This is a genomic window from Hoyosella subflava DQS3-9A1 (assembly GCF_000214175.1).
In the GTDB taxonomy this organism is placed as follows: domain Bacteria; phylum Actinomycetota; class Actinomycetes; order Mycobacteriales; family Mycobacteriaceae; genus Hoyosella; species Hoyosella subflava.
The window spans coordinates 746636-1208008 of the sequence record NC_015564.1 but is presented as its reverse complement, the minus strand read 5'-3'; the positions used below and the strand labels follow the sequence as shown (position 1 = coordinate 1208008).

Here is a 461373-nt window from a genome sequence, read left to right as displayed (position 1 = left end):
GATCCTGCTCTCCGGCGTTCGGGTGGGAGAGATCACCAACGTGGAGAACATCCAAGATGGTGTAGCTGTCGAAATGCGCCTGGATCGGAGATTTCAGGTGCCGCTGAGCAGCAGCGTGATAATCGAGAACCTTTCGGCACTTGGTGAACCTTATGTCCTCTTCACACCAACTTCCGCAGAAGGTCCCTACGTTGAGGATGGACAGCGCATCGACACTCAGGCGATCCAGATGCCCCTGTCAATCCCGGACGTCGCCGGCGTGGTGACCGCTTTCCTGGATCAGCTCGATCCCGAAACCATTGCCTCCCTGATCGACAGCCTGCATCAGGCGATGTCCGGAATCGAGGACGTGATGCCGTCCTTGGAGCGGTCAACACGGCTGCTTGCTGCGACGTTGTTAGACCGGACACCGGAACTCCAAATGATGCTGACGAATCTGCAGACGATCGGCGGTGATATGGAGTGGCTAGGCCCGTCTATGGAATCTGCTGGACCGCTCTGGGCTGATTTCGGATTCAAGGTCGAGATAGTAGTGGAGGCACTGGCAAAATTTGTCCGGCTGCCGAACGTCCCCGAGGCTTACATCGAGGGAAATGGTCTAGTCGCGTTTCTGCCAAAGCTCACGGAAAAGCTTGATGAGATAGGCCCCGACTTGCAGCAATTAGCGCCCATAATTGCCCCGCTTGCGAACGATCTGGGCGCAGCGCCACCGATGGACCTTAGCAGGCTGATTTCGCAGTCACTCGGCTCCACCTCCGCTGACGGATCGATAAGACTAAATATCGAGGTCGAATAGCCACCCGGCGCGGTTGCATACAAATCACGACAGCCCTGAAAGGCCGAGAAAGTTGAGGAAGAGAAATGTCCGAATATCGCGACCATGATAAGGGCGAACCGCGTGACTCTGGGGTCTCGACTAGAGCTACAATCTCCATTCGCACATCCACAGTGGTTTATGGTTCTGCCATCCTGGCTTTAATAGTCGTCGTCGCCGCATTGAGCTGGCTCCTTTGGTCAGCAAAGGCGGACCTCCGTGACCTCGAAGCCCGTGACGCCGATTACCAGCGCGCGGAGGAAGTCGCCGTCGAGTACGCCACTGGGGCCTCCGAGGTCGACTACCAGGATTCCGACGCGTGGCTGACCAGACTGAAAGCTAATACCTCCTCGCAACTTGCGAACAAATTCGACGCGACGGCTCCCAAGTTGCAAGAGATTCTCATCCCGCTCAAGTGGACATCCACAGGTGTCCCCATCGCGGCGAAGGTGTCGTCCGAGTCGGGTGGCATCTATTACGTCAACGTCTTCCTCAACGTAACGTCGTCTAGCGCTCAGACGCCAAATGGGGCTCAGACCACGGTTACCTACAACGTGACTGTCGATAGCAATTCTGATTGGGCTGTCACCGACGTGGGTGGCATGGACGGCGCCCTTCCCGCCAACTAGCCCGGTTGTGCCGACCATCGCCAGACAAACCGGAGAATTCGTATGAGGTTGCAGTCCTTATTCAGCACTGAGCGACGAACGTACGGCACCGACGCCGTCGTCACAGGTAGCGGCAGTGGCATCGGTCGCGCTTTTGCACTCGAACTTAATCGCAGAGGCGGGCGTGTGGTGTGCGCTGACCGAGACCTCGTCAGCGCACAGGAGACTGTCGCGTCAATTGCCGAATCCGGCGGAAATGCTTTCGCTGTCCAATGTGACGTATCTGATGCCGAGCAGGTACGTGACCTCGCAAGCACAGCCGAGAGATGGTTCGGCAACACCACGCGTCTCCTCATCAATAACGCAGGAATCGGCGCCGGAGGCAAGCCAATTGGCGAAAGCTCGTTGACGGATTGGCGCCAGGCGATTGAGGTAAACCTGTTTGGCGTTATTCACGGGTGCCAGACCTTCGTCCCGTTGTTTCGCGAGCGCAACTGCGGAGGTGTCATCAATATCGCGTCGGCAGCCAGCTTCGTATCCGCTCCCCGAATGGGCCCTTACAGCGCTAGCAAGGCTGGAGTCCTCTCGATCTCTGAGACACTTTCTTCTGAACTGGCCGGAACCGGCATTGTGGTGACTGTCGCATGTCCCAGCATGGTGAAGACGAACCTTGCCGACAGCGAAGCCATCGACGCAGTAGCCGCTCAGCGGGCGAAAAGACTGATGAACCTGATTGGGGCAACGCCAGAATCGGTCGCACACGCAATACTAAATGCGCATGACCGTGGCAATTTACATGTTCTGCCGCAGATCGATGCGCGGCTGGTGTGGAGAATCAAGCGTGCCATTCCTGGGCCGTACACTCGCGCGCTCGGCCTCGTAGAGCAGATGATGCGCTGATAACAGCGTTGTCCGCGCCCCGCAGGAGGGCCTGGCAGAATGGCGCCTCATTGCTCACGCCTCAAACGTTCGCACAGTTCGTCCGGGGGAAGGTTTTCCCACTGTGCAGTGGGAATACTCACCGCATCGAGAGGGCGTGAGACCGGACCGTCGATGACGCTACCGTCGACAGCAAACCGTGCCCCATGCCGCGGACACTCCCACGTTTGCGATGAACGACAAAAATCGAGCGGCCAGTCAGCGTGGGTGCACACAGCCGTGACGAGGTGGGTCCGGCCCGCTTTGTCATGGAAAATGCCGACGCGTTGATTGCCGACCATTAGCACCTCCGCGTCGGTACCTAGCGGGAGGCCGTGGCCGCTCTGACGCGTGCCATCAAACCTAGCCCCACGCCGAAATACCACTCGCTCAAACGCATGCCACGCAGTACGCACCGGCTTCGTCATGCCACCTCCATCGTCGTCCTCGCTGGTGTTGCACGTCTTCAATCAAACCCGAGCGTGCATCATTAGTCAATGAGACTGTTTTGTCGCTTCGTCTCGACAAACGACAATCTTCGATCTAGGGTTGTCCCAACACTCAGCGAGGATGGAGAGCGCGTGACAACTACAAGCGCATCTAGTCAGCTACAGCTGCCCGACCATGAGATTGTGATCATCGGGGCTGGAATCAGCGGCATCGGCACCGCAATCGCGCTGCAGCGCGCCGGCATTGAAGATTTTGTTCTGTTCGAGCGCGGACCGGACATCGGCGGCACATGGCGCGACAACACCTACCCTGGCGTCGGCGTCGACGTGCCATCACATGGCTACCAATTTTCATTTCATCTGAAGCCTGATTGGTCCCGCATCTTCGCCAAGGGGGCTGAGGTGAAGGCTTACATCGATTCGTGCGCAGAACGATACGGCATTCGGGCTTACGTCCGCCTAAACTGCGAGGTTACCTCCCGCGAATGGGACGAAGAGGCGCAATTCTGGCGCTTGACCGTGGGTGGCCAGACCGTGACCGCGCGGTTCGTGATCAGCGCCATCGGACCGTTTATTCGGCCCAAGCCCCCCGCGATCGACGGGTTGACAGAATTCACGGGTACGGTTCTGCAGTCCACCTCGTGGGATCACAGCGTCGACCTATCAGGTAAGCGCGTCGCCATCATCGGCACTGGTGCGAGCGCTGTACAGATAGTTCCTGAAATCGCACAGAGGGTAGCTAGGCTCGACGTTTACCAACGCACCCCGATTTGGGTAACCCCAAAACCGGATTTCGCAATTCCGCGGGTTGCGACCACCATATTCCACGCCTTTCCCCCAGCCCGGCGGCTCGCGCGAAACGGCTCTGCCCGCGCGATGGAGGCGTTCCTTACGGGTATTGCACTAAAACATGAAAAATTGGTCCAGGTTAACCGCACCGGCACACGTCTGCTTCGCGGGGTCTGGTACCGGATGCAAGTTCGAGACGAGCGCACCCGCCGACGGCTTACACCAGACTACGATTTTGGCTGTAAGCGTCCCGCAACTTCAAACACCTACCTCAGAACGTTTAACCGGACGAATGTCGAACTCATCACCGGCCCGATAAGCCGAGTTACGCCGAGCGGGATTACAACATCGGATGGGCAAGAGCGCACGGTCGACGTACTCATCCTCGCCACGGGTTTCTGTGTGGCGACGGACCCCACTAACTACATTGAAAACCCGGTCCGCGGCAGGAACGGCTTTGATCTCGCGACATTTTATGCCGAGAACCGGGCCCGCTCGTACGAAAGTGTTTCGCTCCCAGGATTACCAAACCACTTCATCATATTCGGTCCGTACGGATGGGTGGGCGGAACATGGCATGATCTTGTTGAAACCGCCACTACGCATATTACGCGTGTAATCAGGGAGGCTCGCAACCGCAGAGCGACTTCTGTTGAAGTGCGTGAGGAGGCGGCGGATAGATGGACAAAGTTCGCGCAACAGCGAATGACCCGGTCACTGTGGGCCCTCGGCAACTGCGACTCGGCAAATAGTTACTACTACGACGGCCACGGTGACACCACCTTCGTCCGTCCGACGTCCACTCGCGAGGCGTGGGCGGCCGCGCGCACGTTCTCTCTGGACGACTACGAATACAGGGTGACGTCAGCGGCGCGAACGCACGCATCAATCCGAGCGGGAAGCGAAGGGTTGGAGCGCCCAAGAATCACGCTACGAAGCCTCTACGGCGATCACTATTCCTCGAGATCCGCTTCTCACCCTGAGCAGCCGCGAACTTCTTCAACGCGTACGGAGAACTAATGTCAGAGCAATACGACTACATCATTGTTGGTGCTGGATCCGGTGGCTGCGCAGTGGCCGGGAGGCTCACCGAGGATCGGGCTGCCCGGGTTTTACTGATCGAAGCGGGCGGGTCGAACCGCAGGCTGGAAGTAGTGGCGCCTGCCGCCTTCGCCAAGCAGTTCCATTCGAAACTTGATTGGGACTATTGGACGGAACCAGAGGCACATCTGAATGGTCGCCGCATCTTCTCCCCCAGAGGCAAGGTGCTCGGTGGGAGCAGCTCGATGAACGCGATGATCTACATCCGGGGAAATCGTGAGGACTACGATCAGTGGGCGGCAGACGGGGCGGATGGATGGTCGTACGAGGACGTCCTGCCCTACTTCCGGCGCGCAGAACACAACGAGCAGTTTAGCAACGGCTTTCACGGCACAGCAGGCCCGCTGAACGTCACCAGAATTCCTAACCTTGACCCAGTCAGTTCGGCCCTCATCGACGCTGCAGAGCAAGCGTTAAAGGTAGACCGGAACGACGACTTCAATGGCGCCACTCAAGAAGGTGTAGGCCAGTTTCAGGTCACCCAGCGCAAGGGGATGCGTTGCAGCGCAATGGATGCGTATCTAAGGGCGGGCCGACGACCCAACCTCACCATCCGAACGAGGACCCTCGCTACGAAAATTCTGATAAAACATGGCCGCGCCGCGGGGGTCGAAACAACCGATAGGAAAGGAAATCTCCAGCGACTGCTGGCGAAAAGCGAGGTGATCCTCGCAGCCGGAGCATTCAACACTCCGGCGCTGCTCCAACATTCCGGTATCGGACCGGCTCCATATCTGCGCTCGGTCGGGGTGAAGCCAATCGAAGATCTGCCCGCAGTCGGGCTTCACTTGATGGAGCATCCGCTGGTTTACCTTACGCATGAGCTAAAGGAGGGGCAGGTCGGTTTGTTCGACGCGGAGAACCCTCGGCACCTGGTCACATGGCTGAGGCACAGGCGCGGCAAGCTCACGAGCAACGTTGCAGAAGCTGGTGGGCATTTCCGCACCGATTCCTCGATGCCCGCCCCGAATTTCCAGGTACTGTTTGCTCCCGGTTTCTTCTACAACCACGGTGCGATGTCCTGGGATAGACCGGCCGCGACCATCGCAATGTCTTACATCGCGCCGCGCAGCCGGGGGACCGTTCGGATCCGCAGCGCCGACCCAGGACGTAAACCTGCGGTCAGCTACAACATGCTAGCCGACCGATCAGAAATGGATGAGATGGTCGATGCCGTCACGCTCGCACGAGAGATCGCGGCCGCAGCTCCGGCACGTGAGGTCCTCGGAACCGAGATCACACCCGGCACCTCTGTGCGGACGCGGGACGAGATAGCCGCTTGGATACGCACGTCCGTCCAGCACACGTACCATCCCTCATGCTCGGCTCGAATCGGTTCACCGGAAACTGGTGTTGTCGACGCGAACCTGAAGGTCCACGGCATTGACGGCTTACGGGTGGCCGATGCATCTGTTATGCCGACCATCATCCGGGGCAATACGAACGCCGCCACTATCATGATCGGCGAACGATGCGCCGCTTTTGCCCGGCACGAGGACCTCGATGCTTCATCTGGCCTTACAGTCGCGCGGGAGGCGGGAGCGGAATGACTTCTATCTCTGAGATCGATTCCCAGAGCGGAACAATGATCCAAGTTGAGAACCCTGCGACAGGCGAAGTGCTGTGCAGCATCAGAAATATGAACGCCGAGGATGTTCAGGATTTGGTAGCTCGTGCCCGATCCGCGCAGCCGCAATGGGCGGCAATGGATTTCAGCCAACGCGCACGACTGGTGCGAGCCTGGAGATCCTGGTTCATCCAGCATCGCGAGCACATAATTGACCTTATCGTTGCCGAGAATGGAAAAACACGGGAAGATGCGCTACTTGCCGAGGTTTTCTATATCGCTGACTCGATGGGATTCTGGGCTAAGAACGCTGCCAAGTATCTCGCCCCCGAGTCTCCGCGCACACACTCACCTCTTGTGCTGGGCAAAAAAATCACAGTACATTACCGGCCACTGGGCGTCGTGGGTGTTATTGCACCGTGGAACTATCCTCTCACCCTCAGTATCGGTGATGCGCTGCCCGCGTTGATGGCCGGCAACTCTGTTGTGATCAAGCCCAGTGAGTACGCACCTCTCGCTGTTCAGTACGTAGTTCAGGGCGCGCTCGAGGTCGGATTCCCGCAAGGCGTGATAGTAGCAGCCTCCGGCGGAGGGGCAACAGGGGCATCGCTCGTCGACCGTGCCGACATGATTCAGTTCACGGGTTCGACTCGCACCGGACGCCAGATCGCGTCTCGGTGCGGCGAACGGCTAATCCCCTGCTCCGTCGAACTCGGGGGAAAAGACCCAATGATCGTCCTTGCCGACGCGAACCTTGAACGCGCTGCAAACATCGCCGTCGAGTGGTCGATGCGCAACTCTGGCCAGATATGCATGGCCGTCGAACGCGTGTATGTCGAGGAGTCTGCCTACGAGTTGTTCGTCGACAAGGTCGTCAAGAAGGTAGCTGCGTTACTTCAGGGCTTACCGGGTGGCTACGGCACCGTCGATGTCGGCGCTATTACGTACCCCGCCCAAATGGATGTCATTCAGAGCCATGTAGATGACGCGCTTGAGAAGGGCGCCCGAATACTTGTCGGCGGAAATCCCGGACGTGGGCCAGGCAGGTTCTTCGAACCGACCGTCCTCGTCGATGTCGATCACACAATGAAATGCATGACGGAGGAAACCTTCGGGCCCCTCTTGCCGATCATGAAGGTCTCCGACGCGGATGAAGCGATTCATTTCGCGAACGAGAGCACATACGGTCTGGGATCAAGCATTTTCACGCGAGACATCGGGAAGGCCGAAGGGCTAGCACGCCGACTTGTCGCAGGAAACACCTGGATCAATGATGCAATCATGAGCTATCTGGCACAGGAAGTACCCTTCGCCGGTTCGCGCGAATCCGGCCTCGGCGGTCGTCACGGAGCACAGGGCATTCGCAAATACTGTGATACCCACACCATCCTCACCACCCGTTTCGCACCTTCCCACGAGCTCACCATGTTTCCGAATTCGGCAAGAAGGTCCCGCGCATTCGAACGCCTGCTGGTTTTGATGTTCGGCCGGAAGTAGTCTCGACCGTCGGATAGCGAAGCCTCCCCAGGGCGTCCGTGAGGTCTGGGGTTCTTGTAGGTCCGGGGCGCAGCCAGAGCCCCGGCGGCGACATCGCATCGGCATATCTCGGACGCATTGAACATCTATCAACCCCGATAGGCTTGTCGGATGCCACCGTTCTGGATTGTTGACGCTTTCACCTCCCGCCCGTTCGCGGGAAATCCCGCGGCCGTTGTCCTCATGGACCAGAAGTACGAGGACGCGTGGGCGCAGCAGGTAGCGGCGGAGTTCAATCTTTCCGAAACAGCATTCGCCCGTCACCTGGCGGACCATGCCGGGTGGGAGCTGAGATGGTTCACGCCGACCACAGAGGTGGACCTTTGCGGGCATGCGACGCTCGCGACGGCGCACGTTCTTGCCGGTGAAACCTCGGTTGGTCCGCTCAGATTCTTCACTCGCAGTGGAGAACTCGTCGTCACCAACACGGACGGCCGTTACTGGATGGACTTCCCGTCCGCGGCCCCGGTGCCCGCTGAAGAACCGCCAAGCCTCGCTGACGCTCTGGGCGTGAAACCTGTGGGTGTCTGGTCCGGAGCCACGGGTGACCTGCTGGCGGAACTGCCCGACGCGGAGACGGTGCGTGACCTCACACCCGACCTCGCGCTGCTGAAGCATATCCACGCGCGGGGGGTTATCGTCACGGCTGCAGGTTCACCTGAGTACGACTTCGTTTCCCGATTCTTCGCACCGTCGGTGGGGGTGCCTGAAGATCCCGTGACCGGGAGCGCGCACACCGTTCTCGCGCCCTTCTGGGCGGAGCGGCTCGAGCGATCTGAGCTTCTCGCGCGCCAGTGTTCTGTCCGTGGAGGTGACGTGTACTTGCGTCTGCAGACCCCTGGCCGGGTAATGATCGGTGGCGACGCGGTCACCGTCATGTCGGGCGAGCTCAGCTAGCGCAGGTGCTGCGCGAACCACTCCACAGCCAGAGCGTCTACTTTGCTGGCGTGCGGCAGCTGCGGTCCTGCCTCTAAACCCGGCTCGTCGGCGAGCGCATGGGCCATATTGTCGACGAAGTGCAGGTCAGTGGGGGTTCCGTTGTAAACTGAGCGAAGTGCGCCAATGAAGTTTTCGGCGGGTTCGATGAAGCCATCGGGTTCGTCGTCCGCACCGAGGATGGCGCGGACCGGCGGAGCTCCCGCACGCGCGAAGTCCGACGCACGCGCAACGAAATCGAGCCGGTCCGCAACCTGATTCGCTTCGGGAGTCCAGTCGTAGTTGATCCCGTACACGCGGCTCATCGCTGCGACAACTGCCCGCAATTGCAGGAGTGGCGACACGAGTACTGCGGCACGGACCGGCATGACTTGTTCGGCAATGATGAGGGAAGCAATCGCAGCACCCAGTGATCCGCCCATCACGCCGAGCGCGGCGTCTCCGAAACCAAGCTTCTTCCTCAGAAGTGGGTAGACATCGGCAAACTCCCGCGCAGCCTGGTCAGCGATGGGACCCTGCAGATTGAGGACCGCGTCCTCCATTCCCAGTTGCATGATCTCGTCGAAACCACCCGCTGGCATACGGGAACCGCATAGTGGAAGCCCCAGATAGATGCGCCAGGCGTCGAGGCCCTCCATCGGGACAGCGGCCTCGAATGCCACCTCACTCCGGGGAGAGTCCATGAGATGCCAGCCGAACACCACAGGCGCATTCTCTGCCGTCCCACTCATAGGGGGCTTCGCCACGTAAGGGACGCCTGCCGCGATGCCGCGCTGTAGGTTCATGTTGGTCCTCTCAAGGTACGAACTGTACACCGTCCAATGTAACTGGACGGTGTACAGTAAGCAAGGTGACGGTACCCCGAGGGCCCGGGAAACGGGCAGGCATTACCCTGCGTGACATCCTCGATGCCGCCCATGGGCTGCTCAAAGCACAAGGCCAGGAAGGATTGTCCATGCGGGCGATCGCCCGCGTGCTCGGTGTCGCACCAAATGCCCTGTACAGCCACACATCGAGCAAGCAGGCGCTCATCGACGAGTTGCTCGACGATGTCCTCGCCGCAGTTCCCTCCCCCGCTGAGGAAGATGCCACGCGGGCACTGAGCACGATGATGACGTCCACCTACGACACATTGCTCCGACACGGTGAACTTGTCCCGCTCTTCCTTGCCCGGCAAGGCGCGCGCGGCAGTAACGCCTGGCGGCTCGGGGACCAGATGCTGCTACTCCTCGAGCGGGCCGGGGTAGGCGCCGGTGCGGCCCGCGAAGCCCAGCGCGTGCTGATCGTCTACACGATTGGCTTCGCGGCGATGGCTGCCCAGTCCTCTGTTGAAGCCGACGCCACCGCGCGATTACAGCCGCGCGATTTGCGCCAGAATTTCACGACCGGACTCGAATGGCTTCTCCGTGGCGTCACCGGCCACCAGTGACTACTTCTTAGGCTTGTCGGTTGAAGACTCCGTCGACAACGCCGCCACGAACGCCTCTTGTGGGACGTCGACGCGGCCGATTGTCTTCATCCGCTTCTTGCCTTCCTTCTGCTTCTCGAGCAGCTTGCGCTTCCGGCTGATGTCACCGCCATAACACTTGGCCAGAACATCTTTCCGGATTGCGCGGATATTTTCGCGTGCGATGATTTTCGAACCGATGGCCGCCTGGATCGGGACTTCATACTGCTGCCGGGGAATGAGATCCTTGAGTTTGTTGGCCATCTTGTTCCCATAGGCTTGCGCGGCGTCTTTGTGCACGATCGCACTGAACGCATCCACCGCCTCCCCCTGCAGCAGGATGTCGACCTTCACAAGCTGCGCTTCCTGCTCACCCGACTCTTCATAGTCGAGTGATGCGTAACCCCGAGTGCGCGACTTCAATGCGTCGAAGAAATCGAAGATGATCTCTGCCATCGGGATCACGTAGCGCATCTCGACTCGAGTCTCCGAAAGATAGTCCATGCCCTTCATGTCGCCACGGCGAGACTGGCAGAGTTCCATCACTGGGCCGATGAACTCTGACGGCGTGATGATCGTGCATTTCACCATAGGCTCGAAGACCGACCGGACCTTCCCTGTCGGCCAGTCAGACGGGTTGGTCACGATTGTCTCCGCGCCATCTTCCAAGATCACGCGGTACACGACGTTGGGTGCGGTCGAGATCAGGTCGAGCCCGAACTCACGCTCGAGCCGGTCACGGGTGATCTCCATGTGCAGAAGACCAAGGAAGCCGCAGCGGAAACCGAATCCAAGCGCCACCGAGGTCTCCGGCTCGTACGTGAGCGCGGCATCATTCAGCTGCAGCTTGTCGAGTGCCTCACGGAGGTCCGGATAGTCGGAGCCGTCGACTGGGTACAGGCCGGAGTACACCATCGGCTTTGGGTCGCGGTAACCCGTCAGCGCTTCCGAGGCACCTTTCCGCGCAACGGTAACCGTATCCCCAACTCGTGACTGGCGAACATCTTTCACACCCGTAATGAGATATCCGACCTCACCGACGCCGAGTCCGGCACACGGTTTGGGATCCGGCGAGATGATGCCCACTTCGAGCAGATCGTGTGTCGCTTTCGTCGACATCATGAGGATCTTCTCCCGTGGCGTGATCTTGCCGTCCACTACGCGCACGTAGGTGACGACGCCGCGGTACGTGTCATAGACCGAGTCAAAGATCATTGCTCGTACGGGCGCATCCGAGTCGCCCACCGGTGGTGGCACCTTCTTCACCACAGCATCCAGAAGTTCGGTAACCCCGATACCCGTCTTTCCCGATACGCGGAGCACGTCCTCAGGCTCGCAATCGACGATGTGCGCGATCTCTTCCGCGTAGCGATCAGGATCAGCGGCAGGCAAATCGATCTTGTTAAGAACCGGGATGATCTCCAGTTCACGGTCGAGCGCCATGTACAGGTTCGCGAGCGTTTGTGCTTCGATCCCCTGTGCCGCGTCAACAAGCAGAACCGCGCCTTCGCACGCCTCGAGCGCGCGGGACACCTCATAGGTGAAGTCGACGTGCCCGGGGGTATCGATTACCTGGAGTACGTAGTCGTCCTTCGTTCCGTCAGGGCCTTCTACGCTCCACGGCAAACGCACATTTTGTGCCTTGATAGTGATGCCACGTTCACGCTCGATATCCATACGGTCGAGGTACTGATCCCGCATTGATCGCGCGTCGACCACCCCCGTGAGCTGCAGCATACGGTCGGCAAGCGTCGACTTCCCGTGGTCGATGTGCGCGATGATGCAGAAGTTCCGGATCCGGGATGGATCGGTGAACGTCGTGTCCGCAAAGCTAGGCACTCGGCTCCTTACGTGGCGATCAGTTGGCGGCGGATGCTGAGCGAGCAAACGTGCGTGCAAACACCCTTAGGGTGTTGATTCTATGGCTACTCGATGGACATAAGAAAAAGCCTGCCCATCGGGTGACCGGAAAGACACGACGATATGCGGCGGCAACCGCGACACGAGTGACTAACGAGGCAGTCACAAGGTGGGCGGTTCTGATAAAAGCACGCGCCTATTCCACCACCCTCGAAGCAAAAGATTTGCTTGTGAGGTCAAGGAGTGCGGATGGCAATCAACCGCCGGAAGTTCGTTGTCGGCTCATCGCTCGCCGTGGCCAGCGCAGCGGCGATCAGCTCGGGTGCTGCGCCCGCCCTCGCCACGCCCCGCGAACGACATATCCTGCCCATTGGGCAGCCGGTGCCACCTCCTCAAGAAGCCGATTTCGTCGGCGTCACCTTTAGCCAGAGGCCCACCGCAAGCGCTCGCATCCGCTTCACATCGGGTACGTCCGCTGGCGAATGGATCCCGGTCAGGCCGACCTCGCATAGTCCTGATTTCCAGCCCTACGGGACCGCGGCCGACCTGGTGCCGATTCCGCCTGAATGCACGAGCATCGAAATCGAGAATGACGATGTTTTCGCTGCGGCGACGCCAGTCGCGATCAGTGGTTTACGAGATGCGACCAGTCCCCTATACCAAACGGTAGACCTGTTCTCCTTTCCGGTGATCACGCGCGCTGGCTGGGGCGCGGAAGAGTCGCTCGGCCGGCGTCCGAGCGGGGTTCTGCGGTGGAGCCCTAGCTTCGCCACCCCGCAGATCATCACCGTGCATCACTCTGCGATCGGTACCGCTCGCAACGCCGCCGCGACCGTACGGGGCATCCATCGCTACCACGCAGCGACCCTCGGCTGGGGTGACATCGGTTACCACCTGCTCATTGACCCGGGGGGCCTGATCTATGCGGGGCGTAGCACCGGTGACCTCCAATCCCCTGTTTTCAGTGGTAGCGGTCCGTCACTCGACCAACTCGTGGTGGGCGGGCACGCCTACGCATTCAACGAAGGCAACCTGGGAATCTGCCTGCTCGGCGACTTCACGAGCCGGGCGCCGACTCAGGCGGCCCGCGAGACCCTTATCGCCGTACTCACCGAACTATGTCGCGCCCTCAACATCGACCCTCTAGGACAAACCAGCTATACGAATCCCGGCACTGGCGCCACCGCCCTCGTCTGGTCGGTGGCGCAGCACCGGGAACTCAACTCGACGAGTTGCCCAGGCGACGCCGTCGCCATGGACTTCCGCGACATCCGCGCCGCTGTCGCACAGCGCCTCAACTCTGGTGTGGCCCCCGCGCACAACGCCGCCGGAGTGGTGCCCGCGTCCACGACTGTGGCTGAGGTCATTCCCGTCGAGATTCAGGACGTGTAGGCGCCCCGGAGCTCACGCTAGACGGGTGATCTCGACGACCACGTCGAGGGCATTCGATTCGCCACCAATGTAGATACCTCGTAACGGCGGCACATCCCTGTAGTCACGGCCCACACCCACCGCGACGTGGCGCTCAGTCACCTCGATCGCGTTGGTCGGGTCGAAGCCCCACCAACCACCAGTCCAGGCCTCGATCCATGCGTGGCTTTCCCCCTGAACCGTCTCTCCGACGGCAGCGTCACTACGTGGGTGCAGGTAGCCAGAGACGTAGCGGCACGGAACGCCAACACCGCGCAGCATCAGCAGTGTCAGGTGCGCGTAATCTTGACACACTCCCTTACGTTCCTCCCACGCTTCAACCGCAGAAGTGTGCACACCGGTGGTACCGGGCACATAGGACATGCTGTCATGTACCCAGCCCGCGATTTCCGCGACCGCGTCATCAGGAGCCTTCCCCTTCTTAAGCTCCTTTGCGACACCTATTAGTTCCTTGTCGTACGGGACGTAGCGGGTATTGGAGAGCGCCTCGTTAAACCAGTCGGTGACGCGGTCGGTGGCGAGTTCCTTCCAGGTGACCTTCTCCTCGGGACGCGTACTGCCATCTGTCTCGACCACCGAGGATCCGACGACCTCGAGTTCTGTGTGCGGGGCGTGCAGGTCGAAAGCAGTCACCTGCGTGCCCCAGTAATCGGTGTAGCGGTACGAGCGCGTGGCCGGGGTCGTTTCCACCCTGTTAAGAATGACGTTCTGGCGCGGCTCATTTCGCGGACTCAGCCGCGCCTCGTTGTACGACCTCGTCACTGGAGCTTCGTACGCGTAGCCCGTGGTGTGGACGATTCGCATGCGGGTGTTCACAGTTCAGCCTCCACATGGACGTCATCAACACGAGTCCCCGCATCGGTCCATGCGACCCAGGGGGCGGAATGGAAGTACTGCAAGGAGACGGCTTCGTTCACTTCGGTGCACAATTCGAGAAGACTGAGAAGCCGCGTTTGCAAGTCTTCGAGGAGCATGCCCGGACGAAGGAACTCCAATTCACTTCGAGCGCGCCCAAGCAGCCGGAGAGCTTCGGCACGCGCACCGATCCTGCTGCGCGGACGATGATCAAGTTCCTCCAGTGCGACCTCTGCTGTCCGGATCGTGTGAAACACTGACCGCGGAAACAGCCGGTCGAGAAGGAGAAACTCGACGACGCGGCCCGCATCAAGAGCACCCCGATATGTGCGCAGATACGTATCGTGTGCGCCCGCGGAACGCAGCACGGTCACCCACGACGGGGACGAGGCTCTATCGCCCGCCCGCGACAGCAACAGACGCACAAGCATGTCAATCCGCTCCACGGAACGACCGAGGATCAAGAAGCGATAGCCGTCGTCCCTGCTCAGTGTCGTATCGACCAAACCAGCGAACATCGCCGCGCGTTCCTCGACGTAACGGAAGAACTCGTGTGGCCCGAGCAGGCGCGCCGCGCGCTCACGTGACGCGAGGCCGTTGACGGTGGTGTTCAGGCATTCCCACATCTCGGCGGACGTCACCTCACGCGCACCCCGCGCATTGTCTCGCGCGCTGGTCAGCGAGTCGACGATGGACCCCGAATCCTCACGGCTGTATGCGACGCGTTCAGTCAGCGACCACACGTCGAGCGGACCATCCGGCGGATTAGTGCCCAGAACACGGAGAAGCACCCGTGACGCGCGATCTGGATCGACCGTCGAATCCTCCAGGAGATGATGGACTGCGACATCGAGAATTCGCGCGAGATCGTCAGCGCGTTCGACGTACCGCCCTATCCAGTACAGCGATTCTGCATTTCGTGCCAGCACCTACCGTCACCTCCTACTGCTGCTGCTGTTCTTGGTCGATCGCAAGTTCGGGCCCGGTCTCCGCTTTGTGCGCGGTCTTGACCTCACTGACAAGCTCTTCACCCGCAAGTTCGCGGTCCTGAGCCGCCGAGCGCGTCGTCGCCAGCACCCACGTGTCCTTACTTCCCCCGCCCTGGCTGGAGTTCACCACCAGAGAACCCTCCGTCAGAGCTACACGTGTCAGGCCACCGGGAAGCACCCATACGTCGTCGCCGTCGTTGACTGCGAAGGGCCGCAGGTCGACGTGACGCGGCGCCAGCTCGTCACCTGATTTGGTCGGCACCGTCGACAGTTGGACCACAGGCTGCGCTATCCAGTCCCGCGGCGAATCACGGAGCTGGCGGGAGAGTTTCTTCAACTGCGCGGGCGAAGCGTCCGGCCCGAAGACAATCCCGTATCCGCCTGATCCCTCCACCGGTTTCACAACGAGTTCGTCGATCCGGTCGAGCACTTCCTCGAGTTCCTCGGGAATCCAGCAGCGGAATGTATCTACGTTGGGCAGGCTGGGCTTCTCGTTCAGGTAGTACTCGATGATCGTCGGCACATAGGTGTAGATGAGCTTGTCATCACCAACGCCGTTGCCGACAGCGCTGGAGATCACAACGTTCCCTGCACGGGCAGCGTTCAAGATGCCGGGAACCCCGAGAACCGAATTGGGCCGGAACTGCAGCGGATCGAGGAATTCGTCGTCGATGCGACGATAGATGACGTCGACCTGTTGCTCACCCTCGGTCGTGCGCATGTAAACAATGTTGTCGCGACAGAACAGGTCCCGGCCCTCGACAAGTTCGACTCCCATTTGCCGAGCGAGAAGTGAATGCTCGAAGTACGCAGAATTGGCCACGCCGGGCGTCAGCACAACAACCGTCGGGTCGGCTTCGTTCAGCGCAGCGGAGTTGCGCAGCGCCCGAAGCAGATATGCGGGATAGTCGGCTACCGCACGCACCCGGTGGCTTGCGAACAGATCCGGGAAAACCCGCGTCATTGTGCGTCGGTTTTCCAGCACGTAGGAGACACCTGACGGCGAGCGCAGATTGTCTTCGAGTACCCGGAACGTTCCGTAATCATCACGGATCAGATCGATCCCCGCGACGTGGATGCGGACTTCGTTGGGCGGGACAATGCCCGCTGCTTCGCGGTGGAAGTGCTGGCATGACGTGATCAGCCGGCGCGGCAACACTCCATCTCGCAGGATGTTCTGCTCGCCGTACACATCGTCGAGGAAGAGTTCCAGCGCCTGTACACGCTGTTTGATTCCCCGCTCCAGCTTCGTCCACTCGCCAGCGGCAATCACGCGCGGGATCAGATCAAGCGGAAACGGGCGCTCCTGCCCGGACAGCGAGAACGTGATGCCCTGATCGAGAAAAGCACGTCCCAACGCATCTGCCCGTGCGGCGAGGTCATTCGCTGTTGCTGGCGCGAGCGCTTTGAAAATGCCCTTGTACGCCGACCGCACATTACCTTCGCCGTCGAACATCTCGTCGTGTGCGAGGGCGTAGTGCTCATAATGCGGTCCCGTGTCCGCGTACCCCCCAAAGACGTACTCACCGTTGCCGGACGCGGGATCGTCGGACTTGTGCAGTGCCTCGTATAGCGCGCTCTGCGCGCTCAGCGACTTCGTTCGGGAACTCACTCACTCAATGGTGCTACAGATCCACTCACACAGCACGCTACTTCGGCGCATCGGGCGTTAAGGTCGCGTTTCAGATTTGGTAACGGGAGCCAGCGTCGCCCCTGCGACTCCGGAAACCAGAGCGGCCGCGAACGCGATCACGATCACAGACCAGCTAGGCGCTGGCGCATCGAAAGCCGCCTGAGCGCCACGCTGTCCAGAAAGCAGCAGAAGAACCAGCGCGGAGATCAGGACCGTCACGAACCAGCCCAGCGCGTACGCGAGACGGATGCCCCATTGTGCTAGCGATGAGTCACCCGTTTGATAGTGCCCGATGACGAGTGGGATGAAGAGAGCGACGAAGATTGGCAGCAAATAGGTGATCAGCATGACGGTGGGCGAGCTCTGGCTCGTCACCTGTCCGTCAGCCGACCACTGCGTCGCAATCTGATTTGGAAGATCCGGAAGCCACATCAGTATCGTCACCATGGTCGCCGCTACGACCAGTGCTGGGAACCCCAGATACGCCTTCCAGCGAGGATTGTTGTCTTGCCACATTTCGCCCATCAGTATCGACAGTACATGCGGCGTTTGTAATGAGGTCGCCGCAGGTGGTAGCCTTCTCCTTCGGCGCGCACGGTCAGCCAATGGCTGCTGCGCACGCACTCCCCTCACGCCTTGAGCGAAGGCTACGGGAAGTGCCAGTTTTTCCCTTTAATACCAAACTGACCAGAGGTTGTACGCGTGGCCAACATCAAGTCCCAGGTGAAGCGGATCCGCACCAACGAGCGTAACCGGCTCCGCAACCAGTCGGTTAAGTCCGCGCTGCGCACCGCCATCCGGAAGTTCCGCGAGGCGGCTGCCACAGGCGATAAGACCGAAGCAAAAGAGCTCCTGCAGGCGGCGAGCCGTCATCTCGACAAGGCTGCGACTGCTCGTGTCATCCACAAGAACCAAGCCGCCAACAAGAAATCTGCGATGGCGCAGGCTTACAACAAGCTCGGCTGAGTTCTCACCCAACTCGTCAAAAGAGCCGCACAGGGGTCCCTGTGCGGCTCTTTTGCGCGCTTCTCAGCGCGCGAGGTCGGCCACGCCGATAACCGCACGTTCGAGGGCATAACTCGTGTCGGCCGCGCCGCCTTTGACGTCACCGTTGAGACGAGCAACGATTCCGAGAGCTCGCCCCAACGTGTCCGGATTCCAGTTCCGCGCCTGTGCCTGCGTTTTCCGTACCTTCCACGGAGGCATACCGAGTTGCGGTGCGAGGCGGTTGGGGTCACCCCGCCCTGCTGCGCTCACCCGCGCGATGGCACGGACGGTCTCCCCCAGCGCGTCAGCCAGAACGACGTGCGGCACACCGCTGTGATGGGCCCATCGAAGCGCCTCCAGCGCTGCGGCACGGCTGCCCGTGACCGCTTTTTCCGCGACGTCGAAGCCGCTCACTTCCGCACGGCCTGAGTAATAGCGTGCGACTGCCGCGGCGTCGACTCTCCCGCCGGTGTCGGCGGCCAGCTGAGAACAAGCCGAAGCAAGTTCACGTACATTCGAGCCAACGGCCTCGACCAGCGCGGCGATGACGTCAGGAGACGCTCGGACCCCATGCGAACGGAACTCCGATCGCACGAACTCAGCACGCTCCGTGGCATTGAGTTTCAGGCACTTGTGCACCTCGGCACCGCGCTTCTGCAGGTCGCTGGCAAGGGTTTTCGCGCGCCCGCCACCCGAATGGATCACCACCAGGGTGACTCCGCTGGGGAGGTCGGCAGCGATGTCCCGCACAAGCGCAACGGCATCCTTTCCCGCTTCGTGCGCGGACTCGAGTACAACCACCCGGTCCTCACCGAAAAGAGACGGGCTGAGCAACTCAGCTAGCTGCGCGGTGCCGAGGTCGCCCGCGCGTACCCGGCTCACCTGGATATCGCTGTCTCCAGATGCAGCGCGGACAGCGGACAATACAGACCCGACTCCCCGTTCGATCAGGAATTCCTCGTCGCCGAGGAGAAGATGCAGCGGCTCGACTGTTGGCACGTCACGATACTGGCACACTGGCCCGCTCTCCCACCACGATCAACTCTCCCTCCCGCGCCACCACCGCCACAAGCCCGTGGTCATCAGCCCGGCCAATGATGCTGCCCGCTGCCTGAAGAGTCGCGACCACATCAGCGTGGGGGTGCCCGTACGAGTTGTCGGCTCCCACACCGATAAGTGACACCGACGGACCGACGGTGGTGATGAACCGCGGTATTGTCGTCCCCGCGCCGTGATGCGGAACTGTGAACACATCTGCCCGCAACTCCGACGGCTCGTACTCGGCTAACAGCCACTGCTGTGATTCCTCTTCTGCGTCGCCCGTGAACAGCGTCGTGAAGCCAGGCCAAGGGTGTGTCCGCGACGTGATGGACACGACCAGTGACTGGTCGTTCGGCGCAAGGTACTGCGCGCGGGCTGCCGGAGGACCGAGGACGCGCAGAACTGCGTCACCGAGCGGCAGTTCCAGTCCCTCGTTCAGTTCGACCAGGGCGACCCCTGCCGACGCCACAGCGTCCCGGACCACGTCGAAGCCCGTGCTGGGATCGCGCGCCACACCCACAGCGACAGCACCCACCTGCCTGCCACGCAACACACCTATCAGGCCCGTGACATGGTCTGCGTGCATATGCGTAAGGATGACGAGATCAATCTCGCGAACCCGTAGACGCCTGAGACACCTGTCAATCGCCTCCGAGTCAGGTCCGGAATCCACGATGATGGTGGCCCCAGAGCCCAGTGACAGCGCGAACCCGTCTCCCTGGCCGACATCGCACGCGGCGACTACCCAGTCATTGGGCGGGAAGCCAGGCCCGTACAGCCCCGCGGACGTCAGCAGCTTCACCGGAACGTAGAGCGCCACGAAGCCGGCCGCCGCCGCGAGAACCACTCCTCGCGAACGGTGGAACCGAGCCGAGAGAACCCCCGCGACGATAACCACCATCATCGCGGCCGCCCCCGAAAGGCCCGCAGGTACCGTGATCAGCGCGTGTGGCAGACCCGCGCAGTACCTCGCCACAGCGAGCAGCCAGGTGACTGGTAAGCCAGTCACAGTCAGAACTGCTTCTGCCCCGCTCGTCCATAACGGCGCAAGCAGGAGGCCCGCATAGCCACCAATGATCGAGACAGTCACAACGGGCGCGGCAAGGAGATTCGCGAGAACGCCCACGACACTGAATTGCCCCGCAAACCCCGCTATGAGCGGGGCGGTAACGAAGTGCGCAGTCACTGAGACAGCCAGCACGGACGCGAGCAGCTTCGGCACTCCCCTGCGAACCAGCACATCTGTGAACGGCGGTGTGAGAACCACGATCCCCGCGGTAGCGGTGACAGACAATGCGAAGCCAAGATCCGTCGCGAGTTGCGGCCGGACAAGCAACAGGACGATGACAGCCGCGTGCAGTGCCGGCAACGCCTGCCGCCGTCGCCCGCTGATGAGGGCGAGGAGTGTCACCGAACCCATCGCGGCAGCTCGCAGCACGCTAGGTTCGGGACGGCACACGATCACGAACCACAGCAGCGCAACACCAGTCACCATGGCGGACAGCCGCCTCGATCCGGTCGCGTACCGGGCCACGAGCAGCACCGCACCGCACACGATCGTCACGTGCGTGCCGGACACCACAGTCAAATGTGTCAGGCTCGTCGCGATGAAGTCGTCACGCATCTGCTGTGACATCGCTGAACGGTCGCCAATCACCAGACCGGGCAGAAGTTGCGCTTGCTCCTCACCGAGGACGGACGAAACTACTCCGACAAACGATGCCCGAACATCCGACGCACTCCGCTGCAGCAGGGAGGACCCCGCGATGACCTTCGGATCGCCGCGGGCAAAAATTGTCGCGACAGTGAAATCCCGCCGGGAAGGTTCGGAGAGTTGCCCCCGCAGGACAACTGTCTCTCCTGGACGGAGCTTGTGCCACGCGGGCCCACTCGCGAAGACCGTGAGCTCCCCGCGGGCCTGTGCCCATTGGTCGTACTTTGCTGTCGACTGGTAGGCGCTGGCGGAAGCGCGAATCAGGAAGCGCGGCCTCCCGTCTGGGCCTGGTGTGACCAGCCGGGGATCGCTGCGCACAACCACCTCCAGCTGTGCCGTAGATGCTTCGCCGGCCAGGCTGCGCAGCGGATTCACTTCAGCCGAATATGCGCGCGCCCCGGCCGCAGCGCATGCCGCGGCACCGAACAGCATCGCGGCGACCAGTACACGTACCACTGAGCGATTAACTGTGTTACCGGCACGGATCTGCATCGCCGCAAGCGTGAGGGCAACCACGCTGAGTATCAGCGCACCAGTAAGCACAGGCCGGTAGCCGGTGTACGCGGCGAGCAGAACTGAACCCCATGTCAGCAGCGCAGCTGGCAGCAGTCTGACATCGAGTGCCCGGCCGTGGCGCGGCTGTGGAGGCGCGTCAGACAGTGACGTGGTCACGGATCTGGTCAAGTTTTGCCGGACCGATTCCCCGTACTTGCCTCAGCTCTTCGATGCTGCTGAACTGGCCATTCGTTGACCGCCATTCGATTATCGCGCCAGCGGTGACTGGACCAACGCCAGGCAGGGAAACTAGGTCGCTTTCAGTCGCGCTGTTGAGGTTGACGAGAGGTGCCGCGGTGGCGTGACCTACAGCTCCACCTGGGTCCGCCGCCATCACCGGGACACCGGTACGGAGAATCATGCTGACATGCGGAATTTCGTCACTACCTCCGTCCCGCCGCCCCACGACGATCTGGTCACCATCGGCGAGTGGCTGTGCAAGGTTGAGGGTGATGAGATCCGCCTGGGGCAGGGCGCCTCCCGCCCGGCTGAGCGCGTCCGCTACGCGCGCACCCTCGCTCAGCTCGACGAGGCCGGGCAGCTGGACATGTCCCGCGACACTCACGATTACATGGGCGGACTGCACAACCTCGACGTGTGAAGATTCCTCGATACCCTGCGAGGATCCATGGCCGTGACCGGGGTCCGCGGAGTCGAGTGCGCTCAGTGCCGCCAGTTCTGTTCCGTCCGTGACTGGCACTACTCCCACTGTCGCGCCGCTGCCGTGACTGTCCCTGAGCATCACAAAACCTGCGAATAGTGCGCCGAGCAACCCGACACCAACCAGCGCGATGGCTCCGGTTCTGGTCAGGTCGAGGCGTATTCGCTGCCGCCAAGGCGCTGGCCGTTGCTCCTCCTCGGTGAACCAAGGTGCAGCTGCGCCGTCGGTGTCGTTGTCCTGCTGGGACAGGCCGGCGTCATTCGGCAGCCGGGAACCTGATGCCCTCGTCGGCATCTCCATCAGCTGCCGAAAACGTGCCTGGGCGTCGTCGGCAGTTCGGCCTTCGTCATGCATGATGCGAAGGTAGCCACTAGCGGGCGGTGCCGTCAGTTCTGTTCCACGACCACCTGTGGATAACTTGATCCTGTGGATAACAACGGCGTCTTCGCGGTCGCCAGGTCAGGGGTGCCGGTAGACCGAGATGCTCAGCGCGCCAGGTCCAAGGTGGACGCCAAGCACCGCACCAAGGTCACCGACGAGCGATTCCTCCACCTCTGGAATCCTCTTCGTAAAACGCTCAAGCACCTCGTGTGCACGCTCTTCCGCCTCAAGGTGCTGCACTGCCACACAGAGCCCACCACCAGATCCTTTGGCACGCGCGGCTTCAGCCGCAACATCGACGAGGCGGACAAGCGCTTTCGATGCAGTGCGGGTCTTCTCGCGCACAGTCAGCTTCCCGTTTGCGAGTTGCAGGACCGGTTTGATCGCAAGGGCAGTTCCGAACATGGCGGCGGCGGTCCCGATCCGTCCGCCTCGCCGCAAGTTGTCGAGCTGGTTCACATAGACGAATGAGTATGCGCGCTCCGCAGCGTCGACGGCAGCCGAGTACACCGTGTCAAGGTCGGAACCGTTCGAGGCCTCCATCGCCGCGGCCCGCACCGCGAAGCCCAGTCCAAGCCCGGCGGCCGCAGAGTCGACGACTCGCACTCTCCCAACCTCCTGTGCGGCCTGTCGCGCCGCATCCCATGTCGACGAAAGCTGGCGAGATATGAACACGCCGACTACACCGTCACCGCCGCTGAGTCGATGAGCATGCTCAAACGCTTCCCGCATTTCCAGCGGTGAGGCACCGGCCGTGGAGACTCCCGTTGCCCGCCACACCGAATCCGGGATCGCGTCGATGCCCTCACGGAAATCATGGCCGCCCGAGAGGATATGCAGTGGCACTACGTGAATGCCGTATTGGCCGGTTATTTCACCAGGCAGGGTGGATGACGAGTCAGTTACCACGATGACTGCCACAGCTGCACCGTCTTTCGTTAGGCCTGGCCTAGGTCGTCTTCGGGATGAGTCAGTGTTTCACCCACACCGGACACGATAGCGTCGCGCATGAGTCCGGCAACCCGGCGGTGCGCGTCGAAATTCCAGTGGATGCCGTCTGGGTTGCCCTCACCTGCTTTGAGGTGAGTGATCGTGGCAGCAGCTAGGTCGACAAGCGGAACCGCATGCTGCGCGGCCCACCTCGACACTGCCCGTGAAGTTCGGGGCTGTCCGGGCTGTGAATAGCTGTAGTACTTGCTGTGCTGCAGGGCTGGCAAGGTGGCGACTACGGGCAGATCGGGCCGCACCGCGTTGAGGGCAGACCGCATCTCCTCCAAGTAGCACACGGTGAGGCGCGGTGGCAGCGCCATTGGCCATCCGACGGGAGACAGGGCTGACTGGACGTGACGATAGGCTCCGCGGACCACACGGCGCAGAACCGGCGGCCTGATATAGCGGATGTGTTCGCGAAGCGCTGTCGGCAGTGGTGACGGCAGCGAGTCCATGCCGCTTACCGCGATCACCACTGCACGTGCACGCGGAATCACCGACCATACCTGTGGATCCTGTGTCAGAGCCCACCATGCGTCCCTCGTCGTCCATCCGACGCGCGCGCACAAATGCGCCTTCAGACCAAGTTCCTCCGCGACGAGGTTCGGCCAGAGCCGCGGGTCGTTGGCCGGCAATCCCCCCTTAGGCCCATAGAACGCCAGTGAATCACCAAGAACCAGCAGCGCATCGCGTGTGTCAGACGGCATCGGGGGCGACCTCAGCAGACGAGTTCCACACATCGAGCCGCCATTGTCCGCTGGTCTGCTCCGCGGTGCTGAAATGGCGGAGCTGAACCCAGCTGGCGTTGCCGAGGCCCCCGAGGATCGGCCAGCGCGCCACCGGCAAGTCAAGCAACTGAGCGGTCAGGGCGGCGATCAGACCACCGTGGGCAACGAGCACAATCGGGCGCGTCGACCAGTCGGCGTATTCATCGGCCTCGAGTAGTTCTTCAACGACTGGCACAGAGCGCCGAGCGACATCGACGCGGCTCTCCCCGCCGGGCGGGGCCCACGTCGCGTTGTCTCGCCAGTAGGCGCGTGCGCCGGGGTACTCGGTATCGACTTCCGTGTGCGTCCGTCCCTGCCACAATCCGAGGTGTGTTTCGCGCAGACGCGCATCAGTGATCACCTCGAGGCCCGATTCCGCGCCTAGCGCGAGCGCCGTGTCGTGCGCGCGCTTCAAGTCGGACGAAAATACTGCTGATGGCTTGCATCGGGCGAGTACCTGGGCAGCGCGGACGGCCTGGTCAACTCCGAGTTCGGAGAGCTCGGTGTCAATTTGGCCCTGCATGCGCGCATCAGCGTTATAGACGGTCTGTCCGTGGCGGAGCAGAATGAGACGCCGGACCCTGGCTGGCGTAGTCATCAGGCGCCCTATCAGCTCGGAGCGGATCCGGCGTCGAGGCCCTCGACCTCGATCGCGGGACAGTCTTTCCACAACCGCTCGAGACCGTAGAAGTTGCGTTCATCGTCGTGCTGAATGTGGACGACGACGTCCACGTAGTCCAGGAGCGCCCAGCGTCCCTCCCGTGCGCCTTCACGGCGGGCTGGTTTGTGGCCAGCCTCCCGTAGCTTCTCTTCGACGCTGTCGACGATCGCTGTCACCTGGCGTTCGTTGGAGCCGGACGCGATGACGAAGCAGTCCGTGATCACCAGCTGCTCGGAGACGTCTAGCACGACCACATTGGTCGCTTTCTTGTCGGCAGCGGCGAGAGCGGCAATGCGTGCCGCGCGGATCGCATCATCGGATGCTGTCACGTGTCGTCTCCTGAAGTCTGATCATGGTTCCCCTGGACATCGTTGCCCACGTTATTCTGCCCTGGCGCGGACGCAGATGCAGCATCGCGGTCTTGCGGCTGGTAAAGACCGCGCTTCGTGATGTACTGCACCACCCCGTCGGGGACGAGATACCAGACGGGGCGTCCCGAACGGGCGCGCTCTCGGCATTCGCTCGACGAGATCGCCAGCGCGGGGATCTCTATCAGCGTCACTGTGTCATTCGGGTAGTCGCCTAGGTGACCGGAGAGGTGCTCGATATGCAATTCATAGCCAGGCCGGCTCACACCCACGAACCGCGCGAGATCGAACAGTTCCTTCCACGCTTGCCACGATAATATGCTCGCCAGCGCATCGGCTCCGGTAATGAAGTAGAGCTCCGCGTCCGGATGCATACAGCGCAGGTCCCGCAGAGTGTCGACGGTGCGGGTGATGCTCTGACGATCGATGTCGACGCGACTGACCGAAAAACGCGGGTTCGACGCTGTCGCGATGACGGTCATCAAGTACCGGTCTTCCGCGGCGCTAACGTCCCGGTCGGCCTTCTGCCACGGCTGCCCAGTAGGGACGAAGATGACTTCATCGAGCCCGAACCGGTCCGCAACTTCGCTCGCTGCGACGAGGTGGCCGTTGTGGACAGGATCGAAGGTGCCTCCCATTACGCCTATTCGGCGTTTCGGTTTTTCGCGCCCTCCTGGTTCAGGCTGTTGCTGCACGAGAGTCCACCTTACGGGTCACACGGGCAGCAGCCGCGCAACGACCGCTGCGAGATGCTCCGCGGTGCGACATTCGTGCATGGGGATGAGCTGCCGGTACGCCTCCGCAGCCGAGTCACCTGTCGCCCACTGCCGGGCAGGTTCGGGGTTCAGCCAATGCGCGTGCTTCGCGAGCGTCACCATGTGCGCGAGCGCCGCCAGATTCGGGTCGCGATAGTTGGTGCGTCCATCACCGAGGATCAGCAACGAGGACCGGCTGGTGAGCGCATCACCGAACTTCTCGACGAAAGTACCCAGCGCGTGCCCGTAATCGGAGTGCCCGTCGTAGGTGATCAGGCGGGCTTCACGGATCATCCTCGAGACGGCGACGCCGAGCTCGGAACCCGCGTCAAGAAAATTTGTGACTTCGTCCGTGGTGTCGATGAACGCGAACACGCGGACGCGCGAGAATTGTTCCCGCAGAGCGTGAACGAGCTGGAGCGTGAAGTTGCTGAATCCCGCAACCGATCCCGACATGTCGCATAGCACCACGAGTTCGGGGCGCGCTGGCCGCGGAGTGTGAAGCACCAGCTCAATTGGCACTCCGCCAGTGGTCATCGATTTGCGCATCGTTCGGCGAATATCGATCGCGCCGGCGCGATAACGCTTCCGCCGCGCAGCGAGCCGCGTCGCGAGCAACCTGGCTAGCGGAGCAACCGTGCGCCGTAACGCGGCGAGATCATCATCGGACGCTCGCAGAAAGTCCACCTGCTCAGCCACTTTCGGCACCGCATAGGAGGTGACTCTTTCTTTGCCGAGACGCTCCGCAACGCGGCGACGGGTCTCCCGCTCAATTGAGCCGCGCAGCCGCGCGACCAGATCTGCCGCATTACGTTTCGCAATTTCTTCGGCGAACGGTTCCGGGGCCTCTGAGATTTCCGGTGTGTCCGCAGGCGGCTTGAGAAGCCCATCGAGCACCTTCTTCATCACGACATCGGGTGCTACCGACTGCATTGCCTGATACGCCGAATGGGACTCCCCGTTGATGGACCGGTACGCACCGAGTTCGTCAACGATTATGGTGACCACGGAGTCAAGCTCGTCTTGTAAAGACGCTGAGTCGCTGGCGAGTAGTTCCGCAAGCAGATCTCGCAGTGCGGGGACGTCGATGTCGCCGTCCGGAGTGCGCGGAACGTCGAACTTCGAGTCCGGAGTAACCTTCGCGCCCACTGCTGCCGGGAACCACAGGTCGAATAGGCCATCAAAGATGGGCCGGTGTGTCGCACGGCGGACTAAAGCGCAGGCAAGACCCTCGCGCAACACCGCCCGGTCGAGAAGGTCAAGGTGGGTGATGACGCGCCCAGCATCAACAGTCTCAGCCGGACCGACCGGAAGCCCTTTGGCGCGCAACGCTTCCACAAATCCCGCCAGATGCCCAGGCAGCCCGTATGGTGCGAGCGGACCCCGGCCCGCGGGACCCTTCGGGGGCTTCGGTCTATGGTGCTGCGCCATCGCAAGTCCTCAGTTCAATCTGAGTTCGGCGGCGGCCCGCAGTTGATCGCTGCGGTGTTTCAGCACTACTCCTAGCGTCATGCGGACGGCGGCATCGTCGACGGTGTCCAGACCGAGCGCCAGCAGCGTCCTCCCCCAATCGATGGTTTCCGCCACGGACGGCGCCTTCTTCAGGTGCATACCGCGTAGCACGCTGATGACCCGAATCAGTTGCTCCGCGAATGCTTCTGGCAGTTCGGGGACCCGCGACGCAAGAATTTTGCGTTCTCGTTCGGGATCCGGGTAGTCCATGTGAAGGAACAAACACCGGCGCTTCAGTGCCTCTGAAAGTTCCCGCGTGGCATTTGACGTGAGGACTACAAACGGGCGACGCACCGCCTCAATCGTGCCGAGTTCAGGGACAGTGACCGCGAAATCACTGAGAACTTCGAGGAGCAGCCCTTCGAACTCGATGTCTGCCTTGTCGGCTTCATCGACGAGCAGCACTGTGGGATCTGCACGCCGGATCGCTGTGAGAAGCGGCCGGGACAGCAGGAACTCCTCGGAGAAAACATCGTCGCGGGTTTCCTCCCAACTGTTTTCGTGTGCGGCCTGAATACGGAGAATCTGCTTAGCGTGGTTCCACTCGTAGAGGGCCCGCGCCTCATCGACGCCTTCGTAACACTGCAGACGAACGAGCGCTGCGCCTGCGGCTTGTGAGACCGCGCGAGCTAGTTCCGTCTTGCCCACTCCGGCGGGCCCTTCGATAAGCAGTGGCTTACCCAGCCTGTCGGCGAGAAAGACTGCGGTCGCGGTCGCGGTGTCGGCAAGGTAGCCGGTCTCAGCGAGTCGATCAGTGACATCCGCGGGGCTCGAGAATATCGGGCGGGCGGCGGGCATGGAACGGTCCAATCCGGGTCCTTTCCTAAGTCAGCTTTCGCTGGGCAGACCTGTCACACCGGTCTGGTGTGGCCCGCTCCCCAGACGATCCACTTTGTCGAGGTCAGTTCGGGTAGCGCCATGGGGCCGCGTGCGTGCAACTTCTGTGTGGAGATACCTATTTCGGCACCGAAGCCGAACTGCTCCCCGTCGGTGAAGGCGGTGGAGGCGTTCACCATCACCGCCGCCGCGTCAACCCGGTTCGTGAATTCCCGCGCGGCCGCGAGATCTTGCGTGACGATCGCTTCGGTGTGGCTGGTTCCCCATCGGTCGATGTGCTCTATCGCCTCATCGATACCGCTCACCACTTTGATCGCGATATCGAGGCTCAAGTACTCGTCGCCCCAGTCGGAGTCCGTCGCGGGAACCATTCCCGGCAAATCACCGTGCACGGTGACGTTGCTCTTCTCCAGCGCTTTCATCAGACGTGGCAGTGCGGTCGAGGCAATTGACTCATCGATAAGTAGAGTTTCCGCCGTGTTGCACACACTCGGCCGACGGGTCTTCGAGTTGAGAACGATTTCTTCGGCCATGTCCAGGTCAGCGTTCCCGTGCACATAGACGTGGCAGTTTCCGACACCCGTCTCGATGGTCGGCACGGTCGCGTCGCGCACGACCGCACTGATCAGCCCAGCGCCTCCGCGTGGAATGACAACGTCAACGAGCCCGCGTGCCTGAATCAGGTGCGTCACCGAGGCGCGGTTTTCGCTAGGCAGCAGCTGAACAGCATCGGCAGGCAGGCCAAGTTCTGCCAGCGATCGGCGCAGAGTATGGACTAGCTGGGCATTCGATGCCGCTGCCGAGCCTGACCCGCGCAGCAGCACGGAGTTTCCGGACTTCAGCGCCAGGCCGAACGCATCCACTGTTACGTTCGGGCGCGCTTCGTACACGATTCCAACGACACCGAGGGGGACACGTTTCTGCACGAGTTCAAGCCCGTTCGGCAGCGTCGTGCCGCGCAGAACCTCACCCACAGGATCTGCCAGCCCCGCCACTTGCCGCAACCCGGAAGCAATACCTTCCACGCGAGCCTGGGTCAGCCGCAGACGGTCGAGGAGGCTCTCCGCCGTACCAGCAGCCCGTGCGCGCTCAATATCGCTGTCATTGGCGGCGATGATGTCCCCCGCACCTGCGAGCACAGCGTCAGCCGCAGCATGAAGCGCCCGGTTCTTCTCCTCAGTGGTGAGCAAAGCGAGCGCGCGCGCGGCCCCTCGCGCGCGGCGGGCTGCGTCGTGAACGGCGTCGCGCAGATCCTCCGCACCCGACGAGCTGGTCTCGATGGCACTGGCGGCGGACCCCTGAATACCCGTAGTCATGACCACCAGGGTAGCGGTTGCGTCACAAGACCGAACTACATGATGAGATGCTGTGGACATGAGCCGGATTGCGGTTCTCGGCAGCATCAACATGGACCTTGTCGTGCGGGCGCAGCGCTTGCCTGCACCTGGAGAAACGGTTCTCGGTGAGTCACGGCGAGAGATCCCCGGCGGCAAGGGCGCCAACCAGGCCATCGCGGCCGCCCGCATGGGTGCGCACGTCTGGTTTCTCGGAGCGGTGGGAACTGACAGCTATGCACAGCCCCTTCGGGAACACCTGCTGTCGGCTGGTGTGCACACATCGGAGCTACGCACCACCGCGGGCCCAAGTGGTTTCGCGTCGATCACGGTGAACCAGGAGGGTGAGAATGCAATCGTCGTCGTCCCCGGCGCAAATCAGTCGCTCCATGGACTTACGCCTGCAGACCGGGCACGTATCCGCGACTGTGATGTCGTACTGCTCCAGCTCGAGTTACCGATTGACGTCGTCGCCGAGGCCGCCGAGTTCGCGTGCATGGCAGGCACAACCGTGATGCTCAACCCTTCGCCCTATCAGCAACTCCCCGAGCGTCTGCTCACCCATGCAGACGTAGTGATCCTCAACGAGATTGAGGCTGAACAACTCGGACGCGACCAGGCTGGGTTGCGTCAGCTCCTCATCACCCGAGGGCGACGCGGTGCGCACTTTCGCGGTCGTGGAGGCGAAAGCTTCGACGTACCCGCCCTGGGGGTAGACGTTATCGACACCACGGGGGCAGGAGACGCGTTCGCGGGCGCCTGCGCAGCACTCTGGCACCGCGGCGCATCCGTCGCTGTGCCGTGGGCCTGCACGGCCGGTGCACTCGCAGTAACTCGAGAGGGAGCGTACAGTCCGGAATATGCCGAGGTGGCGGAAAGAATGCCTAGCCTGCGCGAGAGCTAGGCGTGTCTACCACACCTGGCCAATGATCACAATGTAATGATCGTCACATAGTGTCTCTAACCAGGGGATACGCTAGTCATCCCATGTCCGAATCCCTCGGCCGCCCTGACATCGGTAAGGCATCTTGTTAATCTCGGGTTACCGATGAATTCGACAGCAGAACGCCCAAACACCGCCCGGAGTGCGGTGCGATTCCGCTTCCCGGAGCCCAAGGATGGGGTCCGGCTGTGGGAGATTGCCCGCGATTCACAGGTCCTCGATCTGAATTCCAGTTATGCCTACGTCTTATGGTGCCGCGATTTCCGTGAGTCATCCGTAGTCGCTGAGGTCGACGGGAGAGTCGCCGGATTTGTCACTGGCTTCTTCCGTCCGCAGGACCCGCTGACGCTGTTCGTCTGGCAGGTTGCCGTCGACAGCGATTATCGCGGCATGAAGATCGCCCACGGGATGCTCGACTGGCTGCTCGATCAGCCACCAGTGCGTCGGGCAACCCACCTCGAAACGACCGTAAGCCCTGATAACAAGGCCTCGATCGCGATGTTCACCTCGCTCGCGCGCACCCGAAATACCTCTATTACGCGCAGCGATTTGTTCCCGCCCGATCTCTTCCCGGACAGCCACGAGCCGGAGGATCTCTATCGAATCGGCGAATTTGAACCGCGCTAAGCGCGCAACAGGGCTAAACCTGGCAACGCTGGGTAATAGAACTTATCCGTATCTTTCGTATGAGGAGTAACTCATGACTATCGCTCACCTGCCATCTGATGAAAAGGCCGAGAAGCCCGGCACCGGCCCTGGGGTTCCGAGCATCATCGAAACACGTGAATCCGAGGTCCGGGGTTACTGCCGCGGCTGGCCGACAACGTTCGACACCGCCCAGGGCGCGTGGATCACGGACACGTCTGGCCGCAAGTTTCTGGACTTCTTTGCGGGTGCCGGTTCACTGAACTACGGGCACAACAATCCCATTCTCAAAGAAGCGCTGATCGACTACATCGCGCGCGACGGCATCACGCACGGCCTCGACATGGCTACGGTCGCGAAGAAAGAATTCCTCGAGACCTTCGAAAACGTCATTCTGAAGCCGCGCAAACTCGACTACAAGGTCCAGTTCCCAGGTCCTACCGGCACCAACTCGGTAGAGGCGGCGCTGAAGCTCGCACGGAAGGCCACCGGCCGCGAAGCGATCATCAACTTCACAAATGCGTTCCACGGAATGACACTGGGCGCGCTGTCCGTCACCGGCAACTCGATGAAGCGCGCCGGCGCCGGGATCCCACTGGTGCACGCCACCCCAATGCCGTACGACAACTACTTTGGTGGCGTCACTGAGGACTTCCAGTGGTTCGAGCGTGTCCTCGACGATTCTGGCTCCGGCCTCAACCGCCCGGCAGCCGTCATCGTCGAGACCGTTCAAGGTGAGGGCGGTGTCAACGTCGCCCGTCCCGAGTGGCTCGCCGCTCTCGCTGAGCTCTGCGCTCGCCGCGATATCCTCTTGATTGTTGACGACGTCCAGATGGGCTGCGGCCGTACCGGACCGTTCTTCTCCTTCGAGATCGCTGGCATCACTCCGGACATCGTCACCGTGTCGAAGTCGATCAGCGGCTACGGCTTGCCGATGGCACTGACTCTCTTCAAACCGGAACTCGACATCTGGGCTCCCGGCGAGCACAACGGCACCTTCCGCGGCAACAACCCCGCGTTCGTGACATCGAAGGTCGCGCTGGATACCTACTGGTCGAACAACGCGCTTGAGCTCGACACCATCCGCAAGGGCCAGAAGATCGCCGAGAATTTCGATGACCTCGCCAAGAAGTACGAGGGAGAGGTCCACGGCCGCGGACGAGGCATGGTTCAGGGTCTGGTGTTCGACAAGCCAGAGCTCGCTTCGAAAGCATGCGAGATCGCTTTCGGGAACGGGCTGCTCGCCGAGACTTCCGGCCCGTCAGATGAGGTTGTCAAGCTGCTGCCGCCGCTGACCATCACGGACGACGAACTCGACCAGGGCCTCGCGATTCTCGCCGATGCCACTGAGCAGGTCCTCAGCTGATATCCCACGAATACGCGCCCCGGGATCGACAAACCAATCCCCGGGGCGCGTTTTCGTCGGGCACCAGACATTTCGAAGTCGCTGATCCCCCTACAACAGAAAGGCCGCTCCCATGATCGTGCGCACCACCCAAGAGATCACCGATACTGATCGCGATGTAACCGCCGAGAACGGAAACTGGCGCAGCAAGCGGATCGTTCTCGCTGACGATCGTGTGGGCTTCTCTTTCCACGAGACCACGATCAAAGCGGGCACGATCAACGAGTTCCACTACGCGAACCATGTTGAGGCCGTATGGCTGGTGGAAGGCCGGGGCAAGCTCACTGACCTGGAAACTGGCGAGGTGTACGACCTGGCCGCCGGTTCCATGTATCTGCTCAACAAGTACGAGAAGCACCGTCTCGAGGTCGACGAGCAGATGCGGATGCTGTGCGTGTTCAACCCGCCCGTTACCGGACGCGAAGTACACGACGAGAACGGTGTGTATCCGCTGATTGAGCTTGACTGACTGAGGTGAATAGACAGGCGGGGCTACGGGGCGGCCACCAAAGCCGCACCGAACGGTAACAAAACCGAACTTCTGATATTGGATGACGGGGAGTGTCAGTCCAGCCTGATACAACGGTAGAGACGCGGGGCAACAAGGGAAGGTTGCCCCGCGTTTCGCTGTCTTTCTGTGCCTTCTGTGTCGTTCTGGGGGCTCGCTAAGCTGGATGAGGTGAAACCCGTGGGCTCAGTGATCAGCGAGCAGCAGACCCTCAGCCGGAAGCACACCGTGCGGCTGATGGAGTGTTTGGCAGGCCAGCGCATTCTTGCCCTTACGGGCGCTGGAATCTCTACCGATTCTGGCGTGCCCGATTACCGCGGGCCTGACTCGCCCAAACGTACTCCGATGACCTTTCAGCAGTTCGTCGGAAGCGCCGCGAACCGTCAGCGATACTGGGCGCGTAACCACCTCGGCTGGCAGTACATCGAATCACGGTCGCCGAACCCAGGGCACCTGGCACTTGCGGAACTCGAGCGTTCCGGCGCAGTTGCCCATTTGATCACACAGAACGTTGACCTGCTCCACACCAAGGCAGGCCACCGCACCGTCATTGATCTTCATGGCACCTACCGGTCTGTCGTTTGCCTGGACTGCGGAAGTACGACCGACCGCAAAGCCCTAGCGAAGCGGCTCACCGAGCTCAACGCTGACTTCGGGGCCCGCACTGCGCTCGATGGACTGGAGGTAGCGCCGGATGCGGATGCGATCGTGCACGCCGTCGAGCATTTCCACGTCGCGGCCTGCGTTGCCTGCGGGGGCATCCTCAAGCCAGACATCGTGTTCTTCGGCGAGTCTGTTCCGCGTGAACGGGTCGAACACGCGTATGCCGCCGTGGACGACGCGACGGCACTTCTTGTTGCGGGGTCATCACTCACCGTCATGTCAGGGCTCCGGTTCGTGCGGCATGCAGCGAAGCAGGGAAAACCCATCGTCATCGTCAATCGAGGGGAGACGCGAGGCGACGATCTCGCGGCACTCAAGCTCAATGCGGGATGCACCGAGGTCCTCACGACTCTGGCGCGACTACTGACGTAGCGTTTGCGCATTGAATAGATATCTATCAATATAGATGGATGTCAATGGCACCAGCTGGCCATCAGCCGCTCACGGCTGAGGAAGCTCAATCGCGGGCGCGCACGCTAAAAGCCCTAAGCGACCCCGTGCGTTTACGAATAGCGAGCCTCATCGCGAGTGATCCCCGCGGCAAAGTTTGCGTCTGCGACATCACTCCACAATTCAGCCTGTCGCAACCGACAATTTCCCATCACCTCAAGGTGCTGAAAGAGGCGGGGCTCCTCTCTTGTGAGCGCACTGGCACCTGGGTGTACTACTGGATCGCTCCCGGAGCCGAACCACTGGTGAGCGCTCTGCTCGGCCCCTCCGCTCCCACCGTTACACCCGACACGAACTGCTGCTGAAACCTCAAGAAGGAGTGCCGTGAGTACTGCACGCACGGACGCTGTTACGTCAAGCCCTCCCGCCCCGGCGGGCCGATTGTCCACGCTCGACCGCTTCCTCCCCCTATGGATCGCCCTCGCGATGGGAGCAGGCCTGCTGCTGGGCCAGTTCGTGCCTGGGCTCGGCTCGGCGATCGACGGCATCAAGATCGACGGCATTTCCCTGCCCATTGCGCTCGGCCTGCTGATCATGATGTACCCGGTTCTGGCGAAGGTGCGTTACGACCGGCTCGACACGGTGACCGGAGACCGTCGGCTGCTCACAAGCTCAATCTTCCTGAACTGGGTCATCGGCCCAGCAGTGATGTTCGCGCTCGCGTGGATCTTCCTCGCCGACTTACCGGAATACCGCACCGGTCTCATCATCGTCGGACTCGCACGATGCATCGCGATGGTGATCATCTGGAACGATCTGGCCTGCGGTGACCGTGAAGCGGCGGCTGTTCTAGTCGCCCTCAACTCGGTGTTCCAAGTCTTCATGTTCGCGCTGCTCGGCTGGTTCTATCTCGCTCTCCTGCCCAGCTGGCTAGGGTTCGAGCAGGCATCGATCGACGCCTCCCCGTGGGACATCGCACGATCCGTGCTGATATTTCTGGGCATCCCTCTGCTGGCCGGATATCTGACACGCCGCTTCGGCGAACGCGCGAAGGGACGCGAGTGGTACGAAGCCAAGTTCCTGCCAGTCATCGGCCCATGGGCCCTCTATGGGCTGCTATTCACCATCGTCGTCCTCTTCGCCCTTCAGGGTGAGCAGATCAGCTCGAACCCGCTGGACGTCGTCCGTATTTCTGTGCCGCTGCTCATCTACTTCGCAGTCATGTGGTTCGGTGGCTACCTCCTAGGAGCGGCAATCGGACTGAGCTACGAGCGGACCACCACGCTTGCGTTCACCGCCGCAGGCAACAACTTTGAACTAGCTATCGCCGTCGCCATAGCGACCTTCGGTGTCACGTCAGGCCAGGCCCTCGCTGGTGTGGTCGGACCCCTGATCGAGGTGCCTGTCCTGGTCGCACTCGTATACGTGTCCCTGTGGCTCCGAAAGCGTTTCTGGGCCGCATCACCCCTCCCGGAAGGAAGCACCCGCAAGTGAAAAGCTCTGACAAGCCTTCGGTGCTGTTTGTGTGCGTCCACAACGCGGGCCGCTCGCAGATGGCCGCCGGCTACCTCCGCCACCTCGCCGGTGACACAATCGAGGTGCGATCAGCTGGTAGCGCACCCGCGGACACCATCAATCCCGCTGCAGTCGCCGCGATGGCTGAAGAGGGCATCGACATCACCGCACAACAGCCCAAAGTGCTCACAACCGACGCTGTCGGGGTGTCAGACGTGATCATCACAATGGGATGCGGCGATGCCTGCCCAATCTTCCCTGGGAAGAGCTACCGGGATTGGCAACTCGACGATCCTGCTGGCCAGGGCCTCGAGTCGGTACGGCCAATTCGTGACGAGATCCGACGGCGCGTCGAAGCCCTGATCGGCGAACTCGTCACAGTGCGCTAGCACGTCAGCGCAAGTGTGCTACCAGGTCGTCCGCGTGGATAACGGGACGGCGCAGCTCGGCCGGAAGATCAGTGCTGGACCGGCCGAGCATCGCGGACAATTCCGACGAATCAAATGCGACGACACCCCGCGCCACCTTCGCGCCATCTTTGTCGATGATGTCCACGACATCGCCGCCATAGAATCGGCCCTCGATTCGAGTGATGCCAGCGGCGAGCAAGGAGCGGCGTTTGCCGACCACCGCTGCCACCGCACCATCATCGAGCTGCAGACTGCCGTTGGTGTCGGCCGCATGGCGCACCCAGAACTTCCGCGCTGACATTCGCCCGGGCCGGGCTGCGAACACAGTGCCTACAGCAGCAGTGGACAGCGCGCTGTCCGCGTCCGCAGCCGCGGCAAGCAGCACGGGAACCCCTGAGTCCGCCGCGAGACGAGCGGCGGACAGTTTGGATGCCATTCCACCGGTACCGAGCGCTCCCCCAGTCCCGGCGACCACGCCGTCGAGGTCGTCCGGTCCAGCGACCTCGCGAATGATTGTGGCACCCCCTTTGCGCGGGTCTCCGTCGTAAAGTCCGTCCACATCAGACAGGAGAACCAGCGCGTCAGCACCGACTAGGTGCGCGACGAGAGCAGCCAAGCGGTCGTTATCGCCGAACCTCAACTCCGTCGTAGCGACAGTGTCGTTCTCATTGACGACCGCCACGGCGCGCAGCGAACGCAAGCGGTCGAGTGTTCGCTGGGCATTCCGGTGCTGGGCACGACGTGCGATGTCATCAGCGGTGAGCAGCACCTGGCCCACGACCCGATTGTGCCGGGCGAAGGAGGTGGACCACGCTTGCGCCATGGCAAGCTGCCCCACACTGGCGGCGGCCTGTTTGGTGGCGAGGTCTTGTGGACGTTTCTTCAGACCTAGCGGCGAAATCCCCGCGCCTACCGCGCCTGAGGAGACGACAACAACGTCGGACCCGGCGCGCATCCGCGCCTCACAGGCGTCCACGAGCGCATTGAGCCGGTCAAGTTCAAGGCCACCCTCGAGGGTCGTGATAGCGGAAGAGCCGATCTTGACAACGATGCGACGGGCGCTCGCTATGGACTCCCGGACGCTCATCGGCCTGTGTCTCCTCCCTGATCCGCATCATCTTCAGCGCGCGCTTCCAGCCCCCGCCGGACCCGGCGTGCAAACTTACGTTCTTTAGCGCCGATGCGCTCACTCTGTTCAAGGCGCGCATCGGTCCCGCGGCCGCTCAGCACGACATCGGTACCCGCCGGTGTCTGTGGCTCCCAGTCGAACGTCACAGGACCGATGGTGACCTGTGCACCTGGTTCCGCTCCGAGACGCAACAGTTCGTCCTCGACGCCGAGGCGTGCAAGGCGGTCTGCGAGGAAGCCGACCGCTTCGTCATTGTCGAACTGGGTCTGGCGAATCCAGCGCTCAGGTTTGGTGCCCCGCACCACGAAAGCACCTGGAGTGGCTGGGTCAGGCGATACCGCGAAGTCGCGCTCCTTCACCTGCACCGGACGGATGATTGGCCGGCGCTGGGTTTCCTTCGGATGCGCTTCGCGGTATTCCTCCACCATCCGCGCGAGGGCAAAACTCAGGTCACGCAAACCGGTGCGTGCCACGGCCGAAATGATGTAGACGGGCCAGCCGCGTTTGTCGAACTCGGGTTTCACGAAGTCGGCAAGTTCCGCAGCCTCAGGCACGTCTGCTTTATTCAGGACCACGATCCGCGGACGCTCAGCCAAATCTCCGAGGCCAGTATCAGCGGCCAGCGCCGGGGTATATGCAGCGAGTTCTGCTTCCAGCGCATCGATGTCGGAAACAGGATCACGACCCGGGTCCATCGTGGCGCAATCGACGACATGTGCGAGTACCGCGCAGCGTTCGAGGTGTCGCAGGAAATCGAGGCCAAGGCCTTTACCATCGCTCGCACCAGGGATAAGTCCCGGCACGTCAGCGATGGTGTAAGTCGTCTCGCCCGCTTCGACGACGCCGAGGTTGGGCGCGAGCGTAGTGAATGGGTAATCTGCGATCTTCGGTTTAGCGGCTGATAGCACCGAAATCAGCGAGGACTTACCCGCAGACGGAAAACCGACCAGGCCAACGTCAGCGACCGACTTGAGTTCAAGCACGACCTCGCCCTGTTCACCCTCCTCACCAAGGAGAGCAAAGCCCGGCGCGCGCCGCGCCTTCGACACGAGCGCAGCATTACCTAGCCCGCCCCGGCCACCCTTCGCGATCACAAACTCAGATCCGGGGCCTACCAAGTCGGCGAGCATCTCGCCGTCTTTGTCCAGGACGACTGTACCGTCGGGGACGTGAAGGATGAGGTCCTCGCCGTCAGCACCGTTGCGGTTGCTGCCCATCCCAGGCCGACCGCTAGTCGCTGTAGCGTGCGGGCGGAAGTGAAAGTCCAGCAGGGTGTGCACACCGGCATCGACGACGAGCACGACGTTTCCGCCCCGGCCACCGTTCCCACCGTCCGGACCGCCCAGCGGTTTGAACTTCTCCCGGTGCACGGACGCGCAGCCGTGGCCGCCGTTGCCCGCTTGCACATGCAGAACAACCCGGTCAACAAATCGAGCCACAGTCAGTTCCTCCTCTTCAGCACCGGAAAACGAAAAAGGAGCGGGCCTACGAGCAGCTTGGCCCGGGCCCGCCCCTAATTCAGAGCGTTAGTGCTGTGTTGTTCCTTGAGCTGAACCCCGCTGAACTAAATCAGACAGCTTCAGCCGGAACGATGTTTACGGTCTTGCGACCACGCTTGGCGCCGAACTGCACCGAGCCTGCTGAAAGCGCAAACAGCGTGTCGTCCCCGCCACGCCCGACGTTCACGCCCGGGTGGAAGTGTGTTCCGCGCTGACGGACGAGGATCTCGCCCGCGTTCACCAGCTGACCACCGAATCGCTTCACACCGAGCCGCTGGGCGTTGGAATCGCGCCCGTTGCGTGAACTCGATGCACCCTTCTTATGTGCCATTTCCCTGATCCTCCTCGAAGGCCCTCGGGCCTTTTAAGCCCTGGTGCTAACTTTCCTGAACCGGCGCTTACGCGTTGATACCGGTGACCTTCAGGACGGTCAGCTTCTGCCGGTGACCCTGACGCTTGTGGTACCCGGTCTTGTTCTTGAACTTGTGGATGCGGATCTTCGGGCCCTTGGTGTGCTCGACGACCTCACCAGTGACCGTGGCCTTAGCCAAAGCAGCGGCGTCGGAGGTCACTTCTGCGCCGTTCACAACGAGGGCGACAGGAAGCTCAACAGCAGTGCCCGGAGCACCCTCGATCTTCTCGACCTTCACGAGGTCACCAACAGCAACCTTGTACTGCTTGCCGCCGGTTTTGACGATCGCGTACATGGAGGGCTACCCCTTGCTTCATCGAACTTTCTACTCGCACCGCTTGTCGCGGGGCGACTGGTCTATTGTTTGCTGCCCACATCCCGCGGTTTCCCGCGAAGCTGACGCTCACACAGAACCGCAGCCTGAAGGAACGTCGCTGGGCAGCGACTTGCCAAGGTTAGTGGAACACAGCCTTGGCGGTCAAACTGGCGGGCCACACATCAGCGGCACTCACACCGAGGCCTGCTCGCTTGCGTGGCCCTGGTCGGTTTCCCCATCCACGGGAGGGCCTGCCGGCCGACCGGCGGCGCGGCGGCGTCGCCTCACAGGTCCGGCAGCAACCTCAGCACTGAGGTGCTCATCCTCTCCGGAATCAGCCCCTGAGCCGTCCGCAGACGCCTCGTCAAGCACCGGCAGCGCGAACACCGCCTCGGTTGGCTCCGGACGGTCAGCGGCCTGTGCTGGAGCCGCGCTTCTGCTAACCCTGCGACGACGCACCGCTACGGCGACAGGCTCGTCCGCCACCACCGGCTCTGACGGCGCCTCAGTTTCAAGGGGCCGATCAGGTTCTTCAATTGTCTCAGGTCCAGTGTGATCGGTTGGCTCGGCGGCCTGCGCAGCGTCGACCGCCTCTGCGATCTCAGCGGGCGCGGAAGTCTCTGGAGCATTTGTCACCGCATCACTGCGCGGCGACGGTGCTTCCGATTCATCTTGCTCGTCACCGACTTCGGTGCCACCTGCCATGGCAAGGATCATCGGATGCTTGCTGTGAACCTGAGCCTGCGCTTTGAGATCGTCGGGTTTAGCCTGGGGCTGCACAACTTCCTGACGTGCCTTGGCCCTGCGTGACCGTCGGCCGCTCGAGGGCAGACCACCGCGGCCATCGCCGGTGACCTGAGCATCAACCGGTTCCTCGTGCACCAGGATGCCCCTGCCATGGCAGTGCTCGCAGGGCGTCGAGTATGCCTCAACCAGGCCAGTACCGATCTTCTTTCGTGTCATCTGGACGAGACCAAGCGAGGTCACTTCCGACACCTGGTGACGTGTACGGTCGCGGCTCAGCGCCTCCGTCAGACGGCGCAGCACCAGATCGCGATTCGACTCCAGAACCATGTCGATGAAGTCGATAACAATCATGCCGCCAATATCGCGCAAGCGCAGCTGCCGAACGATCTCTTCAGCCGCCTCGATGTTGTTACGCGTCACCGTTTCCTCGAGATTTCCGCCAGACCCGGTGAACTTCCCTGTATTCACGTCGATAACGGTCATCGCCTCGGTGCGGTCGATCACCAGGGTGCCGCCGGAGGGCAGCCATACCTTCCGGTCGAGCGCCTTTGTGATCTGCTCGTCGATCCGGAACGCGCCGAAAGCATCCTGGTCAGCTTGGTAGTGCTCGACCCGGTCCAACAGGTCGGGGGCTACCTTGCGGACATAACCTTCGACGGTGTTCCAGACGCGATCGCCCTGCACCACCAGCCGCGAGAAGTCCTCATTGAACAGGTCGCGAACGACCTTCACCAGTAGATCGGGCTCTTCGTAGAGACTCTTGGGCGCGTTACCCTTCTCAGATTTTGCTTGCTCGTCAATCGATGACCAAAGCGTGCGCAGTCGCTCGATGTCACGTCCGAGTTCCTCCGCTGATACTCCCTCGGACGCGGTGCGGATGATGACGCCGGCGTCCGCTGGGACGATTTCGCGGAGAATGTCCTTAAGCCGTTTCCGCTCGTTGTCGGGCAGCTTGCGGCTGATACCCGTGGACGAGCCTTCAGGCACGTATACGAGGAACCGTCCCGCCAGTGAGATCTGGGTCGTCAGGCGCGCGCCCTTGTGTCCGACGGGGTCCTTGCTGACCTGCACAAGCACCTGATCGCCAGGCTTCAGCGCCTGTTCGATCTTGCGCGAATTACCCCCGAGACCGGCAGCGTCCCAGTTCACTTCACCTGCGTAGAGGACTCCATTGCGGCCACGGCCGATATCGACGAACGCCGCCTCCATGCTGGGGAGAACGTTCTGCACCCGGCCGAGGTAAATATTGCCGACGATCGACCCCGACGACGCACTGGTGACGAAGTGCTCGACGAGCATGCTGTCTTCGAGCACCGCGATCTGCGTTGTAGTACCCGGCTGGCTGTCAGCCTGCTTCTCACGCACCACCATGACGCGGTCGACTGACTCGCGGCGTGCGAGGAACTCAGCTTCAGTCAGGATGGGCGGACGCCGACGGACAGCGTCGCGTCCGTCCTTGCGTCGCTGCCGCTTCGCTTCCAGCCGAGTCGAACCAGAGATGCCCTGAACTTCGTCCTTACGGGACTTGTTCCGGGGCTCGCGTTCGTGAATGACGGTGTTCGGAGGATCGTCGTCTGATGACGCGGCGTCGCTCCCGTCGCCGTCCTCTCCCCCAGCCTTGCGGCGGCGGCGACGACGGCGGCGGCGTGAGGTGCCCGAAGACCCCTCGTCTGAGGCTTCCTCGGATTCGCTGTCTTCCGACTCGCCTTCCCCCGACTCGTCGTCAGCAGCTTCAGCAGCCGGACGCTCTAGCGCCTTCTCGGCCTTCTTCTTGGCAGCTTTGGGCTCATCCGGAGGCCCTGCTGAATCCTCGCCGGACTCGGATTCCGCCGAATCGCCAGATTCGGCTGCATCCTCGGATTCGTCGTCAGCGCCCTTTTCTGAACTGGGCTCACCCTTTCCCCGCCCACGTCCGCGCCGACCCCGACGACGGCGCCGGCCTTTCTTGCTGCCGTCATCGTCACCGTCATCCGAAAAGTCTGAATCGTCCTGAGCCTTTGTATCAGCTTCGGCGGTCACTTTTTCTGCAGGTGCCGCCTCGGCCTCCCCTGTTGGCTTCGACGGTTCGGGTTTCCCAGCCGACACTTCCGGCTCAGCTTCCTTGGCCTTGCGTGTGCGCTTGCGCCGCCGACCGCGTTCCGCGTCTTCCTCAGCTTCTGGCGGTGGTGGTGGCGGCAGGAAAAGCGGCGGGCCTACCTCCGCTGCTGATGGAGAGCGCTCCGCACGTTCGGTCTCGGCCGTCGCAGAAGCAGCCGAAAACAGGGAGTCCTGACGCCCGCGGGATTCACTGGACGCGGGCTCCGTGGGTGGCGCTTCATCGGCTTCGGGTTCAGGGATCGCGGCCGCCGCGCTTGCGGCAGCTTCCTCGCCGGGCTGTTCAGTTGGGGCGGACGCAGGGGGCGAGCTTCTGACGGCGTCCCAGACCTCCTCAGCGACCTGGCGCTCCACCGTGGAGTGCGCGCTGCGCAACTCCAGCCCACGCTCCTTGAGCGTTGACAGCAGCTGCTTGCTCGTCTGTCCGAGCAGTTTCGCTAATGCATGCACACGCATCTTCGCAGGAAACACTGGTCGAGCATCCTCACCGTTGCTGGAGTCGTCCTGCTGATCTCCACCTGCAGTGTTCTCGATTACGTTGTTAGGCGGCGCTTTATCGGCCACGTATTCTCCTCGGGCCCCCGGGCGCGAAAATCGCGGCCACGCAGGGGCGTAAGCCTGCTCACGCACAGTGGCGCGAGATAGTTGTCCGGTCTCGTGGCGGCTCGCCGACATCAAAATCGCCGACTTACCACCTGCGGGCCCCACAGTTCGCCTAACCGGCCTGCCTCTGCGTCCATTTCGTTAGCGCGTCGCGACTTCCGCCGCCGCGCACAACGTCGCGATCACAGCCCGGCTGGACTCACTGGTGAAGTCCAGCAGCACCCTTACACGTTAACCCTGACTTGTTCTCTTCGTTATTGTCAGAGCACCGCGCAGCGTTGCTACTTCTCCACTATCCCACACTTAGCGGCGAGTCCCGTCCAGATAGGCACACTCCGTGGTGCGGTGCGCATGCACCACGCCACGGAGCATGGCAAGTGACCAGGTATTTGTCAGGAAAGTCCCGGGAACCACAATTCAATTTCACGAGCGGCAGACTCGGCCGAATCTGAGCCGTGAACGATGTTCTCCTGGACCTCGAGAGCAAAGTCTCCACGGATAGAGCCCGGGGCTGCCTTGTCGACAGGGTCGGTGCCGCCAGCGATCTGACGGAAGGCTCCCACGGCGCGCGGCCCCTCCACCACTGCGGCCACCAGCGGACCCGAGGTGATGAAGTCGAGCAGAGATTGATAGAAGGGCTTGCCTTCATGCTCAGCGTAGTGCTTCGCCGCGAGATCGTCGGCGACATTCTTCAGCTCTAGAGCTACGAGCTTCAGACCGCGCCGTTCGATACGGCCAACAACTTCCCCAACGAGGCCACGGGCCACTCCATCGGGCTTGATCAAGACTAAGGTGCGCTCACTCACGCGCCTAGCGTATCTGCCAAGCCGTCAGCATTTGCGCGGGGTCCTATTTCCGTTCGTCGTCAGACCCCTCAGCGTCCTCAGCGGCGCTGATCTGCTGGCTCGGCAGCAAGCCAGCCTTGATCCGGCTCTGCAGGTCGTTGCGCAGATACAAGATGTACCCCCACACCGCGGCGAAAATCAGGCCCAGGATGCCGAGCGCCACGCTGATGACGAAAGTCCCTATCATCAGCACCTGCAGCGCGATGTCAAACTTCAGTGCCCAGGGCCGTCCTTGCAGCCCAGCACCGAGAATCATGAGAACAGCGAGACCAATGACGTAGCTGCCAGAGAACCAGGTGATCCCGTCCCCCACGCGCCACACGACGGGCAGCGCGAGCATCACCACGATCGCCTGCAGGATGAGCGTGCCGGCCATGACGCCGCGCAGACCCTTCCATGGATCCTTCGCCGGGGGCGGGACCGCTTCGGTCACACCGGCTCCTTTCCGAAAAGCGTTCTCGCGACTCCCGCGGTGACCACAGATCCAGTGATCACGATTCCGGCTCCTGACACATGCTCGCCTGGTTCGCGGGTGTCCTCGGCGCGCGCGACAGCGATCTCGATCGCGTCCGCCAGATCAGGCGAGACGATGACGCGGTCCTCGCCGAACTTCGGAAGCGCGACTGCGGCGAGTTCGTCCGGATGCATGGCGCGGGAGGACCCATTGGTGGTGACGACGATTTCGTCGAAAACAGGTTCGAGCGCTTCGACGATGCCCGATGCGTCCTTATCTGCCATGACGGCGACGATACCTATTAGCCGACGGAAGTCGAATTCGCTACTCAGCGCGCTGGCGAGCGCCTTCGCACCGTGCGGATTGTGTGCCGCATCAAGGAAGACCGTCGGCGCCGCCCGAACGCGTTCGAGCCGCCCGGGGCTTGCCACGCTCGCAAAAGCGTCGCGTACCGCCTCAACGTCGAGCTGGCGGTCCCTCCCGGCCCCGAAGAACGCCTCAACAGCGGCGAGTGCGACAGACGCGTTCCGGGCCTGATGCTCGCCATGCAGCGGCAGGAAGATGTCGTCATAGACACCTCCGAGACCCTGCAGGGTGAGCTGCTGCCCGCCGACAGCAACTTGACGCAAGGTCACTTGGAACTCGCTGCCTTCGCGGGCAACCGCGGCGTCCGCTTCCACGGCCCGCCGCATCACGACCTCCATCGCTTCAGGTTCTTGCTGGGCGACCACAGCAACGGTGTCCGTGGGAATCAGCTTCTCGGGCGCCTTCTTGATGATGCCCGCCTTCTCACCAGCTATCGACGCGAGATCCGGCCCCAGATATTCGATGTGATCGGTGCTGATCGGCGTGATGACCGCAACCTGCCCATTGACGACGTTCGTCGCATCCCAGGTTCCGCCGAGGCCGACTTCGATAATTCCCACGTCGATAGGCGCATCCGCAAACGCTGAGAACGCGATTGCCGTGAGAACCTCGAATTTGCTCATGCGCGGCCCGCCACTCGCCTGAGATTGCGCGTCAATCATCTCGATGTACGGCTTAAGCTCGACGTACGTGTCGACATATCGGCGCGGTGCGATCGGCGCATTGTCCACGCTGATCCGTTCCGTGACGATCTGCAAGTGGGGGCTCGTCGTCCGGCCAGTGCGCTGGCCTAGCCGCGTCAGTAGTGCATCAATCATGCGGCTCACCGATGTCTTACCATTCGTCCCCGCGATGTGAATCGACGGGAACGAATGCTGGGGCGTCCCCAGAACATCCATCAGTGCGCTGATCCGGGCAAGCGAAGGCTCGATCTTGGTCTCTGGCCAGCGCTGGTCGAGCTCAGCCTCGACGGCCGCAAGCTCAGCGAGGTCCGCTGCGGTGGGAGTGTCGTCGAGCGGCGTGTCTGGGGTCTCTGGACCGTCGAGTGGCAGGAAGAAAGCGTTGTCGTGAGCGTTCTGGGGATCTTTTCGGTTCATACTCCACCAAGCGCAGCAAGGCGTGAGCCGATGCGCGCTACTTCCTCTTCTGCGACGCGCTGCCGCGTTTTTATTTTCTCCACCACGTGCTCCGGCGCCTTAGCGAGGAACGCATCGTTCCCAAGCTTCGCTGAAGTCTGCGAGAGTTCCTTTTCCGCAGACGACAGATCTTTTGCCAGGCGGCGCTTCTCCGCTTCGATGTCGACAGTGCCTGACGTGTCCAGTTCCACGGTAAGGGTTGTCCGGCTCACACGAACCTCGATCGACGCACTGACGGAGAACTCGTCTCCTGCCGGGGTGAGTTTCGCGAGGCTGGCGACGTATGGCTCCATTTCCGAAAGGTCGGCTTCCGCGAGCCCCGAGATGCGCGCCGGCACCTTCTGCCCCGGACGCAGACCTTGGTCTGAACGAAAACGCCGAATCTCGGTCACGAGATGCTGAGTGTCGGCGATCCGCCCTGCGGCACGGTTGTCCTGCGGGGCACCAACCGCGGACGGCCAGTCTGCGATCACCACGGACTCTTCGGCGGTCAGCGCTGTCCACAGTGTTTCGGTGACGAACGGGATCACCGGATGCAAAAGACGCAGCAGGGTATCGAGCACGTTGCCGAGCACCGCCCGAGTCGTCGCGGCAGCCTCGTCAGTTCCGAACTGCACCTTGGACAACTCGAGGTACCAGTCACAGAATTCATCCCAGGCGAAGTGATAGAGCGCTTCACACGCCTTGCCGAATTCGTATCTGTCGAAGGCGGCGTCCACTTCTGCGCGAACCGCGTTGAGCCGGTCAAGAATCCACCGGTCGGCATCGGTGAGGTCGCCAAATGGCGGCAACTCCCCTGGTTTGGCCCCGTTCATCAGCGCGAACCGCGTCGCGTTGAAAAGCTTCGTCGCGAAGTTGCGGGCGGCCTGCGCATGGTCTTCACCGACCGGGAGGTCGGATCCCGGGTTGGCGCCGCGAGCGAGTGTGAAGCGCAGCGCGTCCGCACCGAAACGTTCAACCCAGTCGAGCGGGTCGATCCCGTTGCCGCGCGACTTGGACATTTTCCGGCCGAACTCGTCCCGGACCAGGCCGTGGAGGAAAACGTCGTGGAACGGGACCTTGCCGGGCGCTTTGGCCGATTCACTCTCGGCGACGAAGCGGCCGAACATCATCATTCTGGCGACCCAGAAGAACAAAATGTCGTAGCCGGTAACAAGCACGCTCGTGGGATAGAACTTGGCTAGTTCCGGCGTAGCGTCTGGCCACCCCATTGTCGAGAACGGCCACAGCCCCGATGAGAACCAGGTATCGAGAACGTCCGGATCCTGGACGTACCCCTCGGGGGCAGTCTCGTCGGGCCCGAGGCAGACAACGTCGCCTTCTGGGCCGTACCAGATCGGGATCCGGTGGCCCCACCACAACTGCCGGGAAATACACCAGTCATGCATGTCATCGACCCACGCGAACCAGCGCGGTTCCAGGCTCTTCGGGTGGATCACGGTGTCACCGTCACGCACGGCGTCGCCCGCCATCGTCGCAAGGTCCGCGACCTTGACCCACCACTGTTTGGATAGCCGCGGCTCAATGACCTCACCGCCACGTTCGGAATGCCCGACGCTGTGTACGTAGGGACGCTTTTCTGCGACGACACGGCTCTCGCTGGCCAGACGCTCGCGGATCTTCACCCGGGCTTTAAATCTGTCCATCCCATCGAACTCCGTGCCGGTGCCCGAAATCCGGGCCTGCTCATCCATGATGGTCGGCATCGGGAGGTCGTGCCGAAGCCCGATCTCAAAGTCGTTGGGGTCGTGCGCAGGGGTGATCTTGACAGCGCCGGAACCGAAAGCCGGATCAACGTAATCGTCGGCGATGACCGGGATCTGGCGCTCGGTGATCGGGTGGTACACCGTTGTGCCGATTAGGTGCTTGTACCGCTCGTCCTCGGGATGCACCGCCACCGCGGTGTCCCCAAGCATCGTCTCGACACGGGTGGTCGCGACGATCACATGCGGCTCATCGTCCTGAAGTGAGCCATACCGGAGCGAGACGAGCTCGCCGTCAACCTCCTCGTGCTTCACCTCAATGTCAGAGATTGCCGTTTGCAGCACGGGCGACCAGTTGACCAGTCGCTCCGCGCGATAGATGAGTCCGGAGTCGTACAAATTCTTGAAGATGGTCTGCACGGCGCGCGACAGCCCCTCATCGAGGGTGAACCGCTCTCGGGTCCAGTCGACGCTGTCACCGATCCGGCGCATCTGCTCGAGGATCGTTCCGCCAGATTCTGCCTTCCAGTCCCAGACTCGTTCGATGAACTTGTCGCGGCCGAGCTCGTGGCGGCTAGCCCCTTGGGCATCGAGCTGCTTTTCTACAACCATCTGCGTGGCGATGCCCGCGTGGTCCATACCTGGCAGCCACAGCACTTCGAATCCCTGCATGCGTTTGCGGCGGCAAAGAACATCCATCAGCGTGTGGTCAAGCGCGTGGCCCATGTGCAGGCTTCCGGTGACATTCGGTGGCGGCAGCACGATCGAGAACCCAGGCTTGTCGCTTTTCGGGTCCGCCGTGAAGTAGCCCGCGTCGATCCACCTCTGGTACAGGTCAGCCTCTACCGCCTGCGGTTCCCACGACTTTGGCAAGGTCGTCTCGGTCTGGACGCCGGAATCTGCGGCTTCCGTCCTGCCCGCGGCATTCTGTGCGGCCGCAGTTGTCTTGGGGGGCTCTGGCGCTGCACTGGTCACCCCGCGATTCTAGGGAAGATGCCCCTCGGAGGTCACATCGCATCCCGGCAGTCCCATGACATTGCCTGGTTACCGGGCGGTAAATTCAAGGTTGAAGTGATGAAGGACACAGGAAAAGGTCTTAAAGTCATTAAATTAGGGTTCCAATTTGGTAACAGTTCACGCTAACGTGGCCCCTCGAACGGCCTCAATCTTTCGGCACCTGAATTCTTGCCGACCACCGTTCATTCACCCGACATCGTCGTCACCGCCGCAACAACCTCTTGGCTTCATCCAGTGAGGTCTATTTCGGCATGCCAAATTCACGCACCACACAAGGAGAACCCTATGGATATCGAAACGATCATCGCCCTCATTGAAGCGACCGGCGGATTTGGCGACATCGGCGCACTCTTCAGCGGAATCGCCGATTTCTTGACGGCGGGCACGGGATCGCTCGAATCGCTGGGCGGCCTCGGCGCTGAAGCACCCGAGGCTGACGCCGCCACAGCAGTCGCAGAGTAATTCGCAACAGTCAGTTCTTCACCACGCCCATACGTCTACTACCCTGTGTCGTATGGACGTGGTGATTGGCTTTTTCCTGGCACTGCACATCATTGGCATCGTCGCGCTACTCGGCGGTGTCCTCTACCAGATGAAGGCTATGAAGGCGGGCGAGGCCCGGATGGTCCCCGGGATGCTGCACGGCGCGTTCCTGATGCTGGTTTCCGGCGTGGCACTGGTCGGCCTCAATGAAGCCGCAGGATACGACCTCAACCACATCAAGGTCGGCATCAAGGTCCTGGTGCTCCTTGTTATTACCGCCCTCGTGTACATCTATCGTGACGCCCCGCGCATATCGAATGCCCTGCTCGGCGCCGTTGGGGGCCTGACGACTCTGAACATCCTTCTGGCCACCATGTGGTGACGCAAGCTTCTCCAGACCCTTCCGCGATGTAGCCGGACCCACTTCTCAGGTGGATCCGGCTACACCATCCCGCTCCCGACAAACGGCACCAGCGGTATGCTGATCATGAGGGCGCATAGGTCCCAGATGACTGTTTGGGGCGCCAACGATTGGGGCCGGTGATGGTCGAGGTCGATCCGGACAAGACGCAGCGAAACCTAGCTGCCCGCATTCCGGAAGAACTAGCCGCCGCCGGATTCGACGATGTTGAGCTCATAGCTCGGGGCGGATTCGGCGTGGTTTACCGATGCTCACAGCCGTATCTGGACCGAGTTGTCGCAATCAAAGTCCTCTCCTCCGATGGCAACCCGGACAATATCGACAGGTTCCTTCGGGAGCAGCGCGTCATGGGCAAGCTCTCAGGGCATCCGAACATCGTTGATGTACTGCAAGTCGGTACTACGTCCTCTGGGGCGCTGTACCTGGTAATGCCGTATCACCCGAAAGGGTCGCTCGATACGCTGATCCACCACCACGGTCCCTTCTCCTGGCAGGACACGCTGCGCATCGGGGTGAAGATGGCGGGAGCTCTGGAAACCGCACACCAGGCAGGCGTCCTGCACCGAGACGTCAAGCCTGGCAACATTCTCATCACCTCCTACGGGGAACCGCAGCTCACCGACTTCGGCATAGCGCGCGTCTCGGGCGGCTTCACCACCACGGCTGGAATGATCATGGGTTCGCCGGCCTTCACGGCGCCTGAAACACTCACTTCCGATGCTGCAACCGTCGCCGGCGATATCTTCAGTCTTGGCGCCACCCTGTTTTGCGCTGCCACCGGGCATGCCGCATTCGAGCGACGCGAGGGTGAACGTGTGATCGCCCAATTCGTGCGGATGACCACTCAGAAACTCCCTGATCTTCGGGAACACGGCATGCCCGAGGATCTCTGCGGAGCCATCGAAGTGGCGATGAACCGCAGCCCCCTCGCACGTCCATCGAGTGCTGCAGAGTTCGGTCAACTGCTGCGTGACGTGCAGTTGCGGCATGGGCTCGACGCCGACGCCATGGCGATCCCTGAACGTCGGCCGCATGCCATGACAGCATTCAATGGAGTCGGCGAATCAGCGACCGCGCAACCGCTCACTGAGCCGGCACGCACAGCCACACCCTCGTCCCGACACACACCACCGGCCCCCGCGACCAGGTTCCGGCCCCCATCGCCGGGCCGGCCCCTCGTTGAGCGACAACAGCTGATCGAAAGGCTGATGACGGTGAAGCGCCATCGCCTCACCGTCATTCACGCACCAACGGGGTTCGGTAAGAGCACCCTTGCGGCTCAATGGGGTGCGCGCCTTACCGCCCAGGGCGTACCTGTCGCGTGGCTGACGGTGGACAGCGACGACAACATGGTCGTGTGGTTCCTCGGGCACCTGATCGAGGCGCTCCGCCGGGTGCAGCCTGCACTCGCGCAGGAACTCACTCAGGTGCTGCAGGAGCACGGCGACGAAGCCGAGCGCTATGTACTCACATCGCTGATCAATCAGATCCATGATGGCGGCCAGCACACCGTGCTGGTGATCGACGATTGGCACCGCGTAACTGAACCCGGCCCGATTGCTGCGATGGAATTCCTGCTTGACCATGGCTGCCACCATCTTCAGATCGTCGTTACTACACGCACTCAAACCGGACTTCCCATCGGCCGGATGCGTGTGCACGATGAACTCGTGGAGATCGACGCATCGAATTTGCGTTTCGGCACGGATGAGGCGAAGACGTTTCTCGTCGATCATGCAAAGCTGAAGTTGACCTCCGCCGAGGTCGAGGAACTCACGCGGTCGACAGATGGCTGGGTCGCAGGGCTGCAGCTGGCGTCCATTTCACTTCGCGGGCAATCGAATACGAGTGAGCTGATCCACCACATCACGGGTCGCCATTACGCGATTGAAGAGTTTCTGGCCGAGAATGTCATCAACCGCCTCGAACCGCGCATGCTTGACTTCCTCATGTGCGCGACGACAACCGAGCGGACGTGCGGCAGCCTCGCTTCAGCACTCGCGGAAGTCCCCACCGGCCAGCTGCTCCTCGAAGAAGCTGAGGAGCGTGAACTGTTCGTCACGCGCGTCGACGAACAGCGCCAGTGGTTCCGTTTTCACACCATGTTCGCTGAATTCCTCCAGCGGCGACTAGAACGTCAGCACCCGGAACGCATCCCGCAGCTCCACCGGACGGCCTCGCAGTGGTTTGCCGACCACAAAGCGCTCGGTGAAGCAGTTGATCACGCACTTGTCGCCGGCGATCACAAAGAGGCTGCACGCCTGATCGAGCAGGACGGCATGCGGCTTGTCGAACTGTCACAGATGGGGACGCTCGAGGCGCTTCTCGCTAAACTTCCGCCAGGTGAGGTCACCTCGAATCCGCGGTTGCAACTGATCTCCGCGTGGGCGAAAACGTTGCTCCTCAAGGTGCCGGAAGCACTGGCGATCCTCGCCCGCCTGCAAAGCACCCTGGCGGCGAGTTCGCTGAAAGCAGCAGAGCGGGAGGCGATTCTGGTCGAGGCCGACGTCGTCCGAAGCGTAATCCGATGCATTACTGATCATTTCGACAAAGTCGATGACCTCGTGCAGGGGTGCCTGACCAATCCCGATGCGTTCTCACCATGGTTAGTGGCATCTGCGGCGAACGCTGCCACCTATGCAGCCCGGGCGCGACTGGAGTTCGGGGAAGCACGCCGCATCCAGGAGTGGGCGCAGCCATATCATGCACGAACGCGTGGGGGGCACAGCGTGATCTACGGTAGCGCCGCACTCGGTATCGCGGAATTCGATGCTTTGCAGGTCGACGCTGCCGAGGAATCCTTCCGCCGATCTGTCGAGTCGGTGAAGAAGGTTTCCGGCATGAACAGGCACGCAGCGCGTCTTCCGGCCGCGCTCCTCGGCAACCTGTTGTACGAACGGGATCGCATGGACGAGGCAGAGTTCTTCATTACTGAAAGCCAACTTGTGAGCACCCGTTCGGGAATGGTCGATTTCCGGATCGCGAGGTTCAGTTCAAGCGCGCGCATCATGGCCAGCTACGGAGACATGCCGGCCGCGGAAGAGTTCATCACGGACGGAGTTGAGAGCGCCGATACCGACTCGCTGCCGCGGTTGCGGGGCGCCTTGGAGTTCGATGCGGCTTCATTGGGATTAGCGATGCCCAAGGGCTTCGAGCGGGCCAGTTACCAAGAGCGCCCGCGGCCGGTAACTGTGCGGAACGCCGCGCTGCTGCAGTTCCGCGAGTCGACGGCGATTCTGCTCCTGAGCCGTGAGGATGCGGTCGCCCCGCGCGAGCTCGCCTGCACGTGGGCACAAGAGTGGGTGGGGATCGCAGCGGACCTGCACCACCCGCGAGGTGAGCTACTGGCGCGCAGGCTGCTCGCGGTGTGCCTATGGGCGGCCGGTAAGCAAGATGAGGCGATCCGGGTGGCGATGCTGATGCTCGCGCAATGCGAGCAGCTGGATTTGCCCCGGTTTGTGCTGGACGCAGGCGCCCGAATCGAGGGACTGTTGATCGCGGTGGAGCAAGCCATGCAGTCCGCGGCGGAATCGACAGCCTGGCCACCCGTATCCAGCAAGTTCCTTACTCGGGTGCTTCAACTATCTCGAGCAGGAAACCCGTAACGTCCCGCAATACCTCGGACTTGTTGATTTCGTTGAAGAGTTCATGCCTGGCCCCCGGGTAGATCTTCTGGCTGAACAGGCCTCCCCGTATCTTGTCGATTCCCTGGCGTGTGCCCTCGACCGGAACGAGCGCGTCGTCCTCACCGTGGACCCACAATGTCGGCAGCCTCCCGAGACCACCCGCGTCATTGATCGTCTCGATGCAATTCATTAATGCCTCGAGAGTGGTCCGCTTGAACTTTCCGTGCCAGACCAGCGGATCTGACTCATAAGATCTTCCCACCTCAGGGTCGCGGGAAAGCGTTTCCGGATCAATCGGTACTTCTGGAATCTCCTCGGCGGCGAGCAGTCCGGCTGCGGCATCCCAACGTCCGAGGACTGGTCCGGACAGCACCAGTGCGGTGAGCTCATTACCGAACCGCTGAGCATAGCGGGACGCGATCATCCCGCCCATCGAATGGCCTATTAGCACGAGGGGAAGACCGCGCGCATTCACTTGCTCAGCAAGGCGGTGGAAATCGTCGACGACAGCTTCATAGTCGGGGACCAATACCCGTTCGCCGTCACTTCTGCCGTGGCCGACGTGATCGGCGCCGTGCACTTCGGCTCCGGCGCTGAGGAGCGCGTCAGCGACGTGGTCGTAACGGCCGATGTGCTCACCGTATCCGTGGCACAACAGGGCGCAGAACTTCGCGTCGGGGTTGTCCCAGCTGCGAGCGTAAATGGCGCCTGCATGCCCTTCGTAGTTCCATTCGCGGAATTCTGACACGGTAGCCTCCTTGGCTTCCCGAGGACGCCTGGCGTCCCGGACCAATGGTTCAACTCCAGTGTGTTCCCCTTCCCCAGATCTCGGCGAGTTTCTGGTGTCTCGGCCAGCCTTCTCCTGCACCGGGAAACTAACCCTGCCGCTACCTCACGGCGACGATGACGGCACTGCGCCCGTCGCGCCATACCTCCCCGGCTTCGCGAAAACCCGCCGCCTGCATCAGCGCAATGTGCGCGTCGGCGGACAACGCATTGTCACCGCCATGTGGCAATACTGTCCTCGCTCGCGCCGCGAGCGGAAGTGACAATCGCTTGTCCGTGTGCACGTCACGCCACCAGCCCTCCCAGTCTTCTCCGGCCGGTTCGCACCGTGTCATCGCGGAGGCGACGGTGTCGAGCACTGGGGTGGAGAGTGGGAACATGTCCGCATTGATCAGCACACCACGATCACGAAGAAGCCGGACGAGCGTGCGGTAGATGTCCGCAAGCTGTGTCGGTGACGGGTAATGCAGCGCCGTGGACGACACCACCGCGGCGGGCTGGCCGAAACTCACGATGGATTCCTCCCATCCGGGGGCACCGACGAGAGTTTCGGCGAGTTCGACCTCTGGATAAACGGCTTTGCCCAGCGCGAGCAGAAACGGATCGGCGTCGAGTCCGACGGGTTGAACACTTGGCACGCGCGCGGCGATACGCGCAGCAAGCGAGCCTGGCCCGCACCCCAGATCGATTACCGGCCCCTCGACGGCGAGCGCGGTAAGCACCGCGCACACGACACCGAACCGTTCTTCTCGCTGGTAGGCGTAGCGCTCTTGCTGAGCGTCCCACCGGGTAACGAGATCCCTCGCCACCTCCGTACTGATCATGCGGCCACCTCCTGCAATTCCGCTCCGCGTGTCGGTACCCGTACAAACATCGCGGCTGCCAGCGCGAACAGGACCGCCACGGCACACAGCAGGAAACCGTTGTGCCCAGCCGCGAACGTGGGCAGCGGGGGGTGTTCGACGACGAACCCTGCAGTCGCTGCCCCGAGCGCAGCAATCGCCATATTTGTCGTAGTGAGCCACGTGTATGCCTCGTTACGCATCGCTTCAGCGGTGAGTTCGGCGACAAGGTTCGCCGTCACCGCGAGCGCTGGCGCGATGACGCCACCCGTGAAGACCAGCAGCACGCCGAGCAGCCAGGTACTCGGTGCCACGACCCACAGGGCATATCCCGCGCCGAGTCCGGCCAGCAGGACCAGGTACTGCGACCGGAGCGGTGCGAGCAGCCGAAGACTCCCGAACCAAAGTCCGACCGCGGCGCTGCCCAGGGACCACACGGCGATGAGCACTCCGGTGACAGCGCCACCAGAGAGTCCGTGCTGTTCTTCGGCGTAGGCAGCGAGGGCGACTGGTGCTGCACCGAATGACAGCGCTACTCCCGCTGCGCTCACCAGCAGCACCACGAAACCGCGGGATCGCAGCGGACCGAGGCCGCGGGTGAACCCCGCGCTCGGCGTGCGCGCCGCACGCATCGCAGTACCCCTCGAAATCCACAATGTGCCGAGCAATGTGCATACTGCTGATCCGCCGAGCGCCAGTGCCGGCCCGCTCAGCGCGGCTGATTCCGCGCCGGCGAACAGCCCTGCGGCGAGGATAGAAGTGGAGAGAATCAGTGGGCCGATCACGAACACGAATTCGAACATCGCTGACTCTGCCGCCATCGCGGTGGGCCGCAGCGGTGCGCGCCCTGATGCAGGTGACGTCAGCACAGACCAGGTCGCACGGACGGCCGGAGAAACCGGCGGGAATGACGCACCGGAAACGATCGCGAGCGTCACCAGCAGCGTCATCGGCTGGCCGGTCAGCACCGCCGCGAGCAGTGCGAGCTGGCTCATCGAGTAGGTAACTGCATAGTACGGAAGCACTTTGCTGGCACTGAACCGGTCGGCGAGCCGACCCGCCACCGGTGCGGCGCACGCGGTGGCAAGGGAGATTGCTGACGCGACAAGCGCTGCTTCCGAGTAGCTTCCGCGAGTTTCGCGTACTAGCAGCAGCCACGCTATGACGGTGACGCCCTGTCCCAGCCGCGCGACGAAACCCCCGCTGACAAGGCTGGGTGCCCCCGGTATCTGCCACATTTCCCGGTACAGCGCGAAACCTTTCACGCGGTCCCCATTTCGATGTCGTAGAAGCCGTGACCGTCGAGGTAGTGGACGGTGAGCAAATCACGCTCGAGGACGGATGGCCCGGGGTGCGCGAGACCGATCATCATCGGTTCAGTGGTATCTGAGATCGTGACGGCTATCGGTTGCCCAGGTTTCACAATCTGAATCTGGTTGTGGAAACTCTCAAGTGCCTCAACATGCGCGAGCAAGGGATAGCCGCGCAGAACGCCCTGCCGCGGCGATGTCAGAAACACCATCGCGACGTGGTTATGCACTTCGTGTGGCGTCTGGGAGCGCGCTTTGAATCGCATTGGGTCTGTGTAGGCCTCGATGGTCCACTCGATCTGCGACTCACCACCGGCGAGCATCGCGTAATAGGCCGTGTCCGCTCCAGAAATCCGTGCACCGATTTCTACGAGGCATGGTCCTTCCGCGGTGTCCATGATTTCGAGGTGCGCTGGACCGAACTGGATGCCAAGCGCGTCGAGCACTGCGAAGGCATAGGCGGTGAGAGCGTCGTAGCGGGAGTGGTCAGGTGGAACGGAAACCGCGGCGCTCACCCGGTCAGCCACGCCGTTAGCTGACATCTTCGTGTACCGCCAGACATCTGTGACGCGATGCTGGCTCTCACAGCTCACGGTGTTCACCACGAACTCGGTGCCCACAAGATATTCCTGAGCGACCACGCCTTCGTTACGGACGGAGAAGATGTTCTCCGCATCGCGTATCGCCTCGAAGGCGCGCATCGATTCATCGGGATCATCGCAGAATTGGACGCCATCGTTGCCTGCGCTGCGCAGCGGTTTGATGACGACCCGTCCGCCGAGCGCGTTATGCCACGACCGAACGTGCTCGCTGCTCTCCACAAAGATCTGCCGGGTCGCGCGCAGCCCTGCAGCGCGCAGAACCTCAACCTGATTGAACTTGTTGCGTCGCGCCTCGCTGTGAGCGGTGCCGTTGGTGGGCAGAGCGAGGGTTTCGCTCAGCAGGTCGGCAAGCTCTACACCGCATTCACCGCCGGCGATGACCGCATCAGGGCTGAACTCGCTTAGGGAATCTAATGTTGCTGACACATCGGCATCGTGAATGATGTTCCCGCCGAATATCTCTCGGAGGAGCGATTCGTCGAGGCCCGGCTTGTACACGCGCGGAACATTGACGGTGCTCTGGACGCGGATGACTTTGTGTCCAGCATCGGCGAATGCCCGTGCCAGGCGCACAGAGGGCGCGTAGACGTCGACGATCGCGACGGTGTGCTGGCGGCCGGTGCTCACGAGGGCTCCTCATTCAGTTCGGTGAGAAAGTTGACGAGTCGGACGATCTCTTCGACGGTGTTGTAGACGTGGGTACTCACGCGCACCGACGGTGCGGTTTCTCCGTCGCGTGCTTGACAGTGACTGTCCGCACGAACAAGGAAGCCATGGCTCTCGAGGACGAATCCGAGGTCATGTGCGTCGATACTGCGATGGCGGAACGACACTATGCCTTGCCGGCGTTGCACCGGGGAGTCGAGTGAGAGGCTGGCCTGGCAGCCCAGGACCTCGTAGGACCCCAGCCGGTTCAATGCGTCAGTGAGGATGGCGCCGAGACCAGTTGTCCACGTGTCGATGTCGTGGAGTCCTGCGCGCTGCAGCCAATCCAGTGCCGCAGACAGGCTGAGAATGCCCACGGTGTGAGGGCTCCCCGACCAGCCCTTCAGAGCGAACGCCGCACCGCGCTGGTTTCGGCTCCACACCACCCCGATACCAGGCATCGCCATTGCTTTGTGGCCGGAGAAGACAACGAAGTCGGCTCCGACCGCTGACACGTCCAGGTTGAGGTGGCCTGCACTCTGGGCGGCGTCGAGGCAGATGACGACGTCCGGTCCCGCGGTCTCCCTGAGCCGATGGACGTTCATGTCCACGCCATACACGTGATGGACGTGCGTCGCGGCGATGAATCGGGTTCGCGAATTGATCAGCGCAGCAAGCGATTCCTGACAGTAGTCACCCGATTCAGGCTCGTATGGCATCGGGTGGACGTCGACCCGGATTCCCTGAGCGGCGAGTTGATCTCGTGCTTCCAGCCAGCACAGTGCGTTGGCTTGATGGTCAGCGAACGGCACGATGATCTCGTCGCCGTCCCTGAGTTCGTGCACCAGCCAGTCCAGCGCGATACGGCGAAGTCCTTCGGTCGCGCCGCTCACGAAATGGACGCCCGACGTTGCAGGCGCGCAGTCGTGGAGAAACCGTTTGACCTGCTCGCGAGTGCTGTCGATCATCGTGGTTGTCTGGTTCGCCCACGGGTACGAACCACGCCCGGCATTGGCGTTCCGGGTGCGCAAGTAGTCCTGCACGCTCTCGAGCACCGCATACGGTTTCTGCGCGGTGGCAGAGCTGTCGAGGAACGCCAGGCCCGGGTCCGCGGTGATTTGCGGAAACTGTGCGCGCAGCTCGTCATGCCAGTCAGCGAGTTCGGCGAGGCCTGCGGGGAGAACAGCCGCGTGCATCATGTCAGTCCCTCACTAACGGGGCACCAGCGTCGCGCCACGCGACGATGCCACCTTCGAGGCTGCGTACGTTTTCGTGGCCCATGCGCTTCAGGAGCGCTGCGTATTTCGCTGACTTCTCACCTACGGGGCATGTCAGAAGCGCTGGCTGAGACTTGCCGAAGGGCAGGCCGCCGCGCAGGAGCTCACCGAACAGTTCATCCACAATGTTGATGGCTCCGGCAATGTGCGATGCGCTGTAGGCGAAGGCGCCCCGCAGATCCACCACAATCGGATTCGCGGCGTCAATCCACTCCTGAGCGTCGCCCGGATCCAGTGCAGTCACCCCTGAGAGCTCGTCGGCGCGCACCGTGGTGACCGAATGTGGCCGGGCTGTTTGACCGAGCAGTTCGGGCCGCCGAGCTCGCACGTAGCTCATGTACGACTCGACACGATCGCACACGATGAAGACAGCCGAGCGGCGTTGGCCGAGGCCCTCAGCTTCGAGCTGGCCGTCGACCTTCTGCAGGTATCGCTGCGCACCGTAGTATGCGGCGCCGCCGGTGGGCCCGGCAAGCATCCCGCACCGCCGGACGAGGTCAAGCATTCCGTCGATCGCTTCGTCCGCGCTGACGGATTCAATTGTGTCGTAGGTATCGGGATCGAATAGCCCCACTTCGTGCACTTCATCGATGTTCCGGATGCCGGGAATGAAATCTGATTTGTGGGCGACCAGACCGATGACATTCACATCGTCGCGGGCCTCCCGCAACACCTTCGCGACACCGGTGGATGAACCAGCGGTGCCGACGCACGCGATGAAATAGTCGGGAGCCTGCCCGTCGAGGTCGGCGATGATTTCAGGCCCCGTACTGTCGATGTGGGCGGCGGTATTGCGCTGGTTGAAGTACTGGTCAGTGTGCAAGTACGTCGAGTCCTGGGCGATCGCTTGGTGAATGCGCGTGAGTGGATCGTCGACATTAGTGGGGTCCAGGCATTCCGCCTGCCCTGGAAGTTCCTCGATGTCGGCTCCGATGAGCAGCAGTAAGTCTTTGATTTCGGGGACCTTCATGCGGTTGGTCACGCTTTTGAACGGCACCCCATGCATGCCCGAAATCACCGCGAGAGCTTTCGCGGTGTTGCCGCTCGATAGTTCGATGACTGTCTGACCTTCAGCGCGGGCATCCCCCAGCGATTCCCGCACCATGCTCCAGGCAGCACGGTCTTTGACCGATCCGAATGGGTTGAGCATCTCGAGTTTGGCGTAGAGGTCAATGTTCTTCAGCCCGTGGATTTCCGGGCTGATTCGCACCAGCGGCGTATCACCGATGACCTCGGTGATGCTGTCGCATCTCATGAATATTCTCCCTCTGTCTTCTGAGTAGCCGCGGCCAGATGCCCTGTGTGCGGCCAGTATTCGTCGTCAAGGCACCAGCCGCCGTCTCCGGTCAGCGCTACCTTGCGCGCGATGGGCTGATGCAGCGCATGATCGGCATTGAAGTCCATGAAGTACCCCGCGGTGTTTGGAAAGGCGAGAAGGTCACCTGCGCGGGGCATGGAGCGGAAATAGATCTTTCGCCGACTGATGAAGTCCGCTTCGAGACAGAGGTTCCCGATGAGATAGCCGCTGCCGGGCTCGCGCGACGATTCTTGTTCCGGTATGACGATCGGATCCATGGCGACGCCATGCTCTTCGAGACTGACATCACTGTGATTGATATCCAGGCGCACGAAAGTCGTTGCACTGTCGGCCTCTCGGACTTCAAGTACCCTCGCGAGAACTGTTCCGCACTGATCGAGGAGGGCGCGGCCCGGCTCGACGATCAGGTCGAGCATGAGTTCCTGCAGGAGCGTGGCATAGGGCTGTCCCCAGGTAGGTGACCGCTGCCTCAGCAGCTCATCGAGGTATGCGGGTCCAGAGACTGGACGGTGCGCGGGGTACAAGCTGAGTGCGCCGCGCAGCCTGCCATTCTCCGCACGCAGACCGTACCCGTGCCCGCGCCATGTGAAGGAAGGGCGCTGCCCCAGAACAGCTCTGGTGAGTTCGGTTGTGAACTGCTCCCACTGGTATGCACGCGCGACGTAGCTGACGCCGTAGCCGCCACCGATGTCGATGGCGCGGGGCCGGTGACCTGCGGCGTGGAATTCGTGGATCAGGCGTAGCGAGCCCTCGAGCGCCAGGGCTTTTTCCGCAACGCCAATCGTGTCGAGATGGTATGCGACACCGACAAGTTCGAGGTGTGCAGCGTTGCGGTCAAGAGCTTCGAGATACTTCCGAACATCGCTCTCGTGAATACCGAAACGGGATAGCCGGGACGCGATGGTGGTGCCAGAGGCACTGAACCCCGAGAACCTCGTCATCACAGGGAGACGTGGCAAGCGGTGAGCGGCGCAGATACGCGCGAGCGTTTCCAGTTCTGCTGGCGAGTCGACGTTGACGACGACTCCACTGCGCGCGGCGAGCCAGAGGAACTCTGGCGTCTTCGGACCTGTCGCCATGATCCGGTCGGGTGTGAACCCACTGGCAAGCGCGTGCTGTAACTCCCCTAGCGACGCGATGTCTATTCGTGCCTGTGTCGCCGCGAGGTGCCGCACGAGCGCCGACGACCGATTGGCTTTGTGGGCGTAGTAAACAGTCCCGCGGATGCGATGTGCTCTGAACACGCTCGTGAATGCGTCGACGTTCGCCGCAAACTGCTCAGGCAGGAGGAGGTTGAGTGGTGAGCCAAGGCTGCGAGTAAGGCTGTGCAGGAAAGCACGGTCAGCGAGAGTGCGCTGCATCGATGGGGCGAGTGCAGGGTCGAGGTAGACCGGCGGCGCGGCCGGATGAATGGTGACTAAAGGTTCGGTGCAGGTATCTGCGACTGCTGCCATGCGTAGGCGTCCTCCAATAGGGGCGGCACGATCGCGAGCAGTCTATTCCATATTGATAATCGTTTTCAATACAGCCCTAGACGCCTGACTCTGCAGCGAGCCTTCCGGTCTTCACCGCCTTCGCTAAGTTCTCGTAGTCCTTCTCCGCCTGATCGGCGTATTTCAGTGCCCACACCGCGACCGCATCGTCGAAAGCCTCGGACTTACCCATGTACCCGCCGATCGTCGCAAACGCAGGACTCTGACTGTGGGCCCGCGCAAGCAAGCGGGCACACAGGGCGCCGTACAGGGGAAACTGCTCCGCTGACAGCTCGGCAACCTCGACGGAGCCCTTCATATCGCGGAACTGCCGAACGTAATAGTCAACGCGACGAGTCAGTCCGCTCCCCCCCGCACCGCCCTGAATCCAGCCAAGGAATGGATCGGATTGCGCCTGCAGAATCCTCTGTCCTGACACCACTCGGAAACCTTGCACGCCCTTATTGACGACAGCCGCGCGTCCAGGCAGGGCGGATCGCCATCCACCGAACGTTTCGAGCACCGAGGGGGGCGCCTCTTTCACCTGCAGAAAGAGCGGCTCATCCCCCGGGCCTACGAATAGAGCCACGTAACACCGCGTGCCCACCGACCCGACCCCGACAACCCGCAGGACGTAGTCGACCAACCGGAACTGAGAGAGCAGCAGCGCCGTATCCGCCCGGAGCGTGCGGCGGTACTGCGCGAATAGGTCGTCAAGCTGCTCGATGGACGCGTGATCGACATGCTGGGTGACGGGCGGAACGTCTTTGATGCGCATGTCATCGGTCGATACCAGCTTGCTGAGAATTTGGTCTGACGTTCGGCTGCGCGCCTTCTTCACGGTGCGGCGCAGCACTTTCCGGTTCTTGGCTTTGATCGTCGCTTCCATCCAGTCCGTCTCAACCTGGAAGAAGTAGCGATCGATCGCGCTCATGTCACATAGCGTCCGCAGCGACTCACGGTAATTGCGCACCGCCGCGTGCACAGCGTCCGAGCATGCCTTGTCCGAAAGACCATTGTCGCGTCCACCGACTACGACACTCGCCGCGAGACGCTTCACATCCCACTCCCACGGTGCGTTCGATGCCTCGTCAAAATCATTGAGGTCAAAGAGGACCCGTCGCTCCGGGGAGGCGAACAGCCCGAAGTTGGAGATATGTGCGTCCCCGCAGCACACCACCTGTTCGCCGATCACCGGGTCATATTTGAGATCCGCGGCCATCACAGCCGCCGTTCCGCGGTAATAGGCGAACGGTGACTGCAGCATCCGTCCGGTGCGCACCGCGACGAGGTCGGCAAGTCTGGTTTTGTTTTGCGCCTCGAGAATCCCGAGTGGGTCCCGGTCATCGCTCAGAACCAGCATGCTGTGCGCACTTCTGGGCGTTTCACCGCGAAGTGCTTGTCCCCTTGCCCACAACTCCTGCGCCACCGTCACGAACGCAATCGTAGGCAAGTACGAGCTGTCACCGAGGCGCTTCGGCACCAGCTGCCGGACACGGCGCATAGGATCGGAGTGGCCGAGTATCCAGCAGCCCCTGGAGCGTCATACATGAGCAACGTCGAAGCCGACCCAGCAGAACTGCGCTGTCCCGCGAACAACCCCCACCACGACGCGGAGGTGCAGATCCTCACGCCCCGGGACGTGCCCCTAGGGGGTCCGCGAGCTATGAAGGTGCGGCGCACACTTCCGCAGCGCAACCGATCGTTCATCGGGGCGTGGTGCTTCGTTGATCACTATGGACCCGACGACGTCACCTCGTCAGGCGGGATGGACGTCGCACCGCACCCGCATACCGGTTTGCAGACTGTCAGCTGGTTGTTCACCGGCGAGGTCGAGCACCGCGACAGCGGTGGCGTCCATGGCATGGTGCGTCCCGGCGAGATCAACCTGATGACGGGCGGGAGGGGCATCTGCCACTCCGAGGTATCGACGGCCCGAACCAGCGTCCTTCATGGCGTCCAACTCTGGGTAGCGCTGCCGGAAGAAGCACGTAACGCGCCGCGCAACTTCCAGCACTACGCCCCTGATGTCGTCGATCTCGATGGTGCGGGCGTGCGCGTGTTCCTCGGCTCTCTTGCTGAGGATACGTCACCGGTCGATACGTTCACCCCGCTACTCGGCGCTGAGCTGCTCCTAGACCCGGGCGCCGAAATCACACTTACCGTGGACAGTTCCTTTGAACATGGCATCCTCGTCGATACCGGTGCAGTGTCAGTTCAGGGCCAGCCCGTCAAACAGGCAGAACTTGGCTATATAGCGCCTGGGTGCCCTGATCTGCGGATCGCGAGCCTGGCGAATGAACAAAGCCGGATCGTCCTCCTCGGCGGGCCGCCTTTCGAAGAAGAAATCATCATGTGGTGGAACTTCGTCGGCCGCACACACGACGAGATTGTTGCCTTCCGCGAAGCGTGGGAAGCAGGGTCCGATCAGTTCGGCGAGGTCAACGGCTACGTAGGCGCCGTCTCACGGCTGCCCGCGCCACAGCTGCCCAATGCGCAGCTCAGGCCGCGAAGCAATCCGAAGGGGTAGGCGCCGCTCACGGAGGTGACGAACGACAGGGTGCGCGCACTCGAAGAAGCGTGGGCACAGTTCGATTCTGCAGTCGCCGATGTCGATCCAGATGCGTCAGTTCCGGACGCTGTCACCTCGCTGCAGGAAGAAGTCGGTGATGTCGAGCGGGCCGAGCAGGAACTGCGAGCCGGCCTCGACTGCTAGTGATGAGACGATGGTCTAGGCCAGGCTCTCTACACTGGCGCCGTCATGGCGCGGCGGCACCCTCACATCGGTGCCGCCTTCCAGGGTGAACCTGCTGGCGACCTGCACTATCGCAGGTTCGGGCGCGAACCCGCCGGCAAGGATTGCCTGCCCCTTCCGCAGAATAGGAGCCTGCCCGAGTAACGCTTCTGGCACTGTGCCGAAAAAGTCCGCGATTTCGGCCAGGTCTTTACGGCTGTTCAGCTTCATCAGGCAAAGGTTGTCGCACTGCGATAAGACCTGGGCATGGATCTTCGAGGGCCGCTGCGTGGAGAGAAGCAGCCACAGCCCGAATTTCCGGCCTTCAGCAGCGATTTGAATGATCCTCTCGCAGAGCGCTTGTTGTGCGGGTGAAACGGGGCTCTGGGGGCACAGATTGTGCGCTTCGTCTATCACCATCAGTATCGGGCGGCGTTCCTCGCGCTTCGACCAAAGTTGATCGAGCACTGCGAGAGCTGCAGCGGCCGACTCGTCTGAGGTCTTGAACCCGCCCAGGTCCAGCACCGTCGCGTCGGGCCGCTCATCGACAACATCCTCTACGCCGCGCCCGCCGTAGGCCCACACGTCCCATTGCAGTACCTGGAGGTTTTCGAGTCTCAACAACAACTTCCGGGCACCGGGGGCTGGCGCCACCCGGAGCCGTTCAATCAGCGCATCGACACCAGCTGCCCCTATCTCGCTCTCCATCCGGACGAGCACGTTGTACTCTTCGGCATCGAGAATCGGATCAAGCCGCAGCACTGCGGCGCGGGACGCAAGATCCATGTCGACGAACCGCACCGTCAGACGCTGGTAGGCCTCCCCTCGAGGACGGAAGACCCGCACATCCGCGTCACGTAGCCGATCGGCGACCTCGGCCGGAGCGTCGGCGCGCGGCTTGCCAAAAGAGACAAAATCGGCGTTGGGGTCAAAAATGAGCAGCGGAAGCGATGTCTGCATCATGAGCCGTTCCAGGATGACCCCGAGCGCGTAGGTTTTTCCTGAGCCGCTCTGCCCGCACCAGAACGTGTGCCGATTGAAGCGAGACGCGTCGAGTCTAAACGGACTTCCCGCCTCTGCTGAGACGCCTACGGACAACTCAATCATCAGCGATCCACTCTCCTCAGAACTCAAAATCAGTCAGTGCGTGACTTCAATTTATGGTGAACTCCAGCGCCTGCTCCCGCTTGAATGCAGGCGTAATGTTTCCGATCAGCCCATCTTCCGAGAGATCGAGCTTCTGCCAGGTGGTGAAATCGATTTCTTCAAGCTTCGTCCACACAATGTTCGGGCTGAAGGACGACTCGAACAGATAAACACCCTCGGTGAGGTCGGCGAGGGTGCGCCATATCGTTGCGGATATGTTGGGGCGCAGCGGGTCCGGTTCACCGAATGGCTGTGCGGCGTTGCGCATCACACTGAGTAGTGCAGCATAGGCGCGGGGACGTGTTTCAGCGGGCGGCAGCCGGTCGAGGTAGTAGCTTGCGCGCACAAACCGGTCGGCAGCTTCGGTCGTCCCCGGCAATGGTTCGGTGCCGCCGAACCCTTCGTACCGGTTCCGCAAACGCAGTTGCTCGTCAAACGTGGGAGAGTTCGTCATGACGGTGTGCGCGCGGTCGTGATAGACGTGCGCGGCACCGTCAACGTATTGGACGATCGCGGAGTCCCCATTCCGATCGTCGAGCGCAAGATGGACCGTAGCCTCGAGCTGCGAGCGTGGCTCGATTAATGACCGAATCTGAAAGTTGTGCTCCTCCATGAGTTTCAGACATTCTTCAACAGTCGCACAGGTGTCGAGAAACAATTGCGCCCACAGCGACACCGCCAGCGCTGGCCGTGACGCATCCCGCTCGCCGTAACCCGACTCTGCGAGCCACAATAAATGCGCCGCCAGCCCCGCCTCGTTTACGCCATCTGAAGCGGCCATGTCCCACACCGTTGCTACGACACTTCCGTAGCCCGCGGTCCACGTCAGGGGGTTAGCGTCCGCTCCGTGGCCGACTCGCTGCACGCCGCGCGGTGACACCCAGAGGTTGGTGTCCATTTCCTCGCGCCAGTCCATGTTCCGGCCCACGAGAACACCGTGTCCGCTCGCTGCCCATAACGCCCGTGTGCACATGCCTGGTCCTCCCAGCGGTCCTCTTCACCGATTTTTGCCGGCGCAGCAGCACCTGAGAGGCACTAAACGAAAATTAGCAACAGAAAGTTAGCGACTCGTCGCACACCGCACGACATGCCGCAGGCAGTCAGCCTCCCGCGCCGATGGCTTGCCCCCCGACGATCGCGAAGAAGTTGTCGACAAAGGAGGGGACGACCGTCTCCGGGACTCCCGGCTCAAGGAGTGTGCTCGGCAGGGTCTGAATGTCACAGCCCGCGGGCGGGGCGGACGATGGATCCGCGAGACGCTCCTGCAGCCACCTAAAGGCCCCCGGACTGCCGCTCACGGCAATGAATCCGTGGGTAGTGAATATTTCACGCGGCGGGTTTTGCGGAAAGTCTTCCCTGCGATATGTCACTGGCGCCCCGCCTCGACAATAACTTTCGACAAGTTTGTCGGTACCCACAATGGGTGCAACTTCTTCACTGACTCCATTATGGATATACGTCGGCACCGTCGGCGCCCTTCCGGTTATTCCACGCGCAGCTATTTCACGCCGAATCACCGGGTTCGCGAGTATCTCATCGATCGGCGTATTCAGATGCAACTCATAATCGAACCATAGATTGTTGAGCACGTTCTGTGCAGCGCAGTGGTTCCGCGTTCGGGCAACGATATCCCTGCCTTGGGGAGTGAGATACCTGTTCATCTCGGCCATGAATTCAGGCGCGTCTTTGCCAATACTAGCCAGCGCTATTGGGATTAGTCCCGCAAGCAGAGAGCGATTGGACGACCTGAGGGATGCTTCGAGGTCGCGCTCCGGTGCACCGAAGGCTGCACCGCGGATATTCAGCTCAGGAGCGTAATTAGGGTGTTCCTCAATTGCCCAGCTCGAGGCTATGGCTCCGCCGGAGTACCCCCAGAGCGCCGTCGGCGTTGCTGGACCAGCCAAACCGACGGGATGGAAATTCGTGACCGCCCGAATTCCGTCGAGTACCGCGTACCCCGGCTGGTGCGGCGTGAGGAAACGATCGTCGAGTGAGCCGTGATCCGGCATCGCGACCACCCACCCTTCCGCGAGACCTGCTGCCGCAAGGAGGGTCTCAGCTGCGGGCGCGGCAAGAGTCACGGGCCCGACCGGGTTAGTAATGTCTATCGGTGCGCCATGCACCAGCGAATATGATGGCCCGCAGACTCGGAGCGTCGAATCGGTCGCGGCCTGGTACGACAGGAGCGCGCGGGGCTGTGACACACCCCGGGGAACCATCACCGTCGTTACCGCCGCGTCTGGCGCGCCATCGGCATCGGATGTGCGATATAGCAGCTGCCACGCTTGTACGTTGATCGGGAGCGACTGCATCGCATTAACGGCGACTTCGCGTGACCTTATGATCTCGCCGCGCTCAAACGACGCGAGCCTTTCCGGTCGGTCATAGAACGCGTCCGGCGGCGGTGGCGGCTCTGCGAGAGCGCTTCCACCTCCACCCAATGGCCACAATGCAAGTACCACCGCAAAAGTGAGAATTTTCGCGATAAACCGTCCTCGCCACTTACGGGGTTCGTTCATCTGGCCAGCGCCAGCGAGCTCGGCTTGCATTTTCATCGACACCTTCTGCTTGAATGGTTTCTTTGACCGTTTAGTGCGAATGACCGAAAAGGATGCACTTGGTGTGTGTCACCCGGCGGCCTCGTCACGCGAATGCGCCACCACGTACTCGTGGATGAACTCAGCAACGAGGTCGATAGCTTGCCGCGCCTCAGGAACAAAGCCTGCCGCCGCCTGAAACACATGCACCTGCTTATCCCAGTACTGCAGCGTGCACGGCACGCGGTATTGCTTTAGCCGACCAGCCATAAGCCGCGCGTCTGGGCTCAGCATCTCGGTCGTGCTTGCCTGAATCAGAACTGGAGGAAGGCCGGAGAGATTCTCATCCACTGGAGAGCGCGGTGGTCGCCGATTCGATGGGATGACAGGTCCAGGACGCGCACCGGTAGCCTGGGCAGTGAGGGCACGGATGGCACTTCGCGGAAAGAGTGCGCACGCATCTGCGGTACGGGCGGACAGCTTAGGCTCGTGGTCCCAGTTGGTAAGCGGCGAGAGTGCGACAATCGCTCCTGGAGCGGGCAGGCCCGCCTCGAGCGCACAGATTGCCGCCATAAAGACCAAGTACCCACCGGCGGAATCGCCCATGAATACCACCTGGTCTGGCCTGATGCCGGACTGAAGCAAGTGTCTAAATGCGTCGACGCAGTCTGTTACCGAATCTTCTATAGCGTTCTGCGGAAGCATCCGATAGTTCACTGTCAGCACCGGCATGGCAACGTCCCGGCAAATTCGGGAGACCATCTGCCGGTGCAGATGCTGGTGTCCCACGTAAAAACCGCCACCGTGCATATACAGAACCGCGCGATTTCCGCTCACCTCGACCGGGCGCACCCATTCGGCGGTGCACTGGTTTAGCTCAACCGGCTCACGGACCTGTCCGGGCGCCACGGTCAGCAGCCGCCCAGCATGGTCGACAAGATTGTACGGCCACGGGAGTTCAGGCCATCGTGCCCACAGCGAGAGCAACGGCTTGACGGTGGCACGAAGAGCCGCGGCAACGATCTGCCCTCGCACACTCACAGCAGGGTAGCGACGAACGGGAACGGCAGTCGGGACGCCTGATCCTGGCGTGGCGCTGGCCATAGCGCTTCTCAGTCCATCCGATGGGTGGTGATTCACCGGGCCTGACCTCGCTCCCTGCCCTGTGCTCTCGCACTGTTACAGCTTTGTGATAGACGACGGACAGTAAGATACCATTCGACTGACTTGTAAGTCTCGCATTGGCCGTGAAAGGTTCTAATGAATCTGATTGCTCCCCCCGACTACATGTTCCTGGCGATGGAATCGCGAGAGCACCCGATGCACGTGGGTGGCTTGGAACTGTTCACTCCCCCGCATGGCTCCGGTCCAGACTTCGCGCGCAATCTTTACGAGAGCCTCCTCGCGGAGCCTAAGGTGGCGAATATGTTTCGCCGCCGCGTCGGCAGCGCAATGGCGACGCCGCGCGCGCTTACGTGGACTGATGACAGCGACGTTGACCTGAGTTACCACGTCCGCCTGTCAGCACTGCCACGTCCCGGACGCATCAGAGAACTGCTCGAGACCGTATCGCTGTGGCATGGCTCGCTGCTGGACCGCCACCGGCCGCTGTGGGAGATCAACATCGTCGAAGGACTCGAGGACGGACGCTTCGCGGTGTATACAAAAATCCACCATGCGCTCGCCGACGGCGTCTCAGCTCTGAAGCTGCTGCAGAACTCCCTCGTCACGGATCCCAGTGAACTCCACGTGCCGAGCTTCTTCGCTCCGCGAAACACGAGTGACCGCCCTGGGTCGAGGTCAGCTTTTTCAGCGATTCGAACCGCCGCGAAACTCTCACTCGATACCGCTGGCATCATTCCGCATGCGGGTCGAATTGGCTTTAAAGCAGCACTCGCCGAGCAGGTTCCGCTACCGCTACGTGCCCCACGCAGCATGTTCAATGTTCCGATCGGCGGTGCACGGCGATTCGCCGGACAATCGTGGCGCATCGAACGGCTCAAGACAGTCAGTACCGCGCTCGATTGCACACTCAACGACGTCGTGCTCGGCATGTGTTCCGGGGCGCTTCGCTCCTATCTGCTGGAACAAGCTGCCCTACCGGAGAAGCCGCTGATCTCGCTAGTCCCTGTTTCCCTGCGTCAGACGGGCGCGAATGGCAGCAACGCCGTGGGAGCAGTCCTCGCGAGCCTCGGGACACACAAAGCCGATCCACTGGATCGAATGCAAGAAATCACGCGGACAATCGCGATTGCCAAAGAGATGATGGGCGGCCTGAGCCAGCTGCAGGCACTCGCGCTCTCCGCCGCCTTCGTCAGCCCATTCGCGATTTCAAGCATCACGGGTGTATCACAGGCGGTGCCGCCGACCTTCAATGTCGTCATCTCCAACGTGCCGGGACCGACTCAGCCCCTCTACTGGAACGGCGCCAGGCTCGACGGGATCTACCCCGCGTCGATCGTCATGGACGGCCTCGCGCTCAATATCACCCTCACGAGCAACGCCGACAACATCGATTTCGGGCTGATCGGGTGCAGGCGATCAGTCCCCCATCTTCAGCGCCTGCTCCTCCATCTCGAGTCCGCTTTGCAAGATTTAGAAAGAGCCACCTAGACCGGCCTGCGCGCCCATAGTCCATTACGTTTTCAGCGAATCCAGCACAGCCATAAGCTGGTTCCGGAGCACCGCCCAATCACCGACATGGGCAGGACCTACACCCAGCGCGGACACGGTCACGACGCCCCGCATCGTTGCGACCGAGAGGAGAAGCCACTCCCGGAAGCCCTTCAGAGCAGAGAGGGTGGGGGCCACTCGTCCGGCCACCTCCACAACCAAATCCACAGCGTACGCGAGTACCTGCCCCATGCGCGCGGCAACATCGGCGTCGGTGCGCGCAGCAACAAACAACTCGTGAATCGCCCCGGCAATCGGCAAGTTATGAACTTCCCACAAGTAGTCCAAGTATTGCTCACACTGGTCGCGTTCGTTGCTGGTGTCGCTCGTGGCTGGGAACTCCGCCCTCCCCACCTCCGCAAGCTGATGCGCAAGATGCTGAATTGCCGCAATGATGAGTTCCGACCGAGTGGAATAGTGATACTGAAGGGCGCCCTGACTGACGCCAGCCCGCTTCGCGACTAGCCGCGTTGTGGTGAGGAGGTACCCGTCCTCAACCAGACAGTCGAGGGTCGCTTGAAGTAGCGCGGCTTGTGTCGCATCCCGCCGCTCCTGCTGACTTAACCTCCGAGCGGTCGACACAATTCCCCATCCACATCTCCAACACACCGGTCCCTGGATACCCTACCGATCCGCTCGTTATCCCTCAGCCCGCTCCGCGGCTGCCGACAACAGTTCGACATACGAATCCAGTCCCCATGTCAGAGAGAGCGCTGTGGGCGGCGACACGGAGGCGATGAACGCAGTACCGACTACCTCAGCGACCGCGCCCCTCTGCACCTGGTCCATCAACTCGGCTTCCGGCGAGGCGAGAAACGCCGCTGACTCTTCGGGAGTGTCGGAATACGTCACAAGAACGTCGCTAGTGAGGTCACCGAGTCGCTCCTTGCTCAGCGTGAAGTAGAACGTCGAATCCCCACTGGCCAGGTCATCAAGGCTGTCTGCGGTCACGAATCCGAGATCGAGGGTGAACGCAAACCTAGGGTCCGCTGGTTTGTACACATAGAACGCTTCGGGGGTGTCCCACACCATCGCTACTGATTTGCCCTGCAGTACCGGGTTCTCGGCGGCTTTGGCGACAACCCGAACGTCGATGTCTTCCAATAGCTCCGCCGCTTGCGCTGAGCGCCCAAGCGCGTCACCGACGATGCGGATAGTGTCTCGCCACTCGGTCGCCCATGGCTGATCGGGGTACGCCACGGTGGGAGCAATCTGCGACAACAGTTCGTACTCCTGCTCCGTAATGCCTGAGTACACGGCGAGAATCAGATCGGGCTCAGCGGCAGCAATCGCCTCGAACGGAACCTCGGTGACATTGGGCAACACTGTGGGCGTGTCCGCACCCTGTTCGTCGAGCGCGTCCCGGATCCAGGGCAGCACCCCCTCCTCGTCACCGCCATAATTCTGAAACGGGATGGCTGCGGGAACCACGCCTAGCGCTATCGCAGCGTCGGCACTGCCCCATCCCCACGTCACCACGCGATCCGGCGGCTCCGGAATAGCAGTGTCGCCGAACGCATGCGAAACGGTGACCGGCCCCGCTTCACCCCCCGATCCGCCGGGACCATCCGGGCTATCGGGGCTATTGCCGCACGCCGCAAGCACGAACAGGAGCCCAGCAAGCACCGAGGCCCGCACGCTGCGCTGAGCCCGAAGTCGACGACCGATCCGCATTATTCACTCCTGAGATGTTCTGACAACGGATCGAAACGATATCTCCGACGAGCGTTCTACGGTGAAGTACCTGTCTGAACTGGTCAGATAGGAGAAGGCGCGAGCCCCACTGCTGCGACGAGCCGCTGAGTATAAGGGTGCTGCGGCGCGCCGAGAACCTCACCGGCGGGACCTTGTTCGACAATCCGCCCTTGCCACATCACGGCGACCCGGTCCGAATATTGGTGCACCAGTGGCATGTCATGCGACACCATCACGTACGTCAGGCCTAAGCTCTGCCGCAGCGAGTCGAGTAGCGCCATGATCTCGGACCGTAACGCCATGTCCAGGGCCGACACTGGCTCGTCGAGCAGCAGAATTCTCGGTTCGAGCGCAAGCGCCCGGGCGATGGCGACGCGCTGCCGCTGACCGCCTGACAGCTGGCGAGATCTGCGTTCCGCGAAGTCCGCCGTCAGACCGACGATCCGCAGCAACCGCCGAACGCGGGCATCCACACCAGGAACCCGGTGAATGTGCAACGGCTCGGCGACGATTGACGCAATCGACATCAGCGGGTCGAGCGAATCACCCGGGTCCTGGAGGACGATCTGGACTTCGCGTCGCAAGTTCTGCCGCTCAGCTCGCGAGAAAGTGGACGGATCCTCTCCGAAGATGCTCAGCACCCCAGGCGGCGCTGTACCGGCGTGCAGGATCTCACGCAGCAAGGTTGACTTGCCCGCCCCTGACTCGCCGACAATCGCGAATGCTTCCCCGGCATGCACCGTAAAGGTCACATCCTCCAGCGCCGTCACCTTCCGTTCGCGTAGACGCCGTGCACGAAACGTCCGAGTCATCCCCGCCACGGACAACGCGACCGGGCCAGTCACGGCGGGACGGTCGACGGGCTCCCAGTGCGGGGTCGCCGCCACCATCGCCCGTAACTCCGCACTGCGCGGCGCCGCAATGACCTCCCGAACGGTACCGTGCTCGACGACTGATCCACCTTCGAGCAGAACCAGTTCGTCGCAGTACCGCTCGACAAGCGAAACGTCATGGGTGATGAAGAGAATTGCGGTGCCCGTTTCGCGTTGCAGAGCACCGAAAAGTTCCATGATCTGAGCTGCGATCGTAGGATCCAGTGCACTAGTGGGCTCGTCAGCAATCAACAGGTCAGGCTCGTTGATCATCGCCATCGCAATCGCTACGCGCTGCCGCATCCCACCGGAGAACTCGTGCGGATAGCTCCGCGCCCGTTGCTCGGCGTCCTCTATCCCCACTCGCGTGAGCATCGCGACCGCCCGCTTCCAGGCATCTGCACGTGAAACCCGTTGATGAATGCGCACCGCTTCGGCAACCTGCGCGCCCACAGTATGCACCGGCGTGAGTGAGGCAAGAGGATCCTGTGAGACCAACGTCAGGCGGCGACCCCTCAGCCGCGACAATTCCCGGTCGCCCAGGCCGAGTATCTCCTTGCCTCCCAGGCGCACTGAGCCCGATGCCCGCAATTCATGTCCGAGCAGTCCCATCACCGCCAGCGCAGTGAGCGATTTACCGGAACCAGACGCGCCCACTAGCGCGAGCGTACGTCCTTCGCAGAGCGTGAACGCTATGTTGTTGATTAGCGTCTGTGGACCGGTCCGCACCGTCAGATCCCTGACCTCGAGAACGCTCGTCATACCAGTGCCGCCTTGTCTGATTCGCGGTCGATCGTCCTGCGCAACCCCTCGCCGATCAGGCCGACAGCCATCACGGTGGTGATGAGGAACGCGACAGGTACCAGGAAGACCCAGGGGTAGGTGATTGCCGAGTTACTGCCAATCCCGATCAACGTGCCCAGCGACACGTCAGGCGGACGCACACCGAATCCGAAATAGCTGAGCCCCGCCTCCGCGATCACCGCGACACCCACATTGATGGTGCAGTCGATGATGAGAAGCGGCGCCATGTTCGGAATCAGGTGCGTGCGGATGACACGCGGGCCGCGCGCCCCCATGTATTCAGCAGCGCGAACAAACCCGCGCTCCCGCAAGCTCATGGCCCGGGCACGCACGATCCGGGACGCGAGCGTCCACTGAAACATCGCAATGACGACAACGAGCAATAGCCAGGACTGTCCGCGCAGAACCGGGGACATCACGGCGACGACGAGGAATGTCGGAAGGATCAACAGCATGTCCACGCACCACATCAGGCCCCGGTCGACTCTGCCGCCGTAATAGCCGGCGAGGGTCCCGACGATGGCAGCAACTGCAGTGGACAACACCGCGACCGCCAGCCCGATCAGAAGCGACTTCTGCAAGCCCCGCATGGTCTGTGCGAGAAGATCCTCACCGAGGCGGGAGGTGCCCAGCCAATGCTCCCAAGAAGGTGGCTGCAGTACTGCGGCGTGGTTCTGCGTAATGTGATCGTGTGGGTAGAGCCACGGCCCAAGGAAAGCGATTCCAGCGATCGTCAACAGGATTGCGGAACCAGCCAGCGTCAGCGGGTGCTTCACGTCGCACCGTCCGTCCTGATGCGTGGATCAAGCATCACGAGGACGATGTCCGAGAGCCAGCCTGCGATAACGATAACTACGCCGATGAACAGCGTGACCATGGCGACAATCCGTGCGTCATGATCGTGGATGCCGGTGAGCAACCAGTCCCCCATGCCGTGCCAGCCGAATATGCGTTCGGTGAACACGCCCCCGACGATATGCAGGCCGAAGCTGAACGCGAACAGCGACACCATAGGTATGAGGGCCACGCGCAGCGCGTGAATGCGCACGGCCTGGCGCCAGCGGAGACCTTTGGCGCGGGCTGTCCGCACGAACTCACTGTTCAGAATCTCGAGCATCGCGGCGCGCTGGTAGCGGCTGAAATAGGCGATTTGCGGCAGCGCGATCGCAAGGGTTGGCAGGACCATGTGCCGCATCCGGTCGAGCACCGCCTCCCATCCGGTGTAGTTCGCGCCGACAGTGCTTTCCCCCGAGAAGTAGAGGATCTGCGTTCCCGCGGCCTCATTGATGGGAAGCCAGAGCAGCTTGAGCAGGGTGCCGAGGACGAACACCGGTATCGCGAGAAGTGCGAGCGTCCAGAACATCGTGAGGTGGTCGCTGGCGTGACGTGAGTTCAGTGCGCTGCGGACCCCCACGACAACTCCCAGGAGGATCGCGACGATGCTGCCCGCGAAGAACAGTCGCATGCTTGTACCCGCCCGGGACCACAGCTCATCTCCGATCGGACGGCCACCGACTGTCGTTCCGAAGTCACCCGATGGGAAGCCAGCGATCCACTCGAGGAAGCGCAGCGGAATCGGTGAGTCGAGGGCGAGCCTCGCTGCCTGAGCTTCCAGAACGCCAGGCGCTGGCGGCGGCTGGCGCATCTGGAGCTCAGCCATCGGGTCGAACGTCATTGACGCCAAAGCGAACGCAAAGAACGTGGCCGCCAGACACAGCAGGACACGACCCGCAAGCCGTCCCGCGAGGTACTGGCTGGCCACGGCGGTGCGGGTCACTTCACCCAGCCAGCCTTCGCGAACCCGTAGTGAGCAAGCCCCCGGGCACCGTAGTTGGCGAGGCCTTCACGCACCGCGTATGCGCCTGATTCCGCGTAAAGCGGGATGTGGTGCGCGTACTCCCAAGCGAGCCGATCAATTTCGTTCGCGATCTCGTTGCGCCGGTCCGTATCAAGCTCTGCGAGTCCTTCGTCGTAGAGTTCCTCGACCCCGGGGACGACAACGCGGCCGAAGTTCGAACCGAAGTCGTCTCCCTCAGGAGTCTGGAAGACCGGCCGGTCGTGAGCGAACGGGGATGCGGACTTGGTCCACTCGAACACAGCGAGGTCAAACGCGCCAGGTAACAGGTATCCGTCATAGAACTGATCCGATGGGACCGACACCACATCGACGTGGACGCCAACCTCGTTCAGCTGGTTACGGATCACTCCCGCAACAGTGTCGAACACCGGTGCCGACTGGGCGATGAGCCGCAAGCTCAGACGTTCGTCATCCTTGGCGCGGAAATCCCCGTCGAGCGACCATCCGAGTTCTTCAAGTGCGCTCGCGGCAGCTTCGGGGTCGTACGGAAGGACATCTGAGTTGTCCTCATAGCCTGGATCAGTGGGCGGGAGAATATGATTGCCGACCGCTTGAGCACCGGGCGAGATCGTACCGAGCACGACGTCAGTGACTCCCTGAGGGTCAATTGCCTGGGCGATCGCCTGCCGCAACTCGAGGTCATGGAGTATCGCGTCGTCGGAACCGTTCAGCGTGAGCTGCCCGGCGCGCCGCTCTGGGGCGGTGCGGACCTCAACGCCGCTCATGTTCTGCGCTCGGGTGTACAGGTCGACGTTTCCGCCGATCGGATACAGGTCGATGCCCCCATTGGCGAGTTCATCCGCGCGTGCTGCGGAGTCAAGTGCGCGAAGGATGATGCGATCGAGCGGCGGAGTCTCGGCCCACCACTCCGGGTTACGTTCGAGGACGATTGCCTTCGCTGTGTCGTCGATGCTGTCCACCTGGAACGGTCCTGAGGTGATCGTCGGGCCGTTCATCCAGCCTTCGTTGAACTCCTCCGCGTTCCCCGTGACTTCCAGCGGGAGGAGGAGGTTGAAGAGGCCCTCCCACTCAGCGAACGTGTTCTCGAACGTGAGGATCGCTTCCTTGTCTGTCTCACCGCGTTCGACTGCGGCGACATCGCTGTAGCCGACCGTGCTGTATCCCTCGAACGCCTCGTCGCTGCCACTGAGTGCACTCACCTGCGAGGCGAGATCTTCCCAGGTGAGCGGGCGACCGTTGCTCCAGACAGCGTCATCATTGATCTTGTACGTAATGGTTTGCGGGCTGTCGGCCGTCAACTCGGCGGAGTCGAAGAATGCGGTGTTCAGCTCGTGCCCGCCGTCCGCGCCATCGAGGTGGACGCTGGGCAGGATGGCTTCCGCTAGCTGCCATGTCACGAGGCGCGCGCCATTGATCTGGATCGGGTTGTAGTTGGTGGGCAGCGCGTCGACCGGGATGCGCAGGTCCCCGCCGTCCTGCAGGGTGGACGGGTCTTGCGGGTTAATGCTCTGCGAAGCTGCGGCGCCGGTAACGCCGGGTGAATCGGTTTGCGATGAGCTGCACCCGGTCAGAGCAAGCGCAGCGGCCACGACGACCGCTCCACCTCCTCGCAACCAAGACGCAGCCGATGAACGTGTCGTCACGAAAGGTTCCTTCCCCCAAGATCGATCACGCCGATTCCGTAGCAAAACACGCGTCAGGCGCACTTTTCTCTACCGAATCGGTGGTGCTTACCGGACGGGAGTATATAGTAACGACAATCGTTTTCACTAACCGATATCGGACGGACGGCGAGAGACGAAAAAGCTCCAGTAGACCTTGTCTACTGGAGCCTTCTCTGCGTTGGCGTTCAGTCCTCGTCGCTCACGCCGGGAAAGTCCCCGGCTCCCAGCGCCTCAGGCCAGGGCTCAGCCTTCCCGAGCACGTTACGTGCCAGAAACGCAGACACGGTCTGGTACCAGATCTTCGCGTGCGGCGGACTAAGAATCCAGTGGTTCTCAGAGGGGAAATACAGGAACTGGTGGTCAGAAACACCGTGATCATCAGCAGGCAGCGCGGACTCTGCATTCAGTTCGTACCAGAGGCGCAGCGCCTCACCAATCGGCACCCGGTAATCCTTGTCCCCGTGGATCACAAGCATTGGTGTTCTGATATCGGCCACGTAGAGGTGCGGCGAGTTCTCGACCGCCATCTCGGGCGTCATTTCGCGGGCCCAGAACCACGCGGCGTCAGTCGTCGGTCCAAACTGGTCGAGCGCCCATAGGCTCGCGTGCGTCACAATCGCCTTGAACCGGTCGGTGTGGCCAGCGATCCAGTTCGCCATGTAACCGCCAAACGAACCGCCCATCGCCGCAGTCCGCGCAGCATCAATTTCGGGGCGCTGCTCAGCAGCATCCGTGAGGGCCATGATGTCGGTGTACGGTTCCTGGCCCCACCGACCCCACCCGCGCTGAATGAACTCCTGCCCGAAGCCCGTCGACAGCGCCGGGTCGGGAAGGAGGACGGCATACCCACGCGCGACCATCAGCCAAGGATTCCAGCGCCACTGCCACGAGTTCCATGAGTTCAGCGGCCCCCCATGAATCCACACGAGCAGCGGCGCGGGGTTCGTTTCCGACGCATCGGACGGCTGGGCGAGCCAGGCGCGTAGCGGTGTCCCATCCTCAGCTGTCGTCATCACTTCGGTCAACGCACCGGGCACCGGCGGCGCCTCCGCCACCGGGCCGAGCAGTTCCGACACCTCACCGGTGGACAACTCGACGCGGACCGGGTGCGGCGGACGAGAAATGGCGGCACGAAGCGCGTACACAGCATTACCCTCGGGGGCAACGACCACGTCTGAGTACGCCCAGTCATCGTCGGTGAGTTGCTGAACCTTCCCCTGAGTCGCCACGGGCACCAGGAAGATCGGGCAGCGACTGTAATGATCAGCTGTGACAACCAGTGAGTTGCCGTTTGGCAGCCAGCGGATCGACGTCGGCCAGCGCTCCCAGCCTTGCGCGACCCGCGTGTTCTTACCGGTCGTGAGGTCATGAATGTGCAGGGTGACTTGCGGGGGTGTTTCCGGGTCTCCGTGGGCTTCGCGCACGTACGCGACGAGATTGCAGTCAGGTGAAATCGCAGGCGCACCGAAATCTGCGTCCGTCTCATCGACCAAGATTGATCGCTCACCTGACACCGCGTCGATACGCACGAGCTGGGTTCGCTGGCGGGCCAGCGGACCGGCGATCTGCCATGTTGACACGAGGAACGAACCGTCAGCGCTGAGATCGGCACGCGCCTCCCGAAGTCCCGGCCCAGCTGCTATCCGAGTGAACTCCCCGGATGCGGGACCCGATCGGAGTTCCGGAACCTCGGGGCCGAGATCGTGGTCCCAATAACGGACCGGGTAGGAGGTGTGGACTATGGCATTGACTTTCGACTCTTTGCGTAGTTTTCGCAGCTTCGCGTCGTCGTCGTCCGTGGCGGTATGAGGATAGGTGGACGCGGTGAAGACCACCCGGTCCGCGTCCGTAGCCGCAAGAGCCGAAGACACCCCGCCAGGCGGGTTCGCGATCTCGTACGCCTCACCGCCGCGTGCGGGGAGGCACCAAAGCGAGGCTGGCGCGTCATCATCCTTACCGCGCGCGGAGACAAATAGCAGGTCCCCGTCTGTTGTGAAGATCGGTGCAGCATCTCCCTTCGGGCCGGCAGTGATCTGACGCGCACGGCGCTTGCCTCCGGGGTCAACTTCCCAAAGAGCACCAATGAACTTCGTCGCCTCGTCGTCTATTTGCTCCACGCGTGTCACGAGCCGCGCCCCGTCCGGAGAGATCACGAGTCCCGACACTCGCGGGATTCGCAGGTACTCGTCGAGGCTGTGGAACGCGGACGCAGCGGTATCAGTCACACTGTCGTTGTTACCATGGCTCACTGTCTTCTTCTCCTTCGAGCCGTGCAGTCCCGCTAGTTCACCGGGAGTGTTGACGTTGATCAGCTGCCGCGCGCGGGCCGACACATCCACCGAAACCGTGGTCAACGTGTCAAGAAATCCGTACAAACTGCGCCGTCCCCCGACTGCGTAGGAACGAGCCTTTTGAAGCACAGACACTCTGTAGACCCCGGCAAGTGGCTGTGGCCGGTCGCCATCGTGCGCCAGAACAGCATCAGGTCCGTCTGCCTGGCAGCGCTGAGCGAGCAGCGTCACCAGTTTCGTTTCAATCAGTGGCATGTCCGTCGCACAGACGAAAGCCCAGACATGTCCACCCTTTTCCGCCGCCTCAAGCCCAGTGATCAACCCCTGGAGAGGCCCGTGGTGTGCGACAGGATCGCGGACGACAATCGCGTTTACTTCAGGCACCGTCTGACGCGGCGCAGCCACCACAAAGACATCGGCACACACTGGGCGCACGGCCTCGACAACGGCGGCAAGGAAGGTCGAGCGCTCCCACGGGAGTGACGCCTTATCCCGCCCCATTCGTAGCGATGCTCCACCGGCCAGGACTATCGCGGCGGGGCGGACTTGCTGAGTCACGACCGGCCAGTGAGGTATCCGACGGCCGCGACGTAGCCATAGACACCGAGACCACAGATAACGCCCTCAGATATCCCAGACACGTAGGAGCGGTGGCGGAACTCCTCACGCTTGTGGATGTTGCTGATGTGAACCTCGATGACCGGCGCTTCAACCGTGACGAGCGCATCCCGCAGCGCCACCGACGTGTGGGTGAGCCCACCCGGGTTGATCACCAGACCGGCGCAGGTTTGCCTGACCTCGTGAATCCAGTCGATGAGCACACCCTCATGGTTGCTTTGACGCGCATCGATCGTGAATCCGCGCGGGGCTGCGGCCTCCTGACAGAGCCGCTCCACGTCAGGGAGGGAGTCACTGCCGTATATATCGGGCTGTCGCTGGCCAAGGAGGTTCAGGTTAGGCCCGTTCAAGACGACGATGGTGCCGTTGCTACCGGCACCATCCATCTGACTGCTCTCCATCGTTACGCGGACTTGTCCCGGCGCTCGGGTGACTCCGCTCGGCGCGGAATAATTGTTGGGTTGACGTTTTCCCGCACTGTCGCACCTGTGACGACGACCTTCGCCACGTCGTCCCGGCTGGGAATGTCGTACATGACCGGGAGGAGCACTTCCTCCATGATTGCGCGGAGGCCACGCGCTCCGGTACCCCGCAAAATCGCTTGGTCAGCCACTGCCTCAAGCGCATCCTGGGTAAATTCGAGTTCGACGTTGTCCATCTCGAATAGCCGAGTGTACTGCTTAACCAGAGCGTTCTTCGGCTCAGAGAGAATCTCCACGAGCGAATGTTTGTCGAGATTCGTCACCGATGCAACAACCGGCAACCGGCCGATGAACTCCGGAATCAAACCGAACTTGATCAGGTCCTCTGGCATAACTTCGGCGAAGTGGTCTGTGGTGTCGACGTCCGCCTTAGAACGCACATCCGCGCCAAAACCGATCCCCCGCTTGCCCACGCGGTCGGACACGATCCTTTCGAGGCCTGCGAACGCTCCAGCCACAATGAAGAGCACGTTGCTCGTGTCGATCTGAATGAACTCCTGGTGCGGGTGCTTACGGCCACCCTGCGGAGGAACGCTCGCCTGGGTGCCCTCGAGGATTTTCAGCAGGGCCTGCTGGACACCTTCACCCGAGACATCACGAGTGATCGACGGGTTTTCGCTCTTGCGGGCGATCTTGTCGACCTCATCGATGTAAATGATGCCGGTTTCCGCGCGCTTGACGTCGTAGTCCGCAGCCTGGATGAGCTTGAGGAGGATGTTCTCCACATCCTCGCCGACGTATCCGGCTTCGGTTAGTGCAGTGGCGTCGGCAATCGCGAATGGAACATTCAGCATCTTTGCCAGGGTCTGCGCGAGGTATGTCTTGCCGCAACCGGTTGGGCCGAGCATCAGGATGTTCGACTTCTGCAACTCAACCCCGTCGTTGCGGGCGTCGCGCGCCTTCTCACCGGCCTGCACGCGCTTGTAGTGGTTGTACACGGCGACAGCGAGAGTGCGCTTGGCCATGCCCTGACCGATCACGTACTGGTCGAGGAACTCGTGGATTTCAACGGGCTTAGGCAGCTCATCGAGCTTGACGTCGCTCGCTTCAGCGAGCTCCTCTTCGATGATTTCGTTGCACAAGTCGATGCACTCATCGCAGATGTACACACCGGGGCCAGCGATGAGCTTCTTGACCTGTTTCTGACTCTTTCCGCAGAACGAGCACTTCAGCAGATCGCCCCCGTCGCCGATGCGCGCCATAACCGTGCTCCCTACTTCCCTATCCTCGCCCGTGCAACCCCCGAAAGCGGGCCGCATTCATACGCAGCGGTGTTGTCCGGCTTCTCCTGACCGTACTCGCCACAGCCGTGGCTGGTCTAGGTTATGCACCATCCGCCTGACGTGTTCTCGCAGTGTGATCGCCCGCGCCTTCCGGGTTCACCCTGGGACTCCAAGCCTCGCCGCTACATAGCCCGCAGGGCGGTAACTCGCAGCAGTCCGGCGTGTCGTCCCAGGATAGCGTGCAGCGCACACACCGGCATCAGATAAATACCCGCGGATACGGCACGGCGCCGTATCGGCGAACTGCTGTCACTGAGTGGTCAGTGACAGCTTTCGGTATTCAAGAACGTTGTCGATGATCCCGTAGTCCTTCGCCTCTTCAGCGGTGAGGATCAGATCACGATCACTGTCCTTGCGGATTTGCTCCGCAGTCTTCCCGCTGTGCCGCGACAGCGTCGTCTCCATCAGCCGACGCATGCGCTCGATTTCCCTAGCCTGGATCTCGAGGTCCGAGACCTGGCCCTGCATACCGCCGGTGGACGGCTGGTGGATGAGAACGCGAGCATTTGGCAGTGCCAGCCGCTTACCTGGCGAGCCAGCCGCGAGCAGCACCGCAGCTGCCGAAGCTGCCTGGCCGAGGCAGACCGTCGTGATGTCAGCGCGCACGTACTGCATCGTGTCGTAGATCGCCATCAGGGAGGTGAACGAGCCGCCTGGCGAGTTGATATACATCGTGATGTCGCGGTCCGGATCCTGCGACTCGAGCACCAGCAGCTGCGCCATCACGTCGTTCGCGGACGCATCGTCAACCTGCACACCAAGGAAGATAATTCGCTCCTCGAAGAGCTTGTTATACGGGTTCGATTCCTTGACGCCGTAGCTGGAGTGCTCGATGAAAGAGGGCAGAATGTAGCGCGAATGGGGCAGCATGTTGGGGTTAATCGTCATGACTTTCTCCACAGGTCTCGGGTAAGGGTGAGTACTTTCTGGGTGCCTGCGCCGCCCGTTAGCGGCCCACCCCGCCGGACTGCGCCGCACGACTGATTACGTGGTCGACAAAGCCATACTCCTTGGCCGCCGTTGCCGTGAACCAGCGGTCACGATCGGAGTCCTCAATAATCTGCTCGACAGACTGGCCAGTGTGCTCGGCGATAAGCTCAGCCATTTCTCGCTTCGTATACGCGAACTGCTCCGCCTGGATCGCGATGTCAGCCGCTGTGCCACCGATACCGGCAGAGGGCTGGTGCATCATGATGCGGGCGTGCGGCAATGCGAATCGCTTCCCAGGCGTACCGGCGGAGAGCAAGAACTGTCCCATCGACGCCGCGAGGCCCATCGCGTAGGTCGCGATGTCACACTCCGCGTACTGCATGGTGTCGAAGATCGCCATGCCCGAAGTGACTGAGCCACCGGGCGAGTTGATGTACAGCGAAATATCACGTGTGGGGTCTTCCGCAGAGAGCAGGAGAATCTGCGCACACAGCTTATTGGCGATCTCGTCATCAACCTGTGATCCCAGGAAGATGATGCGTTCCTGCAACAGCCGCTCGAACACCGAGTCTGAGAGGTTCATTCCGTATGAAGTGGTACGCATCTCTGGGTTCTGCGCGGGAATCTGCACGGTCACGGGGCCTGCCTTCCGGGTACGAAGAACGTTGAGCCGGGAACATTTCAGTTTGCCGCGCCGGACCGGCGCGCCATCCGAGATGGCCCAGCCAAAACTTACTGACGTCGACACTAACGAACGTGGGCGGCACCAGTATCCCGGTACCGCCCAAGTTCGCTGTAAGCGTCATGAATTGGATTACTTGCTGGCTTCCTCAGACTCTTGTTCTGAAGGCTCAGCAGTGTCCTCGCCTGCTACTTCCTCGGTCTGATCCGCGTCCGACTCAGCAGATCCGAAGATTTCTGTTGTGTCGATGTCGTTGCCGTCTGAGTCCTTGACCGCGACCTTCCGGATCACCTCAACTAGAGCCTTGGTACGGCGCGCATCAGCGAAGATCGATGCCAGCCCATTCGGCTGCTTCTGCAGTTCCTGAATGAACTGCTGCGGTTCCATGCCGTAGCGCTGCGCCTCGAAGAAGATTCGCTCGAACAACTCCTGCTGCCCGACAGATACCTCATCGGTGTCAGCGATAGTGTCAAGGAGCAGCTGGGTACGAATGACCTTCTCCGCGGCCTCGCGGGAATCCTTGTCGAATTCCTCGCGAGTCTTGCCTTGCGCCTCGAGGAGGCGGTTTAGCGTGTCCTCATCGTGGTCCAGTGCATGGACCGCGTTGTGCAGCTGCTCATCCACCTGAGACTGGACGACATTCTCGGGTACCGGAATGTCAACGGCGTCGAGCAGGGCCTCGACGACCTTGTCACGGATCGTGTTGCCGAGCTGCGATTTCTTCGACTGCTCAGCCTTGCTGCGGAGGTCTTCGCGGAGTTCCTCAACGGTATCGAACTCGCTCGCCATCGAGGCGAAATCATCGTCGACCTCAGGAAGCTCACGAACCTTCACCGAGCCGATAGTGACCGCGACGACAGCATCTTCGCCAGCATGGTCTCCGGCGAGCAGCTTCGTAGTGAACTCGGTCTGCTCCCCGGCCTTGAGCCCGAGCACAGCTTCGTCGAGACCTTCGATGAGCTGGCCGGAGCCGACCTCATGAGACAGTCCAGACGCCGTCGCGTCGTCAACAGCCTCACCGTTGACCGTCGCGGCGAGGTCGAGCGTCACAAAGTCGCCATTCTCGATGCCGCGCTCAACGGGGTTCAGCGTGCCGAAGCGCTTACGCAGCTCTTCGAGTTCTTCTTCGACATCAGCTTCGGAGACCTCAGAGGTTTCCACTGAAACCTCGAGCGACTCGTAGTCAGGCAGAGTGACCTCGGGACGCACGTCCACTTCAGCGGTAAACGCGAAGTGATCGCCATCCTCGATCCGTGTCACCTCGATCTCAGGCTGGCCGATTGCCTTGACGTCTGCTGAGCTCACAGCCTCGGAATAACGCCCAGGGAGTGATTCGTTGATGACCTGCTCAAGAACGGCGCCGCGACCCACGCGTGCGTCGATGATGCGGGCGGGTACCTTGCCGGGCCGGAAGCCTGGAACACGAACCTGCTGCGCGAGCGCCTTATAGGCGCGGTCAAAATCCGCCTTCAGCTCCTCGAACGGCACCTCGACACTGATACGTACTCGCGTCGGGCTCAGCTGCTCGACGGTGCTCTTCACGGACATACTCCTGCCTGATTCTTCGTCTGCCAAAATATGGTTGCCAAATTATCGTTGTGGTGAATGCCACCAACGGTGATGACATGGCGCTGTCGTGACATGGAGCCGCTGGGCGCATTTCTGCACCCAGCGCCACCACCGTCGGGGTGACAGGATTTGAACCTGCGACCCTCCGCTCCCAAAGCGGATGCGCTACCAAGCTGCGCTACACCCCGTAAACCGCTCCAGCTGTCACCGAGACGACTTTACGACTCCCGGCGACGGCTCCAGCAGACTACCGCCCGACAGACTACCCCGCGGTTCGCCGCACGGAACACCGAGCCCGTAGTTTGCTGCCCGCGAGGATGGTTTTCGTCACCGCCGCGACGATCCTACGTGGAGAGCTTGGCGTTTCAAAGTAGGTTCGGTACAGTCACTCATCGCACACGTCGAACGTGTCGATGCGGGCGTAGTTCAATGGTAGAACCTCAGCCTTCCAAGCTGATGGTGCGGGTTCGATTCCCGTCGCCCGCTCTCACATTCTGAGAGCGTTGAGAAATATCGTTCGCGAATGTTTCAAGTTTCGCGCGGCCTCACCAAACAGCGCGATGCTGCTCGGTGACGCCCCGCCCACTGATGGGGACGAGACCAGACCGGGTTCGTATGTGCCCTTCGAATCTGCCGAACGGCTGCGAGAAAACGCTTGCCATGACACCCGCGCGGAGATTCTCTTTCCGTTCTCCATCCGGATAGAAGTCGATATTCACGTACCCATCAACGGTCGCTACGTTCCACCGATCCAGGGTGTTTTCCGGCTCGTAAGTGAATACTGCCTGCCCCAGCGGAATGACGGCACCGTCGATCCACAGCGCGTTTTCCAGGCCATTCATGAAGTGCGCGACGAGATTAATCCCGACTTGCTGGCCATCAGCGGTCATGCCGTCGAGACTGGCCCAGTTCCAGCGGGTATCCCGCGGTGGGTACCCGAGGGAGAAATCGAGGGCAGCATGCCCCTCTTGTGTCACCATGCGACCCTCAGTCCGAACGGATAGACGGCATTTCAGTGAGCACAGCTTGTACGTGTGGTGAAACGGCCGGCCGGGCGCTGAACTTATCGCCGTAAGTCCGCGACCGTGATCATCGATGTCGATGCCGATGCCAAGACCAGATCCAGAGTACTTCGCCGCCCATCCGGCCCCCGAACGCGTAATCTCCCAGTTCCGTGGACCCCGCGCCACCCGCCAGGTGACGTCTAGCGACGGCTGAAATCCAGCGGGAAACCCGGCCGGAACTACCGCCTTCTGCTCGGTAAACACCTCACGCTGACGATCATGAACGTAGACAAACGCCGTCGCCAGAAAACCAGCATCCACAACTGCTAGCCCCACGGTGAAACGGGGTGTGAATGCGGCTGTGTAGATCCATGCCTTGCGCTGCCGCCGACGCCGCGCGAAAGGCCCGCGCCCGTCCCATTTGGCCGTCGAAACGTCCGCAATTGGACCGAGGTAGCGACCGTCAGGCGCCCGGCCCGCGGGACCAAGGTCAAACGCGCGTGGAGCCGGAAGAAGTCCAGGCGCAAAATCGTCGCCCGTCATGAGCGGTCGCGCACCACCAGGTCCCCGTATTCCGGATTCTTCGCGATAAAGTGCCGCACGAAAGAGCAAGTAGGGAGGACCCGCAATCCATTGCTGCGGGTGTCATCGAGGGCAGCCTTTATCACCACACAGCCGAAACCCTGCCCTTGCTCAGCGGGGCTGACTACAGTGTGGTTGAAATTGCGGACATGGTCGACTATCTGGTAGTCCGCGAAACCCACACCGCGCCCATCGACAAGTACCCGGAACCGCTGCCCAGTAGTGTCGTGTTCAACCGTTGGTGTCATACCAATCCCAACGTTCATTTGCGTTCGATTTGTTCCCGGACTCTAACCCGCTCAGAACATTCGCGGAGAGGATCGCTGGACTATTTGATCGTGGCGTGGCACACCAAGAGGCCGGGTCGCCGCCGCGAGAAGTTCTGCCACTACCGGGGCGCACTCAGGAGATTGCTCCCCGTCGAGAAATCGGTTGATCTCGCGTGCCACGGCTGGAGAATTGGGAAGGGTGGGATGTGAGTTCCACACCGGGCAAGCGTTCACCTCGGCGCCGATCGTCCATCCCGATGGAAGCAGCACGAGGTCCGTCGCCGCCACGATGCTGAGCCCACGCACATGGTCGGGCAGGGGCGCTTGCATTATCTGCGCCGGGCCCTCCGGGTCCCCGAGAACACGCTGGAGCGCCGGTGTGTCGATCGCGAGAACCATCCCGAACTCGGTCGCAATGGGCGCTGCGATTCGCAATAGGTCCGCAGCGATCCTCCCTTCCCCGACCGTGTGGGCATCGACGTAGCCGTGGCCGCTTTCGGGGAAAGCGCTGAGCACTATAACCCTGTCGATCGGGAGGTCAGGCTTGGTCGAGGCAGCGAGCCACGCGACCCACGCCGAGTGCGAGTGTCCCACTACGGTGATCGGCCTTGGCAGTCCCTCGACCTGTGCCGCTAGATGCTCCGCCAGCAGATCCATCGGCTGGTGTGTGTCCTCCCCCGTGAACGGCGCTCCCGTCCTGATTGGGCACTGGCCTTCCGGGCCTTCAACCCCGTCACCGGGGCCAGCGTACGAGTAGTAGTACATCTGTTCGCAGGTAAAGCCGAAACTTTCAGGCGGGAGCCGATACACCGCGCCGTCACCAGATGACGAATTGATGCCTGACATCACCATCAGGCTCCCTTCGCGCGAAGGCGGCACCGGCTCCCGCACAAACAACCGGTCTGTGCCCCACGCTGCGAGGAAAAGCGCTACCCCGGTGAGCGCCACTGGCACTGGCCAGAGAAGCGACCGTACGGCATCGATATGGGGCAGAAGGACCACAACCAGTGCGGTGGCCAGGACGGCTGCGGGGATGGCCGCCAAGGTCAGAGACGGCCACTGCTCCGCCGCCGCACCGATCATGGCGATCACCGCGAGGTAGATCATCAGCGCAACGATGCGTTTGTAGCTCGAAAGACCCTCGGCAACGCTGGTCCGCAGGCGTACAGCGCCAGACCAGGGCGCGGCTGCCAACACAATGAACGTGACGATTGTGATCCACACCGAGACCCAGAACGCCCGCACATACAGAATCGCGAATCCCATGTAGCTGAGTTGCGCCGCGACCAGAGCTGGGCCCGCCGCAGCGCTGTAGAAAAGCGCAGCGAACCGCAGACGTCGCCAGGTGATTCCCCCCAGGAGATACGCGAGTACAACGATGCGGACACACACCAGAACCGCGAGCAGACCGGCGAATGCCGGCCACGTCGGCGCGAGTACCAGGAGCAGGCGCAGGTCAGCGAAGATGTCCAGCGGAGGCAGCCCTACGAGATAGACGAGCCCAGACCAGACAGGCAGCACACCTAGTGTCGCAAGCACCATCACTGCTGCCGCGACGACAGCCAGTGGCCAGGTACGGCGAGCGGCGGCGCGCCAATCAATCGTGCTGTGCCTCACCACACCGACTTTGCCTCAACATGCGCCCGCCCGCGATCGGTACGGTGGAGGAAAGTACACACGGGTGAAAGTGGTGCGATGGAACTTCTTCTCATAGCCCTAGTCATCCTCGTCATCGTGTTCGTGATGCGCGCAAACTCGGCTAAGTCCGGACAGATCCGGGGCGGGGCCGGTGCCAGCGCATCACTCGAAGACGCGCAGGCGGAGGCTCGCCGATGGATCGACCGGCTTGGCGGTCAGGTTTTGAACCTCTCCGGCAACGACGAGCCGTCGAAGCAAGCCCTCGCTGACGCCGCTGAGCGCTACAACGCCGCAGGCGCACAGATCGAGGGCGCGACGACACCACGCCAGGCGCAACTCGCTCAGGAGACGGCAATGGAGGGTCTCTATTACGTTCGCGCGGCGCGTGAGGCGATGAATATGGATCCCGGGCCGCCTCTCCCCGACCTTGACGGTCAGGAGCGCGCAGGCCACGTGAGCGAGGATCGCAGCGTGCAGGTCGAGGGCCGCAATATCAGCGCGTCACCCGCTCCGTCGTCCCAGACCCCCAACTACTACCCCGGCGGAAACGTGGCAGGACGTCCCGTTCCGGCAGGCTGGTACTCCGAACCGTGGTGGAAACCCGCACTGGTCGCGGGCGCATGGGGCCTTGGTTCTGTGTTTCTGTTCAGCGCTCTCTTCACAGGCATGTCGGGGGTCAACTATGACGCAGCCAGCTTCGAGAGCGGTACGGGCGACGATGGTGCGGGCGAAGGCAGTTACGGCGACGACTACGGCGACAGCGGTGGCGGAGAATTTGATGGTGGGGACGTCGGCGGCGACGGGGGCGGCGGGTTCGATTTTGGTGGCCTCGACTTCTGAGCCGCGCATGCGGAGAGCATGCGTCACACTTGACATCGCGGGCACCAGAAAATCTTGCGTGCCTGCAGATCCGCCTGCTCGATGAGCGAGCCGCACACCCGGCATTTCTCACCGGCACGACGGTAGACATAGGTTCGAGGACGGCCCGGCTCATACGCCGGTGCGCCATTGTCGTGTTCTGGACGTATGGTGATCATCTTGCCTTCGGCAACTCCGACCGGCATGAGATCAGTGAGGTCGCGCCACACATCGTTCCACTCGCCGCGCGAGAGGGAAGAACCTGGCCGATCCGGTGCTATCCCCTGCCGGAACAGCACTTCCGCTCGGTACACGTTGCCCACGCCGGCGATGACGGACTGATTCAGCAACAGGCCGCCGACCGCCGCGCGTGACCGATGCACTCGGCGCCACACCTGCTCAGGATCAGCATCGTCCCGCAGCGGGTCTGGACCGAGTCGGGCAAGCAACTGATCAACAGCTTCCTCACCGATGACTTCGCACCGCGTCGGCCCTCGAAGGTCGGCACCCCATGTCGCACCTGCGATCCGCATGCGAACCTCGCCTACCGGCGCCGCCATCGGCGTGTACTGGCAGGTGAATTTGCCGTAGAGGCCCAGGTGGACGTGCACGACCGCGCCACCCTCGTAGTGGTGCAGAAGGTGCTTACCCCATGCTTCGGCGCGCTCGAAACGTTTGCCGTCCACCTGTTGCGCGCCCGCGGCGAAACGGCCCTGCGGACTGCTCACTCGAACGATCTCACCCGAGAAGTGCTGATGGTGGTCACGGGCGAGCCGATGGAGCGTATGTCCCTCAGGCAATGGACGTACCGCTCACGCTCCGGGCACCGCGGGGGCTTCGCCTGACTTCTCGTATTCAGCGAGGATATCGATGCGGCGCTGGTGACGTTCTTCATCGGACCACGGGGTGGTCAGGAATGCTTCAACGATCGCGAATGCTTCCTCCTTGCTATGCATGCGACCGCCGAGGCCCATGAGCTGAGCGTTGTTGTGCTGCCGCGCGAGCTGCGCTGTCTCTACGCTCCAGGCGAGCGCGCAGCGGGCGCCTGGAACCTTGTTCGCGGCGATCTGCTCACCATTTCCGGAGCCACCGAGCACGATTCCCAAGCTGCCGGGATCTTTGACGACCTTGCGTGCTGCGTCGATGCAGAAGGCTGGGTAGTCATCGAGAGCGTCGTACTCGAAAGCTCCACAGTCGATAGGCTCGTAGCCGAGCGCCTCGAGGTGGTCTTTAATCTGGTTCTTCAGTTCGAAGCCGGCGTGATCGGCACCAAGGTAAACGCGCATGGCGCCATTCTGTCAGGTTCCGCCGTGGTGTCACGCACCGAGTCAGTCGCGGCGCTCAGCTGAAGTCTGGCGATTCGTCACGCGAGCGCTTCAGTTCGTAAAAGTGCGGGTAGCTCGCCAGTGCGACAGCCCCGTCCCACACCTTCCCGGCATCGTCACCGCGGGGAATCCTCGAGAGCACCGGCCCGAAGAACGCGGTCCCGTTGACGTGAATGGTGGGGGTGCCCACGTCCTCACCGACCTTGCTCATGCCTTCGTCATGGCTTGCTCGCAACGCACTGTCGAAGCCATCAGTTTCGGCGGCCTCAGCGAGCGACAAGTCGAGACCGAGTTCACCGAGGGAGTCCTTGATGACCGCGACCCGGTCATTCATGCCCTCATTGTGAATGCGCGTGCCCATCGCTGTGTACAGAGGACCCAGCACGTCCTCACCGTGTTGCTGCGCCGCCGCGATGAGGACGCGAACCGGGCCGAGTGTTTCCGCAATCCTGCTGCGGTAATCGTCGGGAATGTCTTTTTTCTCGTTCAGAAGGTAGAGGCTCATGACGCGGAAGCTGACATCGATCTCGCGCACCTTCTGCACCTCGATGATCCAGCGCGAGGTCATCCAGCACCAGGGGCACGCTGGATCGAACCAGAAATCAACGCGGTCACGTATCGTCTCAGGCATAGCCACTCCTCGCGCGCTTGGTTTGCGATCTCTGGTGGCAGTAACAAGATCCTTCAGCGGCTGTGTTCCTTATCCGGCAGTTGATGTGTTTAATGCCACATCACCTGACGCGCTTGCGGAACTCCCGCTTGATTTCATCCTCGAAGAGTTTCGCGAACGCCCGGTTACCAGTGTTGTTGGGGTGCATTGTCAGCGACGTCGACGTCGTCACGTTGCCTTCGTACCATTTGACGCCTTGCGGCTGGCACGCGTCGTGCCCGACGCTGGCCTTCGCCAGATCCACATAGGTAACGCCAGCGTATCTCGCTGCGGCCCTTATGATCTCGTTCATCGTGTCCTGGTACTCGGCGATGAACTGCGCGTCCTCGTCACTGGTCGGAACCACGGGGAAGCAGCCATGGTCCCCGACGGTGCCTCCGTGGCTGGCAAGGAAGATCTTTGCTTTGGGCGCACGTTCCTGCAGCGTTCCGAGCAGTCGATCCAGTCGTGGACGTAGGGGCCGCAGCGATTCCATTGCGGCGAGCCGGGTTTCGGGATCGTTGCGGCATTCCCGGTCTGCGCCTTCCTCTTTTGTGAAGCATGCGCGGGCAATGTCGTACCAGCGCACATCGTTTCCGCCGATACTGATCGTGATCAAAGTGGTTTCGTCCGTCACCGCGTCAACTTGCAGCGGCCGAGCGTCTCCGCTGCGCGACTCTTGGGGGTTATCGAGAATGTGCTCAACACGCGCACCGCTGCATGCCGCGAAATTGAAGAACTCCGGCTGCAGCCACTCCTCGATAAGGCGGGGATAGGAGGCAGCAGTGCGGCCGCACCCATCGTTCAGGAACCGCAGCGTTGATGGGCCGGCCGCTCGAGAATCGCCGAGCGCGACGTAGTGTTCACTACTTCGCGGTGAACTCGCCGCAGGTATCGCCGCGAGCGCCACCAGCAGAACTACGGTGAGTAAAAGCCATTGGCGCAGTCCCCGCCGACGTGTCGTGGTCCTCCCCTGTCCGCTCATACGAGCATCCAACGTACACGCTCAGGCGGGGCCTCGCGCGGTGCAAGATTCTGGTTTCAGCTGTGTTCCGGCGAACGCCTTGGGGAGCGCCACATGCACCAAAGCGGCGGCCCCTCTGACAGGGACAAAACCTCAGTGATCTCGAAACCGTGGCGGAGGTACAGATCCCGATTGCGCGCACTCGTCGCCTCGAGGTAGGCGGGCATTCCGTCTCGGTCACACGCCTCGAGCACCGGTCGCATGAGAGCGGAGCCAATTCCCTGTGACTGCCACTCAGGCCGCGTTCCGAGCAGCCACAGGTATTGGTGCTCTTTGTCCTTCGGATGGTGCTCGTCCATTAACGCCAGCAGTGTGAAGACCCGCTCCGCGTACTCGCGAGATGTTCTGCCGATCTGGTCGGCGAGCCGCTCCTCGTCCAGTTCCGTGCCCGGCGGTATCCAAACAGCTGCGCCAACAGCGTCTGTGACAGTGTCGATTCCGCCGAGTGAGAGCGTCGCTTCGATCACCGAGCGGAAATTGTGCGGCAGGATTTCCGCCCGCCGAGCATCGTCTGGATAGCACCACGACATCACCGGATCGGTGTAGAAAGATGCTGCCAGGGTTCCCGCTAGATGTGGCACATCCGCATCAGTCGCCTTCCGCACTGACTTCGTGATCTGGACGGTCATGATGGCCCCCGTTGTCGTGTCGGGTGTCGTGCGCTTATGTATCCATTTGTACTCCCTGCCGACTAACCGGACGGCCGAACGGACGTCACGTCCCAAGGACGACGAGACCCTCACCGGCGAGAACTTGTGACCCCGTAGAGCCGAGCACCTGATCGACCACACCTGCCTGGGGAGCACTGATGATTGTTTCCATTTTCATCGCCTCGAGAGCCAGCAGAGGCTGGCCGGCTTGTACGACATCCCCCGGTTCGACCATCACCTTCCAGATATTCGCGACGAACGGCGCTTCGACAAGCGCGCCACCGTCGGGTACGACGACGTCATCGACGGGCATCGCCGCATCCGCCGGGACGGAATCCTGACGGTCAAATTCTCCGGCCGCTTCCCACGCTGCGCGTTCTGCATCGAAAGCGGTGGACTGCCGGTCGCGGAACTCCGCGATAGACGCCGCATTCCCGGCCAGGAATCGCTGATGCTCAGCGAGGGAGAACTCACCGCCTGTGATGTCTGCATGGCCACGCCCCGCCGCTATGTCAGCCCGCATTTCGGTGAGTTCGTCGGGACTGACCGGATACCACTGGATACGGTCGAAGAAGTTCAATAGCCAGGGCTGTCCAGCCGACTTGTACCGGTTCCACACCTGGGTAGTGCGGCCAACGAACTGGTACCCGCCGGGGCCCTCCATCCCATAGATGCACAGGTACGCGCCACCGATGCCGACAGCGTTCTCCGGCGTCCAGGTGCGCGCCGGGTTGTATTTGGTTGTGACGAGGCGGTGCCGCGGATCCAGGGGTGTGGCGACGGGCGCACCGAGGTACACATCGCCTAGTCCCAGCACCAGGTACTCAGCGTCGAACACGCTCCGGAAAACGTCGTCGACGGACTCGAGGCCGTTGATGCGGCGAATGAATTCGATGTTCCAGGGGCACCAGGGCGCGTCAGAACGAACGCCCGACATGTAGCGCTCGATCGCTTCCCTAGTGGCGGGGTCGTCCCACGACAACGGAAGCCGGACCGTGCGACTGGGCACTACTAGTTCAGATGCCGCAGGGATGTCTTCTTCAAGTTCGCCGAGTAACCCGAGGAGTTTCGGAACTGGAAGGACGTCGGGGTCGACATGTACCTGAAGCGACCGGATACCTGGCGTCAGGTCGAGCACTCCGTTCACTCTGTCAGCTTCGAGCTTCATATGCAGCGCGTGCACGCGAGCGCGCAGAGCGAGATCAAGAGTGATGTCACCGTATTCGATGAGCACATTGTCATCGCCAGAACGCCGGTACGTCCGCGACGGCACACCTGCAGTCGCCTCGTAGCGCGCGAGCACACCATTGTCACCGTCCCCACTCGCGACTGGCGTGTTCCACCGGCTGCTGTCCAGGGATCGCAACGAGGGTGACTTCGCTGAGCGCACCGGCACAAACCGGACCGTGTCACCTGGTTTGAGCTGCCCAAGTTTCCACCGTTGCGCAGCGACGACAGTAACGGGACAGACAAACCCGCCAAGGCTCGGCCCATCGGGCCCGAGCAGGATCGGGGTGTCGCCGGTGAAGTCGAGCGCGCCCACAGAGTAGGCGTTGTCATGGATGTTGGACGGGTGCAGGCCAGCTTCGCCTCCATCGTTTCGCGCCCATTCAGGTTTGGGCCCGATCAGACGTACGCCCGTGCGTGCCGAGTTGAAGTGCACCTCATAGTCAGTGCGGTAGAGAGTGTCGATGTCGTCGCGGGTGAAGAATTCTGGGGCGCCGTGCGGGCCTTCGGTCACGGCGATGGCCCAGTGGCGAGTGAACTCCGGCAGTTCACTGATAACGGTCGTGCGCACCGTGCCGCCGCACGCGCGCAGGACGTCACCGTTGCGTAACGCGCGGCCGCCATGTCCACCGAACTGTCCGAGTGTGAACGTCGAGGCGCTGCCCAAGTACTTAGGCACATCGAGGCCGCCCGCAAAGAGGACGTAGGTCCGGAGCCCTGCCCCGTCCACCGAGCCGACGTCAAGCACCGCCCCCGCTGGCACGGTGACTGGTTTCCACATGGCCGCAGCGCTGCCGTCAACCGTGACTGCGACTGCTGCTCCTGTCACACACACGGTCGTCTCGTGCGTGAACCGCAGTGCTGGCCCCGCGACCGTGCATTCAAGCCCCGGCGCGCCCTCATCATTACCGAGCGTGCGGTTACCGATCCGGAAGGACAAATCGTCCATTGGACCACTCGGCGGCACACCAACCTGCCACATTCCGATTCGTCCCGGCCAATCCTGCACGGTAGTAAGCATGCCGGGACGCTCCACGGTGATGCGCGGGTCGACGTCTTTGATGCCAGCAATCGTGGCAGTACTGTGCTCTGCGCGCAGAACGGCATCGTCTGTAGTGATTGCCCGCAAAAGACCCAGATTCGTTTCGATGCCGTCGAATCGGGTGGCTTTCAGCGCGTCGAGCATTGATGTGAAGGCCCCGTCGCGCGAATCGGCGCGGACGATGACCTTAGCGAGCATCGGATCGTAGGCTGTCGAAACCTCTGTACCGGTCTCAGCCCAGCCGTCAACGCGCACACCCTGCGGGAGGGTGACCTGGGTGAGCACGCCGGCGGACGGCAGAAAGTCACGATTAGGGTCTTCCGCGTATATTCGTGACTCGATGGCATGGCCCTGCACGGGCACTGCGGCGGGGAGATTGTGCTTCTGCCCAAGTGCGAGTTCGAGCATCATGCGAACAAGGTCGACACCAGTAACCAGTTCGGTGACGGGGTGTTCCACTTGCAGCCGCGAGTTCACTTCGAGGAAGGAGGCTTCCTCGCGCACCGCGTCGTACACGAATTCGACCGTTCCGGCGCTCCGGTAGTTCACCGAAGCTGCCAATGCGCGTGACGTGTTGTGAAGCATGTGACGAAGCTCGCAAGTCAGCCCGGGGGCTGGCGCTTCCTCGACCACTTTCTGGTTGCGGCGCTGGAGTGAGCAGTCCCGGTCGCCCAGGATGACGATCCCGCCTGCACCATCACCGAACACCTGGACTTCGATGTGCCTCGCGTTTTCGACGTAGCGCTCGAGGAAGATGCCCGCGGTCGAGAAACTATTCTCCGCGAGCCGCGCGACAACGTCGTAGGCCTCCCGCAACTCGGCGTCGGAGCGGCATACCTGCATCCCGATGCCGCCACCCCCGCCGGTTGCTTTCAGCATCACGGGATACCCGATGTGAGCAGCCGAGGCGACGGCATCGGCAAGACTGTCCAGTAGACCTGTTCCAGCGATCATTGGCACACCGGCTGCCTTCGCGGCGTCGCGTGCTGTGTGCTTTGAGCCGAAAACCCGCAACTGGTCTGGCGTGGGACCCACAAAGGCCAGCCCCTCTGCCTCGACACGTTCCGCAAACGCCGCGTCTTCGGAAAGAAAGCCGTAGCCAGGGTGGATAGCTCCGGCTCCCGTTTGTCGCGCCGCATCGAGGATCGCATCAGCGTTCAGGTACGACTCTCGCGGGATGGTTGCACCAATGTGGACTGCCGCATCAGCCATTCGGACGTGGGCGGCGCCGCGGTCGGCATCGGAAAAGACAGCGACGGTGCGCAGCCCCATCTCTCGGGCTGTCCGGATGATGCGGCAGGCGATCTCGCCGCGGTTGGCGATCAGCAGCGTGTCGAAGGCAGGCATAGATGGTGGTCCTTCCAGTGGTTCGCTCAAGCGGGCCGGGTTACGAGCATGCGAACAGGCGTGGGACGGAAACCGTTGCAGGGGTTGTTTATTTGTGGGCAGTTCGACACAAGGACGAGGGTGTCTTGCTCAGCCCGCAGCGACACTTTCTTGCCCGGCCCGGAGATGCCGTCGACGATCCCGAGAGTGCCGTCCGGGTCTACAGGGACGTTCATGAACCAATTGATGTTCGAGACGAGATCACGTTTGCCCAGGCCCCACCGAGCACCCTCGATCAGGAAGTTCTCGACGCACGCGTGCTGATGCTTCGTGTGGTGGCCATAGCGCAGCGTGTTCGACTCTTGCGAGCACGCGCCGCCGAGGGTGTCGTGGCGGCCGCAATTGTCGAACGTCACCCTCATCAGCGGTGAGCCAGTGTTGCTGCGCAGCACACTTCCTTCACTGAGGTACGCGTTCCCCTGGGCCGCAATGGTTTCTGGCGCAGAATAACGTTCGGCAGTGTCGGCGGCCTTGTAGAGGATGCAGTCGACGGCCTGGTTGCCTTCGAGGTCGATGATTGTAAGAGTGTCCCCAGCTTCGACGACGGCTGACCATGGCGCGCGGGCGGCCACGCGCTCGTCAAGGATCACGGAGGAACTGATAGCGGCAGTCATGTGTAGTGCTCCTTACTTGAGGCCCCGCGCGGTGAGATAGTCGTTGGTGTTGGCAACCGCCCGGAGGTACTCGGGGTCACTGTTCGGGACGTGATCGAGGTCTTGCAGGCCGTCCCACGCCACAATCTGCAGGTTTGTGGTGGTGAATTCTGGAGCTGGATCAAGCCGGTGCGCCGTGTTGGCCAGCAGCACGATCGCAGGGATATGAATCAGTAGGTCGACGCTGGCGCCAGGGCCCGAGTTACCGACGCTTTCGAGCGTGCCGTCGGCAGCGACACGGATGCCGTGAAAAAGCGAGATCGACGGTGGCAGGTCGCGCGGTGAGAGCCCGTGCTTCGCGGCGGCAACCGTGAACAGTTCGAAGCCTGCCGCGGCGGGCCCGTGGAGTGAGCCGTCACCGTACTTCTCGGTGTTTGAACGCTTTGTCGTGGTGCCACAGAGCAAGTCGTGACTGCCTGAGGTGTCCGCGAGAACAGTCGCCAGCACGCGGCCCTGATCAGACAGGAGCGGGTGGCCCTCGCTGAGGTAGGCCTGCCACGGCACTTTGACTGTGTCGGCGGCGTTAAGACGCTCCCACGGCTGGTCCGCGTTGAACAGGAGCAGGTGTGCACAGGCGCTGCCTTCTACATCTGTGAGTCGCAGACGTGTACCGCGCGCGACGACCTTCGACGTGTAGCGGCCGCCCGCTACCGTCTCAGCCCACGTGAGGTCGCCTGCTTCCGCTGGCGGGCACGGAAAGGTGCTTGCCGGCACGAATGGCATGGAGTCCGTCATTGTTCCGGCCTGCGAGCGGGCGTGTGCCCGCGCGGCCTGAGTTGTGGCCGTGCTTGCCAGCTCAGCTACTGACATTGGTTCCTCCCGGTCGACACCGTCAAATATCTATCGATTGATAGATTTCCCGATTTTCCCGCCCGGGAGGTGACACATGGGTAACCAAGACTCCCGCTCAGATTAAGGATTCGTGACGCGGGTTACGGCCAGGTTTCACACCTGCAGCTGCCGTTGAGCTGCGCTTTTGTTTCCAGAATCAGGTGCCCGCTTTACGGAAGGTTAACGGCAGCGAAACCACCTCAATGACCGCCCACCGTAGGTTCCTGTCAAGTGATAGGTAGCTAAGGCTGCTTGCATGAGGGCACCTCCGCCCGCCCCACGACCCGACACCCTTCACCGTGGAGGCTTCCATGATCCTTTTCGGCGTCACGCTCAGCGTGCTCGCGCTGCTCGCGGCAGGCCTATACGCCGCTCGGCGCGTGCAAGGCCAGAGCGCCAACTATCTCCTCGCGGGCCGGACGCTCTCGATCCCGCTTGTTGCGATCGTGCTGGCCTCACAGGCAATTGACTCGAACGGCACACTCGGCAATACAGACCTCACGGCTGACTTCGGTTTCTGGGCAGGCGCTTCACTGCCTATCGGCCTCGCAGCCTGCCTCGTCATTGCGGGACTCTTCTTCGCCAAGCGGATGCGCGCATTGCACGTCGTGACGCTTCCCGAGTATTTCGAGAAGCGTTTCGGCCGCGCCATGGAACTTCCTGCCTCGGCACTCACCGTCTCAGCATTCGGCATCCTGCTGGCGGGAAACCTTGTGGCCATCGGCTTTCTGCTCGACCGGTTCGCCGGCATTCCCTACACGACCTCGATTCTGCTGGCAGTTCCATTCGTGCTCGCCTACACCATCGCGGGCGGCATGTTCTCGAGCACCTACGTCGGTGTCGGGATGATCATTCTGAACATCTTCGGCGTCCTCGCCCTCATGACGTGGATGACGCTCACGCACGGCTTCTCCGCACCGGAAGGGATGGGACCCCTCGCCCTTGGACAGTTGACCAGCGCTGACGAAGGTGCCGTACTGAACTGGGCGACTATCATCGCGCTCGCCCTGGGCAACCTCGTGGCCATCGACTTGATGCAGCGCATCTTCTCGGCGCGCTGCCCCCGAACAGCGCAGCGGGCGTGCTTCGGAGGTGCCGCGCTGATCTTGGCCCTGTGCATTCCGTTCTCGCTGGTCGCGCTTGCCGCGGTGTCGATTGTGGGACCTGACTCGAGCGGCCCGGTCCTGTTCTCCCTCCTAGGCGACTACGCGCCGACTTGGCTGGCGATACTCGTTCTTTCCGGCCTTGTCGCCGCATCACTCACGACGGCGAGTGGGGTACTTCTCAGTACAGCGACAGTGATTGTGCAGAACATTCTTCGGCTGCCTGAGACAGTCCGGGGCATCAGTCCGATGACTGCCACGCGCATCGCGATGCTGCCTATGGCGGCCCTCGGCGCATTCTTCGCTTTGCGTATCCCGCAAACAGGCATTCTGCTGACGCTGACATTTGACCTGCTCCTCGCTGGTCTCGTGGTCCCATTCATCCTCGGGCTGTACTGGAGCCGAGGCGGCACGTCCGCCGCACTCGCCGCGCTGATAAGCGGCGTGACAGTCCGTGTCTTCTTCTTCGCCACCACGCCAACGGTCTATGGAGTCGACAACACGCTTCTCTTTATTCCGAATGGCCTTGTGCCAGAATCGATGGACGGGTGGTCGACCTTCCTCGCCGCGATCGTCTCGCTTACTGCCTACGTCGCGGTTGCGCTTACTTCACGGTCGGTCACTTCGATTCCAGTTGCGCAGCAGCCACAGGCCCCGGAGGCGACGCTCGCGTCTGCACGCGTCTAGCGCCAGCCCTAGGCCCGGCCTGCTCCTTGCCGCGTACTTCACCAGGTAAGACCTGACAGTATGGTGTGGTGACAACGCAAGGAGCAGGCCGTCCCCGTTCAGCCCAGCGCCGCCGCCCTGGTGAGACCGCGCGCGAGGAGATTCTTGACGCCGCAGCGGAGCTTTTCACCACCCACGGCTACGCGTCGACGTCAACACGGAAGATCGCTGAAGCTGTCGGCGTTCGGCAGGCAACGATCTACCACTATTTCGGAACCAAGGACGACATTCTCGAAGCGCTACTCAGCGGGACCGTTTCTCACACGCTCGATGCGGCCTTTGCTCTGCATGCGACCACCGGCGATCCTGCTGCGCGCCTGCACTCTCTCGCTTGGTATGACGGTATTCAGTTATGGAACAGCCACTGGAACATCGGAGCGCTGTACCTGCTGCCAGAGTTGCGTGCCGAGCGCTTCGCTCCCTTCGTTGCAAGCCGCGACGAACTCCGCCAGGTTTACCGTGACCGCACTGCGGACGTCATCGCCCTCACCGACAGTGACGCGACAGCCTCGCCCCACGCCTATCAGGAGGAAGACATTCCCTTGCGGCTCGTCGAGACGCTCGTCAACATGCGCTGGGATGGGCGCGGCGAGGTTGACGAACCCTTCCGGACAGCCAACTCGATTCTGCGCGCTATTGGGTGGCGCGGAAACTGGGAAATCCTTCAGAAAGAGTCACATCGTGCGCTCTGCACCATTCTCGATCCGGCGGAGATTATTGCCAAGCGCTGATTAGCGACAACTCGGGCCGACCGCTACACGCGGCCGGCCCGAGTTACCCAACCCCACCACACAACGATTCAAGGCTCGGCCTCACCGCTGCCATCCCACAGCAGTCAGCGCAGCCCGCCTCCAGTGCGACCACCACCGGCTACATACGAGTTGTAGACACCCCTCGTTCGCGGCGGTCACAACGCCGTGCGCTTTCAGCAGTTACTCGCGCTTCAGCGGCGAATCGTTACTCAGTTTCCCAGTTTTCCGCCCGTTTGGTGAGCAGTTTCACACTTTCGGGCCCTCGTGCCCGCGTTGCGTGACAAATTTCCGGACAATACACCGATCCGGATGGCGAGGTGAACTGGCGCATTTATCGCGCGCGTGCGGCCGTCGCGACTATTGTGGACGCGTCCACTGTGGTGAGGTCACGGCGGCGCAGTTCCGTCAGAAACGCTGAGCGAATCTGTTCGACAGTTTCGGCCCTGAACCCGAGGAGCGCACCACGCATTCCGCTTCCACGCACGAAGTCCCACGCAAATTTTTCGGTTAGTGGCACGTAATTCGGAAACACGACCGCTTGCGGCTCGACAAGCCCGAGTTCCCTCAGCCACTCGCTGATCGACGCAGGCTCGTCTATCCGGACGATGTTGTCCTCCCACGGAGAACGGCGCGGCGGGCCGTCCGTGTCCATGAACCTTTTTAGTGTCTCACCAAAGATCCGCACATAGTCTTCGAGGGCACCCCGCCGCCACACAGTCACACCGATTCGACCACCCGGACGCACAAACTCGACGAGTCGTGCACAAGCGGCATCCATTTCAGGCAGGAAGAAGACGCCGTACGAGCATGCGAGCGCATCGTATGCCCCATTCGGGCCCCGCCAGTCCGTGATGTCCGCTTCCTCGAACGTGACGTTGCGCAATCCGCGGCCAGAAGCGCTTTGCTGAGCCACCGCGAGGAGATCTCCGGCGATATCTATGGCGTGGACGCCGCCGACTGGACCGACCGCCATCGCGGCGGCGAGCGCGGAGGCACCGGTTCCAGAACACACATCGAGGACCCGTTCGCCGGGGGCAATCCGCAGTTCGCAGACCAGTGCCTGCGCTGCCGGGCCCCACACGAGAGGGGTCACTCGCTCGAAGTCCGCACTAGCGGCATTGAACGTTTGAGCTAATTCTGGACCAGTCACCCCGCCCATATTAGCGACAATTGTTGTCATTTGTGGTCCGCACTTCCCTGCGCACGGTCAGAGCGCCACGCCCGCACGGACGCGTGCCGAGAAGCACATATCAGAGCATGATGGGATGAACACTCACCAGTCCCCAACAAGAAGGCATCTCACGTGGCTGCACCAAACCTGACTCGCGAACAGGCGCGCACCCGCGCCGGACTCATCGAAGTCGACAACTACGCCATTAACATCGAACTAACGGATGGCTCAGGCGCGCCAGGGGAAACCACATTCCGGACAAAAACCACGGTGCGGTTTTCGGCAACACCCAAGGCTTCGACCTTCATCGACCTGATAGTTGCGAAGATCCACAGTGCGACACTGAATGGGTCTGCTCTCGACACATCGGCGTACGAGGAATCAAGCGGCCTGCCGCTCAATGATCTCGCTGACTCGAACCTCCTCGAGATTGATGCCGACTTTGAGTACTCACATACAGGCGAGGGCCTGCACCGCTTTGTCGATCCCGCTGACAATGAGGTTTATCTCTACTCACAGTTCGAAACAGCAGATGCGAAGCGCATGTTCGCCTGCTTCGATCAGCCCGATCTCAAAGCGACATTTGAATTTACCGTTACGGCACCAGAACACTGGGAAGTCATTTCGAACGGGGCGGAGGCCACCCGGGACGGGCTCACCCGCAGGTTCGTAACCACCCCCAGGATGAGCACCTACCTCGCAGCCCTCATCGCTGGACCGTACGCAAAGTGGTCCGACGCGTACAACGACGAGCACGGTGAGATCCCCCTCGGCATCTATTGCCGGAGCTCCCTAGCGGAACACATGGACGCCGACCGACTGTTTACCGAAACCAAACAGGGCTTCGGTTTCTATCACGCCAACTTCGGAGTCCCCTACGCGTTCGGAAAGTACGACCAGCTATTCGTCCCCGAATTCAATGCCGGTGCGATGGAGAACGCAGGTGCCGTGACGTTCCTCGAGGACTACGTCTTCCGGAGTCGCGTCACGCGCTACCTTTACGAACGACGCGCGGAAACCGTGCTCCACGAGCTGGCGCACATGTGGTTCGGCGACCTCGTCACCATGGAATGGTGGGACGACCTGTGGCTGAATGAATCATTCGCGACCTTCGCTTCGGTGCTTTGCCAAGCAGAGGCAACCGAGTACACGAACGCCTGGACAAGCTTCGCCAACGTCGAGAAATCGTGGGCCTACCGCCAGGACCAACTGCCCTCCACCCACCCCGTCGCTGCGGATATCCCCGACATTGAAGCGGTCGAGGTCAACTTCGACGGCATCACGTACGCGAAGGGTGCGAGTGTCCTCAAGCAGCTCGTTGCCTATGTCGGGCTCGAGAGCTTCCTCGAAGGCCTGCGCTCGTACTTCCGTGAGCACGCCTACGGCAATGCGACGTTCTCCGACTTGCTGCGCGCGCTCGAGGCAGCTTCGGGGCGTGACCTCTCGGACTGGGGTGCACAGTGGCTCAAGACGACGGGGCTCAACACTCTGCGTCCCGAATTCTCAGTCGACGAGAACGGCACCTTCACCGCATTCGCGGTGCGACAGTCCGGTGCTGAGCCTGGAGCTGGTGAGACCCGGACACACCGCCTGGCAGTCGGCGTGTACGACGACGACGGTTCAGGAAAGCTGACCCGCGTCAACCGTGTCGAGCTCGATATCGATGGTGAATCAACCGATGTCCCTGAGCTGACAGGCGTGCCACGCGGAAAGTTCATCCTTGTCAATGATGACGACCTCACATACTGCTCAGTTCGGCTCGACGAAGACTCATTGTCAACACTGATATCGAGGATCGGCGACATAGCGGATCCGCTCCCCCGAACGCTCGCGTGGTCTGCCGCATGGGAAATGACACGAAACGCGGAAATGCGCGCGCGCGATTTCATCGCGCTTGTGCAGCGCGGCCTCGAAACAGAGTCGGAGATCGGAGTCGTGCAGCGGCTTTTGCTGCAGGCTGCCACAGCGATCTCGTCCTACGCGGAACCGGGCTGGGCAACGGAGTCAGGCTGGCCGGAGTTCGCAGATCGGCTCCTCGACCTCGCCCGCACCTCAGAGGCAGGCTCAGATCATCAGCTTGCCTACGTCAACGCCCTGACCACTGTGAAGTTGTCACCCCAGCACACGCAGGTTCTGTCGGCCGTGCTCGAAGGCGCACCCGACTCTCAAGGTCTGCGCGGGCTTGTTGTTGATACGGATCTCCGGTGGCGTCTTATCCAGGCGCTCGCCGCGGCTGGTGTCATCGATGGTGATGGTCCGGAGTCTCCCATGATCGACGAGGAGGTCAACCGTGACGCGACGGCGGCTGGAGCCAGGCAGGGTGCCCAGGCAGCAGCGATGCGCCCACAGGAAGCGGTGAAGGCATTCGTCTGGTCGCGCGTGGTCAGCGATCCCACGCTGTCGCACACGATCACCCGCGCGATGATCGCCGGCTTTTCACAGCCCGGTCAGGCGGATCTGCTCAGCCCATTCGTTGACCGATACTTCGAGGTCATTCCGGAGATCTGGAAGACGCGTACCAGCGAGGTTGCCCAGACAATCGTGATCGGCCTCTACCCCTCATGGGCAATTAACAAGGAGGCGTTGCGCAAGGCGGACGACTTCCTGGCGGGTAACCACCCGCCGTCGCTGCGCCGACTGGTCCTTGAGGGACGGGCAGGCATTGAACGGTCACTGCGGGCCCGCGAGTTCGACGCGAAGTAACCTCCCGACACACTTGAGGTGGCCACCCTCAGACGAGAGTGGCCACCTCAAGTGAAGCGTGCGAGAGGTCAGTGACCGACGGGACGGGCCGCCGCCGACATCACCTTCACGGCGGCAACGAGGCCGTCGATCAGTTTGCCTTCGCGGAACGCGGGAACAGCGGCGGTGACACCGAGCTGGCAAATACGGTCGCCAACCTTGCCGACCACTGCAGCACCGGACACTACTTCGATCTTTCGTTCACCTGGTGACACCGCAATCAGCGCACTGTGGTCAGGATCATCAAGGCTGTCCAGCAGATCGAACGCCCGGTCATTTGCGTTATCGCCAAGCTCCCCGAGGTAAATGGTGAACTTGACTCCGGTGGTGCGAGTACCGAAGGTCAATGCGTCATCAAGCCGGATGAGGTCGTCCTTATCGAACGGGAGTTTCTCGACTGGCTCGTCGAGGAACCGGACTGCCGAAATGCGTCCGCTCGAGGTCTGCGCCGCTCCCAGCGGAAGATTCTCGACTACTGGTGCTGCAGGAACCAGAATCTCACCACGTTGCACTTGCAGATCCTCCAATCGGGTGCGCTCCGGATTCGGGGCGATGGCCGTGTCCACCGTGTCCTCCATGGCCTCCGTGGCCATGTTCATCGACGGCACTCCACCACACCGGTCCGTAAGGCCAGGGATCACCGAGCTGGTACGGCTCGGGACGAAGCGGCTTCTTCATCATCGGTATCACGCCCAGCAGGAAATAAATCGCTGCGGGAATGACAACGAATACAAGGATGGTCTCCATAGGGCTCACCCTTAAAACGGTAGTCGAAGCGCCTCATGGATTTGTCGCCGGGTCGGCAAAAAGTCGCAATCAGGCGCTCTCGAGCGCCGGAACGTAATCCCCCCATACAGGGTCGAAGGTGTCGATCTTCGATACCAGGTACCAGTGCCGTCCGGCGGGAGGCCGCGGAATGGTGCGCAGTGACCAGCCCAGTTCGCTCAGCAGCCGATCGGCTTTTTTGTGATTGCAGCGCGCACAACACGCGACGCAGTTCTCCCAGACATGCTCGCCACCGCGACTGCGCGGGACTACATGGTCAATCGTGTCCGCTTTTGCGCCGCAATAGCCGCACCTGAATCGATCGCGCTGCATCAGGGCCGCGCGCGTGAGGGGAACACGAGCTATGTAAGGGACGTGTACATAGACGGTGAGCCTGATGACAGAGGGCACATACAATTGGCGTCCCGCTGAATGGACGACTGTGCCCGCCGGATCTGAGTGGAGCATTTCCGCCCGATTTCGCAGCATGAGAACCAGCGCGCGACGGACCGGAACGGTGGTGAGGGGTTCATAGCTGGCGTTGAGCAACAGTACGCGCCGTGCCGCCCAGCCCCGCATCGGTGCACGGCGCTGCGCCTCAGGCACTGCCTCTGCGGGTGGGGGTGACTCGTGTGCGATCGCTAAATGGTCACCGTGATTAGCCCGTGGCACCCACTCGTTCGGGGTGACGCCGGGCACGAGTTGTCGATGGTGGACCTTGTTGGAACTCCTCTTCGCCATCTCAGGCCTCCCGTGCTGTGAATCGTTCGCCAGAGACCGCCAGACGGCGACCGCGACACTGCCCCAAGTGAACACTGTCGGACCGCGATTGCGCAGCAATTTTCCGGAGGAAGACCTGGGAAGAGTGTGTGAATTCTTGGTGACGGTTCCACGAGCGTCCCATGGGCACGGTCTTCCTGACACTCTACGATCAACTGTCGGCCATCGCCCCCACCGTCTTCATGGCCTCACAGTCCGATCCCTGGCAAGAGAACGTGGACTTGGTGGCCACCGCGCTCGATAGGCGCGACGAAGCCCGTCGCCTTCTCGCTGATTATGACGACCGCTGCGCCGAGATCAGAGAGGAGTTCGGCACGGAGGGGCAGACCGCACAACTCATCAGGCCTCGCGAGGACATTCTCACGCTCTACGGACCGGTGTCCTTTGCTGGCAGTACCCTCGAATGCGCTGGCTTCACAACACCGGACCGAGATTGGGCTGGGCCAAATTTCAGTCGATATCTCACCCGAGCTTGTCGCACAGGCGGAAGCCGACCTTGTCGTCGTGACATCCCCCACTCCCGACGACTCTGGCACCCTTCCCGCTGTGGTCACGAACAGCGTCGCCCAGTTCCCCAGACTGCATCTCGTTGACCAGGCGTACTGGATCGCAGGAGTGGGCCCACTCGGCGGGATGAGAGTCCTCGACGACATCGAAAAGATCCTTCACGAAGGCTAGTAGCGGGGCCGTGACATCGTCGTCCTGGTACGTACCATGGTCGGCGTGCTGACAAATGTGACCGAAGCTTTCGAATGGACCGAGACGAGCCGGGAGTGGCTCATCGCGAAGCCGATCGAGGCCGCTTCCTACATCGTTGTCGCTCTGATTTTGCGATGGGTGGCACACCGCCTCATCGACCGCGCGACCAGGCGCAGCGGCCGCAGAATCCTGCCCGCCGCTGTGCGCAGAAACGGCGATGTGCGGGTTCTCGATCAGGCACGGCGGGATGAGCGCAACGCCCAGCGGCGCAAAACCATCGCGTCAGTATTCAAGTCGACCGTTACTCTCATGCTCTTCACATGGGTTGCGTTGACGATTCTCACGATCGTCGGTATCAACGTGGCGCCGTTCATCGCCTCCGCCGGTGTTATCGGTATCGCACTCGGCTGGGGTGCACAAAGTTTGGTTCGCGACTTTCTTTCCGGGATTTTCATGCTGCTCGAGGACCAGTACGGCGTGGGCGACATCGTCGACTTCGGTGAGGCTGTCGGGACTGTCGAGCACGTGGGACTGCGTGTGACCACGCTGCGGGCGCTCAACGGAACCGTCTGGTACGTGCGGAACGGCGAGGTGCTGCGAGTCGGCAACCATAGCCAGGGTTACGCCGTGGCAGTCGTCGATATCGCCCTCGCACGGCCCGTGAATGTCGGGAAGGCCACTCGCATCGCGGAACAAACAGCGCTCAGCGCCGCGAAGGACGATGCTATTCGCGATGACGTGCTGGAGACTCCAACTCTGCTCGGGGTGGATTCGACTACCGCCTACACGGTCACCATTCGTGTGACCGCAACAGTGCGGGCAGGCTCGCAGTGGGGAGTCCAGCGCTACCTCACTCAGCGGATTCTGTCTGACCTGGCTGACGCCGATATCGTCACGCACGACGCGCCGCCGGAGGCAACGGATGCATCGAAGGGCACGGTACCCGCACAAGGGTGACGGTGGCGCGGTCTCGCGTCCGTTTCGCGGCGCGGCCTCAAGACAGGCATGATGGAGAGTGATGGCAAGCGAGCAGCAGTTCGAGACGTTTTACGACGCGGTGGGCGGGGCGGAGACCTTTCGCCGCATAGTGGCGCGCTTCTACGAGGAAGTGGCGAAGGACGAAATAGTTCGCCCTTTATATCCGGAGGAAGATCTTGGTCCCGCTGAACGCAGGTTCCGAATGTTCCTCGAACAGTATTGGGGCGGCCCCCGTACATACTCGGACGAGCGCGGCCACCCTCGGCTGCGGATGCGGCATATCCCGTTCGAGATCGGTCCGCTGCAGCGCGACGCGTGGCTACGCTGCATGCGAATCGCCATCGCTTCGATCGAGCCCGAGACGCTCAACGACGCTCGGCGAAAGGAACTGCTCGACTACATGGAAATGGCGGCGAATTCGCTGGTCAACTCGCCGTTCTGACTCACGAAGTAGCCGTCAGCGCACGAAAAGCGGAATCTTCGACCGGTTGATCACGACGGAACCAAACCGCGCGTCGATGCGCACCCACGTCGATCGCGCCCGGACCCGGACGATCTCGTTCGGATCGACCGTTCCCGCCGTGCCAGTCGCTGGGTCCTCGTCTGCTTTCGGGATGAAACCCATTCCGGTCATCGCGAAAACTGCTCGCATTGTGACGGCGGCTGTCCCGCCTTCGCCGCGAACCGTGAGTACTTCCTGGTCCAGCAACGATCCTGGGGTTCCTTGACTGGTGCTGTGTTCACGAGCGAGGTCAGCGCCCCGCTGCGCCAACTCGATAAGGACGTGAGCCGGCACGTCATCTACGTGGCTGTAGCCACCTTCCGGTGGAAGCGCACCGCGCCACGCGGAGTCCATGCTGTAACCAGCCTGGATGATTCCGCTCCGAGTCTGCCGCAACGTCTGCAGCAGATGGTCAGCCGCCGTGATGAGGTCGGTCGGCGTGGCCTGTCCCTCAATAGTGCGCGAAGCAAGCACGTCGAGCCCCGTATTGACCCATGCCGCGACATGTCCCTCGCCGCGGTTACGGAACCTGATGACCGCTGATTCATCGAGGCGCAGAGCACGGGTGAGGAACGCACCGAGGTCAGCACGCGATGATCTGCCACGAAGGACAAGGTGACGTTCTCCGCCGCCGGTAATTTGCGTCATTTCACGGTGTGGAGGAACTGTGCCAAGAATGCCCGTTCCCCGGTCGTTAGTCTGCGCAGCCGCTGGGTGTCGATGTCGAAGGCGGCTAACTGGATCGAGGCGGTCACCGCGGCCGGAACACCGTTCTCAGCGCCATGTGGCCGGACTTCATAGCCGATCGTCCAATCCGCGCTGCGTAGTCGCTCAACCCACATGTCGACTTGCAACGGACCGTCGGAGTGGCGAAGCTGGCCACGGTAGCGGACCTTCATCTCAACCACAACGGCGCCCTGCCCCAGTTCAGCTGTCGGACGGTCGGGGGTGAGCAGCCACGGGATACGCGCCTCTTCGAGGAGCGTCACCATTCGCGCATGATTGATGTGCTGGAAGACGTCCATGTCCGACCACCTGACCGGAACTGCCACGCGAAAAACGTTGCCGCCATTGTGCGAGGCGGGGGCGCCGCTAGCCTTCGTTGAAGCCGTGTGCTGCCGCTCCCCCGCCTGTGTCACCTGCTTGCCTCCGACCTAACGCTTCGTGAATGGACCATGCTCCGCACCTGGCGCGCCGCAACCGACAGCGTCGCGAGGTCCAGTGTGCCTGAATTCGCGATCTGGGCGAGAGCCGTGCGCGCCCGCTCCAGGCGGGAAGCGTTGGACAACTCCCATTCGGCGATCTTCTCTGCCGCGCTTTCGTCCGGTTCCGCGTTCTCGAGCACGTCGAGGCAGAGCGCCCTTGTCGAACCATACAGGTCATCGCGGAGCGCCAGTCGGGCGAGGGCGTGCCACCGGTCGCCGCGCTCAAGCCGCGAGACCGCGCCCTGGAGCATATCAATGCCTAGGTGCGCGGTAAGCGCGTAGTACAGCTCTGCAACCTCCGTCGGCTCATGCTCGGAGAGGTCAGCAACTTCCGCGATATCTAGCAGACAGTATTCGTGCGGTAGCCCGTAGACTCGTGCAGCGAGATCCTTCGGAGCGCCTTGAGCGACAGCATCCTCGGTTCGGGACTTGAGGAAACGTAGGTCGTTTCCGTGCAGCCACCCGGGGACCTTCGGGCCGAGTTCACGAACAGTCGCAGCGAACCTGTTAATTTCCGCGCCCACTGCCAGGGGTTGCGGACGGTTTGCGAGCAGCCACCGCGAGGCACGGTCGAGAAGACGGCGACTACCCAGTATGAGTGTGTCAGAAGCCTCGGTCGGCATGTCTGTTGTGCGGATCTGAGTCCAAAGCTCGGTCATACCAAAAATCGTGTTCACCGCCGCGAAAGCCCTGATCGAGTCGGTGGTGTTTGCGCCAGCATCCTCAAGGAGGCGGAACGTGAAGGTGATACCCCCATTGTCGATCGTCTGGTTGGCGATCATTGTCGTCACGATCTCGCGCTTGAGTGGATGCTGCTTTATCGCCGATCCGTACTGTTCCCTCAGCGGCTCCGGAAAGTACTCGGGCAACCGGGAGGCAAAAATCTCATGATCGGGCAGTTCGCTGTCCATCAAGTCCGACTTGATCGCTAGCTTCACATGCGCGAGCAGCGTCGACAACTCCGGGGACGCGAGGCCCTCCCCACGTTTGATCCGCTGATCGATCTCTCCTTCGTCCGGAAGCGCCTCGATCTCGCGGTCCATACCGCGGTTCGCCTCGAGATCGGCGATCTGCCGGGCATGCACGGGCAGCAGCGACTCCGTGTTGGCGCGACTGGTGCCCATCAGTTCGTTTTGCATGCGGTTGTCGTCGAGGACGAGTTCCGCCACCTCATCCGTCATCGACGCGAGTAAGCCATTGCGATCGGACGGGGCGAGATCGCCCGAACTAACCAGTGATTCAAGAAGAATCTTGATGTTCACTTCATGGTCGGAGCAATCCACACCCGCAGAGTTGTCGAGCGCATCCGAGTTGACCTTACCGCCGCGCTGGGCGAATTCGATGCGGCCTTTCTGCGTGAGACCGAGGTTGCCTCCCTCACCGACCACCCGGACCCGCAGGTCAGATCCGTTGACGCGCACCGCATCGTTGGCTTTGTCCCCACAATCAGCGTTCGTCTCTTCCGAAGACTTGACGTAGGTTCCGATGCCGCCGTTCCACAGCAGATCGACCGGCGCGAGGAGAATGGATCTAATGAGTTCCGGCGGTGACAACTCATCTAGCCCCGCAGGCAGTTTCAGCACGTCTCGGATTTCTGGGCTGATGGGGATGGACTTCACGCTGCGCGGCCACACCCCACCTCCCTCACTGATGAGCGATGTGTCGTAGTCCGCCCACGAGGACCGCGGCAATTCAAACATGCGTTGCCGTTCGCGGAACGACGATGCTGCGTCAGGGTTCGGGTCGATGAAGACATGACGGTGGTCGAACGCGGCCACCAGGCGGATGTGCTCACTGAGCAGCATGCCGTTGCCGAACACGTCACCGCTCATGTCACCAACGCCGACGACGGTGAAGTCTTCGCTCTGAGTGTCGAGCCCTTCTTCACGGAAGTGGCGCTTGACGCTTTCCCACGCTCCGCGAGCAGTGATGCCCATGACTTTGTGGTCGTAACCAGCTGAACCGCCGGATGCGAAGGCATCTCCGAGCCAGAAGTTGTACTTGCCCGCGACCTCGTTCGCGATGTCAGAGAAGGTCGCGGTTCCCTTGTCCGCCGCCACCACCAGGTACGTGTCATCCCCATCTTGGCGCACCACGTCGGCGGGCGAAATCACCGCGCCGGATGTCTGGTCAAGGTTGTCTGTCACGTCGAGAAGTCCCGAGATGAACAGGCGATAGCAGCGAATACCTTCCGCGCGGAAAGCGTCGCGGTCAGCGGCGGCATCACCTGACACTGCCGGCGGCTTCTTGACCACAAACCCGCCTTTCGCACCGACTGGCACGATGACGGCGTTCTTGACGGCCTGCGCTTTCGCGAGGCCGAGGATTTCGGTCCGGAAGTCTTCCCTGCGGTCCGACCAGCGCAGTCCGCCACGCGCGACCTCACCAAATCGGAGGTGCACGCCCTCGATGCGAGGTGAGTACACGAAAATCTCGAAGCGAGGCCGGGGCTTGGGGATCTCCGGCACGTCGCGGGGATCAAACTTGAAACACAGCACCTCCCGGTAGCGACTCTTGCCCGCAGTCGGATCGATATCGTCGCGCGCAGCGACGAAGTAATTCGTACGGAGCGTCGCCCGAATCAGTCTGAGATATGCGCGAAGGATCCGGTCCGCATCGAGACTAACCACCTTGTCGAGGTGATCGTTGATCTGGGTAATGAGCTCTTCAGCGCGCTCACGCGAGTGGTTCACCGGATCGAACGTGGCTTCGAACAACGCCACGAGTGCTGAGGTGCTCGCCGAATGTTCGAGCAATACATCCTCGATATGTGACTGGCTGTACTGGAACCCGAGCTGGCGCAGGTATCGGGCATAGGCCCGCAGCATCGTCGCTTCGCGCCAGTTGACCCCGGCTCGCAGGATCAGTTCATTGAAGCGGTCCGCTTCCGCCAGTCCGTCCCACAGGGCGGCAAACGCTTCCGTGAAGCGACGCTCGAGGTCATTGTGAACGACACCATCGTCCGTGAATTCCGGGATGGTCGGCAGGGCCCCGTCAAGGTCGGCAACGGCGGCGGTTTTCAGGGTTTCGGAGTCGACGACCAGGCTGAAATCGTAAATCCAGATCTCTGCCCCATCAGACCGGGTCAGCCGGTACGGACGTTCATCGAGCACCTCCACGCCCATGCTCTGCATTACCGGCAGGACGTGACTCAATGAGACACTCTCGCCGTTCAAGTAAAGGCTCAACTGCCACCGGCCATCGCCTGCACCCTCCCTGCGGTAGAGCGCGATAGCGATACCACCAGGCTCCAGACGGTCTATGCGCTTGAGATCGGAGATCGCCCGGACCGGTTCGAAGTCAGCCTTGTACGACTGCGGGAAAGCACCGGCGTGGCGATTGGCACGTCCAGCGTGCGCGGTGGGCTCTTGCCGAGCGACCTCATCGGCAAGCAGGTCCTCCCAGCTGCGGGTAGCTTCACCGAGCGTTGTTTGCAAACGCTGCCTGGCTTCCTCGGACACGTCAGGCGCATGCCCGCCGGTCCACCCATCTGGTATGCGGATGATGAAGTGGACCTGAGCCACGACAGATTCTGTTACGCGGGCCGTGTAGTCGATCGTCGAACCCTGAAACTCTTTCAGCAGAATCGACTGCATCTCTAGGCGCACCCCTGTGCGATACCGGTCGCGCGGCATATACACCAATGCGGACACGAACTTTCCGTTGGGATCTGCCCGTAGGAACAACCTGAGCTCGCGTGTCACGCCGATCGCGACGACTTCGCTCACTGTCTTGTAGAGGGTTTGTACGTCTGCAGTGAAAAGTTCAGTCCTGGGGTACGACTGGATGATCTCCAGCATCGACTGACCAGAGAACGAATCGGGCGAGTGCCCCGCCATTCGCAGGACTTCCTGTACACGACTCGCCAGGACCGGGACGTCCAGGACGTTCTCGTGCAGCCCCGTCACGGTGAAAATGCCAAGGAAGCGATGCTCGCCAATAAGTTGGTCGTCGTCGTTGAAGATGCGTACACAGACGAAGAACGGGTACACAACGCGCAGAGACATCGCGGGTGCCTGTCCCTGAGCGAAAACCAGCAACCGCTGCGCCTCTGACGCGTCACTGTAGAGGCGGAACCGTAGGTCCGTCATTTCGGGTGAACGCAACACACCAAGACCGCTGCCGTCCACGACGCTGAGGTCAGGCCCAGACTCGGACCGCCCGGTGACTTCATACCGACGGTAGCCGAGGACCCTGAAATTGCCGGACGAAAGCCACCGCAGGAGGCCGGCTGATTCGTTCGCTTCCGAGGCCTCCGCCCGGCCGATCCCACGGCCGGACTCCAGTTCCGTCGCGATGTCAGCGAGCGTGCTTCGCATCGTCGAGGTATCCGAAACCACCTGGCGAACATCGCCAAGCAGCTTCGTGACCCTGTCGGTGATCTGCTGTGTCAGTTCAGGCGGGGTACCGGTGAGTTCAAGGTGCATCCATGATTCAGCGAGCGCGTCGTCGGGCTTGTCGAATGTGGAGCGGTCGGTAAGGACCTCGGCGAGGTTTCCATCGTGGTCTCGCCGCACGATCAGGACTGGGTGAACAATCTGCTCCACACTGATCCCAACACTGCCGAGCAGCGCGGTGACGGACTCCACCAGGTAGGGCACATCGTCGGTGACAATCTGGAGGACGGATGCGTTCGACTGACCGGAACCGTTGCCGGTGCGCGCGTCGTCAGCAGAGATCGACACCGCCGGGGTACCGGGGGTTCTGCGCGCTGCGAGTTCCCGGTGGCGCTGCAACAGGCGGTAGGCGCGGCGCTGATGATCGTCCGCCGCCTCGCCCTCCGCGGGCTGCTGCGCCCCGCCGATATCGGATGGGACAGCGTCTTGCCGATAGTACGTTCGGTACAGGCGCGTGAGATCCCGGTCTCCCGACGAGTCCTGCTCGAGACGCGAAGCGATATCCGCATCGGAGGGCTGTTCCTGAGGCGCATCCGCACCCGCGGAGGTCCCGGTAGTGGAATGGACGTGGGAATCCGTCATCGCTTACCTTCCTGACGCAGCACCAACGCTCACGAGGCTATTAGCGATTCCCTACTTGTGGGTGTAGTTACGCAATATTGCCTGTAGCAGGCTCGTTACTCTTCCGTAACTAGGTACGCTTCTAGCCCTTCTCGCTCGGCAGGCTCCAGTGGCCGTGATGAATTCGACGTCGTCGAGAATGCCACCAGCACAGCGGTTAGCGCTCCAGCCCGCTGCCCTGCGTTATCGAATACACGGTGGCGGATAGTGAACGAACTCGTTCCGATTGTGAGCACCTCGAGTTCGACGGTGACCGGACCCGACTCGGTGAAGAGTGGACGCTCAAAGTCCGCCTCGAGGTGTCGAACCACTACTGCCTTGCCTGCGGTGAAGGCATGCCCAAAGTTCTCCGCGATGAAACGTACGCGCGCCTCCTGCGCATACTCGATGAACTTCGTGTTGTTGACATGCCCGAGCATGTCGGAGTCACCCCAGCGGACCTCGACCTGGCATTTGTATGTGTCGGCCACAAATCAGTCTCTCGTTAGGCGCCGGTACGTGACGCGGTGTGGACGCGCAGCTTCAGGCCCCATCCGCTCGATCTTGTTCGCTTCGTACGCTTCGAAGTTCCCTTCGAACCAGAACCACTTCGCGGAGTTGGTGTCGTCACCCTCCCACGAGAGGATGTGTGTACAGGTCCGGTCAAGGAACCACCGGTCGTGGGAAATCACGACAGCACAGCCTGGGAACTGCTCGAGAGCATTCTCAAGGGAACCGAGTGTTTCAACGTCCAGGTCGTTAGTGGGCTCGTCCAGCAGGATCAGGTTGCCACCCTGCTTCAGGGTGAGCGCGAGATTGAGCCTGTTGCGCTCGCCACCTGACAGCACGCCAGCCGGCTTCTGCTGATCCGGCCCCTTGAAACCAAAAGCGCTGACGTATGCACGCGAAGGCATCTCGGTGTTCCCGACTTCGATGTAATCGAGTCCGTCTGAAACGACCTGCCACACCGTCTTCTTCGGGTCGATACCGCCACGGTGCTGATCAACATAACTCAGCTTGACCGTCTCGCCGACCTTGACCGTTCCCGAGTCCGGCTCTTCGAGCCCGACGATCGTTTTGAACAGGGTTGTTTTCCCAACACCGTTCGGGCCGATCACGCCGACGATGCCGTTACGCGGCAGAGTGAACGACAGATCCTTGATGAGCATCCGGTCGCCGAAGCCCTTGTCGAGGTTGTTGACCTCGACAACGACGCTGCCGAGGCGTGGCCCAGCAGGGATCTGAATTTCTTCCATGTCGAGCTTCCGCGTTTTTTCCGCTTCAGTCGCCATTTCTTCGTAACGCTGCAACCGCGCCCTGCTCTTGGCCTGTCGCGCCTTCGCTCCCGACCGGACCCAGGCGAGTTCGTCTTTGAGGCGCTTTTGGAGCTTCTGGTCCTTCTTGCCCTGGACTTCGAGTCGCTCGGCCTTCTTCTCGAGGTACGTGGAGTAATTACCCTCATACGGGTATGCCTTGCCGCGGTCTAGCTCAAGAATCCACTCGGCGACGTGGTCAAGGAAGTAGCGATCGTGTGTGACCGCAAGGACCGCGCCGGAATAGTTCGCGAGGTGCTGCTCAAGCCACAACACGCTCTCAGCGTCAAGGTGGTTGGTGGGTTCGTCGAGTAGCAGGAGGTCCGGCTTGCTCAGCAACAGCTTGCACAGCGCAACACGGCGCCTTTCACCACCGGAGAGTTTGGTGACCGGCTCGTCAGCGGGCGGACACCGAAGCGCATCCATCGCCTGTTCCAGCTGGGATTCAATGTCCCACGCATCGGCATGGTCAAGCTCCTCTTGGAGCTTTCCCATTTCCTCCATCAGTTCATCGGAGTAGTCGGTTGCCATCAGTTCGGCGATCTCGTTAAACCGGTCGAGCTTCACCTTGGTCTCGCCGAGACCATCCTCGACGTTCTGGCGAACAGTCTTCGATTCATCAAGCGGTGGTTCCTGAAGCAAAATGCCGACAGTTTTGTCATTCGCGATGAACGCGTCACCGTTGCTGGGATGTTCTAGTCCCGCCATGATCTTCAGTACAGTTGACTTACCTGCACCGTTGGGCCCGACAACACCAATCTTGGCGCCGGGGAGAAAAGCCAGGGTGACGTCATCGAGGATGACCTTGTCACCGTGCGCCTTCCGCACGCGCTTCATGGTGTAGATAAACTCAGCCACAATTACCTCTCGAAAGTTGTCCTGCATTGCAGCGGGAACGGCCTCATGCGTCACCCAAACTACCGTGTTGCAGGTTAGCGCAGTTGGCCGTTCTCCCCTACCTCGCCGCCCACGATTCGCTAGGCAGCGACTGCGATGCCGCTCTCACTCAGAGCACGCTCGTCGCCCTCACCCTCACTCGCATCCTCGTGCGGCTCAGCCTCTGCCCTATCTTCTGCGCGTTGCTCCACAGTAAGGTCCGGCGTCACCTTGTCTTCAGTCTTCGCTGGCGCGCGACGATCGATCTGCGCGATGCACCGGGTGACGTCTGGCCCGACCGCGCGCGCTCGCATCTCGAGTGACATTCGCTGCTGACCCTCATTGTCCGTATACGTGTGGGTATGAAGATCGCCGTGCACGATCACCGGATCACCCTTCATCAGACTCGCAATGACGCGATGTGAGGCCCTGTTCCAGCAGCTGACGCGGACGAACAGCGTCGTTCCGTCTTTCCACTCTGCATTCGACCTGTCGAACACTCGGGTCGTCGACGCCACGGTGAAACTCACCACCTCGTCACCGCGGGTGCCAACTAGGCGTCGGTTCATGTTGCTAGCGACATTGCCCACGATGGTTGTGTAACTCTCGTACATGCCTTTTCTCCTGGTTTGTTCGGCCGCCTTCCGGCGGTCTGTAAGCGCGAAAGTGTCGCTAAAACTAGGATGACGCGGCATGAATGCTCGCGGGGGACCGAGAACCGAATTGTGGACAACCCCGCAACCTGTGGAAAACCGGTGAATTCGTTCGTATTGCGACCGGACTTTGTCAGGGGCATGTGTTAGGACGCGGGGCTACCTGCCCTGCCGCTCCGCCTCCTTGCGGGCCAACTCGGCGAACATCGCGTTGTAGGCCGCGAGCGCCGCGTCGTCATCCTTGTCCGCCACACGGTCCATTCGACGCGCAAATCGCCGGTCAGTACGCGACCACTGCACAAGTAGTGCGAGCATGACGATGATCAGCGGCATTTCACCGGTACCCCAAGCCAGACCGCCACCAACTCGCTGGTCCGCTAAAAGGTCAGGGACCCACGGCAAGTTGAGTTGCTGGTAGAACCAGCCACCCATGACGGTCTCCATATTCATCAGTGCAATACCGAAGAACGCATGGAACGGCAGCGTCGCCCAGAGCACACCGAGCTTTGCGAGCGGCTGCATCGGATGTGGCGACTGGTCCACACCGATCACCACCCAATAGAAAAGGTAACCGCTCAGGAGGAAATGCAGATTCATCAGGATGTGTGCCGCATGGCTGCCCACGTAAGCGTCAAAAATGCCGCCAAAGTACAGACCGTAGAAGCCCGCAACGAAGAGGATCGCGGCGATCACGGGCTGGGTGAGGAATCTCGAAACCGGGCTGTTGACTGCAGCGAGAATCCACTCCCGCGGCCCTGGGACGCTCCCCTTGCCTGCTGGCTTTAGCGCACGAAGCGCCAGAGTGACGGGGCCACCAAGCACCAGCAGTACCGGAACCAGCATTGACAGCAGCATGTGGGAGCCCATATGAACGCTGAACATTGCCGGCGCATAACGCGCGATCCCAGACGAGGTCGCGATAAGAAGAACAACACAGCCGGACAGCCACGCAATCGTGCGTCCGATTGGCCACGCGTCACCCCGCGCATTCAGCTTCCGGACCCCGAATGCGTATAAAACTGCGAGGACTATCGCGAGCGTCCCGAAAATGAGGTCGAAACGCCAGTCAAGCATCAGTCGCGCGAAAGTCGGCGAACCTTCCAGGTTGTAGCCAAGTTCTACCTCCATCAGCGTCGGGACGGAGGACGGAGCGGGGGGCGGCGTTCGGCCAAGGGCCACCGCAAGCCCGAACGTTGCCGCGAGAATGAAGAACTCGGCGATGGCGAGTGTGACAAACGGGGTTCGCGCGCGACCATCGCGATGAAGGACGCCCACTACGCGTCGGCGCTGGGTCCAGCCGAAAACACCGAGTACAACCAGCGCAACCGCTTTAACCAGCACGATCCTGCCGTATGCGTCGCTTAGAAGATCGCCTAGCTCGATGCGGACAAACGCATTGACAATTCCGCTCAGCCCAACGGCTGCGAAAGAAATCCCGGCGAGCAGCGAATAGCGCCGCACCACGAGCGCACGATGTTCGCCCCCGTGCCACGCATGCATGAGCACCGCGAATAGCCCGCCCATCCAGAGCGATGCGCCCACGATGTGCCAGAACAAACTGTTCGTTGCTACGTCGTGGCTGCCGCCCGACGCTGAATGGCCCGTCAGTACCAGTGGCATCAGCGTGAACAACGACAACGCGAGCAGGGCGGGGGTCCACGACCAGCGCAGCACAGCGCGCGACAACATTGCCAGCGCGGCAGCGAACACGCCGGTCCAGGCCCACGCGAGCGCCGTGTCGACGCGCGGAAGGCTTGGCCACAGGTTCTCGGGTCTGACGGCCTCAAGGAATCCCGCCCCCGAAACGTCGGACAATGTCAGCGGAACCATGAGAAACGCGCATGCCGCCCAGATCGCCGCGGCACCGCCGCACACGCGCATCGCGCGATAACCGCCAACATCAAGCACCCCGCTGGACTGCGGCGGCACTAGGAAGGCCGCCAGCAAAGCGCATCCAATGGCCACTACTGCGGCCACATACCCCACTGACTGCACGGCAGGCAGCCCATAACGAGTGGCAACACCCGGATCAGGAATGCCGAGGAGGACCAGCGCGTCGGTTGCCGACAAGCTCGCCAACCCAGCTGCGACGAGCGCAGCAATCAAGGCCGCCATCCCCGCCACTGCTGCGAGACCCAACCGGGACTGCCCGTCGATCGGCTGATCCGGAGTCTCGCTCTCAGCACTGTCGAGCGACCCGGCCGACATAGCCGCAGATTCAGCGTTCGCCATGGCAGACAGGGTACGGGGAGACCGACTGCCAGCGCGAACCGCGGATCGATGGCGAAGGACGTAGGTCACAATATCCACGATGCGGCGGATAGCGAAGCTGACTCAGACGCCGGGACCACGTCAGCGTCGGAACCAACCACTGAGGCACGCGTAGCCGGTTCCGAACTTGAGGAACAGTCAGACTAACGTTGTGTATAGCACTGCCCGCCCGGGGACAGCGGTCGGGGAATTCGTAGCCATCCAACTCGATATCACGACGTCCGATCAGGACAGCGCGGGCCGTGTCTCCGGTATGACGGCATCAAGTTTCGGCACTCTCAGCACCACGGGTGACGTCGCGAAGTTCACCAAGGCCCACACGCGACGCGTCGGCACACAACGACGCTCGGCACACCGCCCGCCGTGCTCACTCCGCTACACTCTCAGGCGTCGCGGGTGACGTGTCACGCCTCCGTAGCTCAGGTGGATAGAGCAAGGGCCTTCTAATCCCTAGGTCGCAGGTTCGAGTCCTGCCGGGGGCACCTAGTTTCCGAAGGGGACTTCCGACACATGAATCAAGCGTGTCGGAAGTGTGAATCGGGCCCGTGAACGCGCCGGGCCGAGCAGCCTGTCGGGACGCTGACCGCAGCCGAGCTACTAACCCTCACGGCCCTAAGAACGCGGGAATGCAGATCGACCCCAGCGTGAAACCGTCGCAGGGCGCGGGTTCCGAGCCTTGCACTCTGTTACCGCCCATCCGGGTTACCGCCCCATCCGGCAATGTTGGTTCACCTACTCCTGAACTCCTGGCACGATCGTCGTGACGTCGAGTTGGTGCGCATCGCTGTTGACGTTGGCGCATGCGGTGGCGCTGTTTGCGACATAGAGAGAGTCATAATCGTTGGGTGGATAGACGCGGAAGCCGGCCACCTCCATCGGGTCACACACATCCGACGGATAGTTCTCGACATCGACCGCGCGGATCCTGGCGGAGGCTTGACCTTCGGGGTCGAGCGAAACCGAACCGCCTGTCGACCCGCTGCGCTCGGCTGCGCGACCTATTTGAGAGCCGTCGGGCCCTGTCACGTACGACACTCCCGGGAAGCCCTGGAGTGCGCAGGCCTCCTCCCCGATGTTGGTGAATATAAGATCATAGACAGTTGAACCCGCTGCGCCCTGTGGTTCGCCGAGGCTTAACTCGAGCTCGCCTGTCGTGCATCCTGCTAGTGACTGCGACGAGCTCACCAGGTCTAGTCCCTCGGACGCTTGCTCCACGCCGCATCCAGTGAGCGCAGTAGCAGCGAGCAGCACTGCGGCCGCGCCATAACTTGCGTGAGTCGTTTGCGTTCTCCGCGTCATTTCGCGACCTCCGTTGTTATTCACCGGCGCCGGCCACGACGGCGCTGACATCGAGTTGATGCGCGTCCGAGGTGGCGTTGGCGCACGCAGTGGTTTCATTCGCGACAAAGAGGTAGTCGAAGTCATTCGGTGGGTAGATCCGGAAACCAGCAACCTCAGTCTGGTCGCACACATCATCTGGGTAGTTGGTAACGTCTACCGCCTCGACTTCAGACGAAGCCTGCGCTCCGGGCGCAAGGTCAACAGCCTCGCCGGCGTCACCGCTGCGCTCGGCGGCCTGTCCTATCTGCGAGCCGCCCTCCCCCGTCACGTAGGAGACACCCGGGAACCCGTGCATCACACACGTGCGATCGCCCGTATTCGTAAATACGAATGTGTACGTTGTCGAGCCAGCCGCACCATCCTGGCCACCAATCTCGACGTCCAGTTCGTCTGTCAGGCACCTGTCACCGTGGGCAGGACCCGCTGGAGTCTCTTCAACCGGGGTCGTCGCTTGCGCGTCTGTAGTCTCTGGACTTGGTTGCGCTTCGGTCTGCTCGCCGTTCGTGCCGGGCTCCGTCGCGGGTTCGTCCTCGACGACGGTCGTACACGCTGTGAGTGCCAGGCCGAGCGCGCAGCCGAAAGCTGCGGCAATCTGTCGTGGGGTTCGTGCGATCATCACGCCTCCATCCGTTGCCAGCCCGCCAGCAGCAGCTGAATGAAATGAATGTGATCTTACTCGCACGGCACTGCATCTGCGTCTGAAATGAACGGTTCGCCTCGTTTGATCTCGGTGCCCGCCGGGAGGCTGAACAGCGTTATCGTTACCGGACTGGGATGCGTTGCGAGCCGACGACCACGACTCCTGGCTTAAGGTCGCATGGCCGGGCCCGTGTCGGGCGATCGGCTCGCTCTGGAGAGGTCGCGGTCTTCGATGGCTGATTGGTTCACCGAGAGAATCGTCGATAGCGGCCGATTGCCGCTGTTCTTCCTAATGGTGGCGTTCGCGCTGACGTTCTTGTTTATCCGCTTCAGCACCAGGATGATCCGCGCGCAGGTGTCATGGTGGCCCGGCAACGTGACACCAGGCGGGCTGCACATCCACCACTCGGTGTTCGGCCTCGTGATGATGCTCATCTCCGGATTCTTGCTAATCGCATCCGCGAGCTACGACACGTCCGTCACGGACAACATCCTCGCCGCTCTCTTCGGTATCGGTGCTGCGCTCGTCCTTGACGAATTCGCGATGCTTCTCCACCTCCGCGATGACTACTGGACGCAAGAGGGACGCGAAAGCATCGACGCGGTCTTCGTGGCTTTCGCGATCACCGTCCTGTTCGTGCTCGGGATCCATCCGCTAGGTCTCTCGGGCGACTTCGCGAGGTACGACGAGCAACGCACGGCGGCTGTCCTCGCGATTTCGATCAGTGTGTTAGCCGTTCAATACGGACTCGCTGCCGTGACGTTGCTCAAGGGGAAAGTGTGGAGTGGGCTCTTCGGCCTGTTCCTGCCCCCACTCCTACTCGTCGGTGCTATCAGGCTCAGTCGCCCGGCAGCACCATGGGCTCGTTGGTTTTACCGACCAGAATCGCGCAAACAAGCCCGGGCAGAAGCCCGGGAGAAGCGATTTCGGCAACCAGCCGTACGAGCCAAGATCGCCGTGGAGCAGGCGCTGGCCGGAAAGTTCGATCTTGCCGACCCGTCGGCGGACGATACCGACGCGCGTCGCGACAAGGAGAAGCACTAGGCAGCGTGCGACGTTTCCGCGTTTCGCTTGAGTTTCATTTGCACCGCGGATCACCGTCGTCGGTCTGGGAAATCTCCACCCGTGCCGGCTCTTCATCGAAAAGGATGACGCTCAGCCATTCGCGGGGTGAGCCTTCTTCCGCCGCGGCTTCCCACCAATGCCACGCCGTCATGGTGGCTAGTTCTTGCTTGACGCAGTACTCGAGATCATTCAATCTCTCCCCCGCGGGCAAGTGTTTGTCGAACCACCCGATCAGATCTTCGTAATCGGCTTCAGGCAACGTCCACACAGTTATCGCAGTGTTCTCGGCATGCTCCGGGACTGGGATTCCAGTGACCCCCGACGGCGCCGGGCCACCAAGCTCAGCCTTGCCGTCACTACAGGCGCTCGCAAGTGCCGCCACGCAGACACTCCACGCCGCGAAGCGTGCCCCGCGCGACGGATCCGGTCGCCGCCCCAAACACTGCCCAGTCATGCTCCCACCGCCATCCCATCGTCGCTCAAGGTGCTTGATACCCGGCATCCCGGTTTTTAGACCCGCGATCTGGGTATCCCCCGCCACATCCAGCTACTGTGGAATCAGTGCGTCCGACGGATATCCGGACGGCCCTGACCCAACTGAAAAGCCAGGTTCGTCGATGCAACTAACTACGGCGTCATGGCGCTACATAGCGAAGAAGACCGGCCGGAATTTCTTGCGTGATGACTGCGTCGATCTCGCGGCCGCGCTCACTTTCTATGCCGTGCTGTCGCTTTTCCCTGCTTTGCTTGCTCTCGTCTCGCTCGTGGGTTTGCTAGGTCAGGGCCAGCGAACGGTTGACGCGGCGCTGGAATTCCTCGCCGATGTTGCACCAGAAGTCGTCGTTGAAGCGCTGGAAGGACCGATCGAACAGGTCGTAGCTACCCCCTCGGCAGGTCTTGCCTTTGCCGCAGGTCTCATCGGCGCGCTGTGGACAGCTTCGATTTACGTCAATGGGTTCGGCCAGGCACTGAACCGCATTCATGGTGTTGAGGAGGGTCGGCCCTTCTGGAAACTGCGTCCATTCATGCTTGGCGTCACCATAGTTGTCCTGGTGTTTGCTGCGCTGGTGTGCGCGATGCTTGTCGTAAGCGGCCCGATACTCTTCGCAGTCGGCGGACTTGTCGGACTCGGGGACACCACCTTGCAAGTGTGGAACTTCGCCCGGTTCCCGCTCATCCTCCTCCTCGTGATGGTGCTGGTGGCGCTCCTGTACTACGCGACACCTAATGTGCGGCGGCACCGCTTTCGCTGGCTCAGCGCTGGGGCAGTTGTGGCGATCAGCGTGTGGGTAGCGGGCTCAATAGGTTTCGGCAGCTTCGTCACCAACTTCGCGACGTACAACCAAACATACGGTTCCCTAGCTGGCATTGTCGTCTTCCTCCTCTGGTTGTGGATCACAAACATCGCGCTCCTGTTCGGCGCCGAACTCGACAGTGAAATCCAGCGCGGAAAGCAACTCCAGAATGGCGTTCCGGCCGAGGATCAGGTGCGACTGGAGCCGCGCGACACACAAGCCACCATCAAGCGGGACAGTCAGCGTGAAGAGGAAGAGCGGGACGGACTGCGACTACGGCGTGGCCGGGGCCATCCTGACGAGACCCAGCCGTGAGTCGGACCAATCCTGGGTGCCTCCGGTCGCGAATACATCAGTGACTGACTGATACGGGCCAGGGAGGACTGATGTCGCGGAGCGTGAACCAACTTGCCGCATACGGGTTCGGCACGATTTACCTCGCCGTAGGCATTCTCGGTTTCACCGTTTCGGGTGGGTTCCCTGTCGCTGGCGCGGAAGGAGGTGCCCTGCTCGGACTCTTCGGTGTCAACGTCCTGCATAACATCGTTCATCTGCTAGTTGGTGTCGGCCTCATCGTGGCCGCCACAGCCGGAACCCGTACTGCTAAGGCAGCGAACGTAGCAGTCGGCGCAACTTACCTGCTCGTCGGCGTGGCTGGGCCAATCATCAGTGCAACGGTGCTCAATGTCCTGGCTCTCAACGGACCGGACCATATCCTGCACTTGGGTAGCGCGCTTGCCCTCCTCGGCGTGGGCATGCTCGCGGACCGCCCAGTAGCCCGCCCAAAGTTTGTGTCGCCATGACAGTCACTATGCGCACTTCGGCCAATCCCTCCCGCAGCGCGGAGCGGTCACCCATGCTGAGAAAGCACAGGAAGGATGTCCGATATGCCGGAGCATGAGCGTGTTCGGGCCGTCGTACCGGCCGGAGACGACGGGGCCCCCGAGCCACCCGAGGTACTTCTCTCGCGAGCGAGCCTGGGCGATGAGGAGGCGTTCGCTCAATTCTACGACCACGTGACTCCGTCAGTGTTTGGACTGGTCCGGCGGATTGTGCGCGATCACGCCCAATCAGAGGAAGTCACGCAGGACGTTCTCGTTGAACTCTGGCGGACCGCTCCCCGTTTCGACCCGGAACGAGGCAGCGCAATGACTTGGGCGATGACACTCGCGCATCGACGCGCGGTAGATCGCGTCCGCTCCGCACAAGCGTCGACGGACCGCGAACGAAAAGCGGCATACACGTCGGAGCAACGGAGTTTCGACGAGGTCAGCGAGAAAGTAGACGCAAAGATGGAGCGCCGCCAGGTACAGCGATGTCTCGGCTCGCTGACGGAACTGCAGCGCGAATCGGTAATGCTCGCTTTCTACCAGGGATACACCTATCCCGAGGTCGCGACACTGCTGAAGGTGCCGCTGGGGACTATCAAGACCCGGATGAGGGATGGGCTTATCCGGTTGAGGGATTGCATGGGGGTATCGCGGTGAGAACCGACTTTCATTCGCTAACAGGGGCCTACGCCCTCAACGCTTTGCCCGCTTTTGAGCGCGAACGCTTCGAGGCGCACCTGAAGCGGTGCCCGATGTGCGCCAACGAAGTCGCTGAACTGCGTGAAGCCGCCGCACGCGTCGGCGCCGCTGCCGCGGTTGATCCGCCAGAACAGCTGCGCGAGCGCGTTCTGAACGAGGTCGCACAGACGCGCCAACGGCCCCCTGAAATTGCGCCTGAGCCACGTCGGACATCATGGCTACCAGTCGCATCTTCGGTCGTTGCGGCAGCCAGCCTGGTTGTCGCTATCGCGCTTGGGATCCAACTCGGGCAGGTCAACGAACGTCTAAGTGACGAGACGGAAGCGCGCCAACTTCTCGCACAGCAGTACGAGGAATTCGCCACGCTGATCACCGCCGAAGACGCCCAGATGATGACCACGACAATGGAGAGTGGCGGCGCTGCCACCGCGGTGGTCGCACATAGCCACGGAGCAGCCCTATTCGTGACGCACGATCTCGCGCCGCTTCCCGAGGATCTCGCGTATCAACTGTGGGTGCTAGGGCCAGACGGCAGCCACTCGCCGGGACTCATCGAAAATTACGAACAAGATGCAGTACTCGCCCGGGGAATCGGCGAGGGTTCGCAACTCGCGGTGACGATCGAACCGGCCGGCGGTTCACCGCAGGGCACCACCGACCCGATCATGGTCATGCCAGTTGACTGACACCGGAGGCCTAGACGCACAAGAACACGAGAAGAGGGAGAGTGGAATGGCCGTCACCATCGCACCGTTGCGCGCCGTCGCGGTGAGCATTCTGGCGGTGGCGGCGGCTCTCGGCGCGGGCCACCTAGCAGCGGGTTTCATCAGTCCCGAAGCCTCACCGATTTTCGCGGTCGGAAACGCGGTCATCGACGTTACACCCACGCCGATGAAGGAGTTCGCGATCCAGCAGTTCGGAGAGGACAACAAGAATGTCCTTCTCGGTTCGATCGGATTAGGTCTTCTGGTTCTCGCCGCGGTCGCGGGGCTCGCTTCACGGAAATCGAAGATCGCGGGATCGGCTCTGATCCTGATCCTGGGCGCTGCGGCGGTGGCGGCGGCGCTCTCTCGCCCGACATTCACTGGTCTGTGGCTCGTCCCTCCTGCCGTCAGCATCCTTGCGGGCGTGGCGAGCTTTGTCTGGTTGCACGGCGCGGCAGCGGTACCCGATTCGCCCGAAGTGCCCAGCGAGAATAAACAGATGGCCTGGGACGTTCCCGGCCTGGGCCGTCGCACATTCCTGGTCACTTCGACCGCCGTCGCAGTGGGCGCGGGGGCAGCCGCACTCGGCGGCAGGATGCTTGGCCAGCGAGTTGGTGCGGAAAGTTCCCGGGAGGCGCTCGACATCATCGCGGACATTCCCGCACCGCCGATACCTCCCGGCGCTGACTTCACGGCGGACGGGACACCAACTTTCATCACCCCGAACTCTGAGTTCTATCGCGTAGACACTGCGCTGACGCTTCCGCAGTTGCGCGCCGACACATGGCAACTCCGCATCCACGGCATGGTCGATCGCGAGATCGTTCTCACCTACGATGATTTGCTGTCAATGCCGCTGGTGGAGAAGACGATCACGCTGGTTTGCGTGTCTAACGAAGTCGGTGGCCCGTACATCTCGACCGCGAACTTCATCGGCGTCTCTTTGGCAGACATACTTCGTCGAGCGGGCCTCAACCCCCGCGCCGACCAGCTGGCAACGACCAGTTCCGACGGTTGGACGTGTGGCACTCCAGTGGATGTTGTGATGGCTGAAGACAGCAACGCCCTCGTCGCCATCGGCATGAACGGCGAACCGCTTCCCGTCAAGCACGGGTTCCCTGTGCGCATGGTTGTTCCTGGCCTGTACGGATACGTGTCAGCCACGAAGTGGCTGGTCGACATGGAAGTCACCACGTTCGATGAGTTCGACGCCTACTGGGTCCGGCGCAACTGGGCTGAGCGCGGACCAGTCAAAACGATGTCCCGGATCGACCGACCGCGCTCGTTCGCTGAAGTCCCGCCCGGCCGGTACGTGGCAGCCGGAATCGCGTGGGCACAGCACACTGGCATCGACCGTGTCGAAGTTCGCGTGGACGGCGGCGAATGGGTTGAAACCGAATTGAGCACTGAAGTCAATATCGACACGTGGCGGATGTGGCGAATTGAGCTGGATCTCGAGCCCGGAAGCCATCGTATTGAATGTCGCGCCACTGACCGCACCGGTTTTACGCAGCAAGAAGAGCGCGTACCTCCTATACCGGATGGTGCAACAGGCTGGCATTCGATCGCCTTCAGTGCCCAAGCATGATCTCGAAAATATTTCTTTCTTCTCAACCAATCCTCAGGCAACATCGCGTCGAATATCATTCGAAGGCACCGGAGGAACTGGTCCGGGCCACGTCCGATGAAGGAGTGATAGTCCAATGCGCGTTACCAAGAAAATCGCTGTGCTTTCGGCCGCCTCGGCGCTCGCATTAGTAATGTCTGCGTGCGGCACCGACGACGAGAACGGCACAACGGACACAGTCCAGGACGCTGTGCCTACCATGGAAGACGACACGACCATGGAAGACGACACCACCATGGAAGATGACGACATGGCCATGGGCGACGGTGTCACCACCGTCGACGATGTCTTCGGCGAAGCCTGCGGCGCTGTGCCTACAGACCCAAGTGATCCAGGCTCGCTCGACGGCATGGTCGCCGATCCCGTAGCCACCGCAGCGAGCAACAACCCGCTGCTGCAGACTCTGGCAACCGCAGTCGACGAAGCAGGTCTTGTTGATACCCTGAACGATCCGAACGCCGAGTACACCGTCTTCGCACCGACTGACGATGCCTTCGACGCGCTCGGTGAAGAGACCTTGAACGAGGTGCTCGCGGATCAGGAGCAGTTGACGTCGATCCTGACCTACCACGTCGTTCCGGAGCGCCACGATCGTGACGCGATCCTCGAGGCTGGCGAGCTCGAAACCATCCAGGGCGAGACAATCACAATCAGCGGATCGGGCGATGACGTCACCGTCAACGACGCGACCGTGCTGTGCGGCAATATTCCTACGGCCAACGCCACCGTGTTTGTCATCGACACCGTGATGCTTCCGCCGGAGGAGTGATCCCTCAATTACCTAACAGGTAATGCGTGAAAACCACCTCAGCCTCAGCTGAGGTGGTTTTCGCTTTTTGACGAGTTTCCGCCCGATACACTGAAGTTGTTAAGCAACCCTAAATTCCTGCGGAGTCAGAATGCGCATCGAAATATATCAGGGTGACATAACCCAGGCCGAGACCGACGCGATCGTCAATGCAGCAAATTCCTCTCTACTGGGTGGCGGCGGAGTTGATGGAGCGATTCACCGCGCCGGTGGTCCGGCAATCCTGCGAGACTGCCAAGAAATCCGTGCTACGACATTTCCGTCGGGACTGCCACCCGGGAAAGCGATAGCGACAACTGCCGGAGACCTTTCGGCGCGGTGGGTCATTCATACAGTTGGCCCGGTCTACTCGGCCAGTGAGGATCGCTCTGACATACTTCGTTCGGCTTACCTCAGCAGCCTCGATGTCGCGAGCGGACTCGGGGCCAGGTCTATCGCCTTTCCGCTGATCTCCGCAGGGGCGTACGGGTGGCCACTCGCAAACGCGGCACTGCTGGCCGTTGAAGCCGTCTACACCTCGCGCACGAAGTTGGCGGTCCACCTTGTCGCGTACTCACCGCCAGCGGCAGATGCGCTGCAACAGGCGTTTGAAGAGATCCGGCGCCACGAGTAGGGCAATTCAGGCTTGCTATGAAACCAGTTGCATAGCTATGCTCCTGGCATGTCGTTGGAGCATGCGATTCTCGTATCGCTGATGGAGCGCGCTGGGTCTGGTTACGAGCTGGCCCGGCGATTCGACCGCTCCATCGGCTACTTCTGGAGCGCAAGTCACCAGCAGATTTACCGCACGCTCAAGCGAATGGCTGACGTCGGCTGGGTCAATCAGGAAGTCGTCTATCAGGACGCGCGGCCCGACAAAAAGGTCTACAGACCGAGCACGGAAGGCCAGAAAGCCCTGCGAGCGTGGATCTCCGAGAAGACCGGCGAGACGAACTCTCGAGCGACCCTAGCGGTCAAGCTTCGCGGCGCCAGCTACGGAGATGCTGGCGCGCTGGTAGAGCAATTTACTCAATACCGCGACACCGCTCTCCGCCAGCTCGCCGTGTATCGCGAGATTGAGGCGCGGGACTTCCCCGATGCAGAATCGCTGACCGGTCGCGCTCTGCACCAGTATCTGGTACTTAGAGCCGGGATTCTCGAAGAACAGACGCTTGCCGAATGGTGCAGCGAAGTAATCGCCCGCCTCACCGGCGTTCTGAAGCAGCCGCACAAGCCAGAGAATGCGCGAGAAGAGGCGCAGCCCGCCCACCCTCGCTAACCGGATGCACAGCCCGCATTCTGGTCGCCCCCTCATGAAAGTGACATCACCAATGGCCGATAGCTCCGCAACGCCGCACTCCAAGTATCCGAACCTGCTGTCCCCACTTGACCTGGGCTTCACGACGCTTCGAAACCGGGTCATCATGGGTTCAATGCACACGGGCCTCGAAGATCGGCCGAAGAATACGAAGAAGCTCGCGGCTTACTTCGCTGAGCGGGCGCGTGGGGGCGCGGCACTTCTTGTCACTGGCGGCTACTCCCCCAATCTCGAGGGCTGCCTCTACCCCTTCGCTGGCAAGCTCACAACAAAGAAGGAGGCGAAGCGCCACCGCGAGATCACGGGTGCAGTGCACAAAGAGGGCGGCAAGATCGCGTTGCAGATTCTGCACGGCGGTCGTTACAGCTATCTGCCCTTCAGTGTTTCAGCCTCGAGGATCAAATCGCCCATCAACCCGTTCACGCCGTTCGCACTCCCGGACATCTTGATCAAGAAGACGATCCGCGACTACGCCCGGTGCGCCAGGCTGGCGAAAGAGGCCGGCTACGACGGGGTCGAGATCATGGGTGGTGAAGGGTACTTCATCAACCAGTTCCTGTGTACGAGGTCGAACAAGCGCACCGACAAATGGGGCGGCTCACCCGAAAACCGTCGGCGTATCGCTGTCGAAATCTCCAGGGCGATCCGGGACGCGGTCGGCACGGATTTCATTGTGATCTTCCGGCTCTCCATGGCGGACCTCGTCGAGGATGGCCAGACGTGGGACGAAATTGTCGGGCTTGCGAAGGAACTCGAAGGTTCCGGAGTCGACATCATCAACACCGATATCGGCTGGCACGAGGCGCGCGTACCGACAATCGTCACTTCTGTTCCGCGCGGCGCATTCGTCGAGGTGACCTCTAAGCTCGAGAAGTACGTCGGCATTCCCGTGTGCGCATCTAACCGGATCAACATGCCCGAAATGGCCGAGGAGATCCTCGAAAACGGGGATGCTCAGCTGATCTCGATGGCACGGCCGATGCTTGCCGATCCGGATTGGGTCAACAAAGCCGCTGAGTCACGCGAAGACGAAATCAACACCTGCATCGCCTGCAACCAGGCGTGCCTCGACCACGCATTCGGGATGAAGAAGGTTTCCTGCCTGCTCAACCCAAGGGCGGGGCGAGAGACCGAACTCGTTCTGTTGCCAACCAAACGCGCGAAGCGGGTCGCTGTAGTTGGGGCCGGCCCAGCTGGCCTGTCTGCAGCGATCAACCTCGCGGACAGGGGCCACAAGGTCGAACTGTTCGAAGCGGACTCGGAAATCGGCGGACAATTCGCGATAGCCAAAGAGATTCCTGGCAAAGAGGAGTTTGCTGAAACGATCCGCTATTACAAGCGTCAGATCGAAGTCAAACAGGTCACACTGCATGTGAACACTCGAGTCAGCGCGAGCGAACTCATCGAAGGTGGGTTCGACGACGTCATCCTCGCTACCGGAGTCACGCCCCGGGTCCCGAAGATCACGGGCGTCGACCACGCGAAAGTCCTCACTTATGCCGAAGCCGTGAAGGAGAAGAAGCCCATCGGACAAAAAGTTGCCGTGATCGGGGCCGGTGGCATCGGCGTCGACGTGAGCGAGTTCCTCACACACGAGACTTCTCCGTCGCTCAACCTCGAAGAGTGGAAGGCAGAATGGGGCGTCGACTACGAGGAGACACTCCCCGGTTTCGTGACGGAACGTAAACCGTCGCCGTCCCCGCGCGAGGTCTACCTTCTCCAGCGCAAATCCAGCCGGATCGGCAAGTCGCTGGGAAAGACAACCGGGTGGGTGCACCTCGCGGCACTGAAGGGCAAAAAGGTCAAGCAGATCACCGGTGCCAACTATGAACGCATCGACGACCAGGGTTTGCACATCAGTTTCGGCGAGGAAAGTAAGGACGCGAAGATCCTCGACGTGGACACTGTTGTTCTGTGCGCCGGGCAGGAATCCGTACGGGACCTCGAAGCGGAACTGAAAGCCGCCAACATTCCAACCCACATCATCGGTGGCGCCGATGTCGCCGCCGAGATCGACGCGAAGCGCGCCATCCGGCAGGGCACGGAGCTCGCAGCGAAGCTATAGCGCGGCGCAACCACCGCCCTTCTCCGCGTCGCACGTACGCGCGGTCGTGCGCAGTCGCGGAGAAGGGTCAGCTGCCTGACGTATAGCCTGGAGCGCATGCGTTCAACGATCATCCACGGACCAGGTGATGTCCGGCTCGAAACCGTCGCCGATCCCGCGATCGCCGCTCCCACAGATGCGATCGTCCGCGTCATCCGCACCTGCGTATGCGGGTCCGATCTATGGGCCTACAGAGGCACTGAACCTACAGATCAGCCGCACCCGATCGGTCACGAATTCATCGGCGTCGTCGAAGAAACTGGCACCGAAGTACAGGGAGTCGGTGTCGGAGATTTCGTCATCGCACCATTCGCGAACAGCGACGGGACCTGCGCGAACTGCACGAACGGCATCTACACATCCTGCACCCGGGGTGGTTTCTGGGGGGGACTGAACCGCGCCGGTGAGCAGCTCGGTGGTGCCCAAGCAGAATTCGTGCGTGTCCCCTACGCGGACGGAACGCTCGTCGGTCTTCCTGAACAGCCAGAGCCCGACACGTACGCAAGCCTGCTCACGCTGACCGACGTGATGGGCACCGGTCATCACGCGGCCGTCATGGCGAACGTATCCCCCGGCTCCACAGTTGTGGTTGTGGGTGATGGGGCTGTCGGCCTGTGCGCGGTCATTGCAGCGAAACGGCTCGGAGCCGAACGCATCATCGCGATGTCCCGCCACGAAACACGGCAGTCGCTGGCACGCGAATTCGGCGCGACAGATGTCGTCGCCGAGCGCGGGAAAGAAGGCGTCGCGCACGTCAAAGACCTCATTGGTGGCGGAGCAGACTGCGCGCTCGAATGCGTCGGGATGAAAGACTCGATGTCACAAGCGCTCGCCAGCCTCCGGCCCGGCGGACACCTCGGTTTTGTCGGCGTGCCCGCGGGCGCCCCGGAACTGCCCGCGGGCGCGATCTTCAGCAAGAACCTGCGCATTGGCGGCGGGGTTGCGCCCGTGCGCGGCTACATCACGGAGTTACTCACTGATGTGACGACGGGAGGCATCAATCCAGGGAAGGTCTTCGACTCCACTATGAAGCTTGACGAGGTGGGCGAAGCCTACCGGGCAATGGATACCCGGTCGGCAATCAAAGTGATGCTTCAGGTCTGACCGCAGGCTCGACTCTCGCGTCGTGTTAGTGACTTACTAAGACCCGATGAGGCTGCCAAAAAGTGAGCCGAAATCAAGCTGGATGCCGCCACGGGGAGGGTCAGGGACAGGATCTGCGCAACCCGTCACCGTCGTCTCATAGAATTCACCTGAGCCGCGGTCAGCAGCGCTTGGTCCGAGAATCATCCGATACCTGATCAAGTGGCTATCAGCGCCAATGTTCGGACGCCCTATCGTCTCCTCAGCTTTTGACCCAAAGTTCCCGTTCGATGGCGCGCTTGATGCCTACGATGCGTTTGATCCACGAGGGCATCGAAAAGACTGCTGAATCGCCACCGTTTGCATTTCAGTTTCAGGACGCGAACTCCGGGAGGCAGAACTGAATTGATCCTAGGTCGATATTCATTCCCGAGCATTCAGCGCCACCACCCGCACAGGTTTGGACGTCGATTGTGTGCCACGTCGTAAACGGATTCGGATCGTCCGGACCAGCAACCGTCCACCCAAAGGTATGCTCATTGCCATATTCTGCGACGTCCGCACCGAAACCTGCCTCTCCGTAGCCAGTCCACGATGGGTCATCGTAATCGCGCTCTCCGCCGCCGAACACGCGCCAGCTGATCGTTGTCGTCTCGATCGAGGGAGTGGTGAATGGGCCGACTGTAATGGACGTTTCAGTGCCATCGGTGGGAATTACCTGATTTTGCGTTTGCCCGTCCGCGTGCACGACAAGACGCATGTTCTCGACCTTGTGCGTCCCTCCAGGGTCAATGATGCTTGCAGAGAAGGTTGTTTCGCCGCACTCGCCGGGGCCTGTTATCTCTACCTCGGCGCCGTTATGGCCGGCATGCGCAATACCGATCGACGCAGTATAAGAAAGAGTTAATGCAGCAAATAGAACGCCGGTTCTCCAAGTCCTCATCCTCAAGCCTCCACAATCATGGGGCGCCGCACGGACACCACTAGTACCAGATGACATATCAATCCTGATTAGAGCAAGCGAAGCTTGCGAATACACCAGAACATATTTATCACAAAACGCTATTTTTTAAATTCTCCGCGCTTGGTCCCCTATTCAACCCACAAATCCAGTCGATACACCAGCGAAGTCCACGCGGTCCACTGCCCGGATGACTCTGCCAAGCACAGTACGATCGCGTCATGGCCATACCCCTTCCCAGCACTGAGAACTGCGCAGTAGTCACCGGCGCGTCACAAGGAATAGGTGAATCGCTCGCTGCAGAACTCGCTTCGCGCGGCTACAACCTCATTACTGTTGCCCGACGGCGGGATGTGCTCGAGCGCAACGCAGCCAGCTTGAAAGAGAAGTTCGGTGTGAGCGTCGAAGTGCGGGCGATAGACCTCGCAAACCGCGCCAAGCGCACTGAACTCAGTGAGGAGCTCGCCAGTCGCGATATCGCAATCCTCTGCAACAATGCGGGAATCGCAACGTTCGGACCCGTCAGCAAACTCGATCCCGATTACGAACGATTCGTTGTCGAACTCAATGCGGTCGCGGTCCATGACCTGACGCTCGCCGTATTGCCCGGGATGCTCGAGCGTCGCAGCGGCGGCATCCTGATCACTGGTTCAGCTGCGGGAAACATGCCGATTCCCAACAATGCGACGTATGCCGCAACGAAGGCGTTCACCAACTCGTTTAGCGAATCGCTCCGCGGGGAACTCAAAGGAAGCGGGGTGCACGTCACGCTCCTCGCGCCTGGGCCGGTCCGTACGGATATGCCACCTGTCGAGGAGCAGTCAGTTGTGGAACGCGTCGTTCCTGACTTCTTCTGGGTTTCGGGTGAGTACACGGCACGACTGTCCCTCGACGCGCTTGCACGCAACAAGATGCGTGTCGTGCCCGGGCCATTGAGTAAGGCGATGTCCGTTGCGGGCGGTTACACGCCACGCGCGGTTGTCGCACCGATTGTCGGTAGCTTCTACAAGAAGCTCGGCGCAGAGTGAAGGGTGCAACAATGGGTTCAAAGACGTCCCTGTCCGAGGCGATCGACCTTGCCAAAGGCTTGATCCCGATTACCAAGGCCGGGATCGTCGCCCCGATGCGGCCTGACCGTCTCGGCAAGGTCGCCGCCGCGTGGTACCGGTTCGACTTCACGCCCGGCGGGCTGATTGCATTCGGTGCCCGCCGGAATCCCGATCATCCCGCCGTGATCGACGATGCCGGGACAATCACTTACGGCGAGCTTGACGCTACTGCCGATGCGCTCGCTCGCAGCCTCGTCCAGAAAGGTGTCGAGCCCGGCGACCGCATCGGTATTCTTGCCCGGAATCACCGAGGATTCCTACAGTTGATCGGCGCGTCAGCGCGCCTGGGAACCGACCTGGTCATGCTCAATACCGGCGCGTCCAGCGGTCAGTTGGTGGATGTACTGCGCGAACAAAAGCTCGTGTGGCTGTTCCTCGACGAGGAATTCACCGAACTCCTCCCCGAAGACTTCAGCGATGCTCAGGTCGCGCTCTCATGGGCTGACACCGGCTCGTCTGCACCACGGGACGGGTGGACGACCATGACCCAACTCATCGACGAAGCTCCCGCGCCGAAAAGCCCCGAAGCCAAGCTCCCGGCACGGCCTCGACGCGGCAAGACGATCGTCCTCACCTCAGGCACTACAGGCACACCGAAGGGCGCGAGGCGCCCGGAGCCGCGAAGCTGGATGCCCGCGTCAGCTCTCCTGTCTCGCTTTCCCCTTCATAGCAAAGAGGTGAGCTTCATCGCCGCGCCCATTTTCCACACATGGGGCTTCGCAACGGTCCAGATCAACCTCGCGCTGCGTTCCACGCTGGTGATGCAGCGCAAGTTCTCCCCGAAGGACACCCTGCGGCTGGTGTCTAAGCATCGGGCAGCATCACTCTTCCTCGTCCCCACGATGCTGCATCGCATCGTCGACCTGCCCGAGAAAGACCGCGACGTCGACCTGTCGCACCTTCGTGTGATCGCCGCCAGTGGATCGGCAATTCCCACCGGGCTTGTCAAGCGCACCCTCGATGAGCTCGGCCCAGTCCTCTACAACCTGTACGGCTCCACGGAAGTCAGCTGGGCCGCCATTGCCACACCGGACGAATTGCTCGACTACCCGACGACCACTGGCCGCGCACCGCTGGGCACAGTCGTGAAGATCCTCGACGACGACGGGAACGAGGTACCCAACGGCGAGGTCGGCAACATCTTCGTGGGTAACGGGATGATTTTTGAGGGATACACCCGTGAGGGCGCCGACCAAGAAGTCCGGGGCAACCTCATGTCGACCGGCGACCTCGGCCACCTCAATGACGAAGGCCTGCTTTTCATTGACGGGCGTTCTGACGACATGATCGTTTCTGGCGGAGAGAACGTGTACCCGCGCGAAGTCGAGAATGTGCTCAGCGAACTCGATGGTGTTCTCGAGTCGACTGTCGTGGGCGTCGACGACGACGATTTCGGGAAAAGACTCGCAGCGTATGTGGTTCGCAAAGAGGGACAAGCGGGCGATCAACTCGACGAAGACAGCATTAAAGCGCACGTCAAGGACAAGCTAGCGCGATACTCGATCCCCCGGGACGTCGTCTTCCTCGAAGAGCTGCCCCGCAACGCTACCGGGAAGGTCGTGCCTCGAGACCTGCCCGACCCACAAGGCGAAGAGAAGACGTAAACGTCGACTGGTTGTAAATACGCACCCATGTCCGTGACATGCTGGCTACTGTGAATGGAGTGCACGACAAGCTGGTGTGGATCGACTGCGAGATGACTGGCCTTGACCTCAGCAAGGATAAGCTCGTCGAAATCGCCGCCCTGGTAACAGACGCAGACCTGAATATTCTCGGCGAAGGCATCGACGTGGTCATCCACGCGGACGACGCTGACCTCGACGCGATGCAGCCCGTGGTGGCGGAGATGCACCGCCGCTCCGGTCTGACCGAAGAGGTGCGGAACTCAGCGGTGACCATCGATGAGGCGCAGGAGTTGGTGCTGGACTATATCCGCAAGCACGTTCCGACGCCGAGCACCGCCCCGCTCGCTGGTAACTCGATCGCGACCGACCGGGGTTTCCTCTCTCGCGACATGCCGAAACTCGACGAGCATCTGCACTATCGAATGATCGACGTCAGCTCAATCAAGGAACTGTGCCGACGCTGGTACCCGCGGATCTACTACGGTCAGCCGGATAAGGGCCTCGCGCATCGAGCACTCGCCGACATTCGCGAGTCAATCCGAGAACTCAAGTTCTATCGTCGCACCGCTTTCGTGGCTTCCCCCGGCCCGTCGACGACCGATATTGCGCAGGTCGCGAAGGAACTTCTGGAGGAACACAACGGTCCTGCGGGGCCCGATTCGGCAAAACGCATCTAAACGCGCTAGTATCGGGACGCTCGCTGCGAATGAGTCGTCGAGGCTTATGTGTTGTGCGAGCATGGTGGGCGTAGCTCAGCTGGTAGAGCACTGGGTTGTGATCCCAGATGTCGCGGGTTCGAGCCCCGTCGCTCACCCAAACGAACGAGGTTCGAACCTCAGCCAGGGGAAATCTTTGGCGGGTTCGGGCCTCGTTCTCGTTCTGTGGGCGCAGCCAGCACTGCGCCACCCAAAACTGGGTTTCGATTGCGGACAGAAACTGTCCGCATCCCCGGTTAGGGTCGAAGTTGTGACGGACACGAGAACAGCGCGAACGGTCGCGCGGAAGATGGGCATCAAAGCTGGGTCGCGCGCGCACTTCGCGGGCGCCCCGGATTCGGTGGTGGCCGCGATGTGTCTGCCTGCACTTGACCTGTGTGACGAACTGACACGCGAGTTCGACTACCTTCACCTGTTCGTCACCCGTCAGCATCAGATGCGCGGCCAGTTCCCAGTCCTGCGTGATCGACTCCGGGCCAACGGGATGCTGTGGGTCTCGTGGCCCAAACGCGGGCAGCTTGGCACGGACCTGACAATGAAGTCCGTGATCGCGATCGGGTACGACCTGAGCATGGTGGAGAGCACCTGCCTGCGCATCGATGAAGTGTGGGCGGGACTGAAGTTCACCCACCCCAAGCCTGGCAAGGTCTATGCCAATAGCTACGGCACGCTCCCAGGTCACTACGCCTGACGCTGTTGCCTCAGGCGTTCCCGGCCTTCCAGGTCGACCACGGGATGTTCCAGTCACCGAGTCCGTCAAACCCGGAGAGCGTGCCACCCACGGTGTTGCGGACGACAACGAGGTCACCGGGCTTAGTGTTGTAGTAGAACCACTGCGCGTTCGCAGGACTGACGTTGAGGCAGCCGGCACTGACGTTGCGGTAGCCCTGATCCCCCAGTGACCACGGCGCCGAGTGCACGTAGATGCCGCTGTACGACATCTGTGTGGCCCATTCAACTCGCGTGCGATACCCGTTCGTTGAGTTCACTGGCACGCCGTATGTCGATGAGTCCATGATCATCGACTGCTGCCGGTCACCAATGATGTAGGTGCCATTGGGTGTGGGCGTCGAACTCTTGCCGAACGACGTGGGCATGGTCCGGACCACAGTGCCATTCACCTGAATCGAAATGGTCTTCGAATAGTCATCCGCGATCGCGATCACCGAGTCGCCGATGGTGAAGGTCGTGCTCTTGTTCGCTTCTCCGTACAGACCGTCACCGAGGTCATAGCCGTACACGTCCACGTCGACCGTGACAGTAGTGCCGGGCACCCAGTAGTCTTCTGGACGCCAACGGACCTCGGTGTTGTTCACCCAGTAGAAAGCACCCTCCACCGGCGGGTCAGTCGTGATGGTGATGCGATCCTCAGCAGCCTTCCGATCCGGGATGGACTCGTCGAACTGCACACGCACCGGCTGACCGATCCCGACGACAGCGCCCTCCCAGGGCATCGCGTACGGCATCGTGAGGTTGTTCGGTTGCAGCGTCGTGAACTGGCTCGAAGTGGTCGTCGTGCCGCCCGGACCCTGCGCTTCTGCGTCAAGGGTATATACGCGGCCGTAACCCAGAACCTCAGTGGTGGTCCACGACTTTCCGTCCGCCGCGATCTCACCGTCGACAACTTTTCCGTCGATGTTCGTCAATGTCGCGTTGACGAGAGACCCTTCCGACACCGCGAGCGTAAACGGCTCGAGCGGGTCGATGCCGACCGCCCCATCGGGCTGTGACTTGCTGATCGCTGGCTTCGGCAGTTCAGCTTGCTCACTGACAGGTGTTGCACTGTTACCAGAAGGGACCGTGCATGCGACAGAGAGAAAGAGAGCACTGGCGGCGAGAATCGCGGCCCCCACTGCTCTTTTACGTCGATCTGGACTACCCATCCGGGTTTTCATGCATCCCACCACACTCGTCTTATCGTGCTTGTCGCCGTACGCGCTTAGCTTTCGTCCACTCGATACCTGCTTGTTACGCATTTCAGGCAATCAGGACGCATTGTCCGCACGAGGCGGAACCTATCGATGAGTATGCATGAGTGACGCTAGCCCCGGATAGAGGATCGTGACCTACCCAACTGCACTATCGTCTGTTTGACCGACTCGGGTGCACGCTTGAGCTGACCAGCCGATTTCCACTATGGGCGCTAACCTGTTACTGTTTCACACCGCAGCACGCAGTGCAGGCGCCATTAGCTCAATTGGCAGAGCAGCTGACTCTTAATCAGCGGGTTCGGGGTTCGAGTCCCTGATGGCGCACCTCCAAGCCCCAGGTCCATTCGGACCTGGGGCTTTTTGCTTCCGTTGCCTCTCCCCCGAGGCTCGATCCGGTAAGTATTCACGCGCTACGCGCGGCATTTGCTACCGGATCGTCCGAACGAGGGAACCGATTCTCCCGAGGCGCGTCTAACCGTTCTATGGATTTGCAGCGCGTTCAGGCGATCATGGCGCATCAAGACGGGGTTATTCGAATCAGCCAGGCGCTCGGGGCTGGTATGTCGCGCGATCAGATTCATCGGCGGGTTGTGTCCGGGGAATGGGTGCGACTACACCAGGGTGTCTACCTGCACGGTGGTCGTTCACCTAACGCCGCGGCGTGGCTGCGGGCGGCAGTTTATTCCGCAGGACCGTCCGCGGTTGCTCACAGTCTCAGCGCCGCGTGGTGGCACGGATTGCTCGCACGTCCACCTCGAAAACATTTCGTGTCAATCCCTGCGGCCCGTCGGGTGCGCCCCGTGCCGCACAGGCATGTGCGCCACCGCAATCTGCTCAACCTCGATACCACGACCGTCAGGAGCCTTCGTGTGACGTGCATTCCACTGACGATTCTCGAGGCCGCTGTCGACCACCCCGAAGGGTCAATGTTCATGGACAGGGCTCTCCAGAAGCATGCGTCGCTGCACAACCTGTGGTCAGTCCATGAGCGTAATCGCGGCCGGGCTGGCGCGAAAGCTGCCGAGACCCTTCTCCGCGCAGCGGGTGAGGGCGGAGCTTCAGAAGCCGAACGAATGCTCACCAGACTGCTGCGGCGCTCCGGAATATCTGGGTGGAAAGCGCACGTCCACGCACTCGGCTACGAAATCGATGTCGCCTTTCCGCTTCAACGAGTCGCAATCGAGGTCGACGGGTGGGCATGGCATCGTGACGCCAAACGCTTTAAACGCGACATGGACCGGCAGAACGCCCTGCTTAATGCAGGCTGGCACGTCTTGCGTTTCACCTGGCATCACCTGATGCATGAGCCGGACCGCGTCGTGAAGGAGATTACCGCGGCCTTAGCGAATCGCCCCACGATTTGGTAAACCCTGACGCGCTACGCGCGGCATTCGCTACTAGATCGCGCTAGGGCAGTTAACCGCTTGGGCGGCCTCGGGTTCCAGGCTCCTGCCGGGGCATCGAATTCGGCGGGACCGCGTAGGGGGTTCCCTGGTTGAAGAAACCCGTGACGATATCCGGCCCGCATTGAGCAAGCGCTGCGCCTGCCTTCGGCCATGGAGTCCCTAGGTTAACCGACCCGGGATCAGGTGCGGCCGCGAAGTTGAACGCTGCGCTCATGTCTCCAACCACGCTGCGCCGCCAGGGCGTGAGATTGGGCACCGGGACACCGAACCGCTTTTCGATCAAACGAAGCTGTGACGTGTGATCGAGGACATCCGAAAAGACCAGTCCGCCCCTGCTGTACGGCGAGACCACCATGCTGGGTACTCGGAAACCGAGGCCGATAGGCCCTGCAATGCCATCCGATTCGGTCACCGACGCGAGCGGTGCCGTTAGGTACTCCCCTGGCGTTCCTGGAGGGGCCGTGGGCGGGGCAACATGGTCGAAGAACCCGCCGTTTTCGTCATAGCTCACGATCAGCGCCGTCTTCTCCCACAGCGCCCGGTTGGACGTGAGAATATCGAGCACCTGCACGAGTCCGACAGCGCCGAAGGCGGGAGGCAATGCGGGGTGTTCACACTCGAGCAGCGACGGCACGATCCAGCTCACTTGCGGGAGTGTTCCGTTCTGGACATCGTTCTGAAACTCAAGGGGATACGTCGGCGCGACGCCCTTGCGGTATAGGGCCGATTGGGGATCTGCCGATTGCACGAAGCACCCGAGCATGCCATCGAGAAGGACGCTGGAAAGGGGCCCGAAGTCTTTGTTTTGGTAGACCTTCCAGCTGACGCCGGCTTCTTCGAGATTCTCCGGAAAAGTGCGCCATGAGTACACATGTTGCGGGAGTAGCTCGGGGGTGTACACCAGTGGGCCGCCGTGGGTCCCCGCAGGATCAATGGACGCGCTGATCCAATACAGGCGATTAGGGTCAGTCGGGCCCATCACAGAACAAAAATAGTGATCGCACAGCGTAAACGCATCCGTTAACTGATAGTGCACGGGCAAATCGTCACGCGTGTAGTAGCCCATTGTGGCGGGCCCATTTCCCGGCCCCTCATGCTGTAGATGGACCGTCACCCACTGGTCCATCCGCCCACCGTTCCATGCGTGATGCTGCGGACCCCAACTGTGGGTGGGGTCGTTAATGCACTCCCCATTCAGGGTCGCGCCACGCGTGGTGTCGAGGCGGAACGGATTGAGGAATCCCGTCGGTGTTGGGCCGATACCCGGCGCGTAACCATATTGGTTCCACGCAGCCGACGGGTCATCGAACCCGCGCACCCCGGACTGCGTGCCGAAGTAGTGGTCAAAAGACCGGTTCTCGAGCATGAGCAGCACGAAATGCTCGATGTCGTCGAGCGTTCCGTGACCCATCGGATCCGCGGCGTATGCCCGTTCGATCACCGGTCCTGCCCAGGAGGTCAGCAGAACAGTACCACCGGCGGCGAATGCTTTCGCGAAGAATTCCCTGCGGCTCATACCCGCAAAGGGCCCGGATGCGGCCATAGGCATTCCTGTGGTGAGGGCGAGTAGGAGGAACACTGGAAAGTTAACTGCGCCCATAATATGTGCGCTCCGTCACACGCACCGGGAAACCGAAAAATGGCAGTGCGCCACGATCGACGGGTTGCGTTCAGCCGACCTGCGAGCATGCGCAATGTCGAGGTTCAGGGTGTCCACGGCAATTGTGTCGCTGCCCTGGTAGCGGCGGGTGACGTCGTCGAGGTGAATGCCCGCCACGGCGGGCTCCTTCCGTAGCGGGGATCAGCGTGGCAGGTTCGGCGCGATCTGACGGTCGATGATCCGCTGAATTTGTTCCTGGACATCGGCGAACGTCGACTCAACGTCGGCGTTTTGCAGTGCGATCCGCTCGAAGCCGGTGCCAAGGATCTGATCGGCACCCGGGACGAAGACTCGCGCATTGTCTTGCGGGCCCGTGAAGGGAAGCTGGTCGACTGCGGTACGCGCATTGGGGTTGTCATTGAGGTACTGGGCGAACTCATCGGATTCGACGGCAGTCTTACGTACTGGCATGTAGCTGACGTTCTGCGAGAAGTAGGCGGTGTTTTCCGCATTGGTGATGAACTCAATGAACTTCAGTGCGTTCTCTTTTCGCTGATCGGGGATTCCCGAAGGAATGGCAAGCCCGGCACCGCCGGTCGGGCAGCCTGGCTGCTCAGTGCGCGGCAGGAACGCGGTGCCAACCTCAAAACTGGTTGCAGTGGCGGTGATTCCACTCAAACTGCCGGTAGACGCAATGGTCGAGCCGCAGAGACCGGCAGCAAAATCGGTGGCGATATCCGGCGAGACGTTCGCGTAGCGTGCGGTATGGATCTGGTCCCTCAGCCAGTTGCCCGCTTCGATCGTGCGCTCGTCGGTCAGCTTCAAGTCCCACTCCTGCGAGTACGCGCCCCCGAACGTCCAGTTCGGCCCTTGGAACGTCCAGGCGAGATAGTCGATGGCGTTACCCCAGGAATGCGCGAACTTCCCGTTCCCGATGGCCTGCTGAAGTTCAGGCGCCCACTCGCCGAATTCTTGCCAGCTCTCCGGACCGCGATCGGGCAGTCCAACCCGTTGCCACAAGTCCTTGTTGTAGTAGAAGAGCGGCGTTGAGCGCGCGTAAGGCAGCGCGAAGTGGCTGCCGTCAAAGAGGTAGTCGGCGAGCAGAGCATCGACGTAGTCATCGGGCTCGACACCCGCCGATGAGAAGTGCGTATCGAGTGGTTCGATTGTCTTGTTGAGCGCGTAGTTGAACCACCCCACGTCAGAGAGGACAACGACGTCCGGTTGTTCGCCGCCAGCCAATGAAGCGTTGAACTTCTGGGCGACTTCCTCGTAGTTCTTGCCCGCGCTGATCAACTGTACGGAGATGTCGTTTTCGGCTTCGAACCGGCGGATCAGTTCCAGTTCCACGTCCCGTGATGTGCCGGGATGGTTGGACCAGAAGGTGATTCGGCTGCCAGCGCCGCCGGCGTTCCCGCCGCCGTTGCCTCCACTGCCCGTGCCTGTGCAGGCTGTTAGCGCGGCAGTTGCCGCCGCAGTGCCCGCGAGGCCCAGGAAGTGACGCCGATTGAAACCCGCCATGGCATGTTGCCCTCTCTGTAGTGGTCAGCCTTCGACAGCGCCTGAGGTCAGGCCCTGATCCTGTGTCGTTGAAGGATAAGCAAGACGATCAGGATGGGAAGCATCGTCAGAATCGTGCCAGCCATGACTGGCCCCCAGTTCGTGAGGCCCTCGTTGTTCCGCAGCAGGGTGCACCGCAGGAGGGTGCACCGCAGGAGCGTGACGTGACCTGCGCCATCCATCCGCGCCGCCTCGATGATCTCAGACGGTATGGAGAGGAAGTGGTTCCGCGTCAGGAACGTGCCGAATGCGACTCTCGCGAGAGGGAGGATGATGCCCTGGAAGGTGTTGCGCCACTAGTTCAACGGGAGGTTACGCCGGTCTTGATCAGGCGTGGCGCGCAGCGAAAAATTGGCGCGAAACCGGATTCGGCTCCGGAACCCAGTGTTCATTCGTTGTTCGGTGCAGAAGGAAGCAGCTGGTGGACACTGCGGTCACAGCGAATGCGACGACTCCTGACCCTATGGTGATTAGGCGATCCATGACACCGCTCCTTCCGGCAAGCCACAATGATTGCCCGAGTGAAGCGCTGTCCCAGTTACCCGAGTCAGCCCACCGACTGCTTCCCTCTACGCGATGTGTATCGGCACTAGGTTCACAGGTGTTACACCGGTCACAGATCGGACGAAAGCCACCCCAAATGGCGCATTCATGCATGTACAGGCTGCACAGAACCGCAATGGATTCTGTACAGCCTGTACATCGGGACCGAAAAGTATCCGGGGCCGAACCCTAGCCTGAGACACGCTCCGCAAGCGCGGCACGGTACTTCACGACGTTACGCATTTTGATGTCCTCGTAGCCGCGGACCATGTCTGGCAGAGATGCCGTCTCGACAGCGTTAGCCAAACCCTCAGCGTGCAGATCGCCGAGAACGTTTCGCATCGCAGCGATGTATTCGTCGATCAATTCCCGTTCCGTCTTGCGAACCTCAGCGCTGCCGAATGGGTCGAGTTTGGTACCGCGCAGCTTCTTCATCGACTTGAGGCTGCGGAAGGCTGGATCGAACCATGTACCGAGCGTCATCTTCTTCTTCATGCCCATTGCACGAAGTGCCGGTGGGTGCAGTTTGTAGTGCACCTTCGCGCCCTTACCGAACTCTCCCTCGATCTGCTCGCGGATCTCCGGGAGAAGCGCCAGCCGAGCAACCTCGTACTCATCCTTGTAAGCCATCAGCTTGTGCAGATACATCGCTACGGTCTCTGTCAGAACAGTAGAGTCCGGCTGCACGGACCTTTCCTTCCGGTACGTCTCCGTGACGAACGCGACGAACTTCTTCGCGTACTTCTCATCCTGGTAGGCGATCAGTTCGTCGATGCGCATGTCGATCGACTCGGATTGCGCAGGCAGGCCGATCAATGCGCCCAACTGACGAGCACGAGCGGAAATCTCCCGCTTCTTTGGTTCCTGGCGCATCGCTGCCGCGAGCGCAGCCGGATCCGCGACGGACTGCCGTCCCCGACGCAGCGCCTGAAGGTTCTTCTCCACAGCGACACCGTTCAGCACGATGGCCTGCTCGATGGCGGACTCACTGATCGGCAATACGCCTGTCTGCAGTGCCGCGCCCACGAGAATCATGTTCGCGTACTGCTCATCGCCGAAGAGCCGGTCGGCGAGATCGATCGCATCGAGGTAATGGACTTGCTTGGTGACCGCGTCGATCGCAGAGTGGATCGACGCGTCGGCCGGATACACCTCGCTGGTATCGGTGATCATCTTTCCTGTTGCGACGTGAGTAGTAGAGACCACCGCGATGGTTTTGCTGGGAGACGCTACGCGAAGGTTCTGCGGGTCAGTCGCGACGAGCGCGTCACACCCCAGATACAGGTCGCATGAGCCCTCGCCGACCTTCGCTGACAGCTGTTCGGGGCCATCGGTCATCTTGATGTCGGATACGACGGCGCCGCCCTTCTGAGCGAGACCGGTCTGGTCGAGAGTGCGCACCGCGTGACCGTCGATGACAGACGCCATGGCGAGGACCTGACTAACAGTCACCACACCCGTGCCACCGATGCCCATGACGCGCATATCGAACTCGTCACGGCCCGAGTAGTACTTCGGGTGCGGCAGGTCGTCGAGCCCCAATGGCGGCAACATCTGATGCTGCGGCTTCTCCCCTGGTGTGATCGTCATGAACGACGGGCAGTCGCCCTTCAGGCACGAGTAGTCGAGGTTGCACGATGACTGGTTGATCTGAGTCTTGCGCCCAAACTCGGTGTCGGTGGGCTGCACCGACAGGCAGTTGGACTTCTCACCGCAGTCGCCGCAGCCTTCGCACACGCGCTCGTTGATCATCACCTTCGTGGTAGGTGTGGCAATCTTGCCGCGCTTGCGCTTCCGCCGCTTCTGGGCAGCGCACTCCTGATCGTGGATCAGCACCGTAACTCCCGGTACCTTGGCGAGTTCGCGCTGGACGTCCATGAGGTCGTCACGCGGGCGGACGGCCACCCCCTTGGGTAAAGCCCTGCGGTTGATGCGCTTCGGATTGTCACTCGTGATGACGACCCTCGCGACACGCTCGTCGATGAGGATCTTCGTGATCTGCTCGATGGTCATCTCGCCAACTGGGTGCTGCCCGCCCGTCATCGCGACGGCGCTGTTGTAGAGCAGCTTGTACGTGATATTCACACCAGCAGCGACGGCAGCGCGGACCGCGAGTGAACCCGAATGCATGAACGTACCGTCACCAATGTTCTGGACGAGGTGACCTTCCTCGAGGAACGGCGCCATGCCTATCCACTGCACACCCTCGCCGCCCATCTGGGTGGCACCCGTGACGTTGCCGACCTGCTTCTCGTCCATCAGCAAGACCATGGCGTGGCAGCCGATGCCACCACCGACGAGCGTGTTGTCGTCGACCTTCGTTGAGCTGTTGTGTGGACAGCCCGAGCAGAAGTACGGACTACGCACCGCGAGCGGGAGCGACAACGTGTGCGGGCGCGGTCGGCGATACCAGGCTTGCACCGAATCGATACCGCGTGGTTTCAGCGCCTTCGCCATACCTCGCGCGACAGCGTCGAGGTCGAGTTCGCCGGTCACTGGGAACAGTACGGAACCGTCAGTTGCTTTCCGTCCGATGACGCGGGGAGCGTTGACACGACCGTAGAGAAGATCGCGCACCGCACTTTCGATGAAGGAGTGTTTCTCCTCAACGACGATGATCTCTTCGAGACCGTCAGCGAACGTTTCGATGATTCGCGGCTCCAAGGGGTACACCATGCCGAGCTTGAGCACGCGAATACCAAAGCGAGCGAGGTCAGTCTCCGTGATACCGAGCGTGCGGAACGCGCTCTGCAGGTCGAGGTAGGTCTTGCCGGATGTGATGACACCAATCCGATCGGTGCCGCCACTTCGGGTGATCTTGTTGAGCCCATTGTTACGGGCGTATTCAAGCGCACGCGGAAGCCGGGTCTGATGCAGGCTGCGCTCGAGAGCCATAAGCGTTTGACCGAGCACCATCCCGGTCGGCTGATGCTTGCTGGGCTCCGAGTGCCCCAGCAACGGTGACGACAGGTGCGGGTGAACTTGGACCGTACCGGCCCCGTCAGCTACGGCAGTGACGACTTTTAAACCCGTCCACAAACCGGTGAAGCGGGACATGTACTGCGCGTGCAAACCAAGTTCGACGATATCCTGGCTATCAGCCGGATATAGGACCGGCATGTACATATCTGCCATGAGCGCTTCCGATGCCGACGGAATAGTCGACGATTTCGCACCAGGATCATCACCGACCAGAGCCACCGCACCGCCCATCGGGTCCGTGCCGATCATGTTGGCGTGGCGCAACGCGTCAGTCGAGCGGTCCAGGCCGGGCGCTTTGCCGTACCAGATGCCCGTCACACCGTCCCGATTGAAGGTGCCGACGTTTCGCGTGAGCTGGCTGCCCATCACCGCGGTCGCGCCGTACTCTTCGTTCAGGCCGGGCTGGTGGACGACGTCGAGGGTGCTGACAAGATTGCGCTGCCGGATCAATTCAAGGTCATAGCCAGCGAGCGGCGAGCCCTCATAGCCAGATACGAACGTCGCAGTTTTCAGCCCCGCACGGCGGTCCTGACGTGCGCGATCGAGGAGCATGCGGACCAGGGCCTGAATGCCTGTGAGGTATACGACGCCGTCTTCGCGCTCGTACCGCTCATCAAGGTAGAAAGACTGGCTTTTCCTTTTGCCTCCGGTGGTGATATCCGCACCGTGGGCAGCCTCGGACGTGGTCATCGTGGCACCTCCTGTCGCGCCTGGAATGGGTGACTCCCGGCGTGAGCCAGAATCGGGTGTGATCCGGCTCATAAATGTCCATGTGACTACTAGTTAGCCTGAGATCCCCGATTGGCCGCAAGTGATGCACAACACAATGGGCCATTGGTACAGTCATGGTGAGCCCCGGCACACCGATGGTGAGCCACCTGCATACGAGGTGCGATGCCCCAGCAATTTGATCGTCTCGACCTGACCATCCTGCGATTACTCGTCGAGCAACCCCGTGCTGGTGTGCGGGAATATGCTCGGCAGCTCGGAATCGCGCGCGGGACCGCTCAGGCACGAATCGACAAACTACAGCGGGAAGGCGTGATAGAGAGTTACGCCCCGCAGATCTCGCCAGTAGGCCTTGGCTTCAGCGGATTGGCCTACATTCATATACATCTGGCCCAGGGTCAGCTCGATCAGACAAGCCGATTGCTCGCCGCCATTCCAGAGGTCATCGCGGCCGATTCGATCGCCGGTGAAGGCGACCTGATCTGCCAGGTCGTGGCGAAAGACAATCACGAACTCGAACGGGTAATCCAGCGGATCATCGGCACGCCAGGTGTGGTTAGGACGCGCACCGAAATTGTCCTGAGCCGGAGGATACCGCTGCGGGTCGTGCCACTGATCGACGCGCTGGCGCAAGAGCTGGGATGATGCGCTGCCACCCAAACTCGCACTGCAGAAGTTTCGCTGGTGGAGCCCGTTAGCAGTCTTCCGCCGGAAGGTACCCCCACTCGCAGGCCTCTTCATGGCTGTTCGCATGGTTCGGGCGACCATCCGGGTTCGGCATCTCGGCCATCGATATCTCCGTGCCGTCTGCGCGGTAGCACCAGGAGGCGTCACAGTAGATCGTCTCGCCTGTATTGGATTGTTTGACGGTCAACACAGGATTTCCGTCGTCACCGATGCAGATCTGCCCGCCGCAGAAGGGGTAGCTCGGGTTGCCCTCTACGACGCCATAGTTGGCGATGCATCCGGGTAGCGTTCCCACCGTCCCGTCTGGAAAGTGGTACGTACCGTCCATGGCTGGGTCGCAGTTGTTCTGGTCCCAGTCGCCGGAATCCTCATCAGGCACGGGAGCCTGTCGCTGTGCCTCCGTAGCTGTGGGAACGACTGCGGGCACGTCAACATCTGGCTCTTGTCCCAAGCCATCGGGCTCGGTTGGCGTGATTATGGGCGATGCAGACTCCGCTGGAGTGTTCACTACTGATGACGTAGTGGGATCGGTCCCGGCGGTCACTACCGTCGTTGAACAACCAACGCCTATAACGCAGGTGGCTGCCAACACACCCATGGAAAAATACGAACGCATAGTCCCCCTGCTCCCTAGCGCACCCGCACGCGACCATACGCGTTACAGAATCATTGCACGACGGAAAATGATCATGGTTGTCCCCCGGGGGAGGTCGGAGGCATCCGAACGCTTGCCCGAACGGCGTTCCTGGAGGATCTGAGGAACGGCGCCGCGGCACCACGATGATCGGACTGTTGTCTCCAACCGTGATCAACGTGCCCTGCTAAAGCAGTGACGGTTCGCTGTCACGCGCACGGTCTATGCGGCTCACGCACAACGTCTTACCGTGGAGACCCAGGCGGTGGCTGTTCGACGCGGGCTCAGGCAAACCTACTTCCTGGTGGCCTGGTGGAGTAGTCGCAGCGTGGCGCATTGCTCGCGGATGTCGGTCAAACAGCCTAATTTGCGCAAATCATACTTGCTCATAGTGAGGTTCGTTATATTCTGCCAAAGCACCGTCGGTCACATAGATCACGTGCGGCACGCTAATACCGTTCGGTCTACCGGTAATTGTGCCTCGTCGCAATAAGGCGCAGTCGCCGGGGAGGTGAACTTTCTAAGATTCGGAGATCTACACGAATAAAATGTGCCACTCAGTTTATTCACTGAGGCCATCGATCGGCAGATTCAATCAATAAGACAAAGGAGAAATCTGTGGTTGGAAATCGAATCATTGGACGAACAACTGCGGTCATCAGCGCAACTGCTGTTGCCCTTGCAGTTGGCGCGGGCGCTAGCATGGCAGCTGTCACTGGAACCGCTGACGTCGCAGCGAGCGGAGACGAAATCTCCTTTGCACTCGACCTGACCGGGGAGCCGGGCTTCAATTGCTCGCTAATGGTAGTTACGAATGACCTCTCTTACACCGACGACCGGCACCTTTCCGATGACGACGGAGTGCTCGTAGGGACCTTCACATTCGATTCGCTTCCCGACGGGACGTACTTCACACAGACCTACTGCGAAGACTCCGACATGATTCCTTTCGCTCGGATAAATGGCCCCTTCGTCATCCCCACCGCGAATGGCGGCGGCAATGGGGGCGGCGGTTTCGGGAGCATCTCCGGCAGCTAGAAAGAAAAATTCATCTAATACCTTCGCGCTGGAAACGCGACTTCTCCATCAGCGTAGCCGTGGAGAAGTCGCGTTCTCGTGAAAAAGTCGGAAGTATGCTAACCAACAATCCAGGTGTCATGCCCATCGAGCAGCCGCTGCAGATCAGGCGCCTCCGCCTCCCGCGCTCGCGCCACCTGTTCGCGCGCTAGATCGTCGTAAGTAGGTCGTTCGACCTGCCGGAAAATCCCTATCGGCGTGCGGTCACTCATACGTGACAGTGCAAACGCGCCAGTAGGGTCGGGGTCGCCGGGATCGTGCACCTTCCCGTCGACCTCCACCCCCGCGCGTAGCCGAAGAAGCTGTGACTCCCCTTCCTCGGTTTTGAGCGCATCGAATGCACCCTGGTTGAAGATCGGGCAGTTTTGGTAGATCTCAATGAACGCCGATCCGCGGTGATGCGCCGCCGCTTCGAGTATCTCGGTCAAACCCTTCCGGTCCGAATCGATCGCGCGCGCGACGAATGTGGCTTCCGCGCCGAGTGCGAGCGAGACCGGATTGAAAGGGTGATCGAGAGACCCCATCGGCGTCGACGTCGTGACTTTCCCGGCTTCCGACGTCGGCGAGTACTGTCCCTTCGTCAGTCCATAGATACGGTTGTTGAACAGCAGGATCTTGAGGTTGACGTTGCGGCGCAGCGCGTGGATGAAGTGGTTGCCGCCGATCGACAATGCGTCGCCATCGCCTGTCACTACCCACACTGACAGGTCTGGCCGCGAGACCGCGAGCCCTGTCGCGATAGCAGGTGCGCGCCCGTGGATCGAGTGCATGCCGTAGGTGTTTAAGTAGTACGGGAACCGGGACGAGCAGCCGATGCCCGAGATAAAGACCAGGTTCTCGCGTTTGATGCCGAGCGTCGGTAAGAACGCCTGCACGGCGTTCAGCACGACGTAATCGCCGCAGCCGGGACACCAGCGCACTTCCTGGTCAGATTTGAAATCCTTCGCTCTGTACGGGGCGTCGCTCAGCGGTATCAAGTTGAGCCCGTTCATTTCACACCTGCCTTGTGATACTCCGGCGTCATGTGGTCGAGGAGCATCTGCTCGACCTCTTCAGCTTTGAATGGCATACCGCTGACCTTCGTGTACGGCACAATGTCGATGAGGAACTTGGCGCGAAGGATCATCGAGAGCTGCCCGAGATTCATCTCCGGAACGATCACTCGCTCGTAGCTGTTCAGCACATCGCCGAGATTCGCTGGCATCGGATTGAGAGACCGCAGGTGTGCCTGCGCGACACTGAGTCCTCGCCGTCTCACCCGGCGGCAGCCCGCACCGATCGGCCCAAGCGTCGAACCCCATCCGAGCACGAGGACGTCCGCGTCACCGGTGGGGTCATCGACCTCGAGGTCCGGCACCGCGATCCCCTCGATTTTCGCCTGCCGCAGCCGCACCATTGTGTCGTGGTTCTCTGGGTCGTAGGAGATGCCGCCCTTTCCGTCAGCCTTTTCCAGACCGCCGATGCGATGCTCGAGCCCTGGCGTACCAGGAATTGCCCAGTCACGCGCGAGGGAGGTGGGGTCACGCCGGTAGGGCCAGAAGTCACCGGACCCGTCCGAGGCATTCGGGGCTGTCGCAAACCCGGCGGAGAATTCTGGAAGCGTTTCTGCGTCGGGGATCCGCCACGGCTCGCTGCCGTTCGCGATCATGCCATCAGACAAAATGATGACCGGCGTTCGATACGTGAGCGCTATCCGTGCTGCTTCTAGCGCGGTATCGAAGCAGTCCGCCGGTGACGACGGGGCAAGCACGGCGACCGGCGACTCCCCGTTGCGCCCGCAGAACGCCTGCAGCAAGTCCGCTTGCTCTGTCTTCGTGGGCAGACCCGTCGACGGTCCGCCGCGTTGCACGTCGACGATGATGAGCGGAAGTTCTGTCATCACCGCGAGCCCGATGGTTTCGGCTTTCAGCGCAAGCCCCGGGCCGGACGTCGTGGTCACGCCGAGCGCTCCGCCGTACGACGCACCGAGAGCGGCACCCACTGCCGCGATCTCGTCTTCTGCCTGAATGGTGGTGATGCCGAAGTTCTTGTGCTTGCTGAGTTCGTGCAGGATGCTGCTGGCGGGCGTGATCGGGTAGGAGCCGAGCACCACGGGCATGCGCGTGCAGCGGCCTGCTGCGACAATTCCGTAGGCCAGGGCGATGTTGCCGGTGATCTGCCGGTACTTGCCCGGCGGCAGTTGTGCGGGCGGGATTTCGACCCTCGCGACCGACGACTCGATTGTTTCGCCGTAGTTCCAGCCAGCATGCAGCGCAAGCACGTTCGCTTCGGCGACGGTCGGCGCTTTGGCGAACTTGGTGCGCAGGAACTTTTCGGTGTGCTCGACCGGGCGATGATACATCCAAGACAACAGACCCAGAGCGAACATGTTTTTGCAGCGCGACGCGTCTTTCTTGCCGACTCCGGCAGGCGCGACGGCACCCTCCGTGAGTGACGTCATCGCTACCGGATGGATCTGGTAGCCATCGAGGGAATCGTCTTCGAGCGGGTTCGCGCTATAACCGGCTTTCTGCAGATTCCGCTTGCTGAACTCGTCACTGTTGGCGATGATCACACCGCCGCTGCGCAGATCTTTGAGGTTCGCGCGGAGCGCGGCGGGATTCATGACGACGAGTACGTCCGGGCGGTCACCCGGCGTCAGGATGTCGTGGCCAGCGAAGTGAATCTGAAACGACGAGACTCCTGGGATCGTCCCCTGCGGAGCTCTGATCTCGGCGGGGAAGTCAGGGAGGGTCGCGAGGTCATTTCCGAAGATCGCAGTGGACGAAGCGAAGCGCTCCCCCGTCAGCTGCATTCCGTCCCCGGAATCCCCCGCGAACCGTACAACAACCCGTTCCGACGTGTTGTCTGCCATTCGGTGTGGTCCTTTGTGCGACGTCCGCGCGGGATCATCCGCGCGTTACCCCTTCCACACTAGTAGAACACGTTCTACTATTCTAGTAGGGTCTAGAGCGCCAACAGACGGAGAGTTACATGGAAGCGGGAACGATTTCCCAAGCCGCCCAGGCAATCCTGGACGCCTACGACACAGGAAAGCCGATAGAGCCCGTCGTCGATCAATTCCCTGGCTCCACGATCAGGGACGCCTACAGAATTCAGAAAGAAGTCGTTCACCAGTGGCTTGCGAGCGGCGACACCGTCAAAGGGCACAAAGTCGGCCTCGCGTCCCTTGCCATGCAAACCCAGATGGGCGTCAACCAGCCCGACTACGGCCACTTACTCACGTCAATGTTCCATCTCGAGCACCTGCCGATCGATACACCGACGTACCTGCAGCCCCGCATCGAACCCGAGATCGCGTTCATACTCGGCCGACAGCTGAGCGGGCCAGGTGTCACGGTCGCCGACGCGCTGCGGGCGATTGACTACGTCATACCCGCGCTCGAAATCGTCGATTCACGCATTCGGGACTGGCGCATCTCGATCGTCGACACCATCGCCGACAATGCCTCCTCGGGGGGCGTCGTCCTCGGCAGCAAGCCGACGCTGATCCATCAGGCCGATCTCGCCAAAATCAGCTGCGTGATGAGCAAAAACGGGAAAACTACCGGAACCGGGGTGGGCGGTGCCGTACTTGGGTCACCGATTAACGCGCTCGTGTGGCTTGCGAACACTGTTGGACCGCTCGGTACGACACTCGAACCCGGGCATGTCATCCTGCCAGGATCGATGACCCGCGCAGAACCCATCGGAGCTGGTGACGTCGTTACCGCGACTATGGGAGAGCTCGGCGATGTTACCGCGGTTTTTTCTGACAGCGACGAGCAATAGCTCGAGGAGGACAGAGATATGAAAATCCAGGTCGATACCAACGCATGCGTGGGCACGGGATTCTGCGAGGCCATTCGCTCCGACATTTTCGAAGTCGGCGACGACGGAGTCGTCACGTTGCTCACCGAGGAATTCACCGAAGCCGACCGGGCTGACCTTGAGGACGCTGTCGCACAATGTCCCATGGGGGCGCTGTATTTGGAGGGGTGAGAACGGGTGACGCCGTGCGCCCACCTCGTAGCGACAAAAGTGAGGGCCCAGGACCTGCTGTCGCTGTGAGGTGGGCGGACTGGGTTACGAATGTTACGTCCAGGTCGATCCGTCCCCGCGCCAGGCTCTGATCACGCCCCCAGCACTGCGGCATCGCGCTCGGCCTGGATCTCAAGCGCGATGCTAATGATCATGTCTTCCTGGCCACCCACATATCCACGCTCGCCACAGCGATACAGGATTTCGTGCGCGGGCACGCCATAGCGTTCCGCCGCCCGCTCCGCATGCAGCAAGAAAGACGAGTACACGCCCGCATATCCCTGAACGATGGACGAGCGGTCCATCACCGGCAGTCGCGTGATGAACGGTTTCACGACATCCTCCGCGGCGGCCATTAGGGCGTCCTTGTCTACACCGGTTCTGATCCCCAGCCGCTCAAACGTCGCCGCGAGCACTTCAGTCGGAGAGTTTCCCGCGCCCGCCCCGAGCGCCACCAGCGAGCCATCAATCTGCCGCGCTCCGGCGCGGTACGCGAGGACCGAGTTCGCGACGCCGAACGATAGGTTCTGGTGCCCGTGGTACCCCACCTGGGCGTCTCCCCCGAACTCGGCCACCAGCGCAGCCACCCGCTCAGCCGCATCTTCGAGAATGAGCGCCCCTGCCGAGTCGACGACGTAGACGCACTGACAGCCCGCGTCGACCATGATCCGTCCCTGCTTTGCGAGCTGCTCTGGCGTCACCATGTGCGACAGCATCAGGAAACCGACCGTTTCCAGGCCGAGTTCGCGGGCGGCGCTGAAATGCTGGACGGAGACGTCAGCCTCGGTGCAATGCGTCGCGATACGCACAGCACCTGCACCGAGATCAGCTGCACCACGAAGGTCCGCGACGGTGCCGAGACCTGGCAACAGCAAGACCGCGATTTTCGCGTTGTGAGCCGTCTCGACGGCGGTGCTGATGAGCTTGCGTTCATCCACCAGAGAGAACCCATAGTTGAAGGTAGACCCGCCGAGGCCGTCACCGTGGCACACCTCGATGAGCGAGACGCCCGTCTGATCGAGGGCTGCGACCGTGTTTCGCACATTCTCTTCGGTGAACTGGTGCGCCATCGCGTGGCTGCCATCGCGCAACGTTGTGTCGACGATGCGGACTTCCCGATCGATGCCGTCCCACTGGTTCACTGGAGCGCTCCTTCTTTCTCGCGCGTAATTTGGGTCGCGATGACTTCACCGACGCGCGCCGCTGCGGCCGTCATGATGTCGAGATTCCCCGCATACTCGGGCAGGTAGTCCCCCGCTCCCGCGACCTCGACGAAGACCGCGACCCTGGCGTGGCCATTCCACCCCTGGCGAGGCGGATCGAACTGCGGGTCAGCCTTGAGGCGGTATCCCGGCACGTAAACCTGCACGTCGCGCACGATCTGATGAATGGACTCTCTGATCAAGTCCTTCTCCGCGTCGGGGTCGATCGCGCAGAAGATGGTGTCACGCATGATCATTGGCGGGTCGACAGGATTGATGATGATGATCGCTTTCCCCTGATCCGCACCACCTACCTTCTCGATGCCTTCAGCGGTGGTGGCGGTGAATTCGTCGATGTTCGCCCGGGTGCCGGGACCAGCTGAAACTGATGCGACGGAAGCAACAATCTCCGCGTACGGCACGGGCGTGACGCGCGAAACGGCATGCACGATCGGAATCGTGGCCTGCCCGCCGCAGGTGATCATGTTGAGGTTGGGTGCGTCGAGCTGCTGCGGAAGGTTGACGACCGGGCACGTGAATGGGCCCAGCGCGGCTGGCGTGAGGTCGACGGCTTTGATGCCGGCTTCCGCGTAGCGTGGGGCGTTGGCTTTGTGCGCTTTCGCCGAGGTCGACTCGAAAACGATGTCGGGCAGATCTGATTGCGCGAGAAGCCAATCAACTCCCCCGGCGGATGTTTCGATGCCCTGCTCAGCCGCGCGAGTGAGGCCGTCCGAGTTCTCGACCACTCCGACCATGTACCGGACATCGATCTGATCGCTGCGCTTCAGTTTTGCGAGCAGGTCGGTGCCAATATTCCCTGGCCCGACGATCGCAGCGGTGACCTTAGCGGAAGCCATGAACCAACCCTCCATGAGAACGTGTTCTACCTCATTCAGGGTAGAACACGTTCTCATTTATGTCACTAGTGGACACCGCACCTTGACCGCACACCTCGAATGCCGACCGCACACCCATTGCAGCCGGTGTGCGGTCGGCAAAGAGGGTGCGTGGTGACCTGAAACCGCTCACCCCACCCGCACACTCGCCGCGGCGTGCCGTCCCGCACGCCGGCCGAAGAACGAACCTTCGCCTACGCACGTGCCGCTGGCGTACCCGGAACAGTCCTGCGCAATGTTTGACGCGCACGCACCGGCGGCATACAGGCCTGGGACGGGACCACCAGCCGTGAGCACTTCGCCGTCGGGGCTTGTCCGCAATCCGCCCAGGGTGAACCCGACGTACGCTGCTTTGCCCAGCGATAGATCGAATGCCGCCCACGGGCCCGCATCCAGCGGCTTCAGCCAGTCGGGGTGCTTGTGAAAATCAGGATCATCGCCCTTTGCGGCACTGGTGTTGTAGTCGTCCAGTGTGGTCGCGAGATTGCCCGGCGGGATACCCAGCGCGAGTTCCATCTCGTCGATGCTCTCCCAGCCATCGATAAAGGGCGCCAGCGGGATTTCCGGCCACGCGGTCGTTTCGGCGTCCAGGATCAGGTAGGCGCGCGCGTTTGGCTGTTCAAGGACGGCACCCGCGGTGCGGCCGTGGTACGAGTCTTCTGCGACGAATCGGTGGCCTGCCTCGTTGACGATGATTCCGTTCAGCATCTGCGGCGGCGGGTAGAACGCGGCCGTCATGAACGCACCCTCCATGTGGATGGGCACACCACCAGCTGACTGTCCGAGCCGGATACCGAGTCCATCGTCACCGGGCGTACCGAGCGGCATGAAGCCTGATACGAGACGCGGAGTGTACGCAGCGATCATTTCCGTGTTCACCACGAACCCGCCCGCGGCGAGCACTACGCTTCCGGCCCGGAGAAAGGCCGGCCCATCGCTGAGCCGCCGCACGTGCACACCCACCACGTGGCCGTCCGCATCCGCGACGAGGTTGCGCACGGTCGTCTCGTACTGCACCCGGATGGGCAGTGACTCAATGTGCTTCGTCAGAATCCGCATCAGTTCAGCACCCCCGGTCTCCCCGGGCGCCGCGACTTTGTGACCACGGGGGGCAGGCTTAGCTTGTTCACGGAACGGCCAGGTGAGTTCGTTTCCCGTCCACATGAGGCCTTCGGTACCAGGCTGGTACACGGCCTTACCCGCGTAGAACGATCGTTCGAAGGGCACGCCGAGTGATTCAAGCCAGCTGAAATGCGCGACACTCCCCTCGCAGTACAGCCGGATCTTCTCGCTGTCCGGCTCGGGGGTCACCGCTTCGATGTAGCGGATCATTTCCGCGACGTCATCGATGATCCCGGTGGCTTCCTGCACGGGCGTCCCGCCGCCGAGGTAGATCTGACCGGCGCACAACGCGGTTGTGCCACCGCTGGCGGTTGCGCGCTCAAGCAGCAGGACGTCAGCGCCTGTTTCAGCTGCCGCGATCGCCGCACACGCGCCTGCGACGCCGAATCCAACAACGATGACGTCAGCGGCGTCTCCCCATTCTGGGACGTCTTTCGTGGACATCAACTCTGGAATATCGGTCGCCATAAGCTAGACCTTCAACGCGTGGGTCGCTGTGGCGCCACCGTCCGCGACGAACTCGGCTCCGGTGCAATACGAGCTTTCGTCACTTGCGAGGAAGACCGCGAGGCTGGCAATCTCTTCAGGCTTTCCTAGCCGCCCGAGGGCCACACGCTTCCCGATCCAGCTGATGTCGATCTCGACTCCGCCTACAGCGTCGTGAACCATTTTCGTGTCGATCATTCCGGGGTGGATGGAGTTGACGCGGATTCCGTCCTCGCCGAGCTCAAGCGCCGCAACTTTCGTCATCCCGCGGATCGCAAATTTGCTGGCTGTATAGGCGACGAGGAATGGCATTCCCGCCAGTCCTTCCACGGATGACACGTTGATGATCGATCCCCCGCCCGCCGCCTTCAAAGGTTCGACGGCCGACTTCATTCCAAGGAACGTGCCCACCTGGTTGATTCCGATGACACGCTGGTAGTCCTCGAGCCGAGTGTCCTGCACCCGTGAAAAGTGCAGCACCCCAGCGTTGTTCATCAATACATTCAGTGACCCGAACTGTGTGGTGGTGAACTCGACCGCCTCGATCCAATTCTGTTCATCGGTGACGTCGAGGTGTATGTACGCCGCGGATTCACCGAGTTCTTCTGCGAGGAGCTTGCCGTCGGTGTCGAGAATATCTGCGATAACGACCTTCGCTCCCTCTGCGACGAATCGCTGCGCGGCAGAAGCGCCCTGGCCTCGGGCCGCCCCGGTGATGAGCGCTACTTTGCCTGCTAACCGACTCATAACTGTCACTCTCCCATTTATTCCGCTAGCAGGTCCGACGCAGCGAAGATACGAGCCGGATCGCGGTCGGCGAAGTACTCCCCAACTGAGCTTGCAAGTTCTTCCGGTGACCACACGGTGCCCGCGGCGTCGAATCGCTTCTCGATAGATGGCGGCGCCATCAGCGTGACCATGCCGCCGTGGACAACGAACACCTGGCCTGAGATCTTCGCCGCGGCCTCCGATGCGAGGAAGGCAACAAACGGTGCTACGTGGTCGACGGAGAGTGCGTCACTCCCGACCTCTGGTGGCGGGCCGAAGACGTCCTGGGTCATCGCGGTGCGCGCGCGGGGACAGATCGCGTTTGCCCGCACTCCGTATCTGGCTAGGCTTCGCGCGGTGGCAACAGTGAGTGCCGCGATCCCCGCTTTGGCGGCGGCGTAGTTCGGCTGGCCTGCGGCACCAAAGAGAAACGCCTCGGAGGCGGTGTTGATTACGCTTGCCCGGGCGGGTTCTCCTGTTTCCTTCACACGGCCACGCCAGTAGGAGGCCGCGTTGCGTGAGAGCAGGAAATGGCCGCGCAGATGCACACGGATGACGAGATCCCACTCGTCATCCGACATGTTGAACAGCATCCGGTCGCGCAGCACACCCGCGTTGTTGACAACTATGTCGAGACCCCCGAAATGCTGGATCGCGGCGTCGATCAGAGCGTCGGCGGTTGAGCGGTCGGAGATGTCTCCCGTGACATGCAGAGCCTTCCCGCCAGCCGCTTCGATCTCGTCGACGACACCTGTCACGTCGGTCGTCAGATCGTTGACGACGATGTGTGCGCCCTGGCCCGCGAGGGCGAGAGCCTCAGCGCGACCGAGCCCCGCTCCGGCTCCCGTGACAACCGCGACCTTGCCTTCTAAAGTCCCCACTCGCTCTCCTGGCCTCTTGTGAACGGCATTTTTCCGCATAGGTATTTCCCACACAGTGTTTGATAGCTAGAGTAGAACGTGTTCTTGTTTTGGACAAGGGGTCGATAGAGAGGGCGCAGAATGCGCATCAGCTATACCAGCGAGCAACTGAAGCTACGCGACCACCTGCGCGAGTACTTCGCCACCGTCATGACACCCGAGCGGCGCGACGGCCTCGAAACGCCCGGTGGTGAGTACGGCAACGGAGCGGCATACAACGAGATCATCAAACAATTGGGCCAGGACCGCTGGCTAGCGGCCGGATGGCCAGAACAGTACGGTGGCCAGGCGCGCCCGATGATCGAGCAGCTCATCTTCACCGAAGAAGCAGCGATCGCGGGAGTTCCAATTCCCTTCCTCACGCTGAACACAATCGGCCCCACCATCATGCGATACGGCACTGAAGATCAGAAACAGTTCTACCTGCCGAAGATCGCTTCCGGGGACCTCAATTTCTCGATCGGCTACTCCGAGCCCGAAGCAGGCACCGACCTTGCCTCCCTGAAGACGAAAGCCATCCGCGATGGCGCCTCCTACATCATCAATGGCCAAAAAATGTGGACGAGCCTGATCGAGTACGCCGACTACATCTGGCTCGCCGCGCGCACGGACCCGAATGCCGCAAAGCAGAAGGGACTTTCGATCTTCATCGTGCCCACCTCGGCACCAGGATTCAGCTGGACGAAGGTACACACTGTCGCGGGGCCGGGTACGAGCGCCACTTACTATTCGGATGTCCGGGTCCCGATCGACGCACTCGTCGGTGAGGAGAATAAGGGCTGGTCGCTCATCACCAACCAGCTGAACCACGAGCGCGTCGCACTCACGCCGGCCGCACCTCTGCAGGAATCACTGCGTCAAGTCCGGCAATGGGCGCAACAAACAAAGCGGCCCGACGGTTCACTCGTCATCGACTCCGAATGGGTGCAGCTACACCTCGCACGTGTGCACGCACACGCCGAGTATCTGAAACTGCGCAACTGGCGGACCGCGTGGGGCGCCGAAACAGGCGAGATCACCCCCGCCGAAGCATCCGCGACGAAAGTATTCGGCACTGAATACGCCACCGAGGGCTACCGCCTCCTCATGGAAGTTCTGGGCACGGGCGCGGTCATTCGCCGCAACTCTCCCGGCGCGCTGCTGCGCGGGCGCATCGAGCGACTCCACCGCGCTGCTCTCATCTTGACGTTCGGTGGCGGCACCAACGAAATCCAGCGCGACATCATCGCTGCCACAGCGCTGCGACTCCCCGTTACCCGTTAGGACGGTCCATGGACTTCACAATCACCGAAGCGCAAGGCGACCTCGCCGGTCTTGCGAAACAAGTCCTCAGCGACTGGAACACCAAACATCCGGATAGGCCACTCGGCGGATTCGATCGCGAGCTGTGGACTGCGATGTGCAGCGCTGGACTCGTAGATGCAGCCCTCCCCAACACCGTCGGCGGTGCAGGATTCGGCGTACTCGAACAGTGCAGCATCCTGACCGAGATCGGCCGTACGTGCGCACCCGTTCCCTTCCTTTCCAGCGTCGCTGGTGCAGCGTCTGTGCTCGCCGAGTTCGGCACCCCGGAACAGATCGAACGCTGGCTGATTCCAGTTGTTCGCGGCACCGCAATACTGTCCCCCGCCATCGCCGACGCCGGGGATCCTGCGCCGTTCACAGCCCAACGCGGCCAGGAAGGATGGACCCTCGCTGGCTCCCAGACAGCCATCCTTGATGGTGCTTTCGCGGATGCGTTCCTCTGTGAAGCCGAAACACCCGATGGGCGCGCCATTTTCTGTGTCCCGCGCACCGCGAGCGGTGTCACCGTGTCGGAGCAGGACGTCGTTGACGGAGCGGATGCCGCGCAGCTTGAACTCGAGGCCGTCACGGTGCGCGACACCGAGATCCTCGCCGGTGCGGCGCCAACGTGGCTGCGGCAGCGCCTTACTCTCGGGCTGTGTGCGCAGCAGCTCGGCACACTCGAGGCCGCGCTCGAGATGACCAGCGACTACGCGCGCACCCGCGAACAGTTCGGTAAACCGATCGGCTCGTTCCAGGCGGTCCGGCAGCGTCTCGCCGACGCATATATCGATGTCGAGGCCGTCCGCCTCACGCTATGGCAGGCTGCCTGGCAAATCAGCGCCGGAGAACCTGCGGCCGACGCCGTGGCGACAGCAAAGTTCTGGGCCGCAGAAGCCGGCCACCGGGTTGCACACACCGCTGTCCACATTCATGGCGGGGTCGGCATCGACTTGGACTATCCCCTGCACCGTTACTTCGTCGCCGCGAAGCGCGCAGAATTCGCATTCGGTGGCGCTACCTCCCAGCTGCGCACACTCGGAACGCGGCTCGCTGAAGAGCTCGTCTAAGGAAGGACGTCATGACTGAAGCTGATTACGTCGTCGTCGGAGCGGGCAGCGCCGGTTGCGTCATCGCGTCACGCCTCGCCGAGAGGGGCGAGAAAGTCACCCTGATCGAAGCGGGGCGGAAAGATCGCAGCCGCTTCGTCCGCACGCCAGGCATGATTTCGATCGTCCACACCGTGCCGCAAATCAAGAAACGGTTCGACTGGGGTTACTACACGGTGCCGCAGAAGCATGCCGCGGACCGCAAGATTCCGCATACGCGGGGCAAGGTACTCGGCGGTTCCAGCTCCATCAACGGCATGCTTTTCGTGCGCGGCAACCGCGCCAACTACGACGGCTGGGCGAATGAGGGATGCGAGGGCTGGAGCTACGACGACGTACTGCCCTCCTACAAGCGACTCGAAGACTGGGAAGGTGGGGAGAGCGACCATCGTGGCAGCGGCGGTCCCATCAAGGTCACGCAACAGCGCGATGTGACGGACGCGTCTCTACGATTCATGGACGCCCTCGCTGCCACCACAGGTGCACCCTTGATCGACGACTACAACGGCGCTGACCAGGAAGGCATCGGGATCTTCCAGCAGAGCGCGAGTGATGGTCTGCGTTACAGTTCCTCACGCGGTTACCTGAACGGCGCAGCGCAGCTGACCGTTGAAACTGGTGTGACAGCAACTCGGGTGGTGTTCAGCGGCAACCGCGCGGTGGGAGTTGAGGTTCTCGGCAAGTCGGGAACCCGCGTTATCCGAGCGGCGAAGGAAATCGTCCTCGCTGCAGGTGTCTTCGGCTCACCCCAGCTGCTGATGCTGTCCGGAATTGGGCCTGCCGAGCAACTGCGCGACTTCGGCATCCGTGTACGCGCGAGCTTGCCGGTGGGCAAGAATTTGCACGACCATTTGTTCGTTCCCATGACATTCCTGATGCCTTCTGCGATTCACCGCGGAACGCCACGGCACTTCCTGTCCGGGATGGTGCAAGAAGCCACGAAGGGCGGAAGCTGGTTCGGCCGCACCGTTTTTGAAGCCGCGGGATTTCTCCGCACCTCGTTCGCCTCAAACGTGCCGGACCTGCAGATACACACCCTCCCGTGGTCGTATCCCACCCCGAATCAAGACTTGCCGGTACGGCATAAGGTTGATGTTCGCCCCGCGCTCACAATTTTCCCCACGCTCATTTACCCACAGAGCCGTGGCGATGTGCGGCTCGCGTCGGCCGACCCCACTGCCGCCCCACTCATCGACCCGGCGTATCTTTCCGAACCCGCTGACGCAGACCTGCTTGTCGAAGGAATTCAGCTGATTCGGGAAGTCATGGCGCATAACGACATTGCCCATGAAGTCCATGGCGAGTTTGCGCCCGGACCATCCTATCTGGATGAGACTGCGCTTCGTCGCGAGCTCCCCCGTCGAATCCACTCCGTCTACCATCCGGTCGGCACGTGCCGCATGGGCACCGATGAACGTGCTGTCGTCGATCCGCAGTTGAAGGTCCTCGGCGTAGAAGGCCTTCGGGTGGCAGACGCATCGATCATGCCCAGCATCACGGGCGGCAACACCAACGCGCCAGCCATGATGATTGGCGAGCGGTGCGTGGAACTGATGGAGTGAGCTACCCCCACCCTCCCCGCGCATCCAGCGGCGGAGGTCAACAGAACAACCCCAAGTTGGGCAGTTTACGTTGACCTCCGCAGCTGGATTGGGTTAGTGCTCGTCGCTGCTGTCCCCATTCCCGGCCGCGCGCAGCGTGCCTTCGTGCGACGCGGCGAATTCTGGCGTATCGAATACTTCCCCGGCCAGCGGGTCGACAGCATCCTCGGCGACGGTGGCTACACCCGTGGCCGGGTCGATGACGATGTCGCAGGACTCCACCGGGCGGAATGAGTACACGACGCCGCTTTCGCCATTGCGTTTGCTTCTAATCGGCTCCGACGCTCCAACGGTGGAAAGTGAGGCGGAGATGCCCCGCGCGCCGCGCCAGACAGACCGCGGGTGCAAGTGCAAGGGTGGCGGCTGCGAGGGGGGCGTTTCGCTCCGGCGTTCCGATGATCCATTAGTTGATGGCAGGTCACCCGAAACTTGCACCATGTGTACATAATTCGTCATCTGGCGCACGTCGTACCGGAAGGCACGCAGCAGGGAAACGCACGCCAGGACCATAATGATCGAGAACGGCAGCGCCGTGGCAATCGATGCTGTTTGCAGAGCGGTGAGCGATTCACTGCCCCCGACGATCAGCAGGATCGCGGCTGCGGCGCCCTCGAGCACTGCCCAGTAGACCCGGGTAATTTTCGACGTTTCGATCGCGCCGCCGGTCGCCAGGATGTCGACTACTAGCGAGCCCGAGTCAGATGAGGTGACGAAGAAGAACACGACCACGCAGATGGCCACAATACTGGTGATGGTCGCGAGCGGAAGCGTGTCCAGGAAGGCGAAGAGGGCGGTACTCGCGCTCACGGTCTCTCCTGGTGCGACGTCGCCGAACTCACGTTGACGCAGGATCGCGGAATCACCGAAGACGGTGAACCACACTGAACTGACAAGCGTTGGCGCGACCAAAACGCCGATTACGAACTCCCGAATGGTGCGTCCCCGCGAGATTCGCGCGATGAACATGCCAACGAAGGGCGCCCAACTGATCCACCAGCCCCAGTAAAAGACTGTCCACGCGGCTGCCCACCCGTCGTCGGAGAACGGGGCGGTCCGCAACATCAACTCAGGCAGGGCCTGCGCATAGTTACCGAGATTCTGGACCCATGCTTGCAGCAGGAACAACGTCGCACCACTGGCGAACACGAAGATGACCAGCAACGCCGCGATGGTCATGTTCGTGTTCGACAGCCACTTCAGCCCCCGGTACACACCCGATACGACCGATAGCGTCGCAATGAGGGTGATGAAAGCGACGATTCCGAAGATCCAGAGGTTTGACGACTCAATCCACCCCAGGTATTCGAGGCCGGACATGATTTGCTGGACGCCAAACCCCAGTGAGGTAGCGACGCCGAACAGCGTTCCCACGATCGCGACCGCGTCGATGGTGTGCCCTATCCAGCCTTCGACGCGCTCACGGCCGAGAAGTGGTTCCAGCAGCCAGCGCACCGCAAGCGGACGTCCTTTGCGGAATGTCATATACGCCAGGCCAAGTCCGATGACGACATAAATGGACCAGGCGTGCAGGCCCCAGTGGAACATCGTGATCTCGAGAGCCTGGTTCGCGGCCCTGTCGGTGCCACCTGCGACGCCGCCGGCTTCCGGCGGTGACAGGTAGTGCATCAGCGGCTCAGCTACCCCGTAGAACACCAGGCCGATGCCCATACCGGCGGAAAAGAGCATCGCGAACCAGGAAAGCAGCCCGAATTCCGGTTCTTCGTCATCTCGTCCGAGCTTCAGTTTGCCGATACGCGTGAGAGCGCAGTAGAGCGCGAAGGCGACAAAGCCCGTGGCCGCCAGCACATACCACCAGCCAACACTGTCGGCGAACAGACTGTTCAGCGAGGTAAACGCGTCCTCCGCAGTCCCTCCGTACAGCGCGGCGAACGCGATGAGGCCGAAAATCGCGATTGATGCCGGAATGAACACCGGCTTGCGCAGTGAGGTCCAGGCAGTCATCGTGCCCCCTCAGCGAGTTTGTCCAGCAGCCAGCCGTGAAATTCACCGATGTGGTGTTCGGAGGGCACTAGCACGCCGCCATTGCGGTAAGCCTTCGATGACATCGTCGGCTGCGTCCGCTCACAGGCGTCGAAGTCCTGCTGGTTGACGCGATGGAAAAGTTCGACCGAACGCGAAACGTCTCTGCCCGACTCCGTGACGTTACGCGAGTATAGCCAGTCGCATTCAACGATTGTGCGATCAGCTGAAAGCGGGTACATCCGGTGAAAAATCACATGGTCAGGCACCAGATTGATGAAGATCTGCGGGCGCACGGTGATTGCGTAATACTTTCGGTCCTCAGCCTCGGTGACGCCGGGAAGCGCATCAAAACCTGCACCTCCGTCGACCGTGAATCCGTCGACGTCGTCACCGAACGCCGCTCCATGACCGACGAAGTACTGGGCAGCGAGGCCGTCAGCGAATTCAGGCAGCACTTCAGTGAGTTCAGGATGGATGGTCGCGCAGTGGTAGCACTCCATGAAGTTTTCGATGATCAGCTTCCAGTTCGCGGCGACGTCATAGGTGATGCGACGCCCGACCTCGAGCGAGCCGATCTCGTAGCGATCGATCACCGAAGCGTCACCGAGACGCTCGGTGACTGCACCGACTACCTCGTTCTCGAACGACGGTGGGGTGTCAGCGAGGCACACCCAGGCGTAGCCAAGCCATTCGCGCAGGGCGACGCTGACAAGCCCGTACTCCTGACGGTCGAGGTCGCGACCTGCCGCGTCTTTCAGTGCGGCCATGTTCGGCGCTGCAACCAGCCGGCCATCGAGTCCATAAGTCCAGGCGTGGTAGGGGCACTGAAAGTTGCGGCGCACCTGCCCCGAGTCCTCCGTGCAGAGCATGGCGCCGCGATGCCTGCAAATGTTGAGGAATGCCCGCAACCCACCGTCACGTCCCCGAACGATCAGCACGCTTTCGCGTCCTACCGTCACTTTCTTGAATGCGCCGGGGGCTGCCAAGTCGGAGCTTCGAGCGGCGCAGAACCACATTGACTCGAAGATCTGTTCTTGTTCACTGACGAAGATGCCTGGATCGGTGTAATAACGTCCGCCCAGCGTGGGCATCAGTGCGGAATCGATATCAGGGATCTCAGGTGCAGCCATATGTGCCACCGTTCTTTTCATGTGAGCCGATACCACGATCAGCCTGATGATGATCTTGAGGGCCCTCGTTACGGACCTCGGATTCTTGGACATGAAGTTTCTGCGCGCGAACGAAGCGTGAGCGACAGCTTTGTTGCGTCATGTGCGACAGTGTGCGCTATGCAAAACTTATCGCGAAGTAGCTACGTGTGTCAATCGTCACATCATGACGAGTGGCAGTACTCCGACGCTTTTCTGTCCGGAGGCTTAGGCACGCTACCTTTCCTCGATGCGCCCAGCCGCAGACGTCAGCACTTCAGCAACTCCCGCGAATTGCTCTCTGGGCAGCCGAAGGGTCGGCCCTGAGACGCACAGCGCAGCAATAATTCGCCCGGTCGCGAGGCTACGGACCGGGACGGCTACCGAGTTCAGCCCGTCTTCGAGCTCTCCGGCGGCAGCCGCCCATCCAATGGAGCGCACGGTTGCGATTTCCTGGCAGAACGATTCGATCTGCTCGATCGTGCGGGGCGTGAACTTAGCGAATGTGACACCAAGGCTCTGTTCGGTATATGCGCGTGACAGTTCAGAGTAGAGAACCTTGCCGGCCGCAGTCGCATGAGCCGACGAGACCTTCACCATGGGGGTACGCGGCGCCACGTGCCCCCCAACTCTGCATTCGAGGATGCTCACCATGGACGACCGGTCAAGAATGGCGAGGTTCACCGTGGCCCCGAACAACGCGGCGAGGCGGTCGCATTCTGGCTGCGCCGACTCGATGAGCAGGCTCTGAGCGACCGTGGCTTCTGCTAGGCGTACGACAGCGAAACCCATCTGATAACAGCCGCGGCTACTCGATTCCTCGATAAACCCCCGCTGCTGCAGCGAGGCGATGAGCCGAGCGACAGTCGAATGGCCAACATCGAGCCGCGCTGCGGCCTCGGACACACCGAGGCGACCTTCCGTGGCGATGAGTTCGAGTACATCCAGCGCACGGTCGACGGAGCGGACCGTTTTCGCTCGACCATCGACCGGGGCTGATTGTGGCTGACGCAGCGTCTCGCCCATCGCTAGAGACTATGCGATAAACGCCGTTCGCCGCATGCGCAAATTCGGCGCAAATTTCAGTGCGACAAGTCTTGACACCGGGTTCCCCGGAGGAGCATTCTGTTGCGTAGAGCGCCATGCAGTGCGTATAACGCAACACCCTACCGATCGCTTCGGTCGCTTCCCTCCGGAGGTAAGTGTGATTCTCGACGACAGTCCCCGCACCGCTACTTTGCACACGCGAGACCTCGGATCAGCCGCGATCCCCGTTTGCGCGCTCTCATCCCTGCCCGAAGGGGAAGTCGCCACTATCACCCCGCCCGGGATGAGTCCGGTATCCATCTTCCACACTGCCGAGGGCTTGTTCGCGATCGACGACACGTGCACTCACCAAGATGCCTCACTTGCTGATGGGTGGGTCGAGAACTGCACGGTCGAATGCCCACTTCATGAAGCGTGTTTCGACCTGCGGACTGGCACCCCCTCGGGGCCGCCCGCGAAAATCCCTGTCCGGACGCATCAAGTCTCTGTGATAGACGGCGTGATCGTACTAATGCTGACGAGTGAAGGAAAATAGCCATGGGAATTCTCGGGACGACTCCGGCTTCCGTACTAGTAGTTGGCGCGTCACTTGCTGGCCTTTCCGCCGTCCGCGCCCTGCGTGAACGCGGCTACACAGGTCAACTGACGATTGTCGGCAGCGAACGATCCGCTCCCTACGATCGGCCACCTCTGTCTAAGGAATTCCTGACCGGCGCGCTCACAGAAGATGACATCTCGCTGATGAGCGGGGACGACGCCGCACTCGACACCGAGTGGCTTATGGACCGGACAGCTACGGGATTGTCGCAGAAGGAGACAGGCGGCTACCGCGTGACGTTCTCTGACGGCACCCTCATCGAGGCGGACGCGGTGATCCTCGCTACCGGAGCACGTGCACGCACGCTTCCCGGATGTTCCGAGATGGGCGGTGTCCACACGCTTCGCGGTCTTGAAGATGCACGGGCACTGCGTGATTCGCTGAGCACGTCACGAAACCTGGTGGTCGTCGGTGCCGGTTTTATCGGTGCGGAGGTCGCCTCGAGCGCCGCGTCCATGGGCCTCAATGTGACGGTCGTAGAAGCATCTCCCACCCCGCTCGCAGGACCTCTCGGCAATGAACTCGGCGCAGTGTGCGCTGACCAGCACACAGCGCATGGCGTCGAACTACTCACGGGCGCCGCGGTGGCGAAGGTAGTCGGCGACGATCACGTCCGGGCTGTCCAGCTCGCAGACGGCCGCGTGCTTCCGGCCGATACTGTCCTGGTGGGGATCGGCGCTGTACCAAACGTTGAATGGGCCGCATCCTCAGGCATTCTCATCGATGACGGGTTCGTGACTGATTCGTGCGGCCAGACAAGTCTTCCTGGGGTGTACGCGATCGGCGACTGCGCACGCGCCTATGACCTGTGGGTCCAGGCCTATCACCGCAGCGAGCACTGGAGCAACGCGATTGCACAGGCGGGTATCGCTGCGGACTCGATCATGGGCAGAACGCCCGGCTCCGCGGTCATCCCCTACTTCTGGTCGCGTCAGTACGGCAAGATGCTCCAGTTCGCTGGGATACGGCAGCATACTGACCAGGTCCGCTGGATTGAGGGCGATCCGGTGTCGGGAACGTTCGTCGTGGTCTACGAGCGCGAGGGCGTGCCGGTGGGAGTGTTCGCGATGAACAACGTCCGCTTGTTCACCCGCTACAAGAAGCAATTGAGTAAGACCCACAGCCCCCAGGCATCGAGACTCGCAGTATCTGCGGTCTGACCTGGAGTGCACGCTTTATGCGGACTGATAACCGAGCCGGTTGCTGATCTGCGCGGCTACTGCCTGCGCTGACCTCGCGACCGGCTCGAAATCTTCTGCTTTCAACCTGTAGGCGGGTCCTGAAACGCTCAGCGCGGCGATGACTTTCGCCGTGTGATCGTAAATTGGGGCCGAGACGGCATTAAGCCCGGCCTCCAGTTCCTCCTCCGACTCTGCCCAACCGCGCGCACGCACGAATTTGAGGACCCGGGTTAGTTCAGACATGTCCGTGACCGTTTGCGGTGTGAGCGCGGTCAAACCGGCAGCGAGACACTCATGGAGTTCCGCTTCTGGCAATTCGGCGAGAAGAAGTTTGCCGCTGGATGTCGCGTAAGCGGGACCACTCTGCCCAACCCACGTGTATGCCGCAACTCCCGACGGCCCGTCTGCCTTCACCACGCACACAGCCCGGTCACCCTCGCGTACGGAAACATTGACGGTCTCTCCGACCTCTTCGGCAAGATTCGTGCAGAACTGCTGGCTATGGCGGACCAGATCACCGTCTGTGTCCGCTGACCTAGCGAGGCGGACAATAGACCGTCCCAGCTGAACCCGCCCCCGGTTGTGCGCTTGCGCGAGGTATCCCCGTGACTCGAGGGCAGATATGAGCCGGGACGCCGTGGACTTGTGTACGCCGAGCTCTGCTGCGACGTCAGTGACACGCGCTTCGCCAAGCCTGGCCACAATCTCCAAGATCACCAAGGCACGATCGACCGACTGCACGGCACTTGCGGTCCGCGTGTCCCCATCCCCAGCGATTTCAGTCATATTCGTCCCACGATACCCGACATTTCAACCATTGAAATAAGCCTGTAACAAAATGCACACCCTCCCACGCCCATACCTGACGCCACACATCCTGCGACAGCGGCGGAGAACCCACCGAAATCAGTGCTGGTTAGGGGGTTGACGCGTGAAAGTATCAGACTTACTGTATTGATATATCAGTTGTAGATCTAATCTCGTTCGCTAGACAACACCAGCGCTTCTGAACGGGTTGCCCCGACTGCAGCGGCCGCCACGTACACATCCCTTCCCCAGAGAGGACCGCCATGAGGTCACCGCGCGTAGTGATCATCGGAGCCGGCATCGTCGGAGCCAACCTGGCTGACGAACTGACCGTGAGAGGCTGGGATCGCGTCACTGTTCTCGATCAAGGGCCGCTCCCGCTCACCGGCGGTTCAACTTCCCATGCCCCGGGCCTCGTCTTCCAGACCAACGCGTCGAAGGCACTCACCGAGTTCGCGCGCTACACAGTCGAGAAGTTCAAGGGCCTCGACGTCGACGGGCAATGGTGCTTCAACCAGCTCGGCGGTCTTGAAGTCGCAACAAATCCGGAGCGTCTCGCCGACTTACACAGAAAACAAGGATGGGCAGCTTCCTGGGGTGTCGCGGACGCCGCCGTGCTCGATCCCAAAGAGTGTGTCAAACTCCATCCGCTCGTCGATGAAAGCCAGATCCTTGGTGGCCTGTACGTGCCCACCGATGGCCTTGCGAAAGCGTCCCGCGTGGTCGTCGCACTCATACGCCGGGCCACACAGCGCGGCGCTGAGTTCCGGGGATCCAGCAAGGTCACGGGCATCGAGCACCGTGCCGGCCAGGTCACCGGCGTGATCACGCCGCACGGCGTCATCCCCGCCGACATCGTGGTTTCCTGCGGAGGCTTCTGGGGCCCCGCCATCGGGGAGATGGTAGGCATGCAGGTGCCCCTGCTCCCCCTCGCCCACCAGTACGCGAAGACTGGCCAGGTTCCCGAGCTAGTAGGACGGAACAGCGAACTCGCCGAAGCGAGCATGCCGATTCTCCGTCACCAGGATCAGGACCTCTACTTCCGCGAACACGGCGACCGCCTCGGCATTGGCAGTTACGCGCATCGCCCGATGCCGGTAGATCTGCGCGACCTAACCGAGAGCGATGAGATCTCTGTCGCCGCAATGCCTTCGATGCTGCCTTTCACTGAAGACGATTTCGCGCCGTCCTGGGAAGCGAGCAAACTGCTGATCCCTAGTCTCGAATCGACGAAGGTCGAGGAAGGCTTCAACGGCGTCTTCTCCTTCACTCCCGATGGTGGACCCGTCGTTGGCGAGTCGCCTGAGGTCGCCGGATTCTGGATAGCTGAAGCGGTGTGGGTGACGCATTCGGCCGGAGTCGCGCGCTCCGTCGCCCAGCTTCTCGTCGACGGGCGGAGTGAAATCTCACTGCACGGATGCGACGTGCACCGCTTCGAAGAGATACAGACCTCTCCCGACTATGTCAGCGAAACCGGGCAGCAAAACTTCGTCGAAATCTACGACGTGCTGCATCCTCTTCAGCCCCGCACCTCTCCGCGCAATCTGCGTGTCAGCCCATTCCATGCCCGCCAGGAAGAGCTCGGTGCGTTCTTCCTGGAAAGCGGTGGCTGGGAGCGCCCGCACTGGTACGAGGCGAACACACGGCTGCTCGACGACCTGCCATCGGAGTGGACATCACCGCCGCGCGACCCCTGGGCTGCCCAGTTCTTCTCCCCGATCGCGGCCGCGGAGGCATGGCGCACACGCACCTCCGTCGCGATGTATGACATGACCCCGCTGAGACGACTCGAAGTCAGCGGTCCCGGCGCGCTCGCGCTCCTCACTCGGCTGACAACGGGAAAGATGGATAAGTCTGTCGGGGCCGTTACGTACACGCTGATGCTGGACGGATCCGGCGGCATCCGCAGTGACCTCACGGTCGCCCGGCTGTCTGAAACCACTTTCCAGCTCGGCGCCAACGGAAACATCGATGTCGACTACCTTCGCCGCGAGGCGCCGGCCGACGGCAGTGTCCAGATCCGGGACGTCACCGGCGGCACATGCTGCATCGGCGTATGGGGACCGCGGGCACGCGACCTCGTCCAGGCACTCAGCGCGGATGACTTCAGCGGCGAGACCTTCAAGTACTTTCGCTCCAAGAAGGTGTGGATCGCGGGCATTCCTATCACGGCGATGCGTCTCTCCTATGTGGGCGAGCTCGGATGGGAACTGTATACGTCGGCCGAGTACGGGCTGCGACTCTGGGATGCTCTTTGGGGCGAGGGCCAGCAGTACGACGTGATCGCTGCCGGCCGCGCCGCCTTCAACAGCCTCCGCATTGAAAAGGGCTACCGTGCTTGGGGTTCCGATATGACGACGGAACACAACCCGTACGAAGCCGGACTCAGCTTCGCGGTCAATGCGAACAAGCAGGACTACGTCGGGTACGACGCAATTCAGCGCATCAAGCAGGAACCTCTCGAACGACGGCTAGTGTGCGTCGCTATCGATGACGGCCAATCCGTCGTCCTGGGGCACGAGCCCGCATTCATCGACGGCACGCCCGTTGGCTACGTCACCAGCGCCGCATTCGGGCACACCGTCGGGACGCCACTCGCGTACGTCTGGCTGCCCGCTTCGGCGGCACCCGGCACCAATATCGAAATTCAGTACTTTGACCGCCGTATCGCAGCGACCGTTGTCGCCGAGCCGCTGGTCGACCCAGACATGAAGCGCATCAAGGCTTAGCAGGCGAGGAGACAAGTCATGCCCAACACGTTCACACTGACGCTGCGCTGCATTGATCGGCCCGGGATCATCCGGGCAGTCAGCGCGTTCCTTTTCCAGCACAACTGCGACATCACCGAACACAAACAGTTCGATGACAACCCCAATAGCGCATTCTTCCTGCGAACCTCATTCGTCTCGACAGACGACATTGACGTGCAGACACTCACCGAGTCTTTCGCGGAGACAGCGACATCATTCGGCATGGAATACGAATTCCACAATAGCGATGCGCCTCGTGTGCTCGTCATGGTTTCCCGGATGGGCCATTGCCTCAACGACCTGATCTTCCGCTGGCGCTCAGGCGCTTTGGGTGGGGAACTCGTCGCGGTGGTATCGAATCATCCCGACCTTCGGCCGATGGCTGAAGCTGCGGGATTACCGTTCATCCACGTCCCCGTCACGCGGGACACGAAGGCCGAGGCCGAGGCCGAACTGCTCCGACTCGTGGATGAATTCCGTGCTGATCTGGTCGTGCTCGCCCGGTACATGCAGGTGCTTTCCGACGATGTGTGCAAGGCGCTGTATGGACGGGCAATCAATATCCACCATTCGTTCCTGCCCGGGTTTAAGGGCGGAAAGCCCTACCACCAGGCGTACAACCGCGGCGTCAAGCTAGTCGGGGCGACAGCCCACTATGTGACGTCCGATCTCGACGAAGGACCGATTATCGAGCAAGAGGTAATCCGGATCGACCACTCCTATGCTCCCGTTCGGCTAGCGACAGTGGGCCAGGATGCGGAGGCCCTAGCGCTGTCGCGGGCCGTGCGCTGGCACTGCGAGCACCGCGTGCTCTTCGATGGGCAACGGACGGTGGTGTTCAACTAGTACGAACTCGCGCGCGAGCTGTGTGGGCGGTCCCGATATCAGGGGCCGCCCACACAGCTTTGGCACGAGAACTGAGACTGACAGTTGACCATTCGTGCTGAATGCGATACATGCTCTTCAGGCAGCTAAGCCGTGAAGTTACCGTCGTCGCATGGGCACGAAACCGTCACCCCGGCTCAGCGCAATCGTTGACTCGCTGCCACTAAGGCCGGGGATACGCGTGCTGGAAATAGGCTGTGGAACCGGAGCCGCAGCTCGCGAGGTCGCGCGGCGCATCGAAGGCGGACGCATCCTGGCCATCGATCGTTCCGCCAAAGCGATTGCAACCGCTATTGCGAAATCTCAGCCTGAGATCGCGTCGGGACGGCTGAGCTACCGTCATACCGAAATCGAAATGTTCGAATTGGCCGACGATGAGCCGCGTTTCGATCTGGCATTCGCGGTACGAGTGGGCGCGCTCGATGGACGCCACCCCGAGCTGGCTGAACGGGCGCTGGACAGGATTGCCGCCGCACTGACACCAGCCGGAAGCCTGATCGTGGACGGAGCTGCTGAGGCGTTCTTACAACAGACTGCGGATCGCCTGCTCGAAACCTGAGACGTGTGACAGCGTCAGTTTCGCTGCTGTCTCCTCGTCCCCATCGACGATGGCCCGCAGCAACGCGACGTGCTCGACGACATGGCTCGCGACGTCAGGCAGGCGGTCGAGGAAGAGGCACCAGATCCGGGTGGCGTGGGAGTCAAGGCTGACGAGGATGTCTTCGAGATACGGGTTGCCGGCTGCCCGGTAGATTTCGCGGTGTACGCGGATGTCTTTGCGCAGAACCTCGCGCGGATCCTCGTCTGGGCTGATGTCCGCGATTTCGTCCGCGAGCGCGGAGAGCCGGTCACGGGTTTCCAGCGAGGCAGACCGTGCGGCACGCGCGGCGGCTGACGGCTCGAGCTGCTTCCGGATCTCAGAAATATCGGATAGGTCAGTCATATCAACGCCGGTCGCGAAAGTACCGCGCCGCGGGTAGGCGACGACAAGGCGCTCCCGTTCGAGTCGCTTGAGCGCCTCTCGTACCGGCGTCCGCCCGAATCCCATCTCGTCTGCGAGGCGATCATCATTGATGGGTTCACCTGGCCGGATGTCCAGCATGATGAGTCGCTCGCGCACGATTTCGTAGGCCCGGTCAGCGTGTGTACCCGCAGCGGGCAACGCGTCTAGGAGTGTCGACTGCGCCAATTTCATTCTCATCCCCTATAACCCTTGACCTAACTCTCGCACTAACCTTACTCTACAACAACGTTGATATATCAGTATATCTGTTTCTGATCCTTCAGAGGGGCAACCAAATGACTGTGCAGACCGACGAACTCACCAACGCGATCTCCAACCCCACCCTGAGCTATCCGCTTGCCACGCTAGATCCTGATGTTCATCAGGCGATCTCGGCTGAGTTGCGCAGACAGCAGGAGACGCTCGAGATGATCGCCAGTGAGAACTTCGCGCCTTTCGCAGTCATGCAGGCGCAAGGATCAGTACTTACCAACAAGTACGCCGAGGGTTACCCCGGGCGCCGTTACTACGGTGGGTGTGAGCACGTCGATGTCATCGAGCAGCTTGCCATCGACCGCCTGAAGTCACTCTTCGGCGCCGAGTACGCGAACGTTCAGCCACACTCTGGCGCCCAGGCCAACGCTGCCGCGATGTCGGCGCTTCTCGAGCCCGGAGATGCGATCCTCGGCCTGGCACTCGCCCACGGCGGCCACCTGACCCACGGGATGAAGCTCAACTTCTCCGGAAAGCTCTACAACGTCGCCGCATACCACGTTCGCGAAGACGACCACGTCGTCGACATGGATGAGGTGGAGCGCCTCGCCCGCGAGCATCGCCCGAAGCTGATCCTCGCCGGCTGGTCCGCTTACCCTCGCCAGCTCGATTTCGCGGCCTTCCGCCGGATCGCCGACGAGGTCGGCGCATACCTGATGGTCGACATGGCACACTTCGCTGGACTCGTCGCAGCAGGCCTTCATCCCTCCCCTGTTCCCCACGCCCATGTCGTCACGTCCACCACGCACAAGACGCTCGGCGGACCGCGGGGCGGCTTCATCCTCACAAACGACAAAGACCTGGCCAAGAAGTTCAACTCGTCAGTTTTTCCCGGCCAGCAGGGCGGCCCACTCGAACACGTCATCGCGGCAAAGGCCGTCGCCTTCAAGCTCGCCGCCGAGCCTGAGTTTCAGGAGCGCCAGCAGCGCACACTCGACGGTGCGGCAATCATCGCGGAACGACTGCTGGCAGACGACTCGCGCGCAGCGGGAATCAATGTGGTCAGCGGCGGAACCGACGTGCACCTCGTCCTGGTCGACCTGCGAACATCCGAACTGGACGGCAAGCAGGCCGAGGACCGCCTGCACCACGTAGGGATCACCGTCAACCGCAACGCCGTTCCCTTCGATCCCCGACCACCGATGGTGAGTTCCGGAGTTCGCATCGGCACGCCAGCGCTCGCGACCCGCGGATTCACCCGCCAAGCGTTCACCGAAGTAGCCGACATCCTCAGCATCGCGCTGCGGCCGGACACGGACTCTGCCGCCCTCGACGGTCTCCGAGAACGTGTCAGCACTCTCGCAGCCCAGTTCCCGCTCTACCCTGATCTCACGGAGGCAGCCCGATGACGTCCCAGCCCCCCGGCGCCCACCTGCCAGACCATCCAGAATTCCTGTGGCGGAATCCTGAACCCAAGAAGGCATACGACGTCGTCATTATCGGTGGCGGCGGGCACGGCCTGGCAACCGCCCACTACCTCGCGAAGAACCACGGCATCACCAACGTCGCAGTCCTCGAAAAAGGCTGGCTTGCGGGCGGGAACATGGCCCGCAACACGACAATTATCCGTTCCAACTACCTGTGGGACGAGAGCGCAGGCATCTACGAGCATTCCCTCAAGCTGTGGGAAGGCCTCGAAGAAGACCTCGGCTACCCCATTCTTTTCAGCCAGCGTGGAGTGCTCAACCTCGCGCACACCCTGCAGGACGTTCGCGACAGCGTCCGGCGCGTTGAGGCCAACAAGCTCAACGGAATCGACGCGCAATGGGTCGGCCCCGACGAGGTGAAGAAGCTCTGCCCGGTCGTCAACACCTCCAGCGATATCCGGTACCCCGTCCTCGGTGCGACCTATCAGCCACGCGCGGGGATCGCCAAACACGACTATGTGGCGTGGGGCTTCGCGCGACGGGCCGACGAAGCCGGCATCGATATCATCCAGAACTGTGCCGTCACCGGCTTCATCCGGAAAGACAACAAGGTCGTCGGTGTCCGCACCACCCGTGGTGATATTGCGGCTGGACAGGTCGCGCTGTGCGCAGCCGGGCACACGTCCACGCTGACGGACATGCTCGGTTTCCGCACACCGCTGCAGAGTCACCCACTGCAGGCGCTCGTGTCGGAACTCCTCGAACCAGTCCACCCCACGGTTGTGATGTCGAACCACGTCCACGTGTACGTCTCGCAGGCACACAAGGGCGAACTCGTAATGGGGGCGGGCATCGATTCGTACAACGGGTACGGGCAGCGCGGCGCATTCCACATCATCGAACGCCAGATGGCCGCCGCGGTCGAACTGTTCCCCGCGTTCGCCCGCGCGCATCTGCTGCGCACATGGGCCGGAATTGTCGATGTCTGCCCAGACGCCTCACCAATTGTCGGGCGCACGCCTTACGACAACGTGTACCTCGACTGTGGCTGGGGCACTGGAGGATTTAAGGCGACACCCGGCCTCGGCTGGTGCTTCGCCGACACGATCGCCAATGACGAGCCTCATCCGTACATCGCCCCGTTCAGCCTCGACAGATTCGTCACCGGCGCGCTCGTAGACGAGCATGGCGCCGCTGCGGTCGCCCACTGACGTACAAGGAGCAGACATGCAACTCATCACGTGCCCGTGGTGCGGCGCCCGGGAAGAAACTGAGTTCCACTACGGCGGGGAAGCACACCTGCCCTACCCCGACGAGCCCGAGACGCTCACCGACGAGGAATGGGCGCACTTCGTATTCTTCCGCGCCAACCCCAAAGGTCCGTTCGCCGAACGCTGGTACCACAGCACTGGGTGCCGACGCTGGTTCAACGCAATCCGCGACACCACGACCTACAAATTCCACCAGGTCTACCGACTCGACGAGCAAAGGCCGGCGATACCGTGAACGCACCATTCCGCACCACCGAGAGCGGCCGAATCGACCGCCACACCCACTACACCTTCACCTTCAATGGCCAGGAACTCACCGGCCATCCCGGTGACACAGTCGCGTCAGCGCTGCTCTCCCACGGCATTCACCACATCACCAGCAGCATTAAGCTCGGCCGTCCCCGCGGTATCACCGCCGCATGGGCAGAAGATACGGGCGGGCTCATTCAGATCGAAGAGCCTTTCCCTGAGCCGATGCTGCTGGCGACCACAGTCGAGCTCTACGACGGTCTGGTTGCGCGCGGAATCCCCGGCCAGGGACGCCTCGCCGAGGTACCAGACTCAGCACGGTATGACAGCAAGCACGCGCACGCTGACGTACTCATCGTCGGTGCCGGTCCCGCCGGGCTCGCGGCCGCATTGACTGCCGCCCGGTCGGGCGCGCGTGTCGTGCTCGTCGACGAGCAGAGCGAACCGGGCGGCTCTCTGCTGGGCTCTCCCGAATTCATCGACGGCAGGCCAGCGCTCGAGTGGGTGCGTTCCGCAACAGCTGAATTGGCTACCTACCCCGAGGTGCTGCACCTTCAGCGCACCACCGCATTCGGCAACTACGACGACGGCTTCGTCCTCGCGGTCGAGCGCCGAACTGACCACCTCGGCTTCACTGCACCCGCCGCGCAGAGCCGTCAGCGCGTGTGGCGTATCCGCGCCCGTCAGATCATCGTTGCGACCGGCGCGCATGAGCGCCCGATCGTATTCAGCGACAACGATCGTCCCGGCATCATGCTTGCGGATAGCGCGCGAACGTTCCTGCACCGCTACGGCGTCACTGTCGGACGGAAGGCCGTTGTGTTCACGACCAACGACAGCGCCTACGCGGCAGCGATCGACCTCCACGATGCGGGCGTCACCATCGGAGCTGTCATCGAAGCTCGCGACGAGGCGCCCAAGAAGTGGCAGAACGAATGCGCGAAGCGCGGGATTGCCGTTCAGGCAGGCTCCGTGGTGACCGGCACGCTGGGGCAAGAGCGCATCACCCACGCGCTCATTGCCGATCGAGCGTCTGCGGAGCGCAAGGCTCCGATCGCGTGCGACGTGCTGCTGGTCAGCGGTGGCTGGAATCCCGCAGTCCATCTCTTCAGCCAGGTTCGCGGTGCACTGCGTTTCGATGAGACACTCGGAGCCTTCGTGCCTGATGGGGAGCTCCCCGGGCTTGCTGTCGCGGGATCGGCGAATGGTGTGTTCACGCTCGGTGCGTGCCTTCGCCAGGGGCAGGCTGCAGCGACAGCCGCTCTCACCACGCTCAATTTCACGGTTGGACTGCAGGCGGTCGGTTCAGCGTCGTCTGCCGACGTTTCCGGCACACCTCTCGTGCTGTGGCGAGTACCTGATCCCGCTCACGAAGACACTCAGTTCGTCGACCTGCAACGGGACGCCACTGTGGCCGACCTGGCACGCGCAGTGGGTGCGGGACTGCACTCCGTCGAGCACATCAAGCGCTACACGACGATCGGCACCGCACACGACCAGGGCAAAACCTCGGGGATCATTGCCTCCGGTATCACCGCCGACTTGCTCGGCCGGCCGATCCAGGAGCTAGGTACCACGACGTTCCGCCCGCCGTACACGCCGGTCGCGTTCGCCGCGCTCGCCGGCCGTAGCCGCGGCAGCCTGTTCGACCCGGAACGCGAGACAGCCGTGCACGACTGGCACGTCGCCCACGGCGCGGTCTTCGAAGACGTCGGACAGTGGAAACGCCCGCGCTACTACCCGCAGGCTGGGGAAGACATGCATGAGGCTGTGCTTCGCGAGTGTGCCGCAGCGCGAAAGAATGTCGGCATTCTCGACGGATCGACACTGGGCAAAATTGATGTCCAAGGGCCAGATTCCGGCACGCTGCTAGACCTCCTGTACACGAACATGATGAGCACCCTCAAGGTGGGCATGGTCCGCTACGGCGTGATGTGCGGCGTAGACGGCATGGTCATCGACGATGGCACGGTGATGCGTCTCGCTGACGATCGCTTCCAGGTCTTCACGACCACAGGAGGTGCAGCGAAGATCCTCGACTGGATGGAGGAATGGCTGCAGACCGAGTGGCCGCACCTGCGCGTTCGATTGACGTCGGTCACCGAGCAGTGGGCTACGTTCCCGGTGGTCGGCCCGAAGTCGCGGGCACTTGTCGGAGACCTCTTTCCCGATCTCGACGTGTCCAACGAGAACTTCCCGTTCATGGCCTGGCGCGACACGACGTTCGGCGGTATTCCCGTCCGGGTGGCACGCATCAGCTTTTCCGGCGAACTCGCGTTCGAAGTCAATGTCAGCAGCTGGTATGCCCTGGCACTGTGGGAAACCTTCATCGCCGCCGGCGAGCGGTATGGCATCACGCCGTACGGCACGGAGACGATGCACGTGCTGCGCGCTGAAAAGGGATACCCCATCGTCGGGCAAGACACCGACGGGACCGTCACTCCCCAGGATCTCGGCATGAATTGGGTGGTGTCGAAGAAGAAGCGTGACTTCGTCGGGAAGCGCTCGTTCGCACGCCCTGAGAACCAGAACCCGCTGCGCAAACAGCTCGTCGGCGTGGTTCCGGTCGACGGGCTGACTTTCATCCCCGAAGGGGCGCAAGTAGTCGAGCACATGGCTGACGGGGCGCTCCCGCCACCACCGGTACCGATGCTCGGGCATGTGACGTCCAGCTATCACAGCGTCGCGCTCGGCAAACCGTTCGGCCTCGCGCTCGTCAAGGCCGGCAAGTCTCGCCTCGGCGAGGTGGTGCACGTCCCCCTCGACGGACAACTCGTCGCCGTCGAAATCACCAGTTCTGTTCTTGTCGATCCGGAAGGAGCGCGCCGCGATGGCTGATGTACTTACACCGCGCAGTCCGCTGCAGTCCTGGCGCGAGCGTTTCGCTCAGCTCGCACCGTCCGTGGACATCACTGAAGAGCCCTTCACGACGATGACCACGCTGTGGGTCGATCCGTCAGGGCCGGGTGGTGCGGCCGCGGCGAAAGTTCTCGGCGTGGATCTCCCCGTCACTCCGTGTACGTATGCCACGCACAGCGATTCGGCCGTCATTTGGGTGGGGCCAGAAGAGTGGCTCGTCACCTCCGCATCCGCGTCGCCAGTGGCGCAAGAACAGGAATTGCGGTCCGCCGTGGCGGCACACGGCGGAAGCGCGACCGACGTGTCAGGCCAGCGAACAACATTGCGCTTGAGAGGCCCCCACACGCTCGACATCCTGACGAAAGGGTGTTCGCTCGACCTGCACCCCCAGGTGTTTGCACTGGGCTCCGCTGCGCAGACCGCGCTCGGCGAGGCGGGCGTCATTCTCATGGCGATGGACGGCACCGGCACCGATTACCGGATTCTCGTACGCTCCTCGTTCGCACGGTACCTCGCGGACTGGCTGCTCGATGCGGCTGCCGAATTTACGGACACGCCATGAAAGCACACCTGATTCCGACTGACCGCCACTACAGCGCAGGGCACAGCTGGCTCGCGCTCGCTCCTGGTGGACGGTTCGCGGACTATCCACTTCGCGTGGGGGTCACGGACATCGCACTGGCCAACGCGGGTGAGATTCTAAGAATCGAACTCCCGCCAGTCAGCGACACCATCCGCGCTGGTGCCCCCTGTGCCCGACTGTGGATGTCGTCGCACCCCGCCCTGACGGTGCGATCGCCCATATCCGGGCGAGTCACCATCACCAACCCCGACGTGGTCGACAACCCTCAGCTCATCGCTGACGACCCGTTCTACAAAGGCTGGCTCTTCGCCATCCTCCCCTCCCCTGCATCCTCAGGCGAAGGCCTCCTCACACCCGCCCAATACGCGCACAAACTCCGTGAGGGGTGATCCCATGACTGTTAGCGTCTTCGATCTTTTCTCGGTCGGTATTGGCCCGTCGAGTTCACACACCGTCGGGCCCATGCGGGCGGCCGCGAGGTTCATCGAGACACTCCACGACCAAGGCACTTTCGCTGAGGTCGCGGACGTCCAGGCAGACCTCTACGGTTCGCTCGCCGCCACGGGGAAGGGCCACGGCACAATGTCGGCGGTACTCCTCGGACTCGAGGGCAACCAGCCAGAGACCATCACGACAGAGCACCTCGAGGAGCGAATCAACGCCATTCGCAGCACCGGGTACATCAAGTTCGGTGGCGGCCAGGAGATCAAGCTGTCCGAGGAGGACATCACCCTGCACCCGCACACCGCGCTGCCCTTTCATCCCAATGGCATGACGCTCGCCGCATACGCTGCGGACAACACCGTCCTGCACAGCGAGACCTACTTCTCGATTGGCGGCGGTTTCGTCGTCACCGAGGCTGAAGCGGCAGATCCAGCACCGCGGCGGGCTTCCGCGTTCTCATTCGGTTCCTCGAAAGAACTCATCGATCTCGTCGACCAGCACGAGTGCGCAATCAGTGAACTGATGTTGCGATTCGAGTGCGAAATCCGTTCTGGTCACGAGGTTTACAGTCGGCTTCTGCACATCCGGGACGTAATGACCGAATGTGAGCAGAACGGAATATCGCGGACCGGGGTGCTGCCGGGCCCATTGGGCGTGCGGCGCCGAGCACGCGATTGGTTCTTGAAACTCAATGCGGAAGACCCGCACCGCACACCCGAATTCGCTGAGGACTGGGTGAATCTTGTGGCGCTCGCGGTCAATGAGGAGAATGCATCGGGCGGTCGCATCGTGACGGCTCCGACCAACGGAGCTGCCGGTATCGTTCCCGCAGTCCTGCATTATGCCGTCAGATATACACCGGCGGGCAGGGCTGACGCCGACGACACCGCCATACGCTTCCTGCTGACCGCAGGCGCGATCGGTTCGCTATACAAGGAGCGCGCTTCAATTTCCGGTGCTGAAGTCGGCTGCCAGGGCGAGGTCGGTTCTGCTGCGTCGATGGCAGCGGCAGGCCTCGCGGAGGTTCTCGGCGGCTCACCGCGCCAGGTGGAGAACGCCGCTGAGATTGCGATGGAACACAGCCTGGGGCTGACATGCGACCCGATCGCTGGACTTGTCCAGATTCCCTGCATCGAACGCAACGCGATCTCGGCCGGCAAAGCCATCAACGCCGCCCGTATGGCGCTGCGAGGCGATGGAACGCACCGCGTCAGTCTCGATCAGGTCATCGAAACCATGCGCGCCACCGGTGCGGACATGCTCTCGAAGTACAAGGAGACGTCACAGGGCGGGTTAGCAATCAGTGTCGCCGTGAACCATGTCGAGTGCTGAGGCGACTCCTTCCCTACCCTCGCAGGGATAAGTACATGGGGGTGGTGGAATTGACCGGTCTTCCTACACTTGCCTGGCAGTTGCCGCTGCGCGCTGCACCTCCCAGAAAGCGCGCATCGATACGATTTTGCCGTGGTCGTCGACTTTGTACACCGTGATCAGATCGGTGTCGACGCGGTAGCCGCCGGGCAGGTACGAGGTGATGGTGCCGACGTTGGCCACCTCGTTCCCGGCGGCATGCGAGTCACGCATCGTGAAGTCGAACCGGTCGACTTTCGCGATCGCGTTGTCCCAGAAGGCCGCCAATCCGTCGTGGCCGTGGTGTCCGTTGCCTTCGGGATCGAATCCTGAAGGACCAACGGGATCTTCGAGCACCGCCTCGTCGGAAAAGAGGCCCAGCCACTCGGCTTTCTCGCCAGCGTCCACGGCACGCATTGACCGCAGGGCGGCAACCCGCGCCGGCGGTTGTGTCGCGTCCTCGTCCCAGCTCACCTTCACTGTCACAGCGATTCCCTCACCCGAGCGGAAGCGCGATCGACTTGTACTCGATATACGGCTCGATCCCTTCAGGCCCGAATTCCCGCCCGAACCCGCTCGACTTGTACCCGCCGAACGGCGAATTGAAGTCGAGGAGATACTGGTTGATGCCCAGGGTGCCGGTGCGGATCTTCCGGGCGACATCAACACCGTGCTCGACGTCGGAAGTCCATACGGAACCGCCAAGCCCGTACGCGGAGTCGTTCGCAATACGGATAGCGTCGGCTTCATCGTCGTAAGGAATCACCGCGAGAACCGGTCCGAAGATCTCTTCCTGCGCGATGCGCATCCGGTTGTCCACATCGGCGAACACTGTGGGGCGCACGTACCAGCCCCGGTCGAGCCCGTCGGGCATTCCGTTGCCGCCGGTGACGAGACGCGCGCCTTCTTCCTGGCCAAGGGTGATGTAGCCGTCGACGCGCTGCTGCTGCCGCTGCGACACCATCGGCCCGATATAGTTTGCCGCGTCGAGCGGGTCACCCACGGGTAGACCGTTGACCATCGTTGTGACCGCATCAACGACTTCGTCGTACCGCTGCCGGGACGCGAGGATCCGGGTTTGCGCGATACAGGCTTGCCCACTGTTCAGTAAGGATGCGAGGGGCAGCCGTTCGATCGTCATCGCGAGGTCCGCATCGTCCAGAATGATGGCTGCGGACTTCGCGCCGAGTTCGAGGGTCACACGGCGGAGATCTTGGCCGCAGAGCGACGCGATTCGCTTGCCGGCAGTCGGCGAACCCGTGAACGAAATCTTGTCGACGCCAGGATGCCGGACAAGGTGCTCGCCAGTGTCACGCCCGGCGGGAATGATGCTGACAACCCCTTCCGGAAGACCTGCCTCGTCGATGATCTCCGCGAGCGCAAGCACCGAAAGAGGTACTTCCTCGGAAGGTTTCAGCACAACGGTGCACCCCGCGAGCAACGCTGGAATCAGCTTAGAGATCGTGGTGAAGTGTGGGACATTCCACGGGGTGATCATCCCAGCGACACCGGCGGGTTCACGGCGAACCACGACGTCCTGACCGAAGAAGCCAGTGCGCCGCTCCTCCCACGGATATTGCGCCCCAAAGTTGAGGAAAGCAGCGAGCGCCATCGACGTCGCTCCCACTTGACCTACTTGCGAGAACCACAGGGGCGCACCCATTTCAGTGCTGATGAGTTCTGAAAGTTCTGCCTGCCTCGCGTTGTATGCGTCGGCGATCCGCTGTACGGCAGCGAGCCGCTCTTTGGGGTCCATAGTTGGCCACGGGCCGTGGTCGAAGGCGTGCCGTGCTGCGGCAACCGCGCGGTCTACGTCATCTGGCGTCCCCTCAGGCGCAGTCCCGACGACCTCTTGGCTGTGCGGAGAGACGACATCGACAAATCTGTCGTGTGACGGTGCTGCCCAGCTGCCGCCAATGTACAACTCTTTGTATTCGCGCATGAGTTTCCTCACCTGGTTTTCTGCAGTCGGTCAACGGCGTCGCCGTACTCCGAAACGAGTTCTGACATCAGTTCCGCGACGGGCCGTACGGCGTTCATGCGGCCCACAATCTGGCCGACTGGCATCGCCACGACCGTTGGATCATGGGACGCTGCTATGCGCTGGTGCGCTTCGGAAACGAGCAGGTTTTGCAGCGGCATCGGTAGCGGCGTCGGCGCGCCTGGCTGCTGCCATGCGTCGGTCCAGCGCGTTTTGAGCAGCCGCGCGGGTTTGCCTGAGTAGATCCGGGAGCGCACGGTGTCCGACGAGGTTGCTGCAACGAGCGCTTCCTGCATTGTCGACGAGTTGTTCATTGACTCCAGGTACTCAGTAGTTGTCAGCCAGTATGAGCCCATCCAGACGCCGCACGCGCCAAGAGCCAGTGCCGCCGCCACTTGCCTTCCCGAGCCGATGCCCCCAGCGGCAAGCACGGGAACATCGTGCCCCACCTGGTCAACGACTTCCGGGAGAAGCACCATCGACGCGATCTCACCCGTGTGGCCACCAGCTTCGTATCCTTGTGCCACAACGATGTCGACTCCATTGTCGACGTGGCTGCGGGCGTGCACTGCCTTGCCTGCCAGCGCCGCGACTTTGACGCCGTGCGAATGTGCCTGTTCGATCACATCGCTCGGTGGTGAGCCGAGAGCGTTCGCGATCAGGGACACCCTGTGCTTGAGCGAGACGTCAACGTGGGAGCGCGCGATGGAATGCAGCCAGCCGAGCACGCCGCCCGTCTCGTCGTTGGCCTTCGTTTCCGGCACTCCGAGCTCACGCAAGGTGCGGGCGACAAACTCACGATGCTCAGGCGGGATGTGATTGCTCAGTTCGCCTTTGGTGCCTTCCTCGGGAATCTTTGACGGCATCACCACGTCCACGCCGTACGGTTTTCCGTCAGTGTTGGCGTCCATCCAATCGAGGGTTTCGTCGAGCGCGCTGGCCTCGTTGAATCGGACACACCCCAATACCCCGAGACCGCCAGCTCGCGTGACCGCCGCGGCGACGTGCTCGGAAGGGGTAAACGCGACGATCGGATAGTCGATGCCGAGAAGTTCACACAGTCGCGTATGCATCATTCTCCTCCACGTAGGCTTTCGCCCACGGGTAGTCAGGTTTACCGCTCGGCTGCCTATGCACTTCTGGGACGAACCAGTAGCTGCGCGGAACCTTGTACGCGGCAACCTTGGTCCGCAGATGCGCGTCGAGTTCACTGACATCGATGCTGGCATCGTCCCGCAGTTGGACTACCGCACTCACGCGCTGCCCGAACCGCTCGTCGGGGGTGCCGATGACCAGCGCGTCAAACACGTCAGGGTGAGACTTCAGCGCACCTTCCACCTCTTCCGGGAAGACCTTCTCGCCACCGGTGTTGATGCACCCCGATCCGCGCCCTAGGAGAGTGACAGAGCCGTCCTCTTCGTAACGCGCGTAATCGCCAGGGATGACGTAACGCTTGCCGTCGATCTCCGCGAAGATCGTCTTTGACTTCTTCTCGTCCTTGTAATAGCCGAGCGGCACGTGCGCGGTTCGCGCCATGCGCCCGACCGCGCCCGGTTTCGGTTCGACGAGGTTGCCGTCGTCGTCGATGAGGACGGCTTGTTTCGTGAAGTTGACCTTGGGCCCCTGGGAGTAGTCGCCGTCTTTGCTGACCATGCCAATGCCGGTGAAGCCGCTTTCCGATGAGCCGATTGCGTCGGTGAGAACAATGTTCGGGAAGGTCGCGAGGAACTGCTCTTTCACCGACTGCGAGAACAGCGCCGCGTGGCTCGTTACCGCGAGGAGTGAGGACGCGTCGTAGGTTCGCTCCGCATAGGCGCTGAGCAGCGGGCGGGCCATCGCGTCGCCAACGATAGTCAGTACCTGAACTTTGTGTTTCTCGATTGCCTGCCACACCTCGTGGGCGTCGGCGCGGGTGACGAGGACGACGGGACTTCCTGTGAATAGCGCGCCAAACGCTGCCCACTGGGCCGCACCGTGGATGAGCGGTGACATGGTGAGCCGGACGAGGCCGGGATTGGTCTTTGCGTCATTAGCCATCGTCCACTCGTCCGGAACGTATTCGCCCGTCATGAAGTTGATGCCACCGCCGAGGGCACGCCACACGTCTTCGTGACGCCACATCACCCCTTTGGGATAGCCGGTCGTTCCACCTGTGTATACGACGTAGAGGTCATCAGCACTGCGCTCCCCGAAGCCACGTTCAGGAGACTGTGCCGCGAGAGCTTCTTCGTAAGACACACCGCCGTAGGTGGAGTAGTCCTTGTCAGAACCGTCTTCGACGACTACCACGTGCCGGAGGGCGGGGACTTCCGGAAGGACCTCGGCCACGAGGTCTGCGAAACTTCGCTCGTGTATAAGTGCGACCAGGTCTGCGTTGTCGAATAGGTAATGCAGCTCGCGCGCCACGTATCGATAGTTGACGTTGATTGCGACTGCTCTGATCTTGTACACGGCGATCATCGATTCGAGTGCCTCGATCGAGTTCCGTGAGTAGATTCCGACGTGATCGCCTTTGCCTATCCCGGCTGCCGCGAGATGGTGGGCAAGGCGGTTGGCTCGCTCGTCTAGTTCCGCGAAGGTCACTTGACGGTCGCCACAGATTAGTGCCGTGCGGTCTGGCACGGCATCGACAGCGTGCTCCAACAGATCAGCGATGTTCAGTGCCATTGTATCAAACTAGAACATGTTATCGTTTTGAGCAATGGTTATCACACAGGAGGTTGCAAAATGGTGGATCCTGGCACTGGGACCGATACCAAAACTGAACCGCACGCGCTGATCGAACGGCGCGGCGGCACACTGATTGTCACCCTGAACCGGCCACACGCACGCAACGCCCTGACCGGTGAAATGCTGTCCATCATGACCGAAGCGTGGGACACCGTGGACTCGGATTCTGAGATCCGCTGCAGCATTCTCACGGGTGCAGGCGGTGCGTTTTGCGCAGGGGCGGACCTCAAAAACATGAGCCAGAACAATCCCGGCAAAGCGATGTCAGGTGGCGGCTGGGACCCCTCGGCCATTCCCGGACTCCTGAAAGGCCGCCGACTAACCAAACCCCTGATCGCGGCAGTCGAGGGCCCTGCCATCGCGGGGGGTACCGAGATCTTGCAGGGCACCGACATTCGCGTCGCCGGTCAAAGCGCGAAGTTCGGGATCTCCGAGGTGAAATGGAGCCTGTTTCCCATGGGCGGGTCCGCTGTGCGCCTCCCCCGCCAGATCCCCTACACCGTCGCAGCTGATCTGCTACTCACAGGCCGCCACATCACCGCGGCCGAGGCGAAAGAAATTGGACTGATTGGCCATGTCGTCCCTGATGGTTCAGCGCTCGAAAAAGCGCTCGAGATAGCCGATCAGATCTGCGCCAACGGGCCACTCGCCGTCCGCGCGATTCTCCAGACCATGCGCGAGACAGAGGCAATGCCAGAAGAAGAGGCATTCAAGATCGAGTCAAAGATCGGGGTCAAGGTCTTCCTCAGCGAAGATGCGAAGGAGGGGCCCCGGGCATTCACGGAAAAGCGTCGACCAGTCTTCCGGGGGCAGTGAGTGCAGTCGGCTTGCCCGATCCGGGTGTCAATCGGGAAGACGCACTGGGGTGAATTCTCGCAGCCCGAAGAAGGTGACAACGACAGCGCCGACTCCCGACAGCATCACAGCCATCACGGTCAGGCTTCCCACGACTGGAACCAGCGCGGCGAGCTGAGCCACCACGACGACCGTGACAATTCCCGCCACGACTGCCAGCTGCTGGTTCTTGATCGGCAGACGCCTGCCGACGCCCATCCCAATCGCCACCATCCCGTAGGCAAGCACGAGTAACCCGATCGCAAGGCCAAGCAGGCTGACGGGAAGCAGCACCAAAGTGAAGGCCATGAAGGCGAAGAGCGTGACTGACGTGAGTGCGAGCAGCAAACCAACGGTGAAGCTGATGACCGGGTGCCGCTCGATAGCCAGCCGCACATTGTCGAGGCTCCGCTGACCACGGCATACAAGCCACACTCCGGCTAGCGAGAGGATGATCGCAAGCAGGGCGATGGGAATGATCCGCTCCGCCAAAGACGGTTCCGCAGGCGCGATTTGAAAACTGCTGCGCTCTGCCACGCTGGCGGCTTCAGATACCAGAACTCGCCCGCCGATTTCCTGCAACGTACCGGCGATAGCGCCGCCGGCCCCCACGACAAGGCTGCCGCCCACCACCACAACATCTCCGTCAACAGTGCCAGTAATCAAGGTTTCGCCGCCCAGCACGTGGACCGGCCCCTCAATCGTGGCGTCAGGGGGCACAACCACATGTGCATCGCCGATGACCAGCCCGCCCTCCCGCGCTGCCATGGTGTGCTCGCCGCTGAGAACGACTTCAGTGGTCTGCACGCCGCCACCCGATGAAATCAAGAAAAGCGAAACTAGCAACAGTGGAATGATGTCGAGGTTCACGCCAAGCCTCCGCGTCGGTAGAGAGCGAGCAGTTTCTGGGCGTATAACCCCACAGGCAGCGCAAAGAGCAGGAACAGCGCTAGCGCATTGACGTAGTTCAGATGCTCCAGCAGAGAAACCTCTGCTTCGTCCGAGTAGAGCGCGAGCGCCGTACTCAAGAAGGTGGCAAGCCAGCCCGCGACCCCCACCCCGATCGCTGTACGCATCCCCAGGGTGGTGGGGGTTGAGTGGTCAGGCCACAAAGCGAAGTTGAGTGTTGTGTAGAAGCTGACGGCAAGGACGTAGAACATAGGCAGCACCAGAGGCGGAATGCTGTATTCGCCGCCGCGTAGATAGAACGTGTACAGCAGATGGGTAAACGCGAAAAGGCCGAAGACCCAGAGGAAAAGCCAGCGTTGTCCGAAGTTCGTGTAGAGAACACCAGCCGCGAACGCCCCCGCCACGTGTGTCACGGCAATGAACAGTCTCACGCTGAACTCCGGCGACTGCCATGACGCCGCCATGAGGCCCGGCGATTCGATAATGCGCAAGAACCCCAAGCTATCGATGAAGAATACGGTGAACATGAGGGCAACCAACGCCCAGAAAACGAGAGCCCGGTGACTGTTCGGAGCCCCCCGGCAGAACCGCCCAGGACCGAACTCCGCATGTTGCTTCGCAAGGCGATCGACGAAGCGGAACTTGTTCGACGAAACGACGGCAAGCACCAGGACAGCTGGAGCCATCCCTGCAGCAACGACGAGGGCGAACTCCTCGACACGCCAGTCAAACGGATACAGCGCGGCAGCGAAAAAGGCAAGCCCCGCAACAGTGGCCGCAACATAGCCACGGTCACGCACCGGGATCAGATCGCTCATCATGCTGAACATCACGGGAATCCCCACGCCAAGCGGCAGTGCGCAAATGAGCACCCACACGTGAAGCGCAGTCGGCGACTGTACGAGCGGAACGCACAGCGTGACAACGAGCTGGGCTGAGATCACCGCGAGCAAGAATCGGATCTTGACGTGCAGGTCAGCGCTCCACCCGCGGCGATCCAAGACGGCCCCGGTGATCAGGGCCGTTACGAGCGCGCACAGTGCGAGACCGGCCATCGCAACCGCCACCGCGCCCCGCGGCATTCCGACAATTCTCGTTCCCAGGTCGACGATGCCTAACTGGACAAAGGTGAGGTTGTAGTAGTACCCAGCAGCCAACGCGCTGACGTAGAACACGTAGCCAATGATTGGTGTCCATTCGCGATCGCGGACATAGCCGAAAAGTCGCATGGACTGCTGCTGGTCGCGGCTTCCCTGCGGGGGACCATTGCCGCGCGGGTTGAGAGCCATCGCGCGCTGCATGCCATCACAGTGACAGGCCCCATCCTGCCTGCCTCAGAGCCTAACGACCCGGACTAGGCCGCCGAAAGTCCTCAGCCACACGCATTGACTCCTGAGGTCTTTCGGCCGGGGACTTGGGGACTTAAGCCCATGCCCGCAGACATCGGGCGCGACGCACGCTTGAGAGGCAATCAGATAGCCGCTGCCCAGGGAGCCATCATGCCACCAGTCGCGCAGATCGACAGTTGCCATGCGAGGACACCTGCGGCATCAGCGCCACCCGCCGGGAATCGCGGACTCGCCGTGCTCATCGCGGTCACAATGCCAGTTCTGTTCGGTGTCGTTTCGGGGATTTTCACCCCACGGGGTCCGGTCACTACGGGTGAAGCATTGACAACGATGGCGCTCGCGCTGGCAATCGGCGTCATCGCCGGGGCAGCCGTTCGGTCCCGTTGGGCCATTGTGTTCGTCCCAGTCGTTTTCATCGCGGCGCTTGAGGTCACCCGGATGCCGATCACAGGGCCGACAGTCGACGCCGTTCGACTGGACACCCAGCTGGGATGGATAGCGTTCGTGACCGGCCGCGGGATTCACGGTCTCCTGGCGGTCGCACCCCTCATCCTTGGCGCGATCTTTGGCGCCGCCTACGCCCGCCGCCATAAGCGCGAACTTGCGGCGCCACGGCGGTTCACACAACGAATTGGGCTTTACAGCCGACGCACTCTGACGGCACTGCTCACCCTCACGCTGATTGCTCTCGCCCTGGGTGTTGCGCGGCCCGCGGGCACTGACCCGATCGTCGACGCGGACGGGACCGCACTGCCCGGCAGCATCGCGGAACTCACCACCGTGACGCTCGATGGCCGCGAACTCGGTGTCATGATCCGCGGACATGACGTCCGCAACCCAATCCTGATGTTCGTCGCTGGCGGGCCTGGCGGCTCCGAACTCGGGGCGATGCGGCGGCACCTGTCTGCGCTCGAACACGACTTCACTGTTGTCACTCTCGACCAGCGTGGCACCGGAAAGTCGTATGCAGAACTAGATCCGGCATCCACGCTCACTTTCGACCGTGGGGTGAGCGACGTCATCGACCTGGCCAGCTACCTTCGCGAGCGTTTCGGCACGGATTCGATATACCTCGTCGGCCAATCGTACGGGTCACTCGTCGGTGTGCGCGCGGCCCAACAGCGCCCAGACCTTTTCACGGCGTATATCGGCGTGGGTCAGATGGTCAGCCCGGCTGAGACCGACCAGATTACCTACCTCGACACTCTTGCCTGGGCCCGGGCCAGTGGGAACCGGGAAGTCATCGAGGAGCTCACCGCGATCGGCCCTCCACCCTACGAGCGGATGAGCGACTACGAGCCAGTGCTGACACATGAGACACCCGATGTGTATCCGTACGATCACAGCGTCAACTCCGAAGGCGCCGGACAGTTTTCGGAGAACCTCTTCGTGCGGGAGTACACGCTGCTGGAGCAGATTCACGCGCTCGGTGCATTTATGGACGTCGCCAGTATCTTGTACCCCCAACTACAGGAAATCGATCTGCGAGTCGATGCGCTGAAACTCGATATTCCGGTGTACTTGATGCAGGGCCGCTTCGAGGCTCGCGGCCGCGCCGAGTTGGCAGAGGAGTGGTTTGACATGGTGCAGGCGCCACACAAAGAGGTGCTCCTCTTCGACACGTCTGGGCATCGGCCACTTTTCGAGCAGCCTGAGGTTTTCCACGACGCGATGGTACGAATCGAAGGTCAGCGATAGTTCGCCCAACTAGAACGCGTTGCATATTCTTTCCAAAAGATAAGCACAGACTGTTGCCTATCGAACGAGAACGTGTTGCACTATCTCTGTGACGACTGATGTAGCACCGCTCAGCGCACCACTCAATATCGGATTCGACTACACCCGATCGCTCGGGCCTGTCCTGTCCCGATTCATGACTGCGCTCGCACAGCGGCAGATTCTCGGAATCAAGGGCAGCGATGGCCGAGTGCATGTGCCCCCCGTTGAATACGATCCCGTGACGGCCGAACCGCTCACCGAGTTCGTCGAAGTGGGTACCGAAGGAACAGTCCTTACCTGGTCCTGGTGCCCGAAGCCAGTCGAGGGTCAGCCAATCCAGCAACCCTTCGCCTGGGCGCTCATCCGGCTCGACGGTGCCGACGCCGGACTGCTCCACGCGGTGAACGTGCCGTCGCCCAGCGACATCCGTACCGGAATGCGCGTCCAAGTGCAGTGGGCGGAGGCACCCACCGGGCACATCCGGGACATCGCGTACTTCGTGCCCACTGATCCCGGAACCAGTGCAGCAGCGCCCCAAGCGCCGCCACCTCCAGAATCAAAACGTGATGACGAGGACCGGGTAACCACGATCATCACGCCGATCCAGCTCGCCTACGATCACACCGTCTCCGCGGAAGAAAGCCGCTACTTGCGTGCTCTCGCCGACGGCAAACTGATCGGACAGCGCTGCGCCGAGTGTGGCCAGGTGTACATCCCGCCGCGCGGTGCATGCCCCGTCGATGGTGTACCTACCACCACTGAAGTTGAGCTGCCCGATACTGGCATCGTCACCACGTTCTGCATAGTCAATGTGCCGTTCTTGGGGCAGCGCATAACACCGCCTTACGTGGTGGCGTATGTCCTTCTCGATGGCGCGGACATCGCATTTCTGCACCTGGTGCGTGGGTGTGATTCCGCCGACGTCCGCATGGGAATGCGCGTCCGCGCAGTGTGGCGCCCCAAAGCAGAATGGCAGACCTCCCTCAGCAACATCGACTACTTCACGCCGACCGGCGAGCGTGACGCTCCCATCGAGACCTTTGCGAGGCACCTATGAGAAACGCAGCTGTCGTTGGTTTCGCCCAATCCCCCAGTGTCCGCTCGACGCAAGGCACTACGAACGGCGTGGAGATGCTGGTTCCTGTACTTTCGGAGATTTTCGCGCAGACGGGGCTGACAAAAGCCGACATCGACTTCTGGTGCTCAGGTTCGTCCGATTACCTTGCAGGGCGAGCGTTCTCTTTCATCGCAGCGGTTGACGCTATCGGCGCTTTCCCGCCGATCAACGAATCACACGTCGAATGTGATGCGGCGTGGGCTGTCTATGAGGCATGGATCAAGATTCTCACCGGCGAGGCCGACACCGCGCTGGTGTATGGCTTCGGAAAATCGTCGGCGGGTGAGTTGCGCCGCGTGCTCAGTCTGCAACTCGACCCGTACACCGTCGCCCCGCTCTGGCCCGACTCCATCAGCCTCGCTGCGATGCAAGCCCGGCTGGGTCTCGAATCAGGACGGTGGACCGAGGATGACATGGCCGCGGTTGCCGCACGCAGTCTCGCAGATGCCACGAGCAATCCTCACGCGCAGCGCTCTGGCGCGCTAACTGACAATGCACCGCTGATAGCGGACCCGCTGCACTCATATGACGTCGCACCGATCTCAGACGGCGCTGCTGCACTGATCCTCACCACCGAGGAACGCGCCCGCGACCTCATCGAACGACCTGCAATCATCAGTGGGATCGATCATCGCATCGACTCCGCCGTGCTCGGCGCACGTGATCTCACTGATTCACCGTCCACCCGCACCGCCGCAGCAGCGGCAGGTGCCCGCGACATCGAGATCGCGGAATTACACGCGCCGTTCAGTCACCAGGAACTCATCCTGCGCGAGGCACTGGAACTCAGCGACGCCGTGCGGATCAACCCGTCTGGTGGACCACTCGCAGGCAACCCCATGTTCGCGGGCGGTCTCATTCGAATCGGTGAAGCTGCCAAACGCGTCCATTCAGGTGACGCGTCACGCGTACTCGCGCATGCCACGAGCGGTCCGCTCCTGCAACAGAACCTCGTCGCCGTCATGGAGGCACAATCATGAGCGCACGTCGAGCGGCAATACTCGGCACGGGACAAACGCACCACCGAACGAAACGCACCGACGTCTCGATGCCTGGTCTCATCCGTGAGGCTATCGACCGCGCGATGGCCGACGCTCACGTCGAGTGGAGAGATATCGACGCAGTCGTCATAGGCAAGGCACCGGACCTCTTTGAGGGCGTCATGATGCCGGAACTTTTCTTAGCCGATGCACTCGGCGCCGTAGGCAAGCCATTGCTTCGAGTGCACACGGCGGGCTCGGTCGGCGGTTCCACATCGATTGTCGCCGCGACCCAGGTGATGGCAGGAGTACACCGCCGAGTGCTCGCCGTGGCGTTCGAGAAGCAATCCGAGTCAAATGCGATGTGGGGGCTATCAATTGCACCGCCGTTCTCGATGCCGGTGGGCGCGGGCGCTGGCGGGTACTTCGCACCCCACGTGCGTGCCTACATTCAGCGGTCCGGCGCACCCGAGCACATCGGCGCGATGGTCGCAGTGAAGGATCGCCGAAACGGTGCCCTCAATCCGTACGCGCATCTGCGCCAGCCCGACATCACACTCGAGTCAGTTCAGGCATCCCAGATGCTGTGGGATCCAATCCGTTACGACGAAACCTGCCCTTCCTCTGACGGTGCGTGCGCGATGGTCATCGGTGACGAAGAGGCGGCCGCTGCTGTGGACGGAACCGTTGCGTGGATTCACGCAACCGCGATGCGCACCGAGCCGACCACCTTCGCAGGACGTGACCAAGTGAACCCACAGGCCGGGAAGGACGCTGCCGCCGCCCTGTGGCGCGCAGCCGGAATTGACGATCCGCTGCGCGAAGTCGATGCGGCTGAGATCTATGTTCCTTTCTCGTGGTTTGAGCCGATGTGGTTGGAGAACTTGGGATTCGCGCGTGACACACCCGGCTGGAAGCTCACCGAAGCAGGTGCGACTGAGCGCAGCGGAGAATTGCCCGTCAACCCATCAGGCGGAGTGTTGTGCTCCAACCCGATCGGTGCATCCGGCATGCTGCGCTTCGCCGAAGCCGCCAAACAAGTGATGGGACGCGCCGGGGACTACCAGATCGATGGCGCACGGAAAGCACTCGGCCACGCGTACGGCGGCGGATCACAGTACTTCGCGATGTGGCTGGTGGGAGCAGACAAGCCGGAATGATCCGGCCCTCCCGGCGAGGTGGTTTTACGGTTGTGTGCCAGCAACCGCCGGGGCGAGGAACTTCTCGAGCATGCCGCGTTCATCAGCGTCGTCCCGCCCTGGCATCGTTAGCAGCGAGACAATAATGCGCGTCGTCCACCGGGCCAGTTGTGCCCTTTCTTCGGCCGGGGCGATTGCTGCCGGCAGGAACGCGGCGGCCATCGCCTGAATCACCTCCGATGTCTGACTGATCTCGGCACTGAGAACCGCATCGATCGATCGGAACCAGGCGATCAGCAGCGGATCAGACCGGACCGCCCGCAGGGCCGTGAGCGTCCCCTCGACAAGCCGCTCCCCCGGATCCGCAATTTCGCTGACCTCATCGGCCACCACTGCACCGATCCGCCGGGCCTCGCGATGGACAAATGCGGTCCGTACAGCCTGGCGGTTGTCGAAGTAGCGGTACAACGTCGCTCTCGAGCACCCCGCTTCCTGGGCTATATCGGCCATTTGTGTGGCTGCAACACCACGCTCAGCGAAGAGTCGTGCTGCCGCGTCGAGGATTCGTTCAGCGGCATGTGCCGAACGTGCTGCTCCAAGCCAATCACCGCTCATGCTTCCGCCCGGAACGGCACGCTGGTGGGCCAGCGCACGTAGTTGCCTTCCGCGTAGCGGACGCCCTCGATGTCAATTGTGAAATTTGGGCAGCGGGCCAGCAGCTCTTCCAGTGCGATCTGGGCTTGCATACGCGCGGCTGCCGCCCCAAGGCAGTGATGGCTTCCCTGGCTGAAGGTGAGGATGTTCTTTGGCTTGCGTGTCACGTCAAGCTGGCCAGCGTCGGGGCCGAATGCTCGTTCGTCCCGGTTCGCTGATGCGTACAGCAGCAGCACCCGGCGCCCAGCAGGTATGGTCGCGCTCTCGTAAACGACGTCCCGCGTTGCTGTGCGCGCCAGTCCCTGCACCGGCGAGGTGAGCCGCAGGAACTCATTAGCGGAATCAGGGATGAGGTCCATGTCGTTGATGAGCCGGCGCCGCTCGTCCGGGAACATCTCCAGCAATTGCACCGCACCACCGAGATTCCCCGTCGTGGTGTCGTTTCCGCCGGAGATCATCGTGAACGCGAAGCCGAGAATCGACAGCATGCCAGCGACATCGCCCTTCTGGCCGAGACCCGATGCCACGAGGTGGGCGATCGTATCATCGCCCGGCTCAACGCGGCGGCGCTCGATCAGTGCTGTGCAGTACTGCATCATGTCGGCGATCGCAGCCTCGGCGGCGGTGTTCTCGCCTGTAGCGGTTGCACCGACTATCGCATGCGTCCATTCGTCGAACTGCGGTCTATCCTCTTCCGGCACGCCCAGGTAATGGGCAACAACCATGGTCGGAAGAGGTTTAAACAATTCCGCAGCAATATCGCCTTCTCCGGCGGATCGCAGTCGCTCAATACGTTCGACGACGAAGTTCCGTACAGCCGGCGCAATCGTCTGTACCTGCCGAGGAGTGAACCCCCGCGCTACCCGGCGGCGAAACACGGTGTGGTCGGGCGGGTCGGTGAACACGAACGGCCGATGCTCGCCGAGACCGAGTTTGTCGAGATCGCCATACTGGACCGTGATCCCCTCCGCCGACGAGAAGGTCGACGTATCGCGCGCGGCGGCGTAGACGTCGACGAAACGGGAAAGGACGTAGTAGTCGATATCTTCGCGGCCTTCGCGTCCCTCTGGAACGACGTGGTGTATCGGGTCGTGATCGCGGAGCGCCGCGTACATCGGCCAGGGATCTCGCCACGATTCTCCCGACCTCAGGTCGAAGCGAACTGGATGAGACATATGCTGACTCATGTCTCAAATGTAGAACATTGCGATCTGCTTGTCTAGAACATGTTTCATGCACTGATTCATCCGCTTTGTAAGCCACCCCGCCTTCCCTGAGTCGTTTGACCCTCCCTCCCGCACGGACACCGTTCGCGATGACGGCAATTTCAGCAAGTTCATGGACGAGTACTACGGCGGCGAGTCCGAGCACCCCAGATAATGCAAGCGGGATCAGCACCGTGATCAACCCGAGCGAGATCCCTACGTTTTGCAGCATTATCTTTCGCGCACGACGCGCGTGCGCGAAAACCTGCGGAAGGTGCCGCAGGTCATCACCCATGAGAGCAACATCAGCGGTCTCGATCGCTACGTCAGTACCCATGGCGCCCATCGCGATCCCTAGATCAGCAGTGGCGAGTGCAGGTGCGTCGTTGACGCCGTCACCAACCATCGCGGTCGTCCTCTTCTGACGAAGCTGTCTGACGAGGCGCGCTTTGTCCTCGGGGCGGAGTTCCGCGTGCACGGTACCGATGCCCGCGGCCTCAGCGAGGGCAGTTGCCGTCGCGCGGTTGTCACCAGTGAGCATCGCGACGTGGTAGCCGTCCCGATGCAACTGTGTCACCGCCTCGGCAGCCTCGGGGCGAAGCTCGTCACGCACCGCGATTGCCCCGATGAGGCGGCCGTTGTCTTCGACCAGTACCGATGTCGCACCGGCACGCTGCATTTCGGCAACGCGGACCGCGAGGCCTTCCGCATTAAGCCAGCCGGGACGGCCGAGCCGGATTGTCCGTCCGCCCAGCTGCCCGGTGAGTCCCGCCCCGGCGGCGGCTTCCACCTGGGAGGCAGGCGCGACGTCGTCGACCTCAGCGAGGATGGCGCGGGCAAGCGGGTGTTCACTCCGCGCTTCGAGCGCCGCGGCCACGCGAAGCACCTGGTCACGAGTAGCGCCGTTGGTGGTGACGACATCGACGACGGACGGCTCGTTGATCGTGAGCGTGCCCGTCTTGTCCAGCGCGACACCGCGCACCCTCCCAAGAGCTTCGAGCGCCGCACCACCCTTGATGAGGACTCCGAACTTGCTGGCCCTGCCGACTGCGGACACCACGGTGACGGGCACTGATATCGCCAGCGCACACGGTGAGGCCGCGACGAGCACAACGAGGGCGCGCTCGGTCCACACCAGTGGGTCGCCAAGAAGACTGCCGATGGCTGCGATCATCGCCGCAGCCATCATGATGCCAGGAACAAGCGGCCTCGCGATGCGGTCCGTGAGCCGCTGAGCTGAACCTCTGCGGCCCTGCTCCGCCTCGACAATTCGCACTATGCGTGCGAGTGAGTTGTTTTCCGCAGTGGTCGTCACTTCTATCTCGAGAACACCAAGGCCGTTGATCGATCCGGCGAAAACTTCGTGGTCCGGACCCGCTTCGACGGGAAGAGATTCCCCCGTGATCGCCGAGAGGTCAAGACTGGTGCGGCCGTCGCGGACGATCCCGTCTGTAGCGATTCGCTCGCCAGGCCTCACCACCATCAGGTCACCGATCCGAAGTTCTGCGGCGGGTACCTCGACTTCCGTCCCGTCGCGCTGGACCGTCGCTTGTGCCGGAACGAGTGTGAGAAGCGCTCGTAACCCCCGGCGAGTCCGGGCCAGTGAGTAGGCTTCTAACCCTTCGGCGATCGCGAAGAGAAAGGCGAGCATCGCAGCCTCGCCCACCTCACCCAGCATGACCGCGCCGACGGCGGCGATGGTCATCAGAGTGCCGACTCCGATGGCGCCTTTCGCCAGCCGTCGCAACGTCGACGGAATGAAAGTGGCCCCGGCGATAATCAGCGCCGCGGCTTCGAGAAGAAGCCGCGCCGGATGCGGCGTGCCCGCCCAACTCGCGACAAACGAAGCAGCGAGGAACAGGCCTGCAACCGTGGCGGCGCGAAACTCAACGACGTGCCACAACCTCAGCGGCGCGGTCTCTTCCCGCGCACTTCCCGCTGACTCAGCGTGACCACAGCCACACGCGTCACTCATGCGGGCGGGGCTCTCCGTAGTTCGGGCAGAGCGCCACCGCGTTTCCCGTAGCGGCCAGCAGCGTCTCAGCAGAGGCCAACAGATCGATCAGCTCACGCCGGGCAAGGCGGTAGAAGATTTGCCTTCCCTCTGGTCGCCCCGCAACAAGCTGGCAATCGCGCAAGCAGGCCACGTGCGCCGAAACGGTCGATTGAGCCAGGCCTAGCTCACCTACTAGATCCGCAACCCTCGCTTCACCGCGTGCGAGGCGCAGCACGATTGCGAGCCGGGTGGCATCCGAGAGGCTGTGGAACAAGGAGGCGGCCGAACCGAGTTCCCCACCGTCTATGCGCGAATCACTGCGTCCGCGTATTGGAGAATTAATCGCCACATACCGATACTATCGCTTAATTACGATGATATCGACGCTCGAATCGAGAGGCAGCCTGCTCACCGCTTCTGCATCTCCTGCGCTATCTGCTCGGCGAGCCAGGCCCGCTGCTTGCGCAACCGGTAGCGGTTCTCGATTAACAGCGCCTTCGCGGTAGCGGCGCACATCAGCAGCATCACGATGCTGAACGGCAGCGCGAGCAGGATCGCCATAGTTTGCAATGCGGAGAGCGGATCGGCTCCAGAGACGGATGCACCAGCGACCAGCAGCGCCGCGGCGATAGCCCCCTCCAGGACCGCCCAGAAGGCGCGGGCCCAGATCGGAGGATTCGGATTACCTCCAGATGAGAGCATGGCGACGACCAGCGAGCCAGAGTCGGAGCTGGTAACGAAGAAGATCACGACAAGCAGAATCGCGACGACGCTCAGCAGGACTGCGAGAGTTGGCGCTACGCCGTCGATTAGCTGGAACAATGCCGTTGGCGCGGACACTGAACCGTCCTCGGCGATCAGACCACCACTCCCTAAGACCTCCTGGTATAGCGCTGTTCCGCCCATCACTGAGAACCACAGGAAGGTGACGAGAGTCGGCACCAGGAGCACGCCGACGATGAACTCGCGGATCGTGCGCCCCTTGGAGATCCGGGCGATGAAGACGCCCACGAATGGCGCCCAGCTCATCCACCAGCCCCAGTAGAAGGTCGTCCATCCCCCGAGCCACTGTTTACCGTCCTCCTCGAACGGCATGCCGTTGAATGAGAGCCGGAAGAAGTCCTGGACGTAGGAGCCGACCTGCGTGGTCAGGTCGCTGAGAATGAATACCGTCGGGCCGAGCACCAGGATGGCCCCCACAAGGCCAATTGCCAAGAAGAGGTTGATGTTCGACAGCCATTTAATGCCCTTGTCGATACCGGTGACCACGGACACCACCGCGATCGCGGTGATGCCAATGATCAGCACAACCAGCAGCCAGGTGGAGGGCTGATCGATCACCTCGAGGTAGCCGAGGCCGGCCCCGATCTGACTGACCCCGAGGCCAAGCGAAGTGGCGATACCGAATAGCGTGCCGAGAACGGCGATCACATCGATGACGTCGCCCCAGAAGCCTTGCACCCGATCACCCAGGAGCGGCCGCAGCGTCCACCGCAGCGAGATGGGGTTGCCGAGGCGGTGAACCGAGTAAGCGACCGCCAAGCCCACCACCGCGTAAATTGCCCAGGCGTGCAAGCCCCAGTGCAGAAACGTGACGTTCATGGCGGTCCGGGCCCGTTCCGCGGCGTCGGCGCCCGGCATACCAGGTGGGGTGGCCGCGAAGTGACTGAGCGGCTCGGCGACGCCCCAAAAGACCAGACCTATCCCCATGCCAGCGGCGAACAGCATCGCGAACCAGGACCCGCGGGAGAACTCCGGCTGGTCGCCGTCCTTTCCCAGGACGATGTTGCCCATGTGAGAAGCGGCGATCCAGATGCAGAAAAAGATGAAGGCAGCGACGACGGCGATATACCACCAGGCGAGGTCCTGGACCACGCTGGTGTTGGCCTGGCCTATGAGGTCGCCCACCTGATGGGGAAAGATCGCGGTGATCGCGACAAAAACCACCAGGATGCCCGCAGCGGGATAATAGACGCGCGGTGCAGGAATCAGCTTTCCGGTCGGCGGAGGCGGCGATGGGGCCTTCAAAAAGTCCGGTTCGGAGGATGGCGGTGACTGAGTGCTGTGAATCCGTCCGTCGTAGGTTCCGGACCAGCGTTCTAACTGGTCCAGCCGCGGCGGTTTCTCAGGGGTGGTCGTCACAGCGAAGAGTCCCTTCATTGGTGTTCACATGCTCGGGCTCTTCGACCGTATGAGTTTGTTGCGTACATCGCAACAAAATGCGCCAGTTGAAACAAACGCGTCTTAGGGCTTTAACATCAGGACACCACCGACTCATCACTGACGGTGCGGGCCGCTTTCTCGAGCCAGCCCAATCGATGGCTGATGCGGCTGCCAGCCAGCCTTAAATCCGCCTCCGCACCCTTGATCCAGTCCGTGTCGAAGCGGAAGGCCGGACCGGACGCACTCAATGCTCCGACAACATCGCCAGTGTGATCCCGGACCGGCACAGCCGCGGCGTTGAGACCAGCTTCCAGCTCCTCGAATGCGGTGGCGAAACCCGTCTCCCGAACCTCCGCGAGCTCGTCGAGAAGAGCCCGCCGCGACGTCACCGTGTGCTTGGTGAGGGGCGGGAGGCCCGCCTTGTCGATGATCGAGTCGCGCTGCTCATCGGGCATATAGGCAAGCAGAATCTTTCCGCTGGAGGTCGCATGCAGGGGCGTCAGCTGGCCGACCCAGTTCTGACTTGCCACTGCCGCGGAGCTGCGCGCCTGCTGCACATTGACCGCGTAGTGCTCGCGAACCACGGCGAGGTTGATCGTTTCGCCAAGGTGCGTAGCGAGCCCCTCGACAATGGGCTGCGACTGGCGAACCATGTCGATGCGAGTCGGGATTGCGCTTGCAAGCCGAAGGACTCCAAAGGCGAGCCGGTACTTGCCCCGCTCCGCGCTCTGCTCGACGAAGTCGCGCTCCTCCAAGGCCGCGAGAAGCCGGAAGGCTGTCGATTTGTGCACGCCGATCTCCGCGGCGACGTCACTCACTCCCGCCTCACCTTCGCGTGCGAGGATCTCGAGAATTGAGATTGCCCGGTCGACTGACTGCACCCCGCCCGGGCTGTCAGATCCGCGCTTACCCGGCCGGTCACTGGATTTCTGCGCCTCGTTGCCCATGACGCAACCGTACCTGTCGTACTTGCCCAAGCGGGGGCCTCGGAAAGTGAATTGTGATCTCCATCGGTACATCCTCTTGACAGCAGGCGTCGCGGCTCAGCAGACTGTTGCGCATCACGCTTTCTGTTGTGTTATGCGCACCAAGGTGGAGGAAAATGATCCGAATTTGTCCCCTCTCCGCACTTCCACCTGGAGAGGCTCTCCGTGTCCACGCGGCGCAAGACGCCGAACCCCATCCGCCCATCGCGGTGTTCCACACCGAAGAGGGCGAAATCTTCGCCGTCGACGACACTTGCACCCATCAGGACGCATCCCTGGCTGACGGATGGCTCGAAGGGTGCGAGATCGAATGCCCGCTGCACGAGTCAAAATTCAACCTGCGCACCGGTCAGGTCGATTCGCCTCCAGCCAAGCTGCCGATCAGGACGCACACAGTGCACATCGAAGACGACCACATCTGTGTCGAAATGTCGGACGCGCAGCCCAATCTCCCTCCTGGTGTCAAGTTCGGAGTGGAGTCATGAAATCCATCACCGTGGTCGGCGCCTCCCTAGCAGGCCTCTACGCGGCGCAGGCGCTGCGACAGCAGGGCTTTGACGGCGAGCTCACAATCATCGGTGATGAGCTGCGCAGGCCCTATGACAGGCCACCTCTGTCAAAGGACTTTCTGATCGGCAAGATCGACACAGATGTCCTGAGCCTGGAGGCTGCCGATGAAGATCTGTACGCACGCTGGCTTCTCGGTTCCCCAGCGGTGTCGCTGGACACAGCCAGCCGGGCGGTCGTCCTCGCCGATGGCACCCGGGTTGCCAGCGACGGAATAGTCCTTGCCACCGGGGCGCGAGCGCGAAAGCTGCCCGGATCCGCGGCGATGGCTGGCGTGCACGTGCTGCGCACGATCGACGACGCGCTCGCGCTCCGTACCGAGTTGTTGCCAGGCGCACGCCTCGTCGTGATCGGTGCGGGGTTCATTGGCGGTGAGGTCGCGGCCACGGCTAAGAAGCTTGGCCTTGATGTGACGATCGTTGAGGCGATGGCTACACCGCTCGCCGGCCCGCTTGGCGCGATGATGGGCACCGCCGTCTGCGGACTGCACAGTGCAAACGGGGTTGCCTTACGGTGTGGCGTCGGGGTGCGCCGACTCACGGGTAGCGACCGCGTCGAGAGTGTCGAACTCGTCGACGGCACAGTGCTTCCCGCTGACGTGGTCGTCGTTGGAATCGGGGCGATTCCCAACACCGAATGGCTCACAGGTTCCGGAGTGGCCCTCGGTAATGGGGTGGAGTGTGATCACCAGGGCCGAACCAACGTCCCTGGAATCATCGCAGTCGGCGACTGCGCCGCATGGCATGACTTCAGACTCGGACGTGCGCACCGCGTCGAGCACTGGACAGGTGCGATGGAGCGGCCAGCGATCGCCGTCGCGGCGCTCCTTCGAGGCGGTGGGCATGGTGAAAACCACGAAGAGGATCGTCACGCCTGCATTCCCTATTTCTGGTCGGATCAGCACGGCGTGCGAATTCAGTTCGCCGGCCACGCTGCCGAAGCAGATTCTGTGACGATCGAGGACGGATCGCCCGAGAATTTCTGTTTCCTCGCCGTGTACCGCCGTGGCGAAACCCCGGTCGCCGTCTTGGGCATGAACCAGTCACGCGCATTCGGCCGATGGCGCCGGCAACTCCGCGCTGTACACAGTGCGACGCTGCAATCCCTCCCTCCAGTCTTGGAAAGGTAATCCGGTGACTATCGCTACGAGGATCGACGGACGCAAGGTCGCGGCACACGTCAAGACAGAGCTAGCAGTGCGAGTCGCCGCTCTGCATGCCCGGGGCATTCGGCCCGGGCTCGGCACCGTTCTCGTAGGCGACGACCCGGGGAGCCACTCGTATGTCGCCGGCAAGCACCGGGACTGCGCTGAGGTCGGCATCGAGTCGATACGAGTCGAGCTCCCCGCAACGGCAACTTCAGCCGAGATCGAACTGGCAGTACGGCGCCTCAATAGTGACCCGGCATGTACCGGGTTCATCGTCCAGCTTCCGTTGCCTGCCCATGTCGATACACACAAGATCCTTCAGCTCGTCGACCCCGAGAAGGATGCCGATGGGCTGCATCCAACCAACCTCGGCAAGCTGGTGCTCGGAATCCCCGGCCCGCTGCCGTGCACCCCCCGCGGGATCATCGAGCTCCTCCGCCAGCATGACGTCGAGATCACAGGCCAGAGGTTCTGCGTGATCGGCTGCGGGCTCACCGTAGGCAGACCACTCGGACTCATCCTCACGCGACCGACTGAGCACGCCACCGTGACGCTGTGTCATGAGGCGACCGTTGACATTGCCGCCCATACCCGCGCGTCAGACGTCGTCGTCGCGGCTGCTGGCGTCGCTCACCTAGTCAAGCCGGACTGGATCCGTCCCGGCGCTACGGTGCTCTCAGTCGGTGTCACTCGCACCATCGAGGGCATTCTTGGAGATGTCCACCCCGAGGTGAATTCAGTCGCAGGCAAGGTTAGCCCAGCTACCGGCGGCGTGGGGCCAATGACGCGAGCCATGCTATTGACGAACATCGTCGAAATTGCGGAACGGAACCGGCCCATCGTAGCTGCCGAGGTCGCGCCCGCGATCGAAACACCCCACGGCGAGGTCGAGGTGCCCGTATGACAGTTTTCGACACAGTCGAGGCAACGCGACGTCCCATCAAATCCACTGGTATGAGCCGGTGCGTCGTCCTCGGTATCCTCAATGTGACGCCCGATTCGTTCTCCGACGGTGGCAAATTCGACAAAGTCAGCACTGCGATCGAGCGCGGTATTGAACTGGCGCGTCAGGGTGCCGACATTATTGATGTCGGGGGCGAATCCACGCGGCCAGGCGCTTCGCGGGTGGATGAGCCCGAGGAGCTTCGCCGGGTGATCCCCGTGATCCGCGCGCTGAGCGAGTCAGGCGTGAAGGTATCAGTGGACACGATGCGCGCGACGGTTGCCGCTCGGGCGCTCGATGCGGGAGCCGTCCTGGTCAACGACGTCTCTGGCGGGCTCGCCGACTCGGCGATGCTGCCCTTTCTTGCGGGATCGAACGTCCCATGTGTCCTGATGCATTGGCGTGCCCATGCTGCGGTTATGCAGCGCTACGCGGTTTACGACTCAGTAGTCCAGGATGTGTGTTTCGAGCTAGCGAGGCGTGCCGATCAAGCGCTGGCTGCAGGCGTCGACGGCGATAACATCGTCCTCGATCCGGGCCTTGGGTTTGCGAAAACTGCTGATCAGAGCTGGTCCCTGCTTGCCGCCCTCCCGACGCTGCGTGGGCTCGGGTTCCCAATCCTCGTTGGCGCTTCACGTAAGCGATTCCTTTCGGAATGCGTTGATTACGGAACCCTCAAACGGGAGAATCCGGCCGACCGCGACGACGCTTCCAGCGCTGTCGCGGCAGTTGCAGCCGCGTCCGGCGCTTGGGGGGTCCGTGTGCATGACACGGCAGCGGCCGCCGCCGCTGTTCGCGTTGCGCGGCGTCTTCGCACAGCCGGAGCGGGTGGCTTGTGACGCGCCAGCAGGCCCGCACCGAAGTACTCGTAAGCCTGCTCACCCGAGTCCGATACGAGGTTCTGCCAACCGAAAAGGTCTTGGACGAGGTGTACGCCACCTTGCCTCCTGGAGCGACTGTCACGGTTACCGCGTCGCCGGCGAAAGGGCAGCAGGCGACGCTTCACATTGCCGAGCGGCTCGCCGCGCTTGGTTTCGACGTGGTGCCCCACCTCGCGGCGCGGATGATTTCAGGCCCGGGAGAGCTTGCCGAGATCACCAGTCGCCTGCAATCCGCAAGGATCACAAAGGTATTCGTGCCCGCCGGTGACGACGACACACAGGGCCGGGCCTACAGCAGCGCGCTGGAACTGCTGGAGGATTTATCGAACATGGGCAATCCATTTTCTGAGGTCGGGATAACCGGCTATCCAGAGTCGCACCCTCACATCCACGATGATCTGACGATTCAGGCCATGTGGGACAAACGGCAACACGCAACGCAGATCGTCAGCAACCTCACGTTCGATCCGGGTGTGCTGTCGGACTGGGTGACCCGTGTACGCGCGCGCAACGTGAACCTTCCAATCTTCGTGGGCTTGCCGGGCCCAGTTGAGCGCACGAAACTCCTGCGAATGGCAGCGAAAATCGGCGTCGGTGAATCAGCTCGCTTCCTCGCGAAAAACGGCGGGCTGTTTGCGCGTATCGCAACTCCCGGTGGCTACGATCCGGCCCGCTTTCTCGGACGGGCTGCGACGGCGCTCGGCCGCAACGGGATGAACATCGCTGGTCTCCATCTCTTTACCTTCAATCAGGTTGCCGAAACTGAAGCGTGGCGCACGGCCCAATTGGCGCGCTTACTCGGCCACCGCAAGTCGTATGGGCACATTCAGGCAACCGAACTCCCACTTGCGGGGACGCCGTGAACCCGCGTCGTGCATCGAACCGAGTTCACTCGCTGAGCCGGGTCGAAGAACAACTCCTCGCACGCTGGCCCGAGCGCAAGATCGAACCTTCGCTGGACCGCATCACCAGCGTCATGGCGTTGCTTGGCGATCCCCAGCGAACCTATCGAAGCGTTCATCTGACCGGGACCAACGGCAAAACGAGTACGGCGCGAATGATCGAGGCGCTCCTTGCTGAATCGGGAGAACGAACGGGGCGGCTCACAAGCCCTCATCTGACGAGCATCAGGGAACGCATAAGCATCGTTGAAGACGCCATCAGCGTGCCCGCGTTCCTTTCCGCTTACGCCACCGTCGCGGATGAGGCTCAGCGTGTTGACGCGACAATGCAGCATCCGCTGTCGTTCTTCGAGATGACTGTGGCAATGGCCTACCACGCGTTCAGGGCGGCCGCGATCGATGTCGCCGTTGTCGAAGTCGGCATGGGAGGGCGGTGGGACGCGACCAACGTCATTGACTCCGATGTCGCAGTGATTCTCCCAATCGACCTCGACCACACCGACATTCTGGGATCAACAACGACGGCGATCGCCCAGGAGAAGGGAGGCATCATCAAGCCGGGTTCGGTAGCCGTCAGCGCCCGGCAGCGTGCGGACGTGGCCAACGTACTGCAGGCGCGTGCTCGTTCGGTGAGTGCTCGGCTCCTCGTTGAGGGCGACGATTTCGCCTTGCTGCAGCGCAAGGCTGTGGAGGACGGCCAAGTCTTTTCGGCGCGGGGGCTGTACGGGACATACGCTGACCTCCTGCTCACCCTGCGCGGACGTCACCAGGCCGAGAACGCGGCCTGCGCGATCGTGGCAGCCGAGTCAATACTCGGCCGAGAACTTGCCTCAGAAGCTGTGGAAGCTGGTCTTGCGCGCGTGACCTCCCCAGGCCGGTTCGACTTCTATCCCGGCACGCCTCCGGTGATTCTGGACGCCGCGCACAACCCACATGGTGCACGCGCACTGGCCGAATCGCTCGCCGAGCTCTCGCCGTGCCGCACTTTTGGGGTCGTAGCGGCGATGGCCGACAAAAACGTCGACGGCATGCTCCGAGAACTCGAGCCCGTCATCGACGTCGTCGTCTGTACCCGCAACTCGAGTCCGCGAAGCCTTACCGCGGCAGAGCTCGCCTGGTATGCACGGCAGGTGTTCGGTGCACAACGAATCCATGTCGCCCGCAATGTGGCGGCAGCAATCGACGTGGCTGCCGGGTTTGCCGCACCCATGCTTGAGCGGCCGTGTGACGCCCTCGTCCTCGTCACCGGATCGGTTGTGACTGTGGGTGATGCGACGAGATTCCTCAGCCGCACCCGGCCAACCAAACTCGGTTAATGGGCACGAGCGCGGTTAGCCCGTGTCCGCACGCACCCGGCCGCGAGGGTCAAGCACCTCGATCAGCTTCGCCGCCTTCCATGTGGCTTCGGCGTACTCGTCGGACACCTCCGACTGCACGGTGATGCCACCGCCGGTGCCTACCGTCCATTGGCCGTCACCCTCCGTTGTAAGACTTCGGATCACGACAGCTAGGTCCGCGCAACCGTTGCTCGAAATCCAGCCGAAGGCGCCCGAGTAGACCCCTCGTGGCGTTGCCTCCACGTCACGGATCACCTCCATCGTGCGTCGCTTCGGTGCACCGGTCATGGAACCGGCGGGGAAAAGCGCGCGGAGCGCAGCCACTGAGCTTACGTCGTCTCGAAGCTGCCCGCGCACTGTGGATACGAGCTGGTGGACCGACACATAGGACTCGACGTTCATCAAACGCGGAACCTCGACGCTGCCCGGCTTGCTGACCATCCCGACGTCGTTGCGGAGGAGATCCACAATCATCAAGTTCTCGGCCCGGAATTTGGCGTCAGTAGCGAGTCGTTGCCGGGACTGCTCGTCGAGCTCAGGTGTGAGACCGCGCGGCGTCGTCCCCTTGATCGGCCTAGTCTCGATCATCCGGTCACTATGGATCGTCGCGTAACGCTCAGGTGAGGAGCTGAGCAGCCAACGGCCTTGATGCTGGAGGAATCCGGCGTACGGTGCGGGGTTCAGCGCCCGCAGGCGGAGGTAGGCGGCGACAGGGTCCATGTCGGACCTCACCACCTGACGGTGCGTCAGGTTGACTTCGTAAGTGTTTCCCGCGTGGAGCTGCTGCTGGACGGCGGCGAAAGCTGCGGCGTATTCGGCCGGTACGGGATGCGGGGAGTTGGGCGGCGCCTTTACCGGCACGGCGTCCTCGTATCCCTGGCCGTGCGTAATGACCTGGGTGTGGCGAGCGCGCATCCAGATTGCGTCCGGCATTCCATTCAGCTCCGTGCTGGCCGGGAGGTCGGGCCTGCTGGCATATCCGAAGTACCCCACCCAGAGGACGTCGGCGGAGTCGTCGGCCATCTCGGACTCGAGCACAGCGAAGATATCGTCCCCGACCACAGCGGAGGTGCCCGCTGATTGACGAGTCACTTCCCGGCGGGCGGCGCAGTAGGACAGCGAGACGTCGTCATCGGTCAGCCAGCCGAGGATCGACCGGTTCCCTGACCATGGGCGTGACGCGCCGCCGTCTAGCCAGAAGCATCGCTCGTGCTCCGCAGCGATCGCCCGGAACAGGGCTACGGGATCGGCACTCGGAGCAAGGTGTTCGGTCGTGGAGACTGTCATCGCGGACACACACTTTCGGTGGCCAGGAAGTTCGCCACGAGCTGGTGGCCGAATTCACTCAGGATCGACTCCGGATGAAACTGCACACCGTGCAGCGGCCGTGTCCGATGGCTGACACCCATCACGACGCGGCCAATGACGGGGTCGCGGCATGTGGCGGTGACCGCTAGGTCTGGGGGAATGCTAGTGGCCGCCAGCGAGTGATAGCGGACGGCCTCGAGCCGCGACGGTATGTCAGCGAACGGGCCGCTGGATTGGTGGTCGACGCGGCAGATCTCGCCGTGGGCTGGTGGTATTCGTTCGACCCGACCGCCGTATGTCGTCACCAGTCCCTGCATACCGAGGCAGATACCCAGCACGGGCACACTCCCCGCACGCAAAACCTCCGTGCCGACGGCGAAGTCAGCCGGGTTGTCCGGATGGCCGGGACCTGCGGACAGGACCACGTGGTCGAAGGACAGCACGTGCTCCGCGGTCGTGCGATCGTGCTGCACCACCTGCGGCAGCACGCCAGTCACTCCAGCGATCAGATGTGCCAGGTTCCACGTGTAGGAGTCGTAGTGGTCGACCAGTACGACACGTGGCGCGCCGGATTCAGCGCCGGTGCAGACCCGGTTCACGGTTACCTCCCGTCCAAGGGTTCCGCATGGCCGTCCGGCGGACCGAACCACCGCCATGCGGGCGGTCGGGAACTCGTCAGAATTCGTCACGCGATTCCTCTTGACGCCACGCTCCCACATTCGGCATTGTTGCCTCTATCGCAACTTCGCGCAAGATACGCAACAGGAGGCTCGTAATGAGCGGACGTCGGACGGTCATCATCGGCGCCGGAGTCGTAGGGGCAGCCATCGCTGACGAGCTGTCAGCCCTAGGCTGGACAGATATCGTCGTCGTCGATCAGGGCGACTTCCCTGCCACGGGTGGGTCCACCTCCCACGCACCGGGCGTTGTATTTCAGGCGAATGGCTCGAAAGCCATGACCGACCTCGCCCGCTATACCGTCGAGAAGTTCGTCGCGCTCGAGCACCAGGGCGAGTCGTGCTTTCTCCAGGTCGGCGGTCTTGAAGTTGCGACGACACCGGAGCGGATGGCGGAAATCCACCGTCGGCACGGCTGGCTGACATCGTGGGGCGTCGAGGCCGAGGTCGTCGACGCGGACCGCTGCGTCGAACTCCACCCACTGCTCGACGGCACGCGGGTGCTTGGCGGCCTCCACTGCCCGACCGATGGCCTGGCCAAAGCCTTGTGGGCGGTCGAGGCTCAGATCGAGCGGGCAATGAGCCGCGGTGTGAGAATGCTGCCGCGCCACGAGGTCCTCGACATCACCGTCGAGAACGGCAAAGTCGTCGGAGTGGTCACCAACCACGGCGAGATCCCGGCCGACGTCGTCGTATGCTGCGCTGGTATCTGGGGCCCTAAAGTCGCCGCCCTGGTCGGCATGAACCTGCCGCTCACACCGCTCGCCCACCAGCTCGCGTGGACCGGGTCAATCCCAGCGCTGGCCGGCCAGACCGACGAAGCAGTGCGTCCCGCGCTGCGCCACCAGGACGCGGACCTCTACTTCCGCGACCGATACGATCAGCTCGCTATCGGCTATTACGGCCACCGACCGATGCCCATCGACGCCAACGGCTTACTTTCGGTCGACGATGCCGCGGTCATGCCCTCGGTGCTCGAATTCACCCCTAGTGATTTCGGGCCGGCCTGGGAGGAAACCCAGGCGCTTCTTCCGTCGACGACTGAGGCGAAGATCGAGGAGGGCATCAACGGAGTGTTCTCCTTCACTCCCGATGGCATGCCGCTGCTCGGCGAGTCGCAGGACGTGTCGGGGTTCTGGGTCGCCGAGGCCGTGTGGGTGACGCACTCTGCGGGCGTCGGCCGTGCGATGGCAGAGTGGCTGGCCAACGGCTACAGCTCAAGCTTCGACCTGCACGAGTGCGAACTGAATCGATTCGAAGACTTTCAGCTATTACCCGAGTTCGTCCTCGAGCGTGACTGCCAGAACTTCGTCGAGGTGTACGACATTCTCCATCCGCTTCAGCCGATGGACTCGCCGCGCGGCATCCGCACGTCACCGTTCTATCCGCGGCAGCAGGAACTCGACGCGTTCTTCCTGCCAGCGACGGGCTGGGAGCGCCCGCATTGGTACAACTCCAACAAGGATCTCCTAGACCGTTTTCAGGTGCCGCAGCCAAATGACTGGGCGGCGCGGTACTGGTCACCCATCGTCGGCGCGGAGGCGCAGGCGACCCGCGACAGTGTCGCGATGTACGACATGACCGCTCTCAAGCGCCTCACCGTGACCGGCTCCGGCGCCACCGCATTCCTGCAGCGACTGACGACCGGCACCATCGACAAGTCCATCGGTTCGGTCACCTACACACTGCTGCTCGATCACGACGGAGGCATCCGCAGCGACGTCACCATCGCGCGCCTCGGCGAGCATCACTACCAGGTCGGCGCCAACGGCGCGCTCGACACCAACTGGTTCCACCGGTTCCTGCCTCAGGACGGGTCGGTCACCGTCACCGATATCACCCCGGGAACCTGCTGTATCGGCCTGTGGGGGCCCAAGGCTCGCGAGGTCCTCAGCCAGCTCACCGATGCGGACCTGACCAACACCGGTCTGAAGTTCTTCCGTGCCGCTCAGATCAACATCGGCAACGTCCCGGTCACCGCGATGCGCCTCTCTTACGTCGGTGAACTCGGGTGGGAGCTCTACACCACGGCCGACCTGGGCCTTCGCCTCTGGGACACCCTCTGGGAGGCGGGTCAGAACCACGGAATCATCGCCGCTGGCCGCGGCGCATTCAACAGTCTCCGCCTCGAAAAGGGCTACCGCTCCTTCGGCACAGACATGACCTTCGAACACGACCCGTACGAGGCCGGCGTGGGCTTTGCGGTGAAGCTCGACAAGGGTGACTTCATCGGCCGTGACGCTTTGCTCCGCCGCAAAGAAAACCAGACTCGCACTCTCGCGTGCTTAACGATCGACAACCACGTCGATGTCGTGGCAGGCAAGGAACCGGTGTTCCTGAATGATCGCCCAGTCGGCTATGTAACCAGCGCTGCCTACGGCTACACCATCAACAAGGGCATCGCCTACGCGTGGCTGCCCACGGAGGCCGCCACACCAGGCACTGAGGTCGAGATCGGCTACTTTGGCCGCCGCATACGTGCCGTCGTCACCGCCGAACCGCTCTTCGATCCAAAGATGACCCGACTCCGTGGCTGATCGTCACGTACCCATGACCAAGCTAGGAGAGCTATGAGCGCCGTGCTTCTCGACGGCAAAGCAACCGCCGAAGCCATCCGGGCGGACTTGCGAGTTCGGGTATCCGCGCTCGCCGAACACGGCCTGCGCCCTGGGCTCGGCACAGTACTGGTCGGCAATGACCCCGGCAGTGCGGCTTACGTCGCGGGCAAGCACCGCGACTGCGCACAGGTGGGTATCGTCTCCCTCCGCGAAGACCTCCCGGCGGATGCCACCCAGGGAGAAGTCCTTGCCGCCGTCGCCAGGATGAACGAGGACCCACGCTGCAATGGGTTCATCGTGCAGCTCCCACTTCCGCAGGCTCTGGACGGCAACGAGGCGCTGCAGCACATTCTCCCCGAAAAGGACGCGGACGGTCTGGCTCCGGTCAGCCTCGGCCGGCTCGTGCTCGGCATACCTGGCTCCCTGCCCTGCACACCACGTGGCATCGTCGAACTCCTCCGACGCTACGGCGTCACCGTTAACGGCGCGAAGGTATGTGTTGTCGGGAGGGGAGTCACCGTCGGCCGGCCACTCGGCCTGCTTCTGACCAGGCGGAGCGAGAACGCCACTGTCACCCTGTGCCACACCGGCACGTCAGACCTGGCCCGCGAGGTCCGTGCTGCTGACATCGTGATCGCTGCCGCCGGCAACGGCCACATGATCACGCCAGAGATGGTGAAGCCGGGGGCTGCTGTGCTCGACGTGGGGATTACGCGCACCGCGGATGGACTAGTAGGCGACGTGCACCCCGACGTCGCACAGGTGGCCGGATTCATTGCACCAATGCCCGGGGGCGTGGGGCCCATGACCCGGGCCATGTTGCTGACAAATGTTGTCGAGTCGGCGGAGCGAGCAGTTGCAGGCGACGTGGCTTGCAGTCGTGTCCTAGTGGACATCCCGTCGTGAAATCAGCCTTTTAGCCGTTCTGTTTTCCTCAGCCATTCATTCTGCAAGGAGCACTAGCATGACCGTCACCGACTCTCCAGCGACCACAGGGGCCCCAGCGACCTCAGCGGCTAAAACCCTCCCGAATAGCCTCCTCCCTACCCTCCCAGGCTCGGCCTACTCGGACAGCGAAATGTTCGCCCGCGAGCAGGCACTTATCTTCGAGCAGCTGTGGTTCTGCGCCGTCCGCTCCGCTGACATTGCCAGGCCGGGCGCCTTTAAGACCGTGCAGGTTGGCCGCGAGAGCATTCTCGTCACGCGCTCGCGAAAAGGTGAGGCGCGCGCCTTCTTCAACATCTGCCGTCACCGGGGCGCGAAGCTCTGCACCGCAGAGTCCGGTGAGGCCAAGCGTTCCTTTCAGTGCCCATATCACGCGTGGACGTACGACTTCGAGGGCAAGCTCATCGCTGCACCTAACCTCACCAGCATGCCCGACATCGACCGCACTGAGTACGGGCTCCGCAAAGTGCATGTGCGCGAGTGGCTCGGATACATTTGGGTGTGCCTCGCGGCGGAAGCGCCCTCATTCGACGACACGGTCATCAATGACGTGCGAACACGCCTCGGCGACGCGGAGTCACTCGAGCACTACGGTGTTGAAAACCTCGAACTGGGCAAGCGCATCACGTATGACGTCAAGGCCAACTGGAAGCTCATCATCGAGAACTTCATGGAGTGCTACCACTGCGCGACCATTCATCCCGAGCTCACCGAAGTACTCCCGGAGTTCGCCGATGGGTTAGCCGCACAGTTCTTCGTCGGCCACGGTGCTCTCTTCGGCGAGGAGGTGAAGGGCTTCACCGTTGACGGCTCTGAGGGGCTGGACCGGATTCCCAATGTGACGGAGGAGCAGGACCGGCGTTACTACGCGGTCACTGTCCGCCCACAGGTCTTCATCAACCTGGTTCCCGATCACGTGATTATTCACCGGATGTTCCCACTGGCGCCCGACCACACGATCGTCGAATGCGACTGGCTGTACCTGCCCGAGGTCGTGGAAAGCGGCAAGGACCTTACGAAGTCTGTCGAACTCTTCCATCGAGTCAACCAGCAAGACTTCGAAGCGTGTGAGCGCTGCCAGGCAGCCACAGATTCGCGGGTTTACGCGGACGGCGGCGTCCTGGTGCCCAGCGAGCACCACATCGCCGAGTTCCACAACTGGGTCCTCGAATCGGTCAAATCCGGGGCCTGATAACGCCGTCACCCCCGAATCCAGCTGCGCGTGTCAAGAAAACCCCCCGGTTTTCGCGGGTTTTCTATGACGCTCGCTGCTGGATTTCGGAGCGGTGGTCGGGAATGTCTACTCATACGCCACGGGATAGTGTTTGATCCCGTTGAGCCAGCCCGAACGCAGCCGCACCGGCGGACCGATCTCGCGGATGTTCGGCATGGCGTCCGCGATCGCCTTGAACATAAGGTCGATCTCTAAGCGAGCGAGGTTGGCTCCGATGCAATAGTGCGTTCCGGTGCCGCCGAAACCCACGTGCGGGTTGGGGTCGCGGAGGATATTGAACTTCTGCGGCTCCTCGAATGCCTCTTCATCGAAGTTTGCTGACGCGTAGAATAGCCCGACGCGCTGGCCCTTTTTAATCGCCTGCCCGCCGAGCTCCGTGTCCTCGGTAGCCGTGCGCTGAAATGCCGTGACCGGGGTTGCCCACCGAACGATCTCGTCCGGTGTGGTGCGCGGCTGCTGTTCCTTGAAGATTTCCCACTGGTCGGGGTGGTCGATGAACGCCTTCATGCCGTGTGTAATCGCATTGCGAGTCGTCTCATTGCCAGCAACTGCAAGAAGGATGACGAAGAAGCCGAACTCTTCTGAGGCGAGCGATTCACCATCAATGTCGGCTGTGACTAATTTGGTGACAATGTCGTCGACCGGACACTTACGGCGGTCTTCGGCCATATTCCAGGCGTAGCCCATGAGTTCCGTGGACGCCGCGAGTGGATCGATATCGTATTCGGGATCGTCGTATCCGATCATCTCGTTGGACCAGTCGAAGATTTTGCGCCGATCTTCTTGCGGAACGCCGAGCAGTTCGGCAATTGCCTGTAACGGCAGCTCGCAGGCGACCTGCTGAACGAAGTCGCCGCTGCCCTCTTTCTTCGCCTCATGCACGATGCGCGCGGCGCGCTCCGTTAGTGCGTCCTGCAGGCCACTAACTGCGCGCGGGGTGAAGCCCTTCGCGATGATGCGGCGCGCCTTCGTGTGCACCGGCGGGTCCATGTTGATAAGGATGACCCGCTGAGCATCGATCTGATCACGTTCAATATCGCCGTTGAAGCGCATGATTGCCGTGTTTTCAGTCGACGAAAAGATCTCGGGCTTCTTCGAGATGTCCTTGACGTCAGCGAGTTTCGACACTACCCAGTAGCCGCCGTCGTCGAATCCGCTCAAGCCCGCAGGTTGGGGATTCCACCACACTGGAGCGGACTTTCTCAGCTCGGCGAACTCCTCGATCGGCACACGCTTCGCCCACAGATCAGGGTCGGTGAAGTCGAATCCTTCGGGTATGCGCGGTTCTCCCACATCTGCCTCCTGGCCGTTCGCCCACAGGTATAACACGTTCTACTATTGATAGGCGATACCCTACTCCGCCTGCACACTAAGATCCATAGCAATTTGCAAGAACCTGTTCTATATTTGGCGAAGCACCACCAAGGAGGCATTTTATGCGACACCCTGTCATCATTGACGCGGTTCGGACCCCGATCGGTAAACGCAACGGCTGGCTCTCCGGTCTGCACCCCGCCGAAATCCTCGGCGCCACCCACACCGCACTGATCGAGCGAAACCAGCTCGATCCGAGCTCGATCGAGCAGGTCATCGGCGGAACAGTCACCCAGGCAGGCGAGCAAGCCGGCAACATCACGCGTACCGCATGGCTCCACGCAGGGCTGCCGCAAAAAACGGGTGCGACCACGATCGACGCTCAATGTGGCTCCGCACAGCAGGCCGCCCACCTTATTTCGGGCCTGATCGCTGCCGGAGCCATCGATGGCGGCATTGCCTGCGGCGTCGAATCGATGAGTCGCATCCCCCTAGGCGCAAACCGTGGCCAGGGCATCGGCACACCACGCCCCGAGTCCTGGGCAATTGATATGCCAAATCAGTTCGCCGCCGCGGAACGCATTGCCAAGCGGCGCGGACTCAGTCGCAGCGAGGTCGACGAGTTCGCCGTCGCGTCCCAGCAGAAGGCGCTGACAGCCTGGGCAGAAGGCCGATTCGAACGCGAAGTCGTTCCCGTCAAAGCTCCGATTTTCAGTGACGGTGCACCCACTGGTGAATCGCAGCTCGTCTCTCGGGACCAAGGGCCGCGCGACAGCACGGCCGAAGGGCTTGCCAAGCTCAAAGCAGTACTCGAAGACGGTGTTCACACCGCAGGCAGTTCGTCACAGATCTCCGACGGCGCCGCCGCAGTTCTCATCATGGAGGAATCGCGAGCCCGCGAGTTGGGGCTGAAACCGCGCGCCCGCATAGTGGCGCAGGCGCTCATCGGCGACGACCCCTACTACCATCTCGACGGCCCCATCGCGGCGACATCGCGCGTGCTGGCCAAGAGCGGAATGTCGATCAAGGACATCGACCTATTCGAAGTGAATGAAGCCTTCGCGTCAGTAGTCATGTCCTGGCAGCAAGTGCATCAGCCCGACCCGGCCAGAGTAAACGTCAACGGTGGCGCCATCGCGCTCGGCCACCCAGTTGGGAGCACCGGTGCCCGCCTGATTACAACTGCACTGCACGAGCTCGAACGCCGCGACGCCAGTACCGCCCTGATCGCCATGTGCTGCGGCGGAGCGATGGCGACAGGTTCGATCATCGAGCGAATTTAGCCCCTCCAGCCACATGTGCCGGGAAACGCACACGTCTTGCCGATGAACGACGGTCGTTTCTCGGCACATGTCACCAAGTTGACACCTCGGTTCGCGAGTTCACGGCAAGAAGCGGTCAATTCGGCGCAGCGCGGAGCCGACGGCTGGGTGGTCGTGCCACCCGCGGGAAAGCACTGCGTCGCGGACGGAGCGCGTCGCCGCACGGACGATGGAGGCCGGGGTCGGGAACGGGCGCTGGCGGTCTGCTAGTTCCTTCGCACGCCGGTGCAAGTGCTGAGCACAGTCCAGGCACACACCGGCCTCCGGCCGTGTTCCGAGGCGAAGGAGGTGTTCTTCGCCCACCTCCCGTCCACAGCACCAGCACTGTGCGGCACTATCTGGATCCAGCGTCATGGGGACATGATCCCTGCTCGCATCGCACGTGGGTGGAGAATGCTCCCGCTCAGCGGGCTATGGCCTAGATCACCATGTCGATATCCCGGTAGCTTCTGGACACTCACCCACCCCGCAGTCAGGAGCAGATCGATGGTGCGACGCACAGAACCGCTGTGGCCATCCTTGGCGACGTTGCCCTGCTGCGGGATGGCGCCGGTGAGACTGAGGCCGCGATTGACCTTCGTACCGGCGCACTTTTGTGGCATCGACCGTTGGTGGTGTGGGTTGACATGATCGCCTTCGATGGCCGGAACGTGCTGTTCGCGGGAAGCGACGCGGTACGAGCGGTGGAGCTGCGGACCGGCAGCACCGCGTGGGAGCTCCGGCACCCTGACGGGGAGACATCGCCCGCGTCAATAGCGGTTACCGACGATGGCTTCGCCCTCATGTCGCCAGGGGCGATGACGGCCTATAACTAGGTCATACATCGGGGGCACCTCACGCATTTCAACCGATCCAATGTCAACGCCTGCCATTACGCGCCGCAGCCCAGCACGTCTCCGCTGTCGCGAGCTCTTTTAATGTGTGCAATTGCCGTCAACACGCTCGCCGCTGTTCAGCACGCAACGCGTACGCGTGAAGATTGTCGGCATGCACTTGTTGCAGTGGATACACAGCGACTGCGCAGCTGGTTCTTCCTTCAGCCGGTTAATTAGGTGCGGTTCCCGCAACAGTGCCCGCGCGATCGCGACGAAGTCAAAACCCTCTGCCATTGCGGTGTCCATCGAGGCGCGGTCGGTGACCCCGCCGAGCAGCACGAGCGGCATCCACACTGCGGCTCTTACCTGCTTGGCCTGCTCAAGCAGGTAAAGATCACGGTACGGGTAGGACTTGAGGAACGCCCGCCCGCCGAGCCGGATCCCAAGCCGAATAGGCTGCGGCATCACAGCCGCGAACTCCGCAACGGGGGCATCTCCGCGGAACAGATACATTGGGTTGAGCAGTGAGCTTCCTGCCGTGAGTTCCAGCGCATCGAGGTGGCCGTCGGCATCGAGCCACTGTGCCACCTCGATCGCTTCATCGAGCCAGAACCCACCCGGCACACCATCGTCCATGCTGAGCTTGGCGAGCACGGCAATGGAGTCCCCGACCGCTATGCGTACCGCTTCGGCGATCTCGCGCGCCAGCCGGGCCCGGTTCGGCAGCGGGCCACCATACTCGTCGCGCCGCCGATTCAGGCGCGGGCTGAGAAACGAACTGACGAAGTAGTTGTGACCGAAGTGGATCTCGACCGCATCAAATCCGGCATCCACCGCGATACGTGCCGCGTGGGCGTGGGCACCGATTATCCTGCGGATGTCAGCGATACTGGCAGCCTGAACGGGGCGCATGCTTAACGGGCTGAACATCCGTGAGGGCGCCAATGCCCGCAGGCGCGTCGACTTTTCGTTCGCGACCGGGCCAGCGTGGCCGATCTGCGCCGAGACCGCCGCACCTTCTTGATGGACCGCATCGGTCAGGCGCTGCAACCCGGGTACCGCTTCGGGCCGCATCCATAATTGGCCGTGCTGGGTTCGGCCCTCGGGGGCGACCGCGCAGTACGCGACGGTAGTCATGCCCACGCCGCCCGCAGCCACGGCGCGATGAAACTCGATGAGATCGTCCGTCACCAGCGCGTGGGGCGTGCGGCCCTCGAACGTCGCGGCTTTGATCACGCGGTTACGCAGCGTGATCGGGCCGAGCCGTGCTGGCGTGAGGACGTCGTTCATCGTTTCACGCGCCGTAAACGGGTTCGGGTTCGGCCGCATCAGCGAGCAACTCTTTCACGACAGGACCTAGTTCCGAAGGTTCCCACCGCTCCCCTTTGTCCCGTGCAGGTCCGTGACGCCAGCCTTGCGCAACCGACACTTTCCCGCCCTCGACCTCGAACACTCGGCCATTGACTTCGACGGATTCGCTACTGCCGAGCCAAACCACCAGGGGTGACACGTTTTCGGGTGCCATCGCGTCGAAACCGTCCTCGGGTCGTGCCATCATGCCGGCGAACGCCTCCTCTGTCATGCGGGTCCGCGCTGCAGGCGCGATCGCATTGACGCGCACACCATAGCGGGCGAACTCAGCTGCGGCGACGAGCGTCAACGCCGCGATGCCCGCCTTCGCGGCGGCGTAGTTGCCTTGCCCGATGCTGCCAAGCAAACCCGCGCCGGAGCTTGTGTTGATGATTCGTGCGTCGCGCTGGCGTCCCGCTTTTGATTCGTGCCGCCAGTACGCAGCAGCGTGCCGCATCGGCGCGAAATGACCTTTCAGATGGACGCGCATCACGGCGTCCCATTCGTCTTCACTGAGGTTGACGAGCATTCGGTCGCGGAGGAATCCCGCATTGTTCACGAGGATATCGAGTCCTCCGAATGTGTCCACAGCTGTCTGGATAAGTCGCCGTGCGCCTTCCCATTCCGCGATGTCATCTGTGTTGGCCACAGCGTTACCACCGCTCGCCCTGATCTCGTCAACAACCTGTTGCGCCGGTGCGGACGACGGGTCCGAACCGTCCGCGGCAACACCGATGTCGTTGACGATTACCTTCGCGCCTTCCGCTGCGAACGCGAGCGCGTGGGCTCGCCCGATGCCCCGTCCCGCGCCTGTCACGATGACGATGCGCCCGTCGGCGATACCGCTCATTGATCTCCTCCGAGGTGTGCGTTTTTTGCGGTGGCTGCGGCGAGGAACGCGGGGCGTTCCCCTCCGCCGTGAACTTCGAGTGCCGCGCCGGTGACGTAAGACGCGAGCGGCGAGGCGAGGAATGCAGCGCACATACCGATCTCTTCCGGAGCCGCGAGCCTCCCCAGTGGCACCGTCGCTCCGACCGCGGCGATCCCGTCATCGTCGCCGTAATGCAGTGCCGAGAGTTCCGTGTGCACCATGCCGACACGCAGCGCGTTGACCCGTACTTTCGGCGCCCATTCGACGGCAAGGCTGCGCGTGAGATTGTCGAGCCCGGCCTTGGCCGCTCCATATGCGGCAGTTCCCGGCGAGGGCCGAGTGCCGCTGACGCTGCAGATATTGACGATGGAGCCGCCCTGCTCCTGCGCCTGCATGTACCTGTTGGCGTGCTGTGCGACGGAGAGGGGTGCCAGCAAGTTCAAACTGACTATTTTCTCGTGGAAGCGTGGTGAAGCATCTGCCGCCAGGGCGTATGGCGCACCGCCGGCATTGTTGACGGCGACATCGATTTTCCCGTGCCGGTCGATAATGCTGTCGACCAGGTCGGCGACAGACTGGTCATCGCGGACGTCACATGGCAGGAACTCTGCGTTGCGCCCCGCCGCGTGGACCGGATCGCCGGGTTCGTTCCGCGCGCAGCACACGACAGTGGCACCGAGCCGCAGAAACGTCCGGGTGATTCCAGCCCCGACTCCCCGAACTCCTCCCGTCACGAGTACGACGGCACCATCGAGGCCGAAGGACGGTGCGGACATAAGGGAACCTCCAAACTCTCGCCTACCGGTTGGACCGGTTCCCTGATACGGTACCAAGCAAGTGTTAGGTTTGGTAGCGGAGGTAAATATGGCAGCAGCCGTCAGTTCGGTCCACACCGGAAAACACATCCGGGTGATAACGATGAACGCCCCACCGGTCAACGCTTTGACGGTGCAGGGATGGTTCGACGTGGCGAACGCGATCACTGCCGCGGGAGACGACCCCGATTGCCATGTGGTTGTTTTGCGTGCAGACGGGCGTGGCTTCAACGCCGGGGTCGACATCAAAGAGATCGAGCGCAGCGAAGGGTACTCAGCACTCATCGGAGCAAACCAGGGTTGCGCCGCCGCGTTCGCCGCGGTCTATGACTGCAAAGTGCCTGTGATCGCGGCCGTGAACGGTTACTGCCTCGGTGGTGGTATCGGGCTTGTCGGCAACGCCGATATCGTCATCGCGTCTGACGACGCGACGTTCGGCCTGCCTGAGGTCGACCGCGGCGCCCTCGGGGCAGCCACCCACCTGGCCCGCTTAGTCCCGCAACATTTGATGCGCGCCCTGTACTACACCGCGAGCACCATTACCGCACAGCAACTTCTGCACCACGGATCCGTTTACCGCGTCGTCCCGCGCGACGAGCTCGACGAAGCGGCCCTCGAGGTTGCTCGTGCTATCGCGGCCAAAGACACCCGAGTGATCCGCAAAGCAAAGGAAGCCATCAACGGGATTGACCCGCAGCCCGTCCACCGCAGCTACCGATACGAACAGGGATTCACGTTCGAACTAAACCTCGCCGGCGTATCAGACGGTGCGCGACAAGAATTTCTCGCACGATCAGGTGGGCATTCCAACGGGGGCAGCACACATGGCTGACAAGCGCATGACGCTCGAACAGGTCGTCGGCGAGCTTGAAGACGGAATGACGATCGGAATCGGGGGGTGGGGATCGCGCCGCAAGCCGATGGCGCTGGTGCGGGCAATCCTACGATCTGACCTGAAGGATCTCACCATTGTTTCCTACGGCGGACCTGATGTCGGTCTTCTTGCCGCCGCAGGACGAATACGAACGCTCGTGTTCGGGTTCGTCACTCTCGACTCGCTCCCGCTGGATCCGTACTTCTGCCGCGCTCGGCAGGACGGACAACTGACGGTTGCCGAGTACGACGAGGGAATGTTCGCTGCCGGACTGTCAGCGGCAGCAAAGCGACTGCCCTTCTTACCAATTCGTGCTGGTTTGGGCTCAAGCGTGGTCACAACAAATCCTGATCTCAAAACTGTTCGCTCGCCCTATACCGACGAGGAACTCATCGCGATGCCCGCGCTGCGACTCGATGTTGCGCTCGTACACATGAACCGCGCGGACATGCACGGCAACGCTCAATATCTTGGCCCAGACCCGTATTTCGACGATGACTTCGCGCTTGCCGCGGATCGATGCTTCGTGTCAGCCGAGAAGGTCATCCCGACAGACGAACTCACGCGGGGCAAACCAGTCCAGACACTGTTGCTGAACCGCAGCGCCGTGACCGGTGTCGTCGAAGCACCAAACGGCGCCCACTTCACCTCTTGCTACCCCGATTACGGTCGCCACGAAAAGTTCCAGCGCCTTTACGCCGAAAGCGCGAAGACGGCAGACGGGTGGCGCAACTTCTACGACCGCTTTCTCGCTGGTGACGAAGCCAGCTACCAGGCCGAGGTTGTGAAACTCAGAGAGGAAGCCGCATGAGTGATGCCACGCGCGCTGAGGTCGCCATCGTCGCATGCGCTGAGCTTTTCCGCGGCGACGGCGAAATCGTCGCCAGCCCCATGGGTTTGATCCCACAGTTCGGGGCGAAGCTGGCGCGACAGACCTTCGAGCCTGATCTGCTGCTCTCCGATGGAGAAGCGTTCCTCCTCACACCGCAATCGGACACCGCGGGAAACGACAAGATCATCGAGGGGTGGCAGCCCTTCAAGAAGATGCTTGACGTCATCGTTCCGCATGGCACACGACACGTCGTGATGGGAGCGAGCCAGATCGATCGGTTCGGGAACCAGAACATCTCCGCAATCGGTGACCATTCCCGGCCAACCCGGCAACTGCTCGGGGTCCGCGGCGCGCCCGGCAACACCGTCAACCATCGGACGAGTTACTGGGTGCCGCGCCACTCCACACGCGTCTTCGTGGACACCGTGGACGTGGTCTCCGGCGTCGGATACGACAACGCGCAAAAAGCTGGGCCCGCCGCCTCAAAGTTCCACGACGTGCACCGTGTCGTCACCAACCTCGGTGTCTTTGACTTCGCGTCGCCCGACCATTCCATGCGCATCGTGTCCCTCCATCCAGGGGTCACGCTCCAGGACGTCACGGAAAACACGGCGTTCGCGGTAGACGATTCTGACGTCACCGAGACCCGCACACCGACGATCGAAGAACTGCACCTCATCCGTGACGTCCTCGATCCGAAATGCCTGCGTGACAGAGAGGTTCGGCTATGACCCTGAATACGGCCCTCACCGACCTGGTGGGTGTCCGCCATCCGATAGTGCAGACCGGCATGGGCTGGGTGGCTGGACCCCGGCTCGTCACCGCAACCGCACAGGCCGGGGCGCTCGGCATCCTCGCGTCAGCAACGATGACGTACGACGAGCTCGCGCAGGCGATCCGCGAAACGAAAAGCCGCACCGACGCACCGTTCGGGGTGAACCTGCGTGCCGACGCGGAGGACGCGCAACAGCGGGTCGATCTGCTCATCCGCGAGGGGGTGCGCGTCGCATCGTTCGCGCTCGCCCCCAATAAGGACATGATCGGGAAACTCAAAGACGCAGGCATCATCGTCATCCCATCCGTCGGTGCGGCCCGCCACGCCGAGAAGGTCGCAAGCTGGGGCGCTGACGCTGTGCTCGTACAGGGCGGCGAAGGTGGCGGTCACACCGGCGGCGTCGCCACCACTCTCCTGCTTCCATCTGTGCTGAGCGCGGTCGATATCCCCGTCATCGCGGCCGGCGGGTTCTTCGATGGCCGGGGGCTCGCCGCAGCACTCGCGTACGGCGCCGCCGGGATCGGCATGGGTACACGCTTCCTGCTGACGCAAGAGAGCACTGTGCCCGAACAGGTAAAGCGCGAGTACCTCGCACGCGGCCTGAACGACACGGTCGTCACCCGCCGGGTAGACGGTATGCCGCACCGGGTGCTGCGCACATCGCTCGTCGAGCACCTTGAACAGTCCGGGCCGGTGCGAGGCCTTGCGCACGCCGCCCGCAACACGAAGCGGTTCCAGAAACTCACCGGCGTCTCCTGGCGCGGACTCATCCGCGAGGGACTAGCCACTAAACGCGGCAACGACATGACGTGGTCGCAGCTGATGATGGCGGCAAATACACCGATGCTGCTGCGCGCGGGCCTCGTCGAGGGTAATACCGAGGCGGGTGTTCTCGCCTCCGGTCAAGTGGTCGGCATGCTCGATGACCTGCCCTCCGTGGCCGACCTGATCGAACGAATCATCACCGACGCCGAGGTCCGATTCGCGGAACTCAGCAAACTCACGGAAGGATGACACATGGCTACACCTGAACAGATTCGCGAAGTGGTCGCACAGTACGCGAAACGAGTCGCGGCAGGGTCGGCATCGGAGATCGCGGACCTCTACACACCGGACGCGATCGTCGAAGACCCCGTAGGCACACCGCCACATGAAGGCCGGGCGGCTATCGAGAGTTTCTACGGCGCTCTCAGCCAGGCCGAGATCACCACTGAACTGCAGGGTGTGCGCGTCGCCGGAAACAGCGCAGCATTCGGGCTGAAGGTGATTGCGAAAACCGGCGATCAGACGATCACCGTCGAGCCCATCGACGTCATGACGTTCGGCGACGACGGGAAGATCACCAGCATGCGGGCGTTCTGGTCGCAGGACGACATGACGGTGGAGTGACTGGTCACCTCCGGTCACCTATATGCGTGACGGGGCAGCTGTCGATTCCCGGACGGCCAGCTCGGTCCTGACCATCACCGCAGGCTTCACCGACTTCCGGGCCATCAGGTCAATAGTCATCTGCGCAGCTACCTGCGCCTGCTCAGTGACGTGTTGATCAATCGTGGTGATCCCGAAGACCTTCGCGATCGGATGCCCGTCAAAGCTTGCCAGGGACATCTCGTCAGGGACGTGGACCCCGCTTCGTTGAAGCTCACGGAGCGCCCCGAGCGCCATCTCGTCGGAGTAGGTGACGACAGCGGTTGGCGGCTCCGCAAGTCTGAGAAGTCGGCTAACGCCTTCGCATCCGGCCTCGATTCCATAGGGGAGCCGAACGACGTATTCCGGGCGAGCCTCAAGGCCCGCCGCGGCAAGGCTGTCCGTGTAGCCCTGCAGGCGATCAGCCGTTGAGGACCAGTACAGCGAGGAGGGCTCGTCCACCGTGATCATCGCGATCCGTTCATGTCCAAGGCTGATCAGATGGCTGACCGCCGTTCGCGCGGCTGCCTGGTCGTCGATTTTCACGTAGGGGTAATGCTGGATCTGGCCGCCAGCCACGACGACATGCACATTGAGATCTGCGAGCCTCTCCGCCTCGCGTTCGTCCAGCGGCAGCGCAATCAACAGGACCGCGTCGACCTTCCGCCGGGCGGGCAGCTCGGTGAAGAAACGGGCCCGTAACTCCGGGTGCTCAACCTGGTAAATGAGGACATCTATGGCCTCCGCGCGCAATTCGCTCTCGATAGTCTCGAGCATTGACCCGTGGAACCAGCGGGTGACCCTCGGCACTAGGACCGCCACTCTCCGTGTGGTTCCGCGCGCGAGCCCGGACGCCTCGGGTGATACGACGTACGAGAGGCGCTCCGCTTCGCGGCGTACACGCTCCCGAGTGGCAGCGCCGACGCCTGGCGCGTTGCTGAGTACCCGCGACACCGTTGCCAGTGAGACGCCAGCTGCGCGGGCAACCTCGGCCATTGTCACCTCATGAGACTTTGGCATCGGATTTTTCTCCGTTCCACCCTTGACAGCGGCTGTGGTGTCGAAGATATAGTAGCGCAAACGTTTGCGGAAAACGCTTGCGTGGTCTAGCTCACATATATGAACAGTTCTCACGAGAGCCGTCCGGCCTGCGGCCGGAGCACCCAGTCTTGCCCGAATAGCGTGGTGCCCCGTTCATCAGTCCTCCTCGGCGCTCGCGCCTTCTATCACCGGACTCGCATGTAAAAGTGCGTTCAAAGTTTAGGAGCAAGTCATGGAACCTCGGTTCCGAAAAGCGCGCTCACGCCCTTGGCAACACTTCGCTGCCCTATCAGCGGTGGGGGCGTTGGCCTTTGGTTTGGTGTCGTGTGCGTCTGATGACACGGTGGTTGTCAATGTGTATGGGGGGACGGCTGCTGCTGGGTTTGACCGGATCATCGCGTCGTGTAATGAGGCGGCGGAGGGTCGGTACCGGATTCAGGGGAATTTGTTGCCTGCGGATGCGGATAGTCAGCGTGAGCAGTTTGTGCGGCGGCTTGCGTCGCGGGATTCGGGTATGGATTTGCTGGGGATGGATGTGACGTGGACGGCGGAGTTCGCGGAGGCGGGCTGGATTCGTGAGCTCACTGCGGAGCAGGCGGAGCTGGCGACCGCGGATATTCTGCAGCCCCCGATTGATACCGCGACGTGGCAGGACCGGTTGTATGGGATTCCGAAGCACACGAATGTGCAGTTGTTGTGGTATCGGCCGTCGCTGACCCCGCAGCCGCCGCGGACGTGGGATGAGATGCTGGAGATGGCCGCTGAGCTGCGTGATCGTGGTGAGATTTACCAGATCGGGTTTACCGGGGCGCGGTATGAGGGGTATGTGGTGGGGTTCAACACGCTGCTGAACTCGTTTGGTGGTGATCTGGTGAACGAGGACAGCACCGAAGCCACGATTGATGAGAACACGTTGCAGGCGCTGGAGTTGATGAGCCGGTTCGCGACGTCGGGGCTGGCGAGCGCGTCGCTGTCGAATGCGCAGGAGCCGGAGGTGTTCGCGGAGTTCCAGCAGGGCCGCTCAGCGTTCAGCCTGAACTGGCCGTATGTGCTCAGCGCGATGCGCGCGGCGGCGGAAACGGACGCGCAGAGCCGGTCGGTGTATGAGGATATGGCGTTCGCGCAGTATCCCGAGGTGGTGCCCGGGGAACCGGCGCGGGTCACGCTCGGGGGGATGAATTACGCGATCAGCACGTTCAGTGAGCATCCGGAGGAGGCGTTCGACGCGGCGATGTGTCTGCGCAGCCCGGAGCATCAGTTGTGGGCGGCGCTGGATGCGGGGGATGTGCCCGCGAACGTCACCGTGTATGACGATCCGGAGTTCCAGGACGCGTATCCGATGTACGAGATCCTGCTCGAGCAGCTCGAGATCGCGGTACCGCGCCCGAAGACACCGTTTTACCAGAACATTTCCACGATCGTGTCGTCCACGTTGTCGCCGCCTGCGGCGATCGATCCTGAGGCGACAGCCGATGAATTGCGGGATCGCATTCAGGACACCCTCGAAGGAAGGGGCATCCTGCCATGACCACTAGCTCCGCTGGCCCGGCCGCGCTCGGCGCGGACGCGGGCACCGCGATCGCGAAACAGCGTCACAGCGAAGGCAAACGCGCCGAACGGCGTCTCGGTCTGCTGCTGTGCGCGCCTGCGATCATCGTGATGCTCGCGGTCGCGGCGTACCCGCTTGTGTACGCGGTGTGGCTGTCGTTTTTCCGCGCGGATCTGCGTACCCCCGACGATCAGGAATTCATCGGGCTCGGTAACTACATCACCGTGCTGTCGAGCCCGATCTGGTGGAACGCGTTCGGGGTGACGATGTTCATCACCGTGATCGGCACGTTCTTCCAGCTCGTGCTGGGCATGCTCCTCGCGATCGTCATGCACCGCACCATCATCGGCCGCGGCCTGGTCCGCACCTCCGCGCTGGTGCCCTACGCGATCGTGACCGTGGTGGCCGCGTTCTCGTGGCGCTTCGCGTGGACCCAGAACCTGGGCTGGCTGGCCGGGGAATCGGCACCGCTGACCGACCGGTGGTCCTCGCTATGGATCATCATCCTGTCCGAGGTGTGGAAAACCGTCCCGTTCATGGCGCTGCTGCTCATGGCCGGACTCGCGCTCGTGCCCGAAGACCTGCTCAAAGCCGCCTCCATGGACGGCGCGAACGCATGGCAGCGGTTCTGGCGGGTCACCGTCCCCATCATCAAACCCGCCATCCTGGTCGCGCTGCTGTTCCGCACCCTGGACTCGTTCCGCATCTTCGACAACATCTTCGTACTCACCAGCGGCGCCAACGACACCGCATCGGTGTCCATCCTCGCGTACAACAACCTCATACGCGGACTCAACCTCGGCATCGGCTCCACCATGTCGGTGCTGATCTTCATCAGCATCGCGATAATCGCGTTCATATACATCAAGCTCTTCGGGGCCGCAGCACCAGGCGCAGGAGACGATCGCAGATGAGCTACCAGCAAGAAACCACCCAGCGCAAAGCCATGTGGGCCGGCGTCAACGTCCTCGTCCTGCTCTATGCGTTCATCCCCGTCATCTGGATCGTGTCACTGTCCTTCAAAGACGCCGGCACCCTCAACGACGGCAACTTCCTGCCCCGCTCCCCCTCCACCGAGTCCTACCAGCAGATCTTCACCGACTACGAATTCATCCGCGCACTGATCAACTCCATCGGCATCTGCGTGATCTCCACCTTCATCGCCCTGGTCTTCGGCACCATGGCCGCCTACGCCATCGCCCGACTGGACTTCCCCGGCAAAAAAACCATCGTCGCGGTGTCCCTGCTCATCGCGATGTTCCCCCAGATCGCGCTCGTCACCCCCCTATTCCAGATCCAGACCGCCATCGGCACCTTCGACACCTGGCTCGGCCTGATCATCCCCTACGTCACCTTCGCGCTGCCGCTAGCGATCTACACCCTGTCCGCGTTCTTCCGCGAAATCCCCTGGGAACTCGAAAAAGCCGCCAAAATGGACGGCGCCACCCCCTACCAGGCATTCCGCAAAGTCATCACCCCCCTCGCCATGCCCGGCGTGTTCACCACCGCGATCCTCGTGTTCATCGCCTGCTGGAACGACTTCCTCTTCGCGATCTCCTTCACCACCACCAGCGCGTCACGCACCGTGCCCGCCGCACTCTCGTACTTCACCGGCGCCACCACCTACGAACGCCCCACCGCCGCCATCGCCGCCGCCGCGGTCATCATCACCATCCCCATCGTCATCTTCGTCCTCTTCTTCCAGCGCCGCATCGTCGCTGGCCTGACCTCCGGCGCCGTCAAAGGCTAAACACCCCGCCCCCGGCACCGCCACCGCACCACACACAGCGAAGGAGCCCCCCGTGGCCGAGATCGTCCTAGACCACATCATCAAGCGCTACCCCGACGGGGCACTCGCAGTCGACGACTTCAACCTCCACATCGCCGACGGCGAATTCATCATCCTCGTCGGCCCCTCCGGCTGCGGCAAATCCACCACCCTCAACATGGTCGCCGGACTCGAAGACATCACCGAAGGCGAACTCCGCATCGACGGCGACATCGTCAACAACAAAGCACCCAAAGACCGCGACATCGCCATGGTCTTCCAGTCCTACGCCCTCTACCCCCACATGACCGTCGCCGAGAACATCGCCTTCCCCCTCGTCCTCGCCGGCGTCGACAAAACCACCATCAAACAAAAAGTCGACGACGTCGCCACCATGCTCGAACTCACCCAGCACCTCGACCGCAAACCCTCAAACCTCTCCGGCGGCCAGCGCCAGCGCGTCGCCATGGGACGCGCCATCGTCCGCAAACCCAAAGCCTTCCTCATGGACGAACCACTGTCCAACCTCGACGCGAAACTCCGCGTCCAAATGCGCACCCAAGTCGCCCAAATCCAGAAAACACTCGGCACCACCACCCTCTACGTCACCCACGACCAAACCGAAGCCATGACCCTCGGCGACCGCGTCGTCGTCATGCGCGGCGGCATCGTCCAGCAAGTCGGCTCCCCCACCCAGCTCTACCACCACCCCGCCAACCTCTTCGTCGCCGGATTCATCGGCAGCCCCTCCATGAACTTCCTCCCCGCCACCATCGAAAACAACACACTCAAAAGCAACCTCGGCACCATCGAAATGCCCGACCGCATCCGCCGCACCCTCGAAACCACCGGCACCAACCGCAACGTCATCATCGGCGCCCGCCCCGAACACTTCGAAGACGCCACCCTCACCGGCAACACCCCCGGCCACACATTCACCACCACCATCGACCTCGTCGAATCCATGGGCTCCGACATTTACGCCTACTTCCGCGTCCACGGCGAAACCGCCCACTCCCGCGACCTCGACGACCTCGCCCGCGACATGGGACAAGACATGGAACTCGGCACCCAAATCACCGCCCGCCTCGACGCCGCCTCAGAAGTCCAAACCGGAAAAAAAGCACAACTCTGGCTCAACCCCGAAAAAATCCACATCTTCGACACAGAAACCGGCAAAAACCTCACCGAAGAATGACCCCTCGTGCAGCAGCGCCCTCACGGACATCCCTCTACTGCCCACCTCTGAGCGACACCAATCGTTAGTGTCGCTCAGAGAAGGGCAAACAATAAAGCCGCATCGCCCGAAGCACCCCAAGGTGAGCAACGACCAGCTAAACCCGCTCAATGATCGTGACGTTCGCGGTCCCGCCACCTTCGCACATAGTCTGCAGACCGTAGCGGCCACCGCGACGCTCGAGTTCATGCAGCAGCGTGGTGAAAAGCTTCGCGCCTGTCGCACCGATAGGGTGCCCGAGCGCGATTCCGCCGCCATTGACGTTCACACGGGTGGGATCCGCGCCGAGTTCGTCAATCCAGGCGAGGGCGACGCTGGCAAACGCTTCGTTGACTTCGAACAGATCAATGTCCTCAATGGTGAGACCGGCCTTGCGCAGCGCGACTTGTGTCGCGGGGATGGGTCCGGTCAGCATCCAGACAGGGTCGGCGGCACGCACTGAAATGTGGTGAATCCGGGCCCGGGGGTGCAATCCGTGCTTAGCGGCATAGTCTTCAGAAACAACGAGTGTGGCGGCGGCGCCATCACAAATCTGGCTGGCCACTGCGGCGGTCAGCCGGGAGCTTTCGCTGAGGGGCTTTAGCGAAGCCATTCTCTCCAGAGTAGTTCCACGACGCGGACATTCATCGAGAGTGCAGTCGCCGAGCGGGGCGAGCTCAGCCTCGAACCGGCCGGAATCAATCGCGTCTAGCGCGCGCTCGTGGCTCGCAAGCGCGAACTCTTCCATCCGTTCCCGGGTGATGTCCCAATGTCGCGCGATCATGTCCGCGCTCTCAAACTGGGATACGACGCCCGATCCGTACCGCTCAACCCAGCCTTTGGAGCCGGTGAACGGATCATCGAAGCCATACTCCCGCCCGGCGAGCATCGCCGCACTGATCGGGATCTGACTCATGTTCTGCACACCAGACGCGACGACGGCATCCGCGGTACCGGACATCACCGCTTGCGCCGCGAAGTGAATGGCCTGCTGACTGGAGCCACACTGCCGATCCACAGTTACACCCGGTACGTGTTCCGGCAGACCTGCCGCCAGCCACGATGTACGGGCGATATTTCCAGCCTGAGAACCAAGTGTGTCAGTGCACCCCATGATGACGTCGTCGACGGTTTCGGGGTCGATACCCGCGCGCTTGACGAGCGACGACAAGATATGTGCCCCGAGATCGGCGGAATGTACTGCGCTGAGCCCTCCTCCACGCTTCCCGACCGGGGTGCGTACGGCGTCGATGATGAGAGCTTCTGCCATGGTGGTTCTCCTTGTGTGCTTGCCTATTTCCGGGATATCCCGTCGAGCACAATCCCCAGGTACCGTTCCGCGATTTCGCTGGCTTTCAGGCCGCCTTCCGGGGCGTACCAGGCAACCGCCACCCAGACGGAGTCGCGGATGAAGCGGTAGGTCACTTCCACGTCGAGGTCCGCACGGAATGCCCCCGCCGTGACCCCTTCCGAAAGCAGCGACGTCAGGATGTCGCGGAACTGTTTGTTGCGCTCGATCAGATAACTGAAGCGTTCGAACTGTTGGAGATATTTGGATTCGTGCTGGTAAATCGCGACGGCGTCACGATGGTCGTGTATCGCTTCGAACGAGGTGGTGATGACTGCCGCTAGCTTCTCGCGAGGCCCTAGATCCCTCGCCATGATCGCGTCATACTCGGCGAAGAGTTCGTCCTGGAACGACCGGATGATCTCGTCGACCATCGACTCCTTCGAATCGAAGTGGTGGTACAGACTCCCGGACAGTATGCCCGCGGCCTCAGCGATGTCGCGAACCGTTGTGCTCTGGAACCCTCGCTCGGCGAACAGATGGCACGCCAGAGTGAGCAATTCACCCCGGCGTCCAGTTCCGAGTTTGGTCGATGCGGGCATCTTTCACCTCACGGATGTTGGCTGCTTACGGAAATAACCTCACCCGTAAGGTATGACGAATAGTCGCTCGCCAAGAAAACGATGACGTTGGCGACCTCCCACGGCTCAGCTGCCCGGCCCGAGACTTCCCGCTTTTCAAGGTCGCGAAGCAGCTCCTCCGACGTCACCTTCGCGAGGAAAGGATGCGCCGCGAGGCTCGGTGCGACCGCGTTGACCCGGATGCCGTGCGCAGCGACATCGACTGCGGCACAGCGAGTCAGAGCCATCACCCCCGCTTTCGCGGCCGCATAGTGCGCCTGGTCGGCTTGCGCACGCCAACCGATCACCGACGCGTTGTTGACCACCACTCCTCCCTCGCCTTGCGCAATAAACTGGCGCAGCGCCGCGCGGGTTGCCCGGAATGTACCGTTGAGTGACACGTCGATAACACGTGACCATTCGTCATCCGTCATGTCGACGATGCTCGTGGACCCGCCGAGACCGGCGTTGTTGACCATGATGTCAATGCGGCCGAAGTGGCTGACGGCAGCATCGATCAGCCCCTGCACGTCAGCCTCGGACGTCACGTCACATACTTGCGCGTGAACGAAGCCCGGGTGCGCGGCGTCGAGATCAGCTGCTTTCTCCTTGAGCCGGCGCTCGTGCCAGTCGCTGACGACCACCTTCGCGCCCTCTTCCAGACATCGCTGAGCGACGGCCGAACCGATACCGGTACCCGCCGCGGCGGTAACGACGACAACTTTCCCGGCAAGAAGGTCACGACCGGGAGGTGGTGTGGGCAGAGGAATCATTGACGCACCTCGCGAGGTAGGTGGAGCACACGTTCAGCGATGACGTTGCGCTGGATTTCATTGGAGCCGCCGTAGATCGTGTCGGCGCGGGTGAAGAGGTAGAGGCGCTGCCAGTCATCGAGGTCATACTTGTCACCGACGGTGAGGCCCCGGGCGCCGCGCACTGTCATGGCGAGTTCACCGAGATCGCGATGCCAGTTCGCCCAGAGCAGCTTTGCCACCGCGGCCGTCCCGGTGTCTACTTTGCCGAGCGTGCGCACCGCGTACGCTCGCATGACGTCGAGGCTGACATACATCCGTGCGATCCGCTCGCGGATCACCGCTTCATCGAACGACCCGTTGCGCCTAGCTTCTGCCGCGATCGTGTCGAGTTCACGGCGAAAGCCGATCTGCTTGCTTAACGTGGCGATGCCCCGCTCGAAAGAGAGGGTTCCCATCGCGATCCCCCAGCCCTCACCCGGCTTGCCCACGACACAGTCGGCGCCGGTGCGTGCCCCGTCGAAGAACACCTCATTGAATTCGGAGGTCCCGGTGAGCTGGTTGATTGGGCGGACTTCGATCCCTGGCTGATCCATGGGGACGAGCAGATAGGACAGGCCATGATGGCGCTTGGACCCCGGTTCAGTGCGCACGAGGACGAAGCACCAGTCGGCGACGTGCGCGAGCGAAGTCCACACTTTCTGGCCGGTGATCACCCACTCGTCACCGTCACGCTTCGCCGTCGTCGTGACGGATGCAAGATCCGACCCTGCACCCGGCTCTGAGTACCCCTGGCACCACATTTCGGTGACGTTCTTGATTCCAGGCAGGAAGCGCTGCTGCTGATCCTGCGTGCCGAACTCGATAAGTGTGGGGCCGAGCAGTTCCTGGCCGACGTGACTTACGGTGGCGGGGGCCCCTGCGCGGGCATATTCCTCGTAGAAAATCACTTGCCGCGTGAGGCTCGCACCTTGTCCGCCATGCTTTTCGGACCAGCCGATGCACGTGAAGCCTGCGGCCGCGAGGTGGCGCTCCCACTCGAGGCGTTCTGCAAAGGCTTCATGCTCCCGGCCTGGACCACCCATTCCTCGCAGGTGCGCGAAGCGCCCATGCAGGTTGTCGTCGAGCCAGGCCCGGACTCGTGACCTGAATTCCGAATCCGATTCCATGAATCTCCGGCCCCTTTCGGTGCTACTAGTCGGGCTTACTAGCGAAACCTTTTGAATACCCGTAGGCTACTCTACCAAGCACTTGCTAGGGAGGTGGAATGTGAGTCCGATCGTCCACCGGGGAACAGTTCCCGCCGCACTGCTGGCAACCGCGGAAAAGCACCCCGACCGGGAAGCGATCGTCGACGGAGAGACCCGGCTGACATACCGTGAACTCCTCGAAAGCGTGCGGCGCTGTGCCGGATTCTTCATCGCTCAGGAGATCAGGCCGGGCGATCGCATCGCAGTATGGTCACCGAACACCCATCACTGGATTGTGGCCGCTCTTGGCGCACTCATGGCGGGTGCCACACTCGTTCCCATCAACACTCGCTTTACCGGCGGTGAAGCACTCGACATTCTTGACCGCACCCGCGCGTCGGCCCTGATCGTCGCTGGCCCGTTCCTCGGCACCGACAGACTGGCTCAGCTGCGCGAAACCGCTGGCGACCTGGCGCGCTCGCTGCCCAAGTTGCACACTATCGTCCGGATACCAGTTGACGGACCTATCAACGCCGACCCCAGCGCCGTGGCCTGGGATGACATCACCGATAGCGGCATCAGCCCCGAGAGCATCGACGAACGCGCGACGACAATCACCCCGGAGAGCCTGTGCGACATCCTCTTCACGTCGGGCACGACAGGGCGCAGCAAAGGTGCGATGAGTTCGCACGCCCAGTCCCTTGGAGTCGCGGCATCGTGGGCCGAGATCGGCGGCGTGACGTACGACGACCGCTACCTCATCATCAACCCGTTTTTCCACAGTTTCGGCTACAAGGCCGGGATTCTCGTATCGCTCCTGACTGGCGCCGCCATGTACCCAGCGGCGACGTTCGACGTGGAGCGTGCATTCGAACACATTGAGCAAGAACGAATTACGGTACTTCCCGGTGCCCCAACCATTTACCAGATGATGCTTGAACACCCGCAGCGCGGAGATCACGACCTCACCAGCCTGCGTCTCGCGGTCACCGGAGCCGCGATCGTCCCGGTAACGCTTGTCGAGCGAATGCGGAGCGACCTCGGATTCGCTGTTGTCCTCACCGCCTACGGACTCACTGAAGCGGTAGTTGCAACGATGTGCCGTCCGGAGGACAGCGCCGAAACCATCGCCAATACGTGCGGCCGCGCGGCGGCGGAGTTTGAAGTTCGCGTTGCGCATCCGGACGGGGCGGGCTGTGCCCCCGGCGAACAGGGGGAAGTACTGCTTCGCGGCCCAAACGTGATGCTCGGCTACCTCGATGATCCTGATGCCACGAGAGCCGCCATCGATGAGAACGGCTGGCTGCACACCGGGGACGCTGGGGTCCTCTCCGCGGAGGGCTATCTGAAGATCACCGACCGCATCAAAGACATGTACGTGAGCGGCGGGTTTAACGTCTATCCCGCAGAAGTCGAGCAATGCCTCGCCCGGCTGCCAGGAGTGGCTGAATCGGCCGTTATCGGAGTTCCTGATGAGCGCCTGGGCGAAGTGGGGCGCGTGTACGTGCGCGTCGAACATGGCCACTCGCTCATCGAGGACGACATCATCACGCACGCGAAGCAGCACCTTGCGAACTACAAAATCCCCCGCCAGGTGCAGTTCGTCGATGCTCTCCCACGCAACCCCGCAGGCAAGGTCCTCAAACGGGAACTGCGTGAATCCGCACCTCAGGAGGTTTCATGACAACCGCACCCGACAGCGACGTAGTCCTGTACGAGCGGCGGGGGCCCGTCGCCATCGTCACCATGAATCGCCCGGACTTCCGCAACGCGCAGAACTCGGCGATGACGTATGCGCTGGATGCGGCCTTCACACGTGCGGTCGAGGACGCTGAAGTGAAAGTAATCGTGCTTGCGGGGGCAGGGAAACACTTCTCGGCCGGGCATGACATTGGCTCGCCCGGCCGAGACGTCAACGTTCACTACGACAACAAGGCCGTGATGTGGTGGGACCACGTCGGCCGCACGGGCGGTGATCAGCGTTTCGCCCGGGAAAGCGAAGTGTATTTAGGAATGTGCCGCCGCTGGCGGGAAATCCCCAAGCCCACCATCGCTAGTGTGCAGGGCGCCTGCATCGCGGGTGCGCTGATGCTCGCGTGGGTGTGCGACATGATCGTCGCTGCAGAAGACGCATTCTTCGCTGATCCCGTTGTACGCATGGGCATTCCGGGGGTCGAATACTTCGCACACCCATGGATGCTCGGGCCCCGTGCGGCGAAAGAAGTGCTCTTCACTGGTGAACGGTTCAGCGCCGCACAAGCGAAGGAGTGGGGCATGGTCAACCGGGTCGTCCCGCGCGACAACCTCGAGACCGAAACGCTAGCCCTAGCCGGAAAGATCGCAGAGATGCCAGCGTTTGGGCTGGCACTGACGAAGAAGGCCGTCAACCAGGCCGAAGATCTCATGGGTTTGCGCAACGGCATGGACTCCGTGTTCGGCCTGCACCACTTCGCCCACTCGCACAACGCCGAGGTCTCCGGCGGCGACTCACTGGGTGGGCAGGACGCGAAGTCAATGGCGGCACGAGCGAAGAAAGGCTGAACCCGTGGACCTCAATCTCGATGCCGCAACCGTCGCCTTTCGCGACGAGGTGCGCGGCTGGCTGCGCGATAACATCGGGCGCGCGCCAGTCGAATCGTACGACACTGCAGCAGGTTTCGAACAGCACCGGGCCTGGGAACAGCGCCTTTCTGATGCGCAGCTTTCCGTCGTGTCCTGGCCGGCCGAGTTTGGTGGACGTGACGCGTCCCTACTGCAATGGGTGATCTTCGAGGAGGAGTACTTCGCGGCGGGCGCCCCACCGCGGGTCAGCGCCAACGGCATCAACATGCTGGGGCCGACTCTGTTCTCACACGGCACTATCGAGCAGCGTGAACGCATCCTCCCGCGCATGGCCTCAGGTGCGCAGATCTGGGCGCAGGCTTGGTCGGAACCCGAGGCGGGCAGTGACATCGCGTCGCTGCGCAGTACCGCCACACGCGCCGACGGTGGCTGGCTGCTCAATGGTCAGAAGACGTGGAGCTCCCGCGCGGCCTTCGCAGAGGCCGCGTTCGGACTGTTCCGCTCCGATCGTGACAGCGAACGCCACAAAGGACTGATTTACGTGATGTTCGATCTGCACGCAGCAGGCGTCGAAGTGCGGCCAATCCCCCAGCTTGACGGTGAAACGGGATTCGCGGAGATCTTCCTCGACAACGTGTTCGTTCCCGACCGGGACGTCATCGGCGCGCCCGGTGACGGGTGGCGGGTCGCAATGACTACCGCCAACAACGAACGCGGCCTATCCCTGCGCAGCCCGGGACGGTTCCTGAAAGCCGCCGACCGCCTCGTTGAATTGTGGCGTGACAACGCCGATCCCGCGGACACAGCACTGTCGCACCGCGTTGCTGATGCGTGGATCGGTGCGCGCGCATACCAGCTCTACACGTTCGGCACGGTCAGCCGCCTCGAACACGGCGCCGAACTCGGTCCAGAGTCGAGCGTGAACAAGCTCTTCTGGTCTGCCCTGGACATCGACCTGCACGAGACTGCACTCGATATCCTCGGCCCAGCCGCGGAGCTTCACACTGCATGGCTGGACGGATTCCTGTTCGCCCTTGCCGGGCCGATTTACGGCGGCACTGACCAGATTCAGCGCAACGTCGTCGCTGAACGACTACTTGGCCTGCCTCGGGGGTAACTGGTGGACTTCTCACTCTCTACTGAACACCGCGACTTCGCCGCCAGTATCGGCCACCTGTTGCAAACGTCAGATGTGCCGGGCGCCATCAGATCCTGGTCGGCAGGTGAGCACGGACCCGGACTCAAGCTGTGGCAAGGGCTGGCGAACCTTGGCGTCTCCGCGCTCGCCGTCTCCGAAGAACATGAGGGCGCGGGCGCGGACGCGGTAGACCTCACTGTCGCGTTTGAGGTTCTCGGCTACTACGCGGTGCCCGGCCCGATCGTTGAATCATTCGCGGCCATTCCGGGATTGTTGCGGTCTCACGACGCCCTTGCCGAACGGTGGCTGCCCGCGATCGCCCGCGGTGAGAGCGTCGCGACACTCGCGATGTTGCCCCACACCCCATTCGCACTGGACGCGGACGTCGCGGATCTGCGTTTGGTGGTCGGCTCCGACGGCGCCGTCATTGAAGGCGCGCGGAGCGCACCCGAGCGGTCCGTGGATGCAGCGCGGCGACTCTTCCGACTCGAGCCACACGGTCAGCGTGCCATCGCTGACGCGGGGGCCGCTTTCGATGCGGCCGCTCTCGCGTCGGCCGCGCAACTGCTCGGCCTCGGTCAGCGCATACTGGACGACACCGTCGCGTACGCAAAGCAGCGTCATCAGTACGGCAAGCCCATCGGGCAATACCAGGCGATCAAACACTTGCTCGCGGATTGTGCGACAGCCCTCGAGCTGGCGCGTCCCCTCGTGCACGGCGCCGCGGTTGCGATGACATCCGGCACCGCTACGTGCGCCCGCGACGTCTCCGCGGCACGAGTTGCAGCCGCTGCTGCCGCGTACCGCATAGCCCGCACGGGACTCCAAGTTCACGGCGCAATCGGATACACCGCAGAGCATGACTTGGGACAACAACTCACCAAAGTCTTTGCACTGCAGTGCATATGGGGCACTCAAGCCTTTCACCGCGATCGGGTTCTCCGCGCAGTCACATCAGGAGCGGCATGACGGTGGCAGAACAGCATGATCAGCACGAGCGCCTCGAACTTGGACGTACCGTCAGAAGCGTCCTCGCACGTAAGTCGAGCTTCGAGAAGACCCGCGCTGCGGCCACATCCCCGGCCGGTTACAACACCGAACTGTGGTCCACGTTGTGCGGTCAGGTGGGTGTAGCGGCGCTGGCAATACCCGAGGAATATGGCGGTCTGGGGGCAGGCATCAGGGAGCTTCAGATCGTTGCGGAGGAACTCGGGCGCGGACTTACACCTACCCCGTTTCTTGGCAGCTCGGTACTGGCCGCCAGGTCCCTCGTGCACTGCGCCGACGAGGATGCGAACCGGCGGCTACTGCCGCCGATTGCGCACGGCACTGCGACCGCAACGCTGGCGTGGACTGGCGTCGATGGCCAATGGAGAACCGACAGTGCCGCATTCAGGGCCGAACACTGCGGTGAGGGTTCGTACCACCTGTCCGGTACCGCCGAGTACGTACTCGATGGGGACACCGCAGATTGTGTGCTCGCAATCGCCCACATCGACGGCGAGAACGAGCAGATCGGGCTCTTCGAAGTCGATATCCGCGCGCCCGGAGTCGTGCGCACTGCGACCCCCACGATGGACTCGACGAGACGGCTCGCATCCGTCGCGCTCACGCGCGCAGTCGCAAAACGCATCGGCACAGCCGACTTCGAACCGGCGCTGAATCAAGTACGTGACGAGGTGTATGCGGTGCTCGCAGCGGAGCAGATCGGTGCAGCCGATCAGGCACTCGCCGACACCGTGTCTTACTCGAAAGAGCGGGTCCAGTTCGGCCGGCCGATTGGCAGCTTCCAAGCGCTCAAGCACCGGATGGCTGACCTGTATGTCTTCGTCGAATCGGCACGTGCGGCATGTTACGAGGCAGCGGACGTGCTCGATGGCCGCGGCGAACCCGCCGGTTATCTCGAGGAAAGCGAGCCGGCCAGCGCACGCGCCGCACTCGTCGCCCGTATTGCCTGCACGGAGACGCTGACAACCGTAGCGGCGGAGATGATCCAGGTGCACGGTGGCGTCGCAATCACGTGGGAACACAACGCCCACCTGTACTTCAAACGCGCGCATTCCAGTAGCCAGCTTTTCGGACAGCCCCGGACTACCAACACATTGCGTTAGGCGGCGCGCAGTACGGGTTAGAACACGTTTCTCTTCGAGTGCTCGCTATCGATCTGAGCTATTGCAACATAACGAGAACATGTTCTACTGTTGGACTATTCCTTCGACCGCCCACACGATCACGCTGCGGATTGGATGAGCATGCAGAACCGACTTCAGGGGAAAGTCGTCGCGATCACTGGCGGTGCGCGGGGAATCGGTGCAGCTGCAGCCGCCGCCCTAGCGCAGGCCGGCGCGACGGTCGTCATCGGTGACATTGACCGGGCAGCCGCCGAGGAAACGGCCGCAGCGATCGGCAAGGCGGTGACAGCCCATGCGCTGGATGTGGCGGACAGCGAAAGCTTCGCTGCCTTCCTCGACGCCGCGCAAGCGCAGAGCGGGCCACTCGATGTTCTGATCAATAATGCGGGCATCATGCCTCTCAGCCGCGCCGAGGAGGAACCCAGCACAACCACCACGCAGATCCTGGCCGTCAATCTCCAGGGCGTCATTCACGGCTGCAAACAGGCGGTCATGCGGATGAAGCCACGGCGCAGCGGGCACATCGTCAACGTCGCCTCGGTCGCGGCAAAAGTACCGCTACCCGGCGCAGCCACCTACGCGGCGAGCAAGGCTGGTGTGCTGGCGTACTCCGATGCGCTTCGGGCGGAACTTCACGGATCGGGTATCGAGGTTTCCTGCGTACTGCCCGGGATCGTCGATACCGAACTCGCCACCGGGATCGCGGTGCGGGGATTCCACCCGATCGCGCCAAAAGAAGTGGCGGACGCGCTGGTAGACGTGCTCGAGCGCCCGCGCTTCGAGGTCTTCGTTCCCCGGCAGGCGGGAATCGCGCTCAGGGCGACCTCCCTCGGCGGACGCCGTCTTTCGGAGTGGCTCCAGCATGCCCTGCGGGCGGACACGCCCATGCTCGAGGCCATCGGCTCGGCAGAACGAACCGACTACGAGAAGAGAGCCCGCCAGCAACGAAGCACTTAGTAAGGGCCCACCGGAGGGAAAGCAGATGAGCCGGAAGACCAGCAGTGCGAGCCTGACTGCGTCATACACGATTGAGTTCCCGTTCGAGCGAACTGTAGGCCGAAAAATCGGGACGTTTCTTGGCGGGCTGCGCGATGCGCGCATATTCGGCGTGCACACACCAGCCGGCGTCCTGTTCCCGCCGCTAGAGTTCGACCCCCAGACTGGAGCGGAAACCGGTGACCTCATTGAACTTCAGCCAGTCGGCACGGTGACCGCCTGGACCTGGGTTCACGCCCGGCCAGGTGACCCACTGCCGCACGACTTCGCGTGGGCGTTAATCGCCATCGACGCCACGGTGGGGTCGTTTTTCCACGCGGTCGACAGTGGTGCCGACATCAACCGCATGCATACGGGGATGCGGGTGCATGCCCGGTGGCGGCGCGAACGCACCGGCACCCTCCGTGACATCGAATGTTTCGAGATTCTCTCATGACGGCACGGCTTCCCGAACCGGTCAGCCTCATGCCCAGCCCGTTCCATATGGAGTACACCTACGTCGCCGGTGAAGGCCGTTCGCTGTTCCTGAGAGGACTAGCTGCCCGAAAGCTCGTCGCGCGCCAGTGCCCCTCCTGCGCGAAAACCTATCTTCCTCCTCCCGAGTTCTGCTCCAGCTGTCTGAGACGGCTCGGTGCGCCATACGAGCTCGATGGGCGTGGGCAGATTTCGACCTTCTGCATCGTGAGCTTTCCCTTTCCCGGCCAGACGTACGAACCGCCGTACGTGGTGGCGCACATCAACGTTCGCGGCACTGGAACGCGCCTCATGCACCTGATCCGGGAGGTGCCCGCGAACGAGGTACAGATCGGAATGGAAGTCGAACCGGTGTGGGTGCCCGACAGCGAACTCGTGCCCTCGCTCACCAGCATCCGCTACTACCGTCCGGTGACCGCAGCGCGGCCGGCAACGGAGGGCTCGGAGGTGACCCGCTGATGCGTGACGTTGCGGTGGTCTCATTCGCGCAGTCGCCATGTCTGCGCGCCAACCGGCAGGACGACATGGCCGAGACCCTGCTTCCGGTCATCCAGGAGGGATTGAGTAACACAGGTATTGACCGTGACAGGGTCGACTTCTTCGCCTCCGGCAGCCACGACTTCTTCGAGGGACGCACGTTCTCCTACATTGAGTCGCTCGATGCGGTGGGCGCGTGGCCCCCCGTGTCAGAGTCCCATGTCGAGATGGACGCAGCATGGGCGTTCGCCGAAGCCTGGACCTGGATGCAACTCGGTGAGGGCGACATCTCCCTGGTGTACGGCATCGGGCGCGGTTCACTTGCCGCCGACCTCGACCAGGTGATGCCGTCGCAGCTTGACCCCTACTTTCTGACACCGCTTCGGCCGCACCGTGACGCGCTCGCAGGACTGCAGGCAGCTGCTCTGCTCGACGCCGGACTCGTGACCGAACGTGCGATGGCCGAAACGGTGCAGCGGTGTCTGGCCGACGCCACAACGAACACCGCCGCAGCCAAGGCTGGCCACTACAGCGTCGAGGAGCTCATGGCGGCGCCGTACGTGGCCACGCCGTTGCGGACGCACGACGTCGGACCGATAGGCGATGCCGCCGCGGTGATTGTGCTCGCGGCGGGCGACACCGCGCGGCAGCTGGCAGATCGACCGGCGTGGGTGCGAGGCCTGGATCACCGGATCGAAACCCACTACCCAGGTGTACGCAACCTCACCGATTCGGTCTCAGCGCGGTCCGCCGCGCGACGTGCCGCCGAGCTCGCAGGCTTCGCCGCGATGGACGTGGACATCGCCGAGCTGCACACCGAATACAGCTACCAGGAAGCGCTGCTGGCCACTGCTCTCAACGTCAAGGACGCGCACATCAATCCGTCGGGCGGACCACTAGCCGGGCGGCCTGTTACCGCGACAGGGCTCGTCCGGATCGGTGAAGTCGCCCAGCGCATCCTCGACGGACGTGCCGACCGGGGACTAGCCCACGCGACAAATGGCCCGGCACTGCAGCACAATCTCGTCTGCCTTCTGGAGGGCGAATGACCAGCAATCTCGCAGTCGTAGGAATCGGCCAGAGCAAGCAGGCCAAGCGGCGTGAAGTGACCATCGGCGCACTTGTGCGGGAGGCAGTCACCGCGGCAATGGCTGACGCTGAACTGGAGTTCGCCGACATTGACGCCGTTGTGCTGAGCAAGACCCCCGACCTGTTCGATGGCGTGATGAATCCCGAGCTGTACCTTGCCGATGCGATGGGTGCGGTCGGACTGCCTGTTACCCGCGTGTTCACCGGCGGCAGCGTAGGCGGCCACGCCGCCATCTACGGCGCGCACCTCGTCGCAGCCGGACTTGCCAAGCGGGTGCTGGTAGTTGCCTACTCGAAAGAATCCGAAGGCAACTTCACCTGGGCGCTTTCGCGTCCGCTGCCGTTCAGCGCGCAGCTCGGTGCGGGGGCGGGTGGGCATTTCGCCCCCGTGATCAGAGAGTACATCCGGCGTTCAGACGCCCCTGAGCACATCGGCTGGAAGGTGGCGGTTAACCACCGGCTCAACGGGATCCGCAATCCGTACGCGCATGTTCAGCGGCCGGACATCACCGTGGAGGAGGTGCGCAGTTCGCCGATGCTGTGGGATCCGATCCGGTATCTGGAGTCGTGCCCGTCATCGGACGGCGCCTGCGCCATCGTTGTGACTTCCGACGAGGATCGGCCGCAAACGGCCCGGCCGCCCGCGTGGATTCACGGCATGGCCTGGCGCACCGAAACAGGGCACTTCGCGGGCCGGGACGAAGTCAATCCGCAAGCCGGCCGTGACTGTGCCGCCGAAGTTTACCGCCACGCCGGGATCACGGAACCAGCACGCGACATACGCGTTGCCGAACTTTACATTCCATACAGTTGGTACGAGCCAATCTGGCTCGAGAACACCGGCCTGGCCGCAATCGGCGAAGGCTGGCGCATGGTTGATGACGACCGCACAGCATTCGGCGGTGAGTTGCCGGTCAACCCGTCAGGCGGAGTGCTGTGCGGAAACCCCACCGGCGCAACCGGATTGCTTCGGTTCGCCGAGGCTGCGCTGCAGGTGCGCGGTCAGGCTGGCGAACATCAGGTTGACGGAGCGCGCCGGGCCCTTGGCCACGCGATGGGAGGGGCCTCGCAATTCCACGCCATGTGGGTCGTCGGTGCCGCCAAACCTGGAGAAACTCAATGAGCGAACGCACGTTCGTGGCCGGAGCCGGGATGACGAAATTCGATAAGCCCGGCGCCCGGCAGGTGCCATATCCGAACCTGGTTGGCGAGGCAGTCGGCCAGGCCCTCGCACACGCTGGAATCAGTTATGAACAGGTGCAGCGTGCGGCTGTGGGATATGTTTTCCAGCCTTCCGCCGCAGGGCAACGCGCACTCTACGACGTGGGTCTGACCGGCATTCCCGTCATCAACGTCAACAACAACTGCGCAACCGGGTCGACTGCACTGTTGCTCGCCAGCGAATGGGTGCGCGGCGGGCTTGCGGATGTCACTCTTGCGGTGGGCTTTGAGCAGATGACCAAATCCGCCCTGCAAGGCAGCCCAGACGGGGTAGTGACCACCGTGGACCGCCACCTCAGCGTCATGACGGCGGCACACGGCTTCGGCGACGCCCCCATGACCGCACAGCTCTTCAGCCACGCGGCTACAGAGCACATGCAGCGCTTCGGAACGACCGTGGAACAACTGGCGGCTGTAGCGGTGAAAAACCATGATCATTCTGCGCGTAACCCGCTGGCCCAGTTCCAGCACCGGTACACCCTTGAGCAGGTCTTAAACGACAAACCGGTGCATGGTCCACTGACGCGGCCGCAATGCTCGCCGATCTCCGATGGCGCCGCAGCCGCAGTCGTCGTAAGCGAGCGATTCGCACGGGAGCATGGGCTTGCCAGCAAGGCGGTCGAAGTTGTCGCGCAGACCCTGGTGACCGATACCTCTGCGAGCTTCCAATCCGGGTCGATGATCGACGTCGTGGGCGCGCCGATGACACGCCGTGCGGTAGCGAAGGTACTTGATGCCAGCGGCATCACCATTGACGATATTGACGTCATCGAGCTGCACGACTGCTTTTCGATCAACGAGATCATCACCTACGAGGCCCTGGGCCTATGTGCCGAGGGCGAAGGCGGGAAGCTCGTCCAGTCCGGGGCCACGAGTTACGGGGGCCGATGGGTGGTCAATCCCTCCGGCGGCCTCATCTCGAAAGGTCACCCGCTTGGGGCGACCGGTCTCGCGCAGTGCGCTGAACTGACGTGGCAGCTGCGTGGCGAGGCAGGGGAACGCCAGGTTGAAGGCGCGCGCCTCGCCCTCGCACACAATCTGGGGCTGGGCGGCGCGTGCGTCGTCACGCTGTACCGCGCACCCAGCCTCACAACAGCGGAAGGAAACGCCAATGATCGGTGACACGATGCGGCAGCCCGTTCATCTCGGTCACGTCCTCATCCAGGCGCTCAACCGGCACCGCGAGGGGCCAGTCCTCGAGCTTGGCGAGATCATGCTGACCGGCCAGGAAACCGCAGCCCAGATCAGCCAATACGCGCAGGCGTTCGACGACCTCGGGATGGGCACCGGCGCGCCGGTTGCGCTGCTCTCGCTCAACCGCCCTGAAGTCCTGCTCACCATCGGCGCGGGCCAGATCCTCGGGTCCCGTCGCACTGCACTGCATCCCCTGGGCTCCGTCGACGACCATGCTTTCGTCCTCTCAGACGCGGCCATCACTCACCTGATCATCGACCCAATTCCGATGTTTGTGCAGCGCGCTGTCGAGTTGCTCGACGCGGTACCGACTCTCAGGCAGATAGTCACCTTAGGCCCGGTACCCGAAGAGCTGAAGGGAACTGGCGCGCGAGATCTCACCGAGTGCGCCGCCACGTACACTCCGCAGCCGCTCAAGGCAGCCGACCTTCCGCCGGACCACGTCGTCTCCATCACCTACACGGGGGGCACAACCGGCAAACCGAAGGGCGTGATCGGGACGGCCCAGTCCATCCTGACCATGACGCAAGTCCAGCTGGCGGAGTGGGAATGGCCCGAGGCGCCCCGTTTCCTCATTTGCACTCCCCTGTCGCATGCGGGGGCAGCTTTCTTCGCTCCAACGCTCATCAAGGGCGGATCGCTTGTGGTCCTGCCCAAGTTCGACCCAGCGGAGGTGCTGCGGACGATCGAGGAACAGCGCATCACCGCCACCATGCTTGTGCCGACGATGCTGTACGCCCTGCTGGATCACCCTGACTCGCACAAGCGCGACCTTTCGTCGCTGCAAACGGTCTATTACGGCGCCGCGGCGATCAATCCGGTCCGCTTGCGTGAGGCAATCGAGCGGTTCGGGCCGATATTCGCGCAGTACTACGGCCAGTCCGAAGCCCCGATGGCGATCACCTATCTCGCAAAGGATGAGCATGACGAGGCACGGCTGACCTCATGTGGGCGTCCTTCGGCATTCCTGAAGACCGCGTTGCTCGATGCGGACGGCCAACCTGTTCCCACCGGATCGCCCGGCGAAATCTGCGTGGCCGGTCCGCTCTTGGCCGCGGGCTACCTGAATAGACCCGAGGCCACGGCAGAAACCTTCCGGGATGACTGGTTGCACACCGGTGACGTGGCAAAAGCTGACGAGGATGGCTTCTGGTACATCGTCGACCGGATCAAAGACATGATCGTCACCGGAGGGTTCAACGTATTTCCCCGCGAGGTCGAAGATGTCATCGCCACCCATCCGGCCGTCGCGCAGGTCGCTGTCGTCGGTGTTAGCGACGAGAAATGGGGTGAAGCCGTCACTGCGGTTGTGGTGCTTCACACCGGCGCTGTGGACGGGCCCCGTTCAGGTGAGAGCGTGATCGAGGAGATCAAATCTGCTGTGCGGAAGCGCAAAGGTCCAGTTCATGAACCCAAGCACGTCATACTCACTGACTCGCTGCCGGTGACACCGCTCGGCAAGCCCGACAAGAAGGCATTGCGTTCGGGTTTTCAGAAGACCTAGGCAACGTTCCAGCCAGGAAGGACCGATACGGTGCGATTCACTTACGCCGAAGCGATGACAGACCCCACGTACTATGTGCCGCTCGCGCAGGCGGCCGAGATCGCCGGGTACACCAGCATGACAGTCGCGGACAGCATCGCGTACCCGCGCGTCTCCGATTCCAAATACCCGTATACGCCGGACGGGAGCCGGGAGTTCCTCGAGGACAAAGCCTTTATCGAACCGTTCGTGCTGATCGCCGCGATGGGCGCAGTCACAAGCACGCTGCGGTTCGTTCCGTTTGTGCTGAAACTACCAATACGTCCTCCAGTGCTCGTCGCCAAACAAGCGAGTTCCCTTGCGTACCTGACCAACAATCGTCTGTCACTCGGCGTTGGTCTCTCGCCCTGGCCGGAAGATTTCGACCTAATGGGAGTGCCGTTCGCCAAGCGCGGCAAACGGATGGATGAGTGCATCGACATCGTTCGTGGACTGTCGCACGGTGGCTATTTCGAGTATCACGGCGAGTTTTACGATGTTCAGGAAATCAAAATGACGCCCGTACCGACTGAGCCGTTGCCGATTCTCGTCGGCGGACACAGTGACGCGGCACTGCGCCGTGCTGTCACCCGCTGCGACGGCTGGATGCACGCGGGCGGCGATGCCGACGAACTCGATCATCTGCTGAAGAAAATCCAGGAATTCCGCGAGCGAGAAGGCAAGCAGGGCCCGTTCGAGATCCACGCTATTTCACTCGATGCCTATACGGTCGACGGCATCAAACGGCTCGAAGACAAGGGAATCACCGACGTCATCGTCGGTTTTCGCATCCCCTATGTCACCGGCCCCGATACCGAACCGCTCCAGAAGAAGATCGACAACCTGAACCGGTACGCGGACTCAGTGATCGCGAAGGTGAGCTAGGGGTTTCCGCGCGGCCAGTGGGACCCACTTGATGCTGATTCCTCCTCAGCGCGATTCTCGTCTGGTATCCATGACTTCATGCTGCTGCGACAATTGGAGTACCTCACAGCTCTGGCGCGCGTGAGCCATTTCGGTCATGCAGCAGAAGCGTGCCACGTCACGCAGCCAGCTTTGTCGGCCGGTATACGCAAGCTTGAAGCTGAACTTGGGGTGCAGATCGTTCAGCGCGGGCAGCGGTTCGAGGGTTTCACCCGCGAAGGCGAAGAAGTTCTGCGGTGGGCGCAGCGCATGCTCGCCGAACGCGAAGCGCTGGGCCAGTCCATTTCCGGTATGCGCGCTGGCCTGTCCGGAGTGTTGCGTATCGGAGCGATTCCCACCGCGTTGAGCGTCGCTTCGCTGCTCACGGCCCCAATGCGAGAGCAGCACAACAATGTTCACTTCTCGTTGCAGGCGATGTCCTCGCGAGAAATCGTGAGCCGACTCAACGATTTCGACATCGACGTGGGGATGAGCTACATCGACGGCGAGCCACTGGGCAAGGTCCGCATCGTCCCGCTCTACCGCGAACGCTACCTATTCCTCACCCCACAGGACGGGGAGTTCGCGGGGCGCGATTCGATTAGCTGGGCGGAGGCCGCGTCGGCGCAGCTCTGCCTGTTGATGCCGGTGATGCAGAACCGCCGAATCCTCGACGGCTTCTTCGCAGAGGCTGGCGCGGAGGCGAGCCCCGTTGTCGAAACTGACACTGTGTCCGCGATCTACGCGCATGTCGCCTCGATGCGACTGTCCAGCGTCATCCCCCACGCCTGGCTCCATGGGTTCGGTGTGCCGGAGGGAACACGCGCCATTCCTCTGCCGCAGCCGAAGCGATCATTTCGGGTGGGGCTCGTACTGTCCGGGGGTGGGCCCGAGTCCTTGCTCGCTCGTGCCCTCGTTGCCACCGCACAACAGGTCGACATGCCCAGTGCACTAGACCAGGCCGTCGAACGACAGCTGAACAATGAGCGAAACCCTAACCGCGCCTCAGGTCACGATGCCTGACCAGCAACGAAGCCGCGATTCCCTTCAGTCAGTTCACCAACGGTAACTGCAAACGATCAGCCCCGGAGTACACGTTCATCGAGTTCCCACGCAAGAATCCAACAAGCGTCAGCCCACTTTCGACGGCGAGATCAACAGCAAGCGACGACGGCGCCGAAACCGCAGCGAGCATCGGGATACCAGCCATGATTGCTTTCTGCACGAGTTCGAATGAGGCCCTCCCACTCACCATCAGAACTGTTTCCCGAAGTGGCAGCAGACCAGCCATCAGGGCGTGACCGACAACTTTGTCCACCGCATTGTGCCGACCGACGTCCTCGCGCAGACAAAGAAGTTCCCCGGAAGCCGTGAAGAGACCTGCAGCATGCAGTCCCCCGGTTTTGTCGAAGACTTTTTGCGCCGCCCGTAGCCGTTCGGGCAGAGCCGCCAGCGCTGCTTGCCCGATGGTCAGTCGATCATCCGCAACCGACCATGCAGCCGTCGTTCGCACCGCATCCAGACTGGCCTTGCCGCACAACCCGCAAGAGGACGTCGTGTAGAAATTACGCTCGAGCGACGCATCAGGGGGAGAAACATCAGGCGCGAGAGCAACATCAACCACGTTATAGGTGTTCCCACCGTCTGCCGTGGCGCCCGCACAGTATCGCATCGCGACGACGTCCCCGGCAGCGTGCACGACACCTTCGCTGACGAGAAACCCTGCAGCAAGGTCGAAGTCGTGCCCCGGTGTCCGCATCGTCACTGTGAGTGGACGACCACCAACCCGAATCTCCATCGGTTCCTCGGCAGCGAGCGTGTCAGGGCGATGCGAGCACACACCCTCCCTGATGCGAAGTACGGGCTGTCGTGCGGTCAACCGACCCATGACGTTTTCCCTTCCTCAGTTGACGGCATTCGCCAGCTCGAGCCGGACAACGACGCCTTTGGATGTTGGCGTGTTGCTGATGTCGGCGACACTGTCGAGCGGGACCAGCACATTGGTCTCCGGGTAGTACGCCGCTGCGGAACCGCGAGCCGCGGGATAAGCGACAACTCTGAAATCCTCCGCACGCCGCTCGACCCCGTCGTGCCACACACTGATGATGTCCACGAGGTCACGGTCGGCCAGACCCAACTCGTCCAGGTCCGCAGGATTCACGAGAACGACCCGGCGAGCATTGTGGATGCCGCGGTAGCGATCGTTCATCGCGTACGGGATCGTGTTCCATTGATCGTGCGACCGCAGCGACTGCAAAACCAAATGGCCTTCCGGCGCATCAAGCATCGAAAACTCGTTGCACGTGAACACAGCTTTGCCGCTTGGCGTGCCGAAGACGTGATCGTTCACTGGATTGGGCAGGCGGAATCCCCCAGGCTTCGCTATACGCTCGTTGAAAGCATCGAACCCCGGTATGACGCGCGAAATACGGTCACGGATGACGTCGTAGTCGGCCTCAAATTCCTCCCACGGGATAGCCACCTTCTCCCCTAGTGTGCGCCTGGCAAGGCGACAGAGGATCGCAACCTCGCTCAACAACGCAGCAGACGCCGGCTCCAGTCGGCCGCGTGAAGCGTGCACCTCGCTCATCGAGTCCTCGACCGTCACGAACTGCTCACCAGACGCCTGGACATCCCGATCACTGCGCCCCAGCGTCGGCAAGATCAGTGCGGTCTCGCCACACACGGTGTGTGAACGGTTGAGTTTGGTCGATATTTGGACAGTAAGCCGACACGACCGCAAAGCATCTTCGGTGACCAGGCTGTCAGGGGTGGCTCTCACGAAGTTGCCGGCGACACCGAAGAACACTTTCGCGTGACCGTCACGCATCGCCCGGATGGCATCGACCGAGTCCAGTCCGTGCTTCTCGGGTGGCGTGAAGTTGAACTCCCGGCCCAGCGCATCCATAAAGTTCTTCGGCATCCGCTCCCAGATGCCCATGGTGCGGTCGCCCTGCACGTTGCTGTGACCGCGTACCGGGCACACCCCAGCGCCCGCCTTGCCTATGTTGCCGCGCAGCAGCAAGAAGTTCACAAGTTCGCGGATAGTCGGCACGCCGTGTTTGTGCTGAGTGAGGCCCATAGCCCAGCACACGATGATTTTCCTGCTACCGAGGACCTGTTGGTGAACCTGTTCGATCTCCGCCCGGGATAGCCCGGTTGCAGCGAGCACGTCCTCCCAGGAGATTCTCCTTGCTCTCTCGGCGAAGGCGGCGAAACCCGTGGTGTGCGACCGGATGAAATCCTGGTCCAGCACGCTGCCGGGCTGCGCTTCCTCGGCTTCCAGCAGTAACCGATTCAGCGCCTGGAATAGCGCAAGGTCGCCACCGGGACGAATCTGCAGGAATTGGTCGGCAATCGCCGTGCCGCGGCCGATCATTCCGCGCGCATTCTGCGGGTTCTTGAAGCGGATCAGGCCCGCTTCGGGCAGCGGATTCACCGCGATGACGTGACCGCCATTGCGTTTGGTTTTCTCCAGCGCAGAAAGCATCCGAGGATGGTTGGTCCCAGGGTTTTGCCCCACAACGAAGATCAGGTCGGCTTCGTAAATATCGTCCAGCGAGACGCTGCCTTTACCGGTACCTAGCGTCTCGTTGAGCGCGGAACCGCTGGACTCGTGACACATGTTCGAGCAGTCAGGAAGGTTATTGGTGCCGAACGCCCGCGCGAACAACTGGAGCAGGAAGGCGGCCTCGTTACTCACCCTGCCAGAAGTGTAGAAGAGCGCCTCGTCGGGCGAATCCAGGGCGCGGAGTTCCTCTGCGATCACGTCAAACGCATCAGTCCAGCGGATACGCTCATAGTGGGTGCGGCCGGGCCGCTTGATCATGGGCTCGGTGAGTCTCCCCTGCTGATTGAGCCAGTAATCAGACTTCCCGTCCAATTCGTCGATGGAATGCCTGGAGAAGAAGTCATCGGTGACCCGACGGGTTGTCGCTTCGTCATTGATATGCTTGGCGCCGTTTTCGCAGTACTCGTTGCGATGCCGATGAGAGGGCTCCGGCCACGCACAGCCCGGGCAGTCAATGCCCTTGGTCTGGTTAAGACTGAGCAGAGTCAACGCGGTCCGCGCTGGCGACGTCTGCGACAGTGAGTACGCAATCGCGTGGGCCACCGCGGGTGCACCTGCCGCCCACTTCTTAGGTGGCGTAACAGAGAGGTCGTCCTTCGGGTCCTCGATCGGGCTCATAATTCGCTTCCGCCTCTTTCTGTGCCACGGCATCGACGCGCCCACCAATCCCGGTCTTGCAAGATCATATCCGGGACCGTGATTGGGATGATCGCTCGTGAATATCAGGATTACACCTGGCCAACTACAGAATCCGCCTAAACCCAGGGCAAGTCAAAGCAACCAAATCGATCAGGCGATAAACAACTTTTATCCCATGCCGGATGCACCGCAATCCATCTGCGCACGTCAGCAAAAATGGCACGATTCGGCCCAAATGAGCTGACTTCCGCAGATGGATTCGGGTGAGGGGTCCGGCTCAGGTCATAGCGCCCGACGTAAGACCGCATCGACAAGTCGCACCGGAAGCCGATTGAGCAACGCTCGGGCGCGGTCGGGTCTGATGGAGTAACGAATCCGCGGACGGGGCACCGTGGCCACCTCAACGACTGCCCTGGCTAGTTCCTTGGCGTCGTTCGCCTTCGCGTGCTGGCCAGCCGCGAGTCGTCCAGCTTTCTGGAGCCGCGAAGCGAAAGGAGACCCGTCGATGACCGCGCTGGCGAACTCCGCCTGAATTGACACGGTCATGCCAGTGCGGAACGGACCCGGCTGGATGATGCTTACCGGAATGCCAAGCGGCGCGAGCTCCCGCCTGAGGGCATCGCCGTATGCCTCTACTGCGTGCTTGCTCAACGCGTACGCGCCGTTGAAAGGCATTGCGCGCTGCCAGCCGGTTTCCGAACTGGTGAGGATGATGCGCCCACTGCCTGCGCGCAGAAGCGGAAATGTCGCCCGCACCGCTCGATGGGTGCCCATGACGTTGACATTTAGCACTGCCTGGAGCTTTTGGTCACTCATCTCCGCGAGCGGACCGACGCTGAGCACACCCGCGAGCGTCACCACGCACCGCAGACCACGTGGGGAACGCTCGCCGACGTACCGAATCGCGCTGTCCACAGACCGCGTGTCTGTGACGTCCATTTTCACCGGAACCAGGCCGTTGGCTTCAGGTGGTGGGTTCAGATCGGCGGCAAAGACAGTCCACCCGTGCCGCACAAACTCGCTGGCGGCTGCGGCACCAAGCCCACCACCAGCGCCGGTGATCAGCACCGTCTGAGCCATCATTACAGCCAGTCGTCTCCGCACGGCCACGTAAGGAAGGACTCGAGTGACTCGCGCGCCGGTGCGGGTGTAGTCCGTTCGGGTGCGGTGGACGTGTAGTTGCCGCGGTAGAACAGCAGCGGCGGCCCGGCCTCGGGCTCGCCGAGTTCAAGCACACGACCGACGGCGATGTAGTGGTCTCCAGCGTCATGCACGGCTTCTACTGTGCAGTCAATCCACGCGAGCGCGCCCGCGAGCAGTGGTGCGCCGCTGGCTGCGGGCCGCCACGTCACAGTTTCGAACTTGTCACCGCCTGGTGCGCCGAATACTGAGCTGACGTCGCGCTGGTCGTCTCCAAGTACGTTGACGGCAAAGGTTCCTGCGGTTTCGATTACCGGCCAGGATCGTGATTTCTTCGCGGGGCAGAACAGCACCAGGGGCGGATCCAGTGAGAGCGCGGCGAAGGATTGGCAGGCGAACCCCACGGGACCATCGTCCCCCTGCGCGGTGATCACGGCGACACCAGTGCAGAAGTGCCCCAGCACTTTCCGGAACTGGCGTGAATCAATGACCATTTGGGGTGCGTCCATGATCACGGCTCTCTGAAGCCGATACTGAAGTCGTGACCCCACAGGCTTACCGCGGTGCTTTCGCGGGCGATCCATGAATGATCGTCGACGGTGCGGCCTTCACACCCGAATTCGACATCGAACCCGCCGGGAGTCTTCATGTAGAACGACAGCATCAGGTCGTTGACATGCCGCCCAAGCGTCGCGGACATCTTCACTTTCCGCCGGAGCGCCCGGTCGAGGCAGAGACCTACGTCATCGGAGTTCTCTACCTCAACCATTACATGCACGATCCCGCTGGGGGTCGGCATGGGCAGGAACGCGAGGCTGTGGTGGCGCGGGTTACAGCCCAGAAAGCGCAGCCACGCGGGCGGGTCGTTCTCGGTACGGCCGACTGCTTGTGGAGGAAGCTTCATCGAGTCGCGCAAGCTGAAGCCGAGCACGTCGCGGTAGAACCGTAGCGACGCGTCGTCGTCTTTGGTCGAGAGGACCACGTGCCCAAGTCCTTGCTCGCCGGTGACAAAGCGGTGCCCGTACGGGCTCACCACTCGGCGATGCTGCAAGGCCACTCCGTGGAAGACTTCCTGCGTGTTTCCGGACGGGTCTTCAAACGTGATCAGCTCATCGACTCGACGATCGGCTTTCTGCTCATCAGTGCCTTCTTTGAAGGGGACTCCGTGTGCATCGAGGCGCGCTCTAACATCGTGGAGGTCTTCAGCATTGGCAGCCTCCCAGCCGGTCTGCGCGAGGCGGTCCTTCGAACCGGGCACGATCACGAGCCGGGCCGGAAAGTCATCCATGCGAAGGTAGAGCGCGTCGGGATTCGTTCCGCTGCCCTCCACCATGCCAAGCACCTTGAGCCCGTACTCACGCCAGGCGGCCATGTCCGTCGCCTCGATGCGCAGATAACCGAGTGAACGTATGCCCATTACGCGCCACTCCCCTCGCGAGCGTCGTTGAGGAAATCCATCGCGATCCTGTTGAATTCATCGAATTTCTCGAGCTGCGCCCAGTGCCCGCATCGGCCGAAGACGTGGAGTTGCGCGCGCGGGATCGTTTTCAGCGCGACGAGCGCACCGTCGAGCGGGTTCACCCTGTCTTCGCGTCCCCAGATCAGCAGCACCCGCTGACGCAGCTTGTAGGCCTCACGCCAAAGCATGCCTAGCTCGTACGTTTCAGGATCGGTAAATGACTTACCCATCGCGGCCATAGCGGCGAGTGACTCCGGCGTGCGGGCAGCTTCGAAGCGTTCCGCAATGAGTTCTTCGGTGATCAGTGACTGGTCAAAGACCATGACACGCAAAAACTTCTCGAGTTTCTCCTTGCTCGGTCCTGGGGGTGCCGCGAACGCTGCGAGATGCTTGACGCCCTCCGTTGGGTCAGGCGAGAACGTATTGAGACTCAGCCCTCCCGGTCCCATGAGAACGAGGCGGCCTGCACGGCTTGGGCAGTCGAGTGCGAATCGGACTGCGGTGCCACCCCCAAGGGAATTACCAACGAGGTGTGCGCGCTCGACGTTCAGCGCATCGAAAAGTCCGCCTAGTGCCCGAGCGCTGTGGGCGAAGTACTGCGGGTGACCAGTCGGCTTGTCAGACCGGCCGAAGCCGGGCTGGTCCACTGCGATCACCCGGAAACGCTTCGCGAAGACGGGGAGGTTGCGGCCGAAATTGCTCCATGCAGAAGCCCCGGGGCCGCCGCCGTGGAGCATGACGACCGTTTCGTCGTGCTCGGTTCCGGCCTCGTGATAGTGCAGCTGCAGGCCGGAAGCGACTTCTACGTATTTACCCTCAGTCATAGCATGCTGTCCGTGACTCGCTCGCCGAACTCGAAGGTGCCGAACATCTGGTAGGCACGTTCGGGGTCGTTTGCGGCATGCACGCGTCCAGCGTGAGCGTCACGCCAGAACCGCTGGATTGGTGAACCGGATTTCAGTGCCAGCCCGCCGGAGTTCTCGAAGAGCCGGTCGATTGCGGTGATGGCTCGTTCAGTGCCGCGTACCTGGTCGCGCCGGACCCTGACCCGGGTTGCGAATGGGATTTTCTCACCTGCACATGCGTGCCGGTATTCCTCGTTAATGTTGTGCATCAGCTGCAGCCAGGCCGCGTCAATCTCGCTGCCTGCCTGGGCGATACGCACCTTGGCGAATGGGTCTTCTTTGGATTTCTCGCCCGCGTATGCGGCTCGCACTCGTTTGCGCTGATGCTCGACGTGCGCGTCGTAAGCCCCCTGTGCCATACCGATGATCGGCGCGGTGATGGTCGTTGGATGCACCGAGCCGAAGGGAAGTTTGTAAAGCGGACTGGGGTTCACTTCCTGGCCGGGTACTTCGCATTTGGACATCGGCAGGAAGCTGAGTGCACGATGCTGCGGCACGAACACGTCTTCGACGAGGATGTCGTTGCTGCCGGTGCCGCGCAGCCCAACGGTGTTCCATACGTCGATGATCGTGTAGTCGCTGATCGGCAGCAGATATGTGCAGAAATCGACGGGCGCGCCTTCGGCATTGAAGGCGGGCCCGCCGAGCAGAACCCAGGTGGCGTGATCGCACCCGGAAGAAAAACTCCACTTGCCGGAGAGCCGGTAGCCGCCGTCGACAACGGTTGCTTTACCCATCGGCGCGTATGAGGAGGAGATGCGGGTGTCTGTGTCCGAGCCCCAGACTTCTTCTTGGGCCTGGCCGTCGAAGAGAGCGACGTGCCAGGGGTGAACCCCGAGGATCGACGAAACCCAGCCGGTGGATCCGCAGGCACTCGCGATGTTCCGGACCGCGGTGTAAAAGGTCTCAGGTGCTGCTTCGAAGCCGCCGTATCGTACGGGCTGGAGAAGCTTGAAAAAGCCGGTCTCCTGCAGCGCTTTGATTGAGTCGTCTGGGATCCGGCGTGCTTCTTCCGCCTCCTGCGCACGATCGCGCAGTACCGGTAGTAGCTCGTCGATGCCTTCTAAGACCTCGTGTGAGGCTGGATTGTCCGGCATTGTCATCAAGCCCTACTTCCTGCGTTGAACTTAGCCTTGCGCCGCTTGACCGGCGCGGAGGCGTACGGCAGCTTCCTCCGCACGAAGCAATACTAGAACATGTTACTGTTTCTGTCGAGATCGAGGTATGGGCACTTGAGCCGGCACCTAGGTATGTGCACGTCAGGCGCATCGAACATCGCTGCCTTGGCGTGCGGGCCATTGAAAGATCACACGCTGTTTCTTCTCTAATAATGGAACGTGTTATAGACTCTGGTTACTCGTAGCGTGAGGAGACCCATGCAGGAGATCGATGCTGCCGAAACTGCGGAAGCCTTCGACATCGTCGTCGTTGGCAGCGGTGCAGCGGGCATGACGGCCGCGCTCGCGGCCGCACACCACGGGCTGTCCGCAGTGGTGATCGAAAAGTCAGAACGTTTCGGTGGCTCGACGGCGCGTTCGGGCGGTGGAGTGTGGATCCCAGGTAACGAGGCACTCGTGAAAGCGGGTGTTCCGGACAGCCTCGAAGCCGCAAAGGAATATCTCCACAGCATCATCGGGGACGACGTCGAAGCTGAACGCATCGACACCTACCTCGACCGCGGGCCCGAAGTGGTGGAGTTCCTGCTAGACACCACGCCCCTCGAGCTGCAGTGGGTGCCGAACTATTCGGACTACTATCCGGAAGCCCCGGGCGGCACAGTGCACGGCCGGTCAGTGGAACCCAAGCCTTTCAACGGGCGGCGCCTCGGACCGGAACTCGCGAACCTCGAACCCGATTACGGCAAAGCGCCATTGAATGTAGTCGTGACCCAGGCAGACTTCCGCTGGCTGAACCTGCTGGCACGGAATCCACGCGGGATACTGCGGGTGCTGAGAATCGGCCTTCGATGGTTACGCGCGAAGCTCCTGCGGCAGCGCCTCCTGGGACGTGGACAGGCGCTCGCGGCCGCGCTTCGCGCCGGACTGATCGAGGCCGAGGTTCCTCTGCTGCTTTCCACCCCCCTTGTTCGCCTCGAACAGCGTGATGGCGGCGTCGCGGGGGTGGTCGTCGAGCGGGACGGCGCCGAGCACATCATCAGTTCGCGGCTCGGAGTCGTCATGGCATCGGGTGGCTTCGAACACAATGAAGTGATGCGCAAGCAGTATCAGCGCGAACCGATCGGCTCCGAGTGGACTGTCGGCGCGCGCGGCAACACAGGCGACGGCATCCGTGCTGGTCAAGAAGCTGGTGCCGACGTTGCATTCATGTCGGATGCGTGGTGGGGCCCGTCGATCCCGCTCACTGGTGGTCCCTGGTTCTGCTTGTCGGAAAGATCGCTGCCGGGAAGCATCATGGTGAACGATCGCGGCCAGCGGTTCGTGAACGAGTCCGCACCCTATGTTGAAGCGACGCATGCGATGTACGGCGGGAAGTTCGGTCAAGGCGACGGCCCAGCCGAAAATATCCCGGCCTGGATCATCTTCGACCAGCGCTACCGCAACCGCTACATGTTCGCTGGCGTGGGACCGCGGCAGAAGCTCCCGGGCCGCTGGTTCAAAGCCGGAATCATCCAGCAAGCGCGGACAGTCGAGGAACTTGCCGGCAAAATCGGTGTTCCGTCCGACGCACTGAAATCAACCGTCGAGCGGTTCAACGGCTTCGCAGCAGCTGGACGAGACGACGATTTCCACCGCGGCGAAAGCCGATACGATCATTACTACGCGGACCCACGGAACAAGCCCAATCCGAGCCTCGCACCTCTCGACTTTGGCCCGTTCTACGCCGCGAAGATCGTACCGGGCGATCTTGGCACCAAAGGTGGTTTACGCACTGACAAATGGGGCCGCGCCCTCCGCGCAGACGGATCCGTCATCGACGGGCTTTACGCAGCGGGCAACGCGAGTGCACCAGTCATGGGCCACACCTACGCGGGCCCTGGAGCGACGATCGGGCCCGCCATTGTCTTCGCCTATCTCGCTATCGAAGACATCCTCCGCACACAGCACCACACACTCACTGAGTACCGAAAGGGAGTGTCATGACGGCTTACCGCAGCATCGACTCGGGTAACGTCCCCACCCGCTTTGCCCGTGGATGGCACTGCCTCGGCCTCGCAGACACCTACAAAGATGGCGAACCGCATGCGATCAGCGCGTTCGGGACGAAACTCGTCGTCTTCCAGAGCGCCGACGGCAAGCTGAATGTCCTTGACGGATACTGCCGGCACATGGGTGGTGACCTCACAGAGGGCACCGTCAAGGGCAACGAGATTGCCTGCCCGTTCCACGACTGGCGCTGGGGCGGCGACGGCAAATGCAAGTCCATCCCCTACGCGAAGCGAGTCCCACTGCGCGCACGAACGCGGTCATGGCTCACCTGCGAAGAGAACAAGCAGCTGTTCGTCTGGCACGATCCCGAAGGCAACCCGCCACCGGACGACGTCGCCATCCCCCGTCTGGACGCGGCTTTCTCCGACGACTGGAGCGACTGGACCTGGAACACTGTCCCGATCGAAGGCGCGAACTGCCGCGAACTCATCGACAACGTCGTCGATATGGCTCACTTCTACTACGTGCACTTCGCTTTCCCGACCTACTTCAAGAACGTCTTCGAGGGACACGTAGCGACCCAGTACATGCATTCACATGGCAGACCCGACATGCTCGCGAACACCAAGTATGCCGACCTCGACTCCCACTTGCGCTCCGAAGCAACGTACTTCGGACCCTCGTGGATGGTGAACTACCTGTACAACGACTACAACGGATTCAAAGTCGACGTCATTCTCATCAACTGTCACTACCCGATCACTGAGAATTCGTTCATGCTGCAGTACGGCATCATCGCCAAGAAAGTCGACGGACTGACTGACGAGCAGAACGCCAAACTCGCGAAAAGCATGGCAAGCAACTTCGGTGAGGGCTTTCTGCAAGACGTGGCCATCTGGAAGTCGAAAACGCGCGTAGATAACCCGCTGCTCTGCGAAGAGGACGGCCCTGTCTACCAGCTTCGCCGCTGGTACGAACAGTTCTATGTCGATGCCGACGACATCACCGAAGACATGACGCAGCGCTTCGAGTTCGAAGTGGACACGACGAAGGCGAACGAGGTGTGGGAAGCCGAAGTGGCGGAAAACCTTGCCCGCAAGAAGGCCGAGTCCGGGGTCTGACACATGCCGGGTGAGAACGCGTCGAAGAAAAACGCGGCCAGAAAGAACTCCACTGCGCCCGGTGGGTGCACCACGTTCGGGGCACCCGCGGGGCGGCCTGAGACTCTCACCGACCGGGCCGAGTTCCTCACGGGCGGGCTCGTGCCACTGCAGTGCTCCTCATGCGGCACCGGAGTGCTGGTCAAGAAACACAGCCCGAAACACACCAGCATCCAGTGGACGACCAGCCCAGCCGAGTCATGCCCCATCTACGCGGAACGCCTCGCTGGTGGTGGCCGCACCGCATTGTTCGACACGTGTGAACGCCTCGCGGCCAGCATTGCGCAGGCGGTAACCGACGGCAAGCTCAAGGTGGGTACAGATGACCGCGAATGACCTGCCAGAACCGGACCTGCCGGACGCTGAATTCTGCAGGTTGCACGTGTCCCGCATTATTGCCGAGACACATGATGCTCGCTCCTTCGAGCTCGAAGTGCCCGGTGATCTTGCGGACCGCTTCCGGTACCGGCCCGGACAATTCCTCACGCTGCGAGTACCGAGCGATCGGACCGGATCAGTGGGCCGCTGTTACTCACTCTCCTCAGCTCCGCATGAAGACGGGCCGCTAAAAGTCACCGTCAAACGAGTTCGCGACGGCTATGGCTCGAACTGGCTGTGCGACAACGCTACTGAGGGTATGGCGATCGATGTGCTGCCCCCAGCCGGGGTCTTCACACCCAAGTCGCTCGACAATGACCTGTTGCTATTCGCTGGCGGCAGCGGGATCACGCCAATCATGTCGATCCTGAAATCAGTCCTCGCGAGAGGAACCGGACGCCTCACCCTGATCTACGCCAACCGCGACGAACAGTCCGTCATCTTCGCCTCCGAACTGACCCAGCTATCCGCCGCGCACCCTGACCGTCTGACTGTGCTGCACTGGCTGGAAACCGTTCAGGGGCTGCCCACGGGCGAACAGCTGGCTGGACTAGCCCAGCCCTGGGCAGACCGTAACGTATTCATCTGTGGCCCCGGCGCGTTCATGGACGCGGCGTCCGCTGCACTCGCCAGCCTCAACGTCGAACGCAAGCGTGTCCATATCGAAAAGTTCATTTCCCTATCGCGCAACCCCTTCGAAGTCGAGGACGTGCCCGAATCCGAATCGGATGATGCGGCGAGCACCGCCGAACCGGCGTCGCTCAAAGTCGATCTGGACGGCGAGCAGCATGCGTTTTCCTGGCCTCGCAACAAGAAGCTGCTCGACTTTCTCCTCGAGAAGGGCCTCGACGCCCCCTACTCCTGCCGCGAGGGCGCATGCAGCGCGTGTGCATGCCGCATCGTTTCTGGTGACGTCAAAATGCTTCACAACGAAGTTCTCGAACCGGAGGATCTGAATGACGGTATTGTGCTTGCCTGCCAGTCGCTTCCTGTTACGGACGACGTTGCCGTGAGCTACGAATAAGCGAGCGGACCTCATGAAATACAGCGTCGTGCTGTTCACCAGCGACCGCGGCATCACTCCAGTAGCAGCCGCTCAGGCGGCTGAGGAACTCGGATTCCACGCCTTCTACGTCCCCGAACACACGCACATGCCGGTACGCCGCGAAGCAGTGCACCCTTCGACCGGCGGCACCGAACTGCCCGATGACAGGTACATGCGCACTCTCGATCCGTGGGTCGCCCTCGCTACAGCGGCTGCAGTCACACATCGGATCAGGCTTGGTACCGCGGTGGCGTTGCCTGTCGAGCACGACCCCATCGCGCTGGCTAAAACGATTGCTTCAGCCGATCACTTGTCTGGGGGCCGTGTGACTTTGGGCGTCGGTTTCGGCTGGAACATCGACGAGATGACCGACCACGGCGTGCCACGAGGACGGCGCCGGACAATGCTGCGCGAGTATCTCGAAGCGATGCAGGCTCTCTGGTCTGAGGATGAGGCGAGCTATGACGGCGAGTTCGTGAAGTTCGCGCCCGCCTGGGCGTGGCCGAAACCGATGCAGCAGCCCCGAGTTCCCGTTCTGGTTGGCGCTGCAGGAACTGAGAAGAACTTCCGGTGGATTAGTCGTTCCGCGGATGGCTGGATCACCACCCCAGCCGAAGGAACCGACATCGCCGATCAGGTTCAGCTGCTGAACGCATTGTGGCGCGAGGCCGGGCGGCAAGGGCGGCCGCACGTCATCGCACTAGCAGGAAAGCCACAGCAGGACCTCCTCGCCCGATGGTCAGACCTCGGGGTCAGCGAAGTCCTTTTCGGGATGCCTGACCGCAGCGCTGATGACGTTCTGGCCTATCTGCAGCGTCTCGCTGGGAAACTGGGTCTCGACTCCCGCATCAACGAAGAAGGAGCATGATTTCGTGCCTATCGATCCGTCCGTGGCCGTCGGCGCCGAACTTGGCCAAACGTCGTTCTCCTGGGAATCCAGCGACGTCCTGCTGTACCACCTGGGCATCGGAGCGGGCGCGGATCCGCTCGACTCGCGCGAACTGCGGTACGCCTACGAGAAGGATCTGCGGGTACTTCCCACCTTCGCAACGGTGGCAGCCACAATGCGCGCCTCAGAGCCGCCCCGGGTGTCGTTCCCCGGCATCGAAATCGATCTCGCGAAAGTGGTCCACGGCAGCCAGTCCGTCACGGCTCACCGGCCGCTCCCCGTCGCAGGGAAAGCCACTGCCAGCAGCCGCATCACAGACGTGTTCGACAAGGGCAAAGCCGCAGTGATCGTGCAGGAAACCGATGTCACCAGTGAGGACGGCGAACCGCTCTGGACGGCGCAATCGCGCATATTCGCGCGCGGCGAGGGAGGGTTCGGCGGTGACCGGGGCCCGTCAGAGCGGATTGACCTGCCTGATCGCGAACCAGACGTCACGGTCTCCACAGCGACACTTCCGCAGCAGGCCCTTCTGTACCGGTTATGCGGTGACCGCAACCCACTGCACGCTGATCCTGACTTCGCCCAGGCAGCGGGGTTCGATCAGCCCATCTTGCATGGTCTCTGCACTTACGGGGTCGTTGCGAAGGCCGTGACGGACGCGGTACTCGACGGCGATCCCACGCTGGTGCGCTCGTGGTCGGCGCGATTCGCGGGGATCGTGCTGCCGGGCGAGACGCTGCGCACGAAGATCTGGGAACTTGACGGGAAGTTCATCGTGAGCACCGAGTCAGTGGAGCGCAGCGCACCGGTCCTTGCCGACGCGGTACTTCAGCGGGTCTGAACGGCCGCTTGGGGGCGCGAATCAGAAGACTAATTGCCCACCTCTCAGCGACAGTGCGGTGTCGCTGAGAGGTGGGCAGTCAGTACTCGCTCCGGATCAAGCGCGCGTGGTGGCTGCGCCTCGCCCCCGCGCCGCCAGCAGCGCAACGAACCCCAGCGCCTGGACAACGACAAGCACCAGCACCCCGGCGCGGAACCCCGCCACTCCACCGTCCGCCAACGTCCAGGCGAGCGCGGCCACCGCTGGAGCGATTGTCGACGCCATCATTCGGGTGGTGCCGCTGATGCCACCCGCAGTACCGGTCGCACCGGCTGGCGCGGCAGCCATAATCGCAGCGATCACCGGTGTGTTGAACAGACCGAATCCGATGCCCATCAGCGCAAGCTGCCAAGCAAGGTCGAAAGTTGTTGCGCCCTCACCTAACGTGACCATGATGAGTGTCGCGCCGACCGTCAGGGCAGCGCCGATCGCTGCGATCACGAGCTCGCCGTGACGGTCCGCGAGCCACCCAGCGAGCGGCGACACAAGTGACATGGCCGCGATCTCGATCAGCATCAGCATGCCCACAACTTCCGGCCCAAGCGCAAGAACGTCGGCGACGAAATACGGAACCAGGAACACCATCAACGCGACGTTGAAACCCAGGAAGAACAGTCCAGCGATTGTGAACCCGAACGCACGCTGCCGCATCAGCTGAATGATGGCCGCCGAGGCTGGCTGGCGCTTCCACATCAGCGTCAGGATTACGGCCGCAACGACGAGCGCCCCTGCGAGCACAGGCCTTTCCGCTACCCCATTGAATGCGAGTAGTACTGCACTCACCGCGCCGCCCAGCAGGAGCGCTTCCATAACCAGAGTCCGTCCTGGTGCAGGGAGCCCCCGGTCGGCACGGGGCAGCGACCGGACGGCAAGTATCAGCACTGGAATGAGCAATGGAAGCTTCAGGAGGAAAACCGACCGCCATCCGAAAGCCCCGGCCGCTACCCCACCGATCGCCGCTCCGGCCATGCCGCCGGCCGTCATGATCGTGACGATCACCGAGACAGCGCGGCCGCGCAATTCTTCGCGCGCACTCTCGACCACGATCGGCATGTACACAACAAGGACGAGGCCGCCGAACAGACCTTGCAAGAACCGCGCGACCAGGAGCACCCACATGGCTGGTGCGGCAGCGGCGACGACACTCATCACCCCTGTCCCCACCATGGATATGAGAAACAGCGTGCGAGGGTCCGCCCGATCAGCCCAGCGGCCCGCAGGTATCGCCATGGCCCCCATAGGAAGCGCAAACGCGAGGAGTACCCATGCGGCCGCCGCCGGTGTCACACCGAGATCTGCTCCTAGCGCTGGAAGCGCGACCGCCGCGATGCTGATTTCTGAAGTCACGATCAGCATCGCAAGTGCCACAGCGATGATCGGTGGCCAGGAGGTGCGCGTACTGCCGTGAGCCGCGTGAGAGGCAACTGAAGTCGTCATACGAATGACGCTATTTCCGCGCGAACACGCCCGAATCTGTCACATGACTGTAGGTACCAGCCACGTCAGTGACTGGCATAAACCCAGTCATGTGACAGATGCCGCACGACGTGGCGAGCAATAGCGTCGAAGACACAGGAAGATACTCACCACACCAAGGAGACACCACATGTCTGCACTTCGACTGGCCGTCATCGTCGGAAGCACCCGCGACGGCCGTTTCGGCCCGACCGCGGCCCACTGGTTCGCGCAGCAAGCGCGCTCACACAGCGACTTTGAGATCGACGTCATCGACCTTGTTGATGCTCAACTGCCCACTACGATCACCGATTTCGGCGCTCCGGAGCCAGCCGAGGTCACCGCGCTAGCACCCCGTCTCGCCGAGGCTGACGCCTTCGTCATCGTCACCCCCGAGTACAACCACAGCTACCCAGCATCACTCAAAGTTGCGATCGACTGGTACCGCGACGAGTGGCAAGCCAAGCCGGTTGGCTTCGTGTCATACGGGGGCATGGGTGGCGGTCTGCGTGCAGTCGAGCATTTGCGCACAGTTTTCACCGAAGTCCACGCAACGACAGTCCGCGACACGATCAGTTTCCACTCGTACTGGGACAAGTTCGACGAGGAGGGCCTGCCGCATGATGGGGAATCGTGCGCGCACGCCGCCAAAGGCATGCTTGATCAGCTGTCCTGGTGGGGTGGAGCGCTCAAGGATGCCCGCGCCCGGGCCCCGTACGGCGGCTGACATCATGCGCGTCGAGTTTGTTTTCGACTTCCCTTGCGTCTGGTCCTACTTCACCTTTCACCGTCTGCAGCATTCACTGGCGCGGTACCGCGCGGCCGGAGGAACAGCGGAACTTATCTTCCGGCCATTCCAGCTAGCCCCCGAAGCGTCGGGGACCGGGGAGCCAAAACGCGATGTCCTGCGCCGGTCATTCGGCGACGACACCGATGATGCGATCGCAGGCATCGAGTCACTCGCCGAAGCGGACGGCTTGCAGTTCAGACACACCAACGCGGTGTGGTCCAATACCTTCGATGCGCACCGCTTGACTCATCTCGCCCAGGCGCAAGGCCACGGCGAGCGCATTGTGGAGCGGCTTTTTCGAGCGCACCACACCGACGAACTGAACATCGCAGACCCGGCCGTGTTGCGTCGGCTTGCAGAAGCAACCGGCGTCCGGTGGCAGATCGTACGGGATGCGACTGTGCGTGCGGAGCTCCGTAGCGTGCAGCGAGAGGGACTTCGCTCGATTCCGGCGCTCCGGTTCGACGGTGGCGAATGGGTGATTGGTGCCCAGTCCGAGATGGCGCTGCACGCCGCCCTGACCGGGATAACAGGGTCAGCTGCGTAAGGTGGAAACCATGCTCGTGGGCCGCGATACCGAATTCGCTGAACTCCAAACGTACGTGGAGCAGGCACGGCTCGGGCGCAGCTCGGTCGTTGTGTTGCGGGGCGAGGCGGGTATCGGGAAGTCCGCTCTGCTGGACGAGCTCGCCGCGGCCAATCCAGACGTCCGCACGGTCCGTGCCGCTTGTGTGAAGTCGGAGAACGCGATCCCATTCGCAGCCCTGCACATGCTTGTACATCCCTTGCGTGCGGGCATTGGCGGACTGCCCGCTCCGCAAGCGAATGCGCTTCGCGCGGTCTTGGGGACTGCCGAAGCCGGGGGCCACAATGATGACGGGCGAGCAGCCAGCGATCGGTTCCTTGTGGGGCTCGCCTTACTGACTCTGTTGTCGGATGTCGCCGAAGAGCGTCCGCTGCTGTGCGTCATCGATGATGCGCACTGGCTGGATCAAAGTTCCGCTGAGGCCTTGCTTTTCGCCGTCCGCCGACTCAGAGCCGAACCGATCGCGCTCGTCTTCGGGGTACGAGAAGGTGACGCACCCGAGTTCCCTGCCGATGGTCTCCCAGAACTAACACTGAGTCCACTGGCCGCCGAAGCCGCCGCAGCACTGCTGGACCGTCGTAAAGCTTCACTCACGCCCGAGCAACGCGAAACCCTGATCGCCGATGCGCGCGGAAACCCGCTTGCCCTCCTGGAACTTCCCGCGAACGCTGATGCGGAACCCTCCTCACGCTTCCTCCGCCTGAAAAGCGCTTTCGCAGAACGCATCCGTGCCCTCCCAGCCGCCACGCAGACTGCACTCGCCGTCGTTGCATCGGATGACACGAGCCGGGCTTCGGTGGTCCTTGCCGCTATCAGTGAGCTTGGCAATTCCCCATCGGACCTTGCACCAGCTGAGAAAGCTGACATTATTTTCGTGCGCGATGACCGCGTCGAATTCCGGCACCCACTGCTGCGCGCAGCCGCCTACTATGCGGCCCCCATCACGACCAGAACCGACAGTCATCGGGCACTAGCGAGCGCGCACCAAGCATTGGGCGACCATTGTCACTATGCGTGGCATCTCGCGGCCGCCGCCACGAAACCCGATGACCACGTCGCCACGGTGCTCGCGGAAGCTGCGCAACCCAGAGGGAAACTTCAGCACAACGCTGCAACATCGCAGATGCTCGAACGTGCCGCGGAACTGACCATCGACACGCGTCAGCGTGCAGAGCGGTTCACCCTGAGCGCCCAGAGCGCCGCATCTGCCGGGCAATTCGAGCGCGCCGAACGGTTAGCCGAACAGGCCGCCGACTATGCGCAAGATCCGCTGCAGCTCGCCGACATTGCTATAGTGCGTGCTTCAGTCCTCGATGACCAAGACCAGCCAAAGCTGGCACACCGGCTGCTTTCCGACGCTGCTGTGACAGTCGCGCCGCTGGACGGCGAATTCGCTGGCCACCTGCTATTTCGAGCTGCCCGCTCGGCTGCCAACGCTGGAGATCTCGATGTCCTTGCGCGGATAGCGGAACGCGCTATAGACATGCACCTACCTAACTCAGGTGCTGTCACGGCGCTCGCCAGCGCGTTCAACTCTCAGCACACCTTCGTTGCCAGCGAAAGCGAGGATCCGCTAGCCACGCTCGTAAACATGCTTGATGGCTGCGGCGAAACAACCGAACTACTCGAAATCGGATGGTGGCAGCTGCTGCGTGGAAGGTTTCACGATGCGCACGACCTCGCGCAGATGGTCGAGTCGCGTGCTCGAGGCGATAGCGCGGCGGGAATGCTCGCTGCAGCTTTGCCTCTGCTGGCGCGGACGCAGCTCATCCTCGGGCAGCTTGACGACGCTCAGGCCAGCGCCGAGGAAGCCGCCACGATTTCACGAGATATCGGGGCCCGGCGTCACGGTCTGTACGTGTCGAATGTGTTGGGACACATCGCAGCAATCCGTGGGGACGTAGAAGCATGCATTCGCAACACCGAGGAACCGTTAAGCCGCAATATCGCACCAGGAAATATGCACGCTCTAGGTGCGCGGAGCCTCTTGGACCTCGGCCTCGGCCGCTACGAAAACGCGTTCACCACCCTCCAAACGATGATGAGCGGCGCGGGACGGCAGGGCGCGATCGCGAGCCTCCCAGACCTGATAGAAGCCGCAATGAGGTTGGGTGACAACACTTCTGCCATCGAGGCGCTCGAGTGGTTCGACGCCTGGGCGCTGCGACTGAACCAGCCATGGGCCGAATCCGCCGCGCTGCGGTGCCGCGCACTGACCGCGGCTGACTCTGCGGCTGGCGTTTACTACGCACAGTCAGTCCGATTGCACACCTCCCCCGGACCGCCGTTTGAGTATGCGCGCACCAACCTGCTTTACGGTGAATGGCTGCGACGCCAGCGTCAGACGACAGAAGCGCGCGTGTACCTGCGCCGAGCAGCTGACACCTTCGCGCGGATGCGCGCGAACCCCTGGCAGGAGCGCGCGAACGCCGAATTGCGTGCCGCTGGTGGGCGGATCGAGAGCCAGCCTGGCGACGATAAGACCAGCACACTCACCCCGCAGGAGCGTCAGGTCGTTCGCCTCGCTGCTACAGGGCTCAGCAACCGGGACATCGCCGGGCAGCTGTTCCTGAGCCCGCGCACGGTCGGTTACCACCTGTACAAGGCATACCCAAAGCTCGGTGTCACGTCGCGTGGAGAACTGGCCACGGTGCCGGAGCTGGGTTGACCGATAAGTCACCTCCGTCTGGTGTGTCTGTTTTTGTCAGGGGTGGTGGGTAGGTTCGTTCGTATGTTCGATTTGCTGGTGGGGGCGCTGGATGGTGTCGGGGTGCAGGATTTCGGGGAGCTTGATGATGCGGGGGTGATCGCGGCGGCGGGGGTGTGGCATCGGCTGGAGTCGGTGGTCGCGGAGCGGAAGTACGCGGCTGCCGCGGAGTTGTTCCGCCGGTACCGGGCGCGGGAGGACGAGCAGGGCGGGTGGGTGCTGGATGCGTATGAGCAGGCGGAAGCGGAGATCGGTGCCGCGCTGGGGCTCAGCCGCCGCGCGGCCGGGGATGTGGTGAATTTCGGGGACGCGCTCGCCGCGCGGCTGCCGCGGTTCCGGGAAGCGGTCGCGGCGGGGCTGGTGTCGGTGTATCAGGCCCGTCAGGTCGAGGTCGCGACCCGGAATGTGACCGGGACCGCGATCGGGGCGGTTGAGGAGCAGATCCTGGCGCGGGTGCTGGCCAGGGGTGGTACCGCGTCGGGGCGGCGGTTACGGGATCTCGCGGACCGGGTGATCACCGCGGTGGATCCGGACGGGATCCGGGTGCGGCGCCAGCGCGCGCAGGACGAACGGTATGTGGAGGTCTCCGCCGCGGAGGACGGGATGGTGCATGTGCTGGCCAGTCTGCGCGCGGACGAGGGACGGTTCCTTGATGCGCGGGTCACGGAAATGGCGAAAGAGGTCTGCGCGCAGGACCCGCGCCCGTTCCCGGTGCGCCGCGCGGACGCGCTGACCGCGCTGGTCCATGGTGAGCCCCGCCTGGCGTGCCGGTGCGGCAGCACCGGCTGCACCCAGCGCGGTGCGCTGCCTGCCCGCCGGAAACCGGTCGTGCACGTCATCCTCACCGACACCGCACTGACCGGGCAGGACCAGAACACCCCGGCGTATCTCGACGGGTACGGCATCATCGACAGCGCCCTCGCCCGCGAGATCGCCGCCCACGCGATCATCCGCCCCCTCACCCCCAGCCAGACACACCCCGCAGGTCCGGCTGATCCGCCTGTGCCAGGCGATCCGGTCCCGTCTGCCCCGGCCTGCCAGGACGACGCGGCGCTGACGTACCGGCCCCGCCTGCAGGTCGCGGACCGGTCCCGCGCCGAGCACGGCACCTGTCAATGGCCGCACTGTGACCGGGCGGCATGGGACTGCGACCTCGACCATAACGATCCGTTCAACCACACCGACCCGGAAGCCGGGGGCCGCACGGTCGCGGCGAACCTGGGCCCGCTGTGCCGCGGCCATCACCGGATCAAAACCTTCTGCGGCTGGACCTTCACCCCCAGCGGCGACCGCACCATGGTGCTGCACGCACCCAGCGGACTCACCTACACCCTCTACCAATCCGGGCCCGTCGAACTGCTCACCGGCACACCACCCGCGTTCCCCAGCCCGAACACAGAACCCGCGGGACTACCGAAAAAAACCCGCACCCGCACCCAACACCGCGCCGCCCGCGCCCGCACCGAACGCGGCATCAACCACGCCACCCGCTGCCACAACAACACCACCACCAGCACCGAACCACCCTTCTAACACCAACACACCCCACAACCCGGCCGGAAACACCCCACCCGCCGGGCACACACCCACACCCAAAAAACAGCGGGCCCGACTACTGGGGAGCAAGCAGGCTTTCAATGCAAACTGGGGTAAGTACCTCGGGCGACATAGGGACCCACCCACGGGTCTCGTCCTAGATTGAGCAGTGGAGGCAGCATCGTGACTGCGGGCGCTATTACGCGAGCTCAGGCACTCGCCTACCGCGCCCACGTCCATGACCTAAACGCCAGCGGAACCGGGACGGTAGCCCTGCGAACAGGCCTGCAAGACTATCCGCCCGGGCGCAGCGCGGGTCTCGCATTCGAGCTGCGAACCGGCAGGGCGCCCAGTTCGGAGACAGTGCTCTTTCACTCGGTACGCGGAGCACTCCATCTCCACGACACGGCTGATTTGCCGCTCTACGCATCTGCGCTGCGCACGACCGAAGCTCGTGATCTTGCAAGGCAGTCCATCGGACCATTCGCATCAGAACTGAGCGACAATGGCCTTGGCTTTCCAGCTGCACTGGACGAGGTCGCGTCCGCGATGCGGAACGTCATCGCCGACGTCTCACGTCCAACGAAAGGTGAGCTCAGCAGCAGGGTCACCCCACTGGTTAACAGCCACCTCACGCCGTGGTGCTCAGGCTGTGGTGCGGCACACGTGCACGACCATTTGTTCCGCATGGCTACCCTGCAAGCCGGTTTGGTTGTCGAACTCGCACCAGAATTGCCGAGCCAGTTCCGTTACGCCGCCGCGAAGCAGTTCGACCGGACGCGGCAACGATCGGGCGGTTCTTTGATTCTGCTGACGTCGCTGTTGCGTGAACCACCGCGTCATTGCCGACGCCTTCGAGCACTCGCTACCGCCAGCGGCAAGGTGAGAATCGAGAGCAGTGCCGCGGCAAGCATCGCCACAGAGAAAGTCGCCTGTGCTGCGACGATGCCGATTAGCAAGGCCCCAATACCAGTCCCCGCATCGAATCCGATATTCCACACCGCGCTCGCCATCCCATACCTTTTGCGACCAGCGGCGGCGAAAGTGTCAAGGAGGGTGAGGTTCTGCAGTGCCCCGTAGGAGATTCCGACAATCGCCATCCCAACAATCAGCCCTGCCGACTGCAGTGCACCACTCCCCTGCACTGCCCAGGCAATGAGCGACAGTCCCGCGGCTGTGAGCCCTATCAGCGGCGTAACGAACAGCCGTGTCCCGTAACGGTCTGCGAATGCTCCGATGAGCCAGCGGCTCAAGGCGGAGATGACTGTGAACGTGAGCAGGCTGGTGAAAACGAGCGTGGGGTTCGGCGTCATTTGCGGCGTGAACGTCAACAGGGCGCCACCGGCCGCAGTCACTGCAAGGAGTATCAGCATGGGACCGAACATCTGGATCGGGATCCGCACCCGCCGGCGTGTCCCGTGCGTAGTCCTGTCGTCGGCCTCGCGGCTGGTGGAGGTCACATGTCGCGCGACAGGGCCAGCCAGGAACCATCCAATCAATGGGCATGCGCCGGCCACGAAGACGAGGGCGAAGCCGATGTTGTCGGCAACCCAGGGCGCCGCCGGGATCAGGATGGCTTGTGGCGCGGCGATTGCGAGGCCATAGGCACCGATAGCTTTGCCACGGCGTGCTGGGTGAACGAGTTCAGCAACAGCGATGGCACCGCAGACAGTGAGCACTCCGAACCCGAAACCGCGCGGTACCGCAAGCGCGAGCGCACCCGCAAAACTCAGCGGGAGCAGGTGCAGCAGGGACGGCACACCGAGAAACACCATGCCGAGTTTCCACGTGATGTTCCAGCCGATGCGGCGGAGCGCGAACGGCACCAATACCTGTGTCAGCACAGTGCACAACATGAGCAGTGCATTGACGGCACCTGCTCCTGCTGCGTTCCCGCCCGTCGTGACCACCCACAGCGGCACGGTAGGAAAGAGCAATGCGTGGCCGCTGAAACCGAATGCGGTCATCACGAGCAGAGCAGGCATACCTGGCGCGGTCCACACCGGACCCGAGGAAACTTCCCGCCGTGCGCCGGACTGGCCCTGCTCTGCGTTGCGATCCGCCTCACCCATTGCCGTGAAATCGTACGCCAGCCACCACACTTTTGTGTCGGCCACACTGTCCACGGCAGTGGTGGCTGACCCAGAAATGTGGTGGCCGCGCAACGATCGCGCAAGGCCACGCTAGGTGCGCGCAACGATCGCGCTAGGTGCGCAGCACCAGCCCGCTGGTGGGAACTCCGGTTCCTGCCGTCACCAGCACATGCTCCACTGAGTCCACCTGGTTGACGGCAGTCCCCCGCAACTGCCGGACGGCCTCGGCGATCCCGTTCATTCCATGAATGTAGGCCTCGCCTAGTTGACCACCGTGCGGGTTGAGCGGCAGCGAGCCGTGTAGTTCAAGAGTGTCGCCGCTGATGAAATCCCGCGCTTCCCCACGGCCACAGAATCCGAGCTCTTCCAATTGCATGAGCACATACGGTGTGAAGTGGTCGTACAGGACGGCAACATCGACGTCCCCTGGGCTGATTGCGGACTGCTCCCACAGTTGTCGCGCCACCACGCCCATTTCGGGCAAACCGCTAATGGTGTCACGGTAGTAACTGGTCATGATGTACTGATCGTGGCCGCTGCCCTGGGCCGCCGCGGCGACGCGCACGGGCACTCTCGGCAGATCACGTGCGCGCTCAGTGGTGGTCACCACGAGCGCAACCCCACCATCGGATTCTTGACAGCAGTCCAGCAGGTGCAGCGGTTCCGCGACCCACCGCGACGCCTGATGCTCCTCCAAAGTGATCGGCTTGCCGTAGAACCAGGCGTTCGGATTGGACGCTGCGTGCTTCCGGTCGACTACGGCGATCCTTCCGAAGTCCTCACTGGTGGCACCGTACTCGTGCATGTACCGGCGTGCTCCCATCGCGACGGTGGCTGCCGGCGTCGCGATCCCCATTGGGTAGTGAAAGCTGTTGTCCACTCCCGACGTGTTCACCTGACCTGCGGCAACGGAGGACACCTGGCCGAAGCGGACGCCCGAGCGCTCGTTGAATGCCCGGTACACAACGACGACTTTGGCGACTCCGGTCGCGACGGCCATCGCGGCCTGTTGCACTGTTGCTGCTGCGGCGCCGCCGCCGTAGTGGATTCGGCTGAAGAACGTCAGTTCGGGGATACCGAGTTCGCGAGCGACCGCGATCTCGGCGTTGCTGTCCATCGTGAACGTGACGAGCCCGTCTACATCAGCGGGCGCCAGACCTGCATCGTCAACGGCGGACCGGATGCACTCGACGGCGAGCCGCAATTCGCTGCGACCGGAGTCCTTCGAGAATTCTGTCGCACCGATTCCCACGATCGCGGCTTTGTTCGCAATCGTCATTGACCATCTCCTTGCGGCACGGCGATCTGGACCGTCCCAGTGATGTGATCGCCGAGGCTGTCTCTGGCTCTGACCTCGATCACAAAGCGCGACTCCCGGCCGACGACGGTCTCCTCGGCCACTCGTCCGCTGAACGTCAGCGTGTCATTCGCATAGCACGGAACACCCAACCGGATATTGATGGAACGGACCAGCGCCTCAGGGCCAGCCCAGTCCGTGACATACCTTTGTACGAGGCCGTTGTCGGTGAGGATGTTCAGGAAGATGTCTTTGGTGCCGCGCGCGACTGCAGCGTCACGGTCGTGATGCACGTCTTCGAAGTCACGCGTCGCGATGGCAGTGCTGATGATGAACGTAGGTGTCGCGTCGACAACTAGTTCGGGCAGCTCCATTCCGATGGAGATCTCCGCTGCCGTCAGGGTTTTCATGCCACCTCCCACGCTGGCAGGGTCACGTCGTCGTCGATGCGGAGGAACACGGCTCGGACGCTCCCGCCGATTTTGACGTCTTCCGGAGCGACGTTGATGAGCTCACCGAGGACACGGACTCCCTCGTCGAGTTCGACGAGCGCCACCACGAACGGGGTCTTTTTCCCGGGCACTTTCGGATGGTGGTGGACGACAAAGCTGTACACCGTTCCAGTGCCACGGGCCACGATGTAGTCCGGGGTGGCCTCGAGGTCACCGTTCGGTGCGACCGCGCCGGGCGGGTGCCGCAGTTCGTCGCCCCATCGTTGTATGCGCAGCTCGCCTTTTTTCGTTCCTTCCCAGAAGAACGCGGTGTCACGCGAGATCACCGGTCTGAGCACGCTGGCCGCGTACTCAGGCGCATCGATGATCCGCGCTGAGCTCTTGGGGCGGAACTTCAGGACACGAAACACCATCTCCGCCACTGGCTCTTCTCCTACTGACCACGTGGTCACAGTGGTGACGAACCAGCCTGGACCGAGCGCTGTCTCCTTGGGACCATTGATGTCTCGCAGTTTCGTTGATGCCGTAACACGCTCACCCGGACGCAGGTAACGGTGATAGGTCTGCTCCGTGTTCGTACCAACGACGGAGGTGAAACCTTCTTTGTCGAGAGCGGCGAGCATCGCCCCGAGTGGATCGTCGGCGTTGCGTTTCCCGTGCAGGCCCCGCATCGTCCACACTTGCGCCATCGCTGGCGGTGCAACGACCCCGCCGTGGATCGACGCCGCGGCGAAATCGGGGTCGGTGTAAACGGGATTGTTGTCGCCGATGGCTTCGACCCAGTTGTTGATCATTGCCTGGTTGACGGGGTCCCGGGCAGCCACGGGTGTAGAACTGCCTTGCGCCGCAATTCTTTTTGCTGTTTCTCGAATGTCAGTCATCGAATCACCCGGGGCAGACCAAGTCCCATCGTGGCGATCAGTTCTCGCTGAATTTCGTTCACGCCACCTCCGAAGGTCAGCACAAGGTTTCGTTTCGCGGTGATGTCGAGCCACTCGGCGAGTTCCACAGTCGCGGGGTCGTCGAAGTTGCCGTAGCGCGCGACGATTTCCTCCAGTGACGCACCGATCTTCTGAATCTGCTCGGAACCAAAGACTTTCGTTGCAGACGCATCTGCGACGTCGACTGCCTGGGATGCATCGGCTGCTGCGACCTGCCAATTAAGAAGTTCGTTGATACGCAGGGCCGCCTTGGTTCTCGCGAGCGCGGCGCGAACATCCGAATGCTGCACAAGGTCATTACTGTGCGCCCACTCGCGAACCCGGTCATACACCGCCCCGATACGTCCGGCGGGACCAAGCATGACCCTCTCGTGATTCAGCTGGGTGGTGATGAGCTTCCAGCCCTTGTTTTCCTCGCCCACGAGCATGGAGCTCGGCACCCGAACGTCGTTGTAGTACGTCGCGTTGACGTGATGCGCACCGTCGCACGTGATGATCGGTGTCCAGCTGAAGCCCGGGTCGCTGGTATCAACGATGAGGATCGAGATACCTTTGTGTTTGGGCGCTTTCGGGTCAGTCCGAACAGCCAGCCAGATGTAGTCGGCGTCGTGCGCGCCCGTGGTGAAGATCTTCTGACCGTTAACGATGTAGTAGTCACCATCTAGTACTGCGGTGGTGCGCAGTGCGGCAAGGTCGGTGCCCGCTTCAGGTTCCGTGTATCCGATTGCGAAGTGCACTTCGCCCGCGAGGATCTTCGGCAAGAAGCGTTGCTTTTGTTCCTCGGTTCCGTATGTCTGCAGGGTGGGGCCCACAGTCTGCAGGGTGACGGAAGGCAATTGCACGTCGGCGCGGGTGGCTTCGTCAACAAAGATGTGCTGTTCGATGGCGCCGAATCCATGGCCGCCGAACTCTCGTGGCCAGCCCACGCCTAGCCATCCGTCCTGCCCCATCCGGCGAACGATATTCCGGAACACCGGACCGTGGCGTTCCACGCGCATCTCGGCGCGCTCATCCGCAGTCACCAGGTGCGTGAAGTAATCGCGCAGGGTGGCTTGCAACTCGCGCTGACTCTCTGTGAGGTCGATGTGCACGGCTAGACCCCCAATCTTTCACGCTGCTGCTCGGCGCCGCCGAGCATCCGGGCCACGTCTTTGAGGACGGAATAGTGCCGGTGCAGTGGGTATGACATGTCGACGCCAACGCCACCGTGCAGGTGGTGACAGGTACGCAGCGCAGGCAGACCTTCGGCGATGAGCCAGTAGGCGGCGATCGTGAGATCGTCGTCAGCGGCAAGCCCAGATGCAAGGCGCCAGGTTGCTGCTTTCAGCGCCAGATCCGCAGTGCGCGCCGCTATGTAGACATCGGCGATCTGCTGTGCGACAGCCTGAAATGTCGCGAGCGGCTTACCGAATTGCGCTCGCGTGCCGATGTGGTGGGTGGTGAGCTCCAGGGCCCCCGCTAGTGCGCCGCAGCCAACAGCTACGGCACCGAGGGTTCCGGCGCCGCGAAGCCATTCGACGGCGTCAGTCGACACATCTGCACCGAGTACCTCGGCGGTCGCGTTCACGAACCGCATGATGTACTCGGGGGCACCTGACGACGAGGGCACCCGGTGCAACGAAACACCCGTGCCGTGCGGGTCCACGAGGAAAACACCGGACCGTTCACCGACTTGTGCTGGCACGAGAACACGCCGCGCCTGCTGCGCATACAAGACAGCAGCGGTGCGTCCATTCAATAACCATTGATCTTCGCGCGTCGCGTGCACGCTCAACGCTCCGGGCAATTCCGCGGTGAGAACGGCGTTGCCGGCCGCCACGTCAGGCAATATCTCCGCCTTCTGTTCGCGGGTCCCGAAAGCGCATAGCGGCAGCACCCCCATTGCGAGGGTCGAAAGAGCGGGAACGCGCGCGCCGGACTTGCCCACTGCGGAGAGGACGACACTGAGTTCAGCGATTCCCAGGCCATCACCTCCGAGGTCTGTCGGCATCGCGAGCGAGAGGAGCCCCGATTTGGCGAGCGATGCCCAGAGCGCGTCATCGAAGTCTCCGGCTTCAGCAGGGGCAATGCCTTCCCCGTGAGCCTTCTGCAGCACTGCCTCGGTCAGCCCAAGGATGTCCCGCTGGATGTCATCGAGATCAAAGTCCACGTACCAGCTCCGTTTCACACCGGTTCGGCTACTGCAAAAGTGTAACACGTTCTAGTATTGTTTTAATCACCCTGTTGGAAAGTGAGAACCCCGAGGAGGGCACGTCGCATGAGTCAATACAGGACGCCGCTCAGCGGTGCAGGGTGGCGTCTCATCGAGCGGCGGATCGCCGTGGCCCCCACTATCGACATCCCTGCTCCAGAGCCGATCACTCTGCCTGGACGTGGGGAAACAGCGATCTTCGACATTGGTCCGCGCGGCGCTGAGCCGATCATTCTCCTCCACGCGCTGTCCTGCACAAGCCTATTGACGTGGTACCCATCGCTTCCGCAACTGTCACGCAAGTACAGGGTGATCGGCCTGGATCAGCGGTGGCACGGCGCGGGCATCAAGTCCAACACGTTCTCCCTTGAAGACTGCGCTGACGATGTTGCCGCACTCGGAACCGAACTTGGCCTCGAACGCTTCACCGTGGCTGGTTACTCGATGGGCTCCATGGTCGGTCAACTCGTCGCGAAACGCCACCCGGATCGCCTCACCGGCCTCGTCCTGTGCGCGACGACCAGAAACGTGCGCCGCAGAGACCACATCGCATTCGACGCGTACATGAGGGTGACCGCTCGCATGCGTCCGCGTCCGCACCGGCGCGAACGGCCCCGCCTCAGCGACGGGGGCCACCGCTGGCTTTACAGCGAGTTCCGACGAACCACCTTCTCGGCCAACATCGCAGCGATCAACGCGATCGCCAACTTCAATTCAGCCTCCTGGCTGCATCAATTGCGCACCCCCACGGCGGTGGTCGTGATGCGCCGCGACCGTGCAATACCGCCACGGGACCAGCGAGCCGTCGCGAGATCTATTCCCGGCGCCGTGCGGTTCGACGTTGACGCCGGACACGCCGGATGCGTCTTCTCACCCGAACAGTTCGTCCCCGCGCTTACCGCTGCCTGCGACTGGGTACACAGCTAACGGTTATTGCTCCTCGGCGCATCGTTTGAGCTCGGCGAGCGCCTCCGGTACGGCATCGGCCAGCGGCCACACATCGGGCGCAAGATTCGCCGCCGCGATCACCCCGAAGTCGACCTTTCCCTCGCGTGAGATCACGGTGATGTTCAGTCCCGCGCCATGGAAAACCGGCCCGAACGGATACATACCGGTGATCCGGGCCCCCAAAAGGTACAGCGGCATCGGCGGACCAGGGACGTTCGACATCACCAGGTTGTGCACGACGGGATGCCGCTCAGCAAGGCGGAGCGACGAGTAGGCACGCACCGCAAGCCCTAGCGTGCCGAACGACGCGAACTGCGCAACATCCTGGAGCAGGTCCGCGGGAACCATAGCGTGGTGCTCCTTCGCTTGCCGGTTCGCTTCGCCGAGGAAACGGAGCCGCTCCGCCGGATCCTCGATGTGCGTGGGCAAGGACGAAAAGATCGAGGAAACCTTGTTGGCGCCTTCATCCTGACGTTGCGACCGTCCCCGCACTGAGACGGGGATCGTGGCAAGCAGCGGGATGTCTGGAAGTTCCCCACGCTCGGCGAGGTACTTCCGCAGCGCACCGGCACAAATCGCGAGGATCACATCGTTGACCGTCAGCCCGAAAGCAGTCCGTACTGCCTTGATATCGTCGAGATCCACTGCGCAGTAGGAGATGCTGCGCCGCCCAGTGATCGTGGCGTTGAATGAGGTGCGTGGTGCGGTGAAGGGAATTCGCATCCCCTCGTTCCGCACCGCCTTCATCACGAACTTGGGGATCGGCCGCGCGGCCTCCGCTACTAGGCGCGCAACACTCACGGGCCTGCTTGCGATACCAAGCACCCCGTGCGCGAGGAGTTCCACCGGCCCCGGCGGTCCTGGGTTCTCGCGCTGCTCCTGCGGCAGTTCGGGCAGCGGTGAATCCGGTTCCAGACCGGAGAGGTACGCCATCAGCGTCGCTCCGCTGACCCCGTCAATCCCTGCGTGATGCATCTTCCCGATCAGCAGGAGGCTCCCGTCGGCACTCCCCTCGACGACGTAAAACTCCCACAGCGGCCTCCGGCGAGACATCGGCTGACCCGCGACATGGGCGCAAAGTTCGGCGATTTCCTCACGACCGCCCGGCGCGGGCACAGCAATGCGATGAACGTGGTGCTCAATGTCGAATTCGTCGTCCTCAATCCACACCGGATGATGCATGTTGAAGCGTGGGTTGTACAGCTTCCGGCGAAAAACCGGGATGTGCCGTGTGCGCTCCTCCAGGGTCGATTTCAGCTTCGCGAAGGTGTACCCGCCGGGGATTGTCTCCGGGTCAAGGGTCACCAGCGCGCACACATGCAGTAGCTGCGAAGAAGTCTCGAAATACAAAAAGCTGGCGTCGAGCCCGGTGAGGCGCTGCATGGATGTACCTTCCGCGAAATGGCGTGGTAGTTAATCTATCTGGGGAGGCCGAGAATTCGCTCGGCTGCGACGTTGCGGAGAATCTCCGTGGTTCCACCGGCGATGCTCAGACATCGAGTCAGCAAAAACTCATGCTGGATGCTGCGCGCAGTTTCGGAGTCTGCGACCGCGCCCTGTACACCAAGCATCTCGAGTGCTGTCTCAGCGACATCCTGACGATGTGCCACTCCGATGAGTTTGCGTACGCTCGACTCCGGACCGGGCCCTCTGCCGTCGAGTTGGCTGACGACTGCTCGCAGATCAAGCACGGCGCACGCGACGCTGTCGACAACCAGCGCTCCCACGGCGGCATCTCCGCTCAAGTCCGCGAGTCCGAGGAGTCGCTCAAGACTCTCACCCAGCGTGGCGCTGCCGCTCATAGCGACTCGCTCGTTCGCGAGCGTTGTCCGCGCCAGCTTCCAGCCCGATCCTTCTCCCCCAACGACGCATTCGTCGGGCACGAACACGTTGTCGAGGAAAACCTGGTTGAACCGCTCTTCGCCCGTGATCTCTCGCAGCGGACGAATCTCGATCCCGGCGCTCTCCATGTCCACCAGGAAAAACGTGATGCCTTTGTGTTTGGCGGCGTCCGGATCAGTGCGGGCGAGGCAGATTGCCCAATCCGCGTCGTGTGCCAGCGACGTCCAGATCTTTGAGCCCGTCAACAGCCAGCCACCATCGGCCCGCACGGCGCGTGTCCGCAACGACGCCAGATCCGATCCTGCCTCTGGCTCGCTGAACAACTGACACCACGTCACCTCACCGAGCAGGGTGGGCCAGAGGAATCTCTCATGCTGTGCAGCGGTGCCGTGCTCCATGATCGTTGCCGCCGCCCACCCGCCGATCACCAGGCTGGGGCGAGTTATCCCCGCAGCATCGAGTTCCCTGTCGATGACGATTTGCTGGGCAGGCGTGGCACCCAATCCGAACGGTTTCGGCCAGTGCGGCATGAAGTACCCCGCTTCGACTAAACGCCGACGCTGCTCCGGACCTGGACTGGCAGCGATAGCCGCGACCTCGGAGCGGATGTCATCGACATCGACCTCGACAGCGCTGAGATCGATGTCGATGCGCCGTCGAACACCGTTTCGCGCAAGTTCTGACACGCGTTGCTGCCAGAACGCACTGCCCCCGAGCAACTGCCGCAGCGCCACGGCACGCCGCAGGTACAGGTGGGCGTCGTGTTCCCACGTGAAGCCGATGCCGCCGAGTACCTGGATACAGTCCTTCGCGGTGTCCACCGCGGCGTCGAGGGCACCTGCCGCGGCAACCGCGGCACTGAAGGTGAACTGCTCCCCACTCTGGTCAGCGGCGCGTGCCGCATCCCACGCTAGTGCTGCTGCCTTCTCCGTCCGGCACAGCGATGTCGCACAGAGAAGCTTGATGGCCTGGAAGGAGCCAATCTTCGCGCCGAACTGTTCGCGAGTGCGCGCGTATTCAGCCGCGGTCGCGAGGCACCACGCCGCCACACCGGCGGCCTCCGCTGCCGCAAACATCGCGGCAACGTCGCGAACTCGCCCTGTCGCAAGTTCTGGAATGACTGCGGCAGGGGCTAGGACGGCGCCATCGATGTCGACATTGCCGACCACAGTCGACAAGTCGAACGCCTGCAGCTTAGTGACGTGCACGTCGGCTGTCCCCGGCGGAATGAGGACCCACACTTCCCCCTCGGCGGTGACGATCGGCGCCAGAATGTAGGACTCCGATGTGGCACCGGGCACGAACTCAAGGCTTCCTCTCAGCACGAGTTCCGTGCCCCCACTGCTCTCGGCACGCAAAACCCCATGCGAGCCTATTGCTACTGCCGCGGTCGCGCTCCCCTCGACGAGTTCGGGCACCGCCTCCTTGGCAGCTGGGGCATCCGGGGCGCGTCCCAAGAGCGTCGCCGCGAGGAGCGTTGTAAAGACGGGTCCCGGCGCAAGCGCCGTCGCGGCAGCTTCTAGCCCCGCAGCGGCGTCCGTGGTAGTTCCGCCTGCGCCACCGAGCTCCTCGGGGACAGCCACGCCGAATAGCCCGAGCGACGCGAGCGCGGACCATCCGGACTGGTAATCGCCGGTACGTGCGGCATCGATCGGATGGGCCCGCGCCGCCCAGGTTCGCACTGCTTCCGTCAGCGCCCGCTGGGTGTCAGTCGTCGCAATTGGCACACGTCCTCCTTGTCGTGGTTCCGCGCCGTTTCATAGTAGAACGTGTTCTATATAATGGCTAGAGTCTAGACCGTAAAGGCAGTCGCACTACAGCTGCGCTAATCTTGATCAATAGTTCTGAACATGTTCTCTTATCGACGCCGCTAACAGGAGCGCCGGATGCCACCACGCACGCGAAACAAGACGACCGCACCAGGGGCAGCCGAGTCAGCCAACGGAACCGGATCCGCCGCCCAGCGCGAGCGGCGCAAGCGCATCCTCGACGCCACCCTCGCGCTGGCAGCCAAGGGCGGATTCGAGGCCGTACAGATGCGCGCGGTGGCCGAGAACGCCGGCGTGGCCCTCGGGACGCTCTACCGCTATTTCCCCTCGAAGATCCACCTGCTCGTCGCGGCGCTCGCTCAGGAGTTCCAGGTGGCAGGCGAGAAACTCGACCGCAGCAAGATCCCTGGGGAAACCGCCGCCGACCGTCTGCTCTACGTGTTCGAACGGAACACGACCGCGATGCAGCGCAACCCGAATCTGACCGAAGCCATGGTCCGCGCGTTCATGTTCGCCGACACAACCGTCGCGCTCGAGGTCGAACAGGTCGGCCAGCTCATGGAGGACATGTTTGCGCGCGCCGCAGGCATCGATAACCCCACCGAACACGATCGAGCGATATTTCACCTCATCGCCGACACCTGGATGGCTAATCTGATCGCGTGGGTCACACATCGCGTTTCCTCGGCAGACGTCCATCACCGCATCGAGCTAGCCGTTCGCCTGCTTCTCGACAAAGAATAGATCCGGTTCTTCTTTACGCTCCGCTTCTCGCAAGATTCGGCGCTAAAGCCGCGTCTCCCGCCCATTTCTTTGACACAAGAACGTGTTCTACATAGTATTGCCTGGATCACAGCACGCACGGGAGCGAGGGCGATGAGTACAGCCGCTGGTGTACCGCTCAGAGCTGTCGGTGACTTCTTCGGTTTCGTCGCCCAGACAGCACGCGCGCTGGTACGACCGCCTTTTCAGGCTCGCGAGTTCGTCGATCAGGCCTGGTTCATCGCGCGGGTCTCACTCGTCCCCACCCTACTGATGGCAGTACCTTTCACGGTGCTCGTCACTTTCACACTCAACATCCTGCTCCACGAAATCGGTGCCGCTGACCTGAGCGGTGCCGGTGCTGCTTTCGGTGCGGTCACCCAGGTCGGCCCGATCGTCACCGTCCTCATTGTCAGCGGTGCAGGTGCTACGGCGATTTGCGCGGATATGGGTGCGCGCACGATCCGTGAAGAAATCGACGCGATGCGCGTGCTCGGAATCAGCCCGATCCAGCGTCTCGTTGTTCCCCGCGTCCTCGCCTCGACGCTCGTGGCACTGATGCTCAACGGACTGGTGTGCACCATCGGCATCCTCGGCAGCTACGTCTTCTCGGTGTATCTGCAGGACGTCAACCCGGGCGCATTCATCGACGGTCTCACGCTGCTCACCGGCTTTTCCGAGCTCATGATCTCCGAGCTTAAAGCCGCGATGTTCGGCATGATCGCGGGCCTTGTCGCCTGCTTCCTCGGCCTGAACGTCAGCGGCGGGCCGAAGAGCGTGGGCGCTGCAGTTAATCAGACGGTGGTCTTCGCGTTCATGGCGCTCTTCGTCGTCAACGTGGTCATCACCGCGCTCGGCATCAAGATCACGGCGGTGTAGGAATGGCAGCATCGAGAGAAACTGAGGCAGCCGTCTTCGCCGCACGCTTTCCCAAAACAGCCCGGCGCGGGAAGCGCGTTTCCGGCGCGATCGACACCATCGGCGATCACGCGATCTTTTACTTCAAGGCACTCGTATATGGACCGCGCGCTGTCATGCATGCACGGCGCGAAACCGTCCGCCTGATCGCCGAAGTCGGTATGGGCACCGGGGCCCTCGCGATCATCGGCGGGACCGTCGTGATCATGGGTTTTCTGACGATGTTCGCTGGGGGCACCATCGCGGTGCAGGGCTTCAGCTCGCTAGGAAACATCGGGATCGAAGCGCTGACGGGCTTCTTCTCGGCGTTCATCAACGTCCGAATCGCTGGTCCCGTGATCGCGGGCGTAGGCCTGGCCGCAACGATTGGCGCGGGCTGCACCGCGGAACTCGGCGCAATGCGCGTCTCCGAGGAGATCGACGCCCTCGAAACAATGGCCGTCCCGTCTCTCCCCTACCTGGTGAGCACACGTGTCATCGCCGGAATGATCGTAATCCTGCCGCTCTATTCGCTTGCCATCATGGCGTCCTTTTTTGGCGGCCGATTTGTGACAGTTCACATTTACGGCCAGTCACCCGGACTGTACGACCACTACTTCACCACCTTCCTCAGGCCCGTCGACCTCATATGGTCCTTTGGTCAGGTCTTGGTGATGGCAATCGTCGTGATGCTGATCCACTCGTACTACGGGTACTACGCATCAGGCGGTCCAGTAGGAGTCGGCGTAGCGGTCGGCAAAGCAACGCGCGCTTCCCTCGTCGCCGTCGTGACGGTCACGTTGATCATCTCGCTCGCGGTGTACGGTTCATCGCCCAGCCTGGACCTGACGGGTTAGGTGCACAGTGGGGGAATCAAGTAAGCAGAAGAAGTTCGCCGCACTCGGACTCGTAGGTCTCCTCGCTGCAATCGGGATCCTGACGTACGCGATGTTCACGGGCCGGTTCACCGCAACCGAACCGGTGACGGTCTTTTCGTCCCGTTCCGGGCTGGTGATGGCGCCTGACGCCAAGGTGAAGCTCCGAGGCGTCGATATTGGTCTAGTGCGCGCCGTCTCCGAAGTACCCGGGGGCGCCCAGCTCGAGCTCGACATCTATCCCGCACAGCTGGAAATGCTGCCCCAGAATGTCCGCGTCGAGATCAGCGCGACAACGATCTTCGGAGCGAAGTACGTGCATTTCATCGATCCCGAAGACCCAGACCCCACGCCCCTCCCGGCCGGTGCCACCATCAGCGCCGACGCCGTCACAGTAGAACTGAACACCGTCTTCCAAAACCTCACCGAGTTGCTGCAACGCATCGAGCCTGAAAAGCTGAACTCCACGTTGGGCGCGATTTCCACCGCGCTGCAGGGACGCGGCCAAGAAATCGGGGACCTCATCACCCGCTCGCACGCGTACCTCGGAGACATCAACCCGAGTCTGCCGGACCTGCACAACACCACCGCAGCGAGCGCGGAAGTCACCGAGCTTTACGCCAGCGAGATCGACAATTTCCTCAACGTCGTCCGAAATACGACTGGCATCAGCGGAACAATCGTCGATGAGGAACCCAGCCTCGATGCGCTGCTCCTCGACATTATTGGCCTCGCCGACACCGCCAACAGCGTCGTCTCGAGTTCGGAGGACGACATCACCACGGCGCTCAGCTTGCTACGGCCCACGACACGACTGCTCGACAGGTACTCGCCTGCGCTCAACTGCATCATCGAAGGACTCGACAACGCCCGCCCGATAGCGGAAGACATCTTCGGTGGAATGCAGGAGGGTATCGCCTTGAACTCCGGGTTCATGTACGGGGCTGAGCCGTACACCTATCCGAATGACCTTCCTAAGGTCAACGCCAGCGGCGGGCCCAACTGTTTCGGCCTCCCGAACCCGACGCCCGGAGCGATACCGAACTATCTCGTCACAGACACCGCGAATACCCCGTATCTGCCCAGTACACGCCTCATTACTGACGCCCCCCGCGTGTATCAGATCATGTTCGCTGGCATCCCGGGGGTCGGCGAATGACCTCACGTGGCGCAGGTATCAAGATGCTGATCTTCAGCCTCGCTATGGGGCTGGTTTTCGCTGGACTGGCGATCGTGTTCAGCGAGGTCCGCTTCTCAGCCACCGAACCGTACTCAGCAACGTTCACCAGTGTGTCCGGGCTGCGCCCTGGTGACAAAGTACGCATCGCCGGGGTCCAGGTCGGCACAGTTCGTGATGTCCGCGTCGAAGAGGACAATCTCGCACACATCGACTTTCGCGTCGAATCGCGCTATTCACTTCTCACCAGCACCAAAGCCACCGTCCGGTACGAGAACCTCGTCGGCGACCGCTACCTGGAACTGCTCGAGGGACCCGGTGCCACGGACACGCTGACACCAGGTGGCGCGATACCCGTGTCGCAGACATCGCCAGCGCTGGACCTCGACACGCTGCTCGGCGGGTTCCGGCCGCTGCTGCGCGCGCTCGATCCCGACGAAGTCAACGAACTGTCGTATGCATTGCTCAATGTCTTCCAGGGCCAAGGCGACACGCTCGTGTCGCTCCTGGGCAGGTCGGGTTCCTTTACCCAGACCCTCGCTGACCAGGATGAGCTCATCGGCAGCGTAATCAGCAACTTGACCGCCACACTCGAGATGCTCGAGCAGCGGGACGACCAGTTCTCCGACACGATCGGCCAGCTGCAACGACTTGTCTCGGACCTTTCCGAAGACCGTGATCCGATCGCGGGTGCCGTGCCGCGGCTCGCGCAGGCAACCGGGAACCTCGCGGAGCTCTTCGAGTACAACCGGCCGCCAATCCAGGAGGTACTCGCGGAAACCAACCGGACCGCCACCCAACTCGACGCAGGCCGGGACGAGATCCAGTGGGTCCTCGACAATCTGCCAGAGACGTATCGCATGCTCACCCGAATCGGCTCGTACGGCTCATTCCTGCAGCTATATGTGTGCTCGGTGCAAGCGAAGTTCACCGGTCCGGAGGGCACCGAAATCATGGTCCAGCTTCCTGGCGCTCAGGTGACAGGGAGGTGCGCGCCATCATGAGTGTTCGCAAGCCAATGCGGCCGGAAATCAAGGGCATCATCGGGATCGTCGTTACGATCGTAATCGTTGTCGCCGCACTGCAATTCGACAACATCCCGCTGTTCCGGTCGGAGGCCCACTACACCGCCAACTTCGCCGACGCGGGGGGGTTGTTGCCTGGCGATCCCGTCGAAGTGGCCGGCGTCAAAGTCGGCGAGGTCGACACCGTGGAACTCGACTTCGACAAAGTTCTTGTTTCGTTCACTGCGAATAGTTCGCTGCAGTTCGGTGATCGCACATCCGCAGCGATCAAAACCAACACCATCCTCGGCCGAAAGTCGCTGCACGTCCTCCCTGAAGGTCGCGGAACTCTCAGCGCTGAGGACACAATCCCCCTCGACCGGACCACGTCCCCCTATTCGCTGAACGACGCACTTGGCGATCTGAGCACCACAGTTCATGATCTCGACACTGACCAGCTGGCAACAACTTTTGATGCTATGGCTGACTCGCTGACCGACACTCCACCGCACGTACGCGCCGCTCTCGACGGTGTTAGCCGACTCTCCGAGAGCATCGCGGCCCGCAACGAGGAACTTTTGGCCCTGCTCGCTTCCGCCAGCACCGTCACCGGGGTGCTCGACGAACGGGCCGACCAGATCAACAGCTTGCTCGTGGACGGCAATCAGTTGCTCTACGAACTCGATCTGCGGCGGTCCGCGATCAGCGAACTGATCACCAACACTTCCGCGCTCGCCCAGCAGCTCACCGGACTCGTGCGCGACAACGAACAGCAGATGGGTCCCACGCTTGAGCGGCTCAATTCGGTGCTCGCGCTGTTGCGGGAAAACGACGACAACCTCAAGCGGGCGATCGACGGGCTCGCCCCCTACTCGCTCGCCCTCGGTGAGCAGGTCGGAAGTGGCCCGTATTTCCAGGCTTACGTCTCCAATTTCGGGTCAGGGAAGCTGCTGCAGGGTCTCGTGGATGCACTGGTGTGGCCGGAGAACGTCCCTAACGATCTGCGCCACTACCTCCTCGAGCCTCCGCCATCAATCGAAATCCGGGACGGTGAACGATGAGGGAAATACCGTTCGCGTCGCACTTCAGCAAGAAGCGAACAATCGTTGCGGGCATCGTCGTGTGCGTGGTCCTCATCGCCGCAATCGCCGTGCAGCTCTCGCGCGGTGATCGAACCGAGATCGCGGCCCTTTTCCCGTCAACCACCGGACTTTATGTCGGTGACGACGTGCGAGTGCTCGGCGTGACAGTTGGGAAGGTAGACGAGATCGAACCGCACGACGGCGCGACACGCGTCACCATGTCGATCGATCCGGAGGTCATGATTCCTGCGGATGCGTACGCCGCGATCATCGCGCAGTCGCTGGTATCGGGACGGTTCATCCAGCTTGGGCCCGTCTACACCGGCGGGACACCGTTGGAGGACGGCGCGGAGATTCCGCTTCAGCGGACGACAGTGCCCGTCGAATGGGACGACATCAAGACGGAACTCAGCAGTCTCGCAGGTGCACTCGGTCCGGTGGATGACGACACCGATGGCTCGTTCAGCCGCGTCATCAGCACGGCGGCAGAAAACCTCGACGGCAATGGGACTGAATTGAACCGTGCGCTCTCCGAGCTCTCGCGGAGCATGGCGACACTAGCTGACGGACGGCACGACCTGTTCGCCAGCGTTCGCAACCTTCATCGATTTGTCGCGGCGCTGTCTGGTGCGAATGACCAGATCGTTCAATTCGGGGGACGGCTCGCGTCGGTTTCAGACGTTCTCGCCAGCAGTTCCGATGCGCTCGGGGGCGCTCTCGACGATCTCGATATCGCGATCGGTGATGTGCACGGTTTCGTGTCAGACAACCGCGCTGCTCTCGCCGAAAGCGTCGACCAGCTCGCACACACCACCGAAGTGCTGGAGTCGAAACGTCCAGAAATCGAGCGGGTACTGCACAGCGGCCCAACATCGCTGACGAACTTCTATCAGATCTACAACCCCGCTCAGGGCACCTTGACTGGCGCGATCGCGCTGAACAACTTTGCGAACCCCGTGAATTTCCTGTGCGGTTCAGTTGAAGGGCTTCAAGCCAACCAATCGGATCACAGTGCGAACCTGTGTGTGCAGTACCTAGCACCGATCCTGAACTCGCTCGCCCTCAACTATCCACCGCTGCTGTTGAACCCTGCTACCGGGGTGCAGGCGTTCCCAGAGCAGATCCAGTACAGCACGCCCGAACTAGCTGGCCGGGTTCCTGCTGAGCCGCCCGCGGCGCCGGCACCGGCCCCGAGTCAGGTCCCCCGCGATCTCGCGTCGCTGCTGATGCCGGGAGGTAACTGATGAGGATCACCCGCAGTCACCTCGCTCGCGCCATCGTCCTGCCAACCGCACTGGCTGTCACCTTGACCGTCTCCGCGTGCGAGTGGCAAGGCATCAACTCGCTGGAGCTGCCGGGCGCCCCCGGCACTGGAGGCGATTCGTACTCCGTTCGCATCGAAATGCCCAATGTCACCACATTGACCCGCAATTCGCCGGTTCGGGTGAACGACGTCGCCGTCGGTTCCGTCACTGGCATCGAAGTGCAGGACTGGCAAGCCATCGTCACGGTCTCCATCGAGGATGGAGTTGTCCTCCCCGCCAACGCGACGGCGAAGATAGGCCAGACCAGCCTCCTTGGGTCCACGCACCTCGAACTCGCTGAGCCGGTGGACGAACTGCCCGAAGGCAGGCTCGGCGATGGTTCCCTCATCCCGCTCGAACGTGCGGGCGTCTACGCTACGACGGAGCAAACCCTGTCGGCGCTGTCTGTGGTGCTCAATGGCGGCGGGCTCGCCCAACTCCAGGACATCACGCGGGAACTCAACCTTGCGCTCGGCGGCAATGAAGCAGAAGCCCGGGAACTCGTCGGCCATCTCGATGAACTCGCCGCCGGCCTCGACGAGCAGCGCCACGACATCATCGACGCGATGTCCGGCCTCGACCGGCTCACCCACTCGCTGGCCGCGGAAACGGACACCATCTACGCCGCGCTGGACGAGATTCCCCCCGCACTCGATGTGCTCATCGAACACCGCCCCAACCTGACCCAGGCGCTGATTTCGCTCAGCGAACTCGGGGACACGGCCACGCGGATCACCGAAGAGTCCGCGGAGGACCTGCAAGCCAACCTCGAGAGCGTCGTGCCTATTCTCGAGGCTCTCGCAGATAGCGGCAATAGTCTGACCGACGTCCTCAGCTTGATGTTCACGTTCCCCTTCCCGATGAAAACCGTCGGCAACGCCGTCAAAGGTGACTACGCGAACCTGATGATGACGCTCGACCTCACTGGTCCGCGAATGGACTCCAACTTCCTCACCGGTGGGCCGCTTGGCGGTTCGCTCGGCGGAGTCGAAGGAACTCGTGGTAGCGCGTCAGGGCAGGTGAGCGGGCGATGATGCTCACCACGTTTGCCCGCGCGCAGCTCGCGATTCTCGCGATGCTGTCAGTGATCGGTATCGTCACAGTCTCAACGGTGTATATCAGTTTGCCCGCGCTCGCGGGTGTGGGCCGCTACGACGTCACCGTGGAGTTCGAGGGGTCTGGCGGCCTGTACCGGCACGCGAACGTCGTTTACCGCGGAACCACTATCGGTGAGGTACGCGGCGTCGAACTCACCCCGGAGGGAGTGGCCGCGCGGCTCTCGGTCAGTAGCAACTACAGCGTGCCCGCCGACCTCAAAGCGACAGTCCGCAGCGTGTCCGCGGTGGGTGAGCAGTACGTCGACCTGATACCGCAAAGCACCGGTGGAGAACGTCTCGCGCACGGCGCCGTCATCCCGGTCTCGGAAACGGAACTGCCGCAGGACGTCGGGCCGCTCCTCGACCAGCTCGATCGCATGGTCGACAACATCACCGGCGCCGATCTGCAACTCGTCGTTGATGAAGCGTTCGATGCGTTCGCAGGTGCGGATTCGGATATTCAGCGGTTGATCGATTCGGCTAGCCTCCTCCTCGACGAAGCGGAGCTGCACACTTTCGAAACGCAAGAACTGCTCGCCCAGGCTGGACCGCTTCTCGACACGCAGGTAGCGAGCGCCGACGACATCCGGGCGTGGACGCGCAATCTGTCAACGTTCACGCAGCAACTCCGGGAAAGCGACGCGGCACTGCGCTCGGTGATCCGGCAGGGACCCGGAGCCGCGCAAGAAGCTAACATGCTCTTTCAGGACATTCGGCCGACACTTCCGATCCTGATGGCGAACATGGTCAGCTTCGGCGAGGTTGGCGTGACTTATCATCCAGGAATCGAACAGGTCCTAGTCACTTTCCCGCCACTGATCGCAGCGCTGTACCGGGCCGCCACTGGCGGGCCGCGGGACGAAGGCGCCCTCGTGGACTTCCACCTGCAGCTGAACGATCCACCGGCCTGCACGACCGGTTTCCTGCCACCAAGTGAACGCCGATCCCCCGCAGACTTCACCACACCGGACACGCCGCCGGGCCTGTTCTGCCAGGTCGCGCCGGAAGGCCCGGAAGCGGTTCGCGGTGCACGCAACACGCCCTGCATGGAAGTGCCCGGACGCCGCGCCCCGACACCGGAACAGTGCCGGACCGGGTACACACCGCTGGGGACGAATCCACCGCTCGGGGACCCCGCGCCAGTCACCCAGGGAACAGTGACGCCAAGCACCTACGATCCGCGTGCCACCGCCCGGCCGTACGACACGTCAACCGGCCTGTTTACGGGACCGGATGGGCGAACGTACAGTCAGCCAGGTCTAGCTGGACTCGACGCGGGTGACAGCACCGACTGGAAAACCATGATGATCAACCAGCAGGGTCTATGAACACGATCGAAAACGACGAGCACACTGCCGGACGCCGCACGCGGCGGCGGGCGATGCGCCCGGCAGGTCCACCCGGCGCCGCCCCTGATGCCGCAGCTGACATGACGGAGCGGGCGGAGGTTCAGCAGGCACCCCCCAAGTCCAGAGCCAGGACTATCACGCTCGCGGTGGCCCTCGTCGTCATCGTCGGTCTTGGCGCTGCAGCTGGGTATTTGTTCTTCCAACTGCGGGCCGCGGATGCCCGTGATGCGCAGCGTCAGGACTACTTGCAGGCCGCGCGGCAAACGGTGCTGAACCTGACGAGCATCACCCCCGAGACAGCGCGGGATGACATTGATCGAATCCTCGCCACGGCCACGGGTGAGTTCGAGCGCGAATTCGACGGGCGCATCGACCCTTTCGTCAGCGTGGTTGTCGAAGCGAATGTCGCCACTGAAGGGGAAATCATCGAAGCTGGGCTCGAAAGCGAAACAGACTCAGGCGGAACAGTTCTCCTCGCTGCCCGCACCTACGTCACCAACGTCGCTCAGACTGAACCCCAGCCGCGTGACTTCCGCCTGCGGGTGTCGATCGTCGAGGAAGACGGAGTGATGAAGACATCGAACGTGGAGTTCGTCCCATGAGCCGGTCACAGGTCCTCATCACCGTCGTCGCGGGCGTGCTTGTCGCGATGATTGCACTCGTGGCGTTTCTCGGTTACCGGGTGTGGGAAGACAACACTTCGGAGCAGGCGCGCGAGCAAGCGGTCCGCGCGGCGAGTGAACAGGCCGTGGCCATTCTCGGCTACGACCACAACACTGTCGAGACCGAATTGCCTACCGCGGCCGAAGGACTCACCGGCAGCTTCCGGGACGAGTACGAGACGCTGATCCGCGAAGCCATCATCCCCGGAGCGCTTGAGCAGGAACTCAGCGTTGACGTGTCGGTGGCAGGGACGTCGATCGTCTCCGCAACAAAGGACACCGCTGTAGTGCTGTTGTTCCTCAATCAAGTCACCACCAGCAGTGAGAGCCCGCAGGCGGCACTCACAGGCAGCCGTGTGCGAGCGCATATGGAGAAGTCCGGGGAGCAGTGGCTCATGGCGGGCCTCACCCCGATCTAACTCCAGACCCATCTTCCGGGGTGGCTAGCTCAGTTTGTCGAACCGCTCGAGCGATTTCTTGATATCACCTTTGAGCGCACGAGATACCCCGAACCCAATCGGTCCGGCAACGAGCGGACCGGTGAAGTCCACGTCCAGTTCGACGGTCGAACCGTTCCCCGCTGAGCCGATCTCTAGCGCCAGGGAAACCTTCGTGCCACCGACGCCCTCACCACTGAGAGCCACACGACGCGGTGCCGCGTACTCGGTCACTCTCCATTCGATGCGGTTACGCATCCCCTTAACTGACACTACGGACGTCACCACGGCGCCCTCGGCGATCTCAGCGGGCAGTTCGCCACGCCAGCCGTCATGTAAAGTCAGCCACTCGCCGAAACGCGAGAGATCCGAGGCCCGCGCCCATGCCTCGTCCGGTGTGAAGTGGGTCTTGAGCGATACCTTCGTGCTTGCCATTAGGGGTAACCTTTCCGTCGGTGCGCGTCACCGGTAATTCTGATACCCACGCCACGCTCGGCGCCGGACGGCACGCGGATCATTCTCGACCCTGTCCTCCGAATCAAAGATCTTCGTGCTGCGGGCAGACACCTCGTACGCTGGCCAATCCTTCACCGGTGTCCCGTGCTGCGCGAAACTCAGCCAGTGCTGTTGCATGCGTTCGCTGAGAGTGGCGAGCTGCGAGCGCCCTCCGACCGTGGTGAGGGCTTTCGCCGCCCTGCTGTCGAGAGTTCCGAACACGGCGGGGAGCTCAGTGGCGTGCGTCGCACCCATTCGCAGCATGCGCAGCAGCCGCGGCGCAAAGTCGTACCGATACATAAAGGTAGGCGCGACCTGGCTGTGGCCCTCAGCCGCCTCGACGGTGGGATGCCAGAAGATGACGTCACCACCGATGTCGGTGGCGGCCCGGCGGCCTGGGTAGTCCGGATACGCGGCGATCACGTCGTCACGTTTGCTGGGGTCGGTCTGCGCAAACATCAACTCGATCATCGGCACCGTCGTGGGGATCGTCTCGCCCATACGGGCGAACAAGGCACCTTCCCGATCCGTCGTGCCGATGATAAGCGGAATCGGGTGCGCCTCCCCCGCGGCGAAAACCTCCGCCGGACGCCGCGGCAGAAAATCACCGTCGATGACGGGACTGAACGTCATCGTGCCGGGGAATTTGCGTACCCGACGTTCCTTCAAATCAGCGCTAGCCTCCACGAACTCCTCAGCAGGCACACGGCCGAGCACTTCCGTGGTGTGTGATTCCAGCACGTTGAGGATATCCAGGAAGTCCCGTGCAGTGCCTTCCGCTCGTTCCGGTTCATAGGCAGCCGCGACCGCGGGACTTTGCGCGATCGCACGCGCGAAAAGCCCACGCGCCTGCGGCACGGTCATCAGGGTGGTGACCGAGATCCCCCCAGCGGATTCGCCGAAAAGCGTGACGTTGCTAGGGTCACCGCCGAAACCCGCGATATTGTCCCGAACCCACTCCAGTGCCCTCACCTGGTCACGGAGCCCCACGTTGGTGTCGAATCTGCGGCCCATTCCGGAGAACGAGGAAAGGTCGAGGAACCCCAGAGCTCCCAGGCGGTAGTTGAAGGACACGAACACCACTTCGCCGCGTTCGACAAGCCGGGATCCGTCGTACACATCAAGTGAAGCGGAACCACTCGTGTACGCGCCACCGTAGATGTACACCAGCACGGGCAGTGGCTTTTCGGGGAGCCGTCCGCGTGGCGCTATCACGTTGATCGTGAGGCAATCTTCATCCATCGTGACGTCCGACGATGCGGGAGCCGTGATGCCGCGCGGGATCTCTTGCGGAGGGATCGCCCCGAAGCGAGTCGCGTCTCGGACACCCCGCCAGCGGTGTGGCAGCTCGGGCGCCCGGAAACGAAGTTCCCCGACGGGCGCGGCGGCATAGGGTATGCCTCGCCAGACCCGGGAGGTGTCTGTCACGTAGCCCCGGACCGCGCCGCTCGTCGTTTCGACGTCGGTTTCGGCAACCGACGTTTCGGGATGGTGGGTCACACCGCCCACTCTCGCGCTCATAAGTGCGTGATGTCCAACGAGCGACGAAATCGATGCCAAGGCGATAACAATTTCGTGCCCGCGGTCACAGCAAAGCCCCGGAGCGACGTGGTGTCAACTCCGGGGCTTTGGAGGGGCTCCTGCTGAGCCTGGCCTAGCGGGCCTAGTGTGCTACTGCTTTCTCCGCGCCTACACCGGTGAGTGAACGAACCTCCATTTCGGCGTTCTTCTCCAGGTTGCCCGTGTCCTTCGAGAGGACCGAACCGAGGTAACCGAACAGGAAGCCGAGCGGGATGGAGACGATGCCCGGGTTCGACAACGGGAACCATGCGAAGTCCATGTTCGGGAGCATGGCGGTCGGTGCGCCGGACACTGCTGGGGAGAAGACAATCAGAATGATCACAGAGGCGAGGCCACCGTAGATGCTCCACAGCGAGCCGGTCGTGTTGAACCGCTTCCAGAACAGCGAGTACAGGATCGTCGGCAGGTTCGCGGAAGCGGCCACCGCGAAGGCGAGCGCGACGAGGAACGCGATGTTCTGACCGTTGGCGAGGATGCCCAGCCCGATTGCGAGGGCGCCGATCACGACTGCCGTGATGCGGGATACCCGCACCTGCTTCTTCTCATCGACGTCACCGTTCTTCAGGACGTTTGCGTAGATGTCGTGAGCGAACGACGCTGAGGCGGTGATCGTGAGGCCAGCGACAACCGCGAGGATCGTGGCGAACGCGACCGCGGCGATCACCCCAAGGAGGATTGTTCCGCCGAGCTCGTAGGCCAGCAGTGGTGCAGCAGAGTTCTGTCCGCCCGCTGCGCCGAGGATGCGTTCCGGCCCGACGATAGCTGCCGCACCGTATCCGAGGATCAGGGTGAACAGGTAGAAGGCACCGATGAGGGCGATTGCCCATACAACCGATTTACGGGCTTCCTTCGAGGTGGGCACCGTGTAGAAGCGCATTAGCACGTGGGGCAGACCCGCGACGCCTAGCACGAGCGCGAGGGCTAGCGAGATGAGATTCAGCTTCGACATTTCGCTGATGCCGTACTGCGCACCAGGTGCGAGCACATCGCGGCCACCTTCAACCGTGGAGTTGACGGTGTCCTGCGCGGAGCCAAGGAGACCGGAAATGTTGAAGCCGAACTTCCACAGCACCAATGCGGACATGACGCCTGCGCCGGTAATGAGCAGGAAGGCTTTGATGATCTGCACCCACGTGGTGCCCTTCATTCCGCCGACGAGGACGTACACGATCATGAGCGCGCCGACGACAGCGATGATCAGCGACTGGGTGGCGCGGTCGTTGACGTCGAGCAGCAGCGCAACAAGACCACCTGCGCCCGCCATCTGGGCGAGCAGATAGAACAGCGAGACGACCATTGTCGAGGTCGCAGCAGCAGTGCGCACGGGCTTTTGGCGCAACCGGAAACTCAGCACGTCAGCCATCGTGAACTTGCCGGTATTTCGCAACAGTTCCGCGACAAGAAGCAGAGCGATCAGCCAGGCGACAAGGAAACCGATCGAGTACAGGAATCCGTCGTAGCCGAACACCGCGATCGCCCCGGCGATTCCGAGGAAGCTCGCGGCGGAAAGGTAGTCGCCAGAGATGGCGATGCCGTTCTGCGGTCCGGAGAATCCGCGGCCGCCGGTGTAAAAGTCAGCGGCAGTTTTGTTCGTGCGGCTGGCGCGGATGACGAAAACCATGGTCGCCGCGACGAAGAGCACGAAAATCGACATGTTGATCAGCGGGTTGCCGACCATCGAGGAGGACTCTTGAGCGAGGATGTTCATGCCGGTGTCCCTTCCATTTCCTCGCGGATCGCGGCAGCACGCGGATCAAGATTGCGGTTGGCGAAGATGATGTACCACGCGGTGATGCCGAACGTGGTGATGAACTGGCCTAGCCCTAGGAGCAGGCCGACGTTGATGTTGCCGATCACGGGCGTGCCCATGAACCCGGTGGCGTAAACCCCGAGCAGCACGTAAAGCAGGTACCACCCGAGAAAGAACACTGTCATCGGGAAGACGAAGCGGCGGAGCCTCCGTCGGAGGTCCTGGAACTCTGGGCTTGCCTGAACGCGGACGAAATCTTCAGCAGTGACAATCCGGGGCTCGGGAGTCTGCTCGGCCGGTGAGGCGAGGACTGGCGGTGCGGTCACGGTAGCTCCTCGACGGTTGCGGGCCCGGCCTTACCGGCGCCCATGGGATTTGACGTGATGCCCCGACGTTAAAGAGAGCTGAGTCACAAATGAGGGCTGTGGTTCGGGTCACAAGCCAAGCAGCATGAGCGTGCGCTGAGCGGTCAGTGGGGCGCGACGAGCGGTGAACGGTACGTGCCCGCGGACGCAGCTCTTCAGCCCCGCCCCCACCGCTCGATCGCGCGGTCGCGCACCATCCCGAATCGCTCCGGGATATGCATGCGCGTGAAGGTCCGGGCGACGTCCGGGCGGACCGTGGAGGCGGTCGCGCGGCTCACCGTGATCATGGTGAGGAATGCGAGCGGGACTGTCACGGCGGCCGGGTGTGTGAGTATTGCGGCGGCCCAGCCAGTTGAGGGGCCGAGACCGAGCACTGTGACGAGCACGGCGATGAGGCTGGACGTCCCGCCCGCAAGCAGTCCGCTCGCCGCGCCGGCGACAGTGAGGCCACGCCACCAGATTCCCAGCAGAAGCAACGGCGCGAACGTTGACGCGGCAACCGCGAACACCAACCCCACCGACTGCGACAGGTCGAGACGGGTCGCGGCGAGCGCGAGGCCCATGACAGTGACCCCCGCGAGCAGGGCGCTCAACCGGAAGTCGCGCACCCTGCCGCGCAGCACGTCAGTCGAAAGTACACCCGCCGCGCAAACCAGCAGTCCGGATGAGGTCGACATGAAGGCCGCGACCGCACCAGCGGCCACCATCGCCGCCAGTATCTGTCCCGTCAGGCCGGTGAAGACAGCGGAAGGCAGCAGCAGTACCGCTGCGTCTGACGTGCCGGTCAAGAGCAGTTGCGGCACGTAAACGCGCGAAAGCACGCCGAGGATGACGGGAAACAGATAGAAGATCGCGAGGAGGCCGATCACGATCAGGCTGGTCCAGCGCGCGAGACTGCCAGTTTTATTCGTGTAGAAGCGGACGAGCACGTGCGGCAATCCGAGCGTTCCAAGGAAAGTCGCGAGAATCAGCGAATACACCTCATAGAGCTCGATTCCCGTGCCGTCACCACTCCCCGTCCCTAAACCTGATCCGGGCTGCAGCCAGTCGGAGCCTGAAATCGGCGCGCCAGCGACGATGGGAACTGGAGTTCCTTCCGGAAGCAGCAGCTCGGTACCCGCCTCTATCGAATGCTCACCGGGCTGGAGCGTGGTCGCAGTCCCGTCCATGATCAGCGCGACGGGGACCTCTGTGCGAACGACGACATCCGTTTCGACGCTGATCGTGGTGTCTGAACTAACTGTTGGCGGCAGGGGCTCACTGAGTGGACGCTGTTCTGTCAGGAAAAACACGGCGATCGCGATCGCGGGTATCGCGAGTGCGGTGAGCTTCAGCCAGTACTGGAATGCCTGAACGAAGGTGATGGAACGCATCCCGCCGGAGGCAACATTCGCGATGACGATGCCGCCCACAACCGCGACCCCTACCCATTCGGGGAAGCCCAGGATGATCCGCAACGTGAGACCGGCGCCCTGAAACTGAGGCACCATATAGAGCCCCACGATGAGCACGACGAATACCATGGTGAGCTGCCGAAGGCGTTCGGAAGCCAGCCTGAATTCGGCGAAGTCAGGGACGGTGTAGGCACCCGAGCGGCGCAGCGGCGCAGAAACGAACATCAGCAGAAAGAGGTATCCAGCAGTGAAGCCCACTGGATACCAGAGTGCATCCGCGCCGTACTTGGCGATCAGGCCAGCAACCCCGAGAAACGATGCGGCAGAAAGGTACTCACCAGAGATCGCGGCGGCATTCAGACGCGGCCCCACCCTGCGCGACGCGACAAGGAAGTCCGAGGTGGTGCGTGCGAACCGAACCCCGAGAGAACCTACGACAACGGTGGCGAGCGCCGCCAGCAGGACAGCGGTCAGGGTGAGAACCGCACCACTGCCGTACTGCTGAAGGCCACTCATCAGTGTCTGATCTTCTCAGTGTCTAGTCTTCGACAAGCTCGGAGAACTGCTGCTCATTGCGTTCAGCTTGACGTACATAGACCCAGCCCACTCCCGCGAGCAGCGGATATATCGCGGCACCGAGCAGCAGCCACGCCAGCTGCACACCTCCTACTGTCGCCGTCGCAAGCCCCGGAACTAGCCAGAAGGCGAGCGGCAGCACGCCAACGCTGATGATGACGAGCAGCGCCAGGCGCAGCGCAAGACCGAGCTGCGTCCGCATGAGCCCCGCGACAAGTACCTCGCCAACGCGTGTCTGTTCTTCCAGTTCGATCCGCGTGCGAACTGGGCGGGCACCGGCTCGGTGAGACAGGACAATGCGCTCACGCTGCGGTCGCGGGCCACCCCGCGCGCTATCCGGATCGGGCATCGAAGTCTCCCTGCTACTTTGCTTGCCAGGATTGCATCGGGCCGCGAACAAGGCGGTCCTTCAGCGCTCGAGTGTGCCTGCGACTCACTGGCAGTTCCACAGGCCGCAGCTCCCGCTCACCCCGAAGCCTGACGACATATCCTGTGCCCGCGCTTTTGAGCCCCGTAACGAGGCGTAACGCCACCAAATAGGACCGGTGGACACGAACGAAACCAGCGTCGGCCCACCGCTCCTCCAAAGTTGCCAGCGGAATCCTGACCAGGTGCGAACCTGTCGTCGTGTGCAGCCGGGCATAGTCGCCATCCGCTTCAACCCAGCCGACCGTGGACCGGCGCACAAGGGTGGTGACTCCCCCGAGTTCTACCGGGATGACCTCGTCGGACGGCTGCGCGACGGGAGGATCTGGGGCTGATTTCTCAACTGCGCTCACTTGTTGCGCCCGGTGCTCGTGGATTCGGCGCATCGCTTGCGTCAGCCGTTCAGTCCGCAGCGGTTTCAGCAGATAGTCGACAGCACCGACGTCGAATGCGTCGACGGCACGGTCGTCGTGCGCCGTGACGAACACAACGAAGGGTGGCTTCTTGAAAGCACTGATAATCCCCGCGAGTTCGACGCCGTCAAGACCAGGCATCCGGATGTCACTGAAGACAGCGTCAATCCCCTCGCTGCGGAGGATCCGCAGTGCGCTCGTCGCATCGTTCGCTGCATGTACCTTCCCGATCCCGTCCTGCTCGCGCAACAGGTACACGAGCTCGTCGAGCGCAGGGACCTCGTCATCCACAGCCAGAACCGTCAATGGCGCGGAGTCGGCTCTTTCCATGCTGTCCATCATGCCGGGCCACCCGCGCCATGGGGCACGAGTGGTCAAGTTCAGCCACAATTCGCACGTTAGAGTGTTGGCGTGGTGAATCCTGCGCATTGCCGCGCCGCTGCTGTCGTGCTCGCGGCTGGAAGTGGCACAAGGATGGGCAGCGAGGGAAACAAGGTCTTCTTGCCGCTCGCCGGCCGGAGTCTCCTCTCCTGGACGCTTACCGCCGTTTCAGAGACTCCCGAGTTCGAGCGAACCATCCTTGTGATCCGTCCTGAGGATCGTGCGCTGGTCGATTCGATCCTCGAACGCGACGCCGCTGATAACGCCATCGAGGTGATCGAGGGTGGCTCCACCCGTCACGAGTCGGAGTTCAACGCGCTGAAGCATCTGGCAGCAGACATCGAGGCAGAAAGCATCGATGTCGTGGTGGTCCACGACGCAGCGCGGCCGCTTGCTGGAGTCGACATGATGCGGGCTGCGGTTTCTGTGGCGCACGAATTCGGAGGTGCAGTCCCCGCTCTGCCCGCAGCGGGACTGGTGCGTGTCAACGCTGAGGGTGAGATCTGCGCAGTACCGGAACGGGACCTTGTCCGCGTCCAGACGCCCCAGGCATTTCGTGCCCAGCCATTGCTCATGGCGTTCGAGGCCGCTGTTGCAGCCGGTTTCGAGGGGACCGACACGGCAGCAAGCGTCGAGAACTTCGCAGACCTCACCATCCGGACATTTCCGGGGAGCGAACGCAACCTCAAAGTCACCTTCGCGCATGACTTGTCTCTCGCCGAGCGACTGCTGGATTAGCGCTGACCTTCCCGGCGGCACTCAATAATAGCGTTCACTAGTGCGCTGTCTTGGGGGATCTTCGCGGCGAACGCGTCGGGGTCACCGTCAACGAGCGCGACCGTGAAGCCGAGCCGGACCGCCACGGTGAGTTCATCGTACGGCGATTGGACCGCGGTGTTGTCCGCAATCTGCTGCAGCACCCCCGCGCGGAACCCGCGCGGGAACTGAACGGAGCGCAGCAGCGACCGATCGACTGTTTCTGCAATAACCCCGGAATGATCAACGGCTTTCACGCTGTCGATCATCGAGAGTGCCGGTACCGCCACGTCACAGGCGCCTTCGAGCAACCGGTCCACGACCCTCTTCCAGAGCGAAGAAGACGCCAGGGGGTACCGCAGATCGTGCAGCACAACCTGAGCTTCTGAATAGTCTGATTCGGCAAGCTCAGACAGTGCAGCAGTCACGCAGTCCCGTCGCGTGCCCTCCCCGTCCGCTGCGATGACCTCGACTGAGCGAAGTTCCGAGGCGGCCACCACCTCTCGTACCTCTGCAATCAGGGACGTGACGACCGGAACGAGGGTTTTCGTGCCGACGGCGGCCCCGGCGAGCATGGCGCGCAGACAGTAAACAAGGGGCGTATCGTGGCCCAGTCGCGAGAATATTGCTGCCCGATTGTCCGCGAAGTCGCGGGGTACGGGTAATACCAACACAGGATCAGTCATGTCCTCGCATCCCCTACGCTGTCACACCCTGGCGGAACTTCGGCACGCGCAACACGACCCTAGTACCGGCCCCGACTGCAGTCTCGACGACCAGCCCATAATCATCACCGAATACGGCACGCAAACGTTCGTCCACGTTGCTGAGCCCAATATGGGTGTCGTGCGGGTCGGAATCAAATGCCCCCGAGCGCAATCTCTCGGGGTCCATCCCGATTCCATCGTCCTCGATACTCAGAACGCATTCCGCACCGGAGTCCGTCGCGTTGATCGCCACTGACCCCCCCTCCGGATTCCCGGCGATGCCATGCCGTACCGCGTTCTCCACAAGGGGCTGCAGCACGAGAAACGGGATGACCACGTTGAGAACTTCTGGGGCAACCTGCAAACGAACCGAGAGCTTATCTCCGAAACGTGCCTGCTCCAGCGTCAGATATCGCTCTACGTTCTGCAGTTCTTCCGCCAGCGTGGTGAACTCGCCAGCGGAGCGAAACGAATACCTTGTGAAGTCCGCGAATTCGAGAATCAGCTCGCGCGCGCGCTGCGGGTCAGTGCGCACAAACGAGGCGATCGTGGTCAGCGCGTTGTAAATGAAATGCGGACTGATCTGCGCCCGCAGCGCACGGACCTCGGCGTGTGCGAGCCGTTCCCGTGACGCATCGAGTTCCGCGAGTTCAAGCTGACTTGCCGCGTAACGCGTTACCTCTGCGAGGGTGCGCACAAGTCCTGGGCTGACAGGGCCGGTCACAACGGCCGTGAGAACCCCAGCGGTTTGCGGAAGATCCGACGCTTCACCAGTGATGATCGGCTGGGCGACGAATGCCCACACCTCGCAGTCATCGCGGTGACAATCCAAGTCGTCGTGACGGATCAGCCGCTGCCTTCCCGTGGCAACCACGTCTCGCGCCGATTCTGAGAAACTGCTCCTATGCTGCTGGCCCAGCCCCTCCCACGCGAGTACCTCGCCGTCCGCTCCACAGATCGCCATGCCCTGGGAGCCGACAAGCAGCGACAGGATTGGGGCCGACTCAGCTGCGGATTCCGCGGTTAGTCCGCGGCGCAGCACTTTCGCCGCCTCACCCGCTGTGGACAACGTCGCATGCACGGCGCGCTCTGTGGGAGTCGTGAAGCCCTGGCGGGCCCGCAGCCAGACGGCGATCGCAAGGACCCCCAGGACGGCGAGTATGACCGCGCCAGCAGCCACCGCGACAGAAGACATACGGTGAGATTACTTACGCGGGATTCTTCGTGCTCGCAGGCAGGGACGTTTGATCTTGTGACACACCCGTAACTCATTTGGCATCACTCGTGTTGCGTAAGCCCGCATCGTTGGACAGACTCAGCCGAAGCAAGCGATACCTTTTCGCGCAAAGCGGACCAAAGGAGTGCTAGATGACGCAGTACCCCCCTGGCGGACAACCACCGTATGGTGGCGGTCCCGGAGAGCCAGATGACAGCGGAACGGGCGATCAGGGCTGGAATCCGCCCTCCGAGCCGGGCGGCTACCCACCACCTCCACCACCGCAATTCGGTGACTACCCACCACCACCTCCGCCTCCAGGCGGTTTCGGGCCCCAAGGCTCGTATCCGCCGCCGCCTCCTGGCGGGGGCAGTTATGGACAGGCCAGCGGCGAATTCCGCATCGGCGACGGTGTCCGCTGGGCGTGGAACCGATTCGCCGACAACTGGGCCATCTGGGTGGGATTCACTCTCATCATCGGTGTCGTGAACATCGTCTTCTCATTCGCTGGATCAACTGGCCGCGACCCTGACGACATCTTTGCCTTCGGGTTCGTTGACCTCCTCGCCACGATCATTTCCGCGGTACTGGGCTGGATGATGATTCGCGGCGCGCTCTACACCGCGGACGGTATGAAGCCCAGCTTCGGGGACTTCGCGAACCTGAACAACATCCTCCACCTCGCGATCGCCTCGATCCTTGTCGGCATCATGACGGCTATCGGGTTCGTCCTGCTCATCATCCCCGGCCTGATCGTCGCGTTCCTCTCGATGTTCGTGACACACTTCGTGCTCGACCAGAACGTGGACGCGATCACCGGGATCAAGAGCAGCTGGTCACTCGTCTCGAAGAACGTGGTGCCGCTGCTGCTTCTGATCCTGACGCTGTTCGGCTTCGGCATCCTCGGCGTAATCACCTGCGGGCTCGGCTTCCTCGTGGTTCTGCCACTGATGACGATGCTGTCGGTCTACGCATACCGGACGCTGACGGGCCGTCAGCCCGCGCTGTAGTTGCGAGCTTTGCACTGAGCGCGCTGGCGCGGGGCACCTGTCCCGCGCCAGTAGCGTCTCAGCAGTCATACTTGATGGCTGAAGTTCAACGAGATGGGGACAGATGTCGAGCAGTTCATCCAGCGGTGATAGCGCCTCCGGAGAGTCAGGCTTTCCGACGCCTGAAGACATCCCACAGCCCGGCGCGACACCGGAACCTGGCGGCTACCCGCCGCAGGGTGAATATCCAACCGCGGGCGGATCTCTCAGTCCCGGCGCGAAACCACCCCCAGGGAACTACCTCGACCCCGGCGAGAACCCCCCAACCCCGTACGGTCCCATCAAGGGCAGCGGCGGGAAGGGGAAGCTGCGCTATCGCGGCGCGGCTGACGTCACTTTCGACATCGGTGACGCACTGCGCTTCGCATGGAACAAGTACGTCAACAATGTGGGCGCGTGGATAGGGTTTCTGCTCCTCAGCCTTGTTTTCGGCCTCATGGTCGCGTTTCCCGCCTCCATGATTTTCCTCGCCCCCGCCGGCGAGCCGGACCGTAATCCCCTGCTGGTGGTATCCCTTGCTGCGGTCGGAATCGCGATCATCGTTGCGGTACTGATTGTTCTGAGCGCTGCCATCGTACGAGGAGCACTCGATGAAAGCGCCGACGAACGCCCCGCGCTGCGGGACTTCCTCCGGCTGACAAACATCAGTCAAATACTGCTCGCCACCGTTACGGTAGCCGCCCTGACGCTGGCTGGCCTGCTGCTGTGCGTGGTCCCTGGGCTGATCGTCGGGTTCCTCAGCATGTTCACTGTGCACTTCGTTGTCGATCAGAACCAGAACGCGATCGAGGCACTGAAATCGAGTTGGCGCACCGTCATCGACAACGTAGGTCCACTACTGCTTCTGACGGTCGCCTGCTACCTCATCGTCGTGCTCGGCACCGTGGTGATCGTAGGCTTCCTCATCACCATCCCAGTATCAGCGATTGCGCTCGCCTACGCGTACCGGCGGGTGACTGGGAGCCTGGGGATATCAGGAACCTCCGACGTCGTGTAGGAGCCACTCGCCGTCGACCTTGTGCAGTGTCACGAGAAGGCGGCTCTTGTCGAGGCGGCCGTCTGGGGCGAGGACGTTTCGCACCTGCTGGTCCAGAAAAACCATTACTTGCGCATCATCGTCATTCTGGCGGTAGACCGCCGCATACTCGACTGTGCCCTCGGAGACACCCTCCGCTTCGCTGAGGAACTCTCTCAGCGATTCCGCGGCTGTCCGGTACTCTTCCTGGAACTCAGGGGTTGAGATCGCTGCGACGGAATCGTAATGCTCATCAAAGTTGTCGAACGAATAGGTGCTCACAAGTTCCGCGTACTCGGCTCCCGCCGCAGCAGCGCCAGTGGGATCCGCGCCCTCGAACTCGCTAGAGTCCGTCGCCCGGGTCGCGTCCCAGTAGAGGTAGCCGAGTACCGCACTGAGTCCCGTCATCGCTGCCAGTGCAACTGCCAGAACGGTCGTTCCGCCACGCTTGCGCGGCGCCGCTGATGCGGGTGCCTCCGATCCTGCTGCCGGGCCCTCGGAGTGTGCGTCAGCGTCGGACATGTTGGTCAATTCGGTGTTCCCATCTCGAGCAATTCCCGGAACGCCTCGATTCCGGTCGGTATCAGCAGCGGATCATCGACGATCGGTGGCCCGACTGTCTGGAATCCTGGTGTCGTGTAGCCGAGCAGACCCAGCCCGTCCGGTCTTGGTGCGGTGAGCGCACCACGGTTGGCGTGGTGTTCCCCCGGCGGACAGTACACGCCCAGATTGGGCTCGCGCGGGCTGAGGTCACCGACTACGCGGCGCGGTGTTTCGTAGTAGCAGACCGGGCCCTGAGTGACGACCAGGGTGAAGTCCGCGCGGTCCCCGATTCCGATCGACGTGAGCTTCTCCAGCGCCATTGGCATGGTGTCTGCCATGGCCAGAAGCGCGGCGTCACGGCCACCGAGTATCTGGAAGACGTCAGCGAGTCCGCGAGTGAGTTGCGCGTCGTCACTGGGCAGTTCGTCGAGCAAACGGGTCAGGCGCTGCATCACCCTCGGACCCTCGTCCAGCAGATAGTCCAGAGCGGGGCCGCCTTCGGTGAAGTCCTCCCCCACCACACGCATGGATCGCGCGGTGCCCGGCAGGGCATCTGAGGCGTCAGCGAGCGCCGCCATGGTGCGTTGCCCGTTTTCGCCGAACCAGTTGAACGTCTCGTCGTGGTCCTCGAGCACTCCAGCGAGCGCGTGCGCGTTGTCCACGATGTCGCCGATGTCATCAGACCTGTTCGCGAGCGCGGCCGACATCGATTCCGCGAGCGACCCGATTGATCCAGCATCCAGGGAATCGATTAGGACGCGCACTTGCGCGAGTGATTCGGTGAATCCGACGTTCTGCATCTCGACAGGAGCTCGTACGAGGTCGCCGTCCTCCAGGTTTCTGTCACTTTCCGCGTCGGCCCGGAACTCGAGCACCGACAAACCCGCAGGATTCAGCATCGACGCGATCGCGTACGAGTCCGCCGGTATCTGCGTACCAGGGTCGAGTGCGACATTGACATCCACGCCGCCGGTATCCGCGACATCCACTGAGGTCACCTTTCCAGACACGATCCCGCGGAAGGTTACGGGCGTGCCTGGACCGATCCCCCTGGCGTGATCAAAATGCGTGACAACGTGGATCGTTGAGCCGAACGGATTCGCTTGCGGCCCCAGCGAGTACCTAATACCTGCAGGAACGACGACGATTGCGATGGCGACGAACAACGCCAGCTGAACTAGCACAGCTTTTCTCATCGCGTGCCCTCCGTGAGTTGCCGTAACAGTGCGTTCGGGTCGCTTTCATCCGCGCGGGTACCGAAAAGCACCTTCGCGACCGATTCGGGCAGGTCGAGTGTGCCGTCGAAGCGAAGGTAATCACCCTCCTGCGCATTCGCGAAGCCATTCATGAACGCAGCCAGGACGATATGCAACTGTGTGAGTTCGTAGTTCACGGATTCGAACGCGTCAACGACGCCCCGTAGCCGCTCCGGGAACTTCGGCAGCTCTTGTTCTGTCTGGCCGAGCAGCGTCGCAAGGTCTGCGCCCGCGGCGGCGAACCGGTCGACGAACGCGCCGATTTGCTGTTCCTGTTGTGACAGTTCGGCGAGCAGTGGACCGGCGCTGTTCAGTCCACGCTCGAAGTTCCCCCGATTGCCGGCGAGTTGGGCCGTCGTGCTGGCCATCGCGGTGAGCGTCGCGTCTATCTCGTCATGCTGAGCGTTGATGGTATCGGTGATGGCGATCAGCGAATCGACGAGCCGCGCAAAGTCTCCCCCACGCCCGCGGAACGCTTCGGCCGCTTCCGTTACCACGGTTTCTAACTGATCGATCCCGCTAGCCTGCAGCACGAGACCGATGGCCGCGATGCTGGATTCGAGTTCCGGCCCGAGTTCGGTGTAGTCGCGGGTGATCACGCTGCCCGGCTCGAGCGGCAGCGCGGCAGGTTCAGCTGGCATCCGCATCCGCACGTACGGGTTACCGAGAAGGGTAGGCAACTCCACGCGCACAGAGACGTTGCTGGGCAGTTCGACGTCGCCGTCGAGGCGCATCGTCAGCACTGCCTGGCCACCGTCGGGCCGCAAGTCACTGATACGCCCGATGAGCCGCTGCCCGAGGCGCACCTCACTGCCTACGTTGAGGAGATCCGCGCTCTGCACCACTGCGTCGATCGAGTACGTATCGCGCCCCTGCGCCCAGTCCGTCGGGATCTGGTCCATCCCGATGGAGCATCCCGAAACCATCACCGCGGCGCACAGGCCGATCAGCGCGTGCCTGGACCTGGAGTACACAGTCATTGTCAGCGCCCTCCCGCTTCGAGGATTCCGCGGATGCCGAGCGGATCGGACAGACTGATGGGCAGCGAGATTGGGTTTGTCAGCCCCATCCCGGTACAGATTGGCGGTGGTACGGGACCACATACTCCCTGGTCCTGCAGGCCTGACAACTGCTGGAGTTCGGAAGCCACATTGAGACGAATGCGTGCGCGGCCGTCGTCACCGATCAGGTTGCTGATGTTTCCCATGATCAGCGGCAGAAGGTCGACCAGGTCGGCAAGCTCACTAGGATTGGCGGCAACCGCGTCGACTAGTTGCCTGATGTCTTCCATGACCAGCGGAAAATCGTCCCCGCGCTGGTCGATCAGGAGGTCGATCTCTTCGTAGAAGCCGCGGAAAGACGTCATGAGTTCCGCGACATTGGCTTCTTCTGCCACGGCCTGCTCACTGAGTATCGCAAGCGACCCAGCGAAGCTCCTGATTTCTTGTTCCCGGTCTGACACGAGCCTCGCTACGTCCCCCAGTACGGCGATGATCTCGTCGAATTCTTCGGTGTGAGCGCCAGCGATACGCGACGCCGCCGCCATCTCCTGGATCATCACGTTCGTGTCAGGACCTATCCCGTCAAATGACGTGGCGACCCGGTCGATCGCGCCCCCAATACCAGCGCCGGTGCTCAGCGCTTCACCGAGGTGATTGAACGATTGCAGCAGATCGTCGAAAGCAATCGGAACGTGTGTTCGCGTGCGCGGCAGTGTGCCGCCGTCCGGGAATTCCGGTCCGCTGATGTAGCGCGGCGTGAGTTCGATATAGCGATCGGCGAGGATCGACCGGTTCACGATGTACGCTTCCGCGTCTTCCGGAATGGGGACATCGCGGTCCAGCATCATCTCGACACGGACATGATCGCCCAGCGCCTGCACAGACGTCACACGGCCGACCTCGATGCCGAGGACCAGGACCGGACTATCAGGGTAGACGCCGGACGCCGACGTGAACTCCGCCACCATCTGCTTGCGGTCGTCCCTGAGGAACGCGGCCCAGACAATCGCGAATACCAGCGCGATGACAAGTACCAGCACAAGCATACGAACGAGGTGGGAACGAGTAGAACGCAGTGTGGTCACCATTATTGGCACCCCTCGACCGCGCCGAGCAGACACAACAGGTTGTCCGGGATGATTGTGGTCGGGGTGTTCACGTCGACCCATGGCCCGCTGCCCGTTACGTCCGCGACTTTCTGGAAAGCGGGCGCCCCCTGCTCCAGGATCGTCTCCAGCGTCGCGGCCTGGTCCGCGAGCGTTCGCATCACGTTGCGCAAGTTGGGGATCAGACCCGGACGGTCCTGGAAGAGTTCATCGAGCTGACCTGCCACGGTTTCCAATCCCTGGGTCAGGCGGACCAGCATGACATGCCGGTCGGCGAGTGACTGCAGAATGACTGATCCCTGCACCAGCAGCGAATCGAAGTTCGACTGCTGTGCGTCGACGATGCTCGCGACATCTCTGGCGAGGGTGAGCACCTGTTCAATCTGGTCGCCGCTGTCGTTGATCAGGGCGGCGGTTGCGTTAAGTGTGGTGATCGCGTCGCGCATCACCTCGGGGTTCTCTGGCAATGCCTCCACCGTCAGCTCAGTGAGCTGCCCGAGTTGGTCGAAATTAAGCCCCTCAGTTGATTCGTGGGCAGCCCGGGCGATCTCGTCGAGGCTGAACGGCACGCTCGAACGTGCCAGCGGGATCGTGTTGTCGTCGAGCTCGCCTACGCCATTTGGTTTGATCTCCAAATACATCTTTCCGAGTACCGTGCGAAGCTTCACGGCGGCGGTGGTTCGTTCGCCGAGCGTGATGCGCCGCTCAACCCGGAAGTCAGCGCGGACGTTCGGACCGTCGAGCACGATTTGGTCGACCTTGCCCGCGGGCACACCAGCGACATAGATCGGGTCGCCTGGTGATAGCCCGCCGGACTCTGCCAATTCGACGCTGTACGAGGTGGTTCGCAGCAGATAGGTGACCTGGGGAAGTACGCTCGCGCCGACGAACAGCGCCCCGACTAGAGCGATCCCGACGAGCCCAATCAGTCCGGGGCGGCGCACGCGCAAGGTGGTCGCGCCCGACGAGGTCAGTGTGCGCCACAGGTCCTTGATCGAAGTCGACGCGCTCATCGGCACACCGCCGAGTGGCCGCCACCAGCAAGCTGGAAGATGTCGACTTCCACACCCTCGACCTTGATGGACAGCGTGCAGAGATACAGCGTGAGCCACGAACCGTAGTCACCGATCATATTCACCGACGCCGCAAGACGCTCCAGGGATCCGAGCAGCGCGACGAAGGTGTCAGTGTTGTCAATCCACGTGTCTGTCATTGTCTTCGCCCGTTCGATCGTGGCGTCGAGGTTGTCGAACGATGATCCGCTGACGAATTCAGCAAGATTGTCGGCGGTGGTCGAACCATCTTCGAGGATCGTGATGACATCGTCGTTCTGCGCGGCGATCCGCTCCGCGAGAATGGTCACCGCTCCGAACGCGGACTCGACGTCGCTGCCCTGATCGACCACGGTGTCCAGGACGATCGCGAGGTCGTCCGCGAGAGTATCGATCAGCGCCGACCGCTCGACGAACACCCCTGCAGCGTCCACCATGCCGACGAGCAGCGTCTCGAGCGCGTCGGTGTTTCCTTCGAGAGCCTGGATCGCCGCGGCAGCTATCTCGTTGAGCCGGTTCGGTTCGATCGCTGCGAAAAGCGGCTTGAAACCATTGAACAGTTCGGTGACGTCGACAGGCTCACGCGTCTGAGAAAGCGGGATCGTCGCATCAGGTTCCAGCGTTTCCGCTGCGTTTTCCGGGTCGGTCAACGCGAGATAGCGTACGCCGAGCATGTCGGCGAACCGCACTGCCGCCGTGACGTCTCCGGGCAACGGGTGATCAGCGGTGATCGACATCGATACGAGTGCGTGTTCCCGCCCCTCCGGGGTGCGCACGAAGGAAAGATCACTGACCTTCCCGACCCGTACCCCCGCGAGAGTGACGTCGTTGCCCACCTGCAGTCCAGTGATGTCAGTGAATTCAGCGTGATAAGTGACGGCTCGACCGGGCACGGGCCGGGCAAGTGTCTGCCAAATGCTGAGTCCCGCTACCAGGGCAACGATGACGAACGCGGCGACGACCACCGCGGCGCCCCACCTGAATTTCATTCGTCCTCCAGGATTTCTACGACGTTCCCGCTGATCAGCGGGCGCAACAGCATGTTCGCTGCAGCACTCGGCGCACTAGCGTCAGTCCTATCACCGCGCGGGCCGGCAAGTTCTTCCTCGAGCATCCGGACCACGTCAGCTTCGTCGAAGGCCCCCACGAAGTTCTCCGGAATTGACTGGATTTCACGGACCGTCGACGGTGTCGATTGCCGGGGTGGCACCACCACGCCGGGTGGCGGGCATGTAGGTCCAGCGAGGCCGGGATAGCGCGGGCATTCATTGGCCGTGTAGGGCAACGGGTCTTCGAAACCCGGGACCGCGACGATGTTGAAGCGGCCCGTGCTGAAAGACGGTGCCGCCGCTTCTCCCAAGGGCCGGAGCTGCTGGAGCGTTTCGGCGAGCATCGTGCCGCGCGTGCCAGGGGTGCTGAACGAGGGACCGCCGTCGGCGCCTTTGACGACGATGACGAACGATTGAGCGCGGGGCGCGAACAAGGTGCTGACAGCGTTGAACAAGCCCGCAGCTTCGCCAAGCCCCTCTGCGATACGGTCCTTCCGTGGCAGCACCCGCTCGGCAAGGACGGTCGCCTCGTTGAACGCGGCGATCGTGTCCGGGGTGCCACCGTCAAGGTTGCGCGCGACCCTGCTGACATCGCCGATGACGGTCCCGCCGATCGCCGGAGCGAACGACTCGGTGAAGTTTGCCGAGCGCGTAATGAGTTCACCGAACTGGTTCCCTCGACCGTCGAAAGCTTGCGCTAATGCCGTCAGCGCAACGTTGAGGTCAGCGGGATTGAGAGCATGAACGAGTTCCATGACTTCCTCGTAAAGGCCATAGAGCTGCACTGCTTCGTCTGAGGCGTCGACCGCCAGGACGTCGCCCGGCTGGAGGCCAGGTTCCTGCCCCGAGTCCGGCGGGATGAGGATGAGCTCGGTATCACCGAATAGTGTGCGGGGTGCGATCCGGACCACAGTTCCCCGCGGGATGAGGGGGAGCGCCTCATCGTCGATCCGCATGTCCACTCGGGTGTATTCGATTCCCTCGTCCACCGTTCTGGTTTTGCCGACGATCGCGCCGAGGTAACGGACATTGAACTGATTGCCCCCGATCAGGAACCCCGCATCGGTGGGAAGGATGGTGGTGACAACGGGACGACGGTCATACATCCCTGTTCCGCGCCCCACAACAAGGACGCTGACCACCACGATGAGGATCAGAGCGACGATCCCCTGGAGGATCCGTGAGGTCATCGCGCGGCGTGTGAAGGCAAGCATCACTCGATCCCCATTCCTGGGACGGCTGGGGTGATTCCGAACAGGCCGAAGGTCAGAACCACCGCTGACATCCCAATGACAAGAATGCTGGTGCGCAGAGCGTGACCGGCCGCACGCCCAACACCTTCCGGTCCACCGGAAGCGTGGTAGCCGTACGAGCAGTGGATGACGGCAACGAATACCGCAAAGACCAGCGCCATGGTGATTGAGGATGCGAGCGCGCTCGGTGTGAGCGACTGCTGGAAGTAATAGTCATAGGTACCCCCAGATTCACCTCGCAAGACCACAACGGTGAATCGTGTCGTGAGATACGCGGAGAGAAGACCGACCATGTACACGGGGATGATGGCGACCACCATCGCGATCAGCCGCGTCGTTGCGAGGAAAATCGTGGAGTTGACGCCGAGAGTGTCCAGCGCGTCGATCTCTTCCGAAATCCGCATCGCGCCGAGCTGCGCGGTGAAACCTGTCCCGACCTTGGCAGCGAGCGCTATCGCTGCGACGATCGGCGCGACGCCCTGAGTGTTGGCGATAGCCGACACCATCCCCGAAAGGGCGGTGAAGCCCAGCAGTTCGAGACCGCGGAAAAGCTCGATACCCAGGAGCATCGCTGCGACACCCGACATCGCTATCACGACGCCGATCGTGCCGCCGCCCGAGAGGATCGCCGTAGAACCGAAACTGACGTCGCTGACCTCACGCATAATGATCTTGCGATATCGCTTGAGCGCGATCGGAACTCCGGCGACCATCCGGATCCCGAACGCGAGGTGCATCGCGAGCACCTCAAAGCCACGTCCAATAACACTGAACTTGCCAAAGAATCGTTTGGCGCGATACGTCGCCGAATGCGAACCGATGATCACATGTACTCCCCGACTGCCGGAACGAGCGTGATGTAGAGCTGCGAAAGAACCACGTTCACGACGAACACCGCGATGAAAGCCAGGACCACCGCTTCGTTGACTGCGTTCGCCACACCCGCAGGGCCGCCCCGCGCATGAAGCCCCTTGAACGCGCAGATCAGCGCGGACACAATGGCGAAGCAGATCGCCTTGATCGTGGCCATCAGGAAGTCACTCACCCGTCCGTAGGACGTGAGGGTCATCAAGAAGGCACCCGGTGATTCGCCAACAACGAGCACCTGATTGATGAACGTGATGAAGACACCGGCGAACGTCACCATGCTCACCATGCAGACCGCGACGAAAATCGCCGCGAATACGCGGGGCACCACCACACGCTCGATGACATCCACACTCATCACATGCAGCGCCTGGATCTCTTCCCGAATAGTCCGTGATCCCATATCGGCGCAGATCGCGGAACCTCCCACGCCCGCCATCATCAAAGCCGTCACCAGAGCTGCCGCCTGCCCGATGATCACAAACGCGACCACAGCGCCCGAGTAACCCGCTGCCCCGATCTGGGTCGCCAGCCCACCGACGATCACCGCGGTGAGCACACCGATCGGAATCATGAGCAGCAACGCAGGCAAGGTACAGACACGAAAAAGGAACTGCGCCTGGTTCACCGTCTCCGCCATCGGGAACCTGCGAAGCACAAGGGCGCGCGCACCCGTCGCCACCGTCTGCGCCGAGAATGTCACAAGTGCCCCGACCTCGTTCACCGCGTCGGGGACGAGCCCCTTCCTGGCCGAAATAACCTCGATCGTCACGGGCTCTCCTCTACCGTCGCGACAGATCAAACCAAATCTGGCTGATTTTATCAAATATAAATGTGTGTGGGGTCACAACAAGCACACTGACGATAGCATCTAGGAAGGATTAACTTAAATCGTGGCCAGTGGCGAAATTCGCAGGATCTATCCAGTTCAACACGTAGAGAGTGCTGGAACCCCGCGTAGCCGAGCGTCCAACCACTCAAGAACTTCTTGAGTTCCGTTCAGATTGAAGTGGTCTGCACCGGGTATGAGAACCGCTTCGATGACAGTCCCGCTCTCACAAGCCCGCTGCACCGCGCGGGCCGTCCACTCCGCCGGCACGACCGTGTCGCGGTCTCCGTACAGCACCAGCAGCGGCCCATCCGAAGTACCGCGAGGCAGCGCGATGTCGTCGAGCCACGCGCGCACTGCGTCGGTTGCGTCATCGCTGAACGGACCCACATCTTCAGGGGAACTTTGCAGCAACGCCAGCGCTGAGTTCAGCCAGTTGTCCCGCACGCACGTTTCCAGCGAGCCAAAGCCGCCTGCCAGCCCGCCACGTAGGTAGTCATCAAATTCAACGGACGGATCCGCCGCCTGAAAGCCGGCGATAACGTACGGGAGGAGCGCGAGCTGGAACAGGTCCAGCGCCCACGGCGGTTCCGGCTCCGCGATTGGAGTCAGGTCCGCAGCAGGGGAAATCGCCACCGAACCGGCAAACCTTAACCCCGCCCCGTACTCGTCCGCTTGTTCGCTCGCCGCCCAGACAGCTTGGCCACCCTGCGAAACTCCGACGGCCCCCCACTGCGTTCCGATGGCGTCATTCGCCGCACGCGCGGCTCGCACTGCGTCGATGACGTTGTAAGCGGCAGTGGCCGGCTCCAAATAGGGGTGTGCAGTCTCGTCGAGCGAACCTCCCAGACCCTCGTAGTCGGTCGCTACAACTGCGTAACCCGAGTCGAGAAGAGAATTGATCCGCGCAGCCTGGCCCAACATGTCGGGATACTGGGAGGGGCCGCACTCGCGCGCAACCCCAGTCGTACCGTGAGCGTATGAAATAACAGGCCAACCACCTTCAGGCGGAGCGCCCTGCGGAACGAATAGTGCGCCAGTCACTTCGGTGGGACTGCCGTCGAGTCCTGACGTCGAGCGGTAAGTGATGCGCTGAGAATCAGCGGAACGCGATGCGATACCCGGGCTCAGATCAATGAAAGGCCCCGCCTCCAGCAACTCGCCGCGCTCCGCTGGCGGCAGTTCCGGTTCGGCGTACTCAGCTTGAGCCTCAGTGGGCGCGAGCGGCGATTCATCAACTGCCGCCTCCCCTCCGATTGTGCAGGAGGTCGCGGTAAGGGTGGCGGCAAGGACAGCGGCGCTGACTGTCGAGACTCGTACGTTCACTTAGTCGAGTGTGCATGTTCGCGAGCCGCCTGGCATCCTATGGCGGTTATCAGCCACCCACTGGTAGGCCCGGTCCTGCAGCCAGCGAACGCCCCATAGTGAGTAGACCCGTAACGGAATGCGGGTGCCCAGCGCGGCGGAAAGAGCGGCATTGACGGCGCCGGCACCACGATGACGAGTCCCATCCTGCTCGAGCGCCCACGCAGCGGCTGCCCCATCCTCAGCAGAGATACCGAAGAGGTCGAGCGCGCCGGTCTCCTGCCAGGCCATCGGCGTGACCCGGCCTGAACTATCAAGGCGGCGAATGAGGTTCACACAAGATACACAGAAGCCGCAATCCCGGTCATACAACAGGTGCATGTTCATTTCCGGCATTGCGGCTCCCGTTAAGTTGTCACCGGCGCAACGCCGGTACGCGCTCACTCGAGCACAGATTATTCAGCAGGAACGATCTTCTTCGCGTTCTCCTGAACCTTGCTGACCTGAGCGGTGAACTTGCCCTTGGTCTGGGTGTCCACGAAAGAAGCAGCCTTGTCGACAGCCGAGTCGATGTCGCCCTTCTTGCTGACGATCAGGGACTTCGCCTTCGAAGCGTTCTCGTTGACGAGGGTCTGGGCCTTGGCAGCGTTCTCGTTGACGAGGGTCTGAGCCTTAGCGGCCAGGTCCTTGACTGAGTCGAATGCGCTCATCATTCTCCCTTGGGTCTTTCCAGCGCCTCTTAATGTGCGCCGCATCGGTCGGGGTTGCCCCGCTTGACGCTAATTTTTGCAGTGAACCCGACAAATATCTACCTAGTGTGGCCATTACCACCCGGATTGCCACTCATTGGTTGTTCATTTGACAGAGTGTCTCACTAAAAATCTACTCACTCCGCCAACAAAAACTGCGTAGCGCGATGACGATCAAGCCAAGCACTGCCAATACATGATCATCTTTAGCAATGATGAGTTCAGGAGAACATTTCCCGCACCCAATGGAATGCTGCACAGTTCAGCATACGCGCGAACACGAGCGCCAGCTTCCCCCAGGTATACGGTCTGCGTAACCAGAACGAGCGTGCGCGTTGCGGCGCCCTCCACCGAAAAGCCGTTCACCCACGAGCGCAATTCGGCGCGAGCGACAAATCAACGCGGAGATTCACGTCGATTCCCGCACCCCAAGAAACCGTGAGCAATACCCAGCAGACTGTCTTCGCAAGAAATAATTGGACGAGCGAGAATGCTGCTGACTGCTTGACCGGTCATCTCACGCGAGACCTAGCCACCATTCGTTTCGCGGCAGCGGTTTGAGAAAATCAATACGCTGGCCCGGCATTGGCGCGGCAGTTCGCACTCCGTGAGCCTCTTTCGCCCGAGTCAGCCGGACAATAGGCTCCATCCACGAGTGAAAACCGAGATTGAAGGTACCCCAGTGAATGGGCATCATCACGCCCGCTGAGGGCGTGCCGTTAAGAACACAGTGCGTCTGCACTGCCTCTTCCGGCGTCATGTGCACGTCTGGCCACTGGTCACTGTACGCACCGATCGGAAGCAGCGTCAGATCAAAGGGGCCGTGCCGGTTACCGAGTTCAGCGAACGAATCTGTGTAGCCCGAATCACCACCGAAGAAGACCGAGCGGCGCGGGCCCCTCAGCACCCAGGATGCCCACAAGGTCACATTTCGCGAAATTCCCCGGCCAGAAAAATGGCGAGCGGGAGCGCAGGAAATCGTCAGCTCCCCAACTGCGGTCTCTTCACCCCAGTCGAGTTCGATGATCCGGCGCTCAGGTACACCCCAGCTGCGCAGGTGACCTCCGATGCCCAGAGGTACCACGAAAGGAGCTGCCTGCAAACGCACCAGGTCACTGATCGTTCGCTGGTCGAGGTGGTCGTAATGGTCGTGTGAGATCACTACCGCATCGACCTGTGGCAGCTGTGAGATCTTGACGGGGACAGGATGCATCCGTCGCGGCCCCAACCGCTGCGACGGAGATACGCGCTCACTCCACACTGGGTCCGTCAGAACGCGATGCCCGTCGACTTCCACGAGAACAGAGGAATGACCGAACCAGGCAGCAGCGAGTTCGCCCGCCGAAGCGGGCGCAAGGGGAACAGCCAGGGGCACTTGCCTCGCCGGCGCTCCGGTGTTCCCCCGCAGCACAATGGAGAAGAATAGATCGGGCGCCTGGCGCGGAGAAAACGGTACGGCTGGCTCGGCGTTCCGGAAAGTGCCATTCGAAAAATTCGGGGAGCCGGCCACGTAGGGCCTGATACGCGACCGCGGCGCACCAATCGCGCGGTAGGCCTCCCACGCCGCAAGGACACCGCTCGCAACACTGGCCGCTGCAGCAGCCCCTACCCCAGCCCAGGCCATTTTCCGAAGCACACCGCTACTGTATGTTGCTGACGCGGTTCCGTCCCGCTCAAGCGGCCTTACTCACCCCGGAATACGGGTGCCCGCTTCTCTTTACGGGCTGCGCGGGCTTCCGCAACGTCGGCGCTCGACCAGGCTGCCTTGTGCGCCTCCTGCTGTTCCGGCGTTGGCTCCGAATCCGGCATGTGGTTGAACACAAGCTTCATGTGACGAAGTGACAATGGCGCGAGCTTCGCGATCTCATGCGCCCACTCCTGCGCCGCTGCCAGATCCCCGATCCCGTTCACGAGTCCGAATTGGACGGCATTATCCGCGGTGATCGTCTGTACGCCCATGAGCATCGCCCTGGCGACTCCGCCGCCTGCCAGCTCGCTGAGCCTGCTGATCGTCCAGTTGTCCATCGCGAGGCCCAGGCGTGCGACAGGAATCATGAACGACGCCTCCGGCACTGCGACGCGCAGGTCCGCGGAAATCGCGAGCTGCACTCCCGCTCCCACGGCGGGGCCGTTAAGCGCGGCGATCACCGGCAGCGGCGTCTGCTGAAGGGTGTTGAGCATCGTGTAGTGCGCCGCGAGGAACTCACGCTCGTATGCTGCGCTCGTCAGATCCGCACCAGCAGAAAACGCAGTTCCTTGGCCAGTGAGCACAATCGCACGCGCGTCGTCTGCTTCCGCGGACCGAATCGCGTCCGTCAGCCCCGTGCACACTTCCGTGTTGAGCGCATTCCGCCGCTCGTGACGCTGAATTTCGAGCGTCACGACGTTCTTGTCCCTGGTGATGCCGATCATGCCTGCAGAGCCTATAGGGAACGCTGAAAGCGGGTGCGCTTCGCCCACCTCTGCGCGACACTCACATAGTGGGATGAGCGATTGTCGCGCAGAGGTGGGCAGACCGTTCGCTGGTACCGCGAGAAGCCGCGTTAGTTTGCCACCTCCCACAGGACACCGGACCATGGTGTGGGAAAGGAGAGTGACGTTATGGCCGACAACGAAGCACCCTTGAACTTAGACGACCACGTCGACGAGGCCGAGAAACGCATCACCCGTGAACGCAAGGAAAAGGGCGTCCCCGGCAACGCCGAGGAACGCGAGGCCGTCGATCCTGTGGAACCCGACGACCAGGCTCCTGAATGAGTTAGAACAGATCGGGGTCGGGCCCAATGCGGCCATCAGCCACATCCAGCGCGGTGATCGCACCAACCTGCTCGTCGGACAGTTCGAAGTCGAAGACGTCGAGGTTCTCGCGAATACGCCGCGGCGTCACCGACTTCGGGATTACGACGTTGCCCAGCTGCAGGTGCCACCGCAGGATCACCTGAGCAACAGTTTTGTCCGTTGCCGAGGCGATCTCCGTCAGCACCGGATCTTCCAGGATCGTGCCCTGACCGAGCGGGCTCCATGCCTCGGTGAGTATGCCGTGCTCCGCGTGGAAAGCACGCAGCTCTTCCTGAGAAAACCGCGGATGCAGTTCAATCTGGTTGATGACAGGAACCTCACCGGTCTCGTCGATCAGCCGCTGGAGGTGCGGGAGCTGGAAGTTTGACACACCGATTGACCGGGCCCGTCCTTCAGCCTTCACCTTCTGGAATGCTCTGAACGTCTCGACATAGAGGTCCTCGGCCGGTTTAGGCCAGTGGATGAGGTACAGGTCCACGTAGTCGAGTCCGAGGCGCGTCAGGCTGTCATCGAATGCACGGAGCGTTCGGTCCGTGCCCTGGTCCTCATTCCAGAGTTTGGTGGTCACGAAGATCTCGCCGCGATCGATACCTGACTCACGGATGGCCCTGCCCGTTCCGGCTTCATTGTCGTAGATGCGGGCCGTGTCGATGCTCCGGTACCCCGCCTCAAGCGCGGACGCAACTGACGCGTACGCCTCCTCGTCGGGCACCTGCCACACGCCGAATCCGAGCTGAGGGATCGAGTTTCCGTCCAAAAATTTCGCAAATGGAATCGTGGTTTTATCAGTCACGCCTCTATCAAACACTGGGCACTCGGGGTGCATTCCCGTAGCGTATTTCCACATGCCGACCACCGCCCAGGAACTCTTTGACCGGGTACTCGACCAGGACTCCTACATTTCCTGGGACACGGCACCGATCGACCTTCCCGCCCACGAGCTGTACAGCACCGATCTCGCCGCAGCGCGCTCGAAAGCAGGAACCGACGAATCGGTCATCACGGGCGAAGGGCGGATCCGGGGCCGGCGCGTTGCTGTGATCGCGTGCGAGTTCCGCTTCCTCGCCGGATCGGTGGGTGTTGCCGCAGCTGAACGCATCGTCTCCACGATTGAGCGCGCCACCGCTGAACAACTCCCGCTGCTCGCCTCTCCCACGTCCGGTGGCACGCGCATGCAGGAAGGCACCGTCGCATTTCTGCAGATGGTGAAGATCGCGGCGGCGATCAAACACCACAAAGACGCCCACCTTCCATACCTCGTCTACCTGAGACACCCCACCACCGGCGGAGTGTTCGCGTCATGGGGATCGCTCGGACACGTCACCGTGGCCGAGCCAGGAGCCCTGATCGGATTTCTCGGGCCCCGCGTGTACGAGTCGCTCTACGGCGAAAAGTTCCCTGAGGGTGTGCAAACGGCCGAGAACCTGTATCAGCACGGCGTCATCGATGGTGTCGTACCGGTGCGGTGGCTGCGCCCCATCTTGGACCGGGTCCTACGTGTGGTCTGCGGAACCATCGGGGCACCGAGTGACCTCGAGCCAGCCCCGACGCTGTCACAAGTGCCCGACATACTCGCGTGGGACTCGGTTGTCGCATCCCGTAACCCGGTGCGTCCCGGAGCACGGCACGTGCTGCGGCACGGGGCCACCACACTCACCCCGCTGAGTGGTACCGGGCAGGGGGAAGCAGACCGTTCGATGCTGCTCTACCTGGCGCGGATACGAGGAACACCGTGCGTGGTACTCGCCCATGACCGCGCCCTGACCGTCGAGAGCGGAGCATTCGGCCCCGCAGCGCTGCGTGAAGCGCGCCGCGGAATGCATCTCGCCAACGAACTCAGGCTTCCCCTCGTCCTCATCATCGACACCGTGGGAGCGGCCCTGTCGAAAGATGCTGAAGAACGCGGGCTTGCAGGCGAAATCGCCCGCTGCCTCGCGGACCTCGTCACACTGCAATGCCCGACCGTGTCCGTTCTTTTGGGACAGGGCACCGGCGGTGGCGCGCTCGCGGTACTCCCCGCAGACCGTGTTTTGTGCACGCAGAACGGATGGCTCGCTCCGCTGCCACCCGAAGGAGCGGCTGCGATCGTGTACCGCGACACCAGCCGGGCCGCCGAGATCGCCGCCGCGCAAGGCATCCGCTCTCGTGACCTGCTCGAGTCCGGGATTGTCGACGCGATCATCCCAGAATGCCCCGACGCATCGGAGGAACCGATCCCATTCAGTCAGCGCGTCGCTTCCGCGATCGCCCGGGAAATTCGCGAACTCGCTCTCATCCCCGCACCCAAACGGTATGCGGCGCGACTCAATCGCTACCGGACACTCGGCCTGCCATGACGCGATCTCAGCTGCCCCTCACATAGACCTGGCAGTATGGCGGCATGCACGAATCCGCCACCGTCCTCGTCGTCGACGACGACGCCGATGTTCTCTCGTCCCTCAAGCGCGGCCTCCGCTTGTCCGGCTTCGACGTGATGACAGCGGAAGATGGCGAATCTGCCCTGCGCACAATTCGCACGCAGGAGCCTGACGCGATCGTCCTGGACGTGACAATGCCCCGCCTCGACGGTGTCAGCGTGGTGACAGCGCTGCGGGCCATGGGCAGCGACATCCCAATCTGCGTTCTCAGTGCGCGCAGCTCAGTCGACGACCGGATCGCTGGCCTCGAAGCGGGCGCCGACGATTACCTGACCAAACCATTTGCCCTTGGCGAGCTCATCGCTCGTGTGCGCGCAATGCTGCGCCGACGGCCCGATCAGTCGCCTTCCCCGAAACGGGAGCTCCTCACTGCCGGGCAGCTGGAGATCGACGTGGCCGCGCGGCGCGCGGTAATCGCGGGCACGGAACTCGACCTCACCAAGAGAGAATTCGAACTCCTCACCACCCTGGTTCAGCATCGCGACGCGGTTCTTTCCCGGCGTCAGCTGCTTGAGATCGTGTGGGGCTACGACTTCGATGCTGACACGAATGTTGTCGACGTCTTCGTGGGTTACCTGCGTAAGAAGATGGAAGCGGACGGCGCCCGTCGCATGCTGCATACTGTTCGCGGCGTCGGGTTCATTCTCCGGACCCGTTAGCGGCATGCGACTTTGAAGGAAGCGACGGACTGAACAAGTGCGACGAGCCTCCCCGTCTCTGCTCACACGTGCTGCGCTCGCCGCTGCCGCTGGCGCGACGATCGTCGTTGTCACGGTCGCTGTGTTCGTATGGGCAGGCGTGCAACGGGAAAGCTACGCGCAACTCGACCAGCGGCTCGACGTTCTGAGCACGATCGCCGCGACTGTAGCCAACCAGTCGCTGTACGACGCGCGTCAGCAGATACCGCCCGAGTACGAAGCCACCTACCGAGCGGGCCCGATCATCATTCCGGCGCACAACCTCGCGCTTCCGGAACTGCCAGAAGGGTTCACCACCCTGGAAATCGAAGGCGCCGAATACCGGATTCGCACCATCGCGGTCCCTGACCGCCCGCGGACCACGATTTCCGTTGCAGCGCCTACCGCCCCCACCGAGGAACAGATCGGCGAGGAACGCCGCAACACAATCCTCGTCAGCATGCTTGCGATCGCTGCGGCGGCGGCGCTGGGCTGGCTCCTCGGTGGCTTCGCTATCAGGCCGCTGCGCCAGCTTGCCGTGCAAACGCGCCAGATCGATCCCGAGACAGCCACTCCCCGGCCAAGCGTCACGGGTGCTCTTGAAGCCGAAGAACTCGCGGCCGCGATTTCTGGGATGCTGGAGCGCATCACGCGGGAGAAACAGCGAACCTTCGAAGCACTCGAGACGGCGCGGGACTTCGCTGCGGTGTCGGCACACGAACTGCGCACCCCTCTCACTGCCATGCGCACGAACCTCGAAGTTCTAGAGTCTCTCGACCCACCTGAACCTGAGCGTCGCGAAGTGATCATCGAGACACTCCAGTCGGTTCGGCGAATTGAGCAGACACTGCAGGCGCTTGAGCGCCTCGCGGCCGGTAACCTGACAGCTGAAGCCGACTACGAGGACATTGATCTCGCTGAGGTGCTCGATCGCTGCGCTCAGGAAGCGCGGCGGCTGCACACCGGACTCGTCGTCACTGTCCACGACTCTGGGCCAACAGTGATTCGCGGCCTGGCTGCGGGGCTGCGGCTCGCGATCGACAACGCCATCACCAACGCGGTTCGGCACGGCGATGCAGAGCACGTTGAGCTGAGTTTGCATAGCAGCACAGAAACGAAGGATGGAGGGATCGAAATCACCATCGATGACGATGGATGTGGCATTCCCGCGGAAGACCGTGAACGCGTGTTTGAGCGGTTCACACGCGGCTCCCGCGCCAGCGCGCCAGGTTCGGGCCTCGGGCTCGCGCTCGTCGCTCAGCAAGCTGAACTGCACGGAGGCGAAGCAACAATGTCAAAAAGCCCCTTCGGTGGTGCGCGTCTGACCTTGCGGGTGCGGTCATGAGCCGCTGGGCTGACGCGGCGGGAGATATGGACGGCGACCGCTACGCGAAGCATTTCGACGACCTCGCCGCCAGCGGGAAGGACATGCACGGGGAGGCTCGCCTGTGCGCCGATCTGGTGCCACCAGGGTCCCTGGTTCTCGATGCTGGCTGCGGCACCGGACGGATAGCGATCTGGCTCGATGAGCACGGCTATGACTGTGCCGGGATCGATTTGGACGCCTCCATGCTGAGCGTAGCCAGGCGTCGAGCCCCCGATGTGCCGTGGATGCTGGGCGACCTGGCCGCCCTGCAGTTGCCTGCGCTGGGGGTTTTCGACCTCGTCGTCGCTGCCGGGAACGTCATCCCACTACTCGCGAGCGGCACCGAGCAAACCGTCGTCGCGAACCTGGCGACTGCGCTTAAACCAGGCGGGCTGCTGGTCGCCGGATTTGGTCTCGACAGTGAGCACCTTCCGCTCGACGAAGCGCCGGTTACGCTCTCTGACTATGACGAATGGTGTGAGAGTGCGGGCCTGAACCTCGAGAAGCGGTTCGCTACGTGGAACGGCGATCCGTACGACGGCGGCGGCTACGCCGTCAGCGTGCACCGGCTCGCCTAACGCTTGACTCGATCGTATCGATCAAGCGCCTCACGTCGTTCTTCCTTGTGGTCGACGATCGGTTGGGGATAGTTCTCGATCTTGTCGCCCCGGTCCCCGACGGTGTGCACCTTTGACCCCGCGATGCCGCGCAGCTCCGGCACCCACCTGCGCACGTAGTCGCCGTCGGGGTCGAAACGTTTGCCCTGGGTTATCGGGTTGAAGATACGGAAATAAGGCGCGGCGTCAGTACCGGAACCGGCAACCCACTGCCAGCCGTGCTGGTTGGCCGACAGATCACCGTCGACGAGGTAGCGCATGAAATGGCGTGCGCCCCACCACCACGGCAAGTGGAGGTCCTTCGCGAGGAAGGATGCGACGATCATCCGCACACGGTTGTGCATCCAGCCCTCTTCACGCAGTTGCCGCATTCCTGCGTCGACGATCGGGTAACCCGTCTGGCCCTCGCACCAGGCTTCCCAGCGCGTCCACGCGTCCTCGCCGGAGTCGTGACGCATCGCGTCGAATTTGCGATCGAGGTTGCGGCGGGCCGATTCGGGGTTGTGGTGGAGGACATCCCCGTAGAAGTCACGCCAAGCTAGCTGACGCCGGAACTCCTTCGGCCCGTCGCCGTCTCGGCCAGCGAGATCCGCGAGCATCGTACGGGGGTGGATGGTCCCGAACTTGAGGTGCACCGACATGCGGCTCGTGTCGTCGAAGTCAGGCCGGTCGCGGTGCTCGTGGTAGCTTGCCACCCCGTCGTCGAGGAAATCCTTCCACTGGCGGAGCGCGGCAGCCTCACCCACCGGGCAGACGGCCCGCGAATCCGGGATTTCCGTGCGCTGCACTTCGCTGAATGTGTCGGCGTCTGCCCAGGCGACCGTGTCCGCGCTGGTTTTCGCGGGTGCTCGCCAGCCATGGTCGAGCCAGCTCCGGAAGAACGGCGTGAACACCTTGTACGGTGATCCATCGTCTTTCGTTACTCGTCCGGGTGCGACGGCGAACGGTGATCCGGTTCGGACCAAGTCGACCTTCTCGGCTATCCGGGCATCACGCAACGCCCCGTAAGGTCCGAAGTCTGCCGAGACGTGAACCTGTTTCGCCCCGGTCAGTGCCGCCAGCTTCGGGATCTCGACAACAGGATTGCCTGAGATGACGAGCAGCCTTCCGCCCAGTTTCTCATCGAGTTCACGTAAACAGGCGTACAGCGCATCGCGGCGGCGTACCCCTGACGGCTTCAGCAGGACCGGGTCAAGCACAAACACCCCGATGGACCGTTCAGCGCTCGCAGCGGCGGCGAGAAACGTGGGCATATCCGCAGTTCTCAAGTCCCGGCGGAACCACACAATTGTGTTCTCTGCCACTGTTTCGCGGCGTGTCGCGGAAATTCTCACCATCTCCTTAAAAAGGCCTTAGAGCTCCAATACTTCGCGCCCCTAGCTTCGAAGCATAGGTGTGCAGTTTCCGCGATGAAGGAGCAACTTCCATGACACGAGCCCAACGGTTCCGCCTGCCCGCAGTACTCGCGGCGGCGGCGTTGCTGCTGATGTTCGGCTCGGCTGCGGTGCTCCTCACCGACCGGGGCGGTCCAGCCGCACACGTCGCTGACGAACCCGCCGAGAACTCGGCGAACACGGAACTCGAGCAAGCTTTGCAGGTTCTGCGGCAGAACAACCTCAACGCCACCTTCCTGACGGCTGGCACCCAGCAGGCCGCGGCCGGAGCAGGGCAGCTCTCCGACGGCGCGAGACAACTCGCTACCGGATTAGGACAGGCCCGTGACGGCTCTGGCCAGCTGGCGGGCGGCGCGTCTGAACTGGCTGATGGCATCGTCCAGGTCGACACCGGAGCGCAGGAACTGCGCGCCGGGATGAACGAGTTCAACGGCGGTATCGTGCAGCTCGGGGATGGAGCGGTACAGATCAGTGCTGGTGTCGACGAACTCGTAGGGCTGCTTTTGCCTCTGAAGGAGGCTGCCGCACCGTTCTCCCCTCAAGTAGCTGATGCGCTTGCGCAGCTCGAAGAACTGCGCGGAGGCAGCGCTGAGCTTGCGTTCCAGCTCGGAAACCCGAACAGCGACTTCCGTGTAGGCGCCGCACAGTTGCAGGACGGCACCGTTCAGCTGAGCGATGGTACGCAGCAGTTGCGGGCAGGCGGGTTCGAACTGCGCGACGGCGCGATTGAGCTGCGAGACGGGCTTGTCCTGCTCACGAATGGCTCGGGTGAATTGGTTCTCGGCACTGACCAGCTCGCGGACGGCGCCGGGCAGATCGAACAGAACGCTTCGAAGCTCACCGACTCCGTGAACAACGTCGTGCGCAGTAGTCCACGCGAGAGCCGTGGCGGTGTCGACCCGGCTGCCACAGAAGTAGTCCTGGCTCAACCAGCCAACGAACTCACGCCAGCGACCGCTATGGCACTCACCGGTATGGGCGCCGGCATGACGCTGCTCGGCTCGGCCCTCGTGGTCGCGTTCAGCCGTCGCCGCACCCAGTAGCGAATCAGGTCGCGAACCAGGCAAAAGCACCCGAAACAGGACATCCGCGCTAGAAATTTCTAGCGCGGATGTCCTGTTTCGGGTGAATATATTGACCGCGCCAGTTACTTCACGTCGAGCAAGTCGATCACGAAAACCAGTGTGCGGCCAGAGAGGCGATGACCTGACCCGGCGGCACCGTATGCCTGCTCGGGAGGGATCGTCAACTGGCGGCGGCCACCGACGCGCATGCCGGGAATACCGTCCTGCCATCCTTTGATCAGGCCACGCAGCGGAAAACTGATCGACTCACCACGGTTCCATGAGGAGTCGAATTCCTCACCGCTTTCGAAATCGACGCCGACGTAGTGAACCTCAACGGTTCCGCCAGGCTGAGCTTCGTCGCCCTCGCCAATCACCAGATCCTGGATAACCAGTTCGGTGGGAGCGGGGCCGGGCTGGAATTCAACTTCAGGTTTTGTCATGAGTTATCGCGCCGAAACCTCTGAGTAGTCGCGTTCGGTGTATCCGGTGTAGATCTGGCGGGGCCGCCCGATCTTCGTGGTGGGGTCAGCGTGCATTTCGCGCCAGTGCGCTATCCATCCGGGAAGACGTCCCAGCGCGAACAGCACAGTGAACATCCGGGTGGGGAAGCCCATTGCCCGGTAAATGAGTCCAGTGTAGAAGTCGACGTTCGGGTACAACTTGCGCTCGATGAAGTAATCGTCCGTCAGTGCAGCCTCTTCAAGCTTCATCGCGATGTCGAGGAGTTCGTCGCGTGCGCCGAGCTTGTCGAGAATGTCGTGCGCGGTCTTCTTCACGATGGCCGCGCGCGGATCATAATTGCGGTAGACACGGTGTCCGAAGCCCATGAGCTTGACACCTTCTTCCTTGTTCTTCACCTTGCGGATGAACTCGGAAACATCGAGGTCACTGGCCTTGATGTCGTCGAGCATCTCGAGCACCGCCTGGTTCGCGCCGCCGTGCAGCGGCCCCCATAGAGCGTTGATACCGCCCGAAATCGAGGTGAAGAGATTCGCATCCGACGACCCGACAAGGCGGACTGTCGAGGTCGAACAATTCTGCTCGTGGTCTGCGTGCAGGATGAGCAGCATGTCCAGCGCCTTGACGACCTCGGGGTCCGGCTCGTACGGCTCAGCGGGGAAACCGAAGGTCATGCGGAGGAAGTTCTCGACGAGTGTGTTCGAGTTGTCCGGGTACAAGAACGGCTGGCCCACCGACTTCTTGTAGGCGTACGCCGCGATCGTCGGCAGCTTCGCCAGCAGTCTGATGGTCGAAACCTCAACCTGGTGCGGGTCATCCGGGTCGAGCGAGTCCTGGTAGTAAGCGGACAACGCATTCACTGCGCTCGACAGCACCGGCATCGGATGCGCGTTGCGCGGGAAACCGTCGAAGAACCGCTTGAGGTCCTCGTGCAGCATCGTGTGCCGCTGGATCCGGTGCGTGAAATCCGCGAGCTGGTCCTCAGTGGGCAGCTCGCCGTAAATCAGCAAGTACGACACTTCGAGGAAAGACGATTTTTCAGCGAGCTGGTCGATCGGGTATCCGCGGTAGCGGAGAATGCCCTTCTCCCCGTCGATGTAGGTAATCGCCGACGACGTCGAAGCGGTATTCATAAAGCCGCCATCGAGTGTGGTGTACCCCGTAGTGGCTAGCAGTTTTCCCAGATCAATGCCGTCGTTACCGTCAGTTGCCCGGGTGATCGACATTTTGTACTCGCCACCGGGGTAGCTGAGTACTGCTTTTTCCTCATTCTCAGCGGGCACGAGGGCTCCTTCTCACACTCTACTGGTCAGTAGCCTATCGGCACATGCGCAACGTCTCAACGCACAACCATAATGTCGAACCTAGTCTCTGTAGACCTCACCCGTGTCACCAGGGTCGCTGTGAGGTCACGGCTGGAGTCTGAAGACCTCCCATCCAGAGCCATTCTTCTCACATCGAATCCGGTTGTGTAGGCGGTTCTCCCGGCCCTGCCAGAACTCGGCAACGGACGGCTTGAGGCGGTATCCGCCCCAGAACGGCGGAACGGGAACGTAATCCAGATCACAAAATTGACGCGTAACGGCTTCGAGAGCCGCTTCCAAGTCTCCCCGAGCGGAGATCCGGCGAGATTGATGCGACGCCCAAGCGCCCAGTTGAGACCCTCGTGGCCGCGTGTGCCAGTACTCGGCAGTCTCTTCCTCGCTTACCTTTTCCACCTGACCACGAAAGTGCGCCTGGCGTTCTATCAGCACCCACGGGAACGTCACAGACGCATACGGATGCATATCTAGATGGTGAGCCTTGTCGGATTCATAGTTCGTGTAGAACACAAGTCCACGATCGTCAGCGCCTTTACAGAGGACTGTCCTGGTAGCAGGGAGGCCACGGTCGTCGACAGTTCCCAGCACCATTGCGTTAGGCTCCGCAATGCGCCCGCCGCCGGGTGCGACATACTCGGTGGCGTCACGCAGCCAGTTCAGGAACAGGCTGAACCAGCCGTCGGCGAGCCAGCTCTCATCGAGATGCGGGTGTTCACTGGGCCGGGGCGGCACCGGTTTTTTGCCATAACCGACACGCATGTGTGCCAAATCGAGAGAATCGGAAGGACACGAGGGGTTTAGCACCACACATCACACGCTACGCGTACCAAGCCAGTAATCGACCACCTACCGGGGTCGGAACGATTAACGCCAACTCATACAGGAGCGTCACGCTATGGCAGCGGAATTACCTGAAGGCTTTTCCCCGGGACTTGAAGGCGTTCTCGCCTTCACAACGGAAATCGCCGAGCCGGACAAGGACGGCGGCGCACTTCGATATCGCGGCGTAGATATCGAGGACCTAGTCGGGCGCGGTGTTACCTTTGGCGATGTCTGGGCGCTGCTCGTCGACGGCCGTTTCGGCCATGGCCTCCCCCCAGCCGAACCCTTCCCCCTTCCCGTTCACACTGGTGACGTACGCGTCGACGTGCAGGCCGGACTGGCCATGCTCGCCCCCATCTGGGGCTATCAGCCGCTTCTCGACATCGACGACGAGACAGCCCGCGAGCAGCTTGCCCGCGCCTCAGTGATGGCGCTCTCCTACGTCGCGCAGTCCGCCCGGGGCATCTACCAGCCTGCGGTGCCCCAGAAGATAATCGACGAATGCCCGACTGTGACGGCACGGTTCATGACGCGGTGGAAGGGTGAGCCCGACCCCGACCACATCAAGGCGATCGACGCGTACTGGGTTTCCGCCGCTGAGCACGGTCTAAACGCCTCCACCTTTACCGCTCGCGTTATCGCATCCACAGGCGCGGATGTAGCCGCGAGCCTGTCCGGCGCGATCGGCGCAATGTCCGGTCCGCTGCACGGCGGCGCTCCCGCGCGTGTGCTGCCCATGATCGATGAAGCGGAACGCAGCGGGGACCCCCGCACGATGGTTAAGGGAATCCTCGACCGCAAGGAACGGCTCATGGGATTCGGGCACCGCGTGTACCGCGCCGAGGACCCACGTGCCCGCGTGCTCCGCGCAACATGCAAGGCCCTCAATGCTCCACGTTTTGAAGCCGCTGCCGCACTGGAGCACGCTGCCCTCACTGAACTGCGGGAGCGTCGCCCCGACCGCGCCATCGAAACGAACGTCGAGTTCTGGGCGGCGGTCATCCTCGACTTCGCAGGAGTGCCGCCGCACATGATGCCCGCGATGTTCACGTGTGCCCGTACCGCCGGCTGGTGTGCGCACATCATGGAACAAAAGCGCCTTGGGAAACTTGTCCGCCCCGCCGCCCTATACGTCGGCCCCGAAGCGCGGACGCCGGAGCAGGTTGAGGGCTGGGGCGAGCTGACAGACCAGCCGCAGCAGGGATTTTTGCGGCGCATACTAGGCTAGATCCGCAATCTGATAACCGATCAACATCGAGATACTTCTAGTAAGGACGGCGAGGACGTGACTGATACCACCGGCACTCCCGGTATCACCATTCCCGACGAGCTCAAGCCGGCGGATGGCCGATTCGGCTGCGGGCCATCCAAGGTGCGGCCGGACCAGCTGCTGTCGCTCGTCGACATTGGTGCGTCGGTTTTCGGTACCAGCCACCGGCAGCCGCCCGTCAAGAATGTGGTCGGACGTGTTCGCGAGGGGCTGCGCTCCCTATTCTCGCTGCCTGATGGTTACGAAGTCATCCTCGGCAACGGTGGAACCACCGCGTTCTGGGATGCTGCCGCTTTCGGGCTGATCCGCGAGAAGTCGCTGCACTTGACCTACGGCGAATTCAGCAACAAGTTCGCCTCAGTGGCTAAGAATGCACCGTTCCTGGATGAGCCAATCGTGGTGAGCTCTGAGCCTGGCACCGCTCCAGAGCCGACGTCCGACCCGTCCGTCGACCTCATCGGCTGGGCACACAACGAGACATCAACCGGCGTCGCGGTCCCTGTGACCCGTCCAACTGGGTCTGAGAACGCTCTAGTCGCGATCGACGCCACATCGGGGGCGGGCGGGCTTCCCGTGACCATCACCGATGCTGACGTTTACTACTTCGCGCCGCAGAAGTGCTTTGCTGCTGACGGCGGGTTATGGGTTGCGCTCATGAGCCCCGCCGCACTGGCGCGTGTCGAAGAGGTCAAGGACTCGGGACGCTGGGTTCCCGAGTTCCTCTCGCTGCCGATTGCCGTTGACAACAGCGTCAAAAACCAGACATACAACACGCCTGCGGTTGCAACCTTGCTGCTTTTCGCCAATCAGATTGAGTGGCTGCTCGCGAACGGCGGACTCGACTGGGCCGTCAAACGGACTGCGGACTCGTCCTCACGTCTCTACGACTGGGCTTCGAACTCGTCCTTCGCGACTCCATTCGTCACCGATCCAAAGAACCGCTCGCAGGTGGTGGGCACCATCGACTTCAGCGATGAGGTCGACGCCGCAGCGGTCGCGAAGATTCTCCGGGCGAACGGCATTGTCGACACCGAGCCCTATCGCAAGCTCGGCCGTAACCAGCTTCGTGTCGGCATGTTCCCGGCCATTGACCCTGATGACGTCTCCCAGCTAACGAAGTGCGTCGACTACGTGGTGGAGAAACTCAGCTAACACCGCACACGAACCAGTAAGCCGGGACGCCGTTGGTGTCCCGGCTTTCTGCGTTTACCCAGAAGGCATGTTGTTCGCACCCGCATACGTCGCGAACAACATGCCTTATCACGCAGGCAACCCGTCACCGCACTTCAACACCCCGCGTGTCACTCCCGAAACTCAAGTCACGACTCCATTACAGTGCGATAAAGACGCGGAATTCTGCGGCGCGAGCGGCCTGAGGAGGACAGAGTGCGAGAGCTCAAGGTGGTCGGAATCGAATCCGACGGCAGCGCAATCATCTGCGCGGACGTCAACACCGGCGCGAAGTTCAAAATCGCCGCAGATGACCGTTTGCGCGCGGCATCGCACGGTGACCTGAGCCGCCTCGGCCAGATCGAAGTCGAGATGGAGAGCCGACTCCGTCCGCGCGAGATTCAGGCCCGTGTCCGCGCTGGAGCAAGTGTCAGGGAGATCGCCGAGACCTCCGGGCTGCCCATGGCGCGGGTGGAGAGCTTCGCTCACCCAGTCCTTCTGGAACGGGCCCGAATGGCACAGATGGCGCAGCACGCTCACCCGCTCCTTGAGGATGGCCCCGCTCTGCAAACCCTCAGCACCGCGGTCGCGCAGACCTTTGGCACGCGCGGGCAGAACATCGACGAGGCCCAGTGGGATGCCTGGCGCAACGACGAGGGCCGCTGGGTTGTTCAGCTCAGCTGGGCTGCGGGCCGCACCGAGAACAAGGCTCACTGGCGTTTTCAGCCAGGCGCGGACGGCGGGACGGCGGCAGCCCTTGACGATGCCGCGAAGGAACTCGTCTCGACTGACATGCCACGTCCCCGCCCGGCGCTGAGTCCCGTGACCCCAATCGTCACTGCTAAGCCGCCGGCCAAGCCTGCTGCCGCACCTGCGCAGCCGGAGACTACTCCTGCCCCCGAACCCCCCAAAGCCGAAAAGACCACGCCTCCCGAGCCTGAGCCAAAGCAGCAGGCCCCCACCGGTGGCAAGAAGAAGCCTCCTATGCCCTCATGGGAGGACGTACTCCTCGGTGTGCGTACCGGAACCCAGCACTAAGCGACGTTCCCCCAAGGTCACTCCCGTAGGATCGGACACATGAGGAACCGTCCCCTCCTCACGATCGGCGCGCTGATCATTGTGCTCTTGATCCTGGTCTTTCTTGGCCCATGGGTCTACATCAACCTGATCCGCGGGTAGGTCAGTAGCGACCGAACAGCAGCGCAAAAATCAGGTAGAGCCAGCCCGTGATGGCACCGAGCGCTATTCCCAGCGCGGCGAACCGCAGTGTGGGTCGTGCGCGCCAGCTCCATAGCGGCTGCGCGAAACCGATTCCCGCAACGGTGTTGAGTGCTATCGCAAGCAGCGGGTGAATGCTGAGCAGCCCTGTTCCCACCGACGCGACGACAGTGGCCAGAACCACCGCGATGAAGATGGCGAACACGATGCCCAGTAACCAAGGCGTCTTATTCGGCGCACCACGCTCTTCTTCCCCGCCCGTCACCGTGAGGCATCCTCACTGAGCCGCGCGCGTTCATAAAAGGCCACTGCCGCAGCGGTCGCCACATTCAGGGAGTCAACGCCGGTAGTCATGGGAATGTGGGCGCGCACGTCGGTGCTCTCGAGTGTCTCCTCACTCAGTCCTGGACCTTCCGCGCCGAGCACGAACGCCACCTTCTCGCTGGCCACCGCATGTGCCAGCGGCAGCGACGGCTGAGCGGGCGTGAGCGCCACAGTGCTGAATCCGCGACGTTGCAGCTCGCCGAGCAGGTCAGGCCAGGAAGCTGCGACAGCGAACGGAACTCGAAGCACATGTCCCATCGAAACACGCACTGACCGCCGATACAGCGGATCGGCGCAGCGTCCGCTCAGGAACACCGCGTCCACGCCGAGTGCCGCCGCATTACGGAAGATCGAACCCAGGTTCTCGTGATCGTTCACACCTTCGAGCACGGCGATGGTGCGCGCGGCCGCCAGCAAGTCGCGTGGGCTCCTCGGCGCGGGACGACCCGCAACGGCGAGCACTCCCCGGTTCAGGTGAAATCCCACGATTGTCGCCATCGTGTCGGCACTCGCCCGATAGAACGGCACCTCTAGACCTCTGAGCTGGCCACACAGCTGGTCGTACCGCCGCGCCACCCCGAGAAGCGCGTACGGTTCGAAAGGGGTGCCGAGCATCCGTTCGACCACCACGGTGCCCTCGCCGATCACGAGGCCTTTCCCGCCTGGTCGATCGGGACGGCGATCTGCGGTGCTCAAATCGCGGAAGTCATCGACGCGCGGATCATCGGGACTAGTGATATCGACTGCGTAAGCCACGTGCTCATCCTATTGAGATGTATTGAGCGGCCTGATGTGCCAAGCTCTGACACGTGACGACCGAGACAGGATCAGCAATCGAGGTTCGCAACGCCACCGATGACGACTGGCCACACATTGTGAAGCTCGACAGCTTCAACTTCGGCGGCCATATCGCCGACCTGAAGAGTGGGATCACGCGCGAACTCGCCCCCAACGACAACGTGATTGTCGCGACCAACGGCGGCCAGGTTGTGGGCGTGACAATGCACTACGACCTGCAAATCACTGTGCCAGGAGGCGCCCTCATCGACCTTCCGGGCGTCACCTGGGTTTCTGTCGCCCCCACGCACCGCCGCCGAGGCATTCTGCGAACCCTGCTGACAGAGCAGCATCAGCGTTTCCTCGAATCCGGCGCTCCGATGTCGATTCTCACTGCCTCTGAAGGGGGAATCTACGGCCGATTTGGATATGGCCCGATCACGACCGAGTTCACACATAAGTTTGATCGGCGGTTCGCGGCGTTCCGTTCGACAACAGTCGATCCGGGAGGCGTCCGCCTCGCGGCCAAGGACGAGGCAGAGGAGTTCCTGCCCCCGATCTACGATCGCTGGCGGCGGCAAAGGGCCGGAGCGGTAGGACGTCCCGCTGCGTATTGGCGCGGTGTCTTCGCGGACCCGGAAAGCGAGCGCGGAGGGGCTTCTGCGCTATTCTTCTTGCTTCACGACGACGGGTTCGTGTCCTATCGGGTGCGCGAGTCAGCGGACTCGGGGATGTCACTGGAAATTGTGGACATGTTCGCTGTGACGCCGGAAGCGTACATAGCGCTCTGGCGGACACTCGGCGGCCTCGACCTGATGAGCACCATCACGGTGTCCGAGTCCCGCGACATGCTGCTGCCCTACCTGCTGAAGGATCCGCGCCTGCCCCGCCTCACGGGTTCTCACGATTTACTGTGGGCCCGCATCTTGGATGTTCCTGGCGTGCTGCGGGCTCGCAGCTACGCATGCGAACTCGATGTCACGATCGAGGTGGTGGATGATTTCCTAGATCGGGGTGGGGTATTCCGGCTCACATCTCGGGGCAACGGCGGGAACGCCCAGTGCGTCCCGGCGGAGGAACCTGCCCGGCTGACGATCGGAATTGGCGACCTGGCCAGCATCTATTTCGGCGAGCACCGCGCCGTGACGCTCGCGCAGGCAGGCCGGATTTCCGCGCCAGACCCGGAGATACTCGAGCGTTTCGATCACGCGTTCACGACCTCGGCGGCGCCACGCGGCGGCATGTTCTTTTAGTCGCAGGTTTTGACGAGTTCGGTCATCGTGCCGACCGCGTCGCGCAGGGAACTCAGCTCGCTGGAGCCGAGAGCGCGTAACTGCGAGGCGAGCCATTCTTCGCGCGCCTCCTTCTCGTTTTGGACCAGCGCTTTACCCGCTTCAGACAGCGAAACGATGATTTGCCGTCCGTCGGTGGGGTGCGGCATCCGGTCGACCAGTCCAAGGTCTGCCAGCGACCCGATAACCCGCGTCATCGAGGGTGGCTGGACGCGCTCACGGGCAGCGAGTGCACCGGGTGTCATCGAGCCCTCAGTAAAGAGGGTGGATAGCGCCGATAGCTGGGTTAGTGACACTGAAGAGTGATGGCGATGGCCGCGCAGCTGCCTCGCTAGCCGCACGACGGCTAACGCGAGATCACTCGCCAGTTGTTTCTCGTCGTGACTCACGGATAGAGACATTACGGGAGATTCGTGCGCGGGGTTTACGGTTTGCAATGCCTACTTTCCGGCAGTACACGACCACGGGCCGATTTTGAGGTGCGATGTGGGGACCGGCGGCGTGACACGATAGGTTTGCGGTGTGGGCACGCATCCTGAACCACCGCCGCTTCCGGCGAGACTGTCGGACCCCCGGCCTGTGATAACAGTGGGGACGCTCGGGTGGTTGATGGCGACGATTATCGTTGTCACATTCGGCGATCAGTATGCCGACTACTTATGGGTGTGTATCGCGGGACTCGGCGTCGCCGCGTTCGGAGGGCTGATCTTTCTTCTGCAGCGCCACGCGGTACGCCGTGGCGATCGCTCTGCTCAGCGCGGATTGTGACGGCGCGCCACCCGGAACTCCGTCGGCCGCAGCGCGTGACTCAGCGCAACGCAAGCGAACGCCCAGATCGTCCCTATAGCCCAGCCAGCGATGACGTCAGTCGGCCAGTGCGCCCCCAGGTACACGCGAGAAACCCCTACGAGGATCACGACAGCAGCCAGCAGCGGCCAGGTCCACCTGTTCCGGAGCACGGTCGCCCCAACGACCACCGCAGCTGTGGCAATCATCAGCGCGTGTCCTGACGGCAATGAGTAATACCCGACCTCGACCACGCTGAGTTCCGGGGGCGGACGGTCGCGCCCCGCGAGCATTTTGAGCCCCCGCATCAGGAGCCACGCGGTCACGACGGTCACCACACCTAACACCGCATCCCAGCGCCTGCCGGAGCGAACGGCGACAGTCGCCGCTGCCGCCGTGATCAGCGCGACGGCCGGAAGGCTTCCGAGTAGCGTCACTACGTGAAAGAAGACAGTCATCCAGGGCTCACGAATGTCTGTCACCCACATGAGGACGCGGGTGTCGAACTCCGTCGTCATCGCGAGTACCGGAACTGAAGCACTACTGGCCGTGCTGACGGGAGGTATCCATAACCTCGACAACACCGTCATCGTACGGGTCGTACTGGGGCGAACCCGCCCCGCTCGGCAATTCCGTGTCGGAATGTGCGCCGCATCCGAACCGCGCGTGCACGACGTGACCGTCAGCCGAGAGTTCGTTGCCGCACACCCCGAATGAGGCACGGAGCGAACCAGCTAGCGGGAGATAGAAGCCACACGTACCGCAGGTGCCCGGAGCGGCGGCTGCCATCGCAGCGTGGGGCCCGAAGTCACCTTCCGTCCACCGTTCCGCCGCAGCCAGACGTCCTTCCAGACTCATTACTTGCGGGCGGCCGAACCCGATCTCAGCCGCAGCCTCATCGACTGCAGGGTCCCCTGTTTCGATGTACCCCGGCACAAGCCGCTCATCGTGGTGCTTCGGCGGCAGGAGATCGCCCGGCATGAGGTCGCCCGACTCGATGCGGTCCTCCCACGGCACCCACTCGGGCGCGAGCAACGCGTCCGCGCCGGGAAGCAGCGCGAGTTCACTCACCGTCGCGGTTGCGGCGCCGGGGCAGGCAGCGACCACCACGTTCCATTCCCAGCCGCGGTAGCCGGGCAGGCTCGCCGCAAACCGGTGGGACGCGGCCCACTCTCCTTCAGGTACTACTCCGTGATGCTCCCCCACCGCAGCTTCGTCAGCGATGGCGCGTACCGCGTCGCGGGCTAGATCGATAGCATCCGCGAGCACAGATGGCACCTCACGTGATTCACTGTTATCCGAACCCGTGGGAGGGCGCGAAACGACTGATGCGTTCACAGTGCCATCTTGCCCCATAAAGCGGTCAAATCTCGACTTCGCACACAGGACTTCTCAGGCAGGCTAGCTCACATGACATTGCGATCGTGCAGCAAATCACAGTTCCGGCTGGTCTGGGCGCTGCTGGCGAGCGCCGCTCTGGTCACCGCGTGCAACGACGACATCGTCCCCGCGGGCGGCGAGGATGACGTGGAACTCCTTCAGCCCGAGGTCGTGAAAGTCCACCCACATGATCCTGAAGCCTTCACCCAGGGCCTCGAAATCGCCGGTCCACTGCTTTACGAATCTACTGGACGCGTCGGCCTATCGTGGATCGCTGCCCGGGACCTGGAAACCGGTGAGGAGGTCGCGCGCGCGGATCTGCCCCTGCCGTACTTCGGGGAGGGCCTGACTGTCACCGAGGACCGAGTCTGGCAGATCACCTGGCGCGACGAGGTGGCGTTTGAGCGCGATCCCGCGACACTCGAAGAGATCGCCACAGTCAGCTATGAGGGCGAGGGCTGGGGCCTCTGCTCCTACCCTGACCGACTCGTCATGAGCGATGGTTCGGACACGCTGACTTTCCGGGATCCGGTCACCTTCGATGCGCTCGACACGGTGGCGGTCACACTGCGCGGATCCGCGCTCGACCAGATTAACGAGCTCGAATGCACTCCTGAGGGCGTGTACGCCAACATCTTCCAGACCGACTGGATCGTCCGCATCAACCCGGAGGACGGTCGCGTCACTGCCGTGATCGATGCATCCGGGCTCCTCAGTGATGAGGAACGCGGTGGCGTCGATGTACTGAACGGAGTCGCCGCGATCCCGGGTACCGACCGTTTCTTGCTGACAGGCAAGCTCTGGCCGGAAATGTTCGAGGTCGAGTTCGTTGCCCGGTAGATCGACGTGCGAGTGGGACGCGACATGCCGACGGGCCCGCGTGAAGTGGTCGTTGCGGCGCGATATGGGACAGAATTGACCAGTGACCGATTCGCAGCCGCCGCAGGACCCGCACTTCGGTGGGCGGCGCGGGTCTGAGGATTGGGCGGGGCGCCATCCCGGGGGCCACAACTATCCGCCTTCATCGGCCCGGCCGTCCTTACCGCCTCTTGATCCGCTCCCCCAGCAGGACACCTCCCGCCCCCGGTCCGCGTCGCATGGACCCGAAGCACCGCGGTTGCCGAAGAAGATCACCGTCACGCGGGTGGCTGCCATGCGGAGTCGGCAACTGACGAAACAGGGCATCAGTACTTTTCGCAGAGCAGCAACCGCAGACGGCGCCGACAAGTCGGGGCTTACCGCACTGACGTACGCCACCATCGCAAACTTCGCGACCGATGCGGCAGTCGCCATCGCGCTCGCGAACACACTCTTTTTCTCGGCCACAACTGCCGAGAGCCGCGGCATGGTGGCCTTGTACTTGTTGATTACGCTGGCGCCGTTCGCCATCATCGCGCCGCTGATCGGCCCCGCTCTTGACCGCGTGCAGCGTGGACGGCGACTGGCGCTCGCTGCGTCATTCTTCGGCCGAACAGTGCTGGTGCTTGTCCTGCTGTTCAACTACAACAGTGCGGCGGGCAGTTTCGATCCGTGGGTGCTGTACCCGGCGGCGCTGGGAATGCTGGTGCTGAGTAAAACCTTCGGGGTGCTGAAAGCCGCTGTGACGCCGCGCGTTCTGCCACCCGGAATCGACCTTGTCCGAACGAACTCACGCCTCACGGTTTTCGGACTTGTCGTCGGAACGATCACGGTGGGTGCTATAGCCGGTGGTGTCGAGGCGGTCGTCGGACGACTGTTCGAGCTCCCCGGAGCTATGTTCCTCCTGATTGGCATCACCCTGACAGGCGCCTTCCTGAGTATGCGGATTCCGTCCTGGGTGGAAGTGACCGAAGGAGAAGTCCCGGCGACGCTCACCTACCACGGCGACGGCAAGGACCGTGACCCCTCGGCCCGGCCCATGGCAGCTGTGCTGGGCACCCGTCGGCAGCCTCTCGGCCGGGCGGTGCTGACGAGCTTGTGGGGCAACTGCACGATCCGGGTTCTGACCGGCTTCCTCACTCTCTACATCGCGTTTGTCGCAAAGTCACGGACAGAGCACGCACCGATGATGCAGGTCGCGATGCTCGGCCTTGTCGGCGTGGCGGCTGCGGTGGGCAACTTCGGCGGAAATGCGGCCGGTGCACGACTGAAACTCGGAAGACCAGCGGTGATCGTGCTGCGGTGCGTCTGCGCGGTCACAGCGGTAGCGCTGTTCGCGGCCCTGACAGACAGTCTCGCGACCGCCGCAGTCGCGGCCTTCGTGGCTGCTGCAGCGAGCGCCCTCGCCAAGGTATCGCTGGATGCATCGCTGCAAAACGACATCCCCGATCGCTCGCGCGCTTCCGCTTTCGGCAGGTCAGAGACGGCGCTGCAACTCAGCTGGGTGCTCGGTGGTGCACTCGGGATCCTGCTGCCGACCGAATATTGGATCGGGTTCACTGTGGTGAGCGGCCTGCTGGTAATCGGGCTGACGCAGACAATCCTCACTTTCCGGGGCATGTCGCTGCTGCCTGGGCTTGGTGGCCGCCGACCCGACCGGGCCGCACCGGAAGGGCAGCCCGAGCCGCCCATGGTCACTGGGTTCAGCGCTCCACGGTCGAAGCAAGGTTCGCAACCGCCGATGGCGTGGGCGAGTACGCGGAGCGAGGACGTATCCTCCGAAGCAGCGGATTCGGGGCCGCCGGTGTATCGCCCCGGGCCCACTACGCAACCGCCTAGTGACAGCACCACCGAGGAGAAGTAGCTGCGCATGCCTGTTTCCCGCAAGTTCATTGCCATTGTGGCTGCCGTGGCGGTGATATCCGCACTTGGCGTAGCCGCTGTGATCGCAGCGCAAGCACATTTCCGCGGCGATGAGCCACACCGGCCGCACCTCACGGTCTATTCAGCAGGCAACGCTAAAGAAGTTGACGCCTTCCAGTACTGCGACCTCGTCAAATTGGCCGAGGCTAGTCAGCGCTGGGCACAGCAGCAGCCACTCTCGCCTGAGCAGGAAATCGAAGCGACCATCGATTTCGCTGACACGTGCGATCCGGAGGGGCAACCTGCACTGATCGATATCCGTCCAGACGAGACCGTACAGATTTCGCTGCCAAAGGAGATCGCTGGCGCACCGTGGAGCCTTCTGGCGTTGTATGAAGACAGCGAGGCCAGGGAGATCGACGTCATCGACGACATGCATGGCCCCAGTGAACGCCGCTCGATTTCGCTGCCGACGTTCAACGACGACGGGCTCGCTCTGCGGATCGTCGAAATCAAGCTTCCGATGGGGATTGTCGATGCATCTACCGGAGAGCAGTCGATCGTCTCGCACGCGACCTGGGCGATCCACACCCAGATCATGCGTTGACGCGCACAAATCACGAAGCGGGCCCGGTGAGTTTCTCACCGGGCCCGCTTCGTCTCTTTGGTGTGCGACTGCGGCTAAGCGTCGAGCTCGCGTGCGACAGCGCGGATTACCTCAGCGAGGCGTTGCGACTGCTTGCGCTCCGGGTAGCGGCCCTTGTCCAAAGAGGGCTGCACAGATGCTTCGAGGAGCTTGATCATGTCCTCGATCATGCTGTGCAACTCGTCGGGAGATCGGCGCTTGACGGGTGCCTCTTTCCGCGCAGCCTGCCGTATCGACGGCAGTGGATCGAGCACCTTCACGCTCAGCGCCTGGGGTCCGCGACGGCCCACAGCCATGCCGAACTCGACACGCTGCCCAGGTTTCAGCGACTCCACCCCAGAAGGCAACGCTGCGGATCGCACATGTACGTCCTCGCCGTCGTCCTGCGAGAGAAAGCCGAAACCCTTCTCCGCGTCGTACCACTTGACCTTGCCGGTAGGCACCCTCGTCACCCGCTCATCACTAGCTACTTCGTCAGCGCGTGCATGGGTATGCACGCACGAACGCACCCTGCGCACTGCAGGATGCGTCTCGCCTATATCCTAGCGCCTCCGCCGCACCTGCCGCATTCGTGTAATCAGGTGCACACTCTTGCACTCCGGGTAGGTCATCATCGGCAGCACAGCGGTACCGTTGTTGCTGTGGCTCAGGAATCTGCAGTGACCTCTACACGGTCCGCGCGTCGGCAAGAACCCTCTTCACGCGCGGAGACAGTGGCGCTATGGGTCGGGATGGCGCTGTTCATTATCGGCGTCATCGCGCTCACTTCCATCTTTGCCATCCACATCGCGGGCGGCGCCCCGATCACAGCGCTGTACGTCATCAGTCTTCTGTGTCCGCTCGGACTCACCGTGGCGTTCTTCACCACCGTGCTGACCGGCGGGCGCAGGCGGGTGAAATAGATGCTGCGCATCCTTCTCAACATCATCTGGCTGATGTTCGGGGGCATCTGGCTCGCCCTGGGCTACATGCTCGCCGGAATCATCTGTCTCATTCTCATCATTACGATCCCTTTCGGCATCGCCGCGTTCCGGATCGCCATCTACGCACTGTGGCCGTTCGGCAGCCGGGTGATCAACAAGCCCACCTCGGGCTTGCCGAGCTTCGTGGGGAACATCATTTGGCTGATCGTGGCGGGCGTCTGGCTCGCACTCGGTCACATCGTGACCGCTTTCCTGCAGGCGATAACAATCATCGGGATCCCCCTCGCAATCGGCAATCTAAAAATGATCCCGATTTCGTTGATGCCGCTCGGGAAACAGATCGTTCCGACTGATCAGCCCACATTCCCGTATCCGGGCAGCCCTGGCCCCTACCAGGCACAGCACCACTATCCACGGTGATCAGGCAGTTAGGCCGCTCTGCATAATCCGGCCAGAATAGGTACGCTGGCGTGATATGTCAGCAGTAGGGCTTGGAATTCCCTCGGTGGCTCGGGAAGAAAGCCGGGCTGCCCAACTCGGCCTGGGCAGCGACCTGGGACCAGCACCTACCGCGGGGCCGCTCATCGACTCGTTCGGTCGGGTAGCGCGGGACTTGCGAGTATCGCTAACAGACCGCTGCAACCTTCGCTGCACGTATTGCATGCCGGCCGAGGGGCTCGACTGGATGCCCAGCGAGGACATGCTGAGCGTCAGCGAGCTGCAACGCCTCATCAGGGTCGCCGTCACCATGCTCGGCGTGCGGGAGATCCGCTTCACGGGCGGCGAGCCACTCTTGTACGCGCGTATCACCGAACTCGTCGCCTACACCGCATCCCTGGCCCCGCGCCCGGACATCTCTCTCACAACCAACGCGCTTGGACTGGCCCGCAAAGCCGCCAGCCTGAAGGCTGCCGGTCTTGACCGGGTGAACGTGTCCCTCGACACCGTCAATTCCCGGAATTTTCACACCCTGACGCGACGCGACCGCCTCTCTGACGTGCTGGCTGGTCTGTCCGCCGCTGCGGAGGCCGGTCTGACACCAGTCAAGGTCAACGCGGTGCTTCAGCCGGGAATCAACGATAAGGACGCCGCCGACCTTTTGCAGTTCTGCCTGGACAACGGATATGAGCTCCGGTTCATCGAGCAGATGCCGCTGGACGCAGGGCACGGGTGGACGCGTGACGGCTGCATCACCGCGGAGCAGATATTGCACTCGCTGTCAGAGCGCTTCACCCTCTCTCCGCACGCCGAGCGGCGCGGCTCGGCCCCCGCGGAGCGATTCCTGGTCGACGGCGGTCCTGCGACGGTCGGCATTATTGCTTCCGTCACGCGGCCTTTCTGCGGCGACTGTGACCGCACCCGCCTTACCGCAGACGGTCAGATTCGCAGCTGCCTGTTCTCCCATGGCGAGACAGACCTGCGGGCACTTCTGCGCGGCGCCGCTGGCGTTCCCGACGGAGCCGAAGGCGATGAAATACTTGCCCAAGCGTGGCGGGAGGCGATGTGGCGCAAACTTCCTGGCCATGCGATCAACGATCCCGGCTTCCTTCAGCCAAGCCGGTCCATGAGTGCGATTGGCGGTTAGGCGTGACGATTACGGTTCGCTACTTCGCGGCAGCAGGCAGGGCCGCGGGCACGCCTGAAGAAACGTGCACAATCGAGCCTGGCTCCACGCTGGCACAACTAATTGCCAATCTTTCTGACCGAAATGCGGAGCTTGCCCGAGTTCTTGGTAAATGCCAGTTTCTCATTAACGAGATGGCTGCAACGGACACCTCCATTGAAATCAGCGAGGGCACCACAGTGGACGTCTTGCCCCCATTTGCAGGGGGATGACGCGCCCCGGCGGGTTAGGTTGTCTCAAATTTTGAGATCTCACCGTCGCCGAATCGGTGAGGCTCGTCACATAACGAACCGATAACGAGATGATATCTTTTCGTACTTTTCATGGTGCTAGCTGGGAATTTGCCCCAGTTTAACGCGTACATTAATCAATTCTTAAAGAATAACGCGCACCACAGAGTGGGGTGACGACGCCGCGATCGCAACGTAGCGTCTACCGCGGCTGAGCAAACCAGCCACCCCGGCACCACGCGCCTAGCTCTGTCCCGTGGTCCGGAACCCGACACTTCGAGGGACAGAGGCGGGGGACCCACCATCCCCTAGGGATACGGAGAAATACGCGACACCACGCGTGTGGCTCCTTGGGGTAAAGCCAAGCGGTACCGATCACGGTGAGGCATGGCCGGACGAACTCTCAGTCCGAACCCGACAGCTTACTTCGCAGGCGCACACACGAGAGGAACCACTTCTTCATGAGCGCACGCCGTAAGACCGCTACCCTCACCAAGACCATGCTTATCGGTGCCGCACTGACCGCAGGAAGCGTCGCTCTCGCCGCTCCCGCGAACGCCGCTCCCGACTCCGACTGGGACCGCCTCGCACAGTGTGAGTCCGGCGGCAACTGGGCCATCAACACGGGCAACGGATACCACGGTGGCCTGCAGTTCTCGCAGAGCACCTGGCAGGCGTATGGCGGCGGTGAATTCGCTCCGCGCGCCGACCTCGCCACCCGCGAGCAGCAGATCTACGTTGCCGAGAAGACCCTCCGCGGTCAGGGATGGGGCGCATGGCCGTCATGCTCGAGCCGTCTTGGCCTGAGCAGCGCCCCAACGGATCGCCCGCACCCCAGCCGCGCACCGCAGAACATCGCCGCACCCGCACAGGGCTCGAGCGCGCCTGCGGCCGCACCGATCAATGACCTGCAGTCCTTCGTGAGCGCTGACGCCCTCGGGATGATCGCCGACGCCAAGGCTGCCGGGCTCCCTATCTCCCCGGAGATCGAGGCCTGGGCAAACGGCCTCTGATCCTCAGGGGTCACATACCAATTGAATAGCTGTCCCGGTGGCACCTCCCTCCCCCCTTCGGTGTCACTGGGGCTGTGTGAAACCCCGCACCACTCCCCCCTCGGTGCGGGGTTCACGCGTCCTCGCTGCAGAATCCCCGTACCGTTGGAGTATGTGCCGAAATATCACCGTGCTGCGCGGGCTCGAACCCCCAGCGACACAGGAGGAGATCCAGGCCGCGGCAGTCCAGTACGTCCGCAAAGTGGCAGGTATTTCCAAAGTGTCGGACACCACCCGAGAAGCGTTCGACGCGGCTGTCGCGGATGTCGCAGCAGCGACGACGCGCCTGCTGGAACAGCTCCCCGCCCGCAAGCAGCCCCCGCCTACAGTGCCACCGTTGCGGCGGCCAGAGGTCATCGCACGACTGCACCAAGGGTGAGCGGGCGCCTGTCACATGCGTGACTTCCTCTGCCGCACCTGCGGCCAGCGGCTGACGTTCGAGAACACCCAGTGTCTGCGCTGCCGCAGCTACCTCGGCCTCCATCTGCCGAGCCGCTCCTTGGTAACCCTCGAAGAGTCCGGTGCCACACGGATTAAGGATGCCGAGTGGGTTCGTTGCGCTAATCGCAAACTCGCGCATTGCAACTGGCTGGTGCCTGCAAACTCAGCGTCACCGCTGTGCGCGTCGTGCGCCCTGACACGAACCCGGCCCAACGAAGAGGACCCCCTATTTCGGGAGTTCGCGAATGCGGAGACCGCGAAGCGGCGGGTGATACTCGAGCTTGACGAGCTGGGACTGCCACTCGCTGACCGCGATGAAGATCCCCAGCGTGGACTCGGCTTCGACTTGCTCTCCAGCGTCGGCGAAAAGGTCATCACTGGGCACGCAAGCGGGCTGATCACGCTGGATCTGGCCGAAGGTGACGATCTGCACCGTGAACGACTGCGCGTCGAGATGGATGAGCCATACCGGACCCTCGTGGGCCATTTCCGGCACGAAATCGGCCACTACTACCAGATGGTGCTGATCAACACGACGGACCGTCACGCGACGTACGAGGCACTTTTCGGTGACATTAATGCTGACTATCAAGCAGCGCTGAACCGCCACTACCGTGATGGCCCCCCAGACGGCTGGTCTGCGAACTACGTTTCGTCCTACGCGACGATGCATCCGGCGGAAGACTGGGCCGAGACGTTCGCCCATTACCTGCATATCCGAGACGCCCTGGACACCGCCGCCGCGTTCGGATTCGCGCCATCCGGTGCGTCGCTGACCAATGATCTGAGCGGCGACGCTGGCTTCAACCGGATCATCGACTGGTGGTTGCCACTAGCGTGGGCGCTCAACCAGGTCAATAGATCGATGGGTCACTCGGATCTGTACCCGTTCGTGCTGCGAGGGCCGGTTCTGAAGAAGATGCGTTTTATTCACCAACTAGTTCAGCGACCGCACTACTAGAGCCTTGCCTTACTGGACGTCGGCACGACCTCCAGCGATGACGTTACCGCCCTGAGTCCATTTAGTTATCGATTCGTGATTTTTCGTGTTATTTCCCCGTTACCTTCGCCGACCATTGTTAGGGGCGTGCACAGCAGGACCCCGCCGGGTAACCCGCCCGCGATCACGCCGCACGAAGGGACCTTTCAGCCATGAACGCTATCGAACCGGTCACGAACGAAGACCTAGACCTGTCGATCGAGCGGCGCGCCGACGAATCGATACTGCTGGAACTCAGCGGCACGCTCGATGCCCTGTCCCTGCCCCGGCTCTTCAATACCTTCGCGCTGATCGGCGGCACCGATCAGCTGTTCATCGATATGCGCCGCATTCATTTCTGCTCTATCTCGGCGGTCCGTGCGCTGACGGAACTGAACCGGCGCTCGGCTTTCCGGAACACGTCAGTCACGGTGATCGCCGGCGAACACTTGAGAGACATGTTCGCGCTGACGAGTCGTCGCAGCCCCATCACTGTGCGTCACGACCTTCCTGAGGCCGCAGAGAGCCCGAACGCCTCTCGTCGGCGGCTCGCGCTGATCGCCCAGTAGCACGAACGCAGTGCGGCGGTCAGTCGAAGCGTTCCAGGACTGCTCGCGCGCACCGCGCCACAACTTCACGGTCGTAGGTCACGATGTAATCGAATTCTCGGTCGCGTTCTGCGCCATCACGGTGCAGGTCCAGCGCACTCAGCACGCAGGCGAAGTGGGGCGAGAGTACGATCACGTTCCACTCGTCGACGAGTGGATCATTCGGATCGAGTGGGGCGCGGTGCACTCCGTGCTCCGCGAAGAGTCCCATACCAGCGCCGTAAACCCCCGCGAAGGCGACTCGCCGACCGAGATTCTGCCAGCGTGACGCGGTCTTCGGCGTGAAGTTCGCCGCGTGCTGGAATGTGCCCAGGCATAACGCTTCCGCCCCGATACCTGCGGCCAGCGACTCGAGCCCGATACTCATCTCGATCAGAAGCTGTTTGGCGCTGCGCAGCGGCGTCCTAAATTCCGACACGATTTCGTACGGTGTTCGGCTGGGCGGGTTCGGATCACCGCCAGCCGGAAACGCCAACGGCGCACACGCTTCCGAGTTGAGCTGCGGCAGCGCGGAAACCGGTGGATACAGCTCCCCCATCCCATATGCCGCTCCGATTGCGGCGGCGCGCCGCCGCTGCGTCTCGGAATCCACGCCGTCCGCGATGATGACCGCGCCACGCAGCTCCGCACAGCTGGCTATGCCGTGAACCGCTCGCGAAATATCGGGGTCGGGCCGTCGATGGATGAGGTCCGGGGACAGGATCACGATGTCCGGTTCAAGAAGCGGGAGCAGAGCGAGCGATCGGGGCGTCGAACCAACCGAATCAAGCGCAACGAGACGACCGTCGCTCCGCGCAGCGGTCACAGCTCGTAACGCTTGAGCGGGGTGGGCACTGAACGCGTCGTGCGTAATCGTGACGACCTGGTGCGCTGTGGGGGGCAGCGCAGTGGCTGGCGGCGCATCGAGGTCAATGGTGAACAGCACCGGGACTTCAGTGGCCACTAGCCCCGTCGACAGCTTGATCGTGTCGAGAGCTTTAGTTTCCTGCATAGACCGCGCCGCTTCGCGTAGGGCACGAGGCGCGGCGAGCGTGCTCCCGGCGGGTCCGCGCAACTGAACATCGACTGCCGTCAGCACACCGTCGTACAGCCTGCGGATAGGGGCGTACACCACCTCGACTGGGATGCCGCTAGTTTCAGACTCTGCTGCACCAGAAGGCGCGCTGACAAACACAATTCACTGTGGCAAGAAAGCTTCAGCGGCACAAGCCTGGGTTACGCGCAGCCGACCCATTCGTCGGTGCCGTCGGGAAACTCTTGGCGCTTCCACACCGGGAGTTGCGCTTTGATCTGCTCAACGAGTTCCGCGCACGTCGAAAACGCCTCGGCCCGGTGGTCGGCCGCGACGGCGCACACCAGTGCAGCATCACCGATCTCGAGTGGGCCGACACGATGGCTGACGGCAATGGCGCGCACTCCCCGCGCGTTCGCCGCGACATCCGCGGCAACCTGTTCCACCACCGCACCTGCGGTGGGATGGGCGGAGTATTCGAGACGTGCTACCTCTTTACCACCATCATGGTCGCGCACGACTCCCGCGAAACTCACGACCGCGCCAGCAGCAGAGTCAGCAACGAGCGCCTCATGTTCGGTGACGTCGAGACGCGCCTCAGTCACCGCCGCCCGGCGAACGTCAGGCGTGTGGTCGAGGGGTCCTTGACGCCCCGAACAGCAATGGTTCTCAGTCGCCATGTCCGCCACCTTTGATCTGGTCGAGCGCGTGCTCAAGGATCCCGTCGAGAACGCAAAGGCCGTCGCTGACACCACCCCGCGAGCCGGGGAGGTTGACGATCAGGGCGTGGCCCGATACGCCAGCGAGGCCCCGCGACAAAATGGCTGTGGGCACCTTGGCGACACCGGCGCGGCGGATCGCCTCCGCAACTCCTGGAATCTCGTAGTCGAGCAACTCCGCAGTCTGCTGGGGCGTGACGTCGTTTGGGGTGAGGCCAGTACCGCCGGTCGTGAGAATGACCCCGCAGCCTTGGGTGAGCGCCGAACGCATTGCCTCACCGACCGCCTCACCATCTGGCACGACAACCGGGTCGTCCACAGCGAAGCCGCGGCCCAGTAGCCACTCCGTGATCACCGGACCCGTGCGATCCGCGTAGACCCCTTCCGCTGCCCGAGTGGACGCAACTATAACGGCGGCTTTCACGGCCGCTCCCACCTTCCCGTTTTGCCGCCCTCTTTGCAGACGACATGCACGTTGTTCATCGTGGCTGCCGGGTCGACGGCCTTCACCATGTCGTGCAGAGTGAGACCGGCGACTGCCACGGCTGTCAGGGCTTCCATTTCAGCCCCGGTACGGCCAGTGGTTTTGATGGACGCGGTGACGTCAATGTATGTATCGCCAAGATCAAACTCGACTGTTACACCAGACAACGGGATGGGGTGGCATAGCGGCACCAGATCAGGGGTTTTCTTCGCAGCCATGATTGCGGCGATGCGCGCCGTCGCAAGCGCATCGCCTTTGGGCAGGCCGTTACTCGCGAGAAGCTCGAGAACTACCGACGTCGTCTCGAATCGGCCCGCGGCGACCGCGCGACGCGCAGTTTCGGACTTCTCACTGATGTCCACCATGCGGGCGGAGCCCCGGCTATCCACATGGGTGAGCCGGGGCTCGCCTTCGGGCGAATTCAGGTCATTCACCGGTACGGCGCACGGTCAGCGATTGACGACCGTGTACGGATGTACGTAGTGAAGCTCATCCGCCGGAAGAGGAAAAGTGGTCTCCCCGAACGGTGAAAGACCGCCTGCGCGGTCCGAGGAGAGCTCAGTAACCGCGTGATCGCCATCAGCGACCGCTGGCCAGCCCGGATCGACATACATGTTTTTCTTCTTATCTGCCACGTGTCCATTTTGACAGCTCGGTTATCGCGCGCGCAGCCGAGGTCGCATTTCGTGTGTCGAAACTCTCTACTCTGGTATGCGATGACATCACCGACTTCACGATCGACCAGGGATTCTGGGTTCAGCGCGTGGCTCGCGGAGCTGAGCGACACGGACCTTGTCGCGCTGCTGACACACCGTCCTGACCTGGCGGTGCCGCCCCCGCTGAACATGTCTGTTCTGTCCGACAGGGTGCGGCTGCGCGCGTCGGTGCAGCGTGCGACGGACGAGGCCGACATGCTCACGTTGTCGGTGATCGAGGCGCTTGCCCTGCTGCGGGCCGCCGATCAGGCGGTTTCCCGCGAGGACCTGCTCGATATGTTCGCAAAACTCTCCAGTCCGGGACTGAGCAGGGAAATCGACACGAGGCTCGACTGGCTGCGTGCACGCGCCATCGTGTGGGGTGACAACGGCCATCACGGCTTACGCCTCATTGACGGTGCTGCAGATGCCGTTCCGTGGCGGATCGGCCGACTGACGACGCTGCCCGGCGTCGCGGCGCTGAAAACAGTTCCCGACCTGTTGCGCGCCCTGCCCCCTGAGCAGAGCGCGATCGTGGAGAAGCTCGCCCACGGCACACCCTTCGGGTCGACGCGTGATGCCGCACCCGACGCACCCGCTGAGCGTCCGATTCCCCAGTTGATAGCCGCGGGGCTGCTCGCTCGCATCGACGACCACACGGTGGAGCTGCCGTTCCATGTCGGGCAGGTCATCCGCGGTGAGGCGCCGCTCGACCCGCACGTGCTCACCGCACCCCAGGCAAACCCGCAGACGCGTAACCGGAAAACCACGGATGCCTCCGCTGCTGGTGAAGCGATGGACTTTCTCCGCGATTGTGCAGCCATAATTCAGGCTCTGGGAATGGCGCCCGCTCCAGACCTGAAGGCCGGCGGTCTTGGCGTGCGGGAGTTGCGGCGGCTCGCGAAGTCAGCGGGACTCTCTGAAGAACGCACAGGCCTGGTGATCGAAGTGCTTGTCGCGGCCGGGCTAGTTGTCAAAGGTGAGGGCTACCTGCCTTCCGGCGACCCTGTATGGGCCCCGGCCGAGATCGTCGATGCCTGGCTTGACGCGGACACCGCGACGCGGTGGGCCAAGGTGGCGATCTCGTGGCTGACGATGAGCCGACGGCCCTGGCTGATCGGCTGGCGCGGCCCCACCGACAAGCCGGCGGCGGCGCTCTCTGACGACATCGTCTCGCACACCGCCGAAGCCGATCGGCGGCACATCTTGTCGATATGGATGTGTGCGCCAAGCCCAGACGGCCCGGAAAGCCCCGTGCTTTCGCCCGAGGACGCGCAACGGCTCCTCATGTGGCTCCGCCCGCGTGCGGCCCGCCGGTTCGGTGCGCAAGCAGTAGCGAACACGCTTGCTGAAGCATCGGCGCTGGGGCTGGTCGTGGGCGGCGCACTCTCCACTCCCGGGCGCATGCTGCTGACTGACCTGGAACTTCCCGATCTCGCGGACATCATGGAGCCGCTGCTGCCCCCGCCACTCGACCACGTGCTCGTGCAGGCAGATCTGACAGTGGTGGCGCCCGGTCCCCTCATTCCGGACCTGCATGATCAGATCAATCTCGTCGCGGATGTGGAGTCAACGGGCGCCGCCACGGTGTATCGCATTACTGAACACAGTGTGCTGCGCGCCCTCGATAGCGGGATGTCAACGACCGCGCTGCACACGCTTTTCCACAAGTATTCGCGCACCCCGGTGCCACAAGCTCTGACGTACATGATCGATGACACGGCGCGTCGTCACGGACAGTTACGCGTCGGCGTTGCGACATCCTTTATTCGCTGCGAGGACCCCGGACTGATGCGGGAAGTGCTGGCCTCCGCTGCCGCCGCGGAACTGGGACTCCGTGCGCTCGCTCCGACTGTCGCGGTCACTCAGGCAACACTGGGGGCCGTGCTGGAACAGTTGCGGTCGGCTGGCTTCACCCCGGCCGGAGAAGACGAAAGCGGCGACATCATCGACCTGCGCCCGCGAGGTGTCCGGCTCCCGGCGCGCCGCAACAAGCCGCCGTCAGTACAGCGGCGAGTCCCAGTGCCGAAGCATGAACAGCTCGTCAGCGTGGTCGAAGGGCTGCGCGCCGCGTCAGCGCGAGACTCTGGGCACTCCTCTGGGCACTCCTCTGGGCGTTCCGCCAAGGCGCACGCGTCTGCGTCAGGAAGTACCGCCGCGACCGTGGCGTTGCTGCAACTCGCGGTCCGTGCGCAACGCAGAGTGCTGATCAGTTTTGTCGACGCGCAGGGCACAGCGGGCGTCCGAGTTGTCGAACCGGTCGCCCTGCAGGCTGGCCAGCTACATGCCTTTGACCCCACCGCCGATACCGTTCGGCGCTTTTCTCTTGCCCGCATGAGTTCCGTCGAGCTACTTGATAACTAACCAAGGAGGTCGCTATGGCAATACCGGCAGGTGCTTACGCGGAGGCGCACCGCGCGAGCGTCGCGGATCCCGACACTTTCTGGCGCGCGGCCGCCCGTGCCGTTACGTGGACTCGGGAACCTGAGCAAGTCCTCGATGACGCGAACGCACCGTTTTACCGGTGGTTTCCCGACGGGGAGCTGAACACGTGCGCGAATGCTCTCGACCGGCACGTCGCCGCGGGCCGGGCCGATCAGCTCGCCCTCATTTATGACTCACCTGTGACCGGAAGCGACCGCACCTACACCTACTCTCAGCTGCTTGACGAGGTCGCGCGGTGCGCAGGCACCCTCCAGCGGCTCGGGGTCGGCAAAGGCGACCGCGTGGTCATCTACATGCCAATGGTGCCCGAAGCAGTCATCGCGATGCTCGCGTGCGCGCGGCTCGGGGCGGTGCATTCGGTGGTGTTCGGCGGCTTCGCACCGGCCGAACTCGCGGCGCGCATCGACGATGCTCAGCCAGTGGTCGTCGTATCCGCTTCGTGCGGCGTGGAACCGACCCGTGTCGTCCCCTACAAGCCCATGCTCGATCGGGCCCTCGAACTCGCGACGCACGCACCACAGCACTGCCTCATCCTGCAGCGTGAGCAGCTGACCGCCGACCTTAAAGCTGACCGTGACCTCGACTGGGCAGACGTCATGGCAGACGCCCCTGCTGCTGACCCCGTTCCCGTCGCCGCGACGGATCCCCTCTACGTCCTTTACACCTCGGGTACGACGGGCAAACCGAAAGGTATCGTCCGGGACAACGGCGGGCATGCCGTAGCGCTGCTGTGGAGTATGCGCAACATCTACGGCATCGAGCCGGGCGACGTTTTTTGGGCGGCGTCCGACATCGGCTGGGTCGTCGGCCACTCTTACATCGTTTACGCGCCGCTGCTCATCGGCGCGACCACTGTTCTTTACGAAGGCAAGCCGATCGGGACTCCCGATCCGGGCGCGTTCTGGCGCGTCATCCACCAGTACGGCGTGAAAGCGCTGTTTACCGCACCAACCGCGTTCCGCGCGATCCGTAAGGAAGATCCGAACGGCGAATACCTCGCCAAGTACGACATCTCAGTGCTGCGTTGCTTGTTCCTCGCAGGTGAGCGCCTAGACCCCGATACATACCACTGGGCGGCCACACAGCTTGGCATTCCCGTCGTCGACCACTGGTGGCAAACCGAGACGGGCTGGCCGATCGCAGCGAACCTGATGGGGCTCGAGCCCATGCCGATCAAGCCTGGCTCCCCTACTGTTCCGGTGCCCGGCTACGACGTCCGCGTACTGCGCCCGAACGGTGAGGAATGCGCGCCGGACGAAGAAGGCGCGATCTGCGTCAAACTGCCCCTCCCGCCGGGGACCTTGCCCACCTTGTGGGGTGATGATGACCGGTATGTGGCGGCGTACCTCTCCGCCTTCCCCGGCTACTACCTCACTGGCGACGGCGGCTACATCGACTCAGACGGTTACTTGTTCGTGATGGGCCGCACCGACGACGTCATTAATGTCGCGGGGCATCGGCTCTCTGCGGGTTCGATGGAGGCGGTCATCGCCTCACATCCTGCAGTGGCGGAGTGCGCCGTCATCGGTGTCACAGATTCACTGAAAGGACAGGTCCCACGCGGCCTCGTCGTCCTGAAAGCAGGAGTGGAGATCGAGCCGGACCAACTTCGGGCAGAACTCGTGGCTGCGGTCCGGGAACAAATCGGGGCTGTCGCGGTGTTCAAGCTGGTTGACATCGTCCCGGCCCTGCCGAAAACACGGTCGGGCAAGATCCTGCGTAAAACGATGCGCGGCATCGCGGATGGCCGAGATGAGCCACTCCCCTCCACCATCGAGGACCCGGGAGTTCTTGACCGGCTGCGCCCCATTCTTGGCCGCTAGCGCAGTTTTCGGGACAATGGAATCTTTGGGTGCGTTCGACTTAGATGAGGGAGAGTTCCGTGACCGACGGTCCGCTGATCGTTCAGTCCGACAAAACGCTGCTACTGGAGATCGAACATCCCCTGTCGGAGCAGGCGCGGTCGGCGATCGCGCCGTTCGCTGAATTGGAGCGCGCGCCTGAGCATGTACACACGTATCGGGTGACGCCGCTGGCGCTGTGGAATGCACGCGCTGCGGGCCATGACGCTGAGCAGGTGGTCGACGCGCTCGTCCGCTTCTCCCGCTACCCGGTGCCGCAGCCGCTCCTCGTGGACATTGTGGACACGATCGCCCGTTACGGTCGGCTGCAACTGGTGAAGCACCCCGCGCACGGGCTCACGCTCGTCAGTCTGGACCGCGCGGTCCTGACCGAGGTGCTGCGCCATAAGAAGATCGCCCCCATGCTCGGGGCAAAGGTCGACGACGACACCGTCATCGTGCATCCGAGCGAACGCGGACGCCTCAAGCAGATGCTGCTGAAGATCGGCTGGCCTGCCGATGACCTTGCCGGGTACGTCGACGGCGAAGCCCACGCGATCGCCCTCGAAACTCACGGCGAATGGGAGCTGCGCGATTATCAGCGGATGGCCGCGAACTCATTCTGGGATGGCGGTTCCGGCGTGGTGGTCCTCCCCTGCGGCTCCGGTAAGACAATCGTCGGCGCTGCAGCGATGGCGAAAGCGCAGGCGACGACCCTGATTCTGGTGACGAACACGGTCGCGGGACGTCAGTGGAAGCGTGAACTGCTCGCCCGCACTTCGCTGAAGGAAGAGGAAATCGGCGAGTACTCGGGTGAGAAGAAGGAAATCCGTCCGGTCACGATTGCGACGTATCAAGTGATCACCCGGCGCACCAAAGGTGAATACAAGCACCTGGAATTGTTTGATTCGCGTGACTGGGGCCTCGTGATCTACGACGAGGTGCACCTACTGCCTGCACCGGTTTTCCGGATGACTGCGGACCTGCAGTCGCGGCGGCGGCTCGGCCTCACAGCGACGCTCGTGCGTGAAGACGGACGAGAGGGTGACGTGTTTGCCCTGATCGGACCGAAACGCTACGACGCCCCGTGGAAGGACATCGAAGCCCAGGGCTGGATCGCGCCTGCGGACTGCATCGAGGTGCGCGTCACCCTGACTGAGGCGGAACGCATGGCCTATGCGGTGGCCGAGCCAGAGGAGCGGTACCGGTTGTGCTCCACCGCGCACACCAAAGTGGCGGTGGTGAAGGCGATTCTGGACAAGCATCCTGACGCTCCAACGCTGGTCATCGGTGCCTATATCGACCAGCTCGAAGAGCTCGGCGCTGAACTCGATGCACCTGTCATCCAGGGTTCGACACGCAACAAGGAGCGGGAAGCGCTGTACGACGCGTTCCGCCGCGGTGAGATCCAGACACTTGTCGTCAGCAAGGTTGCGAACTTCTCCATCGACCTCCCCGAGGCCTCCGTGGCCGTGCAGGTTTCTGGCACGTTCGGTTCGCGTCAGGAAGAGGCACAGCGACTGGGACGGCTGCTGCGCCCGAAGAAAGATGGGCACCAGGCGCACTTCTATTCCGTGGTTTCGCGAGACACTCTGGACACCGAATATGCGGCCCACCGGCAGCGTTTTCTCGCCGAGCAGGGGTACGCGTACCGAATCGTCGACGCAGATGACCTGCTTGGACCAGCAATCGGGGGCCTCACCGGCTAGGCGGGAGACTCCTTTCCTTGTGGTAGCGAGTCAGCGCTGGCGGCCACGGAATCGGTACGTCGCGCGCAGCTCCCGCGTCATTGCCTTGTCTGCTTTGCGGCGTTTACTTGCCTGACGGGCGTCGCCGCGAGTGGCGGCCCATTCGCTTTCGCGCAGCAGTTTGCGGTAGCGGTCAAGCCGGTCCAGGCTCAACTCGCCGGCCGCGATCGCGCGCTGCACCGCGCATCCGGGTTCGCTGCGGTGTCCGCAGTCACGGAAGGTGCAGTCGCGAGCATAGGTTTCGATCTCGGCGAAGACCTGGCCTACGCCGTCGGCGACATCCTGCACACCGATGCCCCGGAGGCCCGGAGTGTCGATGAGCACCCCGCCACCGGGCAATGCCAGTAACTCTCTATGCGCGGTGGTGTGCCGGCCTTTGCCATCTGCCGCACGAACCTGGTTAATGCTCATGTGGTCTCGGCCCAGCAGTGCGTTGGCGAGACTGGACTTGCCGGCGCCGGAGGGACCCAGAAGCACGGCAGTGCCGCTCACGGCTGCGGAGAGCAGATCCAGGCCCGCACCGGTTGCGGCGCTGGTGGTGAGTACCTGCACGCCCGGAGCCAGGGAGGCCGCCACGGCTTCGCCCGCGCCAGGGTGTTCGGCCAGATCCGCCTTGGTGAGCACGATGATTGGCCGGGCGCCACTGTCGAAGGCGAGTGCAAGCAACCGCTCGATCCGGCCCGCGTTCAGTGGTGCCGCGAGCGAGACCGCGACCACGACGGTGTCGACGTTGGCCGCGAGTACTTGTTGATGTGAGGTGCGGTCCGAGGACGCGCGTGTGATCGCAGTACGCCGTGGCAGCAACGCGCTCACCTGAGGTTGTGCGCCGGGGCGCAGCGCAGCCCAGTCGCCTGTGCACACAGTGTGCTCGCGGTCAGCGCCGGTCAGCGGGCTGCTATCGGCGCGCACCGGGCCGACGGCGGTGAGGGTGTCGCACAGGCCGCGATCGACCCGCGCAATTCGGGCAGGAACGAGGCCTGCCGCGGCGTGCTCAGCGAACAGCGCCGCGAACGTCGCGTCCCAGCCGAGTGCGGACAGCGCTGAGATTGACGAGAAAGAAGACGGAAAATCGTGAGGTGAAGGCACGGTGAGACCCTTTAGTGAAGGAGCCCCGCTCGAACACGGTCTACCGGTAAGGGGATCGGTTTAGGCCGGGGCCCGGGACGTGAGGATGGTCCGGGCGCTGCGCATGGCAACGGTCTTCGCGGCAAACATCTACTCACCTCCCTTTCTCTCGCACTTCAGGTCAGATACGGACAATTGAAGCTAACACGCGGCAATCGGGCCCGCCAGCGAATTATTCTCTGACCACGTGTGGCGTTCACCCGAAGAACGCCCATTCGTCCACTGTATTGACAGTCACACTCGTTTTACTTGCTCTTTTACACGGGCGCCTCTAGTGTCTTTCAGTGTACAGACGTTCACCGAACAGGAGTCATCGATGACACTCGGCGCGCAGGTTCTCACTTCATCAAAACTCGCTCGTCGTGTGTTGAGTTCTTCGTTCGTGAAGGCCGCGACTACCCCGCACGGGATTGACCGCTACATCGAGATGATCGATCCGCTGTGGTCAGGAACCGAGATCCGGGCTGAGGTCACCGACGTTGCACGAAAGACCGCAGACAGCGTCACCCTGACATTGCGGCCGAACTCAAACTGGACTGGGTTCCGTGCCGGACAGTTCGTGCGCCTCTCCGTCGAGATCGACGGTGTTCGCCGCACCCGCTGCTACTCACCAGCCTGTTCCGAATTCCGCCGGGACGGCCGGATCGAACTCACCATCAAGGTTGATCCCAACGGCCTCGTCTCGCGGCACCTCCAAGCCCAGGCGGCACCTGGGATGATCGTCCAGATCTCTCCAGCGCAGGGCGAGTTTGTCTTGCCGCTCCCGCACCCCCGGCGGATCCTGCTGATCAGCGGCGGTTCTGGCGTCACGCCCGTCATGTCGATGCTGCGGACTCTGACCGATAAAGCCTTCAACGGCAAGATCACCTTCCTGCACTACTCGTTCACCGAAGATGACATCATCTACCGCCGCGAACTCGAAGAGATCAAGGCGAAGTACGAGTCCATCAACATCGTGCACGCCTACACGGAGCAAAAAGATGGCGGTGACCTGCACGGCTACTTCAGCAAGGAGCACCTGCTCGCCGCTGATCGGCACTACGCGGAAGCGGAAACCTTCCTCTGCGGTCCCCTGCCGCTCATGGATGCCGTTCGTGCCGTGTACGAGGACGAGGGTCTGACGGACCAGTTGCACCTCGAGCAGTTCACCGCGCCCGTGCGCACCGTAAGCAGCGAGGACGCTGCTGGTGAACTCGTTTTCTCCGCGACCGGAACCACCGTCGCCAACAGTGGACGGACGATTCTGGAGCAGGCCGAGGATGCCGGCCTCACTCCTGAGTACGGCTGCCGCATGGGGATCTGTTTCTCGTGCGTACGCCGGAAAGACTCCGGAACCACCCGCAACGTCCTGACTGGCGACGTCTGCAGCGATGGCGATACCAGCGTGAAGCTTTGCGTCTCCGAGCCTGTCGGCGACGTCTCAATCGACCTCTGACCCTCTAGACAACTCCGGGAGAACCCACATGTCTGCTAACGACCTCAAGAAGCTGTCCCCTGAGCAAATCGAAGCTTTCGGCAAGGAAATGGACGCGCTCCGAGCCCGCGTCGTCGCCGATCTCGGCGAACGGGATGCCGAATACATCCGTGGTGTTGTCTCGCTGCAGAAGAAACTCGAAGTCGCCGGTCGTGGCCTTCTTTTCCTCGGCTTCCTTCCGCCAGCGTGGCTCGGTGGCGTGGCCGCGTTGTCGTTGTCGAAGATCATCGACAACATGGAAATCGGCCATAACGTCATGCACGGCCAGTACGACTGGATGCAGGATCCGGCGCTCACCTCGAAGAATTTCGAATGGGACAACACGATCCACGGCGATAGCTGGTTGTACACCCACAACTACATTCACCACACCTTCACCAACGTTGTCGGCAAAGACCACGACGCGACCGGGTATGGCGTCATGCGGGTGACCGAGGAAACACCATGGCACCCAATCTGGCTGCTGAACCCCGTATTCGCTGCGCTGCTGCAGACCTTCTTCCAGTGGGGCACCGCACTCCAGGAACTTGAGTCAGAGAAAATCCTCAGCGGCGAGAAGTCCTGGGCTGACGCGAAGGAAGGCTTCGCACGCTTCCGCGACAAGGCCGGCAAGCAAGCGCTGAAAGACTATGTCATCTTCCCGCTCCTCTCAGGCCCCGGGGCACCGTTCACCTTCGCTGGCAATGCCGCCGCCAACATTGTGCGCAACCTGTGGGCATCATCGGTGATCTTCTGCGGCCACTTCCCCGAAGAGGTCCAGACCTTCTCGATCGAAGAGACTGCGGACGAGAGCCATGCAGGCTGGTACTACCGTCAGGTCCTCGGTTCCGCCAACTTCACCGGTGGCCGCTGGGTCAACGTCCTCTCAGGCAACCTGAGCTACCAGATCGAGCACCACCTCTTCCCCGACATCCCAGCCTTCCGCTACGCGGAGATGGCCGTCGAGGTGCGCGAGATCTGCGACCGTTATGGCATCGATTACCACGAGGCTTCCATGGCGCGGCAACTGGGAAGTGTCTGGAAAAAGGTACTCCGCTACTCCCTCCCGGATGAGCTGCCGCTGGTCAATAAGCTGCCGTTCATCGGCAAGCGCGTCAAGGCGAACGCTCACGCGGCTGTAGAGAACACGACGGTTACCCCGCTTAGCACGGTCGAGCGGAACAAGGAACTCGTCGGCGCCGCTTCCTAAAGCAAGCGCACAACGAAGCCGGGCTCGCAAACGAGCCCGGCTTCGTGGCATTGCTGTCACTTCTTTTCGGGCTGGCCACCACTCACTGCGGCGGGAAACGGCACGCCCGTCAATTCTTCGGACGCGGTCCACAGTTTCTTCGCGAGTTCCGTATCACGCGCCTCGCGTGAACGTCCGACAAGTTTGGGCTTGCCCCGCATCTCCCAGCGGCCGTCTGGGCCGATGTAGCTAGCACCGGGCAGGTCCTGGCTCGCCGCGTAAAGGGTGGGCGCGGCGCCTGCTTCGGCGTCCTGAGCGAGTAGCTTGTTGCCGAGGTTCATCAGGCCGTCGTACAGGCGGTTTTCGGTGTGTGACTGCAGGTTCGTCGCCGACCAGCCGGGGTGCGCGCTGTGGGCACGGACTGGCGAGCCGGCCTCGGTGAGACGGCGCTGCAGTTCGAGGGTGAAGAGCAGATTGGCGAGCTTGGACTGTCCGTAGGCAGCGACACGGTTGTAGGTGCGCGTTTCCCAATTGAGGTCGTCAAGATCGATCGTGCCACGCCGGTGCGCCATCGACGCGACGGTGACGACACGATCAGTGATGTGCGGCAGCAGACGGTTGGTTAGCGCGAAGTGGCCAAGGTGATTCGTGCCGATCTGGGTTTCGAACCCGTCTTTGGTCTTGCCTTCGGGCGGCGTCATGATGCCCGCGTTGTTGACCAGCACGTCGAGCGGGCCGGTCCATTCGTCGGCGAAGCGGCGTACCGAGGCGAGGTCAGCGAGGTCGAGCGCACGGACTTCGGTGATGCCTGTGATGGTGGCGGCAGCGGCCGTACCTCGGTCCGTATCGCGGACGGCCAGCACGACGCGGGCGCCGACTCGGGCCAATTCGCGGGCCGCCACCAGGCCGATACCGCTGTTCGCGCCGGTGATTACGACCGTCTTGCCCTCGAAAGAGGGAAGTTTTGCTGAGGTCCAGGAGGATTTCGTCATCATCCTAATGTAGACAATGACCACAAAGTAGTCAATGCCCACATTGGCGCGAATTTCGGATATCCTCAGTGATCATGACGTCATCAAGCCCCCGCTCCTACCACCACGGCGATCTGCGTGGTGAACTTCTCGATCGCGCCGAGCAGACGCTGCGGGAGTCCGGCGCGGATGGCCTCTCGCTCCGCCAGCTCGCACGGGACATCGGTGTCAGTCACGGCGCCCCGAGCAGGCACTTCCGCGACAAACAGGCACTGCTGGACGCGATAGCACGGGCGGGATTCGAGCGTCTCGGCGCCTTGTTCACCGAGGCGGTTTCCGAGGGTTCGTTCATGCAGCGGCTCGAGTCGGTTGCGCGAGCCTATGTGCGGTTCGCGACCGAGAATGCGGCGCTGCTGGAGTTGATGTTCGCCCGGAAGCACAATCCCGCAGCCGGGACCGAGTTGCCCGCCGCCGCCGAGCGGGCATTCTCAGTTCCTGTGGCGCTGATTGCCGATGGACAGGGAAACGGCGAGGTGATCGACGGGGACCCGACTGTGATTGGGTTCGCCTCGTTCGCCACGATCCACGGCATGGCGACCTTCGTGAGCTCAGGGCTTGTCCCTGCCGCTCTGGCCGAGACCATGCTGGGCGACGTCATCACACAGATCATGGACGGCATTAGACCGCGAACCTGACGGCGCCCTTTCCCCGGATTGCCGGTGCTACTTGCTTGTCGCCTTGTACCGGCTCACCGAGAGTGGCACAAAGATCGCGAGGATCACTGCGACGCAGATCAACGAGTACAGAATCGGGTTCTGCATCGACCAGACGTCCGGCACTGGCACGTTCGGGTCGACGTTGCCGAACAGTTCCCGAACTGCCTGCGTTACCGCGGAAACCGGGTTCCACTCGACAAAAGTACGCAGCACCGGCGGGAACGACTCAAGCGGGACGAACGCGTTGGAGATGAACGTCAGAGGCATGATGACGACGAACGATGCGTTGTTGATGACGTCCACGCTCGGCACGATGAGCCCCACAAAAGCCATGATCCAGCTGACCGCGTACGCGAATATCAACAAGAGCAGGAATGCGGTGAGCGCATCGAGGATGGAGCCGCGAATCCGCCAGCCGACGATCAGCCCGGTCAGGGCCATGATGAAGATCGACAGGACGTTGTAGGCGATATCCGACACCGTCCGGCCAATGAGAACTGCCGAGCGTGACATCGGCAGCGACCGGAAACGGTCGATAATGCCCTTCTGCATGTCCTCAGCGAGACCGACGCCGGTGAACGTCGCACCGAACACCACTGTCTGCGCGAAAATACCTGCGATCAGGAATTCGCGGTACGGGACATCGCCGCCGGGATCAATCGCGCCGCCGAAAACGTAGGCGAACAGCAGCACGAACATGATCGGCGAGATGAGCACGAAAACCAGAATTTCCGGGACTCGCTTGATCTTGATCAGGTTGCGCTTCGCGATGACGCCACTATCGGTGAAGGTGCGCATCAGCGTGGGAGTTGAACTCATCAGCGTGCCTCCTGGTCAACAGCGTCACTCACAGTGGTTTCTGGCTCAGATCCTGACTCTGCCGCGTGTCCTGTCAGCGAGAGGAACACGTCGTCAAGCGTCGGGCGCCGCAGGCCAACATCGAGAACCTTGATGCTGGCTGCGTCCAAAGCGCGCAGAAGGTGCATCAATGCCTCAGGCCCGGTGCTGACGGGTGCGCTGAATGAGCGCCCCGAGTTGCTTACGTGCACCTCCCCGACAGCAATCGCATCGATCGCTTCGCGAGCGGTCGGGATGTCGGCGCGATCTTCGATGACGAGTTCAACACGCTCCCCACCGATTTGACGTTTCAGCTCGTCAGCCGTGCCCTCGGCGATCGCATGGCCGTGATCGATCACCACAATGTTGTCGGCGAGAACGTCCGCTTCTTCCAGGTACTGCGTCGTAAGCAGCACCGTCGCGCCGCCCGCGACGAGATCGCGGATGACGTCCCACATCTGGTTCCGGCTGCGAGGATCGAGACCGGTTGTTGGTTCGTCGAGGACGATCACCGCGGGCTCAGCAACGAGCGCACCGGCAAGGTCAAGCCGGCGTCGCATACCACCCGAGTAGGTTTTCGAGGGTCGGTCACCGGCGTCCGCGAGCCCGAACCGCTCGAGGAGTTCCCTAGCCCGGGCACGGGACCGCTTGCGGTCGAAGCCATACAGGCGACCGACCATGTCGAGGTTCTCGAAGCCGGTGAGGTGCTCGTCGACGGCGGCGTACTGACCAGCTAGTCCCATCCGCGAACGGACACCGAACGGGTCCGCGAGCACATCAATTCCCGCGACCTCGGCACTTCCGCTGTCCGGAGTGAGCAGCGTCGTGAGAATGCGCACCGCGGTGGTTTTCCCCGCGCCGTTCGGGCCCAGGAGGCCGAGGACACTTCCCTCAGGCACATCGAGATCGAGTCCATCAAGTGCACGCACTTTGCCAAAGGTTTTGACGAGGCCGCGGGCACGGATCATATGGGCAGGTTGCCCCATGACGCTCCCCCAAGAGTTGATGCCGGATGTAGAGTAGAAGATAACTGAGTACAGTGTACTTTGTAGCTACCGAGTACACCATACTCGGTTTTGACCAGTCACGCTGGACCAGGAAGGTCGCCGTGCCCACCCCCTCCTCAGGCTCAGAACTAAAGACGCAGCTCGAGCGCATCGTTACAACGCTCTGGAGCCCGGAGCCAACACCTAAACGCGGCCCGAAGCGAGCATTCACCAGAGACGGAGTTGTCGCAACCGCAATATCTCTCGCGGACGCTCGCGGGATCGATGCGCTGTCGATGCGCACCCTCGCCGAGGAACTCGGGCTGGGAACAATGTCGCTGTACCGCTATGTGCCGGGCAAAGAAGAACTCATCGCCTTGATGATCGAGCGCCTCTACGGCGAAACCACAAGCGCTGGTGGGATCGAAGGCGGATGGCGCGACAAGCTCGAGGCAATGGCGCACGAACAGTGGAACCTCTACCATCGACACCCCTGGATGCTCAACCTGCCACTGGACTTCATCTCCCCCGGACCAATAGCGATGGAACGCTTCGACGCTGGCATCGCAAGTGTTCTTGAAGCCGGCCTTCCACCAGATGCCGCTGTCGCGATCAATGGAGCAATCGAATACATTGTGCGCGGGGCTGCCCGTGCCTCCATCGAAAACCTCACCTTCGTGGCAGAAACCGGGATGACAATAGAGCAGTGGTGGGAGCACCAGGGGCCGAGCCTGCTCGCGGTAATGGACACCTCCAAGTTCCCCGCGCTCCAAGCCGCGCTCGACGCGGGGGCGTTCAGCACCGCAGGTCAGGACGATTCGTTCGAAGCGGCCTTTCACGAGACCCTAGGAATCTTCCTCGACGGCGTCGCGGTGCGCGTCGCTTCAAGTTAACCGCCATTCCGCGTGATGGGGGTGTTGCACGTCTCATTAGTCCTCTACCCTGAGTTCACTGCACTGACTTCAAACAGTGCTTAACGTCCGTATAAGGACAGGAACCTGGGAGGTTCAGTGGGTGTCGAGGTCGCTGTCGAGGGTCTGACGAAGACCTTTGGTTCGCAGAACATCTGGTCTGATGTCACGTTCACGCTTCCTGTTGGGGAGGTGAGTGCGCTGCTGGGCCCGTCGGGTACGGGTAAGTCGGTGTTTTTGAAGTCCCTGATTGGTTTGATCCGCCCGGAGCGGGGTTCGATCGTGATTGATGGCACCGATATTTTGCAGTGCACGCAGCGGGAGCTGTATGAGGTGCGGAAGATGTTCGGTGTGCTGTTTCAGGATGGTGCGCTGTTCGGGTCGATGGATTTGTATGACAATGTGGCGTTTCCGTTGCGGGAGCATACGAAGAAGTCGGAGTCTGAGGTCCGTCAGATCGTGATGGAGAAGATGGAGCTTGTGGGTCTGCTGGGTGCGGAGAACAAGCTTCCGGGTGAGATTTCGGGCGGGATGCGTAAGCGTGCGGGTCTGGCGCGGTCTTTGGTGCTGAATCCGGAGATTTTGTTGTGTGATGAGCCGGATTCGGGTCTGGATCCGGTGCGTACGGCGTATTTGTCGCAGCTGATTCTGGATATCAATGCGCAGATTGACTGCACGGTGCTGATCGTGACGCACAACATCAATATGGCGCGGACGGTGCCGGATAACTTGGGGATGCTGTTCCGGAAGCATCTGGTGATGTTTGGTCCGCGTGAGGTGCTGCTGACTAGTGATGAGCCGGTGGTGGGGCAGTTCCTGAATGGTCGTCGTCTGGGTCCGATCGGGATGTCGGAGGAGAAGGACGAGGCGACGATGGCGGCTGAGGCGGCGATGGCGGAGGCGGGTCATAGTGATGGGTCGCCGGATGAGGATGTGCGTGGTGTGATTCCGCAGATCCGTCCGACGCCGGGGATGCCGGTGCGTCAGGGTGAGTTGCGCCGCCGGGAACGGGTCCGGAATCTGATGGATGATCTGCCCGAGCCTGCCCGCCGCGCGATCCTCGACGAACTCCGCGAATACGAAGCATCACAACAGGCCTCCTGAACAGGGCCCTAGGATTGCCGCGGCCGCAGACAGCGGTCGCGGCAAGTAGGCTGTGGGATTGTGCGAACACTGGACTTCCTTGTCGACATCCCCCATGCCCGTCGGGTGAATGAACAACTCGCCGAGCTGCGGCGCCTGCAGGTATCCGCCGGCATATTCGCGGTCGCAATGGTGGGCGGCGCGATCGGTTTGTTCATCGTCGGCCAGACCTGGGCGATCATCACCGCGATCGTCCTGATCGTGGCAGCTGCCGCGTGCGCATACGCCGGCATCGTCGCACCGCAACGTGCCGCTGACCTGAAGAAGATGTATGGCGAGCACGAGCTCGTTCCTGCCGTGGTTACCGCCGTTCGTCCCCGCGGTTTCACCATGATGGCGCTCGTCAACTTGACGCGTGACCGCACACGAGAGCCACGTTGGGCGCTAATTCCCCGCCGCGCCCAGAACCTGCCCGGACACCGCGTCAAAGTCGGCGAGCGCGTTCCCTGTGTCGCCGTGACGGACGCGTCAAAGATGTCTCAGTACTGGCAGCGCGTCCAACCGGTGCCGATCGCATGGGCCGCGCGGGACGAAGAGGTCCTCAAACGAGCGCAGCGTGCGATATCGAAGTCCGAATGGATCGTTCTTGAACGGAACGTCAAGCGCGGCGAAGAAGCAGAGAAGTCACGCGGGTACCTGACTCTCACCGCCTCCGAACTGCCATCTGACCTTCGGTAGACCACTGGTAGACCACTCAGCGACGCGAAATCCTTTGTGTCCTTTGCATTGTCGACGCCCTCGCGGTTAAATATGTGACGTGTGACGCAATTTCGCTCGGCCAGGTCTGCAGATCACAGGCCTGCAACAACGCGGGTTAGTTCACCATTCTTTTCCATATGCACGCATTGCCTTCCGGGCATATGAGACAGGGGGACGAGGCCTGCAAGTTGAACGCTCAGCCGCACGGCAGCGGCAAGCGGTCGATACCGCCATGACCTGCGGTGATCGTCGTGTGAATCCCGCGTTAAATAACGCCGATATCTTGCGTGACGATCATCACAAACAGTTCCGTAAACAGGAAGTTAATCACGGGAAAACACGCAGCTAGTTGAACCCTATTGTCAGTATTAAGTGACGCGCATCACACAAACAAGTAGGGTCGAGTACGTTAACTCTCTAAACGTAGCTCCCCAATCATTTAAGAAGTCGTGTAGAAAAATCTCCGGGGGCCAGAAGCCTGGCCCGGTTAGTTCGATCCAAACCAAGGAGTAACAATGGACTTCGCAGAAATCGCCGCCGCACTTGCTGATGTGGGCGCCTTCCTGAGCGGCATCGGTGACTTCACCTCCGGTTCAGCCGACCTGACCGGCGGCTTTGTCGGCGAGTGGAACGAGGACTACACCGAGCGCTTCCTCACCGAGGGCTATGGCTTCATCGGTTCTGTTGACTTCTTCAGCACCAACGGCAGCATCTCCTGATCTGCTGACCTAGCGGTCGTGTGGCCCTTCAGCACCGTGCGTGCTGGAGGGCCACGCAGCATCTTTACGGTTGCGCTACAACCAATCCCGGCTACCACTCCCAGACACAAAGGACCACCACACCATGAGCCTTGAATCCCTCGCGGAAATTGGCGGTTCGCTTGAGACCAGCTCCGATCTCGCGTTTTCGATCTCCGACATTTTCGGCACTGCGAGCGGCGTTCTCGAGTTTGTCGCGTTCGTCAACGATCTCCTCAGCTTCTTCGGCTGACACCTCTTAGCCGGCCAATGTAGTGAGACCCACCCCGGCGGTGGGTCTCACTACATTGGCATAGCGCACCCTCCGGGGGCCTCGGCGCGGTTGTCAAGTGGCACAGTGTGTCACCAATCTTGACCAACTTGTCGCGAGAACCTGAGGAATCCCTTAAAGTTCGTGTCGTACACAAGTACGACGATCCCGACACATCCTTATTTCACGCACCAAGGTGAGGTTTTCATGCGCCGAACGACGTTCCGACGCAAGCTTGTCACGACACTTGCCGCTGCTGCTCTCGTAGCTGCCCCGATGACGTTGACCGCTTCCGTCGCCACCGCGCAGACGTCCGGCGCCTATGTCACGTCGACTGTGCAAGAGGGGCCGCGCAAGCTGACGGTCAACGTGTACTCGCCGTCGATGAACAAGACCATCCCGGTCGAGGTCATGACCCCCGCGGATAACAGCGTCCCGCGTCCCACGTTCTACCTGCTCAACGGAGCCGGTGGCGGTGAAGACAGCGCCACCTGGTCGCTGCGCACCGACGCGGACGAATTCTTCGCTGACAAGAACGTCAACGTCATCACCCCCATCGGCGGCATGCTGTCGTACTACACCGACTGGGAGCGCGACGACCCGGAATTGGGGCGTCACAAGTGGACGACGTTCATCACGCAGGAGCTGCCGCCGGTCATTGATGCCGCGCTGGGCGCGAACGGTGTCAACGCCATCGCAGGGCTTTCAACCTCAGCAACGTCGGTGCTGAACCTCGCGATCGCCCGCCCCGGATTGTTCAAAGCTGTTGGCTCGTACAGCGGTTGCGCGCAGACCTCCGACCCCCTGGGCCAGGCCTACATCCGCACGGTCGTTGAAGGCCGCGGCCAGGCTGACGCAACAAACATGTGGGGCCCGTATGACGGACCCGGCTGGCGCGCAAACGATCCTGTCCTCAACGCCGAGAAGCTGCGCGGCACCGCGATCTACGTCTCCAACGGCACGGGACTCCCCGGTCACCACGACGTGATCGACGCGCCGCTCGTCGGCGGGAACCCGGTGACCCTGGCCAACCAGATCGTCGTTGGCGGCATCATCGAAGCCGCGACGATCCCGTGCACGGTGAACCTGCAGGCACGACTCGCATCGCTCGACATTCCGGCACACTTCAACTGGCGTCCCACCGGCACCCACTCGTGGGGCTACTGGGAGGACGACCTCAAGGACTCCTGGCCAATGATCGCTCAGGCGATCGGCGCCTGACCTAGAACGCAGAAAGGGCGCCCCGGGACTATCCCCGGGGCGCCCTTTCGCTGTTTACGCTCAGACGCGGATCTTGCCGGAGGCAACCTCATCCGCATACTCGGGGTAGTACTCGACATACCCTTTGTCTTTACCTGCGAGGACGTACAGTGGGTCCGACACCTTGTCGGGGTCGTAACCCTCGTCCTTCAGGTCAACCTTGCGGCTCTTGAACGTCGACGTCTGCTCCACTTCGCCGATCACGCGTATGAACAGCGGCACAGCGTAACTGGGCAGTGAGTCACTCAGGTGGTCGGCGATCCCCTTCGGGTCAAGGTCCGCGCCGTCCGCAAGTTTGATCGCCGCCATGCCCGCCTTACCGTCAGTGCCGGGAACTTCCACACCATAGACGACGGCCTGGTCCACGCCCTTGTAGCTACCGAGGGCCCCCTCGACCTCAGTCGTCGCGACATTCTCGCCTTTCCAGCGGAACGTATCCCCCAGCCGGTCCGCGAACGCGATGTGGAAGAGTCCCTGCTTGTACACGAGATCACCCGTGTTGAACCATTCGTCACCCTTTTTGAACGCGTCGCGCAAGACCTTCTTCTCCGATGCCTCCGGGTCGGTGTATCCGTCGAACGGTGCACGGTTGGTGATCTTCGTGATGAGCAGACCCGGCTGCCCCGACTTCACTTTCCGGAGTTTGCCGTCGTGACCACGGTGCGGTTCCTCCGTCGCCTGGTCGTACTCGACGATCGAGAACGGGAGCGGGCACACGCCTGCTGTCTTATCGATATTGAGGGCGTTGACGAACGCCAAGTTACATTCACTCGCGCCGTAGAACTCAGCGATCCGATCGATCCCGAACCGCTCCTGGAATTCCTGCCAGATCTCCGGCCGCAAGCCGTTTCCGACGATCACGCGGACTTTGTGGCGCCGCTCGGCAGCGCGTTCAGGCTGGTTGAGCAGGTACCGCAACAGCTCACCGATGTAGCAGAACGCTGTCGCGTTCGATTCGTTGACCTCGTCCCAGAACCGCGACACCGAAAATGACCGGCCGATCGCGAGAGTCGCGCCCGCGTTGAGCACGGACGATAGAGACACTGTCAACGCATTGTTGTGGTAGAGCGGCAGGCATGAGTAGAGGACGTCGTCTCCGCTGAGGCGCACACCGAGACCGCCGAGCCCATACATGCTTTTCATCCAGCGCATGTGCGACATCGTGCTGGCCTTTGGCATGCCCGTCGTACCTGACGTAAAGATATAGAACGCCTTATCACTTGCAGTGACCTCGGCGCATTCCGCTGGGTTCGCGTCGGAAGCGCCCTCGGCGAGGTCATCAAGGTCGTTGGCACCGTCGAGCGTGGTGTCACCATTGCGCAGACCAATCACCGCACCTTCGACCTCGTCTCGGGGCAGCGACTCGAACGCCTCAGCCGACTCCGCCCCCACCACCAGCACCGTGCTGCCGAGCAGCTTCTGGCTGTGGTTGAGGACGTCACCGCGCTGGTTGTAATTCAGCATTCCCGCCGTGCCGCCGAGTTTGACGGCAGCGAGGGCGGCGAGCAGAGTCTGCGGACGGTTCGACGCGAGAATACCGACGACCGATCCGCGCCCCACCCCATGCTGCGCGAACACGGACGCATACCGGTTCACGAGGCGGTTCGCTTCCCCGTACGTAATGTCGGTGCCCTCGAAACGCAGGAACGGCCGGTCAGGATTCTTGGCGGCCGCTTTCTGGAAGATCAGGCCCAGCGAGTTCTTCGTGCTCCCTGTGACGGTGACGAGCCGGAACGCGCCTTTCAGCATCTTCGGCGCATCAGGGATGAGCGCCGGAGCGGCCTTCGCAACATCGGTGATTCCGACCCGGCGGACTGTCGACTTTGACTTGTGCTCCATGCAACGTCACATTACGGGCGTCGCGAGCGGGAGGAAACACGGAGTCACAAAACACCTGGCAAAGTCCAGAGCTGACCTGTCGCCGAGTCGATCAGCGCTGCACGTGTCGCAGTGAGGCTGATCGGCAGGACGTCGAAAAGCGCATGCGAGACGTCCGGCACCTGAGCGCGCGTCGCGCGCGTCGCGATGGAGAGATGTGGCAGCCATCGCCCACGTGCATAGTGCTTGTGAACTAGCGCCCCTGCACTTTCGGCAGCGTCGAGTGCGTGGAGTTGCCGGCTAGCCAAATCGGCTGTGGGAGCAGGCATCAGGCACACTCGCCCGCGGCGCAGGACGCCCACTGCGTCGAACCAAAGCGTGAACGGGCCGCGCGGCTCAATAGCGGCAAGTGCTCTCTCGACGTTCGTGAAGTCCCATTCGAGCATCACCACGTACGACAGGTGCGGGTGGTGCTGCTTGTGCGTATGCGACAGCAAGGTGGGCACGCCGAGGTCTTCCACACGGCGCCACAGTGTGCGGACCGTGCGTTCCGATGCCGCGTCGAAAAGCAGGCACACCGCGAGCGCCACACCAGTGACAGTAGCGGCCCAACAGATCGTGGAAGAATTACCCCCTGACAGAGGGAGATTCCTTCACTATCCGTGGCGGTCAGCCCACGCGGCGCCGGAACAGCAGCGCGGCGACAACGATCGCGGTCACACTGATCCCCACGCACCACGCAACAGCGAGCGCTGCGCTTGCACCGCTCGGTGTGCCCATCAGCAGCCCCCGCACGGTTTCGATGACGGGCGTGGCCGGCTGGTTCTCCGCGAATCCATGCAGCCACGTTGGCATCGTCTCGACGGGTACGAACGCGCTGCTCGGATAGGGCAGGAACATCACGAAGAACTGGAATCCAGCAGCCCCTTCCGGTGTCTTCGCCAACAGGCCGAATACTGCTGCGACCCAGGAGATCGCGAAAACAAAGAGGGCGAGCAGGCCGATGACGGCGAGCCATTCGAACGGCGTCGCGGCAGGACGGAACCCGATGAGCAGCGCCGCCGCAATCAACAGGGTCACTGAGACCGCGTTGCGCAGCATGCTGCCCGCGACATGTCCGCCGAGGATGGCGGCGCCTCCCACGTCGAGCGAGCGGAAACGGTCAACGATCCCTTCCTGCAAATCTTCACTCACCCGAGTCGCTGTCAGTGCCGAAACAAAACCGGTGCAGAGCAACAGAACGCCAGGGAGGGCGTAGTCAACGTATTCTGCTGTGCCGGTCTGGATCGCGCCACCAAAGAGATAGACGAACAGCACGAGAATCAGGATCGGCAACATCACCGATGTCAGCAGCGCCTCGATGTTCCGGCTACTCAGCCGGACATTGCGCTCAACCATCACAGTGGCACTAGACACGGCGGCACTAGACACGGGCTTCGTCCTTCACTGCTGCATTACCGGTCAGGGAGAGGAACACATCATCGAGAGTGGGCTGGTGCACGCTGAACTCATGGACATCACAGTTCCCCGGGTCGATGCCGTTGAGGAGTTCACGAACGTGGCGGGCGGCGCCGTCGGTCGCGAAACTGAGGGTCAGCGCGGCCCCATCAGCGGTGACATGCTCCCGTGACGCAGCGATGCGGGAGAAGGCCTCGCGGTTTGCTGCCCTAATGTCGAGGCGCTGCACCCCCACCAGTCGTTTCAGTTCCGCGGGCGTACCTTCGGCGACGATCCGGCCACCATCGATGAGGGTGATGCGGTCTGCCAGGCGATCCGCTTCCTCCAGGTACTGCGTGGTGAGGACAATGGTGACGCCGGACGCTGCGAGCTCAGCAATGATGTCCCACATGGTTTTGCGGCTGCGGGGGTCGAGCCCGGTTGTCGGCTCGTCAAGGAAGATCACTGACGGCTCACCGACGAGACCGGCGGCGATATCGAGGCGGCGGCGCATCCCTCCTGAATAGGTTTTCGCGAAACGCCGGGCGGCGTCGGTCAATTCGAACCGCACCAGCAGTTCGCGGGCTCGCTCCCGTGCTTGCCTCCGTGACAGACCCACCAACTGGCCCATCATCCGGAGGTTCTCCTCCCCCGTTTGCATGCCGTCGAGCGCGGCATACTGCCCCGTCAGGCTGATTTCTCGCCGGACGAGTCCGCGGTCACGGTGGACGTCGAAGCCGGCGATGCGGGCACCTCCGCCGTCGGCACGGGTAAGCGTCGCAAGTATTCGCACGGTTGTTGTTTTCCCTGCGCCGTTAGGCCCGAGCAGCGCGAATATCTCGCCGCGCGCAACCGAAAAGCTCACCCCGTTCAGCACATCGAGGCCCCCATAAGCTTTGCGAAGGCCGGTGACTTCACACATCACGTCAGACAATTTCCTCCTCCTTTTGCGTATCTAGTACGCCTATTGCGTACCTTATACGCAGACTAAGGTTGTTGTCGAGACCGAGGAGGATGATGAGCGCTCCCAGCGACGACAGCCTGCTAACCCCCGCTCTCGCGAAAGCGTGGGGCGTGCAAGCATCGAACGCGCGTGGCCCCAAACCGGCACTCAGCGCCGACCGGATCATCCGCGCTGCGATCTCTGTCGCAGCCGCAGAAGGCGTCGAGGCGGTATCCATGAAACGGGTCGCCGCCGAACTCGACACCGGGCCAATGTCTCTCTATCGGCACATCGCGTCGAAAGACGAGCTGCTGAACCTCATGGTGGACACCGCATGCGGTCCGCCCGATCCCGACCTGCCCTCCGGGACTGACACCTGGCGCACAGGCATCACCCGCTGGGCCTGGACCCTGCGCCAGCGCTACCAGGAAAACCTCTGGGCGATGAGCGTTCCCGTCACCGGCCCACCCGTCGCACCGAACACAGCGCGATGGATGGAAGCAGGTCTGCAATGCCTCGCAAAAAGCCGACTCGACGAAACCGAACAGGTCTCCGGAATACTCCTGATCAGCAGCTTCGTCCGCAGCGAAACTACTCTCACCGCGCAGATCGGAGCGGCGATGCAGCGGGCTGGAACAACGGACGCTCTCAACGGATACGCGGATACGCTGCGTCGAGTCACCACGCCCCGTGAATTTCCCGCCTTGACGCGCGTCCTCGCCGCGGGAGTTTTCGACGCTGACGACGAGCCCGACTTCGATTTCCGCTTCGGCCTTGAACGCATCCTCGACGGGATCGAAACGCTCACCCGCGACTAGCGGCCGGAACTCGCACCAACTGGCTGAGCACCGCAAGCACCGGCAGTTCCACCAACGGTCCAATGACCAGCGCAACGGCTATCAGCGGCCGATCCGGAAACGCTGCTACCGCTAGCGCCAGCGCTATCGGTGAGTTACGCGCGACCGTCGTCATCGTCAAAGTGACTCGTTGATCAGCGTGAAGTCTGAGCATCCGCCCAGTCCCCTGTGCGAGAAACGGCGTGACGGCAAAGAAGAGCAGGAGGGGCAAAAGCAGGGCCAGCAACTCGCCACCGTGGTCGAACACCACGCCTCCCTGCCACGCGAACATGGCGAAAACCGCCACATAAAGCAGCGGGAGAATCGCACGCGAACTGTTATTCGTCAGCCTCCGGCCCGCCGTACTGCCCGCGGTGAGCCGCCGCAGTATCAGCGCAGCGGACAGCGGCACCGCGAGAACCAGCACCACAGCTCCGATCAGTGTGCGTGTGTCGATCATCGCCGCGTCGCCGCCCAGAAGCTGCACGTACACCGGCAGCAAGATCAGCTGGAGGATCAAGTTGATGGGCAAAAGCGCGGCAGCAGAGCCCAAATGACCCCGCGCGAGCGCAGTGAACACCAAATACCAGTCAGTGCAGGGAGTTACGAGCAGCAAGAGCAGCCCGATCCGAAGGTCCGGACTGCCGCCGAGCAGCCCCGCGCCGAGCGCCCAGGCGAACAACGGTGTCCACACGAAGTTGATGACGAGGCTCGCCGCGACGACGGTTCTGGCGTGCCGTGCAGACCTGATCTGTGCCCCGTCCATCTGCAGAAACACCGCCGTCAGCATCAGCAGTAGCGCTGGTAAGACCACGTGCCCCGCGGGTGCGTCGATCGGCAGTGCCACGCCCGCAGCAAGGCCGAGCAGGGCAGCGAGCGCAACGAACACGCTCTGCAGACGTTCAAGCGTCGTCATCGCCCACAGCCAGCGTGCTGCTGATACCCCTCATGCGTCGACGATAAGCGATCCCGCTCGCGCGAGGGTCAGTGCCTCAATCGGGCAGCCATGAACCGTGCAACCCAGACGGAACCCTGAGAGGCATTTGCACTCGGCACAACGGCCCAGATGACGGATCCTCAACCGGCAAGATGACGAACCATGAGGTCATGTCGTCACGGTCGGTGCCGATCATTCCCCAATAGTCCCGTTCGGCGCCGGGCATGTATATGGGCTCACCGACAGCCAGCGAACCAGCCCGCCACTCCGTCGCGGAACCCGCGTGCATGTCGAAGAACAGGAGACTGTCGAAGATGCCCTCGCGTCCCGTGTGCACGCCGAGTGTGGCAGCGTACCGGTGGTCACCGCAGGTCTGCCGATCGTCGATGCGCGGAAACTCAACATTCCGGTCGCTGACGACGGTCCGACTGATCGTCCCTTCATCTGGATCGAGGACAGCACGCACCATAGCCCCGCGCGGCTCATGCTCTTGAGCAGTGAACCCGCCGGGAAAGGACCATTCCGCGTAGTCGACCGCGACCTTGCCATCAGACATGTCGAACGCATTCGCGAAGTGCCATACCCAGAACGCTTCCGTGCTGCACCATCGCACCCTTCCGCCGTCGCGCGGAATGAGCGCGATCCGTACTCCTGCGTCTGGCCGCCAGTCCAGAACAGAACCGCCACGCAGTAGCGCCTCGATGTCGAAGACCAAGGGACACAGGAACAGCACGATGTAGCGGCGCGTGAGAGCCATGTCGTGAATCATCAACGGGACGTCCACGCCGTCCACCACGGTCGGCGGTCTCGTGACAGACCCGTCAGCCGCCACCACCGACCACGTCAGATAAGGCGCCTCCAACAGATAGTTGAACAACACCATTTCGCCCGTCACGGGGTCGATCTTCGGGTGTGCCGTACTCCCGATGGGCATTGCGCCGGAGCACGAGTCCGGTCCTAAAGTGCTCAAGTCGGAGGGGTCGAGGCGGTAGGGCTGGGCAGCTTCCGCCATCGCCAGGAGGCGCCCGCCGTGACGAACGACGTTGATGTCAGGGAGATCCCGCGCCTTCCCTGCTAGCTCTGGACCCACTTCGTCGGCGCTGGGCGTGTAGGGATCCATCACCCCTGCCCAGATCGCATGGCCCGCTTCCTCTTCCGCGACGACCATCGGGGTGCGCACGAACCGGTTCGAATAGCTGACGGCGCCATCCCTGATGCCGATGCGGTGGACCATCGCGTCGCCGTCGATTGGATACACGTAGGTGCCAATCGGATCGAACCGCGGGTTAGGACCATTCCGCAGGTACTCGCCCGAAAGGTCTGGGGGCAGTTCACCTTCGACGTGAAGGCCGTGGACGTCCACCTCGTCGCGTTGCGGCGTGAAGACACCCGAGAGGTGCGTGTGGTGAACCATATCGACGGGGCCTGGCCGGGACGGGGCGGCGGGCTTCTCCGTGGTGCTCATCGGCTACTCCAGCTTGGACGCAAAAGTGACATACAACACACAGCATGCGCTGAGCGCAGACGTTCTGCAACGTGTTGTCACTAATTTGGCTGGAGGGGCGGGACCTTTTCTCTGCACCGCGTACGAACTGTACATTTCTGAGGCAGATCTGTACCGATGGTACGTGGGTGTAAATCCGGTACCTATCGTGCGGAGCATTCTCGCTTCATACGAGCAAAGAGCCTGACCTCCGGATACCGGAGGTCAGACTCCTCGATTCGCACTGCTGAGTGATCGGCTACTTAGTGACGATCTCCTTCAGGCGGGGGTGCGGGGTGAATCGGTTGCCGTACTTGGCGGCTAGCTCCTCAGAGCGCTTGATGAAGCCGTCAACGCCACCCTCGTAGCCCTTGATGAACTGGATGACACCACCGGTCCAGGCGGGGAAGCCAATGCCAAAGATCGAACCGATGTTGGCGTCTGCGTGCGTCATCAGGACGCCCTCGTCGAAGCACTTCACTGTCTCGAGCGCCTCAGCGAACATCATGCGCTCGCTCAGATCCTTGAGCGGAACTTCAAGTTCTGGCGACGACTTAAACGTCTCGCGGAGACCCGGCCAGATGCCGGCCCGCTTGCCGTCCGCATAGTCATAGAAGCCAGCGCCGCCGGACTTGCCGGTGCGCTCGAACTCGCCGATCATCTTGTCGATAACCCGGCCGGATGCGATTGCAGCGTCATCGATCTCTTTACCCTCAGCCTTAGCGGCCTCCAGGGTCTCGTTGAAGATCTTCTGCATCGTCTGGAAGTTCAGCTCATCGGACAGTTGCAATGGTGCAGCCGGGTAACCGGCCTGCAGCCCTGCCTGCTCGATCGTTGCGGGCTCGATGCCCTCTTCAAGCATCTTGATGGCTTCGTTGATGAACATACCGATGACGCGCGACGTGAAGAAGCCGCGGCTGTCGTTCACCACGATCGGGGTCTTCTTGATCGCGAGGGTGTAGTCGAACACGCGGGCCAGCGCCTCGTCTGACGTCTTTTCACCCTTGATGATCTCGACCAGCGGCATCTTGTCCACAGGCGAGAAGAAGTGGATGCCGATGAAGTCTTCCTGACGCTTCACACCCTGAGCCAGGCCCGTGATCGGAAGTGTCGACGTGTTGGATCCGAGGACGGCGTCCGAATCGACGATGTCCTCGATTTCCTGGAAGACCTTGTTCTTCAGATCAGGGTTCTCGAACACGGCTTCGATAACGAAGTCGACGCCAGCGAAGTCGGCGGCATCAGCACTGGGCGTGATCCGGTCGAGCAGCACCTTCGACTTCTCTTCCGTGGTCTTGCCGCGGGAAAGCGCCTTAGCCTCAATCGCTTCGGAGTACGCCTTGCCCTTTTCTGCGGCTTCGATGGTGACGTCCTTGAGGACGACATCCATACCGGCCTTGGCGGAAACGTAAGCGATACCGGCACCCATCATGCCGGCACCGATAACACCGACCTTCTTGATCTCACGCCGCTCGATACCATCTGGGCGCGAACGACCATTGTTGATGGCTTGCAGGTCGAAGAAGAAAGCCTGCGTCATGTTCTTCGCGACCTGCCCGGTGGCAAGTTCCACGAAGTAGCGGTGCTCGATCTTCGCCGCATTGTCGATATCGACCTGCGAGCCCTCTACTGCCGCTGCCATGATCGCGCGCGGAGCAGGCATCGGGGCACCCTTGATCTGCTTGCGCAGGTTCGCGGGGAACGCCGGGAGCATCTGCGCGAACTTCGGGTTCGACGGGGTGCCGCCGGGGATCCGGAAGCCCTTGACGTCCCACGGCTGCTGCGCCTCAGGGTTGGCCTTGATCCAGGCCTTCGCGGCCGGCACCAGCTCGTCGATGGAATCGACAAGTTCGTTGACGAGGCCGATCTCTTTCGCCTTCTCCGGACGGTGACGCTGCCCCTGCAGGAGCACCTGCATCAGCGCGTTCTGCAGGCCGAGCAGCCGGACAGTGCGGACGATGCCGCCGCCACCTGGCAGCAGACCGAGCGACACCTCAGGCAGACCGATCTGCGAGCCCTTGACGTTGGCCGCGATGCGGTAGTGCGTCGCGAGCGCCAGCTCCAGGCCGCCACCGAGTGCCGCGCCGTTGATCGCCGCAACTACTGGCTTGCCGAGAGTTTCGAGAGCACGGAAGCCTTTCGCCAGGTCAGCAACCTGGTTGTAAACCTTCTCGGCGTCCTCTGGCTGCACCTTGATCAGGTCGTCAAGGTTGCCGCCCGCGAAAAACGTCTTCTTGGCAGAGGTCAGGACAACACCGGTGATGGTGTCCTTCTCTGCGACCAGGCGCTCAACGGTCTCCTGGAAGGAGCGGCCGAAGAGCTCGTTCATCGTGTTGGCGCCCTGGGTGGGGTCATCCATGGTGAGCGTGACGATGCCGTCGCCGTCCTGCTCCCACGCAATCAAGTTGCTTTCACTCATCGTGATTACTTGCCTTTCGAGGAAATTCCGGGGATCAGGTCAGACGCGTTCGATGATGGTCGCGACACCCATGCCGCCACCGATGCAAAGGGTGACGAGCGCACGGCGAGCGTCACGACGCTCGAGTTCGTCGACCATGGTGCCGAGAACCATCGCGCCGGTCGCACCGAGCGGGTGGCCCATTGCGATCGCGCCACCGTTGACGTTGAGCTTCTCGTCCGGAATCTTCAGGTCCTTCTGGTACTTCAGAACAACCGAGGCGAACGCTTCGTTGATCTCGAAGAGATCAATATCGTCGGCGGTCAGGCCAGCGTTGGCCAGCGCCTTCTCCGATGCCGGGGTCGGCCCGGTGAGCATGATCGTCGAGTCGGCGCCACTTGTGGCGGTCGCAACGATGCGTGCACGCGGGGTGAGGCCGAGGTCCTTGCCTGCCTGCTCTGTTCCGACGAGGACAAGGGCAGCACCGTCGACGATGCCCGACGAGTTGCCGCCGTGATGCACGTGGTTGATCTTCTCGACCTGGTGGAACTTCTGCAGCGCGACAGCGTCGAAGCCGCCCATTTCGCCCATGCCAGCAAACGATGGCTTGAGCCCAGCGAGGTTCTCGGCGGTTGTGCCGGGACGCATGTGCTCGTCGTAGTCAAGGATGGTGAGACCGTTCTGGTCCTTCACCGGCACGACCGACTTGGCGAAGTAGCCCCCTGACCAGGCCTTAGCGGCGAGGTCCTGTGAGCGCACCGCGTAGGCGTCGACGTCGTCGCGGCTGAAGCCCTCGAGCGTCGCGATGAGGTCCGCGCTGATGCCCTGGGGAACGAAGTAGGTGTCGAATGAGGTCGCGGGGTCCATGGCCCACGCGCCGCCGTCCGATGCCATTGGGACGCGGGACATCGACTCGATGCCGCCCGCGACAACCATTTCGTCCCAGCCGGAACGGACCTTCTGCGCAGCCATGTTGACAGCCTCGAGGCCTGAGGCGCAGAAACGGTTGATCTGCACCCCGCCGACGGTGTCTGGCATGCCCGCGGCGAGCACCGCGGTACGCGCGATGTCCGCGCCCTGGTCGCCGACTGGCGTCACGCAGCCGAGAATGAGGTCGGAAATGCGGCTCTCATCGAGATCCGGGAACCGGCGGCGCAGCTCATCGATCAAGCCAACCACGAGCGAGATCGGCTTGACGCTGTGGAGCGAGCCGTTCGCCTTTCCTTTGCCACGGGGCGTGCGAATTGCCTCGTAGATGAATGCCTCGCTGTTTGTGGTCACGAGTGCATCTTCCTTTCTATTGCGATGGTTCCCGCACCCCTGTCCAGGGCGGAGATTCCGGTTACAGTGTCGGGATGCTGGTGCCCCGCCTTGAACCATTCCGGACGACGATCTTCGCCGAAATGACCGAATTGGCTGTGTGTCATGATGCCATCAATCTGGGGCAGGGATTCCCCGATGAGGACGGGCCAGCTGAGCTTTTGACCGCAGCGTGCGACGCGATCACCGGCGGTTTCAATCAGTACCCGCCGGGCGCGGGCGTTCTGGCCCTGCGGGAAGCGATTTCCGCCGACCGCGAGGGGCGCTACGGGACTATTTACGACCCAGACGGTGAGGTTCTCGTTACCGTCGGCGCGACCGAAGCCCTCACCGCGTCTCTGCTTGCGCTCGTCGAGCGTGGCGACGAGGTTGTGCTGATCGAGCCGTACTACGACTCGTACGCCGCTGCCGTCGCCCTGGCGGGAGCCCGGCACCGCAGCGCCAGACTTGTCCCGAACGGCCGCGGATTCACGCTCGACCTTGATTCGCTGCGCGAGGCCGTCACCCCGGACACGAAGGTCCTGGTTGTGAACTCGCCGCATAACCCCACTGGCACGGTGCTCCCCGCACCCGACCTTGCGGCAATCGCGGAAATTGCGATTGACAACGACCTCATCGTCGTTTGCGACGAGGTGTACGAGCACCTTCTGTTCGACGGCCGCGTGCACACGCCACTCGCCAGCCTGCCGGGGATGCGCGAACGCACCCTCGCCGTGTCCAGCGCCGGCAAGACCTTCAGTGTCACCGGGTGGAAAATCGGCTGGGTATGCGGGCCCCGCAACCTTGTCGGCGCGGTGCGCGCGGCCAAGCAATTCCTCACGTTCGTTGGCGGTGGACCCTTCCAGCCAGCCGTGGCGACCGCACTGCGCACGCAGCTTCCCTGGGTGGCCCAGCATCGAACCACACTGCAGGGAAAACGCGATGTTCTGGCCCGCTCTCTCAGCACAGCGGGACTTGTTCCGCACACCAGTGACGGTACCTACTTCATCTGCGCGGATCCACGCCCCCTCGGCTACACCGACGCGGCCACGTTCTGCAGGACACTGCCGGGCAGCATCGGCGTTGCCGCGGTCCCGGTCAGCGCCTTCACTGACGCTGCCGACAGCGCAAGCTGGAAGCACCTGGTGCGGTTTGCCTTCTGCAAACAGCACCAGGTCCTTGAGGAAGCCGCGAAGCGCTTGGCGCGCCTCGCGGAGGATCCGGCTAATCACTCTGGCGTCGCCTCAGAGATTCAGTGAGCGGCCGATGATTTCCTTCATGATCTCGGTCGTCCCGCCGTAAATGGTCTGCACGCGGGAATCAAGGAAGGCTTTAGCGATGGGGTATTCACGCATGTAGCCGTACCCACCGTGCAGCTGGACGCAGCGATCGATGAGCTTGGTCTGCAGTTCGGTAGACCACCACTTGATCATGGCGGCGTCCTGAACGGTCAGCGTCTTCTCGTTCAGCATTTCGATGTACTTGTCCACAGCGAGACGCACCATCTGAGTCTCGGTGGCAAGTTCAGCGAGCACGAAGCGAGTGTTCTGGAACGCGCCGATGTTCCGGCCGAACGCCTTACGATCGCGGCAGTACTCGATCGTCATCGCGAGGCAGCTTTCCATCGCCGCGGCAGCGACCACTGCGATGGAGAGACGCTCTTGCGGGAGGTTCTTCATCAGGTAAATGAAGCCCATACCTTCTTCACCGAGGAGGTTCTCAGCGGGTATCCGAACGTTGTTGAAGTGCAGTTCAGCAGTATCCTGCGCCTTCAGGCCGACCTTGTCGAGGTTACGGCCGCGCTCGAACCCTTCCATGCCGCGTTCGACGACGAGCAGGCTGAAGCCCTGCGCACCCGCATCGGGGTTCGTCCGGGCCACCACGATCACAAGATCAGCGTTGATCCCGTTCGTGATGAAAGTCTTCGATCCGTTGAGAATCCAGTCGTTACCGTCTTTTTTGGCAGTCGTTTTGATGCCCTGCAAATCCGAACCAGTGCCAGGTTCAGTCATTGCGATGGCGGTGATGATCTCGCCGGAAACAAAACCTGGCAGCCAGCGCTGCTTCTGCTCCTCGGTCGCGAGTTCCGTCAGGTAGGGCTGAACGACATCGTTGTGCAGCATGAACCCGACGCCGCTATACCCGCCCCGGGTTGTCTCCTCAGACACGATTGCGTTGAAACGGAAGTCTGGATCGCCACCGCCCCCGTACTTTTCTTCGACAGCGGTGCCGAGGAAGCCGAGCTTGCCTGCCTCCACCCACAGATCCCGCGGGACGATTTCGTCCTTTTCCCACTGCTCGTGGTGTGGTGCGACGTGCTCTTTCAGGAATGCCCGAAACGAATCACGAAACATGATCTGTTCGGGGGTGAAGAGGGAGCGTTCCACGCTGAAGATCTCCTTCGATACGGTTCAGACCATACGGCCGTCAGCTGTAACAGTACGTCGCGGGTATGACAAATTCGAGGACCAAGCCGTGCGAAGTCTATGACCGAAACGATCACATAGAGTGGGGTGTGACCATTTCGCTCACGAGTTGCACCCCATGATGAAACGGCCTATACCCACTGACTACGTCGCCCGCACCATCCGCGCCGCGGATCGGCGCGGTATCGACCTGGAACCAGCATTGCGGGCGGCAGGCATACGCCCTGCCCTCCTGACGGATCCCGACTCCAGGGTCACCCCCGAGCAGGCGACCGCCTTCACGCAGGCCGTGTGGACGATCACCGGTGATGAACTCGGCGGACTGGGAGCCGCCCCCGTCCCGCGAGGCTCGTTTCGCCTGGTCACGTTCGCGCTGATTCACGCTCCAGACCTTGAGCACGCGCTGAAGCGCATGATGTCCTCGCTGCCCGCGCTGCCCGCGATGACACCTATCGACTTCCGCTTTCACAGCGAGCCGGGCGAGTCAGGCACGCTGGTCCTCGACCTGCGGGGCCGCGCCCCAGACCAGGTCACCCAGCTGCTGATCGAACTGGCTTTCCTGCTGATACACCGTTTCTCCAGCTGGCTCATCGGCCGTGCGATCACGCCACTGAGTGTCAGCCTGCCGCACAGCGCACCTGAGGACTTTGAGCCGCGGTTCTACCGCAATCTCTACGGCGTCGCGCCTCACTTCAGTGCCCCCGCAGCCACGATCCTCTTTGACCGCGAGACGCTGCAGTCCCCCGTCGTACAGACCGAAAACACCCTCCGCGAATTCCTGCGCAACTCCCCCGCGGTGCTCTTCAGCGAGCCGACGGGCAAGACACCGCTGACCACGAAGGTCCGAAGAATGCTGGAGCGGGGCGTTGCGGGAGGAATCCCCGACGCCACGACGATCGCGGAGCGGTTGTCAATGAGTGAATCTCACCTCCGCCGCCTGCTGCGAGCCGAGGGAACGTCAGTCAACCAACTGCGCCAAGAGGTGCTGTGCGATGCCGCGCTGCTGCGGCTGCGACGCGGCGACTCGACGAATCAGATATCGGCCGCGCTCGGCTTCTCCGAACCAAGCGCGTTCCGGCGTGCGTTCAAACGCTGGACCGGCAACAGTCCCGGCACGTTCCGCGCCGCGCCAGAGCGCACTAGTGCCCCCGCTGGTTCCTGACTTCGAGATATCCCTGCAGCGCACCGAAGCCGAAGGCAGCATCGTCGATCCGCCGCAACAGTATGTACCGCGGCAAGTCAATGCGCTGATCGGTGTCTTTGCGCGAGAACCAGTCACATACCCCCTCTGCGACAGCGACGGCCACCAAGGCCGTGCGGGCGCGTTTGGAGAGGAGCGCGGCAACAACGGACAGCGGCCAGGCGTGGCGCAGGAGCAGCGCAGACACCCGCCAGAAGGCGCCTCGGAACTCGAGGGCCCCCATCGTAGCGGCAGTCTGCCAGGGGCTCTCCACGGCAGGGACTTTCTTCGCGAGCCGCACCCCTCCTGCTAGCACCAGAGCCAGTGAACCCAGCACCGTTGACCGGACTCCGAGCAGGACCAGGACGCCGAGGATCGCAGGCCACACGCGGGACCAGACGGGCAGCCGACCCGAACACGAGAACGTTGTGGACAGCTTCGCGGTAGCGCTTCCCGCGACAGCGCGGGAGGTCATCCACTGCAGGAAACTCCCTGGGGCCTCGCTGCGCACCACCGCGACGGGGTCAAAGCGGACCCGCCAGCCTGCGGTTACGAGCCGTAAGCAGACGTCAGTTCCATTCATCGCGGGGAACGCACCGTCGAATCCGCCCGCTGCGATGAGCGCTTTACGCCGGACCACCAGCGCACATGCCGGAACGCCGAATGGCGCAGATTCTGGGTGCAGCCCGCATTCTCTGCGCCCTGGCTCCAGCGACGGGCGCATCGCGTCATATCTCTGAATCCACCGGCGACGACTTTGCAGCGGCGAAAGACGCGGCACGACGAGCCCCACGTCGGGGTCCGCGAAATGCGCGAGCAGTGCCTCCGCCCACAGTGAACCTGGCTCCACCCCTGGATCAAGAAACGCCACGAAAGGGGTGGTTGCGGCGCGCAAGCCGGTGTTTCGTGCCGCGGCCGCACCGAAAGGCTGCTGGTGCCGAATCACCGTCACCCCGGTGCGCTCGACGGGAACACACGATCCATCGTCGACGACAATGACGGCCACACCGGCCAGCTCGGCAAGCAACCGATCGAGGCCATGGGTGTCCTCGTGGACGGGGATGACCACAGTGAGTTCGGCCCGGGACGGTCCGCGCGAAGGCCGCGGGTGCGCGACGCCAAGGTCGAGCAGCCTGCGCGCAAGCGCGGCACTAGCGTGGTCGCCCACTTCGAGGACTCCATCCTCGATCATGGTGGCCTCAGCATGCGTCAACTGAACAACGGTTCCGAACGGCGCAACCAGGCTCAGCCCGCGATCCGCGATCCGGACCCTCGCATCGAGTCGGACCGCGAACCCAGTTGGCAGTCGATCGGTAGACATGTGCGTTTCCGTCCGTGCTGTGACGGCTGTCGCGCTCAGCGCCCTCATCGCCTCCCCATCTAACCCCAGGCTTCGTCGCCGAGACCCCGCCGTTCACCCCTAAGGGCGATTAACAACCGGGCCTCACATATCGTGTTCCACGAAGCCCTGATTCCGCAGTGAAATCACACAATCACATCCGAACTAATTCTGCGTCGAACCAGTGTCGGCAGGAATACGGTACGCGACGCCTGTGAGCGCCTCCGACTCCTCCCATAGCCCCTTCGCCAGAGTACGATCCCGGGACCGTTTGTTCGAGCGGACGAGCACGGGCGAGCCACGCTGTTCGAAGCGCCCAGCGGGGCCGACATAGCTACCGCCGGGCAGGCTCGGAGCCGTCGCGGCATACAAACTTGGCAATGCGCCACCCTCTGCGCTTTGCGCGAGCAGCTTGTTCGTTACCCGCATGAGCCGATCCTGGATGGTTCCGGTGTGCGACTGGAGGCCTGTCGACGCGTAGCCGGGGTGCGCCGCCACGGCGCGCATGCCCGACCCGGCCGCGTCGAAACGCCGCTGTAGTTCATAGGTGAAGAGGAGATTCGCGAGCTTTGACTGCGCGTAAGCCGGCCACCTGCGGTATTTGCGCCGCTCCCAGTTCAGGTCCTTCAGATCGACGCGGCCGATAAGGTGCATACCGCTCGAGACCGTCACAACCCGGTCGGTGATCCGGTCGAGCAGCAGCCCGGTGAGCGCGAAGTGACCCAGATGATTGGTGCCGAGTTGCATCTCGAACCCATCCTTGGTGCGTGTCTTCGGGACAGCCATCACGCCTGCATTGTTGATCAGGACATCGATCTGAGGGCACTCATTCGTAAACGCGTACACCGAACTGAGATCAGCAAGGTCGAGGGAGCGCACTTCACATTGCGCTTCCGGCTGACTTTTCCGGATTCGATCGGCGACTGCCTCGCCCCGATCGGTGTTCCGGCACGCGAGAATTACCGAGGCACCGGCCTCTGCAAGCACCCTGGCAGTCACGGCGCCGAGACCGCTATTCGCACCGGTTACTACGAACGACCGGCCCGACTGATTATTCATCTCACCGGGCGTCCATCCATACATGCCTATGGACACTACGATCCTCGGCGTCCAGGCGCCATGCCCGACGGGAAATTGCCGATAAAGAAAGACCAGGCTCCCGAGTTCGCGCGCGAACGGACCTACTGGTCGAGCATCAGAGAATCTGAGACATGCGAGACACGGCCACTACAACCCGAATATGACTGTAGAGGTCTGATCCCAGCCCCCTACAGAGAAACATACCAACGGTGGCCAGGGCCGGGATCGAACCGGCGACGTCGATCCCGACCTCTGCCATTGCCTCGACCGTCGGCGGGTTGATGACAAGATACTTGCTGGTTGACTCGCAACTGTATATACTTGTTAGCTAACACACAAAACGGCAACCGAATCACGTGAAGGACATCGATGGACACCAAATTCAGCACGATCTACCTCGACGGTGGGTTTGTGGAAGCGTTGAGCCAACAGCACTCGGAGGTGCTAAACCCCGCCACTGAACACGTGGTAGGAGTTGCACCTGCCTGCGGCGCTGCGGATGTCGATCGCGCCGTCGCGGCGGCACGGAAGGCCCTCACCCGGCAGGACTGGGCGGGCACCTCAGGTGCTGATCGGGCTCGACTTCTCGAGCGCTTTGCCGACGAGCTGACCGCACGAGCCGATGACATGGCTACGGTGATTACCAGTGAGGCGGGCTTCCCGGCGATGCTCACCGGGCAGGTACACGTTCAGCAGGCCATCGAGTTCGTCCGTTACTTCGCCGCCCTGGTTGCAACAGAACAACTCTCGGAGTCTCGGCAGACTCACAATTCCCCTGCGACTGTCGAAATCCGGCAATGCCCCGTCGGAGTGGTCGCCACTCTGACCCCATGGAACATCCCATTGCTGGGCGCATTGTCCAAGATTGCGCCCGCGTTGGCGGCGGGCTGCACCGTTGTGCACAAGCCGGCACCGCAGACTCCGTTGTCGTCTTATCTGCTGGCAGATGCGGCCCACGCGGCGGGTTTCCCGGCCGGAGTGTTCAACATGGTGCCGGCGGATCTCGCAGGCAGCCGGCGGCTCGTCGCCCATCCCGACGTCGACATGGTCGCATTCACTGGAAGTACCGCCGTCGGGCGTGAGGTCGCCGAGTCGTGCGCGAAGGATTTCCGCAGATGCGCACTAGAGCTGGGCGGAAATGCAGCTGCCATAATTCTTGAAGATGCATCCGTGGAACTGATTAGCGCAGGCCTGGGTCTCACCGGGCTGGCCCTCAACAATGGAGAGGCCTGCATAGCGCAGCGCCGCGTCCTCGTTCCACGGAACCGCCACGATGAGATCGTTGCGGTACTGGCAGGTGTCGCGCAGTCACTGAAGGTGGGCGACCCGGCACAGCCCGACACCGTGATCGGGCCGATGATTACCAGACAGCATCGCGACCGGGTCCTGGACTATGTCAGCGAGGCGGCGGCGGCTGGTGCGGTGGTGGCTGCGGGCGGTGGCATCCCGGCAGACTTGGATACCGGGTACTTCGTTGAGCCGACGGTGCTCGCGAACGTGTCCAATGAAATGCGAGCCGCTCGAGAGGAGATCTTCGGACCGGTGCTGTGCGTCATCGCGTACGACACCATCGAGGAGGCAATTGAAATTGCCCAGGACACCGAATATGGCCTTTCAAGCTCGGTCTGGACCGCCGACTTCGCGCGCGGCCAGGAAGTCGCACGGCAGCTGCGGGCTGGGTCGGTCTACATCAATGCCAGCCTTGCCCTCGACCCCGCGATTCCATTCGGAGGATTCGGATCGTCCGGTATCGGGCGGGAACTTGGCCCCGAAGGGCTCAACGAATATCGGGAGACACAGGCCATTTTCACGCCGTTGGGGTAGGCGTGCGAACAAAGTCGGCGTGACCGAAATAGTCTCGCCGATCGTAGGCAGACGAACGCAACTGTTGCGATCGCGGATGCGGAATCGGAGAATCAATCCTGGGTCGCGCGTCGCAAAACTTAGCTTGCCGGACGACAGGAATACCGCGGCTTCTGATTGCGTAGCTATCTTGGGCATTCGGATGGTCATGACCGGTCGGCGCTTCCATAGGAGGATGTTGTGGATATCAAGCCGCCGCGCGCGTGGCGAGTTGCGCCTGGTTGTTTCACTCCCCGGAACGACAGCGCGTTGTTAGCGCGGGGACGCCCCGCTGCTGGGCATACCACACACCTACGTTGCGTGCCGTGGACGATACCGGTGTGACGGCACGACGCGCCGTCGCGGCACTCGACGAGCTGACGTTACTTCTCGGGCCCGACCGCGCACCAGTGGCCGACGCAAGCATGGACCCCATCACCCTCGAGCAGTGGGTTGAAGACGGCCTCGCCCGGCTACGGGACATCTTGGCTGCTCACGCCGGTGCCGACGCGATACCGATGGCGCTGCTTGCGGTGGAACTTGCCGAGATACGCTCGGCCATGACCGGTGAGCGGGCAACGCGCCGGTTGGATGGGCTACTGCGCGTGCAGCGCGCCCTCGCTCGGCTCCGCGCCGTGGGATCCGTTGACCAAATGTTGGTGAAGGCCCCCCAGGTGTTGTGCGAGCTCTGTGGCTTCGAGGTCGCCATGCTGTGGCAGGTGAAAGACGGTCGCACTACGCCGGCAGCAGCCTTCTCCAAACGTGACCCCGGTTTTGCAGACAAGGTGCAGCGCCAAGCGCTCAAAAGGCCCTCGATGGAACTGGATCCCGACGGAGTAGAGGGCGAAATGCTTCGTCGCAGAGCGCCGGTGGTTGTCCACGATGCACTCAACGATCCACGCGTCCGTACAGACCTGACTCGGTTGGCGGGCATCTCCTCGTACGTTGCGGCACCGGTGATGCCCGAGGGTCGGGTCATCGGATTCCTGCACGCGTCGACGATGCGTCACGATGACATCATCGACCGTGATGTCCTCTGGGCCTTCGCTGAAGGGTACGGATTTGCCTTAGAACGAACGATTCTTCTACAACGACTTCACGATCAGGGCGAGAGAATTCGTGAACTCGTTGTGGCAACCGAGTCGGTGTTGACCGAGATACGCCAGGCCGGCCTCCAAATTACGATCGCCAGCGATGAACTAAATGTGGCCGAGTCGCTGAGCCCCGTCAGGTCCGCAATGATGTCGGCGCCGGACTCACGGATTCACCAGCTCCTCACGCGCCGCGAACTAGAAATCATTGAACTCCTTGCTCACGGAGATACGAACCGGCATATCGCCGAGCGCCTACTCATTTCTGAGTACACCGTGAAATCACACGTGAGTCAGATCCTGCGCAAGTTGCAGGCCACCAACCGAACCGAAGCCGTTTCCGCCTTCATGCGAATGACTGGACTCGCCCCGTAGCGGGTGTATTCCCTAGGTGACACTCGTAGCAGACCCGTCACCGCCGCGAGTGTTCGTCACCGGGGCCTCGGCGGTCGCGCGCGATTTGCTGGCAGCCCGATCGTTCGGCGGAGGTGTATCCGCCGATCGAGGCATTGCCGATGCGATCAACGCGAGTCATGCTCGGCTTTCAAGGAGGCATTCAACGATGAATCAAACTTTGAGTGGACGAGTGGTTGCCATCACCGGCGGCGCCCGCGCGGTAGGTGAAGACGCGTGAGGCCGCCTAATCGCGAGGTTCGTCTCGATCACGGATGGCTGTCATACGTGGAGGCTGGCGAGGGGCCCGCCATGTTGCTCGTCCATGGTCTCGGCGGCAACTGGCAGAATTGGCTCACCAACGTTGAGACCCTCGCTAGCCGACATCGCGTCATTGCGCTTGATCTTCCTGGCTTTGGCCGCTCGGATCCCTTTCGCGGCAAGGTGACCATGGCCCGCTATGTCGATGTTCTATTCGAGTTGCTCGACAAGCGTGGAGTCGAAACTGCTACCTTGGTGGGCAATTCGATGGGTGGACTGCTCACCATCGAGGCGGCAGCTCAGCGCCCCGAGCGCGTCGACGCCGCGATCCTCGCCTGCTCGGCAGGCGTGCCATTGACTCACCGTCGCTACCGTTCTGCGCTGATCCCGTTTGCGCTGGGGCTGAACGAAACGTTTCAGCGCGGGCGCCCCCGCCGGGCATTGCTCGCAAGTCCCCTTCTGCGGCGGAAGATCGCTGCGCGAATACTGCAGGCCCCGGATGACGTTGACCAAAATCACCTGGTCGAGTTGCTCGGTGGTTTGGGGGCAGCCGGGTTCGGTGCCGCATTGCGCGCGGGCGCTCACCACGACGCGCGAGCACAAGCGCGGCAGATACGGTGTCCAACTCTCGTCCTCGCGGGCGGTCACGACCGTCTCCTGCCCCCGTGGATGGCCTCACAACTGCACGATCTGATCCCGAATTCGACCTTGGTCGTATGGGACGACACAGGACACTGCCCGATGATTGAACACCCGGCACGCTTCAACGCGTTGGTCTCCGAGTTCGTTTCATAGATTCCGACTGTTTCGGCCGAGACCGTCGAGCCAAAACGCCTTCGGAGGGGGGTCGAGCGGCGATGGGTCGAAAAACACGACACCGCCGCCGATCGACCTACTAACGCCCCCCCATTGGCGGATTCCCCACACGCCGTTCACAGGCGAAGATGGATGCCATTGCACCGTAGTCGGCTTCTCGACCGTCGACGATATCGACCGGTTCGCGTGAGCACGATCTTTCAGCGCTAAAAGGATAAACAATGCAGCAGGTCAACGCGCACGACGCTATGTTCCTCCACGTCGAGGACACGAACTGGGCGGCCCACGGCGGCATGGTCGTCATCTACGATCCCGCCACAGCACCCAACGGCACCGTACGATTCAAGGACATTCTCAGACATCTCGACGACCGGCTGTCGCGATCACCGGTTTTTCGGAGGTGCCTCGTACGGGTTCCGTTCGACCTCGATCACCCGTATTGGATCGAGGACGAGCATTTCGACTTGGAATGGCACGTCCGCCATGTTCGGCTGCCCGAGCCAGCGGACTGGAGGCAGCTGTGCATCATGGTGGCTCGGCTTGACTCTCGAGCGCTGGACCTCAATCGCCCCCCATGGGAGATGTACGTCATCGAGGGCCTTGACAACATTGACGGCGTAGCCAAAGGCTCCTATGCCATATTCACCAAGCTCCATCACATTGCAGTAGATGGTCACGCGATGCGCGACATCCTCAGTGGCATACACGATTTGACGCCAGAAGTACGGCACGGAACCGACGACGACAAATGGACACCCGAAAAGCGTCCGGGCATGGTGGGGTTGATGGGCCGGGCATTGCTCAACAACGTGATTCGGGCGCCGGTCCGCACGGCTCGGGCTGGCGCTGCAATGCTTCCGTCCGCAGGTCTGCTTTCTGCAGCAGTCCTCGGGCGCAGTGAGAGCGGCTCGTTAATTCCGTCGCGAATCCCGCACACCCGGTTCCAGACTCAACTCACACCGCATCGGGTGCTCGACGGACGGGTCTTTCAGTTTGACGACATCAAGCGGTTGCGCAAAGCCGTGCCTGGCGCGACGGTCAACGACGTCGTCATCGCGGTGATCGGCGGCGCGGTTCGCCGATACCTCGAAGCCAAGAACGAGACCCCTACCGAGCCCCTCGTGTGCGGCGCACCGGTCGATCTGCGCAAGGGACAGGAGTCGGTGGCGGGCAATGACATTGCCTTCCTCGCCGTCGCGCTGGGTAGCGAGATTGCCGACCCAGTCGAGCGGCTGGCACATATTCAGCAGAGCACAACGGGCGCCAAGGAGATGCAGCGCGCCGTCGGAGCGCGCCAACTGTCAGAACTGAGCGCCAGCTTTCCCGGTGCGCTCACGTCGTGGGGGTTCAAGACCCTTGCCGCCACTCAGATCCTCTTTGGCAGCAGACGACCGATGTTCAACGTCGGCGTGTCGAATGTGCCGGGACCACAAGTGCCGCTTTACATGAACGGCGCACGTGCGCAGCGCTTCTTTGGCGTTGCCCCCATCTTGAGCGGTACCGCCCTCGCCTTCGGCGTGTTCAGTTATTGCGGCGTCGTCGACATCACCTTCGTTAGTTGTCGCCGCGCCCTGCCCGATCCGGAGCTCCTCGCCGAATGCCTGCAAGCCTCGTTCGACGAATCGATGCGGTGCGTTCCCTGACCGGACGCCGCGAGGACATGGTCGTCTAGTGCTGTGACCGCATAGGTTCGCCGGGTCGGCGGTCGTGGCGGTTGGATGTGCGGTGACATCCGATCCGACCGCTGGAGGCGCGGTTGCCGAGCCCGTCCGTGTGCGCAGACTGACCGACCACGAGGGGCAGAAGCTGCAGCAGATCGTGCGCCGGGACAGCACGAGTTCGGTGCGCTACCGGCGGCCGATGATGCTGCTGGCCTCCGCTGGAGGAAACCGGGTGCCGGTGATCGCCCAGCTGGTGCAGGCCGACGAGGACACCGTCCGGGATGTGATCCACGCGTTCAACGAGAAGGGCCTGGCCTGCCTGGACCCTCGGTGGGCGGGAGGCCGTCCCCGCCAACTCAAGTCCGACGAAGAGGACTTCGTCGTCCAGACGGCCACCACCCGCCCGGTCAAGCTCGGCCAGCCTTTCACTCGCTGGTCACTGCGCAAGCTCGTCGCCTACCTGCGCAAAGTCCACGGCCGAGTGATTCGCATCAGCCGTGAGGCGTTACGGTGCCTGCTCGCCCGCCGCGGCGTCACCTTCCAGCGCACCAAGACCTGGAAGGAGTCCCCGGACCCCGAACGGGAGACGAAGCTGGACCGTATCGAGCACGTCCTGGACCGCTTCCCGGACCGGGCATTCGCCTTCGATGAGTTCGGCCCGCTCGGGATCCGGCCCATCGGCGGCAGCTGCTGGGCCGAACGGACCCGGCCCGACCGGCTGCCGGCCACCTACCGTCGCACCCACGGCGTCCGGTACTTCCATGGCTGCTACTCGGTGGGCGACGACCGTCTGTGGGGCGTGAACCGCCGCAAGAAGGGTGCCGGGAACACGCTGGCCGCGCTGAAATCGATCCGCGCCGCCCGGCCCGACGGCGCACCGATCTACGTGATCCTGGACAACCTGTCCGCCCACAAGCACAAGGGCGCCGACATCCGCCGCTGGGCAAAGAAGCACAAGGGTCGAGCTGTGCTTCACCCCGACCTACGCCTCCTGGGCGAACCCGATCGAGGCGCACTTCGGACCACTGCGGCAGTTCACCATCGCCAACTCCCACCACCCCAACCACACTGTCCAGACCAGGGCCCTGCACTCCTACCTCCGCTGGCGCAACGCCAATGCCTGCCACCGCGACGTCCTGTCCGCCGAACGCAAGGAACGCGCCCGCATCCGCAGCGAGAAAGGCGTCCGATGGGGCGGACACCCCCTCACAACCGCAGCCTGATCCAACCCGGCGTACCTACGCGGTCACAGCACTAGATCGCTGCCGTTGCGGCTCCGTAGGGCGACACGGCCGTCGGCCCACCGGCCGGCCAGGGCGCGGTAACCGTCCCACTTCTGTTGTGCGCTGTTGAGCTGTCCAGAGACTATCGTCCAGCGTCATGTCGATCACCGGTTGGCGAGCACGGGAGCTCAGCTCCCTGTTCGCCGATCTCGGTGAGGCGTTTGATGATCTGGGGGTGCCCGAGGGGCAGCCGTTCCTGATCAGTCCGGCGGGCGTGTACGACGTGGCGCTGAACCGGTATTTCTCGGTGTGGCCGGCGTCTTCGCCGTGGAACACCCAGGCCGCCCATGTCCGGGACCTGCGCACGTACTACGACTTCCTGTGATTCGCGCGAGGCAGGCGGGACTGGCGTGATGCGCCCATGGACAACTGAGAGGCGTTCGAGTGGTGGGGCGGTCACCTCCGACTGCCATGTCTGCCGACACCCCTACGAGCGCCCCGACCTGGCCGCCCCACCCGTCCAGTCATGCCGGTATGGGCTGCAACGGCCGGATGACCTGCCATTTGAGGATTCGGGCCATGCCGCAGCCGAGGATTACCCGGATGGTCGCCTGGGCCTGAGGCTGGCCGCGCTTCAGCGAGGCAGCAGGACGTCGACCTGCCTGCGGATGTCCTGCACGATCTCCTCGACGCTCAAGGCGATGTTCACGCTCGCCGCCATGCTGAGGAACATCACGGCGGACACGATGTGTGCCAGTGTCGCGGCGTCGCCCTCTGCGACCCGTTCGTCTCGGCGCAGCACGGCGGCGACGGACTCCTCGGTCTGCGCGTCGATGGCGAGTGCTGCGCCATGCCGGGGCTCCTCGGGGTCGCCGAAGACCATCTCTCGCAGGTAGGTGCGTCCGTTGTCGATCTGGATGCGGTTGCACTCGACGATCGGCCGGACGATCGCCAGCACCGCGCCCAGCACGACTGGGACGGTCTCGGCGTCCGCCCGGCCCTGCTCAAGTGCTTCGACGTACTTGGCGTTCTGGACAAGGAGGAGGAGTTCGCCCTTGGTCTTGGCATAAAGGAACAGGGTCCCGGTGCCGATGTCGGCCTGGTCAGCGATCTGCTGGGTCGTGACCTCATCGGCGCCGTGTTCGGCGAACAGTTCACTGGCGGCAGCGACAATGCGGTCGAGTTTCTCCTGCTTGTTCCGCTCGCGCCGTCCGACCGACTGGGAGGCGGCAGACATGGGTGGTGTCCTCGTGCGTTCTGTGTCGCCCGTCGCGGTTGCGGCGGGTCAGCTGCTGCCGATGACGGCCTTGCCGCGGATGCCGCCCTGGGACAGGGACTGCAGCGCCTGCGGGGTCTGGTCGAAGCCGACCACCTTTCCTACGACCGGACGCACCACGCCCTGGTCGATGAGAGTGGTGATCTGGCGGAGCTGGTCGCCGCTGGCGCGCATGAACAGGAACTCATACGTCACGCCGAGCTTCTTGGCCTGCCTGCGGATCTTGCCGCTCATGCCTGCGACCGCCAGGCGCAGCAGCGGGTTCAGGCCGGCCTCGCGGGCGAACGCGGGGTCCGGGGGGCCGGTGATCCCGATGGCTTTGCCGCCGGGCTTGAGCACCCGCAGGGACTTCTCGAGGGTCTCCCCACCGATGCTGTCCAGCACCAGGTCGTAGCCGGTCAGGAGCTGTTCGAAGTCCTGGGCGCGGTAATCGATCACCGTGTCCGCGCCGAGCGTGCGCACGAAGTCCGCGTTGGAACCGCTGGCGGTCGTGGCGACGCTCGCGCCGAGGTGCGCGGCGAGCTGGATCGCGATCGAACCGACCCCGCCGGCCCCGGCGTGGATGAGAACCTTCTGCCCGGGCCGCACCTTCCCGCGCTCCACCAGCGCCTGCCACGCCGTGAGCGCCGCCAGCGGCAGCGAGCCCGCCTCTTCCATGCTGATCGAAGCGGGCTTGAGCGCCAGGTCGCCCTCCGCTACGGCGATGCGTTCGGCGAAGGTGCCGATGCGGTCCTGGTGGGGCCGGGCGTAGACCTCGTCTCCGGGTCTGAAGCCGCGAACTGCCGTCCCGACGGAGATGACGGTGCCCGCGACGTCGTTGCCCAGGATCAGCGGCAGCTTGTAGGGCAGGATCTGCTTGAACTCACCGGTGCGGATCTTCTCATCCAGCGGGTTCAGTCCGGCGGCCTCCACCCGGATGAGCACGTCATGCTCCCCCACGGTGGGTTCGGGGACGTCCGCCTCCTGCAGCGGCTCCTTGTACTTGGTGACGACGAACGCTCGCATGGGGCGCCGCTCCTTCTCTTCATCCTATTTATCCAGGCGTGAGGCCATATCAGCCAATTCGGCGTGACATCGGGCCTTGCCTCACTCACTCAACCCGAGTGCCCTCAACTATGAGCCTGCTCAGGATTATTGTCAAGGGAGGTCGCATGGGACGCGGCCCACATGCCGATCGGGTGCCGCGAGCGGGCCAAACAGGCCAAGCGTGAGCGCATCATGACCGCAGCCCGCGAACTGTTCGCCGAACACGGCGTCAGCGGGGTCACGACACAGCAGATCGTCCACCGGGCCGACGTCGCGAACGGCACTCTTTACCTGTACGCGTCCACGAAGGCCGAGTTGCTGATCATGGTGCAGAACGAGAAGTTCGCCGCCGCCATCGACGTCGGCCTCGCCGCCGCGAACGCCACCGTCGGACAGGGCGCACTGGAGCCGGTCATCGCTCTCATACGTCCCGTGGTGGAGTGCCTGAGGGAACCACACCGAGAACGGCCGCACATACCTGCACGAACTCGTCTTCGGCGACCCGGCCGAGCCCTACCGGCAAGCGGGTCTAACCCTTGCAGGCCGCCTCGAGGTCACCGCGGCCATCGCCGGCATCCGGCCCGGCACCCGACTGGTGTCCATCTGCACCGGCTCCTACGTCCTGGCCGCCGCGGGCCTCCTCGACGGCCGACCCGCCAACACCCACTGGAACCTCGCCCCCGAGTTCCGCCGCGCCTACCCCCGCGTCAAGGTCGACGAGGAGGTCCTCTTCGTCGACGACGGCGACGTACGGTCTCCGCGGGCGTCGCCGCCGGCGTCGACCTGTGCCTGCACATGATCCGCCGCGACCACGGCGCCGCCGCCGCCAACCGCGCCGCCCGGATGAGCCTGCGCTCCTTCACCCGCCGCTTCCGCGACGAGGTCGGCATGACCCCCGTGCAGTGGCTCACCGCGCAACGCCTGGAACTGGCCAAGCAGTTGCTGGAGACCACCGATCTGTCCATCGACCTACCCGATCTCGGCCGTCCAACCTTCGGGGCGTGGCTCGGTGATATCGCCTGAACGATGGGGAGGCGGTGTACGAGTTGGTCTGCGCGTGAGGGACCGAGCTTTTTGCCGATCGGCCCCACGAAATAAACAGCGGCCGGTGGCAGCCAAGTCGGAACGCCAGGGCGTGAGTTTTAGTCGAGCGGCGGCGGCAACGTCATGAGATGAGGACCTTCTTTGAAAGATGCGGCTTCTGGGTTCCATGGCCACAGGTTTGATATCCGTTCGACCAGAAACTCGGGCACGGGTGACGAACGACTTGCGCGGTTCTTTGTGGGACCTTCGAGAATGCCGAGCTTAGCGACGGGCAGTCGCTGATCTCCTTACTGGAGTCGCCGACGGATGGCGTCGAAGTCCTTAACGCGATGGGGCTGTCGCTTCGCCGGGCGGGCCATCCGCACGGAGCCCGCATGGTCTCCTCGGCCGTGGCGACGGCGGGAACGATCGACGGACATCGCCCAAACCTGCTGAGCCGCGCATTGACCGACATCACGACCGCAGGGTCGTTGGGTTACGAAGTCGACTACTACGCGCGGCAGATCATCACGCAGCCCGCCCACTGAGCGGACTGGTCTTCTGCACCTGTAGGACTATTCCGAGAGTCGCTCAACAACCGATGGACCGCCACGCGGTGTGATTCAAGAGCCTCCGAGCACCGTCAGGTCGACCGCGTTCGCCATCGCTTCGTAGCCTGCCGCGTTCGGGTGCAACCGGTCCGGACAGGCGTAATCGGGCGCGAGGGCATCCGGGTTCTGCGGATCTCGCAGCGCCGCATCGAAATCAATCACGCTGTCGGCAGAGGTCTGCGACCGTATCCATTCGTTGACGGCGACACGGTGCGCGGACCCGTGCCGTGCGAGACGGTCATGAACGAGCGCCCCACCCGCAGGAAGCAGCGTGCCCAGGTGCACCCTGATACCGGCATCGCGCAGGCGATCGATAACCATTTCGTAGCCATCGATCACTGCTTTGGGTCGGGCACGCGGCGGCAGCCCGAAGTCGTTGGTGCCAACCTGCACGATCACGTCAGAGACACCCGAGATCTCGATGGCGTCCTGCTGCACGCGCGCGATCGCTGACGGACCGAATCCGACCACGCGGCCGTCACGCACAACGCGGTTTCCGGAGATTCCGGCGTTGACGACACACCGCGCGACACCGGCGGCGTCGATGCGGCGCTGCAGGAAGTCCGGATAGCGGAGATTCCGGTCGACCACGGTTCGTTCCTGGCGCAGGCTCACGTTCCGCGAACCGACGAAACCATCGGTGATCGAGTCGCCGAAGGCGACGACCGCCGAAACCTCCTGCGGCGCAAGCACGTCAATACCGCTGACGAACGGCTGACTCGTGGTGCGCATACCCAGCCGCCCGCCGTCGGCGTCGGCAGTGCTGCAACCGGACAGCGGCCTGCTGTAGTAGCTGGTTGCGTTGGCCTCGAGGTGCCCCGTCGGATGCAGCACCGTTCCGGGCACATGCACGCTGACTGCGAGCGGTTCGAACGCGCCGAACGACAACTCGACCGCGTCGCTGACAACGTCCGCATGCTCCGGAATCCGAATCGAGCGATGCCCGCCGAAGGGCACCGCCCGCAACGTCTCCGGGTCGATCGCAGCGCCCACTGTCTGTTTCGCGACGGTCACCGACGCGAGTTCGATCGCCTGCCGCCGGAACCGGTTCGTCAGATGTATGCGCAGCGTCGACCCCCCGCGATGCGGCGTGACGACGCATCGGAACGTCTGGTCGTAGAGGGCCAGCATGGTCCGAAGCGACGGATCGACCAGGTGCAGCGACCCTGACGGACACGCGGTCCAGCTCGCAACCCAGTGCTCCATCACCGGCTCACCTTTCCTGTCATGATCGATTCAAGCCAATCCACACACTGTTTGCCTTCAAAATGACCCGCGACCGACTCCGCATCCAGCAACTCCCGCTGACTCTCTCGCTTTCGTTGCTTTCTCGATCGCGCCGCCGTGCGGGACTGCGCGGACCGACGGAGCAACTCAGCGCGTTGTTCGGCGGTGAGGGGTCATTGTCGGCGTCTCGTCCTGCTAGTCGTGAGTCGGATCCTGCGCAAGTTGCAGCCGACCAACCGAACCGAAGCCGCTTCCGCCTTCATGCGAATGACTGGACTCGCCCCGTAGCGGGTGTATTCCCTAGGTGACACTCGTAGCAGACCCGTCACCGCCGCGAGTGTTCGTCACCGTATCGATGACCGAGCGCTGATACTGTTCCCGAGCTGCGTGGTCGGCGCCGCTGGCCACCTGATCGACCTTCAGCACGTGCATGGCCGCTTCCCACAGGGTGCGTGGCACCAACGCGCGTGCACGGCTGACGACGCCTAATTCGGCAGGCACGAAGACCTCGAACCGCGGCCGGCGCAGAGCTCGGACGATGGCATCGGCTACGTGCTCAGGGCCCACGGTTCGAACACCCCGGAGCGGCCGGTGTCCAGACGCCAGCTCGGTGTCGACGATTCCGGGCATAATTAGCGAGACGTGCACCCCGCTGTCTCGCAGTTCCCCGCGCAGCGCTTCGCTCAATCCGACGACGAAGTGCTTGGAACCGCTGTAGCTGGCTGAGTAGGGCAAAGCCAGTTTGCCCGCTCCGGAAGCGACGTTCACCAGATGACCACGACCCCGGGAGATGAACCGGGGGACAGCCGATTTCGCTCCGAATACCACTCCGTTGACATTGACGTCGATGGACCTCTGCGTTCCTCGGTCGTCTTCGAGCCACAATGGGGGGCCGACCAGCATGACGCCAGCATTGTTGACCAGGATGTCTAACGGTCCCATCGTTGCTTCAACGGTGTCGAGAAACCCGTCGACCGATTTGCGGTCGGTCACGTCCAGCGGCAATCCAATCGTGCCACGACCAATCTCGCCTGCGGTGCGCTTCGCCGCCTCACCGTCGATGTCCCCGATGGCCACCGAAACGCCCTCTCGCACTAGCGCCTCGGCGGTCGCGCGCCCTATACCGCGGGCACCGCCGGTTATGGCGGCCACTCGTCCACTCAAAGTTTGATTCATCTTGAATGCCTCTCCTTGTCGGTTTGCGTTTGATGCTGCGGAACATCATCAAACGCCGAGCATGACTCGCTTTGATCGCATCGGCAATGCCTCGATCGGCGGATACACCTCCGCCAAACGATCTGGTTGCCTGCCCCTCTGCCGAATGGCGTTGCTTTTCCCCCAAACGCGGGATTGCCGCTTGCACGCCTGCCGCGTCTTCGAAATCTGGTCTCGTGAACCCGCGGCTCATGGTCCGCTACTTCCAGCTCGACCCGATGCTCGCGCCCGCATCGTCGACAAGGTCGGCACCCGCTCGTACTGGGAAGACTGGGCTGCCGATGTCGCCGACATCGCCAACGAACGATGGTCTCGATCGACGGCGGCACGCAGGCGCTGCGCCGGCGGGACACCCGACACGAAGCGGAAGAAGATGGGAAGACCGAACGGTGGATCGGACACGCTCGCCGCTACCGCTGTGACTGATGCTTGGCGGCTAGTCGACAAGTAAAAGTGGCATGCTCGCGGTAGTTTGCGTCGAAGTATTGCTTGTTAAGCAACTAACAAGTATGTTCGTAACCAACCCCACCCTCACCTTCAACCGGGTTCGGGGCTTGGTTCGAACGAAGGACATTTCATGACGTCACCGCCCGATGTCATCCGCACTGAACGTGTCGGTGACGAAGACAAGATATTCGTGATCACCATCGATCGTGTCGAACGCAGCAACGCATTCGATTCAGCCACCGCACGAGCCATGGAAGCGGCGATCGACGAGTTCGAGTCCGACGACTCGCTGGCGGTCGCGATCGTCACCGGTGCAGGCCCGACGTTCTCGGCGGGTCAGGATCTCAAGGCGGCCGCCCTCGGTGATTTCGCGACCACCGAGCGCCGGGGCGGCTTCGGCGTCATGGCGCTGCGCCCGAGCAAACCGCTGATCGCCGCGGTCGAAGGCGATGCACTGGCCGGTGGCCTGGAGCTGTGTCTAGCCTGTGATCTGATCGTCGCGACCACGACCACTCGGATGGGCCTGCCGGAGGCGGCGCGGGCGCTCGTCGCTATCGGCGGCGGCCTTTTCCGGCTCCCCCAGCGCATCCCGTTCAACGTGGCGATGGAACTCGCACTCACCGGAAAACCGCTGCCGGCCACGGACTTCCACCGCATGGGGCTGGTCAACCGGATCACCGAGCCCGGCGGCGCACTCGCCGAGGCGCTGACGCTGGCCGGAGACATCGCCGCAGCCGGACCGCTGGCAGTCAGAGCCAGCAAACAGATCGCCCAGCACAGCTTCGAATGGAGCGACGAGCAGGCCTGGACCGAACAGATGACCTACGCACGACCGGTCCTGACATCGGACGACACACAAGAAGGATTGCGGGCATTCGCCGAAAAACGGGCCCCGGTATGGAAGGGCCGATAATGCTCACGACACCCACTCTGCACAGCAGCCTGCTGACCGGACAGACAGCCATCGTCACCGGCGGCGGCAACGGCATCGGCAGGGCCACCGCGGAAATCCTCGCAGCCAACGGCGCCACAGTGGTCGTGGCCGATCTCGACGCTGACCTCGCCGAGCAGGTCGCCCGAGAGATCGGAGCCGGTGCGAGTGCCTACGGTGTCGATCTGACCGATCCGGCCGCCGCGGACAAGCTCATCGCCCACGTTGCCGAATCCGGAAACGGCATCGACATCATCGTCAACGGTGCCGGGTACTTCTGGGATGCACCGGTACACAAGATGACCGACGAACAATTTCAGGCCATGCTCGACATTCATCTGCTGGCCCCCTTCCGGATCTGCCGCGCCGCGGCTCCCTACTTTCGCGACCAAGGAAAACGCGAGGCAGCCGAGGGCACCGTCCGCCATCGCAAGATCGTGAATATCACCTCGCTGGCCGCCAGTTTCGGCAACCCCGGCGCCGCAAACTACGCCGCTGCGAAAGCCGGCTTGATCGGCCTGACGAAAACACTGGCGCTCGAATGGGGATCGGCCAACGTCAACGTCAACGCAGTCGCCTTTGGGGTCATCCAAACCCGTTTCGGCGCACCACAATCCGAGCAGAACACCATCGATGTCGGCGGCCGAACGATCCCCCTCGGCGTCCCGGACAAGACCTTGCAGATGATGGGCTTCGACCCTACCGAACAGCGCGACCTCTACGCCCCCCAAAAGATCGCCGGATCGGCGTTGGGCCGCACCGGAACCATCCAGGAGGCCGCCGACACGATCTTCTGGCTCGCATCGCCGTTGTCGAACTTCGTCACCGGCCAGGTCGTCGCGGTCAGCGGCGGCGCTCGCGGCGGCCTCGCCTAACCTCGCCATTCGTTCACACCTAACCTCGTCATTCGTTCACAGGAGATACTCATGACCAACCCCGACACTCCCGGTACGGCGCCGTTCGCGCCAGCCGACCTCGACGCAATCTGCGCCACCGAAGGCGACCGCACACTCACCTGGCGCGCGTGGAACGATCAGGCCAACCGACTCGCCTCCTCGCTGCGCAGCCTCGGCGTGGGCAGCGGCGACCGCGTCGCGGTCCGTGTGCATACCCGCATCGAATGGCTCACCATCTCGCTGGCGATCGCCAAACTCGACGCTGTCCTCGTCGCCGTCAACTACCGGCTCGCGCCCCCCGAATCGGTCTACATCCTGCGCGACTGCAAGGTCCGCGCGGCGATCGTCGACGACACCGATCCCGCCGCGCTCGTGGACGCCTGGACACCACTGGGCCTGGCGGCGATCGTGTCCCTCGACGTCCCCACCGAGGGCACCCACTCCTACGCGGCGTTGCTCGAGGACGGCGATCCCACGCACCAGCCCGCCCACGATCTCGCCCACCTGATCGTCTACTCCTCGGGCACCACCGGCGCACCCAAAGGCGCACCCCTCAATAACTGGCAGAATCCACCCGACCCCGCAGTCCTGGGCGAATACCAACGGTCGGTGTCGTTCGACCTCGCCTGCGGCGGCCCGGGAAACCGGATGCTGATCAACATCCCGATGCACCACGGCGCCGGACCCACCTTCACTCGCGTCGCCCTGGCCACCGGCGGAACGGTGCACTTCCAGCGCCGATTCGATCCGACCGAGGTCCTACGACTCATCCACACCCACCGGCTCACTCACTGGATCGCTGTGCCCACCATGCTCCAGCGTCTGCTCAAGATTCCGGCGGATATCCGTGCCGGCTACGACATCTCCTCACTGCGGTTCGTCATGGGCGGGGCGGCGCCGTTCGCTGCCGAGCTCAAGCAGGAAGCCATCGACTATTTCGGCCACGTCCTCTACGAAATCTACGGCGCCACCGAATCCGGCATGATTGCCGGCGCGACACCGGAGGACCTGCGCCGCCACCCCCACACATCCGGTCGGCCTTTCCGCCACGTTGATATCCGAATTGTCGACGCCGACCATAGACCCGTTCCGGCGGGAGTCACGGGTGAAATCACAGTCCGGACACCGGTTGTCATCGGCGGATACATCGGCCGCGGCCCACTCGGCCCCGACAAGATCGACGCCGACGGCTACTACTACACCGGCGACGTCGGACATCTCGACGCCGACGGCTACCTTTTCATCTACGACCGCATCACCGACATGATCATCGCGGGCGGCGTCAACATCTACCCTGCCGAGATCGAAGCCGTGATCGGCACCCATCCCGACATCGTCAACGTAGCCGTCATCGGTCTCCCCGACCCCGACCACGGCGAACAGCCCTACGCCTTCGTGCAAACCATCCCCGGCGCAGCCCTGTCCGCCGACGCCGTGCTCACGTTCTGCCAGGGCAAGCTGGCGAAATACAAATGGCCCCGAGGTATCGAGTTCATCGACGAAATCCCCACCAGCCCTATCGGCAAGAACCTCAAACGCATACTCCGAGAACAAATTTCAGAAAACGCAAAATGAAGGGAACTGCCACTGTGGCAAGCACGGACAATCCTCTCGACCTGTCGGGTCACACCGTGCTTGTCACCGGCGCAGGACAAGGCGTCGGTAAGCGTGTCGCCGAGCTCGCGGCCGCCCGCGGCGCGGCGATCGTGGTGAACGACTTCGACGCCGACCGCGCCGCCGCCGTCGTCGACGAGCTGCGGGCATCGGGAACCACAGCGGCCCCCGCCGCTGCCGACGTCGGCGATTTCGAGCAGTTCGGCACCGCGATCGACACGGCAGTCGCCGAGATCGGACCGATCGATATTCTGGTCAACAACGCCGGCAATCGAGGCGCCGAAGCCCCCGCCCACGCTCCCCGACCGTTCTGGGAACAAGACCCCAGCGACTGGAAGCCGTTTTTCCACGTGAACCTGGACGGGGCCATGAACGCCACCCGCCATGTCCTGCCGTACATGATCGCCGGTAACTACGGCCGCGTCATCACCGTGATCTCCGACGCCGCCCGCGTCGGCGAGATCAACGGCATGGAGTCCTACTCCGCCGCCAAAGCGGGCGCCGCCGGGTTCACCCGATCCATCGCACGACTCAGCGGCCGGCACGGCATCACCGCCAACAGTGTTGCCCTCGGCGCCACTCGCACCCCCGCCATCGCCGACGCCATCGCCGACGAGAACTTCGCAAAGAAAGTTCTGTCCGGCTACATCATTCGCCGATTCGGCGATCCCGAAGACGCCGCGAACATGATCCTCTTCCTGGCCTCCGGCGCCGCCGGATGGGTCACCGGTCAGACCATCCCCGTCAACGGCGGTTACTCGCTCGCGCTGTGACCCCGACCGCGGGCAGGCCGCCGGGAAACGCGCCCATGATCGACCGCGGCTTCCGTGATCGGCGATAGGCGATCCGGCCACGGCGGCGCTCCGCGCGCGACAGAACCGGCGTGCATGCTCGACGACGAACCCCCTGCCGACCAAATACACCTTGCTGATTGAATGACAAGCTTTGAAGTCGCGTAGAATGACCTATATGGCTACGGCGCGCACCACCAAGTCCGATCCACCGCTTTCCGCCGCCGCGACCCCGAGGCGCACGCAGGAGGAGCGCAGTGCAGAATCACGAGAACGCTTGATCGCGGCCGCAATCGAACTGCTCGGCGCGAAGGGATACAGCCGGACCACGCTGGTGGACATCGGAAAGCGGGCAGGCCTCAGTCGTGGCTTGGTCACCTTCCACTTCGGTTCCAAAGAGCAATGCATGGCCGCGGTGGTGGACACCATTCGCGCAATGGTCACGGCCGAACTCGACCGCAAAAGCGCCGACGCACGCGGCCTGGAAGCTGTCGACCTGATGATCGACACGTATCTGACCACCGAAGAGTTCCGATCCTCGCATGCCATGCGCGCGATGTTCGCGATCATCATGGAATCGATAACCGAGTCCTCCATACTGCGGAAGTCGGTGGCAGAGCAGAACGCAATCTTTCGCCGGATGCTGGCCGACTGGATCACGCAAGCCCACGAGGACGGCGACATCGAACTACGCGACGATCCCCTCGGACTCGCCACCCTTATCGAAGGCCTGCTTCGCGGCACCCTGATCCAGAGCCTGACCGACCCCGACGCGGTCGATCTACGGGCGATCGCGAAGCTGTCGAAGGCAGTGGTACGGAACCACTTACAGGCATCACCCGGACGACTGTCCGGCACCGACGTCACCAGTCGTGTCCGGTCGCGAGGATCGGCCACCTCCGCCTAGCGGCCTGTCGCACATCCACCACGTCCGGGCACCCGCCGGACGCGCACCCGGCCCAGTAAAGGGCAGATTTCGTGCGCAATACTTGCTAGTTGAATAACAAGCAAGTATTATCGAGCTGTCGCAACCGCTCTCCTCCGTCCCCAGGCAACGGCCACGCCGGTCACCACAGTCACACGAAAGGCGCACTCTTCGATGACTTCGACATCAGCAGAGCCAGATCTGTACTCGATCGACGACGTGGGCGTGCCGACACTGTTCGGCGCTCGCGATACCGCGGGCAACATCTCGTTCCCGTACCAGACCTACGGCTCGGTGTTCAACGGTGATCACGGTGCGTTCCTAACCCGCACTCCACTCTGCGGCGTCGGCACCGTCACCGCTGCCACCACCGTGTTTCACCGGTCCAACGACGGGACACCGACGCCGGTGAGAGTCGCCTCCATCGCGCTCGAAGAAGGTCCACTGATCCGGGCCGTCCTCGCGGATGGGTCCGCCGCGAGACCAGGTGACACGGTCACGGCCACCACCGTCGAGATCCGCCGCGACGGCAACACCGTGCGCGAGCTGCGATTCGCCCTCGCCGACAGCAAGGAGGACGCGTGAAAATCACTCTCGCCAACCAGCGGCCCATCTATGTCGCCGGTATCGGGTGGCATCCATACCAGAAACCGAGCGCCACCCCGTACGTCCAACTCGGCCTGACGGCCGTCCGCGAGGCGCTCACCGATGCCGGACTCGCATGGACCAGCGTCGACAGTGCCTACACGGCTACCACCATGCTCGGCATGGCTGCGTCTCGGCCGATGCTCAAACACCTCGGCGCCACCGGGATTCCGATGACCCAGGTCGAGAACGCATCGGCATCCGGCTCCTCCGCCTTCCGCCTGGCCTGTCTGGACGTCGCCGCCGGGACCAGCGACGTCTCTCTGGTTCTCGGCGTGGACAAAGTTGCGTTCACCGCGTCGGCGCTCACCAAGACCGGAATTCCGGAGCCCGCAGGCACCTACGTCACACCGGTTGCCCACTTCGCGTTACTCGCCGACGAGTACATGCACCGGTATGGTGTCACCGCCGAGCAACTCGCCCTGGTCGCGGTCAAGAATTTCGGCAACGCCGCACTCAACCCGAATGCGCAGCGCCCGAAGCCATACAACCTGGACCAGGTACTGGCCGGGCCGACGATCTCCGGGCCACTCACCCGCCTGCAGTGCTGCCCGATCGGCGAGGGCGCCGCCGCCGCGCTCGTGGTCTCCGAGGACGCGATCGACGACCTCGGACTGGACCGATCTCGGTGTGTGCAGGTTCTGGCGTCGGTACAGCGCAGCGAAGAACTGTACGGGCGAAAGAGCTTCGATGCCGAACTCACCCGGACCACCACAGCGATGGCCTACGAGCAGGCCAGTATCGAGTCCGCCGATCTCGACCTCGTCGAACTGCACGACGCCTTCACCATCGAGGAACTCCAGTACGTCGAAGCCATGGGCTTAGTCGGCGACGGAGGCGCCGCTGACGCGCTGAGCGAGGGAACGTTCTCGCGCGGCGGACGGGTCGCCGTGAACACCTCGGGAGGATTGCTCGGATCCGGGCACCCGATCGGCCCCACCGGTGTCGGTCAGATCGGTGAAATCACCATGCAGATCCGCGGCGAAGCCGGCGCTCGTCAGCATGCCGGTGCCCGAACCGGACTGGCGCACATGGTCGGCCTCGGCGCAGTCTGCGTCGCCCACGTCCTGCAGGGCACCGCGCGGGAGGACCACCGATGAAACGATCCATTTACGAACCGATACATCACGAGTTCCGTAGCAGCGTGAGATCTTTCGTCGACAAGGTCGTCACACCGCATTCAGAGAAATGGGACGAGCAAGGGCTCGTCGACCGCGAGGCCTGGACAGCGGCCGGCGAGGCCGGCTTTCTCGGAATCGCCGTCCCTGAGGCCTACGGCGGCGGCGGCACACCGGACTTCCGGTTCCGGATGATCATGATGGAGGAACTCTGCCGGGCCGGGGCGAATTCCTTCAACGCCGGCACCAGCGTGCAAGACGACCTCGTCATTCCTTATCTGGCCGATCTTGGTACCGAAGACCAGAAACACACCTGGCTTCCCCGACTGTGTTCCGGTGTCGCCATCGGGTCCCTGGCCCTCACCGAACCCGGCGCCGGCAGCGACCTACGCGGAATCCGTTCCCTCGCCCGCCGCGACGGTGACCGATGGCTGTTGAACGGATCGAAAACGTTCATTACCAACGGAATCCTGGCCGACGTGATAGTCGTACTGACCCGGATCGAACCCGCACCACCCGAAGGCGGGTATGCCCTGTTCGCCGTTCCGACCGATCGCGTCGGCTTCCACCGCGGCCGCAAGCTCAACAAGCTCGGGCTGCGCGGCAACGACACCGCAGAGCTGTCCTTCGTCGACATCGAGTTGACCGTCGCCGACCTGCTCGGAACCGCGGGACGCGGACTGGCACACGTCATGGAACGTCTACCTCGCGAGCGTATGTCCATCGCCGCCACCTCGCTGGCGGCATCTGTGGCAGCGCTGGAATGGACCCAGCAGTACTGCTTCGACCGCAAAGCCTTCGGCCAGCGCATCGGCGACTTCCAGGCAACCCGCTTCACCCTCGCCGAAATCGCCACCGAACTCGACGCCGCGACATCACTTCTCGACCGCGCGACGATGTTGCTCAACGCCGACGAACTTACCGCCGTCGACGCCGCCAAGGCCAAGTACTGGATCACCGACCTGCATCAGCGCGTCGTCGACCGGTGCCTGCAACTGCACGGCGGCTACGGCTACATCCTCGAATACCCCATTGCCCGCGCATTCGTCGACGCGCGTATCCAGCCCATCTACGGTGGCACGAACGAGATCATGAAGGAAATCATCGGTCGCGACATCGCGCACACCCACACCCCACAGGAGCACCGATGAGCAATCCCCGCCATGGCATCGACCGCACCGGGGCATTTCCCGACACCGTCGCAGAAATTCTCAGCCGCACCGCTCGGCAGTTACCGGGCAAAACCGCACTGACCTTCGCCGACCGGGAATGGACCTATGCCGAACTCGACCGTGCGACCGGTCGGGTCGCGGCTCGACTGCTCGAATTCGGATTCAGCCGCGGTGACCGTGTTGCCGTGTTCGGCAAGAACTCCGACGCCTACGTCGTGTTGTATCTCGGATGTGCGCGCGCGGGGCTGGTGCATGTCCCCATCAACTACAACGCGCGCGGCGACGACCTGGCCTACCAGATCCAGCAATCGGACCCTCGCATCGTATTTACTGACGCCGACCTCGATGGATTCGTCGACGCTGCAGTCACTTTCGAGGGACTGCGTGGATCGCTGCGCGGGGGCCAAAATCTCGACGTGCTCGCCTGGGCAACCGCCCCGAACGGCTCACTCCACGACGAAAACGGTGTACGCGGTGACGATCTGGTGCAGATCCTCTACACGTCAGGCACCACATCACGTCCGAAAGGTGCGGCGCTGACCCACCGAGGCCAGGTGCATCAATACAGGTCTTGCATCGATGCGCTGGACTTGTGCGCCGACGACGTTATGGTGCACGCGCTGCCGCTCTATCACACAGCCCAAATGCACGTCTTCCTGCTGCCGGCGCTTGCCGTCGGCGCGACCAATCACCTGTTGGAGACCCCGGACCTCGACGAGATCATGCGCCGTGTCCCAAGTCAGGGTGTCACTTCGCTGTTTCTGCCGCCGACCGTCTGGGTTTCCCTCGCCAACCATCCCGGACTCGCGGATGCCGACCTCGGCGGGTTGCAGAAGGCGTACTACGGCGCGTCGATCATGCCGGTTCCGGTACTGCAGAAATTGCGGAGCAGACTGCCCGACGTCGGCTTCTTCAACTGCTTCGGACAAACCGAGATCGGTCCACTGGCAACGGTGTTGCGGCCCGAAGAGCACGACGCGCGGCCGGATTCGGTGGGCCGTCCGGTGTTGTTCGTGGATCTGCGTGTCGTCGACACCGACATGAACGACGTCGCCCCGGGCGAACTCGGCGAAGTCGTGTACCAGTCACCGCAACTGTGCACCGAATACTGGCGCAAGCCGGCCGAGACAGCCGAGGCATTCGCCGGCGGATGGTTTCACTCAGGCGATCTGGCGCGCATGGACGAGCAGGGATACCTCTTCGTCGTCGACCGCATCAAGGACGTCGTGAACACCGGCGGAGTGTTGGTCGCCTCCCGAGAAGTAGAAGACGCGCTCTACAGCCATCCGGCCGTCGCCGAGGTTGCGGTCATCGGTGTGCCCGACGATCGGTGGATCGAAGCGATCACCGCTGCCGTCGTACTCAAGCACGACGTCGCAGCAGAGGACCTCATCGCGTTCGCGAAACAGCGACTTGCTCCGCACAAAGTGCCGAAGACCGTTTTCGTCATCGACGAGTTACCCAAGAACCCGTCCGGGAAGATCCTGAAGCGCGACCTGCGGGTCCGTTTCGGCGGTACCGCATCCGCGGTTCCCGTTTCTGACAAACAACAACCGAATTAGGAAACGCAATGACCGCAGCGGTCGTGGGAGAACAGCAGCAGTTTTCCATCGGCGGACAGTAGACCAATCCACTGGAAGGGCAACGGAATCCGGCGACCGAATAACAGATCGCCACTGTGGCCCTCGCCGGGGCAGCTGACGTCAACGCCGCTCTCGCGGCCGCTCGCCGTGCCTTCGACGACCCGCACGGGTGGGCGGGTCGTGGACACCGGAAGCCCGGGCCGCAGTATTGGAACGGTTGGCCGGCGCTGTCGAGAACAAGTTGTCCAGCGAACCAAAGCTGCATTGGCACGGCAGTACGGACGAGCGCCGTCTGGAGTTGGTGGATGCGGTGGCCGCGCTGCCGATCCTCAGCCTTGTGGTCGCGCACTATCAGGCGTGTCGCCTGCCAGGCCAAAGGGACCACCTTCTTGCCAGTCGATGGACCACCCAAGCGACGGTGAACGAGAGCAGGTTCCAGACTTACAGCCAATTGCGTTGCCACACGCGACACCAGCCTGGCTGTGTCCGTTGGGGGGAATCCCAAACGGACACCCGTCATCGGACCGAATGAGTCAGCACCGAAAGTAACGGCGGGACCTGGTGATGTTTGTCGGCGTCGGACCGGATCGAGAGCAACTCAGGTTCTAGTCGGCTGGCAGCCGTGCGCTTTGCTCCGGCGCCGGAGGTAGCCACGGTCACCGTCACGTCGTTGCGGTTGAGAGCCCGTCCTTCCTGTGACGTCGCGGTGATCGCAGCGGACGTTGCGGCGGCCATGAACGTCCGTTCACAGAGGCAGTTTCAGCCCGAGCGCACCTCATACAAGCGCGGCCTCACACAACAGTGTGGCCACCAGCGTCTCAGCCGGGCGGTGACACAACGACCTGCCGGTGAGCTGCTCGACACGCGCAAGCCGCCGCATGGTGGTGTTCCGGTGCAGACCTAGCGCCGATGGGGTCGCCGTGGTGTCCTGCCCTAGTTCCAGGTACGTCCGCGCAGTGAATCGGAGGTCGAACCAGGTGGATCGCTACTGAGCGTGGGCAACTGGAAACGGGACTCCACTGGAAGGAAGCGATCGCGGCGATCGGCCGACCGACGATGCGCGTCCACGATCTGCGCCACACCTTGTCAACGACGGGATCGAACCGGCGACCTTCCACTTTCAGATGGACATGATTGCGGCAGAACAGCATTCGCGCTGGTCGGAGCAGGTCAGGCAACTCGGATTGGACGACTCGGAGCACCTGGGCCTGCCCGTTGGCCCCATCCTGGCCCCATACTGCACTGCCCACGGACGGGTAGGTGCAACCCACCGTGCGCGGAGTCTCTCGTGGACCTCGCGGCAGGTAAGCGAATGACCGAACCCTGGGTGGCGGGTCGAAATGCAGACAGCTGAACAGCTTCGTTCGCATTCAGGCAGTCCCGCGGCCGCGGAGCAATCGCAATGAATGTTCGTGCGCCTCAAGGGCTAACGCGCTCTCGCGTGCCCTGTCCGCAGCGCTTTCGACAGCCAGGTGTTCGTGAAGACGCGCCTTCGCCTCGAACCACGCCGCAAGCTCATTGGAGTCAGCGCAGCTGGCGGAACGACTGATTGACAGGGCGGTCATTTCGATCAAGACGTTCATGCCGGGGCCTAGCCTTCCGATCACCGATGCCACCTTCAGGCCGACGGCGTCAAGGTGGACCACATGCAGCCGGGCAATATCGCGGGCAGCTCGAGCACGACCTAGTGCTACTGCTCATGGTCAACGTCTCCGTGGCCGTCGTCCGATTCACCACATAACTGTCGACCTACTCGACAATGACCATGAGGTACGTCGCAGATCGCTGGGTCCATTGACGAGCGGTGCTGCCGCACAAGGTGTTCAGCTGACGGCGACGGCCTCTCGCATCCGCTTGTGCTCGACTCGGGCAATGGTTCGCTTGTGAACCTCGTCAGGGCCATCCGCGAGCCGGAGCGTCCGCTGGTGCGCGTAGAAGTTGGCCAGCGGGAAATCGTCCGTCACTCCCCCGCCGCCGTGAACCTGGATCGCGCGGTCGATGATTTTCAGAGCCATCTGGGGACCGGCGACCTTGATTGCGGCGATCTCGATGCGTGCCTTCTGATTGCCCACAGTGTCCATGAGCCAGGCCGTCTTGAGAGTGAGGAGGCGGACCATCTCGATTTCGATACGCGCCTCCGCAATCCAGTCCTGGATGTTCGAGCGATTGGCGATTGGCTCACCGAAGGTGACGCGACTCTGGGCTCGCTGGATCATCAGGTCGAGGGCGCGCTCGGCCATGCCGATGGAGCGCATGCAGTGGTGGATCCGTCCAGGACCAAGGCGCGCCTGGCCGATCATGAAGCCATCGCCCTCACCTGCCAGCAGAGCGGTGGTGGGGACACGGGCATTCTCGAAGAGGATCTCCGCGTGTCCCTCGCGAGCCATGTAGCCGAAGACCGGCACGCCTCGGACGATCGTGACCCCGGGAGTGTCGATCGGGACGACCATCATCGACTGCTGCCGGTGCGTCGGTGCGTCGACGTTGGTCTTGCCCATGACGATGAGGACCTTGCAGTTAGCATGGAGAGCATTCGAAGCGAACCACTTGCGGCCGTTCAGGACGTACTCGTCTCCGTCGCGCACCATCGCAAGCTGGACGTTTGTGGCATCCGAGCTGGCCACCGCCGGCTCGGTCATGCAGAAGGCCGAGGCGATCTCCCCGGCCAGAAGTGGCTTCAGCCACTTCTCCTTGTGCTCCTCAGTGCCGAAGAGCTGCAGCACTTCCATGTTGCCGGTGTCCGGCGCATTGCAGTTGCACGCCTCCGGGGCAAGCACTGGGCTGCGGCCCATGATCTCGGCAAGCGGCGCGTAGTCGAGGTTGCTGAGACCCGGGGACCCCCACGCCTCGTCCTTGTGTGGGTGGAAGAGGTTCCACAGACCGCGTTTGCGCGCCTCGGTTTTTAGCTCCTCGAGGATCGGGGGATGGAAGTTGGGGTTGCCGGACCCCGCCATCTGTGCGGCGTAGACCCCTTCGGCCGGGTAGATGTGCTCGTCCATGAAGGTGAGCAGCTCCGCTCGGTACTTGTTGCAGCGGTCCGAAAACTCAAACTCCATGTCAGTTCCTCATCTCATCGTTGGGCAAAATCGTGGTGTCACAGCTCGACGTTGTCGTGCCAGCGGGTGCTGGTGGCGACGGCGCGCTGGGCCGGTCGCAGTAGTTGCTCTTGCGGCGCCAGAACTCGAGCACCGATCCCGCCGCTGGCACCGGCGACGGCGGACCGTCTCCCGCCTATGGCGAACCTCCAAAGCAACCACGGTCACCTCCCGCACGCACCGTTGCAGGTCGACCGTGCGAGGCCATCGGCCCGCGCGCTCACCCTTCTTCCGACGCGGCAAGCACCTTCGTATGCACCCGAACTTCTTTCCACGGCGACATGGTCACTGTGCCGCCACGCGCCGATCGACGAGGCTCGACACACGGCCGACGGCTCGTTCGGCATCGGCGATGATCTTCCTGACGACCTTGTCGACGGCGTCGACTTCGTGGATGAGTCCCTGCGTCTGGCCTGCCCACCACATGCCGTCCTCCATCTCACCCTGGTCCAACACCTTGGCTCTGCCACGGACACCCGATGCGAGTGCTGCGACATCGGCGAATGTTGCGCCAGGACGACCGCCGATTTCCGCGACTCGCTCAGATATGGAGTTCTTCGCCACTCGAGCACTGTTCTTGAACTGACGGAATACCACGACCGTGTCCCGCTCCGTATTGGCCACGATCTGCGCCTTCACGTTCGGATGAATCGGGGCTTCGTTCGTCGCCATGAAACGGGTCCCCATATTGACGGCATCGGCACCAAGTGCCAACGCAGCGGCGAGCCCTTCACCTGTGGCGATGCCGCCGCTGGCAATAACGGGGACTGAGAGTGCGCGCACCGCTGCCGGAATGAGGATCAGTCCCGGCACGTCATCCTCGCCCGGGTGGCCAGCACACTCGAAGCCATCGATGCTGATCGCATCGACACCCTTTCGCTCCGCCGAAAGTGCGTGGCGCACAGAGGTCGCCTTGTGGATGACTTTCACCCCGGCCCCATGAAAGTCCGGTAGATGCGGCTCAGGGCTCGAGCCGGCGGTCTCGACGACAGCAATGCCCGCTTCGATGATCGCGGCGCGGTATTCGTCGTAGGGAACCGGGTCGATGGTTGGCAGGATGGTGAGGTTGACCCCGAACGGCTTGTCCGTCAGATCGCGCGTCCTGCGGATCTCTTCGACCAAGGCCTCCGGCGAGGGTTGGGTGAGCGCCGTGAGGAATCCGAGGGCACCGGCGTTCGCGACCGCGGAGATGAGCTGCGCGGTGCCCAGCCCTGTCATCCCGCCGCAGACAATGGGGTGCTCAGTGCCGAACTGCTCGGTGAACCGGGTGCGGAACATCAGTTTCTCTTCTCTCTTTCCGGTGAACAAAAAAGCGCTCGAGCGTCTGCTCCGGCGCAAGTGCGCAGGTTCCGGCCGAGCGTCCGCCGTCGACGTTGAGGGTTGACGCAGACGCGATAAGAGCTCAGGTTCACGCTCCTTGGGAAGCGGCACTCTGGTTGCGGTTCACCCCGGAGAACAGTCATCCGCGGTGAACCGAGCTCACGCCATGTGTCCGTACCGATCTCGGCATTGGTGATCGCGATCGGTCCTGGCACTGCTGCTTCAACTTGTCGCTATGCACTCAAGGCATTTCAGGCCAGTCGCCTGCGGGGATCTCGGGCCAGCGACCGACGTACACGGTCGCTTGGTCGGCGGGGCAGCTGCGGCGGGCGAGCGGGGTGTCGGTATCCACGGCGTACCTCCAGGTTGGACGATTTGGTGAGCGGCTTGCAGGTGGGATGCCCGGCCCGCCACCGGTAGCTCAACGGTAGGAGCGCGAGATTTCCGGGACATAGGTCTAACGTGCCGGGCACCGGTACACAGCCGCCACGATTCGCTGGGCGTGACCAGACCGACAGGTCCACCGTCAGTGCGTCGTGGTTCTCACGCGCCCTGCAACGGTGAGTTGGACGGTTCGCCGGTCAGTGACGTGACCATCCGGTGCGGTGTCACGGCAGGCGGTCTACACCTGGGAGGCCAAACATGCCTCCGGCGGTGTGCAGGCGCTGCGGGAGGTGTCGAGCCGACCCCGCAATAGCCCGGCCAAGGTCGCAGCCGAGGTCGAAGCGTTGGTATGCGAGATTCGGCTCATCCTCGCTCGATCAGAGCCACAAAGCGCCCACTGCACACCGATATCCAAGATGGGGTTGCTACGTAGCAGTGCCTCAGCGCGTCGCAGGCTCGCGCGCACATGTGAGCTTTCGCTCGCTTGACCCAGTTGAAACCACCCACCCTGAAACGTGACGCAATGTCCTGTTGGAGTCCGCATGTTTGACCTTTAGTAGGACATAGAACCGCGAAACCATCACTTCACGACCAAGTGAAGGGATGGATGACCGTGCGGCACCTACCAACGTGGCTCCGGTCCACCCGTTCCTCGATCTCGCGAGGAGGAACTGCGGTGACGATTCGACAGAACGGGCGATGGCTCGATGCGAGCGGTACGGAGCATTGCGCGTACCGAGAGCGGTCGGCGGTGGCGGACGTCGCTACTGCCTGATCGGCTGGTGCCGTTCAAGGCAGCGATCGCAGCGCTGAGCGCCGCCGAGATCGTGGCGCACTACCAAGTGGTCGACCCCGCGTGGCTGTGGTCGCCGGCGTCGCATGGGACATCGGTTGTCCTGCAGCGCTTCGCATCCGAGCTCGGTGTCGGAGCGCTCGAGCTCGTGATCGCTGCCGCCGTTTCGTACTGAACGCGAGGCCAAGGCATTCGAGGCGAAACTGATCGTCGGCCGCTCCGTGGGCGAGGTCGTCGACACGAAGGCCGACAGAGCCAAGCTGGAGAACGTCTACGCGTCCTGGCTGTCTTCGCGGCCAGACCTCAGCGCGAAAGTGCGGCGCGGATACGAAGACAACTGGCGCCTACGAGTCAAGCCTGCTTTCGGGTCGTGGCCGATTGCGCGGATCACCTCCGATGATGTCCAGGACTGGGTCAACAGGATGACCGCAGCCGGCCTCGGGCCGCGCACCGTCCGCTGTACGCATTCCGTGCTAAGAATGACACTCGATCATGCGATCGGTAAAGGGCAGCTCGTCGGCAAGAATCCCGCGAAGGGCACGAAGTTCCCGCCGTTGCGCCACACAACACACGTGTTCCTGACGGCAGCGGAGGTAGCCGGCACTCGCGACGAAGTGTGGCACTAAGCAGGGCGACGTGGTGCGGATCCTCGCATACACGGGGCTTCGATTCGGTGAACTCACCGGGGGTGCAGGTCGAAGAAGTCGACCTCAAGGCTCGCCGAATCCGCGTCCGCCGATCGATCACTCAGGTGGGCGGGCGGTTCGTATAGTGGCTGTATTCCAGCCAGTCGATCCGGAGCGAAAACCTGCTGTGGCCAGGGCCGGGATCGAACCGGCGACCTTCCGCTTTTCAGGCGGACGCTCGTACCAACTGAGCTACCTGGCCGAATCAGCGCCCGAAGGAGCTAACGAGCTTCGATCGTACAACAAAGCGACCCTGACGGGACTCGAACCCGCGACCTCCGCCGTGACAGGGCGGCGCGCTAACCAACTGCGCCACAGGGCCTTGCATTTTCCTGTTTCACTCCCGCGAGAGTGTACCCCCTACGGGATTCGAACCCGCGTTACCGCCTTGAAAGGGCGGCGTCCTAGGCCTCTAGACGAAGGGGGCCCGCTGAATCTCTCCAGCTGGCTTCCCCAACGAGTGTTTCCGTTGGGAGCGGACCAAGCATAGGACAGGATTCGGCAAAGTACAAAATCGGTGGCCGACGCTGCATCGGTCCGCCGCTGACGTGGGCAAAACCCACTGATTTCGCGGCAACCGACATCCGGGGTGCTGTAACCCCGGAGCATTCGCTAGCATGGTCTCCGCAGTAAGTAACCACGCCCCTTTAGCTCAGTTGGTAGAGCTACGGACTTTTAATCCGCAGGTCCTCGGTTCGAGCCCGAGAGGGGGCACCACAATCCCCGCCCGGAACGCTGGGCGGGGATTTTTGTACTTCAGCCATTTCTGCGCGACTATCGTCGTGAGGGTCCGGGTTGTCTCGACGAAAGGATGTGCCCATGGCTCCGCTTAAATGCACGTTCGGGGACACACCGATTTCATGACCACTCAGCTTTCCGATGCTCCATCCGTCCTGGCTCAACAGCTGCGGATCGGGCCGCTCGAACTTGGCAGTCCGGTGGTGCTCGCACCCATGGCCGGTATCACCAACGTCGCGTTCCGCACTCTGTGCCGCGAGATCGAGACCGCCAAGATGGGCAGCACCGCTGGGCTTTATGTGTGCGAGATGGTGACGGCCCGCGCGCTCGTCGAGCGAAATGCGGCCACCATGCACATGACCACCTTCGGCCCGACCGAAACCCCGCGTTCGCTGCAGCTGTACACCGTCGACCCGAAGTACACCTACGAAGCCGCACGGATGATCGCCGAGGAAAATCTCGCCGATCACATCGACATGAACTTCGGATGCCCAGTACCGAAAGTGACCCGCAAAGGCGGCGGCGCAGCACTCCCGTACAAGCGCAACCTGTTCGGCCAGATTGTCGCCGCAGCTGTCCGCGCTACTTCTGGGACCGAGATTCCGGTGACCGTCAAGTTCCGGATAGGAATTGACGAGAATCACCACACCCATCTCGACGCTGGGCACATCGCGGCGAGCGAAGGCGCCGCCGCTGTGGCCCTGCACGCACGGACGGCTGCCCAGCGGTATTCAGGGACTGCGGACTGGGGCGAGATCGCGCGGCTGAAAGATCATGTCACCGACGTTCCCGTTCTCGGCAACGGCGATATTTTCAGCGCGGCTGACGCCGTTCGCATGATGGCGGAGACGCGGTGCGACGGCGTGGTGGTCGGGCGCGGGTGTCTGGGGCGCCCCTGGCTATTCGCCGAACTGAGCGCCGCGCTCAACGACCAGCCGTTGCCCGGTCCGCCCAATTTGGGTGAAGTGGCGAAAATCATGCATCGGCATGCGCAACTCCTCGTTGATCACCACGGCGAAGGCAAGGGGCTCCGCGAGATCCGTAAACACATCGCTTGGTACCTGAGGGGCTTTCCCGCGGGTTCAGAGTTGCGCTCGGCACTTGCTCTTGTGACCACGCTCGAAGAGCTGAAATCGCTGCTCAGCCAGCTCGATGCGACCGCGCCTTTCCCCGCCGCCGCCGAAGGGCCGCGTGGCAGGCAGGGGTCTCCAGCTCGCGTGGTCTTGCCGCACGGCTGGCTCGACGACCCACTTGATTGCAGTGTGCCCGAGGGCGCAGATGCGATGCACTCGGGCGGCTAAACCGAGTCACATAACAACAATTTCGCCTCATTAACAACAAACCGGACGCCCTAGGAGGCCAGTGTCCTAGCCTCGCATTCGGGTGTCTGCTGAACTTCATGTTTAGTCTGGTTAACAGAACCATGTCGGCCGTGCGGCACCCGTCGCGGCGTGCCACTGCGACAGAAACAACCCGAGGATGGACGAGTGAGCGAACGCGACGACCACGGTCCCGGCGGTACCCCCGGCCCGGAGCCGCGATCACGCGCCGTCCCCCAGTTCGTGGGGGTAGCGGAAAGCCCGGCACCCGTCCGCCACCAGCATCCGAAAACGCTCATATTTGCGCGCATCGTCATCACGCTCGTATCTCTGGCGGCCCTCGTCATCACCGGCACCGTTTGGGGCTACGTCCGCAGCACTGATGCGTCCCTCAACATCGTTGACGCGCTGGACCGCAACTCCGGCGATGTCCGCAGCCCCGACGACCAGTTCGGCGACGAAACCTTCCTCGTCGTAGGGGTAGACAACCGGGCTGGTGTGAACGCTCAGATCGGCGGGACAGGGTGGCAGCACGAAGGCTCACGCTCCGACACCATCATGCTGGTCAACGTCCCGGAGGACCGGCACCGCGTAGTCATCGCGTCATTCCCGCGTGACCTCAACATCACCCGACCGGCCTGCGACAGGTGGGACAACGACACCGCCACCTATACCGACGAACGCGTCGAATCGGAAGAGAACGTCAAACTGAACAGCGCCTACTACGAGGGCGGCCCGAAGTGCCTGATCCGGACGATCCAGAAGATCACGGGCATGAACATCACTCGCTTCGTCGGCATCGACTTCGCTGGGTTCGAGTCCATGGTGGACACACTCGGCGGTGTGGAAGTATGCGCCACCGAGCCCATGTGGGATGACGAACTCGGCTGGATCCTTCCTGAAGCCGGCCCGCAGACCGTCAATGGCAGCACCGCACTGGACTATGTGCGGGCCCGGCGTGTACCCACTGAGGGCACCAATGACTACGGCCGGATCAAGCGCCAGCAGCTGCTCCTGTCGTCCGTACTCCGGGAAGCCCTGTCAAACAAGGTGCTCTTCGATCCCAGCACACTGGGCGGTTTCATCGATGCGTTTACCCAGCACACTTTCGTCGAGAATGTCGATACCCAGTCCCTGCTGACCCTGGCGCGCTCCATGCAGGGCGTGGATGCCGGCCAGGTGACGTTCGTGACGATCCCCACCGCGGGCCCGAACGAATTCATGAACGAGATTCCCCGCGAGGACGATATCGACGCGATCTTCGATGCGATCATCTACGACTGGCCGCTGCCAGGTGAATCCGCCCCCGAACCCGATGACGAGGCGGACGACGCGGGAGACCAAGCGATCCGCCCCGCCCAGAACGGAGACGGCGGCGACCGAGTAGCCAGCGAGTCCGAGGCGGTCTCCCCCGCCCTCGTGACCATCCGCGTCGCCAACGGCGCAACGACCTTCGGTCTTGCCAGCAACACCGCGAGTGTCCTCGCTGGCTACGGCTTTCAGATCTACAGCGTGGGCGACCACTCCCGAGTCGTCGATCAGACCGTGATCCGGTACTCGCGCGGCAATGAGCCCGAAGCTGCCACCCTGGCATCAGCTTTCCCCGGTGCGGTGTTACAGCGCGTCACCGGTCTCGGCAACATTGTCGAACTCGTTCTGGGCACCGACTATGACGCAAATGTCACCGCACCAGCGACGCCGGGAACGCCGCTGCCGATCTCGAGTTCTGGCAGCGTTCAGCCGCAACGAGATTTGCCTGAGGACCTCTCAGTGACGAACGCCGGAGACACGTCGTGCGCTTAGTATTCACGGTATTCACGTGTCGTTCAGCGTCAGATCGTGCCCCTGGACGTTTTACGCCGTAACCTTAAAGGTTATGCGGGCTGCTTATACAGAAAAGATCGCGGATCTCGCGACATCCCTGGCCACCATGTGCCGGATGGCCGAAGAAGCGATGGGGCAGGCTACCCAGGCGCTGCTGCAGGCTGATCTGCCAATCGCCGAGAAAGTCATCTCTGATCACGACGAACTCGACACGCTCCGTGCGTCGTGCGAGGAAAAGGCATTCGCGCTTCTCGCGCTGCAGGCACCGGTGGCGGGTGACCTGCGGTCTGTGGTTGCGGGAATCCAGGCCGTCAATGACCTTGACCGGATGGGACGCCTCGCGCTGCACGTCGCGAAGATCACTCGTCGGCGCCACCCGAAACAGGCGCTGCCGGAGGAAGTGAAGGCGTACTTCGCCGAGATGGGCCGTGTGGCGGTGCACCTCGGCAAGGGAGCTGCGGAAGTCCTCGAGACACATGATGCCGCGATGGCGCAGGATCTGCTCGACGAGGACGACGCGATGGACGATCTCCACAAGCACCTGTTCAACGTGCTGATGGACAGGGAATGGAAGCACGGGGTTGCGGCAGCAGTGGACGTGACACTGCTCGGCCGCTATTACGAACGGTTCGCCGACCATGCCGTCGAGGTCGCGCGCAAAGTGATCTATCTCGTCACTGGGCGGTTCCCCGAAGACGTCGTCGCATAATCGCCTGGGCCGGACCTAAGGTGCGTGACTAGCCGAAGCGGCCGGAGATGTAGTCTTCGGTCGCTTTCTTCGTCGGATTCGAGAAGATCTTGGTCGTGTCATCAATCTCGATGAGCTGACCTGGACGCCCCTGCGTTTCAAGGTTGAAGAATGCGGTGCGGTCACTAACGCGCGCTGCTTGCTGCATGTTGTGCGTCACGATAATGATCGTGAAGTCCTTCTTCAGCTCAGTGATGAGGTCTTCAATTGCGAGCGTCGAGATTGGGTCGAGCGCGGAGCACGGCTCATCCATCAACAGAACTTCCGGCTCCACCGCCGTAGCGCGTGCGATGCACAGACGCTGCTGCTGCCCACCTGAGAGGCTGCCACCCGGCTTATCGAGCCGGTTCTTCACCTCGTCCCACAGGTTAGCGCCGCGCAGCGCCTTCTCGGCGATCTCGTCGAGCTTCTTGCGGTTTCGCTCACCCTGCAGCTTCAGGCCCGCGATGACGTTGTCGCGGATGGACATCGTCGGGAACGGGTTGGGCCGCTGGAAGACCATGCCGATCGTGCGACGCACACCGACTGGGTCAATGCTGCTGTCGTAGATGTCCTGGCCGTCGAGGAGTACAGCGCCATCAACCCGGGCACCAGGTGTCACTTCGTGCATCCGGTTCAGGGACCGCAATACCGTGGACTTGCCACAGCCGGACGGACCGATGAAGGCGGTCACGCTCTTCGGCGCAACCGACAGCGTCACATCGGAGACGGCATGGAACTTGCCGTAATAGATGTTCAGATCTTTGAGGTCTACACGCTTTGCCATGATGAGCTCCGTTACTTCTTCTTCGCGCCGGTGTAGCGGCTGATCAGGTTCGCGACAATGTTGAGCAGCGCGATGATGAGGACGAGGGTGAGGGCTGCACCCCAGAGGCGATCCCGGCCCGGGCCGGAGGGGTTATTCAGTTCGGCGATCATCATGCCGGGCAGCGAGCCCATCTCGCCCTCAAGCATGTTGTAGTTGATGTAGGTCGCGTAACCCACCAGGATCAGCAGCGGCGCGGCCTCACCGATGACGCGGGCCACGGCGAGCATCAAGCCCGTGATGATGCCTGGCAGTGCAGTGGGGATGACGATGCGGGCGATCGTCTTCCATTTCGGGACACCCAGCGCGTATGCCGCTTCGCGGAGGTCCATCGGCACAATCCGCAACATCTCTTCACCCGACCGCACCACAATCGGGAGCATCAGCAGTAACAGTGCGAGCGCCACCGCGAAACCGGACTTACTGAATCCGAAAGTCGTGATCCAGAGGGCGTAGATGAAGAGCGCGGCGACGATCGATGGCACACCACTGAGGATGTCCACCATGAAAGTCGTGACCCTGCCAAGCCGTGAGCCGTCCGCGTACTCGACCAGGTAAATCGATACCATCAATCCGATGGGAATGGCGAACAAAGCGGCGACAGCACCCTGCATGAGGGTGCCAACCATCGCGTGATACGCCCCGCCGCCCTCAAAGAACGGCAGCACACCACGCATCGAGCGCGTGAACCAGTCGTCCGACGTCAGCGCTGTCAGGCCGCGTGAGAAGACCGTGTACAGCACCCAGATGAGCGGGACCATCGCGACGATGAACGAGCCGAATACCAGCACCGTGGCGAGATTGTTCACCGTTTTGCGCCGCGTACTGAGGCTCGGGAAAACTTGTGGCGGTTTGACCGGGCGGTCCAGTGCTGTCGTCATGATCAATGCACCCCCTTGCCCGCGACGATCGCGCGAGCTGCAGCGTTAACCGCGAATGTCAGGACGAAAAGCACCAGGCCTGCAGCAATGTAAGCACCCGCCTGAAGTTCATTGTTGATTTCTGCGTAGCCAGACGCGATCTTCGACGCGATGGTCTGTCCTCCCTCGAAGAGGGACCACCTGAAGTCCGACGACGCGGTCGCCAGGACGATGTAAATCGCCATGGTCTCACCGAGTGCGCGCCCCAGCCCCAGCATCGAGCCACTGACGTAACCAGATTTGCCGAACGGGATGACGGTCGTCCGAACCACTTCCCACTTTGTCGCGCCGAGCGCCAGCGCCGCCTCGACCTGAGCAGTGGGAGTCTGAGTGAAAACCTCACGAGTGATAGCGGTGATGATCGGCAAAATCATTACGGCGAGCACAATGCCAGCGGTAAAGATCGTGAATCCGGCCTCGACGAGACCCTCGTTCTCCGCACTGAAGAGGAAGAACCACCCGAAGTTCTCGTGCAAGAAAGCCGCTACCGGCTGCAATGCAGGAGCAAGGACGAGCAAACCCCAAAGTCCGTACACCACCGACGGCACCGCGGCGAGAAGATCAACCAGATAGCCGAGGCCTTTCTTAGTCTGCTTCGGCGCGTATTGAGTGATGAAAATGGCGATGCCGAGCGCGACGGGCATGGCCAGGAACAAAGCGAACGCCGAGACGAAGACTGTCACCAGGAAAAGGTCGAGAACACCGAAGGCCAGTGAGTCGGGAGTAAATGTCCGCCACTCCCGACTGGTCAGGAAGTTGACCTCATTACGCGTCAACGCCGGCATTGCCCGCCACAGCAGGAAGACACCGATCGCTGCGATGACCGCGGTGACGAAGAGTGCCGCGCCGCGCGCAAGCCCGGCAAAAATGGCATCGCCGGGACGGCCCGCGCGCCCACGGTGCAGCCGTGTCGTTACCGGATCTTCCGGCAATTTAGCGTTCACATTCATCCGATCGCGTCAATCGATTCCATGAGGCTGGTCCTGAATGCCTCTGGCAGGGGGACGTACCCCATGCCGTCGATACCGACTTGGCCCTCATTCGCGGCAACGGTCAAGAATGACTTCAGCGCGGCGGACGTCTCAGCGTCATAACCGTCCGAACACACGATCTCGTACGTGGCGAGAACCAGTGGATAGGCGCCGGGTTCCGTAGCGCCGTACACCGAGTTGAGGTCGAGCGTCATATCCCCATCGCCGGTACTGGCGAACTCGGCTTGTTCGATGGCGCGGGCGGCGGTTTCGATGCTCAGCGGAACCGGGCCTGAGCCGTTGTCGATCTGTGCAGCGGGAAGCCCATTCTGCTCGATATAGGCCTTCTCGACGTAGCTGATCGCGCCGTTCGTTGAGGCGACCGCTTGCGCGACGCCCTCATTACCCCGGAAGCCGTTACCCACGCCACCGGCGAAGTCAGAGCCTGCGCCTGACGTCCAGACGCCCGCGCTGGCCGTTTCGAGATACAGCTGGAAATTGTCTGTGGTTCCCGATGAATCAGAGCGGTGAATCACGGTGATGCCGCGGTCAGGAAGCTGAGCACCTTCATTGAGAGCGGCGATTTCCGGATCGTTCCAGTTCCTGATTTCCCCGTTGAAGATCTTCGCTGTTGTCGGGCCGTCCAGGACGAGGTCGTCAACACCGGCGAGGTTGTATGCAAGCCCAACCGGCCCGAAAACGAGTGGCAAGTTCCAGACGTCATTACCCTGGCAGCGCTGCTGCGCTTGAAGCAGCTGCTCCCCGACAATGGGTGAGTCCGTGCCGCCGAAGTCCGTATAACCCGAAGTAAATTGCACACGCCCGTCGCCCGAACCGCTTGAGGTATATGCGATGTTCTTGCCGGGGCATGATTCGCCATATCGAACGTTAAAGGCGAGCATTGCGTTCGCTTGCGCGGAGGAACCGGTCGCGGACAGGTTTGGCTTCCCCTCGCAACTGGCCAGGGTGTCGGCACTGCCCGGGCCCACCTCTTCGGTGATACAGGCCGTCAGCGCAAGGGAACTTGCTGCTGCAAGCCCCACAAAAGTTGCGCCACGCTTGAACTTCACCTATTTCCTCCACCATGCGAACGATTGATTACACAGCGATCAACGCTATGCAGTGTCCGCAAGTAGGGTCCACCGCAAAGGTGAACGGAAAGTGAACAAATATGACGCAATTACCGGCCTGAGCCAAAAACGCAGGTCAGTTACGCCATGATGTACACCACATCGGTGAAATAACGGGAGAATCCGAGCTTTTCGTAGGTGCGCAGGGCGGCGGTGTTGTCGGCCTCGACGTACAACAGAACCGCGTCCAGGCTGCGGTCGCGCAGATAGTGCAAACCCTGCAACGTCAGCAACTTCCCCAGACCCCTGCCGTGTGCCGCAGGGTCCACACCAACGATGTACACCTCACCGAGGGCAGGCTCAGGCGGGTCAGCCGGGTGCGTCTTCGTCCAGTGGAAGCCAAGCAGCGTGCTCGGCGCCTCGGCACTGAACGCGAGGAACAGTCCCTCCGGGTCGAACCATGCTAGTTCTTTGCGGCTGTCGATGTCAGCCTGCGTCCAGCCGCCCTGCTCCGGGTGCCAATGGAAGGCCGCGTTGTTAACGCGCACGATCTCAGCGTCATCGTTCGGCCCGGAATAAGTTCGAACCACTACGCCGTTACGTTGGTCAACCTCTGGCAGAGTGGCGTCGGGGCCGAGCCCGCGCCGCATCTGCAGCAACTCCCTCGTGCGCGTCATCCCCGCCGAAGCGGCAAGCGCAGCGGCAGCCGCGAGATCGCCATGCGCCCAGACCTGTGCGCCCCTCGCCGCCGCTTCATTGATCAGAGCGCGGCCAATCCCCTGCCGCCGCCGCGCGGGGTCAACAACAAGTTCGACGTTCGGGGTGCCGTTTTCACTACGGATGGTTGCGACCCCGGCAGGCACTCCCCCGCTTGTCGCCACGACGTGCTCTCCGGGAACCTTGCCCTCCAGGCTGCGCAGCCCCTGCTCCGATATGGGATCCGCCCCGTCAGCGGCCCGCGCCGCCGCGATGAGCAGGGACACGGAATCATTGACGTCATCTGGCAGCGCGCCCTCAAAGCGCGTCACCCCGATGTCAGCTGCGGCATCACCTGTCACGAAGCACCTGTCACCGTGTCATCGACGTCGTCATCACCGAGATCGTTGTTTTCGTCGTCTCTCGGCTTGCCGGACCGGCTTGGCCGGACTGCTTTGTACCCGACGTTGCGCACCGTGCCAATCAGCGCTTCATGCTCGGCACCAAGCTTCGCGCGCAAACGCCGAACGTGAACGTCCACTGTCCTGGTACCACCGAAGAAGTCGTAGCCCCACACTTCCTGCAGCAATTGTGCACGCGTGAAGACTCGGCCGGCATGCTGAACAAGGTATTTCAGCAGCTCGAACTCTTTGTACGTGAGGTCAAGCGGCTTACCGCGAAGGCGGGCGGTGTACGTTCCCTCGTCGATGAGAAGCTCACCCAGAGTGACAGTGCCCGCGTCATCGTCCTCGGTTTGCACCGTCGTGCGCCCGACAAGCAAGCGCAGGCGCGCGTCAAGTTCCGCTGGCCCAGTTCCAGGCAAAAGAATGTCATCTATTCCCCAGTCGGGACTCACTGCGACGAGGCCGCCTTCTGTGAGCACCGCGACCACCGGTACCGCGGCGCCTGTATTGGCGAGTATCCGGCACAAGCCACGCGCTGAGGCGAGGTCGGTCCGTGCATCCACCACGGCAACGTCGGCTCCTGCCGCGTCCAGCAATGAGGACACATCAGCCGGAGCTGGCCGCACGTTGTGCGGCAAGAGGGCCAGTGAGGGCAGAACAGATTCAGGGTTCGGGTCGGCCGTTAGCAAGAGGAGCTCCACACCGCCCCCTTTCCGTTTTTCCGCAGTCGGACACTGCTGCCTGAAGAACTCGAGCGCCCGCCAATGCACGCTTAAGCTCGCGCGAACTCACACAGACTATCGCGTCACTCTTACCGTCCGGACATTCCATTGCCGGGTGTCAGTAACAATAAGGGTGTGCGGAAGCTGATCGTAGGGGCCCTGGGAGTCGTCGTGGTGCTGGTTCTTGCCGAACTCGGAACCGCCGCGTATACCGAACACCGAATCTCCCGGGCGCTGCGCGCAAGCGCAGAACTGAGTGCTGACCCGGACGTGGTCATCCACGGCTTCCCGTTCCTGTTACAGGCGGCGCGCGGCGAGTTCCACGGGATCGAGATCCGCGCCGACCGTGTCGACACTGACATCGCAGGCAGAGTGACAATCGAAGCGAATCTCGAGGACGTCACACTGGAGCCAGAGGCCTGGTACGTGCGCCGCACCGACGCTCTTCATGCCCGGGAACTCGAGGGCAGGATCGTCATGCACCAAATCGAACTCGGCGAGTTCTTCGATATCCCGGACCTGCGCATCACCCCGCTGCCCACGGGCGTCATCGACGCATTCGGAACCGCGACCCCGACAACCATCGCGCGCTTCCGCCCGGTCTTGCTGACCGCATCGTTCCCAGACCTCGGGATATCCGACGAAGTAAACGTCGAGGCGCGGCTCCGGCTCGCTGGAACTCAGCTGCACGTCGACCCACTCCGCTACTACACGGGACGCGACGGCTCCTGGGAAAATCCAGTCCCTGAGGAATTACACGACGAAGTCCTGCGTTCTTTTTCGATAACGATTGATGTTCAGGAAGTCCCTTTCGGGCTTGCACCCGCTGTGGCATTTCCGCAGGGCGGCAGGCTCGTAGTTGAAGGATCAGGTGAGAACGTGTCACTCGAGCTAGTGAAGCGAAACGCGTTTGGTGAGGGCGGCGGCCAGTGAGTGGCCTCCTCATCTTGAGCAGCGCGACCGCGATCGCAACCGCCGTGGGCATTTGGTGGCAGCGGCGCAATGGCGCCGTACTCGCGGCGCCCGCCTCGGCTGAACCCGCCGATACGGCCGCCGGATCAGCAACCAGCGAACTCCTCGAAGCGGGCCTCTCGGTGGATGGTCCCACCGTCGTGCATTTCACCGCCGATTGGTGCGGACCATGTGCGGCGGTCCGCAGAGTCATTTCAACGACCCTTCCAGAGTTTCCGCACGTCACTCACATCGAACTTGACATCGACGACTATCCGCAGCTGACCAGGACTCTTGGGGTACGCTCGCTGCCCACCACGCTCGTCTACGACGCGGAAATGCAGCAACGGTACCGGATCCCCGGCGTGCCTACGGCCTCTGCTCTTCGGGAGGCACTCATCCCAGTCTCTGGACACGGAAGCTGACAAATCGAGATGACGGAGTACCCTAGCTAGCGTGTTAGCCAACCATGAGCTGCTGCTCACCCGTCGCCGCGCAGTTGATCTGTGCCGCCTCGGCGGTTGTTGCTGTCCCTGTTGCTGATCAGGAACAGCCCCGGTTAACTGCACGCCGCTGTTCCCTGCCGATCCCCTTCTACGGACCCGCCTCGCGGGTCGGGTTCGATAACAGGAGCAGAAAGAATGTCTACCCCCCTCACACCTCAGAACGTTGATGTCCGCGGGCCGCGTTTCGCGGCGTGGATCACGTCAGCTGTTCTCGCACTCACATTGGTCACTGGCTGGTGGGCGCTCCTCGCGATCCAGGCAGTGGTTTTCGCGCTCGGAGCCGCGCTAGGCCCACGGCGCAGCCCTTACGGCATGCTCTTCGCCAATTTGGTGGCACCGCGTATTGGCCCAGTTCGTGAGCGCGAACCTGCCGCACCAGTACGCTTCGCGCAGCTGGTCGGTCTCCTCTTCGCAGTGGCCGCCCTCGTCGGTTACATCAGCGGCGCGGTGCTCGCTGGCCAGATCTTCACCGGACTGGCCTTCATCGCCGCGTTCCTCAACGCCGCGTTCGGCATCTGCCTCGGTTGCCAGATGTATCCGCTTGTGGCACAGCTACGCTCAGGCAGTCGCAGCTCCGCTGCATGACGTTTCTCGTTACCTCTCACTGAACCAAACACGAAAGGAAACCCATGGCTCGCTCCGACGTCCTAGTCTCCACAGACTGGGCCGAGCAGAACCTCAATGCCCCGAAGACCGTCTTTGTTGAGGTCGATGAGGACACCACTGCCTACGACGGTGGCCACATCGAGGGCGCTGTGAAGATCGACTGGAAGACCGATCTGCAGGATCAGGTCCGCCGCGACTTCGTCAACCAGGAGCAGTTCTCCGCCCTGCTGTCCGAAAAGGGCATCGCGAACGACGACACCGTGGTTCTCTACGGCGGCAACAACAACTGGTTTGCTGCGTACGCCTACTGGTACTTCAAGCTTTACGGCCACGAGAACGTCAAACTTCTTGACGGCGGGCGCAAGAAGTGGGAGCTCGACGGTCGGCCCCTCGTCCAGGAAGTTCCCCAGCGCGAGGCCACCAATTACAGCGCGAAGCCGCAGGATGTCACCATCCGCGCTTTCCGTGACGAAGTAATCGATGCTATCGGCAACAAGAACCTCGTCGACGTTCGCTCACCTGACGAGTTCAGCGGCAAGATCCTGGCTCCGGCGCACCTTCCGCAAGAGCAGTCACAGCGCGCTGGCCACATCCCCACCGCGATCAGCGTTCCGTGGAGCAAGGCTGCCAACGAAGATGGCACCTTCAAGTCCGATGACGAACTCCGCCAGCTTTACAAAGAAGAAGGCCTCGACGACGGCATGGACATCATCGCCTACTGCCGCATCGGTGAGCGCTCCAGCCACACGTGGTTCGCGCTCCAGGAGCTCCTGGGATACGAGAATGTCAAGAACTACGACGGCAGCTGGACCGAATATGGTTCACTCGTCGGCGTCCCGATCGCTTTGGGGGAGAAGTAATTATGTGCGGTGCACCAGTCCAGGGACAGAACCTTCCTGCCGGTGTTGATGCGGAGAAGGAAACCGTCATCACCGGAAAAGTTGTCGGCGCGGCCGGCGAGCCGATCGGTGGCGCGTTCGTGCGTCTGCTCGACAGCACCGGCGAGTTCACTGCCGAGGTTGTCGCCTCCGGCAGCGGTGACTTCCGTTTCTTCGCTGCACCGGGAACGTGGACAGTGCGCGCACTGTCCGCTTCCGGCAATGGTGAGGCGTCTGTCAGCCCGGAGTCAGCTGGCGTCCACGAAGTGAGCATCACCGTCAGCAAGTAATCCACCTGGCCGGTTGCCGCGTCCTCGCGGCCGGCCGCTCAAGCAGGCCCGGGTCGCACACATGCGGTCCGGGTCTGCTGCGTTCACAGAGTCCAGCCGCACCTTCACACCCCTCGCGTGCGGTTCACAACGGCTATAGCCCGTGTGAGCGACCCATCTGCAGTGTGAACGTAAGCGAATCGGCAAGGGCCGGGGCAGTGTCGTTGTGACCGGCCGCACCCGATAAACTGATTTCGTGGTGATTATCTTCGAGATCCTCTTAGTGCTGTCGAGCCTGCTTATCACCTGGTTCGCTGTGTACGTGGTGTATCGCCTCGTCACCGACGAGCAGAAGCAGTGACTGAGCGGGACGACACGCCAGCTCCCAAGCCGGAACCAGGTAGCGCTAACGCGGCGGTTGCGGCTGCCGCTGCGCGGGCGAAAGCGACTGCAGCGCGCAATGTCCCGAGCCTCCCCGGCCTGCCATTGCCCGACGACACGGCCAACCTTCGCGAAGGCCCCAATTTGAGTGACGCGCTGCTTGCGCTCCTCCCCCTTGTCGGTGTGTGGCGCGGTGAGGGTGAAGGGAACGATCCGAAGAGCGGCGACTATCTGTTCGGGCAGCAGATCGTGGTCAGCCACGACGGTGGCGACTACCTGACGTGGGACGCCCGAAGCTGGGTCATCGACAACGACGGCAATTACGTCAAGCCGGACCTGCGCGAAAGTGGCTTCTGGCGAGTTGCTGACTCGGATGGCGAAGAAGTCCTCGAGTTCTTGCTCACCCACACGTCGGGTGTTGTGGAGTTGTATTACGGCGAGGCCCGCACCCAGTCTTCCTGGGAACTTGCAACCGATGTGGTCATTCGCAGTCAGTCTGCTGAGGTGGTGGGCGGCGCCAAGCGGCTCTACGGCATCGTCGCCGATGGTGATCTTGCCTATGTGGAAGAACGCATCAACGCCGATGGTCAGTTAGTACCTAGGCTTTCGGCGCGGCTTCACCGCTTCGCAGGGTAGGCCAGCACTGCGTGCTTGACGCGTCGAACCGGTCAGGCGGAGCATTACTGTACTGATCGCAGTTGCGATGCAAGGTCGCCGCCATGGACCCAACAACTCAATCCGCGCCCAGCCACATGGGCCTTCCAGTGACCGCTCGCTACCTCATGGCAGCTTGCACAGTGCTCGCACCGGCCACCGTGGTTGCTGCGATCTTCCTGCACCCCGTCGAACTCGGGGTGGAAGGTGTCGACGCGATCGCGCAGTTTGATGCTCAGCGCGACTCCTACCTGCTGATCGCCTGGCTTTTCGCCGTCTCCACATTTTTCTGGGTTGTCGCGATCCTCACTCTGGGCCGTGTCGCGCGGTACTACTCACGCACCCTCGGGCTTGTCGGGATGGTTATCGCATTCGGCCTCGCCATTCCAGTATCGCTGAACTACGAAGACTTGAGTTACATCGCGCTCGAAAATAACCTCGAACCCGAAACCATCGTTGCGCTCTTCGCCTCTGCTGATCAGCTCCCGTCGGGGATCCTGGGAGTTGTGTGGCTGGCCGGTCTTGTCGGCCTGATACTGCTCGGCATCGCAATCCTGCGGGGCAAAGGGGCACCGAAATGGGCAGGTGTTGCGCTGATCATCGCCCCACTAGGCATTCCGGCGTCGTGGTTCGCGGCGTCAGCACTCGTTTTCTACACAGCGTGGGTCGTCCTGACTGCCGGGTTTGCGGGCTACGCGATCGACCTCGTCAGACACGGGAACGACGTTCCCTAGTTCACGGTGTAAACGTCCAATTGTGTTGCCGTGCTCACGACGATCCCGTCGTCGACCATGTCGACCCGTGCTACGTCGGGAACCTCAAAGGACCACATACGCTCGCCGGTACCAAGCGCAACACCTGCGACTTCACTCGGGTTGTGCCCGCGCGTCACCATATCGTCGCCGACCGCACCCAGGACCCAGCCAAATTCTCCGAACGGCGAACTCCACAATTGCTCGCCTGTTCGGGCGTCCAATCCGAGTGTGGGCCCGCCGGGTGCGCTGCCGGACGCTAACGCTACGTCGCCGACGATCCCGAGCACCCAGAAGTACCTCGGGTCCCGATCCCACAGCAGTTCGCCAGTCTCGAAGTCATGCAACGCAGCACCGTTGACGAGGTACACGGGCGCATCTGTGGAACCCGAACGGCTCACCACCGAGACGACGTTCCCCGGGTCGTCATATCGTGCGACCACCTCGCCCTCGATCGTGAATATCGCTGCGCCGTTTCCGGATTCGCAGAGGTCGACGATGTACCCATGGTCGGGAACGCGAGCCACCGAATACAGGGACTCATCAGGTGTCCGCGTGCCATCGTCAGCGTTGACGACGAAGGCCTGTTCGCCGCGGAAAAATACAGCACCGTCGGCGGCCTCGAGCCAAAATCCCTGAACGCCCGTGTCGCAGTCCGGGTTGAGCGGATACTCGCGCCGCCAGTCACCCTCGGGATCGTCAACGCTTCCCCGCGTGATCGTCGCTGCCCGCTCGGGCTGATCGTAGGGATCCTGCCAGGCCAGGAACACAGACCCGTCGGAAACGGCGACCTCGCGCGCGTCCTCAGCGGGGAAGCTCGAGGCAACCTCACCGTCGCTCAGCCGATAGAACCGCAGCTCCGCGGGTTCGGAGGGCGCCGGACTCGTTTCCGTGCCTGGTTCATGCGGGTCCCCGCCGACCAGGCAGGGCAGCAGTCCCTCGATCTCGTCCTCAGCGCATGTCAGTGCGCCGGTGACCTGCTGCGTCCACAACACCTCACCATCCGCCCTATCGAGGGCGACCAGCACCTGCTCAGGAACCTGCGCGCTGGTGTACTCGGATGAATTCACGTCGCTACGGACAGTGGTGACGAGCACGTCACCCACCTCATGCGCCCCAGTCGGCGCATCACTGACGGGCGACGGCCCCAACCGGGCGGGGCGCACGAACACCCCACCTTCCGCGATGCTCGACGCGTCGACCGTCCATTCGGATTCGAGGAGCCGCTCAGGCGCCTCAACAGTGGCATCAGTGGGGTGGTCCGCTTGATCTGTTGGCTGACCGTCTTCAGGGCCCGCGCAGGACGCGAAAACAAGCATTCCTGCCAGAGCCAGCACTGTCAGCGCGCGCGTTCCTGCGCCGTCAGATGACATAGACGCTCCCCCTGCATTTTGGAGACCCACCGCCAACCACGACAATACGCGTGCATGAGCGGCATGTCCGATCCCCGCGAGCGCGGCGAGTCATGCGTGCAGACCGCTGCGGCTATCCCCGTCCGATGTACGGCATCGTCGTCGCCATCAGTGTCACGAACTGGACATTGGCAGTCAGTGGCAGCTGCGCCATGTGCAGCACCTGCTCGGCCGCATGACGAGCATCGAACGTGGGCTCTTGTTTCACGCTGCCATCTGCCTGCCTCGCCCCTGCCGCGAAACCGTGCGTCATATCGGTGGCAGCATTGCCAATATCGATCTGGCCACACGCGATGTTGTAGGGACGGCCATCAAGCGAGATGGACTTAGTGAGACCGGTGATCGCATGCTTGGTCGCCGCGTAGGCTGCGGTGCCGGGTCTCGGGACGTGTGCTGATATCGAGCCGTTGTTGATGATCCGCCCACCGGCGGGATCCTGGGTTTTCATGTGCCGCATCGCTTCTGCCGCACACAGGAAGTAGCCAGTCAGATTGACGTCGACAGTCGCCCGCCACTCCTCGACGGTGATCTCGTCGATTCCGCCGACCGGACCGAACGTCCCGGCGTTGTTGACCAGCACGTCGATACGCCCCCACGCATCGCGGACGGTGCCGAAAAGCGCGTGCACCGACTTCTCGTCGGTGACATCCGTGGCGACGGTGAGCGCCTGCCCACTGCCGCCAGCCGTTTCCGTCAGACTTTCCGTGTGACGTCCGGCGAGCGCGACTCGGAAGCCTGCTTGAAGCATCGCGCGAGTTATGGCCCGGCCCAGGCCAGACCCGGCACCCGTGACGACTGCAACAGGCGCAGTACCCGTCTGGCTCATACCGCTCCCCTACGATCGTCGGTGATGTCTCCTTATTCCTACACCGTCAACTGTTCGATCCTGTTGACCCACCTGCCGCTTCTCGAGCGACCGCATGCTGTCCGCGATGCTGGTTTCAACGCTGTCGAGTTCTGGTGGCCGTTCGACTCTGCGGTGCCTGGTGACCGCGAGGTGGACGAGTTTGTCCGCGCTGTGTCCGATGCGGGCGTGACGCTGTCACACCTGAATTTCGTGGCGGGGAACCTTGCCGCCGGTGATCGGGGCCTGCTCTCAGATCCGCGGCGCGCTTCCGAGTTCCGCGACAACGTCGATGTGGTTGTCGGGATCGGCGAGCAGCTCGGAGCATCTGGGTTCAATGCGCTCTACGGCAACCGCATTGATGGGGTGGCGCCGGCAATACAGGACGAGCTGGCCACCGAGAATCTCGTGCTCGCCGCAGAAGCTGCGGCGCGTATCGGCGCGTGCGTGTTGCTGGAGCCGGTCAGTGGGTTTCCCGCCTATCCACTGAAGCTGGCGCGGGACGCCGCCAGGGTGATCGACCGTGTGGGAGCGCCGAACATCGGTCTGCTGGCAGACCTGTACCACCTGGCTGCGAACGGGGAGGACATTCCCTCTGCGATTGCCCGCTTCAATGCGCACATTCGGCACGTTCAGATTGCGGATGCGCCGGGGCGCGGGGCGCCAGGAACCGGGGAGCTGCCGCTGACGGACTACTTGTCGCAAATCTGCGAGACCGGTTACGACGGCTACGTGTCGCTGGAGTATGTGTCATCGTCGGCTGACCCCTTCGCGTGGCTGCCGCGCGACGGCTTCGCGGGCTGATGTTTCACTTTTCGGCTCGCGTGCGACACATGCGCCCGCGAAGTGGCGGGATGTCTGGCACGGGATAATGCGAACCGTGGCAGACGAAGTGCGAACCTACCCGGCGGACAAGCTGTGCCCCTGTCAGCATGGCGAGCCGTACGCGAACTGCTGCGGACCGCTCATCAGCGGTGTCGCCGTGGCGCCGACAGCAGTGCGGCTCATGCGGTCTCGCTACGCTGCATTCGTAATTCACGACTCTGAGTACTTGCTGACGTCATGGCACCCGTCGACACGGCCGGATGTGCTTGACCTCGATCCGGAGCAGGCCTGGCGGCGGCTCGACATCATCCGCACCAAAAATGGCGGTCCATTCGACAAGGACGGAATCGTGGAGTTTCGAGCCCACTACCGACATTCCGGCGAACGCGGCTCCCTGCACGAAGTGAGCCGATTCGTGCGCGAGCAGGGCCGCTGGCTGTACGTCGACGGTCAGATCCTGCCCTGAGCACCTGCTTCAGCCGTAAAACTACGCGCCGCGAAGCTGACTTTCGAGCCGCGTCACCATTCGGTGCGTACGCGTGTCACGCACCAGTGCAGCGTCGAAGCCAATGTTGATCACACCCCGCAGGATCGCGTATGGCGTCCACACGCGCGGCACGATGGTCCGGGCAGATCGGTTCGCTATCCCCTCGCACAGGGCCTTTGCCGCATCCGTGGCAGAGATGCGCCGATTGAACGGCCACGGGAACCGTCCGCCGAGTTCGCGGCCGAGCTCATCCTCGTCGAGCATCGCGCGCGTCATCGCGGTCTCGACGATCCCGAAGTACGCCACCTGAGCCGATGCACCGTGCACCGCTAACTCGATCCGCAGTGCACGCCCTAGCTGTTCGACAGCCGCCTTGGTGATCATGTACGGCGAACCGCCCATGCCTGGCGCGAACGCGGCGACTGAGGCGACGATAACAACATGACCCCGCGTCGCGACGATGTCATCGAGTACGGGGCGGACAGTGTTGTACACGCCCGTGAGGTTGATGCCCACGACTCGATCGAACTCCGCGTCGTCCATGAGCCGCAGCGTGGCTGGTTGTGGAGTGACGCCAGCGTTGGCGACGACGACCGCGACGGGGCCAAGGTCAGCCTGGATTTTCTTGACCGCCAGCGTCATCGCTTCCCGATCCGCCACGTTCACGCCCAGGCCACGCGCACCCTGGCCAATTGCCTCCGCTGCACCGATGGCGGCGGCTTCGTCGACATCGAAAATCGCAACGCGGGCACCGCGGTCAGCTAGGTGCCGTGCAACCTCGAAGCCGATCCCGCCCCCGCCGCCGGTAACCAGCGCGACTTTGCCACGCACATCCAGTGCAGTACTTGTCACTTCTCAGCCCGCCTTGATCTGATAATCGTCGGTGTTGAATTGCTTGACGCGGCTTCGATATTCGAAGCTCCAGTTCGGGTACAGTCCCGCGTTCCGGCCGTCGGCCGTCGTGTAGTAGCTGTTACACCCGCCTTGGAGCCACACCGTGTGTTCGCTGCGTTGCTCGACTTCGGCGAGGAATGCGTCTTGCACGTCGGGCCGGACCTCGACACGCTGAGCCCCAATGGTGTCGAGTTTGTTGAGTGCGTCGATGATGTAACTGATCTGCAGTTCGATCATGAAGATCGCGGACTGGTTTCCTACGGCGCCGAACGGGCCCAGAATCGAAAAAGCGTTAGGAAAGCCAGTGGTCGCGACACCGAGATAGCTTTGGGGGCGCTGCTCGTACCGTTCCCCCATCGACGTGCCGTCTCGGCCGAAAATCCGCGATCCAGCGCCTGCCGGCATGGTGAAGCCAGTACCGAAGATGATGGTGTCAACCGGATACTCACGGCCGTCGTGGGTGGTGATGCTGTGCCGTCCGATCTCCCGGATCCCACTCGTTGCGACTGTGACATTCGACTGGGTCAGTGCGGGAAAGTACGAGTCCGAGAAGATCGCACGCTTGCAGCCAATCATGTAGTCGGGCGTCAGTTTGCGCCGGAGTTCCGGGTCACGAACCTGCCGGAGCAGTTGCATTCTCCCGAGCGCTTCGAAGGGATGCCGGAACCGGCGGTCGACGAAACCCGGCAGACCGAAGCTCTCGATCATGCCGTAATACGCGGCGCGCAATCCGCGCTGCATGCCCGGAACGTGGCGCAACAGCGCACGCTCGAGTGCCAGAGTTGGCCGGTCCATGCGGGTGACGATCCACGGAGCACTGCGCTGAAAGACAGTGAGATGCTTGATGATCGGCTGAATCTCCGGGATGAACTGCACAGCCGAGGCACCTGTACCGATGACTGCGACACGTTCCCCAGTCAGGTCGTGGTCATGATCCCAGTGCAGCGAGTGGAACTTCGCCCCTTCGAACCGTTCGAGTCCCGGCAGCCTGGGAATCGACGCGTCGGTGAAAAGCCCTGTTGCCGTAACGAGTATGCGCGCCGTGAGTGATCCGCTGCTCGTTTTGATCCTCCACTGGTTCTCGCGGTCCTCCCACCGCGCATCGAGAAGTTCAGAATCGAAACGTATGTGCTGCACCACGTCGTTGTCGCCCGCGACCTTGCGCAGGTAAGCGAGGATTTCGTGTTGCCTGCCGTAAGTTCGGGTCCAGTTTGGGTTAGGCGCAAACGAGTAGCTGTAGAGGTGGGATGGCACATCGCATGCGCAACCGGGGTACGTGTTGTCCCGCCACACTCCGCCGATTTCCGAAGCGCGTTCGAGGACAACGAAATCGGTGAATCCAGCTTCTCGAAGTTTGACGGATAGGCCTATACCCGCGAAACCGGCTCCGATGATGGCGACGCCAGCATGCTCGCCGTGTGAGGATCTCGTCATTGAGTTCACTCCTTATAGGTCCAGGATCAGGGGGCCGTCCACCGACCTCGAAACACAGGTGAGCATCGAGTGCTGGCGTTCGGGTTCGGTGAGCAAGCGGTCGCGGTGATCAACGTCGCCATGCAACACTCGCGTTTTGCAGGAGCCGCAGAAGCCTTGCTGACAGGAGTAGGCGACCCCGGGAAATGCGCGCCGGATCGCGGCGAGCGCAGTTTCGTCGGCCGCAACGTCAACTGTGCTGCCCGTTCGCGCGAGCTTGATCTGAAATGGCGCACCCCCACGCACTGGCGCGGCTGAGAAACGTTCCATGTGAAGCGAGGCTGTGCTGTTGACTTGCGGCAGAAGTGTGCGCGCGGACTCGAGCATTGGTGGCGGGCCGCATACGTAGACGGCCGCGCCGGGCGGAATGTCGACCAGGTGCTCCGTCAGATTTGGCGCGCCGTACTCGTCGTCAGGCAAGATTCGCGACGGCGCGCTGATCGACTCGATGTCCGCGACGAAAGGCATCGACGCACGGGTACGGCCTGTGTAGACCAGCCTAGTGGGCACTCCGGCATGCGCGGCGGCGCGAAACATCGGCAAAATCGGCGTGATACCGATGCCACCGGCTAGCAGCACATAGGCGGGGGCTTCGATGAAACTGAACGCGTTGCGCGGGCCGCGAACGCGGAGTGAATCCCCCGCTTTTACGTGCTCGTGCACTTCAGCCGACGCCGTCCCATTGGGTACCCGGCGGACCGCGATACGGTAGTAGCTCCGGTCGGTGGGGTCGCCGCAGAGCGAATACTGGCGTTGCCTGCCAGAGGGTAAGAAGACGTCGAGGTGTGCTCCCGGTGTCCACGTGGGCAAAGCGAGGTTGTCCGGCGCTGCAAGTCTGAGACTGATGACATCGTCAGCGACAGCGACAGCCTCCTGAACGACGAGCTCAAAGTCGTAGCCGCTATGCCGGACCGGCTTCGGCGCAGCCAGTACTGGGACGGGAGGGCTGCAGACCACCACGTTGCGATAGGCGCGGGCCACACCGGCGATTGCCTTCAGAGTTGGCTCGACCCGCACCTCGTTCATGATGCCTCCGCGGCACGCGCTGCGGGCGACAGCGCCAGATACCGGATGGCCTTGTCGAGGCTGCCCATCTGAGACGGGTGGAAGTTCGGGCGCAGATACTGCGGCATCTCCGAAAGGAAGATCGTGAAGCTGGGGATCTTGCCGCGCCGGGTGGCGGCAATGAAATCGAGGACAGGGTGTTTGGATTTCCCCGGTTCTGGGTCGGTGCGCACGAGGTGCCGCATCGTAATCGCGAAGAGCACCGCGAGCGTTGCGGCACCGAGAAGCCCCGTGCGCACCCTCCTCCCGTAGCTGCCGTCGAGGTATTGGAACGCATCAAAAACGACGTTGCGGTGTTCGACTTCCTCCGCGCCGTGCCAACGGATGAGATCGAGCATCATTGGATGCATGTCATCGATCTTGTCGTTGTCGAGAAACCATTGACCGATGACGGCGGTGAAGTGCTCCATCGCCGCATATAGCGCTAAGCGCTCTTTGAGCCACTCCTTTCTGGCACGCCCGGTGAGGCCCCGGTCCGCCATCACGTGGTCGACGAGATAGTGCATGCGGTCGATCACGGGCTGTACAGGGACACCGTTGCGTTCTAGGTGCTCACGCACACCTTCGTGCGAACTAGCGTGCATCGACTCCTGCCCAACAAAACCCTGAACCTCTTCGCGCAGCCGGTCGTCATGGATGTGGGGCAGCGCCTCAGCGAGTGCCGCTGCCATCGCACGTTCCCCTTCAGGGAGGACGAGGTGCATGAAGTTGAAGAACTGGGTAGCCACCGGCTCACCCGGAAGGTAGTGCAGCGGCACGCCTTCCCAATCGAATTTCACGTTACGCGCTGTGATCGCGTACGCCTGGTCCGCATAGCGGCTCGAAGTCGCACCCATGCAAGGCTCCTTTGCCTAACTGGAATCAGCCGATTCAACTTGAATCAGATGATTCCAATGAACGGCAAGCATGTCAAGTACCATGGGTAGGTGGCCACGGAAAGCTCAGCACCAGCTAAGAAGTGGCGCGGGCGAACCCTCCACGTCCGCGCTGACGAGCGACGTCAGCAACTGCTCGACGCCGCATACGAGCTCGTGGCCAACGAGGGTGTGGCCGCGCTCACCATGCGCGCGGTCACGCGGGCGGCCAATCTCTCGCCTCGATACTTCTACGAGAGCTTCCCCGACCGTGACGCCCTCCTCTTCGCGGTATTCGACCGAACCGTTGAACAGCTGCAGCAGAGAGTCGCCGGTGCGATGGCTGACGAAGAGGGTATGGAAGCGAAGTGCTATGCAGCGTTCGATGCTGCGGCCCGGGAGTTCGAAAGCGACCCTCGTGCGGCCCGCCTTCTTCTCCGGGAAGCCCTCGGAGATAACACTCTGCGTGAGCACGCCCTACACGGACTGCCCCACTTCATCTTGGCGGCCGCAGCGCAGGTGCTCAGCGAATTCGGTGACCAGAACAGCGTCGATGAGATGCGCCTTCAGCTCGACACATCTGCACTCTCAGGGTCCGTGGTCACCCTTTTCCTCGATTGGACTGAAGGACGCCTGACCCTCCCCCGCGGACGGCTCGTCAGCTACTGCACCGAACTGGTCGTTGGCATCCTCACCCGGCATGTGGTTGAGCCGGTTGAGCCGCAACGCGCGCCCGCACGAACTCGCTGAGATCCGACAAGACCTCCCACCCCTCCGTCGAGCCCGGAAAGAGTGCACTGAAGGCGTGGATCTGGCCTCGCCAGAGGTGCAAAACGCAGGGGACGCCCGCCCCGCCAAGCCGAGCCGCCATCGCTTCCGCGTCCGGCCGTAGCACCTCAGATCGGAGTGCCACAAGAAGAGTTGGCGGCAGCCCGCGAACGTCAGCGAGAGCAGGTGAGAGGGTGGAATCAAGCACACCGTCCACTTCAGCACCCAGCCGGGAAACCGTTTCGAACATTGCAATCGGCAGGAGGGCTTCGGTCTGCGCACGTGCCTCGGCGCTCTTCGCGGCGCAGTCGAGGTCAAGCCACGGGGAGATTGCGGCGAGGCCACCTGGCGCCGGCATCCCCTGATCACGGGCCGCAATCACAGCCGCAAAGGCGAGGAATCCCCCGACCGACTCACCGGCGACCACCACATGCTTCGGGTGTGCCCCATGCTGCAGCAGCCACTCATACGCCTTGACACAGTCGGCAACCGATTCTCTGATCGTAGCCCCGGGCAACTTGCGGTACGCCACGTGCATAACGGGAAGACCAGTGAGCTGGGCAAGCACGGTGATCATTCGCCGATGAGTATTGAGCCCACCGGCGATGAACCCGCCGCCATGGAGGTAGAGCAGTGCTCCGTCGGCGATCGTCGCCTCGTCGTCGGCCCGGACAATCTCGGCTTCACAGTAAGCGAGCGTCACCCGCTCAAAGGAGCTTTCTTTGGACAGGGGCATCAACGCTGCACCTCGATCCAGCAAAGATGCACAGCGCATTACTGTGGCGTTCAGCGGTAAAACACCGAGCAGCGGCCTGATCAAGGTTCGAGCGAGAGCAACTACCGCACGCGACCGCAGACTCGGACCGAAGAGCCCATTTCCTGCGTGGTCGACGACCGCATACGGTAGCGGCAATCCAGCTTTGCGCATAACACCATTACACCCGCGCGGTCGCTTCGTTGTAGAGCGCCTCAATCTCCGCCGCATATAGCGCATCGATCGGCTTGCGGCGCAGTTTCATCGTGGGCGTCAGCATCTCTGACCCTGGCTCCCAATACTCGCTGAGGACGCTGTAGCGCTTGATTTGCTCCACACGGGATAGGCCGCTGTTCGCGGTTGCAACCGCTGCGTCAATCGTTTCCCGAAGTTCAGGACTCGCGACTAGTTCCGAAAGCTCACTGGTGATGCCGCGCTGCTTCGCGAACGCTGCAGCAGCCTCCTCGTCGAGAACGACCAGCGCAACGTTGTACTTGCGATCGTTGCCGATGACGACGACCTGAGAGATCAGCGGGCATGCCGCCTTAACTGCGTTTTCAATGTTCGCGGGCGACATGTTCTTGCCGCCAGCGTTGATGATGATTTCCTTCTTACGATCGACGATGCTGATGTAGCCGTCCGAGTCGATCGACGCGATGTCACCTGTATGCAGCCAGCCGTCACTGTCGATCGCCTCGGCTGTCTGCTCGGGCCGGTTGCGGTAACCGCGCATAAGAATCGGACCAGAGATGAGCAATTCACCATCGTCAGCGAGTTTCGCGTACACGCCCGGCGCTGGCTTACCAACTGTGCCCAGCCGAACCTGACCGGAGTGGCTCATGGTGCTCAGACCCGAAAGTTCAGACATGCCCCAGGCATCCGAAAGTGGAATGCCCAGCCCGATGAAGAACTTGATCACTTCTGGCGCGATCGGCGCGGCGCCGGATAGCGCGACGCGCGTCTGATCGAGTCCAATCTTGTGGCGGATTTTGCTCAGAACCAGCTTGTCGGCGAGAGCGTACTGCGCGGCGAGCAGCCGCCCTGGACGCCCACCAGCTCCTTTGACCCCGGCCATCTCCTGGCCGACGGAGAGCGCCCACGTACCAAGCCTCTTCTTCACTGGACTTTGTTCGCCCTCGACGGCCGCAAGTAGCGCAACGCGGATCTTCTGCCATACCGTCGGTACCGCGCCGAAGAACGTGGGGCGCACATCCGCCAGCGCGCCTACCACCTCTTTCGGGTTCGCGACGCACGTGACCTGGTTACCGCAGACGGTCTGAATGTAGTGCGCTGACCACCGATCGGCGACGTGCGCGCTCGGGAGGAACGAGATGACCCGATCGTCTGCTGTCACACCCATCAGTAGCTCGGAGCCGTCCACCTGCGCGAGCATGCCCTTGTGGGTCAGTTCGACACCTTTCGGTGAGCCGGTGGTGCCTGAGGTGTAGATGAGCGTCAGCACGTCGTCCGGCGTCACGCTGCGCCAGGCACGTTCGAAGTCGAACTCGCTCAGAGGAATGTCCTCCAGTGCGACAGTTCCGGCGGGAGCACCATCGATGCACACGATGTGCTTCACACCGGTTCCGCGCGCACCGTCGACCAGTACCGGCGCGAAGGCCGCTTCACAGACAACAACGGCGTTCTCCGCGTCGCCGAAGAGGTACCGAATTTGGTCGGGAGACGACGTGTTGTAGATCGAGAACGGAATCGCCCCGAGGTGCTGCGCGGCCGTGTCAACAAGGTGGAACTCTGGCCGGTTCGTCATCATGAGCGCGACAGTGTCGCCGTGCCGAACCCCGATGGAGTGCAGCTGCGCGGCAATGGCCCGCACTCGCTCACCGTATTGGCCCCACGTCAAGGTTGTCGCACCTCCGGGCGTACGGACCGCAATCCGGGATGAGTAGTCGCGAACAGTGTTCTGAAATGCTTCACATAGCGTTCTGGCCTGGGAGGATCGTGTTTTCGTCATCGCCGCTCCTTGCGGTGGGAGGTGATTTTCGAATCAGCGCCACGGTGAGCACTGTCAGGAGACTCGTTGCTGCGAAGTAGCAACCCTGGGCGCAGGCACCGGGGCTACGCAGTGGGACAGAACACACAGTAACTCACTATTGTCAGGATGCCAATAGTGAGTCAGGGAGCGGTCAGAAATGATTCAGGTTCCGGAACCATGAATGACCGGCCGGATTAGCCTGGTCCGGTAAAGTGAATTTGTCCGGTACCGGGGCAGCCGAGAGGGGTCATCCCGTGTTGCGAAGGGTACTTCTGAGCGGATTCGTATCTGCATGCGTCGTCGCCGCCGGATGCGGGTCCGGCGAAGACAGTGAAAACACCGATGCATCCGGCCATGCCTACCTGTTCGTACAGTCCGCGGCAGAGGGAACACACCGGGCTGGCGAACTGAACCTGACGGGGATCGCGCCCACGACCACGTGGTTCACAACTCGTCCAGACCGGCAGTCTGGCGATGTACCGCATGATGTGTTTATTGAGTCCTGGTCTCAATCCGCCGATAGCTTCACCGATGATCCGCCGAATGCTGGCCTGGTCTTCACCAGTGGAGGCGAGCAATCAGTTGCCGTGGTGGAACTGACTGAGCCATCGCTGACAAATGGCGAGTTCCGTTACCGCATTCGCGTCCTCGACGGCGAGGTTCCGGAGTCCCTCAGCGATGTTGCGGTTTTCATCGATTCCGGAGGCCTGATGCAACTAGTCGCGTATGGCGCTCAGGACGTACCCCCGAATTAGCAGAGGAGTGCACGAAAACCTGGCTAGGCGTCCCACACGAGAGCTTCGCGCACAATCCCCAGTAGCGCACCACGCAACATCGCGTGCACGCGCTCGCGGGTGAGCGACCCGCGCAGGACCCATTCGCGGGCAGCAGCTTTCACGACGCCGCCGTACGCACGGATCATGGCCCGCAAGTCTTCTTCCGACGACTCGAACCGGCCTAACCCTACGACCTCGATCAGGCGTGAGGCAGCAATATCGTCAGCCTCATCAAGCACCCGCATCACATCCGGGTCCCCACCAAATCCTTCTGCTGATACAGCCGAGACCCACAGCCTGCCGTGACGCTCAATGAAGTCGAGGAAACCCGCGATCCACGAATCAACCCGTTCCTCGACACTCCCGGCAGCGCTGCCGACCTCGTCCATCTCGGGGACCGTCACCAGCACCCGGATCACCTCGATGTACAGCTCCCGCTTGGTACCGAAGTAGTGGTGCATGAGCCCGCGGGTCACGCCTGCAGCCTGCGCTAGCTCAGTTGTCGACACGCTTGCGTATGACTTCTCCTCGAAAACCCGGATCGCCGCGCGCAGAATCTGCTTCCGGCGCTCGTCCGGCTCAAAGCGCTGACGCCGTGACCGAGATGCCACCGCATCCTCGCGCAGCGGCACGACGCCCGCGCTCGCATCCTGGCTCACCGGTTCACCCACACGTCTAATCTACCCAGGGCAGCCACGGCGGAATATCCGCCGGGACCGCTCCGGGGAACTCTGGTGCGCGTCGTTCAAGGAAGGACTCAACGCCTTCCTTCGCATCAGCGCTGGCAGGAAGGCTGGCAATCAAGCGGGAGTCCAGGCGCTGGACGTCCTCGGGAGTCGGCATCGAGGCGCAGTGGTAAAGCATCTGGCGGATCACGGCTACTGACACTGGCGCGGTGGTCGCGATGAGAGTGTGGGCCAGTTCGTACGCGGCGTCGAGCAACTCCCCCGGAGAATGGAGACTCGTCACCAGACCGCTTTCAAGCGCTTCCGTTGCACCAAAAACACGCCCACTGATCATCCAGTCCATCGCGCGGCCGAGGCCGACAAGTCGCGGCAGGAACCACGCTGACGCACCTTCGGGGTAGATTCCGCGCTTGCTGAATACGAAGCCGAAGCGCGCATCCTCCGCCGCGAGGCGATAGTCAGCACTCAGGATGATGGTCGACCCAGCGCCCACTGCGGCGCCATTGATGGCAGCGATGACGGGCTTGTTCATGCGGAAGATTTGCATAGAGCAACGGCCTGCAGGTTCGCACCATGTGTCGTCGAACGTTTCGTCGGAGCCTGTGACGTCGAAACCGCCACCGGATAGGTCCGCGCCGACACAGAAATTCTTGCCTGCGCCTGCCAGCACGACCACCCGAACGTCAGGATCCGCGTCCGCACGACTCAGCGCGCTCTCGAGTTCGTTCGCCATCGTGATCGTGTAGCCGTTTCCGGCTTGGGGACGGTTGAGCATGACCGTTGCGACGTGATCAGACACCCGGTAGTCGATGGCTTCGTAATTGCTCACGCTTTGCGACATAACTACCACGATATAGGTTTATTGACATTCTGCCAATAGTGGCTGACGATGTGGAGTAACCACATCTGGAGGACCACATGACAGCAACTGCCCCCTCGCCAGCGAAGTCCACGCCTCGCTGGATGGATGAGGAGCTCACAGCGGTAGCCGATCTGGCCCGGAAGTTCTTCGCCAAAGAGGTCACCCCGCACACTGACCGCTTCATTGCGCAAGGCTTCCCTGACCGGGACGTCTACCGGAAAGCCGGTGAACTAGGCCTGCTCGGAATGTCGATCCCCGAAGAATACGGTGGTGGCGGCGGGACTTTCGCACACGAGATCGTGCTGTTCACCGAACAGGTTCGTGCATGCGAAAGCTCAATGCAGCTCGGCGTGCACACCGGCGTCGTACTCCACTACCTGCTCGCCTACGGCGGCGAGGAACAGAAGCGCCGGTGGCTGCCGAAGCTCACATCCGGCGAATGGATCGGCGCAATCGCCATGACCGAGCCGGGCGCCGGATCTGATCTGCAGGGCATCACCACCCGCGCGGTGAGAGAAGGGGACCACTACCTCATCAGCGGCGCGAAGACTTTCATCTCGAACGGCCGCAACTGCGACCTCGTCATCATTGCCGCGAAAACTGACACGTCGAAAGGCGCTGCCGGCGTTTCGCTACTCGTCGCTGAGGTGGGCGACGACACACCTGGTTTCGAGCGCGGTCGCATCCTCGATAAGATCGGCCAAAAGGGCCAGGACACCACCGAACTGTTCTTCGACAACCTCAAAGTGCCCGCTGAGCATCTTCTCGGTGAAGCCGAAGGTCTGGGCTTCTATCAGCTGATGGAGCAACTCCCCCAGGAACGGCTTATCGCTGCTGGCGCTGCCGTCGCGAGCATGGAACTTGCTGTCGAATTGACGACCGACTACACAAAGTCCCGCATGGCGTTCGGGAAGCCGCTCTTCGCGCTGCAGAACACCCGTTTTGAGCTCGCACACTGCGCGAGCGTCGCCCAGATCGGCCGCGTGTTTCTCGATGACTGCATCGAGAAACATCTGCGAGGTGAGCTCGACATCGCGACCGCGGCGATGGCCAAATACTGGCTAACCGAACAGCAATGTGACGTCGCGACCCGGTGTCTTCAGCTGTTCGGCGGGTACGGCTACACGATGGAATATCCCATCGCGAAGATCTTCACCGATTCGAGGATCCAGAAGATTTATGCCGGAGCGAACGAAGTGATGAAGGAACTCATCGCTCGCTCGCTGTAACAGCGTCCTGAGTTGTGCGCCGAATTGTTTCGGTGCACAACGTTGGATTATCCCGCATCGGGACGTGTCCGCAGGCAGGAAGCGTCACGTGGTTCGCAGCGGGGAGGAGTGAACTCGCGCGACGGTGCTGCGTCCAGTAGGGAAGAAGCAGGTCACGACTCCCCCACGCCACCGTCACTGGTAGTTCTGTTGTCACCGGCGAGGCACCGTACTGGGAGAACGATGCAAGTGCGGCGTCGAAGCCTTCTGCACCTCCGAGTCCCTCCACGTCGCCGAGGATCTCCTCAATAGTCAGCGACGCGGTGTCGGCATAGAACAGACTGAATAGCGCTGCCCTCGACACGCGATTACTCGCGAGCATCGGCACTACTCCGGCGGCGTGACGTGCGAGTGCGCGCGAGCCCCGTAGTGCGATCTGCGTCCACAGGCGTTCGCCGGTGTTCCAGAACCCGATGGGCGAGAAGGCAGTAACGGAGCGAGCCACGCCTAGTCTTCCCAGTTCGAGGCTAATACCACCACCCATCGAATTTCCCGCCACGTGCGGGCGCTCGATCCCCTTCTCAGAGAAGAACGCCCGCATGTAGTCGATGAGATGCTCTACGCCAGCCTCTGTTTCGATGGCGTCACTACTCCCGAAGCCCGGCAAGTCAACAGCCCAAACCTGATGATCATGGGCAAGCATGTCGAGTATGGGCTCCCACACCTGCCAGCGGCTGCCGATGCCGTGGATGAGGACGAGCGGCTCACCTTCACCACGAACCACGTATTCCACTGCCTACTCCCCTGCGGCTCGCTGCACTGGAGTGATGTCGAGGCGCAGTGCGCCGGGCGCACTGGTCGGCACCGTCGGCTTACGCGGGGCGATCGGGCTCAGCCGCTCGTATTTGGACCCCAGCGGAGGCCGCTGATCAGCTTCGCCCTTATTGGGCCACAACGACATAGCGCGTTCCGCCTGCGCGGTGATCGTCAGAGACGGGTTCACACCGAGATTGGCCGAGATCGTCGAGCCGTCGGCAATGTGCAGACCTTCATATCCGTAGACGCGGTGGTAAGGGTCCACGACCCCCGTCTGCGGCGAATCACCGATCGGGCAGCCACCGATGAAATGTCCGGTGATCGGAATGTTCGCCATTTCTGTCCACGAACCTTGCGGGATGCCCTTTATCTTCTCGGCGACCCTGCGGGTGATTTCGTTCCCCACAGGAATCCACACCGGCGGTGCGTCTCCCTGTCCGTGCTTGGTGGACAGTTTGCGGCCGAACAGCCCGCGTTTGGTGTATGTGGTGATCGAGTTGTCGACGGTCTGCATCACCAGCAGGCCGATCATGCGTTCAGACCAGCGGCGGGGACTGTGGATGCGCCATAGGCGGCGCCGCCAGCGCCACAACTCACGCAAGCCCAGCATCCATCGGCGTTTACCTTCTTTTGCGTCCACCAGGACGGTGGTGAGCAGCGCCATCGCGTTGCTGCCCTTGCCATAACGGACGGGCTCAATGTGCGTGACCGAGTCGGGGTGAATCGATGATGTGATCGCCACACCTTTGGTGAAGTCGGTGTCGTTGCTCAGGGACTTCGCCGCCAGCACGGCTTCGGAGTTGGTGCGGGTAAGTTCACCGAGTCGCGGCGAAATCTTCGGCAGATGACCCTCGTCACGCATGCGGTGCAGCATCGTCTGGGTTCCCAGCGCAGCAGCCGCGAAAACCACGTGATCGGCGGTGAAGGTCTGCTTGTTCTTACGCACCCAGCGGCCGGTGCGGACCGTGTCGACCGTGTAGCCGCCGCCCATCACAGGCCGCACTGTTGTCGCGGTGGTGAGGGGGTGCACCGTCGCACCGGCTCGCTCCGCGAGGAATAGATAGTTCTTGACCAGGGTGTTCTTTGCGCCGTGGCGGCATCCCGTCATGCATTCACCGCAATGCGTGCACGTTCTGCGGCTCGGTCCTTCGCCACCAAAGTACGGATCCGGTACTTCTCCGCCGGGTTTCGCATCTTTATCAGCGAACAGCACCCCGACAGGAGTGGGGTGGTACGTGTCCTCGATACCCATGTCTTTCGCTACTTCGAGGAGTACGCGATCTGCCGCGGTCGTGGCGGGGTTCAGGTTCACACCCAGCATCCGATTTGCCTGGTCATAGTGGGGTGCGAGTTCCGAGGACCAATCGGTGATGTGCGCCCACTGCTTATCTTCGTAGAACGGCTCGGGCGGCTCGTACAGCGTGTTCGCGTACACCAGCGAACCACCGCCCACGCCCGACCCACTCATCACAAAAGTGTCGTTGAGCAAGGTTAAGCGCTGGATGCCGAAGCAGCCCAGCTTGGGGGCCCACAGATATTCGCGCAGATGCCAAGAGTTCTTCGCGAACTCGTGGTCAGCGAAACGGCGCCCAGTTTCGAGCACGCCGACCTTGTATCCCTTCTCTGTGAGACGGAGCGCGGTGACGCTGCCACCGAAGCCAGAGCCAATCACGAGTACGTCGTAGTGAGTCTGAGGGGTTGACCGCATTGTCAGGAGCCCTTCCGTGCAGAGACAAGGTGGTAGTCATCGAGTTTGAGGCGGCGAGTTTTGCGCCGGTACGAGGACACTGTGCCAGGCCAGTTGTTGGTGATCCGGCCAGCGGCGTTGCGGTACCAGCTCGAGCAGAAGTTCCACGGGCTCCGGTCCAAGCGTTTCTGCAGTTTCTCGTCGAATGCTTCCTCGACGTCGGGGCGGACCGAGAGGTACTGCCCCGGACGACGGGCGAGGACCTCGACTGCCTGGCGGATATAGCGCGCCTGCGACTCGATCATGTAGACAATCGAACCGACCCCAAGGTTGGTGTTCGGCCCGTACATGACGAAGAGGTTGGGGAACTCGGGTATCGCCATGCCGAGGTAGGCGCGGGCTCCCTTGGGCCCCCACACATCCTGAAGCGCCTGGCGTCCAGCCCCGAAGATCTTCATCGGCCACAGAAACTCCGTGCCCTTGAAGCCCGTGCCGTAAATGATCACGTCGGCCTCATGGTGCACGCCGTCTTCGGTCACCACGCCAGTTTCGGTGACTTCCCTGATTCCGGTGGTTTCCACCGTGACGTTTGGGCGGGTAAGCGCGGGAAAGTAGTCATTCGAGAACAGGCCGCGCTTACACCCGGCCGGATAGTCCGGCGTGAGCTTGGCGCGCAGTTCCGGGTCGGGAACCTGATTGCGAAGGTGGTTTTCGGCGATGCGGACGACCATGGGCTGGATCGCGGGGATATCAACGAGACCAAGCGAGAGAAACTCGCAGAGGGCCCAGAACCCAAGGCGTTCAGCGAGACGTACCGGAGGGATCCTCTTCAACACAGTATGGTGCCACGGTTTGTACTCGACGTCGGGTTTCGGCAGCACCCACGCGGCGGAACGCTGAAAAAGGGTCAGATGCGCAACATCGGGAGCGATGGCCGGAACGAACTGGACGGCACTCGCGCCCGTGCCGACAACCGCAACACGCTTGCCTTCGAGTGACACGCTGTGGTCCCACTCGGCGGAATGGAAGGACTGTCCTTCGAACTTTTCGATGCCCGGGATGCGTGGCATCGACGGCCGGGACAACTGGCCGGCCGCCATGATCACCACGTCAGCTGTTAATTCAGTGCCACCCGAGACGCGAACAGTCCATTGTCCGGTGTCTTCACTGAACTCGGCTTCACTTACCTCTGTCCCGAACCGAATATGATTGAATAGGCCCCGTTTTCGCGCGACGCCGCGCATGTATTCGAGAATGTCAGGCTGGAGTGAAAAACGCTTCGGCCAGTCAGATTTGGGCTCGAACGAGTAGGAGTACAGCGGTGAAGGGATGTCACACCCCGCGCCGGGGTAGGTGTTTTCGCGCCACACTCCACCCACGTCGTCCGCACGTTCGAGGATGGTGAAATCGTTGAAACCAGCGCGCTGCAGTTCCATTGCCATCCCGAGTCCACCAAAGCCTGCGCCAACGATGATGACTGACGGGCTGGCGGTGTTCTGTGTTTCTCCGCGGGCCATGTTCATGCCTCCTTCTGCGGCTGGCCGAGAGTGAATTCCATCGATTCGAATACGGCGCCAACGTGTCGGCCCGAACGCAGCCAGCCAGATAGCGTCGGGGGCGCGTCTATTTCGACAGTGACAAGGGCTGGCCGCACTCGTCCCCATGCGCGCATCGAACTCAGCCCTACGGAACCGTCCGGCCACTGCTGTGCCAGCGCCGTGGACAGCGTTGGCATGGGCACTGCTGGACCGAGGGCGCGTGCGGTTACCTGAACGTGCCATTCACGCCCCTGCGCGGTCATGGTCTTACCGGTCTCTGGCGCACCCTCAAAGGTCGCCAGCGTCTTGGGCAGTGACCAGTTTGTGCGCCCGCCCACCAGGCTCGTTTCCGAATCGACAGCCATGAACGGGACACTGCCGACGACTCTGCGGCCGTGACGGATTCCAGCAGCACCGAACACTTCGCCGTAACTGCCGACAGGCGTATCGAGGTACTGAACCATTCCACCAACCACACCGAGGGCTTTACCCCCGCGTCCGACACTGGGTGCCACTGCGCGGCCCGCTGCGGCTCCGCCCCGGCCGAACCACAGCACCGACCTGGCAAGGCACTGCCACGGCGCGGGCGCCTGGTTCGCTCCAAGCCGTTCTGCCACTTCAGCGTCCAGCGCTGATTCTGGCACCCCGTGCACACGAACAAGATCGGCGAGCTCCATTGGTCTTCCCTTCACTGCGGATAAGGACAAACCTACGGCTGCTCATCCGCCATGCCTATGAGTCCAGAGGACAGAAACTTGAGAAATTCGGCCACTGCGGGCAGTGTGAGACAGATGATCGATCGCTGGTCGATGCCAAGGTCCAGTGTGAGTGCCGCAATGCTTACTGAACTCGCCACCGAACGAGGTGTCCAGCCAACTCAGACGCTCCGCGGCACCGGCATCACCTCAGAAACTCTGCGCGACCCGACCGCGGAGGTGACCGCTGCCCAAGAACTTGTACTTGTTCGCAACCTACTTGCTGATCTGCCCGACGTTCCAGGCTTGGGGCTGGAAGCCGGGACGCGTTACCACGCACCCTCATTCGGGCCACTCGGTTTCGCTATGATCAGCAGCCCGACGGTGGGAGAGGCACTCGAAGTCGTGACGCGCTGGTTTGATCTGTCGTTCTCTTTTTCCACGTTGCACCGCCACGATGAGAGTGACCGGGTCACGCTAGTACTCGACGATACGGGTGTTCCCGACGACGTTCGTTGCTTCAATACGGAACGGGATCTATCGGCCATCATCACGATGATGCGGCCACTGCTTCCCACGGTGCCGATCATGCTCGCCAGCCTCGACATTGCCCTCCCCGAACCAAGCTATGTCGACCGGTACCGGGACATCCTTGCAGCGATTGGAACGAAACCGAACTTCAGCATGCCTGAAACTGTCATGCGCATCGACGCCACTCTGCTTCCGCTCGCTCTTCCGCAGGCAAATCGCCATATCGCAGAGATGTGCGTCCAGCAATGCGCGGCGCTGATGCACCGTCGCCAGGCGCGAGTGGGCGTGAGCGGCCAGGTACGGCAGCACCTGTTGCGACGGGGCCACACGACGAATCAGGACGAGGTAGCTCGCGCGATGAATCTCACTGTGCGGACCCTGCGACGGAGGCTGGCAGAAGAAGGTACTTCGTACCGGGAGCTGGCTGCGGAGACAACGGGGCTGCTGGCGGAGGATCTTCTCAGCTCAGGACTGCCGGTGGAGCAGATCGCCGAGCGGCTGGGGTACGCGGATGCTTCGAGTTTCACCCACGCGTTCAAATCGTGGAAAGGCGTCACTCCAGGACGATTCGCGCGCGAGCGCCAACGGCTCCGCGTTCCCCAACGAGAAGATTCGCCTTATTGACATTCTGCCGACAACCGTCATGATGGACTCACAGGGCGCATTGTGATTTTCGCGCCGCACATCGAAGGAGCTCAATGTCGACGACAGAGACAAACTCAGGTACGGCACCGGCACAGTCCGCCTCAGCCCTCGCATCGAAGAATCCGGCCACGGGTGACGTCATCTCAGTGCACGCAATTCAGTCGCCCGAGGAAGTCCGGGCGGCCGTTGAGAGAGCGCGCTCAGCTGCCAGAAGCTGGAATGCCCTCGGCTTCGATGGCCGCAAGCAGCATCTACTCAGGTGGGTCAGTTATCTGCTCGATCATGCTGACGAGCTCAGCGAGTTGATCCACGCGGAGAACGGGAAGCCCGTTGATGATGCGTACCTTGAACTTGTGCTCGCGGTCGAACACATTGCGTGGGCGGCGAAGCATGCCAAAAAGGTGCTTTCACCGAAAAAGGTCGCACCTGGCCTGCTGATGGCGAACTTCTCCGCGGTTATCGAACAGCACCCACTTGGGGTCATCGGCGTAATCGGGCCCTGGAACTACCCCGTCTACACACCCATGGGGTCAATTGCATATGCGCTCGCCGCGGGTAACTCTGTTGTGTTCAAGCCAAGCGAGTACACCACTGCCGTCGGCAACTATCTCGCTGATTCGTTCCGCCTCGCGAACCCGGAACTGCGCGAACACATCCTGACCACCGTTAACGGCTACGGGGAAACTGGTGCCGCCCTGGTGACGTCGGGCGTGAACAAGATCGCCTTCACCGGGTCGACACCCACTGGTAAGCGGATCATGGCCGCGGCAGCGGAATCCCTCACGCCCGTGCTGCTCGAGTGCGGGGGCAAAGATGCCGCAATCGTGGCGGCCGATGCAGATGTCAAGGCAGCCGCTGACGCGATCGCATTTGGCGCTATGGCCAACAGTGGCCAGACCTGCGTCGGCGTCGAACGTGTCTACGTTGACAAGCGTGTCAGCGATGAGTTCATCACCGAGATCAAGAAGATCATCAGGGATCTGAAACCCGGTGATGCGGAGGGCGCATCGTACGGCCCGATGACAATGCCGAGCCAGATCGACATTGTTCGCAGCCACATCGAGGACGCACTCGAACACGGCGGCCGAGCCGTAGTCGGCGGGGCCGACTCCGTCAAAGAACGTTATATCGAGCCCGTCGTCATCGTTGACGCCGACGAAACCTGTTCTGCTGTAGTGGAAGAGACCTTCGGCCCGACGCTCACGATCCGTACGGTCGACAGCGCCGACGAAGCCATCGAACTTGCCAACGCGTCCCGGTTCGGGCTCGCGTCAACCGTCTTCTCCAAGAATCACGGCATGGAGATCGCGCGCCGCCTGCGTGCCGGTGCGACGTCAGTCAACTCAGTGCTTGGCTTCGCAGCGATCCCAGCGCTCCCTTTCGGAGGAGTGGGCGAATCGGGAATCGGCCGCATTCACGGCGAGTGGGGCCTCAAGGAGTTCACACGTCCGCACGCCATCGCGAACCAGCGGTTTGCCATTCCAGGCATGGCGCTGCTGAGTTTCAAGCGCACCAAGATGACAACGAGCCTGGTCAAGCAAACGATGAAACTGCTGCACGGCCGGTACAAGTAAGCCGGCGTTCGAAGGCGAGAGCCCGGCGCAGGAATGGGCTCTCGCCGTTTACACCAAAGGCAGGTTTTTCCGCATCCGCCTGCGTGTGTCCCAGAGGTAGAAGTTCATCGGGAACCGTCGGACGATATGAGGTAATCTCCGATAAACCATTCCGATGGCGGTAAGTCCCTTTGCGAGAATGCGTTCATCTCGCTCGGACCACGGAAGCCGCATTTCGTCGCGCAGATGGGGCGGGAGCAGGCCGGTAGCAATGAAGCGCTGTGGCCGCGCGGCCAGGGCCCGAACCGGCAGCGGCAGCGCCTTCAGGTCCACCAATTCAGCGAGGTAGTCGCGAACAGTGTCATCGATCGACGTCGCGGCCAGAGTGTGGCGCCAGTATTCGTCGAACGCAGCCCTGTCGGGGGGCCAAAGTTCCTGCGGCATCTGCAGCGTCGTACCCAGGCGGGCGCAGTAGTCATACAGCGCGTCGGCGTCAGTCTCGGGGATCGGCCCGTGGAGGCGCTCGGTCATGTCCACGATGCCGTAGTACAGGCAGGCAGCCACCCAGAGTTGCAGCCGAGGGCTGAACGCGTTGTATTTGACGGGACTGCCAGGACGGGACCGGATCTGCCGGTGTGACTGGTTGACGGCCTCGCGGTATCGCAGACGTTCTTCCTCGGTGCCGTGCAGTGCAACCGCGAGGTAAGACAACGTGGTTCGCAACCTCTTGACGGGATGCAGCGTCACTTTCCCACTGTCGACCGGGCTTTCAACGACTCCGTAACCGACCGGAGGAAGGCTGAGTTGCATGATGACGTTGGCCGTCCCCGCGAGGAAGGCAGCGATGCCGTCGACGTGGTTCCACATGTCGTAGTCGAAGCGCGGCTCGGGCGAAGTGCCGCCTGGCACGTTGTTGTTCGCAGCGCTCGTCATTGTGCGCCCCCTCAGGACACCGCATCTCTTGATATTTGATCAAAGCATACCGTAGCGGCTGAAAGTCAGGTCGAGTGACGCCCATACGGCACGACACACCGTGACTCCCGACCACACACCCTCTGCTGACGGTGTGTGGTCCGTACTCCCGGTGTGTGGTGGAGAGGCCGCAAAAACGGACAGCCCCCGAACCGTGTGTACCGACTGGACTTAGCCGGTGGTTCGGGGGCCGGGTAGCTGCCTGGTATTCGCTCGCTGCCAATGGCAGGGGGTGAATCCTGGCGCAGCTGGCAGCTAGCGGACAGCCACCTCACGTGTCCTAAAGCCAATCATCTTCTGGACCACCTCCTTCCTCGTGTACTTGCGAAGGTACCTGGACCTGGACTGACCGGCAACGGAATTTTTCAAGACCCCTGATCCCGATCGTCCGTGAGCGGTACTGTCGAAGTACTCACGGACTCCTTCCCGAGGGGAGGCGAACATCATCGGCGATTTGCGCATACGCAACGTCGCGCTGGTGGGCCACCAGGGCAACGGAAAGACCTCCCTGGCCGAAGCGCTGCTCTTCGCAGCTGGCGTCGTCAGCCGTCCGGGCCGCATCGAAAACGGCAACACTACTCTCGATACGCAGCCCGAGGAACGCGAACGGGCGCAATCCCTCACGCTTGGCCTGGCGTCATTCGATTCAGATGATTACCGCATAAATTTGCTCGACACACCGGGCTATATCGACTTCGCCGGTGATGCGGATATCGCGCTCCAGGTGGCCGACATGGCGGTCTTCGTCGTTGACGGCGTGAGCGGCCTGCAGGTAAGCGACGAAATGATGTGGGCCATCGCAGCCGAGCGGTCCATTCCCCGACTGATTTTCGTCAACAAGATGGACAAGGATCGTGCCTCGTTCGACGCGACGGTCGAGGATGTCCGCGCGCATTTCGGCCAGGGCGTGGAGCCGATCGAGCTGCCCGTCGGAGAAGCGCGAGCCTTCACCGGCGTCTGTGACCTTCTCACTGAACACACGTTCTTTTATGACACGGGGACGACTGTCGAGCGCGATGAAGTCCCCCCGCAGATCGCGGAACACGAACGCGCAGAACACGAACACCTGGTCGAGGACGTCATCCAGATCGAAGACGAACTGGTCGCCCGCTACCTCGACGGCGAAAACATCACTGTCGCTGAACTCGACCGCGCGCTGCGGTCGGGCTTCGCGAACGCAAGCCTATGGCCAGTGCTGTGTGGCTCCGCGACAGAGATGATTGCGGTGGACCGGCTCCTTGACTTTATTTGCCGCCTCGGACCGAGTCCCGATGACGTGCCGCCCCGCACCCTGGAAAAAGCGGGTCGGACAGTGCAACTGCCGTGCACCGCGGACGGCCCGACAATCGCGTACGTCTTCAAAACTCAAACCGACGAGTACGTCGGCCAGGTCGCGCTGATGAAGTTGCTTTCGGGCACGCTGCACGCGGACGATGTCCTGATAAACCAGCGCACCGGAAATAAAGAACGCGTGCACAACCTGCTGACAGTTCTCGGAAGTAAAACCACAAGCGTCGGCGTTGCCAGCGCGGGTGACATGGTGGCGGCGATCAAGTTGTCCGACGTAGCTACTGGCGACACCTTGGCACCTGCGGGCTCGACGTTCCAGGTGCACCAATTGGTGAATACGCAGCCCGTGTACGGAATCGCCGTCACGCCGCAGCGCACCGGGGACGAAGAAAAGCTCGCGACGGCACTCGCTGAAATGGTCCGGGACGACCCCACCCTGCACGCAGATCGCGACCAGGAAACTCATCAACTCGTCATCAGGGGCTCGGGTGATATGCACGTCCAGGTCGCCCTCACTCGCCTGCACCGGCGGTTCGGCATCAGCGTGAACACTGAACCAGTGAAGGTCGCGTACCGGGAAACGCTCGCAGAGGCTGTGCAGGCCGAGGGCAGGCACAAAAAGCAGAGCGGCGGACACGGCCAGTTCGGTGTCGCGACTGTGCGTTTCGAGCCGCTCCCCCGTGACTCCGGGTTTGAGTTCGTCGATGAGACTCGTGGCGGGGTGATCCCCAAGTCTCTGATCCCGGCAGTGGGGAAAGGCATCGCGGAATCCATGGCGCGTGGCGGCCGCGAAGGCTATCCCCTCGTCGATATCCGCGCCACCGTCGTCGACGGCAAACATCACTCGGTGGACTCCGACGAGTTCAGCTTCAAGATGGCGGGGGCTCTCGCGCTGAAGGAGGCAATCGAACGGGGTGGCACGAAGGTGCTGGAACCCATATTCCACGTCGAAGTCACTGTGCCCGACGCTCTGCAGGGCGATGTTCTCGCTGACCTTGCCAGGCGGCGCGGCCAGATCGAAGGAACCGAACCCGGCGACAACGGCACTACAGCCGTAATCGCTTCGGTGCCCCAGGGAGAGCTACTCGACTACGCAGTGGCAATGCGCTCGATGACACATGGCCGCGGGCAGTTCACCGCGACGTTCGCGCGATATCAGGAGCGCCCGTAACGTCGTGGCATTCCAGGTCCCGCGACGCCCGGATAGTCCTCGACGGCCGCTGGTGTGACACCACCACGACCGTCCTGTCGTGGTGGACGAGGCCGCTGTCCCGATCGAGCAGCGCGTCCAGGAGGCGAGCCGCGTCATCTGCATCCAAATGCTCTGTCGGCTCGTCTAAAAGCAACACCGAGGCCGGGGAGAGCAACGCCCTGGCAAGAAGCAGCCTTCGCCGCTGCCCGCCGGATAGCGCCTCATCCCCACCGACGAGCACCGTGTCGAGGCCGTCAGGCAATTCGTTGAGCCAGTCGCCCAGACCGACGCGCTGCATCGCATCCACCATGTTTTCACGGGTCGCGTCCGGCCGGGCAACGAGCAGGTTGTCGCGCAGCGTCGTCGCGAATATGTGCGCGTCCTCGGCAAAGAATGTGACTGTCCGGCGAAGCGTATCGGGGTCCCAATCGTCTAGCGGCTGACCCCCCGCTGCAGCTGACCCCCCAACCGGCGGTATGAGCCCGGCAAGCGTCATTAGAAGGGTGGACTTGCCGGCACCGCTCGGTCCGGTGATGAGAACTCGGCTGCCTTCTGGCCAGTTCAGAGTGAGTGGTCCTGACGCAACGGTGCCACCCCATCCGCAGTGGAGTTGCTGGGCGGCGATCGAGTGCCCATGCGCGCGCCCACCCTGACCCTCTGCGGTAACGCTTGTTGCCTCATCGAGCAGCATCATCACACGTCCTGCCGCCTGTCGAGCACGCAAAAGGTGCACTGCGGCGTCGGGCAGCGCTGATGTTGCTTCAAAGGCAGCGAGCGGCAGCAGCACCAGAATTCCGAGCGAGGTGATCGACAGGCTGTCTGTTGCATAGAGGTTCATCCCGATGAGCAACGCGCCGATGACACTAACGCCGACCGCGAGGGGGGTCACGGAGGCAGCGCCAGCAGACGAAACCGCAGCTCGGTCTGCTGAGCGATCGGAGTTGTGCAACGAAGTCTCAGCCCGTAGCACCGCCGCCCCGAACTGTCCGGAGACTTTCAGTTCAGCAGCATGGTCGAGGACGTTCATGGCAGCGTCACGGTGCTCCCCGCGATAGCGATCGGCCTCGGCTTCCCGCAGTCGGGCTGCCCCCGCGGCGAGCAGTGGCGCGAGCACCCCCGCGGCGATGAGCGCGAGCGCGAGTATCAGCGCTGCAGCCGGCGCGATCACGGCAAGGGCCACCACCGCAGCGAGACTGAGCAGGACCGCGACCGCAGCGGGGACGACCGCACGCACCACCGTCTCACCGAGGGTGTCGATGTCTTCTCCCGTGCGCGCCAGCATGCCACCACGGCTCGCGCCGAGAGCAGCCCTGGGATGCCCAGTTGCAAGCCGTTCGTAGACCGTGGTGCGCGCGGCGACGGTACCGCGCAGCGCGAGGTCGTGAGTTGCGAGTCGATCGAGGTATCGGAAGACGCCGCGGCTGATTCCCAGTGCACGGACAGCCACCACCGCGACGGTGAGGTCGAGCACGGGAGGCATCTCGAATGCCCGCATGATGAGCCATGCTGACACGCCAGCAAGGGTCAGCGCGGAGCCGAGTGTGACCGTCGCCGCAGCGATCGCGAGGCACGTCCGCCCGGCGGGGATCTCGAGCAGCCTCAATGCGCGCCACAACGTCCTCATACGAGCCTCCCTGCCGAAGCCCCCAGCGTGGTCACCTGATCGGCTGCCGCCAGCACACGTGCGTGGTGAGCAACGGCGATCACGGTGGCTCCGGTGGCTGCCCGGGCTCGCATTGCGTCCAGTATGCGGTCGGTGGAGAGGTCATCTAGGTGTGCAGTCGGTTCGTCGACGATCAGCACGCGCGCGTCCGAAGCGAAGGCACGCGTCAGCGCGAGCCGTTGTCGCTGCCCCAGCGACAGGCCAGTGCCACCGATGCCGATGCGCGTTTCGAGGCCATCGGGCAATTCCGCGAGAACCTCCCCGAAACCGGTTTGCTCAGCAGCGCGTGCGATGTCGTCGATCGGCCCGTTGAGTTCAAGGTTCTCCCGGACGGTCCCTGGGATGAGCACAGGCTTTTGCGGCACCCACGCGACTTGGTCCCACCATTGCTGGATATCCAGGTCGGCAACGGGAAACCCACTGACTGTCACGGCGCCACCATCAGGGGTGACGAGACCGAGGACCGCGTGCAGGGCCGTGGTCTTCCCCGCGCCGTTAGGTCCGGTGATGACAGATATCTCCCCCGGCCGGAACTCTGCGCTGAAACCGTCCGGCGCGAAACCTTCGCGGGCCCGCATTCGGAGTCCGGCTACGACAACGGTGTACGGGCCGCTCGGCAGCTGGCGACTGCCTGGCCTGGTTGTCGCGCGCGGAGCGAGCAGGCTGAACGCCCTGTCCGCGGCACTCACGCCGTCTTCAGCCGCGTGGAATTGCGCCCCTACCATCCGCAGCGGCAGGTACACCTCGGCAGCGAGAATCAGCGCGACCAGCCCGGGCTGCAGTTCCATGTTTCCGTACACGAGCCGCAGCCCCACACTGACAGCGACGAGGGCAACGCAGAGAGTGGCGAACATCTCCAGCACCATGGACGACAGGAACGCGATCCGCAGCGACGCCATCGTGGTGTGGCGATGCTGCTCCCCTAGCTCTCGGACGCGCTGGGTTTGCCCGCGCTCCCGTGCCAGCGAGCGCAACGTCGGCAGACCCGCGATCAAGTCCAGCAGTTGCGCCGATAACTGCGACATCGAGCGGAGCTTTGCCCGTGACTTTCCGCGCGTCAGCAGTCCGATGAGGATCATGAATGTCGGAATGATCGGCAGGGTGAAGAAGATGATGAGCGCGGACGTGATGTCATGCACCGCGATAACCACGAGCACCGCAGGTGGCACGATCGCGGCCAGAGCCAGTGCGGGCAGGTAACCCGTGAGGTAGGGACCTAGCCCGTCGAGTCCACCATTCCGGTGAGTCACTACCGTCGCGGTCTCGTCACGAACGGCCGCTCGGTCCCGTGGGGGCATCGCCGCCACGGCACGCAGCACGTCCATTTTCAGATCGCGGATAACAGCGGCAGAACTGCGATGCGCGAACCTGGTGTGCAACCACATCGCGGCCGCTCGCACAAGCACGGCTCCCGCGAGTACCGAGAGTTCCCAGATCCACACCGAAGGCACCCTGCGCGCCGGATCCGTGACAACGCCCGCGAGAATGGTCGCGATCATCAGAGCCATGACAATCACTGTCGCCGCGGTGACGACTCCCATGACGACGGTCAGTACCAGGTACGGGCGTACCGGTGCTGAGAGTCGCCAGAGCCGGGGATCGAACGGTTTCATCGCCGCATCTTCAGCCCGATGGACGGCGGGATCTGCTCAGTGGTGATCCGTTTGCGGAACACCCAGTACGTCCAGCCTTGGTAAATCATGACGACCGGCGCGAGGAACGCTGCGGCCCATGTCAAGACCCTGAGCGTGTACGGCGAGGACGCGGCTTCCGCAACCGTGAGACTCCACTCGGGGTTCAGTGAGGATGGCATGACGTCAGGGAACAGCGAACCGAAAAGCAGCGCTGTCGCTGCGGCAACGGTGATGAAGGTGGCGACAAAGGTCCACCCCTCGCGCTGCCTCGCCGTCATCACAACGGTGACGATCAGGCCGATCGCTGCCACCCAGGTGAATACCCAGGTCAGCGTCGATCCGTAGGCAAGTTGCGTCCATACCGCGAACCCTCCGGCGACGAGCAACGTTGCTGGAGCGAGGAGTCCCGCGGCTTTGATCGCGTCCGCCCGTACTTCCCCGCCCGTCTTGAGAGCGACGAATACCGCCCCGTGGAGGAGGAAGAGCATTGTGGTCGTGATGCCACCGAGGATTGCGTAGGGGCTCAAGAACGCTTCCCACATGTTCGTGATTTGCTTGTTCTCGTCGATAGGGGTGCCGCTGACAACGGCCGCGAAGACCATGCCCCACAAGATCGCGGGCAACCATGACCCGATGATGATGCCCGCATCACATCGCGCGCGCCACTGGTCGTCGTCGATCTTGCCGCGGAATTCGATAGCCACCGCGCGGAAGATGAGGGCAAGCAGAATGAGGAGCAGCGGGATATAAAAGCCGGAGAACAAGGTCGCGTACCAGTCAGGGAAGGCCGCGAACAGCGCGCCGCCAGCGGTGATCAGCCAGACCTCGTTGCCGTCCCACACAGGTCCGATTGTGTTGAGCGTGGCCCGCCGTCGCTTGTCCGCGTTCATCCGGGACTTGCGGCCCAGAAACGGCATGAGCATGCCGACGCCGAAGTCGAACCCTTCGAGCACGAAGTAGCCGAGGAAGAGGAAGGCGATGAGAATGAACCAGAGTGTGGTGAGTTCCATGGTCGGTTTCCCCGCTTAGTAGGCGAACGACAACGG

The 461373-nt window shown here is 62.4% G+C and carries 424 protein-coding genes, 9 tRNA genes, 10 pseudogenes and 1 riboswitch (2 of these 444 only partly in view); of the genes and pseudogenes, 214 read left to right on the top strand and 229 right to left on the bottom strand.

Annotated elements, in window-relative coordinates:
• From AS9A_RS05635 to AS9A_RS05625, 3 genes are all read left to right on the top strand, one after another.
• Nucleotides 1-796, top strand: partial view of an MlaD family protein gene (locus tag AS9A_RS05635; protein ID WP_158307346.1) — the 3' portion only. Its footprint begins 110 nt before the window's first position; 796 of the gene's 906 nt are visible here — the last part of the coding sequence; the start codon falls outside the window, past its left edge; the stop codon is at nucleotides 794-796.
• Nucleotides 797-948: 152 nt separating this feature from the next.
• Entirely contained in the window at nucleotides 949-1443 is a 495-nt protein-coding gene (locus AS9A_RS05630; RefSeq protein WP_013805963.1) for a hypothetical protein, read from the top strand.
• A 42-nt stretch (nucleotides 1444-1485) separates the two neighbouring features.
• Nucleotides 1486-2322, top strand: coding sequence for an SDR family NAD(P)-dependent oxidoreductase (locus AS9A_RS05625; protein WP_013805962.1), 837 nt, complete (start codon nucleotides 1486-1488; stop codon nucleotides 2320-2322).
• Between the two features lie 47 nt (nucleotides 2323-2369).
• On the opposite strand, the gene AS9A_RS05620 is transcribed toward AS9A_RS05625, so the two are convergent.
• The gene (locus AS9A_RS05620) at nucleotides 2370-2768 is read right to left on the bottom strand and encodes a Rieske 2Fe-2S domain-containing protein (protein ID WP_083826461.1); all 399 of its coding nucleotides are present in this window, start codon (nucleotides 2766-2768) and stop codon (nucleotides 2370-2372) included.
• A 153-nt stretch (nucleotides 2769-2921) separates the two neighbouring features.
• On the opposite strand from AS9A_RS05620, the gene AS9A_RS05615 reads away from it, so the two are divergent.
• The 4 genes from AS9A_RS05615 to AS9A_RS05600 all read left to right on the top strand — a co-directional run bounded on the left by AS9A_RS05615 (nucleotide 2922) and on the right by AS9A_RS05600 (nucleotide 8679).
• Entirely contained in the window at nucleotides 2922-4598 is a 1677-nt protein-coding gene (locus AS9A_RS05615; RefSeq protein WP_013805959.1) for a flavin-containing monooxygenase, read from the top strand.
• Complete coding sequence (locus AS9A_RS05610) at nucleotides 4598-6229, top strand: GMC family oxidoreductase (protein WP_013805958.1); 1632 nt, start codon at nucleotides 4598-4600, stop codon at nucleotides 6227-6229. Before AS9A_RS05615 ends, AS9A_RS05610 begins: the two co-directional genes overlap by 1 nt.
• A complete protein-coding gene (locus tag AS9A_RS05605) occupies nucleotides 6226-7743 on the top strand; it encodes an aldehyde dehydrogenase family protein (RefSeq protein WP_013805957.1) in 1518 nt (505 codons plus the stop codon). Before AS9A_RS05610 ends, AS9A_RS05605 begins: the two co-directional genes overlap by 4 nt.
• A 150-nt stretch (nucleotides 7744-7893) precedes the next feature.
• On the top strand, nucleotides 7894-8679 hold the full coding sequence (locus AS9A_RS05600; protein WP_013805956.1) for a PhzF family phenazine biosynthesis protein: 786 nt from the start codon (nucleotides 7894-7896) through the stop codon (nucleotides 8677-8679).
• Here AS9A_RS05600 and AS9A_RS05595 read toward each other — a convergent pair.
• Nucleotides 8676-9503: an alpha/beta hydrolase family protein gene (locus AS9A_RS05595; protein WP_013805955.1), complete on the bottom strand. Its 828-nt coding sequence runs from the start codon at nucleotides 9501-9503 to the stop codon at nucleotides 8676-8678. The genes AS9A_RS05600 and AS9A_RS05595 overlap by 4 nt on opposite strands.
• A gap of 65 nt (nucleotides 9504-9568) precedes the next feature.
• Here AS9A_RS05595 and AS9A_RS22595 point away from each other — a divergent pair, with 65 nt between their 5' ends.
• Nucleotides 9569-10147 carry a TetR/AcrR family transcriptional regulator gene (locus AS9A_RS22595; protein WP_083826460.1) on the top strand — a complete coding sequence of 193 codons (579 nt, stop codon included), beginning with the start codon at nucleotides 9569-9571 and terminating at the stop codon, nucleotides 10145-10147.
• Here the strand turns inward: AS9A_RS22595 and lepA are convergent, their stop codons facing one another.
• Nucleotides 10148-12004, bottom strand: coding sequence for a translation elongation factor 4 (lepA, locus tag AS9A_RS05585; RefSeq protein ID WP_013805953.1), 1857 nt, complete (start codon nucleotides 12002-12004; stop codon nucleotides 10148-10150).
• A gap of 270 nt (nucleotides 12005-12274) precedes the next feature.
• On the opposite strand from lepA, the gene AS9A_RS22590 reads away from it, so the two are divergent.
• Complete coding sequence (locus tag AS9A_RS22590; protein WP_013805952.1) at nucleotides 12275-13417, top strand: peptidoglycan recognition protein family protein; 1143 nt, start codon at nucleotides 12275-12277, stop codon at nucleotides 13415-13417.
• A gap of 12 nt (nucleotides 13418-13429) precedes the next feature.
• On the opposite strand, the gene AS9A_RS05575 is transcribed toward AS9A_RS22590, so the two are convergent.
• From AS9A_RS05575 to AS9A_RS05560, 4 genes are all read right to left on the bottom strand, one after another.
• Nucleotides 13430-14272, bottom strand: coding sequence for a transglutaminase family protein (locus tag AS9A_RS05575; RefSeq protein ID WP_013805951.1), 843 nt, complete (start codon nucleotides 14270-14272; stop codon nucleotides 13430-13432).
• A complete protein-coding gene (locus tag AS9A_RS05570) occupies nucleotides 14269-15240 on the bottom strand; it encodes an alpha-E domain-containing protein (RefSeq protein ID WP_013805950.1) in 972 nt (323 codons plus the stop codon). The genes AS9A_RS05575 and AS9A_RS05570 overlap by 4 nt, the downstream gene beginning before the upstream one ends.
• Nucleotides 15241-15253: 13 nt before the next feature.
• Complete coding sequence (locus tag AS9A_RS05565; RefSeq protein WP_049793847.1) at nucleotides 15254-16861, bottom strand: circularly permuted type 2 ATP-grasp protein; 1608 nt, start codon at nucleotides 16859-16861, stop codon at nucleotides 15254-15256.
• Nucleotides 16862-16969: 108 nt separating this feature from the next.
• A complete protein-coding gene (locus AS9A_RS05560; RefSeq protein WP_013805948.1) occupies nucleotides 16970-17458 on the bottom strand; it encodes a DUF1648 domain-containing protein in 489 nt (162 codons plus the stop codon).
• Between the two features lie 177 nt (nucleotides 17459-17635).
• Between AS9A_RS05560 and rpsT the strand changes: the two genes are divergently transcribed.
• Complete coding sequence (rpsT, locus tag AS9A_RS05555; RefSeq protein WP_013805947.1) at nucleotides 17636-17899, top strand: 30S ribosomal protein S20; 264 nt, start codon at nucleotides 17636-17638, stop codon at nucleotides 17897-17899.
• Between the two features lie 63 nt (nucleotides 17900-17962).
• Here the strand turns inward: rpsT and holA are convergent, their stop codons facing one another.
• The 11 genes from holA to AS9A_RS05500 form a co-directional block, all read right to left on the bottom strand.
• Nucleotides 17963-18919, bottom strand: coding sequence for a DNA polymerase III subunit delta (holA, locus tag AS9A_RS05550; RefSeq protein ID WP_041451563.1), 957 nt, complete (start codon nucleotides 18917-18919; stop codon nucleotides 17963-17965).
• Between the two features lies 1 nt (nucleotide 18920).
• Nucleotides 18921-21347: a ComEC/Rec2 family competence protein gene (locus tag AS9A_RS05545; protein ID WP_013805945.1), complete on the bottom strand. Its 2427-nt coding sequence runs from the start codon at nucleotides 21345-21347 to the stop codon at nucleotides 18921-18923.
• Complete coding sequence (locus AS9A_RS05540; RefSeq protein ID WP_013805944.1) at nucleotides 21328-22245, bottom strand: ComEA family DNA-binding protein; 918 nt, start codon at nucleotides 22243-22245, stop codon at nucleotides 21328-21330. The genes AS9A_RS05545 and AS9A_RS05540 overlap by 20 nt, the downstream gene beginning before the upstream one ends.
• Nucleotides 22246-22350: 105 nt before the next feature.
• Nucleotides 22351-23193: a DegV family protein gene (locus AS9A_RS05535; RefSeq protein ID WP_013805943.1), complete on the bottom strand. Its 843-nt coding sequence runs from the start codon at nucleotides 23191-23193 to the stop codon at nucleotides 22351-22353.
• A gap of 17 nt (nucleotides 23194-23210) precedes the next feature.
• Entirely contained in the window at nucleotides 23211-23969 is a 759-nt protein-coding gene (gene octT, locus AS9A_RS05530) for a diglucosylglycerate octanoyltransferase (protein WP_013805942.1), read from the bottom strand.
• The gene (locus tag AS9A_RS05525) at nucleotides 23959-24627 is read right to left on the bottom strand and encodes a histidine phosphatase family protein (protein ID WP_041450892.1); all 669 of its coding nucleotides are present in this window, start codon (nucleotides 24625-24627) and stop codon (nucleotides 23959-23961) included. The genes octT and AS9A_RS05525 overlap by 11 nt, the downstream gene beginning before the upstream one ends.
• Before the next feature lie 11 nt (nucleotides 24628-24638).
• Nucleotides 24639-25019 (bottom strand): ribosome silencing factor, encoded by a 381-nt coding sequence (gene rsfS / locus AS9A_RS05520; RefSeq protein ID WP_013805940.1) that lies wholly within the window; start codon nucleotides 25017-25019, stop codon nucleotides 24639-24641.
• A complete protein-coding gene (nadD, locus tag AS9A_RS05515; protein ID WP_013805939.1) occupies nucleotides 25016-25753 on the bottom strand; it encodes a nicotinate-nucleotide adenylyltransferase in 738 nt (245 codons plus the stop codon). The genes rsfS and nadD overlap by 4 nt, the downstream gene beginning before the upstream one ends.
• 18 nt (nucleotides 25754-25771) lie before the next feature.
• Entirely contained in the window at nucleotides 25772-27244 is a 1473-nt protein-coding gene (locus tag AS9A_RS05510) for a vWA domain-containing protein (RefSeq protein WP_041450891.1), read from the bottom strand.
• Nucleotides 27245-27253: 9 nt separating this feature from the next.
• Nucleotides 27254-28123, bottom strand: a complete 870-nt coding sequence (locus AS9A_RS05505) for an AAA family ATPase (RefSeq protein ID WP_041450890.1) — start codon at nucleotides 28121-28123, stop codon at nucleotides 27254-27256.
• Nucleotides 28124-28176: 53 nt separating this feature from the next.
• The gene (locus AS9A_RS05500; protein ID WP_013805936.1) at nucleotides 28177-29478 is read right to left on the bottom strand and encodes a glutamate-5-semialdehyde dehydrogenase; all 1302 of its coding nucleotides are present in this window, start codon (nucleotides 29476-29478) and stop codon (nucleotides 28177-28179) included.
• Between the two features lie 52 nt (nucleotides 29479-29530).
• Between AS9A_RS05500 and AS9A_RS05495 the strand changes: the two genes are divergently transcribed.
• From AS9A_RS05495 to arsB, 7 genes and pseudogenes are all read left to right on the top strand, one after another.
• On the top strand, nucleotides 29531-30400 hold the full coding sequence (locus AS9A_RS05495) for a ribokinase (RefSeq protein ID WP_013805935.1): 870 nt from the start codon (nucleotides 29531-29533) through the stop codon (nucleotides 30398-30400).
• A gap of 144 nt (nucleotides 30401-30544) precedes the next feature.
• The gene (ectA, locus tag AS9A_RS05490; RefSeq protein WP_041450889.1) at nucleotides 30545-31066 is read left to right on the top strand and encodes a diaminobutyrate acetyltransferase; all 522 of its coding nucleotides are present in this window, start codon (nucleotides 30545-30547) and stop codon (nucleotides 31064-31066) included.
• A gap of 73 nt (nucleotides 31067-31139) precedes the next feature.
• Complete coding sequence (gene ectB / locus AS9A_RS05485) at nucleotides 31140-32450, top strand: diaminobutyrate--2-oxoglutarate transaminase (RefSeq protein ID WP_013805933.1); 1311 nt, start codon at nucleotides 31140-31142, stop codon at nucleotides 32448-32450.
• Between the two features lie 112 nt (nucleotides 32451-32562).
• On the top strand, nucleotides 32563-32958 hold the full coding sequence (locus tag AS9A_RS05480; RefSeq protein ID WP_013805932.1) for an ectoine synthase: 396 nt from the start codon (nucleotides 32563-32565) through the stop codon (nucleotides 32956-32958).
• Between the two features lie 276 nt (nucleotides 32959-33234).
• Nucleotides 33235-34032 (top strand): NAD-dependent protein deacetylase, encoded by a 798-nt coding sequence (locus AS9A_RS05475; RefSeq protein WP_041451557.1) that lies wholly within the window; start codon nucleotides 33235-33237, stop codon nucleotides 34030-34032.
• A 44-nt stretch (nucleotides 34033-34076) separates the two neighbouring features.
• Nucleotides 34077-34415, top strand: a complete 339-nt coding sequence (locus AS9A_RS05470) for an ArsR/SmtB family transcription factor (RefSeq protein ID WP_013805930.1) — start codon at nucleotides 34077-34079, stop codon at nucleotides 34413-34415.
• A gap of 19 nt (nucleotides 34416-34434) precedes the next feature.
• Nucleotides 34435-35954, top strand: a pseudogene (arsB, locus tag AS9A_RS05465) (ACR3 family arsenite efflux transporter).
• Between the two features lie 4 nt (nucleotides 35955-35958).
• Here arsB and proB read toward each other — a convergent pair.
• The 9 genes from proB to AS9A_RS05415 form a co-directional block, all read right to left on the bottom strand.
• Nucleotides 35959-37062, bottom strand: a complete 1104-nt coding sequence (gene proB / locus AS9A_RS05455; protein WP_013805927.1) for a glutamate 5-kinase — start codon at nucleotides 37060-37062, stop codon at nucleotides 35959-35961.
• On the bottom strand, nucleotides 37059-38543 hold the full coding sequence (gene obgE / locus AS9A_RS05450) for a GTPase ObgE (RefSeq protein WP_013805926.1): 1485 nt from the start codon (nucleotides 38541-38543) through the stop codon (nucleotides 37059-37061). The genes proB and obgE overlap by 4 nt, the downstream gene beginning before the upstream one ends.
• A 130-nt stretch (nucleotides 38544-38673) precedes the next feature.
• The gene (gene rpmA, locus AS9A_RS05445; RefSeq protein ID WP_013805925.1) at nucleotides 38674-38934 is read right to left on the bottom strand and encodes a 50S ribosomal protein L27; all 261 of its coding nucleotides are present in this window, start codon (nucleotides 38932-38934) and stop codon (nucleotides 38674-38676) included.
• 67 nt (nucleotides 38935-39001) lie between these two features.
• Nucleotides 39002-39310, bottom strand: coding sequence for a 50S ribosomal protein L21 (gene rplU, locus AS9A_RS05440; protein WP_013805924.1), 309 nt, complete (start codon nucleotides 39308-39310; stop codon nucleotides 39002-39004).
• A 213-nt stretch (nucleotides 39311-39523) separates the two neighbouring features.
• Nucleotides 39524-42736 (bottom strand): translation initiation factor IF-2 N-terminal domain-containing protein, encoded by a 3213-nt coding sequence (locus AS9A_RS05435; RefSeq protein ID WP_013805923.1) that lies wholly within the window; start codon nucleotides 42734-42736, stop codon nucleotides 39524-39526.
• 431 nt (nucleotides 42737-43167) lie between these two features.
• Entirely contained in the window at nucleotides 43168-43581 is a 414-nt protein-coding gene (gene ndk / locus AS9A_RS05430; protein WP_041450887.1) for a nucleoside-diphosphate kinase, read from the bottom strand.
• Between the two features lie 43 nt (nucleotides 43582-43624).
• Complete coding sequence (locus tag AS9A_RS05425) at nucleotides 43625-43996, bottom strand: DUF4233 domain-containing protein (protein WP_083826651.1); 372 nt, start codon at nucleotides 43994-43996, stop codon at nucleotides 43625-43627.
• Nucleotides 43997-44049: 53 nt separating this feature from the next.
• Complete coding sequence (gene folC / locus AS9A_RS05420) at nucleotides 44050-45537, bottom strand: bifunctional tetrahydrofolate synthase/dihydrofolate synthase (RefSeq protein WP_013805920.1); 1488 nt, start codon at nucleotides 45535-45537, stop codon at nucleotides 44050-44052.
• Nucleotides 45534-48254: a valine--tRNA ligase gene (locus tag AS9A_RS05415; RefSeq protein ID WP_083826458.1), complete on the bottom strand. Its 2721-nt coding sequence runs from the start codon at nucleotides 48252-48254 to the stop codon at nucleotides 45534-45536. Before AS9A_RS05415 ends, folC begins: the two co-directional genes overlap by 4 nt.
• Before the next feature lie 327 nt (nucleotides 48255-48581).
• Here AS9A_RS05415 and AS9A_RS24055 point away from each other — a divergent pair, with 327 nt between their 5' ends.
• From AS9A_RS24055 to AS9A_RS05405, 3 genes are all read left to right on the top strand, one after another.
• Nucleotides 48582-48758 (top strand): hypothetical protein, encoded by a 177-nt coding sequence (locus AS9A_RS24055; protein ID WP_013805918.1) that lies wholly within the window; start codon nucleotides 48582-48584, stop codon nucleotides 48756-48758.
• A 52-nt stretch (nucleotides 48759-48810) separates the two neighbouring features.
• Nucleotides 48811-49161 carry a hypothetical protein gene (locus AS9A_RS05410; RefSeq protein ID WP_013805917.1) on the top strand — a complete coding sequence of 117 codons (351 nt, stop codon included), beginning with the start codon at nucleotides 48811-48813 and terminating at the stop codon, nucleotides 49159-49161.
• A 161-nt stretch (nucleotides 49162-49322) separates the two neighbouring features.
• A complete protein-coding gene (locus tag AS9A_RS05405) occupies nucleotides 49323-52805 on the top strand; it encodes a serine/threonine-protein kinase (protein ID WP_013805916.1) in 3483 nt (1160 codons plus the stop codon).
• Here AS9A_RS05405 and AS9A_RS05400 read toward each other — a convergent pair.
• The 8 genes from AS9A_RS05400 to AS9A_RS05365 all read right to left on the bottom strand — a co-directional run bounded on the left by AS9A_RS05400 (nucleotide 52765) and on the right by AS9A_RS05365 (nucleotide 62513).
• Entirely contained in the window at nucleotides 52765-53574 is an 810-nt protein-coding gene (locus tag AS9A_RS05400) for an alpha/beta hydrolase (protein WP_013805915.1), read from the bottom strand. The two genes, AS9A_RS05405 and AS9A_RS05400, sit on opposite strands and share 41 nt — an antisense overlap.
• A 139-nt stretch (nucleotides 53575-53713) precedes the next feature.
• Nucleotides 53714-54436, bottom strand: a complete 723-nt coding sequence (locus AS9A_RS05395) for a class I SAM-dependent methyltransferase (RefSeq protein ID WP_013805914.1) — start codon at nucleotides 54434-54436, stop codon at nucleotides 53714-53716.
• Complete coding sequence (locus tag AS9A_RS05390; protein WP_013805913.1) at nucleotides 54433-55719, bottom strand: MFS transporter; 1287 nt, start codon at nucleotides 55717-55719, stop codon at nucleotides 54433-54435. The genes AS9A_RS05395 and AS9A_RS05390 overlap by 4 nt, the downstream gene beginning before the upstream one ends.
• Nucleotides 55716-56993 (bottom strand): ATP-grasp domain-containing protein, encoded by a 1278-nt coding sequence (locus AS9A_RS05385; RefSeq protein WP_013805912.1) that lies wholly within the window; start codon nucleotides 56991-56993, stop codon nucleotides 55716-55718. The genes AS9A_RS05390 and AS9A_RS05385 overlap by 4 nt, the downstream gene beginning before the upstream one ends.
• Entirely contained in the window at nucleotides 56990-58210 is a 1221-nt protein-coding gene (locus tag AS9A_RS05380; RefSeq protein WP_013805911.1) for an aminotransferase class V-fold PLP-dependent enzyme, read from the bottom strand. Before AS9A_RS05380 ends, AS9A_RS05385 begins: the two co-directional genes overlap by 4 nt.
• 1 nt (nucleotide 58211) lies before the next feature.
• A complete protein-coding gene (locus tag AS9A_RS05375; protein WP_013805910.1) occupies nucleotides 58212-59543 on the bottom strand; it encodes a pyridoxal-phosphate dependent enzyme in 1332 nt (443 codons plus the stop codon).
• The gene (locus AS9A_RS05370) at nucleotides 59540-61060 is read right to left on the bottom strand and encodes a type III PLP-dependent enzyme domain-containing protein (protein WP_013805909.1); all 1521 of its coding nucleotides are present in this window, start codon (nucleotides 61058-61060) and stop codon (nucleotides 59540-59542) included. Before AS9A_RS05370 ends, AS9A_RS05375 begins: the two co-directional genes overlap by 4 nt.
• 76 nt (nucleotides 61061-61136) lie before the next feature.
• Nucleotides 61137-62513: a DUF2252 domain-containing protein gene (locus tag AS9A_RS05365; protein WP_237707878.1), complete on the bottom strand. Its 1377-nt coding sequence runs from the start codon at nucleotides 62511-62513 to the stop codon at nucleotides 61137-61139.
• Between the two features lie 114 nt (nucleotides 62514-62627).
• On the opposite strand from AS9A_RS05365, the gene AS9A_RS05360 reads away from it, so the two are divergent.
• Together AS9A_RS05360 and AS9A_RS24050 are read left to right on the top strand one after the other, a co-directional pair.
• The gene (locus AS9A_RS05360) at nucleotides 62628-63608 is read left to right on the top strand and encodes a pirin family protein (protein ID WP_013805907.1); all 981 of its coding nucleotides are present in this window, start codon (nucleotides 62628-62630) and stop codon (nucleotides 63606-63608) included.
• 15 nt (nucleotides 63609-63623) lie between these two features.
• On the top strand, nucleotides 63624-63794 hold the full coding sequence (locus AS9A_RS24050) for a hypothetical protein (protein WP_158307345.1): 171 nt from the start codon (nucleotides 63624-63626) through the stop codon (nucleotides 63792-63794).
• Nucleotides 63795-63809: 15 nt separating this feature from the next.
• Here the strand turns inward: AS9A_RS24050 and AS9A_RS05355 are convergent, their stop codons facing one another.
• The 4 genes from AS9A_RS05355 to AS9A_RS05340 all read right to left on the bottom strand — a co-directional run bounded on the left by AS9A_RS05355 (nucleotide 63810) and on the right by AS9A_RS05340 (nucleotide 68599).
• Nucleotides 63810-64919: an ATP-binding protein gene (locus tag AS9A_RS05355; protein WP_013805905.1), complete on the bottom strand. Its 1110-nt coding sequence runs from the start codon at nucleotides 64917-64919 to the stop codon at nucleotides 63810-63812.
• Between the two features lie 46 nt (nucleotides 64920-64965).
• Complete coding sequence (locus AS9A_RS05350) at nucleotides 64966-65931, bottom strand: linear amide C-N hydrolase (protein WP_013805904.1); 966 nt, start codon at nucleotides 65929-65931, stop codon at nucleotides 64966-64968.
• A gap of 127 nt (nucleotides 65932-66058) precedes the next feature.
• Nucleotides 66059-67513 (bottom strand): lipase family protein, encoded by a 1455-nt coding sequence (locus AS9A_RS05345; protein WP_013805903.1) that lies wholly within the window; start codon nucleotides 67511-67513, stop codon nucleotides 66059-66061.
• Nucleotides 67514-67585: 72 nt separating this feature from the next.
• Entirely contained in the window at nucleotides 67586-68599 is a 1014-nt protein-coding gene (locus AS9A_RS05340; RefSeq protein ID WP_013805902.1) for an alpha/beta hydrolase, read from the bottom strand.
• Between the two features lie 156 nt (nucleotides 68600-68755).
• Here AS9A_RS05340 and AS9A_RS05335 point away from each other — a divergent pair, with 156 nt between their 5' ends.
• Nucleotides 68756-70108 carry a WS/DGAT/MGAT family O-acyltransferase gene (locus AS9A_RS05335; protein WP_013805901.1) on the top strand — a complete coding sequence of 451 codons (1353 nt, stop codon included), beginning with the start codon at nucleotides 68756-68758 and terminating at the stop codon, nucleotides 70106-70108.
• Nucleotides 70109-70132: 24 nt separating this feature from the next.
• On the opposite strand, the gene AS9A_RS05330 is transcribed toward AS9A_RS05335, so the two are convergent.
• The 14 genes and pseudogenes from AS9A_RS05330 to AS9A_RS05265 all read right to left on the bottom strand — a co-directional run bounded on the left by AS9A_RS05330 (nucleotide 70133) and on the right by AS9A_RS05265 (nucleotide 85065).
• Nucleotides 70133-70750, bottom strand: coding sequence for a TetR/AcrR family transcriptional regulator (locus AS9A_RS05330; protein WP_041450886.1), 618 nt, complete (start codon nucleotides 70748-70750; stop codon nucleotides 70133-70135).
• 57 nt (nucleotides 70751-70807) lie between these two features.
• Nucleotides 70808-71842: an iron-siderophore ABC transporter substrate-binding protein gene (locus AS9A_RS05325; RefSeq protein ID WP_013805898.1), complete on the bottom strand. Its 1035-nt coding sequence runs from the start codon at nucleotides 71840-71842 to the stop codon at nucleotides 70808-70810.
• A gap of 83 nt (nucleotides 71843-71925) precedes the next feature.
• Entirely contained in the window at nucleotides 71926-73497 is a 1572-nt protein-coding gene (locus tag AS9A_RS05320) for a dipeptide ABC transporter ATP-binding protein (RefSeq protein WP_013805897.1), read from the bottom strand.
• Nucleotides 73494-74315 (bottom strand): ABC transporter permease, encoded by an 822-nt coding sequence (locus tag AS9A_RS05315; RefSeq protein WP_013805896.1) that lies wholly within the window; start codon nucleotides 74313-74315, stop codon nucleotides 73494-73496. Before AS9A_RS05315 ends, AS9A_RS05320 begins: the two co-directional genes overlap by 4 nt.
• Nucleotides 74312-75316, bottom strand: a complete 1005-nt coding sequence (locus AS9A_RS05310) for an ABC transporter permease (protein WP_013805895.1) — start codon at nucleotides 75314-75316, stop codon at nucleotides 74312-74314. The genes AS9A_RS05315 and AS9A_RS05310 overlap by 4 nt, the downstream gene beginning before the upstream one ends.
• Nucleotides 75313-77001, bottom strand: a complete 1689-nt coding sequence (locus AS9A_RS05305; RefSeq protein ID WP_013805894.1) for an ABC transporter family substrate-binding protein — start codon at nucleotides 76999-77001, stop codon at nucleotides 75313-75315. Before AS9A_RS05305 ends, AS9A_RS05310 begins: the two co-directional genes overlap by 4 nt.
• A gap of 206 nt (nucleotides 77002-77207) precedes the next feature.
• A complete protein-coding gene (locus AS9A_RS05300; protein WP_237707931.1) occupies nucleotides 77208-79247 on the bottom strand; it encodes a S9 family peptidase in 2040 nt (679 codons plus the stop codon).
• A gap of 156 nt (nucleotides 79248-79403) precedes the next feature.
• A pseudogene (mobA, locus tag AS9A_RS24545) lies at nucleotides 79404-79871 on the bottom strand (molybdenum cofactor guanylyltransferase); the annotation flags it as partial.
• On the bottom strand, nucleotides 79868-80317 hold the full coding sequence (gene aroQ / locus AS9A_RS05295) for a type II 3-dehydroquinate dehydratase (protein ID WP_013805892.1): 450 nt from the start codon (nucleotides 80315-80317) through the stop codon (nucleotides 79868-79870). The pseudogene mobA and the gene aroQ, both read right to left, overlap by 4 nt.
• A gap of 17 nt (nucleotides 80318-80334) precedes the next feature.
• The gene (gene clpX, locus AS9A_RS05290) at nucleotides 80335-81615 is read right to left on the bottom strand and encodes an ATP-dependent Clp protease ATP-binding subunit ClpX (protein ID WP_013805891.1); all 1281 of its coding nucleotides are present in this window, start codon (nucleotides 81613-81615) and stop codon (nucleotides 80335-80337) included.
• A gap of 330 nt (nucleotides 81616-81945) precedes the next feature.
• Complete coding sequence (locus AS9A_RS05280; protein WP_013805890.1) at nucleotides 81946-82584, bottom strand: ATP-dependent Clp protease proteolytic subunit; 639 nt, start codon at nucleotides 82582-82584, stop codon at nucleotides 81946-81948.
• A gap of 58 nt (nucleotides 82585-82642) precedes the next feature.
• A complete protein-coding gene (locus AS9A_RS05275; protein ID WP_041451546.1) occupies nucleotides 82643-83230 on the bottom strand; it encodes an ATP-dependent Clp protease proteolytic subunit in 588 nt (195 codons plus the stop codon).
• A gap of 210 nt (nucleotides 83231-83440) precedes the next feature.
• A complete protein-coding gene (tig, locus tag AS9A_RS05270) occupies nucleotides 83441-84850 on the bottom strand; it encodes a trigger factor (RefSeq protein WP_013805888.1) in 1410 nt (469 codons plus the stop codon).
• A 141-nt stretch (nucleotides 84851-84991) separates the two neighbouring features.
• A tRNA-Pro gene (locus tag AS9A_RS05265) sits at nucleotides 84992-85065 on the bottom strand.
• A gap of 227 nt (nucleotides 85066-85292) precedes the next feature.
• Here AS9A_RS05265 and AS9A_RS05260 point away from each other — a divergent pair.
• Nucleotides 85293-85363 (top strand) — tRNA-Gly (locus tag AS9A_RS05260).
• 59 nt (nucleotides 85364-85422) lie between these two features.
• Here the strand turns inward: AS9A_RS05260 and AS9A_RS22585 are convergent.
• Genes AS9A_RS22585 through AS9A_RS05245 form a run of 3 tightly spaced genes read right to left on the bottom strand, consistent with a single transcriptional unit; the run spans nucleotide 85423 to nucleotide 88349 of the window.
• Nucleotides 85423-86424: a DUF2804 domain-containing protein gene (locus AS9A_RS22585; protein ID WP_013805887.1), complete on the bottom strand. Its 1002-nt coding sequence runs from the start codon at nucleotides 86422-86424 to the stop codon at nucleotides 85423-85425.
• Nucleotides 86421-86711 (bottom strand): GNAT family N-acetyltransferase, encoded by a 291-nt coding sequence (locus AS9A_RS05250; RefSeq protein WP_013805886.1) that lies wholly within the window; start codon nucleotides 86709-86711, stop codon nucleotides 86421-86423. Before AS9A_RS05250 ends, AS9A_RS22585 begins: the two co-directional genes overlap by 4 nt.
• 51 nt (nucleotides 86712-86762) lie before the next feature.
• A complete protein-coding gene (locus tag AS9A_RS05245; protein ID WP_148262404.1) occupies nucleotides 86763-88349 on the bottom strand; it encodes an alpha/beta fold hydrolase in 1587 nt (528 codons plus the stop codon).
• 78 nt (nucleotides 88350-88427) lie between these two features.
• Between AS9A_RS05245 and AS9A_RS05240 the strand changes: the two genes are divergently transcribed.
• On the top strand, nucleotides 88428-89210 hold the full coding sequence (locus AS9A_RS05240) for a hypothetical protein (RefSeq protein ID WP_013805884.1): 783 nt from the start codon (nucleotides 88428-88430) through the stop codon (nucleotides 89208-89210).
• Between the two features lie 23 nt (nucleotides 89211-89233).
• Here the strand turns inward: AS9A_RS05240 and AS9A_RS05235 are convergent, their stop codons facing one another.
• From AS9A_RS05235 to AS9A_RS05200, 8 genes are all read right to left on the bottom strand, one after another.
• Nucleotides 89234-90028 carry an Fpg/Nei family DNA glycosylase gene (locus tag AS9A_RS05235; RefSeq protein ID WP_041450884.1) on the bottom strand — a complete coding sequence of 265 codons (795 nt, stop codon included), beginning with the start codon at nucleotides 90026-90028 and terminating at the stop codon, nucleotides 89234-89236.
• A 12-nt stretch (nucleotides 90029-90040) separates the two neighbouring features.
• On the bottom strand, nucleotides 90041-90514 hold the full coding sequence (locus AS9A_RS05230; RefSeq protein ID WP_013805882.1) for a ribose-5-phosphate isomerase: 474 nt from the start codon (nucleotides 90512-90514) through the stop codon (nucleotides 90041-90043).
• Nucleotides 90515-90569: 55 nt separating this feature from the next.
• Nucleotides 90570-91184: a mycothiol-dependent nitroreductase Rv2466c family protein gene (locus AS9A_RS05225; protein ID WP_013805881.1), complete on the bottom strand. Its 615-nt coding sequence runs from the start codon at nucleotides 91182-91184 to the stop codon at nucleotides 90570-90572.
• A 100-nt stretch (nucleotides 91185-91284) separates the two neighbouring features.
• On the bottom strand, nucleotides 91285-92187 hold the full coding sequence (locus AS9A_RS05220; protein WP_013805880.1) for an SGNH/GDSL hydrolase family protein: 903 nt from the start codon (nucleotides 92185-92187) through the stop codon (nucleotides 91285-91287).
• A gap of 56 nt (nucleotides 92188-92243) precedes the next feature.
• Nucleotides 92244-92855, bottom strand: a complete 612-nt coding sequence (locus tag AS9A_RS05215) for a GNAT family N-acetyltransferase (RefSeq protein WP_013805879.1) — start codon at nucleotides 92853-92855, stop codon at nucleotides 92244-92246.
• An 85-nt stretch (nucleotides 92856-92940) separates the two neighbouring features.
• Complete coding sequence (gene uca, locus AS9A_RS05210) at nucleotides 92941-96492, bottom strand: urea carboxylase (RefSeq protein ID WP_013805878.1); 3552 nt, start codon at nucleotides 96490-96492, stop codon at nucleotides 92941-92943.
• A gap of 26 nt (nucleotides 96493-96518) precedes the next feature.
• The gene (locus AS9A_RS05205) at nucleotides 96519-97133 is read right to left on the bottom strand and encodes an urea amidolyase associated protein UAAP2 (RefSeq protein ID WP_202798202.1); all 615 of its coding nucleotides are present in this window, start codon (nucleotides 97131-97133) and stop codon (nucleotides 96519-96521) included.
• A 24-nt stretch (nucleotides 97134-97157) separates the two neighbouring features.
• Nucleotides 97158-97994, bottom strand: a complete 837-nt coding sequence (locus tag AS9A_RS05200; protein ID WP_013805876.1) for an urea amidolyase associated protein UAAP1 — start codon at nucleotides 97992-97994, stop codon at nucleotides 97158-97160.
• Nucleotides 97995-98326: 332 nt separating this feature from the next.
• Here AS9A_RS05200 and AS9A_RS05195 point away from each other — a divergent pair, with 332 nt between their 5' ends.
• Together AS9A_RS05195 and AS9A_RS05190 are read left to right on the top strand one after the other, a co-directional pair.
• Complete coding sequence (locus AS9A_RS05195) at nucleotides 98327-99805, top strand: sodium:solute symporter family protein (protein ID WP_013805875.1); 1479 nt, start codon at nucleotides 98327-98329, stop codon at nucleotides 99803-99805.
• A 68-nt stretch (nucleotides 99806-99873) separates the two neighbouring features.
• Nucleotides 99874-100575 (top strand): TetR/AcrR family transcriptional regulator, encoded by a 702-nt coding sequence (locus AS9A_RS05190; protein ID WP_272942028.1) that lies wholly within the window; start codon nucleotides 99874-99876, stop codon nucleotides 100573-100575.
• A gap of 352 nt (nucleotides 100576-100927) precedes the next feature.
• Here AS9A_RS05190 and AS9A_RS05185 read toward each other — a convergent pair whose 3' ends face one another.
• Complete coding sequence (locus AS9A_RS05185) at nucleotides 100928-101776, bottom strand: class I SAM-dependent methyltransferase (protein WP_013805873.1); 849 nt, start codon at nucleotides 101774-101776, stop codon at nucleotides 100928-100930.
• A 123-nt stretch (nucleotides 101777-101899) separates the two neighbouring features.
• Here AS9A_RS05185 and pepN point away from each other — a divergent pair, with 123 nt between their 5' ends.
• Nucleotides 101900-104470: an aminopeptidase N gene (gene pepN, locus AS9A_RS05180; protein ID WP_013805872.1), complete on the top strand. Its 2571-nt coding sequence runs from the start codon at nucleotides 101900-101902 to the stop codon at nucleotides 104468-104470.
• A 68-nt stretch (nucleotides 104471-104538) separates the two neighbouring features.
• Here the strand turns inward: pepN and AS9A_RS05175 are convergent, their stop codons facing one another.
• From AS9A_RS05175 to AS9A_RS05170, 3 genes are all read right to left on the bottom strand, one after another.
• Nucleotides 104539-105108 (bottom strand): DUF5130 domain-containing protein, encoded by a 570-nt coding sequence (locus AS9A_RS05175; RefSeq protein ID WP_237707877.1) that lies wholly within the window; start codon nucleotides 105106-105108, stop codon nucleotides 104539-104541.
• Nucleotides 105008-105256, bottom strand: coding sequence for an aa3-type cytochrome oxidase subunit CtaJ (ctaJ, locus tag AS9A_RS25045; RefSeq protein WP_013805870.1), 249 nt, complete (start codon nucleotides 105254-105256; stop codon nucleotides 105008-105010). The genes AS9A_RS05175 and ctaJ overlap by 101 nt, the downstream gene beginning before the upstream one ends.
• 69 nt (nucleotides 105257-105325) lie before the next feature.
• A complete protein-coding gene (locus tag AS9A_RS05170) occupies nucleotides 105326-106015 on the bottom strand; it encodes an HNH endonuclease (RefSeq protein ID WP_013805869.1) in 690 nt (229 codons plus the stop codon).
• A 161-nt stretch (nucleotides 106016-106176) separates the two neighbouring features.
• On the opposite strand from AS9A_RS05170, the pseudogene AS9A_RS24860 reads away from it, so the two are divergent.
• From AS9A_RS24860 to AS9A_RS05155, 4 genes and pseudogenes are all read left to right on the top strand, one after another.
• Nucleotides 106177-106326, top strand: a pseudogene (locus AS9A_RS24860) (ABC transporter substrate-binding protein); the annotation flags it as partial.
• 112 nt (nucleotides 106327-106438) lie between these two features.
• Entirely contained in the window at nucleotides 106439-106732 is a 294-nt protein-coding gene (locus AS9A_RS24855; protein WP_013805868.1) for an ABC transporter substrate-binding protein, read from the top strand.
• Nucleotides 106733-106768: 36 nt separating this feature from the next.
• Nucleotides 106769-107710, top strand: a complete 942-nt coding sequence (locus tag AS9A_RS05160; RefSeq protein WP_013805867.1) for a mechanosensitive ion channel family protein — start codon at nucleotides 106769-106771, stop codon at nucleotides 107708-107710.
• 61 nt (nucleotides 107711-107771) lie between these two features.
• Nucleotides 107772-108173: a globin gene (locus AS9A_RS05155; protein WP_013805866.1), complete on the top strand. Its 402-nt coding sequence runs from the start codon at nucleotides 107772-107774 to the stop codon at nucleotides 108171-108173.
• Nucleotides 108174-108188: 15 nt separating this feature from the next.
• Here AS9A_RS05155 and AS9A_RS05150 read toward each other — a convergent pair whose 3' ends face one another.
• The 7 genes from AS9A_RS05150 to AS9A_RS05120 form a co-directional block, all read right to left on the bottom strand.
• Complete coding sequence (locus AS9A_RS05150) at nucleotides 108189-108881, bottom strand: hypothetical protein (RefSeq protein ID WP_013805865.1); 693 nt, start codon at nucleotides 108879-108881, stop codon at nucleotides 108189-108191.
• Entirely contained in the window at nucleotides 108878-109285 is a 408-nt protein-coding gene (locus AS9A_RS05145) for an acyl-CoA thioesterase (protein ID WP_041451538.1), read from the bottom strand. Before AS9A_RS05145 ends, AS9A_RS05150 begins: the two co-directional genes overlap by 4 nt.
• A gap of 83 nt (nucleotides 109286-109368) precedes the next feature.
• On the bottom strand, nucleotides 109369-114417 hold the full coding sequence (locus AS9A_RS05140) for an NAD-glutamate dehydrogenase (protein WP_013805863.1): 5049 nt from the start codon (nucleotides 114415-114417) through the stop codon (nucleotides 109369-109371).
• Nucleotides 114418-114512: 95 nt separating this feature from the next.
• A complete protein-coding gene (locus tag AS9A_RS05135; RefSeq protein ID WP_013805862.1) occupies nucleotides 114513-114926 on the bottom strand; it encodes an acyl-CoA thioesterase in 414 nt (137 codons plus the stop codon).
• A gap of 3 nt (nucleotides 114927-114929) precedes the next feature.
• Complete coding sequence (gene ettA, locus AS9A_RS05130) at nucleotides 114930-116606, bottom strand: energy-dependent translational throttle protein EttA (protein ID WP_041451536.1); 1677 nt, start codon at nucleotides 116604-116606, stop codon at nucleotides 114930-114932.
• Nucleotides 116607-116725: 119 nt separating this feature from the next.
• Nucleotides 116726-117238: a single-stranded DNA-binding protein gene (gene ssb, locus AS9A_RS05125; protein ID WP_013805860.1), complete on the bottom strand. Its 513-nt coding sequence runs from the start codon at nucleotides 117236-117238 to the stop codon at nucleotides 116726-116728.
• Nucleotides 117239-117436: 198 nt separating this feature from the next.
• Entirely contained in the window at nucleotides 117437-119509 is a 2073-nt protein-coding gene (locus AS9A_RS05120) for a cytochrome c oxidase assembly protein (RefSeq protein ID WP_013805859.1), read from the bottom strand.
• A 447-nt stretch (nucleotides 119510-119956) separates the two neighbouring features.
• On the opposite strand from AS9A_RS05120, the gene AS9A_RS05110 reads away from it, so the two are divergent.
• Nucleotides 119957-120030, top strand: a tRNA-Arg gene (locus tag AS9A_RS05110).
• Between the two features lie 250 nt (nucleotides 120031-120280).
• Here the strand turns inward: AS9A_RS05110 and AS9A_RS05105 are convergent.
• On the bottom strand, nucleotides 120281-120847 hold the full coding sequence (locus AS9A_RS05105; protein WP_049793659.1) for a DUF4232 domain-containing protein: 567 nt from the start codon (nucleotides 120845-120847) through the stop codon (nucleotides 120281-120283).
• A 16-nt stretch (nucleotides 120848-120863) separates the two neighbouring features.
• Nucleotides 120864-121505 (bottom strand): DUF4232 domain-containing protein, encoded by a 642-nt coding sequence (locus AS9A_RS22575; RefSeq protein WP_013805856.1) that lies wholly within the window; start codon nucleotides 121503-121505, stop codon nucleotides 120864-120866.
• 255 nt (nucleotides 121506-121760) lie between these two features.
• On the opposite strand from AS9A_RS22575, the gene AS9A_RS05095 reads away from it, so the two are divergent.
• The gene (locus AS9A_RS05095; protein WP_013805855.1) at nucleotides 121761-122573 is read left to right on the top strand and encodes a hypothetical protein; all 813 of its coding nucleotides are present in this window, start codon (nucleotides 121761-121763) and stop codon (nucleotides 122571-122573) included.
• Between the two features lie 34 nt (nucleotides 122574-122607).
• Here the strand turns inward: AS9A_RS05095 and AS9A_RS05090 are convergent, their stop codons facing one another.
• Entirely contained in the window at nucleotides 122608-122976 is a 369-nt protein-coding gene (locus AS9A_RS05090) for a hypothetical protein (RefSeq protein WP_013805854.1), read from the bottom strand.
• A gap of 235 nt (nucleotides 122977-123211) precedes the next feature.
• Here AS9A_RS05090 and AS9A_RS05085 point away from each other — a divergent pair, with 235 nt between their 5' ends.
• The 10 genes from AS9A_RS05085 (at nucleotide 123212) to AS9A_RS05040 (ending at nucleotide 133062) form a co-directional block, all read left to right on the top strand.
• Nucleotides 123212-124204: a YihY/virulence factor BrkB family protein gene (locus AS9A_RS05085; protein WP_013805853.1), complete on the top strand. Its 993-nt coding sequence runs from the start codon at nucleotides 123212-123214 to the stop codon at nucleotides 124202-124204.
• 71 nt (nucleotides 124205-124275) lie between these two features.
• Nucleotides 124276-124692, top strand: a complete 417-nt coding sequence (locus AS9A_RS05080) for a DUF4383 domain-containing protein (protein WP_013805852.1) — start codon at nucleotides 124276-124278, stop codon at nucleotides 124690-124692.
• 84 nt (nucleotides 124693-124776) lie between these two features.
• Complete coding sequence (locus tag AS9A_RS05075; protein WP_013805851.1) at nucleotides 124777-125376, top strand: sigma-70 family RNA polymerase sigma factor; 600 nt, start codon at nucleotides 124777-124779, stop codon at nucleotides 125374-125376.
• Nucleotides 125373-126104: an anti-sigma factor gene (locus tag AS9A_RS05070; protein ID WP_013805850.1), complete on the top strand. Its 732-nt coding sequence runs from the start codon at nucleotides 125373-125375 to the stop codon at nucleotides 126102-126104. Before AS9A_RS05075 ends, AS9A_RS05070 begins: the two co-directional genes overlap by 4 nt.
• 46 nt (nucleotides 126105-126150) lie before the next feature.
• The gene (locus AS9A_RS05065; protein ID WP_013805849.1) at nucleotides 126151-127710 is read left to right on the top strand and encodes a molybdopterin-dependent oxidoreductase; all 1560 of its coding nucleotides are present in this window, start codon (nucleotides 126151-126153) and stop codon (nucleotides 127708-127710) included.
• Between the two features lie 115 nt (nucleotides 127711-127825).
• Complete coding sequence (locus tag AS9A_RS05060) at nucleotides 127826-128518, top strand: fasciclin domain-containing protein (protein ID WP_013805848.1); 693 nt, start codon at nucleotides 127826-127828, stop codon at nucleotides 128516-128518.
• A 130-nt stretch (nucleotides 128519-128648) separates the two neighbouring features.
• Nucleotides 128649-129170, top strand: a complete 522-nt coding sequence (locus AS9A_RS05055) for an O-acetyl-ADP-ribose deacetylase (protein WP_013805847.1) — start codon at nucleotides 128649-128651, stop codon at nucleotides 129168-129170.
• A gap of 48 nt (nucleotides 129171-129218) precedes the next feature.
• On the top strand, nucleotides 129219-129815 hold the full coding sequence (locus tag AS9A_RS05050; protein ID WP_041450882.1) for a PadR family transcriptional regulator: 597 nt from the start codon (nucleotides 129219-129221) through the stop codon (nucleotides 129813-129815).
• 52 nt (nucleotides 129816-129867) lie between these two features.
• Nucleotides 129868-131919, top strand: a complete 2052-nt coding sequence (locus AS9A_RS05045; RefSeq protein ID WP_013805845.1) for an NADPH-dependent 2,4-dienoyl-CoA reductase — start codon at nucleotides 129868-129870, stop codon at nucleotides 131917-131919.
• Between the two features lie 96 nt (nucleotides 131920-132015).
• The gene (locus AS9A_RS05040) at nucleotides 132016-133062 is read left to right on the top strand and encodes a zinc-dependent alcohol dehydrogenase family protein (RefSeq protein WP_013805844.1); all 1047 of its coding nucleotides are present in this window, start codon (nucleotides 132016-132018) and stop codon (nucleotides 133060-133062) included.
• Between the two features lie 352 nt (nucleotides 133063-133414).
• On the opposite strand, the gene AS9A_RS05035 is transcribed toward AS9A_RS05040, so the two are convergent.
• Nucleotides 133415-133984 carry a hypothetical protein gene (locus tag AS9A_RS05035; RefSeq protein WP_013805841.1) on the bottom strand — a complete coding sequence of 190 codons (570 nt, stop codon included), beginning with the start codon at nucleotides 133982-133984 and terminating at the stop codon, nucleotides 133415-133417.
• A 239-nt stretch (nucleotides 133985-134223) separates the two neighbouring features.
• Between AS9A_RS05035 and cmrA the strand changes: the two genes are divergently transcribed.
• The 5 genes from cmrA to AS9A_RS23130 all read left to right on the top strand — a co-directional run bounded on the left by cmrA (nucleotide 134224) and on the right by AS9A_RS23130 (nucleotide 138143).
• Nucleotides 134224-135030 carry a mycolate reductase gene (cmrA, locus tag AS9A_RS05030; RefSeq protein ID WP_013805840.1) on the top strand — a complete coding sequence of 269 codons (807 nt, stop codon included), beginning with the start codon at nucleotides 134224-134226 and terminating at the stop codon, nucleotides 135028-135030.
• Nucleotides 135031-135041: 11 nt separating this feature from the next.
• The gene (locus AS9A_RS05025) at nucleotides 135042-136715 is read left to right on the top strand and encodes an AMP-binding protein (protein ID WP_013805839.1); all 1674 of its coding nucleotides are present in this window, start codon (nucleotides 135042-135044) and stop codon (nucleotides 136713-136715) included.
• A 59-nt stretch (nucleotides 136716-136774) separates the two neighbouring features.
• Nucleotides 136775-137413 carry an oligoribonuclease gene (gene orn / locus AS9A_RS05020; RefSeq protein ID WP_013805838.1) on the top strand — a complete coding sequence of 213 codons (639 nt, stop codon included), beginning with the start codon at nucleotides 136775-136777 and terminating at the stop codon, nucleotides 137411-137413.
• Between the two features lie 64 nt (nucleotides 137414-137477).
• Nucleotides 137478-137550 (top strand) — tRNA-His (locus AS9A_RS05015).
• 152 nt (nucleotides 137551-137702) lie between these two features.
• Nucleotides 137703-138143: a hypothetical protein gene (locus AS9A_RS23130; protein WP_013805837.1), complete on the top strand. Its 441-nt coding sequence runs from the start codon at nucleotides 137703-137705 to the stop codon at nucleotides 138141-138143.
• Between the two features lie 10 nt (nucleotides 138144-138153).
• Here the strand turns inward: AS9A_RS23130 and AS9A_RS05005 are convergent, their stop codons facing one another.
• Entirely contained in the window at nucleotides 138154-139347 is a 1194-nt protein-coding gene (locus tag AS9A_RS05005) for a L,D-transpeptidase (protein WP_192808165.1), read from the bottom strand.
• Between the two features lie 287 nt (nucleotides 139348-139634).
• Between AS9A_RS05005 and AS9A_RS05000 the strand changes: the two genes are divergently transcribed.
• The 3 genes and pseudogenes from AS9A_RS05000 to AS9A_RS24535 all read left to right on the top strand — a co-directional run bounded on the left by AS9A_RS05000 (nucleotide 139635) and on the right by AS9A_RS24535 (nucleotide 140750).
• Nucleotides 139635-139707 (top strand) — tRNA-Lys (locus tag AS9A_RS05000).
• Between the two features lie 158 nt (nucleotides 139708-139865).
• Nucleotides 139866-140003 (top strand): annotated as a pseudogene (locus AS9A_RS24770) (type IV toxin-antitoxin system AbiEi family antitoxin domain-containing protein); the annotation flags it as partial.
• A gap of 249 nt (nucleotides 140004-140252) precedes the next feature.
• Nucleotides 140253-140750, top strand: a complete 498-nt coding sequence (locus tag AS9A_RS24535) for an endonuclease domain-containing protein (RefSeq protein ID WP_237707930.1) — start codon at nucleotides 140253-140255, stop codon at nucleotides 140748-140750.
• 49 nt (nucleotides 140751-140799) lie between these two features.
• Here AS9A_RS24535 and AS9A_RS04990 read toward each other — a convergent pair whose 3' ends face one another.
• The 5 genes and pseudogenes from AS9A_RS04990 to AS9A_RS04980 form a co-directional block, all read right to left on the bottom strand.
• The gene (locus AS9A_RS04990) at nucleotides 140800-142332 is read right to left on the bottom strand and encodes a phospholipase C (RefSeq protein ID WP_041450879.1); all 1533 of its coding nucleotides are present in this window, start codon (nucleotides 142330-142332) and stop codon (nucleotides 140800-140802) included.
• A 72-nt stretch (nucleotides 142333-142404) separates the two neighbouring features.
• Nucleotides 142405-142566 (bottom strand): hypothetical protein, encoded by a 162-nt coding sequence (locus AS9A_RS24045; protein WP_013805833.1) that lies wholly within the window; start codon nucleotides 142564-142566, stop codon nucleotides 142405-142407.
• 24 nt (nucleotides 142567-142590) lie between these two features.
• Entirely contained in the window at nucleotides 142591-143910 is a 1320-nt protein-coding gene (locus tag AS9A_RS04985) for an ABC transporter substrate-binding protein (RefSeq protein ID WP_013805832.1), read from the bottom strand.
• A 24-nt stretch (nucleotides 143911-143934) separates the two neighbouring features.
• A pseudogene (locus AS9A_RS24530) lies at nucleotides 143935-144245 on the bottom strand (carbohydrate ABC transporter permease); the annotation flags it as partial.
• A gap of 436 nt (nucleotides 144246-144681) precedes the next feature.
• Nucleotides 144682-148164, bottom strand: coding sequence for an indolepyruvate ferredoxin oxidoreductase family protein (locus tag AS9A_RS04980; RefSeq protein WP_041450878.1), 3483 nt, complete (start codon nucleotides 148162-148164; stop codon nucleotides 144682-144684).
• Between the two features lie 204 nt (nucleotides 148165-148368).
• On the opposite strand from AS9A_RS04980, the gene AS9A_RS04975 reads away from it, so the two are divergent.
• A complete protein-coding gene (locus AS9A_RS04975; protein WP_013805828.1) occupies nucleotides 148369-148848 on the top strand; it encodes an Lrp/AsnC family transcriptional regulator in 480 nt (159 codons plus the stop codon).
• A 49-nt stretch (nucleotides 148849-148897) separates the two neighbouring features.
• Here the strand turns inward: AS9A_RS04975 and AS9A_RS04970 are convergent, their stop codons facing one another.
• Nucleotides 148898-149398, bottom strand: a complete 501-nt coding sequence (locus AS9A_RS04970) for a hypothetical protein (RefSeq protein WP_158307344.1) — start codon at nucleotides 149396-149398, stop codon at nucleotides 148898-148900.
• A 744-nt stretch (nucleotides 149399-150142) separates the two neighbouring features.
• Between AS9A_RS04970 and AS9A_RS04965 the strand changes: the two genes are divergently transcribed.
• Complete coding sequence (locus AS9A_RS04965; RefSeq protein ID WP_013805826.1) at nucleotides 150143-150562, top strand: hypothetical protein; 420 nt, start codon at nucleotides 150143-150145, stop codon at nucleotides 150560-150562.
• A 98-nt stretch (nucleotides 150563-150660) separates the two neighbouring features.
• Here the strand turns inward: AS9A_RS04965 and AS9A_RS04960 are convergent, their stop codons facing one another.
• Complete coding sequence (locus AS9A_RS04960; RefSeq protein WP_013805825.1) at nucleotides 150661-151593, bottom strand: 2-oxoacid:ferredoxin oxidoreductase subunit beta; 933 nt, start codon at nucleotides 151591-151593, stop codon at nucleotides 150661-150663.
• Entirely contained in the window at nucleotides 151590-153455 is a 1866-nt protein-coding gene (locus AS9A_RS04955; protein ID WP_013805824.1) for a 2-oxoacid:acceptor oxidoreductase subunit alpha, read from the bottom strand. The genes AS9A_RS04960 and AS9A_RS04955 overlap by 4 nt, the downstream gene beginning before the upstream one ends.
• Nucleotides 153456-153574: 119 nt before the next feature.
• Between AS9A_RS04955 and AS9A_RS04950 the strand changes: the two genes are divergently transcribed.
• A complete protein-coding gene (locus tag AS9A_RS04950; RefSeq protein ID WP_013805823.1) occupies nucleotides 153575-154372 on the top strand; it encodes a 2-keto-4-pentenoate hydratase in 798 nt (265 codons plus the stop codon).
• A gap of 18 nt (nucleotides 154373-154390) precedes the next feature.
• Nucleotides 154391-154582: a ferredoxin gene (locus AS9A_RS04945; RefSeq protein ID WP_013805822.1), complete on the top strand. Its 192-nt coding sequence runs from the start codon at nucleotides 154391-154393 to the stop codon at nucleotides 154580-154582.
• 131 nt (nucleotides 154583-154713) lie between these two features.
• Here the strand turns inward: AS9A_RS04945 and dmpG are convergent, their stop codons facing one another.
• The 5 genes from dmpG to AS9A_RS04920 form a co-directional block, all read right to left on the bottom strand.
• Entirely contained in the window at nucleotides 154714-155763 is a 1050-nt protein-coding gene (dmpG, locus tag AS9A_RS04940; RefSeq protein ID WP_013805821.1) for a 4-hydroxy-2-oxovalerate aldolase, read from the bottom strand.
• Nucleotides 155760-156680 carry an acetaldehyde dehydrogenase (acetylating) gene (locus AS9A_RS04935; RefSeq protein ID WP_013805820.1) on the bottom strand — a complete coding sequence of 307 codons (921 nt, stop codon included), beginning with the start codon at nucleotides 156678-156680 and terminating at the stop codon, nucleotides 155760-155762. Before AS9A_RS04935 ends, dmpG begins: the two co-directional genes overlap by 4 nt.
• 168 nt (nucleotides 156681-156848) lie before the next feature.
• Complete coding sequence (locus AS9A_RS04930; protein ID WP_013805818.1) at nucleotides 156849-158309, bottom strand: FAD-binding protein; 1461 nt, start codon at nucleotides 158307-158309, stop codon at nucleotides 156849-156851.
• Between the two features lie 3 nt (nucleotides 158310-158312).
• A complete protein-coding gene (locus AS9A_RS04925; protein WP_013805817.1) occupies nucleotides 158313-159074 on the bottom strand; it encodes a glucose 1-dehydrogenase in 762 nt (253 codons plus the stop codon).
• A 17-nt stretch (nucleotides 159075-159091) separates the two neighbouring features.
• Entirely contained in the window at nucleotides 159092-160015 is a 924-nt protein-coding gene (locus tag AS9A_RS04920) for a 3-oxoacyl-ACP reductase (protein ID WP_049793658.1), read from the bottom strand.
• Nucleotides 160016-160096: 81 nt separating this feature from the next.
• On the opposite strand from AS9A_RS04920, the gene AS9A_RS04915 reads away from it, so the two are divergent.
• Genes AS9A_RS04915 through AS9A_RS04905 form a run of 3 tightly spaced genes read left to right on the top strand, consistent with a single transcriptional unit; the run spans nucleotide 160097 to nucleotide 163970 of the window.
• Nucleotides 160097-161278 (top strand): acyl-CoA dehydrogenase family protein, encoded by a 1182-nt coding sequence (locus AS9A_RS04915; RefSeq protein WP_013805815.1) that lies wholly within the window; start codon nucleotides 160097-160099, stop codon nucleotides 161276-161278.
• Between the two features lie 8 nt (nucleotides 161279-161286).
• Entirely contained in the window at nucleotides 161287-162369 is a 1083-nt protein-coding gene (locus tag AS9A_RS04910; RefSeq protein ID WP_013805814.1) for an acyl-CoA dehydrogenase family protein, read from the top strand.
• An 11-nt stretch (nucleotides 162370-162380) separates the two neighbouring features.
• Nucleotides 162381-163970: a GMC family oxidoreductase gene (locus AS9A_RS04905; RefSeq protein ID WP_013805813.1), complete on the top strand. Its 1590-nt coding sequence runs from the start codon at nucleotides 162381-162383 to the stop codon at nucleotides 163968-163970.
• Nucleotides 163971-164063: 93 nt separating this feature from the next.
• Here AS9A_RS04905 and AS9A_RS04900 read toward each other — a convergent pair whose 3' ends face one another.
• From AS9A_RS04900 to AS9A_RS04890, 3 genes are all read right to left on the bottom strand, one after another.
• Nucleotides 164064-165971 carry a BCCT family transporter gene (locus tag AS9A_RS04900; protein WP_013805812.1) on the bottom strand — a complete coding sequence of 636 codons (1908 nt, stop codon included), beginning with the start codon at nucleotides 165969-165971 and terminating at the stop codon, nucleotides 164064-164066.
• The gene (locus tag AS9A_RS04895) at nucleotides 165968-167122 is read right to left on the bottom strand and encodes an aromatic ring-hydroxylating oxygenase subunit alpha (protein ID WP_041450877.1); all 1155 of its coding nucleotides are present in this window, start codon (nucleotides 167120-167122) and stop codon (nucleotides 165968-165970) included. The genes AS9A_RS04900 and AS9A_RS04895 overlap by 4 nt, the downstream gene beginning before the upstream one ends.
• Nucleotides 167123-167377: 255 nt before the next feature.
• Nucleotides 167378-168166, bottom strand: coding sequence for an IclR family transcriptional regulator (locus AS9A_RS04890; protein WP_013805810.1), 789 nt, complete (start codon nucleotides 168164-168166; stop codon nucleotides 167378-167380).
• 178 nt (nucleotides 168167-168344) lie between these two features.
• Here AS9A_RS04890 and AS9A_RS04885 point away from each other — a divergent pair, with 178 nt between their 5' ends.
• Both AS9A_RS04885 and AS9A_RS04880 read left to right on the top strand, forming a co-directional pair.
• Nucleotides 168345-168722 (top strand): bifunctional 3-phenylpropionate/cinnamic acid dioxygenase ferredoxin subunit, encoded by a 378-nt coding sequence (locus AS9A_RS04885; RefSeq protein ID WP_013805809.1) that lies wholly within the window; start codon nucleotides 168345-168347, stop codon nucleotides 168720-168722.
• Between the two features lie 2 nt (nucleotides 168723-168724).
• Nucleotides 168725-169945: an NAD(P)/FAD-dependent oxidoreductase gene (locus AS9A_RS04880; protein WP_013805808.1), complete on the top strand. Its 1221-nt coding sequence runs from the start codon at nucleotides 168725-168727 to the stop codon at nucleotides 169943-169945.
• Between the two features lie 15 nt (nucleotides 169946-169960).
• On the opposite strand, the gene AS9A_RS04875 is transcribed toward AS9A_RS04880, so the two are convergent.
• Nucleotides 169961-170752 carry an IclR family transcriptional regulator gene (locus AS9A_RS04875; RefSeq protein WP_013805807.1) on the bottom strand — a complete coding sequence of 264 codons (792 nt, stop codon included), beginning with the start codon at nucleotides 170750-170752 and terminating at the stop codon, nucleotides 169961-169963.
• A 284-nt stretch (nucleotides 170753-171036) separates the two neighbouring features.
• Here AS9A_RS04875 and AS9A_RS04870 point away from each other — a divergent pair, with 284 nt between their 5' ends.
• From AS9A_RS04870 to AS9A_RS04860, 3 genes are all read left to right on the top strand, one after another.
• Entirely contained in the window at nucleotides 171037-173502 is a 2466-nt protein-coding gene (locus AS9A_RS04870; protein WP_041450876.1) for a GcvT family protein, read from the top strand.
• 18 nt (nucleotides 173503-173520) lie between these two features.
• Nucleotides 173521-174369, top strand: a complete 849-nt coding sequence (gene purU / locus AS9A_RS04865; protein WP_013805805.1) for a formyltetrahydrofolate deformylase — start codon at nucleotides 173521-173523, stop codon at nucleotides 174367-174369.
• 151 nt (nucleotides 174370-174520) lie between these two features.
• On the top strand, nucleotides 174521-174967 hold the full coding sequence (locus AS9A_RS04860; protein ID WP_049793657.1) for a class I SAM-dependent methyltransferase: 447 nt from the start codon (nucleotides 174521-174523) through the stop codon (nucleotides 174965-174967).
• On the opposite strand, the gene AS9A_RS04855 is transcribed toward AS9A_RS04860, so the two are convergent.
• Entirely contained in the window at nucleotides 174932-175603 is a 672-nt protein-coding gene (locus AS9A_RS04855; protein WP_041450875.1) for a GntR family transcriptional regulator, read from the bottom strand. The two genes, AS9A_RS04860 and AS9A_RS04855, sit on opposite strands and share 36 nt — an antisense overlap.
• A gap of 104 nt (nucleotides 175604-175707) precedes the next feature.
• Here AS9A_RS04855 and glyA point away from each other — a divergent pair, with 104 nt between their 5' ends.
• Genes glyA through AS9A_RS04820 form a run of 7 tightly spaced genes read left to right on the top strand, consistent with a single transcriptional unit; the run spans nucleotide 175708 to nucleotide 183789 of the window.
• Complete coding sequence (gene glyA, locus AS9A_RS04850; protein WP_013805802.1) at nucleotides 175708-177033, top strand: serine hydroxymethyltransferase; 1326 nt, start codon at nucleotides 175708-175710, stop codon at nucleotides 177031-177033.
• Nucleotides 177030-178262 carry a sarcosine oxidase subunit beta family protein gene (locus tag AS9A_RS04845; protein WP_013805801.1) on the top strand — a complete coding sequence of 411 codons (1233 nt, stop codon included), beginning with the start codon at nucleotides 177030-177032 and terminating at the stop codon, nucleotides 178260-178262. The genes glyA and AS9A_RS04845 overlap by 4 nt, the downstream gene beginning before the upstream one ends.
• Nucleotides 178263-178278: 16 nt before the next feature.
• The gene (locus AS9A_RS04840) at nucleotides 178279-178557 is read left to right on the top strand and encodes a sarcosine oxidase subunit delta (protein WP_013805800.1); all 279 of its coding nucleotides are present in this window, start codon (nucleotides 178279-178281) and stop codon (nucleotides 178555-178557) included.
• The gene (locus tag AS9A_RS04835; protein WP_013805799.1) at nucleotides 178554-181409 is read left to right on the top strand and encodes a 2Fe-2S iron-sulfur cluster-binding protein; all 2856 of its coding nucleotides are present in this window, start codon (nucleotides 178554-178556) and stop codon (nucleotides 181407-181409) included. Before AS9A_RS04840 ends, AS9A_RS04835 begins: the two co-directional genes overlap by 4 nt.
• Nucleotides 181402-181992, top strand: coding sequence for a sarcosine oxidase subunit gamma (locus AS9A_RS04830; RefSeq protein ID WP_013805798.1), 591 nt, complete (start codon nucleotides 181402-181404; stop codon nucleotides 181990-181992). Before AS9A_RS04835 ends, AS9A_RS04830 begins: the two co-directional genes overlap by 8 nt.
• Nucleotides 181989-182402, top strand: a complete 414-nt coding sequence (locus AS9A_RS04825) for a glycine cleavage system protein H (RefSeq protein WP_013805797.1) — start codon at nucleotides 181989-181991, stop codon at nucleotides 182400-182402. Before AS9A_RS04830 ends, AS9A_RS04825 begins: the two co-directional genes overlap by 4 nt.
• Before the next feature lie 4 nt (nucleotides 182403-182406).
• The gene (locus AS9A_RS04820; RefSeq protein WP_013805796.1) at nucleotides 182407-183789 is read left to right on the top strand and encodes an L-serine ammonia-lyase; all 1383 of its coding nucleotides are present in this window, start codon (nucleotides 182407-182409) and stop codon (nucleotides 183787-183789) included.
• A 63-nt stretch (nucleotides 183790-183852) separates the two neighbouring features.
• Here the strand turns inward: AS9A_RS04820 and AS9A_RS04815 are convergent, their stop codons facing one another.
• The 4 genes from AS9A_RS04815 to AS9A_RS04800 are packed head-to-tail and all read right to left on the bottom strand — an operon-like array spanning nucleotide 183853 to nucleotide 188455.
• A complete protein-coding gene (locus AS9A_RS04815; RefSeq protein WP_013805795.1) occupies nucleotides 183853-184293 on the bottom strand; it encodes a nuclear transport factor 2 family protein in 441 nt (146 codons plus the stop codon).
• A 10-nt stretch (nucleotides 184294-184303) separates the two neighbouring features.
• Nucleotides 184304-185749: an aldehyde dehydrogenase gene (locus tag AS9A_RS04810; protein WP_013805794.1), complete on the bottom strand. Its 1446-nt coding sequence runs from the start codon at nucleotides 185747-185749 to the stop codon at nucleotides 184304-184306.
• Nucleotides 185750-185757: 8 nt separating this feature from the next.
• The gene (locus tag AS9A_RS04805; protein WP_013805793.1) at nucleotides 185758-186861 is read right to left on the bottom strand and encodes an NAD(P)H-dependent flavin oxidoreductase; all 1104 of its coding nucleotides are present in this window, start codon (nucleotides 186859-186861) and stop codon (nucleotides 185758-185760) included.
• Nucleotides 186842-188455, bottom strand: coding sequence for an acyl-CoA synthetase (locus tag AS9A_RS04800; protein ID WP_013805792.1), 1614 nt, complete (start codon nucleotides 188453-188455; stop codon nucleotides 186842-186844). The genes AS9A_RS04805 and AS9A_RS04800 overlap by 20 nt, the downstream gene beginning before the upstream one ends.
• A 60-nt stretch (nucleotides 188456-188515) precedes the next feature.
• On the opposite strand from AS9A_RS04800, the gene AS9A_RS04795 reads away from it, so the two are divergent.
• Nucleotides 188516-189334 (top strand): crotonase/enoyl-CoA hydratase family protein, encoded by an 819-nt coding sequence (locus tag AS9A_RS04795; RefSeq protein WP_013805791.1) that lies wholly within the window; start codon nucleotides 188516-188518, stop codon nucleotides 189332-189334.
• Nucleotides 189335-189361: 27 nt separating this feature from the next.
• Here AS9A_RS04795 and AS9A_RS04790 read toward each other — a convergent pair whose 3' ends face one another.
• Together AS9A_RS04790 and AS9A_RS04785 are read right to left on the bottom strand one after the other, a co-directional pair.
• Complete coding sequence (locus AS9A_RS04790) at nucleotides 189362-190222, bottom strand: hypothetical protein (protein WP_013805790.1); 861 nt, start codon at nucleotides 190220-190222, stop codon at nucleotides 189362-189364.
• On the bottom strand, nucleotides 190219-191562 hold the full coding sequence (locus AS9A_RS04785) for a hypothetical protein (protein ID WP_013805789.1): 1344 nt from the start codon (nucleotides 191560-191562) through the stop codon (nucleotides 190219-190221). The genes AS9A_RS04790 and AS9A_RS04785 overlap by 4 nt, the downstream gene beginning before the upstream one ends.
• 198 nt (nucleotides 191563-191760) lie before the next feature.
• On the opposite strand from AS9A_RS04785, the gene AS9A_RS04780 reads away from it, so the two are divergent.
• The 4 genes from AS9A_RS04780 to AS9A_RS04765 all read left to right on the top strand — a co-directional run bounded on the left by AS9A_RS04780 (nucleotide 191761) and on the right by AS9A_RS04765 (nucleotide 196586).
• Nucleotides 191761-193308 (top strand): alpha/beta fold hydrolase, encoded by a 1548-nt coding sequence (locus AS9A_RS04780; RefSeq protein WP_013805788.1) that lies wholly within the window; start codon nucleotides 191761-191763, stop codon nucleotides 193306-193308.
• Nucleotides 193309-193396: 88 nt separating this feature from the next.
• Nucleotides 193397-194386 carry a Zn-ribbon domain-containing OB-fold protein gene (locus AS9A_RS04775; protein WP_013805787.1) on the top strand — a complete coding sequence of 330 codons (990 nt, stop codon included), beginning with the start codon at nucleotides 193397-193399 and terminating at the stop codon, nucleotides 194384-194386.
• Nucleotides 194383-195426, top strand: coding sequence for a thiolase domain-containing protein (locus tag AS9A_RS04770; RefSeq protein WP_041450874.1), 1044 nt, complete (start codon nucleotides 194383-194385; stop codon nucleotides 195424-195426). Before AS9A_RS04775 ends, AS9A_RS04770 begins: the two co-directional genes overlap by 4 nt.
• A complete protein-coding gene (locus AS9A_RS04765) occupies nucleotides 195423-196586 on the top strand; it encodes a thiolase domain-containing protein (RefSeq protein WP_013805785.1) in 1164 nt (387 codons plus the stop codon). Before AS9A_RS04770 ends, AS9A_RS04765 begins: the two co-directional genes overlap by 4 nt.
• Before the next feature lie 24 nt (nucleotides 196587-196610).
• Here AS9A_RS04765 and AS9A_RS04760 read toward each other — a convergent pair whose 3' ends face one another.
• The 6 genes and pseudogenes from AS9A_RS04760 to AS9A_RS04735 all read right to left on the bottom strand — a co-directional run bounded on the left by AS9A_RS04760 (nucleotide 196611) and on the right by AS9A_RS04735 (nucleotide 203530).
• Nucleotides 196611-197180 (bottom strand): TetR/AcrR family transcriptional regulator, encoded by a 570-nt coding sequence (locus AS9A_RS04760; protein ID WP_013805784.1) that lies wholly within the window; start codon nucleotides 197178-197180, stop codon nucleotides 196611-196613.
• Nucleotides 197177-198406: a cytochrome P450 gene (locus AS9A_RS23790; protein ID WP_041450873.1), complete on the bottom strand. Its 1230-nt coding sequence runs from the start codon at nucleotides 198404-198406 to the stop codon at nucleotides 197177-197179. The genes AS9A_RS04760 and AS9A_RS23790 overlap by 4 nt, the downstream gene beginning before the upstream one ends.
• A gap of 106 nt (nucleotides 198407-198512) precedes the next feature.
• Nucleotides 198513-200399: pseudogene (locus AS9A_RS04750) on the bottom strand (heavy metal translocating P-type ATPase); the annotation flags it as partial.
• Complete coding sequence (locus tag AS9A_RS04745; protein ID WP_083826649.1) at nucleotides 200392-200763, bottom strand: ArsR/SmtB family transcription factor; 372 nt, start codon at nucleotides 200761-200763, stop codon at nucleotides 200392-200394. The gene AS9A_RS04745 and the pseudogene AS9A_RS04750, both read right to left, overlap by 8 nt.
• 65 nt (nucleotides 200764-200828) lie before the next feature.
• Nucleotides 200829-202562 carry a BCCT family transporter gene (locus AS9A_RS04740; RefSeq protein ID WP_202798187.1) on the bottom strand — a complete coding sequence of 578 codons (1734 nt, stop codon included), beginning with the start codon at nucleotides 202560-202562 and terminating at the stop codon, nucleotides 200829-200831.
• A 116-nt stretch (nucleotides 202563-202678) separates the two neighbouring features.
• Entirely contained in the window at nucleotides 202679-203530 is an 852-nt protein-coding gene (locus tag AS9A_RS04735) for an IclR family transcriptional regulator (RefSeq protein ID WP_013805779.1), read from the bottom strand.
• Between the two features lie 155 nt (nucleotides 203531-203685).
• Here AS9A_RS04735 and AS9A_RS04730 point away from each other — a divergent pair, with 155 nt between their 5' ends.
• The 6 genes from AS9A_RS04730 to AS9A_RS04705 are packed head-to-tail and all read left to right on the top strand — an operon-like array spanning nucleotide 203686 to nucleotide 209325.
• Nucleotides 203686-204054, top strand: a complete 369-nt coding sequence (locus AS9A_RS04730) for a bifunctional 3-phenylpropionate/cinnamic acid dioxygenase ferredoxin subunit (RefSeq protein WP_041450871.1) — start codon at nucleotides 203686-203688, stop codon at nucleotides 204052-204054.
• The gene (locus AS9A_RS04725) at nucleotides 204051-205265 is read left to right on the top strand and encodes an NAD(P)/FAD-dependent oxidoreductase (RefSeq protein WP_013805777.1); all 1215 of its coding nucleotides are present in this window, start codon (nucleotides 204051-204053) and stop codon (nucleotides 205263-205265) included. Before AS9A_RS04730 ends, AS9A_RS04725 begins: the two co-directional genes overlap by 4 nt.
• A gap of 4 nt (nucleotides 205266-205269) precedes the next feature.
• Nucleotides 205270-206187 (top strand): bifunctional methylenetetrahydrofolate dehydrogenase/methenyltetrahydrofolate cyclohydrolase, encoded by a 918-nt coding sequence (locus tag AS9A_RS04720; RefSeq protein ID WP_013805776.1) that lies wholly within the window; start codon nucleotides 205270-205272, stop codon nucleotides 206185-206187.
• Entirely contained in the window at nucleotides 206184-207065 is an 882-nt protein-coding gene (gene folP / locus AS9A_RS04715; protein ID WP_013805775.1) for a dihydropteroate synthase, read from the top strand. The genes AS9A_RS04720 and folP overlap by 4 nt, the downstream gene beginning before the upstream one ends.
• Entirely contained in the window at nucleotides 207062-207970 is a 909-nt protein-coding gene (locus tag AS9A_RS04710; protein ID WP_013805774.1) for a methylenetetrahydrofolate reductase, read from the top strand. The genes folP and AS9A_RS04710 overlap by 4 nt, the downstream gene beginning before the upstream one ends.
• Nucleotides 207967-209325, top strand: a complete 1359-nt coding sequence (locus AS9A_RS04705) for a bifunctional folylpolyglutamate synthase/dihydrofolate synthase (protein ID WP_013805773.1) — start codon at nucleotides 207967-207969, stop codon at nucleotides 209323-209325. The genes AS9A_RS04710 and AS9A_RS04705 overlap by 4 nt, the downstream gene beginning before the upstream one ends.
• 15 nt (nucleotides 209326-209340) lie before the next feature.
• Here the strand turns inward: AS9A_RS04705 and AS9A_RS04700 are convergent, their stop codons facing one another.
• Together AS9A_RS04700 and AS9A_RS04695 are read right to left on the bottom strand one after the other, a co-directional pair.
• Nucleotides 209341-210633, bottom strand: a complete 1293-nt coding sequence (locus AS9A_RS04700) for an anthranilate synthase component I family protein (RefSeq protein ID WP_041451519.1) — start codon at nucleotides 210631-210633, stop codon at nucleotides 209341-209343.
• The gene (locus AS9A_RS04695; RefSeq protein WP_202798186.1) at nucleotides 210630-211343 is read right to left on the bottom strand and encodes an anthranilate synthase component II; all 714 of its coding nucleotides are present in this window, start codon (nucleotides 211341-211343) and stop codon (nucleotides 210630-210632) included. Before AS9A_RS04695 ends, AS9A_RS04700 begins: the two co-directional genes overlap by 4 nt.
• Nucleotides 211344-211429: 86 nt before the next feature.
• Here AS9A_RS04695 and AS9A_RS04690 point away from each other — a divergent pair, with 86 nt between their 5' ends.
• From AS9A_RS04690 to AS9A_RS04680, 3 genes are read left to right on the top strand one after another with little or no spacing between them, the layout of a single operon-like run.
• On the top strand, nucleotides 211430-213868 hold the full coding sequence (locus AS9A_RS04690) for a GcvT family protein (RefSeq protein WP_013805769.1): 2439 nt from the start codon (nucleotides 211430-211432) through the stop codon (nucleotides 213866-213868).
• A 33-nt stretch (nucleotides 213869-213901) separates the two neighbouring features.
• Nucleotides 213902-214795 carry a bifunctional methylenetetrahydrofolate dehydrogenase/methenyltetrahydrofolate cyclohydrolase gene (locus tag AS9A_RS04685; RefSeq protein ID WP_013805768.1) on the top strand — a complete coding sequence of 298 codons (894 nt, stop codon included), beginning with the start codon at nucleotides 213902-213904 and terminating at the stop codon, nucleotides 214793-214795.
• A 58-nt stretch (nucleotides 214796-214853) separates the two neighbouring features.
• Nucleotides 214854-216026, top strand: coding sequence for an aromatic ring-hydroxylating oxygenase subunit alpha (locus AS9A_RS04680; RefSeq protein ID WP_013805767.1), 1173 nt, complete (start codon nucleotides 214854-214856; stop codon nucleotides 216024-216026).
• 108 nt (nucleotides 216027-216134) lie between these two features.
• Here the strand turns inward: AS9A_RS04680 and AS9A_RS04675 are convergent, their stop codons facing one another.
• Entirely contained in the window at nucleotides 216135-217361 is a 1227-nt protein-coding gene (locus tag AS9A_RS04675) for a cytochrome P450 (protein WP_013805766.1), read from the bottom strand.
• 143 nt (nucleotides 217362-217504) lie between these two features.
• Between AS9A_RS04675 and AS9A_RS04670 the strand changes: the two genes are divergently transcribed.
• The gene (locus AS9A_RS04670; RefSeq protein WP_013805765.1) at nucleotides 217505-218665 is read left to right on the top strand and encodes a steroid 3-ketoacyl-CoA thiolase; all 1161 of its coding nucleotides are present in this window, start codon (nucleotides 217505-217507) and stop codon (nucleotides 218663-218665) included.
• A 99-nt stretch (nucleotides 218666-218764) separates the two neighbouring features.
• Here the strand turns inward: AS9A_RS04670 and AS9A_RS04665 are convergent, their stop codons facing one another.
• A complete protein-coding gene (locus AS9A_RS04665; protein ID WP_041450870.1) occupies nucleotides 218765-219058 on the bottom strand; it encodes a hypothetical protein in 294 nt (97 codons plus the stop codon).
• Between the two features lie 155 nt (nucleotides 219059-219213).
• Here AS9A_RS04665 and AS9A_RS04660 point away from each other — a divergent pair, with 155 nt between their 5' ends.
• On the top strand, nucleotides 219214-219519 hold the full coding sequence (locus AS9A_RS04660; RefSeq protein ID WP_013805763.1) for a PQQ-binding-like beta-propeller repeat protein: 306 nt from the start codon (nucleotides 219214-219216) through the stop codon (nucleotides 219517-219519).
• A 99-nt stretch (nucleotides 219520-219618) separates the two neighbouring features.
• Here AS9A_RS04660 and AS9A_RS04655 read toward each other — a convergent pair whose 3' ends face one another.
• Genes AS9A_RS04655 through AS9A_RS04645 form a run of 3 tightly spaced genes read right to left on the bottom strand, consistent with a single transcriptional unit; the run spans nucleotide 219619 to nucleotide 222516 of the window.
• Complete coding sequence (locus AS9A_RS04655; protein WP_272942027.1) at nucleotides 219619-220848, bottom strand: NADH:flavin oxidoreductase; 1230 nt, start codon at nucleotides 220846-220848, stop codon at nucleotides 219619-219621.
• On the bottom strand, nucleotides 220814-221719 hold the full coding sequence (locus tag AS9A_RS04650; protein WP_013805761.1) for an SDR family oxidoreductase: 906 nt from the start codon (nucleotides 221717-221719) through the stop codon (nucleotides 220814-220816). Before AS9A_RS04650 ends, AS9A_RS04655 begins: the two co-directional genes overlap by 35 nt.
• Nucleotides 221716-222516 (bottom strand): SDR family oxidoreductase, encoded by an 801-nt coding sequence (locus AS9A_RS04645; protein ID WP_013805760.1) that lies wholly within the window; start codon nucleotides 222514-222516, stop codon nucleotides 221716-221718. Before AS9A_RS04645 ends, AS9A_RS04650 begins: the two co-directional genes overlap by 4 nt.
• Nucleotides 222517-222604: 88 nt before the next feature.
• Between AS9A_RS04645 and AS9A_RS04640 the strand changes: the two genes are divergently transcribed.
• The 5 genes from AS9A_RS04640 to AS9A_RS04620 are packed head-to-tail and all read left to right on the top strand — an operon-like array spanning nucleotide 222605 to nucleotide 226425.
• Nucleotides 222605-223387 (top strand): enoyl-CoA hydratase family protein, encoded by a 783-nt coding sequence (locus tag AS9A_RS04640; protein ID WP_013805759.1) that lies wholly within the window; start codon nucleotides 222605-222607, stop codon nucleotides 223385-223387.
• On the top strand, nucleotides 223380-224240 hold the full coding sequence (locus tag AS9A_RS04635) for a CoA transferase subunit A (protein WP_013805758.1): 861 nt from the start codon (nucleotides 223380-223382) through the stop codon (nucleotides 224238-224240). The genes AS9A_RS04640 and AS9A_RS04635 overlap by 8 nt, the downstream gene beginning before the upstream one ends.
• Nucleotides 224237-224992 (top strand): CoA-transferase subunit beta, encoded by a 756-nt coding sequence (locus tag AS9A_RS04630; RefSeq protein WP_013805757.1) that lies wholly within the window; start codon nucleotides 224237-224239, stop codon nucleotides 224990-224992. Before AS9A_RS04635 ends, AS9A_RS04630 begins: the two co-directional genes overlap by 4 nt.
• Nucleotides 224989-226050, top strand: a complete 1062-nt coding sequence (locus AS9A_RS04625; protein ID WP_013805756.1) for an NAD(P)H-dependent flavin oxidoreductase — start codon at nucleotides 224989-224991, stop codon at nucleotides 226048-226050. The genes AS9A_RS04630 and AS9A_RS04625 overlap by 4 nt, the downstream gene beginning before the upstream one ends.
• Before the next feature lie 3 nt (nucleotides 226051-226053).
• Nucleotides 226054-226425, top strand: coding sequence for a nuclear transport factor 2 family protein (locus tag AS9A_RS04620; protein WP_013805755.1), 372 nt, complete (start codon nucleotides 226054-226056; stop codon nucleotides 226423-226425).
• 18 nt (nucleotides 226426-226443) lie between these two features.
• Here AS9A_RS04620 and AS9A_RS04615 read toward each other — a convergent pair whose 3' ends face one another.
• Nucleotides 226444-227463, bottom strand: a complete 1020-nt coding sequence (locus tag AS9A_RS04615) for a LacI family DNA-binding transcriptional regulator (protein WP_041450869.1) — start codon at nucleotides 227461-227463, stop codon at nucleotides 226444-226446.
• Nucleotides 227464-227716: 253 nt separating this feature from the next.
• Here AS9A_RS04615 and AS9A_RS04610 point away from each other — a divergent pair, with 253 nt between their 5' ends.
• The 4 genes from AS9A_RS04610 to AS9A_RS04595 are packed head-to-tail and all read left to right on the top strand — an operon-like array spanning nucleotide 227717 to nucleotide 231999.
• Entirely contained in the window at nucleotides 227717-229012 is a 1296-nt protein-coding gene (locus tag AS9A_RS04610) for an ABC transporter substrate-binding protein (RefSeq protein WP_041450868.1), read from the top strand.
• On the top strand, nucleotides 229009-229947 hold the full coding sequence (locus AS9A_RS04605) for a carbohydrate ABC transporter permease (RefSeq protein WP_013805752.1): 939 nt from the start codon (nucleotides 229009-229011) through the stop codon (nucleotides 229945-229947). Before AS9A_RS04610 ends, AS9A_RS04605 begins: the two co-directional genes overlap by 4 nt.
• A complete protein-coding gene (locus tag AS9A_RS04600; RefSeq protein ID WP_013805751.1) occupies nucleotides 229944-230783 on the top strand; it encodes a carbohydrate ABC transporter permease in 840 nt (279 codons plus the stop codon). Before AS9A_RS04605 ends, AS9A_RS04600 begins: the two co-directional genes overlap by 4 nt.
• A gap of 52 nt (nucleotides 230784-230835) precedes the next feature.
• The gene (locus AS9A_RS04595; RefSeq protein ID WP_013805750.1) at nucleotides 230836-231999 is read left to right on the top strand and encodes an ABC transporter ATP-binding protein; all 1164 of its coding nucleotides are present in this window, start codon (nucleotides 230836-230838) and stop codon (nucleotides 231997-231999) included.
• Nucleotides 232000-232135: 136 nt separating this feature from the next.
• Here AS9A_RS04595 and AS9A_RS04590 read toward each other — a convergent pair whose 3' ends face one another.
• From AS9A_RS04590 to AS9A_RS04575, 4 genes are read right to left on the bottom strand one after another with little or no spacing between them, the layout of a single operon-like run.
• Complete coding sequence (locus AS9A_RS04590; protein ID WP_013805749.1) at nucleotides 232136-233287, bottom strand: acetyl-CoA C-acetyltransferase; 1152 nt, start codon at nucleotides 233285-233287, stop codon at nucleotides 232136-232138.
• A gap of 23 nt (nucleotides 233288-233310) precedes the next feature.
• The gene (locus tag AS9A_RS04585) at nucleotides 233311-233907 is read right to left on the bottom strand and encodes a TetR/AcrR family transcriptional regulator (RefSeq protein ID WP_013805748.1); all 597 of its coding nucleotides are present in this window, start codon (nucleotides 233905-233907) and stop codon (nucleotides 233311-233313) included.
• Between the two features lie 8 nt (nucleotides 233908-233915).
• On the bottom strand, nucleotides 233916-234698 hold the full coding sequence (locus tag AS9A_RS04580; protein ID WP_013805747.1) for an SDR family oxidoreductase: 783 nt from the start codon (nucleotides 234696-234698) through the stop codon (nucleotides 233916-233918).
• Nucleotides 234695-235846, bottom strand: a complete 1152-nt coding sequence (locus AS9A_RS04575; protein ID WP_013805746.1) for an acyl-CoA dehydrogenase family protein — start codon at nucleotides 235844-235846, stop codon at nucleotides 234695-234697. Before AS9A_RS04575 ends, AS9A_RS04580 begins: the two co-directional genes overlap by 4 nt.
• 100 nt (nucleotides 235847-235946) lie before the next feature.
• Here AS9A_RS04575 and AS9A_RS04570 point away from each other — a divergent pair, with 100 nt between their 5' ends.
• The 14 genes from AS9A_RS04570 (at nucleotide 235947) to AS9A_RS04505 (ending at nucleotide 250598) form a co-directional block, all read left to right on the top strand.
• On the top strand, nucleotides 235947-237551 hold the full coding sequence (locus tag AS9A_RS04570; protein ID WP_013805745.1) for a FadD3 family acyl-CoA ligase: 1605 nt from the start codon (nucleotides 235947-235949) through the stop codon (nucleotides 237549-237551).
• Nucleotides 237548-238408, top strand: a complete 861-nt coding sequence (locus AS9A_RS04565; RefSeq protein WP_013805744.1) for an enoyl-CoA hydratase — start codon at nucleotides 237548-237550, stop codon at nucleotides 238406-238408. Before AS9A_RS04570 ends, AS9A_RS04565 begins: the two co-directional genes overlap by 4 nt.
• Before the next feature lie 4 nt (nucleotides 238409-238412).
• A complete protein-coding gene (locus AS9A_RS04560; RefSeq protein WP_013805743.1) occupies nucleotides 238413-239546 on the top strand; it encodes an acyl-CoA dehydrogenase family protein in 1134 nt (377 codons plus the stop codon).
• 3 nt (nucleotides 239547-239549) lie between these two features.
• Entirely contained in the window at nucleotides 239550-240536 is a 987-nt protein-coding gene (locus AS9A_RS04555) for an acyl-CoA dehydrogenase family protein (protein WP_013805742.1), read from the top strand.
• Nucleotides 240533-241678 carry an acyl-CoA dehydrogenase family protein gene (locus AS9A_RS04550; RefSeq protein WP_013805741.1) on the top strand — a complete coding sequence of 382 codons (1146 nt, stop codon included), beginning with the start codon at nucleotides 240533-240535 and terminating at the stop codon, nucleotides 241676-241678. Before AS9A_RS04555 ends, AS9A_RS04550 begins: the two co-directional genes overlap by 4 nt.
• Nucleotides 241679-241813: 135 nt before the next feature.
• Nucleotides 241814-242656: an SDR family NAD(P)-dependent oxidoreductase gene (locus AS9A_RS04545; RefSeq protein ID WP_013805740.1), complete on the top strand. Its 843-nt coding sequence runs from the start codon at nucleotides 241814-241816 to the stop codon at nucleotides 242654-242656.
• 25 nt (nucleotides 242657-242681) lie between these two features.
• Nucleotides 242682-243131: a Zn-ribbon domain-containing OB-fold protein gene (locus AS9A_RS04540; RefSeq protein ID WP_013805739.1), complete on the top strand. Its 450-nt coding sequence runs from the start codon at nucleotides 242682-242684 to the stop codon at nucleotides 243129-243131.
• Complete coding sequence (locus AS9A_RS04535; RefSeq protein WP_013805738.1) at nucleotides 243128-243628, top strand: Zn-ribbon domain-containing OB-fold protein; 501 nt, start codon at nucleotides 243128-243130, stop codon at nucleotides 243626-243628. Before AS9A_RS04540 ends, AS9A_RS04535 begins: the two co-directional genes overlap by 4 nt.
• On the top strand, nucleotides 243628-244695 hold the full coding sequence (locus AS9A_RS04530) for an LIPID TRANSFER PROTEIN/KETO ACYL-COA THIOLASE LTP4 (RefSeq protein ID WP_013805737.1): 1068 nt from the start codon (nucleotides 243628-243630) through the stop codon (nucleotides 244693-244695). The genes AS9A_RS04535 and AS9A_RS04530 overlap by 1 nt, the downstream gene beginning before the upstream one ends.
• Complete coding sequence (locus tag AS9A_RS04525; protein ID WP_013805736.1) at nucleotides 244692-245858, top strand: thiolase domain-containing protein; 1167 nt, start codon at nucleotides 244692-244694, stop codon at nucleotides 245856-245858. Before AS9A_RS04530 ends, AS9A_RS04525 begins: the two co-directional genes overlap by 4 nt.
• Nucleotides 245855-247078: a thiolase C-terminal domain-containing protein gene (locus AS9A_RS04520; protein WP_013805735.1), complete on the top strand. Its 1224-nt coding sequence runs from the start codon at nucleotides 245855-245857 to the stop codon at nucleotides 247076-247078. The genes AS9A_RS04525 and AS9A_RS04520 overlap by 4 nt, the downstream gene beginning before the upstream one ends.
• The gene (gene fadD8 / locus AS9A_RS04515) at nucleotides 247068-248654 is read left to right on the top strand and encodes a fatty-acid--CoA ligase FadD8 (protein ID WP_013805734.1); all 1587 of its coding nucleotides are present in this window, start codon (nucleotides 247068-247070) and stop codon (nucleotides 248652-248654) included. The genes AS9A_RS04520 and fadD8 overlap by 11 nt, the downstream gene beginning before the upstream one ends.
• A gap of 30 nt (nucleotides 248655-248684) precedes the next feature.
• Nucleotides 248685-249557 (top strand): TIGR03619 family F420-dependent LLM class oxidoreductase, encoded by an 873-nt coding sequence (locus AS9A_RS04510; RefSeq protein WP_013805733.1) that lies wholly within the window; start codon nucleotides 248685-248687, stop codon nucleotides 249555-249557.
• Between the two features lie 78 nt (nucleotides 249558-249635).
• A complete protein-coding gene (locus tag AS9A_RS04505; RefSeq protein ID WP_013805732.1) occupies nucleotides 249636-250598 on the top strand; it encodes a LysR family transcriptional regulator in 963 nt (320 codons plus the stop codon).
• Between the two features lie 28 nt (nucleotides 250599-250626).
• Here AS9A_RS04505 and fdhD read toward each other — a convergent pair whose 3' ends face one another.
• From fdhD to hsaA, 7 genes are all read right to left on the bottom strand, one after another.
• A complete protein-coding gene (gene fdhD / locus AS9A_RS04500; protein WP_013805731.1) occupies nucleotides 250627-251463 on the bottom strand; it encodes a formate dehydrogenase accessory sulfurtransferase FdhD in 837 nt (278 codons plus the stop codon).
• Between the two features lie 15 nt (nucleotides 251464-251478).
• On the bottom strand, nucleotides 251479-253764 hold the full coding sequence (locus AS9A_RS04495; protein ID WP_013805730.1) for an FdhF/YdeP family oxidoreductase: 2286 nt from the start codon (nucleotides 253762-253764) through the stop codon (nucleotides 251479-251481).
• Nucleotides 253765-254067: 303 nt separating this feature from the next.
• Nucleotides 254068-254868, bottom strand: a complete 801-nt coding sequence (locus AS9A_RS04490; RefSeq protein WP_013805729.1) for an SDR family NAD(P)-dependent oxidoreductase — start codon at nucleotides 254866-254868, stop codon at nucleotides 254068-254070.
• On the bottom strand, nucleotides 254868-255434 hold the full coding sequence (hsaB, locus tag AS9A_RS04485) for a 3-hydroxy-9,10-secoandrosta-1,3,5(10)-triene-9,17-dione monooxygenase reductase subunit (RefSeq protein WP_041450867.1): 567 nt from the start codon (nucleotides 255432-255434) through the stop codon (nucleotides 254868-254870). Before hsaB ends, AS9A_RS04490 begins: the two co-directional genes overlap by 1 nt.
• 2 nt (nucleotides 255435-255436) lie before the next feature.
• The gene (hsaC, locus tag AS9A_RS04480) at nucleotides 255437-256342 is read right to left on the bottom strand and encodes an iron-dependent extradiol dioxygenase HsaC (protein ID WP_013805727.1); all 906 of its coding nucleotides are present in this window, start codon (nucleotides 256340-256342) and stop codon (nucleotides 255437-255439) included.
• Nucleotides 256342-257208, bottom strand: a complete 867-nt coding sequence (gene hsaD / locus AS9A_RS04475) for a 4,5:9,10-diseco-3-hydroxy-5,9,17-trioxoandrosta-1(10),2-diene-4-oate hydrolase (protein ID WP_013805726.1) — start codon at nucleotides 257206-257208, stop codon at nucleotides 256342-256344. Before hsaD ends, hsaC begins: the two co-directional genes overlap by 1 nt.
• The gene (gene hsaA, locus AS9A_RS04470; protein WP_013805725.1) at nucleotides 257205-258392 is read right to left on the bottom strand and encodes a 3-hydroxy-9,10-secoandrosta-1,3,5(10)-triene-9,17-dione monooxygenase oxygenase subunit; all 1188 of its coding nucleotides are present in this window, start codon (nucleotides 258390-258392) and stop codon (nucleotides 257205-257207) included. Before hsaA ends, hsaD begins: the two co-directional genes overlap by 4 nt.
• A gap of 273 nt (nucleotides 258393-258665) precedes the next feature.
• Between hsaA and kstD the strand changes: the two genes are divergently transcribed.
• Genes kstD through AS9A_RS04440 form a run of 6 tightly spaced genes read left to right on the top strand, consistent with a single transcriptional unit; the run spans nucleotide 258666 to nucleotide 264709 of the window.
• Nucleotides 258666-260390 carry a 3-oxosteroid 1-dehydrogenase gene (gene kstD / locus AS9A_RS04465; protein ID WP_013805724.1) on the top strand — a complete coding sequence of 575 codons (1725 nt, stop codon included), beginning with the start codon at nucleotides 258666-258668 and terminating at the stop codon, nucleotides 260388-260390.
• Nucleotides 260387-261517 (top strand): Rieske 2Fe-2S domain-containing protein, encoded by a 1131-nt coding sequence (locus tag AS9A_RS04460; RefSeq protein ID WP_013805723.1) that lies wholly within the window; start codon nucleotides 260387-260389, stop codon nucleotides 261515-261517. Before kstD ends, AS9A_RS04460 begins: the two co-directional genes overlap by 4 nt.
• 3 nt (nucleotides 261518-261520) lie before the next feature.
• Nucleotides 261521-261892 carry a hypothetical protein gene (locus AS9A_RS24525; RefSeq protein ID WP_013805722.1) on the top strand — a complete coding sequence of 124 codons (372 nt, stop codon included), beginning with the start codon at nucleotides 261521-261523 and terminating at the stop codon, nucleotides 261890-261892.
• On the top strand, nucleotides 261879-262958 hold the full coding sequence (locus AS9A_RS04450; protein ID WP_013805721.1) for a ferredoxin--NADP reductase: 1080 nt from the start codon (nucleotides 261879-261881) through the stop codon (nucleotides 262956-262958). The genes AS9A_RS24525 and AS9A_RS04450 overlap by 14 nt, the downstream gene beginning before the upstream one ends.
• 13 nt (nucleotides 262959-262971) lie before the next feature.
• Nucleotides 262972-263847: an LLM class F420-dependent oxidoreductase gene (locus tag AS9A_RS04445; RefSeq protein ID WP_041450866.1), complete on the top strand. Its 876-nt coding sequence runs from the start codon at nucleotides 262972-262974 to the stop codon at nucleotides 263845-263847.
• 4 nt (nucleotides 263848-263851) lie between these two features.
• Nucleotides 263852-264709, top strand: coding sequence for a MaoC/PaaZ C-terminal domain-containing protein (locus AS9A_RS04440; RefSeq protein ID WP_013805719.1), 858 nt, complete (start codon nucleotides 263852-263854; stop codon nucleotides 264707-264709).
• A gap of 96 nt (nucleotides 264710-264805) precedes the next feature.
• Here AS9A_RS04440 and AS9A_RS04435 read toward each other — a convergent pair whose 3' ends face one another.
• Nucleotides 264806-266185: an MFS transporter gene (locus AS9A_RS04435; RefSeq protein WP_013805718.1), complete on the bottom strand. Its 1380-nt coding sequence runs from the start codon at nucleotides 266183-266185 to the stop codon at nucleotides 264806-264808.
• Between the two features lie 169 nt (nucleotides 266186-266354).
• Between AS9A_RS04435 and AS9A_RS04430 the strand changes: the two genes are divergently transcribed.
• From AS9A_RS04430 to AS9A_RS24940, 5 genes and pseudogenes are all read left to right on the top strand, one after another.
• Nucleotides 266355-266930, top strand: coding sequence for an NADPH-dependent FMN reductase (locus AS9A_RS04430; RefSeq protein WP_013805716.1), 576 nt, complete (start codon nucleotides 266355-266357; stop codon nucleotides 266928-266930).
• Nucleotides 266899-267540: a DsbA family oxidoreductase gene (locus AS9A_RS04425; protein WP_013805715.1), complete on the top strand. Its 642-nt coding sequence runs from the start codon at nucleotides 266899-266901 to the stop codon at nucleotides 267538-267540. Before AS9A_RS04430 ends, AS9A_RS04425 begins: the two co-directional genes overlap by 32 nt.
• Before the next feature lie 10 nt (nucleotides 267541-267550).
• Entirely contained in the window at nucleotides 267551-270247 is a 2697-nt protein-coding gene (locus AS9A_RS04420; RefSeq protein WP_013805714.1) for a helix-turn-helix transcriptional regulator, read from the top strand.
• A 63-nt stretch (nucleotides 270248-270310) separates the two neighbouring features.
• Nucleotides 270311-271819: an HNH endonuclease signature motif containing protein gene (locus AS9A_RS04415; RefSeq protein WP_013805713.1), complete on the top strand. Its 1509-nt coding sequence runs from the start codon at nucleotides 270311-270313 to the stop codon at nucleotides 271817-271819.
• Nucleotides 271820-272005: 186 nt separating this feature from the next.
• Nucleotides 272006-272584, top strand: a pseudogene (locus AS9A_RS24940) (hypothetical protein); the annotation flags it as partial.
• Nucleotides 272585-272661: 77 nt separating this feature from the next.
• On the opposite strand, the gene AS9A_RS04410 reads toward AS9A_RS24940, so the two are convergent.
• The 6 genes from AS9A_RS04410 to AS9A_RS04385 form a co-directional block, all read right to left on the bottom strand.
• Nucleotides 272662-273939, bottom strand: a complete 1278-nt coding sequence (locus AS9A_RS04410; RefSeq protein ID WP_202798185.1) for an MFS transporter — start codon at nucleotides 273937-273939, stop codon at nucleotides 272662-272664.
• 88 nt (nucleotides 273940-274027) lie between these two features.
• The gene (locus AS9A_RS04405) at nucleotides 274028-275194 is read right to left on the bottom strand and encodes a lipid-transfer protein (RefSeq protein WP_013805711.1); all 1167 of its coding nucleotides are present in this window, start codon (nucleotides 275192-275194) and stop codon (nucleotides 274028-274030) included.
• Nucleotides 275191-275622, bottom strand: a complete 432-nt coding sequence (locus tag AS9A_RS04400) for a MaoC family dehydratase (protein WP_013805710.1) — start codon at nucleotides 275620-275622, stop codon at nucleotides 275191-275193. Before AS9A_RS04400 ends, AS9A_RS04405 begins: the two co-directional genes overlap by 4 nt.
• Nucleotides 275619-276545 carry a bifunctional MaoC family dehydratase N-terminal/OB-fold nucleic acid binding domain-containing protein gene (locus tag AS9A_RS04395; protein WP_041450864.1) on the bottom strand — a complete coding sequence of 309 codons (927 nt, stop codon included), beginning with the start codon at nucleotides 276543-276545 and terminating at the stop codon, nucleotides 275619-275621. Before AS9A_RS04395 ends, AS9A_RS04400 begins: the two co-directional genes overlap by 4 nt.
• Nucleotides 276542-277696 (bottom strand): acyl-CoA dehydrogenase family protein, encoded by a 1155-nt coding sequence (locus AS9A_RS04390; protein WP_041450863.1) that lies wholly within the window; start codon nucleotides 277694-277696, stop codon nucleotides 276542-276544. Before AS9A_RS04390 ends, AS9A_RS04395 begins: the two co-directional genes overlap by 4 nt.
• Nucleotides 277697-277698: 2 nt before the next feature.
• A complete protein-coding gene (locus AS9A_RS04385) occupies nucleotides 277699-278754 on the bottom strand; it encodes an acyl-CoA dehydrogenase family protein (RefSeq protein ID WP_013805706.1) in 1056 nt (351 codons plus the stop codon).
• A gap of 108 nt (nucleotides 278755-278862) precedes the next feature.
• On the opposite strand from AS9A_RS04385, the gene AS9A_RS04380 reads away from it, so the two are divergent.
• A complete protein-coding gene (locus AS9A_RS04380) occupies nucleotides 278863-279723 on the top strand; it encodes an alpha/beta fold hydrolase (RefSeq protein WP_013805705.1) in 861 nt (286 codons plus the stop codon).
• Between the two features lie 3 nt (nucleotides 279724-279726).
• On the opposite strand, the gene AS9A_RS04375 is transcribed toward AS9A_RS04380, so the two are convergent.
• Both AS9A_RS04375 and AS9A_RS04370 read right to left on the bottom strand, forming a co-directional pair.
• A complete protein-coding gene (locus AS9A_RS04375) occupies nucleotides 279727-281127 on the bottom strand; it encodes a WS/DGAT/MGAT family O-acyltransferase (protein WP_013805704.1) in 1401 nt (466 codons plus the stop codon).
• Between the two features lie 35 nt (nucleotides 281128-281162).
• Nucleotides 281163-283313 (bottom strand): acyl-CoA dehydrogenase, encoded by a 2151-nt coding sequence (locus AS9A_RS04370; RefSeq protein ID WP_013805703.1) that lies wholly within the window; start codon nucleotides 283311-283313, stop codon nucleotides 281163-281165.
• A gap of 159 nt (nucleotides 283314-283472) precedes the next feature.
• On the opposite strand from AS9A_RS04370, the gene kstR reads away from it, so the two are divergent.
• The 11 genes from kstR (at nucleotide 283473) to AS9A_RS04315 (ending at nucleotide 293983) form a co-directional block, all read left to right on the top strand.
• Nucleotides 283473-284099, top strand: coding sequence for a cholesterol catabolism transcriptional regulator KstR (kstR, locus tag AS9A_RS04365; RefSeq protein WP_013805702.1), 627 nt, complete (start codon nucleotides 283473-283475; stop codon nucleotides 284097-284099).
• A 132-nt stretch (nucleotides 284100-284231) separates the two neighbouring features.
• On the top strand, nucleotides 284232-284996 hold the full coding sequence (locus AS9A_RS04360) for an MlaE family ABC transporter permease (protein WP_013805701.1): 765 nt from the start codon (nucleotides 284232-284234) through the stop codon (nucleotides 284994-284996).
• Between the two features lie 2 nt (nucleotides 284997-284998).
• Entirely contained in the window at nucleotides 284999-285871 is an 873-nt protein-coding gene (locus AS9A_RS04355) for an MlaE family ABC transporter permease (RefSeq protein ID WP_013805700.1), read from the top strand.
• A 7-nt stretch (nucleotides 285872-285878) separates the two neighbouring features.
• The gene (locus tag AS9A_RS04350; RefSeq protein ID WP_013805699.1) at nucleotides 285879-287048 is read left to right on the top strand and encodes an MCE family protein; all 1170 of its coding nucleotides are present in this window, start codon (nucleotides 285879-285881) and stop codon (nucleotides 287046-287048) included.
• Nucleotides 287045-288070, top strand: a complete 1026-nt coding sequence (locus AS9A_RS04345) for an MCE family protein (RefSeq protein ID WP_041450862.1) — start codon at nucleotides 287045-287047, stop codon at nucleotides 288068-288070. Before AS9A_RS04350 ends, AS9A_RS04345 begins: the two co-directional genes overlap by 4 nt.
• On the top strand, nucleotides 288067-289131 hold the full coding sequence (locus AS9A_RS04340) for an MCE family protein (RefSeq protein WP_013805697.1): 1065 nt from the start codon (nucleotides 288067-288069) through the stop codon (nucleotides 289129-289131). Before AS9A_RS04345 ends, AS9A_RS04340 begins: the two co-directional genes overlap by 4 nt.
• The gene (locus AS9A_RS04335; RefSeq protein WP_013805696.1) at nucleotides 289128-290396 is read left to right on the top strand and encodes an MCE family protein; all 1269 of its coding nucleotides are present in this window, start codon (nucleotides 289128-289130) and stop codon (nucleotides 290394-290396) included. The genes AS9A_RS04340 and AS9A_RS04335 overlap by 4 nt, the downstream gene beginning before the upstream one ends.
• A complete protein-coding gene (locus AS9A_RS04330; RefSeq protein WP_013805695.1) occupies nucleotides 290396-291490 on the top strand; it encodes an MCE family protein in 1095 nt (364 codons plus the stop codon). The genes AS9A_RS04335 and AS9A_RS04330 overlap by 1 nt, the downstream gene beginning before the upstream one ends.
• Nucleotides 291487-292881 (top strand): MCE family protein, encoded by a 1395-nt coding sequence (locus tag AS9A_RS04325; RefSeq protein ID WP_013805694.1) that lies wholly within the window; start codon nucleotides 291487-291489, stop codon nucleotides 292879-292881. Before AS9A_RS04330 ends, AS9A_RS04325 begins: the two co-directional genes overlap by 4 nt.
• A complete protein-coding gene (locus AS9A_RS04320; protein ID WP_013805693.1) occupies nucleotides 292878-293504 on the top strand; it encodes a flagellar basal body-associated FliL family protein in 627 nt (208 codons plus the stop codon). The genes AS9A_RS04325 and AS9A_RS04320 overlap by 4 nt, the downstream gene beginning before the upstream one ends.
• Complete coding sequence (locus AS9A_RS04315) at nucleotides 293501-293983, top strand: hypothetical protein (RefSeq protein ID WP_013805692.1); 483 nt, start codon at nucleotides 293501-293503, stop codon at nucleotides 293981-293983. Before AS9A_RS04320 ends, AS9A_RS04315 begins: the two co-directional genes overlap by 4 nt.
• 24 nt (nucleotides 293984-294007) lie before the next feature.
• Here the strand turns inward: AS9A_RS04315 and AS9A_RS04310 are convergent, their stop codons facing one another.
• From AS9A_RS04310 to AS9A_RS04280, 7 genes are all read right to left on the bottom strand, one after another.
• Nucleotides 294008-294436 carry a type II toxin-antitoxin system Rv0910 family toxin gene (locus AS9A_RS04310; RefSeq protein ID WP_013805691.1) on the bottom strand — a complete coding sequence of 143 codons (429 nt, stop codon included), beginning with the start codon at nucleotides 294434-294436 and terminating at the stop codon, nucleotides 294008-294010.
• Between the two features lie 27 nt (nucleotides 294437-294463).
• Nucleotides 294464-296017: a carboxylesterase/lipase family protein gene (locus AS9A_RS04305; RefSeq protein WP_049793655.1), complete on the bottom strand. Its 1554-nt coding sequence runs from the start codon at nucleotides 296015-296017 to the stop codon at nucleotides 294464-294466.
• Nucleotides 296018-296159: 142 nt separating this feature from the next.
• Entirely contained in the window at nucleotides 296160-297785 is a 1626-nt protein-coding gene (locus AS9A_RS04300) for a solute symporter family protein (protein ID WP_013805689.1), read from the bottom strand.
• A complete protein-coding gene (locus AS9A_RS04295) occupies nucleotides 297782-298153 on the bottom strand; it encodes a DUF485 domain-containing protein (protein WP_013805688.1) in 372 nt (123 codons plus the stop codon). Before AS9A_RS04295 ends, AS9A_RS04300 begins: the two co-directional genes overlap by 4 nt.
• Nucleotides 298154-298347: 194 nt before the next feature.
• A complete protein-coding gene (locus AS9A_RS04290; RefSeq protein WP_013805687.1) occupies nucleotides 298348-300102 on the bottom strand; it encodes a sodium/solute symporter in 1755 nt (584 codons plus the stop codon).
• A gap of 22 nt (nucleotides 300103-300124) precedes the next feature.
• Nucleotides 300125-300511 carry a hypothetical protein gene (locus AS9A_RS04285; RefSeq protein WP_013805686.1) on the bottom strand — a complete coding sequence of 129 codons (387 nt, stop codon included), beginning with the start codon at nucleotides 300509-300511 and terminating at the stop codon, nucleotides 300125-300127.
• A 13-nt stretch (nucleotides 300512-300524) separates the two neighbouring features.
• Entirely contained in the window at nucleotides 300525-301331 is an 807-nt protein-coding gene (locus AS9A_RS04280; RefSeq protein ID WP_407636563.1) for a LytR/AlgR family response regulator transcription factor, read from the bottom strand.
• 81 nt (nucleotides 301332-301412) lie between these two features.
• On the opposite strand from AS9A_RS04280, the gene AS9A_RS04275 reads away from it, so the two are divergent.
• The gene (locus AS9A_RS04275) at nucleotides 301413-302120 is read left to right on the top strand and encodes an IspD/TarI family cytidylyltransferase (RefSeq protein WP_237707874.1); all 708 of its coding nucleotides are present in this window, start codon (nucleotides 301413-301415) and stop codon (nucleotides 302118-302120) included.
• Here AS9A_RS04275 and AS9A_RS04270 read toward each other — a convergent pair.
• A complete protein-coding gene (locus AS9A_RS04270; RefSeq protein ID WP_013805683.1) occupies nucleotides 302117-302824 on the bottom strand; it encodes an IspD/TarI family cytidylyltransferase in 708 nt (235 codons plus the stop codon). The two genes, AS9A_RS04275 and AS9A_RS04270, sit on opposite strands and share 4 nt — an antisense overlap.
• A gap of 13 nt (nucleotides 302825-302837) precedes the next feature.
• Nucleotides 302838-304040, bottom strand: coding sequence for a histidine kinase (locus AS9A_RS04265; protein WP_013805682.1), 1203 nt, complete (start codon nucleotides 304038-304040; stop codon nucleotides 302838-302840).
• 173 nt (nucleotides 304041-304213) lie between these two features.
• On the opposite strand from AS9A_RS04265, the gene AS9A_RS24040 reads away from it, so the two are divergent.
• Nucleotides 304214-305071, top strand: a complete 858-nt coding sequence (locus AS9A_RS24040; protein WP_013805681.1) for a DUF2189 domain-containing protein — start codon at nucleotides 304214-304216, stop codon at nucleotides 305069-305071.
• Nucleotides 305072-305174: 103 nt separating this feature from the next.
• Nucleotides 305175-306107 (top strand): hypothetical protein, encoded by a 933-nt coding sequence (locus AS9A_RS04255; protein WP_013805680.1) that lies wholly within the window; start codon nucleotides 305175-305177, stop codon nucleotides 306105-306107.
• Here the strand turns inward: AS9A_RS04255 and AS9A_RS04250 are convergent.
• From AS9A_RS04250 to AS9A_RS04185, 14 genes are all read right to left on the bottom strand, one after another.
• Nucleotides 306084-306647, bottom strand: a complete 564-nt coding sequence (locus AS9A_RS04250; RefSeq protein WP_049793653.1) for a hypothetical protein — start codon at nucleotides 306645-306647, stop codon at nucleotides 306084-306086. The genes AS9A_RS04255 and AS9A_RS04250 overlap by 24 nt on opposite strands.
• A 5-nt stretch (nucleotides 306648-306652) precedes the next feature.
• Nucleotides 306653-307864: an MlaD family protein gene (locus tag AS9A_RS04245; protein WP_013805678.1), complete on the bottom strand. Its 1212-nt coding sequence runs from the start codon at nucleotides 307862-307864 to the stop codon at nucleotides 306653-306655.
• A complete protein-coding gene (locus AS9A_RS04240) occupies nucleotides 307861-308904 on the bottom strand; it encodes an MCE family protein (protein WP_013805677.1) in 1044 nt (347 codons plus the stop codon). The genes AS9A_RS04245 and AS9A_RS04240 overlap by 4 nt, the downstream gene beginning before the upstream one ends.
• Nucleotides 308905-308906: 2 nt before the next feature.
• The gene (locus AS9A_RS04235) at nucleotides 308907-310013 is read right to left on the bottom strand and encodes an MCE family protein (RefSeq protein WP_013805676.1); all 1107 of its coding nucleotides are present in this window, start codon (nucleotides 310011-310013) and stop codon (nucleotides 308907-308909) included.
• Nucleotides 310013-311044 carry an MCE family protein gene (locus AS9A_RS04230; RefSeq protein ID WP_013805675.1) on the bottom strand — a complete coding sequence of 344 codons (1032 nt, stop codon included), beginning with the start codon at nucleotides 311042-311044 and terminating at the stop codon, nucleotides 310013-310015. Before AS9A_RS04230 ends, AS9A_RS04235 begins: the two co-directional genes overlap by 1 nt.
• Nucleotides 311041-312072, bottom strand: coding sequence for an MCE family protein (locus tag AS9A_RS04225; protein WP_013805674.1), 1032 nt, complete (start codon nucleotides 312070-312072; stop codon nucleotides 311041-311043). The genes AS9A_RS04230 and AS9A_RS04225 overlap by 4 nt, the downstream gene beginning before the upstream one ends.
• Entirely contained in the window at nucleotides 312069-313346 is a 1278-nt protein-coding gene (locus AS9A_RS04220) for an MCE family protein (protein ID WP_148262397.1), read from the bottom strand. Before AS9A_RS04220 ends, AS9A_RS04225 begins: the two co-directional genes overlap by 4 nt.
• Nucleotides 313346-314212: an ABC transporter permease gene (locus tag AS9A_RS04215; protein ID WP_013805672.1), complete on the bottom strand. Its 867-nt coding sequence runs from the start codon at nucleotides 314210-314212 to the stop codon at nucleotides 313346-313348. The genes AS9A_RS04220 and AS9A_RS04215 overlap by 1 nt, the downstream gene beginning before the upstream one ends.
• Entirely contained in the window at nucleotides 314209-315024 is an 816-nt protein-coding gene (locus AS9A_RS04210; protein ID WP_013805671.1) for an MlaE family ABC transporter permease, read from the bottom strand. The genes AS9A_RS04215 and AS9A_RS04210 overlap by 4 nt, the downstream gene beginning before the upstream one ends.
• A 156-nt stretch (nucleotides 315025-315180) precedes the next feature.
• The gene (locus AS9A_RS04205; protein WP_013805670.1) at nucleotides 315181-316407 is read right to left on the bottom strand and encodes an alpha/beta hydrolase family protein; all 1227 of its coding nucleotides are present in this window, start codon (nucleotides 316405-316407) and stop codon (nucleotides 315181-315183) included.
• Nucleotides 316408-316767 carry a thiol-disulfide oxidoreductase DCC family protein gene (locus AS9A_RS04200; protein ID WP_085930632.1) on the bottom strand — a complete coding sequence of 120 codons (360 nt, stop codon included), beginning with the start codon at nucleotides 316765-316767 and terminating at the stop codon, nucleotides 316408-316410.
• 74 nt (nucleotides 316768-316841) lie between these two features.
• On the bottom strand, nucleotides 316842-317096 hold the full coding sequence (locus tag AS9A_RS04195) for an antitoxin (RefSeq protein ID WP_013805668.1): 255 nt from the start codon (nucleotides 317094-317096) through the stop codon (nucleotides 316842-316844).
• A 556-nt stretch (nucleotides 317097-317652) separates the two neighbouring features.
• A complete protein-coding gene (locus AS9A_RS04190) occupies nucleotides 317653-318759 on the bottom strand; it encodes an MBL fold metallo-hydrolase (RefSeq protein ID WP_013805666.1) in 1107 nt (368 codons plus the stop codon).
• A gap of 59 nt (nucleotides 318760-318818) precedes the next feature.
• A complete protein-coding gene (locus tag AS9A_RS04185) occupies nucleotides 318819-319547 on the bottom strand; it encodes an enoyl-CoA hydratase (RefSeq protein ID WP_041451500.1) in 729 nt (242 codons plus the stop codon).
• Between the two features lie 189 nt (nucleotides 319548-319736).
• On the opposite strand from AS9A_RS04185, the gene AS9A_RS24300 reads away from it, so the two are divergent.
• On the top strand, nucleotides 319737-319892 hold the full coding sequence (locus AS9A_RS24300) for a hypothetical protein (RefSeq protein WP_013805664.1): 156 nt from the start codon (nucleotides 319737-319739) through the stop codon (nucleotides 319890-319892).
• Between the two features lies 1 nt (nucleotide 319893).
• On the opposite strand, the gene AS9A_RS04180 is transcribed toward AS9A_RS24300, so the two are convergent.
• Complete coding sequence (locus tag AS9A_RS04180; protein WP_013805663.1) at nucleotides 319894-320727, bottom strand: aldo/keto reductase; 834 nt, start codon at nucleotides 320725-320727, stop codon at nucleotides 319894-319896.
• Between the two features lie 52 nt (nucleotides 320728-320779).
• On the opposite strand from AS9A_RS04180, the gene AS9A_RS04175 reads away from it, so the two are divergent.
• Genes AS9A_RS04175 through AS9A_RS04160 form a run of 4 tightly spaced genes read left to right on the top strand, consistent with a single transcriptional unit; the run spans nucleotide 320780 to nucleotide 324972 of the window.
• Nucleotides 320780-322270 (top strand): acetyl-coenzyme A carboxylase carboxyl transferase subunits beta/alpha, encoded by a 1491-nt coding sequence (locus tag AS9A_RS04175; RefSeq protein WP_013805662.1) that lies wholly within the window; start codon nucleotides 320780-320782, stop codon nucleotides 322268-322270.
• A gap of 44 nt (nucleotides 322271-322314) precedes the next feature.
• Nucleotides 322315-323010 carry a response regulator transcription factor gene (locus AS9A_RS04170; protein WP_013805661.1) on the top strand — a complete coding sequence of 232 codons (696 nt, stop codon included), beginning with the start codon at nucleotides 322315-322317 and terminating at the stop codon, nucleotides 323008-323010.
• Between the two features lie 37 nt (nucleotides 323011-323047).
• Nucleotides 323048-324373, top strand: coding sequence for a sensor histidine kinase (locus tag AS9A_RS04165; protein WP_013805660.1), 1326 nt, complete (start codon nucleotides 323048-323050; stop codon nucleotides 324371-324373).
• Nucleotides 324370-324972 (top strand): class I SAM-dependent DNA methyltransferase, encoded by a 603-nt coding sequence (locus AS9A_RS04160; RefSeq protein WP_013805659.1) that lies wholly within the window; start codon nucleotides 324370-324372, stop codon nucleotides 324970-324972. The genes AS9A_RS04165 and AS9A_RS04160 overlap by 4 nt, the downstream gene beginning before the upstream one ends.
• Here the strand turns inward: AS9A_RS04160 and AS9A_RS04155 are convergent.
• Entirely contained in the window at nucleotides 324969-326348 is a 1380-nt protein-coding gene (locus tag AS9A_RS04155; RefSeq protein WP_049793651.1) for a cryptochrome/photolyase family protein, read from the bottom strand. The genes AS9A_RS04160 and AS9A_RS04155 overlap by 4 nt on opposite strands.
• Before the next feature lie 89 nt (nucleotides 326349-326437).
• On the opposite strand from AS9A_RS04155, the gene AS9A_RS04150 reads away from it, so the two are divergent.
• Nucleotides 326438-327448 (top strand): YhgE/Pip C-terminal domain-containing protein, encoded by a 1011-nt coding sequence (locus tag AS9A_RS04150; protein WP_013805657.1) that lies wholly within the window; start codon nucleotides 326438-326440, stop codon nucleotides 327446-327448.
• Nucleotides 327449-327552: 104 nt separating this feature from the next.
• Here the strand turns inward: AS9A_RS04150 and AS9A_RS04145 are convergent, their stop codons facing one another.
• From AS9A_RS04145 to pdxH, 3 genes are all read right to left on the bottom strand, one after another.
• A complete protein-coding gene (locus tag AS9A_RS04145; protein ID WP_013805656.1) occupies nucleotides 327553-327912 on the bottom strand; it encodes an FKBP-type peptidyl-prolyl cis-trans isomerase in 360 nt (119 codons plus the stop codon).
• A gap of 3 nt (nucleotides 327913-327915) precedes the next feature.
• Nucleotides 327916-329214, bottom strand: a complete 1299-nt coding sequence (locus AS9A_RS04140) for a citrate synthase (RefSeq protein ID WP_013805655.1) — start codon at nucleotides 329212-329214, stop codon at nucleotides 327916-327918.
• Nucleotides 329215-329340: 126 nt separating this feature from the next.
• The gene (gene pdxH, locus AS9A_RS04135) at nucleotides 329341-330012 is read right to left on the bottom strand and encodes a pyridoxamine 5'-phosphate oxidase (RefSeq protein WP_013805654.1); all 672 of its coding nucleotides are present in this window, start codon (nucleotides 330010-330012) and stop codon (nucleotides 329341-329343) included.
• 136 nt (nucleotides 330013-330148) lie between these two features.
• Here pdxH and AS9A_RS04130 point away from each other — a divergent pair, with 136 nt between their 5' ends.
• The 3 genes from AS9A_RS04130 to sepH all read left to right on the top strand — a co-directional run bounded on the left by AS9A_RS04130 (nucleotide 330149) and on the right by sepH (nucleotide 333553).
• On the top strand, nucleotides 330149-331303 hold the full coding sequence (locus tag AS9A_RS04130) for a citrate synthase 2 (RefSeq protein WP_013805653.1): 1155 nt from the start codon (nucleotides 330149-330151) through the stop codon (nucleotides 331301-331303).
• Nucleotides 331304-331360: 57 nt separating this feature from the next.
• Nucleotides 331361-332497: a phosphoserine transaminase gene (gene serC, locus AS9A_RS04125; RefSeq protein WP_013805652.1), complete on the top strand. Its 1137-nt coding sequence runs from the start codon at nucleotides 331361-331363 to the stop codon at nucleotides 332495-332497.
• A gap of 234 nt (nucleotides 332498-332731) precedes the next feature.
• The gene (gene sepH, locus AS9A_RS04120) at nucleotides 332732-333553 is read left to right on the top strand and encodes a septation protein SepH (RefSeq protein WP_013805651.1); all 822 of its coding nucleotides are present in this window, start codon (nucleotides 332732-332734) and stop codon (nucleotides 333551-333553) included.
• Nucleotides 333554-333695: 142 nt separating this feature from the next.
• On the opposite strand, the gene AS9A_RS04115 is transcribed toward sepH, so the two are convergent.
• A complete protein-coding gene (locus AS9A_RS04115) occupies nucleotides 333696-333998 on the bottom strand; it encodes a DUF2537 domain-containing protein (RefSeq protein WP_041450859.1) in 303 nt (100 codons plus the stop codon).
• Complete coding sequence (locus AS9A_RS04110) at nucleotides 333995-334813, bottom strand: TrmH family RNA methyltransferase (protein ID WP_013805649.1); 819 nt, start codon at nucleotides 334811-334813, stop codon at nucleotides 333995-333997. Before AS9A_RS04110 ends, AS9A_RS04115 begins: the two co-directional genes overlap by 4 nt.
• 53 nt (nucleotides 334814-334866) lie before the next feature.
• Here AS9A_RS04110 and AS9A_RS04105 point away from each other — a divergent pair, with 53 nt between their 5' ends.
• On the top strand, nucleotides 334867-336087 hold the full coding sequence (locus AS9A_RS04105) for a GNAT family N-acetyltransferase (RefSeq protein ID WP_013805648.1): 1221 nt from the start codon (nucleotides 334867-334869) through the stop codon (nucleotides 336085-336087).
• On the opposite strand, the gene AS9A_RS04100 is transcribed toward AS9A_RS04105, so the two are convergent.
• Nucleotides 336084-336515 (bottom strand): MarR family winged helix-turn-helix transcriptional regulator, encoded by a 432-nt coding sequence (locus tag AS9A_RS04100; protein ID WP_064441890.1) that lies wholly within the window; start codon nucleotides 336513-336515, stop codon nucleotides 336084-336086. The two genes, AS9A_RS04105 and AS9A_RS04100, sit on opposite strands and share 4 nt — an antisense overlap.
• A gap of 133 nt (nucleotides 336516-336648) precedes the next feature.
• Between AS9A_RS04100 and AS9A_RS04095 the strand changes: the two genes are divergently transcribed.
• The gene (locus tag AS9A_RS04095) at nucleotides 336649-336894 is read left to right on the top strand and encodes a DUF2530 domain-containing protein (protein WP_041450857.1); all 246 of its coding nucleotides are present in this window, start codon (nucleotides 336649-336651) and stop codon (nucleotides 336892-336894) included.
• On the opposite strand, the gene AS9A_RS04090 is transcribed toward AS9A_RS04095, so the two are convergent.
• Both AS9A_RS04090 and AS9A_RS04085 read right to left on the bottom strand, forming a co-directional pair.
• Entirely contained in the window at nucleotides 336879-337430 is a 552-nt protein-coding gene (locus AS9A_RS04090; RefSeq protein WP_013805645.1) for a phosphatase PAP2 family protein, read from the bottom strand. The two genes, AS9A_RS04095 and AS9A_RS04090, sit on opposite strands and share 16 nt — an antisense overlap.
• Nucleotides 337431-337452: 22 nt before the next feature.
• The gene (locus AS9A_RS04085; protein ID WP_013805644.1) at nucleotides 337453-338181 is read right to left on the bottom strand and encodes a DUF3027 domain-containing protein; all 729 of its coding nucleotides are present in this window, start codon (nucleotides 338179-338181) and stop codon (nucleotides 337453-337455) included.
• Nucleotides 338182-338322: 141 nt separating this feature from the next.
• Here AS9A_RS04085 and AS9A_RS04080 point away from each other — a divergent pair, with 141 nt between their 5' ends.
• The 3 genes from AS9A_RS04080 to AS9A_RS04070 all read left to right on the top strand — a co-directional run bounded on the left by AS9A_RS04080 (nucleotide 338323) and on the right by AS9A_RS04070 (nucleotide 341620).
• Nucleotides 338323-339132 carry a glutaminyl-peptide cyclotransferase gene (locus AS9A_RS04080; RefSeq protein WP_049793650.1) on the top strand — a complete coding sequence of 270 codons (810 nt, stop codon included), beginning with the start codon at nucleotides 338323-338325 and terminating at the stop codon, nucleotides 339130-339132.
• Between the two features lie 82 nt (nucleotides 339133-339214).
• Nucleotides 339215-341014, top strand: coding sequence for an MFS transporter (locus AS9A_RS04075; RefSeq protein ID WP_148262396.1), 1800 nt, complete (start codon nucleotides 339215-339217; stop codon nucleotides 341012-341014).
• A 6-nt stretch (nucleotides 341015-341020) separates the two neighbouring features.
• Nucleotides 341021-341620, top strand: a complete 600-nt coding sequence (locus AS9A_RS04070; protein WP_013805639.1) for a DUF2771 domain-containing protein — start codon at nucleotides 341021-341023, stop codon at nucleotides 341618-341620.
• 74 nt (nucleotides 341621-341694) lie between these two features.
• On the opposite strand, the gene AS9A_RS04065 is transcribed toward AS9A_RS04070, so the two are convergent.
• A complete protein-coding gene (locus tag AS9A_RS04065; RefSeq protein WP_041450856.1) occupies nucleotides 341695-342102 on the bottom strand; it encodes a cold-shock protein in 408 nt (135 codons plus the stop codon).
• Between the two features lie 198 nt (nucleotides 342103-342300).
• Here AS9A_RS04065 and AS9A_RS23780 point away from each other — a divergent pair, with 198 nt between their 5' ends.
• The 8 genes from AS9A_RS23780 (at nucleotide 342301) to AS9A_RS04030 (ending at nucleotide 347477) form a co-directional block, all read left to right on the top strand.
• The gene (locus AS9A_RS23780) at nucleotides 342301-342561 is read left to right on the top strand and encodes a hypothetical protein (RefSeq protein ID WP_148262395.1); all 261 of its coding nucleotides are present in this window, start codon (nucleotides 342301-342303) and stop codon (nucleotides 342559-342561) included.
• 3 nt (nucleotides 342562-342564) lie between these two features.
• Nucleotides 342565-343002: a YccF domain-containing protein gene (locus AS9A_RS04060; RefSeq protein ID WP_049793839.1), complete on the top strand. Its 438-nt coding sequence runs from the start codon at nucleotides 342565-342567 to the stop codon at nucleotides 343000-343002.
• Between the two features lie 55 nt (nucleotides 343003-343057).
• Complete coding sequence (gene moaA, locus AS9A_RS04055) at nucleotides 343058-344167, top strand: GTP 3',8-cyclase MoaA (RefSeq protein ID WP_083826448.1); 1110 nt, start codon at nucleotides 343058-343060, stop codon at nucleotides 344165-344167.
• A 2-nt stretch (nucleotides 344168-344169) separates the two neighbouring features.
• On the top strand, nucleotides 344170-344418 hold the full coding sequence (locus tag AS9A_RS04050) for a MoaD/ThiS family protein (protein ID WP_013805634.1): 249 nt from the start codon (nucleotides 344170-344172) through the stop codon (nucleotides 344416-344418).
• A 273-nt stretch (nucleotides 344419-344691) separates the two neighbouring features.
• Nucleotides 344692-344887: riboswitch (cyclic di-AMP (ydaO/yuaA leader) on the top strand.
• A gap of 10 nt (nucleotides 344888-344897) precedes the next feature.
• On the top strand, nucleotides 344898-345449 hold the full coding sequence (locus AS9A_RS04045) for a transglycosylase family protein (protein ID WP_013805633.1): 552 nt from the start codon (nucleotides 344898-344900) through the stop codon (nucleotides 345447-345449).
• Nucleotides 345450-345600: 151 nt separating this feature from the next.
• Entirely contained in the window at nucleotides 345601-345867 is a 267-nt protein-coding gene (locus tag AS9A_RS04040) for a DUF2277 domain-containing protein (protein ID WP_041450855.1), read from the top strand.
• A 15-nt stretch (nucleotides 345868-345882) separates the two neighbouring features.
• Nucleotides 345883-346890, top strand: coding sequence for a zinc-binding metallopeptidase family protein (locus AS9A_RS04035; RefSeq protein ID WP_013805631.1), 1008 nt, complete (start codon nucleotides 345883-345885; stop codon nucleotides 346888-346890).
• A 191-nt stretch (nucleotides 346891-347081) separates the two neighbouring features.
• The gene (locus AS9A_RS04030) at nucleotides 347082-347477 is read left to right on the top strand and encodes an STAS domain-containing protein (RefSeq protein WP_013805630.1); all 396 of its coding nucleotides are present in this window, start codon (nucleotides 347082-347084) and stop codon (nucleotides 347475-347477) included.
• Between the two features lie 19 nt (nucleotides 347478-347496).
• Here AS9A_RS04030 and AS9A_RS04025 read toward each other — a convergent pair whose 3' ends face one another.
• Genes AS9A_RS04025 through AS9A_RS04005 form a run of 5 tightly spaced genes read right to left on the bottom strand, consistent with a single transcriptional unit; the run spans nucleotide 347497 to nucleotide 350366 of the window.
• Nucleotides 347497-348690: a DICT sensory domain-containing protein gene (locus tag AS9A_RS04025; RefSeq protein ID WP_013805629.1), complete on the bottom strand. Its 1194-nt coding sequence runs from the start codon at nucleotides 348688-348690 to the stop codon at nucleotides 347497-347499.
• Nucleotides 348691-348731: 41 nt separating this feature from the next.
• A complete protein-coding gene (locus tag AS9A_RS04020; RefSeq protein ID WP_013805628.1) occupies nucleotides 348732-349208 on the bottom strand; it encodes a molybdenum cofactor biosynthesis protein MoaE in 477 nt (158 codons plus the stop codon).
• Complete coding sequence (locus AS9A_RS04015; protein ID WP_041450853.1) at nucleotides 349198-349671, bottom strand: MogA/MoaB family molybdenum cofactor biosynthesis protein; 474 nt, start codon at nucleotides 349669-349671, stop codon at nucleotides 349198-349200. The genes AS9A_RS04020 and AS9A_RS04015 overlap by 11 nt, the downstream gene beginning before the upstream one ends.
• Nucleotides 349668-350165: a cyclic pyranopterin monophosphate synthase MoaC gene (moaC, locus tag AS9A_RS04010; protein WP_407636562.1), complete on the bottom strand. Its 498-nt coding sequence runs from the start codon at nucleotides 350163-350165 to the stop codon at nucleotides 349668-349670. Before moaC ends, AS9A_RS04015 begins: the two co-directional genes overlap by 4 nt.
• 15 nt (nucleotides 350166-350180) lie before the next feature.
• Entirely contained in the window at nucleotides 350181-350366 is a 186-nt protein-coding gene (locus AS9A_RS04005) for a hypothetical protein (protein WP_041450852.1), read from the bottom strand.
• Nucleotides 350367-350447: 81 nt separating this feature from the next.
• Between AS9A_RS04005 and AS9A_RS04000 the strand changes: the two genes are divergently transcribed.
• From AS9A_RS04000 to AS9A_RS03990, 3 genes are read left to right on the top strand one after another with little or no spacing between them, the layout of a single operon-like run.
• Nucleotides 350448-352790: a helicase-associated domain-containing protein gene (locus AS9A_RS04000; protein WP_013805624.1), complete on the top strand. Its 2343-nt coding sequence runs from the start codon at nucleotides 350448-350450 to the stop codon at nucleotides 352788-352790.
• 14 nt (nucleotides 352791-352804) lie between these two features.
• Nucleotides 352805-354694: a propionyl-CoA synthetase gene (locus AS9A_RS03995; protein WP_013805623.1), complete on the top strand. Its 1890-nt coding sequence runs from the start codon at nucleotides 352805-352807 to the stop codon at nucleotides 354692-354694.
• 59 nt (nucleotides 354695-354753) lie between these two features.
• Nucleotides 354754-356421 carry a DNA repair helicase XPB gene (locus AS9A_RS03990; protein WP_013805622.1) on the top strand — a complete coding sequence of 556 codons (1668 nt, stop codon included), beginning with the start codon at nucleotides 354754-354756 and terminating at the stop codon, nucleotides 356419-356421.
• A 30-nt stretch (nucleotides 356422-356451) separates the two neighbouring features.
• Here AS9A_RS03990 and rsgA read toward each other — a convergent pair whose 3' ends face one another.
• Complete coding sequence (gene rsgA / locus AS9A_RS03985) at nucleotides 356452-357546, bottom strand: ribosome small subunit-dependent GTPase A (RefSeq protein WP_013805621.1); 1095 nt, start codon at nucleotides 357544-357546, stop codon at nucleotides 356452-356454.
• A 355-nt stretch (nucleotides 357547-357901) separates the two neighbouring features.
• Between rsgA and AS9A_RS03980 the strand changes: the two genes are divergently transcribed.
• Together AS9A_RS03980 and AS9A_RS03975 are read left to right on the top strand one after the other, a co-directional pair.
• Nucleotides 357902-359020, top strand: coding sequence for a ferredoxin reductase (locus AS9A_RS03980; protein WP_013805620.1), 1119 nt, complete (start codon nucleotides 357902-357904; stop codon nucleotides 359018-359020).
• A gap of 28 nt (nucleotides 359021-359048) precedes the next feature.
• Nucleotides 359049-360248, top strand: a complete 1200-nt coding sequence (locus AS9A_RS03975; protein ID WP_013805619.1) for a fatty acid desaturase family protein — start codon at nucleotides 359049-359051, stop codon at nucleotides 360246-360248.
• Between the two features lie 56 nt (nucleotides 360249-360304).
• Here the strand turns inward: AS9A_RS03975 and AS9A_RS03970 are convergent, their stop codons facing one another.
• Complete coding sequence (locus tag AS9A_RS03970; RefSeq protein ID WP_041451487.1) at nucleotides 360305-361219, bottom strand: oxidoreductase; 915 nt, start codon at nucleotides 361217-361219, stop codon at nucleotides 360305-360307.
• Nucleotides 361220-361293: 74 nt separating this feature from the next.
• Here AS9A_RS03970 and AS9A_RS03965 point away from each other — a divergent pair, with 74 nt between their 5' ends.
• A complete protein-coding gene (locus AS9A_RS03965; protein WP_041451486.1) occupies nucleotides 361294-361893 on the top strand; it encodes a TetR/AcrR family transcriptional regulator in 600 nt (199 codons plus the stop codon).
• A 27-nt stretch (nucleotides 361894-361920) separates the two neighbouring features.
• Here the strand turns inward: AS9A_RS03965 and AS9A_RS03960 are convergent, their stop codons facing one another.
• Nucleotides 361921-362733 (bottom strand): ABC transporter permease, encoded by an 813-nt coding sequence (locus AS9A_RS03960; protein ID WP_013805616.1) that lies wholly within the window; start codon nucleotides 362731-362733, stop codon nucleotides 361921-361923.
• Nucleotides 362733-363737, bottom strand: a complete 1005-nt coding sequence (locus tag AS9A_RS03955; protein WP_049793649.1) for an ATP-binding cassette domain-containing protein — start codon at nucleotides 363735-363737, stop codon at nucleotides 362733-362735. The genes AS9A_RS03960 and AS9A_RS03955 overlap by 1 nt, the downstream gene beginning before the upstream one ends.
• Before the next feature lie 53 nt (nucleotides 363738-363790).
• Here AS9A_RS03955 and AS9A_RS03950 point away from each other — a divergent pair, with 53 nt between their 5' ends.
• The 6 genes from AS9A_RS03950 (at nucleotide 363791) to AS9A_RS03930 (ending at nucleotide 368719) form a co-directional block, all read left to right on the top strand.
• Complete coding sequence (locus AS9A_RS03950; protein WP_049793648.1) at nucleotides 363791-364630, top strand: TetR/AcrR family transcriptional regulator; 840 nt, start codon at nucleotides 363791-363793, stop codon at nucleotides 364628-364630.
• Between the two features lie 117 nt (nucleotides 364631-364747).
• Nucleotides 364748-365752, top strand: a complete 1005-nt coding sequence (locus AS9A_RS03945) for an ABC transporter ATP-binding protein (RefSeq protein ID WP_013805613.1) — start codon at nucleotides 364748-364750, stop codon at nucleotides 365750-365752.
• Between the two features lie 60 nt (nucleotides 365753-365812).
• Complete coding sequence (locus AS9A_RS03940; protein ID WP_013805612.1) at nucleotides 365813-366469, top strand: DUF3239 domain-containing protein; 657 nt, start codon at nucleotides 365813-365815, stop codon at nucleotides 366467-366469.
• Between the two features lie 536 nt (nucleotides 366470-367005).
• Nucleotides 367006-367209, top strand: a complete 204-nt coding sequence (locus AS9A_RS03935; RefSeq protein WP_013805610.1) for a hypothetical protein — start codon at nucleotides 367006-367008, stop codon at nucleotides 367207-367209.
• 124 nt (nucleotides 367210-367333) lie between these two features.
• Nucleotides 367334-367480 carry a hypothetical protein gene (locus AS9A_RS24035; RefSeq protein WP_013805609.1) on the top strand — a complete coding sequence of 49 codons (147 nt, stop codon included), beginning with the start codon at nucleotides 367334-367336 and terminating at the stop codon, nucleotides 367478-367480.
• 225 nt (nucleotides 367481-367705) lie between these two features.
• Nucleotides 367706-368719, top strand: coding sequence for an alpha/beta hydrolase (locus AS9A_RS03930; RefSeq protein WP_041451483.1), 1014 nt, complete (start codon nucleotides 367706-367708; stop codon nucleotides 368717-368719).
• A gap of 60 nt (nucleotides 368720-368779) precedes the next feature.
• Here the strand turns inward: AS9A_RS03930 and AS9A_RS03925 are convergent, their stop codons facing one another.
• From AS9A_RS03925 to AS9A_RS03910, 4 genes are all read right to left on the bottom strand, one after another.
• Entirely contained in the window at nucleotides 368780-370597 is a 1818-nt protein-coding gene (locus AS9A_RS03925; RefSeq protein ID WP_013805607.1) for a long-chain-acyl-CoA synthetase, read from the bottom strand.
• Between the two features lie 44 nt (nucleotides 370598-370641).
• Entirely contained in the window at nucleotides 370642-371166 is a 525-nt protein-coding gene (locus AS9A_RS03920; RefSeq protein WP_013805606.1) for a 2'-5' RNA ligase family protein, read from the bottom strand.
• Nucleotides 371167-371245: 79 nt separating this feature from the next.
• On the bottom strand, nucleotides 371246-371974 hold the full coding sequence (locus AS9A_RS03915; RefSeq protein WP_013805605.1) for an ABC transporter permease: 729 nt from the start codon (nucleotides 371972-371974) through the stop codon (nucleotides 371246-371248).
• 25 nt (nucleotides 371975-371999) lie between these two features.
• On the bottom strand, nucleotides 372000-372938 hold the full coding sequence (locus AS9A_RS03910) for an ATP-binding cassette domain-containing protein (protein WP_013805604.1): 939 nt from the start codon (nucleotides 372936-372938) through the stop codon (nucleotides 372000-372002).
• A gap of 92 nt (nucleotides 372939-373030) precedes the next feature.
• On the opposite strand from AS9A_RS03910, the gene AS9A_RS03905 reads away from it, so the two are divergent.
• Complete coding sequence (locus AS9A_RS03905) at nucleotides 373031-373774, top strand: TetR/AcrR family transcriptional regulator (protein ID WP_013805603.1); 744 nt, start codon at nucleotides 373031-373033, stop codon at nucleotides 373772-373774.
• On the opposite strand, the gene AS9A_RS03900 is transcribed toward AS9A_RS03905, so the two are convergent.
• The 4 genes from AS9A_RS03900 to AS9A_RS03885 all read right to left on the bottom strand — a co-directional run bounded on the left by AS9A_RS03900 (nucleotide 373761) and on the right by AS9A_RS03885 (nucleotide 379891).
• Nucleotides 373761-374708, bottom strand: a complete 948-nt coding sequence (locus AS9A_RS03900) for an arsenic resistance protein (protein ID WP_013805602.1) — start codon at nucleotides 374706-374708, stop codon at nucleotides 373761-373763. The genes AS9A_RS03905 and AS9A_RS03900 overlap by 14 nt on opposite strands.
• A 76-nt stretch (nucleotides 374709-374784) precedes the next feature.
• Entirely contained in the window at nucleotides 374785-376194 is a 1410-nt protein-coding gene (locus AS9A_RS03895) for a carotenoid oxygenase family protein (RefSeq protein WP_013805601.1), read from the bottom strand.
• Between the two features lie 277 nt (nucleotides 376195-376471).
• Nucleotides 376472-378631, bottom strand: coding sequence for a 3-hydroxyacyl-CoA dehydrogenase NAD-binding domain-containing protein (locus AS9A_RS03890; protein ID WP_013805600.1), 2160 nt, complete (start codon nucleotides 378629-378631; stop codon nucleotides 376472-376474).
• Between the two features lie 39 nt (nucleotides 378632-378670).
• Nucleotides 378671-379891 (bottom strand): acetyl-CoA C-acetyltransferase, encoded by a 1221-nt coding sequence (locus tag AS9A_RS03885; protein WP_013805599.1) that lies wholly within the window; start codon nucleotides 379889-379891, stop codon nucleotides 378671-378673.
• A 74-nt stretch (nucleotides 379892-379965) separates the two neighbouring features.
• Here AS9A_RS03885 and AS9A_RS03880 point away from each other — a divergent pair, with 74 nt between their 5' ends.
• Nucleotides 379966-381168: a pyridoxal phosphate-dependent aminotransferase gene (locus tag AS9A_RS03880; protein WP_013805598.1), complete on the top strand. Its 1203-nt coding sequence runs from the start codon at nucleotides 379966-379968 to the stop codon at nucleotides 381166-381168.
• Here the strand turns inward: AS9A_RS03880 and AS9A_RS03875 are convergent.
• Nucleotides 381154-382296, bottom strand: coding sequence for an acyl-CoA dehydrogenase family protein (locus AS9A_RS03875; RefSeq protein WP_013805597.1), 1143 nt, complete (start codon nucleotides 382294-382296; stop codon nucleotides 381154-381156). The genes AS9A_RS03880 and AS9A_RS03875 overlap by 15 nt on opposite strands.
• A gap of 157 nt (nucleotides 382297-382453) precedes the next feature.
• Here AS9A_RS03875 and AS9A_RS03870 point away from each other — a divergent pair, with 157 nt between their 5' ends.
• Nucleotides 382454-383497: an AraC family transcriptional regulator gene (locus AS9A_RS03870; protein ID WP_013805596.1), complete on the top strand. Its 1044-nt coding sequence runs from the start codon at nucleotides 382454-382456 to the stop codon at nucleotides 383495-383497.
• Here AS9A_RS03870 and mftF read toward each other — a convergent pair.
• Entirely contained in the window at nucleotides 383475-384836 is a 1362-nt protein-coding gene (mftF, locus tag AS9A_RS03865) for a mycofactocin biosynthesis glycosyltransferase MftF (protein WP_013805595.1), read from the bottom strand. The two genes, AS9A_RS03870 and mftF, sit on opposite strands and share 23 nt — an antisense overlap.
• Before the next feature lie 183 nt (nucleotides 384837-385019).
• Nucleotides 385020-385937: an oxidoreductase gene (locus AS9A_RS03860; RefSeq protein WP_041450849.1), complete on the bottom strand. Its 918-nt coding sequence runs from the start codon at nucleotides 385935-385937 to the stop codon at nucleotides 385020-385022.
• Between the two features lie 366 nt (nucleotides 385938-386303).
• Here AS9A_RS03860 and AS9A_RS03855 point away from each other — a divergent pair, with 366 nt between their 5' ends.
• The 6 genes from AS9A_RS03855 to AS9A_RS03825 all read left to right on the top strand — a co-directional run bounded on the left by AS9A_RS03855 (nucleotide 386304) and on the right by AS9A_RS03825 (nucleotide 393606).
• On the top strand, nucleotides 386304-387758 hold the full coding sequence (locus AS9A_RS03855; RefSeq protein WP_013805592.1) for an aldehyde dehydrogenase family protein: 1455 nt from the start codon (nucleotides 386304-386306) through the stop codon (nucleotides 387756-387758).
• A 344-nt stretch (nucleotides 387759-388102) separates the two neighbouring features.
• Nucleotides 388103-389242, top strand: a complete 1140-nt coding sequence (locus tag AS9A_RS03850) for a LuxR C-terminal-related transcriptional regulator (RefSeq protein ID WP_148262394.1) — start codon at nucleotides 388103-388105, stop codon at nucleotides 389240-389242.
• Between the two features lie 255 nt (nucleotides 389243-389497).
• Nucleotides 389498-390316, top strand: coding sequence for an alpha/beta fold hydrolase (locus AS9A_RS03840; protein WP_148262393.1), 819 nt, complete (start codon nucleotides 389498-389500; stop codon nucleotides 390314-390316).
• Nucleotides 390317-390558: 242 nt separating this feature from the next.
• Nucleotides 390559-391980, top strand: coding sequence for a wax ester/triacylglycerol synthase family O-acyltransferase (locus AS9A_RS03835; protein ID WP_013805588.1), 1422 nt, complete (start codon nucleotides 390559-390561; stop codon nucleotides 391978-391980).
• 82 nt (nucleotides 391981-392062) lie between these two features.
• Nucleotides 392063-393256, top strand: coding sequence for an IS630 family transposase (locus AS9A_RS03830; protein WP_013805587.1), 1194 nt, complete (start codon nucleotides 392063-392065; stop codon nucleotides 393254-393256).
• Nucleotides 393257-393378: 122 nt separating this feature from the next.
• Nucleotides 393379-393606 carry a hypothetical protein gene (locus AS9A_RS03825; RefSeq protein ID WP_013805586.1) on the top strand — a complete coding sequence of 76 codons (228 nt, stop codon included), beginning with the start codon at nucleotides 393379-393381 and terminating at the stop codon, nucleotides 393604-393606.
• A 249-nt stretch (nucleotides 393607-393855) separates the two neighbouring features.
• Here the strand turns inward: AS9A_RS03825 and AS9A_RS03820 are convergent, their stop codons facing one another.
• Both AS9A_RS03820 and AS9A_RS03815 read right to left on the bottom strand, forming a co-directional pair.
• Nucleotides 393856-394458: a TetR/AcrR family transcriptional regulator gene (locus AS9A_RS03820; protein ID WP_013805585.1), complete on the bottom strand. Its 603-nt coding sequence runs from the start codon at nucleotides 394456-394458 to the stop codon at nucleotides 393856-393858.
• A gap of 48 nt (nucleotides 394459-394506) precedes the next feature.
• Nucleotides 394507-395502, bottom strand: coding sequence for an NADP-dependent oxidoreductase (locus AS9A_RS03815; RefSeq protein ID WP_013805584.1), 996 nt, complete (start codon nucleotides 395500-395502; stop codon nucleotides 394507-394509).
• A gap of 162 nt (nucleotides 395503-395664) precedes the next feature.
• On the opposite strand from AS9A_RS03815, the pseudogene AS9A_RS24935 reads away from it, so the two are divergent.
• The 3 genes and pseudogenes from AS9A_RS24935 to AS9A_RS24030 all read left to right on the top strand — a co-directional run.
• Nucleotides 395665-395784: pseudogene (locus tag AS9A_RS24935) on the top strand (TetR family transcriptional regulator); the annotation flags it as partial.
• A gap of 289 nt (nucleotides 395785-396073) precedes the next feature.
• Nucleotides 396074-396492, top strand: a pseudogene (locus AS9A_RS23115) (GlxA family transcriptional regulator); the annotation flags it as partial.
• A gap of 449 nt (nucleotides 396493-396941) precedes the next feature.
• Nucleotides 396942-397094, top strand: a complete 153-nt coding sequence (locus AS9A_RS24030) for a hypothetical protein (protein WP_013805583.1) — start codon at nucleotides 396942-396944, stop codon at nucleotides 397092-397094.
• Between the two features lie 75 nt (nucleotides 397095-397169).
• On the opposite strand, the gene AS9A_RS03800 is transcribed toward AS9A_RS24030, so the two are convergent.
• Entirely contained in the window at nucleotides 397170-398363 is a 1194-nt protein-coding gene (locus AS9A_RS03800) for a GDSL-type esterase/lipase family protein (protein ID WP_148262392.1), read from the bottom strand.
• Nucleotides 398364-398684: 321 nt separating this feature from the next.
• A complete protein-coding gene (locus tag AS9A_RS03795; protein WP_013805581.1) occupies nucleotides 398685-399560 on the bottom strand; it encodes an SDR family oxidoreductase in 876 nt (291 codons plus the stop codon).
• Nucleotides 399561-399621: 61 nt separating this feature from the next.
• Here AS9A_RS03795 and AS9A_RS03790 point away from each other — a divergent pair, with 61 nt between their 5' ends.
• From AS9A_RS03790 to AS9A_RS03745, 10 genes are all read left to right on the top strand, one after another.
• The gene (locus tag AS9A_RS03790) at nucleotides 399622-400050 is read left to right on the top strand and encodes a hypothetical protein (protein ID WP_041450846.1); all 429 of its coding nucleotides are present in this window, start codon (nucleotides 399622-399624) and stop codon (nucleotides 400048-400050) included.
• Between the two features lie 126 nt (nucleotides 400051-400176).
• Nucleotides 400177-400959, top strand: coding sequence for a crotonase/enoyl-CoA hydratase family protein (locus AS9A_RS03785; RefSeq protein WP_013805579.1), 783 nt, complete (start codon nucleotides 400177-400179; stop codon nucleotides 400957-400959).
• Nucleotides 400959-401852: an SDR family NAD(P)-dependent oxidoreductase gene (locus AS9A_RS03780; RefSeq protein ID WP_013805578.1), complete on the top strand. Its 894-nt coding sequence runs from the start codon at nucleotides 400959-400961 to the stop codon at nucleotides 401850-401852. Before AS9A_RS03785 ends, AS9A_RS03780 begins: the two co-directional genes overlap by 1 nt.
• 51 nt (nucleotides 401853-401903) lie before the next feature.
• Nucleotides 401904-403448: a class I adenylate-forming enzyme family protein gene (locus AS9A_RS03775; RefSeq protein WP_013805577.1), complete on the top strand. Its 1545-nt coding sequence runs from the start codon at nucleotides 401904-401906 to the stop codon at nucleotides 403446-403448.
• Nucleotides 403449-403462: 14 nt separating this feature from the next.
• Complete coding sequence (locus tag AS9A_RS03770; RefSeq protein WP_013805576.1) at nucleotides 403463-404260, top strand: SDR family NAD(P)-dependent oxidoreductase; 798 nt, start codon at nucleotides 403463-403465, stop codon at nucleotides 404258-404260.
• A gap of 196 nt (nucleotides 404261-404456) precedes the next feature.
• The gene (locus tag AS9A_RS03765) at nucleotides 404457-405185 is read left to right on the top strand and encodes a TetR/AcrR family transcriptional regulator (RefSeq protein WP_041450845.1); all 729 of its coding nucleotides are present in this window, start codon (nucleotides 404457-404459) and stop codon (nucleotides 405183-405185) included.
• Between the two features lie 192 nt (nucleotides 405186-405377).
• Nucleotides 405378-405788 (top strand): hypothetical protein, encoded by a 411-nt coding sequence (locus tag AS9A_RS03760; RefSeq protein ID WP_013805574.1) that lies wholly within the window; start codon nucleotides 405378-405380, stop codon nucleotides 405786-405788.
• Nucleotides 405785-406948 (top strand): thiolase family protein, encoded by a 1164-nt coding sequence (locus AS9A_RS03755; protein ID WP_013805573.1) that lies wholly within the window; start codon nucleotides 405785-405787, stop codon nucleotides 406946-406948. Before AS9A_RS03760 ends, AS9A_RS03755 begins: the two co-directional genes overlap by 4 nt.
• Nucleotides 406945-408117: an acyl-CoA dehydrogenase family protein gene (locus AS9A_RS03750; protein WP_013805572.1), complete on the top strand. Its 1173-nt coding sequence runs from the start codon at nucleotides 406945-406947 to the stop codon at nucleotides 408115-408117. Before AS9A_RS03755 ends, AS9A_RS03750 begins: the two co-directional genes overlap by 4 nt.
• A complete protein-coding gene (locus tag AS9A_RS03745; protein ID WP_013805571.1) occupies nucleotides 408114-409700 on the top strand; it encodes a fatty acyl-CoA synthetase in 1587 nt (528 codons plus the stop codon). Before AS9A_RS03750 ends, AS9A_RS03745 begins: the two co-directional genes overlap by 4 nt.
• 537 nt (nucleotides 409701-410237) lie before the next feature.
• Here AS9A_RS03745 and AS9A_RS03735 read toward each other — a convergent pair.
• The 5 genes and pseudogenes from AS9A_RS03735 to AS9A_RS03720 all read right to left on the bottom strand — a co-directional run bounded on the left by AS9A_RS03735 (nucleotide 410238) and on the right by AS9A_RS03720 (nucleotide 414094).
• The gene (locus AS9A_RS03735; RefSeq protein WP_013805569.1) at nucleotides 410238-410456 is read right to left on the bottom strand and encodes a hypothetical protein; all 219 of its coding nucleotides are present in this window, start codon (nucleotides 410454-410456) and stop codon (nucleotides 410238-410240) included.
• Between the two features lie 40 nt (nucleotides 410457-410496).
• Nucleotides 410497-410667 (bottom strand): annotated as a pseudogene (locus AS9A_RS24930) (helix-turn-helix domain-containing protein); the annotation flags it as partial.
• A 424-nt stretch (nucleotides 410668-411091) separates the two neighbouring features.
• Nucleotides 411092-411328: a hypothetical protein gene (locus tag AS9A_RS03730; RefSeq protein WP_013805566.1), complete on the bottom strand. Its 237-nt coding sequence runs from the start codon at nucleotides 411326-411328 to the stop codon at nucleotides 411092-411094.
• Nucleotides 411329-411544: 216 nt separating this feature from the next.
• Nucleotides 411545-412777, bottom strand: coding sequence for an acyl-CoA dehydrogenase family protein (locus AS9A_RS03725; RefSeq protein ID WP_013805564.1), 1233 nt, complete (start codon nucleotides 412775-412777; stop codon nucleotides 411545-411547).
• Nucleotides 412778-413101: 324 nt separating this feature from the next.
• Nucleotides 413102-414094: an NAD(P)H-dependent flavin oxidoreductase gene (locus tag AS9A_RS03720; protein ID WP_041450844.1), complete on the bottom strand. Its 993-nt coding sequence runs from the start codon at nucleotides 414092-414094 to the stop codon at nucleotides 413102-413104.
• A 1133-nt stretch (nucleotides 414095-415227) separates the two neighbouring features.
• Between AS9A_RS03720 and AS9A_RS03715 the strand changes: the two genes are divergently transcribed.
• Entirely contained in the window at nucleotides 415228-415488 is a 261-nt protein-coding gene (locus tag AS9A_RS03715) for a hypothetical protein (RefSeq protein ID WP_013805560.1), read from the top strand.
• Between the two features lie 46 nt (nucleotides 415489-415534).
• Nucleotides 415535-415939: an N-terminal phage integrase SAM-like domain-containing protein gene (locus tag AS9A_RS03710; protein WP_013805559.1), complete on the top strand. Its 405-nt coding sequence runs from the start codon at nucleotides 415535-415537 to the stop codon at nucleotides 415937-415939.
• A gap of 188 nt (nucleotides 415940-416127) precedes the next feature.
• Here AS9A_RS03710 and AS9A_RS03705 read toward each other — a convergent pair.
• The 3 genes from AS9A_RS03705 to AS9A_RS03695 form a co-directional block, all read right to left on the bottom strand.
• Nucleotides 416128-416201, bottom strand: a tRNA-Phe gene (locus AS9A_RS03705).
• A gap of 46 nt (nucleotides 416202-416247) precedes the next feature.
• Nucleotides 416248-416321, bottom strand: a tRNA-Asp gene (locus tag AS9A_RS03700).
• A 32-nt stretch (nucleotides 416322-416353) separates the two neighbouring features.
• A tRNA-Glu gene (locus AS9A_RS03695) sits at nucleotides 416354-416426 on the bottom strand.
• Nucleotides 416427-416640: 214 nt separating this feature from the next.
• Here AS9A_RS03695 and AS9A_RS03690 point away from each other — a divergent pair.
• From AS9A_RS03690 to phoU, 4 genes are all read left to right on the top strand, one after another.
• Nucleotides 416641-416716 (top strand) — tRNA-Lys (locus tag AS9A_RS03690).
• Nucleotides 416717-416859: 143 nt separating this feature from the next.
• A complete protein-coding gene (dusB, locus tag AS9A_RS03685; RefSeq protein ID WP_013805558.1) occupies nucleotides 416860-418038 on the top strand; it encodes a tRNA dihydrouridine synthase DusB in 1179 nt (392 codons plus the stop codon).
• Between the two features lie 186 nt (nucleotides 418039-418224).
• Nucleotides 418225-419859: an LCP family protein gene (locus AS9A_RS03680; protein ID WP_013805557.1), complete on the top strand. Its 1635-nt coding sequence runs from the start codon at nucleotides 418225-418227 to the stop codon at nucleotides 419857-419859.
• A 73-nt stretch (nucleotides 419860-419932) separates the two neighbouring features.
• Nucleotides 419933-420589, top strand: coding sequence for a phosphate signaling complex protein PhoU (gene phoU / locus AS9A_RS03675; RefSeq protein WP_013805556.1), 657 nt, complete (start codon nucleotides 419933-419935; stop codon nucleotides 420587-420589).
• Nucleotides 420590-420617: 28 nt separating this feature from the next.
• Here phoU and pstB read toward each other — a convergent pair whose 3' ends face one another.
• The 6 genes from pstB to AS9A_RS03645 all read right to left on the bottom strand — a co-directional run bounded on the left by pstB (nucleotide 420618) and on the right by AS9A_RS03645 (nucleotide 426195).
• On the bottom strand, nucleotides 420618-421394 hold the full coding sequence (gene pstB, locus AS9A_RS03670) for a phosphate ABC transporter ATP-binding protein PstB (protein WP_013805555.1): 777 nt from the start codon (nucleotides 421392-421394) through the stop codon (nucleotides 420618-420620).
• 11 nt (nucleotides 421395-421405) lie between these two features.
• A complete protein-coding gene (gene pstA, locus AS9A_RS03665) occupies nucleotides 421406-422314 on the bottom strand; it encodes a phosphate ABC transporter permease PstA (protein ID WP_013805554.1) in 909 nt (302 codons plus the stop codon).
• Nucleotides 422315-422316: 2 nt separating this feature from the next.
• Nucleotides 422317-423303: a phosphate ABC transporter permease subunit PstC gene (gene pstC / locus AS9A_RS03660; protein ID WP_013805553.1), complete on the bottom strand. Its 987-nt coding sequence runs from the start codon at nucleotides 423301-423303 to the stop codon at nucleotides 422317-422319.
• Nucleotides 423300-424394, bottom strand: a complete 1095-nt coding sequence (pstS, locus tag AS9A_RS03655; RefSeq protein ID WP_013805552.1) for a phosphate ABC transporter substrate-binding protein PstS — start codon at nucleotides 424392-424394, stop codon at nucleotides 423300-423302. Before pstS ends, pstC begins: the two co-directional genes overlap by 4 nt.
• Nucleotides 424395-424534: 140 nt before the next feature.
• Nucleotides 424535-425452 carry a mycothiol synthase gene (mshD, locus tag AS9A_RS03650; RefSeq protein WP_013805551.1) on the bottom strand — a complete coding sequence of 306 codons (918 nt, stop codon included), beginning with the start codon at nucleotides 425450-425452 and terminating at the stop codon, nucleotides 424535-424537.
• Nucleotides 425449-426195 carry a winged helix-turn-helix transcriptional regulator gene (locus AS9A_RS03645; RefSeq protein WP_013805550.1) on the bottom strand — a complete coding sequence of 249 codons (747 nt, stop codon included), beginning with the start codon at nucleotides 426193-426195 and terminating at the stop codon, nucleotides 425449-425451. The genes mshD and AS9A_RS03645 overlap by 4 nt, the downstream gene beginning before the upstream one ends.
• A gap of 156 nt (nucleotides 426196-426351) precedes the next feature.
• Here AS9A_RS03645 and AS9A_RS03640 point away from each other — a divergent pair, with 156 nt between their 5' ends.
• From AS9A_RS03640 to AS9A_RS03605, 8 genes are all read left to right on the top strand, one after another.
• Nucleotides 426352-427149, top strand: a complete 798-nt coding sequence (locus AS9A_RS03640; protein WP_041450843.1) for an LmeA family phospholipid-binding protein — start codon at nucleotides 426352-426354, stop codon at nucleotides 427147-427149.
• A complete protein-coding gene (locus AS9A_RS03635; protein ID WP_013805547.1) occupies nucleotides 427146-427592 on the top strand; it encodes a thioredoxin family protein in 447 nt (148 codons plus the stop codon). Before AS9A_RS03640 ends, AS9A_RS03635 begins: the two co-directional genes overlap by 4 nt.
• 31 nt (nucleotides 427593-427623) lie before the next feature.
• Nucleotides 427624-427710: a putative leader peptide gene (locus AS9A_RS24925; protein ID WP_369689863.1), complete on the top strand. Its 87-nt coding sequence runs from the start codon at nucleotides 427624-427626 to the stop codon at nucleotides 427708-427710.
• 98 nt (nucleotides 427711-427808) lie between these two features.
• Complete coding sequence (locus AS9A_RS03630; protein WP_013805546.1) at nucleotides 427809-428258, top strand: DUF4395 domain-containing protein; 450 nt, start codon at nucleotides 427809-427811, stop codon at nucleotides 428256-428258.
• 44 nt (nucleotides 428259-428302) lie between these two features.
• Nucleotides 428303-429139, top strand: a complete 837-nt coding sequence (locus AS9A_RS03625; RefSeq protein ID WP_013805545.1) for a sulfurtransferase — start codon at nucleotides 428303-428305, stop codon at nucleotides 429137-429139.
• A gap of 2 nt (nucleotides 429140-429141) precedes the next feature.
• Nucleotides 429142-429447, top strand: a complete 306-nt coding sequence (locus AS9A_RS03620) for a DUF1416 domain-containing protein (RefSeq protein ID WP_013805544.1) — start codon at nucleotides 429142-429144, stop codon at nucleotides 429445-429447.
• Nucleotides 429448-429783: 336 nt separating this feature from the next.
• Complete coding sequence (locus AS9A_RS03610) at nucleotides 429784-430443, top strand: FABP family protein (RefSeq protein ID WP_013805543.1); 660 nt, start codon at nucleotides 429784-429786, stop codon at nucleotides 430441-430443.
• 83 nt (nucleotides 430444-430526) lie between these two features.
• Complete coding sequence (locus AS9A_RS03605; protein ID WP_013805542.1) at nucleotides 430527-431195, top strand: hypothetical protein; 669 nt, start codon at nucleotides 430527-430529, stop codon at nucleotides 431193-431195.
• Here AS9A_RS03605 and AS9A_RS03600 read toward each other — a convergent pair.
• Nucleotides 431192-432586, bottom strand: coding sequence for a PQQ-binding-like beta-propeller repeat protein (locus AS9A_RS03600; RefSeq protein WP_013805541.1), 1395 nt, complete (start codon nucleotides 432584-432586; stop codon nucleotides 431192-431194). The genes AS9A_RS03605 and AS9A_RS03600 overlap by 4 nt on opposite strands.
• 112 nt (nucleotides 432587-432698) lie before the next feature.
• Nucleotides 432699-433451, bottom strand: coding sequence for an SDR family oxidoreductase (locus AS9A_RS03595; protein ID WP_013805540.1), 753 nt, complete (start codon nucleotides 433449-433451; stop codon nucleotides 432699-432701).
• 24 nt (nucleotides 433452-433475) lie between these two features.
• On the opposite strand from AS9A_RS03595, the gene AS9A_RS03590 reads away from it, so the two are divergent.
• Together AS9A_RS03590 and AS9A_RS03585 are read left to right on the top strand one after the other, a co-directional pair.
• A complete protein-coding gene (locus AS9A_RS03590; RefSeq protein ID WP_041450840.1) occupies nucleotides 433476-434273 on the top strand; it encodes a hydroxypyruvate isomerase family protein in 798 nt (265 codons plus the stop codon).
• A 76-nt stretch (nucleotides 434274-434349) separates the two neighbouring features.
• Nucleotides 434350-434760, top strand: a complete 411-nt coding sequence (locus tag AS9A_RS03585; protein WP_013805538.1) for a YchJ family protein — start codon at nucleotides 434350-434352, stop codon at nucleotides 434758-434760.
• A gap of 21 nt (nucleotides 434761-434781) precedes the next feature.
• Here AS9A_RS03585 and AS9A_RS03580 read toward each other — a convergent pair whose 3' ends face one another.
• From AS9A_RS03580 to AS9A_RS03565, 4 genes are read right to left on the bottom strand one after another with little or no spacing between them, the layout of a single operon-like run.
• A complete protein-coding gene (locus tag AS9A_RS03580; RefSeq protein WP_013805537.1) occupies nucleotides 434782-435633 on the bottom strand; it encodes a short-chain dehydrogenase/reductase in 852 nt (283 codons plus the stop codon).
• Between the two features lie 3 nt (nucleotides 435634-435636).
• A complete protein-coding gene (locus tag AS9A_RS03575) occupies nucleotides 435637-437109 on the bottom strand; it encodes a flavin-containing monooxygenase (RefSeq protein ID WP_013805536.1) in 1473 nt (490 codons plus the stop codon).
• A gap of 12 nt (nucleotides 437110-437121) precedes the next feature.
• Nucleotides 437122-438174, bottom strand: a complete 1053-nt coding sequence (locus AS9A_RS03570; protein ID WP_013805535.1) for a PDR/VanB family oxidoreductase — start codon at nucleotides 438172-438174, stop codon at nucleotides 437122-437124.
• Nucleotides 438171-439049, bottom strand: a complete 879-nt coding sequence (locus tag AS9A_RS03565; protein WP_013805534.1) for a metal-dependent hydrolase — start codon at nucleotides 439047-439049, stop codon at nucleotides 438171-438173. The genes AS9A_RS03570 and AS9A_RS03565 overlap by 4 nt, the downstream gene beginning before the upstream one ends.
• A 90-nt stretch (nucleotides 439050-439139) precedes the next feature.
• Here AS9A_RS03565 and AS9A_RS03560 point away from each other — a divergent pair, with 90 nt between their 5' ends.
• Complete coding sequence (locus AS9A_RS03560; protein ID WP_049793645.1) at nucleotides 439140-439817, top strand: TetR/AcrR family transcriptional regulator; 678 nt, start codon at nucleotides 439140-439142, stop codon at nucleotides 439815-439817.
• Here AS9A_RS03560 and AS9A_RS03555 read toward each other — a convergent pair.
• Nucleotides 439759-440763 carry an alpha/beta hydrolase gene (locus AS9A_RS03555; protein ID WP_013805532.1) on the bottom strand — a complete coding sequence of 335 codons (1005 nt, stop codon included), beginning with the start codon at nucleotides 440761-440763 and terminating at the stop codon, nucleotides 439759-439761. The two genes, AS9A_RS03560 and AS9A_RS03555, sit on opposite strands and share 59 nt — an antisense overlap.
• Before the next feature lie 7 nt (nucleotides 440764-440770).
• Complete coding sequence (locus tag AS9A_RS03550; protein ID WP_013805531.1) at nucleotides 440771-442558, bottom strand: AMP-dependent synthetase/ligase; 1788 nt, start codon at nucleotides 442556-442558, stop codon at nucleotides 440771-440773.
• Between the two features lie 275 nt (nucleotides 442559-442833).
• Between AS9A_RS03550 and AS9A_RS22560 the strand changes: the two genes are divergently transcribed.
• Nucleotides 442834-443334 carry a hypothetical protein gene (locus AS9A_RS22560; protein WP_013805529.1) on the top strand — a complete coding sequence of 167 codons (501 nt, stop codon included), beginning with the start codon at nucleotides 442834-442836 and terminating at the stop codon, nucleotides 443332-443334.
• Between the two features lie 23 nt (nucleotides 443335-443357).
• Here the strand turns inward: AS9A_RS22560 and AS9A_RS03540 are convergent, their stop codons facing one another.
• On the bottom strand, nucleotides 443358-444026 hold the full coding sequence (locus AS9A_RS03540; protein WP_013805528.1) for a TetR/AcrR family transcriptional regulator: 669 nt from the start codon (nucleotides 444024-444026) through the stop codon (nucleotides 443358-443360).
• Nucleotides 444027-444030: 4 nt separating this feature from the next.
• Complete coding sequence (locus AS9A_RS03535; RefSeq protein ID WP_013805527.1) at nucleotides 444031-444882, bottom strand: enoyl-CoA hydratase-related protein; 852 nt, start codon at nucleotides 444880-444882, stop codon at nucleotides 444031-444033.
• Between the two features lie 77 nt (nucleotides 444883-444959).
• Between AS9A_RS03535 and AS9A_RS03530 the strand changes: the two genes are divergently transcribed.
• Entirely contained in the window at nucleotides 444960-446132 is a 1173-nt protein-coding gene (locus tag AS9A_RS03530) for an acyl-CoA dehydrogenase family protein (protein WP_013805526.1), read from the top strand.
• On the opposite strand, the gene AS9A_RS03525 is transcribed toward AS9A_RS03530, so the two are convergent.
• From AS9A_RS03525 to AS9A_RS03510, 4 genes are read right to left on the bottom strand one after another with little or no spacing between them, the layout of a single operon-like run.
• On the bottom strand, nucleotides 446113-446904 hold the full coding sequence (locus tag AS9A_RS03525; protein WP_013805525.1) for an alpha/beta fold hydrolase: 792 nt from the start codon (nucleotides 446902-446904) through the stop codon (nucleotides 446113-446115). The two genes, AS9A_RS03530 and AS9A_RS03525, sit on opposite strands and share 20 nt — an antisense overlap.
• Nucleotides 446905-446907: 3 nt before the next feature.
• A complete protein-coding gene (locus AS9A_RS03520; RefSeq protein ID WP_013805524.1) occupies nucleotides 446908-448635 on the bottom strand; it encodes a GMC family oxidoreductase in 1728 nt (575 codons plus the stop codon).
• A 2-nt stretch (nucleotides 448636-448637) separates the two neighbouring features.
• The gene (locus AS9A_RS03515) at nucleotides 448638-450131 is read right to left on the bottom strand and encodes a flavin-containing monooxygenase (RefSeq protein WP_013805523.1); all 1494 of its coding nucleotides are present in this window, start codon (nucleotides 450129-450131) and stop codon (nucleotides 448638-448640) included.
• A 2-nt stretch (nucleotides 450132-450133) separates the two neighbouring features.
• On the bottom strand, nucleotides 450134-450829 hold the full coding sequence (locus tag AS9A_RS03510) for an acetoacetate decarboxylase family protein (protein ID WP_013805522.1): 696 nt from the start codon (nucleotides 450827-450829) through the stop codon (nucleotides 450134-450136).
• Between the two features lie 147 nt (nucleotides 450830-450976).
• Here AS9A_RS03510 and AS9A_RS03505 point away from each other — a divergent pair, with 147 nt between their 5' ends.
• Together AS9A_RS03505 and AS9A_RS03500 are read left to right on the top strand one after the other, a co-directional pair.
• Nucleotides 450977-452002: an AraC family transcriptional regulator gene (locus AS9A_RS03505; RefSeq protein WP_158307341.1), complete on the top strand. Its 1026-nt coding sequence runs from the start codon at nucleotides 450977-450979 to the stop codon at nucleotides 452000-452002.
• Nucleotides 452003-452076: 74 nt separating this feature from the next.
• Nucleotides 452077-453597, top strand: coding sequence for an aldehyde dehydrogenase family protein (locus AS9A_RS03500; RefSeq protein ID WP_013805519.1), 1521 nt, complete (start codon nucleotides 452077-452079; stop codon nucleotides 453595-453597).
• A gap of 48 nt (nucleotides 453598-453645) precedes the next feature.
• Here AS9A_RS03500 and AS9A_RS03495 read toward each other — a convergent pair whose 3' ends face one another.
• The gene (locus AS9A_RS03495; protein ID WP_013805518.1) at nucleotides 453646-454509 is read right to left on the bottom strand and encodes an oxygenase MpaB family protein; all 864 of its coding nucleotides are present in this window, start codon (nucleotides 454507-454509) and stop codon (nucleotides 453646-453648) included.
• A gap of 493 nt (nucleotides 454510-455002) precedes the next feature.
• On the opposite strand from AS9A_RS03495, the gene fusA reads away from it, so the two are divergent.
• Nucleotides 455003-457009: an elongation factor G gene (gene fusA, locus AS9A_RS03490; protein WP_013805517.1), complete on the top strand. Its 2007-nt coding sequence runs from the start codon at nucleotides 455003-455005 to the stop codon at nucleotides 457007-457009.
• On the opposite strand, the gene cydC is transcribed toward fusA, so the two are convergent.
• The 4 genes in view from cydC to AS9A_RS03470 are tightly spaced (at most 15 nt apart) and all read right to left on the bottom strand, a layout consistent with a single transcriptional unit that may run on beyond the window.
• Nucleotides 456972-458654: a thiol reductant ABC exporter subunit CydC gene (cydC, locus tag AS9A_RS03485; protein ID WP_013805516.1), complete on the bottom strand. Its 1683-nt coding sequence runs from the start codon at nucleotides 458652-458654 to the stop codon at nucleotides 456972-456974. The genes fusA and cydC overlap by 38 nt on opposite strands.
• Nucleotides 458651-460306, bottom strand: a complete 1656-nt coding sequence (cydD, locus tag AS9A_RS03480) for a thiol reductant ABC exporter subunit CydD (protein WP_013805515.1) — start codon at nucleotides 460304-460306, stop codon at nucleotides 458651-458653. The genes cydC and cydD overlap by 4 nt, the downstream gene beginning before the upstream one ends.
• Nucleotides 460303-461337 carry a cytochrome d ubiquinol oxidase subunit II gene (gene cydB, locus AS9A_RS03475; RefSeq protein ID WP_013805514.1) on the bottom strand — a complete coding sequence of 345 codons (1035 nt, stop codon included), beginning with the start codon at nucleotides 461335-461337 and terminating at the stop codon, nucleotides 460303-460305. Before cydB ends, cydD begins: the two co-directional genes overlap by 4 nt.
• Before the next feature lie 15 nt (nucleotides 461338-461352).
• On the bottom strand, nucleotides 461353-461373 hold the 3' portion of the coding sequence (locus AS9A_RS03470) for a cytochrome ubiquinol oxidase subunit I (protein ID WP_041451466.1). It continues 1470 nt past the right edge of the window; 21 of the gene's 1491 nt are visible here — the last part of the coding sequence; the start codon falls outside the window, past its right edge; its stop codon occupies nucleotides 461353-461355.

Bases quoted from the DNA above. Each gene is read 5' to 3' on its own strand.
- AS9A_RS05155 (WP_013805866.1), top strand. From the start codon at position 107,772: ATGGCAAGCGAGCAGCAGTTCGAGACGTTTTACGACGCGGTGGGCGGG.
- AS9A_RS04585 (WP_013805748.1), bottom strand. From the start codon at position 233,907: ATGCCCGCATCGACCAAACTCGGAACTGGACGCCGGGGTGAATTGCTC.
- AS9A_RS04525 (WP_013805736.1), top strand. From the start codon at position 244,692: ATGACCAGCAATCTCGCAGTCGTAGGAATCGGCCAGAGCAAGCAGGCC.
- rplU (WP_013805924.1), bottom strand. From the start codon at position 39,310: ATGTACGCGATCGTCAAAACCGGCGGCAAGCAGTACAAGGTTGCTGTT.
- pdxH (WP_013805654.1), bottom strand. From the start codon at position 330,012: ATGCGTGTCGGTTATGGCAAAAAACCGGTGCCGCCCCGGCCCAGTGAA.
- AS9A_RS04645 (WP_013805760.1), bottom strand. From the start codon at position 222,516: ATGTCCGCACCGTCCTTCGGCCTCGATGGTGCCGTCGTACTCGTGACG.
- AS9A_RS04235 (WP_013805676.1), bottom strand. From the start codon at position 310,013: ATGGTGACCACACTGCGTTCTACTCGTTCCCACCTCGTTCGTATGCTT.
- AS9A_RS04520 (WP_013805735.1), top strand. From the start codon at position 245,855: ATGAGCGAACGCACGTTCGTGGCCGGAGCCGGGATGACGAAATTCGAT.
- AS9A_RS04765 (WP_013805785.1), top strand. From the start codon at position 195,423: ATGAGCGCACGTCGAGCGGCAATACTCGGCACGGGACAAACGCACCAC.
- AS9A_RS03935 (WP_013805610.1), top strand. From the start codon at position 367,006: ATGGACTTCGCAGAAATCGCCGCCGCACTTGCTGATGTGGGCGCCTTC.
- AS9A_RS03905 (WP_013805603.1), top strand. From the start codon at position 373,031: ATGAGCGCTCCCAGCGACGACAGCCTGCTAACCCCCGCTCTCGCGAAA.
- AS9A_RS04655 (WP_272942027.1), bottom strand. From the start codon at position 220,848: ATGCGGCCGAACCCGAACCCGTTTACGGCGCGTGAAACGATGAACGAC.
- AS9A_RS04220 (WP_148262397.1), bottom strand. From the start codon at position 313,346: ATGCTTGCCTTCACACGCCGCGCGATGACCTCACGGATCCTCCAGGGG.
- AS9A_RS05540 (WP_013805944.1), bottom strand. From the start codon at position 22,245: ATGCATGACGAAGGCCGAACTGCCGACGACGCCCAGGCACGTTTTCGG.
- AS9A_RS03780 (WP_013805578.1), top strand. From the start codon at position 400,959: ATGCTCACGACACCCACTCTGCACAGCAGCCTGCTGACCGGACAGACA.
- AS9A_RS03860 (WP_041450849.1), bottom strand. From the start codon at position 385,937: ATGTATGGATGGACGCCCGGTGAGATGAATAATCAGTCGGGCCGGTCG.
- AS9A_RS04320 (WP_013805693.1), top strand. From the start codon at position 292,878: ATGAACACGATCGAAAACGACGAGCACACTGCCGGACGCCGCACGCGG.
- AS9A_RS04770 (WP_041450874.1), top strand. From the start codon at position 194,383: ATGAGAAACGCAGCTGTCGTTGGTTTCGCCCAATCCCCCAGTGTCCGC.
- AS9A_RS04250 (WP_049793653.1), bottom strand. From the start codon at position 306,647: ATGTCCGACGCTGACGCACACTCCGAGGGCCCGGCAGCAGGATCGGAG.
- AS9A_RS22590 (WP_013805952.1), top strand. From the start codon at position 12,275: ATGGCAATCAACCGCCGGAAGTTCGTTGTCGGCTCATCGCTCGCCGTG.
- AS9A_RS22585 (WP_013805887.1), bottom strand. From the start codon at position 86,424: ATGACGGGCGACGATTTTGCGCCTGGACTTCTTCCGGCTCCACGCGCG.
- AS9A_RS04890 (WP_013805810.1), bottom strand. From the start codon at position 168,166: ATGGGCGAGACGCTGCGTCAGCCACAATCAGCCCCGGTCGATGGTCGA.
- AS9A_RS04800 (WP_013805792.1), bottom strand. From the start codon at position 188,455: ATGGCACTGAACATCGCTGATCTGTTGGAGCACGCTGTCGATGCCGTG.
- AS9A_RS04590 (WP_013805749.1), bottom strand. From the start codon at position 233,287: ATGGCAGAAGCTCTCATCATCGACGCCGTACGCACCCCGGTCGGGAAG.
- AS9A_RS04450 (WP_013805721.1), top strand. From the start codon at position 261,879: ATGACCGCGAATGACCTGCCAGAACCGGACCTGCCGGACGCTGAATTC.
- AS9A_RS03960 (WP_013805616.1), bottom strand. From the start codon at position 362,733: ATGAGTTCAACTCCCACGCTGATGCGCACCTTCACCGATAGTGGCGTC.
- AS9A_RS04985 (WP_013805832.1), bottom strand. From the start codon at position 143,910: ATGGCGGGTTTCAATCGGCGTCACTTCCTGGGCCTCGCGGGCACTGCG.
- AS9A_RS03995 (WP_013805623.1), top strand. From the start codon at position 352,805: ATGGCAATACCGGCAGGTGCTTACGCGGAGGCGCACCGCGCGAGCGTC.
- AS9A_RS04880 (WP_013805808.1), top strand. From the start codon at position 168,725: ATGGGAATTCTCGGGACGACTCCGGCTTCCGTACTAGTAGTTGGCGCG.
- cydC (WP_013805516.1), bottom strand. From the start codon at position 458,654: ATGAGGACGTTGTGGCGCGCATTGAGGCTGCTCGAGATCCCCGCCGGG.
- AS9A_RS04565 (WP_013805744.1), top strand. From the start codon at position 237,548: ATGACAACCGCACCCGACAGCGACGTAGTCCTGTACGAGCGGCGGGGG.
- AS9A_RS04600 (WP_013805751.1), top strand. From the start codon at position 229,944: ATGAGCTACCAGCAAGAAACCACCCAGCGCAAAGCCATGTGGGCCGGC.
- AS9A_RS03890 (WP_013805600.1), bottom strand. From the start codon at position 378,631: ATGAGTGAAAGCAACTTGATTGCGTGGGAGCAGGACGGCGACGGCATC.
- fdhD (WP_013805731.1), bottom strand. From the start codon at position 251,463: ATGGGTCGGTTGACCGCACGACAGCCCGTACTTCGCATCAGGGAGGGT.
- AS9A_RS04825 (WP_013805797.1), top strand. From the start codon at position 181,989: ATGAAAGCACACCTGATTCCGACTGACCGCCACTACAGCGCAGGGCAC.
- AS9A_RS03795 (WP_013805581.1), bottom strand. From the start codon at position 399,560: ATGAATCAAACTTTGAGTGGACGAGTGGCCGCCATAACCGGCGGTGCC.
- AS9A_RS04805 (WP_013805793.1), bottom strand. From the start codon at position 186,861: ATGCATACGCGACTGTGTGAACTTCTCGGCATCGACTATCCGATCGTC.
- AS9A_RS05275 (WP_041451546.1), bottom strand. From the start codon at position 83,230: ATGCGTACCACTTCATACGGAATGAACCTCTCAGACTCGGTGTTCGAG.
- AS9A_RS04155 (WP_049793651.1), bottom strand. From the start codon at position 326,348: ATGGTGAGAATTTCCGCGACACGCCGCGAAACAGTGGCAGAGAACACA.
- AS9A_RS03925 (WP_013805607.1), bottom strand. From the start codon at position 370,597: ATGGAGCACAAGTCAAAGTCGACAGTCCGCCGGGTCGGAATCACCGAT.
- AS9A_RS03590 (WP_041450840.1), top strand. From the start codon at position 433,476: ATGTCTCCTTATTCCTACACCGTCAACTGTTCGATCCTGTTGACCCAC.
- AS9A_RS03570 (WP_013805535.1), bottom strand. From the start codon at position 438,174: ATGAACGAGGTGCGGGTCGAGCCAACTCTGAAGGCAATCGCCGGTGTG.
- AS9A_RS04035 (WP_013805631.1), top strand. From the start codon at position 345,883: ATGCGTGACTTCCTCTGCCGCACCTGCGGCCAGCGGCTGACGTTCGAG.
- AS9A_RS04460 (WP_013805723.1), top strand. From the start codon at position 260,387: ATGACGGCTTACCGCAGCATCGACTCGGGTAACGTCCCCACCCGCTTT.
- AS9A_RS05360 (WP_013805907.1), top strand. From the start codon at position 62,628: ATGAGCAACGTCGAAGCCGACCCAGCAGAACTGCGCTGTCCCGCGAAC.
- clpX (WP_013805891.1), bottom strand. From the start codon at position 81,615: ATGGCGCGCATCGGCGACGGGGGCGATCTGCTGAAGTGCTCGTTCTGC.
- AS9A_RS03820 (WP_013805585.1), bottom strand. From the start codon at position 394,458: ATGTCTGCCGCCTCCCAGTCGGTCGGACGGCGCGAGCGGAACAAGCAG.
- AS9A_RS04875 (WP_013805807.1), bottom strand. From the start codon at position 170,752: ATGACTGAAATCGCTGGGGATGGGGACACGCGGACCGCAAGTGCCGTG.
- AS9A_RS05080 (WP_013805852.1), top strand. From the start codon at position 124,276: ATGTCGCGGAGCGTGAACCAACTTGCCGCATACGGGTTCGGCACGATT.
- AS9A_RS03495 (WP_013805518.1), bottom strand. From the start codon at position 454,509: ATGACGAGCGCTGCGAACAACAACGTGCCAGGCGGCACTTCGCCCGAG.
- AS9A_RS04950 (WP_013805823.1), top strand. From the start codon at position 153,575: ATGGAAGCGGGAACGATTTCCCAAGCCGCCCAGGCAATCCTGGACGCC.
- aroQ (WP_013805892.1), bottom strand. From the start codon at position 80,317: ATGGATGGTGCCGGTAGCAACGGCACCATCGTCGTCTTGAACGGGCCT.
- AS9A_RS04830 (WP_013805798.1), top strand. From the start codon at position 181,402: ATGGCTGATGTACTTACACCGCGCAGTCCGCTGCAGTCCTGGCGCGAG.
- AS9A_RS04535 (WP_013805738.1), top strand. From the start codon at position 243,128: ATGACGGCACGGCTTCCCGAACCGGTCAGCCTCATGCCCAGCCCGTTC.
- AS9A_RS04080 (WP_049793650.1), top strand. From the start codon at position 338,323: ATGACATTGCGATCGTGCAGCAAATCACAGTTCCGGCTGGTCTGGGCG.
- AS9A_RS03930 (WP_041451483.1), top strand. From the start codon at position 367,706: ATGCGCCGAACGACGTTCCGACGCAAGCTTGTCACGACACTTGCCGCT.
- AS9A_RS04315 (WP_013805692.1), top strand. From the start codon at position 293,501: ATGAGCCGGTCACAGGTCCTCATCACCGTCGTCGCGGGCGTGCTTGTC.
- AS9A_RS04725 (WP_013805777.1), top strand. From the start codon at position 204,051: ATGAAATCCATCACCGTGGTCGGCGCCTCCCTAGCAGGCCTCTACGCG.
- AS9A_RS05055 (WP_013805847.1), top strand. From the start codon at position 128,649: ATGCGCATCGAAATATATCAGGGTGACATAACCCAGGCCGAGACCGAC.
- ectA (WP_041450889.1), top strand. From the start codon at position 30,545: ATGAATTCGACAGCAGAACGCCCAAACACCGCCCGGAGTGCGGTGCGA.
- glyA (WP_013805802.1), top strand. From the start codon at position 175,708: ATGACTGTGCAGACCGACGAACTCACCAACGCGATCTCCAACCCCACC.
- AS9A_RS05105 (WP_049793659.1), bottom strand. From the start codon at position 120,847: ATGACGCGGAGAACGCAAACGACTCACGCAAGTTATGGCGCGGCCGCA.
- AS9A_RS04145 (WP_013805656.1), bottom strand. From the start codon at position 327,912: ATGACAAAACCTGAAGTTGAATTCCAGCCCGGCCCCGCTCCCACCGAA.
- AS9A_RS22575 (WP_013805856.1), bottom strand. From the start codon at position 121,505: ATGATCGCACGAACCCCACGACAGATTGCCGCAGCTTTCGGCTGCGCG.
- AS9A_RS03715 (WP_013805560.1), top strand. From the start codon at position 415,228: ATGCGAGCGGTACGGAGCATTGCGCGTACCGAGAGCGGTCGGCGGTGG.
- AS9A_RS04415 (WP_013805713.1), top strand. From the start codon at position 270,311: ATGTTCGATTTGCTGGTGGGGGCGCTGGATGGTGTCGGGGTGCAGGAT.
- AS9A_RS05625 (WP_013805962.1), top strand. From the start codon at position 1,486: ATGAGGTTGCAGTCCTTATTCAGCACTGAGCGACGAACGTACGGCACC.
- AS9A_RS04840 (WP_013805800.1), top strand. From the start codon at position 178,279: ATGCAACTCATCACGTGCCCGTGGTGCGGCGCCCGGGAAGAAACTGAG.
- AS9A_RS04030 (WP_013805630.1), top strand. From the start codon at position 347,082: ATGAACGCTATCGAACCGGTCACGAACGAAGACCTAGACCTGTCGATC.
- cmrA (WP_013805840.1), top strand. From the start codon at position 134,224: ATGGCCATACCCCTTCCCAGCACTGAGAACTGCGCAGTAGTCACCGGC.
- AS9A_RS05250 (WP_013805886.1), bottom strand. From the start codon at position 86,711: ATGACACCAACGGTTGAACACGACACTACTGGGCAGCGGTTCCGGGTA.
- AS9A_RS04245 (WP_013805678.1), bottom strand. From the start codon at position 307,864: ATGAGAAAAGCTGTGCTAGTTCAGCTGGCGTTGTTCGTCGCCATCGCA.
- AS9A_RS03870 (WP_013805596.1), top strand. From the start codon at position 382,454: ATGATGAAACGGCCTATACCCACTGACTACGTCGCCCGCACCATCCGC.
- AS9A_RS24300 (WP_013805664.1), top strand. From the start codon at position 319,737: ATGGCCGACAACGAAGCACCCTTGAACTTAGACGACCACGTCGACGAG.
- AS9A_RS05595 (WP_013805955.1), bottom strand. From the start codon at position 9,503: ATGAACCTACAGCGCGGCATCGCGGCAGGCGTCCCTTACGTGGCGAAG.
- AS9A_RS04190 (WP_013805666.1), bottom strand. From the start codon at position 318,759: ATGGCCTGGGCTGGGGTAGGGGCTGCTGCAGCGGCCAGTGTTGCGAGC.
- AS9A_RS05475 (WP_041451557.1), top strand. From the start codon at position 33,235: ATGGAGTGTTTGGCAGGCCAGCGCATTCTTGCCCTTACGGGCGCTGGA.
- AS9A_RS04915 (WP_013805815.1), top strand. From the start codon at position 160,097: ATGCGCATCAGCTATACCAGCGAGCAACTGAAGCTACGCGACCACCTG.
- AS9A_RS05035 (WP_013805841.1), bottom strand. From the start codon at position 133,984: ATGAGGACTTGGAGAACCGGCGTTCTATTTGCTGCATTAACTCTTTCT.
- AS9A_RS03725 (WP_013805564.1), bottom strand. From the start codon at position 412,777: ATGGAGTTTGAGTTTTCGGACCGCTGCAACAAGTACCGAGCGGAGCTG.
- AS9A_RS04545 (WP_013805740.1), top strand. From the start codon at position 241,814: ATGAGCATGCAGAACCGACTTCAGGGGAAAGTCGTCGCGATCACTGGC.
- AS9A_RS04305 (WP_049793655.1), bottom strand. From the start codon at position 296,017: ATGAGCGCGAGAGTGGGCGGTGTGACCCACCATCCCGAAACGTCGGTT.
- AS9A_RS05225 (WP_013805881.1), bottom strand. From the start codon at position 91,184: ATGCCTGAGACGATACGTGACCGCGTTGATTTCTGGTTCGATCCAGCG.
- kstR (WP_013805702.1), top strand. From the start codon at position 283,473: ATGCCACCACGCACGCGAAACAAGACGACCGCACCAGGGGCAGCCGAG.
- AS9A_RS04175 (WP_013805662.1), top strand. From the start codon at position 320,780: ATGCCGACCACCGCCCAGGAACTCTTTGACCGGGTACTCGACCAGGAC.
- AS9A_RS04265 (WP_013805682.1), bottom strand. From the start codon at position 304,040: ATGTCTTCTGTCGCGGTGGCTGCTGGCGCGGTCATACTCGCCGTCCTG.
- AS9A_RS04280 (WP_407636563.1), bottom strand. From the start codon at position 301,331: ATGGAAAGAGCCGACTCCGCGCCATTGACGGTTCTGGCTGTGGATGAC.
- AS9A_RS04300 (WP_013805689.1), bottom strand. From the start codon at position 297,785: ATGAACATCCTCGCTCAAGAGTCCTCCTCGATGGTCGGCAACCCGCTG.
- AS9A_RS04040 (WP_041450855.1), top strand. From the start codon at position 345,601: ATGTGCCGAAATATCACCGTGCTGCGCGGGCTCGAACCCCCAGCGACA.
- AS9A_RS04635 (WP_013805758.1), top strand. From the start codon at position 223,380: ATGGCTGACAAGCGCATGACGCTCGAACAGGTCGTCGGCGAGCTTGAA.
- AS9A_RS03600 (WP_013805541.1), bottom strand. From the start codon at position 432,586: ATGTCATCTGACGGCGCAGGAACGCGCGCGCTGACAGTGCTGGCTCTG.
- AS9A_RS04325 (WP_013805694.1), top strand. From the start codon at position 291,487: ATGATGCTCACCACGTTTGCCCGCGCGCAGCTCGCGATTCTCGCGATG.
- AS9A_RS05075 (WP_013805851.1), top strand. From the start codon at position 124,777: ATGCCGGAGCATGAGCGTGTTCGGGCCGTCGTACCGGCCGGAGACGAC.
- proB (WP_013805927.1), bottom strand. From the start codon at position 37,062: ATGAGCGTCCGGGAGTCCATAGCGAGCGCCCGTCGCATCGTTGTCAAG.
- hsaD (WP_013805726.1), bottom strand. From the start codon at position 257,208: ATGACTGAGGGTAAATACGTAGAAGTCGCTTCCGGCCTGCAGCTGCAC.
- AS9A_RS04630 (WP_013805757.1), top strand. From the start codon at position 224,237: ATGAGTGATGCCACGCGCGCTGAGGTCGCCATCGTCGCATGCGCTGAG.
- AS9A_RS03800 (WP_148262392.1), bottom strand. From the start codon at position 398,363: ATGGAGCACTGGGTTGCGAGCTGGACCGCGTGTCCGTCAGGGTCGCTG.
- AS9A_RS04045 (WP_013805633.1), top strand. From the start codon at position 344,898: ATGAGCGCACGCCGTAAGACCGCTACCCTCACCAAGACCATGCTTATC.
- AS9A_RS04445 (WP_041450866.1), top strand. From the start codon at position 262,972: ATGAAATACAGCGTCGTGCTGTTCACCAGCGACCGCGGCATCACTCCA.
- AS9A_RS04540 (WP_013805739.1), top strand. From the start codon at position 242,682: ATGAGCCGGAAGACCAGCAGTGCGAGCCTGACTGCGTCATACACGATT.
- AS9A_RS05170 (WP_013805869.1), bottom strand. From the start codon at position 106,015: ATGGCGAAGAGGAGTTCCAACAAGGTCCACCATCGACAACTCGTGCCC.
- AS9A_RS05480 (WP_013805932.1), top strand. From the start codon at position 32,563: ATGATCGTGCGCACCACCCAAGAGATCACCGATACTGATCGCGATGTA.
- AS9A_RS03515 (WP_013805523.1), bottom strand. From the start codon at position 450,131: ATGGCCCGCGGAGAAACACAGAACACCGCCAGCCCGTCAGTCATCATC.
- AS9A_RS04730 (WP_041450871.1), top strand. From the start codon at position 203,686: ATGATCCGAATTTGTCCCCTCTCCGCACTTCCACCTGGAGAGGCTCTC.
- AS9A_RS04605 (WP_013805752.1), top strand. From the start codon at position 229,009: ATGACCACTAGCTCCGCTGGCCCGGCCGCGCTCGGCGCGGACGCGGGC.
- AS9A_RS05280 (WP_013805890.1), bottom strand. From the start codon at position 82,584: ATGACGATTAACCCCAACATGCTGCCCCATTCGCGCTACATTCTGCCC.
- AS9A_RS05095 (WP_013805855.1), top strand. From the start codon at position 121,761: ATGGCTGATTGGTTCACCGAGAGAATCGTCGATAGCGGCCGATTGCCG.
- ctaJ (WP_013805870.1), bottom strand. From the start codon at position 105,256: ATGGAGACCATCCTTGTATTCGTTGTCATTCCCGCAGCGATTTATTTC.
- AS9A_RS04530 (WP_013805737.1), top strand. From the start codon at position 243,628: ATGCGTGACGTTGCGGTGGTCTCATTCGCGCAGTCGCCATGTCTGCGC.
- AS9A_RS03965 (WP_041451486.1), top strand. From the start codon at position 361,294: ATGACGTCATCAAGCCCCCGCTCCTACCACCACGGCGATCTGCGTGGT.
- AS9A_RS04200 (WP_085930632.1), bottom strand. From the start codon at position 316,767: ATGCACCTGTTGTATGACCGGGATTGCGGCTTCTGTGTATCTTGTGTG.
- AS9A_RS05045 (WP_013805845.1), top strand. From the start codon at position 129,868: ATGGCCGATAGCTCCGCAACGCCGCACTCCAAGTATCCGAACCTGCTG.
- purU (WP_013805805.1), top strand. From the start codon at position 173,521: ATGCCCAACACGTTCACACTGACGCTGCGCTGCATTGATCGGCCCGGG.
- AS9A_RS04795 (WP_013805791.1), top strand. From the start codon at position 188,516: ATGGTGGATCCTGGCACTGGGACCGATACCAAAACTGAACCGCACGCG.
- AS9A_RS03530 (WP_013805526.1), top strand. From the start codon at position 444,960: ATGACAGCAACTGCCCCCTCGCCAGCGAAGTCCACGCCTCGCTGGATG.
- AS9A_RS04760 (WP_013805784.1), bottom strand. From the start codon at position 197,180: ATGAGCGGTGATTGGCTTGGAGCAGCACGTTCGGCACATGCCGCTGAA.
- AS9A_RS04505 (WP_013805732.1), top strand. From the start codon at position 249,636: ATGCTGCTGCGACAATTGGAGTACCTCACAGCTCTGGCGCGCGTGAGC.
- AS9A_RS05470 (WP_013805930.1), top strand. From the start codon at position 34,077: ATGGCACCAGCTGGCCATCAGCCGCTCACGGCTGAGGAAGCTCAATCG.
- AS9A_RS04990 (WP_041450879.1), bottom strand. From the start codon at position 142,332: ATGGCCGCATCCGGGCCCTTTGCGGGTATGAGCCGCAGGGAATTCTTC.
- AS9A_RS04270 (WP_013805683.1), bottom strand. From the start codon at position 302,824: ATGACTGATCCTGTGTTGGTATTACCCGTACCCCGCGACTTCGCGGAC.
- AS9A_RS04785 (WP_013805789.1), bottom strand. From the start codon at position 191,562: ATGCAGCGCGCGATGGCTCTCAACCCGCGCGGCAATGGTCCCCCGCAG.
- AS9A_RS03790 (WP_041450846.1), top strand. From the start codon at position 399,622: ATGACTCGCTTTGATCGCATCGGCAATGCCTCGATCGGCGGATACACC.
- AS9A_RS04810 (WP_013805794.1), bottom strand. From the start codon at position 185,749: ATGCGCGAATACAAAGAGTTGTACATTGGCGGCAGCTGGGCAGCACCG.
- AS9A_RS03720 (WP_041450844.1), bottom strand. From the start codon at position 414,094: ATGTTCCGCACCCGGTTCACCGAGCAGTTCGGCACTGAGCACCCCATT.
- AS9A_RS04225 (WP_013805674.1), bottom strand. From the start codon at position 312,072: ATGAAATTCAGGTGGGGCGCCGCGGTGGTCGTCGCCGCGTTCGTCATC.
- AS9A_RS04665 (WP_041450870.1), bottom strand. From the start codon at position 219,058: ATGACGCTGGATCCAGATAGTGCCGCACAGTGCTGGTGCTGTGGACGG.
- AS9A_RS04335 (WP_013805696.1), top strand. From the start codon at position 289,128: ATGAGGGAAATACCGTTCGCGTCGCACTTCAGCAAGAAGCGAACAATC.
- AS9A_RS05500 (WP_013805936.1), bottom strand. From the start codon at position 29,478: ATGACTACGGGTATTCAGGGGTCCGCCGCCAGTGCCATCGAGACCAGC.
- AS9A_RS04960 (WP_013805825.1), bottom strand. From the start codon at position 151,593: ATGAACGGGCTCAACTTGATACCGCTGAGCGACGCCCCGTACAGAGCG.
- AS9A_RS04230 (WP_013805675.1), bottom strand. From the start codon at position 311,044: ATGAGCGCGTCGACTTCGATCAAGGACCTGTGGCGCACACTGACCTCG.
- AS9A_RS04820 (WP_013805796.1), top strand. From the start codon at position 182,407: ATGACTGTTAGCGTCTTCGATCTTTTCTCGGTCGGTATTGGCCCGTCG.
- AS9A_RS03565 (WP_013805534.1), bottom strand. From the start codon at position 439,049: ATGGGTGCGACTTCGAGCCGCTATGCGGACCAGGCGTACGCGATCACA.
- AS9A_RS24035 (WP_013805609.1), top strand. From the start codon at position 367,334: ATGAGCCTTGAATCCCTCGCGGAAATTGGCGGTTCGCTTGAGACCAGC.
- mftF (WP_013805595.1), bottom strand. From the start codon at position 384,836: ATGTCTACCGATCGACTGCCAACTGGGTTCGCGGTCCGACTCGATGCG.
- AS9A_RS03980 (WP_013805620.1), top strand. From the start codon at position 357,902: ATGACACTCGGCGCGCAGGTTCTCACTTCATCAAAACTCGCTCGTCGT.
- AS9A_RS04195 (WP_013805668.1), bottom strand. From the start codon at position 317,096: ATGAGCGCATTCGACTCAGTCAAGGACCTGGCCGCTAAGGCTCAGACC.
- AS9A_RS05370 (WP_013805909.1), bottom strand. From the start codon at position 61,060: ATGGCAGCAGTCGCAGATACCTGCACCGAACCTTTAGTCACCATTCAT.
- octT (WP_013805942.1), bottom strand. From the start codon at position 23,969: ATGCCGTCTGACACACGCGATGCGCTGCTGGTTCTTGGTGATTCACTG.
- AS9A_RS05425 (WP_083826651.1), bottom strand. From the start codon at position 43,996: ATGGCCGGCACGCTCATCCTGCAGGCGATCGTGGTGATGCTCGCGCTG.
- AS9A_RS05220 (WP_013805880.1), bottom strand. From the start codon at position 92,187: ATGAGCGGACAGGGGAGGACCACGACACGTCGGCGGGGACTGCGCCAA.
- AS9A_RS05335 (WP_013805901.1), top strand. From the start codon at position 68,756: ATGAATCTGATTGCTCCCCCCGACTACATGTTCCTGGCGATGGAATCG.
- AS9A_RS05160 (WP_013805867.1), top strand. From the start codon at position 106,769: ATGGTCGGCGTGCTGACAAATGTGACCGAAGCTTTCGAATGGACCGAG.
- AS9A_RS05140 (WP_013805863.1), bottom strand. From the start codon at position 114,417: ATGACGGATTCCCACGTCCATTCCACTACCGGGACCTCCGCGGGTGCG.
- AS9A_RS05175 (WP_237707877.1), bottom strand. From the start codon at position 105,108: ATGAACATGGCCACGGAGGCCATGGAGGACACGGTGGACACGGCCATC.
- AS9A_RS05610 (WP_013805958.1), top strand. From the start codon at position 4,598: ATGTCAGAGCAATACGACTACATCATTGTTGGTGCTGGATCCGGTGGC.
- AS9A_RS04550 (WP_013805741.1), top strand. From the start codon at position 240,533: ATGACGGTGGCAGAACAGCATGATCAGCACGAGCGCCTCGAACTTGGA.
- AS9A_RS03630 (WP_013805546.1), top strand. From the start codon at position 427,809: ATGTCTACCCCCCTCACACCTCAGAACGTTGATGTCCGCGGGCCGCGT.
- AS9A_RS04625 (WP_013805756.1), top strand. From the start codon at position 224,989: ATGACCCTGAATACGGCCCTCACCGACCTGGTGGGTGTCCGCCATCCG.
- AS9A_RS04870 (WP_041450876.1), top strand. From the start codon at position 171,037: ATGAGGTCACCGCGCGTAGTGATCATCGGAGCCGGCATCGTCGGAGCC.
- AS9A_RS04240 (WP_013805677.1), bottom strand. From the start codon at position 308,904: ATGACTGTGTACTCCAGGTCCAGGCACGCGCTGATCGGCCTGTGCGCC.
- pstB (WP_013805555.1), bottom strand. From the start codon at position 421,394: ATGGCAAAGCGTGTAGACCTCAAAGATCTGAACATCTATTACGGCAAG.
- AS9A_RS04700 (WP_041451519.1), bottom strand. From the start codon at position 210,633: ATGACAGTCTCCACGACCGAACACCTTGCTCCGAGTGCCGATCCCGTA.
- AS9A_RS04780 (WP_013805788.1), top strand. From the start codon at position 191,761: ATGCCACCAGTCGCGCAGATCGACAGTTGCCATGCGAGGACACCTGCG.
- AS9A_RS03855 (WP_013805592.1), top strand. From the start codon at position 386,304: ATGGACACCAAATTCAGCACGATCTACCTCGACGGTGGGTTTGTGGAA.
- AS9A_RS04610 (WP_041450868.1), top strand. From the start codon at position 227,717: ATGGAACCTCGGTTCCGAAAAGCGCGCTCACGCCCTTGGCAACACTTC.
- AS9A_RS05150 (WP_013805865.1), bottom strand. From the start codon at position 108,881: ATGACGCAAATTACCGGCGGCGGAGAACGTCACCTTGTCCTTCGTGGC.
- AS9A_RS03520 (WP_013805524.1), bottom strand. From the start codon at position 448,635: ATGCGGTCAACCCCTCAGACTCACTACGACGTACTCGTGATTGGCTCT.
- AS9A_RS05605 (WP_013805957.1), top strand. From the start codon at position 6,226: ATGACTTCTATCTCTGAGATCGATTCCCAGAGCGGAACAATGATCCAA.
- AS9A_RS04425 (WP_013805715.1), top strand. From the start codon at position 266,899: ATGCCCGCGCCCGGGCCCCGTACGGCGGCTGACATCATGCGCGTCGAG.
- AS9A_RS04855 (WP_041450875.1), bottom strand. From the start codon at position 175,603: ATGAAATTGGCGCAGTCGACACTCCTAGACGCGTTGCCCGCTGCGGGT.
- AS9A_RS04290 (WP_013805687.1), bottom strand. From the start codon at position 300,102: ATGAGTGGCCTTCAGCAGTACGGCAGTGGTGCGGTTCTCACCCTGACC.
- AS9A_RS24525 (WP_013805722.1), top strand. From the start codon at position 261,521: ATGCCGGGTGAGAACGCGTCGAAGAAAAACGCGGCCAGAAAGAACTCC.
- AS9A_RS04020 (WP_013805628.1), bottom strand. From the start codon at position 349,208: ATGGCGACTGAGAACCATTGCTGTTCGGGGCGTCAAGGACCCCTCGAC.
- AS9A_RS04920 (WP_049793658.1), bottom strand. From the start codon at position 160,015: ATGCGGAAAAATGCCGTTCACAAGAGGCCAGGAGAGCGAGTGGGGACT.
- AS9A_RS05065 (WP_013805849.1), top strand. From the start codon at position 126,151: ATGGCCGTCACCATCGCACCGTTGCGCGCCGTCGCGGTGAGCATTCTG.
- AS9A_RS04690 (WP_013805769.1), top strand. From the start codon at position 211,430: ATGAGCGGACGTCGGACGGTCATCATCGGCGCCGGAGTCGTAGGGGCA.
- AS9A_RS04160 (WP_013805659.1), top strand. From the start codon at position 324,370: ATGAGCCGCTGGGCTGACGCGGCGGGAGATATGGACGGCGACCGCTAC.
- AS9A_RS05410 (WP_013805917.1), top strand. From the start codon at position 48,811: ATGGACGTGGTGATTGGCTTTTTCCTGGCACTGCACATCATTGGCATC.
- AS9A_RS04380 (WP_013805705.1), top strand. From the start codon at position 278,863: ATGAGTCAATACAGGACGCCGCTCAGCGGTGCAGGGTGGCGTCTCATC.
- uca (WP_013805878.1), bottom strand. From the start codon at position 96,492: ATGCCTGCCTTCGACACGCTGCTGATCGCCAACCGCGGCGAGATCGCC.
- AS9A_RS03760 (WP_013805574.1), top strand. From the start codon at position 405,378: ATGACTTCGACATCAGCAGAGCCAGATCTGTACTCGATCGACGACGTG.
- AS9A_RS03895 (WP_013805601.1), bottom strand. From the start codon at position 376,194: ATGAGCACCACGGAGAAGCCCGCCGCCCCGTCCCGGCCAGGCCCCGTC.
- AS9A_RS04400 (WP_013805710.1), bottom strand. From the start codon at position 275,622: ATGAAAACCCTGACGGCAGCGGAGATCTCCATCGGAATGGAGCTGCCC.
- cydB (WP_013805514.1), bottom strand. From the start codon at position 461,337: ATGGAACTCACCACACTCTGGTTCATTCTCATCGCCTTCCTCTTCCTC.
- AS9A_RS03550 (WP_013805531.1), bottom strand. From the start codon at position 442,558: ATGACGAAAACACGATCCTCCCAGGCCAGAACGCTATGTGAAGCATTT.
- hsaA (WP_013805725.1), bottom strand. From the start codon at position 258,392: ATGACAATGCCGGACAATCCAGCCTCACACGAGGTCTTAGAAGGCATC.
- AS9A_RS03595 (WP_013805540.1), bottom strand. From the start codon at position 433,451: ATGAGCCAGACGGGTACTGCGCCTGTTGCAGTCGTCACGGGTGCCGGG.
- AS9A_RS05200 (WP_013805876.1), bottom strand. From the start codon at position 97,994: ATGTCAGTAGCTGAGCTGGCAAGCACGGCCACAACTCAGGCCGCGCGG.
- AS9A_RS04980 (WP_041450878.1), bottom strand. From the start codon at position 148,164: ATGACCACGTCCGAGGCTGCCCACGGTGCGGATATCACCACCGGAGGC.
- AS9A_RS05215 (WP_013805879.1), bottom strand. From the start codon at position 92,855: ATGACCGTCCAGATCACGAAGTCAGTGCGGAAGGCGACTGATGCGGAT.
- AS9A_RS05600 (WP_013805956.1), top strand. From the start codon at position 7,894: ATGCCACCGTTCTGGATTGTTGACGCTTTCACCTCCCGCCCGTTCGCG.
- ectB (WP_013805933.1), top strand. From the start codon at position 31,140: ATGACTATCGCTCACCTGCCATCTGATGAAAAGGCCGAGAAGCCCGGC.
- AS9A_RS05340 (WP_013805902.1), bottom strand. From the start codon at position 68,599: ATGGCCAGCGCCACGCCAGGATCAGGCGTCCCGACTGCCGTTCCCGTT.
- hsaB (WP_041450867.1), bottom strand. From the start codon at position 255,434: ATGGACGCACCCCAAATGGTCATTGATTCACGCCAGTTCCGGAAAGTG.
- AS9A_RS05505 (WP_041450890.1), bottom strand. From the start codon at position 28,123: ATGCCCGCCGCCCGCCCGATATTCTCGAGCCCCGCGGATGTCACTGAT.
- AS9A_RS05345 (WP_013805903.1), bottom strand. From the start codon at position 67,513: ATGAAAATGCAAGCCGAGCTCGCTGGCGCTGGCCAGATGAACGAACCC.
- AS9A_RS04185 (WP_041451500.1), bottom strand. From the start codon at position 319,547: ATGATCGGCATCACCAGGGACAAGAACGTCGTGACGCTCGAAATTCAG.
- AS9A_RS04860 (WP_049793657.1), top strand. From the start codon at position 174,521: ATGGGCACGAAACCGTCACCCCGGCTCAGCGCAATCGTTGACTCGCTG.
- phoU (WP_013805556.1), top strand. From the start codon at position 419,933: ATGCGGGCTGCTTATACAGAAAAGATCGCGGATCTCGCGACATCCCTG.
- fadD8 (WP_013805734.1), top strand. From the start codon at position 247,068: ATGATCGGTGACACGATGCGGCAGCCCGTTCATCTCGGTCACGTCCTC.
- AS9A_RS05395 (WP_013805914.1), bottom strand. From the start codon at position 54,436: ATGATCAGTACGGAGGTGGCGAGGGATCTCGTTACCCGGTGGGACGCT.
- AS9A_RS04000 (WP_013805624.1), top strand. From the start codon at position 350,448: ATGACATCACCGACTTCACGATCGACCAGGGATTCTGGGTTCAGCGCG.
- AS9A_RS03555 (WP_013805532.1), bottom strand. From the start codon at position 440,763: ATGCGCAAAGCTGGATTGCCGCTACCGTATGCGGTCGTCGACCACGCA.
- AS9A_RS03880 (WP_013805598.1), top strand. From the start codon at position 379,966: ATGCTGGTGCCCCGCCTTGAACCATTCCGGACGACGATCTTCGCCGAA.
- AS9A_RS04430 (WP_013805716.1), top strand. From the start codon at position 266,355: ATGTCTGCACTTCGACTGGCCGTCATCGTCGGAAGCACCCGCGACGGC.
- AS9A_RS05060 (WP_013805848.1), top strand. From the start codon at position 127,826: ATGCGCGTTACCAAGAAAATCGCTGTGCTTTCGGCCGCCTCGGCGCTC.
- AS9A_RS05325 (WP_013805898.1), bottom strand. From the start codon at position 71,842: ATGCGGATCGGTCGTCGACTTCGGGCTCAGCGCAGCGTGCGGGCCTCG.
- AS9A_RS05050 (WP_041450882.1), top strand. From the start codon at position 129,219: ATGTCGTTGGAGCATGCGATTCTCGTATCGCTGATGGAGCGCGCTGGG.
- AS9A_RS05560 (WP_013805948.1), bottom strand. From the start codon at position 17,458: ATGGGCGAAATGTGGCAAGACAACAATCCTCGCTGGAAGGCGTATCTG.
- AS9A_RS03535 (WP_013805527.1), bottom strand. From the start codon at position 444,882: ATGTCGCAAAGCGTGAGCAATTACGAAGCCATCGACTACCGGGTGTCT.
- AS9A_RS05120 (WP_013805859.1), bottom strand. From the start codon at position 119,509: ATGGCGAACGCTGAATCTGCGGCTATGTCGGCCGGGTCGCTCGACAGT.
- AS9A_RS04090 (WP_013805645.1), bottom strand. From the start codon at position 337,430: ATGACGACGGAGTTCGACACCCGCGTCCTCATGTGGGTGACAGACATT.
- dusB (WP_013805558.1), top strand. From the start codon at position 416,860: ATGACCACTCAGCTTTCCGATGCTCCATCCGTCCTGGCTCAACAGCTG.
- AS9A_RS03775 (WP_013805577.1), top strand. From the start codon at position 401,904: ATGACCAACCCCGACACTCCCGGTACGGCGCCGTTCGCGCCAGCCGAC.
- AS9A_RS03915 (WP_013805605.1), bottom strand. From the start codon at position 371,974: ATGGTTGAGCGCAATGTCCGGCTGAGTAGCCGGAACATCGAGGCGCTG.
- AS9A_RS04575 (WP_013805746.1), bottom strand. From the start codon at position 235,846: ATGGAATCGGATTCGGAATTCAGGTCACGAGTCCGGGCCTGGCTCGAC.
- AS9A_RS05375 (WP_013805910.1), bottom strand. From the start codon at position 59,543: ATGAGATGCGACAGCATCACCGAGGTCATCGGTGATACGCCGCTGGTG.
- AS9A_RS05005 (WP_192808165.1), bottom strand. From the start codon at position 139,347: ATGAAAACCCGGATGGGTAGTCCAGATCGACGTAAAAGAGCAGTGGGG.
- AS9A_RS04905 (WP_013805813.1), top strand. From the start codon at position 162,381: ATGACTGAAGCTGATTACGTCGTCGTCGGAGCGGGCAGCGCCGGTTGC.
- AS9A_RS04845 (WP_013805801.1), top strand. From the start codon at position 177,030: ATGACGTCCCAGCCCCCCGGCGCCCACCTGCCAGACCATCCAGAATTC.
- AS9A_RS03815 (WP_013805584.1), bottom strand. From the start codon at position 395,502: ATGCGAGCGTTCGTCGTCACCAAGTACAAGGAGCCGCTGCAGGAGGCG.
- AS9A_RS04895 (WP_041450877.1), bottom strand. From the start codon at position 167,122: ATGGCTGCACCTGAGATCCCTGATATCGATTCCGCACTGATGCCCACG.
- AS9A_RS24030 (WP_013805583.1), top strand. From the start codon at position 396,942: ATGGTCTCCTCGGCCGTGGCGACGGCGGGAACGATCGACGGACATCGC.
- AS9A_RS03970 (WP_041451487.1), bottom strand. From the start codon at position 361,219: ATGACGAAATCCTCCTGGACCTCAGCAAAACTTCCCTCTTTCGAGGGC.
- AS9A_RS04310 (WP_013805691.1), bottom strand. From the start codon at position 294,436: ATGGCAAGCACGAAGGTATCGCTCAAGACCCACTTCACACCGGACGAG.
- AS9A_RS03785 (WP_013805579.1), top strand. From the start codon at position 400,177: ATGACGTCACCGCCCGATGTCATCCGCACTGAACGTGTCGGTGACGAA.
- AS9A_RS05040 (WP_013805844.1), top strand. From the start codon at position 132,016: ATGCGTTCAACGATCATCCACGGACCAGGTGATGTCCGGCTCGAAACC.
- AS9A_RS04620 (WP_013805755.1), top strand. From the start codon at position 226,054: ATGGCTACACCTGAACAGATTCGCGAAGTGGTCGCACAGTACGCGAAA.
- AS9A_RS04680 (WP_013805767.1), top strand. From the start codon at position 214,854: ATGACCGTCACCGACTCTCCAGCGACCACAGGGGCCCCAGCGACCTCA.
- AS9A_RS04405 (WP_013805711.1), bottom strand. From the start codon at position 275,194: ATGACGATTGCGAACAAAGCCGCGATCGTGGGAATCGGTGCGACAGAA.
- moaA (WP_083826448.1), top strand. From the start codon at position 343,058: ATGTCAGCAGTAGGGCTTGGAATTCCCTCGGTGGCTCGGGAAGAAAGC.
- AS9A_RS04495 (WP_013805730.1), bottom strand. From the start codon at position 253,764: ATGAGCCCGATCGAGGACCCGAAGGACGACCTCTCTGTTACGCCACCT.
- AS9A_RS04975 (WP_013805828.1), top strand. From the start codon at position 148,369: ATGCCCCAGCAATTTGATCGTCTCGACCTGACCATCCTGCGATTACTC.
- AS9A_RS24055 (WP_013805918.1), top strand. From the start codon at position 48,582: ATGGATATCGAAACGATCATCGCCCTCATTGAAGCGACCGGCGGATTT.
- AS9A_RS03510 (WP_013805522.1), bottom strand. From the start codon at position 450,829: ATGGAGCTCGCCGATCTTGTTCGTGTGCACGGGGTGCCAGAATCAGCG.
- AS9A_RS04955 (WP_013805824.1), bottom strand. From the start codon at position 153,455: ATGGCAGACAACACGTCGGAACGGGTTGTTGTACGGTTCGCGGGGGAT.
- pstA (WP_013805554.1), bottom strand. From the start codon at position 422,314: ATGACGACAGCACTGGACCGCCCGGTCAAACCGCCACAAGTTTTCCCG.
- AS9A_RS04150 (WP_013805657.1), top strand. From the start codon at position 326,438: ATGACACGAGCCCAACGGTTCCGCCTGCCCGCAGTACTCGCGGCGGCG.
- AS9A_RS04900 (WP_013805812.1), bottom strand. From the start codon at position 165,971: ATGACTGCCTGGACCTCACTGCGCAAGCCGGTGTTCATTCCGGCATCA.
- AS9A_RS03735 (WP_013805569.1), bottom strand. From the start codon at position 410,456: ATGGCCGCCGCAACGTCCGCTGCGATCACCGCGACGTCACAGGAAGGA.
- pstC (WP_013805553.1), bottom strand. From the start codon at position 423,303: ATGAATGTGAACGCTAAATTGCCGGAAGATCCGGTAACGACACGGCTG.
- AS9A_RS04420 (WP_013805714.1), top strand. From the start codon at position 267,551: ATGCTCGTGGGCCGCGATACCGAATTCGCTGAACTCCAAACGTACGTG.
- AS9A_RS04925 (WP_013805817.1), bottom strand. From the start codon at position 159,074: ATGAGTCGGTTAGCAGGCAAAGTAGCGCTCATCACCGGGGCGGCCCGA.
- AS9A_RS04395 (WP_041450864.1), bottom strand. From the start codon at position 276,545: ATGACTGACATTCGAGAAACAGCAAAAAGAATTGCGGCGCAAGGCAGT.
- AS9A_RS04285 (WP_013805686.1), bottom strand. From the start codon at position 300,511: ATGCCCGATCCGGATAGCGCGCGGGGTGGCCCGCGACCGCAGCGTGAG.
- AS9A_RS04650 (WP_013805761.1), bottom strand. From the start codon at position 221,719: ATGAGCGGTATCGCCGACGGGCGCATCGTCATCGTGACAGGCGCGGGA.
- AS9A_RS05240 (WP_013805884.1), top strand. From the start codon at position 88,428: ATGGAACTTCTTCTCATAGCCCTAGTCATCCTCGTCATCGTGTTCGTG.
- AS9A_RS05405 (WP_013805916.1), top strand. From the start codon at position 49,323: ATGGTCGAGGTCGATCCGGACAAGACGCAGCGAAACCTAGCTGCCCGC.
- rpmA (WP_013805925.1), bottom strand. From the start codon at position 38,934: ATGGCACATAAGAAGGGTGCATCGAGTTCACGCAACGGGCGCGATTCC.
- AS9A_RS03750 (WP_013805572.1), top strand. From the start codon at position 406,945: ATGAAACGATCCATTTACGAACCGATACATCACGAGTTCCGTAGCAGC.
- AS9A_RS04615 (WP_041450869.1), bottom strand. From the start codon at position 227,463: ATGCCAAAGTCTCATGAGGTGACAATGGCCGAGGTTGCCCGCGCAGCT.
- AS9A_RS05355 (WP_013805905.1), bottom strand. From the start codon at position 64,919: ATGATTGAGTTGTCCGTAGGCGTCTCAGCAGAGGCGGGAAGTCCGTTT.
- AS9A_RS05350 (WP_013805904.1), bottom strand. From the start codon at position 65,931: ATGTGCACACGGGCGTTATGGGCAGCGAGCGGACACGGTGTTCTCGTG.
- AS9A_RS04935 (WP_013805820.1), bottom strand. From the start codon at position 156,680: ATGGCTTCCGCTAAGGTCACCGCTGCGATCGTCGGGCCAGGGAATATT.
- AS9A_RS03825 (WP_013805586.1), top strand. From the start codon at position 393,379: ATGTCGATCACCGGTTGGCGAGCACGGGAGCTCAGCTCCCTGTTCGCC.
- AS9A_RS04255 (WP_013805680.1), top strand. From the start codon at position 305,175: ATGTCGAGCAGTTCATCCAGCGGTGATAGCGCCTCCGGAGAGTCAGGC.
- AS9A_RS05320 (WP_013805897.1), bottom strand. From the start codon at position 73,497: ATGACGAGCGTTCTCGAGGTCAGGGATCTGACGGTGCGGACCGGTCCA.
- AS9A_RS04130 (WP_013805653.1), top strand. From the start codon at position 330,149: ATGGCAGCGGAATTACCTGAAGGCTTTTCCCCGGGACTTGAAGGCGTT.
- AS9A_RS04330 (WP_013805695.1), top strand. From the start codon at position 290,396: ATGAGGATCACCCGCAGTCACCTCGCTCGCGCCATCGTCCTGCCAACC.
- ssb (WP_013805860.1), bottom strand. From the start codon at position 117,238: ATGTACGAGAGTTACACAACCATCGTGGGCAATGTCGCTAGCAACATG.
- AS9A_RS05525 (WP_041450892.1), bottom strand. From the start codon at position 24,627: ATGACTACGCCAGCCAGGGTCCGGCGTCTCATTCTGCTCCGCCACGGA.
- AS9A_RS03745 (WP_013805571.1), top strand. From the start codon at position 408,114: ATGAGCAATCCCCGCCATGGCATCGACCGCACCGGGGCATTTCCCGAC.
- AS9A_RS03765 (WP_041450845.1), top strand. From the start codon at position 404,457: ATGGCTACGGCGCGCACCACCAAGTCCGATCCACCGCTTTCCGCCGCC.
- AS9A_RS03975 (WP_013805619.1), top strand. From the start codon at position 359,049: ATGTCTGCTAACGACCTCAAGAAGCTGTCCCCTGAGCAAATCGAAGCT.
- folC (WP_013805920.1), bottom strand. From the start codon at position 45,537: ATGAACCGAAAAGATCCCCAGAACGCTCACGACAACGCTTTCTTCCTG.
- AS9A_RS03620 (WP_013805544.1), top strand. From the start codon at position 429,142: ATGTGCGGTGCACCAGTCCAGGGACAGAACCTTCCTGCCGGTGTTGAT.
- AS9A_RS04685 (WP_013805768.1), top strand. From the start codon at position 213,902: ATGAGCGCCGTGCTTCTCGACGGCAAAGCAACCGCCGAAGCCATCCGG.
- AS9A_RS05620 (WP_083826461.1), bottom strand. From the start codon at position 2,768: ATGACGAAGCCGGTGCGTACTGCGTGGCATGCGTTTGAGCGAGTGGTA.
- AS9A_RS04945 (WP_013805822.1), top strand. From the start codon at position 154,391: ATGAAAATCCAGGTCGATACCAACGCATGCGTGGGCACGGGATTCTGC.
- folP (WP_013805775.1), top strand. From the start codon at position 206,184: ATGACAGTTTTCGACACAGTCGAGGCAACGCGACGTCCCATCAAATCC.
- AS9A_RS04070 (WP_013805639.1), top strand. From the start codon at position 341,021: ATGCCTGTTTCCCGCAAGTTCATTGCCATTGTGGCTGCCGTGGCGGTG.
- AS9A_RS04640 (WP_013805759.1), top strand. From the start codon at position 222,605: ATGGCAGCAGCCGTCAGTTCGGTCCACACCGGAAAACACATCCGGGTG.
- AS9A_RS03900 (WP_013805602.1), bottom strand. From the start codon at position 374,708: ATGACGACGCTTGAACGTCTGCAGAGCGTGTTCGTTGCGCTCGCTGCC.
- AS9A_RS24040 (WP_013805681.1), top strand. From the start codon at position 304,214: ATGACGCAGTACCCCCCTGGCGGACAACCACCGTATGGTGGCGGTCCC.
- AS9A_RS04490 (WP_013805729.1), bottom strand. From the start codon at position 254,868: ATGATGGCTCAGACGGTGCTGATCACCGGCGCTGGTGGTGGGCTTGGT.
- AS9A_RS04355 (WP_013805700.1), top strand. From the start codon at position 284,999: ATGGCAGCATCGAGAGAAACTGAGGCAGCCGTCTTCGCCGCACGCTTT.
- AS9A_RS04670 (WP_013805765.1), top strand. From the start codon at position 217,505: ATGCGACACCCTGTCATCATTGACGCGGTTCGGACCCCGATCGGTAAA.
- AS9A_RS05185 (WP_013805873.1), bottom strand. From the start codon at position 101,776: ATGACAACAATTGTCGCTAATATGGGCGGGGTGACTGGTCCAGAATTA.
- AS9A_RS04735 (WP_013805779.1), bottom strand. From the start codon at position 203,530: ATGGGCAACGAGGCGCAGAAATCCAGTGACCGGCCGGGTAAGCGCGGA.
- AS9A_RS04930 (WP_013805818.1), bottom strand. From the start codon at position 158,309: ATGGCGACCGATATTCCAGAGTTGATGTCCACGAAAGACGTCCCAGAA.
- AS9A_RS05025 (WP_013805839.1), top strand. From the start codon at position 135,042: ATGGGTTCAAAGACGTCCCTGTCCGAGGCGATCGACCTTGCCAAAGGC.
- kstD (WP_013805724.1), top strand. From the start codon at position 258,666: ATGCAGGAGATCGATGCTGCCGAAACTGCGGAAGCCTTCGACATCGTC.
- cydD (WP_013805515.1), bottom strand. From the start codon at position 460,306: ATGAAACCGTTCGATCCCCGGCTCTGGCGACTCTCAGCACCGGTACGC.
- AS9A_RS03955 (WP_049793649.1), bottom strand. From the start codon at position 363,737: ATGGGGCAACCTGCCCATATGATCCGTGCCCGCGGCCTCGTCAAAACC.
- AS9A_RS03605 (WP_013805542.1), top strand. From the start codon at position 430,527: ATGGACCCAACAACTCAATCCGCGCCCAGCCACATGGGCCTTCCAGTG.
- AS9A_RS04360 (WP_013805701.1), top strand. From the start codon at position 284,232: ATGAGTACAGCCGCTGGTGTACCGCTCAGAGCTGTCGGTGACTTCTTC.
- AS9A_RS04340 (WP_013805697.1), top strand. From the start codon at position 288,067: ATGAGTGTTCGCAAGCCAATGCGGCCGGAAATCAAGGGCATCATCGGG.
- hsaC (WP_013805727.1), bottom strand. From the start codon at position 256,342: ATGGGCATACGTTCACTCGGTTATCTGCGCATCGAGGCGACGGACATG.
- AS9A_RS03835 (WP_013805588.1), top strand. From the start codon at position 390,559: ATGCAGCAGGTCAACGCGCACGACGCTATGTTCCTCCACGTCGAGGAC.
- AS9A_RS04345 (WP_041450862.1), top strand. From the start codon at position 287,045: ATGACCTCACGTGGCGCAGGTATCAAGATGCTGATCTTCAGCCTCGCT.
- AS9A_RS03575 (WP_013805536.1), bottom strand. From the start codon at position 437,109: ATGACGAGATCCTCACACGGCGAGCATGCTGGCGTCGCCATCATCGGA.
- AS9A_RS05195 (WP_013805875.1), top strand. From the start codon at position 98,327: ATGATCCTTTTCGGCGTCACGCTCAGCGTGCTCGCGCTGCTCGCGGCA.
- AS9A_RS04435 (WP_013805718.1), bottom strand. From the start codon at position 266,185: ATGACGACTTCAGTTGCCTCTCACGCGGCTCACGGCAGTACGCGCACC.
- AS9A_RS05380 (WP_013805911.1), bottom strand. From the start codon at position 58,210: ATGATGCACGCGGCTGTTCTCCCCGCAGGCCTCGCCGAACTCGCTGAC.
- AS9A_RS03500 (WP_013805519.1), top strand. From the start codon at position 452,077: ATGTCGACGACAGAGACAAACTCAGGTACGGCACCGGCACAGTCCGCC.
- AS9A_RS04375 (WP_013805704.1), bottom strand. From the start codon at position 281,127: ATGCAGCGCCTCACCGGGCTCGACGCCAGCTTTTTGTATTTCGAGACT.
- AS9A_RS04910 (WP_013805814.1), top strand. From the start codon at position 161,287: ATGGACTTCACAATCACCGAAGCGCAAGGCGACCTCGCCGGTCTTGCG.
- AS9A_RS23790 (WP_041450873.1), bottom strand. From the start codon at position 198,406: ATGAGTCAGCATATGTCTCATCCAGTTCGCTTCGACCTGAGGTCGGGA.
- AS9A_RS04580 (WP_013805747.1), bottom strand. From the start codon at position 234,698: ATGATTCCTCTGCCCACACCACCTCCCGGTCGTGACCTTCTTGCCGGG.
- AS9A_RS03625 (WP_013805545.1), top strand. From the start codon at position 428,303: ATGGCTCGCTCCGACGTCCTAGTCTCCACAGACTGGGCCGAGCAGAAC.
- AS9A_RS04170 (WP_013805661.1), top strand. From the start codon at position 322,315: ATGCACGAATCCGCCACCGTCCTCGTCGTCGACGACGACGCCGATGTT.
- AS9A_RS05510 (WP_041450891.1), bottom strand. From the start codon at position 27,244: ATGGCGCAGCACCATAGACCGAAGCCCCCGAAGGGTCCCGCGGGCCGG.
- AS9A_RS05085 (WP_013805853.1), top strand. From the start codon at position 123,212: ATGCAACTAACTACGGCGTCATGGCGCTACATAGCGAAGAAGACCGGC.
- AS9A_RS05230 (WP_013805882.1), bottom strand. From the start codon at position 90,514: ATGCGCGTTTACCTTGGTGCCGATCACGCCGGCTTCGAACTGAAGAAC.